The organism is Pseudomonas monsensis (genome assembly GCF_014268495.2).
GTDB lineage: Bacteria > Pseudomonadota > Gammaproteobacteria > Pseudomonadales > Pseudomonadaceae > Aquipseudomonas > Aquipseudomonas monsensis.
The window spans coordinates 412,672-874,044 of the sequence record NZ_CP077087.1 but is presented as its reverse complement, the minus strand read 5'-3'; the positions used below and the strand labels follow the sequence as shown (position 1 = coordinate 874,044).

The window sequence follows — 461,373 nt, the reverse complement described above, 5'->3', positions numbered from 1 at the left end:
CGGTTTCATCATCTGGTTGAGCGGACCTTCCTCGGTGTGTTCCGGGGCGATCTTCAGGTAGCCGCCGACGTGGTGGGTCACCAGTTCCTTGACGTACTCCGGCGACTCGACCGCGAGGTCGTAACGCAGGCCGGAAGCGATCAGGATCTTCTTCACGCCCGGCAAGGCACGGGCGCTGCGGTACAGCTGAATCAGCGACGAGTGGTCGGTGTTCAGGTTCGGGCAGATGCCCGGGAACACGCAGGACGGCTTGCGGCACGCGGATTCGATTTCCGGCGTTTTACAGGCGATGCGGTACATGTTCGCGGTCGGGCCGCCGAGGTCGGAAATGACCCCGGTGAAGCCTGGCACCTTGTCGCGGATCTCTTCGATTTCGCGAATGATCGACTCTTCGGAACGGTTCTGGATGATCCGGCCTTCGTGCTCGGTGATCGAGCAGAAGGTGCAGCCGCCGAAGCAGCCACGCATGATGTTCACCGAGAAACGGATCATGTCGTAGGCCGGGATCTTTTCCTTGCCGTACGCCGGGTGCGGAACCCGGGCGTAAGGCATGCCGAACACGTAGTCCATTTCTTCAGTGGTCATCGGAATCGGCGGCGGGTTGAACCAGACGTCGATCTCGCCATGCTTCTGCACCAGCGCACGGGCGTTGCCCGGGTTGGTTTCCAGGTGCAGCACGCGGTTGGCGTGGGCGTACAGCACCGGGTCGTTACGCACCTTTTCCATCGACGGCAGGCGGATCACGGTCTTGTCGCGGGTCATCTTCGGGCTGGCCAGGATCTGCACGACCTTGGCTTCCTCGGGATCATCCACCGGGCCTTTTTCTTGCTCGATGGCGCAGGCCTGGGTGTCCTGGGTGTTCACGTACGGGTTGATGATCTTGTCGATCTTGCCCGGACGGTCGATGCGCGTGGAGTCGACTTCGTACCAGCCTTGCGGCGTGTCACGACGGATGAACGCGGTGCCACGCACATCGGTGATGTCTTCGATCTTGTGACCGTAGGACAGACGCTGGGCCACTTCGACAATGGCGCGCTCGGCGTTGCCGTACAGCAGAATGTCGGCGCTGGCGTCGATCAGGATCGAGTTACGCACGCGGTCCTGCCAGTAGTCATAGTGCGCGATGCGGCGCAGCGAAGCTTCGATGCCGCCGAGCACGATCGGTACGTGCTTGTAGGCCTCTTTGCAGCGCTGGCTGTAAACCAGGCTCGCGCGATCCGGACGCTTGCCGGCCATGCCGCCCGGCGTATAGGCGTCGTCGGAACGGATTTTCTTGTCAGCGGTGTAGCGGTTGATCATCGAGTCCATGTTGCCGGCCGCCACCCCGAAGAACAGGTTGGGCTCGCCAAGCTTCATGAAGTCGTCTTTGGACTGCCAGTTCGGCTGCGCAATGATCCCGACGCGGAAGCCCTGGGACTCCAGCAGCCGGCCGATAATCGCCATGCCGAACGACGGGTGATCGACGTAGGCATCACCGGTAACAATGATGATGTCGCACGAATCCCAGCCAAGCTGATCCATCTCCTCCCTGCTCATTGGCAGGAATGGCGCTGGTCCGAAACATTCGGCCCAATATTTTGGATAGTCAAATAACGGCTTGGCTGCTTGCATGTCGACGACCGGTGTTGAGATGAAAAATCGCGGGCGCGGAATATAGCACAAATTTTGACCAATTCCGACGGCAATGGTCGGTTTCTCTTTGAGCCGATACCTTGCCGGTCTCGCCCCCCCTGAGGCGCCAAAACCGGCCACACAACCTGACTCCCCATCGGCCAGCCATTATCGGCAGCCGATGTGACAACCCTTCAAGGATGAAGAAATGTCACCGAAACCACCCATCAGGGGCACGGCAATTGTCGATGTCCATCCACGTCCCGGCGCTGTCGTCAGCGGGCAAGCGCCGCGCACGCGAGTATCCAGCGCCGGTGCGCGCGCCCCTGCCCGGTATACGCCGGACAGCCCTGATCTGGATGCCATTCACCGCGTGCCTGCGGTCACAATCACGGCGGCGTCCTCCACGCCAGTCAGCCACCGTCCTGAGATGCGATCGCTGGAAGATTACTGGCACAGCGCCGATATCCGCTTGCCGCCTGCCGATGACCAGGGATTACGGATGTTCAAGGGACGCTACTACGTCGACCTGCCAGACGACCGCGTGGCGCTGGTGAAGAAGGATCCGGACACGGGACTCTACCGGGCCCGCCTGCCCAGTGAGCTCAGCCCCTCCGGCCCCGTGTTGATACGCGATGCACAGAGCCGGCTGTGGCATCCGCTCGATGATGCCAGACCGGCCACTTTTCTCCTGTCTGACGCACGCCTCGAAGCCTTTCGTACGGCGCTCGATTTCAGCGGTATCGAGCCCGGGACGGATCGCCTGTACCGATTCAACGGCAAGCTGTATGCAGTCATCGCAGAACACGCGTATCAGGTGCTGCATGATCTGGACGCGTCCTCACCGAGGTCGACGGTCATGCGCATCGTTCATCCCGCAGATCCCGTGGCCCGGGACCACGGCAATATTTACATCGGGACACGCCCGGGGCGCTCGGAGCCGATCGTTTTCGATGCGCGGCATGGCTGGGTCGCCGCCCAGGTGGGCGGTACCAGCGGGATGCGCAGACGGGGGCAAACGTCCGCCGCCAGCCATTCAGCCGATCTGGCCTTGGAGCTGCGGTTGATGGATCTGGAATTAGAGCAGGCGATCACCATGACCGATCAGTTGGGATACCGATGGCTGGCAGCCAAAGACAAGCAGAACGAGCGAAACATCCTGGTGCAACTGGAAGACCAGCACCGGCGAGAACTGGGAATACTGGAAAAAACCGTCAGTCTGCACCTCGAACACAAGGAGGCCGTCGTCGCCATCAAGGGCCGTGAGGCCTACAAAAACAAACTGATCACGCTGCGCAAGGGACAGATCCTGTCCTGCAACCAGTTGATGATCGCCAACGATTCACGCAAGTTGCTCGACGGCCCGATCTTCGGCGGCCCCGACATCGAATACCGCGCAGTCGCCACACATCTGGCGGACAAGCTGGTAATCATGAAACAGCGTGAGCATTTTGCCGAGGAACTGTTGCACAAGTGGCGCCTGTCCGAGGAGGAGTTGAAGGCGGCGGCGTACGACCCGATAGAAATTCATGAAATCGTCGCCTTCTGGGTCTATGCCGAAAGTCGCACGCTGCCCGATGCCGCAACCTCCCTGGCCAGCCATGACTTCAATGCCAAGTACCTGGCGTATTCGTTCGGCCAGGTAACGTTCTCCTACCGGGCACTCAAGGGCATGCCGGAAGAAACCCGCGTTGCGGTGCTGAGCAGCCTGTTCGACCAATGCACGGCCATTCGCGCCGCGTTCGAACACATGCCGTTGCCGCCCGGCGCCGAGCCTGCCCGTTCACACGCAAAGATCGTCGAGGCGGTCCAGGCTTTCGAAACCACACTTGAAGAAAGCCTGAACCGTTATCACCGGCAATTACTGAAGACGTCGATGCTGCCGGCGCACGAACAGCCCATCGACTTCGACTTCATCCCGCCGCAGGACCGCAGCGCACCGCCCGCCAGCCTCCGACGGGTTTTCCGCGCCAGGCACCACGGGGTCGACAAGATCAAGGTCGGGCGCCCGCGCCGCTCCGAGACCGGCGTGGAAGTGATTGATGTCATGAGCCCCGTGGACGCCGTTCAGGTCATGCATACCTACGCACTGCAAGAAGGCCAGTGGCGCCCGATCGTGCCTCTGCAGGCCACGCCTCTGCCAGCGCTCAGGGCACAGGCCGGGCAGCAACTGCAACGCACGCAATCCTGGCTCGACCGGGCCTGGCAGGACGAACGGGAAAAACGCAATGCCACCAATATTGTCGAGTTTCTCGGCAGCAAGGCGGACGCTTGCGATCACCTCGCCAGACAGATCGATACCGCCCCCGATCGCACCGACGCCGACACCGTCACCTTCGTCCAGCGTCTGCAGCAGGACAGCCTCCGCCTGCGCAGCGAAGGCGAACACATCCGGATTCGCCTGTACAAAGACAAGGCGTTTCTCAGCGCCGACCGACTGGCCTACTTGATCGCCAAGGAACAGATCAGCGTGGTGCAGACCCAGCCACGCACGGTCTCCGGCAAGGGCTCGGACAAACACTTTCTCGACGTTTATTCGCTCAACGACAGAAGCACCGGCGCCCCCCTCTGGCACGCGCACTTTCACTACGACCGCATGAACAGCCCGAAGCAGGGCTTCACCGCACGCGGCGGCCACCTCAAGACCCTCGAGCAGAGCCGCCTGGGCATTAGCTCGCAACGCAGGGACGCCCGAAGCGGACACGAGCATGCCCCCATCTGGCGCGAAAGCATTGATGGCAAAACCGCACAGAAAATATTCGAACTGGCGACATGAGCCACTCACAGCACACTTTTCAAGGATGAAACCATGGTGATCAAACCACCCACCCGACTCAATGTAGCGGTCGACGTTCACCCTCCGGCCCGGCCTCCGAGTACGCCCACCCCTTCACACCACATCGACGCAGGCCGGGTCAATTCGACACGCCGCACAGTGCCATCGCGGTCCGAGACGGGCGACATCAATGCGGACGCGATAATGCCCACGCGGGCGCCTTCGGTGACGCTCAACGAGTCGCCCCTCAGTATCCAGCCGACAACACCGCAGTCGATCGAGGGTTACAGCATGCCAGCCATCCCCGCGCTGCCGGATGCCAACAGCGATGGTTTCAGGGTGCACAGGGGACGGCGCTACGTCGATCTGGCCAACAGCCGTGTCACGCTGGTTGCGAGAGATCCGGACACGGGACTGTTCAGAGCCCGACTGCCCAGCGAGCTGATCGCTTCCGGCCCGCTGCTTCTGCGCGATCCCGTCAGCCGGCTCTGGCACCCGCACACGCCACTCGACGCGGACAGCTTGCCGCTGACCGATACGCGTCTGGCTGCCTTTCGCACGGACCTGGACTTCAGGACTGCCGCCGCCGATGTCCACGGTCTGTTCAGTCACGCAGGCAAACGCTACGTGGTCATCCGTGGCCATGCTTATCAGGCATTGCAGGATCTCGATGCCTCCACGCCCGAACGGGCGGTCTGGCGCATCGTCAAACCGGCTGACCCCGTGGCCACCGACACCGCCAATACCTATAACGCCAGTCGCGCCGGGGCAACCCTGGCAGTCACCCGAAACGAGCGAAACGAATGGCTGGCAATCAACACCGGTCTCAAGGGCGGCATGCCACGCCATCCGGCGTTCAAACCGATACATGACGAACTGATGCAGCGCTACCAGCCCATTCATAACGCGCACAAGGCCATTGAAAGGTCATCGCAACAATACGATGCCCTGCATGAGCAGGTGCGGCTGCAACCCGAAGGCAGTACCGAAAGAACCGAGGCCCTGATCAAGCTTGAAGTGCACATGCTCAAACTCCTCAAAATGCAGGCGGACTTCGTGCAGTCGCTGATCGATAACAGGGAATGGCTCAAGCATTTGAAAGCCAGCGGGCAATATAAGCGGGAATTGCGAACGTTCCAGAAGGAACGGGTGGAGAACCTGAACCGGCTCATGGTGATCATGGACATGCGAGTCAAACCTCTCGCCTTGGCCGTGTCCGTAAGCACTTACCGGAGAGTCATTACCCATCTGAACAAGAAGCTCAAGCTGCTCGAAGACCGTCAGGCCTTGATGGAACACATCAAGAAATCCGACCCCAGCTCAGTGTCTGACCTGGATGAATTGAACAACAAGCTCCCCGGCGTCGATCAGATCAAATTCAACCAGTTGACGCTTTACCTGCGCCTGCTGACGGATGACTCTCCGAATCCGCCCAGTCCGGGCATGGAATCGTTACGGGCAATCGACCTGTTCACCGAAAGTCTGAAGAGCATTCCCGAGCACCAGCAACCCTTGGCGTTGTTATTGGCCGTCGATCAGCTAAAGAACGAGAAAGGCCGATTCGCAGCGTTAATGACGCTGGAAAGTCCGGAAAAGGTCGGCTACATCAAAGAAATCATTACGCTGATCGAGCAATACGAAAGCAAAATCGAAAGTCGCCTGACCACTATCTATGACAGGTTCGAGCGCAACACCGAGCTTCCGCATCTCGATCAGGAGATCGATTTCGACTTTGTTCCGCCGCAGTCGAATACCTCGCCAGCCGTTCCGGCGCCGCCCAGGAAAATGTTCCGTACCCGCCAACACGGCACTTACAAGGTACTGGTGGGAGAAACGGAAATCGCTGCCGATGGTAATGTCACGCTCAAGGTGCCCGACCCGTTCCGCCCCGACAGCCCGCCGCAGCGCTACGAAAAACACCAGGGCGAATGGTTGCCGGTGCGCCCGCACATTGTCGACACACCACGGCCCGAACGCCTCAGCGAAGCCCGTCGCCTGCTGGCCGGCGTCGCCGGACACTTGGCCGAAGCAAAATCCAGGGAAGCCAGAAAAACCAACCCGACGGATATTCTCGAGTATCTGGGCGCCGAGGCCGATCGCCTCAACGATCAGGCAAGATTGCTGGAAAACCATCAACAGGCCGTCGATGACAGCGAAACTGCCGGGCTGGTCGCACGCTTGCGCAGCGCTGGCGACTCACTGACCGAAGAAGGACAAAACGTTCTGGTGCGCATGTACAAAAACAGAGCCGTGCTGGATGTCATGCGCCTGAATTATCTGCTCGACCATGGCGAACTCGATGTGGTCCGTAAGGTGTCTCGCAAACCGATGGGCAAAGGCGCGAAAAAAACATTTCTCGACGTTTATTCGATCAATGATCGCTCTGACACCACGCCGTTATGGGAAGCCCATTTCCACTACGAGGCCCACGACAGCCATGCGCTGAATTTCACGGTCAAGGGCGGGCATCTGAAAACCCTTGAGCAGGCCGGACGCGGCACGTTGTCCCAGCGCAGGGATGAACAGGCCGGTTTACCGCACGTGGCCATCTGGCGTGAAACCTTCGATGGCAAAACCGCACAAAAAATATTCAACCTGGCGGCTTAAGACCGCCGGATAAACCTCAAGGCAATGACGCCAAATGCCTCACGGCTCTCGTTCGCGAGGGTCGAGGGGCAACCCTGCAAGGATGAAAATATGAAGATTCGCCCCCCCGTCAGAGGCACCACCACTGTCGACATCCATTCCCCTGCGACCTCCCCCGCACAGGCCCCCTCGTCGTCGCTCGACAGACCGGGCCGGATCGATGTCTGGGCGCCAACCACGATGCTGGCGCGGTACCACCCCGAGCCTGGCAGAGCACGACCCGACGTCAATCCCGATGCGATTGCGCCAGCCCCTCCATTGACCGTTCATGAGCTGCCGACGGCTGCAACCCTGCCTTCGCCCCGTGCGCAAACAGCCATCGAGTCCTACTGGATCGCCACTGGCGCACGCTTGCCGGAGGCTGACGCACAAGGTTTTCGTACACTCAAGGGACGCCCATATGTCGATGTGCCGGACGGCGGCATCGTGCAGATCGGCATCGATCCGTTGACCGGTCTGTACCGCGCCAGACTGCACAGCGAACTGACCCCTTCCGGCCCGGTGCTGGTGCGTGATGCCGACAGCGCGCTCTGGCATCCGCGCCCGGACCTTGAGTCGATCATCTTCACACTGTCCGAGACCCGCCTTGAAGCCTTCCGGACAACGCTGGACTTCGCCTACGTCGAAGTCGATGGCGACGGCCTGATCCGTCACGAGGGCAAACTCTACGTGGTGATCCACGAACGCACCTATCAGGTCTTGCATGATCAGGAGGCGTCGTCGCCCCACGCGGCGGTGATGCGCATCATCCGGACGCAGGATCCGGTGGCCCGTGACCCGGACAACGTGTATGTCGCCACTCGTCCCGGCCGATCGGAAGCCATCGTGTTCGACCCCCGGGATGGCTGGGTGGGCGTCAACGTCGCGGGAACGGGCGGAATGCGCCGTGGCGAACCGGAACGGCCGGTGCGCCAAAGTCTGGCCGAGCGCTTGGCCGCTTTCGTCAATCGCCCGAAAAGGCTGGAGCCTCGCGTGCGTAAACTGTTCCCCTCCTTTGACGATCAACAGGTTGCGACCTGGCTCCAGTGGTTTGGCGACACCGCCAGCGCCGCGCTGACTCGCAAGGAAGCTGAATACAAAACCCTGAAAAAGGATTTGCTTGCCTGGATCGAAAGCGGCGCGCAGACCTCCTCAGCTTCAGAGGTCAAGGCGAAGCTGATCGCCGATGAGATCAAACGCTGCTGGCGTCACGAGACTGCGGCGCGGCTGATATTGTCCGCCGAAGGCATATCCCTGCCGGTACTGAGCGCGGATTTCAGTCACGTGCGCGTGTTAACGCTTTCGGGCGTCAACGGGTCGGCTGCCGCCGAGACTTTTCTGTCCGGTTTTTCCGACCTGCGCAGCTTGTCCATCAAGCATTCCAGCCTTGAAAAACTACCGGCTCCGGTGGCGGACATGCGCAAGCTGACACGGCTGGACTTGAGCTCGAACCACATAGAACTGGATCAACAAGGCGCTGCAAGGCTGGCCGGCCTGAACCAGTTGATTGCGCTCGACCTTTCCCATAATCCTTTGAACAACACACCGGACTTCAGTGGCATGTCCGGATTGAATTCGCTGGATCTCAGTCACACCGGAATCACTCACTGGCCGACAGGCCTGGAGGAGATGAGCGCCTTGACAGACCTGAATCTGAGCCACAACTCGCTTCGGGAAGTGCCACAGGCCTTCATTAATCCGGCCGCAGAACGCCTGGCGTCAGTGGCGCGTATCAACTCGGTCACACACCTGGCGGGTAACGACTTCCCTCCGGGCTACTGGAGAGAATTCGACAGTTACTGGCGGCGACTGAACAAAGAACATCCCGAGCTGATCAAGACGACGCGCCCGACAGCCTTTGATACCGAAGATTCAGGGGTTCAGCGTTATCGGCGCTTGTATCCGGGCAAAAGCATCAAGGCCTGTCGGGACTTCATCTGGAGCCTTGAACAGGACGCCGCAGGCATCCGGCTCAATAACCTCGAACAGGAGTTCAGCATGCTGAAAGGCCAGCTCGATGCCTGGGTGTTTTCCGGCGGTGGCATCCGTCAGCGCTATATTCGGGCGAATCAATTGCAGATCAACGCGCAAAACCGTAACGACCGGACCGAGGCGAGCAATCGGATACTCGCTTGCTGGCGGCGTGAAACACCCCAGAAACTGGCCAACGACCAAACGCCGATCGGCCTCGAGCTGGACCTCAGCGGTCTGAACCTGCCCAGCCTGCCGGACATTGATGTGGACTTCAGTCATGTCGGTTCGCTGAAACTGAGCAACATGAGCCTGAGCACGTCGCCCGAAGGTTTTCTGACCCGTTTTCGCCATGTGCGCTGGCTGGACCTTTCGCGCAATCAACTGCGTGAACTACCACCCGCCGTTGGCGAAATGCACGGTCTGACCCGTCTGTTTTTGCAGGACAACCAGATTGCCCTGACCGCCGAGAGCGCTCAGGTTCTGGCCGGACGCAGCACACTGCGCGCCCTGTGGCTGAACGACAACCCTCATTTGGCTATCACCCCGGACTTCAGCCAGATCCTCGATATGCGCTCGCTCAATCTGGCGAGCACTGGCATCGACGCATTCCCCACGGGACTTGTCGACCAGCCCTTGCTCGACACCGTCAATCTGCGTCACAACCGGATCACGGAGATTCACGACGCGGTCATCGCGCCACCGGACGAGCGCCTGGCGCACACCGCACGGGTCAACAACGTCACCGACATTGGCAGAAATCCGTTATCCGCGGAAACCCTTACACGCCTCAACCGTTACAACGAACGCCTGATAGAAGCCGAGACACCGTTGACCGGCCGCAACAATCTGATCGACTCCGCCCGCGGACGGGGCCCGGCCGTCGTTCGGGCCATGGCTGATGACCCGATGGCACGCTGGACCGCCGGCCTGTCCGCCGACGAGGTGTCCGCCAGAAGAACTCAATGGCAGACCCTGCGTGATCAGCAAGGTTCGGACGGTTTGTTCGATACCCTTGAACGCTTGCTGCAAGATCCCGCCGGCCACCAGGCACTGCAGCAAAGGGTCTGGAAGGTGATTGATAGCATCACCGAAAACAGTCCGGAGTCCGAACGCTTGCGCAGGGAGCTTTTCTCTCGGGCGGGCGAAGCGACCTGCTGTGACCGGGCGGCCTTCACATTTGCCAATCTTGAAGTGCGGACAATGATGTACAACGCGCGGACCCAGGCCCGTGACCAGGCACAAGGCCCGGAGCTGTCAGCGCTTTCCAAATCGTTGTTCCGCCTGCACGAGGTGGACAAAATCGCATCGGCGGACATCGCACGGCGTGAAGCGGCCATCAGCGAAACGCGAGGAACCCAGGCAGGCGCGGCCCATGTACAGGAAGAGGTCGAAATCCGGCTCGCCTACCGCCACGGCCTGAAAGATCGCCTGCAACTGCCGGGACAACCCGAGCGGATGGGCTTTGCACAGTTGGCCGACGTGTCAAAGGCCCAATTGGATGCCGCCTACGAAAAGGTCATTGCGCTGGATAATTCTCCAGAAGAATTTCAGGCGTTGATCTCGCGGGAGTTCTGGCAGGAATTCGTCACACACAAGTACCGGTCGCAGTTCGAATCCCAGCGTCAGCCATTCCAGGATCGTCAGGCAACGCTCGACGCTGCACATAACGCGAAGACACTGGCGTTTGCCGACTATGACGAGCAGTCAAGAGCACTGCAGGCTTCACTGGCAATCGAGGAAGCGGCGCTGGTCGAGACGCTGACCCGGCAAGAGCTGAGTGAGCAGGCTGCCCGCACCACGGACGAACAGACAACCCGCGAAGCTGAATGACACTGAGAGAGATCGTTGGCCGAATGATGTCGGCCGACGGTCACTCGTCGTCGTCGAAGTTGTAACTGCCCGGCGCGAGGTTTTCGAAACGCGTGTACTTACCGATGAACGCCAGACGGATGAAGCCGATCGGGCCGTTACGCTGCTTGCCGATGATGATTTCGGCAATGCCCTTGTGTTCGGTTTCCGGGTGATACACCTCGTCCCGGTACACGAACATGATCACGTCGGCGTCCTGCTCGATCGCTCCGGATTCGCGCAAGTCGGAGTTCACCGGGCGTTTGTTCGGGCGTTGCTCCAGGGAACGGTTGAGCTGTGACAGGGCAACCACCGGGCAGTTGAACTCCTTGGCCAGGGCTTTGAGGGAACGCGAGATCTCGGAAATCTCGTTGGTCCGGTTGTCACCGCTGGAGCCTGGAATCTGCATCAGTTGCAGGTAGTCGATCATGATCAGGCCGATATCGCCGTGCTCACGCACCAGACGCCGGGTGCGCGCACGCATTTCCGACGGACTGATGCCCGCGGTGTCGTCGATGAACAGCTTGCGATCGTTGAGCAGATTGACTGCCGAGGTCAGACGTGGCCAGTCGTCGTCTTCCAGCTGGCCGGAACGAACCTTGGTCTGGTCGATACGACCCAGCGACGACAGCATACGCATGATCAGCGATTCACCTGGCATCTCGAGGGAGTACACCAGCACGGCCTTCTCGCTGCGCAACACCGCGTTTTCCACCAGGTTCATCGCAAAGGTGGTTTTACCCATCGACGGACGGCCCGCGACGATGATCAAGTCGGCCGGTTGCAGGCCACTGGTCTTCTCGTCGAGGTCGGTGTAACCGGTGGACAGGCCGGTGATGGCGTTGTCGGTGTTGAACAGGGTGTCGATGCGGTCGATGGCCTTGGTCAACAGTTCGTTGACGCCCACCGGGCCGCCGGTCTTCGGCCGCGCTTCGGCGATCTGGAAGATCTGCCGTTCGGCCTCGTCGAGGATCTCTTCGGCGGTGCGACCTTCGGGGTTGAAGGCGCTGTCGGCGATTTCGGTGCTGATGCCGATCAACTGGCGCAACGTCGCCCGCTGGCGAACGATCTGCGCATAGGCCTTGATGTTGGCGACGGACGGCGTATTTTTCGCCAGCTCGCCGAGGTAACCGAGGCCACCGACCTGCGAAGTCTGCCCTTCCTTGTCCAGTTGCTCGGACAGGGTCACGACGTCGATCGGCATGTTCTGATCGGCCAGTTTGGCGATCGCACGGAAGATCAGACGGTGGTCATGCCGATAGAAATCGCCGTCGGAGACTTGATCGAGCACGCGTTCCCAGGCGTTGTTGTCCAGCATCAGACCACCGAGCACAGCCTGTTCGGCCTCGATGGAATGCGGCGGCACCTTCAGGGCAGCGGTTTGCAGATCGTATTGCTCGGGAGCGGAGATATCGTTCATGGCCACTTGTGTTTGTTTGGAAAAACAGGGAATTCAGAAAGACAAAGGGCACGACCTGTAAACAGGATCGTGCCCGATGTTAACCGTCTGACGGACAAGCCGCCAGCCGATCAGGTGTTGCTTAAGCTGCTACCACGACAACGCGTACGGTGGCTTCAACTTCGGCGTGCAGGTGCACAGCCACGTCGAATTCACCCACGTTGCGGATGGTGCCGTTCGGCAGACGAACTTCGCTCTTCTGCACTTCAACGCCGGAGGCGGTCAGTGCGTCAGCGATGTCGTGAGTACCGATCGAACCGAACAGCTTGCCTTCGTCGCCAGCGGTGGCAGTGATGGTCACTTCCAGCTCGGCCAGTTGGGCAGCACGGCTTTCAGCCGATGCTTTACGGTCTGCGGCGGCTTTTTCCAGCTCAGCGCGACGCTCTTCGAACGCAGCCAGGTTGGCAGCGGTCGCAGCGGTAGCTTTGCCGAAAGGCAGCAGGTAGTTACGGCCGTAACCGGCCTTAACGTTTACTTTGTCGCCCAGGTTGCCCAGGTTGGCGATTTTTTCCAGAAGGATCAGTTGCATGTGGAAATCCTCTTAACTTTTAACCTTCACCGTTCGCGCTGTCGGTGTCTTTCGACACGTGACGACCGCGAAAATCAATCAGGCTGTCGACAATGGCCAGAACCACGAGCAACGGATAGATCAGCTGCATGAACAACAGCAGCGTGACGTACAACCCCACCAGCCAGAAACCGGCCAGTCGCTTCTGCCCGACCAGCCCGTGAATCAGGGCGAGTCCGGCGAACACCAGCGGTACACTGCACAACGGCGTCAACATGGCCATCTGTGCACCGAGATTCGGGCCCAGAAGCATCAACGCCAGCAGCAACATCGCCGGCCCCAGCGGGATCCGGATGGCGCGAAACTCGCGACCAAAACCACCCGGGTTGTACAACAACGCCTGCCAATGCCGCCCGACAATCAGGCTCAGCACGCTGACGATCTGCAACAGTGCCGCAATCAGTCCGGTCAGCACGGGTGCAATCAGGGACGCGAAATGCGCTTGCTCATCGACCGACAATTGCTTGTAGGTTTCACCGAGAAGCGCCGGCATGACCTTTATCAAGGCCTGCGCGAGCATCTCGATCTGGGCCGCAAACGCCGCCCCGAGCACCACTGAAAACACCACGCCAATCGCTACGCTGACCAGCAGCGTACGAACCCAGGACTCACTTGCGCGCAAAACCAACGCAAGTCCCGAAGACCCCAGCAGCACCAGAAGTGCCCGTGGGTCATCGGCATACAGCCACCAGATCAACGCCGGCAGCAGCCCCAGAGACAGAACACCCAGGGCGTCCGTCAGTCCGCGCCGCAGCAGCACAAGGCTCCCTGCGGCAGCACCCAACCAATACAACAACGGCAATGTTGCACATCCGGCCACCACGAGAGTGGCCTGCATACGGCCTCGCATGATGAACTCAGCTAAGGCACGCATGCATTCAATCCTTTGCTACTTGTCGACTGCCCGGTCTCAGCGGCCGTGGCTGTCGGTGTAGGCCAGCAGGGCCAGGAAGCGGGCGCGCTTGATAGCGGTGGCCAGCTGACGCTGATAACGAGCTTTGGTACCGGTGATGCGGCTTGGAACGATTTTGCCGGTCTCGGATACGTAGGCTTTCAGAGTGTTGAGATCTTTGTAATCGATCTCTTTCACGTCTTCAGCGGTGAAGCGGCAGAATTTACGACGACGGAAGAAACGTGCCATTTGATAGGCTCCTTAAAAGGTCCGTGGATTACTCGTCAGCGTTATCGCTGTTGTCGCTGTCATCACTATCAGCGCTATCAACGCCTTCGTGCTCAGGACGGTCGCGACGCTCACGGCGCTCACTGCGGTTTTCTTCAGCCTTGAGCATCTCGGACTGGCCAGTAACGGCTTCGTCGCGACGGATGACCAGGTTACGGATCACTGCATCGTTGTAGCGGAAGTTGTCTTCCAGCTCGGCCAGAGCCTTGCCAGTGCACTCAACGTTCAGCATCACGTAGTGAGCCTTGTGAACATTGTTGATTGCGTAGGCCAGTTGACGACGGCCCCAGTCTTCCAGACGGTGGATTTTGCCGCCGTCTTCTTCGATCAGCTTGGTGTAACGCTCAACCATGCCGCCGACTTGCTCGCTCTGGTCAGGGTGGACCAGAAAGATGATTTCGTAATGACGCATGAATGCTCCTTACGGGTTGTAGCCTGCCGCTCAAAAACGGTCAGACAAGGAGTGAATGACACTTATGGACTTGCTGGCGCGGGGCACATCGGTGCCTGCCGTCACAGCAAGGGGCGCAATTGTAGAGAAGGGACTGCAGAGGTGCAAGGCAATTGGTGAATATTTGAACAGCAGCTGTAAGCATCGAGCCTCAAGCTGCAAGCGGGTCCGCTTTTAGCTTGAGGCTTGCAGCTAAATGCTTAAGGCTTGCGCGAAGCGGCAGCCTTGGCCTTGGCGCCGCGTTGACGCTGCGCTTCGAACAGGCACACACCGGTCGCCACGGACACATTGAGGCTGCTGACGCTGCCGGCCATCGGCAGGTTCACCAGATAGTCGCAGTGCTCGCGCGTCAGGCGGCGCATGCCTTTGCCTTCGGCGCCCATGATCAGAATGGTCGGGCCGGTCAGGTCCTGGTCATAAATGCTGACCTCGGCCTCACCTGCCGTGCCAACCACCCACAGACCGCGCTGCTGAAGCTTTTCCAGGGTGCGGGCGAGGTTGGTCACTGCCACCAGCGGAATCACTTCCGCCGCGCCGCAGGCGACTTTGCGCACCACGGGCGTCAGGGTCGCCGACTTGTCTTTCGGCACGATCACCGCCAGCGCACCGGCGGCATCCGCCGAACGCAGGCAGGCGCCGAGGTTGTGCGGATCGGTCACGCCGTCGAGCACCAGCAACAGTGGCGCGCCTTCGGTGCGATCAAGCAGCTCATCGAGCATCGCCTCGCCCCAGACCTGGCTCGGACTGACGTCCGCCACCACGCCCTGGTGCACGCCCTCAACCCAGGCATCCATTTCGCGACGCTCGGCCTGACCGACCTGAACGCGGTTTTCATTGGCCAGCTCGATCAGGGTCTGCACCCGCGGATCGTTGCGGCTTTCGGCCAGCCAGATCTGCTTGACGCGTTTCGGATGGTGACGCAGCAACGCTTCTACCGCGTGAACGCCGTAGATTTTTTCCAACTGACTCATGACTTCGCCTTCGGTTTACGTGCCCCGCCACTTTTGGCTGGAGCAGAACCCGCTTTCGGCGGGCCTTTACGGTGTTTGCTCGGTTTGGCTGGCTTGCCGCCGGTCGCCTTGTCAGGCGCCGACCGTCCGGTCTTTCCCCCGGACGCCGCTTTACCACCGTTTTTGGCGTCGGAAAGCAGCGCTTTCTTCATTTCACGGCTTTTGCGCAACTCGGCGTTTTTCGCCACGGCGTCGCTCGGGCGATAGGCTTCTGCGGCTTTTTCCTTGGCAGGACGACGGCTGGCAGTTTTAGCCGGGGCCTTTTCTTCCGAAACCTTGGCCACTGGAGCTGCAGTTTCAGCACCACGTTTTTTGCGACCGATCGGCGCGCTGATGGTTTTTTCCGCCATCTCGAAGTCGATCTTGCGCTCGTCGAGGTCGACGCGCATGACACGCACTTCAACGGTATCGCCGAGACGGAAGCTACGACCGGTGCGCTCGCCCGCCAAGCGGTGATGCACAGGATCGAAGTGGTAGTAGTCACCCGGCAGCGCGGTGACGTGCACCAGGCCTTCGACGTAAATGTCGGTCAGTTCGACGAACAGGCCAAAACCGGTCACGGCGGTGATCACGCCCGGGAACGATTCGCCCACGCGATCCTTCATGAACTCGCACTTGAGCCAGTTCACTACGTCGCGGGTCGCTTCGTCGGCACGGCGCTCGCTCATCGAGCACTGCTCGCCGAGTTGCTCCAGCGCCGCCTCGTCGTAAGGATAGATCCGCGCTTTCGGGATGGTCATCGCGCCGGCACGACGAACGTGCGGGGTGTCCTGCTTGGAATGGATCACGCTGCGGATGGCGCGGTGCGTGAGCAAGTCCGGGTAACGACGAATCGGCGAGGTGAAGTGGGTATAGGCTTCGTAGTTCAGGCCGAAGTGACCTTCGTTCTGGGCGCTGTACACCGCCTGGCTCAGGGAGCGCAGCATCACGGTCTGGATCAGATGGAAGTCCGGACGGTCCTTGATGCTCGCCAACAGGGCCTGATAATCCTTCGGCGACGGGCCATCCTTGCCTTTGTGCAGGGACAGACCGAGCTCGCCGAGGAAGGCGCGCAGTTTTTCCAGACGCTCCGGTGGCGGGCCGTCGTGGACGCGATACAGCGCAGGAATTTCGTGCTTCTTGAGGAACTCGGCAGTGGCCACGTTGGCCGCCAGCATGCACTCTTCGATCAGCTTGTGCGCATCGTTGCGGGTGGTCGGACGGATTTCGGCAATCTTGCGCTCGGAACCGAAGATGATCCGGGTTTCCTGGGTTTCGAAATCGATCGCGCCACGCACGTGACGAGCCGCCAGCAGCACTTTGTACAGCGCATAAAGCTGCTTGAGGTGCGGCACGACGTCGGTGTATTCGCCACGAAGCTTGCGGGCTTCGGTGGCTTTCGGGGTTTCCAGCATCGCGCTGACCTTGTTGTAGGTCAGACGGGCGTGGGAGTGAATCACCGCTTCATAGAAGCAGTAGTCGGTCATTTCGCCGGACTTGGAGATGGTCATCTCGCAAACCATGGCCAGACGATCGACGTGCGGGTTCAGCGAGCACAGGCCGTTGGACAGCTGCTCAGGCAGCATCGGCACCACACGTTCAGGGAAGTACACCGAGTTGCCGCGCACCTGGGCTTCGTTGTCCAGCGCCGAACCGATCTTCACGTAGCTGGAAACGTCGGCAATCGCCACGTACAACTTCCAGCCACCGGAGAACAGGCGCAGCTTGCCCGGTTTGGCTTCGCAATAAACAGCATCGTCGAAGTCGCGGGCGTCTTCGCCGTCAATGGTGACGAACGGCAGATGGCGCAGGTCGACGCGCTTCTCTTTGTCTTTTTCTTCGACTTCCGGCTTGAGCTTGGCCGCCTCTTTGAGAACGGCTTCAGGCCAGACGTGCGGGATGTCGTAAGTGCGCAGAGCGACATCGATTTCCATGCCCGGCGCCATGTAGTTGCCGACCACTTCAACCACGTCGCCTTGCGGCTGGAAGCGCGGCGTCGGCCAGTGGGTGATTTTCACCTCGACGAACTGACCGATCTGCGCGTTGGCGTTGCGGCCCGGAGTGACCAGCACTTCCTGCTGGATCTTCGGGTTGTCCGCGACGACGAAGCCGATACCGCCTTCCTCAAAGTAGCGACCGACGATGGTTTCGTGCGCACGGGACACCACTTCGACGATCACGCCTTCGCGGCGACCACGACGGTCGAGACCGGAAACACGTGCCAGCGCACGGTCGCCATCGAACACCAGACGCATTTGCGCCGGGCTCATGAACAGGTCGTCGCTGCCGTCGTCCGGCACCAGGAAGCCGAAACCGTCACGGTGACCGCTGATGCGGCCGAGGATCAGGTCGAGCTTGTCGACCGGCGCGTAAGTGCCACGGCGGGTGTAGATCAGTTGAGCATCGCGCTCCATGGCGCGCAGACGGCGGCGCAGGGCTTCGATCTGGTCTTCTGTGGTCAGACCAAACTCTTCGACCAGTTGCTCACGGGCAGCAGGCGAACCCCGATCGGCGAGATGCGCCAGGATCAGTTCGCGGCTAGGAATAGGGTTTTCATATTTTTCCGCTTCACGAGCGGCCTCGGGATCGAGGGACTGCCAATCGGCCATTAGAGAGTTTTCACCTTGTCTATATGCGGGTTAGTTTGGCATAGGCGCCATGAAACGGGAAATTTCCGACTATATAAGGCCCTTATGAGGGTCTGTATCGTCGCTTGAAAGCCGTTTTGAACACCGCCGGTAAAAAAAATCATATTTTTTGCTGACAGGGGTTTACAGTTAAAAAGACGCTCCGTATAGTGCGCGCCATCGACGACGTACAAGCGTTAACGATACTGCCCAGATGGTGAAATTGGTAGACACGCCAGCTTCAGGTGCTGGTGACCTTACGGTCGTGGAAGTTCGAGTCTTCTTCTGGGCACCAATTTCGAGTTTGAGACTAGATCAGTTTCAAAGCTCACACAAAACCCGCGAAAGCGGGTTTTTTTGCATTCTAAGCCCGGGTTTTCTTAAAACTGATTTATTAAAATTAAATCAGGGGTTTACAGATCAAAACGCGCTCCGTATAGTGCGCCACATCAACAGCGGCAACGCTAGCGATGATTGCCCAGATGGTGAAATTGGTAGACACGCCAGCTTCAGGTGCTGGTGACCTTACGGTCGTGGAAGTTCGAGTCTTCTTCTGGGCACCAATTCAAATTCAAGGTTACGGCCTTGAGTTTCCCAAAACCCGCGAAAGCGGGTTTTTGCGTTTCTGGCTTCCCGAAACCCCATCACCATCGCACCTATCAAAACGCCAGCCCCACCGCAAGGCGCACTTGAGAAACAATATCGTTTATCATTGTTGCAAGTTTTTGCAATGCGACAGTGAGGAACCCTGCGAATGACGTTTCGAAATACCCTGCGCCGAGGCTTGACCTTCACCCTGCTCGGCCTGGCACTCGCCTCTCCCCTCACCCAGGCTGCCGATACGGTTTCCCTGACTCTTTACAACGGCCAGCACAAGGAAGTCGGCGACGCGATCGCCAAGGCCTTCGAAGCCAAGACCGGCATTCACGTCAACGTGCGCAAAGGCAGCAGCAACCAGCTCGCCAGCCAGATCATCGAGGAAGGCGACCGCTCCCCCGCCGACGTCATTTACACCGAAGAATCCCCACCGCTGAACAACCTTGGCGAACAGGGTCTGCTGGCCAAGGCCGATGACGCGACCCTGGCCGTACTGCCGGAAAAATACGTCGCGGCTAACGGCACCTGGATTGGCGTCACCGCACGCGTTCGCGTGGTCGCTTACAACCCGAAACTGGTCGACGAAAAAGACCTGCCAAAATCAGTCCTGGATTTCGCCAATCCACAGTGGCAAGGCAAAGTCGGCTTCGTGCCAACCAGCGGCGCGTTTCAGGAACAAGCCGTGGCCATCATCAAGATGCATGGTCGTGACGCCGCCGAAGAATGGCTGACCGGCCTGCGCGCTTTCGGCAAGACCTACAGCAACAACATGGTCGCGCTCAAAGCCGTGGAAAACGGCGAAGTCGCCACCGTGCTGGTGAACAACTACTACTGGTTCGCCCTGCAACGCGAGAAAGGCAAACTGGATTCGAAACTGCATTACTTCACCGGCGGCGACGTCGGCGGCTTGATCACCGTGTCCAGCGCTGCCGTGCTGAAATCCAGCAAACATCCAAAAGAAGCTCAACAATTTCTTGCCTACATGGCCAGCGAAGAAGGTCAGCGCGTGATCACCCAGACCACCGCCGAATACCCGCTGCACAAAGGCATGGAATCGGATCGCGGGCTCAAGCCGTTCAGCGAGCTGGAAGCGCCGAACGTGACCCCGGCCGATCTGGGCAATGCCGAAGAAGCGCTGGAACTGGAACGTGAAGTTGGCTTGAACTGATGGCCGCATCGTTATCCGCGCCCGCCATGCGCGGGGGTTACGTACCCCGGCGCAAGCGACCGTCGATCTGGCTGGTGCTGCCGGTATTGCTGCTGGTGGTGATGAGCGTATTGCCATTGGCCTACGTCGGACTCAAGGCCTGGCAAGCGGGCTGGGCCGAGGCGCTGCACCTGTTATGGCGCCCTTACGTGTTCGGCCTGCTGCGCAATACCTTGGCGCTGATGGTCGGTGTGACCATCACCTGCGCCGTGATCGGCCTGTCGCTGGCCTGGCTGCTGGAGCGCAGCAATTTGCCGGGGCGGCGTCTGTGGGGCGTGATTCTATGTCTGCCGTTTGCGGTGCCGGCGTTTGTCAGCAGCTTCACCTGGGTGTCGCTGAGCGCGCAGTTCGAAGGCCTCGGCGGTGCAATTCTGGTGATGAGCCTGTCCAAATACCCGCTGATCTTTCTGCCGGTCGCGGCGACCTTGCGCAATCTCGATCCCTCCCTTGAGGAATCCGCCCGCACCCTGGGACAGAACCGCTGGGGTGTGTTTTTCCGCGTCACCCTGCCGCTGCTGTGGCCGTCGTTGCTGGCGGGCTCGCTGCTGATTGCCCTGCACATGCTGGTTGAATTCGGCGCGCTGTCGATCATCGGCCTGCAAACATTCACCACGGCGATCTATCAGCAGTTCGAGCTGGAGTTCAGCAACGCCAATGCCGCGATGCTGTCGGCGGTGTTGCTGGCGCTGTGCCTGGTGCTGTTGTGGCTGGAACTGCGCGTGCGCGGCAAGGGTCGGCATGTGCGCACCGGCCAGGGTGCCGCGCGTCAGGCCGAGCAAGTGCGGTTGGGGCCGTGGGCGGTTGCCGGTCAGTTGTATTGCCTGTTGCTGGCGATTGTCGGCAGCGGGATTCCGCTGGGCATGCTCGCGTACTGGCTGGCGGTTGGCTCATCGGCAGCCTTCCCGGTCGGGGCGATCACCGAGGCCCTGCTGTCTTCGCTGGCCTTGTCGCTCGGTGGCGCCGCGCTGTGCCTGCTGCTGGCGGTGCCGGTCGGGTTGCTGGTGGTGCGTTACAAGGGCCGACTGGCGATCTGGGCCGAGCGCCTGCCGTATCTGCTCCACGCCTTGCCGGGCCTGGTGATCGCGCTGACGCTGGTGTATTTCGCCCTGCATTACGTGCCGGTGCTGTATCAGACGTCGGCGCTGTTGCTGATTGCCTATGCATTGCTGTTTTTGCCGCTGGCGCAGGCGCCGATTCGTACGGCACTGAATAAGGCTGCACCGCAGCTGGAAGAGGCCGCGCGTACCTTGGGGGCGTCGTCGTTCACAGCGTTTTGCCGGGTGACATTGCCGATCATTTTCCCGGCATTGGGCGCGGCGTTTGCGCTGGTGTTTCTCGATGCGATGAAGGAACTGACCGCGACGCTGTTGCTGAGCCCGACCGGGCTCAACACACTGGCGACGGAAGTCTGGGCGCATACCGCGAATGTCGAGTTTGCGGCGGCGGCGCCTTATGCGGCGCTGTTGATTTTGGTGTCGGGGCTGCCGGTTTATTTACTTACGACCCGGATGTATCTGAGCCGCTGAAATAGCTATCGCGAGCAGGCTCACTCCTACATCGGAATGCGTTTCCGCTGTAGGAGCGAGCCTGCTCGCGATGAGACCAAACCAGACAGCATCAAGCCCTGAACTGCCCCAGACTCGCCTTCAACTGCGCTGCCAACCCATCCAGCACCTTGCCACTGGCCGTGGTCTCCACTACCGCTTGCGCCGCCTTCTCGGCCTGCGCATGAATCGTCTCGACTCGCCCACGTACAGCCTGAGCACCCTGCGCCTGATGCGCGGCTGCTTGTGTCGCGAGGCCAATCGCCGCATGCACCTGCTCGACCGAGGCCTGCACCGACTGTTGCAGCCGCGCACTGTCGCGCAACACCAGCAAACCTTCGCTGGCCTGACGCCCGGCCTGACCGATAGCCTCTACCGCCTCACGTGCGCCCTGCTGCAAGGCGACGATGTGCGCCTGAATGTCGCCGGTAGAGCTTTGCGTCTTGCTCGCCAAGGCACGCACTTCGTCCGCCACCACGGCAAAACCACGACCGGTTTCACCGGCCCGCGCCGCCTCAATGGCCGCGTTGAGCGCCAACAGGTTGGTCTGCTCGGCGATGCCGTGAATCACCGTCAGCACCACTTCAATCTGTTCACTTTGTTGCGCCAGGCGCTCGATGACTTTCGCCCCGGTGTCGACCTGCCCGGCCAGCGCTTCGATCAAACTGCCGACCTTGGCCGAGGTGCGAGTGTTTTCATCGGTGGCCTGACGAATATCCACCACCTGCTTCAACGCCGCTTGCATCGCCTGACTTTCCGATTGCGCCTCATCGGCCATTTGCGACAGCGCGCGCAAGCTCTCGGCCACTTCGTCACGCTGCATCCCGGCCGCCGCATCGGCACCGGCATTGCGCAGGGTCATGGCACCGATCTCGACGCCGGTACGCTGGGCCACGTCGCCCGCCTCACGCACGATCGGTTGCAACTTATCCACAAAGCGATTGACCGCCGACGCCATGTCGCCGATTTCGTCCTTGCTGTTGATCTGCACGCGCTTGGTCAGGTCGCCCTCGCCCGCCGCCAGATCGTCCATCGCTGCGTTGAGCATCTTCAGGCGATTGACCACCCGATGCCCCAACACCACAGCCAGCAGCAGCAACACTGCGCAACCGACCAGCGCCAGGCCCAGGCCGATCCGCCAGCGCAGAGTCGCCGCAGCGTCCTGCACGGTACTGGTGGTATTGGCTTTCATCTCGGCGGCGGTGGACTGCGCCGATTGCAGGCGCCCGCGCATCGCGCTGGCGCTATCGGCAGCGGCCCCCTTGAGGCTATCGCCGACCAGTTGATCACTGCTGGCGATCAACGCCGAGAAACGTTTATCGAGCGCCGCCAGATCGGTTTCCACCGACGCGGTCGAGACACCCATCAGCACTTTGCCGATTTCCACGCCGTTGGGGTTGATCGAGGCTTCGAGGTAGTAGACCGACGGATCGTTTTTCGCCGCATCCAGCACTTTATCCAGCGCACGCTCGCCCTGCCCCTTTTCCAGCAGGGCCTTGTTGATCGGGTTTTCGCGATTGAGATAACGGGTCAGGTGCTGGCCGGTGGCGTCGTCGTAGACCACAAACAACACATTGGGATTGCGCTGGGCGCGGCGGGCGAACTCGGACAGGGTCGGCACGTCGCTGTCCCACATGGCGCGGGGTGCGACCGAGGCGAGCAATTGCGCCATGTCATTGGCCGAATCTTTCAGATCCTTTTCCAGCGTCGCACGTAGTTGCGCCTGCTCTTCTTTCAGGCGCGAAGACAGGCCGGCAGTCAGACGCTGACGGGTACTGGCGGACAAGGCATCGAGGCTCGACGTGACTTCGCGCCCGGCCTGCTCCAGCTCACCAGAGAGTTTCTGGCTGTCAGTCCCCAGGCGCACACCCAGATCGGCTTCCAGCGCCGTGACGGTGCTCCGCGTCAGGGCAACGGCCACCAATACTTGCACCAAAAGGGCGATACCAAGGGTAACGAACACGGGGCGCAACAAACGGCTTTGTAACAGTGAGAGAACGGCCGACACTGTGAATACCTCTACTTCTGACGCCATTAATTTGATGGCACTCTTGTAGACAGATTCACAGCAAAGGTCATGCCGTCCAACAGGCATAAACGACAAAGGCCCCGATGAAGGGGCCTTTGTGGTTTTACATCAACGACTTATCAAGCAAACGGATGACGCAGAACGATGGTTTCGTTGCGGTCCGGGCCCGTCGAAATAATGTCGATCGGCGCGCCGATCAACTGTTCAACGCGTTTGATGTAGGCACGAGCGTTAGCCGGCAGCTCTTCCAGGGTCTTGGCACCCACGGTCGATTCGGTCCAACCCGGCACTTCTTCGTACACAGGCTGCAGGCCCACGTAGCTGTCAGCGTCGGTCGGCGCAACGGCGTTGCCCTGTGCATCTTTGTAGCCGGTGCAGATGTTGATGGTTTCCAGACCATCGAGTACGTCCAGCTTGGTCAGGCAGATGCCCGAGATGCTGTTCACATCAATAGCGCGACGCAGGATAACGGCGTCGAACCAGCCGCAACGACGGGCACGGCCGGTGGTAGCGCCGAACTCGTGACCTTGTTTGGCCAGGTGTGCACCCACTTCGTCAAACAGCTCAGTCGGGAACGGGCCCGAACCTACGCGAGTGGTGTAAGCCTTGGTGATGCCCAGGATGTAATCGAGGAACATCGGGCCAACGCCCGAACCGGTCGCCACGCCACCGGCGGTGGTGTTGGAACTGGTCACGTACGGATAGGTACCGTGGTCGATGTCGAGCAACGAACCCTGAGCGCCTTCGAACATGATGTCTTTGCCGGCGCGACGCAGGTCGTGCAGCTCGGCCGTGACGTCCAGCATCAGCGGCTTGAGCAGTTCAGCGTATTCCTTGCACTCGGCCAGCGTCTTTTCAAACTCAATGGCCGGCTCCTTGTAGTAACCGACCAGCATGAAGTTGTGGTAATCCACCAGCTCACGCAGTTTGTCTTCGAAGCGCGGCATGTTCAGCAGGTCGCCAACTCGCAGGCCACGACGTGCAACCTTGTCTTCGTATGCCGGGCCGATGCCGCGACCGGTGGTACCGATCTTCAGCTCGCCACGGGCCTTTTCACGAGCCTGGTCCAGCGCTACGTGGAAGGACAGGATCAGCGGGCAGGACGGGCTGATACGCAGGCGCTCGCGCACCGGTACGCCTTTCTCTTCCAGCTTGGTGATTTCTCGCAGCAGAGCGTCAGGCGCAACCACCACGCCGTTGCCGATCAGGCACTGCACGCCTTCGCGCAGCACGCCCGACGGGATCAGGTGCAAGACGGTTTTTTCGCCGTCGATCACCAGGGTGTGGCCAGCGTTGTGGCCACCTTGGTAGCGCACTACGGCGGCAGCATGTTCGGTCAGCAGATCAACGATCTTGCCTTTGCCCTCATCACCCCATTGGGTGCCCAGGACTACGACATTCTTACCCATAACACTTGTCCTCATTCGCGCAAACTTGGTGCCGGCGTTGGCCGGCAGGAAAACTCAAGAAGCCAGTGGCGATACTTGCCAAAGCCCGTTCTGCTGAATCAATTGCCGGTCGCAGTCCGCATCACGGGCGGCGGCCAAAGGTTGTCCAGGCAAGGCCTGAACGACACGCTGACCCTCACTGCGCAACTGGCAAACCTGCTGCCAGAGTGCCGCATCCGTACTGTCAGGCATCCAGATACCGCCAGACGGTAGCTCGATCTCAGCACGCCCCAGGGTCACCAGGGTTTTCAAATCGGTAGAGAAGCCGGTTGCCGGGCGGGCACGACCGAAGTCGGCGCCAATGTCGTCGTAACGACCGCCCTGGGCGATGGACTGGCCAACGCCCGGCACGAACACCGCGAACACCACACCCGTGTGGTAGTGGTAGCCGCGCAGCTCGCCCAGGTCGAAGTACAGCGGCAACTGCGGGAAACGCGCCGACAGACGCTCGGCGATCGCCAGCAAGTCTTCCAGTGCGGCCAGCACCGGCGCCGGCGCATTGGCCAGGCGCTCGCGGGCAGCGCTGAGGACTTCACGACCGCCACACAGATCGACCAGCGCGCGCAGCATGCCGGACAGGTCTGCCGGCAAGCCTTCGGTCAAGGTAATGACCTCGTCGATGGCCTTGCGTTGCAGCGCATCGAACAACTGCTGCTCGACTTCACCGGACAGACCGGCGGCGCGCGCCAGACCACGGTAGATGCCGACATGACCGAGGTCCATGTGCACATCCGGCACATCGGCCAGTTGCAGCATGGCCAGCATCAGGCTGATCACTTCAACGTCACTGCTCGGGCTGGCATCGCCGTACAACTCGGCGCCCAGCTGGATCGGGCTGCGCGAGGACGACAGTGCACGCGGCTGGGCATGCAGTACGCTGCCGGCGTAGCACAGGCGGCTCGGGCCTTCGCGCCGCAGGGTGTGCGCATCAATGCGCGCCACTTGCGGCGTGATGTCGGCACGGAACCCCATCTGCCGGCCCGATTGCGGGTCGATGACCTTGAAGGTACGCAGATCCAGGTCCTGGCCCGCGCCGGTCAGCAGGGATTCCAGGTACTCGATATGGGGAGTCACGACAAACTCGTAACCCCAGCTCTGGAACAGATCCAACACCTGACGACGCGCGACTTCAATGCGCGCCGCTTCCGGTGGCAGTACTTCTTCGATGCCATCTGGTAGCAGCCAGCGGTCTACCGTTGCCATTACGCCATTCCCCTTTGATCCGGGCGGCCAGCCCGAGGGCGAGCCTTGAGTGAAGCAGAAAATGACCGGCGCGTTGAAAACGCACGCGCATGAACGACGCGGCGAAAGGCCTGTTACCGGCTTCGCCCATCACTTTCCTCGAAAAACGCTCGGGCCATTCAACCCGGCACCTGCAACAAAAAACAGCAATCAAACGTGCAGACGCAAAAAAGCCGGGAATTTCCCGGCTGCCGCATCATACACACGTTTTCCCAAAGGATCACCCCGCCCGAGGTTTTAGCCGCCGGGCGGAGTGATTCAGGTCAACGTCGTATCAAGGCTTGGCCTTTTCCAGGTAACGGAAAAAGTCGCTGCTTGGGTCGAGGACCAGTACGTCGGACTTGTTCGCGAAGCTTTCACGGTAGGCGCGCAGGCTACGGTAGAAACCATAGAATTCCTGATCCTGACCGTAGGCCTTGGAGTAGATCGCAGCGGCTTGGGCATCGCCGTCACCGCGAATCTCTTCGGATTCACGATAGGCTTCCGCCAGCAGCACGCGGCGTTGACGATCGGCGTCGGCACGGATGCCTTCGGCCAGCTCGTTACCCTTGGCGCGGTGCTCGCGAGCTTCACGCTCACGCTCGGTGCTCATACGCTCGAACACACTGCGGTTTACTTCTTTCGGCAGGTCGATGGCCTTGACCCGGACATCGACAACTTCGATCCCCAGCTCCTTTTCCGCCATCCTGTTCAGCGACGCAGTGATGTCAGCCATCAGCGCATCACGCTCACCCGACACCACTTCGTGCAAGGTGCGCTTGCCGAACTGGTCACGCAGACCGGATTCCAGACGACGGGACAGACGCTCGTCGGCGATCTGCTTCAGACCGGAAGTCGCGGTGTAGAAGCGCTCGGCATCTTTCACGCGCCACTTGGCATAGGCATCGACCATCACGGCTTTCTTTTCCAGGGTCAGGAAGCGCTGCGTCGGTGCATCCAGCGTCATCAGGCGTGCGTCGAATTTACGCACCTGGTTAACGTAAGGCACTTTCACATGCAGGCCCGGCTGAACATCAGCCTGAACCACACGGCCGAACTGCAGCAGCACCGCACGCTCGGTCTGAGCGACGATGTAGAAGCAATTCCAGCCCACCAGGACTACAACGACGCCAACAATAAGGGCGATCAGCGATTTATTGCTCATCAGCGGGTCTCCCTTGTGCGCGACTGCGGCAGGTCAGTGACATGCGGCGTGACGTCCGTGTTGCTGCTGGCGGCGGCCGAACCGGTGACCGGTGCATTGCTGCCCGAACTGTTCTGAATCATTTTGTCCAACGGCAGGTAAAGCAGGTTGCTCTGGCCGTTCTTGTTGCCGGTCACGAGTACCTTGCTGGTGTTGCTGAAGACTTCCTGCATGGTGTCCAGATACAGACGCTCACGGGTGACTTCAGGGGCCTTGCGATACTCGGCGACCAGTTTGGTGAAGCGATCAGCCTCACCCTTGGCGCGCGAGACCGTTTCGTCGCGGTAACCGTTGGCATTCTCGATGATACGCTGGGCCTGACCACGGGCTTCCGGCACCACGCCGTTGGCATAGGTTTCAGCCTGGTTACGCGAACGCTGCTCGTCTTCACGGGCACGGATCACGTCGTCGAAGGCTTCCTGCACTTCACGCGGTGCCGCTGCGCTCTGTACGTTGACCTGAGTAACGGTGATACCGGTGCGATAGGTATCGAGGAAGCGTTGCAGACGCTCCTTGATTTCGCTGGCCATCAATTCACGACCTTCGGTCAGCACCTGATCCATGGCGGTGGAACCCACCACGTGGCGCAGGGCACTGTCGGTCGCATGCTGGAGGCTGATTTCCGGCTGATCGACGTTCAGCACGAAATCCTGCAGGTTGCTGATCTTGTACTGCACGGTCAGCGGCACTTCGACGATGTTCTCGTCTTCGGTCAGCATCTGGCCCTGCTTGGTGTACGCACGCTCACGCGTGACGTTTTCCATATACTTCTTGTCGATCGGCGGGAAGTAAATGTTCAGGCCCGGGCCGACCGTCTCGTAGTACTTGCCGAAGCGCAGCACCACGGCTTGCTCCTGCTCGTCCACCACATAGACCGCGCTGTACAGCCAGACAGCCGCCAGCACCACGAGGCCGATGCCGAGCAGACCGCCGAAGCCGCCACCGCTCCTGCCCGAACCACCGCCGTCATCACCACCGCGTTTCTTACCACCACCGAACAACCCGTTCAGGCTTTCCTGCAGCTTTCGGAAGGCCTCGTCGAGATCCGGTGGCCCCTTGCGGTCGCCGTTATTGCGGCGCTTGCCACCCCAAGGATCCTGATTATTCGAGTTGCCACCCGGCTCATTCCAAGCCATAGCGCTCTCCATCTGATAAAGCAAAGACGCACCCACGGCGCGCCAACCAATGCTACAGAATGCCTGCCGTTGCGGCACAACCGCTTTGTCAGGCTTTTATTGCAAAGTGTGTTGCTCGATGAATTCCATCGGCTGCAATCCTTCGCGGCTTACCAGTCGATTCAGCTCGACCCGGGGCAAACGAACGGCCAGCAAACTGATGCCTTCTTCGTCGTGTTCTTCTTTCTGCACCGCACCGATCTCGAAAAACTGCGCACGCAGTCGAGCGAATCGTTGCGGCAAACGCAAGGTACCCACGAACAAATCACTGCCCAGCAACTCGGCGATGGCTTGCTCGAGCAGCTCCAGACCCGTGCCATCACGCGCCGACAGCCAGACCCGTTGCGGCTTGCCATCGGCATCGCGCTGGATTTGTGGCTCAACGCCTTCAAGCAAATCGAGTTTGTTGTATACCTCGAGGATCGGCAAGTCCTGGGCCCCAATCTCGCCCAGCACCACCATCACCTGCTCGATCTGCAACATGCGATCCGGTTCGGCGGCATCAATCACGTGCAACAGCAGGTCGGAGTTGCTCGACTCTTCGAGCGTAGACCGAAATGCCTCGACCAGCTTGTGCGGCAAGTGACGAATGAAACCTACGGTGTCGGCCAGAACGATCGGCCCAAGGTCGTCCAGTTCCAGACGGCGCAAGGTCGGGTCCAGCGTGGCGAACAACTGGTCAGCCGCGTACACCTCGGACTTGGTCACGTTATTGAACAGCGTGGACTTGCCGGCGTTGGTGTAGCCCACCAGGGACACAGTGGGAATATCCGCACGGGACCGGCCGCGTCGCGATTGCTCACGCTGGCTGCGGACTTTCTCCAGACGGCCCTTGATCTGGCGCAGGCGCACCCGCAGCAGACGGCGGTCGGTTTCCAGTTGGGTTTCACCCGGGCCGCGCATGCCGATACCGCCACCCTGACGCTCAAGGTGAGTCCAGCCGCGAACCAGTCGGGTGCTCATGTGGTCAAGCTGGGCCAGTTCGACCTGGAGCTTGCCTTCATGGGTCCGGGCGCGCTGGGCGAAAATATCGAGAATCAGACCGGTACGGTCAATCACGCGACACTCGAAAACACGTTCGAGGTTACGTTCCTGACTGGGCGTGAGGATGTGATTGAAAATCACCAGATCGGCCTTCTCGGCATGGACCAGGTCTCGCAACTCCTCGACCTTGCCACTGCCAATCAGGTATTTGGCGGTTGGCCGATGACGCGGTACGTTAAAAAACGCAACGGTCTCGGCGCCCGCCGAATTAGCCAGTTCCTGAAACTCCTGCGGATCTTCGCGCGCCTCAGGGTCCTGTCCATCCAAGTGAACGAGAATGACTCGCTCACCACCACCGTGGCGCTCAAAGAACAAAGGAGACTCCTATCAGGCGTTACCTGGCTCAGCGTCACCTGCTTCGGATTCGGTTGCGCTAGGCAGACGAATTGGACGAACCGGCACTACTGTCGAGATAGCGTGTTTGTAAACCATCTGGCTCACGGTGTTTTTCAGCAGGATCACGAACTGGTCGAACGACTCGATCGTGCCTTGCAGCTTGATACCGTTGACCAGGTAGATGGAAACCCCAACTTTCTCTTTACGTAAAGTATTCAAGTAAGGGTCTTGTAGCGAATGCCCTTTTGACATGTGCCGCACTCCTTTAAGGATTCAATAATAAAAATAGGTAATTCAGATGGCTTTGGCCGCCACACCCCCAAGGATAGACGGCAATTGCAAGGACTCAGCTCAATATGGAGATGGTCCCGAGGTATTTCAAGGCGCGTGGCAGATTGTCGCAATCAAGACTGTCCAGCCAGTGTAAATCTTCCCAGCTGCGCAGCCAGGTGAACTGGCGTTTGGCCAATTGGCGCGTGGCGATGATGCCGCGCTCCTGCATTTCGGCCAACGTCAGCTTGCCATCCAGGTAATCCCAGACTTGGCGGTAACCTACTGCACGTATAGACGGCAACCCTGAATGCAGGTCACTTCTTTTACGCAGGGCTACGACCTCGTCGATGAATCCCTGTTCCAACATATTTGTGAATCTTTGTTTAATGCGCTCGTGCAATACCTGACGGTTTGCCGGAGCAATCGCCAAGTTCGCGACAGTATAGGGCAATTGTTGCAGTCCCGAAGCGGCGGCTTCAGTACTTTGCGCAGATTGTTGCTGACGCAGGGCAGTCATGCTCTGACCGCTGACCCGATAAACTTCCAGTGCCCGACTCAAGCGCTGCGGATCGTTCGGATGAATCCGCGCTGCCGAGACCGGGTCGATGACCGCCAACTGATCGTGCAGGGCCTGCCAGCCAAGGCGTGCAGCCTCTTCCTCGATCTGCGCACGAACCCCGGGATCGGCCGCCGGCATGTCCGCCAGACCTTCGACCAAAGCCTTGTAATAGAGCATCGTGCCGCCCACCAGCAGCGGAATTTTCCCCCGTGCGGTGATCTCGGCCATCGCTTGCAGGGCATCGCGACGAAAATCGGCAGCGGAATAGGCTTCACTCGGATCGAGAATGTCGATCAAGCGATGGGGAAATTCGGCCAGCAGCTCTTTCGACGGCTTGGCGGTGCCGATGTCCATGCCACGATAGACCAGCGCCGAATCGACACTGATCAGCTCGCACGGCAGCACCTTGGTCAGTTCGATGGCCAGGTCGGTCTTGCCCGCAGCGGTCGGGCCCATCAGGAAAATCGCTGGAGGGAGCTGGCTCATCAACGACCGCGCAGGAACAGTTTGTCCAGATCGTCCAGGCCCAGTTGGGTCCAGGTCGGTCGGCCATGGTTGCATTGACCGCTGCGCTCGGTGTTTTCCATGTCGCGCAGCAGGCCGTTCATTTCAGGCAGGGCCAGACGCCGGTTGGCGCGGATCGCGCCGTGGCAGGCCATGGTGCCGAGCAGTTCGTTGAGGTGCGCCTGAATCCGGTCGCTGGTGCCGTACTCCATCAAATCCGACAGCACGTCGCCGACCAGGCGGTTGGCTTCAGCCTGTTTGAGCAACGCGGGGATCTGGCGGATGGCCAATGTTTCCGGGCCAAGACGCTGTAGCTCGAAACCGAGGCGCTGGAACCACGCGGCGTGCTCTTCAGCGCAATCGGCCTCACGCTGACTCACCGCCAGCGATTCCGGCACCAGCAACGGCTGGCCGCTGAGGCCTTCGCTGGCCATGGCAATTTTCAGGCGTTCGTACATGATCCGCTCGTGGGCGGCATGCATGTCCACCAGCACCAGACCCTGGGCGTTCTCGGACAGGATGTAGATGCCTTTGAGCTGCGCCAGCGCGTAACCCAGTGGCGGAGTGTCCTCCTGACCGGCCGGCAGCGCGTTGGCATTGGCCTCGGGCAGCGGCGCGAAAAACTCACGGTACGCGGCTTGAGCTTCGGCGGCTGGCGGCACCGCCGATTGCGGCCGCGGCGTGTACTGATACTGATAAGCGCCGCCAGCACTGGCGCCAGACGAGGTATTGAACGCCGGTTGCGCCTGTGGCTGCTCGAGCAGCGCATTGGCCGCCAGACGCATTTCACCCTGCGGACCGAACTCGCCAGCCTCGATACCGGTTGGCCGCACGACAGCGGTCGTCACGGAACCGGCCAACTGATCCTCGGGGCGCACATCGCCCAGTGCGCGGTGCAGCGTGCCGTAAAGGAAGTCATGCACCATGCGCCCGTCACGGAAGCGCACTTCGTGCTTGGTCGGGTGGACGTTGACGTCGACCGCGGCCGGATCAACCTCGAAAAACAGCGCGAAGGTCGGATGCCGGCCGTTGAACAGCACGTCGCGATAGGCCTGGCGCACCGCGTGGGCCACCAGTTTGTCGCGTACCGCGCGGCCATTCACAAAGAAATACTGCAAATCCGCCTGGCTGCGGTTGAACGTCGGCAAACCGACCCAGCCCCACAAGTGCAGGCCATTGCGTTCAATTTCGATCGGCAAGGCCTGCTCAAGGAAGCCCGAACCGCAGATCGCCGCCACGCGCCGGGCGCGGGCCGCATCATCGTGAGCCTCGTGCAGACTGAGGATGGTCTTGCCGTTGTGGCGCAGGTGGAAGGCCACGTCGAAACGCGCCAGCGCCAGACGCTTGATCACTTCTTGCAGGTGATCGAATTCGGTTTTTTCGGTCTTGAGGAATTTGCGCCGCGCCGGGGTGTTGAAGAACAGATCGCGCACCTCCACCGACGTACCGACCGGATGTGCCGCGGGCTGAACGCGAGGCGCCATGTCGCGACCCTCAGTCTCGACCTGCCACGCCTGGTCGGCATCGCGAGTGCGCGAGGTCAGGGTCAGGCGCGCCACAGAGCTGATCGACGCCAGGGCCTCACCGCGAAACCCCAGGCTCATCACCTGCTCGAGGTCTTCGAGGTTGCGGATCTTACTGGTGGCGTGACGGGCCAGCGCCAGCGGCAGGTCATCGGCAGAAATGCCGCTGCCGTCGTCGCGCACCCGCAGCAGCTTGACGCCACCCTGCTCGACGTCGACGTCGATGCGTTTGGCACCGGAATCGAGGCTGTTTTCCAGCAGTTCCTTGATCACCGAGGCCGGGCGCTCGACCACCTCACCGGCGGCGATCTGGTTCGCCAGCCGTGGGCTGAGCAGTTCGATGCGGGCAGTGTTCAGCACCTGGCTCATTCTTTGGACGCCAGTTCGGTGCCAGGAATGGTCAGGTGCTGACCGACTTTCAGCTCGTCGCTGCTGAGGTTGTTGGCGCTGCGCAGGGTCGCGGGCGACACCTGGTAACGCACCGCAATCATCGCCAGCGTCTCGCCCGGACTCACGCGGTGATCGCGCGGGCCTTGGGCGATCTTGCCGGAGTCACGCAGCCAGGCAATGTAAGTGCCCGGTGGCGGGTTTTGCTGGAAGAACTGGCGTACACCGCTGCTGATCGAACGGGCCAGCGCCTGCTGGTGGCTCGATGCCGAGAGTTTGTTCGCTTCGTTGGCGTTGGAGATGAAGCCGGTTTCGACCAGGATCGACGGGATGTCCGGCGACTTCAGCACCATGAACCCGGCCTGTTCCACACGCTGCTTGTGCAGCGGCGTCACCCGGCCGATGTTGGTCAGGACTTTCTGACCGACGTTGAGACTGGAAGTCAGCGACGCGGTCATCGACAAGTCGAGCAGCACACCGGCGAGCATGCGGTCCTTGTCGTCGAGGCTGACGTTGCCGGCGCCGCCGATCAGGTCGGAACGGTTTTCGCTGTCGGCCAGCCAGCGGGCGGTCTCCGACGTGGCACCGCGATCGGACAAGGCAAACACCGACGCACCGAAGGCGGCCGCCGACGGCGCGGCGTCAGCGTGGATCGAGACGAACAGGTCAGCACCCTTCTTGCGCGCGATTTCAGTACGGCCACGCAGCGGGATGAAGTAGTCGCCAGTACGGGTCAATTCGGCGCGGAAGCCTTTCATGCCGTTGACCTGACGCTGCAGTTCGCGAGCGATCTGCAGCACCACGTCTTTCTCACGCTGGCCGCGCGAGCCGGACGCCCCCGGGTCTTCGCCGCCGTGGCCGGCGTCGATCACCACGATGATGTCGCGTTTGCCGGCCGGCGCTGGCGGTAACTTGATGGCAGGTTCCGCAGGCGTGACCGGCACCGCAGGCACCGTCGCCACTTGCGGCGCTGGCGCAGGCGGCGGAGCGGCATCGGCCGGGTTGTCGAACAGGTCGACCACCAGACGGTTGCCGTATTGCGCATTCGGCGCCAGCGAGAAGCTTTTCGGGGTGACGGCTTTTTTCAGGTCGATGACCACCCGCAGGTCGGTCGGCGTGCGCTGGGCCGAGCGCATCGCAGTGATCGGTGTGTTCGCAGTGGAGACTTTCAACGGCGCGCCGAGGGTGGCGCCGTTAATGTCGATCACCAGCCGGTCCGGTGCGGTCAGGGTAAAGACGCTGTGCTGCACCGGGCCGCTGAGGTCGAAGACCAGCCGCGTGTTGTCCGGCGCCCGCCACAGGCGCACGCTGTTGACCTTTGTCTCGGCCACAGCGTTGACGGTTACTGCCATCAACATCAGTCCAGCGGCAGCCACCAACGCGCGAAAGCGCATACCTAACCCCATCATTTAATTGGATTCCAATGCCAAAGCGGCACACCAGGCCTCGCCACGCGAGCCTTGGGATAAAATTTTCAGCGAACGCCCGCTGTCTTGCGGGCTAATGGTAATGGTCAGGTCAGGCTTTGGCAAAAAGCCTGCACCTTTATCGGGCCACTCGATCAGGCACAGCGCATCGTCTTCGAAATAGTCGCGGATGCCGAGAAACTCCAGCTCCTCCGGATCGACCAGGCGATACAGGTCGAAGTGGAAGGCACGGACGTCGCCGATCTCGTAGGGTTCGACCAGGGTAAAGGTCGGACTTTTCACCGCCCCGACATGCCCCAGGCCACGAATGATGCCCCGCGACAGGGTGGTTTTGCCCATGCCCAGATTGCCTTCGAGAAAAATCAGGCCGTGGCCCTGGGTCACGCGGGCGATCCGTGCGCCAAAGTCGCTCATGGCCTGTTCATCGGCCAGGTACAGGGTTACTTCAGACACGGTGCATGCTCCTCCAACAACTGACGAATGGCTGGAATCAAATCACTGGCCGCCAGCCCACGGCCCAATTTTCCTTGCTGCATGCCGGCATTGGCGTGCAGCCAGACGGCCAGGCACGCCGCATCGAAACCGTCCATGCCTTGCGCCAGCAGCGCACCGGTCAACCCCGCGAGCACATCGCCGAGGCCGGCGCTGGCCATGGCCGGATGGCCCTGATGACACAGCGCCAGACGCCCGTCGGGATGGGCGATCAAACTGCCGGCGCCTTTGAGGACGACGACGGCTGAGTATTTCTTGCTCAGCGTCCGCGCCGCCGCCAGACGATCGGCCTGCACATCGGCGGTACTGATCCCCAACAAACGCGCGGCCTCACCCGGATGCGGGGTGATCACGCAATCCTTGGGCAGACGGACAAACCCGCCGGCGAGCAGATTCAATGCATCGGCGTCCCATACTTGCGGCAACGGCGCATTCGCTGCGGCCGACAACAACGCCCGCCCCCAACTCGCCTGCCCCAGCCCCGGCCCGACCACCAGCACCGAAACTTTCTCGAGCAAGCCCATCAACTGATTGGCCGATGAAGCGCCCAAAGCCATGGCCTCCGGCACACGGGTCAGCGCCGCCGGGACATGCTCCGGACGCGTCGCCAACGAGACCATGCCTGCGCCACTGCGCAAGGCGGTTTCGGTACTGAGCAGGATCGCCCCGCCAAAGCCATGATCGCCACCGATCAGCAACACATGACCGAAGCGACCCTTGTGGGAGGTTGGAGCGCGTGCCGGCAACCGCGGCAGATTAGTCGCGTTGAGCCGGCAAGCCGCGACCGGAATGTCACGGTAGGTTTCAGGTGTAGCCTGCAGACCGCTGAACACCAGCTCGCCGACACAATCTGCCGCGTCACCGGTGAACAATCCCGGCTTCAGACCAATGAACGTCACTGTAAGGTCAGCACGCACAGCAAGACCTAGCTCTCGCCCGTTATCGGCACACAACCCGGAAGGAATATCGACCGCCACCACTGGCAGGCCGCAGGCGTTGATCGCGGCAATCGCGGCGGCATAGGGCTCACGCACCTCGCCACTCAAACCGGTACCGAGCAGCGCATCGAGGACCACGCCGCGCAACTCGGCCGGGGCACTCCAGCCCTGCACCGCAACACCTTCGGCCAGTGCCTCGGCATGGGCCAGCGCTGCGTCGCCTTGCAACCGCTGCGGCTCACCGACCGCCAGCACCCGTACCGCCCAACCGGCCCGCTGCGCCAGCACGGCCAGTAAATAGCCGTCGCCAGCATTGTTGCCACGCCCGGCCAGCACGGTCAGTTCCGTGGCTGAGGGCCAGCGCCGCACCAGTGCACGCCAGCACGCATACGCAGCGCGCTGCATCAATTCGAAGCCCGGCGTGCCGGCAGCGATCAGCCGCGCGTCGAGCTCGCGCACCTGGGCGGCGGCGTACAGCGCGTCGGGTAATTCATCTTTCGTGTGCGGCATGCGTCTTCGGGCTCCGATGTCTGGCAGAATTATACGCACCTCAGCTCCGGTTTCTCTCGCCTCATGTCCGCCATCCCCACAGATCTGCCCGCCCTCGCCCAATCGATCAAGGATTGGGGCCGCGAGCTGGGCTTCCAGCAAGTCGGCATCAGCGGCCTGGACCTCGCCGAGCATGAGCAGCACCTGCAACGCTGGCTGGCAGCCGGCTACCACGGCGAAATGGATTACATGGGGGCACATGGCAGTAAACGCTCACACCCCGAGGAACTCGTCCCGGGCACTTTGCGCGTGGTTTCGCTGCGCATGGACTACCTGCCCGGCGACACGCAAATGGCGCAAATGCTGGCGCAACCGGAGAAAGCTTACGTGTCGCGCTATGCCTTGGGCCGCGATTACCACAAATTGATCCGTAAACGCGTGCAACAATTGGCCGACAAGATCCAGTCCGAGATCGGCCCGTTCGGTTTTCGTGCGTTCGTCGACAGCGCGCCGGTATTGGAAAAAGCCATCGCCGAGCAGGCCGGGCTAGGCTGGATCGGCAAAAACACGCTGGTATTGAACCGTAAGGCTGGCAGTTACTTTTTCTTGAGCGAACTGTTCGTCGATCTACCGCTGCCGGTGGACGAACCCCACAGCACCGAACATTGCGGTCGCTGCACGGCGTGCCTGGACATCTGCCCGACCAACGCTTTCGTCGGCCCCTATGTGCTGGACGCCCGGCGCTGCATCTCTTACCTGACCATCGAACTGAAAAACGCCATCCCCGAAGACCTGCGGCCGTTGATCGGCAACCGCGTGTTCGGCTGCGACGACTGCCAGATCGTCTGCCCGTGGAATCGTTTCGCCCGGCCGTCCGGGGAAAGCGACTTCAAGCCACGGCACAATCTGGACAACGCCGAACTGGCCGAGCTGTTTCTGTGGGACGAGGACAAATTCCTCAGCAGCACCGAAGGCTCGCCGCTGCGCCGCGCCGGTTACGAACGCTGGTTGCGTAATCTGGCCGTGGGCCTGGGCAATGCACCGTCGAGCATTCCGGTGCTGGAAGCCTTGAAGGCGCGCCGCGACTACCCATCCGATCTAGTCCGCGAACACGTCGAGTGGGCACTGAAACAGCACGGCCTCGCGTAATCACACAATGTTGGAGCGGCCGAAGGCTGCGATCTTGTGACTTTGATTTTTACCAGACAAGAGCAAAAGCTCGCAGCCTGCGGCAGTTCCTACAGGGAATCGCGTCAGGGCTGATCGTTATAAACGAACTTGGGCATTTCCCAGTGGAAACGGATCGCCAGCAGTCGTAGCAGGAAACCGCCGAACAAGGTAATCAGGATCGCCTGCTCGCCCGGCACATTCAGGTACAGACAGAGCATGTAGCACCACGCCGCCGCGAACGAGACGCTGGCGTACAGCTCGCGACGGAAGATCAGTGGGATGTCGTTGCAGAAGATGTCGCGCAGGATGCCGCCGAAGACCCCGGTGATCACGCCGCTGACCGAAGCCACCAGCATGCCGTGGCCCATTTCCAGAGCGGTCATGCAGCCGATCAGGGTGAACGCCACCAGGCCCACCGCATCGAGCACCAGAAACAACGAACGCAGATGACGCATCCAGCGGGCGGTGAACACGGTGAGCATCGCTGCCGCCGAGGTCAACACCAGGTATTCCGGGTGTTTGACCCAGGTCAGCGGGTAGTGCCCGAGCAGCACGTCGCGCACCGAGCCGCCACCCAGCGCCGTGACACAGGCGATCAGCACCACACCGAACCAGTCCATGCCGCGCCGTCCGGCAGACAGCGCGCCAGTCATGGCTTCAGCAGTAATGGCAATCAGATAGAGCATCAGCAACATGGCGGCGGTCCAGGCAGGAAGGCGCGCAGTCTAGCCATTTCGGTGCCGCACCAGAAGGGGGCGATGCCATTCCAGATTACTCGGTGAACGCGATACCTGTGGCGAGGGGATTTATCCCCGTTCGGCTGCGCAGCAGTCGCAAAACCTGCACACGCGGTCTCTCCGTTTTAATGCACGGGGATCGCTTCGCAATCCAACGGGGATAAATCCCCTCGCCACAAAAGCCATCACCCACCGAATCCGAAGTCAGAACTTGATGAAGTGCTTGCGGTAGTGCTGCAGCTCGGCGATCGACTCGCGGATGTCGTCCAGCGCCAAGTGGGTGCTGCCCTTCTTGAAACTGTCGCGGACATCCGGCGCCCAGCGTGCGGCCAGCTCTTTGAGCGTGGAGACATCGAGGTTGCGGTAGTGGAAGTAGCTTTCCAGCGCTTTCATGTGGGTATAAAGGAAGCGCCGGTCCTGGCAGATGCTGTTGCCGCAGATCGGCGACTTGCCCTTCGGCACCCACTTCTCCAGGAACGCGATGGTTTCGGCCTCGGCTTCGGCCATGCTGATGCGGCTGTCGCGCACCCGCTGGGTCAGGCCGGAGTTGCCGTGGGTGCGGGTGTTCCACTCGTCCATGCGGGCGAGCACTTCGTCGCTGTGGTGAATGGCGATCACCGGGCCTTCGGCCAGGGTATTGAGGTCACTGTCGGTGACGATGGTGGCCATTTCGATAATGACGTCGTTTTCCGGATCCAGACCGGTCATTTCCAGGTCGATCCAGATCAGGTTCTGCGGGTTTTGCATATTCGGGCTCCTAGGCAATGCTGCGCAGTTTAGCCTAGGCCAGTGCCCGGGCGTGCTAAACTCGCGGCCGTTTTACCTAATCGCTGCATTCTTCAGACGGAACACCCATGGCCAAACGCCAACTCAATCGTCGTCAAAACTGGCGCATCGAAAAGATTCAGGGCGAGCGCGCCGCCCGCGCCGCCAAACGCGAGTCCTCGGCGGTCGAAGCCCTTGAGGGCGGCGACCTTGGCCCGGAACAAACAGGCCTGGTAATCGCCCACTTCGGTGTGCAGGTCGAGGTCGAAGCTGTTGACGGTGATCAGGCCGGTCAGGTGTTCCGCTGCCACTTGCGCGCCAACCTGCCCGCGCTGGTAACCGGCGACACAGTCGTCTGGCGTGCCGGCAACCAGGGCATCGGGGTGATCGTCGCGCAACTGCCGCGCACCACCGAACTGTGCCGTCCGGACAGCCGTGGCCAGCTCAAGCCAGTAGCCGCGAACGTCGACATGATTGTCATCGTCTTCGCGCCGCTGCCCGAGCCGCATGCCAACCTGATCGACCGCTATCTGGTCGCAGCCGAACACGCCGGCATCCGCCCGTTGCTGCTGCTGAACAAATTCGACCTGATCGACGAGCAGAACGCCCCGGCACTCAATGCCCTGCTGGCGGTGTACCGCACGCTGGGTTATCCGGTGCTGGAAGTCTCGGCGCATCACGGCAACGGCATGGAACAGCTGCAACAGCAGCTCGACGGCCGCATCAGCGTGTTCGTCGGCCAGTCCGGTGTCGGCAAGTCGTCGCTGGTCAACAGCCTGCTGCCGGAAGTCGAAACCCGCGTCGGGCCGTTGTCCGAGCTGTCCGGCCAGGGCACGCATACGACAACCACCGCGCGCCTGTTCCACTTCCCCGGTGGCGGTGAGCTGATCGACTCCCCGGGCATCCGTGAATTCGGCCTGGGCCACGTCAGCCGCGCCGACGTCGAAGCCGGTTTCATCGAGTTCAACGACCTGCTCGGCACCTGCCGCTTCCGCGACTGCAAGCACGACCGTGAACCGGGTTGTGCACTGCTCAAGGCCCTGGAAGACGGCCGCGTGCAGCAGCAGCGGATGAACAGCTACCGCTCGATCATCGCCAGCCTGCCGGAAAACGGCTACTAAACACCTGCACCGGCAGCACCTCGCCCGAGGGCTGCCGGATGTCGGACCGCGCCTGACAAATCCCCGATTTCGTTAAACGTCAGACTTTTCTGACAGGCCCGCGCATGCCCGCCTGCAGGACATTTCTCTTTCACCGCCCAGCCCTTGTAGGCAAGCTCCAGATGCCTAGATTGGGGTCCTCCTTCGCACCTTTGCGACCTTCGAGGAACCCTATGCAGACCTATCACCTGTTCATCAGCCATTCGTGGAACTACGCCCACGCTCACGACAATCTGGTACGCCTGCTCGGCGCCAAGCCGGATTTCAGTTTCAAGAATTTTTCCGTGCCGCCACATAACCCGATCATGGGTGCGCAGACTGACAAGCAGCTCGAAGAAGCCATCGAAAACAAGATTCGCCCTTGCTCGGCGGTGCTGATCATGGCCGGGATGTATTCGACCTACAGCAAGTGGATCAACAAGGAAATCGAGATCGCCAAACGCATGGGCAAGGTGATCATCGCGATCAAGCCATTCGGCGCCGAGCGCATTTCCACCGTGGTGCGTGAAGCGGCGCACGCCGAATGCGCGTGGAACACCAACAGCATCGTCAGTGCGATTCGCCTGCACACGGCGGTGTAACCATGCGCAAGGGACTGTTTATCGGCATCAACCACTACGCCCATGTCGCTCCTTTGAGCGGTTGTAACAACGACGCAATGGCCATGGCTTCGGTACTGGAGCGCCACGCCAACGGGCGCCCGAACTTCAGCAGCAAAGTGCTGACCTCCTCTGAGGAGAACCTGACGCTCAAACACATGAAACAGCAGATCCAGAGCCTGTTCTCAGGCGACTGTGACGTGGCACTGCTGTACTTCGCCGGTCATGGGCAGTTCGACAACAGCATCGACGAAGGGCTACTGATTCCTCAGGACTACCAGCCTGGCGGAGACGGTATCCGCATCAGCGACATTCTGCTGTGGGCTGATCAGGCGTCGCAGATCAAAAACAAAATCATCATTCTCGATTGCTGCCAGGCCGGAGCAGCAGGTGCGATGCGCAATTTACGCGGCGGCAGCAGTGTGATCGGCGAAGGCATGACCATTCTCACCGCCTGCAAAAAAGAACAGTCCGCCCTCGAAAGTCGCGGCCACGGTGTGTTCACGGATCTGTTGCTGCAAGCGCTGCATGGTGGCGCCGCCAACGTGCTCGGCAAGGTCACCCCCGGTAGCGTCTATTCGTTTGTCGACAATGCGCTGGGAGCCTGGGAACAGCGTCCGGTATTCAAGACCAACGTGTCGCAGTTCGTGCCACTGCGCGAAGTGGCACCGCTGATTGCCGAGGAAACCCTACGCAAACTCAAGGACTGGTTCCCCGAGCCGAGTTTCGTCTTCAGGCTCGACCCCAGCTACGAGCCGACGGAAGCGCTGTTCGACCCCGAGCACGGCGACATCTTCAAGCAACTGCAAATGTGCAATCGCCACAGCCTGATAGAACCGGTGGGCGCCGAACACATGTATTACGCGGCCATCAACTCCACCGGCTGCCGCCTCACCGCCCTCGGCGCCTACTACCGCGAACTCGCCCTAAAAGGACACTTCTGATGCCCGTATTCATCAGCTACCGCCACATGGATCGTCCACAGGCCATGGCCATCAATAGCCAATTGATGCAGGCCAACATCAAGACCTACCTCGATGTGCTCGACCCGGAATCGCAGACCACCGACGACATCACCGAGGTCATCACGCGCAACATCACCGAATGCACGCACCTACTGGCAGTGGTGTCAGAGAAAACCGCATTGTCGTGGTGGGTGCCGTTCGAAATCGGCGAGGCGACGATCAGCAATCGGCGGATCTGCTCATTCAAGACCGGCCCCACGCAATTGCCGGCTTATCTGGATAAGTGGCCGAAGCTGAGCACACCGGCCGATGTGGATTTCTTCATCGACGCTTATCGCAGCGAAGGAACAATCAAGCGCTCGATGACGCTCGACTCGGTGACCGGCAATCAATCGACACGCAGCGCCAACAAGACCAATGCCGAGATGTTCCATGAGGGATTGAAGAACCGTATCCGGCGCGGCTTCTAACCCCACCAGACACAAAAAAGCCCCGAACATTCGGGGCTTTTGCTGTCCACCTGGCCTACTTCGGCTCAGGCTTGCGAAACGCATACAGATGCTGACGCACGATCCCGCCCGGCAGCTCCTTGCCAAATACGCCATAACGCACCGGCCACTCTTTCGGCGGCAGCTTGAACGTGCCGAACAGCATGTCCACCAACGGCGTGTGGATCGCGTAGTTCTTGTAGATGTAGTCCTTGTGCCGGGCATGGTGCCAGTGGTGATAACGCGGCAGGACGATCAGGTAGTTCAGCCAGCCACCATTGATTCGCACGTTGGCGTGGGCAAGTACCGCTTGAACACCGACCAGAATCACGTAGGCATTCAACGCCTGAGGCGCGAACCCCAGCAGCATCAGCGGCACCAGTACGCCGGTGCGGGTCAGCAGGATTTCGATGAAGTGCACGCGCGAACCGGCAAGCCAGTCCATGTGGGTGCTGGAGTGATGCACCGCGTGGATGCGCCACAGAAATGGCACCACATGGTAGAGACGATGCAGCCAATACTGGCCGAGGTCCGCCACCAGCACCGCGAGCAGGAACTGCACCACCAGTGGCAGGCTCTGGACGCTGGCCTGCAACCCCGGCGACACCGCCCAACCGGCGATGTAACCCGACGAGGCGGTGATGAAAATCAGGATGAACTGCACCAGCATGTGGCTGACGAAAAAATAGGTCAGATCGGTGCGCCAGTGCGGGCGCAGGATGTTTTGCTCGGGATCCTTGGAATAGAGCTTTTCCAAAGGAATGAAAACGATGGCCGACACCAGCAGCGCCAGGACGAACCAGTCCAGACCCAGCGAGTAAGGGGTCTGCCCGATTTCGCTGACTTGCACGTTGGTGCCGCCGAGGAACACCGCCAGCCCCGATGCGACCAGCCCGGTAATCCCCAGGCGCTTGCGCTTGTTGAGCAGGATGTTCAGGGTGCCGAGGCTGAACGACAGCACCAGCCCGAGCAACAGCGTGGTGCGTGCGAACTGCTCGTCATAGACCTTGCGCAGTTCGGCGGTGGTCAGCCATTCAGGAAACAGGAAACAGAGCACCGCCAGCAGGCTCAACAGCCCGAGGGTGGCTGAAATATAGCCACTGACCCGCCCCTCACCAAATTTGAAGGGTGCGTTGCCGTGCCGTTGAAAATAGGCTTTGAGTCTTTCCATAACTGATCTTCCGTGATTGCGATAACTGCGACTGCTCATTGCGACGCAGGCAGAAACCAAAAAGCCACGGTGGCCGTGGCTTTTTGTCGGTTACTGCTTCGGCGCGACAGCCGGTGCAGTGGCCGGTGGCGCAGCGGGTGCCGGCGGCACAGTTCCCGGCGCGGCCGGTTTCGGCGCGGCGTCGTCGAACAGGTTGAGCCGTTCGCGCAGTTCGTGCGCCGGCACCGGTTGCTGATCCGCCGGCAGCGCGTTCGGGTCGACCGGTGTCGCCGGAGCGTTACCGTTCTGGCTGTCATCCGCCGGCTTGGCCGGATCGGCACCTTGCGCCCCTTCGATGGCTGCCTGAGCCTTCTTGGTCAGGACCACAATGTCGATGCGACGGTTGACCGGGTTGAACGGGTTTTCCTTGTCGAACAATGCCGACGAGGCATAACCCACCACCCGCGCCACCTGCGACTCCGGATAACTACCGGCAACCAAGGCACGCCGGGCGGCGTTGGCGCGGTTGGCCGAGAGCTCCCAGTTACCGAAATCGCCGGTGCCGGTGTACGGCTTGGCGTCGGTGTGGCCGCTGATGCTGATCTTGTTCGGCACCGCTTTGATGGTGTCGGCCATGGCCAGCAGGATGTCTTCGAAGTACGGCTTCAGACGCGCCGAGCCCGAGTCGAACATCGGCCGGTTTTCGGCGTCCATGATCTGGATGCGCAAGCCGTTCGGAGTGATCTCGAACAGGATCTGATCCTTGAACTTCTGCAGTTGCGGGTTCTCGTCGACCTTGTTCTGCAGTTCTTGCAGCAACAGCTCCAGGCGTTCTTTCTCGACCTGCTCGGCCATGCCTTCGACCTGCTCGGTGTCGACCGTGACCTTGTCAGGTTGCGGCTGCGACTTCACCTCGGGGTTGAGGGTGTTTTCCGGCGCGAGGGTCGGCGTGCCGCCCAGATCAATGATGTATGGCGTGCCGCTTTCGGAGAAGCCGACCGGGTCCTTGAAGTAACCGGCGATGGCGATCTTCTGTTCCGGTGTGGCGGTGGACAGCAGCCACAACACCAGGAAGAACGCCATCATCGCCGTGGCGAAGTCGGCGAAGGCGATTTTCCACGCCCCGCCGTGATGCCCGCCGGCGATGCGCTTGACGCGCTTGATGATTATCGGCTGGTTATTTTCCATGACTTAACGACCGCGAACGGCTTGTTCCAGCTCGGCAAAGCTTGGACGGTGGGCCGGGTACAGCACCTTGCGACCAAACTCGACCGCCAGCGATGGCGGCATGCCGGAAGCGGAAGCCACCAGCGAGGCTTTGATCGCTTCATAGACGTTCAGCTCTTCCTTGGCATCGTGAGCCAGGGAGTGCGCCAACGGACCGAAGAAACCGTAGGCCGCGAGAATACCGAAGAAGGTACCGACCAGTGCCGCACCCACGTGCAGACCGATGGATTTCTGATCGCCTTCACCCAGCGAAGCCATGGTCACCACGATACCCAGTACCGCCGCGACGATACCGAAACCCGGCATGGCGTCGGCGATGCCGTTCACCGCATGGGACGGGTGCTCGAGGTCTTCCTTGAGGCTGTAGAGTTCCATGTCGAACAGGCCTTCCAGCTCATGCGGAGCCATGTTGCCGGAGGACATGATGCGCAGGTAATCGCAGATGAACGCGGTCATGCGCTCGTCTTTGAGCACGGCCGGGTACTTGGCGAAGATCGGGCTCGCGGCGGCGTCTTCGATGTCGCCTTCGATGGCCATCATGCCTTCGCGGCGGCTCTTGTTGAGGATCTCGTAGATCAGGCCCAGCACTTCCAGATAGAACGTGTGGCTGAAGCGCGAACTGAACATGCTCAGGGATTTCTTGAGCACGTGCATCGTCATGTAACCGGGGTTGGCCTGCAGGAATGCACCGAGGGCCGCACCACCGATGATCATCACCTCGAAGGGCTGGATCAGGGCGGCAATTTTGCCGTGGGAGAGCACGTATCCGCCGAGCACGCTCGCGAATACGACGATGATGCCGATAATTTTAGCCATAGGTAGAAAGTACTTATTTAAGTCGGGTTCAAGGTCATATTCGGAAGTTAAAAAATCTCTTCTTCTACTTATCGGCAAAACTGCGCCAGACTATAGCCAGTTCAGGCGAAAAGCCAATTTAGCCCATGCCGGGCGCGTCTACAGTCAGTGAAGATCTCGTCCAGACATGGCTAATGAAACGAACGTCCCACACGCAAAACCGACCACCCTCGAGGGCTGGGTAAAGTTGCTCGATGGCGTGCTCCTGCCCGTGCCGCAAGAGGCTCACGACAAAGTGTGCCGCGCGATCCGTGACAACCGCAGCTCGCTACGCGACATCGCCGAGCTGATGCAGGACAGCCCGGCGCTGGCCTTGAGCATCATCCGTGAGGCGAATCGTCACACCCATGGCACCATGTCCGCACCGGCGGAAAACCTCGAGGTGGCGATCAACCGTCTGGGTCTGGCGCGCACCGAAGAACTGCTGGCGCGCCTGCCGGCCCAACCGCAGATGCAGATCCCCAAGGCCCTGCGCCAACTGCAAATGATCAGCCAGCACGCCACGCAACAGGCCAATGGTTTTTTCGCCAGCCGCCTGGCCCGACTGTGGCAGGACATCCATTGGGGCAGCCTGTTGTTTCTCTCGCCATTATGGCCACTGGCGCTGAAGTTTCCCGAGTTGCTCGAAGAATGGGAATTGCGGGTGATCCACAAGGGCGAATCGGCTCCGGTGGTCGAGAAGCAACTGTTTGGCGTGCGCCTGCTGAAGATCGCCGAGGCGCTGGTGCAAGTCTGGCACCTGCCGATCTGGGTGCAGCAAGGCTATAAATTGCTGCTCAGCGAACAGCGCGAACTGGTCAAAGTGCTGCGCATCGCCCGCGACAGCGAACACCCGTTGCGCCAGCAGAATCGCCTGGATGACGATCCGACCCTGCGTCGCTGGCTCAATCAGCCGGCCAACACCGTGCTGCTGGCCAACGGTCTGGCGTTATCGGCGCAACAGGCCTGGGACAGTCCGCACAGTGAGCGCTGGCAGTACCTGACCAGCCTGTATCTGCAAATCTCGATGGATGAAGTGCAACAGCAGTTGCACCAACAAGCCGCCAACAGCGCACGCCACCATGCAATGCCGGACCTGTGGCACCCGGCGGTGTCGCTGTTGTGGCCGTGGGGCACGCACCGTTTGCCGGCGGGCATGCTGCCTGCCGCCGCGCCGTCCGCTGAAGACCTGAGCCAGTGGCGCCGGCAATGTGCCGAACTGCTCGCCGAACCGAGCCGCTTCACCAATGCCATGAGCCTGACAGTCGCTGCCCGCGATGCTCTGGTCGCCAGCGGCATGCGCCGGGTGATGATCCTGATGGCCGATCGCACGCAGTCCAATCTGCGCGTACACCAGACTTTCGGTTTGCCGAAAGACGCCGCCGCGCTGAATTTCGTCGTCAGCCAGAGCAAGGTATTGCAGCGCCTGCTGGCGCAGCAGGCACAGGTGCGGATCAACCCCGAGAACAATGCACAATTTTCCGCGTTGTTGCCGCCGGGCCTGCGCTCGCTGTTTCGCGGCGAACATTTGTTCCTGCGCTCACTGATCAACAATGGCCGGGTGATCATGATCGTCGTGGCCGACCAGGGCGGCGGGCCGTTCGCCGACATCACCGTGCAGGCGTTCGGCAAAACCGCGCAGTGCATCGAAAAAGCCCTGCACAGCTTTAGCAGCCGTGGCCGATGAGGCTGCGCTACAATCCCCCCCTTTGTGCTCTGGAGACCTCACATGTCTGACTTCTCTGGCTTGCCGCTCGTCATCGAGCCGAGCGACCTGCTCCCGCGTCTCGATTCCCCTGAACTGATTCTGGTGGATCTGACCAGCCCTGCCCGCTATGCCGAAGGTCACCTTCCCGGCGCACGTTTTGTCGACCCGAAACGCACCCAGCTCGGTCAGCCGCCAGCACCGGGATTGCTGCCGGCCAAGGCCGACCTGGAAGCGCTGTTCGGTGAACTGGGCCATCGCAAGGACGCGGTCTACGTGGTCTATGACGACGAGGGCGGCGGCTGGGCCGGGCGTTTCATCTGGCTGCTCGACGTGATTGGTCACGACAACTACCACTACGTCGACGGCGGCTTGCCGGCGTGGCTGGAAGCCGGCATGCCGATGTCGATCCAGATACCTCCCGCCGTCGGCGGCCCGGTGGCGCTGACCCTGCACGAAGAACCGACCGCCACTCGCGAATATCTGCAAAGCCGGCTCGGCGCCGCCGATCTGGCGATCTGGGATGCGCGCGGGCCGCTGGAGTATTCCGGTGAGAAGGTGCTGGCGGCCAAGGGTGGACACATTCCGGGCGCGGTCAACTTCGAATGGACCGCCGGCATGGACAAGGCACGCCAGTTGCGCATTCGCACGGACATGCCGCAGATCCTCGCAGACCTCGGAATCACCAAGGACAAAGAAATCATTACCCACTGCCAGACCCATCACCGGTCGGGCTTCACATATCTGGTGGCCAAGTCCCTCGGTTATCCGCGGGTCAAGGGCTACGCCGGTTCCTGGGGCGAATGGGGCAACCACCCTGACACGCCTGTCGAGATTCAAGGTTTTTAAGGACAACTAATGAAAGAGCGTCTGTTTATCCTCAGCCAGTACCTGCTGCCTCATCACCTGCTGTCGCGCCTGGCCGGCTGCGTTGCCGAGTGCCGCGTGCGCTGGTTCAAGAATGCCTTCACCCAGTGGTTCGCCAAGCGTTATCAGGTGGACATGTCGCAAGCACTGGTCGAAGACCTGACCGCTTACGAGCACTTCAACGCGTTCTTCACCCGTGCACTGAAAGACGGCGCACGTCCGCTGGACGAAACTCCGGGCGCGATCCTCAGCCCGGCCGACGGTGCGGTCAGCCAGCTCGGCCCGATCGAACACGGTCGGGTGTTCCAGGCCAAGGGCCACAGCTTCAGCGTGCTGGAACTGCTCGGCGGTGATACGGCCAATGCTGCTCCGTTCATGGGCGGCGATTTCGCCACCATCTACCTGTCGCCGAAGGACTACCACCGCGTGCACATGCCGCTGGCCGGTACCCTGCGCGAGATGGTCTACATCCCGGGCCGGATCTTCTCGGTCAACCAGACCACCGCGGAAAACGTTCCGGAGCTGTTCGCCCGCAACGAGCGTGTGGCGTGCATCTTCGACACCGAGCGCGGGCCGATGGCCGTGGTGCTGGTCGGCGCGATGATCGTCGCTTCGATCGAAACCGTGTGGGCCGGTCTGGTCACCCCGCCGAAGCGCGAGCTGAAAACCTTCCGCTACGACGAAGCCGCCCGCGCACCGATCCATCTGGAAAAAGGCGCCGAACTGGGCCGTTTCAAGCTGGGTTCGACCGCGATCGTGCTGTTCGGGCCGGATCAAGTGAAATGGGCTGAAGAACTGGTCGCCGGTTCGCCAGTACAAATGGGCCAGGCTCTGGCGCTGCCAACGGCCTGATATCTCCGCGCTCTCCCTGTAGGAGCTACCGAAGGCTCTTACAGGGTTTGCCGTCGCGACAGACCCCGATTTTTACTGCTATGGTTTTTGGCATGAGCCAGACCATCGCCCCGCCGCCACTTCGCGCCCCTGCCCCGACGCAATCGCACCTGTCGTTTTGCGAAGCCTCCCCGCGCGACTTCAAGCGCTGGATCGCCGGCCTGCCCAAGGCCAACATCGGCGAAACCGCCCGCCAGTTGTATCAAGGCCTGGGCGAACTCAATCAGTTGCTCACCCCCAGCGACAATCGCCTGCAACTGCTGGAGTTGCTGCGCCCCGAGGTGTATTTCGTCTGCCAGCATCTGGAGCGGCAGTTTCTGCATCAGGCGATCATGCTCGACGAGCGTTCGCGCAAGATCAGCAACCTGTGTCAGGCGCTGCAAAGTCATCTGGCGATTGGCTACAAACAGATCGTGCTGCGCATCACACCGAAATACAGCAAGGATCGCGCAACTCTGCTCAGCACTGCCCTGCAACGGGCGGCACATGCACTCAAGGGGCAACTGGTACGCGCCACGCAGCTGTACAGTCCGGCACCGGAGCAGTTGTGGTTCGAGTTGCACCAGCTCTATCGCAGCGCCTGTGAACTGCAGCTTCAGCACAAGCGCGTGCATGACGACCTCGCCAGCCTGACGCCCGAGCTGAGCCTTGAACAGAACTACATCGCCGCGTTGTTGCTGGGCAGTGCGCGTTGCAATCAGTTGCGGCAGAACCAGATCGCCCGCCTGGCCGAGGTGCTGGAGCCGTGGAGCGCGTTGCTCAAACTGAATCCCGGGCGTCCGGACGATGGCCTGTTTGCGATCAGCGCAGAACTCGATGTCGGGCCGCGTTATCGCAGCATGTTTCGCCGCGAACAACAGGCCGGACTGCTCGGCTTCGATCCGCAGCCGCTGGTGAATGCCGTCGAGGCGCACCTGCTGCGGCAGGACACATCGCCGCCGTTGCAAGTGCCCAACGGCATGAGTCAGGACACCCTGCAACACTTGCATGCCACGTGGGGACAGGCCGCCGAGCGCAGTTTTCAGCGCAGCGTTGGCCAGGGCAACCTGACCGTGTGCGTCGGCATGAGCGCCCTGCATTTCTACCTCGGTGGCGAACGCACATTCAGCGAATTGCTCAAACATCCCGGCGCTCGCGCAGCCAATTTCAGCAGTGCCGTGGCCAAGGGTGAAAAAGACAGCTGGAGTCAGGCGTTCGACGCCGCGCCGCTGGGCAACGAGCAGTTTCTGCCTTATGAAGAAATCCAGTACGACCATCTGCCCGAGGACGAAAGCACCACCGACAGCACACCGCATTACCCGACCTACACGTTGCCGGTGATCAACCATAGCCCCGGCGGCTACTGCCTGGCCTGGCCCGATGAGGTGCCTGCCGAGCTGCAGGCTGGAGAAATGCTCGGGATTCAGGACAGCACGAGCCAGGGCTGGAGCATTGCCGTGATTCGCTGGATTCGTCAGGTACGGGGTAGCGGGACGCAGATGGGCATTGAACTGGTGGCTCCGCATGCGCAGCCATGCGGTTTGCAACTGGTGCGCTCGCGGGACGATCACAGCCATTACTTGCGCGGGTTACTGCTGCCGGAGATCAGCGCAATCGACTTGCCGGCCACCTTGCTGGCACCGCGCCTGCCGTTTCAGGAAGGCAATAAAGTACTCATCAACACTCAGGGCGAAGAGCACCGCGCCGGACTGGATCGGCGGCTGGCGAGTACGCACAGCTTCAATCAGTTTGCCTATCGCTCGCTCGAGGCCGCGCAGAATGGCGGGAGCGAGGAGGATTTCGACTCTTTGTGGAAGTCGCTTTGAAGCCTTAAAGAAACCGTGGCGAGGGCGCGTGCGCCCTCGCCACAGAGACCTGCTTCAAGCTTAAAGCTGGCCGTCGCGGTCGCGGAAGCCGAGCAGATACAGCACACCATCCAGCCCCAGTGTCGAGATCGCCTGCTTGGCCGACTGCTTGACCAGCGGCTTGGCCCGGAACGCCACGCCCAGCCCGGCAATCGCCAGCATCGGCAGGTCATTCGCGCCATCGCCAACTGCGATGGTCTGCTCCAGACGCAAACCTTCCTTGTGCGCCAGTTCCTTCAGCAGATCGGCCTTGCGCTGGGCGTCGACAATCGGCTCGATCGCCACGCCGGTGCACTTGCCGTCGACCACTTCCAGTTCGTTGGCGAACACGTAGTCAATGCCGAGCTTGGCCTGCAACTGCTTGGCGAAGTAGGTGAAGCCGCCGGACAGGATCGCCGTCTTGTACCCCAGACGCTTGAGTTCGGCGAACAGGGTTTCGGCGCCTTCGGTCAGGCGCAACGAAGCGCCGATCGAATCCAGCACGCTGACATCCAGCCCTTTGAGCAGCGCCAGGCGCTCCTTGAAGCTGGCACGAAAATCCAGCTCGCCGGCCATCGCGCGCTCGGTGATGGCCGACACTTGCTCGCCGACACCGGCCGCCTTGGCCAGTTCGTCGATGACTTCGGCTTCGATCAGCGTGGAGTCCATGTCAAACACCGCCAGGCGCCGGTTGCGGCGGAACAACGAATCTTCCTGAAAGGCGATGTCGACGTTCAGCGCCTGCGCGACGCTGAGGAATTCGGCGCGCAGGGCCTGCGGATCCGCCGCCTCGCCACGCACGGAGAACTCGATGCAGCCCTTGCCCTTGTCCGCCGGCGTATCCAGCGGCATGCGACCCGACAGACGGTCGATATGGTCGATGTTCAGGCCATATTTGGCGGTGATCGAGCTGACCGCCTGCAATTGGCCGGCGGTGACTTTGCGGGTCAACAGGGTAACGATGTGGCGTTTCTTGCCCTGATTGCCCACCCACTGCTGGTAATCCTCTTCGGACACCGGGGTGAAGCGCACCTGCTGGTCGAGCTCGTAGCCCTTGAACAGGATGTCCTTGAGCACGGCCTTGCCTTGCTCGGAATCGGGAATTTCAACCAGGATGCCGAACGACAGGGTGTCGTGGATCACCGCCTGACCGATGTCGAGAATGTTCACACCACCTTGTGCCAGAACGCCGGTAATGGCCGCAGTCAGACCCGGACGGTCGACTCCCGTGATGTTAATCAGGACGATTTCGCGCAACGCGCACCCCCGCAACTGGAAAAAAACCGCATTCTACCCACTTTCAGTGACCATCGGGCACCGCGAGCGCTTTGCCGGTCTAGGGCCTGTCGCTATACTGCGCGTCAACTTCACGGACAAAAGAGCCGAGCTCAGTGAACCGGCCCACGCCAGTTAAAACCGATAACTTCTTCCTGCTGATCTTCCGTGCACTGCGCCACCGCCGTGTACCGATTGCATTGCGCATTGCCAGCCATAACGTGATCCTGGTCGCTCTGGCCCTGGTGATCTATGCCGGGGTGATGGGCTTGCAGTTCAAGCAGGCCATGCACGAGCAGGCCGATGCACTGGGCGAAAGCCTGACCACGCAGACCGCCACCTCCGCCACGGAGCTGTTGGTGTCCAACGACATCCTCAGCCTCAATGTGCTGCTCAACAACCTGACCAAGAACAAACTGGTGGCGCACGCGGCCATCTATAGCGTGGACAACCGCATCCTCGCCGAATCCGGTCAGCGCCCCAAGCACAGCCTGTTGGGCGAAGCCGAAGGCATGTACGAGAGCAAGATCACCTTCCAGGACGTGACCGCCGGGCAACTGCGCATCAGCCTGGACATGGATCAGTTCCAGCAGCCGATGACCATCAGCCTGCAGAGCATGGGCATTCTCAGTGCGATTTTGCTGGCGCTGTCGCTGGCCTTGAGCCTGCGCATGGGCCGCTACCTGTCCACGCCGCTGCTGCAATTGCGCGTATGGTTGCGCCATATCGACGAATTCACGCCGGGCACCGAGCGCCAGGACGAAATCGGTGATCTGGCCCGTCAACTGCACGCCAACTTTGCTCCGGAGCCGGCGCCGAAACCCGAGCCGGAACCCGAGTTCGAAGAAGAGGACGAACCCGAATTCGAAGTGCGCAACCTGCGCGATCCGAGCTTCGACGAAACCCGTCCGCTGGCCGCACAGAAGCCGGCGCCGCGCCACGTGGTCAGCACCGTTGAAGACGATGATGACGACGACGCCTTTGCCGATCTGCGCGACGAGTCGCTGGATGCCGCCCCGCAACCGGCTGCGCGCAAGGCCACACCCAACGTGCCACAGCACAGCGCCGTACTGGCCGTGCAACTCGGCTCGCAAGAACAACTGCGCCGCCTGCCACGCGCGCGCCTGGAAGAGCTGCTGGAGCGTTATCGCGACTGCCTCGACCAGGCCGCCTCGTTGTATCAGGGTGAAATCGAAACCCTCAACGACGGCAGCACGCTGATGCTGTTCCACAGCGAAGACAGCGGCGACGATTACCTGACCAACGCGATCTGCTGCGGCGAGCTGCTGCGGGCGCTGGGCCATCAGTTGCAGATCGAAGTCGCCGACAGCGGCATCACCCTGCAATTGCAGCTGGGTCTGACCCTGGGTGACGAGTTGTTCGGTCTGAGCCAGATCGACCTGCTGCTGACCGACTCGGCACAGGATGCCTTGGCCTTGTCGCAACACAGCCGCAATCTGCTGCTGGTCGAGCGCAAGATCAGTGACGATACACTGATCCGCCAGCGTGCGCGGATCCGCCCGATTGCCAGCCCTGAAGGCGCTTGCTGCGTGGAGCGCTTGATGGAGCCTTATCCGTCGATGCTCGAGCGACAACTGGCGCGGATGCATGAACGTCGGGCGTAAGCCTTAGGCCAGAGGTACGAAAGCCCGCAGACACGCGAATGTCTGCGGGCTTTTTTGTTGCCTGCACTTTGCCCCTCACCCTAGCCCTCTCCCGCTGGGAGAGGGAACCGATCCGGGAATATTGAAGACCTGCAGCGACTTGAACGCCCCGCTGTGAATTCATAATCGCCAGACTCTTTCAGGTCGATGCATAACCTCACCCCAGCCCTCTCCCTCGGGGAGATGGAACCGATTCGGGAATATTGAAGACCTGCAGCGACGTGAACGCCCAGCTGTGAATTCATAATCGCCAAGCGCTTTCAGGTCGATGCATAGCACCAGACACCTCGGTCAGTCCCCTCTCCCTCCGGGAGAGGGAACCGATCCGGGAATATTGAAGACCTGCAGCGACTTGAATTCCCCGCTGTGGATTTATAATCGCCAGGTTCTTTCAGGTCGATGCATAGCACCAGACACCTCAGTCGGCTCTCTCTCGCTCCGGGAGAGGGCACCGATTCGGGAATATTGAAGACCTGCAGCGACTTGAATGCCTGCTGTGAATCCATAATCGCCAGGCTCTTTCAGGTCGATGCATAGCACCAGACACCTCGGTCAGTCCCCTCTCCCTCCGGGAGAGGGAACCGATCCGGGAATATTGAAGACCTGCAGCGACGTGAACGCCCAGCTGTGAATCCATAATCGCCAAGCGCTTTCAGGTCGATGCATAGCACCAGACACCTCGGTCAGTCCCCTCTCCCTCCGGGAGAGGGTTAGGGTGAGGGGCTTGTGATCTCCCCCACCAAACCCCAGACACAACAAAGCCCGCACAAGGCGGGCTCTGTTCTGACTCGATCCGGCTTAGAAGCGGAACACTTCCATATCGGTGCGAATCGGCGAAGCCATCGGAATCTTTGGCTGCTTCTCGGCTTCCGCTGCCGGCGCGGCCGGTTTGGGTGCCGCTTTACGCGGTGCTTCAGCCACCGGCGGCTGATTGGCCAACGGTTTGAGCGCCACCGACAACTGCTCGGCCAGACGCTGCAGCAGAATGCCTTGCGCCTGAACCTGCGAAGCCGTGGTGCCGGCATGCAGCTCCTGCAGGTGGACGATGCGGTTATCGCGCACCTGACCACGACGGTCGATCAAGCGCCATTGCGCATCGAGGATCGCCGGTTGTTTCTCACCCGAGTCCAGACGCGTGATGGTCAGCAACACCTGCACATCCGGGGTAAAACCCAGGGTCGCCGGCGCCAGCACCACACGCTGGCTGTCGAGATGACCGGCCACCTGACGCATCAGCAATTGATCGATATCCGACGAAAGGCTGCCCGCCCAGCGACCGTCGGTCGCCGCTTGCAGACTACCGTCCGGTTGACGTTGCAGCAGGGTTTCACGTTGCAGGTAATCAGCAATGACTACCGGACCCAACAAAACCGCCATGCCTGCGCTTTGCGCAGGCTGAGCCGGACTTCCGCTGTCCAGCTGATACAGCGACACCGGCTGGTGAACGCTGCAACCCGCCAGGCCCAAAACGCCGGCGAGCAGGAAAATAAGGGGGCGCAGAGCAGTCATCATCCCGTCCAGGTGGCCGCCACAAGGCTGACCACAGTGAAAATACTCAATAAATATGAAGAACGCTCGGCCACGCCGGCGTTTGGAAAGGCCATATCATCCGTGAATATGCGTTCCGACTCCAGCGCCAAAGCGTCGATCTACGCGTTAAATCGTAGATCGACGCCTCTAGGTGGGCGTTTTCGCCTAATTGAGGTTTTCGACGAGCAGCGCATCCACCCTCTGGAAGCCCCTTGGCAGCTTGTTGCCACGACGGCCACGTTCACCCTTGTAGTGTTCGAGGTCGTCGGCCTTCAGCGACAGGGTCCGTTTTCCGGCCTGCAGCACCAACGTGGCGCCTTCCGGCAGTACGGCGATGTCCGTGACATATTCTTCGCGACTGGCCACACGCTCACCGGAAATACCGATGATCTTGTTGCCCTTGCCCTTCCCTAATTGTGGCAGATCGCTGATTTTGAAGATCAGCAGGCGACCTTCGGTCGTGACCGAGGCCAGCCAGTTCTGCTCACGATCGGCCACTGGCCGCGGCGCGATGACTTTGGCGTTGTTCGGCAGACTCAGCAGGGCCTTACCGGCCTTGTTCTTGGCTTGCAGGTCTTCGCCTTTGACCACGAAGCCGTAACCGGCATCGGACGCGATCACATACAGCGCATCGTCTTCCGGCATCAGCACGCACTCGAACGTGGCGCCGGGCGGCGGCGTCAGACGGCCGGTCAACGGCTCGCCCTGGCCCCGGGCCGACGGCAAGGTGTGCGCGGCGACCGAATAGCTGCGGCCGGTGGAGTCGATAAACACTGCAAACTGGTTGGAGCGCCCCGCCGCCGAGGTCTTGAAGCCGTCACCGGCCTTATACGACAGGCCAGTGGCGTCGATGTCGTGTCCTTTGGCCGAACGGATCCAGCCTTTTTCCGACAACACGACAGTCACTTTTTCGTTCGGCAACAGGTCGTGTTCGGTCAGCGCCTTGGCTTCTGCACGTTCGACGATGGGTGAACGACGGTCATCGCCATAGGTTTCAGCGTCTTTCAGCAGCTCGGTGCGCACCAGCTTCTTCAGCTTGGCTTCGCTGCCCAGCAGCGCTTGCAGCTTGGCTTGTTCCTTGAGCAGTTCGTCCTGCTCGTCGCGCAACTTCATCTCTTCCAGTCGCGCCAACTGACGCAGACGGGTGTCGAGGATGTAGTCGGCCTGAATCTCGCTGAGGGCGAAACGTTCGATCAGCTTGGCTTTCGGGTGCTCCTCGGTGCGGATGATGTGGATCACTTCATCCAGGTTGAGGTAAGCGATCAGCAAGCCGTCCAACAGGTGCAGGCGACGCTCGACCTTGTCGAGGCGAAATTGCAGGCGGCGACGCACGGTCAGCACGCGGAATTCCAGCCATTCGACCAGCAACGCACGGAGGTTTTTCAGCTGTGGCTTGCCGTCCAGACCGATGATGTTGACGTTGACCCGGTAGGTCGACTCCAGCTCGGTGCTGGCGAACAGGTGCTGCATCAGCGCTTCGTGATCGACGCGGCTGTTGACCGGAATGATCACGATGCGGCACGGGTTTTCGTGGTCGGATTCGTCACGCAGGTCAGCGATCTGCGGCGCTTTCGACGGTTTGGCCTGCATCAGCGCGGCGATCTGCTCCAGCACCTTGGCGCCAGACACCTGGTGCGGCAACGCGGTGACGATGATGTCGCCGTCCTCGACGTGGTACACGGCGCGCATGCGCACCGAGCCCTTGCCGGTTTCGTACATTTTCAGCAGGTCGGCGCGCGGGGTGATGATTTCCGCTTCGGTCGGGTAGTCCGGGCCCTGAATGTGTTCGCAGAGCTGTTCGACCGTGGCTTTCGGCTCATCGAGCAGGCGCACGCAGGCAGTGGCGACTTCGCGCAGGTTGTGCGGTGGCACATCGGTGGCCATGCCCACGGCGATACCGGTGGTGCCGTTGAGCAGGATGTTCGGCAAACGTGCCGGCAACACCAGCGGTTCCTGCAGGGTGCCGTCGAAGTTCGGGCCCCAGTCGGCGGTGCCCTGGCCCAGCTCGCTGAGCAGCACTTCGGAATAGCGCGACAGACGGGCTTCGGTGTAACGCATGGCGGCGAAGGACTTCGGATCGTCCGGCGCACCCCAGTTGCCCTGGCCGTCGACCAGTGTGTAGCGATAGCTGAACGGCTGAGCCATCAGCACCATCGCTTCGTAGCACGCCGAGTCGCCGTGCGGGTGGAACTTGCCGAGCACGTCACCGACGGTACGCGCCGATTTCTTGTGCTTGGAATCGGCATCCAGCCCCAGTTCGCTCATGGCGTAGACGATACGCCGCTGTACCGGTTTCAGGCCGTCGCCGATATGCGGCAAAGCACGGTCCATGATCACGTACATGGAGTAGTTGAGGTAGGCATTTTCGGTGAAGTCAGCCAGCGAGCGGCGTTCTACACCGTCCAGGCTGAGATCAAGGGAGTCGCTCATGCGGGCCTCATCGGTTCGTTGTCTGGCGCAGCAGCATGGTGCCACCGCGCTGGGTAAATTCAAGTTTGTTCAGGGCGCTCATGCCGAGCAGCACCTGATCGCCATGCAGCCCCGGCGCCACCAGTGCGCGGACGTCCCGCAGCACGATGTCGCCCAGTTGCAGGCGGTCGATTTTGGTCCGGTAGCCCTGGCTCAGGCCGTTGGCCGTGCTCAGGGTTACACCGAAACCCTCTTCCAGTTTCAACCGTTTGGCCAGATCCGCCGGGATCGCCACATCGGTGGCGCCGGTGTCGAGCATGAACTCCACCGGCTCACCGTTGATCTGGCCGCTGGCGACAAAATGCCCTTGGGCATTGCCGGCCAGCTTCACTTCGATCACGCCGTCATGCTGCTCGGACGTGATCACCACGTTCGGATTCTGCTGGCGCTGCTCCCACTGGCCAAAAAACCGCGTCGCCAGAAACAACGCCGCGCACCAGGCCAGAATCATCAATACCCGGCCGGCGCGCTTGCCCGGCGGTTGCTGGCTCACGGCTTGGCGCTCCAGCCACCTTCAGGCGCAGCGAAGCGCCAGACGATCGGGCGTTTCTCGCCATCGGCGCGGACACCGTCGTTATTGTCCAGGCCAATCCACGCGCCGTCGGCGTCCACCACCAAGGCTTCCGCCAGACCGTAGGCCTGGGAATAAAGCCGTTGTGGCTGCAAGGCCTCTTCAGCAAACGACCAGCAGCGTTCGACCTTGGCCGTCACCGCATCACGCCGACAGACCCTGAACGCATTGCGCTCAAGGGTGAACAGCTTGCCGTTGAACAGCGACAGGTCGGCGAAATCACGGCTGACGGCGCGAGCCTTGGGGAACTGCGGTGGCTGCATCTCCACCCCGGCTTCGCTGAGCAAAACGCAGCCGCCGTGGCAATCCCAGACCGTTTGCTGACGCTTGATCTTCAGCAGGCCACGCCGTTCACGCTCGGCCGCCAGCCACATTTCATCGCCCGCCGGGTTGATCGCCAGTCCTTCGAACAACGCATTGAAGTGCAGCAACATACCGCTGGCCCGGGCTTCCTTGACCAGCATCGGCGAGATTTTCAGCCACGACGCCGTCCCCTCGGGCGACACCTGCAGCACCGCCGCATGGGCTTCGCTGACGATGTAGCGGTTACCGGCGCTGTCGCAGGTGATCCCTTCGAAATCGAGGTCGCCGCCACGGATGAACGACGCCGCCCAGGTGCGCGAACTCAAGCCCCACGGCAAGCCGCTGTCGGGTACTTTCGGCACGTCGAGGTGCACGGTTTCGGCCTGCCAGACCTGATCGCCCGTGTTCAGGCGATAGATCTGCTCGTCGTCACGGTCGGACACCGTCCACAAATCCTTGCCGCACACCGCCAACCCCGAGAGGTTGCCGCCGCGCATGCCGTCGACCGGATGCTCGGCCAGCAGCTTCAACTCGGGCACCGGCTCGGCCGCCACCGTCATCGAGCCCAGCAGCAACGCACATGCCAGGGCGACGCCGAAGCGCATCAGGCCAGCACCTCGGCGAGGTTGCCCTTGGATTCGAGCCAGGTCTTGCGGTCACCGGCGCGTTTCTTCGCCAGCAGCATGTCCATCATTTCCGAGGTCTCGGCGAAATCATCGCCCAGCGTCAGTTGCACCAGTCGCCGGGTGTTCGGGTCCATGGTGGTTTCACGCAGCTGCGGCGGGTTCATTTCGCCCAGACCCTTGAATCGGGTGACCTGTGGCTTGCCGCGTTTCTTTTCGGCCACCAGACGGTCGAGAATCCCGTCGCGCTCGGCTTCGTCGAGGGCATAGTAGATCTCTTTGCCGAGGTCGATGCGGTACAGCGGCGGCATCGCCACGTAGACGTGACCGGCATCCACCAGCGGGCGGAAATGCTGGACGAACAAGGCGCACAGCAGCGTGGCGATGTGCAGACCGTCGGAGTCGGCGTCGGCGAGGATGCAGATCTTGCCGTAGCGCAGCTGGCTCATGTCTGCGGCGCCGGGATCGACACCGATGGCCACGGCGATGTTGTGCACTTCCTGACTGGCCAGCACTTCGCTGCCATCGACTTCCCAGGTGTTGAGGATCTTGCCGCGCAACGGCAGGATCGCCTGGAATTCCTTGTCCCGCGCTTGCTTGGCAGAACCGCCGGCGGAATCACCCTCGACCAGGAACAGCTCGGAACGCATTGGGTCCTGCCCGGCGCAATCGGCCAGTTTGCCCGGCAGCGCCGGCCCCTGGGTAACGCGCTTGCGCTCGACCTTCTTGCTGGCCTTGAGGCGGCGACCGGCGTTGTTGATCGCCAGTTCGGCCAGGGCCAGACCGGTTTCCGGGTTGGCGTTGAGCCACAGGCTGAAGGCGTCCTTGACCACACCGGAGACGAACGCCGCCGCTTCACGGGACGACAGTCGCTCTTTGGTCTGGCCGGAGAATTGCGGCTCCTGCATCTTCATCGACAGCACGAAAGCGATGCGTTCCCAGACGTCTTCCGGCGCCAGCTTCACGCCACGCGGCAGCAGGCTGCGGAATTCGCAGAACTCGCGCATCGCGTCGAGCAAGCCCTGACGCAGACCGTTGACGTGGGTACCGCCCTGCGCCGTCGGGATCAGGTTGACGTAGCTTTCCTGCACCGCGTCGCCACCTTCCGGCAACCACAGCAGCGCCCAATCGACCGCTTCTTTATTACCGGCCAGGCTGCCGCAGAACGGCTCGTCCGGCAGGCGTTCGAATTCGCTGACCGCGTCCACCAGGTAGGAGCGCAGGCCGTCTTCGTAATGCCATTCGACTTTCTCGCCGGTGCCTTTGTCTTCGAAGCTGACCAGCAGCCCCGGACACAGCACAGCCTTGGCCTTGAGCACGTGCTTGAGGCGGCTGATGGAGAATTTCGGTGAATCGAAGTATTTCGGGTCCGGCGCGAAGTACACGCTGGTGCCGGTATTGCGCTTGCCGACGGTGCCGACGATTTCCAGTTCGGTGGCTTTGAAGCCATCGGCGAAGGTCATCTGGTACTCGTTGCCGTCACGCTTGACGCGCACCCGGACTTCGGTCGACAAGGCGTTGACCACGGAAATACCCACCCCGTGCAGACCGCCGGAGAACTGGTAGTTCTTGTTGGAAAACTTGCCGCCCGCATGGAGTTTGGTGAGGATCAGCTCAACGCCCGACACGCCCTCTTCCGGGTGAATGTCGACCGGCATGCCACGGCCGTCGTCGCTGACTTCCAGCGAGTGATCGGCGTGCAGGATCACCTGCACCGATTTGGCGTGGCCGGCCAGGGCTTCGTCGACGCTGTTGTCGATGACTTCCTGGGCAAGGTGGTTCGGCCGACTGGTGTCGGTGTACATGCCGGGGCGTTTGCGCACCGGGTCGAGGCCCGAGAGGACTTCGATGGCGTCGGCGTTATAAGAGCTAGCGCTGGGAGTGGCCATAGGGTCTCGTCGTCAGTGATTCAATGAAAAAGGGGCAAGACTTCACAGTGCGGTGAAATCAATTGCCTGATACAAATCGGCGCCAATGCCGGCAAAACTCAGCAACGCCGGCAATTGCCCGGCAAACCCCTGGAAACTATGGTCGCCGCCGGCCTGAATCCGCAGGACACAGGCCCGGTAATACTGCTGGGCGAGGCGATAATCCAGTGTTTCATCACCGGTCTGCAACCACACCTGATAACGCTGCGCATCCTGTGGGGCCGGCACTTCCAGCTCGGCCAGGGCCGTCACATGGTCGTGGGTCAGTTCCCAGGTCTCATCGGTATACAGGTTTTTCTGCGTGCCCAGGTACCCGTCAAACATCCGGTGCGGACTGACGGCCGGGTTGACCAGCAGGGCTTTCAAGCCGTGGCGCTCGGCCAGGTGAGTCGCATAGTAGCCGCCGAGTGAGCTTCCCACCAGCAACGGCCGACCCAGTTCGGCAATCGCCTGCTCCAACTGACCGATGGCTTCACGCGGGTGGTGATGCAGGGCCGGGACACGCAACTTGTCGCTCAAACCCAGCTGCTCCATGACCGCGACCAGCTGACAGGCCTTTTTCGAGGCCGGGGCGCTGTTGAAACCGTGGATATAGAGGATCGAACCGGACATTTGAGCTCCCTGAGTGTCGGTTTGGGTTTGCGGAGTTTACAGGGAGAGAAGAGCGGATTGGGGGTGGTTTCGAGAAATTGGTTATTCAGCAGGGGCGGCCCTCACCCTAGCCCTCTCCCAAAGGGAGAGGGGACTGAATGGGGGATATTAAAGAGATACACCGACCTGAAAGTGATTGGGCGAATCCATAATCAACTCAGTATTTCAGGTCGACGCATGACGCAATACACCTCGGTCGGCCCCCTCTCCCTCCGGGAGTGTATGTACCGGACACATGGTGGACAGGTGTTCGGAGACATGGTGGACACTTTTTAATAGGCACATTGCTCATCACTAAGGAGATGACCTGTGTCTTGGGAAGAGGTGTCCACTGTGCAGCTTCGTTCAGAATTCGTGCTTTTGGCTCGGCAAGAAGGGGCCAATGTCCGGCAGCTTTGCCGTCGATTTAATATCAGCCCAAGCACCGCCTATAAATGGCTTAACAGGTTTGAAAACCTGGGTGCAGAAGGACTGAACGATCAGTCTCGACGACCGAAGACATCACCCAAGCGATGTGCTGATGAGGTTGAACAGCAGATTTTGACCGTGAGTCAGGAGTACGCGGCCTGGGGCGCTCGCAAGCTCAAACGTGTGTTGGAAGACAACGGCTTAGTGATGCCTTCGGTCAGTACCGTGCATGCGGTTTTACAGCGTCATTCACGCGTTGATCCAAAGGCCGCCGAGATCAAACCGTTTATCCGTTTTGAGCATGAAGCGCCCAACGATCTTTGGCAGATGGACTTCAAGGGGCATATCAGTCTGGGTCAGGGGCGTTGCCATCCGTTGACGATACTGGACGATCATTCGCGGTTTTCACTGTGCATCGCGGCGTGTATCAATGAGCAGCGCGACACCGTCCAGGAGCATCTGGTCCGGGCCTTTCGGCGCTATGGCCTGCCTTTGCGCATGACGATGGACAACGGCTCTCCATGGGGTGATCAGACAGGCGTTTATACCGCGCTGGAGGTCTGGCTGATGAGTCAAGGCATCAAGGTCGGCCACTCTCGACCTTATCATCCGCAAACCCAAGGAAAGCTGGAACGCTTCCACCGCAGTCTGAAAAATGAAGTCCTCCAGGGTCAGCACTTTAACGATCTCAACAGCGCGCAACGGGCGTTTGATATCTGGCGTGATATTTACAACCAGAAGCGCCCGCATCAAGCGCTGGACATGCAGGTTCCTGCTACTCGGTACAGCAGCAGCTCAAGGGAATATCAGGAGCAACCCGCAGCGCCGGAGTACGACGATGGTGATGTGGTCAGGAAGGTTCAGGTAAAGGGCGAGATCTACTGGAGGAACCGTGAATACACAGTCGGGAAAGCTTTTTACGGGAAGTCAGTAGCTATCCGGGAAACGACGGAGGACGGCATCCACGATGTCTACTGGAGTAGACATCGCATCGCCCGAATCGACTTGAACTTGCAGATCGTTATGGCAGGTAAGAAGATCTAAAACCGTCCACCATGTCTCCGAACATGTGTCCACCATGTCTCCGGTACATACAGGGAGAGGGCTGGGGTGAGGGGCTCTTGATCGAAAATCAGTAACCTTCGGAACCGTAATCAACGGTAAAAGCAAAACCGGTGACACGCTCCACGCCAGTCTCCAATCGCCCATCCGGCAACAACCGCAACCAGCGATACCCCGGCGCCTGCTCACCGACCTTGAAGTCATCACTCCCCGGCTCGAACTGAATGCACGTCGAAGGCGAGGCCAACAGGCGCACGCCGTTGCGTTCGCGGTCGATTTCCTGGTGCACATGCCCCCACAGCACCGCGCGAGCCTGTGGAAAACGATCCAGCACCTCGAAAAACGCCTCTGGATTGCGCAAACCGATCGGCGCCATCCACGCACAACCGATCGACACCGGATGATGGTGCAGGCACACCAAATGATGGCGCTCCGGCGCTTCGCTCAGCGAACGGGCCAGCAGTTGCAACTGGTCGTCCTGCAAATACCCCGGCACCGAACCCGGCACCGCCGAATCGAGCAGCGTCACCCGCCAGTTACCGATATCGACCACCGATTCCAGCAACGCGCTCTGCACGGCAGCCTCGGCCATGATCATCGGCTCGTCGTGATTGCCGGGGATCCACCGCGCCGGGGCAGCGATCTGCGCGCTCATCTGGCGAAACTGCTGGTATGACTCCAGTGTGCCGTCCTGGGAGATATCGCCGGTGGCCAGAATCAGGTCGATCTGCGGCTGCTGCCCCAGCACCAATTCGATGACCTTTTGCAGGCTTTGACGGGTGTTCATGCCCAACAGCGTGCTATCCGCTTCAGCGAATAAATGGCTGTCGGACAACTGCACCAGCAACGCCGCATCGGCGGTGGTCAACGTGGATACGCTCGGCAAGGCGCTCTCCCAGGGCAAAAGCACGGAATCGGTCAGGTGCCGCAATTATGCTGGGGGATGAGCGAAAGGGGAAACCGACGAACCGGACGCAGTTCACAACTAGCGAACGACTTCGTACTCGTGCCCCAGGGCCAGACAATGGCTCAGCCATTCCCCCAGGAACAGATTGAGCTGGGCCTTTTCATCCGGCTGATGCATCGCGGCGTTCGGGTAAGGATAGATGCCGCGAAAGCGTCGTGCATGTTCGGCGCTGATCACTTCGGCCATGCGCGCGTCGTGATAGACCTGAACCTCCAGTTGCGGCACCGGCAACCACGGCAGGCTGTGTTCCTGACGCACCTGCAACGTGGTGGTGTACGGACAGGTCTGCAGCACTTCGAGGGCCAGTACGCCGAGCATCTGCTCGCCCTGGGTCACGGCAATGCGCCGTGCCTCGGGGTCATTGCGCATGTCCGGCACCAGTCGCATCAGGCGCGCGTAGTTGGCCTCGCAGGCAGCTTGCAGCCCCGCCAGGTCAACCCGATAACGATCGCGCAGCTTGTTTACGACCATAGCCCCCTCACTTCGGCGCGGTTAAGCGCCAGCCACTGCAAGGCGATGATGCTCGCCGCATTGGCAATGCGTCCGTCACGGACAGCCTGCAAGGCATCTTCAAAGGCCCAGACCGTGACGCGGATATCTTCTGCCTCTTCCTCCAGCCCATGCAGGCCGCCTACGCCTTCGGTGCTGCAACGCCCCAGAAACAAGTACACGAATTCGTTGCTGCCACCCGGCGACGGGAAATATTGGGTCATCGGCCACAGGGCCTTGATGTCCAGTCCAGCTTCCTCCTGCGCCTCGCGGTGAGCAACCTCTTCCGGCACTTCTGCCTTGTCGATCAGACCGGCGACCAGTTCCACCAGCCACGGGTTGTCGGTCTTGCCCAGGGCGCCGACGCGAAACTGCTCGATCAGCACCACTTCGTCGCGCTGCGGATCGTAAGGCAGCAGGCACACCGCGTCGTGACGCACGAAGACCTCACGGTCGATCTCGCGACTCATGCCACCAGCGAACAATTCATGGCGCAGGTGCAAACGGTCGAGCTTGTAGAAACCCTGGTAGCAGCGCTCGCGCTTTACGACATCAACGGTGGCCGGCGTGGCGTTGGCAAAATCAGTCATGAACATCCTCTTTACTGCAAATCCGATACGAGGTTCCTTGTTGTCACTGGCAACCCCGACTTCGCGCCATCCTAACGCGCTCGTGATGATTGATGCAGCCCCTTTACCGTCAGCGGGATGGACGGTGGCGGCGAAACCCACTCTAATTAGCTTAGTGGCGAACTGACTGCTTCGGCGAGAGTCGAAGCGGATAACTTTTTGCCTTCCCCTGTTTCAGAAAGGACGCCCATGTCGCTTTTCAAAATTGCCTCTGTGGCCGCCATCGCCCTGACCCTGGGCGCCTGCGCCAACCTGTTCCAGCCCAACTACCGCACGCCGCTGGAAACCACCCGCGACGCATCGGAAACCCTGAAACCCGGTTGCTCCAACCCGGACTGCCCGCTGGTGAACATCGACACCCTGCACTTCCCGGCCGAGCCTGCCCTGGACGGCATTATCGAAAAACGCCTACTGCAAATGACCCGCACCGAGGCGAATGAACCGGTAGCGCCAACGCTGGCGGCCTATCGCGAGCAGTTCCTGCGCACCGCTGGCCCGCGCAACAGCAGCTATTTGCAGGCCAAGGTACGCGAGCAGCATGACGGCTTGGTGATCATCGAGCTGTCGAGTTACCTCGACACCGGCGGCGCCCATGGCACCCCGGGTCGCGGTTTCATCAACTATTCGCGCCAGCAGCATAAAGTGCTGAACCTGTCGGACATGTTGCTGCCGGGTCAGGAAGAGGCGTTCTGGAAGGCCGCGCAAGTGGCGCACAACAGCTGGCTGATCAGCACCAAGCTCGATCAGGAAGCCGAGTTCGTGAAGAACTGGCCGTTCGTGAAAACCCCGAATGTGGCGCTGACCTACGGTGGCGTGATCCTCAAGTACGACGTGAGCACCCTCGCGCCTTACGCGCTGGGCCACGTCGAACTGAAGATTCCTTACCCGCGTCTGAACGGCATCGTCAAACCCGAGCTGTTTCCGGGCCGTAACTGAAGGCTCGACCGAGCACCAGTTGCAACAGCCCTGCCAGCACCAGTGCCGGCAGGGTCGCGCCGACGTCCGGATACAAGTTCGCCAGCAAGTGGTAGGTGCTGATCCCGCCCAGCCACGCCAACAGCGCCGGCCAGCGCAATGCAGCTGACGCGACCTGAGCACTGCGCTTGCGCAGGATGAAGTGATCCACCAGCACCACGCCGAACAGCGGCGCGAACACCGAGCCGATCAGCAACAGAAAGTTCTGGTATTGCGCCAATGGCGCCAGCAGCGCGATCAGCGTGCAAAGCACGCCGATGGCCAAGGCCAGATGCTCGACCTTCAAGCGCAGCAGAATCCCGCTCGATACCGCCGCCGAGTGAATATCGGCAAACGCGTTTTCCGATTCGTCGAGCAGAATCAGCAACAGCGGAATCCCCAGGCCGGCACCGGCCAAAGCCAGCAGCAACGCATTGACTTCACCGCTCGGCGCGAACGCCAGGGTGTAGGCCACGCCGAGGCTCATCAGCCAGAAATTGCCGATGAAGAAACCGATGGCCGTGCCACCGAAGACGTTCTTCGCACGCTTGCCGAACCGCGAATAGTCAGCGATCAGCGGCAGCCACGACAGCGGCATCGCAATGGCAATGTCAAAGCCTACGGCGAACGGCATCGAACCGTCCCCGGCACGCGCCCAGAGTGCCGCCAGATCGGCCTTGGCGAACAGGTTCCAGGTCAGCCAGATGCACGCGGCGAGGATCAGCCAGATGCCCCACTTGCGCAGGATCTTGCGCACGAAGGTCAGCGGCCCGCTGACCGCGAGCAAGGTGGCCAGCGCACCGAAGCACAAGGTCCAGAGCATCGGACTGGCCCACAGCGAACCTTCGCTGAACGCCCGGGTGCCGAGCAGACTGGCGGCGTCGCGCATGACGATGATTTCGAACGAGCCCCAACCAATCAGCTGCAGCAGGTTAAGCAGCGCCGGCAGGCTCGCGCCTTTACTGCCGAGGCTGAGTTTCAGCGCGGCCATCGACGACAGGCCGGTGTCGCTGCCGATCACACCCACAGCAGCCAGCAGCAGAACGCCGACCAGAGTGCCGAGGAAAATTGCCAGCAGTGAACCCGACAAGCCCAGACCGGGCGCGAGCAAGGCACCGGTCTGCAACACCATCAGGCCGATGCCGAGGGAAAACCACAGGGAAAACAGATCGCGACCGCCGAACACACGCTTGTCAGCGGGCACGGCGAGGTCGGGGGAATAAGTGCTGGGTTGAATGCTCAAGGGGGTTGATCTCACAGGAGTGATAGCTACAAGTTGCAAGCCACAAGCGGCAAGAAAAAGCAGGTTTCGCATCTGCTTTTATCTTGCTGCCTGTAGCTTGCCGCTTACACTTTTTTATAAAGCTGACTGCCTTCCTTCTTGAACCGCTCGGCCTGTTCCGCCAGGCCTTGGGCGACGTCCACGTCGACCGCGTCGATCCGCTGGTTGGCCGCGTATTCGCGGACTTCCTGAGTGATCTTCATCGAGCAGAATTTCGGCCCGCACATCGAGCAGAAGTGCGCGACCTTGGCCGAATCCTTCGGCAGGGTTTCATCATGATACGAACGGGCGGTGTCCGGATCGAGGCCGAGGTTGAACTGGTCTTCCCAACGGAATTCGAACCGCGCCTTGCTCAGGGCATTGTCGCGAATCTGTGCGCCCGGGTGGCCCTTGGCAAGGTCGGCGGCATGTGCGGCGATCTTGTAGGTGATGATCCCGGTTTTCACGTCATCCTTGTTCGGCAAGCCGAGGTGCTCCTTCGGCGTCACGTAGCAGAGCATGGCGCAACCGAACCAGCCGATCATCGCCGCCCCGATACCCGAGGTGATGTGGTCGTAGCCCGGCGCAATGTCGGTGGTCAGCGGGCCGAGGGTGTAGAACGGCGCCTCGTCGCAGCACTCGAGCTGCTTGTCCATGTTCTCTTTGATCAACTGCATCGGCACGTGCCCCGGGCCTTCGATCATGCACTGCACGTCGTGCTTCCAGGCAATCTTGGTCAGCTCGCCGAGGGTTTCCAGTTCGCCGAATTGCGCTTCGTCGTTGGCGTCGGCAATCGAGCCCGGACGCAGGCCGTCGCCCAGCGAGAAGCTGACGTCGTAGGCCTTCATGATTTCGCAGATTTCGTCGAAGTGGGTGTAGAGGAAGTTCTCTTTGTGGTGCGCCAGGCACCACTTGGCCATGATCGAACCGCCACGGGAAACGATGCCGGTCACGCGCTTGGCGGTCAGCGGCACGTAGCGCAGCAACACGCCGGCGTGGATGGTGAAATAGTCGACGCCCTGCTCGGCCTGCTCGATCAGCGTGTCGCGGAACAGCTCCCAGGTCAGGTCTTCAGCAACGCCATTGACCTTCTCCAGCGCCTGGTAGATCGGCACGGTACCGATCGGCACTGGCGAGTTGCGGATGATCCACTCGCGGGTTTCGTGAATGTGTTTGCCGGTGGACAAGTCCATCACGGTGTCCGAGCCCCAGCGAATGCCCCAGGTCAGTTTCGCCACTTCTTCTTCGATGGACGAACCCAAAGCGCTGTTGCCGATGTTGCCGTTGATCTTCACCAGGAAGTTACGGCCGATGATCATCGGTTCCAGTTCGACGTGGTTGATGTTGGCCGGAATGATCGCGCGGCCACGGGCGATTTCTTCGCGAACGAATTCAGCGGTGATTTCTTTCGGGATGCTCGCACCGAAGCTGTGGCCGGCATGTTGTTGGTTCAACAGGCCAGCGGCGCGGGCCTCTTGCAGCTTCATGTTTTCGCGGATGGCGACGTATTCCATCTCGGCGGTGATGATGCCTTTGCGCGCGTAGTGCATCTGGCTGACGTTGGCCCCGGCCTTGGCGCGGCGCGGGTTGTTGACGTGGGCGAAACGCAGCTTGGTCAGTTCCGGGTCGGCGAGGCGTTCCTGGCCGAAGTTGGAACTCAGGCCTGGCAGACGCTCGGTGTCGCCACGGTCGTCGATCCACGCCGAACGCACGTCACCCAGGCCTTTGCGCACGTCGATCACCACGTTCGGATCGGTGTACGGGCCCGAGGTGTCATACACGGTGACCGGCGCGTTGATTTCGCCGCCGAAGTCGGTCGGCGTCACATCGAGGGTGATTTCGCGCATCGGCACGCGGATGTCCGGGCGCGAGCCCTGAACGTAGACTTTTTGCGAACGGGTGAACGGCTGAACCGACTGCTCATCGACCTTGGCCGAGTCACTCAGGTTGATCGCGTTTTTTGCTTTTGTAGTCATCACGGGCTCTCCAGACAGCATCCAGGCAATGGATTGTCGGAGCAGAACCTGAAAGGCACGGACGCACCAGGACCGGTGCTGTGCATCGTCGTCGAGCGTTCGATTGTCGAACAATATCCCGGACGAAGCACAAGAGGACTCGCCGGGTGACGAGAAATCTTGTTCCCTACGCAGGCGCTAACCTGATCAGGTTCAACGGGATCCGAAATTATTCGATCTCAGCCTCATAGCAAGGCACCCCGACAAGAACCCGGCCAGTCTAGACACAACCGACAAAGAACGCCAACACCGCAGCAAACACCATGATGAATGGCGCAATTACCGGGACTTGCAGGATTGTTGCCGCACGATTGCACAACTACACTCGCTTTGCCCTGTGCGCCTTGACGCTGCGGGAGCTGCGCCTTAGCCTTGGCGCGCACATTATTTTCGTAATATTTCTTGCTAGGGATCGCCTCATGCTGCGCAAACTTTCACTGGCTCTTGCCGTGTCTTGTGCGTCCAACGCAATGGCCTGGGCAGCAGAAGCGCCCTTGTCGACCAAGACCGATCTGGTCAGCGTCTATCAGGAAGCCGTCGACAACAACGCCGATCTGGCCGCTGCCCGCGCCCAGTACGGCGCGCAGAAAGAAGTGGTGCCACAGGCTCGCGCAGGGTTGCTGCCCAACCTGTCCGGCGGCGCCGAAGTCGCCGACGTGCGCACCTCGATCGACCAGCCTTCGGCCAATGCCACTCGCAGCGCGCATTCCTATCAGGCGACGCTGGCTCAGCCATTGTTCCGCGCCGACCGCTGGTTCCAGTACCAGGCGGCCAAGGACGTCAACGAGCAGGCCGCGCTGCAACTGTCGGCCACCGAGCAGAACCTGATCCTGCAATCGGCCGAAAGCTATTTCAACGTGCTGCGCAGTCAGGACAATCTGGCCTCGACCAAGGCTGAAGAAGCCGCGTTCAAGCGTCAGCTCGACCAGTCCAACGAACGCTTCGATGTGGGCCTGTCGGACAAGACTGACGTGCTGCAATCGCAAGCCAGTTACGACACCGCGCGCGCCAACCGCATCGTTGCCCAGCGTCAGGTCGACGATGCCTTCGAAGCACTGATCACCTTGACCAACCGTCAGTACAACTCGATTCAGGGCATCGTCCATACACTACCGATCCTGCCGCCGGCGCCGAACGACGCCAAGGCCTGGGTCGACACCGCCGCCAAACAGAACCTCAATCTGCTGGCGAGCAACTTTGCGGTCAGTTCCGCCGAACAGACCCTCAAGCAGCGCAAGGCCGGCCACTTGCCGACCCTCGACGCCGTGGCCAAATACGAGAAAGGTGACAACGACGCCCTCGGCTTCGCCAACCCGAACGCCTTCGGCACCCCCTACGGTGGCAACGTCGATCAGCGCACGCTGGCCTTGCAACTGAACATCCCGATCTACAGTGGCGGACTGACCAGCTCGCAAGTGCGCCAGTCCTATGCGCAACTGGATCAGAGCGAGCAGCAGCGTGAAGCCCTGCGCCGGCAGGTTGTCGAAAACACCCGCAACCTGCACCGCGCGGTCAATACCGATGTCGAGCAGGTGCAGGCGCGCCGCCAGTCGATCATCTCCAACCAGAGCGCCGTGGAAGCCACGGAAATCGGCTATCAGGTGGGTACACGCAACATCGTCGATGTGCTCGATGCCCAGCGTCAGCTGTACACCTCGGTGCGCAACTACAACAACACCCGCTACGACTACATCCTCGACAACCTGCGCCTCAAGCAGGCGGCGGGGACGTTGAACCCGGGTGACCTGCAGGACCTGACGCGCTATCTCAAAGCCGACTACAACCCGGACAAGGACTTCTTGCCGCCGGATCTGGCCAAGGCCGCCGAGGCACAGCTCAAGGCCCGGCCTTAATCCAGAAACCCGCAGAAATGCGGGTTTTCATTGCCTGATCATTGTCGCCAGACAAATCCGCCCTTGCGCCGCCCTTGCGGATAGATGGACCGCTGCGCCTTGTCCAGATGACCACCCTGGCGCACGAAACTGACCGCCTCATTGTTTCGCCGACTACGCATCCAGGTGATCCATCCCAGTAGCTCAGCGTGCCCCAACGCTTCGATCAATAACAAAAACTGTCGCCGCCAGCGTGTACTGGCCCCCATGCCCAGCCCGGAACTGCGCTTGAGATCCGGGATGCTTTGACCATTCATCACCCCTTTCACGAAGTCTAGCCAGAGGTCAGGCCGGATCATCCCTTCCAATGGCGTTCCAGACAGAATGGAAAAGCAGGTCACACAGGGATCACATTTGAACTTGGGACGAATCCCTGTGATTCGATAGGTTCGATCGCCTTTACACTTGGGGCATATCGCGTGCCGGGCATTGAGCATCGTTTCGATCCAGACCATGACCGCTTGCTGCTGCGCAGCAATATGCTCGGGGGCTTGCAGGTTTTCCCGGTAATGTCGCGTCGTCCACCACTGATACAACTCAGGGCACTCTTCGGCCATCACCTCGCGGGTTGCTTTGCCCCAACTGAAATAGACCTTATGGTTCATTCCCAGACGAGGCGCTATCTGGACACTGGACCAGCCGGCCAACAAGTAAAGCGCAAACGTGGACCACAGCTCCATACGGCGCAGATTGGCGAACGGCGTATCGCTCAGACTGTTGCAGCCTTTCTGACATGAGCCGCAGTAGTAGTACGGTAGCCGACGGGCCGGATGAGTCTGGCAGGTCAGATTGGTGTTGCTACACCATGGGCAAAACTTCACTCGCCGATACGGCAATTCGTGCAGATAGCGGATCAACCGATTGGCGTCGGGCCGCAGGTGCATCGGGAGACGGACCTCGTAGTCCGGCAAATCGCCTTGTCCGGGGATGGGCAGATCGGGCAGTCGAGACGTCATTGGCTCAGCACCGACTCATCAGCAAGGCTTGCTCGGCTAGCTCAGCTTCGCGCTGAGCGATGGCAGCTTCCAGCTCTGGGGAACGTTTGGCCCAGTCATCCGCAGGGAGTGGTTTTGACCATTCGATGATGTCGGGATGGGGCAATTCAGGTGGGTGGGAAAGCTTCCAGTCCTGCAGCTTTTCCGCCAGATAAGTGCCCAGAAGCGTTATGCAGAAAACTCCCCACAGGACGCTCAACACTTCCCCTTTGCGCAAGTCGACAAGGAGCGATCCGATTTGGGTTTCTTCGTAAGGCGCGATACCCACCCGACTGTCGGGGACAGCCTCAGGTCCGATTTCCATGTAACTGCGTATGCACTCCCACAATGCCATCGCGGTAGTGCCGCCGCCGCAGTTGAAGCCTAGGGAAAAGTGTCTGTTGTCTTCCGTGGCGTGCGGGTCTGGATTTTCGAAACCGATGACCAGCAGACCCATTGTGGCTTTACCAGCCTGACTGACGGATGACTGCTGAGTGGCGGCAGCTGTCACGGTTTCCCACGGGACGATCCAGTATTCACCGTTGCCGCGGGGCACGCAGACTTCGCGGCGTTGGCGGTTGAAGCGTATGGGTAAAGGAACTTCGCGGAAGAGGCCTTGGATCACGAATATTGAAGGGATACCGATGATTAACAACGTTGCTATCCAGATCAGTCCGGGGTCTGGGGTGATGTAACCCATAAATACAAACACTAACAGCGATGGCCACAGCACCATCACCGCCGAGCCGATGCTGTAGTTACCAATGTCGAGAAACACATCGTTTTTGCGCCAGATGGTGTTGAGCACATCACAAGGCTTTTCACCCGTAGGAATGGGCAACGGCGCCAAGTAATCATTGCGCGAAAACATTCCTTTTTTCGTAGTGCCTGCCGGTGGCGTACTCATGCCTGTGCCTCAACTCGTCCGGCCAACTCGGTTTCGCGTTTGGCAATGGCCTCTTCCAACTCGGCGGAACGTTTGGCCCAATCATCCGCAGGGAGTGGTTTTGACCATTCGATGATGTCGGGATAAGGCAGATCGGGTGGCGGGTACAGCTTCCTCCTTTGCAGATAAGTCGCGAGAGGTGCATTGAAGATAAACACACCAAATACGCCTTCCCACAGTAGAGTCAAAAACCAACCGCGTTCGCTGGCTTTATCTGTCATGTAGTCGATGTAGTAACGGAGGTTGGCGCCGGAATTAAGCGCTACCGCATCCGGGGCTGCGTCAGGCCCGATCTCCATATAACTGCGCATGCATTCCCACAGAGCCATCGCCGTGGTGCCACCGCCACAGTTGAAGCCCAGCGAAAAGTGCTTGTTGTCTTCCGTGGCTTGCGGGTCGGGGTTTTCGAAACCGATGACCAGCAGACCCATGGTTGCTTTACCAGCCTGACTAACTGATGACTGTTGGGTGGCGGCGGCTGTCACGGTTTCCCACGGGACGATCCAGTATTCACCGTTGTGGCGGGGCACGCAGACTTCGCGGCGTTGGCGGTTGAAGCGTATGGGTAAAGGGACTTCGCGGAAGAGGCCTTGGATCAACCAAAAAATGGGGAGTGCCATGATGCACGCCCCCAAGATCAAAGCATCCGGATCTTTGAAGATGTATGCCAACCCCAAAAACAACATCACTCCGGGCCACATCACCATCACCGCCGAGCCGATGCTGTAGTTACCAATGTCGAGAAACACCTCGTTCTTGCGCCAAATGATGTTGAGCACATCAGAAGGCTTCCTACCGGTGGGAATAGGTAATGGCGCGAGATAGTCATTGCGCGAAAACATCCTTTTTTCAGTTGTGCCTGCCAGTGGCGTACTCATCGCTTGTCCTTCGGCTGCAGGTAAATAGCTCCGGGGTAATCCTCACCGAGCGGGTATTTCGGGACACGGTCAAGTTCAGGGGTTGGGTCGGTTCGCAGCGCTATGACACCCGTTGAGTTGTTCAAGGTAAAAGCCAAACCTCGCTCCCCGCCGATAAAACTACGAGCACCGAGTATCCCGGTCAGAGGCGTGCGATAACGCAACCTTAGCGACAACGTGCCAGGTGGTGTGCGCAGTAAGTCTTTCACCTCTTTGAAAGGGCCGCTTATACGCAGCCCCTGGCCTTCCTCGATCGGTATCCACTGACAGAGGGTGCCCGGCAACCAGTAGGGCGTCATATCGCGCCACGGACGGGGAGGTTTGAAATTGCCGGTCCGACTATTTTTGATCAAATATCGGTTTTCGAGAGTATCCACCGGGTCACCGACCATGCTCAGTTCCAGGTAGACACTGCCTGGCTCGGCGCCAGGCAAGTCGATGGTCAGAGAATTAATGGCGCTGACGAAAGCCAGGCCGGAACGGCCATTATCAGGCGCTGGATCAGAACTGCTTTGCATGGTGACCCGAGGCGTATAGAGGATGAGGTACAAACGGTCGAGTTCGTCCTGTTGGGCTTTGGGCGCAATAGGCTCCAAATCGTTAGCTCGGGCCTTAGACCAACAGCAGTTGTTCAGGAAGTTTTGCAGCGGCGTTTTCTCGAAAATCCAGGCAGTCAGATACAGCACGCCAAGGCCCAGAATGATCCAGTTCACCGGCCCCATATAGAGCGTGTAGCGCAAGATAGCGACTTCCGCAGTTATTGAGCCTGCCAAGGCGCGGGCGGTGTAGCCAAACCCTAATATCGCTTGAGCGCCGAAGGCCGCTACTTGTCCTCCGATTACGATTTGACGCACGTCCAACCAGGGATCGACCTGAGTTTGGGCATCCTCTAATCGAAGTTTCAGGGATTTGAATTCTTGCATAGCGGCATAAGCCGACAACCCACCAATCACCCCACCAAACAACGTAAGCGCGGGCGCAGCAGAACCAAATAAGTAAAACCGATCCTTCCCCAACCCAATCCGCACCTGACTATCCACCACCGCCACCAAAGCCGCCGCCCCATACAAACTCGCCGATACGGTCTCATTCACCCGCCGGGCCTCCATCCCCTCCAGCACCCCGGCCTCGCTCAAATAGTTCTGCACATTCACCACGTTCAGCAACAACGCGGCCAGCGGCACCACTCCCCCGCTGTTGACCACCACCGGCGAATTCACAATCCGTTCCACTCGCCCGACGCCAATCGCTTTCCCCGTCTTGTTCACCCATTCATCCAACGCCTCGGCCCGTTGCCCCAACAATTTCCACGCCGGTCGCACGCCCTCGGTCACGAATTGCAAGCGGCTCTCAGCGCCCAACCTCGCGGCAACAAAAATGCTCATCCAGGACGCGCTGAAGCCCTTGTCACCCTTGAGCAGCAGCAACGCCGCGCCCAGCCGATTGACCAGCACGCTCCATTGGCTGCCGGCATCCCGAGCCATGCTTGCGATGTGATCAAGCACTGCCACGCTCAACGGCGCCAAGGCCTGATGGGTGGCGCTGATGTTGTCGGCGGACAATGCGGCCATCAACTCGCCGAGGCGCGAGGCGTTGTTGACCGCCGCCTCAAGCGACGGCGTCCAGGCGTGGAACAACTGCCGGAGTGCGCCACCGTCGGCGGTGCGCACGTAGTCGGCGTATTGCTCGGCGCCCTGAGCGCGGATGCATTGCGCGGTCAGGCAACCGGTGGCGAGTTCGGTCAGCCACTGGCGGGTTTCAAGGTCGTCGTAATCGACAAACCAGGTACCGCTGGCGGAGCGTTTCAGGTACACGCCACGGTCGGCGAACAACACAGTGTGGCGTTGTTCGAGTTGTTGGAAGTGGCCAGCGGCGGTGTCGGTGAACCATGTGTCCATGGCATCGAGGTCGATGTACTTGCCGACCTTGGCGCTGAACGCATGATTGTTGAGATTGGCTTGTTTCTCCGCGCGATATTGCCGGACCACTTCCTCCGCTTCGTAGTACAGATCAGCCGGAATAAACGCTCGTACCGGGCCGACGATGGCTGCGATACGGGCATCACGGGCGGCCGCTTCGGCCTGGGTCGGCCGACCGCCGTATTGCCGATCCCGGGTTTCAACCCTGAGTACCTCATTCAGCCGATCCTGGGTGTCGAGCATGATCTGGCCCTGCTCGGGCGTGAGGCTGATGTCGCGATCCTTGTAGCGATAACTGAGATTACCGGCCAGTTCGGCGCCATCCTCGCTGATCAAACTGCGCACAAACCCGCCGATGCTCAGGCGCAGATTGTTCTCGCCGAGCCATTTTTCGTGGCCGGTTTCCAGCCATTCCTGTTCGTGGTTGATGTCGCGCAACACACCCAGATCGTCGTCCAGGCAGGCGAAGACAGCGAACAGCCCCCCGGTGTGTGCCTGGGCGTTTTCCAGCCAATCCCGCGTGCCCTGCCCGTCCCATGGCTCGGCGCTCCATTCGCCCGGTGGCTCGTCACTGGCGTCGGGATATTGATCGAGAACTTTGTGACGCTCACGAATACGATGCCTGGCGTCTGTGTAGGCCTTGATGTTGGTCGGGGTCGGGTTCGCTAACAGCGTCGCGCCGAGTGCGTCGGTGTCCTCGGCGTTTTTTTGCTGATCGGCTTTCATCGACCGGGCGTAGCTGTCAGGGATGAGTTCGGCCATGACCTCGTCGGCCTTCTGCAGCGGTGGGCAGTGCGGGGCCTGTAATTCGTCGGCCACCGTGCGCAGGGCAATGTGGCGCATATGCTGGCTGCGTTTGGCGCTGCTGTCGCTCAGCGACTGGCAGTGCTCGGCGTTTAACGGGAACTCGCTGTAAAGCATCCAGGCGTCGTGGATTTTTTGCAGCGCCAGGCCCGTCAATGTCGCGTCGAGTACCGGAGTGGCCGGCGCGTCCAACGCCTGTTCCTGCAACAGCCCCTGTGGCGAAACAGCAAAACGCTTGAGCGGCCCCTGATGCTGCCAGAGGTACACAAACCCTGCCCGCAAACGACGTGCGGCCATCGGCCGACTCTCGGGCGCGATAGCGGGAACGCAACAAACGTGCTCAGATTTTTCGTGCGCCAGCGCGTAGCGAACCGGTACGACAAACAGTTCGGGCTGACTGGCAGGGCATGGATGCACCAGGCCGTTGATGTCCACGTGGGGCTGGGCTTTGGCCGCGCGTTCGGCCTGAGCGGCCTCATCGACCATGGCCAGTTTTTCGGCGCTCATCGCGTGAAGTCCTTGTCGTTCAGTAACTGATGCGTCAATGCACGGTTGAGGTTGTCCAAGCGCTGGCGCGGCAAGAGTCCGGGTTCGGCCAGTAACTGCCTGTATGCAGCGTGCTCCGGGCCATCGGGGAAGTCAGCGCCCAACACCACACAGAAACGCACCCAGAGAAAGACTTCATCGACGGCACTGAAGCCGCTACGTGCAGCACTGGCCTGACAGTCCATGGCCCACTGCTGCAAAGCAGTCGAAGCCAGTGAACCAAGGGATTTGGGGAAGTGACATTGACCGTATTCGATCAATTGCCGGGCGAAACACTTGCGTTTGGCAGTGTTCAGTTGATCGAGTTGTTCCGCTGTCAGCAGCAACCACGGCTTATCCGCATACGGGATCGCAGGTTGCTCGGTTTGCTGATGGATTTGTGACTCCGGCAGACGGATCAGCCGTACCGGTCCCATCAACCGATCCCGTTCCGGCGCGGGCAAGTCCATCAGCCACAACGCGGTGATACGGGGGTCGTAGAACCGAAAGAAAACCGTCGCTGCCCCCTCGACACGGGCATGGATCAAGCTGCGCAAATGCTCCTGCACCTGACTTTCGTCGGCCGCCGACTCCAGCCAGATGCCCGCCGTAGCGCTCCACTCCTGCGAAAAAACCTTTGCCAACGGGCTATCGGGCACGACGCCGATCAGCACGGGACCGACACTTTCCAAATGACTGTAGGCGGTGCGCTGATAAAGCGAGTGAGCCGTCGCGCCGCCCGTCATTTCAAACAGACGATCCGAAAGGTTTTCGATCTGGACTCGATCCAGCAACAGGTAAGCCCGATTCATGCGTTCACCTGCGCCAGTTTTTCGCACACGGCGCAGACTGAAGCGGCTTGCTCTGCGGCCTGAGCCAGCGCGGCTATTTGCGGGGTAATGGACAGCGCGATCAGCACCTGTGAATCGTCGGGCACTGCCGCCAACGCGGTCTGCGGCGCGACACCTGTCATCGGCGCGCCCCCCTCGACGATGGCCACACTGCTGAAGATCCCGCCCGCATTGATCACGAGGTGATGGCCGCCAGCAGTCAGCGTCAGGCTCGTGCCGGCATCAATCACCACCTGACTGGCCGTAACCCGCGCATGCGGGCCGGCCTGAATCACCAGCGTGCCTTGCGCCGTGGTGCTGCTGTTGCCTCTGATGCTGAGCAGGTCGTCGCGGCCGATCACCGTGTTGCGCGTACCGTCGGTGGTGTGGCGCTCGTCAGCCTTGATCAGGCTGGTGCTGTGGTTGTCCACCTGCTCGAAACGGTCGCGGCGGATTTGGTTGTGGCTGTCGTTGAGGATCAGTTGTTCGAAATCACGTTCGGCGCGCAGGTAGATTTTTTCCTGGCCGGCGCGGTCTTCGATCATCAGTTCGTTGTAACCGCCGGTGTGCGGTGAACTGTGGCTGCGCAGTACGGTTCGGGTCTTCTGCTCGGGCAAGGTGCAGGGCGCAGACTTGACCTTGTTGGGCACACAACCGGTGATCAGCGGTTTGTCCGGATTACCTTCGAGAAAGGTCACCACCACTTCCATGCCGATGCGTGGAATCGTCACCGAACCGAAGCCTTCCCCGGCCCAACTCGACGACACCCGAATCCAGCAACTGCTGCGCTCGCTGTTGAGTTCGGCGCGGTCCCAGTTGAATTCGCACCTCACTCGGCCATATTCGTCGCAATAGATTTCTTCACCGGGAGGCCCCGTGACCCGTGCGGTCTGGCAGACCAGCGGACGACGCGGTGTCGGCAGCGGCGCACGAAACACCACCTCGGCAGGAATCACGCTGAAGGTGTTGCGATACCCCTGAGTGAAACCGTCGGTGTCTTTCGTGTCGCTGGTAATCGCTTCCTCAAGCACCTGAGGCTGTCGCCCAGTGTGAGATACGCTGAGCAACAGCCACAGATCATTACAGCTTTTGCGCGGGTGTTCGGTCAGTTCGAACAGATGGCCGCAGCGCAGATTTGCCTGATCGCTTTGACCCTGGCCCAATTCATAGTCGCTGCGATGGCGCTCCAGCGCCTGCCGGGCCCATTGCTTGCCGGACTTTTCGTTCTCGATCAACAGCGGATAGCGGTAATCCTCCAGCGTCGGGGTGAACTCGGCGGTGAAGCGGCTTTCGATCAGCAGACTCGGCCGTTTGAGGTCATAGTCGCGGCGAGTAACGGTGCTGGTGCGTGTGCTTTTGCGCACGCTGAAACGGCTGACCACCGGATGCTCCGCAACCATCCCGCTATCTTGCTGATACGGCGTGGCGCCAAGGGTGGGCAGAAACACCTGATCGTCGGTGAACACCAGCAAATGGCCGTCCGCCGAGTGCTGGTGATGCCAGGCGATGCCGTCTTCGGCGCACAGGCGCTGGATGAATTCCAGATCGGATTCGCCGTACTGAGTGCAGTAATCACGCGGCGGGTTCGCCGTGACATGAAAGGTAAAGGCATCACCCTGAATGCCATGTCCCTTGAGTACCTGCGCGATGATCTGCGGCACCGTGCGCTGCTGGAAAATCCGCTGATCGTGGCTGAACTGCAAGTAATGCAGCGCCGGCACCAGCGTCAGGTGATAACGGGTCAGGCGCTTGCCGGCCTCACCGACCAGGACGTCTTCGATACGCCCATGAATACCTTCACCGTTGTGGCCAAACTGCAAAAACGCAGGCTGGCTGAGCAGGCGCTCCAGATCGAAATCCGGGTGCTCGCTAACCAGTTCGATGTGGAAGGTATAGAGGGTGCTGATCGCTTCGGTGCCATTGAACGCCAGCACCTGAAAGTCGTGACGGATAGCAGGAATCTGCAACGCAAAATGCGCGGCATTGGCCGACCGGAACATACGCTTATCCTTAAGCAAAGAGGAAAAGAGCGCGATGTCCAAACCGTCCTTGGTTCGTGCTCGCAAGAATTGGCGGGCACGCTAACAAGACGAAAAAAAGATAGATGTAGGGGGATTCCCCAAAGCCTGAAGGACACTTCCTCAAAGCCAACGATGGACCTGAGGCGAGGGAGCTTGCTCCCTCGCCTCAGGTTTGGTTTTTCCTCAGCGAATCAGTCTGCCCAGCCCGTCCAGCAAGCGCTGTAACGCCCCCTGATTGCGGCGCATCACCGCCAGCCCGGCCTCGGCCATGCGCTGGGCATCGCGCGGCAATTCGAACAGGCGCTGCACTTCCACCGCCAACCCTTCGGCATCATCCACTTCCGCCAGCGCGCCGGCTTCGCGCAACTGCGCGGCGATGTCGAGGAAATTGAACAGGTGCGGGCCGCTGAGCACCGGTTTGGCCAGGGCCGCCGGCTCCAGCAAGTTATGCCCGCCGTTCGGCACCAGACTGCCGCCGACGAAAGCGCTGTCGGCCAACGCATAGAGAAACAGCAACTCGCCCATGGTGTCACCGAGCAGCACCGAGGTGTGTGACTCGACGTTGGCACCGGTCGAACGGCGCACCGTGGCAAAGCCTTCACGCTGGCACAACTCGAACACCGAGTTGAAGCGCTCGGGATGGCGCGGCACCAGAATCAGCAGCGCATTCGGGTAGTTCGTCAGCAGACGACGATGGGCGTCGAGCACCACTGCGTCCTCACCCTCGTGGGTACTGGCGGCGATCCACACCGGGCGTTCCAGCGCCTGCCATTGGCCGCGCAGTGCGTTGGCGCGTTGCAGCAGTTGCGGGTCGATGGTCAGGTCGAACTTGATCGAACCGGTAACCTCGACTGTCTCCGGCCGTGCCCCCAGATCACGAAAGCGCTGGGCTTCGGCTTCGGTCTGTACCGCGAAAAAACTCATTTCCGCCAGCATCGGCGCGGTCAGTTTGCTGAAGCGGCCATAACCCCGGGCCGAACGTTCGGACAGTCGGCCGTTGGCCAGCGCCACCGGTATCCCGCGTTTGGCGCATTGATGAATGTGGTTGGGCCACAGTTCGGTTTCCATGATCACCGCCAGTTTCGGCTGTGCCCGATCAAGAAAGCGCGCCGCCGCACACGGCACGTCGTAAGGCAGGTAGCAATGCTGAATGCGCGGCTCGTCGCCGAACAAGGCATGAATCCGTTCCGAACCGGTCGGGGTCATGCAGGTCACGGTAATCGGCAGCTGTGGATAACGTTGCAGCAAGGCGCGAATCATTGGCGCGGCGGCAATGCTTTCGCCCACCGAAACGGCGTGCACCCAGATCCCGCCGGGCTGCAGTGACGGCATCCCGTAAGAGAAGCGCTCGCCAATCCGCTTGGCATACGCCGGGGCCTTGCGCGAGCGCAGCCACAGCCGAATCGCCACCAATGGCAGCCCCAGGTAAAACAGCGCGGTGTAGAGAGTTCTATTCATGGCGGCGGAGTTTATCGACTTTTATCGCCGATCGCCCGCAAGTGCACGGCAAAACGTTCAGCCAGCCAGCGCGCCGCCGGCCCCAGCGGTTCATCGCGGCGCCAGACCAGTTCCACCACCAGTGCTGGCGGTGTCCATTCGCTGTCCAGTTCGACCATCAGGCCCTGATAGGCGGAATACTGCACCACATGCCGTGGCAGCCAGGCCCAACCGAGATCGCGCACCAGCCATTCGGCCATCACGTAGAAACTGTCAGCGCGCCACACCTGCGGGCTGGCCGGCTCATTGCCGGGGTAGACACTGGTTTGCGTCGACATCAGCAATTGCCGGTGCTGCGCCAACTGCTGACAGGTCACGTAGGACTGCGCCGCCAGCGGATGGTTGATGCCGCACACGGTGACCATTTCCACACTGCCGAGCACCCGGCGCTCCAGCGCCTCGGGAATTTCATCGTGGTAAAACAACAGACCGAGATCGGCCCGGCGCTCCACCAGTTTGCGCGCGACTTCGCCCTGGGCGGCGCTGGTCAACTGCACCTCCAGACTCGGAAACTGCTCGGCCAGTGCGCCGAAACTTTCCACCAGCGCCTGATAGGGCATCGCTTCGTCCTGCGCCACGCGCAACTGTGCTTCCTGGCCACGCAGCATCGCCATTGCCCGGCCGTTGAGACGCTCGCACTGACGCAAGACTTCCCGCGCCTCTTCCAGCAGTGCCTCGCCGGCTTCGGTGAGCGAGGGCTGGCGACCGCTGCTACGCTCGAACAGGCTGACGCCCAGGTCATCCTCAAGCATCGCAATCGCGCTGCTGATTGCCGATTGCGCCTTGCGCTGCCGGCGCGCAACGGCAGAAAACGAACGCTGTTCGGCGACGTCGACAAACACTCGGAGCTGATCAAGATTCCACTGCATACCGCCTCACCAACCCATCTTCAAAACAGATAGGTAATGACTTTACCCCATCTGACGACTCTCTAGAATGCCGCCCTGAAAGCAACGTTTCATTTGAGGGTTTGAACCATGAACGCCTACGTCTATCTGACCATTGCCATTTGCGCCGAAGTGATCGCCACCGTGTCGATGAAAGCGGTCAAAGGCATCAGCACACCACTGCCGCTGATTCTGGTGATCGTCGGTTATGGCATCGCCTTCTGGATGCTGACCCTGGTGGTACGCTCCGTACCGGTGGGTGTGGCCTACGCCGTCTGGGCGGGCATGGGGATCGTGCTGGTCAGCATCGCGGCGCTGTTCATTTATGGGCAGAAGCTGGACGTGCCGGCGATGCTGGGGATGGCATTGATTGTCCTCGGTGTGGTGGTCATCCAGCTGTTCTCCAAGACCGCCGGGCATTGACCTGCACTGCACACCTCCCCTGTGGGGCGGGCCTGCTCGCTCCCACAGTGCTTTTGCGCCACGGCTGTTGATCATCGACAAATCCCCCTCTTTCCCGAGTCTGTATACTGCGCCCTCGTCTTGAACACTGAGGTCGTTGCATGCCATCCGTTATTTCCACCGACGTTCTGATTGTCGGCGCTGGTGTCGCCGGCCTCTGGCTGAACGCGCGTCTGCGCCGTCAGGGGTTTGCGACCGTGCTGGTGGAAAGCGCCAGCCTCGGCGGCGGGCAGACAGTGAAGTCGCAGGGCATCATCCACGGCGGCGCCAAGTACGCGTTGCACGGCGCCCTGACCGGCGCCTCCGAAGCCATCGCCGACATGCCGCGCCGCTGGCGTGAAGCCCTCGCCGGCCATGGCGAGCTGGACCTGTCCGGCGTGCGCCTGCTGTCCGAGGCTCATTACCTGTGGTCACCCGGCACCCTGGCCGGCAACCTCACCAGTTTCTTCGCCAGCAAGGCCGTGCGTGGCCGGGTCGATCAGGTCAAGGGCGAGCAATTGCCGCCGGCCCTGCAAGACAAGCGCTTCAAGGGCAAGGTCTACCGCCTCGCCGAACTGGTGGTGGATGTGCCGAGCCTGATTGCGCGCCTGGCCGATCTGGCCGGTGACGGCCTGCTCGCCGGGCAAACCATCGAGCCGCTGCTGGAGGCGGGAGTGCTGGTCGGTCTGCAGGTCGACGGTCGCGAGATCCGCGCCCAGCGCATCGTCCTCAGCGCTGGCGCCGGTACCGCGCAACTGCTTGAGGCCCTGGGCCTGAGCCAGCCGGCCATGCAGCGCCGGCCGCTGCACATGATCATCGCCAAAGGCCCGGGGCTGAAACCGCTCTACGCCCATTGCCTGGGCGGCGGCACCAAGCCGCGCATCACCGTGACCACCCACCCGGCCGCTGACGGTCAGTGGGTCTGGTACATGGGCGGTGACATCGCCGAAAGCGAAGGTGTCGCCCGCGAGCCCGCCGAGCAGATCGCCACCGCGCAAAAGGAAATCGCGCAATTGCTACCGTGGATCGACCTTGGCACCACGCAATGGGCGACGCTGCGGGTCGACCGTGCCGAGCCGCTGCAAACCGGCCTGACACGTCCGGATAACGCGTTCCTCGCTGACGAGGGCCGCTTGCTGGTGGGCTGGCCGACGAAACTGGCACTGGCACCGGACTTTGCCGACCGCGTGATCGCCTCCTTGCAGCGCGACGGCATCCAGCCACATGCCACCGAACCCCTGCCGGCACTGCCGAAACCACCGATGGGCATTGCTGCCTGGGAGCAACTGCTGCCATGAGTATCGCGACTCTGCATGATCTCCATCGCCCATTGGGCAGCACCGGCCTGACGGTTTCGCCGCTGGGCCTGGGCACAGTGAAACTGGGCCGCGACCAAGGCGTGAAATACCCCAACGGGTTCCAGATTCCCGATGACGAGGCTGCGCGCATGCTGCTCAGGCAGGCACGCGAGCTGGGCATCAACCTGATCGACACCGCGCCGGCTTACGGCCGCAGCGAAGAACGCCTCGGCCCGCTGCTGCGTGGCCAGCGCGAGGACTGGGTGATCGTCAGCAAGGTCGGCGAGGAATTTGCCGACGGCCTGTCGCGCCACGACTTCAGCGCGGCGCACACGCGCAGGTCAGTGGAACGCAGCCTGCAACGTCTGGAAACGGATTCTATCGACCTGGTCCTGGTGCACTCTGACGGCAATGACATGGCCATCCTCGAACACGAAGAGGTCTACGCCACGCTGGCGGCGCTCAAGGCCGAGGGCAAGATTCGCGGCTTCGGCTTCTCCGGCAAAACCGTCGAAGGCGGGCTCAAGGCGCTGGAGCAAGGGGACTGCGCGATGGTCACCTACAATCTGAACGAACAGAACGAGAAGGCAGTCATTGACTATGCTGCTGCCCACGGCAAAGCCATTCTGGTGAAGAAAGCCCTGGCCAGCGGCCACGTGTGCCTGAGCCCGGGAGTGGATCCGGTGCGTGCCAGCTTCGAGTTGCTGTTTGCGAAGCCTGGCGTGGCCAGTGCTATTGTCGGAACGATCAATCCGCTGCACCTCGCCCATAACGTTGCGACCGTTGCCCGGGTCCTTCGTGGTCACTGACGCCGCTTCGCGGCCTTAAGCAGGAGCCGATATGCCGCGCACGCTCATCAGAAAGAACCCGAGCAACTTCAAGACCCTGCCCCTGTTCGTCGAAGCCACGCCCGACGGCTTGGCCTATCAGAGCGTCGGCATGCCGCTGAACTTCGCCCAGACGTTGCAGCGACGCAAACCGGTGAGTGTCGCCGACACCGAACGCTTCTCGCTGGAGCTGGCCAATCTCGGGGTCTCGGTGCGTCTGACCCTGCACTGGCAGAATCGCGATTACTGGGTGCTGGTGCGCCAGCGGCGGCAGGATCGCGGCGACGTGGTACTGAAACTGATTTCCGGTTATGTGCCGGCTCACGAACTGAACATTCCGCTGCACACGGCCATTCAGGAAATCGCTGAAGAGTGCCTGCTGGAGACGCCGGAAGGCTGGCTCGGGGGGCGCTTCAACGACACCTGGCTGCCGGCGCCCTACGCCTCGGCCCTGCACTATCGCGAGGCGTTGCCGTTTCGCCTGACCCCGTTGTCCGGATCGGCGCGGCCGATACGTTGCGCCAATCTGCAATTGGTCGAACGGCCGCGGGCTTATGTACATCTGCCGACGGCATCGCTGCAATTGATCTACGACCTGCGCCTGGACGTGCCCAAGGAAGCCAAATCCCTGAGCCTGTTTCATGTCGATGAACGTCTGGAGGGCGATCAACTGGTCGCGCGGCTGGACCGCAAACGCCCGGATCTGTACCTGATGCCGCTCAAGGATGGCGCGCCGCTGGCCGAGCTCTACACCCTCAAGCGCGACAAACTTGTGCCGGCCGGCACGCGTGGCCTGTATCTGGCCGAAAGCTTCGCCACGCAGACCGGCTGGGTCGTGCGCGAAGAGCGAATTCGCTGGAAGGACTGGCTGGTGCAACAGGGCCTGCAACCGGCGAAAGCCCCGCGTCAGGGCCTCAAGCAGTTGAGCATCAAGGCGCTGCGGCTGGTCGGTCTGGGCAAAAAGCGCGCGAGCAAATAGCCGCTAGCGCCGGCGATCCATCCAGGTGCGCAGCGTGGCGAAGAAGTGGAAATAGCGGTTTTCGCGCTTGCCCATGCCGCGCTTGGGCGAGAACGATTCTTCGGCAAACGCCCCGGTAATCCGTACACGCGAGGCCTGGGTCGGCAACGTGCAGACCTTGGCACCCGCCTCTAGCAGCGCGTACTTGAGCAGACGCTCGGAATGCAGCTTGCGCCCCGTCGCCTTGCAGAAATCGAAAATACGCTCGATGCGCTTGCCATAGGCGACATAGGTATCGCGCCCGCAAATGGCAAAGCGATCGTTCAGCCCGCCCCACCACTGCCAGTCCGGAATGTACGCGTTGTGGCGTCGCGCCTGCGCATGGTTGAACACATAACCGGGCAACGCGTTGTGGAAGAAATTGTCCGGTCGCACGAACACGACGAAATCCGGGTTGAACGGTTCGATCATGCCGGTGACGGTGTGCAGCGAGTTGAGCTGATAGATCAGGTTGCGCAGCGACGCATAGTCATCGCCCCAGGTATCGCCCTGAGCCTTGACCTGTTCGAAATCCCAGCGCTCCAGTACGCCCTCGGTCGAGGTCAGCCCGCCGGACATCGACTCGAAGGGTTGGTAGTTGTCCGCCGCCAGTTCGCCTTTTTCGCCAGAACGGGTGTTCTGCACTTCATCGATTTTATACAGGTGATAAAAGCACTTTACGTCGCTGCCCGCAGGCAACTGCGCCAGCACGTTCTGTTCGATGGAGGGGAAACAGATCGACGAATTTCTCGGAATCCCGAAAAACGCCACGGCAATTTTCAACACTCAACAGCACCTTTTGAAAGTAGTTCGGGCCTGCCGGCAATGCGGCACCGCTTATCGCTGGCGAAACAGCTTTTGCCACCAGCGGCGGGGTTGCAGTGGCACCACGATGATGTCCGATTTCTGCAGCCAGTCGCGCTCGTAATCCCAGGCGTGACCGCCCCACAATTTTCCCGCCTCGTTGGAAAACCCCAGGGTCAGGAGCTGATAGGTGTAACCGGCGTGACCGCGCAACCAGTCGAACAGCACCAGCGTATTGAAGCCGGTGGAGGGCCCGACGTAGCGCTTGCCCCCTGGCCGGTCGACCGGGTAATTCCACAGCGGCGGCAACGGGATGCGGTCCCAATACATGGCCACCTGTGGCAACGGGCACATCGGTGCAGCGCAGCCGACGAGCATGGTGAAACAGCGTTCGCCCGCCCGCTCGATCAGCCGCTGCACGTCGGGGCCGTAAGGCAGACCAAAAAAGTAGGCGTCCGGCGCGTTGTAGCCATGCACGAAGACATTCACGCTTTGCGCGTTGAGCAGCGGTGCCTTGATGCAGGTATTGAAGCTGACGACGATGTCATCGGCGCCGATGTCCAGCGCCTGAAAATCCGCCGCGGTGATGGCCGGGTTGTTGGCGATCAGCACCACCCGCGCCGCACGGCTCAGGCACGTGCGCAGCGCTTCGGGCAAGGCTTGCAGAACCGATTGGTCACCACCCGGCAGCGCATCCAGCGCCATGTGCTCATCCATCATTCAGACCGGCACCTTCATGCCGTAGCGCAACTTCACCCAGAACCGGGTGAACGCCGAAGGCGGCTGCCATGGGCGCATTTCGCGCTGGATTTCGGTGGCGAGGGCCTGACCGACACGGGCGAAGGAATAGCGACTTTCGGCAAACGCCTGGCCATTGCGGGCAATACCTTCGGCCAGCTCGGGGTTGTCCTGCAGCAGTTTGATCTTCTCCACCGCCTCGTCTTCGCTGCGATAGAACACCGTGTTGTGCATGTCCTCGAAGCCCAGCAACTGATCCTCTTCGCCCTGACTCCACGCCAGCAACACGCACCCACAGGCCATGGCTTCGAAGTTCTTGATCATGAACTCGTTCATGCCGATGTCGGCGCTGACGAAGATCTTGATGCGGTTGAGCGTCTCCAGGTATTCCGCGCCCGACTGGGTGCGGGTGACCAGCATGCCGGTGCGCTTGGAGAGCGACTCCAGCAGTGCCTTGCGCTGGGCGTACTCGGTGCTTTTCAGGCTGCCGAGAAAGCCGAGCGGAATGTCGCGCACCGCACCGGTGTTGCGCAGCATCTGCTCGTCATAACCTTTGGAAACGAACACCGTGTCGATGCCTTCGGCCAGCATCTTGCGGGCAACGACGGCACCGGACACCAGCGCCCGGCAACTTGGCAAACGGCGATAAAGACGCGAATACACGCCGCGATACTTACTCGCCGGCATGTAGTTCTGATAGGCGTCGTGCTCGAGGAAGATCAGCCCGGGGATGCATTTGAGCACCTGCAGTTGCGTGGCCAGACGCTTGACCCGGGAGAAAATCACCACGCGGTCGAAGGTCTGGTAATCCACCGAAGCCAGAAACGAGCCCAGATTCAACTGCTGCTGCTTGCTCAAACGATAGATCAAACACTCATCACAGTTCTGCTGCACGATGTCGTAGAGCCGGTCGAGAATGACCCGCTGTTCGTCCATCACCAGGAGCATGACTTTCATAAATTAATTGACCACGCGGCGCAGGCAGGCAAGCGCATCGGATTCATGGCAGCCTGCATCAACGGAAACGATGAGATCCCCAAGGCAAAATCCGTTCACACGCCGTACACATCGGTAAGAATTCATCGGGATCAACGACTGCGAATCTTCTCGACAATCGCAGTTGTCGAGCTGTTTTCCACCAGTCCAAGCACTTTCACCGTGCCACCATACGCGGTCACGATATCAGCACCGACTACCTGATCAATCCCGTAGTCGCCCCCCTTGACCAGCACATCCGGCTTGACTTCACGCAGCAGGTTTTCCGGAGTGCCTTCGGGGAAACTGATCACCCAGTCCACTGCCCCGAGGCCTGCCAGTACGGCCATGCGCCGGTCGACACTGTTGATCGGGCGGCCCGGCCCTTTCAGGCGGCTGACCGAGGCGTCGTCGTTGACCGCGACAATCAGCCGATCGCCCTGGGCCCGCGCCTGTTCCAGATAGGTCACATGCCCGGCATGCAGGATGTCGAAACAGCCGTTGGTGAAGACAATCCGTTCGTTGTGTGCCCGGGCGTCGGCCACGGCCAGCACCAATTGCTCGAGGCCCAGAACACCACGCTCGGAGCCTTCTTCACGCTGAATGGCGCGACGCAGTTCCGGCGCACTGATGGCAGCCGTACCGAGTTTGCCCACCACAATGCCGGCGGCCAGATTGGCCAGCGCGACGGCGTGGGGCAACTCTTCACCGGCGGCGATTGCGGCGGCCAGGGTAGAAATGACCGTGTCACCGGCACCGGTGACATCGAACACTTCGCGGGCACGGGCCGGCAGGTGCAAGGCCGGGTGATCCGGACGCAGCAGGGTCATGCCGTGTTCGCCACGGGTCACCAGCAGCGCACCGAGCTCGAGGTCGTGCATCAGCGCCGCGCCCTTGCTCACCAGTTCGTGCTCATCGGCACAACCGCCGACGATGGTCTCGAACTCGCTGAGGTTTGGCGTGAGCAGGCTGGCCCCGCGGTAGATGGTGAAGTCCTTGCCCTTCGGGTCGGCCAGCACCGGTATGTTTTTCGCCCGGGCCGCCTGGATCAGGGCCTGATGGTTTTTCAGCGCACCTTTGCCGTAGTCGGAAAGGACCAGCACCTTGATGCCTTCGAGCAGGTCGTCGACCTGTGTGCCGAGCGCCAGGGCGTCGGTGGCGAACGGTTCTTCGAAGTCGATACGCAGCAATTGCTGGTGCCGGCTCATGACCCGCAGCTTGACGATGGTTGGCTGATGCGCAATGCGCTGAAACAGGGCGCGTACGCCCGCTCCCTTGAGACTGTTGCTCAGGCTGTCGGCGGCTTCGTCGTCACCGGTCACACCGACCAGGGACGCCGGCGCACCCAGCGCGGCAATGTTCAAGGCAACGTTCGCGGCACCGCCCGGACGATCTTCGATCTGCTCGACCTTGACCACCGGCACCGGCGCCTCAGGGGAAATCCGTGAGGTTCCGCCATGCCAGTAACGGTCGAGCATGACATCGCCGACTACCAAGACCGGGGCTTGATCGAAACGCGGCATGGACAACTTCATGGAGCAACCCACATACAAAATGAACAGGGGCGCGATATTAACACAGGGGAAAGCGCCGTCCGCCTCAATCTGAAAGGTCGCGCACCCAGAACAATTCGTGGCGCCGGACGGCCTTGCGGAAAAATTCGTTACTGCCCGTGACAGGCCAGCGCCGCCCCGCCAGTCCCTGCTGGATCCAGCGTCGCAACTGCCGCTTGAACACTTGCCCGCCCTGCAGGTCGTGCTCCATGGCCAGCGCCATGGCCTTGTCCAGTTGCACATCCGCAGGCACCAGCGGACTCCACAAGCGATCGGCCGGCAGCGGCTCGATCGCCGGCGGCAAGGCAATCCCCGCGCCGGCCGGGCCCATTGGCCAGCGGTCGTTGTCGTGCAGGTGGTTGGCGTACATCAGCAGGGTCGTCGGTTTCCACTGGCTCAGGCCAACCGCCTCAAGCAGCGCCTGGGTCGACGCCACGTGATCGCTGTGCGGATCCAGCTCGGGATGCGGCGTCACAAGCACTTCAGGGCGGTAATGCTCGAGCAGCGCCACCAGGTCAGCGACCAGATTGCGCCAGGTCGGCTGACCATCGACGTCGGCTGGCAGGCACAGTGGATTGTGTCGACGGACGCTGCGCACGTCGCTGTCCTGCGACTCCCGGGAACCGAACGCCTTCGTCGGCTCCTTGGCCATCTGCGGCAATTGCAGGCAGTAATAGCCCAACTGCACGCAACGCCCGGCAGGCACGCCGCCCCACAGCGGGATCGTCAGGCTGTCCCAACTGCGCAAGCGCCCCTTCAACCGCGCAGCCTGGGCCTGATCCAGCCCCAGACGCTGGAAGTTCTCAGCCTCGATTTCGCCCTGAGTCAGGGTGACGATGCTGACGTCTTCGCAGCGGCTGTAGAGGCCGAATGCGGCCAGCTCGGCATCATCGGCATGAGGGGCCACGACCATCACCCGCTGGCGGGCATAGTCAGGATTGGTCATCACCCACAGGGTGCCTGTGGCAGCCACCGCGCAATAGCGTCCGCGCAATGCCAGCGTGCCTTGGATCAGCGCAGTGGCCTGCCCGGACAGATTAAGGAATCGCCGCCCGTTGACGCCTCGTTCGAACGCCTGACAGTCATCGCCGATCTCAACCCAGGGATCGAGCCAGCGGCCCAGCCAATGAGCCTTTACGTGCAGCTCGAGAACAAGCGTCTCACCCGCTGCCAACGGCTCGCTCAGGCGTACCGTGCCGCCCTCCACGCTGACCGACTGACGGGCCGTATGCGCAGGAAAGTCATAGTGATAGTCGTCTGAGGGCCGGTAGAACAAGTGATCGGCGAACCAGGCCTCGTGGGCTACCCAGGCCAGCACGAGCAGCACCGGTACCAGCCACCAGCCGGCCAGGAAGCCGATCAGCAGCAACGCCAGCAGAAAGACCACGAGAAACAGACGCTTGCTGCGTCGATGGGCCTTGAGAAGCTGTTGCTTGCGAGCGCTCATGAATTCAGACCTTGTAGACCGGCACCGTATGGCACCAGCGATCCTTGTACTCACGGTCGGCACGACCGAATGAATAACGCAACGGTTTGCCCAGTGCCTGCGCATCCGCCCAGGCCTGCTGGGTATTGACGAAACTCAGTACGCTGCCGGGGCTGAACTCGCGGCTCTGCGGGTCGACGCCGCCGTTGATGTATTCCAGCGACACCCATTGCGGCGCTTCGACGCGGTAGAGCACCTGAATGGCTACCGGCGCCGAATCGAGCATCGCCACAGAACCGGTCATGAATTCACGCAGCAGGGTAAAGACTTCCGCCAGCCCGGCCTTGCCCGGCACTTCGAAGCCCCAGCGGCGCTGAAACAGATCGCCATACGCCGCAGCCTGTTCCTGCGGCGTGAAGTCGGACATCGGAACCAGCGACCCGCCCGCCTCTTCCAGCAGGCGCTGTTCGCGACGCTGGTTGTAACGGAATTTCTTCGAATACTCTTCCGGCAACCGGGCCAGGGCCAACCCTTCAGGCTGGACCTTCAGGGTGCTGATCTGCCCGGCATTCAGCTGGGAAACATAGGCCATGCGCTGGCGCACCGGCACGACAACGTCCGGCGCGATGGGCAGGATGATTTCCGCATTGCCCATATCCAGCAAACCACGCTTGCCCTCGCGCTTGAGCACTTCCTTGGACAGCGCGACATGGCGGCCCCAGCAGGGAATGGCAGCGACCACGTCGCCGTCGACAATCCAGCCCAGGTAACGCAGCTCAATGCCCACGAACGTCGATAACCGCTCGACGACCTCGGGATGCGTCGCAACGCTGCCGCCGAAACGCTGCCAGGCGCGGGCGTAGGCATCCCGATCGATTTGCGTCCAGCCACGTTCACGAAAGCTGCGAAACACCGTCAGCATACGTCGGTCGCGTGGGCCGGTTGTGGCTCGTCACCCTCTTCGAACTCTTTGGCGTGCAGGCGCGAGTAGTAACCGTTCTGCTCCAGCAGTTGCGCGTGAGTGCCGCGTTCGACGATCCGGCCTTCATCCATGACCAGAATCAGGTCGGCTTTCTCGATGGTGCTCAAACGGTGCGCGATCACCAGCGTCGTGCGGTTCTGCACCACATGATCCAGCGCGGCCTGAATATGCCGCTCCGACTCGGTGTCGAGGGCCGAGGTGGCCTCATCGAGAATCAGCAGCGGCGCATCCTTGAGCAGCGCCCGGGCAATGGCAATGCGCTGACGCTGGCCACCGGAAAGCAGCACGCCGTTTTCGCCGACCATGGTTTCGTAACCTTGCGGCATCTTGGCGATGAACTCGTCGGCGTATGCCTCGGAGGCCGCGCGTTTGACATCGTCGAACGGTGCTCCGGCCAGATCGCCGTAAGCGATGTTGTTGGTCACCGTATCGTTGAACAGCGTGACCGCCTGGGTCACCAGCGCGATCTGCCGACGCAGGCTGCGCAAGGTGAAGTCCTGCACTTCTACGCCATCGAGCAGGATCTGCCCGTGTTCATGCTGATAAAAACGCGGAATCAGCCCGGCCAGGGTCGATTTGCCGCTGCCTGATCGACCCACCAGTGCAACCATCTGCCCAGGCTCCACGACAAAACTGATGTCGTTGAGCACCTGCTTGTCGGTGTCCGGGTACTGGAAGCTGAGATTGCGCACTTCCAGGCGACCCTCAAGGCGATCGCGCTCGACCGTGCCTTGATCCACTTCTGCCGGCTCATCCAGCTGCTCGAAAATACTTTCGGCACCGGCCACGCCTTTCTGGATGGTCGAGCTGACCTCGGAGAGCTGACGAATAGGCTTTGGCAACAGACCGGCCATGGTGATGTAAGCCACCAGATCGCCCGGCGATGCATCGCCGCGAAGGTAAAGCACAAGGAACATGACCACGGCCATGGCGCTGTAGGTCACCAGCTGCAGCATTGGCGTATACACCGCGCCAGTCTTGGTCATTGTCAGTTGCTTGTCGGTATTGCTCTGGCTGGCATCGCGAAACCGGGTCTTTTCATAGACTTCGCCGCCGAAACTGCGCACGACGCGATAACCATGAATCGTCTCGGACGCAACGTGCGTCACGTTGCCCATCGAAACCTGGATCTTTTTGCTCTGCTTGCGAAATTTACGGCTGGTGCTGTTCACCATGATGCCGATCACCGGCAGGATAGCCACCATCACCAGGGTCAGTTTCCAGTTCATCCACAACAGGGTGCAGAACAGGAAAATGACGGTCATGCCTTCACGGATGACCACCTTGATCGCATCGGTCGCCGCCCCCGTCACCATGGTGACGTTGAAGGTGATGCGGGAAATCAGATGGCCGGAGTTGTTCTTGTCGAAGAACCGGTTGGGCAGTTCCAGCAACTTGTTGAACAGCACCACCCGCAGGTCATGGACCAGGCCCAGGGAGACCCGGGCCAGGAAGAAGTTGCCCAGGTACGAGCCCACGCCCTGCAACAGGGCAATGAACACGATCATCAATGGCACGGTTTCGAGCAACTGCAACTTGCCCAGGTAAGGGTTGCCCGGAAACAGGCTGGCTTCAGGATTGGCCAGGCCGTCGACAAAGTACTTGAGGATGTAAGCAAGCATCGGTTGGGTCGATGCGAAGATCAGAAACCCGACGATGCTGAGAAGGAAGAGACCGGCGTAAGGCCGCACGTAAGCCAAAAGGCGGAAATAGATCGCCAGCGTTGACTGGGCTTTCGGTTCAGGACTGCTCATGGTGATCCGCACAATTCAGTGAGGCGCCGATGATATCACAGGCCTTTTTCCCTCGATAAACATGACTGCGAGCCAGCCCTTGGGCAACTCGGTTAAGATACCCCGCTAATGATGGGGAGCCTGATATGCAATCGATTGATCACAGCACTTACGAGGCACTGCGCAAAGGTGCACACGTACTGGAAGCCGACGGTTCCGGCGACAAGGTGCTCAGATTGGCCGATGGACGCATGCTCAAGCTGTTCCGGCGCAAGCGACTGCTCAGTTCGGCGCTGTTCTATCCCTATGCCCAGCGTTTTGCCGACAATACCCGCGCACTTGAACAGCGCGGCATCCTCTGCCCCACCGTCATTGCGGTCTATCGCATCCCGAGCATCGAACGCGACGGCGTGTATTACAGCCCGCTGGCCGGCAACACCGTGCGCCAGTTACAAGGCACCCGCGAGGAGGCTGACGCACTGAGGTTCAAGCTGGGTGGCTATTTCGCGCAACTGCACGAGAGAGGGGTGTATTTTCGATCGTTGCACTTCGGCAACGTGGTGCTCACGCCCGATAACCAATTAGGCCTGATCGATATCGCCGACCTGCGCTGCCAGAAACGCGCACTGAGCGACAGCAAACGCCTACGCAACTTCGCCCACCTGCTGCGCTATAAGGAAGACCGCCAGTGGTTACTCGGCGAGGACGCCGGCGACACCTTTATCGAAGGCTACCGCCAGGCCTTGCCGAGCAACCGGCAGGCGCCACTGATCTCGCGCCTGCGTCCACTGCTCGCCTGAGCCTCTAAGGCCCGATCACCAACACCGTTGCACCCTTGCGATTGGCGAAATGTTCGATGACGCGCAATTTGTGGGCGACCAGCCATTCCTTCAGCCACGGCTCATCGCCCTTCGCGTCAATCAGAAAATACCGGTAGTCGCCGGCATGAACAGCCGACATCGCTTCCTCACGGGTCAGAACCGGCAGCGCATAGCCGCGACCGGCGTAATAACTGATCCGGCCGTCCTCGAAGTACGTCGGCGCGTCACGTTCGACATGGGCGGCCATCCAGCGACCCGCCTCGATGTAATGGGTCTTGCCGGCCCCGGTGGAAATGACGTTCGACAACATCACCAGCAACGCCACGGCGACCAGCCACTTGCTCCAACGGGGAAACTCGCGAACGAATGCCGCCAGCCCCATCGCCAGCACGGGTACAAACAGCAGGTTCAGAAAACTCATGTAGCGCGTATTCATGAACTGCAGCTTGAGGAAAAACAGCACCAGCACGACCAGATACAGCAAGGCCGTCCAGGCAAAAGGCTGATAGTCACGCCAGTAGTCACCGAGAACACCCCAATTGCGGCGCAGAATGAACGGCACGGCAAATGGCCCCATCAACTTCACGAACGTGATGGTCATGGTCGCCAGGATGCCGAAAAAAATGATCCGCCCGGCTTCATCCTGGGAGTATTTGGTGATCATCGAATTGGCGAACTGATCGCAGAGCATCTGAAACGAAGCCAACACGCTGTGGGGCGCGATCATGTCCAGATAGAGCATCACCCGTGCGGACATCAGCACGCCCGACACCAGCACCAGCACCATGCCGATAACCGGCAACACCGAGAACTGCACGAAGCGCATGCGCCGGGTCGAAGACCAGAGATTGGGTAACTGCCACAGCGCCAATGCGGGTATCAGCAACAGCGCCTCAAGCCTGAACAGGGCCGCCGCGACCACCGCCAGATGGATCAGTGCGGCACGCAACCAGCCACCCCGATCTTGCCAACGCAAAGCGAGCCAAAGGGCCAGTGTGCAGAAAAACCAGAAACCGCATTCGCGGATGATGTCGTTGCGAAAGCTGTTGACTGCCGGCATCGCCAGCACCACCAGGCAAGCCCAGCGAGTGGCATGCGCAGAACGCTGACGAACGCAATCCACCATCAAGGCGCTGGTGCCGGCAAAAAACAGACCGCACCAAAGGTAGGCGCTCAGCTCCAGAGGCAAATGCAGGACGAGATGGGTGCCAGCCAACAGAAAGGAAAACCAGGGCCAGTCAAACGTTGCCCAGGCCACCTTTGGGCCATGCTCACTGACTTGTTGCGCAATATCGAGGTACAGCGCCGCATCACGCGCGACTGTCGCCGTGCCCATGACCGCAATCAGCGATAACAGCACACTGCCACAAAATGCCAGCCATACCGGGTATTCGTCGATGATCCGTGAGACTTGAGCGCCCACCTTACTGCCCGTACCTTTCACCCAGCCACCTCACCGACACGCTTGAACAGGGTACGCGCACGTCATCGCGAACCGTTTACCGAAACAACAACCTCAACGCCTTGCGCGTGTATGACCAGCGCGAGAAGGTGCGCCAGTCCGCACGCAACGCCTGAAAGTAGAACGCCCTGGCGAGTTTGTATTCGCCATGGGAATAGCAGTCGCGAAACAACGAAAGACAACGCTGCGCCAGAAACGCCTGTCGCAGGTCGTGCATCTGCGCCGGCATACGCCGGGCCGAGAACACTTCACTGACAACCTGCTCCGTGCCTGCAGCAAGACTCTGGCGCAAATCATGGCGCATGCTGTCGGCGTGCTTGTAGATAAGTGCCAGAGGCTGATTCAGAACAGTGCAGGGATAACGCGCCAACACCTGGGCAAACACCGGCAGATCTTCAACGTTGCGCAGATGCTCAGGATAAGTGCCCGGCACGAACACACCGCGATGCATGGCACAGGCACCGTTGGAAATTGATATGGTCTTGTCCAGCAGATACCCCTGCAGGCATTGACGTGGTGTCAGCGGCAATGGCTTGGCGCCTTGCAGGCTACGCCTGCCGTCCGCGAATACCGACCAGTGCGCGCCGATGACCATCATGCTTTGGGGGTTGTGGGCAATATGCTGCGAAAGTGCCGCGAGCGCACCGGGCGCCATTTCGTCATCGGAGTCGAGGAAAACCAGATACCGCCCGGTCGTCTCTTCAAGCCCCCGATTACGCACGGAAGACAACCCGCCATTGCTTTTGCGCACCGCACGAAAACGCCCACTGTGTTCGCGCAGAAGCGCTTCCACCACTGCAGGCGTCTCGTCCGTCGAGCCATCGTCGATGACTAAAAGATCCGCCGCCGCTTCATCCAGTTGCGCCAACACCGACTCCACTGCCCGGGGCAGGGTTCGCGCATAGTTGTAAGCCGGAATAACGACGCTGATCAGTGTTTCAGTCAAGACCGTATCCTTTCGCACCCTCTTTTACGACCAGAATATCTTCCATGATCAGGTATTGCAGGTCGGAACCGAAAAACATGTTCAACGCGTCAGTCGGCGAACAGATCATCGGCTCGCCACGACGGTTGAGGGAGGTGTTCAGCGACACACCGTTACCCGTCAGGCTCTCCAGAGCCTTCATCATGTCGTAATAGCGCGGGTTGTATTCGCGCTTGAGTACCTGAGCACGGGAAGTGCCGTCTTCGTGGACGACTTCCGGCACGCGGGTCTTCCACTCTTCAGCCACTTCGAAGGTGAAGGTCATGAACGGCGCCGGGTGATCGATCTTGATCATCTGTGGCGCCACGGTGTCGAGCATCGACGGGCAGAAAGGCCTCCAGCGCTCGCGGAACTTGATCTGGTGGTTAATGCGGTCAGCCACACCGGCCACGCTCGGGCAACCGATGATCGAACGGCCACCCAGTGCACGCGGACCAAATTCCATGCGCCCCTGGAACCACGCCACCGGGTTGCCATCGACCATGATCCTGGCGATTTCTTCCGGCATGTTGTCGAGCTTGCGCCAGGTCGGCTTGTTCTCGTGACGGGCGCACGCGGCGATCACGTCTTCGTTGCTGTACGACGGGCCGAGGTAGACGTGCTCCATCTTCTCGACCGGTACGCCACGGGCGTGGGACACATAGGCCGCTGCGCCAACCGCGGTGCCGGCATCGCCGGACGCCGGCTGCACGAACAGCTCCTTGATGTCATCGCGGGCGATGATTTTCTGGTTCAGCTTGACGTTCAGCGCACAACCACCGGCGAAGGCCAGCTTGCCGGTTTCCTTGAGCACGTCGCCCAGGTAGTAGTCGATCATCTGCAACGCCAGTTTCTCGAACAGCGCTTGCATGCTCGCGGCGTAGTGGATGTAAGGCTCGTCGGCGATGTCGCCTTCGCGCTTCGGACCCAGCCACTCGATCAGCTTCGGCGAGAAGTAGAAGCCTTTGCCCTTCTCTTTGTAGCGACGCAGGCCGATCACGTTGGCGTAGTCGGTGTTGATCACCAGTTCGCCGTTCTCGAACGAGGCCAGACGCGAGAAGTCATATTTGCTGGCGTCGCCGTACGGCGCCATGCCCATGACCTTGAACTCGCCGTCGAGCATCTCGAAACCGAGGAACTCGGTGATCGCGCCATAGAGGCCGCCGAGGGAGTCCGGATCAAAGAATTCCTTGATCTTGTGGATCTTGCCGTTTTCGCCGTAACCGAAGAAGGTCGTGGCGTACTCGCCCTTGCCGTCGATGCCGAGGATCGCGGTTTTCTCTTTGAAACCCGAGCAGTGGTAGGCGCTGGAGGCGTGGGCCAGGTGATGCTCGACCGGCTCGATCTTGATCTTCTTCGGATCAAAACCCAGTTGCTCAAGGCACCAGACGATCTTGTTGCGATAGCGCTTGTAGCGACGGTTGCCCATCAGGATCGCATCGAGGGCGCGATCCGGGGCATACCAGTAACGCTTGGCATAGTGCCAGCGGGCCTTGCCGAACAGGCTGATCGGGGCGAACGGAATTGCAACCACATCGACATCGGACGGCTTGATGCCGGCCTGCTCAAGACAGAACTTCGCCGATTCGTAGGGCATGCGGTTTTTTGCATGCTTATCGCGTACGAAGCGCTCTTCTTCAGCCGCCGCCACCAGCTTGCCATCAATGTACAAGGCCGCTGATGGGTCATGGCTAAGGGCGCCGGACAGGCCAAGAATCGTCAATGCCACAGGGTCTAGCCTCTTAAGTCTGCGTTCGGGCGCCGGGCGCCCTGAAAAATTGATGTGCCCCCCGCACCGGGCGAGAGACAGCTAAAGGGCGGGATTATAGCGTAAACATGTCGGGAATTACCCTGTACGAATCGCGCCCGAATCGAATGAATCAGATAATTCCTGCTCAATGTCTTAATAACCACCCTTGCGCCAATAAATACCGAGGTTGCCATCGGTGACCTGACGATAAACCGTATAAGGCAGCGATATCGTATCGACCACGCCCGAAAGGGGCAGATCCAGCAAGACAAACGGCACAAGAAAACCGCTTGGGTCCGGCGGTGCATTCAGTACGCAAAAGTCAAAAGCCAGACCACTGTAAATGCGCGGTATGGATTGGCAGTAGGTTTTTTGCTTGCGCAGATCTCGAGCGGCATCGGCATCGTCCTGCAATACGGTCAGGGCACTCCCACAACCGGCTAGAGCCCATGAAAAAACACTCAACGACATTGTCTGTTTTATGGTCAAGGTTCGCCCTCCGAAATGGACAGGCAAACTACCATCGGCGTTGAACCGTACCCAGTTCATGGTTTCTGCAGATACTGTAGGACATGTCGCTAAATCTCGTCCTCAATCGCCGAAACCTCTGAGTGAGAGCTTCCCGGGCTTTCACCCGGAGCCAGATACATCCTTGGGCAGGCGCTGATCAATCACCTGATACAACGCACTGCTCTCGGGCCAGTTACGCATGAAGCGCGCCCGGTCGCGGGCATAAGCCGGCGCAAAACTGCTGACTGATCCATGCTGGCACATCGAATCCAGGTCGATCAGCGCCCAGCGATCGTCCTGCCAGAACAGGTTATGACCTTTGAAATCACCGTGACTGATGCGTTCGGCAATCAATTGTGCGAACAGCAGATCGAGCGCCAGCAGCTCCGGCTCGGGCGCCTCGCCACTGTCCACGTAAGGGGCAAAACGCGCGATGATGTCTGGCCCCGACAGGAACTCGGTCACCAGATAGGCTCGACTGCGCAGCCACAAAAAGCGTTTCTCCAGCACCGCCAGCGGGGTCGGCGTGGCGATACCGAGAAACGCCAGGCGATTGCCTTCGCGCCACGAATGCCAGGCACGGCTCGGGCGCCAGAAACGCTTGAGCCAATGGGCGAATCCCTTGATGTTGTAGCGCTTGATCACCAGCGTGCGCGCACCCACCTTAACCTCGCCAACGCTCGCCGCGCCGCCGGTTTTATAGAGGTGACCACGACTGAGCAACGCATCGGCCTGCTCCAGCACCGGGATCATCGCAGCTTCTTCTTCACGACGGATCGCCCGCAGACCAAAAGCCCCACGCCGGACACTGAACAGCGTGCACTCGCGACCAACCTTGATCAGGTAATCCTTCAGACGCCAGCGACGCACCTTGTCGATCTGCTTCTGCAAGGCTTCCAGCGGCAACGCGTGCTCGCTGTTGCTCAGCAGGTAATACACCAGCAGTTCTTCGGTAAACGGCTCAAGGCTCTTGGGCAACTGGGCGAAAAACACGCCGAGATTTTCCAGGACTTTCTGTCGCGACAACGGCTCGCCGGCGGTTTCTGCACGAATGCCGGCACCGTCGATCAAATACAACTGGCCGCCATGACGCAGCAGGTTGTCCAGATGCAAGTCTTCCTGCCAGAGGCCTTTGCCGTGCAGTTGGCCAATGGCAGCCAGTGCTTCGGCCAGGACTGCCGATTGTTCATCAGCCAGAACCGGTAGCGCCTCGACTTTCGCCCAGGCCTCGCCGAGACTTTCGGCGCCTTCAAGGTAGTCGAACAGCAGCCAGCCACCTTCGCCATCGCGCAGGCCATCGGCCAGCAGCAATGGGGTGGTCATACCCTGTGCGGCCAGCAGGCGCACCCCTTCGAGCTCGCGCTGAAAATGCCGCGATGCCTTGCTGCCAACCAACAATTTGGCCAGCACCGGACGCCCGCGCCACACACCGGCGCCGACATAGCGTTGTCCCGGCAACACTCGCAGCAGGCTCAGCAACTGCAGATCCGCCGTGCCGGCAGCATCGGCCAGCGTCACCGTCAGCGGCAGTTGCGGGGTCCGACCGACAGCGGCCAGCGCGGACAATTGCATCAGCGCGTCTCCTTGTGACTGCGACGAGCGGTCAGCCGCTCGAGCCAACGGTCGAGCAACGGGCTGTCGCTCGGCTGATCGAGATAAGCGGCCAGCAACTCACGCAACTGCGCCTCGTCCCACTCCGGCGCACGGCGTTGCAACGGTTCCAGATCCCGGATCCGGTCACGCATGCCGAACAGCAGCGGACGGGTCTTTTCCAGGTCGATGAGTTGGGCCTGATAGCCGTCCCCGGTGGCCTGCAGAAAGATGTGTTTGGGGTAGAAGCAGCCATGCACCTGACGCACGCCATGCAGATGGCGGGCAAGCAGGCCACAGGCCTTGAGGATCGCCGAGTGTTGCGCCTCACTGAGTTGCGACCAGCGTTGCAGCAGCGATTCCAGGTCGCTCCAGCCATCCAGTGCGCGGGTCATCAGGACCGCACGGACTTCGCCATCCACTTTGCGCTCACCGAAAAACACCGCTTGCAGCGCCGGGATGCCGAGCTTCTGGTAGCGTCGGATATTGCGAAACTCCCGAGTAAAACTGGGCTCGCCGAAAGGCGCATGCAACGTGCGGGTCAGGTAATTGCTCTGGCGCTTGAGGTAATAACCGCGCCCCTCCAGATCCAGACGAAAAACACTGCTCCAGCCACCCCGCCCGGTGTTCGGTTCGTCGACGGCCTCCAGTTGCTTGGCCCACAGCGCGTCAAAAGTGCCGAGGCCATGGCGTTCAAGCAACGCACGTTCCTCTTCGGCCAGAAAATCGGTCATTCGCGTCCCTCGAAAAATCTCACCACGTGCCGAATCCGTTTCTTGTCGGCGTCATTGAGCCGATCGCACTGGCGGTATTGCATATAGAAGCGCAGGCGTTGGGTATTGGACAGGTGGTATTTGGCGAGCTTGTCGAGACAAGCCAGATCCTTGGTGATCCGGTACTTGAGCCAGAAGCCGCGCCAGAACTCGCCATTGGGGCAATCAATCAGAAAAATCCGCGCCTGGTCATCGACCAACAGGTTGCGCCATTTCAGATCGTTATGGGTAAAACGGTGATCATGCATCGTCCGGGTGTAACCCGCCAGCTGCCGGCTGACGCCATCGACCCAGGCAGGATCCTTGAGTTTCGGATCCTTGCGCTCGGCCAGGGCCGAGAGGTCTTCGGTTTTCGGCAGTTCGCGGGTGATCAGCGCGCCACGGTCGTACGCCGCACCACGTCGCTCCAGCCCCCAGGCCACCACTTCAGCGGTAGGAATACCCCATTTGGCGAAGCGCTTGAGGTTCTGCCACTCCATCTTCACGCGTGGCTTGCCGAGGTATCGGCGCAAGCCTTTACCGGCGCCGACGTAACGCTTGACGTAATAATTGACGCCGCTGCGCTGTACGCGAATGACTTCCGACAGCGGATCGCGGGTCAGGCGTTCGCCTTGCAGGGCGAACACGGCCTCGAGGCTGCCGAAGTCGCTGGCCAGCTCGCCGTACTGCGGCTCAAGATTCCAGCCCGCCATCAGAGCGCATCCCCGTAACGCTGTTTGCGCGCGTAGAGCTTGTTGGCCTTGCCTTCCAGCCAGTTCAGCAACGGCGCTTCTTCCGCCAGGATCCGGCGTAGCGGTTGCTGGAAATAGCCCTTGAGAAAACGCAACTTGTCGCGGCGGGTCAGGCCGATGTCCAGTGCGGAGAAGTACAGCGCTGCCAGATCCTTGTTGCGCCAGCGTTGGGTGATCTTTGCACGGGTCTGGGCGCGGTGCAGGTCGATCACCGAGAGTTTGAAATCGTCCGGCGTCACCGGTTTGTCGGTGTGCAGCAGGAAATGGCAGATGTAGCAGTCGCGGTGATTGACCCCGGCGCGGTGCATCATGCCGGTCATGCGAGCAACTTCAGCGATCAGCGCGCGCTTGAGTTTCGGCTCGGGCGGCTGCTTGACCCAGTCGATGCTGTAGTCTTCGAGGCTGATGGTCGGCGCCAGTTCTTCGGTGACGATGAACGAGTGCTGATCGGCCGGGTTGCTGCCCTTCTCGCCGTACGCGACAGCGGTCATGGTCGGCACGCCGACTTCCTGCAAGCGCTGGATGGCTTGCCACTCCTGACCCGCGCCGAGCACCGGCAGCTTGGCGGTCAGCAAGTTCTTGAAGATTTCGCCCCAGCCAATACCCCGGTGAATCTTGACGAAAAATCCGTTGCCATCGACTTCCGTGCGTAGCGTGCGCCGAGCTTCCAGCTCGCGGTATACCTCGCCCTGCAAGCCCTCGACTTCGGCGAACGGATCGCGCCCGGCCCAGAGGGACTTGAAGGGTTCAGCCAGCATCAACTTCATTTAAGCGTGCTCCGCCAGAATCACATCGGCCGCGTGCTGCGGCATGCTGTAGAGGTCGGCCGTCTCGGCGAAGGCCAGACCATTGCGGCTCCAGGCCGCGCGTGCAGAGGCATCAGTCAACATTCGGCTCAGGTACTCGGTCAACTGCGCCTGATCGAACGGTTCGTCCAGCACCAGCCCGGCGTCCGCCTCGGCGATGTAATGCGCGTAACCGCAAACCGCGCTGACCAGCACCGGCAAACCGGCCACCAGCGCTTCGAGCAGCACCGTACCGGTGTTTTCGTTGTACGCCGGGTGGATCAACAGGTCGGCGCCCAGCAGGAAACGCGGGATATCGCTGCGACCCTTGAGGAACGTCACGTTGTCGCCCAGGCCCAAAGTTGCACTCTGCATCTGGAACAATTTGGGGTCATCCTGGCCGATTACAAACAGCCGTGTGCGTTTCTTCAGCTCGGCAGGCAGCGCCGCCAGCGCTTTCAGACTGCGATCGACGCCCTTGGTCTTGAACCCGGAACCGATCTGCACCAGCAGCAGCTCGTCATCCTTGAGGTTGAATTCGGCACGGAAACCGGCGCGAATCTCATCGGCATCCGACGGGCGCCGACGATCCTGGGCAATGCCCGGCGGCAGCAGGTGGAAGCGCTCGAGCGGGGTGTCGTAATGCTTGATGAACAGCGGCTGCTGCACTTCAGAAATCATCAGCACTTCGGTTTTCGCGTCCTTGGCGAACACTGCGCGCTCGTATTCGGCGAAGTGGCGATAGCGGCCCCAGCGGCGGTACAGCGAGTGGCGCAGATTCTGCGCCTTGTCTTCGAAGCAGCCGTCGGCGGCGTAATAGACGTCCAGCCCCGGCATCTTGTTGAAGCCGATCAACCGGTCCACCGGACGTTTGGCCAGGTCAACTTCCATCCACGCCGTGAGCTTCTCGTTGCGCCGATGATTGAACAACGCCTTGACCGGCGCCACCAGCACTTCGAAACCCGGCGGCACGTCGCCTTCCCAGATCAACGTGTAGACGCGGATCTGATGGCCGCGCTTCTGGCATTCGAGGGCGATGCGCATGAAGTCACGCTGCAAGCCACCGAACGGAAAATATTTGTACAGGACGAATGCCAATTGCATCAGCGCAGCTCCTCAGCCATCAACAACGTGCTCAGTCGGCTGGCGACACGCTCGGGGTTCAGACGCGTGAAGCACAAAGGCTGTTCACGCTTCAGGTCAAACTGACGGGCATCCTGCGCGGTCGGTTGGTAAGTACATTTCTTTTGCAGGCACGGTGCGCAAGGGAAGTCGCTGGCCAGGTGAATCTGCAACTTGCCGTAGGCACCGGTCAGGCCCGGGTTGGTCGGACCGAAGAGCGAGATGGTCGGCACGTCCAGCGCGGCGGCCAAATGGCCAAGGCCGGTGTCCACCGCGACACACGCCTGCGCACCGGCCAGCACTTTGCCAACGCCGGCCAGATTGAGTTTCGGCAGCACTTCAGCGTGCTTGAAGCCGGCGGCGATGCGTTCGGCGCGGGCCTTTTCCTGCGGGTTGCCCCACGGCAGTTTGACGCCAACGCCGAGATAGCCAACGCGCTCGGTCAGCTCGCGCCAATAGGCTTCCGGCCAGTGTTTGGTGTCCCACGTGGTGCCGTGGAGGAACACCACAAAGGCGTTTTTGCGCGGCAACTCGACCAGACGTTCGACGTTCAAACCGTAATCGCCCAAGCCTTTAGGCAGGTCGTAGCCCAGCGCGATGGCGAACAGTTGGCGCACGCGCTCGACGGCGTGCTGACCACGGGCCACGGCCAGTTTGCGGTCGTAGAAACGCGAAGCCATCGGCTCTCGCGCCGAACCTTTGTCGAGACCGGCCACCGGTGCTTTGACGTAACGGGTCAGCCAGGCACTTTTCAGCAGACCCTGAGCATCAATCACCAAGTCGTACTTCTGAGCACGCACGCTTTGCTTGAAGCGTTTCCACTCGCCACTGGCGAGGGTCTTCCAGAGGTTTTTACGCCAGCGGCGGATCGCCACCGGAATCACCTTGCCAACGGCCGGGTGCCAGGTCGGGATCTCGGCAAAGCCTTCTTCCACCACCCAGTCGAACTTGATCCCGGGGATCGCCCGGGCGGCATCGGTCAGCGCCGGCAACGCGTGGATCACGTCGCCCAGCGATGAAGTCTTGATCAGCAATACCCGCAACTTAATGAACCTCGACCACGGAGCCCTGCAACCTCTGCAAGGCATCGTTGACCGCGTCCGGCATCAGCTGGCGCAGGCAGTTGTAATGGCCGAACCGGCAGGTGCGGTCGAAACACGGACTGCACTCCAGGCCCAGACGGACGATTTCGACATGTTCGGCCAGCGGTGGCGTGAAGTCTGGCGAGGTCGAGCCGTAGACCGCCACCAGCGGACGGTTCAGCGCCGCCGCGACGTGCATCAGGCCGGAGTCGTTGGACACCACCGAGTCGGCGCAGGACAGCAGATCAATCGCCTCAGCCAGCGAAGTACCACCACTGAGGTTGACCGACTCTTCGCGCAGGCCGGGAATCAGCCGCGCGCGGATGTCTTCGCCCACCGCATGATCGTTTTTCGAACCGAACAGCCACACCTGCCAGCCTTCACGAATGCGCGCTTCGGCGACCTTGGCGTAGTGCTCGGACGGCCAGCGCTTGGATTCGCCGAACTCGGCGCCAGGGCACAGGGCCAGCACCGGGCGGTCGAGGGTCAGGCCGAATTTGGCCAGGGCCGCTTCGCGGGTCACCGGGTCGATTTGCAGGCTTGGGCGCGGATACGGTTTCGGCAGTTCGGCGTTCGGCTCATAGGCCAGGGCCATGAACCGCTCGATCATCAGCGGATAACGCGCCTTGTCGAGAGTGCGCACATCGTTGAGCAGGCCATAGCGAAACTCGCCGCGCCAGCCGGTACGTTGTTTGATCCCGGCGAAGAACGGCACCAGTGCCGACTTCAGCGAGTTGGGCAACAGAATCGCCTGATCGTACTGGCCGGCCAGGGATTTGCCGATGCGCCGGCGCGTCGCCAGCTCCAGCGCACCGTGGCCGAGCGGGAAGCTCAAGGCCTTGCGCACTTCGGGCATGCGCTCAAGGATAGGCCGGCTCCACTCGGGGGCCAGCACGTCGATTTGGCATTGCGGGTGGCGCTGCTTGAGACACTGAAACAGTGTCTGCGCCATCACCATGTCACCGACCCAACTGGGCCCAACGATCAGAATATTCATGTGGTTTCCATAAACGAACCGGGGAGGCATTTACGCCTCCCCGCCTCGATAATCACTGAGGGAGCGGCACTGCTTGCGATGGGTCATTACCTTCAACATGACTGTCGACTGTCACTCCACTATCGCGAGCAGGCTCGCTCCCACATGGTTTGTTCGTCCTGCTTCAGATCTACAGACACTGTAGATCCACTGTGGGAGCGAGCTCGCTCGCGAAGGGGCCATCACATCCGACATCGGTGTCGTCTGACACTCCGTCTTCGCGAGCAAGCTCGCCCCCACAGGGTATTGGGTGCTACACAAACCGGTTTCAGCTTAGCCCCAACTCTTTCCAGATCCGCAAAACCTGCCGGCGCTCGTCGGCAAACTGGTCTCCCGCAATCACTCCGGCGTCCTTCTGCAAGGCCTGCCGGTGGGCGGCGGAGCGGTAGGCCTTATAGGCCTCGCGCAACAGGCTGGCATCTTCGGCAGGCATCAGCCCTTCGTGTTCCAGCTCTTCCAGAATGCGGATGTTATCGGTCCAGCGCAGCAATGGCGGGTGGTTGTGCGACCACGCCAGGGCCGCGTATTGCACCATAAATTCAATATCGACGATACCTCCGGCGTCCTGCTTGAGGTCGAACGGCGCCGTGGCCTCGAAGGCATTGGCGGCAGTACCGGCCGCGGTGCCCTTGCTGCCGAGGTTGTCACGCATCTTCGCGCGCATCTCGCTGACTTCCTGTTGCAACTTCGCCAGATCCCGCGCCTTGCCCAAGACCTGCGCCCGGACTTTCTCGAACGCCTGGCCGACATCCTGACTGCCCACCAGCACCCGCGCGCGCACCAGGGCCTGATGCTCCCAGGTCCAGGCTTCATTTTCCTGATAGCGCTCGAACGCACCCAGCGAACTGACCAGCAACCCCGAGGCACCGGATGGCCGCAGGCGCATGTCCACCTCATAGAGCTGACCGGAGTTGGTCTGCGCCGTCAGCAGGTGAATGATCCGCTGGCCCAGCCGGGTGAAGAACTGCGCGCCATCAATCGGCTTCGGCCCGTCGGTTTCCGCCTGCGGATCGCCGTCATGGATAAACACCAGGTCAAGGTCCGAACCATGCCCCAGTTCCAGCCCGCCGACTTTCCCGTAACCGACAATGATGAAGCCGGGATCGCACAAAGTACCGTCGGTGCGCAGCGGCGTGCCGTACTTGGCCACGGTCTGGCGCCAGGCCAGCGCCAGCACTTGCTCGAGAATCGCTTCGGCCAGCCAGGTCAGGTAATCGCTGACTTTCATCAGCGGCAGACTGCCGGCGATTTCCGAGGCGGCGACGCGCAAGCGATGCGCGAGCTTGAAGTGACGCAGGGCTTCCATCTGCTGCTCGAGGTCGTCCTCGGGAATCCGCGTCAGGCGCTCGCGCAACTCGGCAGCCAGCTCTGGCGCCAACGGTGGCTTGAACAGCCGGCCTTCGTTGAGCAGCTCATCGAGCAGCAGCGGAAAACGGGTGATCTGCTCGGCAATCCACGGGCTGGCCGCGCACAGCGTCAGCAAGCGTCGCAGGGCTCCGGGGTTTTCCGTCAGCAACACTAAATAAGCCGAGCGCCGGGCGACCGCTTCAACCAGCGGCAGTACACGCTCGAGCACCAGATCCGAATTGTCGTGCTCCACCGCCTGCGCAAGCAGACGCGGAATAAAGGCATCGAGCCGCTCACGGCCCAGACGCTGCATCGCCCGCAACTGCGGGCTGCTGCGCAAACTGGCGAGGGCTTTGAGGGCCTTGGTCGCATCAGCGAAACCGCCCTCCTCCAACTGCCGGCACGCCGCCTCTTCGTCCTGCGCCTCTTCCCACAGTGGCAGCCACTCGCCGCCCACCACCACCTCACAGCTGGCGCCTTCTTCCTCATCGGGGTCGGCAATCACTTGCGCGAAATGCCAGGCCACGCGACCGCGCCAGAACATCAGCTTTTCGTGGAACGCCTCCCAGTCGGCAAACCCGAGCATGAACGCAATGCGTGCCTGATCCTGCGCACCGTCCGGCAGCATCTGGGTCTGGCGGTCGGCAATCGCCTGAATCGCATGTTCGGTGTAGCGCAGGAATTCGTAGCCTTCGCGCAATTCGCTGATCACCGCCGGCGGCAGATAACCCTGCCCTTCCAGTGTGCTCAATACTTTTAATAGCGGACGCTGTTGCAGGCTCAGATCACGCCCGCCGTGAATCAGCTGGAAGGCCTGGGCGATGAACTCGACCTCGCGGATACCGCCGGAGCCGAGCTTGATATTGTCGGCCATGCCCTTGCGCCGCACTTCCTGCTGGATCAACTGCTTCATGGTGCGCAGCGCTTCGATCGCCGAGAAGTCCAGATAACGCCGGTAAACGAACGGCCGCAGCATGTCGAGCAATTGCGCACCCGCCACCTGATCGCCGGCCACCACCCGCGCCTTGATCATCGCGTAGCGCTCCCAGTCGCGCCCCTGATCCTGGTAATACTGCTCCAATGCATTGAAGCTCAGCACCAGCGCGCCGGACGAACCGTAGGGGCGCAGGCGCATGTCGACGCGGAACACGAATCCGTCGACGGTCATCGGGTCCAACGCCTTGATCAGGCGCTGGCCGAGACGAATGAAGAACTCCTGATTATCCAGCGCGCGTTTCACCCCGACGGTTTCGCCGCCCTCGGGGTAGGCGAAGATCAGGTCGATGTCGGAAGACAGGTTGAGCTCGACCGCACCGAGCTTGCCCATGCCGAGGATGACCATTTGCTGCGGCAACCCGCTGCGCCGGCCGGTGGGCGTGCCGAACTGCTGGCAATGGCGGCTGTACAGCCATTGATAGGCCTGGTCGATGGTGGCGTCGGCCATGTCCGAAAGGTCGCGACAGGTCTGCACCAGATCGGCCTGACGATTGAGGTCACGCCAGATAATCCGCACTTGATGGCGCGCGCGCTGGCGACGCAGCACACGACCGAGTTCGTCTTCGCTCTGCGCTTCGCTCAAGGCGGCGGCAATCTGTGCACAGAGTTCACCCGGCGCGAAAGGCCGATCGAGTTCGCCGGACTGCACCAGCGACAACAACATCAAAGGGTCACGAACGCTCTGTTCAATGACAAAATCGCTGGCGGCACTGACGCGGGCGAATTGCGCCCAGCGCTCCGGCGTCCAATTGGCGAAGCCGTGATCGTCTTCCAGCGAGGCGACGGCCGTACGGAACGACTGCTCGGATCGAGTGACCAACGGCAGGAGAATGGCGGGCAGTTCGGCAAGCACGGGCAGGGTCATGGTCTATCCTTGATCGGCGTGTAAATGGCCGCTTGTAGTGTTTGATGAAAACCCGCTACGCGAAGGACTGTCGAACAAAAGTTAGAAATAGCTGAAATTTCTTCTTCTTTAGCATCCAGCATCAAAGTTTCACCTTTTACGGATGGTAATCGACCAACCTTAACGATTATTCTCACAACGCAGTCGGAGGCCACAAGCCTTTCATCTGTAGTTTTACTACTCGTCTATACATCCGAAAGGCTGAAATGCTCAAAGATTTGTAGTAAAACTACACGCCGCCGGAACAACCTGTCGGCAATCCAAGAATTTTAAATCGTCTGCCCACAAGGCCAGTCGCAAACTCAGGCAACCGATTCTGGAAGCCTTTCCGCCCTGGAGCAAGCCATGCAAGACCTCGATCCCGTCGAAACCCAGGAATGGCTGGACGCCCTGGAATCGGTTCTCGACAAAGAAGGCGAAGACCGTGCTCACTATCTGATGACCCGTATGGGTGAACTCGCGACCCGCAGCGGCTCGCAGCTCCCTTACGCCATCACCACGCCTTACCGCAACACGATCCCCGTGACCCACGAAGCACGCATGCCTGGCGACCTGTTCATGGAACGCCGCATTCGCTCGCTGGTACGCTGGAACGCGATGGCCATGGTAATGCGTACGAACCTGAAAGATTCTGACCTGGGTGGTCACATCTCCAGCTTCGCCTCCAGTGCGACTCTGTATGACATCGGCTTCAACTACTTCTTCCAGGCCCCGACCGACGAACACGGCGGCGACCTGATCTACTTCCAGGGCCACACCTCGCCAGGCGTTTACGCCCGCGCATTCATGGAAGGCCGCATCACCGAAGACCAGATGAACAACTTCCGCCAGGAAGTCGACGGTCAGGGCCTGTCGTCCTACCCGCACCCTTGGCTGATGCCTGACTTCTGGCAGTTCCCGACCGTATCCATGGGTCTGGGTCCGATCCAGGCGATCTACCAGGCACGCTTCATGAAGTACCTGGAACACCGTGGCTTCATCCAGCCGGGCAAACAGAAAGTCTGGTGCTTCCTGGGCGACGGCGAGTGCGACGAGCCGGAATCCCTGGGCGCGATCTCCCTGGCCGGCCGCGAGAAGCTGGACAACCTGATCTTCGTCATCAACTGCAACCTGCAGCGCCTCGACGGCCCGGTTCGCGGCAACGGCAAGATCATCCAGGAACTCGAAGGCGTGTTCCGCGGTGCTCAATGGAACGTGACCAAAGTCATCTGGGGCCGTTTCTGGGACCCACTGCTGGCCAAAGACGTCGACGGCATCCTGCAGCGTCGCATGGACGAAGTCATCGACGGCGAGTACCAGAACTACAAAGCCAAAGACGGCGCGTTCGTTCGCGAGCACTTCTTCAACACGCCTGAACTGAAGGCGATGGTTGCCGATCTGTCCGACGACGAGATCTGGAAGCTCAACCGTGGTGGTCACGACCCGTACAAGGTCTATGCGGCGTACCACGAAGCGGTCAACCACAAAGAACAACCGACCGTTATCCTGGCCAAGACCATCAAAGGTTATGGCACCGGTGCCGGCGAAGCGAAGAACACCGCGCACAACACCAAGAAAGTCGATGTCGACAGCCTGAAGTTGTTCCGCGATCGTTTCGACATCCCGGTCAAGGACGAAGAGCTGGAGAACCTGCCGTTCTTCAAGCCAGAGCCAAACAGCGCCGAAGCCCGCTACCTCAGCGAGCGTCGTGCTGCACTGGGCGGTTTCGTTCCGCAGCGCCGCGCACAGAGCTTCAGCGTGCCGACGCCGGACCTGGACACTCTGAAAGCCATCCTCGATGGTTCCGGCGACCGTGAAATTTCCACCACCATGGCCTTCGTGCGGATCCTCGCGCAACTGGTCAAGGACAAGGAAATCGGCCCGCGCATCGTTCCGATCATCCCGGACGAAGCCCGTACCTTCGGTATGGAAGGCATGTTCCGTCAACTGGGCATCTACTCCTCCGTCGGCCAGCTCTACGAGCCAGTCGATAAAGACCAGGTGATGTTCTACAAGGAAGACCAGAAAGGTCAGATCCTTGAAGAAGGCATCAACGAAGCAGGCGCCATGAGCTCGTTCATCGCCGCCGGTACTTCGTACTCCAGCCACAACCAGCCGATGCTGCCGTTCTACATCTTCTACTCGATGTTCGGCTTCCAGCGTATCGGTGACCTGGCCTGGGCCGCTGGCGACAGCCGCACCCGTGGCTTCCTGATCGGCGGCACCGCCGGCCGTACCACCCTGAACGGTGAAGGCCTGCAACACGAAGACGGTCACAGCCACCTGCTGGCCGCGACCATCCCGAACTGCCGCACCTACGATCCAACCTACGGCTACGAGCTGGCGGTGATCATTCAGGACGGCATGAAGAAGATGACCGAAGAACAACAGGACATCTTCTACTACATCACCGTGATGAACGAGTCGTACCAGCAGCCAGCCATGCCGGCCGGTGCCGAAGAAGGCATCAAGAAAGGCATGTACCTGCTCGAAGAAGACACCCGCGACGCGGCGCACCACGTTCAGCTGATGGGCTCCGGCACCATCCTGCGTGAAGTCCGTGAAGCGGCGAAGATCCTGCGTGAAGAGTTCAACGTCGGCGCCGACGTGTGGAGCGTCACCAGCTTCAACGAACTGCGTCGCGACGGCCTGGCCGTGGAGCGCAGCAACCGCCTGAAGCCTGGCCAGAAGCCTAAGCAGAGCTACGTCGAAGAATGCCTGAGCGGCCGTAAAGGTCCGGTCATCGCATCGACCGACTACATGAAGCTGTTCGCCGAGCAGATCCGTCAGTGGGTACCGTCCAAGGAATTCAAAGTCCTGGGCACCGACGGTTTCGGCCGCAGCGACAGCCGCAAGAAACTGCGTCATTTCTTCGAAGTCGACCGTCATTTCGTGGTGTTGGCAGCCCTGGAAGCACTGGCTGACCGTGGTGATATCGAACCTAAAGTCGTGGCCGAGGCCATCGTCAAGTTCGGCATCGACCCGGAAAAACGCAACCCACTGGACTGCTGAGGAGACATTTTGTGAGCGAACTCATTCGCGTACCTGACATCGGCAGCGGTGAAGGTGAAGTAATTGAACTGTTTGTGAAGGTCGGCGACCGCATCGAAGCCGACCAGAGCATCCTGACCCTGGAATCGGACAAGGCCAGCATGGAAGTGCCAGCCCCGAAAGCCGGCGTCATCAAAAGCCTGAAAGTGAAGCTGGGCGACCGTCTGAAAGAAGGCGACGAACTGCTGGAGCTGGAAGTCGAGGGCGCCGCGCAAGCGGCCCCTGCTCCTGCTGCGGCACCGGCTGCCAAAGCTGAAGCCAAACCAGCCGCCGCTCCTGCTGCCGCTGCACCAGCCGCTGCCCCTGCTGCCGCTTCGGTTCAGCAAGTGCACGTGCCGGACATCGGTTCGTCGGGCAAGGCGCAGATCATCGAGATTCAGGTCAAGGTCGGCGACACCGTCGAAGCTGATCAATCGTTGATCACCCTGGAATCCGACAAGGCGAGCATGGAAATCCCGTCGCCTGCCGCTGGCGTGGTCAAGGCCATCAGCGTCAAGCTCAACGACGAAGTCGGCACCGGCGACCTGATTCTGGATCTGGAAGTGGCGGGTGCTGCGGCCCCTGCTGCGGCCGCTCCGGCTCAAGCTGCTGCGCCAGCCACTGCCGCTGCGCCTGCTCCTGCAGCAGCCCCGGCTGCGCCAGTGGCCGACAGCGTTCAGGACATCCACGTTCCGGACATCGGTTCGGCCGGCAAGGCCAAGATCATCGAAGTGCTGGTCAAGGCTGGCGACAGCGTTGAAGCCGACCAGTCGCTGATCACCCTGGAATCCGACAAGGCGAGCATGGAAATCCCATCGCCTGCCGCTGGCGTGGTGGAAAGCGTTTCCATCAAGCTGGACGACGAAGTCGGTACCGGCGACCTGATCCTCAAGCTGAAAGTCAAAGGCGCGGCGCCTGCTGCTGCCCCGGCGCCTGCTGCCGCTGCTGCACCGAGCGCTCCAGCACCAGCCGCTGCTGCTCCGGCTGCCGCTGCACCTGCTGCTGCCGCTCCGGTTGCTGCTCCAGCCAAGCCAGGCGCGAAAGTTCACGCCGGCCCGGCCGTGCGTCAACTGGCCCGTGAGTTCGGCGTCGAGCTGAGCGCCGTTGGCGCCAGCGGTCCGCACGGTCGCATCCTCAAGGAAGACGTGCAAGTTTACGTCAAGGCGATGATGCAGAAGGCCAAGGAAGCGCCAGCTGCTGGCGGTGCCACCGGTGGCGCGGGCATCCCGCCGATTCCGGTCGTGGACTTCAGCCGCTTCGGCGAAATCGAAGAAGTGCCGATGACCCGCCTGATGCAGGTCGGCGCTGCCAACCTGCACCGCAGTTGGCTGAACGTGCCACACGTGACGCAATTCGACTCGGCGGACATCACCGAGCTGGAAGCCTTCCGCGTGGCGCAGAAAGCCGTTGCTGAGAAGGCCGGCGTCAAGCTGACCATCCTGCCGCTGCTGCTCAAGACCTGTGCGCACCTGCTCAAGGAACTGCCGGACTTCAACAGTTCGCTGGCCCCAAGCGGCAAGGCGATCATTCGCAAGAAGTACGTCAACATCGGCTTCGCGGTCGACACCCCGGATGGCCTGCTGGTACCGGTCATCAAGAACGTCGACCAGAAGAGCCTGCTGCAACTCGCTGCAGAAGCCGCTTCGCTGGCTGAAAAAGCCCGCACCAAGAAGCTGTCTTCGGACGAGATGCAGGGCGCCTGCTTCACCATTTCCAGCCTCGGCCACATTGGCGGCACCGGCTTCACGCCGATCGTCAACGCGCCGGAAGTGGCGATCCTCGGTGTTTCCAAGGCCACCATCCAGCCAGTCTGGGACGGCAAAGCCTTCCAGCCGAAACTGATGCTGCCACTGTCGCTGTCCTACGATCACCGCGTGATCAATGGCGCTGCCGCTGCACGCTTCACCCAGCGTCTGGGCAGCCTGCTGGGCGACATCCGCACCATCCTGCTGTAACCGAACAGGCCCTCCGACAACGGAGGGCCTGTTGCGTCACCCTTTCGAGCGCCACACGCTCGTACCTCAACCCCGTCAGTTTGACGGGGCTTTTTTTTGCCTGGCGAAAGCCACCCTCAAGATTTTTCCCACGAGTTGTACTGATATCAGCTACGACCCGAGTCCACTTCGTGCCGATATTTTTATGCGCTAGATAACTAATCTTGGCACTGCAAAGCCAACTAACGCGCTTTGCCTTATTTATTCTTATCAAGCATTTATTCGAATGGACTCATTCATGTTCAAACCCACTATCGGCCCGATCATCGGCCACGTCACAACTAACCATGCGCGCATCTTTATTCGCGGCGAGCATCAAAACAATGCAACCGTATTTGCGGCAGTTCGTTATCGCGCTGTCGATTCCCAACAATGGTCAAGCGTGACTTTCGCCAGACTAAGCGAATTACGTGACATGTCAGAAGTACTGACACTCAACAACTTGAATGCGGATACCGAGTACGAATACCAGGCCATGTGGTTCAGCCCGATGAATCCGGTACACACCGTCGACAGCGTGGCGGAGTTGCCCCTGCAATGGCCACGTGAGAGCTATCGCTTCCGCACGCGCTCCGCCCAGGCCTTGCAGCCCAGAGCCTACATCATCGGTTCCTGCCGCTACTTGCGCATGACCGCCGGCATCGCTTCGCTGCCGCAGTTGGGCGACCGGATCTTTGCGTCCATCAACCAGTTGATCGAAGGTGCGCAACCGCCGGTCAGTGCCACACTCATGACCGGAGACCAGATCTATGTCGATGATCTGAACCTGATCGCCCCCGACCGGGAATATAAAGACATCCTTCTCAAGTACCGCGCCGCATTCTCGCAACCGCATATACAACGGCTGATGTCTGGAACGTCGACTTACATGATGCTCGACGACCATGAAATCGAAGATAACTGGCCGGCGAACGCCGGAAAGTCCGACCATGAGTTATACCGCAACGCCATGGCTGCCTATGAGTTGTATCAAGCCAGTCACAGCCCGGCACATTCACTGACAACTAACGGTGAAGTTGACCGCTCGAAACTTGATCATTACTGGTATCAATTCAGTGACGGCGATATTGAATGGTTCGTGACCGACAGCCGCACTCGCCGCAACTTGTCGGCCGATAATCGCCGTATCCTGGATGAGGCGCAGGAACAGGCGTTGCTCACGTGGCTGGTCAACAGCCCGGCACGGGTCAAGTTCGTGGTCACCAGCGTGATGTTCTACCCGGATCGCAAACGGCATGGCGACGATGCCTGGAAGGCCTTCCCGGAACAGCGGCTGCGGCTGCTGGAAACCATCCGCACCCAGCGCATCAGAAATGTCGTGTTTGTTTCCGGCGATGTGCATGGATCGCTGACTGCACGCCTGAGCCACAGCGAAGACGCTGACTTCGAAGTGCACACCATCGTTTCCTCGCCACTGTGCAACAGCAAGCTGCTGCCCTATGCCAAAGCCTCCACCTTCATCCTCGATCAGCCGCTGGTGCGCACGGCAGCGGGCGATTATCGGCATGAGCTGACCAGTGCGGTGGTCAGCGAGGACAACTTCGCCCATGTCGTGGTCGAGACTGATCATATTTTGATCAATTACCATGATCGGGATGGCAAGAAGCTGCAATCCGTCAGGATCAAACTGCGTTGAAATCGAAAAAGATCGCCGCCTGCGGCAGCGCCTGTATGGGTAGGCGTCCCCTGTAGGCGCTGCTGCAAGCGGCGATCCTTTGCTCTTTTACAAGAGGCGCTGGAGAAATGCCTCGCGCGGCCGACACATTCTTATAGCACTTGGCCTTCATCTCTCTTGTCAGTCAGTGCCGCAATGATGCAACCTTGCCGCAGGCAACAGTTAAGAGGGCGAGAGCCCGGCGCGTTCAGCATATTTCCAAGCGAGTTCCCTTCATGAAGAGCCAACCCGATGCCGCCAGCCGTATGGCGGCCGAGGTAGTGACGCAGTTGCCTGTGCCCTCGCGGCTCGGCATGCTGCGTTTCGAGCGCTTGAATGAAGCCAGTTGGGCGATGCTGTTTCTCGACCCCAACTGCGAGCGCCAGTTCGGTCAACCGGCCGTTGAACTGTGTGCTCTGGTCGGCTCGCCGTACGCCAGCCTGATGGAACCCGAAGCGCGCTATCAGTTGCATGACACCATCCAGCAGCAGCTCGGCACCAGCCCGCACTATCTGGTGCGCTACACCCTGCACACCGCCGCCGGCACGCTGAGCGTCCTGGAATTGGGTGAAGCCTATAAACAACACAATCGGCACCTGCTGCGCGGCTATCTGCTGGCAGTCGACGATGTGTTCGACGAAGCGTCGTCACTGCCCTCGGTCGACCTCGAAACCCAGAACTCTCGCCTGCAGATCGCCCTGGAACTGAACCAGCGCGCCCAGCAGGAGCAACTGCAGCACCTCGAACGCGTGCGCGCCCAGCAAGACCTGATTCTGCTGCTCGCCCGCCAGCGCTACAGTTCGCACAATTCGTTGCAGGAAGCCGCCGAGCTGATCACCCGCTGCGCCTGCGACATCTACGAGATCGACTGCGCCAGCCTGTGGAACCTCGAAGGCCAGCAACTGGTGCCGATTTCGGCCTACCACCGCGCGACCCAGGAATACATTCTCCCGGATGTGATCGACGTCAGCAGCTTCCCCGACTACATGGAAGCGCTGCACAGCAGCCGCGCCATCGACGCCCATAACGCGATGCGTGATCCGCGCACCCGCGAGATGGCCGAAGCCCTGCGCCCGCGCGACGTCAACGCCATGCTCGACGCGAGCATCCGCGTCGATGGCCAGGTGGTTGGCGTGCTGTGCCTGGAACAGACCGGCGTCACCCGCGCCTGGCAGTCCGACGAAATTGCGTTTGCCGGTGAGCTGGCCGACCAGTTCGCCCAGGTCATCAACAACCACAACCGCCGCACCGCCACCAGCGCCCTGCACCTGTTCCAGCGTGCCGTGGAGCAAAGCGCCAACGCCTTTCTGCTGGTCAACTGCGACGGTGTGGTCGAGTACGTCAACCCCAGCTTCACCGCGATCACCCAGTACACCACCGAGGAAGTCCATGGCCAGCGCCTGTCGGAGCTGCCGGCTCTGGAAAACCTCAGCGAACTGCTGTTCGACGCGCCCTCGGCGCTGGCCAAGAGCAACAGCTGGCAGGGCGAATTCAAGAGCCGCCGGAAAAACCTCGAACCCTACTGGGGGCAGCTGTCGATCTCCAAGGTCTACGGCGACAACCGCGAACTGACCCATTACATCGGCATCTACGAAGACATCACCCAGACCAAACTGGCGCAGCAGCGCATCGAACGTCTGGCCTACACCGACAACCTGACCAACCTCGGTAACCGTCCGGCGTTTATCCGCAACCTCGACGAACGCTTCGCCCGGGACAGCGATACGCCGATCAGCCTGTTGCTGGTGGACATCGACAACTTCAAGCGGATCAACGACAGCCTCGGTCACCAGACCGGCGACAAACTGTTGATCAGCCTCGCCCGGCGCCTGCGCAACAGCCTGAGCCCGAGCGGCAGCCTCGCCCGTTTCGCCAGTAACGAATTCGCCGTACTGCTCGACAACACCGATCTTGAGGCCGGCCAACAAATCGCCAGCCAGTTGCTGATGACCCTCGACAAACCGATGTTCGTCGACAACCAGTTGATCAGCGTCACCGGCTCCGTCGGCCTGGCCTGCGCGCCGCTGCACGGACGCGACCCGCAAACCCTGATGCGCAACGCCGGGCTGGCCCTGCACAAGGCCAAGGCCAACGGCAAACATCAGGTACAGGTTTTCACCGAAGCACTGAACGCCGAGGCCAGTTACAAGCTGTTCGTCGAAAACAACCTGCGCCGCGCCCTGACCCAGAACGAGCTGGACGTGTTCTACCAGCCCAAGCTGTGCCTGCGCAGCGGTCGCCTGCTGGGGATGGAAGCGCTGCTGCGCTGGAATCACCCGGAGCGCGGCATGATCCGCCCGGACCAGTTCATCAGCGTCGCCGAAGAGACCGGTTTGATCATTCCGATCGGCAAGTGGATCGCCCGTCAGGCCTGCCGCATGAGCAAGGCGCTGACCGCCGCGGGCATGGGCAATCTGCAAGTGGCGATCAACCTGTCACCGAAACAGTTCTCCGATCCGGATCTGGTCGCCTCGATCGCCAACATCCTCAAGGAAGAAGCGCTGCCGGCCAACCTGCTGGAGCTGGAGCTGACCGAAGGCCTGCTGCTGGAAGCCACCGAAGACACGCACTTGCAGCTTGACCAGCTCAAGCGCCTGGGCCTGACCCTGGCCATGGACGACTTCGGTACCGGTTATTCGTCGCTCAGCTACCTGAAGAAATTCCCGATCGACATCATCAAGATTGATCGCAGTTTCATCCACGAAATCCCGGACAACCAGGACGACATGGAAATCACCTCGGCGGTGATCGCCATGGCCCATAACCTGAAGCTCAAGGTCGTGGCCGAAGGCATCGAGACTGCCGAGCAACTGGCGTTCCTGCGCCGTCATCGCTGCGACGTCGGCCAGGGCTACCTCTTCGACCGGCCGATCCCGGGCAACGAGCTGATCCACGCCCTCAAACGCTACCCGCGCGGCCCGCTCTGCCTTTAATCCTCTACATCTCCCTGTAAGCGCGAGCAGGCGAAGGCCTACAGTGGGGCGAGTACCCGCACATTTTGGGTAGTGATTAACCGGGCATCATTGGGCACACTGGCGGTCTGACTTTTTACATCCAACCTGACTGAGAGGAACGATCATGGTTCTGCGCTCGGAAATTCTGGTGAACAAGAACGTGCTACCGACCAAAGAACAAGCGTTGCCCGGCCGCGAAACCGCGATGACCCTGCCTGAAAAACACTTCGTCTTCGAAGAAACCCCGCTGCTTGGCCCGTTTTTCCAGGACGTCGACTTCGCGATTTTCGGCCTGGGTTGCTTCTGGGGCGCCGAGCGCCGCTTCTGGCAGCGTGAAGGCGTAGTCAGCACGGTCGTGGGTTATGCCGGCGGTTTCACGCCGAACCCGACCTACGAAGAAGTCTGCTCGGGCCTGACTGGCCACGCCGAAGTGGTGCTGGTGGTGTATGACAAGGCCAAAGTCAGCTACGAAGAGCTGCTGGCAATGTTCTGGGAGCTGCATAACCCGACGCAGGGCATGCGTCAGGGCAACGACATCGGCACCCAGTACCGCTCGGTGATCTACGCGACCTCGCCTGAGCATCTGGATGCGGCGCTGAAGAGCAAAGCGGTGTATCAGGCCGAACTGTCGAAGGCCGGTCTGGGCGAGATCAGCACTGAGATCGAACAGGCGCCAACCGTGTACTTCGCCGAGGCGTATCACCAGCAGTATCTGGCGAAAAACCCTGAGGGTTACTGCGGCATTGGCGGCACCGGCGTGTGCATGCCGAACTAAAGCTGCGAGCTACAAGCGTCAAGCTGCAAGCGCGTCGCTCGCTTCAGCTTGTAGCTTGTAGCTGGAAGCTTTACTCCGCTATTAGCCAATCCATCTGCCACCCACCCTGGGTCTGCCCCAGCTTCTTCGACAGCCACGGCAGCAACTCACGCAATTCTTCCTCCAGCCCCCACGGCGGATTGGCAATCGCCATGCCCGAACCGTTCAGGCTGTTCGGCGTATCCAGCGGATGCACCAGCAGTTCCACGCGCAGCAACTTCGGCGCACCGGTACCGGCCAGATCCTGATAGAACCGACGCAACGCACGCTGATCTTTCACCGGATACCAGATCGCCGCCACCGTCTGGCGCATGCGACCAATCGCCTCTTTCAACGACGCCGCGCAGCGCTGCATTTCATCGAGCTGCTCGAACGGCGGATCAATCAACATCACCGCGCGCTTTTCCTGCACCGGCAACATCGCCCGCGCCACATGCCAGCCCTCGCCGAGGTGAACCTTGACCCGGCGATCACCGGCCATGTTGTCCTTGAGCAGCACGCCGTCTTCCGGGTGCTTCTCGTTGAGCATCACCCGATCCTGCGGGCGGGTCAGGCGCCGCGCCAGCTCCGGCGAACCCGGGTAGTAGCGCAACTGGCCATCCGGGTTCATCTCGTGCAGCACCTTCATGTAGTCGGCGGTCAGCGCCGGCAGGTCCGGCTGATCCCACAACCGCGCAATGCCTTCCAGATATTCGCCGGTGCGATTGGCCTGATCGCCCTGCAAGTCATACAGACCGATGCCGGCGTGCGTGTCGAGATAGGCAAACGGCTGCTCCTTGCGCGACATCAGGGCAATGAGGCGGGTCAAGGTCAGGTGTTTGAACACATCGGCGTGATTGCCGGCATGGAAGGCGTGACGATAATTCATGGCTGCTCCTGCGAAGGGCGCAAAGTTTACCTTTTACCGGGCGGCAAGTCAGGGGTTCGCAGCCGAGTGGACAAAAGCCTTTCCCTCACCCTAACCCTCTCCCGGAGGGAGAGGGGACTGACCGTGGTGATCTTGCGAGTTACATCGACCTGAAAGATCAGCGTGATCTCAGGTTTGGCCAAGCGAAGATCAGCGCGGAAGTCGCTAGTCGGCGTACATCACCCAGACAACTCGGTCAGTCCCCCCGAAGCTTGGCCAAGCGAAGTTCACCGCAGAAGTCGCAGGTTGGCGTACATCACCCAGACGACTCGGTCAGTCCCCTCTCCCTCTGGGAGAGGGTTAGGGTGAGGGGCTTTGCTTTTATGGCGCGGCGCGCAGGCGCTTGCCGATGACATCGAGCACATCGCAGCCGTCGCGCAAGGGGATTACGCAGAGCTGGGCGAAGTCGCTGAGGATGACGGAGTCGCATTCGACCGAGCCGCGCATGCACATGTTTTCCAGCACCTGGATCACGGCGCGCAGACGATGGTTGGCGGCGTCCATAAGGATGTCGAGAGGCACATGGGTGTCGATGAACAGGGTGGGCATGTCGCTGCAATTGCCGGTGAGGGCCATAAAGCGGTTGTCGGGATGGGGGATGATTTTTTCGTAGGGTGGATCGGGCTTAAGCATAGTCATATCAGTTGTACCTCAATAGGTTTAGAGAGGCTGCCAAATGACCTTCCTACAGGTTTGGGTGGCAGCCATACGCGGGAGTAGGAAACTGAGGAACCCACCAAACTCAGCTACGCCGAAGCGTTCCCGCGCACAGCCGCCGCAAAGATATCTGGGGCACGAATTAAGTGCCGCAATCAAACGACAGCGCTGATGCGCGGTGAATTTCTCAGGGTTCCTACACCCGTCACCACTCTCGCAGTGACAACGAAAAGACTATCCCTGCAACCCACCGCCCACCAGTTCATGAAAACCGCCGCAACTCGAAGGAATCGTCCGAGACCTTCGCCCCGAAAACTCACTCCGACTCTGCCAGCAAAAACGCCAGCAACGCCGATTGCGACGATTCTTCCGACATTGAAACCTGAAAAAACCGCCTGATCTTGCAACGTAAAACCGCCTCTGGAAAGGCCTCGAAAAGTGTCGGATGTTCTTCACTCAACCACTGCAACGCATTGGCCGTTCGAACGTCATTGCCCTGCTGCGCCAGCACCGACTCCGGCACCTGCCACCACGGCAATGTCCGCCCCGCCACCTGCGCCCTGCCGCCGATTTCCAGCGCCTGCCCATTGATCAAACACCGCCCGATCAACGGGAACAGCTGCGCCGCATCAACTTCATTGGCCTGCAGAATCGGCAACAGAAACCGCCCGTCCCAGAAACGAAAAAACACCGTTTTGCCACTCGGCATCAGCACTTGGGTCAGGCTGCGAAAGTGCGCCACCACCTCCTCAAGACTCGCCGAAGAAACCGCCAACCATCCCCAATCCCGCGACTCGGTAGTGGCGACCCAATGCAGAAACTCACTGTCGGCGGCGACAATTCCCACGTAAGGCATCACCGCATCCCACTCGGCATAGATCGTCTCGGCCCAGATCGGACTCGCCGCTTCTGGCCAAGCCTTGAGCGGCTTCGCCTCGCTGGCACTGCTGAACACCGCGAACAATTGCTCGGATGCGCTCAACGGTTCACGCGCCAGCCAATCGGCAGGCAAGAGGAAATCAGGCTGCACAGAGACCGTCCTTGCAACGCTCACACTCTTCGCAGAATGGCGCATCACCTTTAAAACTCATGATTTGCGCGGCAGTGAGCATGGCTGCCGGCGCGGCGGCCAGTTTCTCCGGCAAACCCGGCGCCACAGGTGCGGCACTCATCGCCGCCATCGGTGCGCCGCCCACGACAATCGGCACGCTGCTGAAAATACCGCCGGGGCCGATATTGATCCATTGCCCGCCGGCCTGAATCGTCGCACTCGCACCACCGTCGATCACCACTTGCTGACCGGCGCTGACGTGGAACTGCTGGCTGGCACTGGTCGCCTGATTGGCCACCTTGATATGGCGGCTGCCGGTGACGCTCAAATGATCGTCCTGCTTCACTTCGGTCTGGCGCTGGCCGTGAGTGATGCGCTGCTCATCAGCCTTCAACTCATGGCGGGCGGTGCCGGTGACGACAATGCTGCGCTGGTTATCGACCTGCACCTGTTGATCATTCAACACATGCTGCGTCCAATTGCGCTGGGCGCGCAGGTAGATTTCCTCGGCGCCTTTTTTATCTTCAATACGCAGTTCGTTGTAGCCACCGCCACCGGGGGTGCTCTGGCTGCGGAAAACACTGCGGGTCTTGTCCGCCGGCAGATCCAGCGGCACCGGCGTCGCGGCGTTTGGCAGGCAGCCCACAACCAAGGGCTTGTCGGCATCGGCATCAATGAAGCCGACCAGCACTTCCATGCCCACGCGCGGAATCAGCACGCTGCCGTAACGATCATGGGCCCAACCGGTGGCGACGCGCAGCCAGCAACTGGAATGCTCGTTCAATTCACCGTCGCGATCCCAGGCCAGTTGCACCTTGACCCGACCGTACTCGTCGCAGTGGATTTCCGTGTCTTTCGGCCCCGTGACAACGGCGGGTTGATAACCGAGCATCCGGGGCTTTTCCGGGCCAAGCGCCGGGCGGAAGAACACATCCCACGGCGTAGCGAGAAAGGTATTACGGTAGCCCTGGAAGGATTCGCCATCGCTGGTTACCGATTCCTCCAGCACTTGCGGCTGTCGCCCACGGTGCTCGATCGCGGTCAGCAGCCAAAGGTCATTCCAGCTCTGACGTGGGTGCTCGCTGAGGTGCAGGAAATGTCCGCAAACCAGTGCGGATTCATCGCTGATGCCGTCGGCCTGACGGTAGTCGGCGACATGCCTTTCAAGCGCCCGCTGGGCCAGGTGTTTGCCGGTTTCACGATTATCGAATTGCCCGGGAAAGTGGTAGTCCTCGAGCACCGGGCGTTGCTCGCCGTCGATGCGACTCTCCAACTGCAGGCGCGGCTTTTCGAAGTTGTAGTCACGCCGGGTGACCACGCTGGTACGGGTTTCCACACGCACATTGAAGCGCTTGATCGCCGGCGCCCCGGCAGACATGCCGCTACCGGGCAGATAAAGCGTTGACTCGGCCAATCGCGGGAATACGGTTTGATCGTCGCCGAACACCAACAGATGTCCGTCGAGGCTGTGCTGAAAGTGGTAATGAATGCCGACCTCGGCACACAGCCGCTGAATGAACGCCAGATCGCTTTCGGCGTACTGCACGCAATATTCACGCACCGGGTAATCGCTGCCGAGTCGAAACTCGAAAGCATCGCGCAGGATCGCGTGATCCTTGAGGATTTGCGTCACGATCTGCGGCACGCTCTGGTGCTGGAAAATCCGCTGATTGATGCGATGCCCGAGGTACGTCAGACGCGGCACAAGGCTCAAGTGATAGCGCGTCAGACGTTTCCCGGAGTCGCCCTGCCCGACCTGATAAATCTGACCGTGGACACCGGCGCCCTGAGCATCAAAACTCAGAAATGCCTGACAGTGCAGCAGGCTTTCGAGGTCCAGATCCGGCCGCTCGCTGACCAGTTCCAGTTCGAAGCGATAGGGTTGGCTGATGGCTTCCTTGCCCGTGAACTCAAGGACTTTGAGGTCATGTTGGGCGCCTTCGAGGGTCAACGTGAAACGCGGTTGATTGGCAGGCGCGAACATCCGATGTCTCTCTGCAGAATGAAGGGCGGGCGATTCTGCATGAGGGGCAAGGGGTGATGAATGGGTGACGGGAAAATCAGATTTGCCCTACTTTCATTGATGAAAAGCCCTGCAAAAAGCGGCGCCTTTAACTACAGACAAACCCCCGAAACCCACCATAAAACCCTGTGGGAGCTGGCTTGCCAGCGATAGCGATGTGTCAGTTACCGAATGTTCTGAATGTGCCGCCCTCATCGCTGGCAAGCCAGCTCCCACAGGTTTCTTCAGCGTTGGCAAAAAATCACAGGCAATAAAAAACGGCCCGTCTCCTGTAGGAAACGGGCCGTTTTCCGGTGAGCCGAAGCTCAGCGCATCACTTGTTCAGGTGGAAATCTTTTTCCGCCGCTTCAAAGCGCTGCACCATGCCAGTGGTCGGCGAACCGAGCTTGCTGACGATGTAGATAGCCAGGCTGGCGAAGATGAAGCCCGGGATGATTTCGTACAGACCCAGCAGTTCGAAATGCTTCCAGACCACCACGGTGATCGCGCCGACCAGGATACCGGCCAATGCGCCGTCGCGGGTCATGCCTTTCCAGACCACCGAGATCAGTACAACCGGACCGAACGCAGCACCGAAACCGGCCCAGGCGTAGGACACCAGGCCCAGCACGCGGTTTTCCGGGTTGGCGGCCAGGGCGATCGCGATCAGTGCAACCAACAGCACCATGGCGCGGCCGACCCAGACCAGTTCAACCTGGGAGGCGGATTTACGCAGGAAGGTTTTGTAGAAGTCTTCGGTCAGGGCGCTGGAGCACACCAGCAACTGGCAGCTCAGCGTGCTCATCACCGCGGCGAGAATTGCCGACAGCAGGACACCGGCCACCCATGGATTGAAGAGAATTTTCGCCAGCTCGATGAACACGCGCTCATGGTTCTCGGTCACTGGACCGGCCACTTCCGGGTGTGCCGAGAAGTACGCGATACCAAAGAAGCCCACCGCCACGGTGCCGCCCAGGCACAGGATCATCCAGGTCATGGAGATGCGACGCGCCTTGGCGATCGATTTCACCGAATCCGCCGCCATGAAACGCGCGAGGATGTGCGGCTGACCGAAGTAGCCCAGCCCCCAGCCCATCAGCGAGATGATGCCGATGAAAGTGGTGCCTTTGAGCATGTCGAAGTTGCTTGGATCCTGAGCTTCAATGGCCAGGAACGTGGTGTCGACGCCGCCGGTGGCCAGCAGGACGATGATCGGCGTAAGGATCAGCGCGAAAATCATCAGGGTGGCTTGTACCGTGTCGGTCCAGCTCACCGCGAGGAAACCGCCGATAAAGGTGTAAGCAATCGTCGCCGCAGCACCGGCCCACAGTGCCGTCTCGTAGGACATGCCGAAGGTGCTTTCGAACAGACGGGCGCCAGCCACGATGCCGGAAGCGCAGTAGATGGTGAAGAACACCAGAATCACGATCGCCGAGATGATCCGCAGCAGGCCGCTTTTGTCTTCAAAACGGCTGGCGAAGTAGTCTGGAAGAGTCAGGGCATCGCCGTTGTGCTCGGTCTGCACGCGCAGACGGCCGGCAACGAACAGCCAGTTCAGGTAGGCACCGATGACCAGACCGATGGCGATCCAGCTTTCGGAAAGACCGGACATGTAAATGGCGCCCGGCAGGCCCATCAACAACCAGCCGCTCATGTCGGAAGCACCGGCAGACAGAGCCGTCACGACGCTGCCGAGGCTACGACCGCCAAGAATGTAGTCAGAAAGGTTGTTGGTGGAGCGATAGGCCATCAGGCCGATCAGCACCATTGCTGCGATGTAGATCACGAACGTGATCAGGGTTGGATTGCTTACGCTCATTGAGTTACGCCCTGGCTTTGTTTTTATGTAGCGGCGGTGGTGAACCGCTCGCAAACGACGACGTTTGGCAGACGATCCGGGATCCCGCGCATTTAGGACTGATGTTTCCCCAGGAAAGCCATCAGCCGGTACACCGGGTTATTCCCGGTTGCACCTAGGGCGCGAATGCTATGCAACAAATCAAATAAGGTGCAACCAGTTTCGAGCGAATAAGTTGCACCTAGTCGGATTTATCGACAATCACCGCGTTTTTGCTCCCTTTTGTGGCAGTCATCACCGTTGGCTAGAAGCAAAAGCACCAAGCAGGAGCAGCACTTTCGTACCAGAAAATAATTCCTGACGAGCTGCATATTATTCCGACAAAAAAAGGGTTGCACCCGGTTGCACCTCTCTCAGCGCGCGGCTAATCTTGCGGCCAGCTGATGCCACGCAACTGTGGCAACCATGAGGATAAAAATATGGCTACCACCACCCTTGGGGTCAAACTCGATGACCCGACCCGCGAACGCCTGAAGGCGGCCGCGACCTCGATTGATCGCACGCCGCACTGGCTGATCAAGCAGGCAATTTTCAATTACCTGGAAAAACTCGAGGGTGGTGCAACCCTGACCGAGCTGAACGGTTTGACCGCCAAGGACGCCGACGACGCCGGTGAAGTCCACACCGATCATGCCCACCAGTGCTTCCTCGAATTCGCCGAAAGCATCCTGCCGCAATCGGTACTCCGTGCTTCGATCACCGCTGCTTACCGTCGCCCTGAGCCGGAAGTGGTGCCGATGCTGATCGAGCAGGCGCGCCTGCCGGCACCGATGGCCGAAGCCACCAACAAACTTGCCGCAACCATCGCGGAAAAACTGCGTAACCAGAAAAGTGCCGGCGGTCGTGCAGGCATTGTTCAGGGCCTGCTGCAGGAGTTTTCCCTGTCGTCCCAGGAAGGCGTCGCCCTGATGTGCCTGGCTGAAGCGCTGCTGCGTATTCCGGACAAAGGCACTCGCGACGCACTGATCCGCGACAAGATCAGCACCGGTAACTGGCATCCGCATTTGGGCAACAGCCCGTCGCTGTTCGTCAACGCGGCAACCTGGGGTCTGCTGCTGACCGGCAAGCTTGTGTCTACGCACAACGAAGCTGGCCTGACGTCGTCCTTGAGCCGCATCATCGGCAAGAGCGGCGAGCCGATGATCCGCAAGGGCGTCGACATGGCCATGCGCCTGATGGGCGAGCAGTTCGTCACCGGCGAAACCATCGCCGAAGCGCTGGCCAACGCGAGCAAGTTCGAAGCCAAGGGTTTCCGTTATTCCTACGACATGCTCGGTGAAGCGGCCCTGACCGAACACGACGCACAGAAGTACCTGGCGTCGTACGAACAAGCCATTCACTCGATCGGCAAAGCCTCCCACGGTCGTGGGATTTATGAAGGTCCGGGCATTTCCATCAAGCTCTCGGCCCTGCACCCGCGCTACAGCCGTGCGCAGTACGAGCGCGTAATGGACGAGTTGTACCCGCGCCTGCTGTCGCTGACCCTGCTGGCCAAGCAATACGACATCGGCCTGAACATCGACGCCGAAGAAGCCGACCGTCTTGAACTGTCGCTGGATCTGCTCGAGCGCCTGTGCTTCGAGCCGCAACTGACCGGCTGGAACGGCATCGGTTTCGTCATCCAGGCGTACCAGAAACGTTGCCCGTACGTGATCGACTACGTGATCGACCTGGCCCGCCGCAGCCGTCATCGCCTGATGATCCGCCTGGTGAAAGGCGCGTACTGGGACAGCGAAATCAAACGCGCCCAGGTCGAAGGCCTGGAAGGCTATCCGGTCTACACCCGCAAGGTGTACACCGACGTTTCCTACATCGCTTGCGCACGCAAACTGCTGTCGGTGCCGGAAGTCATCTACCCGCAGTTCGCTACGCACAACGCCCACACCCTGTCGGCCATTTACCATATTGCCGGTCAGAACTATTACCCGGGCCAGTACGAATTCCAGTGCCTGCACGGCATGGGCGAACCGCTTTACGAGCAGGTTGTCGGCAAAGTTTCCGAAGGCAAGTTGAACCGTCCGTGCCGCGTGTACGCACCGGTCGGCACCCACGAAACCCTGCTGGCGTACCTCGTGCGTCGCCTGCTGGAAAACGGCGCGAACACCTCGTTCGTCAACCGCATTGCCGACCAGTCGATTTCGATTCAGGAACTGGTGGCCGATCCGGTGGCGCAGATCGAGCAGATGGCGACCGTGGAAGGTGGTTTCGGCCTGCCGCACCCGCGTATTCCGCTGCCGCGTGACCTGTACGGCGCCGAGCGCGCCAACTCCGCCGGCATCGACATGGCCAACGAACACCGTCTGGCCTCGCTGTCCTGCGCCCTGCTCGCCACCGCGCACAACAACTGGAAAGCCGCGCCGATGCTCGGTTGCGCTTCCAGCAACGAAGCGCCGGCACCGGTGCTGAACCCGGCCGATCACCGCGATGTGGTCGGACACGTGCAGGAAGCCACCGTCGAAGACGTCGACAACGCCATTCAATGTGCCCTGAATGCTGCACCGATCTGGCAGGCCACGCCGCCGGCCGAACGGGCGGCGATTCTGGAACGTGCCGCTGACTTGATGGAAGGCGAAATCCAGCCACTGATGGGCCTGCTGGCCCGTGAAGCCGGCAAGACTTTCGCCAACGCCATCGCCGAAGTCCGTGAAGCGGTCGACTTCCTGCGTTATTACGCAGTGCAGGCACGCAACGATTTCAGCAACGACGCCCACCGCCCGTTGGGTCCGGTGGTGTGCATCAGCCCGTGGAACTTCCCGCTGGCGATCTTCAGCGGTCAGGTCGCTGCCGCACTGGCTGCCGGTAACCCGGTACTGGCCAAACCGGCCGAACAGACCCCGCTGGTGGCTGCTCAGGCTGTGCGCCTGATGCTTGAGGCCGGCATCCCGGAAGGCGTACTGCAACTGTTGCCGGGTCGCGGTGAAACCGTCGGTGCCGGTCTGGTCGGTGACGAGCGCGTCAAAGGCGTGATGTTCACCGGTTCCACCGAAGTCGCGCGTCTGCTGCAACGCAACATTGCCGGTCGCCTCGACAACCAGGGCCGTCCGATTCCGCTGATCGCCGAAACCGGTGGCCAGAACGCGATGATCGTCGATTCTTCGGCACTGACCGAACAGGTTGTGATCGACGTGGTGTCTTCGGCCTTCGACAGTGCTGGCCAGCGTTGCTCGGCCCTGCGTGTACTGTGCCTGCAGGAAGATTCCGCGGACCGTGTCATCGAAATGCTCAAAGGCGCGATGGCTGAAAGCCGTCTCGGCAACCCGGAGCGGCTGTCCGTGGACATCGGCCCGGTGATCGACGCCGAAGCCAAGGCTGGCATCGACAAGCACATCCAGGGCATGCGCGATAAAGGTCGCAACGTGTACCAGGTGGCAATTGCCGACAGCGAAGAAGTCAAACGCGGCACTTTCGTCATGCCGACCCTGATCGAGCTGGAAAGCTTCGACGAACTGCAACGCGAGATCTTCGGTCCGGTGCTGCACGTGGTGCGCTACAAGCGTAAAGAGATCGATCAACTGATCGGCCAGATCAACGCTTCCGGTTATGGCCTGACGCTGGGCGTGCACACGCGCATCGACGAGACCATCGCCAAGGTGATCGACAACGTCAACGCCGGTAACGTCTACGTCAACCGCAACATCGTCGGTGCCGTGGTCGGCGTGCAGCCGTTCGGCGGCGAAGGCCTGTCGGGTACTGGCCCGAAAGCCGGTGGCCCGCTGTACCTGTACCGCCTGCTGTCGACGCGTCCTGCCGACGCGATCGAACAATCCTTCGCTCGCGGTGATGCCGTTATCGCTCCGGACGTTCGTTTGCGCGACGCCATGAGCAAACCGCTGAATGCCTTGAAAGCCTGGGCCGACAGCAACAAGTTCGCTGACTTGAGCACCCTGTGCGTGCAGTACGCTGCGCAATCGCAGAGCGGCATCACCCGCGTATTGGCCGGCCCGACTGGCGAGAAGAACAGCTACGCGATCCTGCCGCGCGAGCACGTGTTGTGCCTGACCGAAGTTGAAGGTGATCTGCTGACGCAACTGGCTGCGGTATTGGCCGTAGGCGGTTCGGCGGTATGGCCGGAGTCCGACATCAGCAAGGCCTTGTTCGCACGCCTGCCGAAGGATGTTCAGGCGCGGATCAAGCTGGTTTCCGACTGGAACAAGGACGAGGTGGTGTTTGATGCCGTTCTGCATCATGGCCATTCCGACCAGTTGCGCGGCGTTTGCCAGCAGATTGCCAAGCGTGCCGGCGCGATTGTTGGGGTTCAGGGCTTGTCCCAGGGCGAGACCAATATTGCCCTGGAGCGTCTGGTGATCGAGCGTGCGTTGAGTGTTAACACCGCTGCGGCGGGTGGTAACGCGAGCTTGATGACTATCGGTTAACACCCGATAAACCGGGCACCTGCATGGGTGTCCGGCATAGCAACAGTCCCTGTGGGAGCGAGCTTGCTCGCGAAAGCGGTTTGCCAGTCAACATGAACGTTGAATGTGCCGGCCTCTTCGCGAGCAAGCTCGCTCCCACAGTGTTTTGTGGTGTTTGTTAAGTCGGCGCGCGGCTCCAACATCACGCCCATCAATCATCCTGTTCAGCCTCTATCAGCACGCCTAGACTCGGCCCAAACCCAAATTTCAGGTAGGCCGCCATGTCCGAGACGCTGCTCAGTTCCCGCAATCTGGCTTTCGAGCTGTATGAAGTCCTTGATGCCGAGGGCCTGACCCGGCGTGAGCGGTTTGCCGAGCACAACCGCGAGACCTTCGACGCCGCCATCGGCACCGCGCGCAGCATCGCCGAGAAATTTTTCGCACCGCACAACCGCAAGGGCGACGAAAACGAGCCGCGCTACGAGAACGGCCAGGCGATTCTGATTCCGGAGGTCAAACCGGCGGTGGATGCCTTCCTCGAAGCCGGTTTCCTCAACGCCGCACGCAGCTTCGACGCCGGCGGCATGCAGTTACCTACGCTGCTTTCCCAAGCCTGCTTCGCGCATTTCCAGTCGGCCAACGCCGCGTCGACGTCGTATCCGTTCCTGACCATGGGCGCTGCCAATCTGATCGAAAGCTTCGGCACCGACGAGCAGAAACAGCGCTTTCTGCAACCGATGATCGACGGCCGCTTCTTCGGCACTATGGCGCTGACCGAACCCCACGCAGGCTCATCGCTGTCGGATATTCGTACCCGCGCCGAGCCGGCGTCCGACGGCACTTATCGCCTCAAGGGCAACAAGATCTTCATTTCCGGCGGCGATCACCCGCTGTCGGAGAACATCGTGCACATGGTGCTGGCGAAATTGCCGGACGCACCTGCGGGCGTTAAAGGCATTTCGCTGTTCATCGTGCCGAAGTTTCTGGTCAACGATGACGGCAGCCTCGGTCAGCGTAATGACGTGCTGCTGGCCGGGCTGTTTCACAAGATGGGTTGGCGCGGCACCACTTCGACCGCGCTGAACTTCGGCGATAACGGTGAGTGTGTCGGTTATCTGGTGGGCAAAGCGCATCACGGTTTGAGCTACATGTTCCAGATGATGAACGAAGCGCGGATTGGCGTCGGCATGGGCGCAGTGATGCTCGGTTACGCCGGTTACCTGTACTCGCTGGAGTACGCCCGCGAGCGCCCGCAAGGCCGGGTGCCGGACAGCAAGGACCCGACCACCGCGCCAGTGGCGATCATTCAGCATGCGGATGTCAGACGCATGCTGCTGACACAGAAATCCTACGTCGAAGGCGCCTTTGACCTCGGTCTGTACGCGGCGCGGCTGTTCGATGACACCACCACACTGGAAAGCGAAGCCGAGCGCCAACAGGCCCATGAGCTGCTGGACCTGCTGACGCCAATCGTCAAATCCTGGCCGTCGGAGTTCTGCCTCAAGGCCAACGAACTGGCGATCCAGATTCTCGGCGGCCACGGCTACACCCGTGAATACCCGGTGGAGCAGTATTACCGCGACAACCGCTTGAACCCGATTCACGAAGGCACTCACGGTATTCAGTCGCTGGACTTGCTCGGGCGCAAACTGGCGCAGAACGGTGGCGCGGGGCTCAAGCAATTGATCCGGTTGATCGCCGACACTTCCGAGCGCGCCACTGCGTACGAATCGTTAACCGCATTGCGTGAGCCGCTGGAGAAACTGGTCGCGCGCCTGCAAGGGGTGACCATCGGTTTGCTGACTGATCTGGCGCAAGGCAAGGTCAACAGCAGCCTGGCCAATTCGGCGCTGTACCTGAAGGTGTTCGGGCATACGGTGATCGGCTGGCGCTGGCTGGAGCAGGCGATTCGCGCCGAGGAAGGCCTGGCCAAGGGCAATGCAACGGATGCCGACTTCTATAAGGGCAAGTTGCAGGCGGCGCGGTATTTCCTGACGTGGGAAGTGCCGGGTTGCCACCATGAACTGACGTTGCTGGAGGCGCGGGATGAGACGTGTCTGGCGATGCAGGATGCGTGGTTCTGAAAGCCAACCCTCACCCCAGCCCTCTCCCGGAGGGAGAGGGGGCCGACCGAGGTGTCTGGCGCTATACGTCGACATGAAAAATCCAGTCGATTATGGATTCGGTGTAGCCCTTTCAGGTCGGCGTATTTCTCAAGTATCCGCATTCAGTCCCCTCTCCCGCAGGGAGATAGGGCCGACCGAGGTGTCTGGCGCTATACGTCGACCTGAAAAATCCAGTCGATTATGGATTCGGTGTAGCCCTTTCAGGTCGGCGTATTTCTCAAGTATCCCGCATTCAGTCCCCTCTCCCTCCGGGAGAGGGCTAGGGTGAGGGGCTTTTCAGGCTCAGCACTCAACTCAGCTTGAACCCACCCATCTGCCGCGCCAGATCATCCGCCAGTTTCTGCAGCATCTGACAATCCTCGCGACAGGCCCGAACCTCCCCCGCCGTGGCCCGCGCCAGATCAGAAATCCCCTGTACATTGCGGTTGATCTCCTCCGTCACCGCCGACTGCTCTTCCGTCGCCGTCGCCACTTGATGGTTCATGTCGCTGATGCGCTCGACCTGCCCGGTAATCGCCGTCAACGACGCGCCGGTACGCTGGCTCGACTCAACCCCGGTGCCGGTTGCAGCTTGCCCGGTGCGCATCGACGACACGGCATTTTCCGCGCCTTGTTTGAGGCTACCGATCATCTGCTGAATCTCGTCCGTGGACGCCTGCGTGCGTCGTGCCAGGGTGCGCACCTCATCCGCCACCACGGCAAACCCGCGCCCCATATCCCCGGCCCGCGCCGCTTCAATGGCGGCGTTGAGTGCCAGCAGGTTGGTCTGCTCGGACACCCCGCGAATCACCGCCAGCACCGAGTCGATCGACGCCACTTGCTGCGCCAGCTCCCCCACCGCACCGGCGGCCACGCCAATCTCATCGGACATGCTTTCGATATGGCGGATCGAGCCGCCGACTACTTCCCGCGCCTGCAGGGCTTCATCCCGTGCGGTTTGCGAGGCCAGCGCGGCGTTGCCGGCGTTCTGCGCGATCTCCTGCACGGTCAGGCCCATTTCATGAACGGCGGTGGCGACCATGTCGGTCATCTCCTGCTGACGACCAGAGCGCTCGGCGGTGTTATCCACAACCTTGGCCACTTGGCCGACAGCCGTGCGCAAACGCTCACTGGTAGCCAACACTTCGCCAATCATTGCGCGCTGGCTGTCGAGGAATCGGTTGAAGCCCCGAGCCAGATCGCCCAGCTCGTCGGCGCGACTGGAATCTAACCGGTGGGTCAAATCTCCACCACCGCTACCGATTGCTACCAGCGCGGCTGTTACTTGGCGAATCGGTCGCACCAAACCTTGCGCCAACCACACCACCAAAGCGAGGCACACCAGTGCCACCGCCAGACCGATGCCGCCGCTCATCCACATGGCTTTGCGCGCCTCGGCATAGATCTGCGATTGCGGCACTTCGGCCACCAGGGTCCAGCCCAGATCACGCAGAGGCAGGCTGAAGGCGAGGAAGTCTTCGCCGTCTCTTTGGAAGCCGCTGCTCACGGCAGCTTTTTGCCCCATGACGGCTTGTGCCGCCGAAGCACCGATCTGCTCCGAGAGGGTGCGCTTGCCACTGAACTGCGCTTCAGGATGCACCTGAATCAAACCGTCGGAACGCACCAGATAGACCTTGCCGCGCTCGCCAAAACTGAAGTTGTGGATCAACTCCGACAACTCTTTCATGCTCAAACCAAGCCCGGCCACGCCGACCACTTTGCCGGCCTGCTCGACCTTCAAGTCGATGAACAGCGCCAACTCCCCGGTGGCGCCATCGTTGTCGATATTCAGGGTGCGCGGCTGATGGCTGTCGAGGAAGGAATAGAACCAGGCATCGGCCGGTTTGGCGCGACTGAGGGTGCGGTCCAGGCCTTTTTCGGTGATGTAGTGATTGGATTCGGTGCCGATGATCAGCGCGGTGAAGGCCTTGTGTTCGGCGCGGATGCCTTCCAGATACTGCGCGAAGGCCGCCGTTTTGCCGCTGTCTTCCCCCGAGGCCAGCCAGTCGCGGACCATCGTGTTGCTGGCGATGTCTTTGGCGGCGGTCAGCGGCTGGACGAGGATGCGCTCAATATCGTTGCGCGTCGCTTCGATGCTCGACGGCAGCGCTTGTTCGACCAGATAGCTCTGGGCGAGGCGGTTGACCACCAGGGTATAAATGCCAACCACGATCAGGATACTGACCAGCAGGGCGGTGCCCATGCTGAGAATCAGCTGCCATTGAATACTGCGTCGCCACAACTGCATGGAGCACCCCCAAAGAATAAGAGGCAAAAACACTGCAACTGTCGCGCCAAATGTATACAAAAATCAGAACTATTGTTTCGCAATCTAAGCTCGGAGCTGAAAAAACCCACGAAAACAACCCCACGTCTACTGTCAAGGTTGTCAGGTGCAGGTGGCCTCTTGAAGCCCTACTCTTCGTTGGCAAAACCCAAAACCGAGGAGTCAAAAATGAGCAGAGAACGCAAAATTGAAAGCACTGCGTCCCTGAGTCGGGATGAAATGTTAAAAGCCGTTCGGGTTGGTCAAAAGATTCTAGACCCACTCAAAGGTACAGAAACCACAGTGCTGACCAAATCATTCGAAGAGTCGGCAGGCGGCTGGTTTATCGAGATAACAGTCGACGCAGACCCGACCAAGCCGTGGCGCAGTGCAACAGAAGTCAACCGTGAGGAATTGACTCTATGGGCTGAAAAGGGGGATTTACTCACAGATCCCGAATTCCCCGATGGTCCTTGGACGGTGAAGAGAAAGGAAGTTGTGAAACTGGAAAACGGCTATGTATTCAGGCTTGGCTGAACCATCTGATTATTCATGCCTCACCAGGGCGCTCCTCGGAATGGAGCGCCCTGTAGCGACGCCTCAACCCTGATTGATGGTCTTGGCGATGGTTTCGACCGTGGCGCTGACTTGCTCTTGGTAACGGTCGAGTTCTTCCTGGTGCTGCTTCTTCATTTCGATCTGCTGCGAGCACAGATTCATCGCCGCCAGCACCAGCAAGCGGTCACCGATCAGCGTCGGGTATTTGCGCTTGGTGTCGTCCAGCGCAGCCTTGAGCATCATGGCTGCGTCCAGCAGGGTCTGTTCTTCCCCGGCCGGTGCCTTGATCGAGTAGTCCTCCCCGAGAATGGAGATGACCTTTACCCCTGCTGTGCCGTAATTCATGCGCTGACAGGACCTGCGTTGACGCGATCAACCAGGGCCTGGATGCGCGCTGCGGTGGCGCCGTGTTTCTCTTCCTGCTCCATCAGGTTCAGTTGCAGGCTTTCGTTTTCATCCTTGGCCTGAGCCAGTTCCGCAGACAGGGTCTGGTTGGTTTCCAGCAAAGTCTGGTTCTGTTGCACCAGGTCGCTGACGAGCTGTTCCAATTGGCTGAGGGATGCTTCCAACATTTTGATCTTCCAGGCGTTTTTCAAAGGGCGCGTACGATAAAGAAAAGTCATCACGGATGCCAGGGTTAAACCGGCGCAAGGCCTTGATTTTCCTGGCGGCCGACCGTTCTCGCGAGTTTAAAAGACTGTGATCTGCCGATCTGGTTCCTGCACTTCGTCGCTCAACCCCCTATGCGACAAATACGCGCAGCGCCTCAAGACTTTAGTCGTATGACCGATAAGTCATCCATACAGCCGTCTCAGCCCGCATGGATGCGGCCCTCCTCTGGTATCCGCCCCATGTCCCTTCGCAATATGAATATCGCCCCCCGGGCGTTCACCGGCTTCGCCCTGATCGGCGGCCTGATGCTGATTCTGGGTGTGTTCGCCTTGAACCAGATGAGCAAAATACGCGCAGCGGGCCAAGAAATTGCCACTGCCAGCGTGCCGTCCATCAAGGCCCTCGACGAGTTCACTCAACTGACCCTGCGCCTGCGGGTGCTGTCCTACCGGTTGCTGATCAACCGCGAACCGGACGTGCAGCAAAAAACCATTGAGCTGTTCGAGCTGCGCAACAAGCAGATCGCCGACGCCCAGCGCGCCTACGAACCGTTGATCAATGGCCCGCAAGAGCGTGCAGCCTACGACCAGTACGTGCAGCTTCTGGCCCAGTACCGCCAACTCGAAGACCGGATGAAAAGCCTGTCGCGCAACAATCAGGTCGATGAACTGCGGCAGATGCTCAACGCGGATTTGCTGAGTAACTCGGAAGCGGTGAACACCGCACTGGCGCGGCTGCTGGAGATCAACACCCAGCAAATCGCCGAAACTGATCAAGGCGCAGCCGATCAGTACGCGATATCGTTCAACCTGGTCGTGACCCTGTTGCTGATCGCCACCGGCCTGACCTTCCTGTTCGCCTGGTTGCTGACCGTCAGCATCACCAAGCCGATTGCCAAGGCACTCGACGCAGCGGAAACCATCGCCGAAGGCAACCTGACCCAGCCGATCCACGTTGACGGCAACGACGAAGCCGGCCGCTTGCTGGCCGCGATGGCCAAGATGCAATCGAAGCTGCGCGACACCCTGCAGCGGATTTCCGGCTCGGCCACGCAACTGGCGTCCGCTGCCGAAGAGCTGAACAGCGTCACCGACGAAAGCGCCCGTGGCCTGACCCAGCAGAACAACGAAATCGAACAGGCCGCCACGGCGGTCAACGAAATGACCAGCGCCGTTGAAGAAGTCGCACGCAACGCGGTCAGCACGTCGGAAGCGTCGAAAAACGCCACCACGTCCGCCGGCGACGGTCGCGACCTGGTGCAGGAAACCGTCAGCGCCATCGAACGCATGAGCGCCGATGTGCAGAGCACGGCGACCCTGATCGGTGATCTGGCCAACGAATCCCGTGACATCGGCAAGGTCCTGGACGTTATTCGCGGTTTGGCCGACCAGACCAACCTGTTGGCACTGAACGCTGCCATTGAAGCAGCACGCGCCGGCGAAGCCGGCCGTGGTTTTGCGGTAGTCGCCGATGAGGTGCGTGCGCTGGCCCATCGCACCCAACAGTCGACCAGCGAAATCGAGCGGATGATCGGCAGCATTCAGAGCGGCACCGAACACGCGGTGGACTCGATGCGCAACAGTACCGAACGCGCCGAATCGACACTGAACATCGCCCGGGGCGCCGGGATGTCGCTGGACACCATCAACACCGCAATCGTCGAGATCAACGAGCGCAACCTGGTGATCGCCAGCGCCGCCGAAGAGCAGGCACAAGTGGCCCGCGAGGTGGATCGCAACCTGGTGAACATCCGCGACCTGTCGGTGCAATCGGCCACCGGCGCGAATCAGACCAGTGCGGCGAGCAACGAGCTGTCGCGTCTGGCGCTGGATTTGAACAACATGGTTGGGCGGTTCAGCCTCTGATTCACTCGATCAAAAGCAAAAGCACCCTCACCCCAGCCCTCTCCCAGAGGGAGAGGGAGCAGATCGGGGGCTTTTCAAAATCCGAGTTCGACTTCGGACTTTCAGGTCGGCGTACCTCGCCCAAACACTTCGATCAGCCCCCTCTCCCAGAGGGAGAGGGCTGGGGTGAGGCTTTTCAAAATCCGAGTTCGACTCCGGACTTTCAGGTTGGCGTACCTCGCACAAACACCTTGATCAGCCCCCTCTCCCAGAGGGAGAGGGAGCAGATCTGTGTGCCTTTCAAACCTGAGTTCGACTCAGAATTTTCAGGTCGATGGACCTCGCCCAGACACTTCGATCAGTCCCCTCTCCCCCCGGGAGAGGGCTAGGGTGAGGGCAGCCATCGCCAGCCGAACCCAAACCTCGAATCCCCCAGCGTAAAAAGCTTTTTGACAGCATCACATTTCAACAGGTTAGAATCGCTGGCACGCAGACTGCATGGTCAGTTTGTGCCCGTCTTTACGCTTCTGGAGTACTGCCTTTGAATGCGACGACCATCAACAGCCTGTTCTTGATCGGCGCGTTGCTGGTAGGTGCAAGCATTCTTGTCAGTTCCCTGTCTTCGCGTCTCGGCATTCCGATTCTGGTCATCATTCTTGCGGTCGGCATGGCCGCCGGGGTCGATGGCGGCGGGATCATTTTCGATAACTACCCGACCGCCTATCTGGTCGGCAACCTCGCCCTGGCAGTGATCCTGCTCGACGGTGGTTTGCGCACCCGGGTTTCAAGTTTCCGTGTGGCCTTGTGGCCGGCGCTGTCGCTGGCCACGGTCGGGGTATTGATCACCACCGGGCTGACCGGCATGGCGGCGGCGTGGCTGTTCGACCTCAATCTGATTCAAGGCCTGCTGATCGGCGCCATCGTCGGCTCCACGGACGCCGCAGCGGTGTTCTCGCTGCTCGGCGGCAAGGGACTCAACGAACGGGTGACCGCGAGCCTGGAAATCGAATCCGGCAGCAACGACCCGATGGCGGTGTTCCTCACCGTAACCCTGATCGACATGCTCGCCAGCGGCCAGACCGGCCTGCACTGGAGCCTGTTGACTCACCTGATCCGCGAGTTCGGCATCGGTGGCGTGATCGGCCTCGGTGGCGGCTGGTTGATGTTGCAACTGGTCAACCGGATCAACCTCGCCACCGGCCTGTACCCGATTCTGGTGATCGCTGGCGGTCTGGTGGTGTTCGCACTGACCAACGCCTTGCACGGCAGTGGTTTCCTCGCGGTGTACCTGTGTGGCCTGGTGATCGGCAACCGCCCGGTGCGCAGCCGTCACGGCATTCTGCACATGCTCGACGGCATGGCGTGGCTGGCGCAGATCGGCATGTTCCTCGTGCTGGGGCTGCTGGTCACGCCGCATGACTTACTGCCGATCGCCCTGCCGGCGCTGGGTCTGGCGCTGTGGATGATTCTGTTCGCCCGGCCGCTGTCGGTGGTCGTCGGCCTGCTGCCGTTCAAGGCGTTCCACGGCCGCGAGAAAGCCTTTATTTCCTGGGTCGGCCTGCGCGGCGCGGTGCCGATCATTCTCGCGGTGTTCCCGTTGATGGCCGGGCTGCCGAATGCGCAGCTGTACTTCAACCTCGCGTTTTTCATCGTGCTGGTGTCGCTGCTGGTGCAGGGCACGAGCCTGCCGTGGGTGGCCAAGCTGTTGAAGGTGACGGTACCGCCGGAGCCGGCGCCGATCTCGCGTTCCGCACTGGAGGTGCACATCACCAGCGAGTGGGAGCTGTTCGTTTACAAGCTCGGCGCCGAGAAATGGTGCATCGGTTCGCCCCTGCGTGAACTGAAAATGCCCGAAGGCACGCGCATCGCCGCCCTGTTTCGCGGCCAGCAACTGCTCCATCCGTCGGGTAGCACGGTGCTGGAAGTCGATGATTTGTTGTGTGTTATCGGCCATGAACACAACTTGCCGGCCCTCGGCAAACTGTTCAGCCAGGCACCGCAACGCGGTCTGGATCTGCGCTTCTTCGGCGACTTTGTACTCGAAGGAGACGCCCAGCTTAAAGCGGTTGCAGCGCTTTACGGGTTGCCGGCCGACGGCATCGATCCGGACATGACCCTCGGTGCGTTCATTGCCCACAAGGTCGGTGGTGCACCAATCGTCGGCGACCAGGTGGAGTGGAACAACACTCACTGGACGGTCGCGGTCATGGACGGGAACAAGATCGGCAAAGTGGGCGTCAGATTCCCCGAAGGAAGTCGCCCGGGTCCCGGTCTCTTCCTCTAAACTGCGTCCACTCTCACTTGCTTGACCGGTCTCTATGCCTACCCTGCGCTCTTTCTTTTTCGCGGCCCTGCTGGGCCTGAGTCTTTCCGTCGGGCCGCTGTATGCCGCCGAACCGCCGTCCAGCGAAGCCGTGCAGGCCAGCCTGGACAAACTCGCCGACAGCAAACTGCCGGACGCCGATAAAAAGACCCTGCAAACCGTCCTGCAGAACACGCTCAATCAGCTGAACAACCAGCGTGACTATGAACAGAAGCTGATCGACCTCAAACAGCAACTGGCAAGCGCGCCGAAGCAGACCGTCGAGAACACCCGCGAATTGACGCGCCTCAAGGCCTCCGCCGTGGTGCCGGTGGCGCAGCGTTTTCCCAAGGAATCGATCCAGCAGCTGGAACAGATCCTCACCGATCGTTCGACCCAGCAGAGCGATCTGCAAAAAGCCCTGGCCGACGCCAACAGCCTGATCATCACCGCGCAGACCCGCCCGGAGCGCGCCCAGGCGGAAATTTCCGCCAGCCAGACGCGCATCCAGCAGATCAACAACATCCTCAAGTCCGGCAAGGACGCGGGCAAAACCGTCAGCGCCGAGCAACGCGATCAGTTGAACGCCGAACTGGCCGCCCTCAACGCGTTGATCCCGCTGCGTCGTCAGGAGCTGGCCGGCAACAGCCAGTTGCAGGATCTGGGCAACAGCCAGCATGACCTGCTCTCGGAGAAATCCGACCGCCTCGACCGCGAGATCCAGGAACTGCAAACCCTGATCAACCAGAAGCGTCTGGCGCAGTCCCAGGAGACCGTTACCCAGCAGTCGATCGAAGCGCAGAAGGCCGGCGGCAGCAGCCTGCTCGCCAGCGAAAGCACGGCCAACCTCAAGCTCTCCGACTACCTGCTGAAAAGCACCGACCGTCTCAACGAAGTCACCCAGCAGAACCTGCAAACCAAACAGCAACTCGACAGCCTGACCCAGAGCGACTCGGCCCTGGATGAACAGATCAACGTGCTCAAGGGCAGTCTGCTGCTGTCGAAGATTCTCTATAAACAGAAGCAGGCCCTGCCGCGCCTCAAGGTCGATCGTGACCTGGCCGACCAGATCGCCGACATTCGCCTGTATCAGTTCGAAGTCAGCCAGCAGCGTGAACTGCTGAGCAACCCGGCGACCTACGTCGACAACCTGCTCTCCACCCAGCCGCCGGAGCAAGTCACCCCGCAACTGCGCAAGAGCCTGCTGGACCTGGCCAACACCCGCGCCGACCTGCTGGAACGACTGAACCGCGAACTGAGCGCGGTGCTCAACGAATCAATCACCCTGCAACTCAACCAGAAGCAACTGCTGAGCACCGCCCAAAGCCTGCGCGCAACCCTCGATGAGCAGATGTTCTGGATTCCCAGCAACAAGCCGCTGGACGTGGAATGGATGCGCGGCGTGCCGGAGCGGCTCAAACGCCAGATCGACACCCTGCCGCTGGCCTCGAGCCTGAGCGAGCTGACCGACGGCCTGACCCAGCGTCCGCTGCTGTTCCTGCCGCTGGCATTGCTGATCGGCGCGCTGCTGTGGCGGCGCAAGGCGCTGTATGCGCGGTTGAACAAGGTTCACCAGGACATCGGTCACTTCAAGCGTGACAGTCAGTGGCACACCCCGCAGGCGATCCTGATCAATATTCTGCTGGCGATGCCGGTCGCCCTTGGCCTGGCCCTGTGCGGACTGGCCCTGCAGATCGACGCCCGCGGACAAAACGCCAACATGGGCGCGGCGCTGCTGCAAATGGGTCAGGCATGGCTGGTGTTCTACACCGCCTACCGGATTCTCTCGCCAGGTGGCGTGGCAGAGTTGCACTTCCGCTGGGAAAAGCCCCAGGTCGAATTCCTCCAGGGCTGGATCCGTCGCCTCGGACTGGTGGTCATGGCGCTGGTGACCGTAGTCGCCGTGGCCGAACTGCAACCGGCCGCACTGGCTGACGACGTTCTCGGCATGCCGGTGGTGCTGACCTGCTACGCCCTGATGGCCTGGCTGCTCAGCCGTCTGCTGATCAGCAGCCCGGCCCACGAAAATACTTCGTTGTTCCGCAAGGCCGTGGGCGTGATGTTCACCTTGCTGCCGATCGCCCTGTTCGTCGCGGTGTGCTTCGGCTACTACTACACCGCGCTGAAACTCAGCGACCGCTTGATCAACACCCTGTACCTGCTGATGTTCTGGCTGGTGATCGAAGCCACCTTCGTCCGGGGTCTGGCGGTTGCCGCCCGACGTCTGGCTTACCAGCGCGCCCTGGCCAAACGTCAGGCGGCAAAAGAGGCCGGCGACGGCGAAGCCGTGATCGAAGAACCGACACTGGACATCGAGAAGGTCAACGAACAGTCCCTGCGCCTGATCCGTCTGGCCCTGCTCGGCGGCTTCATCGCGGCGCTGTACTGGGTCTGGTCGGACCTGATTTCGGTGTTCTCGTACCTCGACAACATCACCCTCTACGAATACACCAGCGGCACCGGCGCCAACATGAGCATGGTGCCGATCAGCATCGGCGACATGCTCGGCGCACTGATCATCATCGGCATCACCTTCGCCCTCGCGCGCAACCTGCCGGGCCTGCTGGAAGTGTTCGTGCTGTCGAAACTCAATCTGGCCCAGGGCAGTGCCTACGCGACCACCACGTTGCTGTCGTATGTGATCGCCGGCGTCGGTTTCGTCTCGACCCTGTCGACCCTCGGCGTGAGCTGGGACAAGTTGCAATGGCTGGTGGCGGCGCTGTCGGTCGGCCTCGGTTTCGGCATGCAGGAGATCTTCGCCAACTTTATCTCCGGCATCATGATCCTGTTCGAACGCCCGGTGCGGATCGGTGACACCATCACCATCGGCAACCTGTCGGGCACGGTCAGCAAGATCCGCATCCGCGCCACGACCATCACCGACTTCGACCGCAAGGACATCATTGTCCCGAACAAGACGTTCATCACCGGGCAACTGATCAACTGGTCGCTGACCGACACCATCACCCGCGTCACCCTGAAACTGGGCGTCGACTACGGCTCCGACCTGGATCTGGTCAAGGAACTGCTGCTCAAGGCTGCCCGGGAAAACCCGCGTGTGCTCAAGGAGCCCGAGCCGCACGTGTACTTCCTCAACTTCGGCGAAAGCACTCTCGATCACGAGTTGCGCATGCACGTGCGTGACTTGGGCGACCGCAACCCGGTGCTTGATGAGGTCAACCGCTTCATCAACCGCGAGTTCAAGAAGCAGCACATCAACATCTCGTTCCGCCAGATGGAGGTTTATCTGAAGAACCTTCACGGTCAGGAATACAAGATGGTGCCGATCGAGCCAGAAACGAAAACCATCGTGCCCATCGCCGACGATCAGAAACCGCTGCAAGAGCCGCCGCCGGCCAAACTCGACTAACCGGCCTATTCCCAGCAGAATGCTCGGACATTCTGCTGGAGCCGGCCCTTGAAAGCCCTCGACGAACTGACCTTCGACAATCGCTTCGCCCGCCTGGGCGACGCGTTCTCCGCCCACGTGCTGCCCGAGCCGATCGACAATCCGCGTCTGGTCGTCGCCAGCCCGGCGGCCCTCGCCTTGCTGGATCTCGACCCGGCGAGCGCCGAAACCGAGGAATTCGCCGAACTGTTTGGCGGCCACAAATTGTGGGCCGATGCCGAGCCGCGGGCGATGGTCTATTCCGGGCATCAGTTCGGCGGCTACACACCGCAACTGGGTGACGGTCGTGGCTTGTTGCTCGGCGAGGTCTACAACAGCGCTGGTGAGCACTGGGACCTGCACCTGAAGGGCGCCGGACAGACGCCGTTTTCACGCATGGGGGACGGTCGCGCCGTTCTGCGTTCATCAATCCGCGAGTTCCTCGCCTCCGAAGCGCTGCACGCGCTGAACATCCCGTCTTCGCGGGCCGCCTGCGTGATCGGTTCCGACACCCCGGTGTGGCGCGAGAAGCAGGAACGTGCGGCGATGGTCCTGCGTCTGGCACCGAGCCATGTGCGCTTCGGCCACTTCGAATATTTCTACTACACCAAGCGTCCCGAGCAGCAGAAGCAACTCGGCGAGCACGTGTTGGCGATGCACTTCCCCGAGTGCCTGGAACAACCGGAGCCGTATCTGGCGATGTTCCGCGAGATCGTCGAGCGCAATGCCGCACTGATCGCCAAGTGGCAGGCCTACGGCTTCTGCCACGGCGTGATGAACACCGACAACATGTCGATCCTCGGCATCACCTTCGACTTCGGCCCGTTCGCGTTCCTCGATGATTTCGACGCCCACTTCATCTGCAACCATTCCGATGATCAGGGCCGCTACTCGTTCAGCAATCAGGTGCCGGTCGGCCAATGGAACCTCAGCGCGCTGGCCCAGGCGTTGACGCCGTTCATCAGCGTCGAAGCCCTGCGCGAAACCCTCGGCCTGTACTTGCCCTTGTTCCAGGCGCATTACCTTGACCTGATGCGCCGCCGCCTCGGCTTTACCACGGCGGAAGAGGACGACCAACAGCTGCTAGAGAACCTGCTGCAACTGATGCAGAACAGCGGCGTCGATTACACGCTGTTCTTCCGCCGTCTCGGTGAAGAACCCGCCGAACAGGCCGTCGCCCGTTTGCGCGATGATTTCGTCGACATCAAGGGCTTTGACGCCTGGGGCGAACGCTACGTCGCCCGGGTCGCCCGCGACGGTGACACCGATCAGGCCCAGCGCCGCACGCGAATGCATGCGGTCAATCCGCTGTACATCCTGCGCAATTATCTGGCGCAAAAAGCTATTGATGCGGCGGAGCAAGGCGATTACTCAGAAGTGCGCCGGCTGCATGCGGTGCTGAGCAAACCGTTTGAACAGCAGCCGGGGATGGAGGGTTATGCCGAGCGGCCGCCGGAGTGGGGCAAGCATCTGGAGATCAGTTGTTCGTCTTGAGGCGGTCTAGATAAACACGTCTACAGGCACCTTGAAGTGGTCCGCCAACCAGCGGACCTGCCGCAGGTTCAACTTGCACTTGCCGTTCAGAATTTCTGAAACGACAGATTGAGTGCCAACACCCGGCAGGTCGCTCTGGGTCAGTCCATGTTCGCGCATCATGTAGCCGAGGACCTCTTCGCCACTTGCCTTGGCCATGGGGTGATGTGTGCGATCCCATTCCGCAATCCAGTCACTGATGATCTCCACCAGACTCGTGAGTGGATGCGACTCGTCATCGCCGGTTATTTCGAGGATCTCGTCGACTGCATATCGCAAATTGCGATAATGCAAGACAGACCAACGGCCACGCCGGTACGTCTTGGCCCAGGTCTTACGTTGAAAGCCGCATGATTGAAAATGTGAACAAACGCCTCCAACTAGGTGTTATCAGCTCACTTGCGGAATGCCCTCATGACCAACCCACTCCTCATCCCCTGCCCCTCCTGCAACGGCCTCAACCGCATCCCGGCCGAGCGCCTCGCGGACCAGCCAAAATGCGGGCGCTGCAAATCCGCCGTACTGCTGAGCAAGCCGTTCGAACTCAAGCAAGGCGACTACGCCAGCCAGATCAAGGGTGATCTGCCGCTGCTGGTAGACGTGTGGGCGGACTGGTGCGGGCCGTGCAAGTCGTTTGCACCGGTGTTCGAGCAGGCGGCGGCGCAGTTGGCGGGCAAGTGCCGGTTGGCCAAGCTGGACAGTGAGGCCAATCAGCAACTGTCGGCGCAGTTGGGGATTCGTTCGATTCCGAGCCTGATTCTGTTCAGGAACGGCCGGGAAGTAGCGCGGCAGAGCGGCGCGTTTCCATTGCCGCAGTTGATGGCGTGGCTGCATAGCCAAGGCATCTGACACACCGTAAATCAAATTGTAGGAGTGAGCCTGCTCGCGATGGGGTTCTGTCAGTCCACTCAAGTGTTGGCTGACAGGACCCCATCGCGAGCAGGCTCATTCCTGCAGGGGATCTGCGTAGCCCAAGAGATCAGTGGTCTTCGAGCAAGTTGTGCAGCTCAACGAACTGCTGCGTCAGTTTGTGTTTCGGGTCGAGGTGAATCAGCGGCATGCTGGCCTGGTGCGATTCGCGCATGCGTACCGAACTGCTCAGATACACCGGCAACACCGGTAAACCTTCGGCAATCAACTCATCGAGAATCTGCTGGGGCAGGCTCGCCCGGGCCTGGAATTGGTTGACGACGATGCCTTCGACCTCCAGGCCTTCATTGTGGTCGTCTTTCAGCTCTTCGATTTCCGCGATCAGCCCGTACAGCGCCTGACGCGAGAAGCTGTCGCAATCGAAGGGGATCAGCACGCGATCCGCAGCAATCAGCGCCGATACCGCGTAGAAGTTCAGCGCCGGTGGCGTATCGAGGTAGATCCGGTCGTAATCCTCGGACAATTCATCCAGCAACTTACGCAGCTTGTTGATCTTGTGCTTCGCCTCAAGCTTGGGCTGCAGGTCGGCCAGTTCAGCGGTGGCGGTGATGATATGCAGATTGTCGAACGGGGTTTCGTAGATATCGGCCTGATTCTTTTTCGAAAACGGCCCCGATGACAGCGTCTGCTTGAAGAAATCGGCAATGCCCATCGGGATGTCGTCGCCGGTGAGCCCTGTCAGATATTGAGTGGAGTTGGCCTGGGCATCGAGATCCACCAACAGCGTGCGATAACCCTCGCTGGCGCTGACCGCCGCCAGATTGCAGGCAATGCTGGATTTGCCCACGCCACCTTTCTGATTGAACACCACGCGCCGCATGACAAAACCTCCGTGTATCAAAGAATGACCGAGTGTAGTTGCCTGCGCCCTCGCTTCGCTACCTTCACCGACACGGACTACAGCGCCTGGTGACAATATCCGCGTGCAGACGGGGCAAAAGCGGCCTTTGATCGCCGAGATGCCTGACAGACAAAACCCTGACCAACTGGAAAATCGCCAAGTGACATTTTTCTCTACCAACCACTCGGTGCATTTCGTTGCGCAAAAGGTATCGCGTGAGGGGTTGCCGGGGTGATCTTGCTTACGCTGAACGACTGACATCACCCTGTTTGACCCTTGACGCCGCGTAGCGTGTCCTAGAGCAAGGCACTCATCCGCCACGGCTCCAACTGCATCTGGTCATGAACAATTTCGACACGCTTGCTCTGAGCTGGTTTGTCTCTGGTTGTTTAACCGGTGAGCTGAAAAAGCTGCGATATATCAGAACGCTACTTAACTCACACGCCTGCACTGTCTCACTTACTGAACAACCCCTTCAAACCGTCTTGCAAATAACCGCCACGTAATCACAGCGCAAAAAAAACATAAGAGAAATTGCGGCGATAGCCATACAGTCTAAACACCTGTCATTTCTGACAGGTGCCAAAACTATTGAAGCCGATTAAATTATTGTTGTGAAACGACTCTGACACTAACTTTCGCATTAACCTAATTCCAAAGGTAATAGACCATGGAAGACCAATTCCTTTTAGAAGCAATTGAAGAACTGATGGCCGCTGCCACGTACCACGACGATGCAACAGAAGACGCCTCGAGAGGCGAGGGAAAGATATTTTATAGAGACCGATATCACATTGATATAAAAATTAAACGCAATGAATCCCAGCAAACCACCCCCCTTAAATCCCTTGAAGACTTCATAGCGGAGATTGACAAACACTTAGACGAGGACGCAGAGCACACTAGCACCTGGACCGAACAAATTAATAACATATATGACTCTGAACCCATTCCTTACGCAGTATCACTGTACATCACAGATAGCGAGTATAGCGAGGATATCGAGGATATCGAGGAGCCATCTTAGACAATTAATGTAACCCACCGGCTATCCTCCCTCATATAAACGGTCACCGGTGGGTTTACAGTCGTCGCCGAAACTCAAAACCTTATTATCAAAAACCTGACTACCTCCCAGCAACAAAAATTATTATGCCGTAACTTTCGCCCCAATCTCACTCAAAAGGTAGCGACCATGTACACCCCCATAGAAAACCTTGAAAACAAAATCCGGGAAATGATGAAAACTGTCACGGACGACAAAAAGAAAACAGCGGGAGATAGGAAAACAGAGGAAAAAATTTACTATAAGGATCATGAATTCACTCTAAAAGTTGAAGCCAATGGCTCCACAGAAAACATATCCATTCAACACTTTGTATTTGAAATTGACGATGCCATAGAAAACGAACTTCTATTGCCCGGCACCTACAACGAACAGATTCAAGATACGATTCAATCTAAAACCATTTATTGCGCAGTATCAGTGGTTGTCATTGATAGTGACAAAGAGGAATTTTAGACAACGAAGGTATCCCACCGGTGCCCCTCCACAGCAATAACGGTTGCCGGCGGGTTTGACAGGCGTCACCGCAACTCAAGACCCAACTATCAAAATTCTGCCTGAACTGCGAACGACAGGATTCATCATGCCAAGCGACCAGCCGCCATTACCCAATTGAAGGCTCAACCTTGCGCGTGAGCAGGTCGACAAACGCCTTGGCCATCGGCGATTTCTGGTCCTTGCGCTGCACCAGCCACACCGCCGACACCGCCTCCGGATCAAGCAGCGGTCGATAGACCACGCCTTCAATGCGCATCCGCTGATAGGACGCCGGCAACACCGAAACCCCCAGCCCCGCTGCGACCAGACCGATGATGGTCATCGCCTCTCCGGCCTCCTGGGCGAAGTGCGGGCTGAATCCGGCATCACGCGCCAGACTCAGCAGTTGCGCATACAGCCCGCTGCCGTAGCTGCGCGGAAAGAACACGAACGGCTCCAGCGCCAGCGCCGAAAGGAAAAGCCCTTCCTCGCTGCCCTGCGCCAGCGGATGTTTGGAGCCAAGCACCGCCACCAGCGGCTCACGCATCAGCTCCACCACACTCAGCGAATCCGGCAGGCCCAGCGGACGCATGATGCCGACCTCGATCGACTCATCCACCAGCCCTTCGGCGACTTGCGTGCTGCTCATCTCACGAAGGTTAAGGTGCACCGCCGGAAAACGCTGGCGAAAGGCAAAGATCGCCTGGGGAATCGTCGAGTTGAACGGCGCCGATGAGGTAAAGCCGATCTTCAATTCGCCCAGCTCCCCCAATTGCGCACGTCTTGCGACATCCGCCGCTTTGTCGACCTGCGCCAGCACCAGCCGCGCTTCCTCCAGAAACAATCTGCCGGCTTCGCTCAGTTCGACCCGACGATTGGTCCGCTCGAACAATCGTGCACCGACCTCTTGCTCCAGCGCCTGAATCTGCTGGCTCAGCGGTGGCTGGGAAATACCCAGCACCTGTGCCGCGCGGCCGAAATGCAGCTCTTCGGCAACAGCGATGAAGTAGCGCAGGTGACGCAATTCCATGAACACCTCATTAGGTCGTTAAAGCTATCAAACAGGTCGAACAATATATTGGATAGAAACATTAGCCAGCTATATGATTTTTTCATTGCCTGCCTGGCCGTGCACCCCGAGGTTTGATGTGAAAACTGCTGTCGCGCCCCTTGCCCACGAAGTCCCGCCTGCTGCGGCGGACGATGTCGTCGCCGAACTGCAAGAGATCTACATCGAAAAAGGCACGCCGATGTTCATGCGCACGGTACTGGCGCTGTTCAGCGGCGGGTTCGCGACCTTTGCCCTGCTGTACTGCGTGCAGCCGATGATGCCGCTGCTGTCCCACGAGTACGGGATCAACGCGGCGCAGAGCAGCCTGATTCTTTCGGTGGCCACCGGCATGCTCGCCATCGGCCTGCTGATCACCGGACCGATCTCTGATCGGGTCGGGCGCAAACCGGTGATGGTGACTGCGCTGTTCGCAGCGGCGCTGTGCACCATCGCCAGCTCGATGATGCCGAGCTGGCACGGCGTGTTGATCATGCGCGCGCTGATCGGGCTGTCGTTGAGCGGCCTGGCAGCGGTGGCGATGACCTACCTCAGCGAAGAGATTCACCCGCAACACATCGGTCTGGCGATGGGCCTGTACATCGGCGGCAACGCCATTGGCGGGATGAGCGGGCGGTTGATCACCGGGGTGTTGATCGACTTCGTCAGCTGGCATACGGCGATGCTGGTGATTGGCGGTCTGGCGTTGATCGCGGCGGCGGTGTTCTGGAAGATCCTCCCCGAGTCGCGCAACTTCCGTTCGCGCTCATTGCACCCGCGCAGCCTGCTCGACGGCTTCACCATGCACTTTCGCGATGCCGGCCTGCCGCTGCTGTTTCTTGAAGCATTCGTGCTGATGGGCGCGTTCGTCACGCTGTTCAACTACATTGGCTATCGCTTGCTGGCCGCGCCGTACAACCTAGATCAGGTGTTCGTTGGATTGTTGTCGGTGGTGTATCTGTCAGGGATCTACAGCTCGGCGAAGATTGGTTCGCTGGCGGACAAACTGGGGCGACGCAAGGTGCTGTGGGCGACCATTGCGCTGATGTTTGCCGGCCTTGCCTTGACGATGTTTACGCCGCTGTTGCTGGTGATTGTCGGCATGTTGATTTTCACCTTTGGCTTCTTTGGCGCGCATTCGGTGGCGAGTAGCTGGATTGGTCGGCGAGCGACTAAGGCCAAGGGACAGGCGTCGTCGTTGTATCTGTTCAGTTATTACGCGGGGTCGAGTATTGCCGGGACGGCAGGCGGGGTGTTCTGGCATTTGGGTGGCTGGAACGGGATTGGTCTGTTTATAGGCTCACTGTTGCTGATCGCGCTACTGGTGGCGTTGAAGCTGGCGAAGTTGCCGCCGCTCGGCGGTGTAAAAGCCTGACACAAAACCCAATGTGGGAGCGAGCTTGCTCGCGAAGGCGTTGTGTCAGTTGATGCAAAAGTTGCTGATCCACCGCTTTCGCGAGCAAGCTCGCTCCCACATTTCATCTGTGTCCGACGTTGAATCGTGGAAACAAAAACGCCCGGCATAAGCCGGGCGTTTTTTATGGTGTGGCGATCACTCGTGATACTGCGCCGACAGCTCGTGCACCGCGCGCAGGAAGGCACCGGCGTGCTCCGGATCAACCTCAGGCGTGATGCCATGACCAAGGTTGAACACGTGGCCGCTGCCCTTGCCATAGCTGGCGAGAATGCGTCCGACTTCAGTGCGGATCGCTTCCGGTTTGGCGTACAGCACGGTCGGGTCCATGTTGCCTTGCAGCGCGACCTTGTCGCCGACGCGGGCGCGGGCGTTGCCGATGTCGCAGGTCCAGTCCAGGCCCAGGGCGTCGGCGCCGGCCTCGGCGATGCTTTCCAGCCACAGGCCGCCGTTCTTGGTGAAGAGGATCACCGGCACCTTGCGACCGTCGTGTTCGCGGATCAGGCCGCTGACGATTTTCTTCATGTAGGCCAGCGAGAACTCTTGATACGCCGCCGCCGACAGATTGCCGCCCCAGGTGTCAAAGATCTGCACCGCTTGCGCGCCGGCCATGATCTGGCCGTTGAGGTACGAGGTCACCGACTGCGCCAGCTTATCCAGCAGCAAGTGCATGGCTTGCGGATTGTCGTAGAGCATCGCCTTGGTCTTGCGGAAGTCTTTCGACGAGCCGCCTTCAACCATGTACGTCGCCAGGGTCCACGGGCTGCCGGAGAAACCGATCAGCGGCACGCGCCCGTTCAGCTCACGACGGATGGTGCTGACCGCGTCCATCACGTAGCCGAGGTCCTTGTGCGGATCAGGGATCGGTAGCGCTTCGATGTCCGCCAGGGTGCTGACGACTTTCTTGAAACGCGGCCCTTCACCAGTCTCGAAGTACAGGCCCTGGCCCATCGCATCGGGAATGGTGAGGATGTCGGAAAACAGGATCGCCGCGTCCAGTTGCGGATAGCGGTCGAGCGGTTGCAGGGTGACTTCGCAGGCGAATTCCGGATTCATGCACAGGCTCATGAAGTCACCGGCGTGGGCACGGCTGGCGCGGTATTCCGGCAAGTAGCGGCCGGCCTGGCGCATCATCCACACCGGGGTGACGTCAACGGGTTGCTTGAGCAGGGCGCGGAGGAAACGGTCGTTCTTCAGGGCAGTCATGTCGGCATCCGGAAAAAAAGTGCGGGCATTTTCTCAGAGCGCGACGCAAAAGGCACGGATGCAGGTCAGCCTTTTGTCTATCGGGTCAATTTATCGTTAAAAATACAGGTCTTCGCAACACTACAAAACACTGTGGGAGCTGGCTTGCCAGCTCCCACAGGTATTGCATTTGCAGTCAGCCGGACGGGGGTTAGACGCCCAGGTAATCGAGGATCCCTTCGGCGGCATTGCGCCCTTCGAAAATCGCCGTCACCACCAGGTCGGAACCGCGCACCATGTCGCCACCGGCAAAGATTTTCGGATTGCTGGTCTGGTGCTTGTACTGACCTTGCTCAGGCGCCACAACGCGGCCCTGGCTGTCGGTCTGGATCTCGAACTGCTCGAACCACGGCGCCGGGCTAGGGCGGAAGCCGAAAGCGATAACCACGGCGTCCGCCGGGATGATCTCTTCGGAACCCGGGATCGGCTCAGGGCTGCGGCGGCCACGGGCGTCCGGTTCGCCGAGACGGGTCTCGACCACCTTCACGCCTTCGACCTTGTCTTCGCCAACGATGGCGATCGGCTGACGGTTGTAGAGGAACTTCACGCCTTCTTCCTTGGCGTTCTTCACCTCTTTGCGCGAGCCGGGCATGTTCGCTTCGTCACGACGATAAGCACAGGTCACCGATTTGGCACCCTGACGGATCGACGTGCGGTTGCAGTCCATCGCCGTGTCACCACCGCCGAGAACCACGACCTTCTTGCCTTTCATGTCGACGAAATCTTCCGGCGACTTTTCAAAGCCCAGGTTGCGGTTGACGTTGGCGATCAGGAAGTCCAGTGCGTCATAGACGCCCGGCAGGTCCTCACCGGCAAAACCGCCCTTCATGTAGGTGTAGGTGCCCATGCCCATGAACACTGCATCGTATTCGGCGAGCAGTTGTTCCATGGTCACGTCTTTACCGACTTCGGTGTTCAGACGGAACTCGATGCCCATGCCAGTGAAGACTTCGCGACGATTGCTCAGCACGGTCTTCTCCAGCTTGAACTCGGGGATGCCGAAGGTCAGCAAACCGCCGATTTCCGGGTTCTTGTCGAACACCACCGGGGTCACGCCGCCACGCACCAGCACGTCGGCACAACCGAGGCCCGCCGGGCCGGCACCGATGATCGCGACACGCTTGCCGGTCGGCTTGACCTTGGACATGTCCGGGCGCCAGCCCATGGCGAACGCGGTGTCGGTGATGTACTTCTCGACCGAACCGATGGTCACCGCGCCGAAGCCGTCGTTGAGGGTGCAGGCACCCTCGCACAGACGATCCTGCGGGCACACCCGGCCGCAGACTTCCGGCAGGGTGTTGGTCTGGTGCGACAGCTCGGCGGCCTGCAGGATGTTGCCCTCGGCGACCAGCTTCAGCCAGTTGGGAATGAAGTTGTGCACCGGGCACTTCCATTCGCAATACGGGTTGCCGCAACCCAGGCAGCGGTGGGCCTGATCGGCCGACTGCTGAGGTTTGAACGGTTCGTAGATTTCGACGAACTCTTTCTTGCGTTGACGCAACAGTTTCTTCTTCGGATCTTTGCGCCCGACATCGATGAATTGAAAGTCGTTACTGAGACGTTCGGCCATCTTCAAAACCTCTTACACGACAGCCTCAAGCTACAAGCTTCAAGCTGCAAGAAAATCACATTAGTCCGATACAGCGCGCACTGGCTTCAACTTGCCGCTTGAAGCCAGTGGCTTGCAGCTGCGCCGTTATTGCGGACTCGCACGAGTACTGGAGAGCAGAGATTTCAAGCTCGCCGCCTTAGGTTTGACCAGCCAGAAACGGCGCAAGTAGTCATCGAGGTTTTCGGCGAGTTCACGACCCCACTCGCTGTCGGTTTCGGTGACGTACTCGTTCAGCACGTTTTGCAGGTGGCTGCGATAGGCTTCCATCGCCTCGCCGCTGATCCGCTGGATTTCCACCAGTTCGTGGTTGACCCGGTCAACGAAGGTGTTGTCCTGGTCGAGCACGTAGGCGAAACCACCGGTCATGCCAGAGCCGAAGTTGTAACCGGTCTTGCCCAGAACGCAGACAAAACCACCGGTCATGTACTCGCAGCAGTGATCGCCAGTGCCTTCCACAACCGTGTGGGCACCGGAGTTACGCACGGCGAAACGCTCGCCTGCGGTGCCGGCGGCGAACAGCTTGCCGCCCGTGGCGCCGTACAGGCAGGTGTTGCCGATGATGGCGCTTTCCTGAGTCTTATAAACGCTGCCCTTCGGCGGCACGATGGTCAGCTTGCCACCGGTCATGCCTTTGCCGACGTAGTCGTTGGCATCGCCTTCGAGGTACATGTTCAGACCGCCGGCGTTCCACACGCCGAAGCTCTGCCCGGCAGTGCCCTTGAAGCGGAAGGTGATTGGCGCTTTCGCCATGCCCTGGTTGCCGTGCTTGCGGGCGATTTCGCCGGAGATCCGTGCGCCGATCGAACGGTCGCAGTTGCAGATATCCAGGTCGAACTCGGCACCACTGAGGTCGTTGATTGCCGACGAGGCCATCTCGACCATTTTCTCGGCCAGCAGGCCCTGGTCGAACGGCGGGTTGCGTTCAACGCCGCAGAACTGCGGTTTGTCCGCCGGGATGTGATCGCTGCCCAGCAGCGGGGTCAGATCCAGGTGATGTTGCTTGGCGGTCTGGCCTTCGAGGATTTCCAGCAGATCGGTACGACCGATCAGTTCTTCGAGGGAGCGTACGCCGAGCTTGGCCAGCCACTCACGGGTTTCTTCGGCGACGTAGGTGAAGAAATTCACCACCATGTCGACGGTACCGATGTAGTGATCCTTGCGCAGCTTCTCGTTCTGCGTCGCGACGCCGGTGGCGCAGTTGTTCAGGTGGCAGATGCGCAGGTATTTGCAGCCCAGGGCGATCATCGGCGCAGTACCGAAGCCGAAGCTTTCGGCGCCGAGGATGGCAGCCTTGATCACGTCGAGGCCGGTTTTCAGGCCGCCGTCGGTCTGCACCCGGACTTTGCCGCGCAGGTCGTTGCCGCGCAGAGTCTGGTGGGTTTCAGCCAGACCGAGTTCCCACGGAGCACCAGCGTATTTGATCGAGGTCAGCGGCGAAGCGCCGGTGCCACCGTCGTAGCCGGAGATGGTGATCAGGTCCGCGTAGGCCTTGGCCACACCGGCGGCGATGGTGCCGACGCCTGCTTCAGCTACCAATTTCACCGAAACCAGTGCCTTCGGGTTGACCTGCTTCAGGTCAAAAATCAGCTGCGACAAGTCTTCGATCGAGTAGATGTCGTGGTGCGGCGGTGGCGAAATCAAGGTCACGCCCGGCACTGCATAACGCAGCTTGGCGATCAGCCCGTTCACTTTACCGCCCGGCAGTTGCCCGCCCTCGCCCGGCTTGGCGCCTTGGGCGACCTTGATCTGCAGCACTTCAGCGTTGACCAGGTATTCCGGGGTTACCCCGAAACGGCCAGTCGCGACCTGCTTGATTTTCGAGCTCTTGATGGTGCCGTAACGCGCCGGATCTTCACCACCTTCGCCGGAGTTGGAACGCGCACCGAGGCGGTTCATGGCTTCGGCCAGGGCTTCGTGAGCTTCCGGCGACAAGGCGCCCAGCGAGATACCGGCGGAGTCAAAGCGCTTGAGCACCGATTCCAGCGGTTCGATTTCACTGATGTCCAGCGGTGTGTCGAGGGTCTTGACCTTGAACAGGTCACGGATCATCGACACCGGACGGTTGTCCACCAGCGAGGTGTATTCCTTGAACTTGGCGTAGTCGCCCTGCTGCACAGCGGCTTGCAGGGTGTTGACCACGTCCGGGTTGTACGCGTGATATTCACCACCGTGAACGAACTTCAGCAGACCGCCCTGCTGGATCGGCTTGCGCGGACTCCAGGCTTCGGTGGCCAGTGCTTTCTGTTCGGCTTCGATGTCGACGAAACGCGCACCCTTGATGCGGCTCGGCACGCCACGGAAGCTCAGCTCGCAGACTTCTTCGGACAGGCCGATGGCCTCGAACAGCTGCGCACCACGGTACGAAGCGATGGTCGAGATGCCCATCTTCGACAGGATCTTCAGCAGGCCTTTGGTGATGCCTTTACGGTAGTTCTTGAACACCTCGTAGAGGTCGCCCAGCACTTCACCGGTACGGATCAGGTCACCCAGCACTTCGTAGGCGAGGAACGGATACACCGCCGAGGCGCCGAAACCGATCAGCACCGCGAAGTGATGCGGGTCACGGGCGGTGGCGGTTTCAACGAGGATGTTGGAATCGCAGCGCAGGCCTTTTTCGGTCAGGCGGTGGTGCACCGCGCCGGTGGCCAGCGAGGCGTGGATCGGCAGTTTGCCCGGCGCGATATGACGGTCGCTCAGAACGATCTGGGTACGACCGGCACGCACGGCTTCTTCGGCCTGATCGGCAACGTTGCGGATCGCCGCTTCGAGGCCGACGCTTTCCTCGTAGTTGAGGTCGATGATCTGCCGCTCGAAACCCGGACGGTCGAGGTTCATCAGCGAGCGCCACTTGGCCGGCGAGATCACTGGCGAGCTGAGGATCACGCGCGAGGCGTGTTCCGGCGATTCCTGGAAAATGTTGCGCTCGGCACCGAGGCAGATTTCCAGCGACATCACAATCGCTTCCCGCAGCGGGTCGATCGGCGGGTTGGTGACCTGCGCGAACTGCTGGCGGAAGTAGTCGTAAGGCGTGCGCACACGTTGCGACAGCACGGCCATCGGTGTGTCGTCGCCCATCGAGCCCACGGCTTCGTAGCCTTGTTCGCCGAGCGGACGCAGGACCTGATCGCGCTCCTCGAACGTGACCTGATACATCTTCATGTATTGCTTGAGCTGATCGACGTCGTAGAACGCCGAACCGTGGTCGTTGTCTTCCATGGTTGCCTGAATACGCAGTGCATTCTTGCGCAGCCATTGCTTGTACGGATGACGGGACTTCAGACGGTTGTCGATCGCATCGGTGTCGAGGATCTGCCCGGTTTCGGTGTCCACGGCGAAGATCTGGCCAGGGCCGACACGACCTTTGGCAATCACGTCTTCCGGTTTGTAGTCCCACACGCCGATTTCCGAGGCGAGGGTGATGAAACCGTTCTGGGTGGTGACCCAGCGCGCCGGACGCAGACCGTTACGGTCGAGCAGGCACACCGCGTAGCGACCGTCGGTCATGACCACGCCGGCCGGGCCGTCCCACGGTTCCATGTGCATCGAGTTGTACTCGTAGAACGCACGCAGGTCCGGGTCCATGGTTTCAACGTTCTGCCACGCCGGCGGAATGATCATCCGCACGCCACGGAACAGGTCGATGCCACCGGTGACCATCAGCTCGAGCATGTTGTCCATGCTCGAGGAGTCGGAACCGACACGGTTGACCAGCGGGCCGAGCTCTTCCAGATCCATCAGATCGTTGGTGAACTTGGTCCGACGGGCCTGGGCCCAGTTGCGGTTACCGGTAATGGTGTTGATCTCGCCGTTGTGGGCGAGGAAGCGGAATGGCTGAGCCAGCGGCCATTTCGGCAGGGTGTTGGTGGAGAAGCGCTGGTGGAACACGCAGATTGCGGTTTGCAGGCGCTCGTCACTCAGGTCTGGATAAAACGCGGCCAGGTCGGCCGGCATCATCAGGCCTTTATAGATGATGGTCTTGTGCGAAAAGCTGCAGATGTAGTGGTCGGTGTCGGCGGCGTTGGCCACCGACGAACGACGACGGGCACTGAACAGCTTGACCGCCATGTCCTGATCGCTCAGGCCTTCGCCGCCGATGTACACCTGCTCGATCTGTGGCAGACGCTCAAGGGCCAGGCGGCCGAGGACGCTGGTGTCGATTGGCACTTTGCGCCAGCCGATCAGTTGCAGGCCTTCAGCGAGGATCTCGCGATTCATGTTCTCGCGAGCGGCTTCGGCCTTGACCGGATCCTGGTTGAAGAAAACCATGCCCACCGCGTATTGCTTGGGCAACTCGACACTGAAGGCTTCCTGGGCAATGGCTCGCAGGAACGCATCAGGTTTTTGAATCAGCAGACCGCAACCGTCACCGGTCTTGCCGTCGGCATTAATCCCACCGCGGTGGGTCATGCAGGTCAGGGCCTCGATGGCCGTTTGCAAAAGGGTATGACTGGGTTCGCCCTGCATATGGGCTATCAGGCCGAAACCGCAGTTATCCTTGAATTCATCTGGTTGGTACAGACCTGCTTTCATAGACACTTTCTCACCAGGCTGCCTCTTTTCGAGGCAAATTTCTTTTTAATTCAACCACTTGCATCCTGCGCCGAACGTACGCCGGCTTAGCGGGGGCAAAAGGGTGGTCATTGTACACAGCGACACAGAGGCTCACAAATTTGACGACGAAATGTCGCAAATTCATGTCGCATTTGTGAAAGGTTTAAAGCGATCTGCTGTGCTAGTCAAAACTTTTTTAATTTTGACCGCAACGACTCAAAGACTACTGTGACGCAGACACCACAAGGCACGCGACCTGGAAGGAAGCGCGCACTCGTAGAAATTTTGAGGTGCTTGGAGAGGCGGCCTGGGTAAGGCCGCCGAATCTTCAGCGAGTTGTTGCCAGTTCCTGTTGGACGCTGGCGACAGTGCGAGGCCAAGGTTTACCAGCCTGAACCTTCGCTGGCAAGGCCTTGATGGCAGAAACGGCTGCATCACGATTGGCGAAGTTGCCGTAGGTGATCACGTAGAGAGGCTTGCCGTTGAGAACTTTCTTGAAATAACGGTACTCGCCGCCCTGCTCCTTGACGAAGTTTTGCGCGGCCGCTTCAGAGCTGGTGCCGAGGATCTGCACCACGTAGTTGCTGGTCGGCTGACCGGCGTACCAACTGCCACCGGCTGCTTTGGCCACGGTAACCGGCTTCTCGGCCGGTTTGGCGGCCGCTACAGGCTTGGCCGGCGCAGGAGCCGGTTTCGCCGCTGGCGCTGCCGGAGCAGGCTTCGCGGTGGCGACCTGAGTCGGCGCCGGAGCAGGCTTGGCCGCCGGGACAGGCACCGGCGTTGGCGCAGGACCTGCCGGAACGCCCGCAGGCGGTGCGGAAGTGGTGACGGTCGGCGGCGTCGCGCTGGAGCCTTCGACCGGCACGCCGTCGTCACCTTCAGTGATGCCACCCGCGGCTTCAGCCAACGGACCACGCATCACCGGTTGCGAGTTGCCGACCAGCGGCAACGGCATCGGCTGCGTATTGCCGGCGAACTCGACGTTCGGCGCGCCGCCATTGGCACCCTGCCCCAATGGCAACTGTGCCTGTTCATTGGCAGGAGCGCCGGTGGTTGGCGCCTTGTTGCGACCCGGCATCAGCCAGGCAGCGGCGACCGCGACCACAACGACGGCGGAAATCGCCAATACGTGTTTCTTCGGCATGTTGAACCCCATACTTGGACGCTTGACCGCAGAGCGGCTGGCAATCATGACTTCGATCAGAGCATCGCGAGCGACCTGGTTGATGTTGCCCGGCCAACCCTCGGCACTTTCGTGAATATCAGAGATCTGATCTGCGGTGAAAAGTTCGACACCCCGGCCGGCACCTTCCAGCCGTTGGTCGAGATACTCGCGGGTCTCTTCTTCGGTGTACGGCTGCAGCTCGATGACGTGGAAACGCTCTTCTTCGAGTTGCAAGGCCTCGAGTTGCGCGATCAGCGACGACTCGCCGAACAGGAACACGTGCGGGCGACCTTCCGGAGCCCCGGCACCCAGCGCCATCAGGGCTTCAAGGGCGGATTCGTCGAGCTGCTCGGCGTCATCCACCAGCAAGTAGACTTCCTGGCCGGTCAGTGCGAGCTGAACCACTTGCGCCAGAATCGCACCGACGTCGGCTTGTGCCACGTCCAGCGCCTGAGCCACCTGACGCAACAGGCCAGCGGCATCACCGGCGCCACGGGCGGAAACGACCACGCTTTGCACCGATTGCTTGTTGGTGCTGGCAACCAGCGCCTGGCGCAGCAATGTCTTGCCGCTGCCTTGCGGCCCCGTGACCACCAGCAGCAACTGGCTGTAACGGGCCAGATGATGCAGCTGCCCGAGCACCGGCTTGCGCTGGGCCGGGAAGAACTTGAAGCCCGGCACCCGTGGCGCGAACGGGTCGTGACTTAACTGGAAATGGCCGAGAAACGCCTCGTCGGCATGCAAACTAGTCATCGGAATCTTATTAACCTTTAAGCTGAGCCAGGGCGCGGTAGTCCGCTCCCAGCGTGGCCTGTAAAACCTCTTTCGGATAATCGGCGGTCACTACCGCTTCGCCCATCCGGCGCAGCAGCACCAGGCGCAGACGACCGTCGATCACTTTTTTGTCGATTGCCATGTGTTCGAGAAAATCGGCTTCGGTCATTTCTTCCGGCGGAATCACCGGCAGGCCGGCCCGCTGGAACAGACGAATGCCGCGATCACGCTCCTGTTCGCTGATCCAGCCCAGACGCGCCGACATCTCCAGCGCCATCACGGTGCCAGCCGCGACCGCTTCCCCATGCAACCAGACACCATAGCCCATGTGGGTCTCGATGGCGTGGCCGAAGGTATGACCGAGGTTGAGCGTGGCGCGCACGCCGGTTTCCTTCTCATCGGCGCCGACCACCGCAGCCTTGGCTGCGCACGAGCGCTCGATCGCATAAGTCAGGGCTTTCTGGTCCAGCGCGCGGAGGGCGTCGACGTTGTCTTCGAGCCAGGTCAGGAACGGCTCGTCGCAGATCAGGCCGTACTTGATGACTTCCGCCAGCCCGGCCGACAGCTCACGCGCCGGCAGGGTTTTCAGGGAGGCGGTATCGATCAGCACCACGTTCGGCTGATAGAACGCGCCGACCATGTTCTTGCCCAGCGGATGGTTGATCCCGGTCTTGCCGCCCACCGACGAATCGACCTGGGACAGCAAAGTGGTCGGGATCTGGATGAAATCGACACCGCGCTGGTAACAGGCCGCAGCGAAACCAGCCATGTCACCGATAACACCGCCGCCGAGGGCAATCACTGTGGTGCGGCGGTCATGACGAGCGGTCAGCAGACCGTCGAAGATCAGTTGCAGAGTTTCCCAGTTCTTGAAGGCTTCGCCGTCGGGCAACACCACCGAGATCACCGAGAACTGCGCCAGGCTGCGGGTCAGACGTTCGAGATAGAGCGGCGCAACGGTTTCGTTGGAGATGATTGCCACTTGCCGCCCGTGGATATGCGGAGCCAGCAGCTCGGGCTGATCCAACAAACCTTCGCCAATATGAATCGGGTAGCTGCGCTCGCCTAGATCGACCTTGAGTGTCTGCATGTGTCCCCACAGTGAAGATGGAAGCAGGCGTCCTGCCCTGAATTATTGGTTGTCTGCGGCCTGTAGCGGGTATGACGCCGCTCGCACGCCATCCGCCACAACCTCGGCGGGCTGTGACAGGACGCCGAGGATAGCGCATTTCGGGCGATGCTTTAACGGGGTGGAAGCTGCGCGAGGCGATCAAGAATGTCGAGCACCACCATGCGTGGTGGCCGTTCGTCGGTTTCCACCACCAGATCGGCGATTTCCCGATAAAGCGGATCACGGATCGCGAGGAGGTCACGCAGGGTTTTCGCCGGGTCGGCGGTGCGCAGCAACGGCCGATTGCGATCACGCGAGGTGCGGCCCACTTGCTGTTCGACGGAGGCATGCAGATACACCACTCGCCCACCCTCATGCAGGGCCTTGCGATTGGCATCACGCATCACCGCGCCGCCACCGGTGGCCAGCACCACGCCGTCGAACGCGCACAGCTCGGCGATCATCGCCTGCTCACGGTCACGAAAGCCGGGCTCGCCTTCCTTGTCGAAGATCCACGGGATATTGGCGCCCGTGCGCAGTTCAATTTCCTTGTCGGAATCTTTGAACGGCAGGCGCAGCTCTTTGGCCAGCAACCGGCCGATGGTGCTTTTGCCAGCGCCCATCGGTCCTACAAGAATCAAATTTCGCACAGAATCAACGACTCACAGCAATCGCCTGGTTATTCATGATACGCGGAGTGAGAAATACCAGCAGCTCGGATTTTTTCTCCGAAACCACATCACGCCGGAAAAGGCGGCCAAGATACGGCACATCGCCAAGAAATGGCACCTTATCTACAACCTTGCTTTGAGTATTTGAGAAAACGCCCCCAATCACGATGGTTTCGCCGTCATTCACCAGTACTTTGGCGTTGACCTCGTTTTTCTTGATCGGCGGTACATCCTGCACTTTGTTCAGGTAGTCCGGTTCGTCCTTGGTGACCTTCACTTCCATGATGATGCGGTTGTCGGGCGTGATCTGCGGCGTCACCTCCAGCGACAGCGAAGCTTCCTTGAACGACACCGACGTCGCCCCGCTGGAGCTGGCTTCCTGGTACGGAATCTCGGTGCCCTTGAGGATCTTCGCGGTTTCCTTGTCGGAGGTGACCACCTTCGGCTGGGAGACAATTTCGCCGTTGCCGGTTTTTTCCATCGCTGTCAGCTCAAGATCGAGCAATACATTATCGGTGATGAACGCAATGCCGATCCCGGACGTGTTGCCGACCGTGCCCATGTCGACGAACGGCGAGTTGGTGCTGGTGCTGCCCGGCGTGCCAATGGTGGTTGAGTTGCCGTTACTGACCCCGGACGTGTTCCAGTTGCCCTTGTTCTGGATCGAACCGCCCCAGCGCACGCCCAGGCTCTTGTCGTAATCGACGTTGGCCTCGACGATCCGCGCCTCGATCATCACCTGGCGTACCGGGATATCCAGCTGCGCCACGATCCGCCGCAGTTCGTCGAGGCGATCCTGGGTCTGGTAGGCAATGATGTTGTTGGTGCGCTCATCGACCGTGATCGAACCACGCTCATCGACTTTCGCTTCGGCGCTGGTCACCGACTGGAACAGTTTGGCGATGTCGGCCGCCTTGGCGTAATTCACTTGCAGCAGTTCGCGGCGCAACGGCGCCAGTTCGGCGATCTGCTTCTGCGACTCCAGTTCCTGGCGCTCACGGGCGGCGATTTCATCAGCGGGTGCCACCAGCAGCACATTGCCGATCTTGCGTTTATCGAGCCCCTTGGTTTTCAGCACCAGATCCAGCGCCTGATCCCACGGCACGTTCTGCAGGCGCAAGGTGATACCGCCCTGCACCGTGTCGCTGGCGACCAGATTGAGGTTGGTGAAGTCGGCGATCAATTGCAGTACCGAGCGCACGTCGATGTCCTGGAAGTTCAACGAGAGCTTTTCGCCGACGTAGCTGTTGCGGTCGGCATTACGCTTTTGCAGATCGTCGACCGTCATCGGGCGGACGCTGACGGTCAGTTTGTTGTCGGTCTGGAAAGTCGAATACTCGTAAGTGCCGCCGGGTTCGACGGTGACCACCGTGCGATCACCGCTCACCCCGGCATTGACGAACTGCACCGGCGTGGCGAAATCCTTGACGTCGAGCCGTACTCGCAGTTTCTCCTGCAACTGAGTACGGGCGAAGCTGAGGATGATCTTGCCGTCATGCTCCTGGATATCCGGGGCAATGGTCGGGTCGGACAGGTCGATGACCACATTGCCCTCGCCCGCCGTACCGCGCTGGAAATCGACACCGCGAATCGCTCGGCTTTTCGCCACGAAGGCCTTGGCCGGAGCAGCAGCGACGGTCGTCGCACGGGGTACGGCGGCTGCGGGACGGGGGGCCGCAACCGGCGCGCCCTGGCCGACCACCACGTACAGAGTATTGCCCTCCACTCGCGTGTTATAGGGCGCCAACTGCGTGAGGCTGACGATCAGCCGCGTCCGGTCCTTGGCCTCGACCACCGTGGCAGTGCGCGCATTGCCACTGCCCAGATCGAAATTTTTGCTCGCCAACTGACTGGCGACACCGGGCAAATCCACAGCGATGCGCGCCGGCGACTCGGTGGTGTAGCCCTTGGGCTGCGGTGGCGGGCCGTCGAACGACAACTTCAGTTCGACGCGGTCGCCCGGCAATGCCGCCACGTCGAGCGCCTTCAGGTTGGCAGCGAGTACCATCGGCGACATCAGCGCTATCCATAGCGAAAAACCGAGGGTGGAGAAAATCCTGTTCATTGTTCGACTTCCACTATGAGTGCTCTTTCAAAGGAATGGTGCGTGGTCGTTCCAGCCAGGCGCCCTGACCGTCGGGAACGATTTCGACCACATCGACCTGGGTCGCGCTGATGGCCACGATGCGGCCGTCGTTGCGCCCCAGGTAATCGCCGACCTTCAACCGATGCACACCGCCCGCCCCGCGCAACAGCGCAAAAGAGCCAGAGGCATTGGCAATGGTGCCGACCATCTCGAACTGCTCGATGTTGAAACCTTCGAGGTATTGCTTGACCCGATTGGGGTCGGGTTTGACGTTGCGCGAACCCTGCTTCTGTCCCGCCAGGTCGACCCGCACCTGACGGGAAAACGGACTGCGCAGATTGGCAGCGCTGTAGGTGAATGTGGGGTAAGACCGGAATGTCGGCGTTGGTTCAATCTTGCCCGGCGGGCGCAGGCGCACTTCATTCATGTAGGCGTCGAGGTCGCTGAAGTCACTGCTGCCCCCGCAGCCGCTCAAGGCCAGCAGCGCCACCGGCAAGACCAGATTACGAATCGGGGTCATTTCTGCAGCCCCTTGTCGTTATAGCGGTAGGTCTTGGCGAGGATGCTCATGCGCAGTTTCGGCCCGCCTTCGGGGCTGGCCGGCGCCAGTTCGAAATCATGCAAGGTGACAATCCGCGGCAGGCCGGCCACGCCGCTGACGAAGGTCGCCAGGTCGTGATAGGCGCCCGTCACGGTGATCTGGATCGGCAACTCGATGTAGAACGGTTGCGTCACCTCCGGCAGCAGTTTGATCTCTTCGAATTCCAGCCCGCTGCCCAGCCCGGTACGGGTGATGTCCTCCAGCAAACCGGGGACTTCAGTGTCACTGGGCAATTGCCGCAACAGCACGCCGAAGGAGTTCTCCATCTCCTTCATTTGCTGGGTGTACAACTCCAGGTTTGCCGACAGGTGCGCCTTGCTGGCGAACTGGTCTTTGAGCGTGGTCTCCTCCTCGCGCCTGGCTTCGAGTTGGCTCTCCATGTCGCTGATGAAAAAGTTATAACCAAGCGCCAGCACCAGCACCATCAACAGCACCCCGGTGATGGCTTTCACGGCCCCTGGCCAGGAACCGATGTTGCTCGTGTCCAAGTCGTTGAAGTCGATATTGCGCAGGTTGTCCAGCCATTCGGACGGCTTCATTGGTCGTCCTCCAGATTTTTCGGCTGGGTCTGACGAACAGTCAGTTCAAAGGTATTGGACTGTTCCACCTGATCGGCAGAGGTGGCTTTGACTTCATTCAGGCTCGGTGCGTCGAACCAGTCGGACGCATCCAGATTGCGCATCAGCTCGGACACCCGGTTGTTCGACTCTGCCGCGCCGCTGATGGAGAGGGTCTTGCCGAGCCTTTTCACCTTGGTGAAATACACGCCGTCGGGCAGTGTGCGCGCCAGCTGATCGAAGATCCGCCCGCTGACCTGCCGGTTGCCCTGCAGATCCTGGATGATGCGCATGCGCTCGACCAGTTGCTGGCGATGGGCCTTGAGTTCACTGATCTGTTTGATCCGTTCGTCGACGACGGCGATCTGTTTGCCGATGTAGTCGTTGCGCGTGATTTGCCGGTCGATTGCCGCACTGATGATCTGATCGGCGATAAACACGGCACCGATCGAGCCGACCACCACGCCGGTCAGTGCCAGCAGGAAGCGTTTGCGCCGCTCTTCGCGGCGCTCCTCGCGCCAGGGTAGAAGGTTGATCCGCGCCATCAGTCGAAACTCCGCAGCGCGAGCCCGCAGGCAATCATCAGAGCCGGCGCATCACTGGCCAGGGCCCCGGCGTTGACCTTGCTGCTCAGGGCCATGTCGAAAAACGGGTTGGCGACCTGGGTCGGGGTGTTCAGGCGCTGCTCGATCAAACGATCCAGGCCCGGCACCGACGCCGTGCCGCCGGCCAATAAAATGTGATCGACCGCGTTGTACTGGCCGGAAGCGAAAAAGAACTGCAACGAGCGCGACACCTGCTGTACCAGTGCCTCGCGAAACGGCTGCAAGACCTCGCTGACATAATCGTCGGGCAGTCCGCCCTGCTTTTTCGCCAACCCGGCCTGTTCGACCGTCAGCCCGTAACGCCGCTGGATTTCCTCGGTCAGTTGCCGGCCGCCGAACAATTGCTCGCGGGTGTAAATGATCTTGCCGTTGTGCAGGACGCTGAGGGTGGTCATGGTCGCGCCGATGTCGACCACCGCCACGGTCAGACGCTCCTGGGACACCGCCAGTTGCGTGGCAAGCAGGCCGAACGAGCGCTCCAGCGCGTAGGCCTCGACATCCACCACGCGCGCCGTCAGCCCGGCGAGGGCCAGTGCCGCCTCGCGAACTTCGACGTTTTCCTTGCGACAGGCGGCGAGCAGCACGCTGACGCGCTCGGGATTGCGCGGGGACACGCCCTGGACTTCGAAGTCGATGGCCACTTCGTCCAGCGGGTAGGGAATGTATTGATCGGCCTCGATCTTGAGCTGGTTTTCCAGTTCGTCGTCGGACAGTCCGGCATCCATTTCGATGATCTTGGTGATCACCGCTGAACCGGCCACGGCCACGGCCACGCTCTTGAGCCCGGTGCGCGCCTTGACCAGCACCCGGCTCAGGGCGTGCCCGACGCCTTCGAGTTCGGCGATGTTTTTCTCGACCACGGCATTCGCTGGCAACGGCTCCACCGCGTACGCTTCGACCCGGTAGCGATCACCCTGACGGCTCAGTTCCAGCAACTTCACCGAAGTGGAGCTGATGTCGATCCCCAGTAACGTATTGGCCTTTTTATTGAAGAGTCCCAGCACTACCAATTCCCTATGACTTTCCGTGAGTTACGGACTCTGTAATACGCTTTGCGTTCCTTCACCCCGTCTTGACAGAAGCGCAAATGACGCCCCCAGCAGAAAAGTGCTTATAATGCCCAGCGTTTTTTTCTGCTTTTTACTGCCAGCGCGGTCCGTTCCGTGTGTAGCCGGAACCCCGTCGCCAAATTCATTCTTTGCCCTGGATGTCCAAACGCCTTGATTCGTCTGCTGAAATTTTTCGGTTGGTCCATCGTCGCCGTTTTCTGCGGACTGCTTTTAGGTCTCAGCGGCGCGTTTCTTTACCTTAGTCCGGGTTTGCCGTCTGTGGAGGCGCTGAGAAGCATTCAGTTGCAGATTCCACTGCGGGTTTACAGCAGCGACAACAAGTTGATCGCAGAATTTGGCGAAATGCGCCGGACTCCGATCCGTTTCGCCGACATTCCCCCCAATTTCATTAATGCGTTACTAAGTGCTGAAGACGACAATTTCGCCAACCACTATGGCGTCGATCCGAGCAGCCTGATGCGCGCCGCGACCCAACTGGTCAAAAGCGGACACATTCAGTCCGGCGGCAGCACCATCACCATGCAGGTGGCAAAGAACTTCTTCCTGACCAGCGAACGCAGCTTCTCGCGCAAAACCACCGAAATCCTGCTGGCCCTGCAAATCGAACGACAGCTGACCAAGGACGAGATCCTTGAGCTGTACGTGAACAAAATCTATCTGGGCAACCGCGCCTACGGCATCGAGGCCGCAGCGCAGGTGTATTACGGCAAGTCGATCCGCGACGTCAGCCTGGCGCAGATGGCGATGATCGCCGGGCTGCCGAAAGCCCCGTCACGCTTCAACCCGCTGGCCAACCCGGCGCGCAGCAAGGAACGTCGCGACTGGATCCTCGGGCGCATGTACAAGCTCGGCAAGATTTCCGAGGCTGACTACACCGCCGCGATCAACGAACCGCTGAACGCCAGCTATCACGTGCCGACCCCGGAAGTGAACGCGCCGTACATCGCCGAAATGGCCCGCGCCGAAATGGTCGGCCGTTATGGCAGCGACGCTTACACCGAAGGTTTCCGCGTCACCACCACGGTGCCAAGCAATCTGCAGGAAATGGCCAACACCGCGCTGCACGAGGGTTTGATGACCTACGACCAGCGTCACGGCTACCGTGGCCCCGAATCGCGTCTGCCGGGCAAGACCCGCGAAGCCTGGGCCAGCGAGCTGACCAAGCAGCGCACCATCAGCAGCCTCGAACCGGCCATCGTCACCCAGGTCGAGAAAAATGGCCTGCAAGTGCTGACCCGTACCGGCGAAGAACACGTCGCCTGGGACACCATGAAGTGGGCGCGGCCGTTCCTCAATACCAACAGCATGGGCGCCGCACCGCGCCAGCCGTCGGATGTGGCGCAGGTCGGTGATCTGGTTCGCGTACAACGCCAGAAGGACAATTCGCTGAAGTTCAGTCAGATCCCGCAGGCGCAAGGCGCCCTGGTGTCGCTGGACCCGCAGAACGGCGCGATCCGCTCGCTGGTCGGCGGCTTTGCATTCGAACAGAGCAACTACAACCGCGCCCTGCAGGCCAAGCGTCAGCCGGGTTCGAGCTTCAAGCCGTTCGTCTACAGTGCCGCGCTGGACAGTGGCTACACCGCTGCCACGCTGGTCAACGACGCCCCGATCGTGTTCGTCGACGAGTACCTGGACAAGGTCTGGCGGCCAAAGAACGACACCAACACCTTCCTCGGCCCGATCCGCCTGCGCGAAGCGCTGTACAAGTCACGTAACCTGGTGTCGATCCGCCTGCTGCAGGCGATGGGCGTGGGCAAGACCATCGACTACATCACCCGCTTCGGCTTCAACAAGCAGGACCTGCCGCCGAACCTCTCGCTGGCGCTGGGTACGGCGACGCTGACGCCGATGGAAATCGCGACCGGCTGGAGCACTTTCGCCAACGGCGGCTTCAAGATCACCCCGTACATCATCGACAAGATTGAAAGCCGCAACGGCGACACGCTGTTCGCCGCCAATCCGCCGACCGTGCCGCAGGGTGTGTCGGCCACAGATGGCTTTGCCGCGCCGGCGTCTCAGCCGATCACCGTCAATGCGGCACCGGCGCCGGGTGAAGTCCCGGGCGCGGCCGCAGCACCACAAGCGCCGGCAGTGGCTGAGCGGATCGTCGATGGTCGCACCACGTACATTCTCAACAGCATGCTGCAGGACGTGATCAAGCTCGGCACCGGTCGCCGCGCGCTGGCCATGGGTCGCAGCGATATCGCCGGTAAAACCGGTACCACCAACGAATCGAAAGATGCCTGGTTCTCCGGTTACAACGCCGATTACGTGACCACGGTGTGGACCGGTTTCGACCAGCCGGAAAGCCTCGGTCGCCGCGAGTTCGGCGGCACCGTGGCGCTGCCGATCTGGATGAACTACATGTCGGCTGCGCTCAAGGACAAGCCGCCACACGTGCAGCCTGAGCCGGAAGGCATCCTCAGCCTGCGGGTGGATCCGGTCAGCGGTCGTGCGGCGACACCGAGCACGCCGGGCGCTTACTTCGAGCTGTTCAAGTCGGAAGACACGCCGCCCTCGGTGAATGAACTGGGCAACGGCACCGTACCGGGCAGCCCGCTGCCGGCGGATGAACAGGCGCCGATCGATTTGTTCTGATCCACCGTCACTGAAAAGCCCCGCCTTCGTGAGAAGCGCGGGGCTTTTTATTACCTGAAGATCAAGAGCCCCTCACCCTAGCCCTCTCCCGGAGGGAGAGGGGACTGACCGAGTTGTCTGGGGTCATACACCGACCTGAAAGTGTGGTGCCGATTATGGATTCAGCACAGCGCTTTCAGGTCGGCGCAACTCCCGAGCCCCCCCCCAATCAGTCCCCTCTCCCTCCCGGAGGAAGAGGGGACTGACCGAGTTGTCTGGGGTCATGCACCGACCTGAAAGTGTGGTGTCGACTATGGATTCGGCACAGCACTTTCAGGTCGGCGCAACTCTGGAGCATCCCCCAATCAGTCCCCTCTCCCTCCCGGAGGGAGAGGGGACTGACCGAGTTGCCTGGGGTCATACACTGACCTGAAAGTGTGGTGTCGACTATGGATTCAGCACAGCACTTTCAGGTCGGCGCAACTCTGGAGCATCCCCCCAATCAGTCCCCTCTCCCTCTGGGAGAGGGCTAGGGTGAGGGGCTCTTGATCTTCACGCATAAAAAAGCCCCGACTCTCACAAGCCGGGGCTTTTGTTTGAAGCGTTACAACGACTTAGCCGTTGAACACGTCATCCACGCTTTTCAGCGGGTAGTTCTTCGGATACGGCAGGGTGGCCACACCGGTCTCGATCGCGGCTTTGGCCACAGCGTCGGAGATCAGGGTGATCAGGCGCTTGTCCATTGGCTTCGGAATGATGTACTCACGACCGAATTCCAGCGGGGCACCACCGTAGGCATCGCACACGTCTTGCGGCACTGGCAGTTTGGCCAGTTCACGCAGGGCGTTGGCCGCGGCCACTTTCATTTCTTCGTTGATGCGCTTGGCGCGAACGTCCAGGGCACCACGGAATATGAACGGGAAGCCCAGTACGTTGTTGACCTGGTTCGGGTAGTCGGAACGACCGGTGGCCATGATCACATCGCTGCGGGTAGCGTGTGCCAGTTCCGGAGAGATTTCCGGATCCGGGTTCGAGCAGGCGAAGACGATCGGGTTGGCCGCCATCGACAGCAGGCCTTCAGCGCTCAGCAGGTTCGGGCCGGACAGACCGACGAACACGTCAGCGCCTTTCAGAGCATCAGCCAGGCTGCGCTTGTCGGTGGCGTGAGCGAATACCGCTTTGTACTGGTTCAGGTCGTCACGGCCGGAGTGGATCACGCCGGTACGGTCAACCATGAAGATGTTTTCGATTTTTGCGCCCATGCTCACCAGCAACTTCATGCAGGAGATGGCCGCAGCGCCAGCGCCGAGGCAGACGATCTTGGCTTCCGGCAGGGTTTTGCCGGCGATTTCCAGGGCGTTGATCATGCCCGCAGCGGTCACGATCGCGGTGCCGTGCTGGTCATCGTGGAATACCGGAATGTCGCACTGCTCGATCAGAGCACGTTCGATCTCGAAGCACTCAGGTGCCTTGATGTCTTCCAGGTTGATGCCACCGAAGGTGATGGAGATGCGTTTAACGGTGTCGATGAAGGCTTGCGGGCTTTCGGAGTCGACTTCGATATCGAACACGTCGATACCGGCGAAGCGCTTGAACAGTACGCCTTTACCTTCCATTACCGGCTTGGAAGCCAGCGGGCCGAGGTTACCCAGACCCAGAATCGCGGTGCCATCGGAAATGACTGCAACCAGGTTGCCCTTGCCGGTGTATTTGTAGGCCAGTTCAGGATCGCGAGCGATCTCACGCACTGGTTCAGCTACGCCGGGGCTGTAGGCCAGCGACAGGTCGCGGGCGGTAGCAGTGGCCTTGGTGAGCTCGACACTCAGCTTCCCTGGACGAGGATTGGCATGATATTCGAGAGCGGCAGTTTTCAGATCAGACATTTTGGCATTCCGCTTTTTACTGTTGGACAGACTGGTCAGCGAGGATACGCGCCTCGCAAAGTCCCCACAAGACTGAGCAGTCACCCCTGTCAAGCGCCCTGTCCTACGACTTTGGGCCAAGAGCCACGGCGCACAAGGGCTGGACTGTTCACAATCGACAGAAAAAATGTCTACAACTTTTCTTCAGCGAGAACTGCGCATCATGGCCGGATCGGTCAACGGAAGCAGCCAGCGCGGCTGGCCCGCCTGCAATCCACCGCGCCGCGAACGGTCGACCACCCAGCCCCGGGCCTCGATCTGCCTGCCCTGCAGCGCTTGCAAGCGCGCCATGTCGAATTGTCCGACGAGATTGGGTGCAACACGCAATACAACGGCGCCCTGCAACTCGATCCAGATTCCGCCCCGATTGCGCTGCACCTTGCTCACACGACCGCTGAGCACGGCGAAACCCGAGCGCTGGATCTGCTCCGCTTTCAGTACAGGTGACTGTCGCCAAAGGCCTCGGCCAGCCTGTCGCGCACTGCGTTCGGCAGCCTGCTGACAGGCAACAAGATCGACATTCGGTGCTACCGCGACCTGGAAGCCAAGACCGTCAGCCAGCATTTGTGCCTCAAGGTTGGCGCCGCTGACGTTATAGAGGTGGGCGAGCGTACGCCCGTAATGGTCTTTTGCTTGCTTGCCGGGGAGCACAACGACTTGTCCGCCACTGTCATCAATCAACGCTTGCAGACGCTGGCGTGCCGCCACGGCAAAAGGTTCATCGCTGCGACCCTGCTTGCCCAATTCCGGCGTGTTGAGGCCGATCATGCGCACACTGCGGCCATCGCTCAGGCGCACCGTGTCACCATCAACGACGCGCTGTACGGCGACGCTCGGCACCCCCACAGGCGCCGGGCAGAAGGCCTGAGCCCCGGAAAGCCAAATCGCGGACACAAAAAAGGCGCCCGCAAGGGACGCCTTTTTCATCAGACCGGAAAAGCCGCTGAGGTTTTCCAGAATGAAGGGCCTTAGGCCTTTTTCGCGCCGAAAGCACCGAAACGGTCGGCGAACTTCTGAACGCGACCACCGGTGTCCAGAGTCTTCTGCTTACCGGTGTAGAACGGGTGGCATTCGTTGCAAACGTCGATCGCCAGGGCTTTGCCGAAGGTCGAACGAGTTTCGAACTTGTTACCGCACGAGCAGGTAACAGCGATTTCTGGGTAATTCGGGTGGATATCAGCTTTCATGATGTCTTCCTCAGCTAGCGTGCCGCCACCCAACACGATTGTTGAATACCGCACGTAATTAGGCCGCGGATTCTACCAGACAATGTCAATCGCGCAAGCTGTCCCTGAGACCGACCGTCTGCTAGGCTCCCGGCCTTGAACGTACTCCACTGTGGGAGCGAGCTTGCTCGCGAATGCGGTGTGTCAGGCACTGAGTCATCAACTGGCACACCGCATTCGCGAGCAAGCTCGCTCCCACAATTGATCTGCGCTCACTACCTTATTTTGCGCTTATAGAGATCCCCCCGCGTGCCCGACGCCATTCTGCGCCTCGCCCTGCCTTCGCCCTTGCGCCGCCTGTTCGACTATCGGGCGCCGGCCGGCGTGCTGCGCGCCCAGTTGCAACCGGGCATGCGCCTGCGGGTGCCGTTCGGTCGGCGCGAGATGATAGGGATTCTGGTCGAGGTCACCGACACCAGCGAAGTGCCGGTGGAAAAACTCAAACCGGCGCTGGCCCTGCTTGATGCCGAGCCGCCGTTGCCGCCAGCACTGTTCAAGCTGTGCCTGTGGACGTCGCAGTATTACCAGCACAGCCTCGGCGACACCTTGAGCTGGGCCCTGCCGGTATTACTGCGCCAGGGCGAACTGGCCGAGGCCCGTCAGGAGCGCTTCTGGTCGGTCGTACCTGGCGCCAGCCTCGATGATTCGCGCATCGCCCGCGCCCCGCGCCAGCGTGAAGCACTGGCGACACTGGCGCAGCATCCGCACGGTGTGGCCCATCAGTTGCTGAGCAAACTGATGCTGAGCAAAGACAGCCTCGACCTGCTGCTGGCGAAGAACCTGGTACAAGTGGAGATCCGGCGCCACGCCCCCGGCGCTCGTCATGAGCACTGGCTGGCCCAGCCGGAGTTGCCACTCAACACCGAACAACGCGCCGCTTACGAAGCGATCCGGGCCGGGTTCGACAGCTATCACGCTTTTCTGCTGGCCGGGGTCACGGGCAGCGGCAAGACTGAAGTCTATTTACAGCTGATCCGCGAAACCCTCGAAGCCGGCAAACAGGCGCTGGTGCTGATCCCGGAGATCAACCTCGGCCCGCAAACCCTGGCGCGCTTCGAACAGCGTTTCAATGCGCGCATCGCCTTGCTGCATTCGGCCGTCAACGACCGCGAACGCCTTGACGCCTGGCTCGCGGCCCGTGATGGCGAGGCCGACATTATTATCGGCACCCGCTCGGCGCTGTTCACCCCGATGAAGAACCCGGGGCTGATCATCATCGACGAAGAGCACGATGGCTCTTATAAGCAGCAGGAAGGTTTGCGCTACCACGCCCGCGATCTGGCGCTGGTACGCGCACGGCAGGAAAACATCCCGATCGTCCTCGGCTCCGCCACGCCTTCGCTGGAAAGCCTGCACAACGCCTACACCGGACGGTATGGGCTCCTACGCCTGAATGAACGTGCCGGCGGTGCCAAGCAACCCCGTTTCTTGCGGCTGGATGTAAAAAGCCGTCCACTGGACAGCGGCATTTCCGGACCGATGCAGCAAGCCATCGGCCAGACCCTCGCCAATGGCCAGCAAGTGCTGGTGTTCCTCAACCGTCGCGGTTTCGCCCCGACGTTGCTGTGCCACGATTGCGGCTGGATGTCCGAGTGTTCGCGCTGTGACGCGCGGATGACCGTGCACCAACGCTACGGCGAACTGCGCTGCCATCACTGCGGTTATGTCGAACGCACGCCGCGCCAGTGCCCGAAATGCAACAAAGTCGATCTGCGTCCGGTGGGCGCCGGCACCGAGCGGGCCGAAGAGCGGCTGGCGATTCTGTTTCCCGATTACCCGGTGCTGCGGGTCGATCGCGACAGCACCTCGCGCAAGGACGCGATGAATCAGTTGTTCGCGACGATCCAGAAGGGTCAGCCGTGCATTCTGGTCGGCACGCAGATGCTGGCCAAGGGGCACCATTTTCCGCGCGTCACGCTGGTGTCGATCCTCGATGCCGATGGCGGCCTGTTCTCCGGCGACTTCCGCGCCAGTGAGCGTATGGCGCAGTTGATCGTGCAGGTGGCCGGGCGCGCCGGGCGGGCAGAAGAGCCGGGCAAGGTGATCATCCAGACACACCTGGCCGACCATCCTTTATTAGTGCAGTTGACCGAGCAGGGTTACTTCGCCTTTGCCGAGCAGGCCCTGAGTGAGCGCCGCGCTGCGGGGCTGCCGCCGTTTGCGCATCTGGCGCTGTTGCGTGCCGAAGCGCACAAGCCGGGGCAGGCTGAAGGCTTTCTCGATGAAGCGTGCAGCGAGGCCGAACGCTTGCTGGCCGAGCAGCATCTGAGCGGGATTGAGTTGCTCGGGCCGGTGCCGGCGCCGATGGAACGGCGGGCCGGGCGCTATCGCGCGCAGTTGTTGTTGCAGGCGACAGCACGAGCGCCTCTGCATCGGTTGCTCGCCAGTTGGTTGCTGGTGCTGGAGCAGATGCCGAGCGGGCGGGCGGTGCGCTGGTCGCTGGATGTTGATCCGGTCGATTTGTACTGAAGCTCAATAGATCGCAGCCTGCGGCAGCACCTGCAGAGGAATAGGCAATTACCTGCAGGCGCTGCCGCAGGCTGCGATCTTTTGCCTTTGATGTCACCACATATCCATAAGCGGCCTGCTAAGGTTGGCAAGCCCGTCTTCGCAACGGATAATGCCCAGTTTTTCCACCCGCGCATTGATGCGCCGCCGCGCTTGCGGTCGAAAGAGAAGACCATGAAAGACACCATTCGCCAGCTGATCCAACAAGCCCTCACCCAACTCGTCAACGAAGGTGTGTTGCCTGAAGGCCTGTCGCCGGCGATTCAGGTGGAGAACGCCCGCGACAAGACCCACGGTGACTTCGCCAGCAACATCGCCATGATGCTGGCCAAGCCTGCGGGCATGAAGCCGCGCGATCTGGCGGAAAAAATCATCGCCGCGCTGCCGGCCGACGAAAACGTCACCAAGGCCGAAATCGCCGGTCCGGGCTTCATCAATTTCTTCCAGAACACCCAGGCCCTGGCCAATCGTCTCGATGCCGCCCTGGCCGACGCTCACGTAGGCGTGCGCAAGGCCGGCCCGGCGCAGCGCACCGTGGTTGACCTGTCGGCGCCGAACCTGGCCAAAGAGATGCACGTCGGCCACTTGCGCTCGACCATCATCGGCGACGGCGTGGCCCGCGTGCTGGAATTCCTCGGCGACGAAGTGATCCGCCAGAACCACGTCGGCGACTGGGGCACCCAGTTCGGCATGTTGATGGCTTATCTGCAGGAAAACCCGATCACCAGCGACGAGCTGTCTGATCTGGAAAACTTCTACCGCGCCGCCAAGCAGCGTTTCGACGAGTCCGAAGAGTTCGCCGACCGCGCCCGTGGCCTGGTGGTCAAGCTGCAGGCCGGCGACACCGAGTGCCTGGCACTGTGGACCAAGTTCAAGGACATCTCGCTGTCGCACTGCCAGAAGATCTACGAACTGCTCAACGTCAAACTGACCATGGCCGACGTGATGGGCGAAAGCGCCTACAACGACGACTTGATCAATGTGGTCAACGACCTGAAAGCCGCCGGCATGCTGGTCGAGAGCAACGGCGCCCAGTGCGTGTTCCTCGACGAGTTCAAGAACGCCGACGGCGACCCGCTGCCGGTGATCATCGTCAAGGCCGACGGCGGCTACCTGTACGCCACCACTGACCTGGCGGCTGTGCGCTACCGCAGCGGCAAGCTCAAGGCCGACCGCGCGCTGTACTTCGTCGATCAGCGTCAGGCCCTGCACTTCCAGCAAGTGTTCGCTGTAGCGCGCAAGGCCGGTTTTGTCACCCATCCGATGGAGATGGAGCACATGGGCTTCGGCACAATGAACGGCGCCGATGGCCGTCCGTTCAAGACCCGTGACGGCGGCACCGTGAAGCTGATCGACCTGCTGACCGAAGCGCAGGAACGTGCCTACAACCTGGTGAAAGAAAAGAACCCGGAACTGGCCGAAGACGAACTGCGCAACATCGCCAAGGTGGTCGGCATCGGTGCGGTGAAATACGCCGACCTGTCGAAACACCGCACCAGCGACTACAGCTTCAACTTCGACCTGATGCTCAACTTCGAAGGCAATACCGCGCCGTACCTGTTGTACGCCTATACCCGTGTGGCCGGGGTGTTCCGCAAACTGGGCAAGGACTTCAGCGAAGTCGATGGCCAGATCGTGCTGGAAGCCGCACACGAGCAAGAGCTGGCGGCGAAACTGGCGCAGTTCGGCGAAGTGCTGAACAACGTGTCCGACAAAGGCACGCCGCACATTCTCTGCACCTATCTGTACGACGTTGCCGGTCTGTTCTCCAGCTTCTACGAGAACTGCCCGATCCTCGCCGCCGAAACGCCGGCCCAGATGCAGAGCCGTCTGCGTCTGGCCGCGCTGACCGGTCGTACTCTCAAGCAAGGCCTGGAACTGTTGGGCCTGGAAACTCTGGAGCGTATGTAAGTTGGCTGCCAAGAAAAAACCTGCACCCAAGCGTGGCGCCAGCCGTTACCAAGCTCCTGCGAAGCAACCGATTCCGGGTTGGCTGTGGATGGCCATCGGCCTGACGGTCGGCGCGTTCATCGTGTTCCTGATGAAACTGGAACCGGGCAAGGGCAGCGACACGGTCAAGCGCGAGAAGGTCGAACAGGCGCAGCAGCAGAAAGCGTCGAAGATCGCCGAGGCCAACAAGACCCCGCCGAGCCCGACGCAACCGGTGAAGCCGAAGTACGACTTCTACACCTTGCTGCCGGAATCGGAAGTGATCGTGCCGCCGGACGCCGTGCCGGAGAAAACCCTGCCGACGCCGCAAGTGCCGGCGATCCCGACGACGCCGGTCACCCCTGCGGAAGCGGCGAAGATCGACACCGCGCGCGCGCAGGCAGCACTGGCCGGGATCACCCCGCCGCCAGCGCCACCCGTGAGCAAAGCGGCGCCCGTGACCAAATTCTTCCTCCAGGCGGGTTCGTTCCGCAAAGAGGCGGATGCCGACAAGGTCCGTGCACAGATCATTCTGCTCGGCCAGGCCGTGGCGGTTGAGTCCGGCACCGTGAAGGATGAGACCTGGTACCGCGTATTGGTCGGCCCGTTCAGCAACCGCGAACAACTGACCACGGCCCAGAAACAACTGGCCGGCGCCGGCTTCAGCAACCTGTTGTTACAACAACGCCAGAGCCGCTGATTTCGTCAGAGTCACCGTGTCATCGTTCTTCGTCGGAACGCCGCCCGGAGCAGGCTCGCTCCCACAGGCTATGCGCTGTCCCTGTGGGAGCGAGCTTGCTCGCGAAGGCGTCATAACCAGCACCACAAAATTCTGATCTGCCCGGCGCCGTTCGTCCCTCCGCACCCTCCCCGGTTGAAATCCTCTCCAGCACCCCCATATGAATGGGCATAAGGCATTTTCGCCCCGCTGCGTGGAGACTCTTCCCTTGACCACCATCGTTTCAGTCCGCCGCCACGGCAAAGTCGTCATGGGCGGCGACGGCCAGGTTTCTCTCGGCAATACCGTGATGAAAGGCAACGCCAAAAAGGTGCGTCGCCTGTACCACGGCCAGGTCATCGCCGGTTTCGCCGGTGCCACCGCCGACGCCTTTACCCTGTTCGAACGTTTCGAAGGCCAACTCGAGAAACATCAGGGCCACCTGATCCGCGCCGCCGTCGAACTCGCCAAAGAATGGCGCACCGACCGCTCCCTGAGCCGCCTCGAAGCCATGCTCGCGGTCGCCAACAAGGACGCATCCCTGATCATCACCGGCAACGGCGACGTGGTCGAACCCGAGAATGGCCTGATCGCCATGGGTTCCGGTGGCGGTTACGCCCAGGCTGCAGCCAGCGCGCTGTTGAAAAAGACCGACCTGTCGGCCCGTGAAATCGTCGAAACCGCACTGGGCATCGCTGCCGACATCTGCGTATTCACCAACCACACTCAGACCATTGAGGAGCAGGATCTCGCTGAAGAAGCCTGATACGGCCCTGTGCCACGGCTTGTTTCTGCTTGAGGACCGTCAATTACTATGTCCATGACTCCCCGCGAAATCGTCCACGAACTCAACCGCCATATCATCGGCCAGGACGATGCCAAGCGCGCCGTCGCGATTGCCTTGCGCAACCGCTGGCGCCGCATGCAGCTGCCTGAAGAGCTGCGCGTTGAAGTGACCCCGAAGAACATCCTGATGATCGGCCCGACCGGTGTCGGTAAAACCGAGATCGCCCGTCGTTTGGCGAAACTGGCCAACGCGCCGTTCATCAAAGTCGAAGCGACCAAGTTCACCGAAGTCGGCTACGTCGGCCGTGACGTCGAATCGATCATCCGTGATCTGGCCGACGCCGCGATCAAGATGCTTCGCGAGCAGGAAATGACTCGCGTGCGTCATCGCGCCGAAGACGCTGCCGAGGACCGTATCCTCGACGCACTGCTGCCGCCGGCGCGCATGGGCTTTAGCAATGAAGAAGCGCCGAGCACCGACTCCAATACCCGTCAGCTGTTCCGCAAGCGCCTGCGCGAAGGTCAGCTGGATGACAAGGAAATCGAGATCGAAGTGGCCGAGGTGTCCGGCATCGAAATCGCCACGCCGCCTGGCATGGAGGAGATGACCAACCAGCTGCAATCACTGTTCGCCAATATGGGCAAGGGCAAGAAGAAGGCGCGCAAGCTCAAGGTCAAAGAAGCACTGAAGCTGGTGCGCGACGAAGAAGCCGGGCGCCTGGTCAACGAAGAAGAGCTGAAAGCCAAGGCGCTGGAAGCCGTTGAACAGCACGGCATCGTGTTCATCGACGAGATCGACAAGGTCGCCAAGCGTGGCAATGTCGGCGGTGCCGATGTGTCCCGTGAAGGCGTACAGCGCGACCTGCTGCCGCTGATCGAAGGCTGCACCGTCAACACCAAGCTGGGCATGGTCAAGACTGACCACATCCTGTTCATTGCGTCCGGCGCGTTCCACCTGAGCAAGCCGAGCGACCTGGTGCCTGAACTTCAGGGTCGTCTGCCGATCCGCGTCGAACTCAAGGCCCTGAGCCCGGAAGACTTCGAACGCATCCTCAGCGAACCGCATGCATCGCTCACCGAGCAATACTGCGCGCTGTTGAAAACCGAAGGCCTGAACATCCAGTTCCAGCCGGAAGGCATCAAGCGTCTGGCGGAGATCGCCTGGCAGGTCAACGAGAAGACCGAGAACATCGGTGCCCGTCGCCTGCACACCCTGCTTGAGCGTCTGCTCGAAGAGGTGTCGTTCAGTGCCGGCGACCTCGCCAGCACCCACGATGAGAAGCCGATTCTGATCGACGCGGAATACGTCAACAGCCACCTCGGCGAATTGGCGCAGAACGAAGACCTGTCCCGCTACATTCTGTAGAGCGGCAAGCCGCAAGCTGCGAGCGGCAAGCTGAGTTAAGCTTGCCGCTTGTAGCTCGCAGCTGAAGGCTTTTCCTATGATTCCTACTGACATCAAACTGCACAAAGCCTCGAAAACCCTGACGCTCACTTACGCGTCCGGCGAGGAGTACACCCTGCCCGCCGAATTCCTGCGCGTGCATTCCCCCTCCGCCGAGGTCCAGGGCCACGGCAAACCGATCCTGCAATTCGGCAAGATCAACGTCGGTCTGAGCAAGCTGGAACCGGCCGGTCACTACGCACTGAAACTGACCTTCGACGACGGCCACGACAGCGGCTTGTTCACTTGGGATTATCTCTACGAACTGGGGCGACGTTATGACGCACTCTGGGCCGACTATCTCGCTGAACTCAAAGCCGCCGGAAAAACCCGCGATCCGGACGAGTCGATCGTCAAGCTGATGCTCTAGTCCGAGACTCTTGCTCTTTAGAGGGCATTTTCTAAATTCATCTGTTTGAATGCTCCGCTGTGTGGCCGAGGATCGGCCCGCTTGCGAAAAAAATTAAACTCGGGTAACCAATGGAGCTGGCAAGTTCCCTGCAGTGCTCTACGACTGTAAAGCAGCTATGCAGAATTAACGGTCACCCGAGCAGTAGTACCTGGCATTGGCTGTGGAACTGCACAGTGCAAAACCGGGTACTCGTCTCAGGACAATGGAGCGTCGTAGATGAGTAACAAGAATAACGATGACCTGAAGTACCAAGCCTCGGAAAACACCCTGGGGCTTAATCCCGTCGTTGGGCTACGCGGAAAGGATCTGCTGGCCTCTGCTCGTATGGTGCTGAGACAGGCCATAAAACAACCGATCCATAGCGTCAGGCACGTCACCCATTTCGGCCTCGAACTGAAGAACGTGTTGTTTGGCAAATCCGAACTGCAACCGGCTGGCGATGACCGTCGCTTCGCCGATCCGGCGTGGAGCCAGAACCCGCTCTACAAACGTTATCTGCAAACTTACCTGGCGTGGCGCAAGGAACTCCACGCCTGGATTGATGACAGCAACCTCTCACCCAAAGACATCGCGCGCGGCCACTTCGTCATCAATCTGATGACCGAAGCGATGGCCCCGACCAACACCGCCGCCAACCCGGCCGCGGTAAAACGCTTCTTCGAGACAGGCGGCAAAAGCCTGCTCGACGGTCTCTCGCATCTGGCCAAGGATCTGGTGCACAACGGCGGAATGCCGAGCCAGGTCAACATGGGCGCGTTCGAAGTCGGCAAGAGCCTCGGCGTGACCGAAGGCGCCGTGGTGTTTCGCAACGACGTGCTGGAACTGATCCAGTACAAGCCGATCACCGAGCAGGTCCACGAGCGTCCACTGCTGGTGGTACCGCCACAGATCAACAAGTTCTACGTATTCGATTTGAGCCCGGACAAGAGCCTGGCGCGTTTCTGCCTGCGCAATAACGTGCAGACGTTCATCGTCAGCTGGCGCAACCCGACCAAGGCCCAGCGCGAGTGGGGCCTGTCGACCTACATTGATGCGCTCAAGGAAGCGGTCGACGTGGTCACGGCGATCACCGGCAGCAAAGACGTGAACATGCTCGGCGCCTGCTCCGGTGGCATCACCTGCACCGCCCTGCTCGGCCACTACGCCGCCCTCGGCGAGAACAAGGTCAACGCGCTGACCCTGCTGGTCAGCGTGCTCGACACCACCCTGGACAGCGACGTGGCCCTGTTCGTCGACGAGCAGACCCTGGAGACCGCCAAGCGTCACTCGTACCAGGCCGGTGTGCTCGAAGGCAAAGACATGGCCAAGGTTTTCGCGTGGATGCGCCCCAACGACCTGATCTGGAACTACTGGGTCAACAACTACCTGCTCGGCAACGAGCCCCCGGTGTTCGACATCCTGTTCTGGAACAACGACACCACAAGGTTGCCGGCAGCGTTCCACGGCGACCTGATCGAGATGTTCAAAAACAACCCACTGATCCGCCCCAATGCACTGGAAGTGTGCGGTACGCCGATCGACCTCAAGCAGGTCACGGCCGACATCTTCTCGCTGGCCGGTACCAACGACCACATCACCCCATGGAAGTCCTGCTACAAGTCGGCGCAGCTGTTTGGTGGCAAAGTCGAGTTCGTGTTGTCGAGCAGCGGGCATATCCAGAGCATTCTGAATCCGCCGGGCAACCCGAAATCGCGCTACATGACCAGCGAAGGCATGGCCGCCAGTGCCGATGAATGGCAAGAGAACTCGACCAAGCACACCGACTCCTGGTGGCTGTACTGGCAGGCGTGGCAGGCCGAGCGCTCGGGCAACCTGAAAAAGGCACCGACCAAACTGGGCAACAAAGCGTACGCGCCAGGTGAAGCATCGCCGGGCACTTACGTACATGAAAGATAGCGGCAAGCCACAAGCTACAAGCCGCAAGCTGAGCAGGTTCTGCTTGAAGCTTGCGGCTTGTAGCTGCTCCACTCTAACCCGAAGGGCCTGAAGCATGCCGCATCCGTTCATATTCCGTACCGTCGATCTGGATGGCCAGACCCTCCGCACTGCGGTACGCCCCGGCAAGCCTCATTTGACGCCCTTGCTGATTTTCAACGGCATCGGCGCCAACCTGGAGCTGGTGTTTCCGTTCGTCGCGGCGCTGGACCCGGATCTGGAAGTGATCGCCTTCGACGTGCCCGGTGTCGGCGGCTCCTCGACGCCGAACCGGCCGTATCGCTTTCCCGGGCTGGCCAAGCTGACGGCGCGGATGCTCGACTACCTCGACTACGGTCAGGTCAACGTGATCGGCGTGTCCTGGGGCGGTGCGCTGGCCCAGCAGTTTGCCCACGACTACCCCGAGCGCTGCAAGAAACTGGTGCTGGCGGCGACCGCCGCCGGTGCGTTCATGGTGCCGGGCAAACCCAAGGTGCTGTGGATGATGGCCAGTCCACGGCGCTACATCCAACCCTCGCACGTGATCCGGATCGCGCCGCTGATCTATGGCGGCTCGTTCCGTCGCGACCCGACCCTGGCTGCCAGCCATGCCGCCAAGGTGCGTTCGGCGGGCAAGCTCGGTTACTACTGGCAACTCTTCGCCGGGCTGGGCTGGACCAGCATTCACTGGCTGCACAAGATCCACCAGCCGACGCTGGTGCTGGCCGGCGATGACGATCCACTGATCCCGCTGATCAACATGCGCATGCTCGCCTGGCGCATTCCCAATGCCCAACTGCACATCATCGACGACGGTCATCTGTTCCTGATTACCCGTGCCGAAGCGGTGGCGCCGATCATCATGAAATTTCTCCAGGAGGAACGTCAGCGTGCAGTGATGCACCCGCACCCGACACCGCTGGGCGGCTAGCTGCTGCGGCAGGCTTTATGCAAGCGTCAGGAAGTGCGCGGCAGGACGCCGCGCAGGCAGCAACCCGCAACAGCGACTATGGTGTTCTGGTTCGGTGAGTTTGTTTTTGGCCTGAAGACGAAGGAGTGTTGAGTCATGCGCGACAAACCAGCGACGGGCGTAGTGCCCAGCCCCGCCGTGTTCATCAACGCACAAAGTGCGATCACCGGCCTGCGTGGCCGGGATTTGATTTCGACCTTGCGCAGCGTGGCAGCCCATGGCCTGCGCAACCCGATCCACAGTGCGAAGCATGCCTTGAAGCTCGGCGGCCAACTGGGCCGTGTGCTGCTCGGCGAAACCCTGTACCCGACCAATCCGCAGGACAGCCGTTTCGCCGATCCGGCGTGGAGCCTCAATCCTTTTTACCGGCGCAGCCTGCAGGCCTACCTGGCCTGGCAAAAACAGGTCAAAAGCTGGATAGATGAAAGCAACATGAGCGACGACGATCGTGCCCGCGCGCACTTCGCCTTCACCCTGCTCAACGACGCCGTGGCGCCCTCCAACACCTTGCTCAACCCGCTGGCGGTCAAGGAGCTGTTCAACTCCGGCGGACACAGTCTGGTCCGTGGCCTCAGTCATCTGTTCGATGACTTGCTGCACAACGATGGCCTGCCACGGCAGGTGACCAAGCAGGCTTTCGAGGTCGGCAAGACCGTCGCCACCACCACCGGTTCGGTGGTATTTCGCAACGAGATGCTGGAGCTGATCCAGTACAAACCGATGAGCGAAAAGCAGTACGCCAAGCCGCTGCTGGTGGTGCCGCCGCAAATCAACAAGTACTACATTTTTGACCTGAGCCCGCACAACAGCTTCGTCCAGTACGCCCTGAAGAACGGCTTGCAGACCTTCATGATCAGCTGGCGCAACCCCGATGTCCGCCATCGCGAATGGGGCCTGTCGACCTACGTCGAAGCGGTAGAAGAAGCGATGAACATCTGCCGGGCGATCACCGGCGCGCGCGAAGTCAACCTGATGGGCGCCTGCGCCGGCGGCCTGACCATCGCGGCGCTGCAAGGCCACTTGCAGGCCAAGCGGCAACTGCGGCGGGTTTCCAGCGCGACCTATCTGGTCAGCCTGCTGGACAGCCAGATCGAGACCCCGGCCACCCTGTTCGCCGACGAGCAGACCCTGGAAGCCGCCAAGCGCCGCTCCTATCAGAAGGGTGTGCTCGATGGTCGTGACATGGCCAAGGTCTTCGCCTGGATGCGCCCCAACGATTTGATCTGGAGCTACTTCGTCAACAATTACCTGCTGGGCAAGGAGCCACCGGCCTTCGACATCCTCTACTGGAACAACGACAACACACGCCTGCCGGCGGCATTTCACGGCGACCTGCTGGACTTCTTCAAGCACAACCCGTTGACCCATCCGGGCGGGCTCGAGGTGTGCGGCACGCCGATCGACCTGCAGAAAGTCACCGTCGACAGCTTCAGCGTCGCCGGCATGAACGACCACATCACCCCGTGGGATGCGGTGTATCGCTCGACCCTGCTGCTCGGTGGCGATCGACGCTTCGTGCTGTCCAACAGCGGCCATGTACAAAGCATCCTCAACCCGCCGAGCAATCCGAAGGCCGCCTACGTCGAGAACGGCAAGATGAGCAGCGACCCGCGCGCCTGGTACTACGACGGCAAACACGTCGAGGGCAGCTGGTGGCCGCAATGGCTGACATGGATTCAGGAACGCTCCGGGGCGCAGCACGAAACCCAGATGGCCCTCGGCAACCCGAACTATCCACCGATGGAGGCGGCACCCGGTACTTACGTGCGTGTGCGCTGACGCTTAACCGAATTTTTCTAAGAAGACTGGATGAAAACCCGCGACCGGATTCTCGAATGTGCTTTGCAGTTGTTCAATGAGAAAGGCGAGCCGAACGTCTCCACCATGGAGGTGGCCAACGAAATGGGGATCAGCCCCGGCAACCTCTATTACCACTTCCACGGCAAGGAGCCGTTGATTCTCGGCCTGTTCGAACGCTTCCAGAATGAGCTGGCGCCGCTGCTCGATCCGCCGGCCGATGTGGAGCTGGCGCCGGAAGACTACTGGCTGTTTCTGCACTTGATCGTCGAGCGCCTGGCACAGTACCGCTTCCTCTTCCAGGACCTGTCGAACCTCGCCGGGCGCTTGCCGAAGCTGGCCAAGGGCATTCGTCATCTGCTCAATGCGCTGAAGCGCACACTCGCTTCGTTGCTTGCACGATTGAAGGCTTCGGGGCAACTGGTCAGTGATACGCAGGCGTTGGGGCAACTGGTGGAGCAGATCACTATGACGCTGCTGTTTTCGCTGGATTATCAGCGGATTCTGGATCGCGAGGGCGAGGTTCGTCTGGTGGTTTACCAGATCATGATGCTGGTGGCGCCGCATCTGCTGCCGCCGGTTAAGGTCACCACGGAGCGGATGGCCCTGCAATACCTTGAAGATCACGACTGAATCAAAAGCCCCTCACCCTAGCCCTCCCGAAACGTCGGACCGCCCGGAGGGAGAGGGGGACTGATTGGGGGATGCTGTAGAAGTACGCCGACCTGACAGTGCGTTACCGAATCCATAATCGGTAAGGTCTTTCAGGTCGGTGTATAGCGTGAGACACCTCGTTCGGTCCCCTCTCCCTCTGGGAGAGGGCTAGGGTGAGGGGCTGTTGGAATTCAGATACAAAAACGCCCGACCTTCACAGGCCGGGCGTTTTAATTTGCCCTGAAGAATCAGGACTGACTGGTTGGCGTCGACGGGGTCGATACAGCAGTCGGGGTGGCCGCTGGAGTCGGCGCTGCGGCGGAGTTCGACGCACTCACCGGAGCTGCCGGGGTGGCCGGTTTGGCTGCAGCAGGTGCGGCCGGTTTCGGCGCAGCGGCTTTCGGCGCGGCCGGTTTTTTCACTGCCGGTTTCTTCGCCGCAGCAGGTTTCGCTGCAGGCTTGGCAGCCGGTTTGGCGGCAGCGGTTTTGGCGGCGGGTTTAGCTGCAGTTTTGGTCGCAGGTTTTGCTGCCGGTTTCGCGGCGGCTTTAGCGGCAACCGGCTTGGCTGCGGCTTTGGCGGCTGGCTTGGCGGCGGCGGTTTTCGCAGCGGCTTTGGCTGCAGGCTTGGCCGCTGCTTTGGCCAGAGGCTTGGCGGCAGTTTTCGCAGCCGGTTTGGCTGCAGCGGTTTTCGCCGCTACCGGTTGGGTTTTCAGACCGGTGAGTTTCTCGATCTGCTTGGTCAGGGTTTCAACCTTGCTGTGCAGCGCTTTCACTTCATTGCGGCTTGGCACACCCAGACGCGAAATCGCGCTGTTCAGGCGCTTGTCGAAAGCCCCTTCCAGCTCGTCCCACTTGCCCAGTGCGCGATCTTTCACGCCGCTGATGCGCGACTTGGCCGAAGAAGCGGAGTCCTTGGCGGCATCGACTTTTTTGCCGACTGCTGTCTTGGTGAGCTTCTCGGCTTTCTCGCCGTCTTTGACCAGTGACTCGAAGAGTTTGCTGCCGTCAGTGTCGATCTTCGAGTACACGCCTAAACCAGCCAGCCAGATTTTGCGGGAGTAGTCTTCGACTTTCCCAATCCACGAGCTGCCTTCTTTATCGGTGTTCTTTTTACCAGCCATCCCGTTCTCCTTAAGATTTACGCGCGACGCGTTCGAGCAATGCCGTCAGCTCATCGAGCTTAGCAGAGAGTGTCTCAACGTCATGTTTAGACGGAATGCCGATACGATTCAAGGCACTTGCAACACGGGAGTCGAACGCCTTCTCGACCTTGTCGAGCTGGACTTCGACACGACCCTTGAACGAGCTGACTTCGTCCTTGACGTCATCAATCTCGGCGTTGGCTGCTTCGAGTTTTTCGGTGACGGCTTTTTTGCCTTTCTTTTCAACCGTTTGACCAGCCTTGATCAACTCCTGAAAGTAGTCGCTGCCTTCTTGGCCGACCTTGGTGTAGGCACCCAGGCCTGCCAGCCAGATCTTGCGGGCATAGGATTTGACGTCGCTCAGAGCAGAAGTCGAAGCGTCGATTTTTTTCTTCAAAATGACTTTGGCCATGGTGCACCTCACGCGCAGAAGGTTTGAGGAACTGCCCGCAAAGGTGTCGGGCTCAGGCACAAAGTAGGGAGAAAAATTAGAAACGGCACCCTAACAACTGACATAAACAGCAGGAGCACCACAGAACAAATGCAGGAGTGAGCCTGCTCGCGATTGAGGTCTGTCAATCAACATTACGGTGACTGACAGACCCCAATCGCGAGCAGGCTCACGCCTACAGGGGACCGTATTTCAGACCAGGGCCTTGTCGAGGGCCTTCTCGATCTCGGCTTTGATCATGCCGCTCATGGCCGACATCATGATGCCCAGTTCCACATCGACCTTGATCGAATCGTCGGCCACATGCACCGCGCCTTTCACGCCCGAGCGCTTGAGGTTCAGGGTGTCGCCCGACCACTGCGGCTCCAGGCCATATTGATCGGAGAGTTTCTGCGCCAGCTTGTCGGCCTTCTCGCGGGCGGCTTCCTTGCCCAGGTTGTGGGCACGCTCAACACTGATTTTGGCCATTGAATGACTCCTGCTTGATGAATAGGTCTCGGTAAATCTTGACCGCGTCTGCGGCAAATCGTCCCGACGGTTGCCCATCTTACCTTTAGCCATTCCAAGACAAAGCATGGCTTGGGGATTAGAATGTCGCGCATTCTCTTTTGGTGACAGCGATATGACTGATCAGCGCAAAGGCAGCGATGCCGAACCCACCACACACTTCGGCTTCAAAAACGTGCCGGAAAGCCAGAAAGCGGAAAAAGTCGCTGAGGTCTTCCACTCGGTAGCGGCGAAATACGACCTGATGAACGACCTTCTGTCGGGCGGCATGCACCGTCTGTGGAAGCGTTTTGCGATCGAATTGTCGGGCGTGCGCAGCGGCAACCGCGTGCTGGACATCGCTGGCGGCACGGGCGACCTGACCAAAAAGTTCTCCCATCTCGTTGGCCCGACCGGCCAGGTGGTGCTGGCCGACATCAACGAATCCATGCTCAAGGTCGGCCGTGATCGTCTGCTGGATCTGGGGGTGTCGGGCAACGTCGAATTCGTTCAGGCGGATGCCGAAAAGCTGCCGTTCCCGGACAACCATTTCGACTGCGTGACCATCGCCTTCGGCCTGCGCAACGTGACGCATAAAGAAGACGCCCTGCGCTCGATGCTGCGCGTGCTCAAGCCCGGCGGTCGCCTGCTGGTGCTGGAGTTCTCCAAGCCGACCAACGCGCTGATGTCGAAAGCCTACGACGCCTACTCGTTCGCCTTCATGCCGCTGATGGGCAAGCTGATCACCAACGACTCGGAAAGCTATCGCTACCTGGCCGAATCGATCCGCATGCACCCGAATCAGGAAACCCTGAAGTCGATGATGGTCGACGCCGGTTTCGACCGCGTGACCTATCACAACATGACCGCAGGCATCGTCGCCCTGCACCGCGGCATCAAGCCCTGATGTTGCTCACCGGGCTGCTCGCCAGCGTTGAACTCGGTCTGAACCGGGTGCTGCGTCTCGACAGCACGGCGCTGCCGAGGCTGGCGCATCTGACCGGCAAGGTGATTGCCGTCGATTGCCGCAGCCCGGCGCTGCAACTGTTCATCCTGCCGAGCGATGAGGGCCTGATGCTGGCCGCGCACTGGGAAACCGCTGTCGACTGCACCTTGCGTGCGCCCGCGTCGAGCCTGGTGAAACTGGCCATGAGCAAGGACAAGACCGCGGTGCTGCACGCCCCGGAAGTCGAGATCGACGGTGACAGCGGCGTGCTGCTGGAGCTGGCCGGCGTGCTGCAGGATCTGGAGCTGGACTGGGAGTACGAACTCTCGCGCTGGCTGGGTCCGGTCGCCACGCAACTGGTGGGCGGTCATCTGCGCAGCCGCGCACGCTGGTATCAACAAGGATTTGCCAGCCTCAACCAGAACCTCGCCGAATACCTCGCCGAAGAATCGCGCACCCTCGTCGGGCAGCGCGAGGCCGAAGCGCGGTTCAGCGAACTGGACCGGATCAAACTTGATCTGGAACGTCTCGAGGCGCGTTTCGAGCGCCTTTCCCGATCCCTCGACCCAAGCGATAACGCATGAAGCTGCTTGCCGTCCGCCGTCTGTTGCGCATCCAGCGCGTCGTGATCCGCTACCGCCTCGATGACCTGCTGTTCGAGTTGCCGCTGCCCTGGTTTCTCCTGGCGCTGCGCTATGTGCTGCCGTGGCGCTGGTTCCCGCGCAAGCCGCTGGACCTGAGCCGTGGCGCGCGCCTGCGCCTGGCCCTGCAGGATCTGGGGCCGATCTTCATCAAGTTCGGGCAGATTCTCTCGACCCGCCGCGACCTGTTGCCGGAAGACATCGCCGATGAGCTGATGCTGCTGCAGGACCGCGTGCCGCCGTTCGATTCGCAGTTGTCGATCAAGCTGATCGAAGAACAACTGGGCAAGAAGATCAGCGAAGTGTTCAGCCGTTTCGACGTCGAACCGCTGGCCTCGGCCTCGGTGGCGCAGGTGCATGCCGCACAGCTGAAAACCGGCGAAGAAGTGGTGGTCAAGGTGATCCGTCCGGGCCTGAAACCGGTGATCGCCCAGGATCTGGCGTGGCTGTTCATCCTCGCCCGCGCCGCCGAAAAAGTCTCCGCCGACGCCCGCCTGCTGCACCCGGTGGACGTGGTGCAGGACTACGAGAAAACCATCTACGACGAACTCGACCTGCTGCGCGAGGCGGCCAACGCCAGCCAGTTGAAACGTAACTTCGAAGGCTCGCCGCTGCTCTACGTGCCACAGGTCTACTGGGACTGGTGCCGGCCGAAAGTGCTGGTGATGGAGCGCATCTACGGGATTCAGGTGACGGATCTGGCGACCCTCGCCGACCAGCGCACCGACATGAAGATGCTCGCCGAGCGCGGCGTGGAGATTTTCTTCACCCAGGTGTTCCGCGACAGTTTCTTCCACGCCGACATGCACCCGGGCAATATCTTCGTCAGCACCGTCAACCCGTGGAGCCCGCAGTACATTGCGATCGACTGCGGCATCGTCGGCAGCCTGACCCCGGAAGACCAGGACTATCTGGCGCGCAACCTGTTCGCCTTCTTCAAGCGCGACTATCGCCGCGTGGCGCAACTGCACATCGACTCGGGCTGGGTGCCGGCGGAAACCAAACTCAACGAATTCGAAGCGGCGATCCGTACCGTGTGCGAACCGATCTTCGAAAAACCGTTAAAAGATATTTCATTTGGCCAGGTGCTGATGCGCCTGTTCCAGACCGCACGACGCTTCAACATGGAAGTTCAGCCGCAGCTGGTGCTGCTGCAAAAGACTCTGCTGAACATCGAAGGCCTCGGCCGTCAGTTGTACCCGGACCTGGATCTGTGGAACACCGCGCAGCCGTTCCTCGAACGCTGGATGCGCGAGCGCATCAGCCCGAAAACCTTGATCGGCAACGTGCAGAGCCAGTTTGAACAGCTGCCGCACCTGGCCAACATGGCGCGCGACCTGCTCGAACGCATGTCCCAACCGCACGCCAAGGACCCGCCACCGCCATGGCACAAACGCAAGGATGACTGGTTCCTGCGCCTGCTCGGCAGCGCTCATCTGGCAGGCGGCACCATCCTTGCCGCCGGTGGCCCGTTGCACGAACTGGGGCATTGGCCGGCAGGCATCATGGTGGCAGTCGGCTTGTATCTGGTCGTTCGCCGATAGCACGAATCAGCTGCAAGTTATAAGCTGCGAGCTGCAAGCTTGACGACACAGATACACCGCAGCCTGCTTTTACTTGCAGCTTGAAGCTCGAGACTCGAAGCTGCTTTTTTCAGGAATTGAAGATGAAAAACTGGCTGGACGAGATCAAGTGGGACGCTGACGGCCTGGTGCCGGCCATTGCCCAGGATCACAAAACCGGACGTGTGCTGATGATGGCCTGGATGAACCGCGAAGCCCTGGAGCTGACGGCGGCAGAAAACCGTGCCATCTACTGGTCACGTTCCCGTGGCAAGCTGTGGCGCAAGGGCGAAGAGTCCGGCCATGTGCAGACCCTGCATGAAATGCGTCTGGACTGTGATGCCGACGTCATCATCCTGATGGTCGAACAGATCGGCGACATCGCTTGCCATACCGGCCGTCAAAGCTGCTTTTACCGCGTCTTCGAAAACGGCGACTGGAAGACAGTCGACCCGGTCCTGAAAGACCCGCACGCTATCTATTGCGCAGGACACAAACATGAGTGACACCCTGACCCGCCTGGCCGAAGTGCTCGAAGAGCGCAAAGGCGCAGCCGCCGACAGCTCGTATGTGGCTAGTCTGTATCACAAGGGTTTAAACAAGATTCTGGAGAAAGTCGGCGAAGAGTCGGTCGAAACCATTATTGCCGCCAAGGACGCCGCGATCAGCGGCGACTGCAGCGATGTGATCTACGAGACCGCCGACCTGTGGTTCCACAGCATGGTCATGCTCGCCCAACTGGGGCAGCATCCGCAGGCCGTGCTGGATGAACTGGATCGCCGCTTCGGCCTGTCCGGACACGTCGAGAAAGCCTCGCGCCCGTCCGCCTGAACAACTTCTAGAGAGGAACAGCAACATGGGCATTTTTGACTGGAAACACTGGATCGTCATTCTGGTTGTCGTGGTGCTGGTGTTCGGCACCAAGAAACTGAAAAACCTCGGCACCGACGTCGGTGAGTCGATCAAGGGCTTCCGCAAAGCCATGAACGACGACGAGAAACCCGCTGCCGATCCGACCGTAACGCCTGCACAACCGGTGCCACCGGTGCAGCCGCAAACGACCGCTCAGGCCAACCCGCCGCACACCATCGACGTGCAGGCGCAGAAAGTCGAAGAGCCGATTCGCAAAGACGTGTGAGCACTGACTAATGTTTGGTATCAGCTTCTCTGAACTGCTGCTCGTCGGCCTCGTCGCCCTGCTGGTGCTGGGTCCCGAGCGTCTGCCGGGCGCTGCGCGCACCGCCGGCCTGTGGGTCGGGCGGCTGAAGCGCAGCTTCAACGCGATCAAACAGGAAGTTGAACGTGAAATCGGTGCCGACGAGATCCGTCGGCAACTGCACAACGAGCACATTCTGTCGCTGGAGCAGGAGGCGCGGAAGATTTTCACGCCGGTTCAGCAGGAACCGACGCCGGTCGAGCACGTGGGTGAGCAGACGATTCACAGCCCTGCTGCTGCGACACCACCTGCAGCCGCCAGTGCACCTGTCATGACACCGACTGAACCAGCGCCCGCCGCTGCACAAACTTCGGTTGAACACGTTGCTCCAGCCGCCGCGCCTGTTGCGCCGGCCCCTCACGACCCCACATTGCCGCCGCGAGCCCCATGAGCGATCTCCCCGAAAACGACCAGCACATGCCGCTGGTTTCGCACCTCACCGAGTTGCGCACCCGCCTGCTGCGTTGCGTGGCGGCGATCTTCATCATCTTCGCCGGGCTGTTCGCCTTCACCCAGCAAATCTACACCTTCGTCTCGACGCCGCTGCGCCAGTACCTGCCGGTCGGCGCGACGATGATCGCCACCGACGTGTCATCGCCGTTCCTGACGCCGCTGAAGCTGACGATGATGGTCTCGCTGTTCCTCGCGATCCCGGTAATCCTGCATCAGATCTGGGGCTTTATCGCGCCGGGCCTGTACAAGCATGAGAAACGCATCGCGGTGCCGCTGCTGGTGTCGAGCATTCTGCTGTTCTACACCGGCATGGCGTTCGCCTATTACTTCGTGTTCCCGCTGATCTTCAAGTTCTTCGCTGCGGCCACCCCGGCCGGCGTGGAAATGATGACCGACATCGCCAGTTACCTCGATTTCGTCATGACGCTGTTCTTCGCCTTCGGCGTGGCGTTCGAGATCCCGGTGGCCGTGGTGTTGCTGGTGTGGATTGGCGTGGTCGACGTCAAATACCTGAAAAAGATCCGCCCGTACGTGATCATCGGCTGCTTCGTGGTCGGCATGATCCTGACGCCGCCGGACATCTTCTCGCAGACCCTGCTGGCCGTGCCGATGTGGATGCTGTTTGAAATCGGCATCCTGTTCGGTGGGCTGATCAGCAAGCGCGAACGCCCGGACGAAACCCCGGCCGACGATCACAACGACCAGCCGCCAGCGACCCAGGCATGAACCTGCTGTTGCTCGAAGAGGCCGACTTCATCGCGGCCGACCGCGTCGTGCTGCGTGACCGGCGCCTGACCCACATGCAGGAAGTGCATCGCTCCGAAGTCGGTGACAGCCTGCGGGTCGGGCGCATCAATGGCCTGATGGGTTCGGCCGAACTGCTGCGCCTCGAGGCCGGCGAAGCCGAACTGCGCGTCACCCTCGATCAGCCACCGCCGGCCAAGCTGCCGCTGACCCTGGTGTTGGCCCTGCCGCGTCCGAAGATGCTGCGGCGGGTGTTCCAGACCGTGGCGACCATGGGCGTATCGAAGGTAATTCTGGTCAACAGCTACCGGGTCGAGAAGAGCTTCTGGCAGACGCCGTTCCTGGAGCCGGAAGCAATTCGCGAGAATCTGATCCTCGGTCTCGAGCAGGCCCGCGATACCGTGCTGCCGGACATCATCATTGAGAAACGCTTCAAGCCATTCGTCGAAGACCGCCTGCCGGCGATCACCGAAGGCACCCTCGGCCTGGTCGGTCATCCCGGTAACTACCCGCCGTGCCCGCGTGCGCTGAGCGAACCGGTGACACTGGCGATCGGCCCGGAAGGCGGCTGGATCCCCTACGAAATCGACCTGTTGGGCAAGTCCGGCCTGCAACCGGTGCAACTGGGCGAGCGCATCCTGCGCGTCGAAACCGCCGTCACCGCCCTCCTCGCCCGCCTGTTTTAAATCCGACGCGCAACCTCTGTGGCGAGGGAGCTTCACCCCGGATAAATGGCGTTACAGATTGCCATCACTCGGCCGATACCCTCTCCATAAGTCCAATTAGTGGTCCGAGGGGAGTCGTCGCATGTACCGTTGGTTAGCCGAGAATCTTGGGAACGTCAGTGTCAAACGCAAGCTGGGCATCGGTTTCGGCCTGGTGCTGTTGCTGACGCTGTTGATTACCTTCACCGGCTGGACCGGCATGGGCGGCATCATCAGCCGCGGTGACAAGCTCGGCTTCATCTCCAGCCTCAATGAGCTGACCAAGGACCTGCGCCTGGCCCGTCTGGACTATGAAGCTCGTCGTGGCGAACAAGGCCCGGGCGCGGTCAATGAGCTGTTGGCCAAACTCGCCAGCGGCCTGCAAACCGCGCGCGGTCTGATCGAGCAGCCTTCTGATGCGGCGATGGTCGATCAGCAACTGGCCGCCGTCGCCGAGTACAAGCGCGCCTTCGCCGACATGACCCAGGCCACCGTGCAGCGCGAAGACGCGCGCAGCAAACTCGGCGCCAATGCCGACAATGCCGTGGCCAAGGTCGCGGACGTCGAGAAATCCCTGCTGCAGGGTGACAGCGTCGCGCAATTCAACAGCGTGATTGAGCTGAGCAAACTGTTGCAGCAGGCGCGTTATCAGGTGCGCGGCTACACCTACAGCGGCAAGGCCGATGCGGAGCAGCCCGCGCTGGACGCCATCGACAATGCCCTGAAAAACCTCGACAGCCTGCCGGCGAAATTGCCCGAGCAGCACATCGCCAACCTGCAACAGGCCACCGACTCGATCAAGGCCTATCGTGCGGCAGTCGCTCAGTTCCGCGACTCGCAGGTGAACAATGCCAGGGCCGGGGCCACCATGACGGCTCAGGGCGACATCCTCCTCGACGTCAGCAAGAAGCTCACCCAATCGCAAACCGTGGTGCGCGACACCGATGCCGCGCACGCCAAGAACATGTTGATCATCGCCACCCTGCTCGCCGTGGCCTTCGGCCTGCTGGCCGCCTGGGCAATCACCCGGCAGATCATCATCCCGCTGAACCAGACCCTGAAAGTCGCCGAACAAGTGGCCGCCGGTGATCTGACCCACAACCTCGTGTCGCAACGCCGCGACGAACTCGGGCAGTTACAGCGCTCGATGCAAAGCATGACCCAAGGCCTGCGCGAGCTGATCGGTGGCATCAGCGATGGCGTGACCCAAATTGCCAGCGCTGCCGAAGAGCTGTCGGCGGTCACCGAGCAGACCAGCGCCGGGGTCAACAATCAGAAGATCGAAACCGACCAGGTCGCCACCGCCATGAACGAAATGGCCGCCACCGTGCAGGAAGTCGCACGCAACGCCGAGGAAGCTTCCGAAGCCGCCGTGGCCGCCGACCAGCAGGCCCGCGAAGGCGACAAGGTGGTCGGTGAAGCGATCGCGCAGATCGAGCGTCTGGCGGTTGAAGTCGGTCATTCCACCGAAGCCATGGGCGAACTCAAGCGCGAAAGCGACAAGATCGGCAGCGTGCTCGACGTGATCAAGTCCGTAGCCCAGCAAACCAACCTGCTGGCGCTCAACGCCGCCATCGAAGCCGCCCGTGCCGGTGAGGCGGGTCGTGGTTTTGCCGTGGTCGCGGATGAAGTGCGCAGCCTCGCCCAGCGCACCCAGAAGTCCACCGAAGAGATCGAAGAGCTGATCGTCGGCCTGCAAAACGGCACCCAGCAAGTGGCGACGATCATGGACAACAGCCGCTCCCTGACCGACAGCAGCGTCGAACTGACCCGTCGCGCCGGTGGTTCGCTGGAAAGCATCACCCGCACCGTGTCGGCGATTCAGGCGATGAACCAGCAGATTGCGGCAGCGGCCGAGCAGCAGAGCGCTGTGGCTGAGGAGATCAACCGTAGCGTGCTGAATGTGCGGGATGTGTCGGATCAGACCTCGGCGGCCAGTGAAGAGACTGCGGCGTCCAGTGTTGAGCTGGCGCGGCTGGGGACGCATTTGCAGACGTTGGTGGGACGCTTCAAGGTTTGAGGTGATTCATCTGCCTCGGTTCACTGGGAACCGAGGTGATGCTATCGCTGGCAAGCCAGCTCCCACAGGATTTATGTCGATCACAACGGTTGTGTTCAACCCACTCACTGTGGGAGCTGGCTTGCCAGCGATGGCGTCCGAGGGGACGCCGCCGTTACAGGACCTGACGCAGGAAAGCCTGAGCGCGCGGATCCTTCGGTGCATCAAAGAACTCTGCCGGCGCCGCATCTTCCAGCAACTTGCCGTGATCGAAAAACAACACCCGATCCGCCACTTCCCGGGCAAAACCCATTTCGTGGGTGACGCAGACCATGGTCATGCCTTCCACGGCCAACCCCTTCATCACGTCCAGCACTTCACCGACCATTTCCGGGTCGAGGGCCGACGTCGGTTCGTCGAACAGCATCACTTTCGGGTCCATCGCCAGCGCCCGGGCAATCGCCACGCGCTGTTGTTGACCGCCGGACAGGCGTGAAGGGTATTCCCGCGCCTTCTGTGCGATACCGACCTTCTCCAGCAACGCCAGGGCCTTGGCCTCGCTTTCCTTCTGCCCGCGCTTGCGCACGACTTTCTGCGCGAGGCAGAGGTTTTCCAGCACGGTCATGTGCGGGAACAGGTTGAAGTGCTGGAACACCATGCCGACTTCGCGGCGGTAGGCGTTGACGTCGGTTTTCGGGTCGGCCAGTTGCAGGCCGTCGATGCTGACCGAACCCGAGTCGAACGCTTCCAGACCATTGAGGCAACGCAGGAAGGTCGATTTGCCGGAACCCGACGGACCGATCACCACCAGCACTTCGCCCTTGGCCACCGTGGTAGTGACGTTATCCACAGCGCGAACTACCTGACCACGGGTGTCGAAGACTTTTACCAGATCGCGGACTTCAATCACTTTGCGCGAGCCTCCGCTCAAGCCGGCTGGCGATTTTCGACAGCGGCAGGTTGATCAACAGGTACAGGCCGGCGACGCAGAACAGGATTTCGAACGGCGAGAACGAGGTGGTGATGACTTCGCGACCACTTTTCAGCAGCTCGGTAATCGCAATCACCGACACCAGCGAGGTGTCCTTGACCAGACTGATGAACTGCCCGGCCAGCGGCGGCAGCACGCGTTTCAGCGCTTGCGGCAGCACCACGTGACGCATCGACTGGCCAGCGCTCAAGCCGAGCGAACGCGCCGCTTCGTTCTGCCCACGGGCAATCGACTGCACGCCGGAACGGATGATCTCCGCCACGTAGGCGCCAGTGAACAGCGACAGCGCGGCGATCCCGGCGAATTCCCGGGACAGGTTCATCACCGTGCCGATGAAGAAGTAGAAAATGAAGATCTGCACCAGCAGCGGCGTACCGCGCACCAGTTCGACGTAGATGCTCGACAGGTCGCGCAGGGTCGGGTTGCTCGACAGGCGGCACAGCCCGGTGACCAGACCGATCAACAACCCGAGCACGCCAGACACCACCGACAGCCACAGCGTCGTCCACAGCCCCCACAACAACGGCCCTGCGGCCCAATGCCGGGTCACGCCCACGACGTCGCCTTCAGCCACATCGTCGCCCTGAGCGAATTGCAGGCTGTTCTCGTCGACCGTCAGGTGCTGCTCGTCACCGGCGTCGTTACGCAGGGTGACTTGGGCGCTGCCGCCCTTGCGCACCAGTTCGGTGACCGTGGAGATATCGGTAGCACGCTGGGATTCTTCGGCCTGATAGGCGAAATACTGTGGCACGCGGTTCCAGCGCCATTCGTAGGACATCAGCGACGTGGCGTAATACAACGCGCCCGCCAGGCCGACCAGCACCAGCACGGTGAGGACGTGCCAGGGCCATTGGGCTTTTTTCTGTTTCATTGCAGGTTCCGGATTTTGTGTTGCTCTGGAGGGCCTCTTCGCGAGCAAGCTCGCTCCCACAGTGGATTTGTGGTGTTCACACAATCACTGTGGGAGCGAGCTTGCTCGCGAATGGGGCAACTCGGTCTATCTGACCGGGCTTATTCCATGTCCTTGAGCCACTCGGTGCTCTTGAACCACTTGTCATGGATACGATCGTAGGTGCCGTCTTCGTGGATCTGGTGCAGGAAGTTGTTGATGAAGTTGAGGCTGTCGTAGTCGCCCTTCTTCAGACCGAAGGCCAGCGGCTCGTAGGTGAACGGCTTGTCGAGGAACACCAGTTTGCCGGCGCCGACCTTGTTCACCGCCACCACGTTGTACGGCGCGTCGTAGATGAAGGCGTCAGCCTTGCCATTGACCACGTCGAGCACCGCTTCCTGCTCGTTGTCGTAGCCGTGGTATTTGGCTTTGGCGATCAGTTTCTTGGCGACCATCTCGCCGGTGGTGCCGAGCTTGGAGGTGATGCGGTAGTCGGCGGTGTTCAGGTCTTTATAGGACTTGATGGTGCCTTCCAGCTCCTTGCGGATCAGCAGGGTCTGGCCGACAACGATGAACGGTTCGCTGAAGTTCAGGCGCAGGTTGCGCTCCTGGGTCAGGGTCATGCCGCTGCCGATCATGTCGAATTTGTCGGTCATCAGTGCCGGGATGATCCCGTCGTAACCGGTCGACACCAGCTCCAGCTTGACGCCCATGGCCTTGGACATGGCTTTGAGGATGTCGACTTCGAAGCCGATGATCTCGCCGCGCTTGTTGGTCATCTCGAACGGCATGTAGGTCGGGTCCATGCCGACTTTCAAGGTGCCGCGCTTGACCGCGTCGTCGATCGCGCCGGCGTGCGCCGCATTGACTGCAACCAGTGCCGTGACGCCGACCAGCAGCATCGACAGATACTTCTTCATCTTCAAGTCCCCAAAACCATTGCAATTGCGGCGCGAAAACCAACAGAGGCGGGCAAAAAAGCCCGGGTGCGCCAATTCGGGGACGGATGCTAACGCACTCGTTTTTTTGCACAAGGTTTAATGGACGATTTGTTTAACAATCAAGAGCTGACCCTCATCGGAACGCCGCCCAGCCCTCTCCCCGAGGGAGAGGGGGCCGACCGAGGTGTCTCAAGCTATACGCCGACCTGAAAGATCGAGTCGATTATGGATTCAACCCAGCAAGATCAGGTCGGTGTAACTCGAATGTTCAACGCGGTCGGTCCCCTCTCCCTCTGGGAGAGGGCTAGGGTGAGGGGCTTTTCAGCAGGCAAAAAAAACCCCGCAACATCGCGGGGTTTCTTTATCAGGCCGGTTGCGCCTGCAGGCTCACCGGTCGCAGCGGCAGCAATGGCGCATGCGGATCGGCTTTCACCGAAGCGCGCCAGGCATCCAGCCAGTCGGCGTGACCTTCGGCCCAGACCAGCTCGTGCAGACGCGCCAGGGCCACCGGATCGCTCAGCAGTTGCAGGCGATCATGGTTGCTCAGCGCCGCCGGGCCAGCTTTCAGGGCGTGACGCACCCGTTCCTGACGCAGCCATTCGATCGGCTCGGCCTGACCGTGTCGCGAGGTCGCCAGCGAGCACGCCAGGGCGTTCTGCTGCGGATCGACCACGGCGCGGACGAAGCCGTCCTTCAGCGCGTGCCAACGGTTCTCGTGGGTGTACTGGTCGGTCGCCAGCAGCGCCTGTGGCGGATTGTATTCCTCTGGGATGAGGAACAGGCTCTCGTCACGGGACTTGAGTCCCAGACCGACACGGCTGGAGATCACCGACACCGGGATCGACAACATCAACGAACCGACGATCGGCACCAGCCACCACAGGAAGCTCGGGTTCAGCCAGATCACCAGCAGCGCCCAGCAGAAACCCAGCAGGGTCTGCGGACCGTGGCGTTTGACCGCCTCGCTCCAGGGCGTGGAGTCGTCGTCACGCTGCGGCGAGTTCCAGGTCGCGGCCCAGCCGAGGAACGCGGCAAGGACGAAACGGGTGTGGAAAATCATCCGCACCGGCGCCAGCAGCATGGAGAACAGCATCTCCAGCAGCATCGACAGGGTCACCTTGAACTTGCCACCGAACTCTTTCGCGCCCTTGGCCCAGATCAGGATGATGCTCAACAGTTTCGGCAGGAACAGCAGCACGATGGTGGTCGAGAACAGCGCGATCGCCTTGTCCGGGTGCCATTGTGGCCACAACGGATAGAGCTGGCGCGGTTCGAGGAAGTACTGCGGCTCCATCAGCGTGTTCACCGCCAGCAGCGCAGTCGACAACACCAGGAAGAAGAACCACAACGGCGCCGACAGGTACGACATCACGCCGGTGAGGAACACCGCACGGTGCACCGGGTGCATACCTTTTACCAGGAACAGGCGGAAGTTCATCAGGTTGCCGTGGCACCAGCGACGGTCACGCTTGAGTTCATCGAGCAGGTTCGGCGGCAGTTCTTCGTAGCTGCCCGGCAGGTCGTAGGCAATCCACACGCCCCAACCGGCACGGCGCATCAGCGCGGCTTCAACGAAGTCGTGGGACAGGATCGCACCGGAGAACGCACCTTTGCCCGGCAACGGCGCCAGGGCGCAGTGGTCGATGAACGGCTTCATGCGGATGATCGCGTTGTGACCCCAGTAGTGGGACTCACCCAGCTGCCAGAAGTGCAGACCGGCGGTGAACAGCGGGCCATACACACGCGTGGCGAACTGCTGCATGCGCGCATACAGGGTGTCCATACCCGACGCACGCGGCGCGGTCTGGATAATCCCGGCATCCGGCGTGGCTTCCATCAGGCGCACCAGACTGGTCAGACATTCGCCGCTCATCACCGAGTCGGCGTCGAGCACGACCATATACTTGTAGTCACCGCCCCAGCGACGGCAGAAGTCGTCGAGGTTGCCGCTCTTGCGTTTCACACGACGGCGACGGCGGCGATAGAAGATCTTGCCGAAACCCTTGGCTTCGCGGCAGACATCCAGCCAGGCCTGTTGCTCGGCGACGCAGATATCGGTGTCGTTACTGTCGCTGAGGACGAAGAAGTCGAAGCGGTCCAGATCACCGGTGGCAGCGACCGATTCGAACGTCGCCCGCAAACCGGCGAACACGCGCGGCACGTCTTCGTTGCAGATCGGCATGACCAACGCGGTACGCGCGTCTTTGGCAATCGGCTCGTTACCGGCACTTTTACCGGAGATACGGTATTTATCGTGACCGGTGAGCAACTCGAGGAAGCCCATCAACGCGGTCCAGAAACCCGCCGACACCCAGCAGAACAGAATCCCGAACAGGATCAGGATGCTGGTTTGCAGCGCATACGGCAGCACTTGCGTGGCAGTTTGCAGCAGCGGTTGGTGCAGGACTTCTTCCAGATCGACGAACGACCAGCCCTGGTACGGCATGATGCCTTTCATGTACCAGCCGGCGACGATGGTCTGGCCGAGCATCAGCAGCAACAGAATGTAGCGACGGATCGAGCCAACGGTGCGCCAGCGCGCGGCCGGCAACACGTTGGCGTCTTTCGGCGGCTGCGGCGGGTTAGTGCGGCCGGTCAGACGGCGCCAGCCGCGCACCAGAATATTGGTGCGCCACGGCTCCGGTACGACTTTGGTCCGTCGGATCGGCGGCGTCGCCTTGAGGCTGACGCGGCCGCTGGCGTCGAGCACCAGCATCTCGGCGTCGGCCAGTTCTTCGGCGGTGCTCAGCGTCAGGCGCTTGCCCACCGAAGCCTGGGCAGCTTCGGCAGGGGCGTCGAACGTCGAAGACGACAGGCGTTCATGCAGCTCGCTGAACGACTGGCAGCCCGCGAGTTCCGCGCGCTGCTCGTCGGTCATCGGCAGATGCGCCAGGTACTCGGACAGAGTCTCTGGCTGTACTTGAGAGTTACTCATCGGCAGGCAACTGATAGCTCCAGGTCTCGGTCAGGACTTCTTCAGTCGGTGCCGATTCCGGTGTGGCTGGGGCCGCGTTCGCAGCCGCTGGCTGCTTGGCGTCTTTGTTGGCCTTGTCCTTGGCATCTGCAGCGGGCTTGGCATCGGCCTGTTTGGCTTCGGCGGCCTTGGCTTCCTTGTCGATCTTCTCTTGTTGCTTGGCGGCAACCTTGTCGGCCTTGGCGACGGACGAGTTGGACGCCGGCATCGATTTCGCCAGATCAGCGGTCACGACCGGCTGGACCAGCGCGGCACGCATCTCGGTGGACTTGCTCGCGTCCTTGATTTTCATCCGCAGGGTCAGGCGCCAGCCTTTGGTTTCCGGGTTGTAGCGCACGCTGTTTTCGACCAGCTCGGCGTTGTCGCCAACACTGACCTGACTGCGCACATCGGCATCCGGGGCCAGAGCGGCCAGCGACGGACCTTCGAAATCGACCAGGTACGCGACGCTGCCGTCCGGCTGACGGATCAGGTTCGACTGCTTGACGTCACCGGTCGAACGCAGGGTCTGCTTGACCCAGGCGCTGTCGGGGGCGTGAATCGCCGCTTCATCCATGGTCCAGTGCAGGCGGTAGGCGAAGTCCAGTGGCTGACCCGGCTCCGGCATTTTTTCCGGGCTCCAGAACGCAACGATGTTGTCGTTGGTTTCGTCGGCAGTCGGAATCTCTACCAGATCAACGGAGCCCTTGCCCCACTCGCCCTTCGGCTCGATCCAGGCGCTTGGGCGCTTGTCGTAGCGATCGTCGAGGTCTTCGTAGTGGCTGAAGTCGCGGCCACGTTGCAGCAGACCGAAACCACGCGGGTTCTCGACGCTGAAGTTGCTCACGGCCAGGTGTTTCGGGTTGTTCAGTGGACGCCAGATCCACTCGCCGTTGCCGGCATGGATCGACAGACCGCTGGAGTCGTGCAGTTCACGACGGTAGTTGAGGACTTTCGACGGCTGGTTGGCGCCGAACAGGAACATGCTGGTCAACGGTGCGATGCCAAGTTTGCCGACCTTGTCACGCAGGAACATCTGCGCCTTGACGTCGACAATGGTGTCGCTGCCCGGACGCAGGATCAGGCGGTAGGCACCGGTGGCACGTGGCGAATCCAGCAGGGCGAAGATCACCAGGTGCTTGTCGCCCGGCTTCGGCTGTTGAATCCAGAACTCACGGAAACGCGGGAACTCTTCGCCCGACGGCAGCGCGGTGTCGATTGCCAGGCCACGGGCCGACAGACCGTAGGTATGACCCTTGCCAACGACGCGGAAGTAGCTCGCGCCGAGCATGGTCATGATTTCGTCTTGCTTGTCGGCCTTGTTGATCGGGTACAGCACACGGAAACCGGCATAACCCAGTTGTTCAGTGGCTTTCGGATCGAATTTCAGGTCGCCGAAATCGAAGCGCGTCGGATCGTATTTGATCTCTTCGACGGTGTTCGCTGTGATTTCATTGATTTTCACCGGTGTATCGAAGTGCATACCCTGATGATAGAAGGACAGTTTGAACGGGGTCTTCTGATCAGCCCACTCAGCCTTTTCGGTGAGGAAGCGGATTTTCTGATAGTCCGCGAACTTCATGTCGCGGAATTCGTTCGGCAGGTTGCTGCGCGGGGCTTCGAACTTCTGCCCGGCCAGCTCTTTGGCCTTGGCCGATACATCGTCAAGATTGAACGCCCAAAGCTGACCGGCGCTGAGCAGGCACAGGAGCGCCGAACCCGCTACCAGGGCACTTCGCATGCGTTTGGCAGACATTTTTGCTGCATTACAGGGACTAACAATCACGAGCAACCCTCGCCGAAAACAGATCAAAAAACCAACGGCCAGCAAGCCGTCTGTGTGGCCATTTTTGTCAGCTTATTTCGGTTCCAGGAATCAGATACTTCGTTGCCGCTCCTCCCCATAGCAAGCTATGAGTCGTCCCAGCGCCTTGTCTCTGACTCCCTGGCCCTCGAAATAATGCTGGCAAAAATGGTCGTACAGACCGCTCATACCAGGTTGGCGAGCATTGTTCCGACTCCGATGGGGCAAAATGATTCCCCAATCGGATCCAGACAAGTCTCTACCTAAGTCAAAAATGAATCAGCGAACGCTGATCCCAGTGCGCGCGATTATCTAGTAGCCCGCATGACAACGCATCAGGGGTAACAAAGTATTTATCGCGAAAACACCCTAAAAACAGTCGAAATTTCCTAAAAAGGTGTTTCAAGCGCTTTCAGGTCTGTAACAAAAAGGTAACCGGGCCATCGTTGACCAAATGCACCTGCATATCGGCGCCGAATCTACCTGATGCCACAGTGCCATGCACCTGTTTCGCACTGCTCAATAGATAGTCGAACAATTCCTCGCCCAAGGCCGGTGGCGCGGCCGTCGAAAAGCTCGGGCGCAACCCGCTTTTGGTGTCGGCCGCCAGGGTAAACTGCGAGACCAGCAGCAACCCACCGCCGACATCGGCGAGAGACAAGTTCATCTTGCCCTCCGCATCACTGAATACCCGATAGTTAAGCAGTTTATGCAGAAGTTTGTCGGCGCTGGTACGCGTGTCGTCGGGTTCGACCGCCACCAGCACCAGCAAACCGTGATCGACCGCGCCTACCACTTCACCCGCGACTTCAACCCGCGCACCGCGCACGCGCTGCAACAGGCCCTTCATGCTTCTTCGGGCGGCAGGTCGAGCAGGCGCCGTGCCATGTTACTGGCCGCACGGACCAGCGCATCGGTGATACCCGGTTCGGACGCGGCGTGCCCGGCGTCGCGAATCACCTGCAGCTCGCTGTTCGGCCAGGCCTGATGCAATTCCCAGGCGTTGTCGAGCGGACAGATCACATCGTAACGACCGTGGATGATTACGCCCGGCAGGTGGGCGATCTTGCCCATGTCGCGAATCAGTTGATTCGGCTCGAGGAAGGCGTTGTTGGTGAAGTAATGGCATTCGATCCGCGCAATCGACAGCGCGCGCTGTGGCTCGGAGAAGCGATCGACCACCAGCGGATTCGGCCGCAGGGTCGCGGTGCGCCCTTCCCAGGTCGACCAGGCTTTGGCCGCGTGCATCTGGGCGATCTGGTCGTTGCCAGTCAGGCGCTTGTGGAAGGCGCTGAGCAGATCGTCGCGCTCGTCCAGCGGAATCGGCGCGATGTAGTCCTGCCAGTAGTCGGGGAACAGACGGCTGGCCCCGGCCTGATAGAACCACTCGATTTCCTGTGGCCGGCAAAGAAAGATCCCGCGCAGGATCAGACCGTGGACACGCTCCGGATGGGTTTGCGCATAGGCCAGCGCCAGGGTCGAGCCCCACGAACCGCCGAACAGCACCCATTTGTCGATGCCCAGGTGTTTGCGGATACGTTCGAGGTCGGCGACCAGATCCCAGGTGGTGTTGTTTTCCAGGCTGGCGTGTGGGGTGGAGCGTCCGCAGCCGCGCTGGTCGAAAGTGACGATACGGTACAGGTTCGGATCGAAATAACGACGGCTCTGGGCGTCACAACCGGCGCCGGGGCCGCCGTGGATGAACACCACCGGCAAACCCTCCGGCGAACCGCTTTCATCGACATACAGCGTATGGGTGTCATCGACAGCCAGATCGTGCCGGGCATGGGGTTTGATCTGCGGAAACAATGTCTGCATTGCGTGCTCCGTAAGGGGTCGAGGTCATCCCTGGGGGGACTTCTATTATTCTGCCGTCAGGCATCATAAACCCGATTTACGTCAATGAGCATGCCCGTACGCAGTCACATTTTGTCAGCCATGTACCTCAACAGGTTTTCGTAGAGCCGGTCGACCTCGGCGACCTGGCCAAGCGCGCGCAAACAACCGTGCACAAGCCCTTCGCCGTAATAGAGGGTAGCGTCTGGCAACCGTTCGGCGTAGCGCACGCCGTCGTCGCGCAGGGGATCGAATTGCGCGACGGCGATGAACGCCGGCGGTAATCCGCTGAAGTCCTCGGCGAGCAAGGGCATGGCGTAGGCGTTCGGCCGCGCGGTGCCGCGCAGGTAGAGCGCGTGATAGCAGTCGACGTCTGTGCTGCCGAGCAACGGCGCATCGGCACACTCGCTGCGGGACGGCAATCGTTCGTCGCCGCCAAGGCCGGGATAGAGCAGCACTTGCGCTGTAGGCAGCGGCTCCCCGGCATCGCGCAACGCCAGGCACAACGCGGCGGCGAGATTGCCACCTGCGCTGTCACCGGCCACCAGCATTTTTTCTCGATCAAACCGGAACGGCCCGCTGCGCAAGGCGCGCCAGACACTCAGGCAATCCGCGAACCCGGCGGGAAAGGGGTGCTCGGGCGCCAGCCGATAATCCACCGCCACCACCATCGCGCCCAATGCCACGGCGAGCTCGAAGCAGATGAAGTCGTGGGAATCGAGGCCGCCGACCACCCAGCCGCCGCCGTGCAGGTAGAGAATGCAGGGCCAGCCGGCGGCCGGGGGCTCTATGGGCGGGCGATACGAGCGCACCGCCACGCCGCTCAACCGGAAATCGACGACTCCAAGTCCCGCCGGGATTGGCGGAGTGAAGGCTCGACACATTTCATCGTAGTCGCGACGCAGGCCGTTGATGCTGCTGTCATCGCTGGTGAAACTGAGGGTTCTGGCGACGAAATCCGCCATGGCCGACGAAAGCTGGTAGTGAGCCATAAGCCCTCGATGCAGCAGCTATTTGCAGAGTGGCAGAACTGTGGCGAGGGAACTTGCTCCCGCTCAAGCGCGTAGTGCTCGAAACAGCCCTGGGCCCGTCTCGCAGTTCTGCGGAGCAAGCGCCCGCGCCACAAAAAAATCATTCACCTATCTTCAGGGCTTGAGGCTGGCCTGAACCGCAGCCACACCTTCTTTGCCATCAAAACTGCTGACCCCCGCCAGCCAGCGCTGCAGATCCTCGGGGTGTTCACGCAGCCAGTTCTTCGCCACTTCCTGCGGGGTCTTGCGCGCCATGATCGGCACCATCAACTGACTTTCCTGAGCGGCGCTGAAGGTGAGGTTTTCCAGCAGTCGATACACGTTCGGGCAGCGCTCGGCGTAATCCGGCGAGGTGACGGTGGACACGGTCGCGGCGCCTTCGTTGGGGCCGTAGACGTCTTCGCTGCCGGTCAGGTAAGTGATCTTCATGTTGATGTTCATCGGGTGCGGGGTCCAGCCGACGAACACCACGAATTCCTTTCGATTCACCGCGCGCTGCACGGCGGCCAGCATGCCCGCCTCGCCCGACTCGACGATCTTGAAATCCTTCAGACCGAAGTGGTTGGTCTCGATCATGGTGCTGATCGTGGTGTTGGCGCCGCTACCCGGTTCGATGCCGTAGATCTTGCCGCCGAGCTGATCCTTGAACCTGGCGATGTCGGCAAAGGTTTTCAGCCCGGCTGCCGCGACGTAATCCGGCACCGCCAGCGTCGCCTGCGCATCCGCCAGGCTCGGCTGGTCCATGACCTTGACTTGATGGGCGGCGAGGAACGGCGCGATGTTGTTGTCCATCGCCGGTTTCCAGTAACCGAGGAAGATGTCCAGACGCTTGTCGCGAATACCGGCAAAGATGATCTGCTGCACCGCGCTGGTCTGCTTGCTCTCGTAGCCGAGGCCGTTGAGCAGCACGTCGGCCATGCCGCTGGTGGCGATGACGTCAGTCCAGTTGACCACGCCCATGCGCACGGTTTTGCACGACGCGTCGTCATTGGCCATGGCGCCGGCGCTGAGCAGCGCGCAGCCGGTGAGGATTAACGCACAGCGAGTGAAGAGTTTTTTCATTCGGGAGGTCTCGTGCGGCAGCGGATTATTGTCAGGTCGGTGTCTGTTGCACCGTGGCCGAAACATTACGCAGGCGACGAGAGGGAAAGATGAACGGTGGCGACCGTGTTTTGCACAGCGGCGACCCGGACGGAACACCGTCCCCTTGTGGGAGCGAGCTTGCTCGCGAATGCGGTGGGTCAGTCACCTCATAATCGACTGCCACTATGCTTTCGCGAGCAAGCTCGCTCCCACAGGGAGTTGTGGGTCTGTGTTCAGGATTTGTAGTGGCTCTCGCCCCAGGCGAGGAAACCTTGCAACAACTCCTTCAGCACCACCTGCGTCGGCTCGGCCAGGTCGGCGCGATAGCGGAACGGTTCGAACTCTTCCATGTAGGTGCTCTGGCACAGTTCCAGTTGCACCGCGTGGATGTTCTCGGCCGGGTTGCCGTAATGACGGGTAATGTGGCCGCCCTTGAAGCGTCCGTTGAGCACGTGGCTGTAATTGCCGTAGCGCGCGCAGATGGCTTCAAGCTGACTGGCCAATTGCGGATCGCAACTGGCGCCGTTGAAGGTGCCGAGGTTGAAGTCCGGCAATTTACCGTCGAACAGGTGCGGGATGATCGAGCGGATCGAATGCGCGTCGAACAGCAGCGCGTAGCCGAACTCTGCCTTCAGTCGCGCCAGCTCTTGCTGCAGGGTGCGGTGGTACGGCGTCCAGATCTGTTCCAGATAGGTCGCGCGTTCTTCTTTCGAAGGCGCGTGCCCTTCGCGGAACAACGGGATGCCATCGAACAGCGTTGCCGGGTAGAGGCCGGTGGTGGCACCGGCGTACAGTGGCTTGTCGTCGGACGGACGATTCAGGTCGATTACAAAACGCGAGTACTCGGCGGCCAAGGTGCTGGCGCCCAACGCTTCGGCAAAATCGTAGAGCTGCGGAATATGCCAGTCGGTGTCCGGCAGGCTTTTCGCGTCCGCGATCAGCCCGGCTTCGACCGCAGGCGTCAGACGTAAACCGGCATGCGGCATGCTGATCAGCAGCGGCACGCGACCTTGTTTGAAACTCAGAACCTTATCCACAACCGCTCTCCTACAAACTTGATTCGACGCCGTGACGCACGACGCGTTTGTCCAGATCCCCACCGAGCCAATAAGCCAGATCCGCCGGGCGATCAATGTGCCAGGCAACGAAATCCGCGACCTTGCCGACTTCCAGCGAGCCATGCGTATCAGCCATGCCCAGCGCTTGTGCGGCATGAATAGTCGCACCGGCCAGGGCTTCTTCCGGTGTCATGCGGAAACAGGTACAGGCCATGTTCAGCATCAGGCGCAACGACAGCGCCGGCGAGGTGCCGGGGTTGAGGTCGCTGGCGATGGCGATTTTCACCTTGTGTTTGCGCAAGGCGTCCATCGGCGGCAATTGAGTTTCGCGCAGGAAGTAGAACGCTCCCGGCAGCAGCACCGCGACGGTGTCGGACTTGGCCATGGCGATGGCGTCGTCTTCGTCCATGAACTCCAAGTGATCGGCGGACAACGCGTGATACCGCGCCGCCAGACTGGCGCCATGCAGCGACGACAATTGTTCGGCGTGCAGCTTCACCGGCAACCCGAGTTGCTGTGCGGTGATGAATACCCGCTCGACCTGCTCCGGCGAGAACGCCAGGTATTCGCAGAACGCATCCACGGCATCAACCAGCCCTTCGGCGGCCAGCGCCGGGAGCATCTCGGCGCAGATGTGATTGATGTAAGCGTCAGCGCGATCCTTGTATTCCGGCGGCAACGCGTGGGCGGCCAGACAGGTGCTGCGCACGCTGATCGGCAGTTCTTTCTGCAGACGACGGATGACCCGCAGGATCTTGCGCTCGCTGGCCAGATCAAGACCGTAGCCGGACTTCATCTCGACCGTGGTCACGCCGTCGCGCATCAGGCTTTTCAAACGTTTGGCGGCGCTGGCGAACAGCTCGTCTTCGCTCGCCTCACGGGTGGCGCGCACGGTGCTGGCGATCCCGCCGCCCTGCGCCGCGATCTCGGCGTAGCTGACGCCTTGCAGGCGCTTCTCGAATTCGCCGCTGCGGTTGCCGCCGAACACCGTGTGGGTGTGGCAGTCGATCAGGCCGGGGGTGACCCACGCGCCTTGCAGGTCGTTGACCGCCGGGTATTCGCCGGAGGGCAATTGAGTGCGCGGGCCGATCCACTCGATGTGCGCACCGGACGTCACGATGGCCGCATCCTCGATGATCGAATAGACGCCCTGCGCCATGGTTGCGACGTGGCAGTGTTGCCAGAGGGTTTTCACTGTTGGCCTCCGTTGGAATTGATTTGGTGGTTGGCCTTCAAAAGCCCCTCACCCTAGCCCTCTCCCGGGGGGAGAGGGGACTGACCGCGTAGTTCTTTCGAGATACGCCGACCTGAAACTTCTGTGTCGAACCCAGGCCTTGAAAACCACGAAGATCGGCTCCCTTTCCCCTCTCACGCCCGGGAGAAGAAGGACTGACCGGGTTGTTCTGTCGAGGTACATCGACCTGAAATTCTTGAGCCGAACTCATGTCTTGAAGCTCACCGAGATCGGCTCCCTTCCCCCTCTCCCCCATGGGGGAGAGGGTTGGGGTGAGGGGGATCGATTTCAGCATCAACAACACTCCCCCTGAAAAACCACTTACAAACTAGGCAGCAACTTCACCGGAACCAGCTCGGTCAGGCACCGCGAAGCCAACAACTCAGTCGCCGCATTGATGTCCGGCGCAAAGAAGCGGTCCTTCTCATAGAACGGCACTTCCTTGCGCAGAATTGCCCGCGCCTGTTCCAGCTTGGTCGAGGTCTTCAGGCCGTTGCGCAGGTCCAGACCCTGCACCGCCGCCAGCCATTCCACCGCGAGAATCCCCCGGGTGTTCTCGGCCATTTCCCACAGACGCTTGCCCGCAGCCGGAGCCATCGAAACGTGGTCTTCCTGGTTGGCCGAGGTCGGCAGGCTGTCCACCGAATGCGGATGCGACAGTGCCTTGTTCTCGCTGGCCAGTGCTGCCGCAGTCACCTGGGCGATCATGAAGCCCGAGTTGACGCCGCCATTGGCCACCAGGAACGGCGGCAGTTGCGACATGTGCTTGTCCATCATCAAGGAAATGCGGCGCTCACTCAGCGAACCGATTTCGGCGATGGCCAGGGCCATGTTGTCGGCGGCCATGGCCACCGGTTCGGCGTGGAAGTTGCCACCGGAGATCACATCGCCTTCAGCGGCGAACACCAACGGGTTGTCGGAGACGGCGTTGGCCTCGACCACCAGCACGTCGGCAGCCTGACGGAACTGGGTCAGGCAGGCGCCCATGACTTGTGGCTGGCAGCGCAGGGAGTACGGGTCCTGGACCTTCTCGCAGTTCTGATGCGAGTCGGAGACTTCGCTGCGTTCGCCGAGCAGATCGCGATAAGCGCTGGCGGCGTCGATCTGGCCTTTCTGGCCACGGGCCGCGTGGATGCGCGCATCGAACGGCGAGCGCGAACCGAGCACCGCTTCCACCGTCAGACCGCCAACAGCCAGCGCACCGGCAAACAGGTCTTCGCCTTCGAACAGGCCGCGCAGGGCAAATGCGGTGGACACCTGCGTGCCGTTGAGCAGCGCCAGGCCTTCTTTCGCCGCCAGGGTCAGCGGGGTCAGACCGGCGACTTTCAGCGCTTCGGTGGCTTCCATCCACTCGCCCTTGTAGCGCGCCTTGCCTTCGCCCAGCAGCACCAGCGACATGTGCGCCAATGGCGCCAAGTCACCGGAAGCGCCGACCGAACCTTTCAGCGGAATGTGCGGATAAACCTCGGCGTTGATCAGCGTGATCAGCGCATCGATCACCACACGACGGATGCCGGAGAAACCCCGGCTGAGGCTGTTGACCTTGAGCACCATGATCAGGCGCACCAGCTCATCGCTGATCGGCTGGCCGACACCGGCAGCGTGGGACAGCACCAGCGAACGCTGGAGGTTTTCCAGATCTTCGCTGGCGATACGGGTCGAGGCCAGCAGGCCGAAACCGGTGTTGATGCCGTAGGCGGTGCGATTCTCGGCGAGGATCTGCTCGACGCAGGCGACGCTGGCCTCGATCTGCGCGGAAGCGCTGTTGTCGAGGGTCAGCTTGACCGGGTTCTGATAGACGTCACGCAGTTGGGCCAGGCTCAGTTGGCCGGGAATCAGGTTCAGCGCAGTCATTAAAATGCTCCTTTTGAGACATTGTTATTAACTACCAGTCGCTCCGGAGCATTCCGTTATCCGTCGCTTCTCGTCTTGTGGACGATGAGCGCCTTGGCACGCTGGTATGGGTATTGTCAGTGCAGATTCGGTAATACGTTGTGTAGCGAATTCGAGTCTTTCAACACGCTCGCGGCGGCGGCGATATCCGGCGCCAGCCAGCGATCCTGATCGTAGGCCAGGACGGTTTCGCGCAGCAGTCGCCACGCGCGGTCAGTGCCCGCGCCGAAGCGTTGCTCCTTGAGGAACTCAAACGCTTGCGCTGCCAGCAGGTACTCGATGGCGAGGATTTGCGTGCAGTTTTCCAGGGCGCGGTGCAGCTTCAGCGCGGCGCTGGTGCCCATGCTCAAGTGATCTTCCTGCAGGCCGGAGGTGACGTAGTTGTCGAGCACCGCCGGTTGCGCCAGTTGACGGTTTTCCGCGCACAGCGAAGCGGCGACGTATTGCACGATCATCATCCCGGAGTTCACCCCAGGGTTGGCCACCAGAAACGCCGGCAAGCCGCTGACGTGCGGGTTGACCAGTCGATCGAGGCGACGCTCGGCGATCGAACCGATTTCGGCCATGGCAATCGCCAGCAGATCCGCCGCCATCGCCACCGATTGCCCGTGCGGGTTGGCTTGCGACATCACCCGGAAGTTGTCCGGCGTACCGAGCAGCAACGGGTTGTCGGTGCAGCCGTTGAGTTCGGCTTCGACCTGCTTGATCGCGTGCGCCAGTTGATCGCGCGCCGCGCCATGCACCTGCGGGATCGAGCGAATGCTCAGCGCATCCTGCGTGCGAATGCCTTTGCTCGCCGCGATCACTTCACTGCCTTCGAGCAACGCCCGCAGATTGATACCGACCTGCTGCATGCCCGGGTGCGGCTTGAGCGCGATGATCTCGGCGTCGAACGCGGCGATCTGCCCGCGCTGGGCTTCAAAACTCATGGCGCCGATGACATCGGCCCATTGCACCAGTCGCGTCGCGTCGGCAATGGCCAGGCAGCTGAGGCCGGTCATGCACGGCGTGCCGTTGACCAGGCACAAACCGTCCTTCGCACCGAGTTGCACCGGTTGCAGACCTTCTTCCGCCAGCGCCTGTTGCGCCGAGGTGATTTGCCCGCGATAGATGACATTGCCCACGCCCAGCAGCGCGATGCCGATGTGCGCCATGTGGGTCAGGTAACCCACCGAACCTTGCGACGGCACCTGCGGGGTGATGCCGCGATTGAGCAGCGCCAGCAGGCCTTCGACCACGCGACGATGAATGCCGGATTTGCCGTGGCTGTAGTTGTGGATCGCCGCGCAGATGATCGCGCGGGTCTGCTCATCGGGCAGCACCGGGCCGACGCCGCAGGCATGGCTGAGCAGGGTGTTGCGCGAGAGCTGGCTGAGTTGCTGGTCTTTCAGCGAAACGTTGGACAAACCGCCCAGACCGGTGTTGACGCCATAGGCGCGCTCGCCGCTTTCGACGATGCGCTGGACGATGCCCTGGGCGTTTTCGATCCGCGCCCAGGTCTCGCTCGACAGCTCCAGTTGCGCGCCATGACGGGCGACGGCGACCACGTCCTGCCAACGCAGGGGGTTGCCGGTGATAACGATTTTTTCAGCCTGGGACATCTGGAGCCTCATACCAATACTGTTAATGCATCACGCTGTGGCGAGGGGATTTATCCCCGTTCGGCTGCGAAGCAGTCGTAAAACCTGCCTCCGCAGTCTGCCTGACAGACTGGACGCATGGTTTGGGCGGCTTCGCCACCCAACGGGGATAAATCCCCTCGCCACAAAGGCAATCCAATTTCAAACCACCGCCGCCCGCCGCTGCACGAACCGGTCGACGTACTCATCCGCCGGCGAATGCAGGATCTCGCGCGGGGTGCCGACCTGAATCAGCCGGCCGTCCTTGAGGATCGCGATGCGATTGCCGATGCGCACGGCCTCGTCGAGGTCGTGGGTGATGAACACGATGGTCTTGTGCAGGGTCTTTTGCAGTTCCAGCAACTGGTCCTGCATCTCGGCGCGGATCAGCGGGTCCAGCGCACTGAACGCTTCGTCCATCAGGATGATGTCGGTGTCCGCCGCCAAGGCGCGCGCCAGGCCGACACGCTGACGCATGCCGCCGGAGAGCTGGTGCGGGTATTTGTTTTCGTAGCCCTTGAGGCCCACGGTGTTGATCCAGTGCAGCGCGCGTTCCGAGCACATCTGCTTGCTCTCGCCGCGCACTTTCAGGCCGTAGGCGACATTGTCGAGCACGGTCTTGTGCGGCAGCAGACCGAAGCTCTGGAATACCATGCTGATCTTGTGCCGGCGAAATTCGCGCAGGGCGTCCATGTCGTATTGCAGGATGTCCACGCCGTCGACCAGGATCGCGCCGCTGGTCGGGTCGATCAGCCGATTGAAGTGACGCACCAGGGTCGATTTGCCCGAGCCGGACAGGCCCATGATCACAAAGATCTCACCGGTGCCGATGCTCAGCGACAGGTCGTTGACCCCGACCACGCAACCGGTTTCGTTCAGCACCTGATCCTTGGTCTTGCCCTGGCCAACCATCGCCAGTGCATCCTTGGCGCGGTTGCCGAAAATCTTGAAGACGTTTTTGACTTCGATCTTGCTCACGGTTGCGTTGTTCATTTGCTCACCTCATGCCGTGGCCGACCGTACGCCTGGGTAATGCGGTCGATGACCACTGCGAGAATCACGATCGCCAGACCGGCTTCGAGGCCGCGTCCGACGTTGAGGGTCTGAATCCCCACCAGCACATCTTCACCCAGACCTCGGGCGCCGATCATCGAAGCAATCACCACCATCGACAGGGCCATCATGGTGGTCTGGTTGATCCCGGCCATGATGCTCGGCAGGGCCAGCGGCAGTTGCACGCCGAACAGTTGCTGCCAGCGGTTGGCACCGAAGGCGTTGATCGCTTCCATCACTTCGCCGTCGACCTGGCGAATGCCCAGATCGGTCAGACGGATCAGCGGCGGCGCGGCGTAAATCACCGTGGCGAAAATCGCCGGGACCTTGCCCAGGCCGAACAGCATCAGCACCGGGATCAGGTACACGAAACTGGGCATGGTCTGCATGATGTCGAGCAGCGGCATCAGCACCGAACGCAGGCGATTGCTGCGCGCCGAGAGAATCCCCAGCGGAATGCCGATCAGCACCGAAATGATCGTCGCAACCATCATCAGCGCCAGTGTCTGCATCAGCTTGTCCCACAGGCCGACAGCGCCCACCAGGAACAACAGACCAACGATGACGGCCGTGGTCACGACTTTGCGCGTGGCGTGCCAGGCGACCACACCAACAATGGCGAGCATCAACCACCACGGCGCCGCACGCAGCAAACCTTCAAGATTGACGATGGCCCACAGCAGGGTGTCGGAGATGTGGCGGAACACATCACCGTAGTTGGTGACCAGCGAATCGACCCAACCGTTGACCCAGTCGGCGATGGAAAAGGTAAAGCTTTCGGGAAACATAAGCGGCTCTCAATCAGAAATCTCAATCAAGCGTTTACGGCATATCTCCCGGCCAGCCTCACGGTTAGCCGGGAGGTATCGACCTACAGCGCCGCGTCGATTTTCTTGGCAGCGTCGTCACTGACCCACGCATGCCAGACCTCAGGATGTTCCTTGAGGAAGATTTTCGCCAGTTTTGGCGACTCGATACGCTCCTTCGCCATGCGGCCCAGGTTCTGGTTCAGCAGGTCGATCGGCAGGTTGACCTTTTCCAGCACGGCCACCAGTTCCGGGGCTTGCTCGTGGAAGGTTTTCGACAGGCCGACCTTGATGCTCACGGTCTTGTCGACGCCCGGTTTCTCTTCCAGTTTCACCGCGTCGATCTGGCCCATCAGCGGGGTTGGCGACCAGTAGTAGAACAGGATCGGTTCGCCACGCTTGTAGCTCGACAGCACCGCCGCATCCAGCGCCGGGCCGGTGCCCGGACGGAAGTTGGTGTAGGTGCTTTCCAGGCCATAGCTCTTGAGCATTTCGCTGTTGTCCAGCTCACAGGTCCAGCCGGCCGGGCAGTTGTAGAAACGGCCTTTCGACGGTTCTTCAGCGTCTTTGAAGATGGCTGCGTATTTGCCCAGATCGGCAATCTTTTTCAGGTCTGGGGCCTTCGCCTCGATCTTGCGTTTGGCATCGCCTTCGATCACGTAACGCGGCACGTACCAGCCTTCGACAGCGCCGACGATCGGCGCACCGACACCGACGACCTTGCCGGCCTTCTCGGCCTTGTTCCAGACCTCGCTGCGGCCGACCCATTCTTCGGCGAACACTTGAATATCGTTACTGCTCAGAGCGTTCTCCATGGTGATGGAGTTACCCGGCAGGCTGTCGGTCTTGCAGTCGTAACCTTTTTCCAGCACCACTTGCAGCACGTCGGTCAGCAGCATGCCGCTTTCCCAGTTCAGGCCGGCGAACTTCACCGGTTTGCCCGATTCGCACCAGCCGGCGGCTTGTGTCGCACCGGCACTGGCCAACAGGCCCATGGACAGCAGTGTGGTCAGCAGGGTCTTGTTCGATTTCATTGTTGCGACGCTCCTAATCATGAATTGGCTTACGGCAGTCAAGAGGCATCCAGCCCTGTCCACGTCCAATCAGGCCTGCGCCGCAGCGCGCCCGGCCCCACTTTTTTCAGGTTGTACAACGCTGTTCTGCTCGACCGGCAGAATCAGTTGATCAGGCACGCTGCCGTGCCATCTTTTTGCGCACACGTAATAGACGACGGCGGGCAGTACCAGACCGATGATCCAGGAAATGTCCACATCACCGAGGGCGGCTACCAGCGGGCCGGTGTAGAACTTGGTGGAGATGAACGGCAACTGCACCAGCACGCCGAACACGTAGACGCTGATGCCAAGCAGGTTCCAGCGGCCGTAGCGACCGTTCGGATTGGCCAGAGCCGGAACGTCATAGCGCTCACGGGTGATGCAGTAGTAATCCACTAGGTTGATCGCGCTCCAAGGCGTGAAGAACGCGAGCAGGAACAGGATGAAAGACTTGAACGCACCGAGGAACGAGTGCTGGCCGAGCAAAGCGATCAGAGTTGCAGCACCGACAATGACCAGCACAAACACCAGACGCTGCATCCGGGTAACCGTCAGGTGCCCCTTGAAACCACTGATGATGGTCGCGATGCACATGAAGCTGCCGTAAGAGTTCAGCGTCGAGATCGTCACCTTGCCGAATGCGATGCTGAAGTACAGCAACGCAGCGGTTGCACCGGTGCCGCCCAGACCGACGATGTAGGCCACTTCATGCCCGGCGAATTGACCGTTGGCGGAAGCTGCGGCGAACACGCCAAGCACCATCGCCACCTGAGCACCGATGACCGAACCTGCGCCAGCGGCAAAGAAGGTTTTCACCGAGGAAATCTTGCTCGGCAGGTAGCGCGAGTAATCCGCCACATACGGGCCGAACGCGATCTGCCAGGAGGCCGCGAGCGACACGGCCAGCAGGAAGCTGCTCCAGCTGAAGTGGCGAATCTGCAGCAGTGCCCCTACATCCACCTGACTCAGCAGGCGACTGAACAGATACACGAAGGCAATCACCCCGATCACGCTGGCGACCCGGCCGATCCAGTGGATCACCCGATAGCCGAGCACCGTGACCACCACAATCACACTGGCGAACAGCAGGATGCCAACGGTGTCGCTGACGCCGAACAACTGACCCAGCGCCTGGCCGGAAAGCACCGTACCGGTGGCGGTGAAACCCAGGTACATCAGGCACACCAGGACGATCGGGATCGCCGCGCCGTACACACCGAACTGCACCCGGCTGGAAATCATCTGCGGCAGGCCCAGCTTCGGCCCTTGCGCCGCGTGCAGCGCCATCACGCCGCCGCCCAGCAGTTGCCCGATTAACAGACCGATCAACGACCAAAACACATCACCGCCCAGCACCACGGCCAAGGCCCCGGTGACAATCGCGGTGATTTGCAGATTCGCCCCCATCCACAGGGTGAACTGGCTCAACAGACGACCGTGTCTTTCCGCTTCCGGGATGTAGTCGATCGAACGCCTTTCGATCAACGGTTTGTTGCCTGCACGATCGGTGGTTACAGCCATGATTCAACCTCTGTGGATTGTTTTAATAGTTCACTGAGCTTCGGTAGGGCTGCTTTTCTGTGGGAGCGAGCTTGCTCGCGAATTGGCCAGCACATTCAACATCTGTGCTGGCTGACAGATTGCTTTCGCGAGCAAGCTCGCTCCCACATAAAGCCAAAACGTGTTACTTGCCGCCGGTAATCATCGGCAGGTTCAGCCCCTGCTCCTTGGCGCAGTCGATGGCGATCTGGTAACCGGCATCGGCGTGACGCATGACGCCGGTGGCCGGGTCGTTGTGCAGCACGCGCGCAATGCGCTCGGCCGCTTCATCGGTACCGTCGCAGACGATCACCATGCCCGAGTGCTGCGAGAAGCCCATGCCCACGCCGCCGCCGTGGTGCAGCGAGACCCAGGTCGCACCGCTCGCGGTGTTCAGCAACGCGTTGAGCAGAGGCCAGTCGGACACGGCGTCGGAGCCGTCCTGCATCGACTCGGTTTCGCGGTTCGGGCTGGCCACCGAGCCGGAGTCGAGGTGGTCGCGACCGATCACGATCGGCGCCGACAGCTCGCCGCTGCGCACCATTTCGTTGAACGCCAGACCGAGCTTGGCGCGCAGGCCCAGACCGACCCAGCAGATACGTGCCGGCAGACCCTGGAAGCTGATGCGCTCGCGGGCCATGTCCAGCCAGTTGTGCAGGTGGGCGTCGTCCGGGATCAGCTCTTTGACCTTGGCGTCGGTTTTGTAGATGTCTTGCGGATCACCCGACAGCGCCGCCCAGCGGAACGGGCCAATGCCACGGCAGAACAGCGGACGGATATAAGCCGGTACGAAGCCCGGGAAGTCGAATGCGTTTTCGACGCCTTCTTCCTGCGCCATCTGGCGGATGTTGTTGCCGTAGTCGAAGGTAGGGATGCCTTGTTTCTGGAATTCCAGCATCGCTTTGACGTGCACGGCCATCGACTGCTTGGCGGCTTTGATCACAGCGGCCGGCTCGGTCTTGGCGCGGGCGCGGTACTCGTCCCAGGTCCAGCCCGCCGGCAGGTAGCCGTTGAGCGGGTCGTGGGCGCTGGTCTGGTCGGTGACCATGTCCGGGCGCACGCCGCGCTTGACCAGTTCCGGAAGGATTTCTGCCGCGTTGCCCAGCAGGGCGATGGAGATCGCTTTGCCTTCTTTGGTGTACTTGGCGATACGTGCCAGCGCGTCGTCGAGGTTTGTGGCTTGCTCGTCGACGTAACGGCTTTTCAGGCGGAAATCGATGCTCACTTGTTGGCATTCGATGTTCAGCGAGCAGGCACCGGCCAAGGTGGCAGCCAGAGGTTGTGCGCCGCCCATGCCACCGAGACCGGCGGTCAGGACCCACTTGCCCTTGAGGTCATCGTTGTAGTGTTGGCGACCGGCTTCAACGAAGGTTTCGTAGGTGCCCTGGACGATGCCCTGGCTGCCGATGTAGATCCAGCTGCCGGCGGTCATCTGGCCGTACATGGCCAGGCCTTTGGCGTCGAGTTCGTTGAAGTGTTCCCAACTCGCCCAGTGCGGTACGAGGTTGGAGTTGGCGATCAGCACGCGCGGGGCGTTGCTGTGGGTCTTGAACACGCCGACCGGCTTGCCGGATTGCACCAGCAGGGTCTCGTCGTCATTCAGGTTGGTCAGGCTCTCGACGATCTTGTCGTAGCACTCCCAGTTACGCGCAGCGCGACCGATACCACCGTAGACCACCAGCTCTTTCGGGTTCTCGGCGACTTCCGGGTCGAGGTTGTTCATCAGCATGCGCAGCGGCGCTTCGGTCAGCCAGCTCTTGGCGGTCAGCTTGTTGCCGCGCGATGCACGGATTTCGACGTCGCGAAACTTAGTCATTTTGTTGTCAGTCACGAAAGAGACTCCTCAGCGATCAATTCAAACCAACCCTGGCAGTGGGCAAGCAGCCTGCGCGCCTCAATGCGCGACAAGCGAATCAGTGGACGCTGCGGAGAGTCTCGAACAACTCATACGCATACGTCTTTACTTGTACATACAAGCATATGCAATCAAGCGGCCAACTTGTTGGAGGGGTGTTCAAGAAAAATCGCGGACAGGGCTGGAGCGCGCCTGAGACAAGGCTTGTGGCGCGGATGAAAAATTTCGCGGGGGTGTTCGAGGGAAGTGAGCGACTGTTACAAAAGCGTGGTTTTGCGCCACGCTGGGGCGTTCGGTAACAAGTTGGTGCGCCGAGAGAAACAGGAAGTGTGAACGCAATTGTGGCGAGGGGATGTATCCCCACTGGATCGCGAAGCGGCCCCATTTTCGATTAGAAGGAGCGGGGCTGCTACGCAGCCCGACGGGGATAAATCCCCTCGCCACAGGGGTTCTGGTTAGTTTTGGAGGAGTTCGATTACGCAACAAGCGGCATTGGTGGAGACTTCGACCAACCCGGCGTTACCGTCCAGTTGCAGACAATCATGTCGCCCCAACGGTGAAACGCTGTCACCGACCTGCACGTGCAGCAACTCACTGACACTGAACACCAACACTGTCCCCGCCGAGCTGAAAAACCGCTGCTCACCGTCCAGCCACTGCAACCGCGCGCGGTAACGCTGCGGCGCGTAGATCAGGTTGAAATCGCGGATCGCCCCGCCAAGCAGCGTGCAGGACACCTGGCTTTCGCCGCTGAACGCAAACGGGTCGAGCGGTAACAGCGGGCGTGTGTCATCGCCATCGACGCACAGCGTCATGCCGTCGCCCTGCAACACCGTGATCACTCGCTGATAACCGGTAAAGGTCGAAAACCCGCCTGACTCGGCGATGTCGGCAATCGACAGGCGCCAGCCAAAACCCTCCAGGCCCGCGCCCGCGTCTCGGGTGATTTCTTCGGTGCTGCCGCCGCCGTTCTTCCACGGCATGCGCGGGTAGCCTTCGGCGCGTAAAACCTTCAAACCATTCATTTATGAAAGCGTCCTTCCAGACGATGACGGGAACCGGGGTGAATCAGGCGCGCCGCCGTCACCGGCTGACGGCCCGACCAGGTACGACGGCGGATCAACAGGCACGGCTCGCCTTTTTCGATCTGCAGCAATTTGCACTCGGACGGTTCAGCGAGGATCGCTTCGACCACGTGTTCGCCTTCAGTCAGCGGCGCCACCTGGTTGAGATAGGCATACGGGGTTTGCAGGGTGAAATCCTGCTTGAGGTATTCCGGCGCGACCAGCGCGTTGACGAAACGGTCTTCGATTTGCACCGGAATGTCGTTTTCGTAATGCACGATCAGCGAGTGAAAAACCTTCTGCCCTTCGCGCATGTCCAGCGCCAGTGCGCGTTCGGAGCCGGCGGCCTCTTCTTCCAGAGTAATGACCTGGCAGGTGTGGCGGTGGCCGCGTGAGGCGATTTCGTCGGCGATATTGTGCACTTCGAACAGCGCAGACTGGCTCTTCGGTTCGGCGACGAATGTACCGACGCCTTGCATGCGCACCAGCAAACCGTCAGCGGTCATTTCACGCAACGCACGGTTGATGGTCATACGGCTGAAACCGAGCTGATTGACCAGCTCGCTTTCCGACGGCACACGGTAGTGCGGCGGCCAGTTACCGCTGTCGATCTGCTGGGTGATCATCTGTTTGACGCGGGCGTACAAGGGCGCCGGACTGTCGCCCAGGTTCGCGGCCAACGGGGAGACTGGAGGCGGAGTCGGCACGGTTGATCCCTGTTCATTGAAGAAAGTGGCTAGCTTGCCGGAGTTTACCGGGCAGGCAAACGTCTGTATATGTATATACAAATAACACACGATGGGGTGCTGAACCATGTCCGCCTTCTTTGCCGAACGCGCGCTGCTGCCTAACGGATGGGCCAACCATGTACGTCTTGAGGTCAACGCCGATGGCGTGTTGACCCAAATCCAGGCCGATTCCACCGCAGATGGCGCCGAGCGGCTGAGCGGCCCGTTGCTGCCGGGGATGCCCAACCTGCACTCCCACGCCTTCCAGCGTGCGATGGCCGGACTGGCCGAAGTGGCCGGCAATCCCAACGACAGTTTCTGGACCTGGCGCGACCTGATGTATCGGCTGGTCGGAAAAATCAGTCCGGATCAGCTCGGGGTGATCGCCCGTCAGTTGTACATCGAGATGCTCAAGGCCGGTTATACCTCGGTCGCCGAATTCCATTACGTGCACCACGACCACAACGGCCAGCCTTACGCCGACCCGGCCGAGCTGGCGCTGCGCATCAGCCAGGCCGCAAGTGACAGCGGCATCGGCCTGACCCTGCTGCCGGTGCTCTACAGCCATTCGGGTTTTGGCGGGCAGACGCCGAACGACGGCCAGCGTCGCTTTATCAACAGCACCGAAAATTACCTGAACCTGCAATCGCGCTTGCAGCCATTACTGGCGCAGCAAAAGGCGCAATCGCTGGGCCTGTGCTTTCACTCGTTGCGCGCGGTGACCCCGCAGCAGATCAGCGAAGTGCTGGCCGCCAGCGACCAACAGTGCCCGGTGCACATTCACATCGCCGAACAGCAGAAGGAAGTCGATGACTGCCTGAGCTGGAGCGGACGGCGTCCGTTGCAATGGCTCTACGAAAACACCGAAGTCGATCAGCGCTGGTGCCTGGTTCACGCGACTCACGCCAACCCGGAAGAAGTCACGCTGATGGCCAAGAGTCGCGCCATCGCCGGCCTGTGTCTGACCACCGAAGCCAACCTCGGCGACGGGATTTTCCCGGCGGTGAATTTCCTCGCCCAGGGTGGGCGTATGGGTATCGGTTCCGACAGCCATGTGTCGCTCAGCGTGGTCGAGGAATTGCGTTGGCTGGAATACGGCCAGCGCTTGCGTGATCAGCGGCGTAACCGTTTGTATGGCGCGGATCAGCCGATGGTCGGGCGTACGTTGTATGACGCAGCGCTGGACGGTGGTGCGCAGGCGTTGGGGCAACCGATTGGTGCGCTGGCGGTTGGCAAGCGTGCGGACTGGATTGTGCTCGATGGCAACGATCCGTATCTGGCCACGGCCACGGGTGACGGGATCTTGAATCGGTGGTTGTTCGCCGGTGGCGATCGTCAGGTGCGCGATGTGCTGGTCAACGGCCAGTGGGTGGTGCGTGACGGCCGGCATGCCGGCGAAGAGGACAGCGCCCGCGCCTTCACCCAGGTCCTGCGCGACCTTTTAGGCTGACACAAAACAAAAATGTGGGAGCGAGCTTGCTCGCGAAAGCGGTGTATCAGTCAACATTTCAGTCGACTGATACGGCCTCTTCGCGAGCAAGCTCGCTCCCACATTTTGATTGGTGGCGATGCTTAATTCGAAGTCTTGGCCATCTGCCGATCCGACGTTCGCCAGATCAATCGCGTGGTGTCATACCCCTGCTGCCGCGCCTTGCTCAGCAGTTCTTCACGCACCACACCGTTGACGGTCGGCGTGCGCGACAACAGCCACATGTACTTGCGACTCGGATCGCCGACGATGGCAGTCTTGTAGTCATCGCTGACGTACAACACCCAGTATTCGCCTTTCGCCACACCCGGAATCAGCCGCGAGAACCAGGTATCGAACTCGACCCACAGCTTGTCGGTCTTGCCCGGCACCTGTGGATAAGCCTTGCCCTTGGCCTCTTCCCACTGCCACTGCGACGTCAGGCAGCGATTGAGCACCGCGACGTTACCGTCAGGCTGGAGGGTGTAATGGGCTTCGGATTGCGCGCAATTGCGCTGGAAGTACATTGGCAAGCGCGCCAGTTCGTACCAGGTGCCCTGATAACGCTTGAGATTGACACTGTTGGCCGTCTTCGGCGCCAACGGGTCGACGCCTGAAGTGGCGCAGCCGGCCAACACCAGGCCGGCAAAAAGGATCAACAATAACCGCTTCATTTTTTCTTCTCCGTGGGCGCGAAGCCCCGGTTTACTTCAGGCCTTGGCCGGAAAACATCAGCACTTTGTCACCGGCGTACTGCACGCTGATAAAGCTGTTCTTGTCGCCCCAGGTGCAACTGGACATGCCGAGCGCGCCCGAGCAGTCGGTGGGTTTGCCGAGCAAGGTCTCAACCTCGGCCTTGGCCATGCCGGCCGAGAGCTTCGAGTAGTTTTCCTGGTTGACCTTGCTGCATGCGGCCAACAGCACGCAAAACGACAACAGGGCGATAGATCGCAGCGACATGGTGTAACTCCTGGAACGAGGGGGGATGGCAGGGTGCCAACCAGAAGCTTAGAAGAGAAAACCTTCTTCTGGTTCCCTGTACGGACGGCTATTTATTAGCCCGCCCGTCTGGCTTTTGCCGATAAATCAGACACCTTGTGGGCCTGGTGCGCATTTCGTCGCATTTCACGAAAACCGCCTAATCTTTGGCGCGCCGCGGTCGAAATAAGAGCAGCGCAAAGCCCCCGAGTGTGGCAAATTGCCGCCCTTTCTTGACCAGTCCCTTCGCGGTAGTTCATTCGATGACCAGAAACATGAAATTCAGCCACAAGATCTTGTTGGCTGCCGCCCTCGTGGTGGCCATTGCGTTCGCCTGTTTCATTTTGTTCAACGATTACCGACAACGCGAAGCCCTGAGCAGCAGCACCGAAGCGTCGATGCAGGAACTGGGCAGCTTGACCACCAGCAACATCCAGACCTGGCTGGAAAGCCGGATTCAGTTGCTGCAATCGCTGTCGCAGCAAGTGGCGGTTGACGGTAATGCACCCGCCAGCCTGAAACGCATCATCGACCTGCCCGCCTACACCGGCAATTTCCAGCTCAGCTACTTCGGTGGTGTCGACGGCGTGATGTTCTCGGTGCCCGCCGGCAACCGCGCGCCGGACTACGACCCGCGCGCCCGTGGCTGGTACAAGGCGGCCAACAGCGCGCAGCAGACCATCGTCACCGAACCGTACATCGCCGCTTCGTCGGGCAAACTGGTGATCACCGTCGCCACCCCGGTGCAGCGCCAGGGCCAGATGCTCGGCGTGGCCGGTGCAGACATCGACCTGAGCAGCGTCAGCGCGATCATCAACTCGCTGAACTTCGGCGGCCACGGCCACGCCTTCATCGTCAGCAGCGAGGGCAAGATCCTCATCCACCCGGACAGCAAACTGGTGCTCAAGACCCTCGCCGAGGCGTATCCGAACGGCGCGCCGAAGGTCAGCCCGGGCCTGAAAGAAGTCGAGTTCGACGGCAAGACTCAACTGATCTCCTTCACCCACGTCAACGGCGTGCCATCGGCCGACTGGTACGTGGCGCTGGTGCTGGACAAAGACACTGCGTTCTCGATGCTCAGTGAATTCCGCACTTCGGCGCTGATCGCCATGGTCATTGCCGTGGTGATCATCATCGCCCTGCTCGGCATGCTGATCCGCGTGCTGATGCAACCGCTGCTGACCATGGGCCGCGCCATGCACGATATCGCTGAAGGCGAGGGCGACCTGACCAAGCGTCTGGTGATCCACGGCCACGACGAGTTCGGCGCACTGGGCACCTCGTTCAACCGCTTCGTCGAGCGCATTCACACCTCGATCCGCGAAGTGTCCTCGGCCACCGGCCAGGTCAACGAAGTCGCCCTGCGCGTGGTCGCCGCATCGAACTCGTCAATGTACAACTCTGACCAGCAGGCCAGCCGCACCAACAGCGTGGCCGCCGCGATCAACCAGCTCGGCGCCGCCGCCCAGGAAATCGCGCAAAACGCCGCCCTCGCCTCGCAGCACTCCAGCGATGCGCGCAGCCTGGCGGTCGACGGCCAGCAGGTGGTAGATAAAACCATCCACGCCATGCAGCAACTGTCGGCAAAAATCAGCGACTCCTGCGGCAACATCGAAACCCTCAACAGCAACACGGTAAACATCGGCCAGATTCTGGAAGTGATCACCAGCATCTCGCAGCAGACCAACCTGCTGGCGCTCAACGCCGCGATCGAAGCGGCCCGTGCCGGTGAAGCCGGGCGTGGTTTTGCCGTGGTCGCGGACGAAGTGCGCAACCTCGCGCACCGTACCCAGGATTCGGCGCAACAAGTGCAGAAGATGATCGAAGAGCTGCAGGTCGGCGCACGCCAGGCGGTGAACATCATGACCGAGAGCCAGCGCGAGAGCGAAAGCAGCGTCGGCATCGCCAACCAGGCCGGCGAGCGGTTGGGCAGCGTGACCCAGCGCATCGGCGAGATCGACGGCATGAACCAGTCGGTGGCCACCGCGACCGAAGAGCAGACCGCAGTGGTCGAGTCGATCAATGTCGATATCAACGAGATCAACACGCTGAACCAGGAAGGTGTGGAGAACCTGCAGGCAACGCTGCGGGCGTGCTCGGATCTGGAGCAGCAGGCGGCGCGGTTGAAGCAGTTGGTGGGCAGTTTCAGGATCTGAAGATCAAGGGCTTTACCCCCTCACCCCAACCCTCTCCCCCAGGGGGGCGAGGGGGAAAGGGAGCCGATCTTCACACTGTTCAAAACCTGAGTTCGACTCGATATCTCAGGTCGATGTATCAAGCCCAGACACCTCGATCAGTCCCCTCTCCCCCCGGGAGAGGGCTAGGGTGAGGGAAAGCTCTTAAAATCTAGAGCCAGGCCCAGAAAGAAACACCAACTCCTCAGCCGTAGATTCCCGCCCCAACACCGCATTGCGATGCGGAAACCGGCCAAACCGCGCAATCACTTTGCGGTGCCGCTCGGCGTAATCCAGATTATCGGCAAACACCGCCCGCTCGGCTTCCGGCTGTTCAGCCACCAGATCCATAAACCGTGAAACGGCTTCGTTCTGCACCGCGAGGTTTTCGCAGTGTTCGAACACCAGATAAATGAATACCCGCTGGATCGGCTTCAACTGCCGGTCAAAGTCCGCCGCAATGCCTTGGGCGACGAGTTTCTGCGCGCGCAGATCACCGGAAAACGCTTTGGGAGAGTCGCGAAAGATCATTCGCGGCAATTGATCGAGCAGCAGCACCACCGCCAGCCAACCTTCGGGACGTTGCGTCCACTCGGTCAATTCGCCGGCGAGGGCCTGATCGACAAAGACCCCGAAACGCGTCTGCGCTTCGAGGTCTTGGCTATCTTTCTTGCCGAACCACAACTTGCCTTTGTCAGCCGCAATCTCGTCAGGTGATTCGGCGTGTCCGAACCACCACTCGAGCAACGGCTGCCAAGGCGCGTGCATGGTTTATTCCTTGTGGTAGGCCGTGGCGCGGGCGACTTCTTCTTTCGAGCCAAGGAACACCGCTACGCGCTGGTGCAGGCCTTCGGGCTGAATGTCGAGGATGCGCTGGTGACCGTCGGTGGACGCGCCGCCGGCCTGTTCCACCAGGAACGACATCGGGTTGGCTTCGTACATCAGACGCAGTTTGCCCGGCTTGGATGGCTCACGGCTGTCGCGTGGGTACATGAACAGACCGCCACGGGTCAGGATGCGGTGCACGTCGGCAACCATCGCGGCCACCCAACGCATGTTGTAGTTCTTCTTCAGCGGACCTTCTTCGCCGGCCAGCAGTTCGCCAACGTAGCGCTGTACCGGGGCTTCCCAGTGGCGCTGGTTGGACATGTTGATGGCGAATTCCTGGGTCGATTCAGGAATGGTGATGTCTTCGTGGGTCAGGACGAAGCTGCCCATTTCGCGGTCCAGGGTGAAGCCCTTGACGCCGTCGCCCAGGGTCAGCACCAGCATGGTCTGCGGGCCGTAGATCGCGTAACCGGCGGCAACCTGTTGGGTGCCTGGCTGCAGGAACGCTTTCTCGTTCAACGGCTCGTTCTGGCTCAGGTATTCGTTCGGGCAACGCAGTACCGAGAAGATGGTGCCGACCGGGGCGTTGATGTCGATGTTCGACGAACCGTCCAGTGGGTCGAATACCAGCAGGTAGGCGCCTTTCGGGTATTTGCCCGGGATCTGGTAGGCATTGTCCATTTCTTCGGACGCCATGCCGGCCAGGTGACCGCCCCATTCGTTGGCTTCGAGCAAGATCTCGTTGGAGATCACGTCGAGCTTCTTCTGCACTTCGCCTTGGACGTTTTCAGTGCCCATGCTGCCCAGAACACCGCCCAGGGCGCCTTTGGACACGGCGTGGCTGATCTCCTTGCAGGCACGCGCCACCACTTCGATCAGGAAGCGCAGATCGGCAGGAGTGTTGTTGCTGCGGGTCTGCTCAATCAAATAGCGACTCAGGGTAACGCGGGACATGGACGGCTCCGGTGGAATGGGGGGCTAAAAACCCGCGCAGTTTACAGGGAGTCTGAAAACGTAGCGAGCGAAGACGCCCGGTAACGTGCGTTGGGGCGTAATTGCCTCTATGAGACGTGATTGTCAGTGGAGAGTTCAGGTAGCGGGTTTAGCGTAGACCGGTTCGGGACGGGTGGTGGTTGAGTGATAGCGGCAGTTTGAAGATTTTTGTTGATTGATCGGCAGTCATCGCTGGCAAGCCAGCTCCCACAAGGACTTCGGTCGTTCACCTGTTTTGTCTACACCCAATAACCTGTGGGAGCTGGCTTGCCAGCGAATGGCGCGTAGCGCCGGCCATTCTCAGGTGTTGGTCGGTGGCTTGCGCAACAAGCTGAACGCCATCGCGCCAAGAAAAACCACACTGAGCAACAACACCGCCCATAACCCGATTTTCTTCCAGTTGGTCTCGGCAGCGGCCGTCGTGGTTGCAGGCGAAGCCTGAGTGGTGAGCACTTCACCCGCCACCGTCGCCTTGCCCAGGGCTGCGAGTTTCTCCGGCTTGAAATCCGGAATCAGCGTGGCCAGCGGCAGGTTCGCCGGTTTCACACTCGGGTTACCCAATGCCAGGCTATACGGCCCCTCCCCACGTGCGAGGAAAATCACCTGCGTCGCCCGCACCGCATATTTCAGACTCGGTGCCTGCTCGCCCAAACCACCGCCGCGCTCGTCCACATTCAATTTCAACTGCTGCACGGTCTGCCCGTACAGCGGCAATTCGTTCTGCACCACGTCCTGACCGTTCTGCGTCAGGCGATACAGCAAACCGCTGCTCAATGTCTGCCACGGCAAACTGCTTTCACGACGGCCGGCCAGCGTCACGGGCGCCAGGCTGTTCGGCTGCTTCAGTTCAACCTGCACCCGCTCGACATTCAGCCCCATCGGCAACTGCCAACTGTATTCACCGGCCTTGGTGCTATTGCCGGCCAATGACTGCGACCAGACCAACGGCAGCGGAACGTTGCGCGGATCACTGTTTTTCAGTTGTGCCGCCGTGAGGATCGGCGCCGAACTCGGCGACTCCCACAACAGCCGCAGGTAACGCGCCGATTGCCCCGGCAGCGTCACCTCATGCTGTTCGATACGCTCATCGGCAAAGGTCAGCCGCGCGACCTGACCTTCGCCCCACGCTTGCCAGTGCTGCAAATCGTCGCTGGCCTCGATGCTGAAGCGCTGAAAGCCGTCGCGCTCACTGGTCCAGTCAAGGATCAATTGCTGCAACGGCGCTTTGATCGCGCTCGCATCCAACAGCCAGCCACGCAGCACTTCTTCGCCGGCCTCCAACTGGCTGGAGGGCTGTACTTCGACCAGCGTGCCGCTGGTGGTCGATTGCACCCGCACATTCGGTGCGCGTTCGCTGGCATCGGCGGCGTTGTACAGGGGGAACCACTTCACTTCGTGCAACTGGCCGTTGTCGCGGGTCTGCGCCGATTCACGGGCCAAGGCGTAAGCCTGGGGCTCACCGGCAGCGTTGAACACCCGCAGGTCACTCAGGTCGGTCTGGCGTGCCTGCAACTGCGCGCTCAGGGGCAATTCGAGGCGGTACCACGGGCCGTTGCCACTGACGGTCAGCGGCACCTGCGTGGCGAAGTCCGCCGGTTTTTCCTGGGCGCCGGCAGCCATCACCACGCCCAGCGCCAACCACCCCAGATTCAGCATGCGACTCAAGATGAAACTCCTTCGGTTTCCGGGGCCGGTTTGTCCGCCGCCGGTTCAGCCTCGACGCGTTTGGGCGGCAGCGGCGCAAAGTAGCCCACCACCAGCAACAACACGCCGACACCGATAAACGAGACGATCCGGGCGAGGCCGCCACGGTTGCTCAATTCGACAAAAACCAGTTTGGCCACCACCAGCGCAATCAGCGCGGCGCCGACCAGCCAGACCTCGCGGCGATGACGCAGATGTCCGCCGATCATCAGTCCCAGCGCCATCAGTGTCCAGACGATGGACAAGCCGGCCTGCACCAGCATCGAGGCAAGCAGTTGATCGAGTTCGAACGGGATCCCCGCCCAATGGTGAGCGGCGCGGGTGACCAGCGCGGTGCAAAAGGCGAACAAGGAAATACCGGCGACCAGTTGCGTGGCGTACTCGGCGTAATCCTTGCGAATCGACAGTTGTGTCACGGCGCTGCGCGACCAGACGTACACCCCGAACAGTGCGAACAGCAACCCCAACTCCAGCGGGTTGAGCAGCGGCACATACGGCAGCGGTTCGGCGTTACCGTCACTGACACCATTGGCCAGCCAGAACCAGCCCAACATCAGCACCGCCAGCGGCGCGGCCGCGTACAAGCGGTATTCGCGGGGGAACGCCGCCACCGGCCACGGCCAGTTGCGCGGCGCGGCCATCAACAGCAGATACAGGCTCGGCAGAATCGCCCAGCCCAGCCAGCGCCAGGCGTTGTATTGCTCGGACAACAGCAGCAGGCCGTAGCGCAACTCCAGCGCCAGCACGCCGATCAGCAACCAGCAGCCGAGCACATGCGCAGTGCTCAAGGCCCGCGCCGGCAGCATCGGCGCCAACCGCCGCAAACTGAAGACATGCACGGCGAACACCAGTGCCCACGCCAGCCAGCCGAAGTTTGCCGCCGGGTGATAACGCGAATGCCAGGCGGCCAGCAGCACCAGTCCTGCCGCCGGAATCAGCAAGGTGCAGAGCAGGCCCAGTGCCGACCATTTCAGGCGCAGCGACAACCATGCCCAAAACGCTACGCTGAGCGCCGCGATCAGCAGCAACAGCGTGGCTTGCAGATGCAGCGGCGCAAACCGCAGCACTTCACTGATCCACGCCAGCGCCCACCAACCGGCGCCCCACACCAGCAACACTTCAGACAAGCGCTGCAAACTCAGCCCATCGAAGGCCGAGGCGTGATTGCCCAGTTGCAGGCGCCACGCACCGATCATCGCGGCCAGCCCCAGCACCAGCGGCGTCCAGAAGCCGCCATGGGCCAGCGGCCGCAAGCCTTCGCTGGACAGCGGCCCGAGCAATTGCGGGCCGGCCAGCAAAAACGCCGCGCCACCGATCACCTGCAACAACAGCCCGAAGACAAAACTCACCCGCTGCTTGAGGTACAGGCTCAGCCAGATGATCAGCAAACCGCTGGCGGCCCACACCGCACTCGCGGTCTGCCACGGCAGCACGAACAGCACCGCCAGATTGATCAGCACCAGACCCGCCAGCAGCACCACCGACAAACCGCGCAGCAGACGCACGTCACCGCGCACCATGTCATCGCGAGCCGCCAACAGCATGCCGGCGATCAACGCCAGACCGATCAGCGATGCACTGAGCAAGCCGCTCCAGCCAGCGCTGAACACGGCCGCCGAATCCTCGCCCGCGCCTTGCAGGCGCAACAGGAACAACGCGCCACCGAGCAACTGCACGGCAAACGCGGTGAACAGGAACGTGCGCGACTGCAGGCGCAGACCGACAAACAACGTCACCAAACCGGCCAGCGCCCAACTGATCGCCGTGGCCTGAACGAAGAAAAACAGCGGCGCCAGCAGATAGAGGAAGGTCAGCCCCAGGCACGCCAATACCGGCAAGCCTTGGCGCTCCCAAGGCGATGCCTGTTCCGGTGAAGCCTTGCGCAGTTGGTAGAAACTGAACAGCAACGCAATACCGAGCATCAATGCGCCCAACGGTGCACCGTCAAGCAGACTGCTTTCGCCGAGACGCAATTGACTGAGGAACGCCAGTGCCGAACCCAGTTGCAACAGCAGCGCAAAGGCCCGGGCGAACGGTCGATGTTGACGCAGACCCAGCCAGAAAATCCCTGCACCTTCCACCGCCCACGCCGCCGAGGTCCAGCGCGCATCGAGTCCCAGCGGGATCGCCAGACTGGCAAAAATCACCCCGAGCGCCAGACAGGTTTCACCCAGCAACACCGCGCGACCGCCCATCAACACTCTGGCCAGCGCCATGTAGATCATGCCCAGCGCCAGCGCACTGAAAGCGGCCGCGAACTCCAGATGCTGGACCAGCGCGAACTGCAAACCGAAGCCAATGATCGGTGGGCCGAACAGCATCGTCCCGTCGACATAATCGCCTTTACGCGCTGACCAGTGCAGCAATGCCTCGCGGTCGCCATCCGCCGGCGCATCGGGCATGTCGCGCAACTTGCGACGGGCGAACAACAGGCCGATGGCTAGGTACATCAGGAAGAACAGAATCAGGAACGGCTCGGTACTCCACAACAACTCGGGCGCATACGAGCGCAGGCCCCAGGCGAAACCGATGCCGAAGGTGCCGACGAAACCGATCAGGTTGAGCAGCCGCCAGGCCTTGAACCAGGCAATGGCAAGGATGCCGGCGTTGAGCAGCGCGAAATAGCTGAACAGCGCGACATGGTTGCCGGCCCCGGTCGAGGTCAGGATCGGCGCGGCGAAACCGCCGAGCGCTGCGGCGGCGGCCAGGCCCAGTGCATCTTGAGTAATCGCCAGAATCGCCGAAAACACCGTCACCGCGACCAGCAAGCCCAACGCAGCCGACGGATCAAGCAGCGGGTGCAAACGCATCGCCGCAAACACCGTCAGATACAGCACCGCAATCCCGGTGCCCTGCAGCATCAACGCGTAATTGCTGTTGCGCCGGCGCAACCACCACCCCAGCGCGAGCAGTCCCAACGCCGCAGCCGCGACCCCGGCGTAGCGCAACTCGATCGGCACGACCATGCCTTCGGTGGCGTAACGCAACAGGAACGCCAGACCGAAAAACAGCAACACCACGCCGACTCGCAGCACCGTGTTGCCGCCAAACAGCCAGTTGCGCGCGGCACTGATGCCGCGCTCGATCAGGTTCGGGCCACGGGGTTCAGCAGGTTGTGCAGGGGCTGTTGGCTCGTCGGTGATGGCGTCCAGACGCCAGACATCGGCTGGTAGCGGCTGACTGGTTTCGCTGGCGACGGCGGAAAGCGGTTCAAGCTCGGGCGGCAACTCCCAGACCAGTTCCGGTGCGGCAGCGGGTGCCTGTTCGGCGACGAACACCGGTTCGACGGCTTCCGGAGCCGGCGCAACCCTCGGTGGTGCAGTGCTTACGCCGGCACCTTCGAGCAGAAACAGACGTTGCTCGACAGCCTGCAAGGCGACTTTTGCCTGTTCAAGTTGACGTTTGTGCTCGGCAGTCTGCGAGCCGAGTCGGGTAATACGGATCGTCTGACCGATGACCAGCCCCAGCAATGCACCCAACAGCGCATCACTGAACGACTCGTCGAGCAGCCAGCCGAGCAGCAGCCCGATCAACATGAACATCCATTGCATGGTCGATATCCCTAAGCGCAAAGGCCAATCCGGGAAGATTAGCGCAGCCTGATCCAAAAAGATCGCAGCCTTCGGCAGCGCCTGCAGGGTTATGTGAACACCTGTGCAGGAGCTGCCGAAGGCTGCGATCTTTTCCGGCGCGCCGATTATATCGAGCCGGGTGAAAAGTTACTCCAGCGCTTTCCAGATATCCGTGGCGTACTCGCGAATCGTCCGGTCGGAAGAGAACCAGCCCATCCGCGCGGTGTTGAGCACCGCCGAACGCCACCAGTTGTTGCTGTCATGCCAGTGCGCTTCAACGCGTTTCTGCGCTTCCCAGTAGGAATCGAAGTCGGCACAGACCAGGAAGCGGTCGTAGTCCACCAGCGAGTCGATCAGCCCGGTGTAGCGTGAGGTGTCATCCGGCGAGAACACGCCGCTGCGGATCGCCTGCAGCACGTCGCTCAAACGATGCGACGCGGCAATGTCCGGCGCCGCACTGAACTCGTGGTTCTGTTTGCGCGCTTCAACCTGCTGCGCACTGAGGCCGAAGATGAACATGTGCTCGGCACCGATGCGTTCGCACATTTCCACGTTGGCGCCGTCGAGGGTGCCAATGGTCAGCGCGCCGTTGAGGCCGAACTTCATGTTGCTGGTGCCCGACGCTTCGAAACCGGCCGTGGAAATCTGCTCGGACAAGTCCGCCGCCGGAATGATGCTCTCGGCCAGGCTGACGTTGTAGTTGGGCAAAAACACCACTTTCAGCAAGCCGCGCACCGTCGGGTCATTGTTGACGACACGGGCGATGTCGTTGGTCAGCTTGATGATCAATTTGGCCTGGTGATAACTCGCGGCCGCCTTGCCGGCGAAGATCTTCACCCGCGGCACCCAATCGACTTCGGGCTCGGCACGAATCGCTTGATACAGCGCCACGGTGTGCATCAGGTTGAGCAACTGGCGCTTGTATTCGTGGATCCGTTTGACCTGCACGTCGAACATCGCTGCCGGATTGACCGCGATGCCCAACCGCTCGTGAATCAGATAGGCCAAGGCTTTCTTGCTGTGCAGGCGTTGCTCGGCGAAGGCTTTGCGGAACGCGGTTTTCTCGGCGAACGGTTCGAGGTCGAGCAGGCGCTCTTCGGGATTATCGAGAACCTCCGGACCGAGTGCGTCGACCAACATCGAGGTCAGCTCGGAGTTGGCCTGGAACAACCAGCGGCGGAAGGTGATGCCGTTGGTTTTGTTGTTGATCCGCTCTGGATAAAGCTTGTGCAGTTCGGCGAATACGGTCTTGCGCATCAACTGCGTGTGCAACCCGGACACGCCGTTGACGCTGTGCGAACCAAGGAACGCGAGGTTGCCCATGCGCACCCGGCGACCGTTGTCCTCTTCGATCAGCGACACTGCGCGCAGCACGTCGAAATCGTGAATGCCCTTGGCTCGCAGCGAGTCGATGTGCTGGGCATTGATCAGGTAGATGATCTGCATGTGCCGCGGCAGCATCCGCTCCATAAGGCCGACCGGCCAGGTTTCCAGCGCTTCCGGCAGCAGCGTGTGGTTGGTGTACGACAGCGTGTCGACGGTGACTTGCCATGCCGCATCCCAGGCCACGTCGTAGACATCGACCAGTTGGCGCATCAGTTCGGCGACAGCAATCGAGGGGTGCGTGTCGTTGAGCTGAATCGCTGCGTGATCGCCCAGGGTCAGCACCGAGGTGTGCATGTTGCGATGACGACGCAGCAAGTCCTGCAGGGAGGCGGCGACAAAGAAGTACTCCTGACGCAGGCGCAGCTCCTGCCCCGCTTCGGTGCTGTCCGCCGGGTAGAGCACGCGGGAGATACTTTCAGCCCGGGCGACTTCAGCAACCGCCCCCAAGTGGTCACCGGCGTTGAAGCGCTCCAGGTGCAGGTCTTCCATGGCGCGTGCGCGCCACAGGCGCAGGGTATTGACGCTCGCCCCGCGCCAGCCGACCACCGGTGTGTCGTAGGCAATCGCGCGTACCGTTTCCGCTGGCGACCAGACCTGCCTGGTCTTGCCGCTGGCATCGGTGACGGTTTCGACGCTGCCGCCGAAGCCGATGCTGTACACCACTTCCGGACGCTCGAACTCCCACGGGTTGCCGAAATCCAGCCAGTGTTCGGTCTGCTCCTGCTGCCAGCCATCGACGATGGCCTGACGGAACAAGCCGTGTTCATAGCGAATCCCGTAGCCATGCCCGGCGATGCCGAGGGTCGACATGCTTTCCATGAAGCACGCCGCCAGCCGGCCGAGGCCGCCGTTGCCGAGTGCCGCATCCGGCTCAAGCAGGCGAATCCGCTCCAGATCGACACCGAGCTCAGTCAGCGCTTCACGGGCGACATCGAGCAGACCGAGGTTGCTCAGGCTGTCGTAGAGCAAACGGCCGATGAGAAATTCCAGCGAGAGGTAATACACCCGCTTCTGGCCTTTGCGGTAAATCTGCCGGGTGTGGTCCATCCAGTGTTCGACCATGTGGTCGCGGGCCGCCAGGGCAATGGCCTCGAACCAGTCATGGTCAAAGGCGTGATCCGGGTCTTTGCCCACTGCATAGGTGAGCTTGGTCAGGACGGCGTCGCGGAATGCGGCCACCTCTGCTTCGCGAACTAGTGGTTCTTGAGTCATCGATAGGACCTCGAGCGAGCGGGGAATTGTCTGAGCCTAGACGGTCTGACCGACGGTAGAGGCGCAGGTTCTGCAGTATTTCCGAAGACGGTGAGATAGCCCGACATAACCTTGGCGAGTGGGCTAATGAATGCAGGGGTTGTGCCGAATTGTCCGGCCGCCGGCCTGTCTGTAGAAAAAATCTGGCGAAAGGTTGTTCAAAAATCCACCAGTCCCGGTATGATCGCGCGCCCTGATGCATACACGCCTGGTAACTCCCGATGATGAAGCCCAACCTGATTGCCGCCGCCGAGATCGACCGTCTCGATACGTGGGCCAAATATTCGGCCCCGATGTGCGGCTCTTGTGTCTCCAGCTGCTGCACGCTGCCGGTCGAGGTCAAGATCAAGGACCTGGTGCGCATCGGCGTGGTCGACGAGTTCGAGCTGGGCGATCCACCGAAGAACATCGCCAAGCGTCTGCAAAAGGAAGGGCTGGTCGAGCGCTTCAACCAGAAGTCAGGGATCTTCACCCTGCAGCGCATGAGCAACAACGATTGCTACTACCTGGATCGTAAGAGCCGCCTGTGCACCATTTATGACAAGCGCCCGGACACCTGCCGCAACCACCCGAAAATCGGCCCGCGTCCGGGGTATTGCGCGTACAAGCCGAAAGAAGTCGAGCGGGTGCAGAATTCGCGGTCGATCGAGAAGTTCTAAAAGCCAACCCTCACCCCAGCCCTCTCCCGGAGGGAGAGGGGGCCAACCGAGGTGTCTGGCGCTATACGTGAAAAATCCAGTCGATTATGGATTCATCACAGCATTTTCAGGTCGGCGTACTTCTCAAGCATCCCAAATTCAATCCCCTCTCCCGGAGGGAGAGGGGGCCAACCGAGGTGTCTGGCGCAATACATCGACCTGAAACACCCAGTCGATTGTCGATTCGACAAAGCCCGACCACATCGTTTATGGATTCAGCAGAATTCTTCCAAGTCGATGCATCTCATGAATATCCCCCAGTTCGGTTCCCTCTCCCTCCGGGAGAGGGCTAGGGTGAGGGGCTTTTGATCTTCAAGGCCCCATCTGCACTTCCCCCAGACAAACAAAAACGCCCCCGGTCTCGCGACCGGGGGCGTTTTTTATTCCAGGGCTAAATTACGCCTTGGCTTTCTTGGCAGCGCGGGTACGCTCGCTTTCGTCCAGGATCTTCTTGCGAAGACGGATGGACTTAGGCGTGACTTCGCACAGCTCGTCTTCCTGGATGTATTCCAGAGCCTGTTCCAGGGTGAAACGAACAGGTGGTACCAGAGCGATGGTTTCGTCTTTACCCGAAGCACGCATGTTGTCGAGCTTCTTGCCTTTGGTTGGGTTTACACCCAGGTCGTTGTCGCGGCTGTTCTGACCAACGATCTGACCGTTGTAGATCTCCTGGCCGTGTTCTACGAACAGCTTGCCACGAGCCTGCAGGGTTTCCAGCGAGTAGGTCAGTGCCTTGCCGGTTTCAACCGAAACCAGAACGCCGTTCTGACGGCCGGACATGTGGCCCGACTTCACTGGAGCGTAACGGTCGAAGATCGAGGTCAGGATGCCAGCACCGTTGGTCAGGGTCAGGAACTGGTTACGGAAACCGATCAGACCGCGAGCAGGGATGTTGTATTCCAGACGAACACGGCCCTTGCCATCCGGCACCATGTTGCTCAGGTCACCCTTACGCAGACCCATCTCTTCCATGACCTTGCCCTGCGATTCTTCAGGGATGTCGATGGTTACGTTTTCGAACGGTTCCTGCTTCACGCCGTCAACTTCACGGATGATCACTTCAGGACGGCCCAGGGCCAGCTCGAAGCCTTCGCGACGCATGGTTTCGATCAGTACCGAGAGGTGCAGCTCACCACGGCCGGAAACCTTGAACTTGTCAGCCGAGTCGCCTTCTTCAACGCGCAGTGCAACGTTGTACAGCAGCTCTTTGTCCAGACGATCCTTGATGTTACGGGAGGTCACGAACTTGCCTTCTTTACCGCAGAATGGCGAGTCGTTTACCTGGAAGGTCATGGAAACGGTTGGCTCGTCAACGGTCAGTGGCTTCATCGCCTCGACGGTGTTGATATCGCACAGAGTGTCGGAGATGAACAGCTCGTCGAAGCCGCTGATGCAGACGATGTCGCCGGCCGCTGCTTCTTCAACGTCAATGCGGTGCAGACCGTGGTGACCCATCAGCTTCAGGATACGACCGTTGCGGCGCTTGCCGTCGGCGCTGATAGCGACAACCGGGGTGTTCGGCTTGACGCGACCACGAGCGATACGGCCAACACCGATAACACCCAGGAAGCTGTTGTAGTCCAGTGCGGAGATCTGCATCTGGAACGGACCGTCACGGTCAACGGCCGGAGGCGGAACGTGGTCGACGACCGCTTGGTACAGCGGAGTCATGTCTTCAGCCATGGCGGTGTGATCCAGACCGGCAATGCCGTTCAGGGCCGAGGCGTAAACCACCTGGAAGTCCAGTTGTTCTTCGGTCGCACCGAGGTTGTCGAACAGGTCGAAGATCTGGTCCAGAACCCAGTCCGGACGCGCGCCTGGACGGTCAACCTTGTTGATTACCACGATTGGACGCAGGCCGGCTTCGAACGCCTTCTTGGTCACGAAACGGGTTTGCGGCATAGGGCCGTCTTGAGCGTCAACCAGCAGCAGAACGGAGTCAACCATCGACATTACGCGTTCAACTTCGCCGCCGAAGTCGGCGTGGCCCGGGGTGTCCACGATGTTGATGTGGTAGCCGTTCCAGTTGATGGCGGTGTTTTTCGCCAGAATGGTAATACCGCGCTCTTTTTCCTGGTCGTTGGAGTCCATCACGCGCTCGTCGTTGAGCTCGTTGCGCTCCAGGGTGCCGGATTGACGCAGGAGTTTGTCTACCAGGGTGGTCTTACCATGGTCAACGTGGGCAATGATGGCGATGTTACGTAGATTTTCGATCACTTGTGTATCTCGATCAGAGGATTCGGTTTGCTGACAAGTCTTGGCAGCGATTAACAGTAGTGTCCGGCATGGCCGTTACAGCTTGACGGCGGTGTCGGGGGGCCGGTGACGCAGGCCACAGGCAAACAGCCCCGGGCACTTAGCTCGGTCGATAAACGCGCACATTGGCATGCCCCTCACTGAGCAAATGGTGAGCATGCAGGCGACTCATCACGCCTTTGTCGCAATACAGCAGGTACTGGCGAGTCGGATCCAGCTCCTTGAAACGAGCGTTCACTGCGTAGAACGGCATCGTCTGTACTTCTACGCCAGCGATTTCCAGCGGCTCATCCTCGGCGGCATCCGGGTGACGGATGTCGATGACGATCTGACCGGCCAGTGCTTCGCTGACTTCTTCAATCTGTACGTCCTGGCCCAATTCGTCGATTACCCGATCGATCGGCACCAGTTTGGCGTTTTCGAGCGCACGCTCGAGCACCGCCATGTCGAATTCTTTCTCTTCGTGCTCAACACGACCGCGTTTGGCGGCTGTCTTCGGATTGACCGAAATGACCCCGCAGTACTCCGGCATGTGCCGGGCGAAATCGGCGGTGCCGATCTCGTTGGCCGTGTCGATGATGTCCTGCTTGTGCGCCACGATCAGCGGACGCAGGACCAGCTTATCGGTCACGCAGTCGATCACCGACAGGTTCGGCAGCGTCTGGCTCGACACCTGGGAGATCGCTTCGCCGGTCACCAGGGCATCAATGTGCAGGCGGTCGGCAATGGCGGAGGACGCGCGCAACATCATACGCTTCAATACGACGCCCATATGACTGTTATCGACTTTGCCGAGAATTTCGCCCAACACTTCTTCGAACGGAACACTGACAAATAGCACGCGTTGCGAGCTGCCGTACTTCTTCCAGATGAAATGCGCGACTTCCATCACGCCCAATTCGTGGGCACGACCGCCCAGGTTAAAGAAGCAGAAGTGCGCCATCAGGCCACGGCGCATGATCTGGTAGGCGGCAACGGTCGAGTCAAAGCCGCCGGACATCAATACCAGCGTCTGCTCCAACGCGCCGAGCGGGTAACCGCCGATGCCGTTGTGCTGGCTGTGGATGACGAACAACCGTTTGTCGCGAACTTCGATGCGCACTTCGATTTGTGGCGCTTTCAGGTCGATACCGGCAGCACCGCACTCACGGCGCAGCTTGCTGCCGACGTATTTTTCGACGTCCATCGAGCTGAACGTGTGCTTGCCCGCGCGCTTGCAGCGCACCGAAAAAATCTTCCCGGCCAGTGCATCACCGTAGTGCTGTTTGCACTTTTCGGTGATGTCGTCGAAGTCGCCCAGCGGGTACTCGTCGATCTGCAACAGGTGGGCAATGCCCGGCATGCAGCTCAGACGCTCGACCATCTCTTTCTGGGCTTTGGCGTCGGCTACGCGGGTTTCCAGCTCGAGGTTGTCCCACACACCGTTCACCACCACAGCCGGGTCCAGATCGCGGAGCACGGCGCGGATGTTTTTGGCCAACTGGCGGATAAATTTCGTCCGGACAGGTCGACTCTTGATGGTGATCTCGGGGAAGACTTTTACGATTAGTTTCATGAAAACAGCGCGCGCAGGGCCAGCCGAAAAAGGGGGGCGCGGATTATAGCGGAAATTGCTCAAGGTTTAACCAGTTAATGTGCAGAAGGTTTTGCGCGCACCAAAACAGGTCATTTTCAGAATCGAGCGCTACATTAAGGGGCGAGATTTTCGCCTTTCTGGCGATTTGCTCCATTAGAAGCGTGAATTTGGGGCAAAAAACCCATGCTGGGGCACTGGCATGCAATTTGCTCCCTTGTGAGGCAGGTTGCCTTGGCAGAGTATCTGCGCCGGCATCACCCATATTAAGGGCATCCACTACCAAGCCCTAAGCCACCCGGAGGACACTATGTCGAAGTCGGTTCAACTCATCAAAGATCATGACGTCAAGTGGATTGATCTGCGCTTCACGGACACCAAAGGCACTCAGCACCACGTGACCATGCCGGCTCGCGATGCGCTGGAAGACGACTTCTTCGAAGTCGGCAAGATGTTCGACGGTTCCTCCATCGCTGGCTGGAAAGGCATCGAAGCCTCCGACATGATCCTGCTGCCGGACGACGACACTGCCGTGCTCGACCCGTTCACCGAAGACGCCACCCTGATCCTGGTGTGCGACATCATCGAACCGTCGACCATGCAAGGTTACGATCGTGACCCGCGCGCCATTGCTCACCGCGCCGAGGAATACCTGAAGACCACCGGTATCGGTGACACCGTCTTCGCCGGTCCAGAACCGGAATTCTTCATCTTCGACGAAGTGAAGTTCAAGTCGGACATCTCCGGCTCGATGTTCAAGATCTACTCCGAACAAGGTTCGTGGATGTCCGACCAGGACATCGAAGGCGGCAACAAAGGTCACCGTCCTGGCGTCAAAGGTGGCTACTTCCCGGTTCCGCCGTTCGACCACGACCACGAAATCCGTACTGCCATGTGCAACGCACTGGAAGAGATGGGCCAGACCGTTGAAGTTCACCACCACGAAGTGGCGACTGCCGGTCAGAACGAAATTGGTGTCAAGTTCAACACCCTGGTGAAGAAAGCTGACGAAGTTCAGACTCTGAAATACGTTGTACACAACGTTGCCGACGCTTACGGCCGCACCGCGACCTTCATGCCGAAGCCACTGTACGGCGACAACGGCTCGGGCATGCACGTCCACATGTCCATCGCCAAAGACGGCAAGAACACCTTCGCTGGCGAAGGCTATGCCGGCCTGTCCGAAACCGCCCTGTACTTCATCGGCGGTATCATCAAGCACGGTAAAGCGCTGAACGGCTTCACCAACCCGGCCACCAACTCCTACAAGCGTCTGGTGCCAGGTTTCGAAGCCCCGGTAATGCTGGCCTACTCGGCTCGCAACCGTTCCGCCTCGATCCGTATTCCTTACGTCAACAGCCCACGCGGCCGTCGTATCGAAGCACGCTTCCCGGATCCGGCTGCCAACCCGTACCTGGCATTCGCAGCTCTGCTGATGGCCGGCCTGGACGGTATCCAGAACAAGATCCACCCAGGCGATGCCGCTGACAAAAACCTGTACGACCTGCCGCCTGAAGAGGCGAAAGAGATCCCACAAGTTTGCGGCAGCCTGAAAGAAGCCCTGGAAGAGCTGGACAAGGGCCGTGCGTTCCTGACCAAGGGCGGCGTGTTCTCCGACGACTTCATCGACGCTTACATCGCGCTGAAATCCGAAGAAGAAATCAAGGTTCGTACCTTCGTACACCCACTGGAATATGAGCTGTACTACAGCTGCTGATCCGGTAGCGCCGCGCTAAGCGGCGTGACAAAAAGAGGCCTCCTTCGGGAGGCCTTTTTTATCGCCCGGATTTTATGGCCGCCCCATATTCCTGCAGGAGTGAGCCTGCTCGCGATAGCGGTGGGTCATTGCAAGTGAGAGTGACGGATACAACGTCATCGCGAGCAGGCTCACTCCTACGGGAGATTTTGGCGTCCGAATGATTTCCGGATCTGTCTCGGGTTGGGCCAACCGCCGCACCTCGCCTATGCTGCACCCCATCGCTTTCTTTCCCGGTCGATTTCATGGGTCGCACCTTTCTCTACATCCTGCTGCTGATCGCCCTGCCCGCCGCCGCGCAGATCTACAAGTACACCGACGCCAACGGCCACACGGTGTACAGCGATCACTCGCCGGACGGCGTACAGGCGCAGCCAGTGGAGCTGCCGCCGCTCAACAGCGTCGAACCACAGGTACCGCGCGCCCCGGCGCCCGCCAGCACGGACAATCGCCCAGCGGCCCGCAACGCTTATGCAGTGCTGGAGCTGACCGGCCTGCCTACCGAAGAAGCCCTGCGCGCCAACAACGGCACCTTCACCGTCAACGTGCTGATCAAGCCGCGCCTGCAGTCGCCGCACCAACTCAGGCTGGTATTGGACGACGCGCCTTACGGCCAGTCGAGCAACGTGCCGATCCTGCAACTGGTGAATATTGATCGCGGGGAGCATCGTCTCGCGGTGCAAGTGATCGACGGCGAAGCGATCATCCAGCAGAGCCCGGCGGTGACGTTCACCGTGCAGCGGGTGCACACGCCATGAGGATTTTCTGGCTGATCCTGTGCCTGTTCGCTCTGCCCGTTCACGCCGAGGTCTTCACCTATGTCGATGCCCAGGGCAATCGCGTCTACACCGACCAGCCGCGTGGCAACGCCAAGCGTGTGCCCATCGCGACCAGCAACCGCATGTCGGCTAATCCCACGGCGGATGCGCCGCTGCGCGCGACACAAAAATCCCCGGAACCACCGCTGTTCCACTACGACATGCTGCGCATCCTGATCCCCGAGCCGGACGCGACCATTCGCAGCAGCGCGGGCGAGGTGATCGTCAGCGTCACCAGCGAACCGGGCCTGCAGCAGGGCCATCGCTACCGCCTGCTGCTCGACGGCCAGGCCACTGGCGAGCCAGGCCTGAGCCCGGTGTTCCCGTTGAGTAACATCGACCGTGGCAGCCACCACTTGTCGGTGGAAATCCTTGATGAACAGGGCCGTATCGTCGAACGCACCGCCAACCAGTCGTTCCACATGCTGCGCATCTCGCTGGCGCAGAAACGTCAGGTCAAACCCTGCGTCAGCGAAGACTACGGCGTACGCCCGGAATGTCCGCTGAAAGACAAACCGCCCGAGCCGAAAAACCCCTTCCTGCGTTTCTTCTAACGCCGTTCAGCTTTGCGCACTATATTGGTGCAATAGACTGCACCGTACCCACATTCCAACCCATTTTGGTTCGAAACTTCCCGTTCCAGCCGCAATGGCGCCACGCAAACGAGCGTCAAACGCCCGTTTCAGGGGTTGAACGCTTCTTTTCGGAGCCTTGGTTTGGTTTTTGCATTTTCCGTTTAACGACGCCTGCTTCTTGCGCACGCTCCGCCCCCAAAAGAGGCTCCGATGACTATTAGCGACGCAATCCACCGTTTGCTGCTCGACAACCTGACCACCGCCACCATTCTGCTCGACGCCGAATTGCGCCTCGAATACATGAACCCGGCGGCGGAAATGCTGCTGGCCATCAGCGGCCAGCGCAGCCATGGGCAGTTCATCAGCGAGCTGTTCACCGAGTCCACCGAAGCGCTCAACTCGCTGCGCCAGGCGGTGGAGCAGGCGCACCCGTTCACCAAACGCGAAGCCATGCTCACCGCCCTCACCGGCCAGACCCTGACCGTGGACTACGCGGTGACGCCAATCCTCAGCAACGGTGCAACCATGCTTCTGCTGGAAGTGCACCCGCGTGACCGGCTGCTGCGGATCACCAAGGAAGAGGCGCAACTGTCCAAACAGGAAACCAGCAAGATGCTGGTGCGCGGCCTCGCCCATGAGATCAAGAATCCCCTCGGCGGCATTCGTGGCGCGGCGCAGTTGCTGGCCCGCGAACTGCCGGAAGACAGTCTGCGCGACTACACCAACGTGATCATTGAAGAGGCCGACCGCCTGCGCAATCTGGTTGATCGCATGCTCGGCTCGAACAAGCTGCCGTCGCTGGCCATGTGCAACGTCCACGAAGTGCTGGAGCGTGTCTGCCAATTGGTCGAGGCGGAAAGTCAGGGCTGCATCACGCTGGTGCGCGATTACGACCCGAGCATTCCCGACGTGTTGATCGACCGCGAGCAAATGATTCAGGCCGTGCTGAACATCGTGCGCAACGCCATGCAGGCGATCAGCAGCCAGAACGAGCTGCGCCTGGGCCGCATCAGCCTGCGCACGCGAACGATGCGCCAGTTCACCATCGGCCACGTCCGCCATCGTCTGGTGACCAAGATCGAGATCATCGACAACGGCCCGGGGATCCCGGCGGAACTTCAGGAAACCATTTTCTTTCCCATGGTCAGCGGTCGTCCGGACGGTACCGGACTGGGCCTGGCCATTACCCAGAACATCATCAGCCAGCACCAGGGCCTGATCGAGTGTGACAGCCATCCAGGCCACACCACGTTCTCGATCTTTCTGCCACTGGAACAAGGAGCCACATCGACATGAGCCGTAGTGAAACTGTGTGGATCGTCGATGACGACCGTTCTATCCGTTGGGTTCTGGAAAAGGCCTTGCAGCAGGAAGGCATGACCACCCAGAGCTTCGACAGCGCCGATGGCGTGATGAGTCGCCTGGCCCGCCAGCAACCTGACGTGATCATTTCCGACATCCGCATGCCCGGCGCCAGCGGCCTCGACCTGCTCGCACGGATTCGCGAACAACACCCACGGTTGCCGGTCATCATCATGACCGCTCACTCCGACCTGGACAGCGCCGTCGCCTCCTATCAGGGCGGCGCATTCGAATACCTGCCCAAGCCGTTCGACGTGGATGAAGCGGTATCGCTGGTCAAACGCGCCAACCAGCACGCGCAGGAACAACAAGGCCTGGAAGTCGTGCCCGCGCTGACCCGCACCCCGGAAATCATCGGCGAAGCGCCGGCGATGCAGGAAGTGTTTCGCGCCATCGGCCGCTTGAGCCACTCCAACATCACCGTGCTGATCAACGGCGAATCCGGCACCGGTAAAGAACTGGTGGCCCACGCCCTGCACCGCCACAGCCCGCGCGCGGCCTCGCCGTTCATCGCACTGAACATGGCGGCGATCCCCAAGGACCTGATGGAGTCCGAGCTGTTCGGCCACGAAAAAGGCGCGTTCACCGGCGCGGCCAACCTGCGTCGCGGCCGCTTCGAACAGGCTGACGGCGGGACGCTGTTCCTCGATGAAATCGGCGACATGCCCGCCGATACCCAGACGCGTCTGTTACGGGTTCTCGCGGACGGCGAGTTCTATCGCGTTGGCGGGCACGTGCCGGTCAAAGTCGATGTGCGGATCATCGCCGCGACGCACCAGAATCTGGAAACCCTGGTACACGCCGGGAAATTCCGCGAGGACTTGTTCCACCGCCTCAACGTGATCCGCATCCACATCCCGCGCCTGTCGGATCGTCGTGAAGACATTCCGACCCTGGCCAAGCATTTCCTCAGCCGCGCCGCGCAAGAATTGGCGGTCGAGCCGAAGCTGTTGAAAAGCGAGACCGAGGAATACCTGAAAAACCTGCCGTGGCCGGGCAACGTTCGGCAGCTGGAGAACACGTGCCGCTGGATCACCGTAATGGCCTCCGGGCGCGAAGTGCATATCAGCGATCTGCCGCCAGAGTTGCTGAGCCTGCCGCAGGATTCGGCGCCGGTGACCAACTGGGAGCAGGCGCTGCGCCAGTGGGCCGATCAGGCCTTGGCCCGTGGCCAGTCGAGTTTGCTCGACAGCGCGGTACCGGCGTTTGAGCGGATCATGATCGAGACTGCGCTCAAGCACACAGCCGGTCGGCGTCGTGATGCGGCGGTATTACTCGGTTGGGGTCGCAACACCCTGACGCGCAAGATCAAGGAATTGGGGATGAAGGTTGATGGTGGCGATGATGAGGAGGGGGATGAGGGTTAAGGCGCCGTTCGCTAAAACCTTCTTCGCATTCGCCATCCAGCCCCTCACCCCAGCCCTCTCCCAATGGGAGAGGGGGCCGACCGAGTCGGTCATGCACTGTCCATCGACCTGACGTGTTGAGTCGACTTTGGATTCGGCAAAGCAATTTCACCTCGGCGTATCTCTTCGACATCCCTCGGTCAGTCCCCTCTCCCTCTGGGAGAAGGGCCGACCGAGTCGGTCATGCACTGTCCATCGACCTGACGCATTGGGTCGACTTTGGATTCGGCAAAGCAATTTCACCTCGGCGTATCTCTTCGACATCCCTCGTTCAGTCCCCTCTCCCTCTGGGAGAGGGTTAGGGTGAGGGGCTTTCGTGCACCACCACAATGCACGTTGACCCGCGATTGCGCACAGCCCTCAGTAAAAAACCGCCCCTGGAATCACCGCAAAACTTGAATTTTAAAATCACGAAAGCCCCGGATTACGGGGCTTTCGGGTTTCTGAAAACTGCTTTAGTTTGAAAAAATGAAAACCTGGCACGCGCCCTGCAACAACCCTCACAGGTGATTCGATTCACCACCCGTTTCGGGGACCTTGGTACAGGCAGGCCGGGGAATCCCCTCTTTACACCGGGCGCACACCGCAACGCGATGCGCCCACCCTTTTGGGATCCTTGGTACAGGCAGGCCGGGGGTTCCCTCTTTACATCGGACCGACGCTTTCAGCGAAGTCCACCCGTTTTGGGAACCCTGGTACAGGCAGGCCGGGGATTCCCGCTTTTATTGCTCCCGGAGATGGATCTCCAGCCGCCAGCGGTCATCGACCTGGCTCCCGGCCCAGTCCCCCTGCAGCGGCCGTGCCGCCAGCACCGTCAGCAACAAACCACCATCACTCACACGCGTACGCCAATTGACGTCCTTGCCGTTGAGCTTGAGCTGGCCCTTCTGCGCCTTGCCCTCAGCCTGGAACAGCAACGCCACCGCGCCGTCGACGATCTCGCCGTGCAGTTTGGGTTCATTGTTGAACCACACCACCAGGCCGCCGTCAGTCACCTCGACCTGCTGCAACACGCTCGGATCCGGCGTGGTCAGGCGGCCGATCATCAGCCCGACCATCAGCCCGAAAATCGCCAGCGAACCGATCACCCGCGGGAATAGTTTCGAACGCGGGTCCGCTTGCGGCGTAGAATGCGCGTCATCTTTACCTTCGGAGCCGTGCATGTTTCACGTCATCCTTTTCCAACCAGAAATTCCGCCGAATACCGGCAACGTTATCAGGCTGTGCGCCAACAGCGGCTGCCACCTGCATTTGATCGAACCCTTGGGTTTCGAGATGGACGACAAGCGTCTGCGCCGCGCCGGTCTCGACTACCACGAATATGCCACCCTGCAGCGCCACGCCGATCTGGCCAGTTGCCTGGAAAGCCTGGGCAACCCGCGCTTGTTCGCGTTTACCACCAAGGGCTCGCGACCGTTTCATGATGCCGCGTTTGTCCCGGGCGATGCATTCATCTTCGGACCGGAAAGCCGTGGCCTGCCGCCTGAGGTACTGGACGCCCTGCCGGCAGAACAGCGCCTGCGCCTGCCGATGCGCGAAGGCTGCCGCAGCCTGAACCTGTCCAACACCGTGGCGGTGGCCGTGTACGAAGCGTGGCGGCAGAACGACTTCAAATAAACACCCAAAACAACTGTGGGAGCGAGCCTGCTCGCGATTACGGCCTGTCAGCGACATTGATGTCTCTGACAAACCGCTTTCGCGAGCAGGCTCGCTCCCACAGGGGTAGAGCTGAACCGCTTATTGTACGGTTGGCGTCTCGCCGCTTTCCTGCATGCGCTGCAGCTCTTGCGCGTAGAGGGCGTCGAAGTTCACCGGGGCCAGCATCAGGGCCGGGAACGAACCACGGGTCACCAGGCTGTCCAGGGTTTCGCGCGCGTACGGGAACAGGATGTTCGGGCAGAACGCACCCAGGGTGTGGCTCATCGAAGCCGCGTCCAGGTTTTTGATCAGGAAGATACCGGCCTGTTGCACTTCAGCGATGAACGCCACTTCGTCACCGTTTTTCACGGTCACGGACAGGGTCAGCACGACTTCGTAGAAATCACCTTCCAGTTCTTTCTGGCGAGTGTTCAGATCCAGACCGACGCTCGGGTCCCACTGCTGGCGGAAGATCGCCGGGCTTTTCGGGGCTTCGAACGACAGGTCGCGTACGTAGATGCGCTGCAAGGAGAATTGCGGTGCGGTTTCTTCTTCGCTGGCTGCAGTGTTCTGTTGGTCAGTCATCTCAGATCCTTTCTGATCTTGGGTCTTTTAGGGATTGCTGTACGTGGGTGCAGCCGTTCAAGCCTTGAGCAGCGCGTCGAGCTTGCCGGCGCGCTCCAGGGCATACAAATCATCACAACCGCCGATGTGCTTGTCGCCGATCCAGATCTGCGGCACGGATGTGCGTCCGGCCTTCTGGGTCATGGCAGCACGAATCTGCGGCTTGCCATCGACCTTGATCTCTTCGAAGGCCACACCTTTGTTCGCGAGCAATTGCTTGGCTCGCATGCAATAAGGGCAGTAATCGCTGGAATAGACGATGACTTCGCTCATATCACTTCACCAGCGGCAGGTTGTCGCCTTTCCAGCTGGAGATCCCGCCGGACAGCTTGGCGGCGGTGAAGCCGGATTTCATCAGTTCGCGGGCATGGGTGCCGGCGGTCTGGCCCAGGGCGTCAACCAGAATGATGGTCTTGGCCTTGTGTTTTTCCAGCTCGCCGATGCGCGCAGCCAGTTTGTCCTGAGGAATGTTCACCGCGCCAACGATGTGGCCGGCAGCAAAATCCTTGGCCGGACGGATGTCCACCACCACGCCTGCATCTTTATTGACCAGTGCGGTCAGCTCACCGGTGCTCAGGCTTTTACCGCCGCCCTGCATCGTGTGCGCCAGCAGCAGAGCCAGCAGTACGACGAAGATACCGACAAGAATGTAGTGGTTAGTGGCAAATTCAATCAGGTGAGCAACCATCGAAGGAGGTTCCAGGGCGTTAAAATGTCGGCCAGTATACACAGCCCCCAAGGTGGGCCAAACCCCGTCCGGCGGTGACGTGGTCGGAACTAAGCATTAAACTCGCCACTCCCTTTTCCATCGCCCTCTTCTTTATTAGCCACGAGTGGATTCCATGACTACCACGCCTAAACCTTTGGTCCTGATGATTCTCGACGGCTTCGGTCACAGTGACAGCCACGAATCCAATGCCGTGTACGCGGCGAAGAAGCCAGTCCTTGATCGCCTCTGGGCCAGCGTGCCGAACGGCTTGATCTCGGGCAGCGGCATGGACGTCGGCCTGCCGGACGGCCAGATGGGCAACTCCGAAGTCGGCCACATGAACCTCGGCGCCGGCCGCGTGGTGTATCAGGACTTCACCCGCGTGACCAAAGCGATCCGCGACGGCGAGTTCTTCGACAACCCGACTCTCTGCGCCGCTGTGGATAACGCCGTGGCCGCCGGCAAAGCCGTGCACTTCATGGGCCTGCTGTCCGATGGCGGCGTACACAGCCACCAGGATCACCTGATCGCCATGGCCGAACTGGCCTTCAAGCGCGGCGCCGAAAAAATCTACCTGCACGCCTTCCTCGATGGCCGCGACACACCGCCGAAAAGCGCCACGTCGTCGATCGAACTGCTCGACGCGACCTTCCAGGCGCTCGGCAAGGGCCGCATCGCCAGCATCGTCGGTCGCTACTACGCGATGGACCGTGACAACCGTTGGGACCGCGTATCTCAGGCCTACAACCTGATCGTCGACGGCAACGCCGAATTCAACGCCGCCACCGCCCAGGAAGGCCTCGACGCCGCCTACGCCCGTGGCGAGAGCGACGAATTCGTCAAAGCCACCACCATCGGCGAGCCGGTCAAGGTCGAAGACGGCGACGCCGTGGTGTTCATGAACTTCCGCGCCGACCGCGCCCGCGAGCTGACCCGCGTATTCGTCGAAGACGATTTCAAGGAGTTCGAGCGCGCGCGCCAGCCGAAACTGGCCGGTTTCGTCATGCTGACCCAATACGCCGCCAGCATCCCTGCGCCGTCGGCCTTCGCCCCCGGCAGCCTGGAAAACGTGCTCGGCGATTATCTGGCAAAGAACGGCAAGACCCAGCTGCGCATCGCTGAAACCGAGAAATATGCGCACGTGACCTTCTTCTTCTCCGGCGGTCGTGAAGAACCGTTCCCGGGCGAGGAGCGGATTCTGATCCCGTCGCCGAAAGTCGCCACCTACGACCTGCAGCCGGAAATGAGCGCGCCGGAAGTCACCGACCGCATCGTCGAGGCGATCGAGAACCAGCGTTACGACGTGATCGTGGTCAACTACGCCAACGGCGACATGGTCGGCCACAGCGGTGTGTTCGAAGCGGCGGTGAAGGCCGTTGAATGCCTCGACACCTGCGTCGGCCGTATCGTCGATGCTCTGGAAAAGGTGGGCGGCGAAGCGCTGATCACCGCCGACCACGGTAACGTCGAGCAAATGGCTGACGAATCCACCGGCCAGGCGCACACCGCCCACACCACTGAGCCAGTGCCATTCATTTATGTCGGCAAGCGTGACCTCAAGGTCCGCGAAGGCGGCGTCCTGGCGGACGTGGCACCGACCATGCTGATGCTGCTGGGCCTGGAAAAACCGGCGGAAATGACCGGCACCTCGATTCTGGTCTGACCCGAATCGCCAAAACACCGCAAAACCCTGTGGGAGCTGGCTTGCCAGCGATAGCAATCTGACAGCCAACATCTATGTTGAATGTGCAGACGCCATCGCTGGCAAGCCAGCTCCCACAGTGGTTTATGGGGTTTTCGAAATGGAATTACGCCTGTCTGGCGCTCCAGTTATCACACAGCCCCAATTGGGCGTTTTTTTTGCAGCGTCGGGCGGGCATACTAGGCCGTCCCTTACCCTGGTGCCGCCCGCCCCTATGCTTCGCGTCCTGATCGCCCTTGCTCTGACATGCCTGCTCCAACCGGCCTTCGCTGACGAGCGCGCGCAAACCCAACAGCAGTTGGACGCCACGCGTCAGGACATTGCCGAGTTGAAAAAACTGCTGGGCAAGCTGCAGGAAGAAAAATCCGGCGTGCAGAAAGAGCTCAAGGGCACCGAAACCGAGATGGGCAAGCTCGAGAAGCAGGTCGATGCCCTGCAAAAAGAGCTGAAGAAAAGCGAATCCGAGTTGCAGCGGCTCGATGCGGAGAAAAAAAAACTCCAGAGCGCGCGCACTGAACAACAGCGACTGATCGCCATCCAGGCCCGCGCGGCCTACCAGAACGGTCGTCAGGAATACCTCAAGCTGCTGCTCAACCAGCAGAATCCCGAGAAATTCGCCCGTACCCTCACCTATTACGATTACCTGAGCCAGGCCCGTCTGGAGCAGTTGAAAAGCTTCAACGAAACCCTGCGCCAGTTGGCCAATGTCGAAAAAGACATCGCTCTGCAGCAGGCGCAATTGCTGGTGCAGAAAAGCAGCCTCGACACCCAGCGCGACGAGCTGGAAAAGGTCCGCAAGGAACGCCAGCAAGTCCTCGCCAAGCTCAATGACGACGTGAAAGCCCGCGACCAGAAACTGGCCGCCCGCGAGCAGGATCAGGCAGACCTGTCTAAAGTCCTTAAAACCATTGAAGAAACCCTGGCCCGCCAGGCCCGTGAGGCAGAAGAAGCGCGGCAGAAAGCGCTGATCGCCCAGCAGGAAGCGGAAAAAAAGCGTTTGCGTGAGGCGCAGGCTGAAAACAGCGACGCCCCACGAAAACCCGCCAGATCCACCCCAGGCGCGCTGGTTTCCAGCAGCGGCGAGACCTTCGGTGGCCCTTTTGCTGCAACCCGGGGAAAACTTCCGTGGCCGGTTGATGGTCGACTGCTGGCACGCTTCGGCGAAAGCCGTGGCGACGATGCCCGTACCAAATGGGACGGCGTAATGATCAGCGCTTCCGCCGGCAGTCAGGTGCACGCCGTACACGGCGGTCGTGTGGTATTCGCCGACTGGTTACGCGGTGCCGGGCTGCTGGTGATCCTCGATCACGGCAACGGTTTTCTGAGTCTTTATGGTCACAACCAGACGCTGCTCAAGTCGGCAGGTGACGTGGTAAAAGCCGGTGAATCCATCTCCACTGTCGGTAACAGTGGTGGCCAGGACACGCCTGCGCTGTATTTCGCAATTCGTCAGCAGGGTCACCCGAGTGATCCGGCGCAATGGTGTCGTGCGCAAGGATAAGCGCACCGCCTAATTAAGGAGTTCGTTCGACATGCTGCATTTGTCCCGTCTTACCTCGCTGGCCCTGACGATCGCCCTGGTGATCGGCGCGCCTCTGGCGTTCGCTGCTCAGCCAGCCCCGGCCGTCGCTCCGGCAGGCACTGCCGCGACCGCCAAGGCACCGTTGCCGCTGGAAGAGTTGCGCACCTTTGCCGAGGTCATGGACCGGATCAAGGCCGCCTACGTCGAGCCGGTGGACGACAAGACCCTGCTGGAAAACGCGATCAAGGGCATGCTCAGCAACCTCGATCCGCACTCCGCCTACCTGGGCCCTGAAGACTTCACCGAGTTGCAGGAAAGCACCAGCGGCGAATTCGGCGGGCTGGGCATCGAAGTCGGCTCCGAAGACGGCTTCATCAAGGTCGTCTCGCCGATCGACGACACGCCTGCATCGAAGGCCGGCATTCAGGCCGGTGACTTCATCGTCAAGATCAACGGCCAGCCGACTCGCGGCCAGACCATGACCGAAGCCGTCGACAAGATGCGCGGCAAGATCGGCCAGAAGATCACCCTGACCCTGGTCCGCGACGGCGGCACGCCGTTCGACGTGACCCTGGCCCGCGCCGTGATTCAGGTCAAGAGCGTCAAGTCGCAGCTGCTGGAATCGGGCTACGGCTACATCCGCATCACTCAGTTCCAGGTCAAGACCGGCGAAGAGGTCTCCAAGGCCCTGGCGAAGATGCGCAAGGACAACGGCAAGAAGCTCAAAGGCATCATTCTCGACCTGCGTAACAACCCGGGCGGTGTACTGCAGGCGGCGGTGGAAGTGGTCGACCACTTCATCACCAAAGGCCTGATCGTCTACACCAAGGGCCGGATCGCCAACTCCGAACTGCGCTTCTCTGCCACCGGCAAGGACGAAAGCGAAGCCGTGCCGATGGTCGTGCTGATCAACGGTGGCAGCGCCTCGGCCTCGGAAATCGTCGCCGGCGCCCTGCAGGATCAGAAACGCGCCGTGGTCATGGGCACCACCAGTTTCGGCAAGGGCTCGGTGCAAACCGTGCTGCCGCTGAACAACGACCGCGCGCTGAAGATCACCACGGCGTTGTACTTCACGCCGAATGGCCGTTCGATCCAGGCTCAGGGCATCGTCCCGGACATCGAAGTGCGCAAGGCCAAGATCACCAACGAAGCGGACGGCGACTACTTCAAGGAAGCCGACCTGCAAGGTCACCTGGGCAACGGCAACGGCGGCGCGGACAAGCCGACCGGCTCCGGCGCCAAGCCTAAGGCAATGCCGCAGGATGACGATTACCAGTTGGCCCAGGCCCTGAGCCTGCTCAAAGGCCTGAGCATTACATCCGGCCGTTGAGGATGTCTTGGCGTTTCCTTTTCGTCCTGCTGTGCTGTCTGGCGGGTGCTGCTCATGCAGAGCCCGCCAGCCCCACGCCACACAAAGCCTACCTGACGCTGATCATTGACGACCTGGGGCAGAACCTGCCCCGGGATCGCCGCGTGCTGGCCCTGCCCGGCCCGGTGACCACGGCGATCATGCCTGACACGCCTCACGCCACCGAATTCGCCCGCGAGGCCCATCGCGCCGGCAAGATCGTCATCCTGCACATGCCGATGGATCCGGCCACCGGCCCGTACGCCTGGCACCCGGAATTGCCGATCGAAGAGCTTGAGAAGCGCCTCGACGCAGCGTTCAAAAAGGTGCCGTACACGGCGGGCATCAACAATCACATGGGTAGCCGCATGACTGCTCAGCCCGTGGCGATGGCCTGGCTGATGGGCGAGTTGCAGCGGCGGCACAAGTTCTTCGTCGACAGCCGCACCAGCGCGCAGACCGTGGCCGCGCAGCAAGCGCAGAAGATCAATCTGGCGAGCGTCTCGCGGGATGTGTTCCTGGATGACGAGCGCACCGAAGCGGCGATTTTCACCCAGTTGCAAACAGCGATCAGTCTCGCCCGCAAACAGGGCTCGGCGGTGATGATCGGCCACCCTTACCCGCAAACGCTGGCGGTGCTGGAGCGCGAGCTGCCCAAGCTGAAGGCCCAGGGCATCGACTGGATCGACATCAGGCAAATGATCAGCGTGCGCAGCAATCGCGCCATGAGCGGACATGGCAAAGACGGGATTTATCGGTAATACCGGGTAACGCTCTATACATAGTTACCGCCAGCAATCCTGCTGGCTTCCGGATAGTGAGACCTGCAACAGGTCGTGGCTCCCCCGAGCCGCTTTCAACTATCAGGATTGACTATGACTCTCGAAGAAAACGCTGCCTCGCCACACAGGCCAATGCAGCCCATCACGCACGACAACCTGCTGATCAACTTCACAACCGAGTTTCATCGGGTCTGGAGTATCAATGGTGCAAAGGCAAAACCTGGAACTTTCTGGCGCCCCACACCTGCTCCGGATGCATTGCCGGGTTACTTTCCACTGGGCGATCTGTTCATTCCCGGCAGTTTCAACATTAACGGCGACATGGTCTCGGCTGTCGTCTGCGAGAAGGACTTGAAAGGGGCGAAAAACAGTAAAGGCAACGCGCTGGCCAAGCCTGCCGATTTCGAACTGGTCTGGAATGAGTCCCCGTCACCCAGTGTTACGCGCACATCCATATGGCGCCCGATCCCCCCAGCAGGCTACGTCGCCCTGGGCCTGGTGTGCGCCAGTGACCACCGTAAGCCATCACCCAATACCGTCCGGTGCGTGAGGGCCGATCTGGTTGTAGAGGCAACTGTCGGGGATCTGCTGTGGAATGACAAAGGCACGGGCGCAAAACTCAGTTTCAGCGCCTGGACCATACAGCCACCCACTGCCGAGCCGGGCGAAATCTGTTTTGCTCCCGGCACCTTTGTGGGCGTAGAGACCTACAACAAACCCACAGCGCCCGGCGCTGCTTATGCGTTACGGATGCAGATCCCGATGCAAATCACCGCAGCACCCCAAGCTCCGATGCTCACCGGGTATGCGCACCCTCCGAGTAGCGAAGCCGTCAAAGTCACTCAGGTTGCCCGCCTGCCTTGGTTTGCGGTCAGAGACCACGCCGATCCCGCCGAGCAGTTTTTCAGCTCGCCCTATTACGAGCTGAAAAGAACAGACGAATATGTGTTGATTGGTCATGACCACAACACCTCGGACAACACCCGTGCGGCCAAATGGATCACCCACCGAACACAAAACCCGATAGGGCTACGCGTGTTCAGCGGCTTGACGTCGATTGAAATCGACAAGGCCTGGCCATCCGTGGCGTTGAGCGATAGACGGGTGACGAAACTTTCGGCCCGCCTGCCGGAAGAACACTTCACTCATACCGAAAACTCTGCGAGCGGCTGGATGGAATCACGTCCTCAGGCCGTCATCGCCATGGTTGCGAAGCAGACTGCCATCGCGGTCTACCAGATGGAAAGTCATTACAAACTCATACGTGAGGACGGCACTCAGGTGGCCGTCGAATTCCGCTATACCGACGACTCCAGCTTTCATCTGACGCAATTTCCGCCGGAACAAATCGAGATTGCCAACGCGTGCCCGCAACTGACCAGGAGCACACCGCCAGGCTCCGAGGACAGTGGTGGTGCGGTCGACATCATTGCACCGTCAGCGCTGGAACTACCGACTGCTACAGATAGCGCCCCATGATCTCGTCGACAACCCCATCCTTGCGCATTTGATCCAGTGCAGCCTGCAACTTGGCAACGACTGTATCTGACACATCCTTGTTCAGTGCCAGATACAGTTCTGCGCTGTTGAAGCGCAGCACAGTCTTGAGGCCGGTAACACCGTCCTGCCGCGCCAGATACCGTCCGGCAGGATCGCCTGTGGCCCACAAATCAATCTGCCCGCCGACCAGTTTTTTCGCATTGTCCTGATCACGCAGCACCACAATCGGCTTCAGCCCCTGCTTGGCCAGTGTCTCGGCAATGGCATCCCCTTTGTAGGCGCCGATCTTGTATTGGCGCGCATCCTCGAGGGTTTCGAGAGTGATCTTGCTGTCAGCCTTGGCCAACATAATCCAGTCGTCAGGGCCGATCGGGCCGACCCATTTGAAGAGTTTTTCCCGGTCCGGCAGACGCGCCATCACGAAGGCACCGTAACCGGGGTTTTCCAGGGCGAGTTTGTAGACGCGTTCCCAAGGAAAACGCAGAGTCAGGCTGTAAGTGATCCCGGCACGCTGGAACATTTCACGGACGATATCGGTGGCGATGCCATTGATGTTCTCGCCCTGGGCGAAATTTTTGCCGTTCTTCGCCATGTTATAGGGCGGGAAGTTTTCGGTGAGCAGCACCAGATCGGTGTCGGGACTGTTTTCGGCACGGGCATTGTTGATCAACAACAAAGAGGCACTGGCGAGAACAAGGAGCAGGCGTTTGATCATGTCGGGCTACCGGAATCCATGGCGTGCCCAAGAGTGCCTTGGGTGCGCCATGGTGTCCACTGGCCCGTACGGTTTAGCGCATTACGATGCCGCGTTTGGCCATATACGCTTTTGCTTCCTGCACGGTGTATTCGCCGAAGTGGAAAATACTCGCCGCCAGCACTGCGCTCGCGTGGCCTTCAATGATGCCGTCGGCCAGATGCTGCAGGTTGCCGACGCCGCCGGAAGCGATGACCGGAATGCCCAGCGCATCGCTGATGGCGCGGGTCACGCCAAGGTCGAAGCCGTTTTTCATGCCGTCCTGATCCATGCTGGTCAGCAGGATCTCGCCGGCGCCGAGGCCTTCCATTTTCTTCGCCCACTCGACCGCATCGAGGCCGGTCGGCTTGCGCCCGCCGTGGGTGAAGATTTCCCAGCGCGGGGTTTCGCCCGGGCCTGAGACTTTCTTCGCGTCGATGGCGACGACGATGCACTGCGAGCCGAAATGCTGTGCGGCTTCGCCGACAAACTCAGGGTTGAACACCGCTGCGGTGTTGATCGAGACCTTGTCCGCACCGGCATTGAGCAGGTTGCGAATGTCCTGCACGGTGCGCACGCCGCCGCCCACGGTCAGCGGGATGAACACCTGGCTGGCCATGCGCTCGACGGTATGCAGCGTAGTGTCGCGGCCATCGACGCTGGCGGTGATGTCGAGGAAGGTAATCTCGTCGGCACCCTGCTCGTCATAGCGCCGGGCGATTTCCACCGGGTCACCGGCGTCGCGGATGTTTTCGAACTTCACACCTTTGACGACCCGGCCGTTGTCCACGTCCAGGCAAGGGATGATGCGTTTGGCCAGCGCCATGGTCAGTCCTCAGCCTTTGTACGAATCGCAGAAAGCTTGCGCTTCGGCGACGTCGAGGGTGCCTTCGTAGATCGCCCGGCCAGTGATGGCGCCGATGATGCCTGGCGCCTTGGCGTCGAGCAGCGACTTGATGTCACCCAGATTGTGGATACCGCCGGAAGCGATCACCGGGATCTTCGTGGCAGCGGCCAGCGCAGCGGTAAACGGCACGTTGCAACCCTGCATCATGCCGTCTTTGGCGATGTCGGTATAAACGATCGAGGAGACGCCGTCGGCTTCAAACTGCTTGGCCAGATCAATGACCTGCACGGTGCTGATTTCAGCCCAGCCATCGGTGGCGACAAAACCGTCTTTGGCATCCAGACCGACGATGATCTTGCCCGGGAACGCGCGGCAGGCCTCAGCGACGAAGGCCGGGTCTTTAACGGCTTTGGTACCGATGATCACGTAGCTCACGCCAGCCTTGACGTAGTGCTCGATGGTTTCCAGCGAACGGATGCCGCCACCGATCTGGATCGGCAAAGTCGGATAGCGCTTGGCGATCGCAGTGACCACTTCGCCGTTGACTGGCTGGCCTTCGAACGCGCCATTCAGATCGACCAGATGCAGACGGCGGCAACCGCCCTCCACCCACTTGGCAGCCATGCTCACCGGGTCATCGGAGAACACTGTGGAATCTTCCATGCGGCCCTGGCGCAGACGTACGCAGGCACCGTCTTTAAGATCGATAGCAGGAATAATTAGCATGCTTTTCCTTCGTCAAAGAGCTGCAAGCTGCAAGCTTTAAGCTGCAAGCGCGCACGTGTGTCTGATTCTTGCAGCTGACAGCTTGAAGCTTGCCGCTGCTCCTAATTTTTTTCGAGCGCCCACAGGTCGCTTTCGATGCTTTCAAACCGCTCTTTGAGGTGGGTCTGCACATCGAAAATCGCCCTGTTGTAATAGTGCGGAGCAATTTCGCGGGTAAACAGCTCAAGAATTTCCGCCGCTTCGAACGAACCCAGGTCCAGTTCGAATCGGTCTTCCATGAACCGCTGGATCTTGCGATTGGCCTCGTTTTCCTGCTCGGGAGTGAGGGTCAGGATCGGCGGCTTGGACTTCTTGGCAGCCATTTACCAGCGACCGTCCCACGCGGCGAAGTTCTGCAGCAGTTGCAGGCCATGGGTATGGCTCTTCTCCGGGTGGAACTGCACGGCGAAACGCGAGCCATCGGCCAGTGCTGCGGCGAAATCGAGCCCGTAATGACCGCTGCCCACCACCTGCCGCGCGTTGGCGGCGGCGATGTAGTAGCTGTGCACGAAGTAGAAACGCGCCATGTCCGGAATATCGTGCCACAGCGGGTGACTGACCTTCTGCTTCACCTCGTTCCAGCCCATATGCGGGACTTTCAGGTGCTCGCCGTCTTCATGCAGGTCTTTGCCGAAGAACTTCACCGCCCCCGGGAACAGGCCGATGCAGTCAACGCCGTCGTTCTCTTCGCTGGTGTCGAGCAAGGCTTGCATGCCGACGCAGATGCCGAGGAACGGACGATCCTGGCTGACTTCACGCACCAGCGAGTCGAAACCGAGGCGACGAATTTCCGCCATGCAGTCGCGAATCGCGCCAACACCGGGGAAGACCACGCGGTCGGCTTCGCGGATCACGTCGGCATCGCTGGTGATCAGCACCTTGCCGGCACCGACGTGCTCGAGGGCCTTGGCCACCGAGTGCAGGTTGCCCATGCCGTAGTCGATAACTGCAACCGTCTGCATTACAGGACGCCTTTGGTCGATGGCATTTGCCCGGCCATGCGCTCGTCCAGCTCGACGGCCATGCGCAGGGCGCGGCCGAAAGCCTTGAACACGGTTTCGATCTGGTGGTGGGTGTTGGTGCCACGCAGGTTGTCGATGTGCAGGCTGACCAGTGCGTGGTTGACGAAGCCCTGGAAGAATTCCTGGAACAGGTCAACGTCGAAGCCGCCCACGGTGGCGCGGGTGTACGGCACGTGCATCTGCAGGCCCGGGCGGCCGGAGAAGTCGATCACCACACGCGACAGCGCTTCATCGAGCGGCACATAGGCGTGACCGTAGCGACGGATGCCTTTCTTGTCGCCGATGGCTTTGGCGAAGGCCTGGCCGAGGGTGATACCGACGTCTTCCACGGTATGGTGGTCGTCGATATGCAGATCGCCCTTGCATTCAATATCCAGGTCGATCAACCCGTGACGGGCGATCTGATCCAGCATGTGCTCAAGAAAAGGAACACCGATATCGAATCGGGCCTTTCCGGTGCCATCAAGGTTGATCGAGGCTTTGATCTGGGTTTCCAGAGTGTCGCGCTCGACAGACGCCTTACGTTCGGCCATCACCAGCTCCGCAAAATCATTGGGCGAAAAAGGCAGCCATTATAGGCACGCGGGGCCGAAACAGAAACACGAGACGCAATATCGCTGACGGACAGAAGTCCCGGCTGTCGCGGGTAGACATGTCCATACAAGCCATTACAGGCACCCCAAAAACAACTGTAGGAGTGAGCCTGCTCGCGATCAGTACCTGGCAATCAACATTTCTGTGACTGTCAGACCGCTATCGCGAGCAGGGCTCACTCCTACAGGGGTACTGCGTTTTTACTTAGTGAAACAGTACCGCCGTTTTCTGCAGGGTCACCCACACACCCCACGCCAACGGAATCCCCACCACCAGCCATGCTGCGACGGCCAACGGCTTGCTGCCCGGCGCGGCTTTCCACTCCAGAACCGTAGTCGCGTCAGCACCTTTGTCGTGGCCCAGCGCCTGTTCGGCAGCCAGTTCAGCGTCGGTCATGAAGTACTTGTCAGCCACCGGACGAACCAGCAGGTTGCACAGGAAGCCCAGCACCAGCAGGCCGGCGAGGATGTACAGGGTGATGTCGTAGGCAGCCGCGCGGTCAACGCCGATGCTCAACTGGTACTCACGCAGGTAGTTCACCAACACCGGACCGAGCACACCGGCTGCCGCCCAGGCGGTCAGCAGACGACCGTGGATCGCACCCACCATCTGCGTACCGAACAGGTCGGCCAGATACGCCGGCACCGTGGCGAAACCACCGCCGTACATCGACAGAATGATGCAGAACGCCGCCACGAACAGCGCGACGTTGCCCAGGTGACCGAGGTTCGGGATCAATGCGTACAGGGCAAAACCCAGGGCGAAGAACACGAAGTAGGTGTTTTTGCGACCCAGGTAGTCGGAGAACGACGCCCAGAAGAACCGGCCACCGATGTTGAACAGGCTCAGCAGACCGGTGAAACCGGCAGCAATTGCGGCAATCGAAGCCAGTTGCCCGGCATCCAGTTGGCCGAACGGCACGTCAACACCCAGCAGGCGGCCACCGAACACTTCCTGCAACAGCGGCGAGGCCATGCCCAGAATGCCGATCCCGGCGGACACGTTCAGGCACAGCACCAGCCACACCAGACGGAATTGCGGGGTTTTCCACGCCACATTCACGTGCACGTGACGGTGGGTGATCATCGCGTTCGACGCTTTCTTCGCCGGCGCGGTCCAGCCTTCAGGCTTCCAGCCGGTTGGCGGCACGCGGTAGGCCAGGGCGCCACCGATCATGAACACAAAGTAGATCGCAGCCATGGCCACGAAGCTCTGCCAGACGCCGACACCGGCCGGCGAAGCGAAGTGGCTCATCAGCGCAGTCGCCAGCGGTGCACCGACCATCGCGCCGCCACCGAAACCCATGATTGCCATGCCGGTGGCCATGCCGCGCTTGTCCGGGAACCACTTGATCAGGGTCGAGACCGGCGAGATGTAGCCCAGGCCCAGACCGATACCGCCGATCACGCCGGAGCCGATCCACATCAGCCAGATCTGGTGGGTATAGATACCCAGCGCCGAAATCAGCAGACCGCCGCACCAGCACAGTGCCGATACCACACCGGCCTTGCGTGGGCCGGCGTGTTCCAGCCAGCCGCCCCAGATGGCTGCCGAGCAGCCGAGGAAGATGAAGAACAGGGTGTAGATCCAGCCGAGCATCGAGATCGGCCAGTCACATTGCGACGAAAACACTTGTGCGATGAAGCTCATGTCCGGTGCGCAAGCCACTGGAGCGGTGACGCCCAGCGCCTTGGACAGCGGCAGCCAGAACACCGAGAAACCGTAGGCCATGCCGATGCACAGGTGGATGGCCAGAGCGGCCGGTGGTACCAGCCAGCGGTTGAAACCGGGCTTGGCGATGATGCGTTCCTTGGACAGGAACGCAGGCTGGTCGGCGCTAAGGCCGTCCGCCGTGATGCTCGTGCTCATTGTGTATCCCCCAATTATTAGTATGGTTCGCCAGCCACTGCTCACCCCCGGCCTTTATGCACGCAGGCATGACCGTTTTTTTGGGTGAAGCTCCTTGAAGGCGCGACGTTAAGTCGCAGAAGGACGGACGAACGGGCGAAGGTTACCATTTGCACGTGACAGAAAAACCAAACTGATATCACCTTTTTTCATGTCACCTGATCTCCTTACCTGCAGGCACTGCACAACGCTGCGATCGTTTGATCATTCTTGAAATCACCAACGGCAACAGATCGCGGCCTGCTGCGGCTCCTGCATAGCGCTTCACAAACGGAAAAATCATGCCTGTCATCGTTCAAACGCTTGAAGACGCCAGTTATCAGGATCAGCAGGATTTGCAGAAAATCTATCGCGATGCGCCGCAATGGCTGTTCGCACCGTTCACCGGCGCGGCCGATCTGATCGAAAACGCCCTCGCTGACGGCTGTTTGATTGCCGGACGTTTCAATGATCGCCTGCTCGGTGCCGGGCGCCTGACAAGGCACCACGGCGTTTGGCATCTGTCCCATTTATGTGTGCGAAAAATCACCCGGCGTCGCGGAGTTGCCGAGCGGCTGGTGAACCAAGCGCAAAAAATGGCGTCGCAAGCGGGGGCGGAACTGCGCCTGCTGGCACCCGCCGGACACCTTGAAGCGCAGGCGCTGGCGGCCAAATTGCACGTGCCACTGGAAGTAATAGCGACATGACGGCGCCCCGAACCGGGTGGATGCAGCGCTATACTCCCCGGCTAAATTACGAATTCGACTAACTACAAGGACTCGCCCATGAAAGCGTTCGGCAAAATCCTGGGTCTGGTACTTCTCGGGTTGTTGCTGATCATTGTGGCGGCAGGCTTTGCCCTGACCCACCTCTTCGATCCCAACGACTATAAAGACGAGATTCGCCAGATAGCCCGTGACAAGGCCCACATCGAGCTGACGCTCAATGGCGATATCGGCTGGAGCCTGTTCCCGTGGCTCGGCCTGGAACTGCACGAAGCCAGCGTCGCCACGCTGATCAATCCTGCCGAACCGTATGCCGATCTGCAGATGCTTGGCCTGTCCGTGCGCGTACTGCCCCTGTTGCGCCGTGAAGTGCAGATGAGCGATGTGCGGGTCGAAGGCCTGAACCTGCGCCTGAAACGCGACAAGAACGGCCACGGCAACTGGGAAGACATCGGCAAATTGCCGACTCCCGCCGCACCTGCCGGCAGCCCTGCTCCCGCCAGCGCACCGACTGCCGAGGCCCCCGCGCAGCCGGAAAAACCACCGCAGCCGATCCGCCTCGACATCGACAGCCTGACCGTCAACAACGCCCGCGTTGAATACAACGACGAGCAGACCGGCAAGCAATTCAGCGCCGAGAGCATCCAGCTGAGCACCGGCGCGGTACATGATTCGACCAACATTCCGCTCAAAGCCACAGCGTTCCTCAGCACCAATCAGCCTGTGCTGCGGGTGCGCACCGAGCTCAATGGCGAACTGCGCATCGAGCGCGCCCTGCAACGCTACAAGTTCGAGGACATGAAACTGTCCGGCGAACTGACCGGCGACCCGCTGCAAGGCAAGACCATGACCTTCTCTGCTCAAGGCCAGGTGCTGCTGGATAAAGCGGCGAACGTCGCCGAATGGACCGGGATCAAGATCTCCGCCAACCAGCTGCGCGCACTGGGCGAACTGAAGGCCAATGACCTCGACAAGACGCCGCAGATTACCGGCGGCCTGTCGATCGCCCAGTTCGATCTGGCGAAGTTCGTCGACAGCATCGGTCAGAAACTGCCGGCGATGGCCGAAGGCAGCCTGAGCAAGGTCGAACTGGTCAGCCGCGTGGCGGCCACTCCGACCAGCGTCGCCCTCGACAACATCAACCTCAAACTCGACGACAGCAGCTTCAGCGGTCGCATCGCCGTCGAGGACTTCGCCAGGCAGTCGCTACGCGCGACCCTCAAAGCCGACACCTTTAACGTCGACCGTTACCTGCCGCCGAAATCGGACCAGGCGAAAAACGCCACGCAAGTGCGTCAAGCCGAAGTTGCCAGCACCGAAGCCGATGCCATGGCCGGTGCCGGTTCCACGCCGCTGCCGGAAAAACCGAGCAAGAGCGCCTGGAGCACCGAGCGCCTGCTGCCGGTCGAGCGTCTGGCCAAACTGGATGTGGATGCCGATCTGACGTTCGGCCAACTGACCCTCGACAAACTGCCGATCCAGAACGCCGCACTCAAGGCCAGCGGCCAGGGCGGTCTGTTGACCCTGAGCAACCTCAGCGGTGAGTTGTATAACGGCGGTTTCGAAGCCAGCGGCACCCTCGATGTGCGCCCGAGTGCACCGGTGTTGAACCTGACGACCAAAATCAACCGTGTGCCCGTCGAGAAAATCCTCGAAAGCCAGGGCAAGAACCCGCCGGTCAAAGGTCTGGTGACCCTCACCAGCAATCTCACCGGCAGCGGCAACAGCCAGCAGGCGCTGATCGAAACCCTGAACGGCAACGCCAGTTTCGTGATCAACAACGGCGTGCTGCTCAACGCCAACCTTGAACAGCAACTGTGCAAAGGCATCGCCACCCTCAACCGCAAAACCCTCAGCGGCGAGCCACGGGGCAAGGACACCCCGTTCCAGGAGCTCAAGGGCAACCTGACGTTCCGCAACGGCATCGCCAGCAACCCGGACCTGAAGGTGCGCATCCCGGGCATGACGGTTAACGGTGACGGCGATATCGACCTGCGCGTACTCGGCATGGACTACCGCGTTGGCATCATCGTCGAAGGCGACACCAGTGCAATGCCGGACCCGGCCTGCCAGGTCGGCGAGAAATTCGTCGGCATCGAATGGCCGCTGCGCTGCCGTGGCCCGCTGGAACTGGGCGCCAAGGCCTGCCGCGTGGACAACGAACGCCTGGGCCAGGTCGCGACAAAAATCGCCGGCGACAAGCTCAGCGAGAAGCTCGACGAGAAACTGGGCGACAAAGTCAGCCCGGAACTGAAAAACGCATTGAAGGGGCTGTTCAAGCGATGAGAGCGGAGCAGTTTTCCTCGGCGGTGCTGGACTGGTTCGACCGCCACGGCCGCCACGATTTGCCTTGGCAGCAAGGCATCAACCCGTATCGGGTGTGGGTGTCGGAGATCATGTTGCAGCAGACTCAGGTCAGCACCGTGCTCAATTACTTCGACCGCTTCATGGCCGCGCTGCCGACGGTTCAAGCGCTGGCTGAAGCGCCCGAAGACGAAGTGCTGCACCTGTGGACCGGGCTGGGTTATTACACCCGCGCGCGCAATTTGCAGAAGACCGCGAAGATCGTTGTCAGCCAGTACGGGGGCGAGTTTCCCCGTGACGTCGAAAAGCTCACGGAGCTGCCGGGCATCGGCCTGTCCACCGCAGGCGCCATCGCCAGCATCAGCATGGGCCTGCGCGCGCCGATCCTCGACGGCAACGTCAAACGCGTTTTGGCGCGGTTTACCGCGCAAGAGGGTTACCCCGGCGAGCCGAAGGTCGCCAAACAGTTGTGGGCCACTGCCGAGCGCTTTACGCCGCACGACCGGGTCAACGCCTATACGCAGGCGATGATGGATCTGGGTGCGACGCTGTGCACCCGCAGCAAACCGAGCTGCCTGTTGTGTCCGCTGGAGCGCGGCTGCGAAGCGCACATGCTCGGCCTCGAAACCCGCTACCCGATCCCCAAGCCGCGCAAGGCCATCCCGCAGAAGCGCACGCTGATGCCGATGCTCGCCAACGGCGACGGCGCGATTCTGCTTTACCGGCGCCCGTCCAGCGGTCTGTGGGGCGGTTTGTGGAGCCTGCCGGAACTCGATGATCTCGACGACCTGCAACATCTCGCCGATCAGCACGCGCTGACCATGGGCGAGCAGCAGGCGCTGCCGAGCCTTGTCCACACATTCAGCCATTTCCAGCTGGCCATCGAACCCTGGCTGGTCCAGGTGCAGGAGGCCAGCCACCACGTGGCCGAGGCCGACTGGCTCTGGTATAACCTCGCCACCCCGCCGCGCCTGGGCCTTGCCGCCCCGGTCAAAACCTTGCTCGAGCGCGCGGCCGCCGTATTGAACGCAGGAGAGTCGTCATGACCCGCACCATCATGTGCCGCAAGTACAAAGAAGAATTGCCCGCCCTGGAGCGCGCTCCGTTCCCGGGCGCCAAAGGCCAGGACATTTTTGATCACGTCTCCGCCAAGGCCTGGGCCGACTGGCAAAAACACCAGACCCTGCTGATCAACGAAAAACGCCTGAACATGATGAACGCCGAAGATCGCAAATATCTTCAGGGCGAAATGGACAAGTACTTCTCCGGCGAGGAATACGCCAAGGCTGAAGGCTACGTTCCGCCTGCTGAGTAACCCCGCAAAATCGGGGGTCGGATCGTAAGCGACGGAATTAATTTAAGAAATTTTAAAAAAGTCGTTGACGTAAATCCGAAAAACCCTTTTAATGCGCCCCGTTGCCCAGATAGCTCAGTCGGTAGAGCAGGGGATTGAAAATCCCCGTGTCGGCGGTTCGATTCCGTCTCTGGGCACCAAATACCGAAAACCCTGAATCGCAAGATTCAGGGTTTTTTTATGCCTGCGATTCAGCCTCACCCCCCTCTTCGCCCCGTCAGCCCTCCGCTCTCGATACACCTCCCCTCCAGGCTGTACTGAAAAATACCCAAAATCTGTATCTCTCCCTGCATAGACCATTTCGCCACTATGGCGCCAAGCCTTGGCGAGCCAATGACTGGCTCTACTGTGCGCCCCGCAACACTCTGGGCTCGTGCGGCCCTCAGAGCGCAAAACCTGATTTTTTGAATAGATCGGCGTCCACCGAAAGGTCACTTCCTGTCCAGCTAAAAAATCTAAAAACACTCAACAGGCGAACGGCAATTACTGCTTTTCAAACATTCCAGGATGAATGCCGGGCCCCTGCGCGCCCGGCGAAAGAGCGAAACGGACGACGTATGATCAAGCAACTTATCAACGAAGAGAGTTACGTACAGATTGGCGATCTGTGCAGCGCAACGATCCAGCTGAAAATCGAAGGACTGAATCCTGCCGGCTCGATCAAGCTGAAAACCGCGCACGCACTGATTACCGACCTGGAAGTCAGGGGCCTGATTACCCATAAAACCCGTCTGGTCGAGTCGTCTTCAGGGAATCTGGGGGTCGCGCTGGCGATGGTCTGCGCGGCCAAGGGTTACAAGTTTGTCTGCGTGATCGACCCGAACATTTCCGCGCCGAACCGGAAACTGATCCATGCCCTCGGCGCCGAGATGATCATGGTCGATCAGCGCGACGAAAACGGCGGTTTCCTGAATTCGCGCATTCGCCTGATTGAGCAACTGGTCGCCGACAACGCCGACTACATCTGGCTCAATCAGTACAAGAACCCGACCAACCCCCTCGCCCACTATCAAGCGACGGCCCGGTCGATCGCGCGCAGGTTTCCACAAGTGGATTATCTGTTCGTCGGCGCCGGTACCACCGGCACGCTGATGGGCTGCAAAAACTACTTCGCCGAACACCACCCGCACACCAAGGTCATCGCCGTCGATACCGTCGGCTCGGTCACCTTCGGCCTGCCGGGTGGCCCGCGTCATATCCCGGGGCTCGGCACCAGCCGTCGCCCGGAGATTTTCGAACCGGCCGGCATCCACGACTTTCTGTCCATCCCTGAAGAACAGACGATCAAGGTCTGCCGCTGGCTGGCGCAGCGCTACGGCCTGCTCTTCGGCGGCTCCACCGGCACCGTCCTCGCCGGCGTGCAGCAGTGGGCGCCGCACATCCGCCCCGACGACGTCGTCGTGGCGATCTCACCCGACATGGGCGAGCGATACCTCGAAACCATCTACTCCGACGACTGGGTGACCCAGCGTCTCGGCGCTGCGGCGCTGCAACCTCTCTTCCCAGAACCCGCTCTGGCACTTTCGGCGTAAAACACAATGACGACTCAAACCTCGATTCAACCCTTCCATGTGGTGCCCGGCGCTGCGGTCAAGAACATCCTCAACGGCCTGCGCCAGGACGCTATCGAGCTGGTGGCGCAAACCTACCTGACCCATGAGCGTGGCGAGACGGTCAACCCCGACAGTTACTTCCTGCGCTTCCCCGAGCAGCCGGCGAACCGGATCATTGCCTTGCCGGCGGCGATCGTCGACAGCGAGGGCGATCAATCGGTCTCCGGGATCAAATGGATTGCCAGCTACCCCGACAACATCAAATCGGGGATTCCCCGCGCCTCTGCGGTGCTGATCCTCAACGATCCGGACACCGGCTATCCCTACGCCCTTCTTGAAGGCGCACTGATCAGCGCCGTGCGTACAGCAGCGTCGGCGGTGCTCGGCGCCTGGTGGCTCAATGGCCAGAACAAGCGTGCGCCAAGACTGTCGATCGTGGGTGGCGGGGTGATTGCGCGCAATATCCTCGAAACATTCATCAGCGACGACTGGTCGTTCGACCGTGTCGAAATTCACGACCTCAATACTGAATCGGCCGAAGCGCTGGCAGCGTTTGCTGAGCAGCTCGCGGTGCCGCAAGTGCAGATCGTGCCGCTGGCCGACGCCCTGAACGCCGACATCGTGGTGTTCGCGACCAGTGCCGGTGAGCCTTATGTCAAAGGCAACGGCACATTCCGTCCGGGGCAGATCGTGCTGAATATCTCGCTGCGGGATATCGGTGCGGAAATCATCGAAGAAAGTTACAACTACTTCGATGACGTGACCCACTGCCTGAAAGCCAATACCTCGCCGCATCTGGCCGAGCAGAAGTACGGCCATCGCGACTTCGTCACCGGCACCGTGGCGCAGCTGATTCGCGGCGACCTGCAGGTAAGCCGGGACAAACCGCTGATCTATTCGCCGTTCGGCATGGGCATTCTCGACCTGGCGATCGGCCGTATGGTCCACGACATCGCGGTCAAGGAAGGTCAGGCCGTTGCCATCCCGTCGTTTTTCGGGGAGGAGCGCAGATGGTGAAGGCGCCCCTGCACATCGGCCTGGTGGGTTGCGGCTCGCGCGGCCTGTCGATCTTCGAACGGCTGCTGAGCCTCAGCGAAACGCGCCCCGAGCAACCGGTGGTGCTCAATATCTTTGAGCCCAACGTGCACGGTTGCGGCGCGCACTGGCCCGATCAACCGGACTACCTGCTGCTCAACACCGTCGCCGGGCAACTGGGCGTGTTTCCCGATGCGACAGCCTTGGGCGATCTGCCGCAGGCGCAAGCACGCTCGGGGCCGGACTTCCTGCAATGGTGCCGCGAGCAGAACCTCAAGGTCGATGCCGACAGCGGACTGCTGGCGAGTGAAGGCCGCGAGGTCCAGGCCCAGGACTTTCTGCCACGGCATCTGCTCGGCGCTTATCTGGCCGATGCCTTTACGCGCATTCTGGCGACCGCGCCGCAATGGGTCAGCGTGCGCCTGCATCACCAGGCCGTGACCGCCGTCGACTCGGTCGATGGCAAGCGCTACCGCCTGAAAACGCCAGCGGGGGCCGAAATCACGGTGGACCGACTGATCCTGACGGTCGGCCACACCGGTCGGGTGCAGGCCGCCGATCGCCAGCGCATCGGCAATATCTATCCGTTGCCAGGCAGCCTCGACCGCATCGAACCGGGCGAAAGCATTCTGCTCGAGGGCCTCGGGCTGGGCGCCATGGACACGCTGGCCGCCCTGACCGCCGGACGCGGCGGGCAATACACTCGCCGCGCCGACGCCAGCCACGTCTACCACCCTTCAGGCCAGGAGCCGGTGATCTACGTGCAGTCACGCGACGGCCTGCCCTTCCGCACGCGACCCAATGGCCTGACCGACTGCCCACGCCATCAAGCCGTGCTCCTGACCCCGGCGCGCATCGACGCGCTGCGGGCCGACGCCAAGGACGGGCAACTGGACTTCGAGCAGGACATTCTGCCGCTCATGCTGGTGGAAATGCGTGCCGCCGCTGTCGCCGTGTTGCACGCTCAATCTGACGCCGAGCGGCATCGCGAAGTGCTGAGCCGCCTCAGGACGGTGAGCACGGCCGGGACCGCCGGTGTCGTCGCTTGCGAAGCGTTGCTGCGCGAATACGAAGCCGCCAGTGGCTCGATAGATCCACTGGCGCTGATCTGCCATGCGCTGCCCGCCAGTGTGACCGCGCACAACTATCACTCGTGGATCTATCACGCGCTCGAGGCCGACTTGCACGAGTCGCGAGTGGGACGCGGCGAATCGGCGATCAAGGCCGCCATCGAAGTCTGGCGCGATCTGCGTGACCGCTTGCGCCAGGCCGTCGATTTCGACGGCCTGACCGAAGCCTCGCATCGTCAGTTCTATGGCCGTTGGCACAAGGCGATCAACCGCCTCGTGGCCGGCCCGCAGAAGGAGCGTCACGCCGACCTGCTTGCCCTGTGCGATGCCGGTCTGCTGACCTTCCTCATGCCCGGCACCGCGCCAGCGACCGAGCATTACCGCCGCGTCGCCGGCTATGTGCAGGGCAGCGGCGTGATCAACAGCGACTGCGCACCGGTGCGCGATCTCGCGCGCCTGGGGCTGATCCGCCCACGCACCGAAGAGGCAGGCATCGACGGCATCGACGTCGACGCCGCTTGCCACCCCAAATCAATCCGCGGCGAAGCGGTTCGCAACCTCTGGGTACTCGGGCCACTCGCCGAGGGCTCCTGCTACTACAACCACTACGTCACTTCGGCGGGTGCGCCTTCGCGCCTGTTCATGGACGCCCATCGAGCGGCCGCGGCAATTCTTGAAGCAGGAACTCCAGCATGAAACTTTACTACCAGACGCATTCACCCTACGCCCGCAAAGTGCTGGTGCTTGCCCACGAACTGGGGATGGCTTCAAGCCTTGAGGTCATCCACCACGAGACCAGCCCGACCTCGCCGAACGCGACCATCTACAAGGCCAACCCCTTGGGCAAAGTGCCGGTGCTGATGCTGCCGGACGACACGGCGCTGTTTGACTCCATCGTCATTTGCGAATACCTCGACGACCTGAGCGACGGGCCGAAATTCATCCCGCCGAGCGGCCCCGAGCGCTACAAGGCGCTGCGTCTGCAGGCCCTGGCGCAAGGCATGTGCGATGTCGGCATCAAACTGCGCTGGGAAGTCGAGCGCCGTCCGCAGGCCTTGCGTTACCCGGCCTATGCCGACGGCCAGGCCTACAAGCTCAAGGAGGCCTATCGCTTCATCGAGGAGCACATCGACCTCAATGGCCCGATCACCCTCGGCCACATCGCCCTGGCGACCGCCCTCGACTGGATCGCCTTTCGCGAGCTGTCGGACTTTAGCGCGCACCCGCGCCTGAACGAGTGGTATCAGACTTTTTGTGAGCGGGCGTCGATGCGGGCGACCGAGTACAGCGGGCAGACTCACGATTAAGTTAAGGAAAACTGTGTATGACTTCGCTCTTGTTGCAAATGTCGCCCATCGGCCTGGTAATCGCGCTGATTCTGGTGATCCGCCGGCCACCGGTGCAGGCCGCGCTGGCAGGCGCTGCGCTGGTGTTCGTGTTGTGGGGGCTGGGCGCTGCCGGGCCGTTTTCCTCGGCCATCACCTCGGCGATCTTTCAGGACACCGCCATTCTGTTTCTCAGCACCGCGTGCGTGATCGTGCCGGGGCTGGCGTTCGTCATTCTGGTCGAGCGCGGCGGTGCACCCCAGGCCATCGGCGCCTGGGTCAAGGAACTGGGCTGGACACCACCGGCGCAGGTCATTTTCATCGTCCTCGGCCTGGCACCGCTGCTTGAAGCCATGACCGGTTTCGGCGTTTCGCTGATCGCCACCGTGCCGTTGCTGATGGGCCTGTTCAGCCGCCAGGCGGGGATGAAAATCGCCCTGGCCGGGATGGTCATCATGCCGTGGGGCACCCTTGGCCTGGCGACGGTAATCGGTGGACTGCTGGCGCACTTGCCCGCGGAAACGCTCGGCAGCCACTCGGCCCTGATCAGTGCGCCGGTGTTCCTCTGCCTGGCCGCCATCGCCCTGTGGCAGGCCGGCATCCGCAGCGTGGCACCGTGGCTCGGGTTGCTGCTGGTGACGGCGCTGTTCATCGCCGTGCTGTACTCGATCAACCTGTGGGTCGGCCCGGAAGTCTCCGGCGTGCTGGCAGGGCTGACGGTCGCGTGCGTCGGCCTCGGTATCTCGTTCTCGCAGCGCGGCAAACTGGTGCGCTGGCCAAGTGCGGCCTGGCCGTATCTGGCCCTGCTCGGCGTCATCGTCGCGTCCCGTGCGGTGTTCGTGCTGTCCGGCTGGGATGCGCTGTGGATCATCAAGGGCGAGCACGTGTCGTGGAAACCCTTGGCATCGCCAGGACTGGCGCTGCTGATCGTCACCTTGTTGATGGCCAGCAAACAAAGCGCTGCTAACGGTTTCCCGTGGCGTGCTCTGTTCAACCGGGCGAAATTTCCGGTGACGACGATTTTCCTGTTCCTGCTGCTTTCCCAGGTGATGGTCAACGCCGGGTTTCTGGTCGAGGCGCAGCGCACCTTGCAATCGCTGTCGGGGATTTCCCTGGCACCGACCATTGCCTTGCTCGCGGGGATTGCCGGCTACGTCACCGGCTCCAACGTCGGTGGCAACACCCTCGTAATGCCGTCCATCGCGGCATTGACCAGTGAACACGGCGCGTGGCTCGCGGCGATGGTCAACAGCGCCGCCGGCCATGGTGCGCTGGGCTCGCTTTCGATTCTGTCGCTGATCACCGGGCTGGCAGGCGCCAACCGCCAGGAGGAACACAGCCTGATCCGCTTCGCCTTCGGACTGGTTGTGCTGAACATCGTCATTGTTGCTGCAACGGGGGTCGTTTTACTTTACTTTCTGTGAAGTGTTTCCAGAAATGACCAAGAGAACTTATGGACAGGTTTGATTTACCGGACAAGCGCTGGCGAATAGTCAAGGACTGGATCATTCGCCAGATCGACAGTGGTGACTGGGCAGCCGAATCGAAACTGCCGTCAATCCGCACCCTGGCGCGGATGTTTGAAACCAGTATCACCACCGTTCAACGCGCGCTGGCCGATCTGGAGGCCGATGCCTATGTGACAACGGTTGCGCGTGTCGGCTATTTCGTCTCGGCGTCCGGGCAGGCCAAACCGGCTGCCGGTTTCGATTTCTCCAGCGTCACCGTCAACGTCAACCATGCAGTCGTCGCGATGCTGTCCCAAGCGGCCTCGCGCACCACCGCATCGTTGAGCTCTGCGGTCCTGCACAGCGACCTCACGCCTCATGTACTGCTGAACAAGTGCCTCTCCGTACTGGCCGCCAAGGCTGACAACTCGCTGACCGGGCTGGTTGCACCTCCCGGCCTGCCTGCATTACGTCGACGCATCGCCGGACTGATGCTGACCCGTGGCGTCGTCTGCGGGCCGGACGATGTGCTCGTGACTTCCGGCGACACCATTGCCCTGGAACTGGCACTCGAAGCCGTCGCATCACGAGGCGCGACGGTCGCCATCGAAACCCCGACCTATTACGGCATTCTGCAAACCATCGAGCGTCTGGGCATGCGCGCCTTGCCGATTCGCACCCACGGCCAGTCGGGCATCGATGTCGATCACCTCGAAGAAGCGCTGAAACAGAAAAAGGTGTCGGTGATCTTTCTCAACCCGACCCTGCAAAATCCACGCGGTTTCATCATGCCCGACGAGACCCGTGCCCGATTGTCACAAGTCGCTCGCGAAGCCGATGTGCCGATTATCGAAGACGATATCTTTTTCGATCTGGTGCCCGAAGCAGAGCGCCCGCGCGCGATCAAGAGCTACGACAGCAGCGGCCAGACGATTTACTGCTCGTCCTTTTCGAAGACCATCGCCCCGGGTTATCGCGTCGGCTGGTGTGTGGCGGGCAAGTATCGGGAGGCCATCCTCGCGCAAATGTTTTCGCGCAACCTGGCGGTGTCCAGCCTTGCGCAAAATGTCCTCAATGAATTTATCGGCCGCGGCTACATGGAAGAACATTGCGCGCGGCTGCGGTCGCAACTGTCCTCACTGGCCAACCATGTCGAAGGGCTGGTGCGCAGCGACTTTCCTGCGGGAACCGTCTACGTGCCGCCGCGTGGCGGGTTCATTCACTGGATCAAGCTGCCCGGGCACACCGACATGGCGGCACTGGAGCGGCTGGCCAGCGAGCGCGGTTGTCACGTTGCCGGCAGCGGGATCTTTTTCGCCGACGGGCATCCTTCCACAGGGCTGCGCATTTGCCTGGGCACCACGCTGTCGCCGGGGGTGATGCAGATTCTCGCGGTGATCGCCGAATGCGCGCATCTTGCCGGCGAGCAGCCGAGCGGGCGTCTGCCACTGGCTCAGGCACGCGAGGACACTGTGCTCTCCTGAGCCTGAGCGGCGGCACGTGTGATCTCGTCGATCTCAGTGCCTTTCGATCAAACGCGATCCGCGCTACCTTGGCCGCCCCTTACGGAAGAGGGTCATCTGCTGATGAACCAGAAACGACGCCGCGTAGTCCTGCCTCACCCGCCACCCTATCGCGAAAGCCACCTGTCGAAGTGCCTGACGATCCTGTTCAGCGTGTTTCTGACAGGTCTCGGTGGGCTGCTGGCTTATCTGGTTATCGAGGGGCTGGTGCAAGGCTCCATCACCCTGATCAACCGCGGCGGGCCGGCCATGACCTACACCCTCGCGACCCAACCGCGCCTGTATTGGTTTCACATGGTCTGGCAGGGACTCTTCGCCCTGCTGCTTCTGGCCGCAGGGCCGGGATGGTACTGGATCACACGGCTATCCCGGCCTGCAGCCCCGGCAAAGCGCAAGGTCAAAACGCACTAGCTGTTGTCGTTCCAGTGGAACACCAGATTGCGCGCAGCAGCGCCGCCGACATCGGTGACATCGCGCCGGGTCTCGCCCTTACGCGTGGCCACCACGGTGTATTTGCCGGGTGGCAATTGCACATACACCAGCGGGCCGGTCTGACTGAGGGTCAGTACGGTTTGCCCCGGCGCCTTTTGAATTGTGACATCGACGTCGGCGGTGTACTCGTCCTGCGCACCGACGGCAAAGGTCATGTGCAGGTTGTAGCCTTGGGTCTGCTGTATGGCCTTCGCCTCATCTTCACCGATGCCGCCGGCCAGATAATGGATACCACTCTGTTGTTGCTGCTGAACCTGCACACCCGCGCTGTCGATGGGCTCGAGACTGGCGGCCTGCAACATCACCGGAAACAAAAGTGCAGCCAGCGCGGCGATGGGCAGCATGAATGAAAGAACGCGTTTCATGATGACGACTCCCGGGTTCCTGTAGAACCCAACCGTTACGCCTTTTAGATTTTGTGTATTCGTGGCTGTTTTAGATTGATTGGCACTTGGCGCATGTACGAAAAGGACTACAGACCATTGCCATTCGACGAGGCTTTCAACTGCAACGTCCTGCAACAGCCGTCCCGTCTTCCTTCCGAGATCACCCGTGTTGCCCGACATACCTGCGCGGCGACGCTTGGCATCCTTTTGCGTCTGTTTTCAACAATGCGGAAGATCCGATGAGCCAGCTGAAACCTGCTGACACGCAAGACCCGAAAATCGATTCGTTGCTGGGGGAGTTGGGCGAACTGATTCGCCAGGCGCGGCAAAAAGTGCTGCGTGCCGTCGACACGATTCAAGTCCAGACCTGCTGGCAGATTGGCCGGCATATCGTCGAATTCGAACAGCAGGGCGCGCAGCGGGCAGGCTATGGCAAGCAGTTGCTGGCCCTGTTGGCGAAGGATCTGACGGCGCAGTTCGGGAAGGGCTTTGATGATCGAAATCTGCGCTATATGCGCGGCTTTTATCAGTTGTTTCCAATTTGGAACACAGTGCGTTCCGAATTGAGCTGGAGCCACTATCGGCGGCTGTTACGGGTTGCAAATGAAAAAGCGCGCCATTGGTACATGGAAGAATGCGCCAACCTCAACTGGTCCAGCCGCGCCCTCGATCGCCAGATTCTCACGCTCTACTACGAGCGGCTTCTCATGAGTCCGGACAAGGCCGATGTGATTGAAGAAGCCTGCACCCACATCGCAGCAATGAAATGCACACCACGGGAATTCATTCGTGATCCGGTCATGCTCGAGTTTCTCGGTCTACCCTCGGCGGGCAAGGTCAGGGAAAGTGGTCTTGAACAAGCCTTGATCGACCACCTGCAAGGCTTTCTTCTGGAGCTGGGCAAAGGCTTTTCCTTTGTCGCTCGCCAGCAACGCATCAGTACCGATGGCGTCGATCTGTATATCGACCTGGTGTTCTACAACTACCTGCTCAAATGCTTTGTGATCATCGACCTCAAACGCGGCAAGCTCAGCGCCCGCGATGTCGGACAGATGGACATGTATGTGCGCATGTACGACGAGCTCAAGCGCAGCGAGGGTGACAAACCGACCGTCGGGATTATTCTGTGTGCCGAAAGCAGCGACTCCGTGGCGCGCTATTCAATGCTCAAGGGCAATGAGCAACTGTTCGCCAGCAGTTACAAGACGATACTGCCGAGTGAGGAAGAGTTACGCGCCGAACTCAATCGCGAACAGGCTTTGATCGAAGAACGCATGCTCACTCAATCCACTGAATAGAATTGTTCCCGCACGCTGTGCGGACTATCGTTGGCAACTTACCCGCCAAGGTCGAGCGTCATGAGCTGTCAGGACACGCCCGCGATGCAACACAGTCAGTCAACGTCGCCGACTTCGACGGCAGTGCAAGGTGAGCCCTTCAAGGAAGCCGCCGCCGACGGCTTTGTACTTGGCGGTTTCACATGGCGTCAGGCGTTGCCTGATATCCAGCGCCCGGCGGTCATCATCAACGCGGCCACTTCGGTGCGCTGTCGCCACTACTCACGCTTCGCAGCCTATTTGTTCGGCAATGGGTTCGACGTGATCATCTACGACTACCGCGGCATCGGCGAATCACGGCCCGACTCGCTAAAAGGGCTGCAGGCGTCGTGGACCGATTGGGGCGCACTGGATTTCGAAGCGATGCTCATGCGTGCGCAACGGGAATTCCCCGGGCAGCCAATCGACGTGGTCGGCCACAGTTTTGGCGGTTGCGCGGCGGGGCTGGGCGAATCCGGGCAGGTCATTCGTCGGTTGGTGACGGTCGGTGCGCAGTTCGCTTACTGGCGTGACTATGCGCCCGAGCAGCGTTGGCGGATGTTCGGCAAATGGCATCTGTTGATGCCGCTGATGACGCGGATCTGTGGTTACTTTCCCGGCAAACGCCTCGGCTGGCTGGAAGACACGCCCGCCGGTGTCGTGCGCGACTGGAGCACGCCCACCGCACAATATGAGCGGCGTCCAAGCGGCCGGGCGCTCATGAAGAAAGCCGGCAGCCTGCCCTTCGCCAACGTTCGCGCCCAGACCCTGGCAATCAGCATCAGCGATGATCCTTACGGCACCATTGCAGCCATCGAACGCCTGCTCGCCTGCTTCAGCAACGCACCGAAAACCCACCTGCGCATCGAGCCGCAGGACATCGGCGAACAACAAGTCGGACATTTCGCCTTTTTTCGCAGCGCATACCAAGCCACACTATGGCCCATCGCTCTGACCTGGCTGCACACCGGCGCACTGGCCCCCGACACACCCGGGCGGACTGTGCCGCGCAGCTGAGCCCTTTCAACGCACGACGGAACACACCATGGCCTCCGCCAACAAACAGCAAAAACGCGCCGCCCGGGCCAAGACCAAGGCCAAGCAGAACCGCACCAAACGCGCCGAAGCGCCGGTGGAACTGGACCCGAACGACGATCGCATCGACTTCGAATCGGTGGACCTGACCGAGCTGTTCAAGAAAATGATCGACGCCGAGAAGATCAGCCAGCAAGCCCTGTGCACCGCGTTCCTCGAAGACCCGTTGCTGGAGCTGGTCTTTGAGCAGGAAGGCGAAGAAGGCGCGATGGACTTCATCCTCGCCGCGCTGATCGAGTACCGCCAGTGGTCGCAAGAAACCGATGAAGCCGGCGCGCTGGCCTGGATCGAATCCCCGGCCTTCCAGGCCGATTATGTGGCGGCGTCCGACGCGATCGCCGCACAAACCCAACAGAAGAACTGAGTTCCCATGGCATCCCTGAACAAGCAACAGAAACGCGCCAAACGCGCCAAGGCCAAAGCCAAGCACATCCGCATGGTCGGGCGTAAGCCACTGGAGCAGGACGACGATCTCGGCCACCTCGCCGAGCCGATCCCGGATTACACCCTGGCAATGTTCAGCAAAATGCGCGACGCCGAAGCCGTCAGCCGCAACGAGATGCTGCTGACGCTGCTGCGTGAACTGGCGTTCATCATCGTTGACCATCCAGAACTGCTGGACATGGAAAACGCTGAAAACGAAGGTATGGCCGCCACCCACCTGGCCGCCGACATGCTGATCGACTACCGCATGTGGGCCGACGGCATGGACATCGAAACCGCCCAGGCCTGGCTGAGCGAGCCGCAGTTCATCACCGATTTCGGGGTTGCGCTGGATACTTATGGCAAGTCGATGGACACGCAGGAAGACAAGAGCGAATAAACCCCGCTGCCAAACAAAAACGGCCGCTAGTCATCACTGACAGCGGCCGTTTTGCATTACGCGCTACGGATCAGTTGAGCACCACCGCACCACGTTTTTCCAGCTTGCGACGGCGGGCTACCAGCAGGCCGGCAGCCACCACCAACAGGCTCAGCAGGCCGGTCGCGAGGATTTCCACGCGGTGCGCTTCCTGGAACAGCATGATGGTCAGGGCCGCGACGATGAAGATGATCACCGCGTAGGTCAGGCCTGGGAACAGCCACATGCTGAAAACGATTTTCTCGCCACGGGCCATGCGCTGTTTGCGCATACGCAGTTGCGAGAACGCGATCACCAGGTACACCAGCAGCGCAATGGCGCCGGAACTGGCCAGCAGGAACTCGAACACCGCAGCCGGTGCCACATAGTTGGCGAAGGTGCAGAGGAACGCTGCGCCAGTGGACAGCATGACCGCCCAGTAAGGCGTACCGCTTTTATTGGTGCGGGTCGACATGGCCGGGGCGTCGCCACGCTTGCCGAGGGAGAACAGCATCCGCGACGAGGTGTACAGCGCCGAGTTCAGGCAACTGGTTACAGCAACCAGCACCACGATGTCGACGATCATCTTGGCGTTCGGGATGCCCATACGCTCAAGCACAGTCTGGTAGGAGCCCAGGTTAGCCAGCGTAGGATCGTTCCACGGCACCAGGGCCACGACGATGAAGATCGACACGAGGTAGAACAGACCGATCCGCCAGATCACCGAGTTGGTGGCCTTGGAGATCTGCTTGCCCGGGTTCTTCGACTCCGCGGCCGCGATGGTCACGATTTCGGTACCCATGAACGAGAACATGGTAGTCAGGATCGCGCCCAGTACCGCGCCCATCCCGTTAGGCAGGAAGCCGCCGGAGTCGAACAGATGCGAAACACCGCTGACCTGGCTGTTCGGCAAGTAGCCGAAGATCGCCGCCAGACCGAGGATGATGAAGCCGATGATCGCCAGCACTTTGATCAGGGCAAACCAGAATTCGAACTCGCCGTAATTCTTCACACTGAACAGGTTGGTGATGGTCAGCAGCAGGGTGATGACCAGCGCGAACGCCCAGATACCTACGCCCGGGAACCATGCATGGAGGATGGTCGCGGCGGCGTTGGCTTCCAGTGGAATCACCAACACCCAGAACCACCAGTACAGCCAGCCGATGGTGAAACCGGCCCAGTGCCCGATGGCACGGTCGGCGTACGTCGAGAAGGAGCCAGTGTCCGGCGAGGCAACGGCCATTTCACCGAGCATGCGCATCACCAGCACCACCAGGGTGCCGGCGGCAGCGTAGGCCAGCAGCACGGCAGGGCCGGCGGCAGCGATGGCGTGGCCGGAGCCAACGAACAGACCGGCGCCGATTACACCGGCGATCGACAACATGGTCACATGACGCGGTTTGAGCCCCTGTTCGAGGCCATTGGAGCTTGGGGTACTGCTCATCGAAACTACCTTTGCAAGGAAAGCGATTGCGTCCGGCCCGTCTGGCATTTTCTTTCTCGTAAAAAGAAACCAACGGGGCGTTCCTTATTCTGCACGCAAGTTTTGCGCCAAAATGTTTCAAACTCTTCTGTGCCGCGGCTTTGCGCGCGACCGGACAGTCATCGCAAGTCCTTGGATTTAATGGCAATCCGCCAGAGCGTTACCCTGCGACTCACTTTTCAAACGAAACAGCGCACCAGAAACACACTGAAAAAGTGTGGGATGCACAATAAAAGGGCAATTGAGGAACGTTCGGCCGGATAGCGCTTCCAACACCCCGCCAAAGCTGGCAACATCGCGCCTTTTTTTACGCGACGCCCAAAGGTTTGCACGATCAAACACCCGTTCGGTTGTTGATGGGGCGACAGTCTGCTGTGCCGATGCGACAACCTGCCACACGCCATCCGCTTACCGCTCGTAGCGCTGTTGGCTGCCATTGAAACGCTATGCTAGCTTGGCCGCCTCGCCAGGAAGGCCCGCCAACAGCAGGAGCGCAACATATATGAGGAACGCACATGGCTGAGGCCACGCCCGCGCTTGAAATCCGCAACTTGCACAAACGCTACGGACAGCTTGAGGTGCTCAAAGGCATCTCGCTGACCGCCCGCGACGGCGATGTGATCTCGATCCTCGGTTCCTCCGGTTCCGGCAAGTCCACGTTCCTGCGTTGCATCAACCTGTTGGAAAACCCGCACCAGGGCCAGATTCTGGTGGCGGGTGAAGAACTCAAGCTCAAGCCCGCCAAGAATGGCGAACTGGTTGCCGCTGATGGCAAGCAGATCAATCGCCTGCGTTCCGAGATTGGTTTTGTGTTTCAAAACTTTAATCTGTGGCCGCACATGAGCGTGCTCGACAACATCATCGAAGCCCCGCGCCGCGTACTCGGCCAGAGCAAGGCCGAAGCGATCGAAGTCGCCGAAGCACTGCTGGCCAAGGTCGGCATCGCCGACAAGCGCCACGCGTATCCGTCGCAGCTGTCCGGTGGTCAGCAGCAACGCGCGGCCATCGCCCGCACCCTGGCGATGCAGCCGAAGGTGATTCTGTTCGACGAGCCCACCTCCGCCCTTGACCCGGAAATGGTTCAGGAAGTACTTAGTGTCATCCGCGCACTGGCCGAAGAAGGCCGTACCATGCTGCTCGTGACCCACGAAATGGGTTTCGCCCGTCAGGTCTCCAGCGAAGTGGTGTTCCTTCATCAGGGCCTTATAGAAGAGCAAGGATCGCCTCAGCAGGTGTTCGAAAACCCGCTTTCGGCGCGCTGCAAACAATTCATGTCCAGCAACCGCTAACGGAGCAACATGCATGCAGAATTTTAAAAAGGTCTTCCTGGCCGCCGCCGTCACCCTCGCGTTCAGCGCCGGTGCCATGGCCGAGACCATGAAGATGGGCATCGAAGCGGCTTACCCGCCGTTCAACAACAAAGACGCCAGCGGCAACGTGGTCGGCTTCGACAAAGACATCGGCGACGCCCTGTGCGCGAAGATGAAAGTCGAGTGCACCGTGGTCACTTCCGACTGGGACGGCATCATCCCGGCCCTGAACGCGAAGAAGTTCGACTTCCTGATCTCCTCGCTGTCGATCACCGACGAGCGCAAGGGCGCGGTGGATTTCACCGACCCGTACTACTCGAACAAGCTGCAGTTCATTGCACCGAAAAACGTCGACTTCAAAACCGACAAGGACTCGCTGAAGGGCAAGTCCATCGGTACCCAGCGCGCCACGCTGGCCGGCACCTGGCTGGAAGACAACTACGGCAGCGATCTCAACGTCAAACTCTATGACACCCAGGAAAACGCCTACCTCGACCTGACCTCCGGTCGGGTCGACGCGATCCTCGCCGACAAGTACGCCAACTACGACTGGCTGAAAACCGATGCTGGCAAAGCCTACGAGTTCAAGGGCGACCCGGTCGTGGAAAGCGACAAGATCGGCATCGCTGTACGTAAAGGCGATCCGCTGCGTGAGAAGCTGAACGCCGCCCTGAAGGAAATCGTCGCCGACGGTACCTACAAGAAGATCAACGACAAGTACTTCCCGTTCAGCATCTACTGATCTGACCTGCGGGACCGGCGCCGTGATTCGACGGCGCCGGCTCCCGGCCTTGCCTGCCGCGATTTGAAAAGAAATCCATGATTATCGACCTCTACGGATTCGGCCCGGCCCTCGCCGCCGGTGCGCTGATGACCGTCAAACTGGCGCTGACAGCCCTGTGCCTGGGACTGGTACTCGGTCTGCTCGGCGCCTTGGCCAAGACGTCCCCGTACAAGCCGCTGCAGTGGCTTGGCGGCACGTATTCGACCCTGGTGCGTGGCGTCCCGGAACTGCTTTGGGTTCTGCTGATCTACTTCGGTACGGTCAACCTGATGCGCAGCCTCGGTGAATTTTTCGGCAACCCCGACCTGCAACTCAGCGCCTTCGCCGCTGGTGTTATTGCTTTGGGCCTGTGCTTCGGCGCTTATGCCACGGAAGTGTTTCGCGGCGCGATCCTCGCCATTCCCAAGGGCCACCGTGAGGCCGGCGTGGCCCTGGGCCTGTCGAAATGGCGGATCTTCACCAAACTGATCATGCCGCAGATGTGGCGTATCGCCCTGCCGGGCCTGGGCAACCTGTTCATGATCCTGATGAAGGACACCGCGCTGGTGTCGGTCATCGGCCTGGAAGAAATCATGCGCCACGCGCAGATCGGCGTGACCGTCTCGAAACAGCCGTTCACCTTCTATCTGGTGGCCGCGGTCATGTACCTGGGCCTCACCGTGCTGGCGATGACCGGCATGCACTTCCTGGAAAAACGCGCCGCTCGCGGCTTTGCGAGGAGCACTTCATGAACTGGGAAGTGATCATCAAGTGGCTGCCGAAACTGGCGCAGGGCGCGACCCTGACCCTGGAACTGGTAGCGATTGCGGTAATTGCCGGTCTGTTACTGGCCATTCCGCTGGGCATCGCCCGCTCCTCGAAGCTGTGGTACGTGCGCGCTTTACCCTACGCCTACATCTTCTTTTTCCGTGGCACGCCGTTGCTGGTGCAACTGTTCCTCGTCTATTACGGCCTGGCGCAGTTCGACGCGGTCCGTAGCAGCGCGCTGTGGCCCTACCTGCGCGATCCATTCTGGTGTACCACCGCGACCATGACCCTGCACACCGCGGCGTACATCGCCGAGATCCTGCGCGGTGCGATCCAGGCGATTCCCCCCGGAGAAATCGAAGCGGCGCGGGCGCTGGGCATGTCCAAACCCAAGGCGATGTTCTACATCATGCTGCCGCGTGCGGCGCGCATCGGCCTGCCGGCCTACAGCAACGAAGTGATCCTGATGCTCAAGGCCAGCGCGCTGGCGAGCACCGTGACCCTGCTGGAGCTGACCGGCATGGCCCGCACGATCATCGCCCGTACCTACCTGCCGGTGGAAATCTTCTTCGCCGCCGGTGTGTTCTATCTGCTGATGTCCTACGTGCTGGTGCGCGGCTTCAAGCTGCTGGAGCGCTGGCTGCGCGTCGATGCCTGCCAGGGGCGCTGAAACTTCCCACGTGCTGACGGGCGAGACGCTACTCGCCCGCTTCACGGCGCTGGATAGCTTTCTTACGGCGCATCAGGCGCTGTGGAAACCCCGACCGTTCACTCATCTGCAGCTTCCTTGGGAATCCTCCTACCCCGAACTGGCCGCATGGCTACGTGGGCGCTCACTGGAAGAGGCGGAAAACGCTCACAACTTCCCCGCTGATCTCCTCGGTGCGCCAGAGCCTTTCGCTTCACTGGCGGTGTTGTCAGCTCAATTAAGTGCCGTCGGCGAGTTACCGGGCCATGCGCTGGAAGCGGCAGGCCACCGCTTGAACGTCGATGTGCCGGGGCGCAAGTGGCAGCAGATCGAGGCGTTTGCCAGCCGATTGTCCTTCGCTTCAACCCCCACGCATTGGCTGGACTGGTGTTCGGGCAAGGGGCATCTGGGGCGGCGGCTGCTCAGCAAAGGACAAGACCTGACGTGTGTTGAGTACGATCCGTTGCTGGTCGCCAGCGGTCAGGCATTGAGTCAGCGCCATCATCTGAACGCCTTGCATGTCGAGCAGGATGTCATGACAGCGGACGCAGCAGCGCTATTGGATGCCACTCACACCCCCGTCGCCCTCCACGCATGTGGCGATCTGCACGTGCGATTGATGCAATTGGCCAGCACCACCGGTTGCCGACAACTGGCAATCGCGCCGTGTTGCTACAACCGCATCCGCCATCACGAATATCAGCCGTTGTCCGCAGCTGGGTCGGGATCGCTCCTACAGCTGTCGCTGGAAGATCTGGCACTGCCGCTGAGCGAAACCGTCACCGCCGGTGCACGCGTCCGACGTCAGCGCGACACATCTATGGCCCGACGGCTGGCTTTCGACCTGCTGCAACGGCAACTGCGCGGAGTCGACGAATACCTGCCCACGCCATCACTTCCAAGCGCCTGGCTGGACAAGCCGCTCGCTGACTACTGCCGCGATCTGGCGGCCCTCAAAGAGTTATCCCCAGTCGGCTCGCCAGATTGGTCGGCACTGGAAGCTGCCGCCTGGCAGCGTCTGGCCGAGGTGCGCAACCTGGAATTGCTGCGCGGACTGTTCCGGCGGCCGCTGGAGCTTTGGCTCAATCTCGATCGCGCACTGTTCCTCGTCCAACAGGGATATGCCGTGCGCCTTGGCACCTTTTGCAATAGCCCATTGACCCCGCGCAATTTGATGCTGCTCGCTGAGCGCCTTTAAACTTTACATCCTGTGGATAAGTCTGTTGATGGATTTGCTACGGATCCAATATTTACGGCTGTCGCAGGCCCTTAACCGGCTTGGTCATTTTTTGTTCACATAAATAAAAAACCTGTAAAACAGGGATTTGCGAACAAAATGAGAACGCGTCCACAAAATCCCCGCCACACCGCGCTACGCTGCTTCCCGTTGTGCATAAGCCTCAGATCGAAATGACATAACCGCCGAATCACGGACCGTTTCAGCGGGAAATTGCGCCTGCCCTTCGCCCTTGCTATACAGGCTCACACCGTGCAGGCAGCACACAGACGAACAAGAACAATCCGACCAGCAGGGAGTGACCGTGACTTTCATTTCATACGCACAGAACTTCGAGGATATTCGCCTGTGGCGTGCGTTCAAGTTCTTTGAAAACGGCTTCTATATCGATGTCGGCGCCAATGATCCGGTTCACGACTCAGTGACCAAGGCCTTCTATGACCGCGGCTGGAGCGGCGTCAACATCGAGCCGATGCAAAACTACCACGATGCCCTGTGCCAACAGCGCCCACGCGACACAACCCTGCAATGCATTGCCAGTGATACGCCCGGCGAAGTGACGTTCTACGCCATCCCTGACACCGGCCTGTCCACCGCTGACCCGCTGGTCGCTCAGGAGCGCAAGGATGCCGGCCTCGAAGTACAGAGCCTGACGGTAAAAGCCCGCACCCTGACATCAATCTGCGAAGAACACGCCGCCGACCGGGACATCCACTTCCTGAAGATCGACGTCGAAGGCCACGAAGAAACCGTGCTGCGCGGCATGGACTTCAGCCGCTTCCGCCCGTGGATCCTCATCATCGAAACCCCGTTCGAACGCGACCACACCTGGGAACACCTGGTCACTGATGCCGGCTATCAATCGTTCCTGTTCGATGGCCTCAACACGTGGTTCCTCGCCGAAGAACACCTGAACCTCAAGCCCGCCTTCGACCTCCCACCCTGCAACCTCGACAACTTCCAGCTGTGCTTCGGCCACCTCTTCGCCCACCCCGTCAGCCCCGGCGAAGCCGACGCCCGCAAACAAATCAACGCCGCCATACAACGCGCCGAACGCGCCGAAGCCCAGCTTCTCGCCATGCAGAACAGCCGCACTTGGCGCGCCCTGCACACGCTACGCAACGTCCTGCGCCGGGCCTGATCCGACCCGGCGCAAAAATAGTCTGAATTCAGGGGTTTACAGAACCAACCCAATCGCTATAATCGTCGCCCACACGCCGGTATAGCTCAGTTGGTAGAGCAACTGACTTGTAATCAGTAGGTCCCGGGTTCGACTCCTGGTGCCGGCACCATACAAAAAAAGGGCTTGCAGCGATGCAGGCCCTTGTTTTTTGTCCCAGACGTAACAACCAACGTAACAAGCAAGTCTGAAAAGGATTCGGCTATGGATTGGTTACGCGATTTTTCCGCTAATTACGCAGATGGTGTGACGGCAATCGTTGCAGTTCTCGCACTTGCGTTGACCGCATTAAGCCTCAATGCCTTTCGACGTGAATACCGAGCGAAGTACCGTCCCTACCTGGTTCCGGCGGTCAGGGCAGTTGAGATCGCATCCTCGCCAGAAGAGATGGGCTACCGGCTCACGATTCATCCAACAAACGTTGGCCCCCACCCGTGTTGGGTGAGGTTGAGCGATGTGAAGATGGTGCTTGGTGACGAACTCATCATTATCGACTCCATGGAAGAGTGGAGCCTGATCGGAACTCAGGGTGCCTCAGCAGCATTCCCAGCCGGGGAAATCTTCCCCCTCGGTGTCAAACGTATTCGGGATCACGAATATCAACTGAATCGGGTGGAGGTCCACTTCACGCTGCATTCCAAGTCGATTGATGATGAGCACTACACATCCAGTCGCTGGCTGTTCGAAGTCGACATCCGCGGAGAATCCCCATCCGTTCTGTATAGACCTGACCTGTTAAAAGACTGAGTTGGCGCCCTTACAGGGCACACCTCGTACCGGTGCACCTTGGGGCCTGAGTTTTCAAAGACTAGATGATCCGCATCGCGGTCTGAGGAAGGGCGAAATTTAACGCTTGTATGAGCTAGGCGATCACACATGACGCCCTATATGCGTGAGGGAAAAAATTAGGGTTTCCCCCTAAAAAGCCTGTCAGATATGACTGATTACTATTCTTACGACTCTCTGACCCTTCTAAATCAAGCCTCTCATCTGACGTATAGACTCCAGCAAGTCCTTCTGGAGTTGCTCCAGTTCATTGAGCATCGCTGCCTTTTTTCCTTCAACTGCTCAAGGTCGGCTGCGAGCGGCCTGTCGATCACACGTGTAGCGCCTCGCGCTTCAAACCTGACTGATCTCAAACACAAACGAAATCCTGCGCTGGCTCGCACTCCACACATAACGAAGATGCTTGCCCTGTTTCGGAATCGACACCGCCGGCGGCCGGAGCGCGGCGACACATTCGTGGCCCGGCAGACGGACGCTGTTGTAGAGCAGGCCCCAGGACTCAGACTCGCGCAGTTGACGGGCAAACGCCTGGGATGGGCCATAGGCGTCTGGATCAGGTTGATGCAAATGCGGGAAGTCGTGACGAACATCATGCAGCGGCTTAACCACCCGATTGACGTAAGTACGCATGGTCAACTCAAGATCCGCTTCTTGGGTGGCCGCGAGAAACCTTTCCTGGTGATAGCAGGTTTCGGCGATGGCGGCGGCCTGGCTGCTGGCGGCGTAGTAGACGCCGAAGGTGCCGTCGGTGAAACGGCTGCTTTTGCCGATGTGGGTAAACGCCGCCATCACCGGGGTTGAACCGGGACCGGAGAGTCGGTCTTCGGGGCGCACGCGGGCGAGGACGCCGGCCTGTTCGATCAGGCGATCGTTGGTCAGCGCTTCCAGTGCGTAGGCGATTTCCAGGTCTTCGGGGTCGAGCACGTCTTCGAACAGCGCAATCGGCGGGAAGCTGCTGTTGACGATCCGATAGGCCTTGGGCCATTGCGGCTCGGCCAGCAGCGGGGCCTTCAACCGCGTACCCCGTCGAGGTAGCGGCGCACGTCGGCGATGTCGACCACCCTGCCCGCCAGCATGTAATCCAGCGCCGTTCGGCCATTGAATGGCGCAGCCGTATTTGGGCTGCTGACCCACGTGTAGGCGCGCTCGCGGCTGTTGCTGAAGATGATGCTCAACGCCTTGTGAATGCCCATCAGATAGGAGATGCGCTCCAGCGTGTCATGTGGCAGGCGAATGTTCGGCGGCAGGTGTTTGTACTTGTAGAACGTGGTGTTGCCGACGCCGCCCAGCAACGTTCGCTGTTGCTCGGCGTTGCAGCCCCAGCGCTCCATGAGGTTGAAAAAGAACTTCAACGCAACACGCCCGGCTTCGGGGACGTCGAGTTGTTCACGCGGGGTGAGGGCTGGGGATGAGGTAGGCACGGCCGCCTCCATTGCTGAGTGACATGCCTTCAAGCCTAGTACAGATACGGATGTTTGTTTTCTTTTAATCCGTAAATGAATCAATTCGTTCCTTTGATCACATCCCGGGAAAAGCCAAGAATTGTTATTTCAAGTCAGTATTTTTTGACCTTCATCACCCCCATGTCACCAAAAATCCCGATCCTGTGTCAGCTTCCAGCCATCGGCAGGGACATCAATTCGCTACTAAATCCGCGACAACTATGCTCAGGTACAGGAATATAGCCGGCATATGGCGCCGGATCGGCAGTCTCGTAAACAACAATACCCAGCCCACTTCAGAGGGCATTACCCATGGATAGCAGAACCTTACGCAACCTCATGCGCATCGTGCAGACCGGCTCCTTGTCGGCCGCAGCCGAGCATTCGTGCCTGACTGTGCAGGCGTTGGCCGCGCAGTTGAACAAGGTCGAAGAGCAGTTCGGTTTCCGCTTGTTTCGACGTTCCAACAAAGGTCTGACGCTGACGCCGCAAGGCACCGAGCTCACGCCGTATATGGACAGAGTGCTGATCGCCACGCGACAGATGGAAGAAAAAGTCGAGGCACTCAAGGTGCCAGGCCAGCGCCCCTTGAAGGTCGCGTTGAACAACACGTTATCGGCTGACTTCAACCGGCGCATGATCGGACGCCTGATCGAAGTATTTCCCGATTACCAGATGGAATTCAGCTACGCCGAGTCGATGGAAAACCTCAGCAAGCTGAAGAATGAGGACTTCGATCTGGCGGTGTTGATCGGCCCGCAGCGCCCGGGGTTGCCGAGCATCGTCCTGCCGGATGTGCAGGTGCAGGTGGTCGGTGCGCATTGCGGCCAGGAAAACGATCCACTGACGTTACTGGGCAACAAGTTTCAGGTGCGTCCCGCGGAGGATTGTCCGTATTCCCACAGTTTTTTGCGTTTTCTCGACGCCGGTCTGGGCAATCACGAAAACGGCCAGCGCATGGTCTATTCGTGCAGCGAAACCCTGACGTTGTCGCTGATCACGCAAATGGATGCGGTCGGCATGGTCTCGCGCGAAGCCGCGCAAAAGAACGGCCTGACGATTTTCCCCGGGTTCGAGGATTTCCTCGAAGTGCGCCTGGCGGTGAACAATCCGGAGTTGTCGAGCCAGGCACTCAACGATGTCGTCGATCTGCCGCTACATGAACGAGCCGAGCGCAATGTACGCAGCCGTCCCAACCGCCACACTGAGAAAGAGGTTTTTGCTGAAATACGCACATAACAGCGTCGGAATCGCGGCATAAAATTCCGGGCGATCGAGTTGTATGTGCTGATCCTTGATCAACAGGGGTGTCAGGCTGATCGCAGCGACGATCGCCACCGGCAAGTATTCCAGCGCCCGCGCCACGAAGGGTGGCCAGTGCTCGGTGTTGACTTGCAGCGGCAAGGCGCGCGGCAGAAAGGTCACGGCCATCATCAGCGCGACCACCAGAATCAGGAACGTTTGGTCAGGCATACACCGACTCCGCAGCCCACAAACGTGGCGATAAACACATTGAACGGCGAGCTGCCGACCAGGCTCAGCGCGCCCATGCAGACGACGGCAGCCGCGGCGGCGATGAGTTTGTTGCGGGTGTTGCACAGCGACACCAGCACGTAGAGCATCATCGCGGTCAGTGCGTAGTCGAGCTGGTATTTGATCAGGTGCGACGCATATTGCGCACACACCGCCCCCAACAGCCCACCCAGCACCCACGAGGTGTGGCAGAACAGATTGAAGCCGATCAGGTAACGGATGTTGACCGGCGCGCCAGTGCCGAGTTTGACGCTGTGAAACGCAAAAGACTCGTCAGTGAGGCCACCGGCGTAAGCCCAGCGCTCCATGCGGCTCAAACCGAGGGCGCGCAGGGCCTTGGCCATGTAAACCGACATCAGCATGTGTCGCGCGTTGATCAGGAAGGTGGTCAGCACAATGGTGGTCAGCGAGGCGCCGCTGGAGATCAGTGCCAGCGCCGCGAATTGCGAAGCACCGGCGTAGACGAACAAGCACATCGCCACCGGCAGCCACATCGGCAGGCCGGCGTTGACGGCCATCAGTCCGAACACGAACGACACCGTGAAGTATCCGGCAACCACGGGGCTGGCTTCGGCAAACGTGCGCGACGGCTGAGGGGTGACCATCAGCGGCGCACTGCCGGACGTTTCATTCATAGATCCCTCTCAAATGTCCGCTCGCCGTGAGGTTCGCAAAAACCCTGGGCAGCCCAGAATCGCTTGCCCGCGAGGTTAGCATCATCGACGAACAGGAACATCCGCAGCACACCGACCCGCTTCATGTCGGAAGACGCCGCTTCAACCAGACGCTGACCGACACCCTGACTGCGGTAGCGCGGGCTGACGGCCAGATGGTTGATTGTGCCGCGACTGCCGAGCATGCCGCCCAGCACCGCCCCGACGATTTCGCCGGCGACGTCGAAGGCCAGATAGGCCGTGGTGGTTTTCTGGATCAACACGCCGCGCAAGCACTTGGCGTCCTGCCATTCGCAAAAGGACACTTCGTCGAACTGGCGGAAGAAGCGCTCCATGCGCTGCGCATCCTTGGCCGTGGCGCGTCGCAGCACCACCGGCGTCGAGCATTCGACGCCGTCGATTGGGGTGATCTGATTAGCGAACAATGTCGAAAGCGGTCCCGGGCCGCGAGAAGGAGATCGCCAGAATCTGCCGGTACGCCATGGCATGGGTGTGGGTGTTGCGGGCCGGCGTGACGTAGTGGCGCATGTCGCGATCGAGGAAGTAGGTGGTGTCGAGAATTTCCTTGTAGGTCGTCGACGCCAATTGATTCTCATGGATGTCGTACAAACGACTTTCCGCGCCCTCGACATTGTTGCGACCCCAGAAGTGCACACCGCTGAACGGATAACCGTCGCAGTGAATCCCTTCCGGCGTAATCTCAAGTTGCTTGCCGGGTTTGATTTCGATGCGGATCTGATGAATCTGGCATTGCCAGATTTCATCGTGCAGCTCTTCCGGCAGCACACTTTTGTACACTTCGAAATCGGTGTCGATCAGGCTGCGCATCACCGGCGAAGTGATTACTTCATCGGAGAAGTCCTGGAAGTGGCGAACCACGCCGCCAACGTAAGCGTTGTTTTCTTTGGACTGCACGTAGGCGCGATGCTCGAGTTGCTTCAGCTCGCGGGTTTTCGGGTTGTACTCAAAGTCGCTGTAACGACGGTAACGCATGCCGGCTTCGGCCTGACCGTAGTAACTGTCAGGCTCCATGTTTTCCCAACTTTTGGTCAGTCTGACGAAGTCGGCGAAATGACCGTAGAGATTGAAGTCACCACCCTGGACGTTGACATATTTGTCGCGCCGTAGCGATTCGCCCACTTCTCTGTTCAAAACGATCATTACCAAAATCTCCGCTGCATTGAGCGGCCTAATCTATTAGGTGGAGATTTTGCGTCCATGAGAAAGAATTTCAGGCATTTAAAGCGCTGATTGAAACGGCGTTTGAAGCGACTTAAAAACAACTTTTACATGACAAAAACACGGGTTTTTCCTGCTTTTCAGCGAAAAACCGCTCAAAAAAAACCCCGAGCCAGTCGGGGTTTTTCTCATGTGTGTTACACCGTAGCGAACATCAGAAGATGTTGATCGGGTAGTCCACGAACACACGCACCTCGTTGCCGCCAACGTTGTATTCGCTGGACTTCTGCGACACACGCAGGATCGAGCTGCGCAACTTCACACTCAGGTCTTTGGCCGGACCGCTTTGCACGACGTACTTGAACTGGTTGAAGATTTCGCGCTCGGTGCCGCCTTCGCTGGTGGAAGTGGTGATGTTGTCGCCACGCACGTAAGCGAAGTTGTAGCTCAGACCCGGTACGCCGAATGCGCCGAAGTCCAGGCCGTAGCCCAGTTGCCAGCTGCGTTCGTCTTCAGCGTTGAAGTCGGACCAGTAGGAGTTGGCCAGGTAGATGGTGTTGCCACCGTCACCAACACGATTTTGATCTTTCTGGTAGCCGCCGTAGGCGTAGCCCAGGTTGCTGTCGCCGGTGGAGCGCTGGTGGGCCACGGTGAACGAGTGCGGACCGGTGGCGAAAGTGGCTGCCAGGCTCCAGATCTTGTTGTCGTCCCCGGTAGCGCCACTTTCGCGGACGTAGGAATCGTCCAGCTTGGTGCGATAGCCGTTGAAGTCCAGGGTCAGCGACTGATCCTTGTCGATCGGGAACACGTAGTTGGCGTTCACGTATTGCTTCTTCAGCACGTCTTCGACGTCGGACGCGTACAGCGCCGCCTTGAACTGCTCGGTGAACTGGTAGCTACCGCCCAACACGTTGATCGACTTCAGGCCACCGCTGTCACGGCCTTCATCGCTCTTGCGCGATTCAGCGGTGAAACGACCGGCGTTCAGTTCCAGGCCTTTGATCTCTTTGGAAGTGATCAGGGTCCCGGTGTAGCTTTCCGGCAGCAGACGCGAATTGTCGTAGTTCAGCACCGGCAGGGCCGGCATCTGGTCACCGTAGGTCAGCACGGTATTGGAGAAACGGAACTTCACCGCAGCGCCGCCCTTGGCCAGATCGTCAGCCGGGTTGCCGCTGTTGTCTTGCTTGAAGAAGTCGATGCCACCGGCGCCGCTGCGGCCCTTGCCACCGTCCAGACGCAGTGCGTACAGACCGAACGCGTCAACACCCACACCAACGGTGCCTTGGGTGAAACCGGACGAGAACGTGCCGATGGCCGCTTGACCCCATTCGGCCTTGTCTTTGTTACCGTCTTTGTAATCACGATTGATGTAGGCATTGCGCAGCAGCACTTTCAGGCTGCTGTCTTCCACAAAACCCTTGGACTCGGCCTGGTCGTTAGCCATGGCCTGTGTAGCACTCAACATCCCCAGTGCGATCAGACTGATCCGCTTGTTCAACATTTTGTTTTCCTTATTACGGGTTGAAACGCGCTGTGTCGAACGGCTGAAACGGCGCTTTTGCACTCTTGTATTCACCCCGAAACAAAAAGACCCGCCCACAACCAAGTCATGGCGGGCCTGCTCCTTATTTTGAGTCATGGCGGTTGGCCACAGGCGTTGGGGCCGAATCGTAGCCGCGCCCTGAACAATGTGTCAATTTCAAGAATCGTCTTTAAATAGGCAGAAAACGTCTAAAAAACGTAAATTTTGCGCTGAGTCCTTGCACGGAAACGCAGCCAGCCAGTGAATCAATACTCGATCAGGCGCAACCGTCGAGGCCGCAGGACAACGAGGACTCGCCCGTGCCATCGACCGCGACCGCCTGCCCCAACCATTCGGCAAACGCCTGCGGCTTGCCCAACCAGGGACTAATGTCGAGCAACGTGAATTGGCCGTCCTGTTCCAGGGCAAACGTTGGAAAGCCCTGCCCGCCCACCTGAGCGAGCAACTGGCGCGTGGCTTTTATATGGGCTTCGGTGGCCACGGACTTTGATGCTGCGCGGAAGTCTTCGGCGTCGTAACCCAGCTCGACCGCCAACGCCGAAAGCACCGACGCATCGGCAATCCGCCGCCCCTCTACATAGTGTGCAGTCTGCAAGCGGCCAAGCATCTGCAGACCGCGTCCGTCGATGGCCTCGGCCGCCAGCACGGCAGCGATCGGCGGGGTCGAATCGAAGACGGCCGAGTGATCGCGCAGCAAGCCTTCGAAATATGCCTCGCCGAAAGGCTGCCCGGTGTATTCGGCGATGCGCCGGTCATGGGGCATCACGTAATTGCGCAACTGCGGCGAAACGTTCTGGCGGTTGGCGCCGCTCATCATGCCGCCCGCATGGGCCATCACTGGCAGCACCTGCTGCGCCGCTTGCACCAGAGGCTTGGCGCCGTAGCACCAGCCGCATAAGGGGTCGTAAATGTAGTGAAGGATCATCGGTAAGCTCCGCTAAATCAGAAAAAGTCGATGCCGGCAGATTAATTCCCGGGACGTTGCGGAAAAACGCCGGAACGGCTTTCAGTCTGTTGCACCAATCGGTCGAATCGGTCGAGCGTTCCGCGTGTATCGACGCAGACACAAATAGAAACAATCAGACAAGGGAACTTATAAAGAATAATTAACGAGAGCAAATGCAAAGCATTACCATTCGCGCACTCGAATTCTTCCACCCTTCCGGATGCGCTTTTCAATGCCTGCCCCGTTCCGTTTTACGCCCGTCACGCTTGGGCTTTCTGCCTTTCTGTCCAGCGGTTTCGCCTGTGCGGCAACCGAATTACCCGCCACCGCGATCAGCGCCGAAGCACTGGCCGATGACCCGCGCGTGAAGATCAGCAGCACCGCGACTCGCACCTCGACCCCGCTGCGCTACGTGCCGCAGGCCATTGATTCGATCAAGACGTCGAACGTCGCCAACTACGGCACCAATGACATCGGCGACGCCTTGAGCGGTATGCCCAACGTCAGCAGCAGCGCCGATACGCGCTTCGACAGCCTGCGCATTCGCGGTTTCGACGCCAGCAACGACTTCTACCTGGACGGCATCCGCGACGACAGCCAGTACAAACGCGATTTGCATAACATCGAGCGCGTCGAAGTGCTCAAGGGCCCGGCCGCGGTGCTGTATGGCCGCGGCAGTCAGGGCGGGATCGTCAACCGCGTCAGCAAGATGCCGGAATTCGGCCGCCGCTCGACCCTCGAGGCCCAGCTCGGCAGTGAAGACCTGCGCAGCCTGTACGCCGATCTCAGCGCCGACCCCAGCGAAAACCTCAGCCTGCGCCTGAACATGGGCAACATGGATGAAAACAGTTTCCGCGATGACGTCAGTGGCAACCGCCAACTGTTCGCGCCGTCGATGAGCTGGCAACTGACGCCCGACCTGAACTGGCTGGTGCAGTACGAATACAGCCGCTACAACCGCACCCCGGATCGCGGTATCCCCGGCATCAACGGCCGCCCGGCCGATGTCGGTCGCGACACGACTTACGGCAACGGCCACGACTTCATCGACGACAAGTCCCAATCGCTGCGCTCAAAACTCACCTACGCAATCAACGACGACTGGCAACTGCGCCAGACCCTCGGCGTGTTCAAGCTCGACAGCGATTTCGACAACACCTACCTCACCGGTTTCGACAAGAAAACCAACAAGGTCACGCGCCAGCACTGGCAGCAGGACCTGACCACCCGCAATGTCTATAACAACGTCGAACTGGAAGGTGGATTCGATACGTTCGGGCTCGAGCATCGCCTGCTGACCGGGATCGAGATCGGCAGCCAGCGTCGCGATCCGACGCTGTATAACGCCGCTACGTCCGGCCCCGGCAGTTCCGCAGTGCCGGCACTCGACCTGAACAACCCCGACCGCAATCTGCGCCACACCGGGCGCATGCAGGTGTCCAGCGACAGCCACACCGAGGTCGAAAGCCGCGCGGTGTACGTGCAGGATCAACTGCGTCTCAACGATCAATGGCAACTGCTCGCCGGCTTGCGCTACGACACTTTCGATATCGAGTCGACCAATAAGCTGCGCAACATTTCCGAAGACCGTGACAGCCACAGCACCAGCCCGCGCGTGGGCCTGGTCTGGACGCCGTTGCAGAATCACTCCTTCTACGCGTCCTGGTCCAAGACCTTCTCGCCGGTGGGCGGTGGTCTGATCGGCATCACCCCGGGCGCGGCCGGCAACAGCAATGACCTGAGCCCGGAGTTGACCAGACAGAAAGAGATCGGCGTGAAGAGTGACTGGCTCGATGATCGCCTCAGTACCACGCTGGCGATCTATGACCTGGAGCTCTACAACCGCCGTACGACGGATCCGAACGATCCGACCCTGACCATCATGACCGGCGTTCAGCGTTCACGGGGTATCGAGTTGACCGCCACCGGCAACATCGTCGGCCACTGGTACATGCGCGGCGGCGTCGGTATGCAGGACGCGAAGATCGAGAAGGACAACAACGGCCTTGAGGGCAAGCGCATCAACAACGTTGCCAAACACAACGCCAGCCTGTTCCTGACCTGGAAGCCGGAAATGGGCTGGTACGGTGAAACCGGTCTGACCCTGGTCGGCCAGCGCTACGCCGACAATGCCAACACCACGGTGCTGCCGGGTTACGGCCGCTGGGATGCCTTGGCCGGTTATCGCTTCAAGGATTGGGATGTACGTGCGGCGTTGAACAACATCACCGATCGCGAGTATTACGATTCGGCGACCAGCCAGTATCAGATCCAGCCTGGTGCACCGCGCAGCGTCGTGATGACCGGCACGTATTCCTTCTGATTCAACGCAACACCTGCAGGCTCACTCCGACAATATTTTTGTATCGTGCATAAAAAAGCGCTGCCATCCCGGCAGCGCTTTTACCAATCCCTGTTGTTTTTCTTATCCTTCCAGTACAGCCCACAACGCATCCAGCTCGGCCTCGCTGAACAGACCAGCAGGGTAACGCTCGATCATCATCCGGCGCGGATCAGGTTCCCTGATCTGACGCGTTCCATTGGATTTCAACCAGTGCGCGACAATCTGGAGCGATTCGCTGTTTACGGCCATGGGATGCAAAGTCCGCTCGCTGACTACGTTCACTTCGGCGTTCATTTCAGCGCTCTCTCCCCGTTCGTGAGCGGCTACGTTATCCAAGGTTTATGACAGAACTGTTGAAGTTCTCCCCCCTCCCTAGTGTCCTTTGTCGGATACAAGAGCTATGCCAAGGTTTCTGATTTGTCGACAAGCGGATACAAAAAAGCCCGCAGTCCAATCGGGCTGCGGGCTTGTGCACGTGCATAGCGAGCTAATCGTTTTCCGGCTGATTTGCTAATCAACTCAAGCTGTTACGACTCAACTCACTCTTTGTGCGGCGCGGGTTGCTGTTGGGTAAGGCAGTGGATATTGCCGCCCCCCAGTAACAGTTCGCGGCCCGGCACCATCACCACTTCGTGCTGCGGAAACAGGTTCTGCAGGATTTCCCGGGCCGGGGCGTCCATCGGGTCGTCGAAACTCGGCGCGATGATGCCGCCGTTGACGATCAGGAAGTTCACGTAGGAACCGGCCAGACGCACGGACGGGTTACGCTCCTGCGTACCGTCCACCGGATCGACCCCGGCGCATTCTTCTTCGGTCGCATACAGCGGGCCCGGAATCGGCATTTTGTGCACCGTGAACGAGCGCCCCTTGGCATCGGTGCTGTTTTGCAGCACGTTCATCGCCGCCTGGCAGCGCGGGTAGTTCGGATCCTGCGGATCGTCGGTCCACGCCAGCAATACTTCGCCCGGACGCACATAGCAGCAGAAGTTATCCACATGGCCGTCGGTTTCATCGTTGAACAGACCGTCCGGCAGCCAGATGATCTTATCCACAGCCAGGTTGGCGCTCAGCACCGCTTCGATTTCTTCGCGGCCCAGATGCGGATTGCGATTGCGGTTGAGCAGGCATTCTTCGGTGGTGATCAGCGTACCTTCGCCGTCGACGTGAATCGAACCGCCTTCGAGCACAAAACCTTCAGTGCGGTAACGCGGGCTGCGTTCGATCTCGAGGATCTTGCCACCGACCTGCGAATCACGGTTCCACGGCGAGTACAGGCCACCGTCGAAACCGCCCCAGGCATTGAAGTCCCAGTTCACACCGCGCACTTCACCGCTGTTGTTGATGACGAAGGTCGGGCCGCTGTCGCGCACCCAGGCGTCATCGCTGGACATCTCGACCACGCGGATGTTGGGCACGTCGAGGCGTGCGCGGGCGTTTTCATACTGGCCGGCGGACACGGCAACGGTCACCGGTTCGAAACGGGCAATGGCTTTGGCCACGGCTGCGTGTGCGGCTTGCGCCGGCTTGCCGCCCAGACGCCAGTTGTCCGGGCGCTCGGGCCAGATCATCCAGGTTTGCGTTTGCGGCGCCCACTCGGCCGGCATGTAGAAGCCATCGGCGCGCGGGGTACTTTTCAAGGTGGTCATCGGGATCAGGACTCCAGGGAACCGTCGAGGGTTTTCAACGCGCCGTACAGATTCGGCCGGCGGTCACGGAACGAACCCCACGCGCTGCGAATATGTTCGAGCTCGTCGAGGTTGAAAGTGTGCACAAGAATACCTTCTTCGGTTTTATTCAGCTCCTGCACTTTTTCGCCGAACTGGTTGGCGATGAACGAAGAGCCATAGAACGTGATGTCGTAGCCGTCCTGTTCTTCGTTGCCGATGCGGTTACTGGCGATCAACGGCATCAGGTTGGCACCGGCATGCCCCTGCTGCACACGCTGCCAGTGATCACGGGACGAAATGGTTTTGTCGTGCGGTTCACTGCCGATAGCCGTTGGATAGAAGAGGATTTCCGCACCTTGCAGCGCCATGCTGCGCGCAGCCTCGGGAAACCACTGATCCCAGCAGATGCCCACGCCGATCTTCGCGTAGCGGGTGTTCCACACCTTGAAACCGGTGTCACCCGGGTTGAAGTAATACTTCTCGTGGTAACCCGGGCCGTCCGGAATGTGGCTTTTGCGATAAATCCCGAGGTTGCTGCCGTCGGCATCGAGGATCGCGATGCTGTTGAAACGCGCACGGCCGGCACGCTCGTAGAAGCTGATCGGCAATACCACTTGCAGCTCTTTGGCGACCTTCTGGAAATGCTTGATCGCAACGTTCTCTTCTACGGTCGTGGCCAGTTGCAGATAGTCCGGATTCGGCTTCTGGCAGAAGTACGGCGCCTCGAACAGCTCCTGGATCAGGATGATCTGCGCGCCTTTGGCGGCGGCTTCGCGCACCAGTTTTTCGGCGGTTTCGAGGTTGGCTTCCAGATCCCACGAACAGGCCATCTGCGTGGCGGCGACGGTAACGATACGGCTCATGAATCCTCTCCGGGCAAGTGCTTTGACGGTCGAGAATTCGACCGAAAGAAAAAACGCGCGCACCGGAATGAGATCGCCATGCCGGAGCAATGGCGACTTTATAACCGATAAATATCGACTTTAGAAGCTAATAGAACGCCGCTCATCGACATTTACGCAATTAAAGTCGATATAAATCGAATTGAAGCCTGAAATAAATGTGGGAGCGGGCTTGCCCGTGAAAGCACTTGATCAGTCACCAAACAGGCCGACTGACACACCGCGTTCGCGAGCAATCCCGCTCCCACAGGGAGGATCTGCAGCGTTTACAAGCCTTCAGCGAGGACCCGATCAAGCATGTCGACGAAGAAATCCACGCTCTGACGTGAAGTCACCATCGGCGGTTTGATCTTGAGGACGTTGAGGTAGTCGCCGGTCGGTTGCATGAAAATCCCCAGTTCACGCAGGCGATCACACAGCCGCGCGGTTTCCTCGGTTGCCGGTTCCAGCGTCTCGCGGTGACGGACCAACTCCAGCCCCAGATAAAACCCGGAACCATGCACCGCGCCCACCAGCGGATGTTTATCGATCAACGCTTCGAGCCGTGCCTTGAAATGGCCACCGACCGTCCGGGCGTTTTCCCAGAGTTTTTCTTCTTCCATTACATCGAGCACTGCCATGCCGATCTGGCAACTCACCGGGCTGCCACCGGCCGAGGAGAAGAAATAACCTTCCGCTTCCAGCGCTTCAGCGATGTCCCGACGCGTGATCACCGCGCCCAGTGGCTGGCCGTTACCCATGCCCTTGGCCATGCAGATGATGTCCGGCACGACGCCCTGTTCTTCGAAGCCCCAGAAGAAATGGCCCATGCGCCCGTAACCGACCTGCACCTCATCGGCGATGCACACACCACCACGGGCTCGCACCAGTGCATAGACCTGTTTCAGATAACCCGGTGGCAGCGAGATACCGCCGGCATTGCCGTACACCGGCTCGCAGATGAACCCGGCCAATTGGCGTTGTTGCCCGGCAATTTTCTCAAGCTGATGTTCGACGCTGCGCACGTAGTCAGGGGCTGAATCGAGGCCGCGGAATTCACCGCGATAGACGTTCGGCGCGGTCACCGGATGAACCCAGTCCGGACGACTTTCCAGGGCCTTCGGGTTGTCGGCAATCGAGGTCGACACGGCATCGGCACCGACCGTCCAGCCGTGGTAACCCTCCAGCACGCTGAGTATGTCGCGCCCACCGCTGTAGGCCCACGCCAGACGAATCGCGAGATCATTGGCCTCGCTGCCGCTGTTGACCAGAAACACCCGATCCATGCCCTCCGGTGCCAGTTTCAGCAAGCGCTCGGAAAACTCGGCGACCGCCGCGTAGTTGAACCGGGAGTTAGTATTGAGCAGCGACCATTGCCGGCTCGCCACCGCCGCCATGCGCGGATGGCCATGCCCCAGCACCGCGACATTATTGAGCATGTCGAGGTAGGAGCGGCCCTGCATGTCGATCAGGTGATTGCGCCAGCCGCGCTCGATGCGCGGCGGGTCGACGTAATAGTGTTTTTGCGTGCGGGCGAAACTGGCGTCACGCCGCGCCAGCAGGGTTTTCGCATCCAGCTCCGGCTCGGCATCACAGGCCAGCCCGAGCAACGCGGCCGGCGACGGACACAATGCCTGCCACGCCGCCGCCCGGGCCGGCGTGCAGAACAGCGGGGCCGCCAGCTGCGCACCGCGACACAACTGCACGAGCAACGGGCCACTGACCGCGCCCAGCACCTGCCCCTTGACCAGCGCTGCGCCGCTTTGCAGCGAGGGCGTGACACCCCACAAGCGCACGCTGAGCTGCGGGCCGTCCAGCTGCAGTGCTCCCCCGGCCGTTTGATGCAGCACACCGGCAAACGGCGATTCCACCGCAGTGCCGTTCGGTACACGCAACTCGACATGCAACGGGAAAGTGTCCGGTTCGTCGGCACTGTCAGGGCGGGTGCGCGACAAACGGTATTGCCCGTAACGGCTTGCCGCCAGGCCATGTGCCGTCGCCGCTTCCGTCAGCAACCGCTGGTCAATACCGTCCTGTTCCCAGTTACCCGCTTCGAAATGCGGGCTCAGCACCCCCAGATCGATCAGCGCGAATTCCCGCCCGACCAGGCCCGGCAACAACGGCGCAAAACCTTCACTGTCGATGACCGGCAAGGCCTGGCCGACGGCGCTGAGGATTGCCGCCTCCATCAGCGCCAGCGGTACCGAAGTGGCGACGTGGAAGATTTCCCACTCATGGACAAGGTTGTCGCGGCTGTAATGGTTGCCGGGGTCGATGCTGACCTGCTGTTCGCCACTGAGCACCAGCACCGCCGCGCGGGCCACGATCAAGGGCCACAACGCCTGAAGTTCTTCGTGTTGCAGCGGATTGACCGCGTGATAGGCCTGAACCGCCGGCAAGATGACAAAAGGATCGCCACCGGCGTGATGCAATAGCGCGGCGCAGGTCACCGACAGATCGGTGATGCGCCAGGTGCGCACCAGATCGCCGAAGTCGATCACCCCCTGCAATTGCCAGTGCCGCTGCGCATCGCGCTGCCAGACGGCGTTGTCGTCGGTGATGTCCATGTGGATCGCCTGCACCGGCAGCTTGTCCTGCAACGGCTGCAGTCGGCGCTCGGCCTGTTCGGCGGCGTCGGCGATCAGGGCACGCTGCGATTCGTCCTTGATCACCGGCAACAAATGACTGATCAACGCACTGGCGTGGCGGGCGTCCCATTGCAGCGTACGCGCCAGCCCCGGATGGTCGAACCCGGCCAGCGCCAGATCCATCTCGCCGCAGAGCCGGCCAAACCCGGCCACCACGTCCTGCCCCAAATGATCGAGATGGGTCAGCGGCTGGCCTTCGATGTAGTCCAGCAGGCGCACATGGACCGCTTCGCCACCGGCTTCCAGCGTCAGCAGATCCTGACCGTCATTGGCTGCAATCACCCGTGGCACATTCACCGCAGAATGCGCCGCGAGGTAGTTGAGGCCGGCATGTTGCGCCTGCAACTCCACGAGGGCGTAATCGCCCCGGCAGATTTTCAGGACGAAGCGCCCGCGCGCGCTGTCCACACGAAAATTAAGATCCTGCTGGCTACCGAGGGGGTGCAGCGTACCGCTGAGCCCGTAATGGTCTGCCAGCCATTGTCGGGCCTGCTCCTGAGAAACCTGCGGGCTAGGCAGACTGGCGCGATGGATCAACGTGGCGAGCGGCATGAAACGACCCCTGAAATTTTATTAGACGCCTATATCGCCATTGCTTCGGCAGATGCGCAACCCCCGCCCTTGCGGCAAGACACAAGTACTTGCGCGGGAACACTCGCGCCCTCCGGCACTTTGCGCAAGAATGGCGCCCATTCACCCCTTTCACTGGAAAACTTCATGAATGTAATCACCACCGAACTGCCCGGTGTTCTGATCATCGAACCCAAGGTATTTGGTGACGAGCGCGGCTTTTTTTACGAGAGCTTCAATGCCAGGGCTTTCCAGGAACTGACCGGGCTGACCCCGCACTTCGTTCAGGACAACCATTCGCGCTCGGAGAAAGGCGTCCTGCGGGGCCTGCATTACCAACTGGAAAACACTCAGGGCAAACTGGTGCGGGTCACGGCCGGTGAGGTACTGGATGTTGCCGTGGACATCCGTCGCAGCTCACCGCACTTCGGTCAGTGGGTGGCGGTTCGTCTGTCTGCCGCCAACCACCGTCAGATGTGGGTCCCGGAAGGTTTTGCGCATGGCTTCGTGGTCCTGAGCGAGTTCGCCGAATTCCTCTACAAGACCACCGACTTCTACACGCCTGCAGCCGAACGAAGCATTCGCTGGGACGACCCGGACCTGGCCATCGACTGGCAACTCGACGAAGCGCCGAAACTGTCGGCCAAGGATCAGGCAGCGGTGTTCTTCAAGGACGCTGACGTCTTTTCCTGAGCGTGGGCATAATGCGCCTGTCATTACAGGCGCATCCGGCACATGAAACCATCTCTCCCCCGCAGACCCCGCTGGCGCAGCCTCGCCCTGCTGGCCCTGTGCCTGGCGCCGCTGCTGTGGCCGCTGGAGCATCTGGCCGAGCGTTATTACCGCAGCGAACTCGCCGGACAAAACCGCCAGACCCTCGACCTCTACGTCGCCAACCTGCTGGGCACCCTGCACCGCTATGAAGTGCTGCCGCAGATTCTCGGCGACCTGCCGGCCCTGCGCGCCGTACTCGGAGCGCCGGACGACGGCGTCACCCAGGGCAATGCCAATCGCCTGCTGAAAAACATCGCCGCCCAGACTGGCGCCGAAGTCATGTACCTGATGGACACCAGCGGCCAGACACTGGCGGCGTCGAACTGGGACAAGCACGACAGTTTCGTCGGGCGCAATTTCTCGTTTCGTCCGTATTTCAGCGAAGCCATGGCCGGGCGTCTGGGGCGTTTCTTCGGCCTCGGCACGACCTCGGCCAAACGTGGTTACTTCTTCGCCGCCGCCGTGCGCAACGGCGAAAAGATCATCGGCGTACTGGTGATCAAGGTCGACCTCGACCACACCGAAAGCCTCTGGGGCAAAACCCCGGAACAACTGCTGGTAACCGACCATAACGGGGTAGTCATCCTGACCTCGCGTCCTGAATGGCGCTTTCGCTCCACGCGCGTCCTGAGCGATACCGAGCGCTCGGCCATCACGGCCATTCAGCCGTACCCGACCCGCGAGCCGCGTCCGCTGAATCTCAGCCCTGACGCGTGGCTGACGCAAACCCATGACATCGCCGAAACCGGCTGGAGCGTGAGCATTCTCGCCCCGCGCACGCTGATCGACCGCCCGGTGCGCACGGTGGTCGCCATCGGGGGGGCGACGCTGTTGGTGGTGATGCTGTTGCTCGGTTTGATGATGCAACGCCGCCGGCATTATCTGGAACGCATCGCCTTCGAAGCCAAGGCCCGCCGCGAACTGGAAGGCCGGGTCGCCGAGCGCACCAGCGATCTGGAAGGCCTCAACCGCCGCCTGAAGCAGGAAGTGCTCGAGCGCGAACAGGCGCAACAGGAATTGGTGCGTGCGCAGGACGATCTGGTCCAGGCCGGCAAACTGTCGGCGTTGGGCACGATGTCGGCGAGTATCAGCCACGAACTCAATCAACCGCTGGCGGCGATCCGCAGCTACGCCGAGAACGCCGAAGTGCTGCTCGATCATCAGCGCACCGACGATGCTCGCGGCAATCTCAAACTGATCAGCGAACTGACCGGACGCATGGCCTCGATCATCGCCCACCTGCGCGCCTTCGCCCGCCGCGACCGGCATGCCCCGGAAAGCGTGGCGCTGCAACCGGCACTGGACGATGCGCTGGCGCTACTCGCCAAACGCCGCCGAAGCATGGAAGTCGAACTGATCCGCGACCTGCCCGCCGCCACCCTGTGGGTCGAAGCCGGGGAAACCCGCCTGCGCCAGGTGCTCGGCAACCTGCTGGCCAACGCCCTCGATGCGCTGACCGAAAAAGGCCCGCCGCGCAAACTGTGGCTGAGTGCCGAATCCACCGCCGACGGCGTCAATCTGTACATTCGCGACAACGGCCCGGGGTTCTGCATGGAAGCCCTCGGTCGCGCCAGCGAGCCCTTCTACACCACCAAGACCCGCACCCAGGGCCTTGGGCTGGGGCTGGCGATCTGTGAAACCCTGATGCGCGCCTTCGGTGGTGAACTGTCGTTCGCCAACCACAAGCAAGGTGGCGCCTTGATTACCCTGCGACTGCGCGCCGGCGCACCCGGGGTCAGCCTGCAACCGTCCGAGGATCGAAGTGCATGACCATCGACAATCGCATTCAGGTGGTGTTGATCGACGACGATCCGCACTTGCGTCAGGCCCTTGGCCAGACTCTGGATCTGGCCGGCCTGAAAATCCTGCCACTGGCCGAAGCCAAAGGCCTGGCCGGGCAGCTTGAACGCGACTGGCCTGGCGTGGTGGTCAGCGACATTCGCATGCCCGGCATGGACGGCCTGGAATTGCTGAGCGAGCTGCACGCTCAGGACCCTGAGTTACCCGTGCTGTTGATCACCGGCCACGGCGACGTGCCGTTGGCGGTGCAGGCGATGCGCGCCGGTGCCTATGATTTCCTGGAAAAACCGTTCGCCAGCGATGCGCTGCTCGACAGCGTGCGCCGCGCCCTGGCCCTGCGCCGCCTGGTGCTGGACAACCGCAGCCTGCGCCTGGCCCTCAGCGACCGCAATGAACTGAGCGCCCGACTGGTCGGCCACTCGGCCCCCATGTTGCGCCTGCGCGAACAGATCGGCGCACTGGCCGCAACCAAGGCCGACGTGCTGATTCTCGGCGAAACCGGCGCCGGCAAAGAAGTCGTCGCCCGTGCGTTGCACGACCTGTCGAGCCGGCGCAACGGCCCGTTCGTGGCGATCAATGCCGGGGCACTGGCCGAGTCGGTGGTCGAGAGCGAACTGTTCGGCCACGAACCCGGTGCGTTCACTGGCGCGCAGAAACGCCGGATCGGCAAATTCGAATTCGCCAATGGCGGCACGCTGTTCCTCGATGAAATCGAAAGCATGAGCATGGATGTGCAGGTGAAGTTACTGCGCATGCTGCAAGAGCGCGTGGTCGAACGCCTGGGCGGCAATCAGTTGATCCCGCTGGACATCCGCGTCATCGCCGCGACCAAGGAAGACCTGCGCCAGGCCGCTGATCAGGGGCGATTCCGTGCCGACTTGTATTACCGCCTCAATGTCGCCCCGCTGCGCATTCCGCCGTTGCGCGAACGCGGTGAAGACGCGCTGGTGCTGTTCCAGCATTACGCCGATGAAGCCAGCGCCCGCCACGGTCTGCCCCCCCACGAACTGCAGCCGGCACAACGTGCCTTGCTGCTGCGGCACACCTGGCCGGGCAACGTCCGTGAATTGCAGAACGCTGCCGAACGTTTCGCCCTCGGCCTGGAGCTGGCGCTGGACAACGGTGGCACCGATGGCGGTGGCAGCGCCGTGGAGGTCATCAGCGGCGGCCTGAGCGAGCAAGTGGAAAACTTCGAGAAATCGTTGATCGCCGCTGAGCTGGCGCGCGCTCACAGTTCGGTGCGCAGCCTCGCCGAAGCCCTGGGCATTCCGCGCAAGACCCTGCACGACAAACTGCGCAAGCACGGGTTGAATTTCGCCGACAGTAATGCCCACGGAGACGAAGCCGAATGAACCGCGACAGCCGCTATCTGGAATCGGTGCTGCATCACGACATTCCGCTGACCCGCGAGATGGGCCTCAAGGTACTCGACTGGCGCGAGCAACAGTTGAGTCTGCACTTGCCGCTGGAGCCGAACGTCAATCACAAGAGCACCATGTTCGGCGGCAGCCTCTACTGCGGCGCGGTGCTGGCGGGCTGGGGCTGGCTGCATTTGCGCCTGAAGGAGGAAGGCATCGAAGACGGGCACATCGTCATTCAGGAAGGCCAGATCAGTTATCCACTGCCGGTCACCGGTGATGCCACGGCGATTTGCCCGGCACCGGAAGCATTGGTCTGGAAGAAGTTTCTGACGATCTATCAGCGCTATGGGCGCGCACGGTTGACGCTCAATACGCGGATCGTCAACGCGGGAAGTGATGAGGATGCTGTGACATTTACCGGGCAGTACGTTTTGCACCGCTAAAGATCAAAATCCCCTCACCCTGGCCCTCTCCCGGAGGGAGAGGGGACTGACCGAGAGGTCTTGCGTCAGACATCGACCTGAAAGATCGGCAGCGATTATGGATTCAGTAAAGCTGGCTCAAGCCGGTGAATCTCTCCAGCATCCCCCAATCGGCCCCCTCTCCCTCCGGGAGAGGGCTGGGGTGAGGGGAATCGAGAGTCCGCCCACTTACCCCCGAGCCAGCTCCAGCAATCTGGAACGCCACGTCGCTTTCGCCGGCAGCGCCAGAAAGAATTCATTGAGCAGCGATTCCCGCGCGGGATAACAGAACGCTTCGCCCTGCAGATCCAGCACCTCGCCGCCGGCACCCTCAAGCACGCCCTGTGCCGCCGCGGTGTCCCATTGCGACGTCGGCGCCAGGCGCGGGTAGCAATCCGCCGCGCCTTCGGCCAGCAGGCAAAACTTCAACGAACTGCCGATATTCGCCAGTTGTAGCTCGCCCAGGCTCGCACTCAACCCGGCCAGCAACCGCTCTTGCTCAGGGCTCGAATGCCGACGACTGGCGACCACCGTAAAGGCCTCGCCCGGCCCTGGTACATCGCGCACCTGAATCGACACCGGCGTCCCGTCCTTGTCGCAACGCCAGGCACCCAGCCCGGCGCCGCCGACGTAGAAGCGACCATTGGTCGGCATCGAAACCACGCCAAACACCACGCGACCGTTTTCGATCAGCGCGATGTTGACGGTGAATTCTTCGCTGCCGCTGATGAACTCCTTGGTCCCATCCAGCGGATCGACCAGCCACCAGCGCTGCCATCCGGCGCGCACGGCTTGCGGAATATCGGCGTCCTCTTCGGACAACACCGGAATATCCGGATCGAGCGCCGTCAGCCCGGCGAGGATCAGATGATGCGCCGCCAGATCCGCAGCGGTCACCGGCGAATCATCGGACTTGGCACTGACTTCAACGCCGGCGCGCCAGAACGGCAAAATCGCCTCGCCGGCCTGCAAGGCGAGTTCGACCACCGGCGCCATCAATGGATGGGGAAAATTCATCGACACCTCACTCATGACGTAAAGTACCCGCGCTGCGTCAGCAGATCACGAGTCAGATAAAGCGCGGCCAGTGCGCGGCCTTCGGAGAATTGCGGGTTTTGCGCCAGCGCCGACAGTTCACGCAGGTTGATCTTGTCGACCCGCATCGGCTCGGGCTCATCACCCTCCAGACGCTCTTCGTACAGATCGGTGGCAAGCACCACCTGGATTTTCTGGCTCATGTAACCGGGCGACAATGACAGCTCGGTCAGGTGCTCCAGTTGGCGTGCGCCGAAACCGGCCTCTTCCTTGAGCTCACGCTCGGCCGCCGCCAGCACATCCTCACCCGGTTCGATCAAGCCTTTGGGCAGCGACAATTCGTATTCGTCAGTGCCGCCGCAATATTCTTCGACCAGCACCGCGTGTTCGGCATCGAGCATCGCCACAATCATCACCGCGCCGTAGCCCGCACCTTTGCCGACCAAACGCTCGTAGGTACGCTCCACACCATTGGAGAAACGCAGCTTCAGTTCTTCGACACAAAACAGGCGACTGGTGGCGACGATCTCGCGGGCAAGTACGGTGGGTTTCTGGCGCATGCAAAGCTCCTTGGCGTGAACGCGCTACTATAACGCGGCTTTCCCGATTGTTTATGTCGGATATCTTTCTACCGCTCGAGACGTTGCCATGCCTTCTTTACCGTGGTCTGACATTGATACCGTTCTGCTGGACATGGACGGTACGTTGCTGGATCTGCACTTCGACAATCATTTCTGGCTGGAACACCTGCCCCAGCGTTACGCCGACCTGCACGGGGTGAGCCGGACGATGGCCGAGATGGAATTGCAGCCGCTGTTCGAACGCCACGCCGGCCAGTTGCAATGGTATTGCCTGGATTTCTGGAGTGCCGAGCTGAAACTATCGGTGCGTGAACTGAAGTTGGAAACGGCGCATTTGATCGCGTTGCGCCCGGATGCCGACACCTTTCTGCAAGCGATCAAAAACGCTGGCAAGCGGGTGATCATGATCACCAACGCCCACCGTGATTCGCTGTCGCTGAAACTGGAACGGATCGAGCTGGCGCCGTATTTCGAACGGCTGATCAGCTCCCACGACTACGGTTTCCCCAAGGAAAATCCGCAGTTCTGGGATGCCTTGCAGGCAGATATCGACTTTGATCCGGCACGCAGCCTGTTTATCGACGATACGTTGCCGATTCTGCGCAGTGCGCGGCGTTTTGGCGTGGCGCATCTGCTGGCGGTCAAGGAGCCGGACAGCCGCAAAGGGCCGAAGGACACAGCCGAGTTTGCGGCGGTCGAGGATTACCGCGACCTGATCTCAGGCTTGTAAATCCATTGTGCCGAGGAAGCTTGCTCCCACTGGAGGCCGAAGCCCTCCCGTTCTCGACAGACGCGCAGACTCACGCATCTCGCACTTGCCGGTTTGGGGGCCGTTGCGCGGCCCAGCGGGAGCAAGCGTCCTCGCCACAAAGGTTTGGCTTTACTTCGGAATACGAAGCTTCTGTCCTGGATAAATCTTGTTCACATCCTTGAGCATCGGTTTGTTGGCTTCGAAGATTTTCTGGTATTGGTTGGCGTTGCCGTAAACCCGCAACGAGATCGCACTGAGCGTGTCCCCGGCCTTCACTTCGACAAACTCGGCGGCCACGACCACCGGCCCGGTCACGGTGATCTGGTCCTCCACACTGCCGATACCGGCAATGTTACCCACGGCCAGCAAAATCTTTTCCTTTTCCTCCTGGCTCGCCACTTCACCGGTGACCGTGACCTTGTCACCGTCGACGGTGGCCTGCACATTCGGATTGCCCAGCCCGACCTTGCTGATGTGTTCCTTCAACTGCTCGCTGGCATTGGCATTACCCGGGGTCAGCAGATCAATCAGCTTCTCGCCGGCTTCTTTCACAAAGCTCAACAGACTCATAGCGCACACTCCTTGATTGGGGATCCAGACGTTCAAGCCTAGACCACATCAGCCATACCCGGTTCCAGGCCGACCAATGACCCTGGCCCCGCGCAAGCGCTAGAATCGCCACCCCTGCCAGCACTCACCGGAGCGAAGATGGACATCAAGCAGCTGAAATTCCTCATCGCCCTCGACGAAACCCGCCACTTCGGCCAGGCCGCCGCCCGCTGCCACATCACGCAACCGACGTTGTCGATGCGTCTACGCAGCCTTGAAGAAGAGCTCGACCTGCCGCTGGTCAATCGCGGTCAGCGCTTTGAGGGTTTTACCGCGCCGGGCGAGCGAGTGCTGGCGTGGGCGCGTTCCGTGATGGCCGCTTACGACGGACTGCAGGCGGAAGCGGCGGCGTGTCGCGGCAACCTCATCGGCACGTTGCGGCTGGGTGTCGTGCCGCTGTCGAGTTTTGATCCGCTGCCACTGATGCAACGTTTGCATGTGGCGCACCCGAACCTGCGTTTCGAAATGTCGGCGCTGAGTTCCGAGCAGATCCTCGAACACCTGGCGAACAACCGCATCGACCTCGGTGTGTCCTACCTCGATCGCCTGGATCATGAACGTTTCGAATCACTGGCTTTCAGCGAGACCCGCATGGGGCTGCTGTATGACCAGCGCAGTTTTTCCTTCGGCGAGGCCGCGTTGAGCTGGGAAGCGCTGATCGAACTGCCGCTGGGCATGCTGACCAGCGGGATGCATTTTCGTCAGTCCATCGACCACAATTTCCACAGCCGTGGCCTGACCCCGCAGCCACTGTTACAAACCGATGCCGTCCATCAATTGTTACAGGCTGTGCACGGCGGCTTTTGCTGCGCGATCATGCCGCTGGACGGTGGCCTGGAAAAACTCACCGATCACCTGCGCCTGCAACCGATCGAAAACGCCCAGACCCTCGCCCCAATGGGCCTGATCATGCGCCGTGGCGCCCCGCGTTCAGCGCTGGCCGAGGCCTGTTTCGCGCTGTATCAGAAATCACCGGCAAGCACTTGATCGACCACATCTATCAATAGATCGACAGTAGCGATTAGACGCGACAAGTTGCCGCGCCTAGTCTTAACGTTGATCAATCCGTTGGTGATGCCATGAACGCCAAGCGCCCAGCCTGCGCGGCGCCTGCACTCGAAACGCCCGCGCCCGCCGCCAGCCAGACGTACAGTTACAGCGATCTACCCCTTGTGGAATCGGCCAGCACCGCGCTGGCCGAGGAAGTCGCGTTGGCGATCGCCTACAACGGCATCAGCCAGGCGGTGATGCTGGTGACACCGACGGATCTGGAAGACTTCATCGTCGGTTTCAGCCTCGGCAGCGGCATCATCGAGGACGCCAGCGATATCTATGACCTGCAACTGAGCGGCGCCGGCTCGGCGCAATACGCGCAAGTGACCATTGCCAACCGCGCCTTCTGGAACCTCAAGCAACAGCGTCGGCAACTGGCCGGTACCAGCGGTTGCGGGCTCTGCGGCGTTGAAGCGGTCGAGCAGGCCTTGCCCGACCTGAAGGTGCTGCCCGGTGCACCGCTGCCACCCATTGAATGGCTCGACGGCTTGCGTCAGCGCATCAGTGCGTTTCAACCGTTGGGCCAGCACTGCGGCGCCGTGCACGCGGCGGTGTTCATGAATGCCAGCGGCGAATTGCTGCTCGGCCGCGAAGACATCGGCCGGCACAACGCCCTCGACAAATTGATCGGCGGCTTGATCCGCCAGAAGTTATCCACAGACGGCGGCCTGGCGATCGTCACCAGCCGTTGCAGCCTCGAATTGATCCAGAAAGTTTTGCGCGCCGGCATCCAGACCCTGGTCAGCCTGTCCGCACCCACGGGCCTCGCCGTGCAATGGGCCCGTCGACATAACCTCAATCTCATCCACCTGCCGCAGAAAAGTGCGCCGCGGGTGTATAGCCCCGCGATGGAGAATCAAGCGTGAGCCAACATCATCAAGCCGACCAGAAACCTGTCCCGCGCTACAAACCTTATAAAGGTGCCGCCGGCGGCTGGGGTGCCCTGATCAGTGTGGCCCAGGCCTGGTTGACCAGCGACAACGCGCTGAAAAACCTGCGCATGATGCTCAAAACCAACCAGAACGGCGGTTTCGACTGCCCGGGCTGCGCCTGGGGCGATTCGCCGGAAAGCGGCATGGTCAAGTTCTGCGAGAACGGCGCCAAAGCGGTGAACTGGGAAGCGACCAAGCGTCGCGTGGATGCGAAGTTCTTCGCCAAACACAGCGTGACCTCGCTGCTGGAACAGAGTGACTACTGGCTGGAGTATCAGGGTCGCCTGACCGAACCGATGGTCTACGACGCCGAGACCGATCGCTACAAGCCGATCAGCTGGGACGACGCCTACGCGCTGATTGCCAAACACCTGCAAGGCTTGCCGAGCCCGGATCTGGCCGAGTTCTACACCTCCGGTCGCGCCAGCAACGAAGCGGCGTATCTGTACCAGCTGTTCGTGCGCGCCTACGGCACCAACAACTTCCCCGACTGTTCGAACATGTGCCACGAGGCCAGCGGTGTGGCACTGGCGCAAAGCGTTGGCGTCGGTAAAGGCACCGTGACCTTCGACGACTTCGAACACGCCGACGCGATTTTCGTCTGGGGCCAGAACCCCGGCACCAACCACCCGCGTATGCTCGAACCGCTGCGTGAAGCGGTGAAACGGGGCGCACAGGTGGTCTGCATCAATCCGCTGAAAGAGCGCGGTCTGGAGCGTTTCCAGCACCCGCAGCATCCGCTCGAAATGCTCACCAACGGCGACAAGCCGACCAACACCGCGTATTTCCGCCCGGCGCTGGGCGGTGACATGGCGGTCCTGCGCGGCATGGCCAAATTCCTCCTGCAGTGGGAACGCGACGCGCAGAAAACCGGCGCGCCGGCGGTGTTCGACCATGACTTCCTCAACGCCCACAGTGCCAACGTGCTGGAGTATCTCGGGGTCGTCGATGACACACCATGGGAACAGATCGTCACGCAATCCGGCCTGACCCTGGTCGAGATCGAGCAAGCCGCACGCATGTATGCCAAAGGCAAGAACGTGATCATGTGCTGGGCAATGGGTATCACCCAGCATCGCCATTCGGTGCCGACCATCCAGGAAATCGCCAACCTGATGCTGCTGCGCGGCAACATCGGCAAACCGGGCGCCGGCCTGTGCCCGGTGCGTGGCCACAGCAACGTGCAGGGCGATCGCACGATGGGTATCAATGAACGGCCGCCGGTGGCGTTCCTCGATTCACTGGAGCGGCGTTTCCAGTTCAAGGTGCCGCGCCACAACGGGCACAACGTGGTCGAGGCGATCCATGCGATGGCCGAAGGCCGCGCGAAAGTCTTCATCGGTCTGGGCGGCAACTTTGCCCAGGCGACGCCGGACAGCCCGCGCACGTTCCAGGCGCTGAGCAATTGCGACCTGACCGTGCAGATCAGCACCAAACTCAATCGCAGCCACCTGGCCCACGGCAAGGACGCGCTGATCCTGCCGTGCCTCGGTCGTACCGACATCGACATCCAGACCGAAGGGCCGCAAGCGGTCACCGTGGAAGACTCATTCAGCATGGTCCACGCCTCCAATGGCCAGTTGCAGCCGCTGTCGAACCAGATGCGTTCGGAGCCGGCGATCATTGCCGGCATTGCCGCCGCCACACTGGGCAGCAAACCGGTGGACTGGCACTGGCTGGCGGCCGACTACGGGCGTATCCGCGAGCTGATCGCCGACACCATCCCGAACTTCAAAGACTTCAATGAGAAGATCAAGAACCCGGGGGGGTTCTACCTTGGCAACAGCGCCGGCGCGCGCAAGTGGAACACACCGTCGGGCCGCGCCAACTTCCGCGCGAACCTGCTGCCGAAAGACCTTGTCCACGAACGCACTCGTGCCACCGGGCAACTGCCGGACCTGATCCTGCAGTCGATGCGCTCTCACGACCAGTACAACACCACGATTTATGGTCTCGACGACCGTTATCGCGGGGTCAAAGGGCAGCGTGATGTGCTGTTCGTCAACGAGGCCGACATCATTCGCCTGGGCTTCCGTCCGGGGCAGAAAGCCGACATCGTCTCGCTGTGGGACGACGGTCGCGAGCGCCGGGTGAAGGGCTTCACCTTACTGGCGTTTGATATTCCTGCGGGTCAGGCGGCGGCTTACTATCCGGAAGTGAATCCGCTGGTGCCGCTGGAAAGCACCGGGGATGGCAGCCATACACCGACGTCGAAATTCATTGCGATCCGGCTGGAAGCGGCGAGTGAGAGCGGGTTGATCATGGCCAAGTCCGCTTGATACGGGGTCAGCACCATTGCTATCGCGAGCAGGCTCACTCCTACAGTTGAACGTGTTCCATCTATAGGAACTCGGTCACCGCAGGAGTGAGCCTGCTCGCGATAGCGGTCGCCGATTCAATGCAATTCTTTGTACTGTGCACTTTTCAAACGCCCACAAAAAAGGCCGCTTTTTCACAAAAGCGGCCTGTCCGAAGTAGCTAAAGACCGGCAAAAATCGCTTAAGTTCCGCATACAAAACAGTAACTTGCATAATTGTATACAAGTCGTGTTATTCGTCGGATTTCGATTGTCAGCCTTGTTACACAGCCTCAGGATCGGCGCCGTCATCCCTTTGAGGCTCCTCTATGAAGTTCTCCTCGATTCTCTTGTTGTCCCTTGGCCTGGTCAGTGGCTTCGCTTCTGCCGGAGGCACCACCGAAGCAGGTGTGGGCGGCGCATTGGGCGGGGTTCTTGGCTCGGTCGTCGGTCAGTCTTTAGGCGGCAGCACAGGTTCAACCATTGGCGCAGCCCTGGGCGGCGCGGGTGGTAGCGCGGTGGGCGCCAACAAACACAGCCGTGGCGAAGCCGCCATTGGCGGTGCATTGGGCGCAGCCGGCGGTAACGTGGTCGGCCGCAGCATGGGCGGCACCACCGGCAGCCTGATCGGCGCCGCAGCAGGTGGCGGCGCCGGTGGCGCGCTGGGCAACTACATGGGCAACCAGAGCAATGACGAAGGTCGTCATTACGATCGCGGTCGTGACCGTCGCTACTACCGCGATGACCACCGTGGTCGCGGTCACGCCTATGGCCATCGCAAGCATCACCGCTACTATCGCGACTGACGCATTGCGTTACGCGGGAAAGCAAAAATCGCAGCCCTTGGGCTGCGATTTTTTTTGCCCCGGTTCAAACCAGCAGACGCTCCAGGGCTTCACGCAACCGGCCTGGAATCGGAACCGGCTGATTGCTCGTCCGCTCCACGAAGACATGGACAAAACGCCCCGCTGCGCACGCCTCGAACTCCCCCACCTTGAACACCGCCAGTTCGTATTGCACCGAACTGTTGCCCAGCTTGCCGACTCGCAGACCGACTTCGATCAGATCGGGAAACGCGATCGAGGCAAAGTAATCACACGACGAACTGACCACAAACCCCACCACCTCGCCATCATGAATATCCAGACCACCGACCTGAATCAGGTAGGTGTTCACGGCTGTGTCGAAGAAGCTGTAGTAGGTCACATTGTTGACGTGACCGTAAGCGTCGTTGTCGTGCCAGCGTGTGGTGATGGGCTGGAAGTGTGGGTAGTCGGTGCGTTGAGGGGTGGACATGGTTGGGCTGACTCTCCTGTTTTTTCAGTGAGGCCGCTTGCCCTCACCCTAGCCCTCTCCCTGTATGTACCGGACACATGGTGGACAGGTGTTCGGAGACATGGTGGACACTTTTTAATAGGCACATTGCTCATCACTAAGGAGATGACCTGTGTCTTGGGAAGAGGTGTCCACTGTGCAGCTTCGTTCAGAATTCGTGCTTTTGGCTCGGCAAGAAGGGGCCAATGTCCGGCAGCTTTGCCGTCGATTTAATATCAGCCCAAGCACCGCCTATAAATGGCTTAACAGGTTTGAAAACCTGGGTGCAGAAGGACTGAACGATCAGTCTCGACGACCGAAGACATCACCCAAGCGATGTGCTGATGAGGTTGAACAGCAGATTTTGACCGTGAGTCAGGAGTACGCGGCCTGGGGCGCTCGCAAGCTCAAACGTGTGTTGGAAGACAACGGCTTAGTGATGCCTTCGGTCAGTACCGTGCATGCGGTTTTACAGCGTCATTCACGCGTTGATCCAAAGGCCGCCGAGATCAAACCGTTTATCCGTTTTGAGCATGAAGCGCCCAACGATCTTTGGCAGATGGACTTCAAGGGGCATATCAGTCTGGGTCAGGGGCGTTGCCATCCGTTGACGATACTGGACGATCATTCGCGGTTTTCACTGTGCATCGCGGCGTGTATCAATGAGCAGCGCGACACCGTCCAGGAGCATCTGGTCCGGGCCTTTCGGCGCTATGGCCTGCCTTTGCGCATGACGATGGACAACGGCTCTCCATGGGGTGATCAGACAGGCGTTTATACCGCGCTGGAGGTCTGGCTGATGAGTCAAGGCATCAAGGTCGGCCACTCTCGACCTTATCATCCGCAAACCCAAGGAAAGCTGGAACGCTTCCACCGCAGTCTGAAAAATGAAGTCCTCCAGGGTCAGCACTTTAACGATCTCAACAGCGCGCAACGGGCGTTTGATATCTGGCGTGATATTTACAACCAGAAGCGCCCGCATCAAGCGCTGGACATGCAGGTTCCTGCTACTCGGTACAGCAGCAGCTCAAGGGAATATCAGGAGCAACCCGCAGCGCCGGAGTACGACGATGGTGATGTGGTCAGGAAGGTTCAGGTAAAGGGCGAGATCTACTGGAGGAACCGTGAATACACAGTCGGGAAAGCTTTTTACGGGAAGTCAGTAGCTATCCGGGAAACGACGGAGGACGGCATCCACGATGTCTACTGGAGTAGACATCGCATCGCCCGAATCGACTTGAACTTGCAGATCGTTATGGCAGGTAAGAAGATCTAAAACCGTCCACCATGTCTCCGAACATGTGTCCACCATGTCTCCGGTACATACACTCCCAGAGGGAGAGGGGACTGACCGAGGTGTTTTCTCGAAATACACCGACCTGAACTGTCGAGTCGAACTCGAATGCTGAAACCCACGCAGATCGGCTCCCTTCCCCCTCGCCCCCCTTGGGGGAGCGGGCTGGGGTGAGGGGGACCGATTTTCGCCGTAACACTAAGCTTGAGCAAACCCCTTGCCCTGCGCGGCCAACTCGCCAATCAACCGCGCCGGTTTCCACTGATCGCCCTGACGCGTCTCCAGCGCCAGCAAGCGCTGATGAATGTCCGCCAGCCCCTGCTGATCCGCCCAGGCCATCGGGCCGCCCTTGTCTGCCGGGAAGCCGTAGCCGTTCAGGTACACCAAATCAATGTCGTGTGCCGATTGGGCGATGCCTTCCTGCAAAATCTTTGCCCCCTCGTTGACCAATGCCAGAAGACTGCGCTCCAGGATCTCCTCCGGGCCGATCTCGCGGCGCTGGAAGCCCAACCCTTCGCTGACCTGCAACACCAACGCATCGACCTCAGGATCATGCTCGGCCTGACGACTGCCCGGCTCGTAATGGTAGTAACCGTTGCCGGACTTCTGTCCAAACCGGCCCAGCTCGCACAAGCGGTTATCCACCTGAACCTCTGGCGCATCCTGGCCTTCGCCGGCCAACTCGCGGGCACGCCACTCCAGATCGATGCCGACCACGTCGTACATGCGGAACGGCCCCATGGCAAAACCGAAACCCTGCAACGCCGCATCCACCTGCTGTGGATAAGCGCCTTCGAGGAGCATCTTGCGTGCCTCCAGCACATACGGATGCAGCATGCGATTGCCGATAAAGCCGTGGCAGTTGCCCGACACCACACTGACCTTGCCCATGCGCTTGCCCAGGGCCAGTGCGGCCTCCAGGACCGTCGGCGAAGTCTGTGCACCTCGCACGATCTCCAGCAATTTCATGATGTGTGCCGGACTGAAAAAGTGCAGGCCCAGCACCTGAGCCGGGCGTCGGGTTACCGCGGCAATCGCGTCGATATCCAGCGCCGAGGTATTGCTCGCCAACAATGCTTCGGGTTTCAACAAGCCATCGAGTTCGCGAAAGATCTTCTGCTTGAGCTCAAGGTTCTCGTACACCGCTTCAATCACCAGATCGACATTACGGATCGCCGCGTAATCCGCCGCTGCACTGACCCGGGCGAGGCGTACATCGGCTTCAGCCTGATCAATCCGCCCCTGCCGCACGTTGTGTGCGTAAGTGTCGGCTACTGCGGCCAGTGCCTGCTCAAGCATCTGTGGATTGTTATCCACCCATTGCACTGCAACGCCGGCATTAGCCAGGCACATGACAATGCCGCGCCCCATAGTGCCCGCGCCGATCACGGCAGCCTGCTGAATATCGAAGGATGTCTGGCTCATGTTGTTCTCTTGTTGGCGATCCGAAGACAGCCTTCACCATAGTCAGCCAATCACGCTTTTTGAAGTTTATTACCGTGATGATCGACATTCAGCGGATGGATAAACCCCACTCGCGCCAGCGCCTACAAAAAGATCAGAGGTGTTCCTCAACCCAGCGGCGCACGTCGGCGTAGGGATATTCCTCGAGCGCCGCATACCCGGAGATCGTCCGCGCCTTGAGCCTGGTAAACAACGGCACACTGATCCCGCACAGAAACCGTGTCAGCCGCTCCGCCGTCGGAACACTGCCTGCATGCTGTTCATGCTTGTGGATAAAATCACCGCACAGCGCCGGGAAACTTTTATCCACAAGCGATGGCAACTGCGGTGGCGCCGGCAGACGCGCGATGTGGCCATGACACACTGAGCAATGCCCGCACCGCTCGGGCGCCTGGTGATCACCGAAGTACTCGGCCAGGCGATACCCCAGGCAACGCTCGGTCGAGAACAGTTCAAGCATCGCGTGTATCCGCGCCACTTCGGCTTGTTCGTGGCGAGTGAAGTAAGCATGCAGCTCACCGCTCAAAACAGCGCTGTCGAAGTCACTCTGCAGCACGCTGTAGACCTCGGTCATCTGCTTGCTTTCAAGTTCGATCCAGCCCTTTTCCTGAAAGTAATCCAGGGCCTTCACCACCCGACTGCGCTCAGCGGAATACTGCGTGTACATTGCCTCGAAATTCACGGTCGCCCAGGTACGTGCACGGCTTGAGGTGTGGATGATCGCCGCGACAAAGTCCCTGCGCTCGCCCTCGAAGCGCTCGAGCAATGCCTCAGGCTCCAGCAGGTATTTGAAACGGTATTCGGCGTAATAGGCGTAGCGCGGAGCGATCAACCCGCGCAGCTCCAGCTGCACCAGCAAAGTCTTGAGCGGCAACGCGCGGATGTTGCTCTGATCCGCCAGCGGTCCGAGCAGAAATTCCCACTGCCCCTCAGGCACCGATGCGTGCAATTCATCGAGCACATACCGAATACCGTCACGCTCCGGCGTGTCGCCGTAAACGAAGTTTTCCAGCACGTTGAGGCTGTCGCGATTGGCCAGCACCAGACAATCCGAGGGCTGCCCGTCGCGCCCTGCCCGACCGATTTCCTGGCTGTAGTTTTCGATGGATTTGGGCAAGTCGAAATGCACCACCTGGCGGATGTCGCTCTTGTCGATGCCCATGCCGAACGCAATGGTCGCGACAATGCACTTGGACTGCCCGGCCATGAAGCGTTTCTGGATGGCTTCACGCTGATCATTGGGCAACCCGGCGTGATAGGCCTCGGCCTGTATGCCATTTCGTACAAGGTGTTCGGCGACGTGCTCGGCGGTTTTCTGCAGGGTGACGTAGACGATGCCCGGCTGCCCCTGCCGTTCGGCCATCCATTCCACCAGGCGCCGGCGCTTGTCCTGAGCGCGCACCGGTTCCACCAGCAGGTTGAGATTGGGCCGATAGAAACCGGTGGTCACCACGTCCTCGGCGGCAATGGCGAATCTGGCCTGCATGTCGGCGATGACTTTCGGCGTAGCGGTGGCCGTCAGCAGCAGGGCTTGGGGAATGTTGAACTGGCGCTGATAGTCCGGCAGCTTGAGGTAGTCGGGACGGAAATTGTGGCCCCATTCCGAGATGCAGTGCGCCTCGTCCACCACCAGCAACGAGATCGGCACCTGCTGCAGGAAGTTGCGAAATCGCTCGTTTTTCAGGCGCTCGACCGAGACCATCAGAATCTTCAGCTCACCGGAGCGAGCACGAGCCATGACGTCATTGGCGTCGTCGCGGCTCTGTGCCGAATCGATGCTGCCTGCCGGGATGCCGTGGCGTTGCAGGAACGCCAGTTGATCCTGCATCAGCGCCAGCAACGGTGAAACCACCAGCGTCAGATGCGGCAGCAGCACTGCCGACACTTGATAACACAGGGATTTGCCCGAGCCGGTGGGGAAAATCGCCGCCGCCGAGCGCCCGGCCAATACAGCGCTGATGGCCTGCTCCTGACCGGGTCGAAACTGTGGATAACCGAAAACCTGTTCCAGGGTGTTGTGCATTCGCTGTCACTCCTTTGACCGCTGCCATGCCAACAGCCTAGCGGGCGATCGCAGCGAGTCGAGAAAAGGTCGGGGGGCAAACCAATACGGAATGATACAGCCCCGGACGCCCGGTCACAGACTGAAACAAACGGCCCGATTTGTTTATCGCGGTGTTTTCCGGCACCGCGCTAACGTGCCCGCTTCACTCTCCACATAACGCCAGGACGGCGATATGTACGCAACCTCACAAAGGAATGACCATGTCGAACACACTGAAATTGCCCCTCGCCCTCTTCATCGCGTCGCTGTTGCTGAGCGGATGCATGCCGTTTCCCGGTGACACTCCGGAACTCGCCATTTTCGTGGCGAAGGATGGCGCGTCCCTGGGCTGATTGAGTCAGGGCCGCAACACCGCCACACGCAACTGCTCGTTCAGGATCTGCTCATGCACACGCTGGCTGTTGCTCACCCACAGTGTATGGGCAGGGCTGATATCGCCGGTGAACGCTGCCGCCAGTTGCCGCAAGTCCGCGACGCTGCGCACCCTGGGACAAAACACTTGCTCGTCGCAATCGAGGCTGGCAGTGCGATAGGTACTCAGCAAGCGATCCCACAAGTTGTCGCGCACCCGTCTGATCGATTTGAGCTGCACCTGCGCCACACCCAGCCGCTGCTTGAGCCCTGACTCGTCCAGAGCCTCGCTGGCCAGCAACGCCTTGCCGAACATCAGTACTTCGGCACGCGAGGCTGTGTCGACATTCGCCTGACTGGTGAGGGCATCCGGCCAACCGGTTCGATCCAGCTGACTCGACACTGGAGCATTGCCCAACTCAGCGGCAATCACCAAGTGAAAACCATTGACCCACAGCCATACGATCGAGGCCACTCGTAGCCACTGCATACCTAATTCCCTTTAAGCGCGTATCGGACGTTTGGAAATGTCCTACAGATTCTGGCGCGCACCTTACAGCGCTTTTTGGCGAAGTGCCTGAGAAAACCGTAGGAAAATTCTCGCCTAAGGGTTTTGCCTTGAGAACCCCATGAAAATGCGTAGGGCAAATGCCCAAACCTCGGAAAAACCCCTACGAAACCTGTCCATTTTGGCCGTCTTGTTTCGCTCTAGGGCGCCCTTCTATAGTGGTCACAGAGGCTGAAGCTACCGATCGGCCGACCTGAGCGAGCCTGTTCAAATATCAGGCGAAGCAACGGTGAAAAGCCTGTCAACGCTTCATCCGGTTCCTGCAAAACACAACGCTATGTCGCCTTTCGCACCAGGGTTGCTCATACCTATAGTCGTGACGGTCGCTGCCAAATCAGCGGCTCGGGCCTGGTCACTCGAATGGAACGTGCATAAGCGTCCGCTGTATGTCGCCGGTATCCAATTGCCTGCAGTTTTTATGGCGGCTTTGTTTGGGACACCTTCATTTGAGGATCAAGAACATTGAAAACATGGAATCAATTCACGACCGATCGCTACCGTCCGCTCGAATCCAACCTCACCGACACCAAGCCTCTGGTCATCGACACAGCCGCCAATCCACAAGACATCCTCGAATGCGCCGTGCAGCGCCTGCGTGCTTCAAGCGACCTGCTACGCACCCTCTACTGCCTCAACTTCAAACAGGCCGATGTCGAAGACATCCCGCACATCACCCACGCGCTATATCTGCTGACGCAGGATGGCTGTGACCTGCTGCAGGTTGCGCAACAGCAAATGCTCAACTGGAAGGCTCCGGCCTGATAACAGGCATTAGTCAGGTCCCCCCTGAAGCAGCAACTGATCTCGACGAGTTGTTCGAATCAAAGGGAAATTCGCCGCCAACGACCGACCCTGTACAGAAGAGGCAGAATCGAAGTAACACGAGGAACGGCTGCGGCCTCCGACTACAGCATCGTCCACGCGATCAAAGACCGATGCGTAGAAATGCTGCGAATAATCCAGGCCCGGCAGCAATGGCCGTGAAAGCCGGGGGTACTGAGAATGCCCCGCCACTCAAGTGGCTTTATTCTGGCTGTTCAGCTCGAATTCTGCGGGAATAATGGCAGTCCACCTGTGAGCACTTTCCACTCGCCCACAAAAAAGCCGCCCCAAGAGGCGGCTTTCTCATCGCTGCAAACCGATCTTACAACTTAGGACCGGCAGCCTTGATCGCGTCGCTCACTTCGAACTTCTTGAAGTTCTCGATGAACAGACCGGCCAGTGCTTTGGCAGCCTCGTCGTACGCAGCCTTGTCAGCCCAGGTGTTGCGTGGGTTGAGCAGGTTGGTTTCAACGCCCGGTACGGCCAATGGCACGTCGAGGTTGATGGTGTCCAGGTGCTCGGTGGCTGCACCGATCAGCGCGCCGCTCTGGATCGCGGCGATCACAGCGCGGGTGGTCGGGATATTGAAGCGTTTGCCGACGCCGTAGCCACCGCCGGTCCAGCCGGTGTTGACCAGGTAGACCTTGGAGCCGAAGCCGCGGATACGTTTGATCAGCAGCTCGGCGTATTCGCCAGCCGGACGCGGGAAGAACGGCGCGCCGAAGCAGGTGGAGAAGGTCGACTTGATGCCGCTGCCCGAACCCATTTCAGTCGAGCCCACCAGAGCGGTGTAGCCGGACAGGAAGTGGTAGGCCGCTTGTTCTTCGTTGAGGATCGACACTGGCGGCAGGACGCCGGTCAGGTCGCAGGTCAGGAAGATCACAGCGTTTGGCTCGCCGCCCAGGTTCTTCTCGGAACGCTTGGCAACGTGCTCCAGCGGGTAGGCCGCGCGGCTGTTCTGGGTCAGGCTGACATCGGCGTAGTCGGCGTGCTTGGCGTCGTCGATAACAACGTTTTCCAGCACAGCGCCGTGCTTGATGGCTTTCCAGATGACCGGCTCGTTCTTCTCGGACAGGTCGATGCACTTGGCATAGCAGCCGCCTTCGATGTTGAAGACAACGCCTTCGCCCCAACCGTGTTCGTCGTCACCGATCAGGTAACGGCTTTCGTCGGCCGACAGGGTGGTTTTACCGGTGCCCGACAGACCGAAGAACAGGGTCACGTCGCCTTCTTCGCCGATGTTGGCAGCGCAGTGCATTGGCAGCACGTCAGCGGCCGGCAGCAGGAAGTTCTGCACGGAGAACATGGCTTTCTTCATCTCACCGGCGTAACGCATGCCGGCGATCAGCACTTTCTTCTGTGCGAAGTTGAGGATCACGCAACCGTCGGAGTTGGTGCCGTCACGCTCAGGCACGCACTCGAAGTTGGCCACGTTGAGCACTTGCCACTCTTCACGACCGGCCGGGTTGTACTGCGCCGGGTTGATGAACAGGCAACGACCGAACAGGTTCTGCCAGGCAGTCTGAGTGGTCATTTTCACGGCCAGGTAGTGATCTTCGGCCGCGCCTACATGCACGTGGGAAACGAAATGCTCTTGCGCGTTGTTGAATGCTTCTACGCGAGCCCACAGCGCGTCGAACTTGTCGGCCGGGAACTTGCGGTTGATCGGGCCCCAGGCGATAGCGGCCTGGGTGGAAGGCTCTTCAACGATGAAACGGTCAACCGGCGAACGACCGGTGCGATGACCAGTGCGAACAACCAGAGCGCCGGTATCGGCAAGCTCGCCCTCACCGCGGTTCAGGGCTTCTTTAACCAGATCATCAACACTCAGATCGGTGTACACGGCGTTATTGGCTTGCGTCATGAGGTTCCCCGTCGGCCAGTGGCCGAGTGTGCTCCAAACGTTTTGTAGTAGAAAGTCGTGCACTACTACCGCGAAAAAAGTGGGCCGGATTATGCCAGAAAAGCCCAAAAAGAGTAGGGTCCTCCCGTCGTAACGGCGAAATTCCGTCGTTACGCAGTGAATTTACCTGCGCTGAACCGTTTTAGTGCCGGGTATCTGACGGCGTGTCGACGCCTGCGCCAGCGAACAATTGAGCGATATCGGCTGCGTCGAACAGGTACTGCTGATTGCAGAACTGGCAATCGATCTCGATATTGCCGCCGTTCTCTTGAACCAACTGCTGCGCATCCTCAAGACCCAGACTGACCAGCGCATTGCCCGAACGCTCGCGTGAGCAGGTGCAACGGAAGCGCAGTTTCTGCACATCGAACAGGCGCACCTGCTCTTCATGGTAGAGGCGATGCAACACGGTTTCGTTGTCCAGGCTCAACAATTCATCGGCGGTCAGCGTGCTCGCCAGTGCGGTGATGTGCTGCCAGCTGGCGGCGCGCTCTTCTTCGTCTTTCAGACGGTCGGCCGGCAGCTGTTGCAGCAGCATCCCGCGCGCACGACGGCCGTCGGCGAACAGCTTGAAGCGCGTGCCGACCTGTTGCGACATGACAAAATAATTGGTGAAGCACTCAGACAGGTTGTCGCCGTCAAGGTCGACGATGCCCTGGTAACGCTGGCCGATCGTCGGGTCGACGGTCAGGGTCAGGTCGCCGCCCGGCATCAGGTCGGCAAGGGTGGCGTCCGGCGCGATCTGCTCGGCGTTGTAACGCGCCAGGCCACGGATCTCGCGCTCGCTGGAGCATTCGATCATCAGCAGCGGAATCGGCCCTTCGGAACGCGCCTGCAGAATCAGCAAGCCGTCGAATTTCAGGGTGCCCACCAGCAACGAGGCGGCCGCCATCAATTCGCCCAGCAGTTGCGCCACTGGCTCCGGGTACGGGTGCTTGGCGAGGACTTCGGCGTAGCTGCGTTCCAGCGCAACCAGTTCGCCGCGCGTGTCGCTGTCATCGAAGATGAAGCGTTGGGTGTAATCGGTATCCGGTAGGTCGGTCATAGGTCTGGGTATCTGAATGTGATGACAAAATGGTTACAAAACGTGAAAATTTCGTTTCTTGGCACTTTTTTTGGTGCCGATGCTTAGCCATGGGAGGCATTTTATGAACAATCCGGGTTTGTTCCAATCAAGGTGGAACCTCGGCCGGCTGGTTCTGTGTAACGTGGTGCCATTGGCACTACTGGCTTTCTGGTTATGGCCTACGGGCCAGATGCTGTGTGTGATTTTCGACGAGTGGCTGTTCCGCTCGCTCAATGCACCGCTGGCCAGCAACCCGATATGGCTCCACATCTGGGCAATTGCAAGCCTGCGCCCGTTTGACATCGTCGTCGGGATCATTCTGCTGACGTTGTTGATCAAGGGTGACTGGGTATTCAAGGCGATAGACGTGCGTCGCGCGTTCTTCGGTTTTTTCTCGATCCTGCTGCTGATGGTGCTCATCCGCGCGCTGTTTTCCAAGTTTGCCGACCACATGGACTGGCAGCACAGCAGCCCGTCGATGGTGCTTGAAGGCGCAGTGCACATCAGCGACTACTTCCCGCATATGGAAAAAACCTGGGAGCTGAAGGACCGTTCGAGCCAGAGCTTTCCCGGTGACCATGCTTCGGTACTGTTGATCTGGGCCCTGTTCATGGGCGTGTTCAGTCGTACGGTTGGCCAGTTCCTGAGCATCTGGGGCCTGGCGCTGTTGTTCATGCTGCCACGCCTGGTAGCGGGCGCGCATTGGGGCCAGGACGATTACATCGGCGGTTTACTGCTGGCGGTGTGGGCATTGGGCTGGGGTTATTACACGCCGTTTGCCTGGCACGCGTCGAATTTCTGGCTGAAGGTGACAGCGCCGATCTTCGCGCTGCTGGGCAAGTTGCCGATGGTTTCGCGGATGAGCGTGGTATCCGCAGCAAACTGACAGTTTTGCGCACTGCCTGGGGCGAGGGAGGAAGCTTGCTCCCTCGCCACAATCATGCGTCGTTACTGTTCCCACGAAATTTAAACAGGTCCCGCCGCTGCTTCTTGCTCGGCTTGCCGTCGGTGCTCACGCCCAGAGAACCGGCCTTGCGCATCGCCGCCGCGGCTTCGCGCTTGGCACTACTCGCCTCGGTCTCTGCGTACAGCGTCTGCGCTTCCGGCGCGCCACGACGCACGATCGACAACGCTTCGACCCGAACCGTGCGCACTTCGAACCCGTTGCGGATCTCGAACTCATCGCCGATTCGCGGCTCCTTGCCCGGTTTGCACCGCTCGCCCCGACAATGCACCTTGCCACTCTCGATCGCCGCTTTGGCCAAGGCACGGGTTTTGTAAAACCGCGCGGCCCACAGCCATTTATCGAGACGGACCTTGTCGTCCTCTTCCTGTTTTTGCGCCATATGAATTCCTCGTTCAGCCAGTAGTCGGAACTGTACTACCGATTCTGTCGGGCGCAAGAACCCAGCCCTCCAGATAAACTGAGATCCTGGCCGGTTGACCGGCATGGAGTGATCAAGTGACCAGACTCCCGTCTTCGTTGACCTCGCCCAAAGCGGGTTGCCAGGGTTGCCGGCACAGCGAGCCGCTGGGCTTCGATTTTGCCTTCGCCTATCAGCCCATCGTGGACCTGCGCGAACAGGCGGTCTTCGCCCACGAGGCGCTGGTTCGAGGGACCGCCGGTGAAGGCGCGTTGACGGTGTTAGATCAAGTTACAGAAGACAACCGTTACCGTTTCGATCAGCTCTGCCGGACCCGCGCCATCGAAGGTGCGGCCAGTCTTAATATGCAGACACACTTGTCGATCAACTTCATGCCCAACGCCGTCTATCGTCCAGAGTCATGCATACGCAGCACGCTGGAAGCGGCAAAGAAACACAATTTCCCGATCGACCGGCTGATTTTCGAAACCCTGGAAAGCGAGCACGTAGATAACTATCGCCATTTGACCAATATTCTGCGTGAATACCGCGAATTCGGCTTCAAGACGGCCATCGACGATTTCGGTGCCGGTTTTTCGGGGCTGAATCTGCTGGCTGATTTTCAACCGGATCTGATCAAACTCGACATGGCGCTGATTCGCGATGTCGATCAAGACCGTGTCCGTCAGGCTATCGTTCGGGGGATTGTCACAATCTGTGCGGAGTTGGACGTTACAGTCATTGCCGAAGGCATAGAGCGCGCCGGCGAGCGGGACTTCCTGGCGGATTGCGGAATATTTCTGATGCAGGGGTTCTGGTTCGCCAAGCCTGCATTCAAAGCGTTGGCCCAGGTATCACCTGAGGCGTGGACGCGTTAATTGTTGGTTTTTTCCATTGAAGACATTTGACCATTTGACCGTTGTCGGTCTGCGCGAGTGGGTGGCGCTCCCGGATCTGGGAGTTGCGGGCCTGCGCGCAAAAATCGACACCGGTGCCAGCACCTCCAGCCTGCACGCCACCGACATCGAACCGTTCGAACGCGACGGCGAGAAGTGGGTGCGCTTCACCGCGCACCTCGGCACGGTGGTGCAGTTGCGTCACCGGCGTTGCGAAGCACCGCTGGTCACGCGCAAAACCATTAAAAGCTCCAACGGCCATGCCCAGGTGCGCTACGTGATCAGCACCACCCTGGCCTTGGGCGATCGGGTCTGGCCGGTCGAGTTCACCCTCGCCTGCCGCAAGTCCATGCGCTATCGCCTGTTGCTCGGTTCCAAAGCCCTGATCGATGGCCAGCTGGTGGTCAATCCGGGCATCAAATATGTACAAGACAAGCCGGTGTTCCCGGTATCTACCTCCTCCACAGGTGTTGCATGAAGATCGCTGTGCTGTCGCGGAACCCGCGTCTGTATTCCACCCGCCGTCTGGTCGAAGCCGGAACCGAGCGCGGGCATGAAATGGTCGTGATCGACACCTTGCGCGCCTATATGAACATCGCCAGCCACAAGCCGCAGATCCATTATCGCGGCAAACCGCTGGAAGGCTTCGATGCGGTGATTCCGCGGATCGGGGCGTCGGTGACGTTTTATGGTTGTGCGGTGTTGCGCCAGTTCGAAATGATGGGCGTGTTCCCGCTGAACGAGTCGGTGGCCATCGCCCGTTCGCGGGACAAACTGCGCTCGCTGCAACTGCTGTCACGGCGTGGCATCGGCTTGCCGGTGACCGGGTTTGCTCACTCGCCGGATGACATTCCCGACCTGATCGACATGGTCAACGGCGCGCCACTGGTGATCAAGGTGCTGGAAGGCACCCAGGGCATCGGCGTGGTGCTGTGCGAAACCGCAACGGCGGCGGAGTCGGTGATCGAAGCATTCATGGGCCTGAAGCAGAACATCATGGTCCAGGAATACATCAAGGAAGCCGGCGGTGCGGACATCCGCTGCTTCGTGGTCGGCGACAAGGTGATCGCGGCCATGAAGCGTCAGGCCAAGCCGGGGGAATTCCGCTCCAACCTGCATCGCGGCGGCAGCGCCAGCCTGATCAAGATCACCCCGGAAGAACGCATGACTGCCTTGCGTGCAGCCAAGGTCATGGGCCTGGCGGTGGCGGGTGTGGATATTCTGCGTTCCAATCACGGGCCGCTGGTGATGGAGGTGAACTCCTCGCCTGGGCTGGAAGGGATCGAGACCACCACGGGCAAGAACGTGGCGGGGATCATCATCGAGCACCTTGAGAAGAACGGCGGGCCGAACATGACCCGCACCAAAGGCAAGGGCTGAAAAGCAGCTTCGAGCGGCAAGTAAAAAACACTTTTGCTTGCCGCTTGCCGCTTGCCGCTTGCCGCTTGAAACTCGCCGCTGCTCCTATACCGCATCCCGAGGAAGCATCAATCCCAACGGCAAGCGTACTCGCGCCTCCAGCCCTCCCCCGGAGCGATTGCGCAGCTCGACATTGCCGCCATGCATCGAAGCAATCCGCTTCACAATCGCCAGGCCCAGCCCGGTGCCTTTGCCGCCACGGGCGCGGTCGCCACGGGTGAACGGGTTAAAGATGGCTTCAAGCTCCGCAGGGTCGATGCCCGCGCCACGATCCATCACGCTCAGGACCACGTACGGCGCGCTGGTGTCGCCGGACACATACGCCGCCACCTCAACACTGCCGCCCGCATGGTTCAAGGCGTTGCCGATCAGGTTGTTCAGCAGGCGCTTCATCGAAACCCGCCGCAGCGGGAATGGCTGGATCGGCTCCAGACGCAAACGCACCTTCTCTTCATTCTGGTTGTAAGGTGCTGCCACCTCACGCACCAGATCGCTGAGATCCACCTCCTCCACTGACTCATCGCGGCCATCACGAATGAACGCAAGGAACTGGTCGAGAATCGCGTCCATGTCTTCGATGTCGCGCACCATGTCGTCGGTCAGGTCGTTATGATCCCCCATCAACTCCAGCGACAGGCGCAGGCGCGTCAGCGGCGTGCGCAAGTCGTGAGAGACACCGGCCAGCATCAGTTCACGCTCACGTCCCGCCTGTTCGACGTCTTCGGCCATCTGGTTGAAGGCGCGATACACCTCAGTCATTTCACTCGGCGTGTCGCTGATCGGCAGACGCACGCTGCGACCCTGGCCCAGTTGCCGGGCGGCGTACACCAGGCGCTTCAACGGCTGGTTGAGCTGGCTGACGAAAATCCACGCCGAGGCGGTCGACAACAAACCGATGGCAAGGAACCAGCCGAGCACGTTCCAGATTTTCTGACCACGCAGCGGGTGTGGATACAACGGCACTTTCAGCCAGCCATCACCGAGGCTCGGCGCACGCACCCACAGCGCTGGCGGCGAGTGCATGCGTAAACGCACTTCGGTGTCGGCACCGAGCTCAGCCTGCATCTGGCGCTGGTAGATCTCGCTGTACGGCCAGTGCTGTTCGCCTTCCGGCACACCGGCACCGACCACCCGGATCAAGGTCGCGGCATCGGCGATTTTTGCGCGGTTTTCCTCGTCAGCCGCCCAATAGGCGCGCAGCGTCAGGGCGACGCCGTGGCTGTATTGGCGATCCACCAGCACGTCCTCGTTCATCAGCAGATAAACCAGAGTCAGCGCCTTGGAAAACAGCACGACGATGAGCACCAGCCAAAGGGTGCGGGAGAAGAAACTTTGGGGGAACCAGACAGGGGTTTTCATCAATAACCGCTACACACTTGCAGGAGCGAGCAATGCTCGCATATTGCGGATTGCGAGTCTGCGGGAATGGCCGTTCGACCCGCCCCCGGCAGACCCGCTCCTACAAATCACCGATCACTTGGTGGCGGCACCATCCGGCACAAACACGTAACCCACGCCCCAGACAGTCTGGATGTAGCGAGGCTTGGACGGATCGGGTTCGATCATCCGGCGCAGACGGGAGATCTGCACGTCGATGGAACGCTCCAGCGCATCCCACTCGCGGCCACGGGCCAGGTTCATCAGTTTGTCGCGGGTCAGGGGCTGACGTGCGTTCATCACCAGCGCCTTGAGTACCGCAAACTCACCGGTGGTGAGCATGTGCACTTCATCGCCGCGTTTCAGTTCGCGGGTAGCCAGCGACAACACGTAATCACCGAAGGTGACGTTTTCATCTTCGCTGCCCGGTGCGCCCGGGACCGGTGCGGCCTGGCGGCGCAACACCGCTTTGACGCGCGCCATCAGCTCGTCCGGGTTGAACGGCTTGGCCAGGTAATCGTCGGCGCCCAGTTCCAGGCCCTTGATACGGCTCATCTCATCGCCCTTGGCGGTGAGCATGATGATCGGAATCTGATTGTTCGCGGCCCGCAGACGGCGGCACGCGGTCAGGCCGTCTTCGCCCGGCAGCATCAGGTCGAGGACCACCAGATTGAAGACTTCACGCGACAGCAGACGATCCATCTGCTCGGTGTTCGGTACGGTACGGGCGCGGTAGCCCTTGCTGACGAAAAAACGTTCCAGCAGGCTGCTCAGACCCGGATCGTCGTCAACAATAAGAATTTTTTCGCCTTCAGCATTATTTACAGTGCTGCTCATTGGATGCTCCTTTTAGCTCGGCGCGCATTATGGCGTAGCTGCCGTTATACGCACCGTGTGCATTGTTAGCAGATTTTTCCTTCACTGCCAGAAAACCGGGGTTTATGCCTACAGACTGCTACACCCCCGAATGACAGAACGCTGGTTATAATGCGCGGCGTTTTGTGCCAGGCAACGTCTGAATCGTTACCGCAGGTGGCCGCGATTTTTTCCGGACCGGCGCAGTAATTGTTCGATTTCACGGGTCAATGGGGAGCCTTTTGACCCAGGCAGCGGCAATTTTCTAGCCGCTCAACCAGACTCCGGGCCTTTATTTCCGTGCCTGCGAGCCTGCTTTCACACTATGTCAGGTGGTTTTATGGACAGCATCAACAGCCGCATCGCCGAGGAACTCGGCGTACGCCCGCAACAGGTCGAAGCGGCCGTCGCGCTACTCGATGAAGGCTCTACCGTTCCCTTCATCGCCCGTTACCGGAAAGAAGTCACCGGCAGCCTCGATGACACCCAGCTGCGTCATCTGGAAGAGCGTCTGCGCTACCTGCGAGAACTCGACGAACGGCGCATCAGCATCCTCGCCAGCATCGAGGAGCAAGGCAAACTCACCCCGGCCCTCGAACGCGATATCAAACTCGCCGACACCAAGACCCGCCTCGAAGACTTGTACCTGCCGTACAAGCAAAAGCGCCGCACCAAGGGCCAGATCGCCCTGGAAGCCGGCCTCGGCGAGCTGGCCGACGGCCTGTTCAACGACCCGAATCTGTCCCCGGAAGCCGAAGCCGCACGTTTTGTCGATGCCGAAAAAGGCGTGGCCGATGTGAAGGCAGCGCTCGAAGGCGCCAAGTACATCCTGATGGAGCGCTTCGCCGAAGACGCCAGCCTGCTGGAAAAACTGCGCAACTACCTCAAGCAGGAAGCGACCATCAGCGCTCGCGTGATTGCCGGCAAGGAAGAAGAAGGCGCCAAGTTCCGCGACTACTTCGAGCACGACGAACCGCTGAAAAGCATGCCGTCGCACCGTGCACTGGCGATTTTCCGTGGCCGCAACGAAGGCATTCTCAGCTCCGCGCTGAAAGTCGGCGACGAACTGCCGGGCACCATGCACCCGTGCGAGGGCATGATCGGCCAGCAATTCGGTATCCAGAACCAGAACCGCCCGGCCGACAAATGGCTCGGTGAAGTGGTGCGCTGGACCTGGAAGGTCAAGCTCTACACCCACCTGGAAACCGACCTGCTCGGCGAACTGCGCGACGGCGCCGAAACCGAGGCGATCAACGTCTTCGCCCACAACCTGCACGACCTGCTGCTGGCCGCGCCGGCCGGCCCGCGTGCCACGCTGGGCCTCGACCCGGGCCTGCGTACCGGTTGCAAGGTGGCCGTGGTCGACTCCACCGGCAAGCTGCTTGACCACGCCACGGTTTACCCGCACGTGCCGCACAACAAATGGGATCAGACCATCGCCATTCTGGCCGCGCTGTGCGCCAAGCACTCGGTGGACCTGATCGCCATCGGCAACGGCACCGCCAGCCGCGAAACCGACAAGCTGGCCATCGAGCTGATCAAAAAATACCCAGCAATGAAAATGACCAAGGTCATGGTTTCCGAAGCGGGTGCATCGGTGTACTCGGCGTCGGAACTGGCGGCCAAGGAATTCCCGGATCTCGACGTGTCGATCCGTGGTGCAGTATCCATCGCCCGCCGTCTGCAGGATCCACTGGCAGAGCTGGTGAAGATCGACCCGAAATCCATCGGTGTCGGCCAATACCAGCACGACGTCTCGCAACTGAAACTGGCGCGCGGGCTGGATGCGGTGGTCGAGGACTGTGTGAACGCCGTTGGTGTCGACGTGAACACCGCCTCGGTGGCACTGTTGGCGCGGATCTCCGGCCTCAACGCGACCCTGGCGCAGAACATCGTTGCCCACCGTGACGAACACGGCGCATTCAAAACCCGCGCGGCACTGAAGAAAGTCGCACGTCTGGGCGAAAAAACCTTCGAACAGGCGGCCGGTTTCCTGCGCGTGATGAACGGTGACAACCCGCTGGATTCCTCGGCGGTTCACCCGGAAGCCTATCCGCTGGTGCAACGCATTGCCGCTGAAACCGACCGCGACATTCGCTCGCTGATTGGCGATGCCGCGTTCCTCAAGCGTCTGGATCCGAAGAAATTCACCGACGAAACCTTCGGTCTGCCAACCGTCACCGACATCCTGCAAGAACTGGAAAAACCGGGTCGCGACCCGCGTCCGGAATTCAAGACTGCCGAGTTCCAGGAAGGCGTCGAAGACCTGAAAGACCTGCAACTGGGGATGATCCTCGAGGGCGTCGTGACCAACGTGACCGCGTTCGGCGCATTCGTCGACATCGGCGTGCATCAGGACGGTCTGGTGCACATCTCGGCACTGTCGGAGAAATTCATCAAGGACCCACGCGAAGCGGTGAAGGCCGGTGACGTAGTGAAAGTGAAGGTCATGGAAGTCGACATCCCGCGCAAACGCGTCGGCCTGTCGATGCGCATGAGCGACACCCCGGGCGAGAAGATCGACGGTGCCCGTGGTTCGCGTCCGGGCTCGGCGCCGCGCCAGTCTTCGGGCAACGCGCCACGCAAGGAATCCGCTCCTGCCGCGCCGGTGAACAATGCGATGGCCTCGCTGTTCGCCAACGCCAAGCAGTTGAAGAAACGCTGATGGAGATTCCGGCCGGGCTCGTCGAGAGCGCGTTTTTCAAGCTGTTGGGCTGCCGCCTGCACAGCCTGGAAACCGGGGTGGCGCAAGTCGCCCTGGTGCTGGAACCGGAACTGCGCAACCGTGGCGGCAAGTTGCACGGTGGCGCGCTGTTCAGTCTGGTCGACATTGCCATGGGGCTGGCCTGTTCCAGCACCCACGGCTTCGATCAGCAGAGCGCGACCATCGAGTGCAAGATCAACTACATCCGCGCCGTATCCGACGGCGAGGTGCTGTGCACGGCCCGGGTGATCCACCCGGGCCGCCGCACATTGGTGGTCGAAGCCGACGTGATGCAGGGCGACAAACTGGTCGCAAAAGCGCAAGGCACGTTCGCTGTCCTGTAGCTACTGGTCATCAATTTGAGTTAATTTCGGCGCTGTGTCTGCGGCGTCGAACTTTTCCGCACGCGCAATAGCCAGATTCAAGGAGTGAAGTTGGCGATCGGCACGGGCCTTTACGGCTCAAAAACCAGGCGAAAACGCCAGTTTCAACTTCACCCTTGTAGACCGTCCTGCCCACCCCCATATTGGGGCGACTGACGCGTGAAGGAATCCAAATTGAGCGAACTTCTCAACCGCCGCCTGGCTCTGCTCGGCGAGCGCGCCAACCTCTCTCTGCTCGAACAGTGCCTTCACGGTATCGAACGTGAATGCCTGCGCGTGACCAGCGAAGGTCGACTGGCGCAAACGCCGCACCCGGAAGCCTTGGGTTCCGCGCTGACCAATGAACAGATCACCACCGACTACTCCGAGTCGCTGCTGGAATTCATCACGCCCGCCCTGCCCGACCCGGCAGACACCCTGGCGAGCCTGGACAAGATTCATCGCTTTGCCTACAGCAAGCTCGGCAACGAGTACCTGTGGAGTCCGTCGATGCCGTGCCCGTTGCCGGCCGAGGAAGACATCCCGATCGCCTATTACGGCACCTCCAACATCGGGCAGCTCAAGTACGTTTATCGCAAGGGCCTGGCCCTGCGCTACGGCAAGACCATGCAGTGCATTGCCGGGATCCACTACAACTTTTCCCTGCCGGAAAAGCTCTGGCCGCTGCTGCGCGAAGCCGAAGGTTTCGTCGGCACCGACCGCGATTTCCAGTCATCGTCCTACATCGCGCTGATCCGCAACTTCCGTCGCTACAGCTGGCTGCTGATGTACCTGTTCGGTGCCTCGCCGGCGCTGGATGCAGGTTTCCTGCGCGGTCGTTCGCACCAGTTGGAACAACTGGACCCGGACACCCTGTACCTGCCGTACGCCACCAGCCTGCGCATGAGCGACCTCGGTTACCAGAGCAACGCCCAGGCCGGCCTGACGCCGTGCTACAACGATCTGTCGAGCTACACCGACAGCCTGCGCAAGGCCGTGGCCACGCCGTACCCGCCGTACGTTGAAGTCGGCACGCACAAGGATGGCGAGTGGGTGCAGCTCAACACCAACATCCTGCAGATCGAAAACGAGTACTACTCCAACATCCGCCCGAAACGCGTGACCTACACCGGCGAACGGCCGATCCAGGCGCTGATGGCCCGTGGCATCCAGTACGTCGAAGTGCGTTGCCTGGACATCAACCCGTTCCTGCCGATGGGCATCGACGTCACCGAGTCGCGCTTCCTCGACGCGTTCCTGCTGTACTGCGCGCTGAACGACAGCCCGTTGCTGACCAACACCTCGTGCGGCAATGCCACTTCGAACTTCCTCAGCGTGGTCAAGGAAGGTCGCCGACCGGGCCTGCAATTGCAGCGCGACGGACAGCCGGTCGAGCTGAAGACCTGGGCCGCCGAGTTGCTGGAACAGATCGCGCCGCTGGCCGCCCTGCTCGATCAGAGCCACGGCGGCGATGCGCACAGCAAGGCACTGGATGCGCAACTGGCCAAGGTCAGCGACCCATCCCTGACCCCGTCGGCGCAGGTGCTGGCGGCGATGGCCGAGCACAAGGAAAGCTTCGCGCAGTTCTCCCTGCGTCAGAGCCAGGCCCATGCCGAGTTCTTCCGCAGCGAGCCGTTGGCGGCGGAAGATCAAGCGAAGTTTGAGGAGCTCGCGCGTTCGTCGCTGGCGGCGCAGGCTGAGCTGGAGCAGAACGAGGTTGGGGATTTCGACGTGTTCGTCGGTTCGTATCAGGCGAGCATTCTGGCGATCAGCAATTAAAAGCCCCTCACCCTAGCCCTCTCCCAGAGGGAGAGGGGACTGACCGCGTTGTTGATGCGAAGTGCGCCGACCTGAAATACCGCGTCGAACTCAGGCCTTGAAAAGCACAGAGATCGGCCCCCTTTCCCCTCGCCCCTCTGGGGGAGAGGGGACTGACCGGGTGGTTGATGCGAAGTGCACCGACCTGAAATACCGCGTCGAACTCAGGCCTTGAAAAGCACAGAGATCGGCTCCCTTTCCCCTCGCCCCTCTGGGGGAGAGGGGACTGACCGGGTGGTTGATGCGAAGTGCGCCGACCTGAAATACCGCGTCGAACTCAGGCCTTGAAAAGCACAGAGATCGGCTCCCTTTCCCCTCGCCCCTCTGGGGGGGATAGGGGACTGGCCGGGTGGTTGATGCGAAGTGCGCCGACCTGAAATACCGCGTCGAACTCAGGCCTTGAAAAGCACAGAGATCGGCTCCCTTTCCCCTCGCCCCTCTGGGGGGGATAGGGGACTGACCGGGTGGTTGATGCGAAATGCGCCGACCTGAAATACCGCGTCGAACTCAGGCCTTGAAAAGCACAGAGATTGGCTCCCTTTCCCCTCGCCCCCTTGGGGGAGAGGGCTGGGGTGAGGGGGCAAAGATCTAATGTCGAACGAATAACTCCGAAACGCCCACAAACTCCCCCGCTCTTAGATTTTTCCGCTCATAAGCTCATTCTAAAAAGTTATTTATTTTTAGATTCTTAGATCATTTAGTCTCCTTTCACGCCGAACCTCGGTAGCCTGATATGGAGCACTCCCCATGAAACTGAATTTCCCGCTGCGCCTGCTGGCCGTGGCCTCTCTGGCTGCCGCGAGCTTTCTGGCGCAGGCTGCCGACCTCACCGTCGCTTACCAGACCACCGTTGACCCGGCAAAAGTTGCCCAGGCCGACGGTGCTTACGAGAAGGCCACCAAGGCCGACATCAGCTGGCGCAAGTTCGACAACGGCGCCGACATCATCGCCGCCATCGCCTCCGGTGACGTGCAGATCGGTTACCTCGGTTCCAGCCCACTGACTGCAGCGATCACCCGCAAGGTCCCGGTGGAAACCTTCCTCATCGCCACCCAGATCGGCGCCGCCGAAGCGCTGGTCGCCCGCGACGGTTCCGGCATCAAGAGCCCGCAGGATCTGGTCGGCAAGAAAATCGCCGTGCCGTTCGTGTCCACCGGTCACTACAGCCTGCTCGCGGCGCTCAAGCACTGGAACATCGACCCGTCGAAAGTCACCGTACTCAACCTCGCGCCACCAGCGATCATTGCTGCGTGGAAACGCGGTGACATTGACGCCACTTACGTTTGGGACCCGGCACTCGGCGTCGCCAAGGAAAACGGCAAGGTGCTGATCACCTCCGGCGAACTGGCCAAGTTTGGCGCGCCGACCTTCGATGCGTGGATCGTGCGCAAAGACTTCGCCGAGAAGCACCCGGAAATCGTCAGCGCATTCGCCAAGGTCACCCTCGACGCCTACGCCGACTACCGCAAGGATCCGCAAGCCTGGCTCGCCAACCAGAGCAATGTCGACAAACTGGTGAAGCTCTCCGGCGCCAAGGCCAGCGACATTCCGCTGCTGCTGCAAGGCAACGTCTACCCGCTGGCGGCGGATCAGGTGATCACCCTCGGCGCGCCGACCACCAAGGCCATCACCGACACCGCCGCGTTCCTCAAGGAGCAAGGCAAGGTTGAAGCCGTGCTGCCGGACTACGCGCCGTACGTCAGCGCCAAATACATCACCAACTGATCGGGAGTTAACTGCGATGGCCTTGCTACAGCTGGAGCGCATCAGCGCACAGTATCCCGGCAGCCCGGACCCGGTGCTGGCGGACATTTCCCTGACCCTCGGGCCTCAGCAGTTGCTGGTCGCCCTCGGCCCGTCCGGCAGTGGCAAGACTTCGCTGTTGAACCTGATTGCCGGTTTCGTCGAGCCCAGCGCCGGGCGCATCACCCTCGACGGCGTGCCGGTCAAAGGCCCGAGCGCCGAACGCGGCGTGGTGTTCCAGGACGACGCCCTGCTGCCCTGGCAGGACGTGCTGGCCAACGTCGCTTTTGGTCTGGAACTGGCCGGCGTCGCCAGGGACAAACGCGAAAAGATTGCCCGTGAAATGCTGACGCTGGTCGATCTCACAGGGTTTGATAGCCGCCGTATCTGGCAACTCTCCGGCGGGCAGAAACAGCGCGTCGGCCTGGCCCGCGCCCTCGCCGCTGACCCGCGTGTATTGCTGATGGACGAACCCTTCGGTGCCCTCGACGCCTTCACCCGCGAACAGATGCAGGAGCTGTTGCTGCAAGTCTGGCAGCGCACCGCCAAACCGGTATTCCTGATTACCCACGACATCGAAGAAGCGGTGTTCCTCGCCACTGACCTGATTCTGCTCGCGCCGAATCCGGGGCAGATCGTCGAACGTCTGCACCTGGATTTCGGCCAGCGTTACGCCGCCGGTGAGTCCGCCCGAGCGATCAAATCCGACCCGCGTTTTATCGAAACCCGCGAGCACGTGCTGAGCAAAGTGTTCTCGCAACGCAGCGCCGTTCAGCGGCAGGAGCGCGCATGAGCAGTTACGACGTTTCCGCTGCGGCGGTGAAACCCCCTTCGGTGGCGATTCCCGTGCGGCGCAGCCTCAGCACGCGCTGGATCAGCCTGCTGACCTTGTTCGCCTTGCTGGTGCTCTGGTGGGCGGTGACCGCCAGCGGTTTGATCGAACCGCTGTTCCTGCCACCACCGTCCGCCGTGCTGCAAAAAGGCTGGCTGCTGGCGACCACCGGCTACATGGATTCAACCCTGTGGCAGCACTTGGGCGCGAGCCTGAGCCGCATTGGCCTGGGCCTCGGTTTTGCGATTCTGACCGCAGTGCCGGTGGGCATTGCCATCGGCGCCAACCGTATCGCCCGTGGCGTGCTCGATCCGCTGATCGAGTTCTACCGACCGATTCCGCCACTGGCTTATCTGCCGCTGATCGTGATCTGGTGCGGCATTGGCGAGTTGTCGAAAGTGCTGCTGATCTACCTGGCGATTTTCGCCCCGATTGCCATCGCGACTGCGACCGGCGTGCGCACTGTCGACCCGGCGAAACTGCGTGCTGCGCAGTCGCTCGGCGCCACTCGCGCACAACTGATTCGCCACGTGATTTTGCCCAGCGCCCTGCCGGACATTCTGACCGGTGTGCGCATCGGTCTGGGCGTCGGCTGGTCGACACTGGTCGCCGCCGAATTGATCGCCGCCACCAGTGGTTTGGGCTTCATGGTGCAGTCTGCTGCGCAATTCCTGGTCACCGATGTGGTGGTGCTGGGGATTCTGGTGATCGCCCTGATCGCCTTCGCCATGGAAATGAGCCTGCGCGCCCTGCAACGCAAACTGGTGCCGTGGCACGGCCAGGCGCACTGAAGTCGCCCTTTTAAATCCTTGCAGGAGTGAGCCTGCTCGCGATTGCGGAGTGTCAGGCTATGGCTGTTGTGTATGACAAACCGCTATCGCGAGCAGGCTGGCTCCTACAAAAAGCTCTATCCCCCGAATTCGAAGAGTAAGACCATGAGCAGCCTGACCATCACCCCCTTAAGCTCGGCCCTCGGCGCACAGATCAGCGGCGTCGATGTCAGCCAGCCGTTGAACCTGGAACAGCGCGACGCCATCGAGCAGGCGCTGCTCCAGTATCAAGTGCTGTTCTTCCGCAACCAGCCGATCGAGCCGCAGCAGCAGGCACGCTTCGCCGCGTACTTCGGTGATCTGCACATTCATCCGATCTACCCGAACGTGCCGGAGCAGCCGGAAGTGCTGATCCTCGACACCGCCGTCACCGACGTGCGCGACAACGCGATCTGGCACACCGACGTAACCTTCCTGCCGACCCCGGCGATGGGCGCGGTACTCAGCGCCAAGCTGTTGCCGGCGTTTGGCGGCGACACTTTGTGGGCCAGCGGAATTGCCGCGTACGAAGCACTCTCGGCGCCGATGAAAAGCCTGCTAGAAGGGCTGACCGCCACTCACGACTTCACCCGTTCGTTTCCGCTGGAGCGCTACGGCAACACGCCGCAAGCGCTGGCGCAGTGGGAAGAGGCGCGGCGCAAGAACCCGCCGCTGTCGCACCCGGTGATCCGCACCCACCCGGTGAGTGGACGCCGTTCGTTGTTCGTCAACGAAGGCTTCACCTCGAAGATCAACGAGCTGTCGGAAACCGAGAGCGAGGCGATTCTGAAGTTCCTGTTCGCGCACGCGACGCGGCCGGAATTCACCATTCGCTGGCGTTGGCAGAAGGACGACATTGCGTTCTGGGACAACCGCGTGACGCAGCATTACGCGGTAGACGATTACCGCCCGGCGCGGCGGGTGATGCAGCGGGCGACGGTGTTGGGGGATGTGCCGTTCTTTCGCTGAGCCGTTTTAACAGCCAAAAGCCCCTCACCCTGACCCTCTCCCGGAGGGAGAGGGTCAGGGTGAGGGGCTTTAGAGGTACGCCGACTTGATATTGCCTTGCTGAATCCATAGTCGAACCAGTTTTTCAGGTCGATGTATGGCTACAGACACCTCGGTCGGCGCCCTCTCCCTCTGCGAGAGCGCTGATGTGAGGGTGACTCACTCCGCCGTCGAAGGCTTCTCCCAAAGATTGATCCCGCCCTCCTGGGCAAACCGGTCAATCTCCGCCAGCTCTTCAGCACTGAAGCTCAGGTTCTTCAACGCCCCGACGTTCTCGATGATCTGCTCTGGCCGGCTCGCACCGATCAGCGCCGAGGTCACCCGTGGATCACGCAGGGTCCAGGCCAGCGCCAGTTGCGCCAGGCTCTGGCCGCGACGCTTGGCAATCTCGTTCAGTGCGCGCACGTGCGCGATGTTCGCCTCGGACAAGTGCGAGGCCTGCAGCGAACCACCGCCCGGACGATTGACCCGCGCATCCGCCGGCACGCCGTTGAGGTATTTGTCGGTGAGCAGACCTTGCGCCAACGGAGTGAAAGCGATGACCCCGGTGCCGAGTTCGTCGGTGGTGTCGAGCAGATCCTTTTCGACCCAGCGATTAAGCAGGTTGTACGCCGGCTGATGAATCAGCAGCGGTACTTTCCACTCTTTGAGCAGCGCGGCGATCTCGCGGGTTTTCACCCCCGAGTACGACGAGATGCCGATGTACAACGCCTTGCCCTGCTGCACGGCAGTGGCGAGGGCGCTGGCGGTTTCTTCCAGCGGGGTGTCCGGGTCGAAACGGTGCGAATAGAAGATATCCACATAATCCAGGCCCAGGCGCTGCAGGCTCTGATCGAGGCTGGCCAGCACGTATTTGCGCGAACCGCCGCCCTGACCATATGGCCCTGGCCACATGTCCCAACCGGCCTTGCTGGAGATGATCAGCTCGTCGCGGTACTGCTTGAAATCTTCACGCAGCAGGCGCCCGAAATTGATCTCGGCGCTGCCGTACGGCGGGCCGTAGTTGTTGGCGAGGTCGAAGTGGTTGATCCCCAGGTCGAATGCGGTGCGCAGCAAGGCGCGCTGGGTGTCGATCGGCGTGCTGTCGCCAAAGTTGTGCCACAGGCCCAGCGACAACGCCGGCAGCACCAGACCGCTGCGGCCGACGCGGCGGTAAGGGATGGAGTCATAGCGGTTTTCGGCAGCGGTGTAAGTCATCGAATCCTCTCTTGTCTGTCTTGAATGGGTGTCGACTTCTTCGCGAGCAAGCTCGCTCCCACAGGTAAATGCATGCCAGATGTGGGAGCGAGCTTGCTCGCGAAGGGTGCTACACAAATCTATTGCCGGGACGGGCAAGGCCCAGGTTCTGGCGCAATGTCCGTCCCTCATACTCGGTTCTGAACAGCCCACGCCGCTGCAGTTCCGGAACCACGCCATGGGCAAAGTCTTCCAGCCCGCCCGGCAGGTGCGGCACCAGCACATTGAAGCCATCCGCCGCGCCCTGCTCGAACCATTCCTGCAAGCGGTCGGCAATCTGCGCCGGCGTGCCCACCAGGCTGTAATGCCCGCGCCCGCCAGCAATTTTGCGACCGAGTTCGGCGAGGCTCAGGTTCTCCCGACCTGCCAGTTCAGTGAGCAATTTCTGCCGGCTCTGCTGACCGCTTTCCGTCAGTGGCAATTCCGGCAGCGGGCCGTCCAACGGGTACTTCGACAAATCGAAGTTGCCCAGCATACGCCCAAGCAAGGCGACGCCAACCTCCGGTTCGACCAATTGCTGAAACGTTTCACACTTTTCCTGCGCTTCGGCTTCCGTTTGCCCGACGACGACAAAGACCCCCGGCATGATTTTCAGCGAATCGGCACTGCGCCCGTACTTCGCCAAGCGGCCTTTGAGGTCGGCGTAAAACGCCTGCGCGCCGGCCAGCGAGGTCTGCGCGGTGAACACCACCTCAGCGGTCTGTGCCGCCAGTTCACGCCCGGTCTCGGAAGAGCCGGCCTGCACGATCACCGGTTGCCCCTGTGGCGAGCGCGCCACGTTCAGCGGGCCTTTGACCCGAAAGTGCTCGCCGACGTGCTCCAGCACATGCAGCTTCGCAGGGTCGTAATACTCACCGCTGGCCTTGTCGCGGTGAAAGGCGTCGTCCTCCCAACTGTCCCAAAGCCCGGTGACCACTTGATGAAATTCCCGCGCGCGGCTGTAGCGCTCGGCGTGGCCGATGTGTGCGTCACGCCCGAAGTTCAGCGCTTCGGCGGCGTTGTCCGAAGTCACCAGACTCCACCCCGCACGCCCGCCGGACAGGTGATCGAGCGAAGCGAATTTACGCGCCACGTGGTACGGCTCGTTGTAGCTGGTGGTCGCTGTGGCGATCAGGCCGATGTGTTCGGTCACCGCACTGAGGGCCGAGAGCAGTGTCAGCGGTTCAAAGTGATCGGAGCGGGCCATGCGACTGGCGATGTTTTGAGTCGGCGCGGCAACGCTGTCGGCAACGAACAACGTGTCGAATCTGGCCGCCTCGGCAATCTGCGCCAGACGCTTGTAGTGAGCGAAATCCAAACCGGCATTGGCCGGCACCTGCGGGTGACGCCACGCGGCGACGTGGTGCCCGGTGGCCTGCTCGCCGGGCAACGCGCCGGCCTCAAGATCCCCGAAGACTGCGCTGTACTCGGCTTCGGTGATTACCCGTTCGCCGAGATGCTGTTACCGAGCCTGAGCACGATCAAACCGCCGGCACTGGAAATCGGCGTGCTGGCGGCAACGCGGGTATTGGAAAGCCTTGGGGTGTTGCCGAGTGATGATGTGCAGCGCCTGAATTTATTGCAGTGCAAGGTGATCGAGCGCGAGAGCACCTGATGAAGTTGGCGGGGGCTGGATTGGCTATGCTCTAAAGGGCACCGAGGTGGCCCTGTCGCGAGCAGGCTCACTCCTACAAGGAATGCGGTTGGCCACAGGATTTGTGCGCAGCCGCGTTCACTGCAGGAGTGAGCCTGCTCGCGATAGAGGTCCATCAGGCGAAATCCATCTACCAGGCAGAACCCGCCATGCACACCGCCATCATCATTTTCTTCGGCCTGGTCCTGCTCGCCCTGATGCTCTACATCGGCGAGCGTGTTGGCTTCAGTCGGCAGACCATGGCCTACGGCTTCGCCGCGCTGTGGCTGGCGTTGACGGTGATCAATGGCGCAGTGGGGGTGGTGCATGCCGGGCAGTCGCCGGGGTCGGAAATAGCGATTGGCAGTGCGGTGTTCGGGGTGCCGATGGCGGCGATGGTGTTGTTCATGGTGCTGAGCGCCGGGTCGTAAAACGTCCCGGCGCTCGGCTCACGATCAACGCACCAGATGCAGGAACTGCATGTGGCGTTCGTACTGGTCGAGGATGTCGTTGATGATCTGCTCCTTGGTGTAACCCACCAGATCATAGTCCTGACTGCCCTCGCTCAGGTGCACTTCAGCGCGGTAGTAGCGGCGGTTGTTGAGTTGCTTGGACCCCATGCCACCGCGCGCAAACGACGGCGTGAAATAGCCGCGCATCTGCACTTGATAGATGAACGGATGCAACTCGCCATGGCCGATTTCCAGGCTGACGTTGTCATGCGCCGGATCTGGCTGAGTGACCACGTTCAGGCCTTTTTCGACAAACACCGCCGTCACCTCCTCAATCGCCGGGCGCACCGTGGTGTCCATGAAGCGGTACACCTCGTCGCGTGACGGGAAGTGCACAGCCTGGCTCAGGCGCTGACGCCAGCCACCCTTGCCACGCCGCGAACCGGATACCGGCGCCAGCGAATGCAGTTGCGCGATCTGTTTCTGCGACTCCAGATAGAACGCCTTGTGCAGGCCCCACATCATCAGCAGCAGGATCAACGAGAACGGCAACGAGGTCAGCACCACCGCCGACTTCAGCGCATCAATGCTGCCGGAGAACAGCAGCGCACTGGTGATCAGCGCCGTCATCGCGCCCCAGAACACCCGCAGCCATTTCGGCCCGTCTTCATCGGGGTTACCACCCTTGGCCGACAGGGTCGAGAGCACCACAGTGCCGGAGTCGGCCGAGGTGACGAAGAACACAAAGCTGATGAACACCGTCACGGCGATGACGGTCTTGCTCCACGGGTAGGTTTCCAGCAGCAGGTACAGGGTCATCGACGGGTTGTCGATGGCCGACATGCCCAGCGCACTCATGCCGTGATTAAGCACCTGATCCAGCGCGCTGTTGCCGAAGATCGACATCCACGCCAGGGTGAAACCGAGCGGAATCAGCAGCACGCCGAAGACGAATTCACGGATGGTCCGGCCACGGGAAATCCGCGCAATGAACAGGCCCACGAACGGCGACCACGCGATCCACCAGGCCCAGTAGAACACGGTCCAGCCGCCGAGCCAGTCGCTTGGCTTGTCGTAGGCGTAGAGGTCGAAACTCTTCATCGGCAAGGCGCCGAGGTAATCGCCGAGGTTCTGGATCAGGGTGTTGAGCAGGTGCTGGGTAGGGCCGGCGAACAACACGAACAGCAGCAGCGCACAGGCCAGCAGCATGTTGATGTCGGACATGACCCGCACGCCTTTATCGACACCGGAAACGGCAACGATGATCGCCGCGCCCATCATCAGTGTGATCAGGCCGACCTGAATCCACTGGGTATGGGCGATGCCGAACAGGTAGTCCAGTCCGGAGTTGAGGTGCAGCACACCAAAACCCATGTCGGCACCCAGGCCGAACACCGTGGCGATGATGCCGAAGCCATCCACCGCATAGCCGATCGGGCCGTTGATGCGTTTGCCGATCAGCGGGTACAACGCCGAGCGCAGCGCCAGCGGCAGGTTATGCCGGTAGGCAAAATACGCGAGGGCCATGCCGACGAAGGCAAACACGCCCCAGCCATGCAGGCCCCAGTGCAGAAACAGAATCTGCATCGCCTGCCGCGCCGCTTCGGCGGTGCCGGCCTCGCCCTGTGGCGGTTGCAGCATGTGGGTCAGCGGTTCCGAGACGCAAAAGAAAAACAGCGTGATGCTGATCCCGGCAGCGAACAGCATGCCGGCCCAGGACAGGTAACTGAATTCGGGCTCGTCGTGGTCGGCACCGAGTTTGATCTTGCCGTAGCCGGATAACGCGGTGACCACCACGAAGACCAGATACAGCGTCATCGCGAGCATGTAATACCAGCCGACCGTATTGGCCGCCCAGTTTTGTGCCGCCAGCAACCAGGCTCCAGCCTGCTCCGGCATGGCAATGACAACGAGACCAAACAGCAGAATGACCGTCGCGGCGAAGTAGAACACCGGCGGATTCATGCGTACCAGACCGCTGGCGGGGGTGGACGATGCACTCATGAACGGTGCACCTCGAGGGGTTGAAACGTGGCTGAAATGATCGGACTCAGCAAAGGCAAGCCTCCTGTTGTGAGCGGGCAGCGAACCACCGGTTTAACTTGAATGAACGTTCAAGTTAAACATGGATAGGGCGCTAAGGACTAATCGCACGGCCAAGCGGTAGTTTTCCTACGCTAGCTCAAGGAGAGGTATGACGCTGGTTTGAGGGGATTCGTTCACTGGAGAATTGGCTGAATGCCATTATCCCGATTCGGTCTGAAAACCATTCGCGAGCAAGCTCGCTCCCACATTCGAATTGCATTCCATGGTGGGAGCGAGCTTGCTCGCGAAGAGCTCAGCAACCGCGAAGCAAATTCCAGAAGCTTACTTCTGCGTCCCGTCATCATGCTGCAGATTGGCCTGGGTCAGATTGCACCCCGCCGGCACACTGCGGGTCAGCCAGACGTTGCCGCCGATGGTCGAGCCCTTGCCAATGGTGATCCGCCCGAGAATCGTCGCCCCGGCGTAAATCACCACGTCGTCCTCGACAATCGGATGGCGTGGATGGCCCTTCTGCAACTGCCCGTCTTCATCTGCCGGGAAGCGCTTGGCGCCCAGGGTCACCGCCTGATAGATCCGCACGCGTTCGCCAATGATCGCGGTCTCGCCGATCACCACACCCGTGCCGTGGTCGATGAAAAAACTGCGGCCAATCTGCGCGCCCGGGTGAATGTCGATACCCGTCGCTGAATGCGCGATTTCCGCGCTGATCCGCGCCAGCAGCGGCAGCCCGGCGCGATACAAATGGTGCGCCAGACGATGGTGGATCACCGCCAGAATTCCCGGATAGCACAGCAGCACTTCATCGACGCTGCGCGCCGCCGGGTCGCCGTGATAGGCCGCCAATACGTCGGTGTCGAGCAACGCGCGCAGGTCCGGCAAGGCCAGGGCGAAGTCCTGAATAATGCGGATCGCCTGCTGCTCCACGTCGCGGTCATCCTGCGCGCTGTGCCGGGCGACGTAGCGCAACTCCAGCCGGGCTTGCGCCAACAGCGCATTCAGCGCCGTGTCGAGGGTGTGACCGACGTAGAAGTCTTCACTCTCCTCACGCAAATCCACCGGCCCCAGGCGCATCGGGAACAATGCGCCACACAGCGCCTCGAGAATCTCCGCCATCGCCGCGCGGGACGGCAACTCGCGACCACCCTGCTCGCCGGAGGCCCGGCCATTTTGTGCACGCCACTGATCCCGCGCACTGCGCAGTTGGCTGACGATGGTCTGCAGTTGCCAATGGCTGGAACGCTCGCTCACGGTAAAGACTCCTCACGGGCGGCCGGACGGTCTGGCCGCGTTAACGGCGACTACTTTACGGCAAGGCCACGATGACGAATTAAGAACCGATAGTGCTGGCCTAAGCACGTTTGGCTATAAGCGATTGACGGTTGCCCCGGTAAAACCGCGTGCCTATAGTCCTTCCATCTTCCTCCGCCAGTACGGAACCATGTCCACACAACCGATCAAACACCAGCTGGAACGCTTCAACCGCCTCAACCTGCTCGGTCAACCGACCCCACTGGAAAAACTCGAACGCCTGTCCGCCTGGCTCGGGCGTGACGTGTACATCAAGCGCGATGATTTGACGCCGCTGGCCATGGGCGGCAACAAGCTGCGCAAACTCGAATACCTCGCCGCCGATGCCCTCGCCCAAGGCGCCGACACGCTGATCACCGCGGGCGCCCTGCAATCGAACCACGTGCGCCAGACTGCGGCGCTGGCGGCGAAACTCGGCCTCGGTTGCGTGGCCCTGCTGGAAAATCCGCTGGGCACCGACGACGGCAACTACACGGGTAACGGCAATCGCCTGCTGCTGGATCTGTTCGACACCAAGGTCGAGCTGGTCGACAACCTCGACAACGCCGACGAACAACTGGCCGCCCTCGCGGTGCGCCTGCGCAGCAACGGCAAGAAACCATATCTGGTGCCAATCGGCGGCTCCAATGCCCTCGGTGCGCTGGGCTACGTGCGTGCCGGCCTGGAACTGGCCGAACAGATCAAGGACACCGGCCTCGATTTCGCCGCCGTCGTGCTGGCCTCGGGCAGCGCCGGAACTCATAGCGGGCTGGCGCTGGCATTGAGCGAAGCCCTGCCGCAACTGCCGGTAATCGGCGTGACCGTTTCGCGCAGCGAAGAAGATCAACGCCCAAAAGTGCAGGGGCTGGCCGAGCGCACGGCGGACCTGTTAGGCGTGAAATTGCCAGAGAACTTCAAGGTCGAGTTGTGGGACGAATACTTCGGCCCGCGTTATGGCGAGCCAAACGCCGGGACCTTGTCGGCGGTGAAGCTGCTGGCAAGCCAGGAAGGCCTGCTGCTCGACCCGGTATACACCGGCAAAGCCATGGCCGGTTTACTGGACGGCATCGGCCGCCAGCGTTTCAACGATGGCCCGATCATATTCCTGCACACCGGCGGCGCCCCGGCATTGTTTGCCTATAAGGATTTTCTGTAACGGAAAGATAAAAAGATCGCAGCCCCCAGCAGCTCCGAAAGAAATAAGCCCCCCACAAGGACCGAACCACCCAATAGGCCGAGTGTCAGCTCGCCTGCTCTTGATCTTGATCTTCAGGCCCCTTCGGCAGGCTGAGTGGAGGGATTCATCCGGGGGGCAGGCGCGCAGCGCCGTGCGGCGAAGCCGCATACATCGAGAGGAGGTGCAGCGAAGCAAACCGGAGGCGATGCCCCCGGATGGATCCCGGAGCGAAGGAACCCCGAGCCTTAGCGAGCGGGCCGAACGCTGGGGCAAGCCTTTTTTTGCTTACTTTTTTGAGGCGTTTGTCAAAAAAGTGAGTCGCCGTAAGGGCGAAACCGCCAGCCGCCCCCCCAAAAAAACGGATATACACCCAAACCCCAAAAACATGGTCGGCCCAGAGGCCGCCAAGCCCCAAAACCCATATTCGATTAAGGAATAACAATTTATAGATTAAGTATTTTCAAGTCTAAACAAACCATCATATAGTCTCGCCGCAGGCGAATTTCGCCAGAGACGCATAAGCTGCTTTAGGGCACGATACCGCAGTCGCTCGAATCACGAATTCGCCAACTTTCCTTAAGCGTCTTCCATAAGAAAACACAGGGGCTTGTCATGAATTTTTCCGCACTACGTCGCAATCTGCTGGTAGGTTCGCTGGGCCTTGCACTGAGCGCCGGCCTGATCAGCCAGGCAACAGCCGGTGAACAGCTGCAGCAGATCAAGGATAAAGGCGTTATCAACGTCGGCCTGGAAGGCACTTACCCACCGTTCAGCTTCGTCGACGAGAACGGCAAGCTCTCCGGTTTCGAAGTCGAACTCTCCGAGGCACTGGCGCAGAAGCTGGGCGTCAAAGCCAAGATTCAACCGACCAAGTGGGACGGCATCCTTGCCGCACTGGAGTCCAAGCGCCTGGACGTAGTGGTCAACCAAGTGACCATCTCCGACGAGCGCAAGAAGAAGTATGACTTCTCCGAGCCGTACACCGTTTCCGGGATTCAGGCATTGGTCCTGAAGGACAAGGAAGCTGCGCTGAACATCAAGACAGCCGCCGACCTGAAAGGCAAAAAAGTCGGCGTCGGCCTGGGCACCAACTATGAACAGTGGGTCCGCGCCAACGTGCCGGGCGCTGATGTGCGCACCTATGACGATGATCCGACCAAGTTCGCCGACCTGAACAACGGTCGCACCGACGCCATCCTGATCGACCGTCTGGCCGCACTGGAATACGCCAAGAAAGCCCCGAAAACCGTCGCCGCAGGTGAAGCCTTCTCCCGTCAGGAGTCCGGCATTGCCCTGCGCAAAGGCGAGCCGGAACTGCTGGCAGCGGTGAACAAGGCCCTCGACGATCTGCGTGCCGACGGCACTCTGAAGAAACTGTCCGAGAAATACTTCAACGCTGACGTCACGAAATAATGGAAGAAGCTTTCCAACTCGCACTGGATTCCGCGCCCTTCCTGCTCAAGGGCGCGTATTACACAGTCATCCTCAGCCTGGGCGGCATGTTCTTCGGCTTGCTGCTGGGCTTTGGCCTGGCGTTGATGCGCCTGTCGCGCTTCAAACTGGTGAGCTGGATTGCCCGCATCTACGTGTCGTTCTTTCGTGGCACGCCGTTGCTGGTGCAATTGTTCGTGATCTATTACGGCTTGCCGCAAATGGGTCTGGAACTGGATCCGCTGCCGGCGGCCCTGATCGGCTTCTCGCTGAACATGGCCGCTTACGCCTGTGAAATCCTGCGCGCCGCGATCGGTTCGATCGAACGCGGCCAATGGGAAGCGGCTGCGAGCATCGGCATGACCCGCGCGCAGACCCTGCGCCGGGCCATCCTGCCGCAAGCGATGCGCACGGCCTTGCCGCCGCTGGGCAACAGCTTTATTTCACTGGTCAAGGACACGGCACTGGCCGCCACCATTCAGGTGCCGGAGCTGTTCCGTCAGGCGCAGCTGATTACCGCCCGGACGTTCGAAGTCTTCACCATGTATCTTGCCGCCGCGCTGATCTACTGGATTCTGGCCACGGTGCTGTCGCACCTGCAGAACAAGCTGGAAGAGCGGGCCAATCGGCACGACCAGGAGTCCTGACCCCATGATTGTCGTAGAGAAACTGACAAAGCAGTTCAAGGGTCAAGAGGTGCTCAAGGGCATCGATCTTGAGGTCAAGGAAGGCGAAGTCGTGGCCATCATCGGCCCCAGCGGTTCGGGGAAAACCACGTTTCTGCGCTGCCTGAACTTCCTTGAGGAACCCACCAGCGGCCGGATCAAGGTCGGCGCTATCGAAGTCGATACCAGCCGCCCGCTGAGCCAGCAGCAAAGCCTGGTGCGCACCCTGCGCCAGCACGTGGGCTTCGTGTTCCAGAACTTCAACCTGTTCCCCCATCGCACCGCTCTGGAAAACGTCATCGAAGGGCCGATCGTGGTCAAGAAGATGCCGCGCGAGCAAGCCATTGCCCTGGGCATGAAGCTGCTGGCCAAGGTCGGTCTCTCCGGTAAGGAAGACGCTTACCCGCGTCGTCTGTCCGGCGGCCAGCAACAGCGCGTGGCAATTGCCCGGGCACTGGCGATGGAGCCGGAAGTGATCCTGTTCGACGAGCCGACCTCGGCCCTCGATCCGGAACTGGTCGGTGAAGTACTGGCGACCATCCGCGGCCTTGCCGAGGAGAAACGCACCATGGTGATTGTCACCCATGAAATGGGCTTCGCCCGTGATGTGGCCAACCGTGTGGTGTTTTTCGACAAGGGTGTGATCGTCGAACAGGGTGAAGCCAAAGCGCTGTTTGCCAACCCGAAAGAACAACGCACCCAACAATTCCTCAGCAAGTTCCTCAATCACGCCTGATAACTTTCAACGCATGATTCTTAAACTTCCACGGATGGAAGTTAACTTTACCCCGCCCTCGACAACTTCAAAAAATCTTATAAATCCCGCCTGCCATACGCGGCCTGCTTATATGTTCTGCAAACATTATTGTTCGCGTTCACGCCATCCTTCGCCGAAGGACAACGTTCGAATAAACCCGCGGCAAAACCTGCAGAAACTCCTTGGTTCTGTGGCCCTATTCACTATCGAACCTAGGCATAGGGATTCGTCAGCGTAGGAAATTTCTGAATAATCGGTAATTCACGAATTAACTAACTCACTCTATTGACACCCCCTCCAGCACGTTCTTATCTAGTCACCAATCAGCCTCACTTAGTTAAATAACCCCGTATTCAAACTGAACAAAAGCGCACCGCTTTATTGCCAGTTGATTCACGCTTTTTTGTTCTTTCAGAAACGGACTTCGCTGCAGGATTTCAAGGAGAGAAAACGATGACCCGCACTTCGCATACCCCCGAACTGGCAGCCCCGATTCTGGCGCCAGCGCAAAAAACCGGCATCAATCTGGCCGCAGCGGCCCACCTGCTGGTCAATGTGTCGCCCTACCCCGACATGGATTGCGGCGATCTGATCGAGTTGTTCTGGAACAAATGCTATGTCGCCTCGAAGGTGCTGACCGGCGAAGACGTCGGTGCCGTGGTCAGCCTGCGGGTGCCGGAGAGTTTCATTGCCAATGGCATCGCACGCATTCACTACCGGGTAATGCAGGTCGGCCAGGGGCCGGCGTTGTCGGCGCCGACCCGGGTGCAGGTCAAGCTCGACTGCCCGGGCGGCGAGCCTTCGACGCTGTGCGGCGACGAAAACCAGCAACTGGCACCGGTGACGATCCCCGACACCATTCGCCGCCAGGGCGTGAACCCGAATCAGATCAAACGCGGTGTGCCGCTCACCATCGAGCCTTACCTGAACATGGCCGAGGACGATGCCATCACCTTGCGCTGGGGGGATGTGCGCATGGATCTGGCACCGATTACCACAGCGGATGTCGGGCTGCCGATTCAGGTCTGGGTGCCGCCGGCGGTGATCGTTGAAGCCGGGGAGGATCTGCGGCTGGATGTGACGTATTGCATCCTTGACCGGGTCGGCAACAACTCACGCTGGGCGCCGCCACGGACGTTAAAGATCGGCTGCGTGAATCCTTACCTCAAGGTGCCTCTCAACCCGGAACTCAAGGTCGCCGAATCGCGCACAGACTGAACACACAGCCCTTGTGGCGAGGGCGCTTGCTCCCGCTCGGCTGCGCAGCAGGCGCAAAACCGACACGACGGTTTAGCTGAAGGGAACAGCTGTGCAGGTTTCAGGGGCGCTTCGCAGCCCAGCGCGAGCAAGCTCCCCTGCCACAGAATCGCTCAGCCTCGAAAACCCGTTAACCAATCCGACCATCACCCCTTCTATGCATATTCCTAAAAGTTAGTTTATTTAATATTTATACACGCTTAGGGTATATGAACCGGACCACCGGACATTCTTTCGTTCGCCGCACTTTTGCGGCGTTTTTCATGAGATGTGAGGTAGGTAGTATGGTCCGGAACACAATCACCCCAGTGCAGATCGCCAGGGCATTGCGTGCAGCCAAGGAGCGGCACTGATGTCCAGTCTGGCAGACGCAAACGTCCAGTCGGATCTGGACATCGCCCCGTTGTTGTTGCCCGCGCAGGTCTTGCGCAACGACGCCCAAGCCATCAAGGCCGCCCATGAGCTGGCGCAAGTCGCCCGTGTGCAGGCCGCCAGGCGCGACCGCCAGCGCAAGCTGCCGTGGTCGGAAATCGAACAGTTCACCCGCAGCGGCCTGGGCAGCATCGCCATCCCGCGTGAGTACGGTGGCCCGCAAGTGTCGTTCGTTACCCTGGCCGAAGTGTTCGCGATCATTTCCGCCGCCGATCCGGCGCTGGGACAGATTCCACAGAACCAGTTCGGCATCCTCAACCTGGTGCTCGGCAGCGCCACTGAGGCGCAGAAAAAGCAGCTGTTCCAGAGTGTTCTGGAAGGCTGGCGCATCGGCAATGCTGGCCCTGAGCGCGGTACGAAAAACACCCTGGAATTGAAGGCGCGCATCACCGCCGATGGCGATGACTACGTGATCAACGGCCAGAAGTTCTATTCCACTGGCGCGCTGTTCGCGCACTGGGTCGCCGTCAAGGCACTCAACGATGACGGCAAGCAAGTGCTGGCCTTCGTCCGCCGTGGCACGCCGGGATTGCGCATCGTTGATGACTGGTCGGGCTTTGGTCAGCGCACCACCGCCAGCGGCACGATCCTGCTGAACAACGTGCGTGTCGAGTCGAGCCTGGTGGTCGACAACTGGAAGATCAACGAAACCCCGAATACTCAAGGCGCCGTCTCGCAACTCATTCAGGCGGCCATCGACGCCGGCATCGCCCGTGGTGCCATCGACGACGCCATCGAGTTTGTCAAAACCCGTGCCCGGCCGTGGATCGACGCCAAGGTCGAGCGCGCCAGCGATGACCTCTACGTGATCGCCGACATCGGCAAACTGAAAATCGAACTGCACGCCGCCGAAGCGCTGCTGCGCAAGGCCGGGCAGGTACTCGATCAGGTGCACGCTGCGCCACTGACCGCCGAGTCCGCCGCCCGCGCCTCGATTGCCGTGGCCGAAGCCAAAGTGCTGACCACCGAGATCTCGCTGCTGGCCAGCGAAAAACTTTTCGAACTGGCCGGCAGCCGCGCGACCCTCGCCGAATTCAACCTCGACCGCCACTGGCGCAACGCCCGGGTGCACACCCTGCATGACCCGGTGCGCTGGAAGTATCACGCGGTCGGCGCCTATCGCCTGAACGGTACTTTGCCGGCTCGTCACTCCTGGATTTAACGACCGCACACTTTTGACCAGATCTCTGGAGAAACACATGACTTATTCTCACTCCGTCGCGGTCATCACCAGCGATGAGCAAGCCCTGATCGTCGCCAGCGACCTGGCCGAAGATTTCAAACGCGACAGCGCCGTGCGCGACCGTGAACGGCGTCTGCCGCTGCCGGAACTCGACGTGTTTTCCCGCTCCGGCCTCTGGGGCATCAGCGTGCCCAAGGAATACGGCGGCGCCGGCGTATCCAACGTGACCCTGGCCAAAGTCATCGCCCTGATCGCTCAGGCTGACGGCTCGCTCGGGCAGATTCCGCAGAATCATTTCTACGCACTCGAAGTGCTGCGGGTGAACGGCAGTCACGCGCAGAAACAACGGCTGTACGCCGAAGTGCTCGCCGGCCAACGCTTCGGTAACGCACTGGCGGAACTGGGCACCAAAACCGCCCACGACCGCGTCACCAGCCTCAAGCGCGACGGTGACGGCTATCGCATCAATGGCCGCAAGTTCTACTCGACCGGGGCGATTTACGCCCAGCGTATTCCGACTTCCGTGGTCGATGAAAACGGTGTGCAGCAACTGGCATTCGTCCCGCGTGACAGCCAGGGCCTGACCGTGATCGACGACTGGAGCGGCTTCGGCCAGCGCACCACCGGCAGCGGTTCGGTGGTGTTCGAAGACGTCTACGTCGCCGCCGAAGACGTGATCCCGTTCCAGAGTGCCTTCGAGCGTCCGACCACGGTCGGCCCGCTGGCGCAGATCCTTCACGCCGCCATCGACACCGGCATCGCCCGTGCCGCGTATGAAGACGCGCTGCACTTCGTGCGCAGCAAAACTCGTCCGTGGATCGACTCCGGCAACGACAAGGCTACCGAAGACCCGCTGACCCTCAAGAGTTTCGGCCACTTGAGTATTCGCCTGCACGCCACCGAAGCCTTGCTCGAACGCTCCGGCGAATTCCTCGACATCGCGCAGGCCGAGACCACCGCCGAGACTGTCGCGGCGGCGTCGATCGCCGTTGCAGAAGCACGCGCCATCAGCACCGAGATCTCCCTGGCCGCCGGCAGCACCCTGTTCGAACTGGCCGGCAGTCAGGCCACCCTGATCGAGCACGGCCTCGACCGCCACTGGCGCAACGCTCGGGTGCACACCCTGCACGACCCGGTGCGCTGGAAGTATCACGCAGTGGGTAATTACTACCTCAACGATGAAAAGCCGCCGCTGCGGGGCACTATCTGATGAGCAAGAAAAAGATCCTGCTCAACGCGTTCAACATGAACTGCATCGGCCACATCAACCACGGTTTGTGGACGCATCCGCGCGACACCTCGACCCGGTTCAACAGCATTGAATACTGGACCGAACTGGCGCAGTTGCTGGAGCGCGGGCTGTTCGACGGGTTGTTCATCGCCGACATCGTCGGGGTGTACGACGTCTATCAGAACTCGGTGGACGTCACGCTCAAAGAGTCGATCCAGCTACCGGTCAACGATCCGCTGCTGCTGGTCTCGGCCATGGCTGCTGTCACCAAAAACCTCGGTTTCGGCCTGACCGCCAACCTCACCTACGAACCGCCGTACCTGTTCGCCCGGCGCATGTCGACGCTCGATCATTTGAGCCGTGGTCGCGTGGGTTGGAACATCGTCACCGGTTACCTCGACAGCGCCGCCAAGGCCATGGGCCTGCGCGAGCAGATCGAGCATGACCGGCGCTACGACCAGGCCGACGAGTACCTGGAGGTGCTCTACAAACTCTGGGAAGGCAGTTGGGAAAACGGCGCGGTGCTCAATGACCGTGCGCAGCGGATCTACGCCAACCCGGAAAAAGTGCACAAGGTCGAGCACGAGGGCGAGTTCTATCAGGTCGAGGGTTATCACCTCTGCGAGCCATCGCCGCAGCGCACACCGGTGCTGTTCCAGGCCGGCAGTTCCGATCGCGGCTTGCTGTTCGCCGGGCGTCACGCCGAGTGCGTGTTCATCAGCGGCCAGAACAAGCCGTCGACCAAGGTGCAAGTCGACAAGGTCCGCGCCAGCGCGGTCGAGGCCGGGCGCAATCCCGAGGACATCAAGGTGTTCATGGGCCTCAACGTGATCGTCGGCGCTACCGAAGAAGCCGCTTGGGCCAAGCACGCCGAGTACCTGAGTTATGCCAGTGCCGAGGCTGGCGTGGCGCACTTTTCAGCGTCCACCGGCATCGACTTTTCCCAGTACGAAATCGACGAACCGATCCAGTACGTGAAAAGCAACGCCATCCAGTCCGCGACCAAGAACCTGCAGAACAACGACTGGACCCGGCGCAAATTGCTCGACCAGCACGCCCTCGGTGGCCGCTACATCACCGTGGTCGGCTCGCCTGAGCAAGTGGCGGACGAGCTGGAATCGTGGATCGCCGAAACCGGTCTGGACGGCTTCAACCTGACCCGCATCGTCACCCCGGAAAGCTATGTCGATTTCATTGAACTGGTGATTCCGGAGTTGCAACGGCGCGGGTCGTACAAGACTGCGTATGACAGCGGCAGCTTGCGCGAGAAGCTGTTTCACGGCGAGGCGCAACTCCCCGAGCAACACACCGCTGCTGCGTACCGGCATTAAAAGCTTCGCGAGCAAGCTCGCTCCCACATTTGGAATGCATTTCCCTGTGGGAGCGAGCTTGCTCGCTAAGAGGCCCGACCCAACACCACATAATCAATGCACTGACTGGAAAACCATCATGACCAAGAAACGCCTGACCCACCCAGTCAAAGCACTGGCCCTGGCCTTCGGCCTGTTCAGTTCGGCGGTGTTCGCTGCCGACGCGCCACTGAAAATCGGCACCACCGCCGCCTTCGCCATCCCGCTGGAAGCCGCCGTCGAAGAGGCTTCCAGGCAAGGCCTGAAAGTCGAGCTGGTGGAGTTCACCGACTGGATCGCGCCGAACGTCAGCCTCGCCGCGGGCGACATCGACGTGAACTACTTCCAGCACATCCCGTTCCTCGAAAACGCCAAGGCCGCTTCCGGTTTTGACCTGGTGCCGTTCGCCCCGGGGATCATCAACAACGTTGGCCTCTACTCGAAGAAATACAAAAGCTTCGGCGAGTTGCCCGAGGGCGCCAGCGTCGCCATCGCCAACGACCCGATCAACAGCGGGCGCGGCCTGCAACTGCTGGCCAAGGCCGGTTTGATCAGCCTGAAACCGGGCGTCGGCTACAAGGCCACCGAAGACGACATCGTCGCCAACCCGAAGAAAATCAAAATCCTCCAGGTCGAAGCCGTGCAACTGGTGCGTGCCTATGACGACGCCGATCTGGTCCAGGGCTACCCTGCCTACATCCGTCTGGCGAAGACCTTCGATGCCGGTTCCGCGCTGCTGTTCGACGGCCTCGACCACAAGGAATACGTGATCCAGTTCGTGATCCAGCCGAAGAGCAAAGATGATCCGCGCCTGATTAAGTTCGTCGATATCTACCAGCATTCGCCGGCCGTGCGCGCCGCGCTGGATAAGGCTCACGGCAAGTTGTACCAGGCCGGTTGGGAAAGCTGAGCATGACGGCCGCGATCCAACGGCGACTGGAAACTCCAGAGCCCAAACATGCTGAAAGAACCGAACTGCACCCCGAGCTGAACCGCGCCCACGTACGCTTCATCGGCCTGGGTAAAACCTACGACGGCCGGCAAGGCCCGGTCGCTGCGCTGCAGGGCATTGATCTGGCGATTCAGCGCGGTGAAGTGTTTGGCATCATCGGCCGCAGCGGCGCCGGCAAGTCATCGTTGATCCGCACGATCAATCGTCTGGAGCAGCCGACGTCGGGGCGGGTACTGATCGACCAGGTCGATATCGGCGAGTTCGATGAGGATCGCCTGGTCAACCTGCGCCGACGCATCGGCATGATCTTCCAGCACTTCAACCTGATGTCGGCCAAGACCGTCTGGCAGAACGTCGAACTGCCGCTGAAAGTCGCTGGCGTGCCAAAAGCACAGCGCGAGCAGAAAGTCCGCGAATTGCTTGAACTGGTCGGCCTGCAAGCTAAGCACAAAAGCTACCCGGCGCAGCTGTCCGGCGGACAGAAACAGCGTGTCGGCATCGCCCGGGCGTTGGTGCATGACCCGGATATTCTGCTCTGCGACGAAGCCACTTCCGCGCTCGATCCGGAGACCACCCAGTCGATCCTCGGCCTGCTGCGCGAGATCAACCAGCGCCTGGGCCTGACCATCGTATTGATCACCCACGAAATGGCAGTGATCCGCGAAATCTGCGACCGCGTGGTGGTGCTGGAGCACGGGCGCGTCGTCGAACAAGGCCCGGTCTGGGAAGTGTTCGGCAATCCGCAGCACGAGGTCAGCCAGACCTTGCTCGCGCCGCTGCAACACGCCTTGCCGGAAGAACTGCAAAGCCGTCTGTATGCCTCGCCACCCTCTGGTGACGCGGCAGTGGTGCTGCGCCTGCAATTGACCGGCGCTGCCCGCGACGAGCCGGATCTGGCGGCGTTGTTCGCCGCGCTCGGTGGCCGGGTGAAGTTGTTGCAGGGCGGCGTGGAGCGGATTCAGGGCCATGCGCTGGGGCAATTGCTGCTGGCCGTCAGCAGTTCCGCGGCGAGCGCCGAGCAATTGCGCGAACGTGCCGGGCAATGGGCGCAACGGGTGGAGGTGCTGGGTTATGTGGTTTGATCGCTTGCTGCAGGGTTTTATCGACACCTTCCTGATGGTCGGCGTGTCGTCGCTGATCGCGCTGCTGGTGGGGATTCCCATGGCGGTGATTCTGGTCACCAGCGATAAGGGCGGGATTTACGAAGCACCGGTGTTGAATCGCGCACTCGGGGCGTTTGTGAACCTGTTTCGCTCGATTCCGTTTCTGATTCTGATGGTCGCACTGATTCCATTCACCCGGCTGATCGTCGGCACCACCTACGGTGTGTGGGCGGCCGTGGTGCCGCTGACCATTGCTGCGACGCCGTTCTTTGCGCGGATTGCCGAGGTGAGTCTGCGCGAGGTCGATCATGGTTTGATCGAAGCGGCGCAGGCGATGGGATGCCGGCGCTGGCATATCGTCTGGCATGTGCTGTTGCCCGAAGCGCTGCCGGGGATTGTCGGCGGTTTCACCATTACCCTGGTAACGATGATCAACTCGTCAGCCATGGCCGGGGCGATTGGTGCCGGCGGCTTGGGGGACATCGCCTATCGCTACGGCTATCAGCGCTTTGACAGCCAGATCATGTTGACGGTGATTGTCTTGCTGGTGGCATTGGTGGCGGTGATTCAGTTGGGTGGAGACCGCTTGGCGCGGGGGTTGAACAAGCGCTGAGTCTGGCCGGGCTCATGCAGCGACTTCACAAACGCTATCGCGAGCAGGCTCACGCCTACAGGGGAATGCATTTCAAATGCAGGAGTGAGCCTGCTCGCGATGGGCTGCGCAGCCGCCCCGCTTCATGGCGTATATTCGGCGAATCCCAACTGCCCGCGTATCCCGACCATGAAGCAGACCCCCAGCGATCTCGAACAGATCACCGCCACCACCCTCGGCCATTACAACTCGGTGGCCGAAGACTTCCGCGAAGGCACCCGCGATCACGACGTCAGCCAGAACATCAATGCATTGCTGCGGCATATTCAAGGCACGGCGCCGTTCACGGTTCTGGACTTTGGCTGTGGCCCGGGACGGGATTTGCAGACGTTCACCCGCATGGGTCACATCGCCGTCGGGCTGGATGGTTCGCAAGAGTTTGCGCGAATGGCCCGCGAGGACAGTGGCTGTGAAGTGTTGCAGCAGGACTTTCTGAAGCTCGATCTGCCGGCTGAACGCTTCGACGGGATCTTTGCCAATGCGGTGCTTTTTCATGTGCCGTTGCAGGAGTTGCCACGGGTATTGAAGCAATTGCACGGCGCGTTGAAACCGGGTGGCGTGTTGTTCAGCTCCAATCCGCGCGGGGACAACCAGGAGGGCTGGAACGGGCCGCGGTATGGCTCGTATCACGATCTTGAGGCGTGGCAAGGGTTGCTGACGGCGGCGGGGTTTGTCGAGCTTGAGCATTACTACCGCCCGGCGGGATTACCGCGTGAGCAGCAGCCTTGGTTAGCAAGCGTTTGGCGTAAGGCTTGAGTTGAGTCAGCCCCCCCCTCACCCTGACCCTCTCCCTTTGGGAGAGGGTCAGGGTGAGGGTCGCTGTTGACTCAATCCTTCTTCGGTTCGCGGATCTTGTACCAGGCCACATACAGCGCCGGCAGGAACAGCAGCGTCAGCAGCGTCGCCACCACAATCCCGCCGATCATCGCGTACGCCATCGGCCCCCAGAACACTTCCCGGGCAATCGGGATCATGCCCATGCTCGCCGCCGCTGCAGTCAGCAGGATCGGCCGGCGCCGGTGCTCGGTCGCTTCCACCACCGCATCCCACGGCGCAGAGCCGTTTCGCTCAAACTCGTCGATCTGCGTTACCAGGATCACCGAGTTACGGATGATGATGCCGATCAGCGCCAGAATCCCCAGGATCGCCACGAAGCCCATCGGCGTGCCCGTCGGCACCAGCGCCAGCACCACGCCGATCAGCCCCAGCGGCGCGACACTCGCCACCAGGAACATCTTCTGCACGCTGTGCAACTGAATCATCAGGAAGGTCGCCATCAGGAACAGCATCAATGGCAGCACCTTGGCAATCGGCCCCTGAGCCTTGCCGCTCTCCTCGACCGTACCGCCGGTGGCGACTTTGTAACCGACCGGCAGTTTTTCCGCGAAGGCATCAATCGACGGCTTGAGGAGTTTCACCAGGTCGGTCGGCTGGATCTCGTCGCGCACCGATGCCTTGATGGTGATGGTCGGCAAGCGGTCGCGGCGCCATACCAGCGGCTGTTCCAGCTCATAACGCACAGTGGCGAACGCGAGTAGCGGAATCGACGTGCCGTTCGGTGTGACGATCTGCAAATTCTGCAGGGTTTCCGGCGTGCCGCGTTCCGAGCTCACCGCACGGCCGACCACGTTGATCAAGTAAATATCATCGTTGACTTGAGTCAGCGGCGCGCCACTGACAATGCTGTTCATCAGGTTCGCCACGTCTTCGGACGACAGCCCGAGCTGGCGTGCCTTGTCCTGGGCGATGTCGATGCGCAGGACTTTGCCCGGCTCGTTCCAGTCGTAAATGATCTCGCCGATGTGCGGGTTCTTGTCCAGTTCGGTGGCCAGGTCGATGGCGTGCCTGCGCACCTGATCAATGTCCTTGCCGCTGATCCGGTACTGGATCGGCCGCCCCACCGGCGGGCCCATTTCCAGCGCCTGCACGTAACTGCCGATGCCGACGAAATCCTTGTGCAGGCGTTCGCGCAGGCGCTGACTCAGCGCTTCGCGGGCCTCGAAGTCTTTGCTGACGATGACCAGTTGCGCGTAGTACGGGTTCTGCAATTGCTGGTCGAGCGGCAGGTAGAAACGGATTGCACCCTGACCGATGTAGGTGCTCCAGCGCACGATGTCCGGGTCGCCCTTGAGCGTGGCTTCGAGTTTGTCGACGGCCTTGCGGGTTTCGTCGATGGAGGCGTTTTGTGGCAAGTTCAAGTCGACCAGAATTTCCGGGCGATCCGAGGACGGGAAAAACTGGTTCTGCACGAAGCGCATGCAGAACACGGCCAGCACAAACAGCAGCACGGTGATGCCGATCGCCCACCAGCGATTGCGCATGCACCAGAGCAAACCGCCATTGAAGGCCCGACCGACGCGACCCGGCTCGGCTTCATGGGGTTTCACATTGGTGCTGAGAATGTGCACACCGATCACCGGGGCAAAGAACACCGCCACCACCCACGACACGATCATCGCCACGGCAATCACGGCGAACAGGGTGAAGGTGTACTCACCCGCAGAACTGGCGTTGAGGCCGATGGGCACGAAACCGGCCACCGTCACCAGCGTACCGGTGAGCATCGGAAACGCCGTGGAGGTGTAGGCGAACGTGGCCGCCTGCTCCTTGCTTTCGCCCATTTCCAGGCGCGTGACCATCATTTCCACCGTGATCATCGCATCGTCCACCAACAGGCCGAGGGCAATGATCAACGCGCCGAGGGAAATCCGCTGCATGGTGATGCCGCTGTATTCCATGAACACAAACACCATTGCCAGCACCAGCGGGATCGAACAGGCCACCACCAAGCCGGCGCGCACGCCGAGGCTGATGAAGCTCACCACCAGTACGATGATCACCGCCTCGAACAGCGCGCTGGTGAAGCCACCGACGGCCTCTTCCACCACCACCGCCTGATCGGACACGGTGTGCACGCCGACGCCGACCGGCAGATCGGCCGTCAGCTCGTCGATGCGCTGGTGCAGGGCCTTGCCGAACGCCTGAACGTTGCCGCCCTTCTGCATGGCAATCGCCAGACCGATCGCCGGTTTGCCGTCAAAGCGAAATTCAGGCGTGGCCGGATCGACGTAACCCCGGCTGATGTCGGCGATGTCGGCCAGGCGATAGAAACGGTCGTTGAGCTTGAGATTGACCTCGGCCAGATCTTTCTCCGAAGCGAACTGCCCCGAGGTGCGCACGGATATGCGCTCCGGCCCGGCCTCGATGACACCGGCCGGGGTCACCGCGTTCTGCGATTGCAGGCTCTGCACCACCTGACGCTGATCGATGCCTAACGCTGCGAGTTTGCGGGTGGAGAAATTCAGGTAAATCACTTCGTCCTGCTGGCCGATCATTTCGATCTTGCCCAGCCCCGGCACATTGCGGATCTCGGCTCGCGCCTGTTCCACGTAGTCGCGTAACTGGCGCATGGTCAGGCCGTCGGCGGTGAAGGCATACACCGAACCGAACACATCACCGAATTCGTCGTTGAACCCCGGCCCTTGAATGCCCTTGGGAAACTGCCCGCGAATGTCATCAATTTTCTTGCGCACCTGGTACCAGATTTCCGGGATGTCCTTGGCGCTGGTGGTGTCGCGCAGGTACACGTACACCGTCGATTCGCCGGGGCGCGTGTAGCTTTTCACGTAGTCGAGGGAGTCGAGTTCTTCGAGTTTTTTCTCGATGCGGTCGGTGACCTGCTTGAGGGTTTCCTCCTGGGTCGCACCCGGCCATTTGGTCTGGATTACCATGGTCTTGATGGTGAACGACGGGTCTTCCTCGCGCCCCAGATTGAAGTACGAGAACACCCCCATCAACAACGCGACGAACATCAGATACCAGACGAAAGACTGATGCTTGAGGGCCCATTCGGAGAGGTTGAAAGAGCCTTTCATTGACTGTCCTCGTCAAGTTTCACGGATTGTCCGGGTTTGAGACTGTTGACGCCGGCACTGACCACGCGCTCACCGTTCTTCACGCCGCCCGCGAGCACCACGCTGCCGTCGGTGCGGCTGATCACGCTGACGTCGCGCGGGCTGACGGTTTTGCTTTGGGTGTCGATGACCCAGATACGGGATTTGCCATCGACTTCCTGCAACGCGGTGGCGGGCAATTCGATGCGCGGTTTGATCGCCGAACTGAGGGTCACGCTGATCGCCGTGCCGAGACGGAAACCGTCCGGGGTGTCGGCCAGGGTCAGCCGTGCGCGACGGGTGCGGGTGGCGCTTTGTGCCTGCGGCTCGATCTCGCGCAGGGTCGCCGTGGTGTTGATGCTCGGGTCGAGTTGCCCGGCCACCAGAAACACCACATCGGAAGGGATCTCATCGACCAGGGTGTCCGGCAGGTCGATCACCGCTTCCTTGATATCCGGTTGCGCCAGGGTCACCACTTGCTGCCCCGCCGTCACCACCTGCCCGGCCTCGGCGTTCCACGCGGTGACCACCGCTTTGTGGTCTGAACGCAGTTCGGTGTAGCCGAGCTGATCCTTGCTTTGATTGACCGCCGCGCGCGCCTGATCCAGTGAGGCCTGGGTGGTTTTCAGGTCGGTGGTGGCAATGTCCAGCTGCGCCTGCGCGCCCACGCCGCGATCAAACAGCGCCTGCTGCCGGCGGGCGTTGGCCTGGGCGTTGATCAGTTGTGCCTGGACCTTGGCCAGATCGCCCTGGGCCGAACGCAACTGGTTCTGCTGATCGGACGGGTCGAGAGTGGCGAGCAGCGTGCCCTTTTGCACCTCGGCACCGACATCGACGTTACGGCTGGCGATACGTCCGCCCACGCGAAAGCCAGTGTTGCTTTCGTAACGCGCCTGAATGCTGCCGGCGAAACGGCCGAGGGTTTCCTCGTTCAGCGCCTGCACCTTGATCGACAGCACCGGCCGCACCGGCTCCGGTGGCGGCTCGTGTTTCGAACAGGCCGCCAGCAATACGCCGATGGATAACAGCCCCAGTCGCTTCATGGCTGTGCTCCCGGCTGCAGACTTTTGTAGGTGTTTTCGGCAATCTCGACTTTCATCCCCGGATGCAACAACTGGCCACCGGCGACAATGACTTTTTCCCCACCCTTGAGGCCATCGCTGATGACAACCTTGCCGATCAGGTAGCGGCCAACCGTCACGCTGTGCAACTGCGCCTCACCTTTTTCGTCGACCATCCACACCGCCGGATCGCTGATGTTTTTGGTCAGCGCCGACCACGGCAATTCCACCGCCGACTTGCCGCTGCCCTTGGCGGTGGCGCTGACCACCGAGCCCAGTTGCATGCCCTGTGGCAGGCTGTCGAGGGTGACTTTGACTTGCACCGTGCCGGACTGCGCCGACACCGCCGGGGTGATTTCACGCACCGTGCCGGTGGTCTTGATCGCGGGGTTGTCGAGCAGGCTGACGACAATCGAACGGTCCGCCGGGCGCTCGGCCAGCAGCGATTCGTAGACATTGAATACCGCATCGCGGGCGCCGTCGCGGGCCAGCGAGAAAATCGGCGCGGTGGCCTGCACCACTTGCCCGACTTCAGCCTGACGTTCGGTGATCACTCCCGGTGCATCGGCGATCAGCGCGGTATAACTCAACTGATCCCTGGCGTTGGCCAATTGCGCCTGCGCCGCGCTCAATGCGCTCTGGCTGCTGCGCAACGCCGCCTGGGCGGAATCGTATTCGCTCTGGCTGGTGTAACCCTTGGGCAGAAGTTTTTGCTGGCGCACGAACGCCGCCGCGCTCTGCTTGACCCGCGCCTGCTCGGCGATGACCTGGGCTTGCGCGGAATCGACGTTGGTCTGCAGGTCCTTGGGATCGAGTTTGGCCAACACCTGTTTGGCGCTGACCCGGTCGCCCACATCCACCATGCGCTGGATGATCTTGCCGCCGACCCGGAACGACAGCTCGGTCTGCACCCGGGCCTGAACGTCGCCGGTGAGGGTCACGGCTGGCGCGTAGTCAGCGGGTTTCACTTCTTGCACAAAGACCCGCGGCAGGTACTGCGCCGGGGCTTCTTTTTTGCCGCAAGCGGTCAGCAACGTAAGCAGGCTCAGCACGACAACTGTTTTCAATCCGGGACTCGCCATGCAGACTCCTTCCTGTGTACGAACGTGCAAGTGACGATACGACTGTGAGCTTAGAACAGGGTTCAACGTTCGCTCGCGGGAACAACGCATTTTCAAAATGATTTTTGCGGCGAAGGGGCTGGCTCCCGCTCGACTGCGCAACAGTCACAAAACCGCTCGAATCGGGAGATGGGGCAGCTTCGCAGCCCGGCGGGCTCAAGCTCCCTCGCCACAGGGCTGCAGGCACGGCACACTAACGGTTCCGGCAAAGGAAACGCCCATGCTCAAAACCCTGGCGGTGGCCAATTACCGCTCGATCAATAAATTGGTGATTCCGCTGGGCCGGCTGAACCTGATCACCGGCCCCAACGGCAGTGGCAAGTCCAACCTGTACCGCGCGCTGCGCCTGCTGGCGGAGACCGCTCAGGGCGGCGTGGTCAATGCGCTGGCGCGTGAAGGCGGGCTGGAGTCGACGTTCTGGGCCGGACCGGAAACCCTCACCCGGCGCATGCACAACGGCGATGTGGCGATCGAGGGCAGCGTGCGCCAGTCGCCGATGCGCCTGCGCATGGGATTTGCCGGGGAGGAGTTCAGTTATTCGATCGCCTTGGGTCTGCCCGCCCCGACCCGCTCGTTCTTTTCCCTCGACCCAGAGATCAAGCGCGAATGCATCTGGGCCGGACCACTGTATCGCCCCGCCAGTCTGCTGGTGGACCGCAATGGTCCGATGATCCGCGCTCGCGAGGGTCGAGGCTGGGACGTGCTGGCGCAGCACACGCCGAACTTCGACAGCCTGTTTGATCAGGTCGGCAGCCTGCGTAGCTCGCCAGAAGTGTTCCAGATGCGCGAGTTCATCCGCCGCTGGCGCTTCTACGATCACTTTCGCAGCGATGCCGACGCCCCGGTGCGCCAACCGCAACTGGGCACCCGCACGCCAGTGCTGCATCACGATGGCCGTGACCTGGCGGCAGCCTTGCAGACCATCATCGAAATCGGCGATCCGGAAGCATTGCACGCAGCAATCAGCGATGCGTTCCCCGGCGCCCGCCTGAATGTTACCCCCGTCGGCGGTGGACGTTTTGCCATCGAGTTTTATCAGGAAGGCTTGCTGCGGCCACTGTCGGCGGCAGAGCTGTCGGACGGAACATTGCGTTATCTGCTGCTGATCGCCGCGTTGCTGACGCCACGACCACCGTCGTTGATGGTGCTGAACGAACCGGAAACCAGCCTGCATCCGGACCTGTTGCCGGCGCTGGCGCGATTGATCATCCGTGCATCGCAGCAGTGTCAGGTGTGGGTCGTGTCCCATGCGCGACGGTTGATTTCGGCGCTGCAGGAAGACCCGGAGTGCAATTGCATTGTGCTGGAGAAAACCCTGGGGCAGACCGGGATTGTCGGGCAGCGAGTGCTGGATGAACCGGCGTGGAACTGGCCGGATTAAAAGCCCCTCACCCTAACCCTCTCCCGGAGGGAGAGGGGACTGATTGGGGGATGCTGGTGAATTGCGCCGACCTGAAAATGCTTCTGTGAATCCATAATCGACCCGGTCGGCTCCCTCTCCCTCGGGAGAGGGCTGGGGTGAGGGGCGGGCCTCACCACCGATTCAACAGACAATCACCCCTGCCACTTGCCACCCTCGACAATCACGCTCTCAGGCTTGGTGTCATCGCTCAGTTCCTTACGCACATATTGGTCGTACAGTTTGAGCAGATACTTCTCCTCGCCCAGCTTGGTCAGCTCGCTATTCACCCAGTCACGCAGCTCGATATTGCCCTTCTTCACCGCCGGCGCAATCGGTGCTTCTGCACCGAGTTTTTCGTCCAGCACGCGGTAGCCCGGGTTCTGCTTGGCCCAGCTGAACAGCACCAGATTGTCCTGCGCATACGCATCGCCACGGCCATTGGCCAGGGCTTGCAGCGACTCGGTGTTTTTCTCGAACTTGAGCAGTTTCCAGTCCGGATGATTTTTGGTCAGCCAGATGTCCGCCGTGGTGCCGGTGGTCACGATGGTGGTGCGGGTGGCCAGGTCATCGAGGCTTTTCACCGAACTGCTTTGCGGCACCAGCGCCTGCACCGCGACCTTGAGGTTCGGGTTAGTGAATTCCACCGCGTCCTTGCGCTCCGGGGTCACGGTCATGTTGGCGAGGATCAGGTCGACCTTGTCGCTTTGCAGGAACGGAATGCGGCTCGCCGGCTCCACGGCAACGAACTCGACCTTGTTCTCGTCACCGAGCAGATCCTTGGCGAAACGCCGACCGATGTCGGTGTCGAAGCCGACGTAGCGTCCGGCCTCATCGACAAAACCGAACGGTGGCTTGTCGGTGAAGACGCCGACGATCAGTTTGTCGCGGGCCTTGATCTTGTCCAGATAACCGGCCGGCGCGGTGCTTTCGCTGGCGACTTTCGGCTTCGACGGTTCTTCGGTTTTGCTGCAACCGGCAAGTAAGGCGAGGCTCAGCAGGGGCAGTAAAAAAGCGGCAGTTTTCATAACGGTTCCAGTTCCTTTGTCGGATTCGTTTTTGGCAGTGTTGCAACGAAGGAGAACTTCTCCAGAAACTGCTGCGCGCGTGCGGTTTGCGGGTTCGTAAAGAAAATCTCGGGCGGGTTCTGTTCAAGGATGCGCCCGGCATCCATGAACACGATGCGGTCGGCCACCGCGCGGGCGAAGGCCATTTCGTGGGTGACGATCAGCAGGGTCATGCCCTCGCGGGCCAGGCCCTGAATCACTTGCAGCACTTCCTTGACCATTTCCGGGTCGAGGGCCGCGGTGACTTCATCGAAGAGCATGACCCGCGGGTTCATGCACAATGAACGGACGATGGCGATGCGTTGCTGCTGGCCGCCGGAGAGCTGGCGTGGAAACGCATCGCGCTTGTCCGCCAGGCCCACCCGTTCGAGCAGGGCTTCGGCCTGCTGCTGCGCTTCGCGGCGCTGACGTTTCTGCACCTTGAGCGGGCCGAGCAGCAAATTGTCGAGCACGCTCATGTGCGGGAACAGGTGATAACTCTGGAACACCATGCCGATCTGCTGACGGATTTCACGCCAGTCAGTGGCCTTGTCCAGCAGCTCGCGGCCGACAAATTTCAGGCTGCCGCTGTGGGCCTGTTCCAGACCATTGAGGCAACGCAGCAAGGTGCTTTTGCCGCAGCCGCTGGGGCCGAGAATGACGATCACTTCGCCGCTGCGCACTTGCAGGTCGATGCCGTTGAGCACCTGCTGCTCGCCGTAGAATTTGTTGAAGCCGTGAAACTCGATCAATGCGCTCATGCTTGCGTCCAGCGCCGCTCCAGCACGCGCGAGGCGGCCGACAGCGGGTAGCAGATGAAAAAGAAAAACAGGAACAGCGCGCCGTAGATCAACACCGATTCGTAGGTGCGCTCGATGATCTGCTGGCCGACCTTGATGACGTCGACCACGCCGATCAGCACCGCCAGCGAACTGGTCTTGATGATCCGCGTGTAGACGTTGATGGTCGGCGGCGTCATGCGTTTCAGCGCTTGCGGCAACAGCACGTAGCCGTAGAGCTGCGCAGCGTTCAGGCCGATCGACAGCCCTGCTTCACGCTGCCCGCGCGGTAACGAATGCAACGCACCGCGCGCCACTTCGCCAACCTCGCTGGCGCCCCACAGCGACAGCACCAGCACCGCACACCAGAAGCTCGGCAGGCTCAGGCCGAAGAAAATCGGCAGGCCGAAAAACAGCAGGTACAACCAGACCAGCACCGGGATCGCCCGGAACAGCTCCAGATACACTCGCAGGATTGCGTTCAGCCAAGTCACGTTGAGCGTGCGCAACACGCCGTAGAGCACACCGCCGACGGTGCTGATGGCAATGCTCAGGAACGAGATCGACAAGGTTTGCCCGGCGCCTTTTGCCAGTTGTGGCAACGACACCCAGAGCAGTTCAAGACCCGAACTGGCCATGCTGGAGCCTCCTTTCCAGACGGCTGAGCAGCAGCGACAGCGGCAAGAACAGCAGCACGCAAATCAGCGTCAACACGGCGAGCATTTCGTAGGTTTTGTAGTAGAGCGCGATGTAGCTCTTGGTGGTGTAGAGGATTTCCGGCACGGCCACCGCCGAGACCACGGTGGTTTCCTTGAGCAGGAAAATGAAATTGGCGAACAGCGACGGCAGGCTGAGGATCCCCGCTTGCGGCAGGATCACGTAGCGCAGCAACTGGCCGTGGGACAGGCCGATGGAGCGCCCCGATTCCAGCTGCGCCTGCGGTACGGCATCGACGCCGGCACGCAGCACTTCGGTGAGGTAGGCGCCACCGAGAAACGTCATGGTGATGATCGCGGCAGTGAAACCGGACACCTTGATGCCGATGGCCGGCAAGGCGAAGTAGACGAAGAACAGCTGAATCAGCAGCGGCGTGTTGCGCGCCAGTTCCACGTACAGGCCGACGGCGCGCTGCAGGTAAGGCGTGCGGAACACCAGAATCGTCGCATTGAGCAACGCCACCAGCAGCGAGGTGCCAATGGCGATGAAACCGACCTGCAGCGTCACGCCCACGGCTTTGAGAAACGCCGGCAGCGTGCTGAGGATGAATGCGTAATCGAGAGTCATGAAACGTCCTGGACGCCGCTTGATAAGCGACGGTAGTGCAGTCCATGGGCAGCGGGTGGCTGTCCGGCAGGAGGTGACTTTATAGGTATAAAAAAGAGAATTTAAATACCGTTAAAGCATATTGATATCACCCAAAAAACTATCTTGTGGGTTTGCCGGGAAGGAATAAGAAGGCTATTTTCCTTTGCGCTGTAGGAAGGATCTTTTTTGCACGAAAGCCCTCCAAGGACGAACAGCTTTTGGCCAGACTCCCCCGGCCAAACCCTTACAAGGAAGACAACATGGACGTAAAAGTGCCGCAGCGACTGGATCCGCAGGACATTGTGAAATTGCTCGTGGCGTTGAGGCGGGCGTTGAAGGCCCAAGTGGCCTGAGATCAAGAGCACCCTCACCCCAACCCTCTCCCAGAGGGAGAGGGGGCTGACCGAGTCGTCTCGCGTCAAACATCGACCTGAAAAATCGAGTCGATTATGGCTTCAGCTGAGATCTTTCACGTCGGCGTACCTCTAGGAGAGGGAGCCTACCGAGGTATCTTGCGTCAAACATCGACCTGAAAAATCGAGTCTATTATGGATTCGGCTGAGATCTTTCACGTCGGCGTACCTCTACTGCATCCCCCAATCAGTCCCCTCTCCCTCCGGGAGAGGGTTAGGGTGAGGGGCTTTTCAACGCACACACAAAAACGCCGATGACTATCGCTAGCCATCGGCGTTTTCACACCTTGAAGGGGTTCACTCAAGCGTCAGATCAGAACGCCGGCAATACCGCGCCGTTGTACTTCTTCTCGATGAACGCTTTGACTTCCGGGCTGGTCAGGGCAGCGGCCAGTTTCTTGATGGCGTCGCTGTTCTTGTTGTCCTCACGGGCCACCAGGAAGTTCACGTAAGGCGAATCGGCGCCTTCGATCACCAACGCATCCTTGGTCGGATTCAGCTTGGCTTCCAGCGCGTAGTTGGTGTTGATCATGTCCAGATCAACTTCCTTCAGCACACGTGGCAGCAGGGCCGATTCCAGTTCCTTGAACTTGAAGTTGTGCGGGTTCTTGGCGATGTCTTTCGGGGTCGCCAGGGCGTTTTTCGGATCTTTCAGCTCGATCAGGCCAGCCTTTTGCAGCAGGATCAGGGCGCGACCGCTGTTGCTGCCTTCGTTAGGGATCGCGATGGTCGCGCCGTCAGGCAGTTCAGCCAGGGTCTTGTACTTGCTCGAGTAGCCACCGAACGGTTCAACGTGCACGCCTTGCACGGTGACCAGGTACTTGGACTTGTCATCCTTGTATTTGCCAGCGTTGAAGCTGTCCAGGTACGGCTTGGTCTGGAAGTAGTTGGCGTCCAGGCGCTTTTCGCCCACTTGCACGTTCGGCTGCACGTAGTCGGTGAAGACTTTGATTTCCAGATCCACGCCTTCTTTGGCCAGGGTCGGCTTGATCAGCTCGAGGATTTCGGCGTGCGGCACCGGGGTCGCCGCGACCACCAGTTTCTCGCCAGCGTTGGCCAGGGAAGCAGTCAGAGCAGCCGCCAGTGCGGTAAACAACAGAACCTTTTTCATGCAGTGTCCTTATCGAAAATCACGGTCGCAGAGGGCGACGGCTATTTAATACGTGTGCCAGTGAAGTGCTATCTCTGGCGTGAAGCGGACAATACCGGGATTTTTTATTCCCGGACAATAACGTTTATTCACTTTGATATTCCATTTTGCTCATACAGGACAAAACGGTCACAAGCGCTGACTCAAACCAATCAGCAAATCTTTCAACGCTTTACGCTCGTCAACGCTGCCGCCGATGTTGATCTGCGTGACCAGTCGTTCGATCTGCAGGTGCGGGCCAGAAGCGTCGGGCAGGTTCAGGTGTTCCGGGAGAATTTCCTCCCCAGTGCTGACCAACAACGCAAAGTGAATGACGTTTTCCAGCTCGCGGGTGTTGCCCGGCCAGCTGTGGCGCTCCAGCAGATGTTGCGCCGCTTCGCTGATCAACGGCACCGGCAGGTCGAGACGCTGGCTGTAGATGCCGAGAAAATATTCGGCCAATGACAGGATGTCGCCGATTCGCTCGCGCAGCGCCGGCAGTTCCAGTTGCCCTTCGCTGAGGTAGTGATAGAGCCGTTCGTGGAATTTCCCCGCGTCCACCGCTTGCGCCAGGTCGATGCTGGTCGCCGCCACCAGGCGCACGTCCACCGGACTCGGCTGATGGGCGCCGACGCGGGTGACTTCGTGGTTTTCCAGAGCGGCGAGCAATTTGACCTGGATCGGCAGCGGCAGGTCGCCGATTTCATCCAGGTACAAGGTGCCGCCGTTGGCCGAACCGAACCAGCCGGCGCGACTGCTGGCCGAACCGGCGTAACTGCCGGCGGCATAGCCGAACAGCTCGGCATCGGCGTAGGTCGGGCTGATCGCGCCGCAATTGACCGAAACGAACAGACCGCTGCGATCACTGGCGCGGTGGATGTGGCGGGCGAGCAGTTCTTTACCCGTACCGGTCTCACCGCGAATCAGCACCGAGATCGAACGCGGGGCCAGTTGCTCCAGCTCTTCACGCAACTGACGCGAGCGCGGATCGACAAACACCAGCGCCTTGGCGCGGATGCTCAGGGGACTTTTTTCCGCGTCGGGAAAGGTCAGCAACGGCTGACCGAACGTTTCAAAACTCATGGCAGACTCCCGCCCACAACCGCCGGGAGACGGGGGCGATCAAAAAGAAAATATACGACTCAGGCGCGACGCCGCGCGTGATGTTCCAGGCGGTTTTGCAGGCGATAGAGGTAGGCGAAACCCTGCTCCCAGCGCTGATGCCCGGACTTGACGTTGATATGCCCGGCCCCGGAAAGAATCCCCGCTTCGGCGCCCCAGTTACGCGCCAGCTCCAGCGCACGCGGAGCGCTGACAGCGGCGTCGTTGTCGGAGGCGACCACCTGGCTCGGAAACGGCAATAAATCCGTCGGGATCGGCGCGAAATTACGCAGCGCGGGCGCACAGGTCGGGCGCTCGACATCCGCCGGCGCAACGAGCAAGGCACCGCGGACCTGACGCAGGTACTGCACAGGCGCAGTGGCCGCCCAATGCGCAACGGTGACGCAGCCCAGGCTATGAGCGATGAGGATCACCGGGGTGCTGTCGGCAGTAATGGCTTCGGCCAGTGCGGCAACCCAGTCTTCCCGGCGCGGCGTCAGCCAATCGGCCTGCTCGACCCGCGCGCTGTTCGGCAGGCTGTTCTGCCAGTGGGTTTGCCAATGATCTTCTGGCGATCCTTGCCAGCCCGGCACAATCAGGTAGCGGATTGATTCGTTGCGCATGGGGAGCTCTCCTGCGGCGTGTCTGTTCCTGATCGAGTATAGGGAGGGGATTTATATTCGTTAAGGAATAAGAAGCTATTTATTAAGACCTGAAATGAATATGCGATGTGTGCATGGCTTGAAATCTTTTCCCCCTCACCCCAACCCTCTGCCCAAGGAGGCGAGGGGGAAGGGAGCCGATCTTCATGCCGTTCAAATCTTGAGGTCGGCTCGAAATATCAGGTCGGCGTACCTCGAACAATCACCCCGGTCAGTCCCCTCTCCCTCTGGGAGAGGGCTAGGGTGAGGGTTCTGCTTTTAATGCCAGGAATAAAAAAAGGGCCGCACCCTGCCAAGGAGACGGCCCCGGAAAAACGTTGAATCTGTTACCGCGCGGTGATCACCGACAATTTGGTAATTCCCGCCCGCTCGATCGAAGCCATGGCGCGCGCCACTTCGCCGTAGTTCACCCCGTCGTCGGCCTGCAGTTGCACGCGCACTTGCGGGTCTTTCGCCTTGGCCGACTTGAGGTTGAATTCCAGCACGTCCGGCTGAATCTCATCCTTGTTGATAAACAGCTTGCCGGCGCCGTCGATGCTCACCACCAGCGGGTCTTTCTGCTCGACCGGCGCCACCGCCTCGGTCTTCGGCAGGTTGATCGGAATCGCGTTGGTCAGCAGTGGCGCGGTCACGATGAACACCACCAGCAGCACCAGCATTACGTCCACCAGCGGCGTCACGTTGATCTCGCTGAGCACCTCGTCACTGTCTTGCGTGGAGAAGGCCATATCAGGACGCCTCCTTCACTTTTGCCGCAGTGCCCGGGGCTGCAACCTTGTGCGCGGTCGGGTGAATCAGGACGCGGAACGCACTCTTCTGCGCCAGGCTGTAGAAGTCGTGGGCGAAGTCATCCAGATCCGCGGCGGTCAGTTTCAGACGCCGCAAAAAGTAGTTGTAAACCAGCACCGCCGGCACCGCGACGGCGATTCCCACCCCGGTGGCGACCAGTGCCGCGCCAATCGGGCCGGCCACGGTTTCCAGGCTGGCGGAACCGGCGGCGCTGATACCTTTCAACGCTTCCATGATTCCCCACACCGTGCCGAACAAACCAATGAACGGCGAGGTGCTGCCGATACTCGCGAGCACCGCCAGACCGGTTTCCAGCGAACGGCGCTCACGGACGATCTGCTGACGCAAGGCACGTTCGAGTCGATCCTGATGGTTGATCGCCTGGCTCAGGTCATTGGCCTGCGGCGCCTCGCCCACCTGAATCGCCGCGTAACCCGCCTGGGCTACCCGGGCGGCGGCGCCGGGTTGGGTCTCGCTCAACTCGGCGGCGGCATCCAGACTCGACGCCGCCCAGAAGCGCTTATGAAACTTGCGATCCTGCGCCTTCAGACGACCGAACTGCACAGCCTTGAGCAGCGCCAGCCCCCAGGTCGCGACGGAAAAAACCACCAGCAGCCAGATCACCGCGCTTTCGATGGATTCCAGTGGAGATGCCAGTAACGTCATGATGTGTTCCCTCGTGTAAACATTTCGCGCGAATTTGGTTTCGGTTTAGTGAATCTTGAAGTCGATGGGCACGCTGACCCAGCCGTCCTGGGCGACATCACCCTGCTTGGCCGGGACGAAACTCCAACGTTTCACCGCGTTCAACGCGGCGTCGTCGAGTGGTTGCCGGCCACTGCTTTTCTGAATCTGGATCTCACCCGGTTTGCCGCTGGCCAACACATGCACGCGCAGCAATACAGTGCCCTCCCAACCGCGACGCTGAGCCAGCGACGGATATTCCGGCGCCGGGTTCTTCAGGTACGCGGCGTTCGCTGATGCCGGCGTTACCGGGGACGGAGCGGGTGGAGCCGGTGGTGCAGGCGCCGCCACCGGTGCTGCCGGTTGTGGCGGCGCGGGCGGTTGCGCGACGGCTTTGGGCGCGGGCTTCGGCGCGGGTTTCACCACCGGCCTGGGTTTGGGAACCGGTTTCGGTGGCGGCGGTTTAACGGCCAGCTCGTCCTCCACCGGCGGCGGTGGCTCGACTACCGGCGCCGGTGGCGGCGGCTCGACCACTGGCGGCGCGGGAGGCGCCGGGCGCGAAAACTCGATGGTCATCGGTGGAATTTCCGGCGGCACAATCGGCAATGCCGGTGTCGGATGCTGATTGATCCAGTAGATCACCGCGCCATGCGCCAGCAGCGCCAGCACACCGAGCAGAAGCTTTTCGCGCCGGCTCAGGATGCCCTTGGGCGCACGCTGCAAACGCAACTGCCCCAATGGCACGCGATGGGGCCGGCCGAGATCGACCAGTTCACCACTCGGCGTCTGACGCCACAGCAATTCCTGTGCGCTCGCGGCGGTCTGGACATTGCCCATTGATTCACTCCCTGCGGTCTTTTTGCGTGCTCTACAAAAATGGCCGACCCACCGTTTATTGAACCCCCCACGGTGAATCGCTGGGTGAATCATTGGGCCTGGTGCTTATCTCCGAAAGTAATCTTTAATGTTATGGATAGGCTTTTATGAAATATAGAAACTGATCAATTTCGCCAAAGCCACGCGCCATAAGGGCTGCAGCGATGCAGCAAAAAACGCATGCCTTTCAGGCATTAAAAGTATTCCTGCAACGCATCAAATTCAGTTGACGCGGTTTCACGGGACAACTCATAAAAAATAGAGCGTTGATTATTAATATTCCCCAAAACAAAAAAGGCCGATGCACTTTCGTGCACCGGCCTTTTAATCAAATCAACCATTATTGCTTGATAAACTCTCCTGCCAGCCCCACAACGTCGCCATCAAAGTTGTTACGTGAACCCACCGCACGAACTTTAGAGTAGTTGTGATCCGGTGAGAACAGTGTCCACGACTGATAGCCTGTACCGTCATTCAGTGCGGTGAACGTGATGATCGTCGGCTGCCCGGTGCTGTTCTGGAAATGATAATGCCCGTAAGCGATGTCGTAATTCACGCCATTCTGGCTGAACTTGCCGCTGAAGGTACCGTTGGAGTCGTTGCCATCGGTAATCGTCAGTTTGGCGCCAGCGTTAGCGTTTACATAACTGCCATTAATGCTCGACATAACGAGATTTCCTTTATCGTTGGATAAGTGTCTTCCGATGAGAGCAAGTTTCCTCCTGGAAACTCACGACAGTCAGGATGGTTCGACATTCGTATATTGTCCAAGCCACTGACTAATCAAGTTGCAATAAGCACCCCTGATTAAGCTCATAACTTATCGCCATTCCGTCGAGCATTAATTCCATTTCTACTAACGGCGCGCGCTGGCTTGTTGCACGCCAATGGCCGGGGCAATCACTGCGGTCTCGGAACGTGGCGTTCCAAGTGGCACCCAGTCATAACTGACAGGCAGCGCCCGATACACCCAGTTGCTGATCGCATCGCTGCCCGGCGCCTTGCCCAGATACGGGCTGACGTATTCCCAGACGTTTTCACCGCTCGCCGTGACCTGGAAAAACCGCCCGTTCATGCCTTCGTCGATCAGCGTATTGCCGTTGGGCAGACGTCGCGCACTGCTGATGAACGAACTGTAGAACGCCCATCCCGGCTGCTTCGAATTGGCCGCACTGTACTGCCAGACGATTTCGTTTTTCTGCGGATCGATTTCCAGCACCCGCGAGCCGGAAATCAGCCCGAGGGGGACGTTCGGATATCCCGCCGAACCCTGATTGTCGAATACCAGCAGGTTGCCGGCACCAGGCAGCCCGGCCGGGATGATGTGCGCGTCATGCTGGCCGACAAACTGGTCCACCGGGCGCGGCAGTTTTTGCGCGGTTTTTGGGTTGATCAGCGGCAAGTTCGGGCCGAGGCGCCAGACCACTTTGCCGGTCTTTTTGTCGATGATTGCAATGAAGTTGGCGTTGCGCGAATCGAGCAGCAGATTGTCCGGATTGAAGCGCTTGTCACCGGCATCGAACCACTTGTTTGGCCCGACCAGACTGAGGTTGTTGATATGCAGGTAATCCGGGTTGTCGCTGGCGCGCACCTGTTTCAATTGCTCGGGGGTAAAGCCGAATTCGTTGAGGTGCTCCGAGGCCAGCCACTGCCATTTCACCTCACCGCCGGGGCTGACTTCATAGATCGCATCATCAATCACCTCGGGCGCCTTGAAGCCTTTGATCGTGTGCACCTTGTTCGCCAGCACCACCGTGTTGCCGTTGCTCAAACGGCGCTGATCATGGTGCTGTTGCGCCGCGCCACCGGGCGCCTTGTCGCCCCACTGCCAGACCACTTTGCCGTTCCAGTCGAGCTCGCCAACACTCTGGTTGCCCAGCCCGTTGCCGGCCGAACCGAGTTTGCCCGGCTCCTTCGCACTCAGTTGCAGCAGCACATGCCCGCGCTCACCGCCAACCAGTTTCGGGTCGATGATGGCCGACGGAAAACCTTCCTGGGGCCAGGTTTTCACCTCATTGCCATTCATGTCGATCAGGTGCGTCTGCTTGTCGGCGCCACTGAAGATCACGTACTGATTGAACGCCTTGTCCGGGTCGTACCGGGTCACTCCGGTCGGGTACACGCTGGGCGCGGCGAACGCGCCGGCACTGAAGACCGCGCCTGACAGCAATACCGGTAAAGCGGTTTTGATGCGCAACATTATGCAGCTCCTTGAATGACGGATCAGAAGTCGTAGCGACCGGTAACCCCAAGGGTGCGCGGTGTGCCGAGCAAGCCTTCATAGCCGCCGTTGCCGCCGGTCCACAGGGTTGTGTAATAGGTCTTGTCGAAGGCGTTTTTCAGCCACAGCGAAACGTCCCACTGGCCCTGGTTGAAGTCGCCGCGCAGACCGGTGGAAAAGTTGACCACCGCGTAGCTCGGGATCTGCCCGTAGTCGGAATCCTCGACCGTGCCCACCGCTTTGGAGCGGAACGCGTAGCTGGCAGTGACGTAGGGTTCGAAACCGTTAGCCAGGTTCCACTTATATTCGCCGTTGGCGTTGCCGATCCATTTCGACGCGCCGACCACTTGATGCCCGGTAAGGTCGCAGGAGGCCGGAGCGCCCGGTGCGAGACTGACTTCCGGCGGGCACGGCGCATCTTTGTAGGAGAGATAGCTGACGTCGTTGTACGAGCCGTTGATGTTCAGGGTCAGGCCGCGCAGCGGGATCACAGTGCTTTCGAATTCGACGCCGCGCGACCGGACCGAGCCGGCGTTGGTCAGGTATTGCACGCGGTTGTCGGCGTCATAGGCGTTGGTCTGGTAAGCGTTGACCTGGGTCCAGAATACGTTGGCGTTGAGCTGCAAACGGTGATCCCACAGTGTGCTCTTGAACCCGAGTTCGGCGTTGTTCGCGCGTTCGGTGCCAATCAGCAACGACTCGGCCCCGGCCGTTGGCGCCGAACCCACCGCCAGGTTGACCCCGCCGGATTTTTCGCCGTGGGAGAGCGTGGCATAGCCCAGCACGTCGTCGGTGATGCGGTAACTGAGGTTGAGCAGACCGGACGGGCTGGAGCTGTACTGGTTTAAATCGCCGGAATCGTAGGCCCCGGCTCGCCCGCGACGCGCCGTGGCCGCCGCGCCGGTCACAGCAGCCCCGCCGAGCGGTGCATCACGGGTGACCCAGGCGGATTTCTCTTCGTAAGTGCCGCGTACCCCGGCGGTGAAATCCAGGCGCTCGGTCAGATGCCAGGTGCCTTGGGCAAACAGCGCAAAACTGTCGGTCTTGATATGGCCGTTACCGATGCTGGTGACATTGGCCAGCGCCCCGCGCGGCGTGCCATTCCAGATGTCGGCCTGGGGGCCGTAATAAGCGAAGGATTTGTTGTCCAGGTCCGAGCCAAAGTAATAAGCACCGACCACGTAATCGAAGAACTCGCCCTTGGGCGAGGCCAGACGAAATTCCTGCGAATACTGTTTGTCTTCCACCGAAACCCCGGCGTTGTAACTCGCCGGCACGTTGAGGCCATCGTCGTTACGCGGGGTGAAATTCCAGAAGCGATAGGCGCTGATCGAGGTCAGCGTGAAGTCGCTCGGCAAGGTCCAGTTGGCTTCAACCGAGGTGCCGCCCTGATGCACGGTGACGTGCTGATCGTTGTCCAGATTCACCTTGCGGTGCGCACCGTTGACCAGCGTCGCGCCCGCCGCATTGGCCCGCGCCTGATAGAGATTGACGCCGTTGATGGTCGGCCCGGTGTTGTACAACACGCGGGTGCCGGCGCTGGAGTCTTCTTCGTTGTAGTCACCGATCCAGCGCAGGTTGAAATCGTCATTGGGCTTGAACAGCAACTGTGCACGGAAGCCGTCGCGCGAGCCGCCATTCAGATCATGGCCGTCGTATTCGTTCTTGATATCGCCGTCGCTGCGCGTGCGGTAGGCCGAAAAGCGTCCGGCCAGTTGATCGTTGAGCGGCCCGGAAATCGTGCCCTTGGTCTGGAAATAACCGTCCTCGCCCACCGAGGTTTCGATGCTGCGCTCCGGCGTGAACGTCGGGGCGCGGGTGCTGATATTGATCACCCCGGCGGTGGTGTTTTTGCCGAACAGCGTGCCCTGCGGTCCGCGCAGGACTTCCAGCTGTTCGATGTCCATCAAATCGAACACCGCCATCCCCGGACGCCCCAGATAAACGTTGTCGATGTACAGCCCGACGCTGCCTTCCAGGCCGTCACTGGCCGGGTTGTTGCCCAGGCCCCGAATCGACACGCTGGACTGGCGTGCGTGCATGTAGGCGACGTTGACGCTGGGCACCAGTTGCTGCAAATCCTGAATCCGGTAGACCCGCTGTGTCTCCAGATTCTGGCCGCTGACCACGCTCATCGGCGTCGGCACATCCTGCGAGCTTTCTTCGCGGCGGCGAGTGGTGACGGTCACGGTTTCCAGCTGCGAACTGTTGACGACCGGCTTGTCGGCCGGAGCCGGCGACGGGGTTTGCGTTTCGGCGGCGTAACCATGAGTCCAGCTCGCACTCCCTGCCAGCAGCAGGGCCAGAGGCAGGCGTTTGAGCCGTCGTGGTGTTAAGGGTGACGCAAGGTTCAACGGACTCATGGCGCGGCTCCTGGTCAAAAAACACACAGACATCTTCAACGCTGCATATTCTTTTAAGTTATTTATTTATGGATTTACAAATATTTACTGCATAAGAGATTGCCTTTATAAGGAGTCGACCTAATGCATATCCAATGCATTTCCCGGATATTTTTTATGTGAAAAATGCATATCGACTTGCGCCAGCTCCGCCACTTCATCGCCCTCGCCGAACAACGCAGCTTCGTCGCTGGCGCGCAGGCGGTGAACCTCTCGCAGTCGGCGTTCAGCCGCAGCATTCAGGCGCTGGAACACAGCGTTGGCTGCCAGTTGGTTGATCGCGGGCGCAAGGATCTGCCACCAACCAAACAGGGCCAGGTGCTGCTCGAACATGCGCGACGACTGGTCAGCGGCGCGCAGCAGATGGCCAACGAGATCAGTCAGTTCAATGGGCTGGAGGCGGGGGAATTGCGCTTCGGTTGCGGGCCGGCGCCGGCAGCCGGATTGATCCCGCGCGCGATCGGCGCATTCATCGGGCGCTACCCGAAGGCACGGGTGCAGTTTCAGGTCGATGACTGGCAGAGCCTGAGCAAACGCCTGCTCAGCGAGGAGTTCGAATTCTTCGTCGCCGACACCCGGCACTTCGAGGCCGACCCGGATTACCTCACCTACCGATTGCGTCCGCGCAAATGGCATTTCTGTTGTCGTGCGGGGCATCCGCTGGCCACTTTGGAACGGGTCACGGCCGAGCAACTGATGAGTTATCCACTGGCAGTGAGCATCCGCCCGCCAAACCTGCGCAAGGTCATCGTCGACCTCAGCGGTCGCCCGGATTTCACGCCGAATGTGGAGTGTGAAAACAGTGCGAGCCTGCTGAGTGTGGTGCTGCGTTCGGAGGCGATCGGGATTGTCGGCGCGTACTCTGATGCGCTGCATCAGACCAAGGGTGAACTGGTGTGTTTGCGCATTGAAGGCTTGGCCGATGATCTTGAAGAGTTGTACACCCGCTACGGGATTGTCAGCCGCGCGGGGTATCGGTTGTCGCCGCTGGCGGAGGCGATGATTGAGCAGATCAAGGCGGTTGATGCGGTGGATGAGGAGGTGTGTTCGCTGGATCGACTCGCTGTCTGATCCACCGCTATCGCTGGCAAGCCAGCTCCCACACGTTCCGGGTGTTCACATCATTTGTATCTGGCGCAAATCCTGTGGGAGCTGGCTTGCCAGCGATAGCGTCGCCACTCGCACCAATGCATTCCCTGCATAAAACCCATTCCCCAAATGCACTTGCCGAACACCCCCACCGAAAGCGACAACCCTTGCCTGTCTCTCTGACCGGTGAACCCCATGTCCAACCCGCCAAACCCCGTGCGCAACGTGCTGTACATCATGTGCGATCAACTGCGCCGCGATTACCTGTCCTGCTACGGCCACCCGCATCTGCACACGCCGAACATTGATCGACTGGCCGCCGCCGGCGTGCGTTTCGGCCGCGCCTACACCCAAGGCACGATCTGCGGGCCGTCGAGAATGTCGGCCTACACCGGGCGTTACGTCAGCAGTCATCAAGTGGCGTGGAACGCGGTGCCGCTGCCGCTGGAGGAACTGACCATCGGCGACTACCTGCGCCCCCACGGCATCCGTACCGCGCTGGTCGGCAAGACCCACGCCACGGCCAATGTCGATGCCTTGCAGCGTCTGGCGATCAACCCCGACAGTGCGCAGGCCGAGGCGCTCAACGAGGTCGGCTTCGAACCGTACTTTCGCCACGACGGGATCTTCCCCGACGACCCGCTGTTCGACGACAAACGCGAATCCGCGCCTTACACCCATTACCTGCGCGAGCAGGGTTTCGACGGGCGCAACCCCTGGCACGACTGGGCCAATGCCGCCGAAGGCGAGCACGGCGAAATCCTCAGCGGCTGGAAAATGCGTCATGCGAATTTGCCAGCACGAATTCCCGAGCAACACTCAGAGACTGTCTACACTACAAATCGAGCGATCGACTTCATCACCGAACAAGGTGAGAAATCGTGGTGTTTACACCTCTCCTACATCAAACCGCACTGGCCCTATATCGTACCAGCGCCATACCACGCCTTGTACAGTACGAAATCGGTTCTCGACGCGGTCCGCGCGACGCCCTCCGAAGCCAGCAAACACCCCGTATACACGGCGTTCCGTCAGCATGAGGAAAGCCTCAACTTCTCCCGTAATTCAGTACGATTGACTGTAATCCCCACTTACATGGGCCTGATCAAGCAAGTGGATGATCAGCTCGGGCGGCTGTTTGATTTCCTGCAGAGCAATGGACGTTGGGATGACACCTTGATCGTGTTCACCAGCGATCACGGCGACTTTCTCGGCGATCACTGGTTGGGCGAGAAGGAGTTTTTGCTGGAACAAGCGGTGGGCGTGCCACTGATCGTGCGCGACCCGCGCGCGGCGGCAGATGCCACGCGGGGAACGGTGGAGGAGCGACTGGCGGAAACCATCGACGCATTGCCGACGTTTTTGCAGGCACTGGGCTTGCCGGGGGCCGAGCATCGGCTCGAAGGACGCTCGCTGATCCCGTTGTTGCACGGTGAAAATCCTGAGTGGCGCCGCTATGCCATCAGCGAATACGACTACGCCTTCCAGGCGCCGGCGCGCGAGCGTCTCGGCCAGCCGATCGACCGCTGCCGCATGACCATGGTGCGCAGCGAGCGCTGGAAATACCTGGCGTACGACGGCTTCCGGCCACAGTTGTTTGATCTGCTGAACGATCCGCAGGAGCTGCGTGATTTGGGTGAAGATCCGGCATTCGCGGCGGTGCGCGAGGAGCATGCGGGGTATTTGTTTGAGTGGGTGCGGGGGTTGAAGCGGCGGACGACCATCAGTCATCAGGAGATTGATTGGCGCGGGCAGCGGTTTCGCTATGGCGAGCCGGAGACAGAGAAGGTTGTTCAGATTGGGGTTTGGTAGTTTTAAGAGCCCCTCACCCTAACCCTCTCCCAGAGGGAGAGGGGACTGACCGAGTTGTTTTTTAGCTCTACGCCAACCTAAAATATCAAGGTTGAACTCAGGCTCGAAAAGCCCCCAATCGGCGCCCTCTCCTTCTGGGAGAGGGCTGGGCGGGCGGCGTTCCGATGAGGGTTTTTTGATCTTCAATCACGACCCTTGATGGTCTGGCTACGCTGCCCAGAAGCCCCAACCGGCACCTCACCTTTCAACGTCACCCGCCGCACCACCCGATCCTGAGTCCCGTAATCATCAATCGCATAATGCTGCGTCGAGCGGTTATCCCAGATCGCCACATCGCCGGCCTTCCAGCGCCAGCGCACGGTGTTTTCCTGACGGATCACATGGCTCTGCAACAGGCCGAACAGATGCGCCGAATCCGCCTGCGAATAACCCTTGATGCGCTTGACGAAATGCCCCAGCAGCAAGCTCTTCTCGCCGCTGATCGGGTGCACACGCACCACCGGGTGCTCGGTCTCGTAGACCGTCGAGGTGAAAACCTTGCGATAGCGCTCGAGCTTCTCCGCCGAGACGTCAGGCTTGGCCCCGGCGTAGTCGTATTCGTTGCTGTGCACGGCGACCAGTTTGTCCGCCAGCTCACGCAGCTCGGTGGGCAGTTCGTTGTACGCGGTCGCGGTGTTGGCCCACAGGGTGTCGCCACCGAAGGCCGGGGCCACCACCGAACGCAGGATCGAGGCTTTCGGGTAGGCGTCGACGAAGGTCACGTCGGTGTGCCAGGAGTTGGCGCGCTGGCCCTCGGCACCGTCCAGTTCCAGCAGGTAACGCGTGCCCTCACGCACCGGCACGGTCGGGTGCGCCACGGGCTCGCCGAGCAGATGGGCGAAGGCTTCCTGGCGCTGATCGTCGAGTTGGGTCTGCTCGCGGAAGAACACGACCTTGTACTGGATCAGCGCCTGCTGAATGGCTTCGATCGTGGCAGCGTCCAGTTCACCGGACAGGTGCACGCCGCGAATTTCGGCGCCGATACGACCGGCCACCGGATGGATTTCCAGCGCGTGGACAGCGGGTTTTACAGCGAGTGCGGCATTGCTCATGGGTAGACCCTCATCGACTGCTTGCGGTTGGGCGGCAGCGAAACATCGCTCTATCTATATTCCATTTACATCTAATAGATATTCACATGCTTCGTTGACGGAATAAGAGCTTGCATTTAAAACCTCAAGCAACCCTCGTCGCAAATGCCTTCGAGCTATTTTTAGGATGCCGGAAAAGCATATGGATCTTCGCCAGTTGCGCTACTTCATCGCCCTCAACGAACACCGCAGTTTTGTCCGTGCGGCGGATGCGATGGGCATCACCCAACCAGCGTTCAGCCGCAGCATTCAAGGGCTGGAGCAGGAGTTCGGCTGCGTGCTGGTGGATCGCGGCAACAAGGATCTGCGCCCCACGCCCGAGGGTCAGGTGGTGCTGCAACACGCCCTGAGCCTGGTGCAAGGTGCAGCGCTGCTCAGCGCCGAAGTGACGCAGATGACCAAGCTTGATGCCGGTGAAGTGCACTTCGGTTGCGGCCCGGCGCCGGCGGTGAAACTGGTGCCGGATGCGGTGGCGCAATTCATCAACGCGCACCCGAAAGTGCGCACCTGTTTTCAGGTGGACAACTGGGAAAAACTCAGTCGTGCGCTGAGCCGCGAGGAGATCGAATTCTTTATCGCCGACATCCGTCATTTCGAAGCCGATCCGAACTTCCAGACCCAGGCCCTGACGCCCAAGCGCGGGGTGTTTTTCTGCCGGCCGGGGCACCCGTTGCTGGCCAAGGAAAGCCTGTCGACCAACGACATGTTCGACTACCCGCTGGCGACCACACTGATCCCGCCGGGGATCCGCAAACTGCTGGCGAACCTCAGCGGCCGGATCGATTTTTCCCCGACCATCGAGACCGAGCATTTTCCGGCACTGGTGAAAGTGGTGCTGCAATCGAATGCGATTGGCGTAGGCACGGAAGAGGCGTTCGTCGAGGACATCGCCAAGGGTTCGCTGGTGTTATTGCAGTGGCGCAATCTGCCGCAAAACCTGGAGAGCATGAATGCGCGCTGCGGGATTGTCAGTCGCACCGGGTTCCGGTTGTCGCCGGCAGCAAGAGCGATGATCGAGACGCTGGTGGCGGTGGATAAACAGCAGATCAGCGTCGCGGTTTGAGGGTCATTCCCACGCGCTGCGCGGGAATGACCGCATGACTCAGAGCTTCGCGGCCGCCAGCTCAGGCGCCACCCACTCGTTCACCTTGAACGGCTTGCGAATCAGCTTCTGCTGCGCCGCCAGATCCACCTTGCCCTGCAGGTTTTCGAGGAACAGCGGATCCAGTGTCGACGGGAACACTTCGCTCAGATTCTGATCCTTCAGATCCTGGGTCAGGATCACCGGCGGATAGCTCGCGAGCCCCGAAACCAGTTGCACGTAAGCGTCCTTGTTGCTGTCCTGAGTCAGCCACTCCACTGCCTGCTGCTGCGCCTTGAGCAGCTTCGCCACGGCTTCCGGATGTCCGTCGACAAACTTGCCGGTGCCCACCAGCACCGACTGCACACTGCCGGCGCCACCGAGGTCCTTGGTGTTCAATGGCAGCTCAGCCAGGCCTTTAGCCTGCAATGCGGTCAGTCCGGAGCTGCCCCACGACGCATCGATCTGCTTCGCCGCCAGCGCCGCAACCGCTGCGTTGAAATCGAGGTTGATCACCTTCACGTCCTTCTCGCTCAGGCCCACGCTGGCCAGCGCCGCATCGAACGACAACTGGGTCGCAGTGCCCCGGAAGATCGCCACGCGCTTGCCTTTGAGATCCTGCAGCGTCTTGATCCCCGAACCCGGCACCACGCCCAGGTATTGCTTCACACCCCGGGCGCTGGCGCTGAGCAGGCGCGTATCCAGTCCGTTGGATTTGCCGATGATGGCCGCCAGGTCTCCGAGATAGGCCAGGTCCACTTGGCCATTGGCGAACGCCTCGTTGATCACAGGTCCGGCGCCCTTGAAGAAGCTCCACTGAATCTTGATGCCCTGATCGGCGAAGGCCTTTTCGAAGATCTGCTGATCGCGCAGCACGTCCACGATGCCCCCGCCGCTGTGCTGGGTGCCGGCGCTCAGATCAGGCACGGCAATCCTGATTTCCTTGAGCTCGTCGGCCTGGGCAGCGAACGCCAGCAGACCCGCCAGTGCCGGCGCGGCAAACAGACTGATGACACGTTTGAAGGGAAGGTTCATGGGTGCGGCTCCTGATCACGACGGCATTGAGGAGCCGAAAGTAGGCGCAATCCGCATCAGCGCTTAAATACTTAAAAAGCACATTTTTATTACTTTTCACGCTAAGCCAGCAAAGTCGGGACATGCAGAGCGGTATGCATGGAGAGCATCGAAAATATTCTTCGAATGCATTGGATGCGTGCAGGGCTGGAGGCCTTAAATGGCGCTGATTATATCCAAAATGATTATTTTCTAACTCGCTTATAACTATTGGTTTTTAGCTAATTCCGCTGACTCGATCCAACCCGACAACGGAGGTCACCATGGCCCGTGAATCCCTGCTCAGCCTGCCACTGGCCGCACCGCCGTTGAAAAGCCGGCGTACCTGGCCAAGCCTGAGCCACCGCGTTTTACCCTGGATATTACCGCTCGGACTGTTCGCCCTGTGGTGGCTGGCGGCGCGCAATCAATGGATGAGCGAACAGATTCTGCCGGCGCCATCGCTGGTGTGGAACAGCGCGATTGAGTTGTCCCAGGGCGAGTTATGGAGCCATTTGTGGATCAGTCTGCAACGGTTGTTCTGGGGCCTGCTGGCGGGCGTTACCGCCGGCGCGGTACTCGGTGCGGCGCTAGGTTTCAGCCGTCGTCTCGAACGCCTGATCTTCCCGACATTCGCCGGCCTGGCACAGGTGCCGACACTGGCGTGGATTCCGCTGTTCATGGTGTTTTTCGGCATCGGCGAAATGCTGAAACTGGTGGTGCTGATCAAGGCCATCGTGGTCCCCGTGACCCTGCACACACTGGTGGGCGTGCGTGATGCGCAACCGAAACTGCGCGAAGCCGCCGCCGTCTTGCGCCTGCCGCCGTACCTGCTGATCCGGCGCCTGGTGCTGCCCGCTGCACTGCCGGCGTTCATGGCCGGTGTGCGCCTGGCCCTGGCCGCTGGCTGGACTTCCTTGCTGGCAGTGGAGTTGCTGGCCTCCAGCGAAGGCATCGGCTATCTGATGGTCTGGGCGCGTCAGTTGTTCATGCTCGACATCGTCTTTGTGTGCATCGTAGTGATCGGCCTGATCGGCGTGGCGATGGATCGCGGCATCGGTCTGCTGGACAGAAAACTGGTGCACTGGCCACATCCCGCCACGGCAGAAATTCGTCGCGGCCCACGCTATGAAGGCTGGCAGCGCGTGCAGCCGTGGCTGCTGCCACTGGCGCTGTTTGCGCTGTGGCAACTGGCGGTCGATCAGCAATGGATCGATGCCAACATTCTGGTCAGTCCGTGGGTGGTGCTTGAGGCAACCAAAAACGGATTGCTCGACGGCACGTTGATCTCGGGCATGGCCCTGAGCCTGGGCCGCACACTCGGCGGCTTGTTGATTGGCGGCGGCCTCGGCCTCGTGCTGGGCTTGCTGTTGGGCCTGTCGCGCACCAGCGAACGGCTGCTCGGCCCGACCCTCGCCGCCATTCGCCAGATCGCGATTTTCGCCTGGGTGCCGCTGCTCACCGCGTGGTTCGGCCTCGGTGAACTGGCGAAGTGGGTGTTCGTTGCCCTCGCCGCGTTTTTCCCACTGTTCATCGCCACCCACCGCAGCGTCGCCAACCTTTCGCCACAACTCAACGAAGCCGCGCAAGTGCTGCGCCTGAGCCTCGGCCAGCGCCTGCGCCGCCTGGTATTGCCGGGGGCAGCACCGGGGATATTCGCCGGGCTCAGGCTGAGCCTGATCTACGCCTGGCTCGGCACCATCGGCGCCGAATATTTCATGCCGTCGAACGGTGGCATCGGCAGCCAGATGATCGGCGCGCAACAGTTGCTGCGCATGGACCTGATCATGGCCGGGATGCTGCTGGTCGGCCTCACCGGCGCCCTGCTCAACCTCATCGGCCAACGCCTGGAAATTCGCGCCACTCGCTGGAGACACGCATGAACGCACCGATTGTCAGCTTCACCCACGTAGGCAAATCCTTCGACGTCGACGGTTTCGAACTGGAGGCGATTCGTGAATTCAACCTGGACATCGCCGAGGGCGAGTTTGTCGCCATCGTCGGTTCCAGCGGCTGCGGCAAATCCACCTTGCTGCGCTTGCTGGTCGGCCTCGACACGCAATTTCGCGGGCAGATTACGGTGGATGGCAAAGCCGTCAGCGGCATCGGCGGCGAACGCGGCATCGTCTTTCAGGAGCACCGTTTGTTTCCGTGGCTGACGGTGGCCGACAACATCGCACTCGGCCTGGTCAACGAACCCTTGAGCGCCGCCGAAAAGCAGCAGCGCATCAACGATTTCATCGAGCTGGTCGGCCTGCGCGACTTTACTCGCGCCTATCCGCACCAGCTCTCCGGCGGCATGGCCCAGCGCGTGGCGATTGCTCGCGGGTTGGTTGCCAGCCCACGGATTCTGCTGCTCGACGAGCCTTTCGGCGCCCTCGATGCACTGACTCGCCAACAGATGCAGGACGAGCTGCTGGCGATTCGTGACCGGGCGAAAATCACCACGATTCTGGTCACCCACGACGTCGAGGAAGCGATCTTTCTCGCCGACCGCGTGGTGGTGATGGAACCGCGCCCGGGACGGATCAAGCAAGTGGTCGACATTGCCCTGCCGCATCCGCGCCAGCGCAGCAGTTTCGACTTCCATCAGTTGCGTGAAGAGCTGCTGCACGAACTGACCAGTGACGACCATTACCAACCGAGCCTGCCGGTGCAGATCCGCGATCTGCCGCTGTCGTTCATTGCCTGCTGAGAGGAGCTTTTCGATGCCGCAACGCCCCAACTTTCTGGTGATCCTGGCCGACGATCTCGGCTTCTCCGACCTCGGCGCCTTCGGTGGCGAAATCGCCACGCCGAACCTCGATGCCCTGGCCAACAACGGCCTGCGTCTGACCGACTTCCACACCGCACCGACCTGCTCGCCAACCCGTTCGATGCTGTTGACCGGCACCGACCACCACATCGCCGGCATCGGCACCATGGCCGAGACCCTGACCCCGGAGCTGATCGGCAAACCGGGTTACGAGGGCTACTTGAATGACCGCGTCGTCGCACTGCCCGAGTTGCTGCGCGAGGCCGGTTACCAGACGTTGATGAGCGGTAAATGGCACCTGGGCCTGAAGGCTGAGCAAGCACCGCAGGCACGGGGTTTCGAGCGGTCGTTCTCGCTGTTGCCGGGAGCGGCCAACCACTATGGTTTCGAGCCGACTTACGACGAGCACACCCCGGGCCTGCTGAAGTCGACCCCGGCGCTGTACATCGAGGACGACACCTTCCTCGACGAATTGCCCAAGGATTTCTATTCGTCCGATGCCTTCGGCGACAAGCTGCTGCAGTACCTCAAGGAGCGCGATCAGAGCCGGCCGTTCTTCGCTTATCTACCGTTTTCCGCGCCGCACTGGCCGTTGCAGGCGCCGGCTGACATCGTCGAAAAATATCGTGGCCGTTACGACGCCGGTCCCGAGGTGCTGCGTCTGGAACGCCTGGAAAAACTCAAGGCACTGGGCCTGATCGAACCCGACGTTGAACCACACCCGCTGATCCAGCTGAGCACGCAGTGGGATGCACTGAGCGATGAGCAACGACAGATTTCCGCACGGGCAATGGAGGTCTATGCGGCAATGGTCGAGCGCATGGACTGGAACATCGGCCGGGTGGTCGATTACCTGCGCCAGCAGGGGCAACTCGACAATACCTTCATCCTGTTCATGTCCGACAACGGTGCCGAAGGGGCGCTGCTGGAGGCCTTCCCCAAGTTCGGCCCGGAGTTGATGACCTATCTGAACCAGCACTACGACAACAGCCTCGACAATATTGGCCGGGCCAATTCCTACGTCTGGTACGGGCCGAACTGGGCGCAGGTGGCGACGGCGCCGTCGCGACTGTTCAAGGCCTTTACCACCGAGGGCGGGATTCGTGTGCCGGCGCTGCTGCACTACCCGCAACTGCCGATCAAAGGGCAGATCAGCCATGGCTTTGGCACGGTGATGGACATCACCCCGACCATTCTCGATCTGGCTGGCGTACGTCATCCGGGCAAGCAATGGCACGGCAAACCGGTGGCGCCGTTGCGGGGTAAATCGTGGCTGGGCTTTTTGTCCGGCGAGACGGCGCAGGTGCATGACGAACATACCGTCACCGGTTGGGAATTGTTCGGGCGGCGGGCGATTCGCCAGGGGTCGTGGAAAGCAGTGTGGATCCCCGGTCCGGTGGGGCCGGCCACCTGGCAGTTGTATGATCTGGCCAGTGATCCGGGAGAGATTCATGATCTGGCGTTGAGTCAGCCGGACAAGCTCAGCGCGTTGATCGGGCATTGGCAGCAGTATGTGGAGGAGACCGGAGTAATCTTGAGTGCTTCGCCGTTTCAGCCAGATTGAGGGGAAGATCAAAAGCCCCTCATCGGAACGCCGCCCGCCCAGCCCTCTCCCAGAGGGAGAGGGCGCTGACCGAGGTGTCTTACGTTAAATATCGACCTGTGAAAATGAGTCGATTATGGATTCAACTAAGCACTTTCACGTCGGCGTAACTCTTCGATATCCCCCAATCGGTCCCCTCTCCCTCTGGGAGAGGGTGAGGGCAGTTTGTCAGGCCTCCACCGCCTCCCCAGACACCGCGATTTCATCCCGACGAACAAACCGGTTCGCCCGCCCGAACGTGCCGAAATCATTGAACCGCACCCCCATCTCGCGCATCACTTTGTGCGCCACCGGCACGGTCATCTGGCGAATGTAGAACGGCTCTTTCACCACAAAATGGTGGATCCCGTGACTGCTGCCGAAGTTGAAGCAGAACGCCTGCAACGGCCACAGCCACCACGGGTTCAACACCTGGCATTGCTGCAGCACATTGCCCGGCTCGACATCACCGTAGTAATGCATGTTCGAACTGATGAAGTGCAGGCAAAACGTGCGCAGCACGTTCGGGCCGATGATCACCACGGCCGCGATGTCGATCACCTGCATCACCGACAGCGTGGTCGCCGACCACTCGATCGGCGCCCCCATGAGGTAGGCGAGGCCATTCGCCGCGTGGAAGCCGAGAAACACGTACCACGCGCCCCAATGCACCAGCGCCAGCGGCGCGTAGACCTTCAACGAGCGTTTGATGATGCTGATTTTGTGCGCCCGGGTTTTCGCCCGCAGCATACGAATGAACGCCGACATTACGTTGTCGCCGACCATCAGCAGCCGCGCGAAACCCCACTGTTCGCCGTTGGTGATCGCGCGTTCTTCCATGTCGGCTTCGGTGCCGGACACCTTGTGATGGTTGAGGTGCAGATGACGGCGAATCCACGGGTTGATGGTGCTCGGCCGCGCCAGCCACACCAGGCCCATCATCAGGTTGTGCGGCACGCGCTGCTTGCGAAAGTACATGCTGTGGATCAGGTCGTGTTCCAGTTCATGGGTCAAGGACGCCAAAAACGCGTTGAGCAGCAGGCACACCCACCACGCCATGTGACCCGTGATGTACAGCGCCGCTGAGCCGATCATCCCCGCCAGAGCAAAGGCCAGAATGCCAGCGCCGAGGGCGTCCTGATGCCGGAGAATCGGGTAGCGCTCACGCAGTTCGACGCCTTTGGCCAGCACCACTTCGCGAATATGCGCTGATCGCTGGGCAGCATTGTGTCGCTGGGGACTTGCAGAAGTACGGTCCATGCTTCCATCCTCTGGTTATTGATGTTCGCATCCTGCCCTGCGCGGTTGCAGAACACGCTAGCCGAGAACGCCAACCTGTTGACCGGAAGCGCCAATCAGCATGAAGGAACCGACCTCCCTCGCCAGTTGGACCCGTGCCTTGCGCAAGCAACTCGATGCGCTGGGCCTGGACAGCATTGCCCTGTGCCAGCAAGCCGGCCTCGATCCGCAGCTGATGGACGACCCGAATGCGCGCTATCCGCTGTCCGGCACCACGCGCCTGTGGGAACTGGCGGTGCAGGCCAGCGGCGATCCAGCGATCGGTCTGCGGGTGTCGCGCTTCGTCAGCCCGACCACCTTTCATGCGCTCGGTTATGCGCTGGTGGCCAGCGGCAGCCTGCGCGAGGTGTTCGAGCGCATCGTGCGTTATCACCCGGTGGTCAGCGATGCGCTGGAGCTGGAACTGAGCCGCAGCGACGAGCGTTATCTGTTCCGTCTGAAGATTCCGTCAGGCAATCCGGCGCCGGCCTTCGAAGCCATTGATGCGTTTGCCGCGATTTACGTGCGCACCTGCCGCAATCGCCTGGGCCGCGACTACGCACCGCTTGCGGTGTATCTGCGCCGTCCGGAACCGGTCGACGCGCACCAGTGGCACAAGGTGTTCCGCGCCCCGGTGCACTTCTCCTGCGCCGAGGATCGCCTGGAGTTCGCCCTCGCCGACTTCGACAGCCACCTCGACGATGCCAACCCGGAACTGGCCGAACACAACGAAGCGGTACTCGAGCGCACCCTGGCCCAGCTCAAGCCGCTGACCTGGGAGCGCAAGGTGCGCGACGCCATCGAAGAACAACTGCCCGAAGGCGAACCCGGCGCCGAACGCATCGCCCAGGCCTTGCACCTGAGCCTGCGCAGCCTGCAACGGCATCTGGCGGATGAAGGCTGTCGCTTCGACACGCTGCTTAACGAGAGCCGCGAGAATCTCGCGCTGCTGCACCTGCGCGATCCACAGTGTTCGTTGAGTGAAGTGAGTTATCTGTTGGGGTTTGCCGACACCAGCAGTTTCAGCCGGGCGTTCAAGCGCTGGACGGGGATGACGCCGGGGCAGTTTCGTGATCAGTTGCGCTGATTGATCCGAAATGTGGGGTGAATCGACTGGCCTCTTCGCGAGCAAGCTCGCTCCCAGTGATCAAGGTGTGACACAGCTTTTTGTACACCCCAAACCCTGTGGGAGCGAGCTTGCTCGCGAAGAGGCCTGTCAGATCAACTCAAAGCCCAACTCAAACACTGTGCCACTCGCATCACTGCTCACCCGCACCCGCCCGCCATGCAACTGCATGATCGACTGCACGATCGCCAGCCCCAGCCCACCGGAATCCCCCGGCTCCGCCCGTGACGGATCGACGCGATAAAAGCGATCGAACAATTTGCCCAGATGCTGCGGCGCAATGGCCGGGCCGTGGTTATGCACCTGCAACCAGCACACGCCCGGCTCATCGCAGCGCCGCAGGCTGATCAGCGTGCCTGTATCGGCGTGGCGCACCGCGTTGGCCAGCAGATTACCGAGGGCGCGCTGCAGCAATTGCTGGTCGGCCAACAGTTCGCCGTGCAGCTGGTTTTCCAGGCGCAACTGACGATCATCGGCCAAGGCTTCAAAGTAATCGCACAGCTCGCCGCCGAGGCTATGCAGATCCAGCGTCTGCAAGTCGAGCGCCCGCTCCGCCTGCTCGGCGCGAGCGAGGAACATCAGATTTTCGGCCATGCGCTTGAGGCGTTCGAATTCTTCCATGTTCGACGCCAGCAACTCCTGATACTCCGCCGTGCTGCGCGGGTGATTCAGCGCTTGCCCGTTGCTCGCCAGCAAGGTGTGCAGTGGCGTGCGGATTTCGTGCGCGAGGTCGGCGGAAAACTGCGACAGCCGCTGCACGCTGTCGTCCAGGCGCGCGAGCATGCCGTTGAGCGCCTGCACCGGTTCGAGCAGCTCGGCCGGCGTACCGCTCGCCGACAACCGTTGATCGAGGCTGCGCAGGTCGATTCCGCGCACCGCTTCGCTCAATTGGCGCAACGGTTGCAGGCCACGGCGCAGCAACACCAGGCCCAACGCGAACGCCAGCAATGCGCCGAGCCCGACTGCCAGATACAGACGCATGCGATAACGGCCGAGCATCTGCTCGCGCTCACTGAGCACCTTGCCGGCGATCACTGTCAGCGGTTCGCCGTTCGGCCCTCGGGCTTCACCGGACAACAGCGCCAGTTCGGCACCGTCCGGTGCCTGCCAGGTCAGCACGTCGCGGCGCTGCGGCGTCTGCTCGCGGGGGATCGCCTTGAGCGGCGGCAATGCGCGCTGCCGAGGGTTGATGCCGATCACGCTCGATCCGTCGGCGCGCCGCACCAGCAACAGGCTGTCGAGGTTACCGAGCATGTTTTGATAGAGCCGCGGCCGCGCCTGCAAGGCGTCGAGGCTGTCGCTGTCCGCGAGCAACGCGCGCACCTGCTCGAGTCGACCGAGCAAGGCCAGGTCATCGCGGTAAGCGATCTCCGACGCCAGCGAGCGGTAGAGAAACACGCCAATCGCACTGAGCACCAACGCGCAGACCACCGCGAACGCCAGCGCCAGCCGCCAGGCGATCGACCTAGCGCGCATCGTCGGGCGCTTCCAGCTGATAGCCGACGCCGCGCACGGTGTGGATCAGTTTCGGCATGTACGGGTCATCGACCTTGGCCCGCAAGCGACGCACCGCGACTTCGACCATGTTGGTGTCGCTGTCGAAATTCAGGTTCCACACCTGCGAGGCGATCAGTGTGCGTGACAGCACCTCGCCCTGACGGCTGGCGAGCAGTTGCAGCAGGGCAAATTCCTTGTTGGTCAGGGCAATACGCTGGCCGCCGCGACTGACCCGGCGGCGCAGCACATCAATTTCGAGGTCGGCGATGCTGTAGGACTCGGCCTCGCGCATCGGCCCGCGTCGCAGCAACGTGCGCACCCGCGCGAGCAATTCGGCGAACGCGAAGGGCTTGAGCAAGTAATCGTCGGCGCCCAGTTCAAGGCCGCGCACGCGGTCTTCGATGGCATCCTTGGCGGTGAGGAACAACACCGGCGTGGCGCCGCGCTGGCGGATCAGTTGCAGCAGTTGCCAGCCATTGAGGCCCGGCAGCATCACATCGAGGATGATCAGGTCGTACTCCTGCTGCTCGATGAAGTAGCGCCCGTCGAGGCCATTGAGTGCCACGTCCACAGCAAAACCCGATTCACCCAGGCCTTTGGCCAGGAAATTCGCGGTTTTGGCTTCATCTTCTACGACCAGCAAACGCATGGCACACCTCGATTGATCAAGCACACAGGCTAGGCGCCTTCGGCGCGATTGCCCATTACAAACTTGTAATCCGACTGACGGGGTTCTGACGAAGACCGGCGGCTAAGGTGAGGTCCTTCGCTTTCGGAGCCTGCTCATGACCTTCAAATACCTTGCCGCGAGCCTCGCCATCGGCCTGAGCGCCAGCGCCTTCGCTGGCCCTGACCTGCCGCGTCACGCCGACCTTGATCTGAAAACCGCACGCCTGCTGGCCGATACGGCAATGAGTAACTGCACGGGCACGGTGTCGGTGCTCGACCGTGGCGGCAACCTGCTGGTGACCTTGCGCGGCGATGGCATCGGCTCGCACAACACCGCCGCCAGTCAGCGTAAGGCGTACACCGCGCTGTCGACGAAAACCCCGACCCGGCTGTTCGCCGAGCGCGCCCGCAGCAACCCGGACACCGCCAACCTCAACACCCTCGACGAGTTGCTGTTGCTCGGCGGCGGCATCCCGTTATTTGCCGGCAGTGAACTGGTCGGCGCCATGGGCGTGGCCGGCTCCGGTGGCGGCGAGCAAGACGAAAGCTGTGCCATCAAGGCCGCCGAACAGGCCGGCCTGACCCTCACCCGTTCCCAATAAGGAGTCTGACCATGACCACCCTGCGCATGACCTTCGCCGCACTCGGCCTGAGCGCCGTTTCCAGCCTGGCGCTGGCCGCCGGCAATCCACTGAGCGTGCACGTGCTCAATCTGGAAAACGGCCTGCCGTCCCCCGGCATCAACGTGACCCTGGAAAAACACGTCGGCCAGAACTGGCAACCGCTGGCTCAGGGCACCACCAACGAACAGGGGCGCATCGCCGAACTGTTCCCGGCCAAACAGCCTTTCGAGGCCGGCGAGTACCGGGTGGTGTTCAAGACTGGCGAGTATTTCGAAAAGGCCAAACGCGAGACGTTTTTCCCGGAGATTCCTGTGATTTTCCAGGTTAAGCAGACTGACCAGCACTACCACATCCCGTTGCTGCTCAGCCCGTATGGTTTCTCGACCTATCGCGGTTCGTAAGTCACGCACGTTGCCCCTTTAGAAGTGAGCCTGCTCGCGATAACGGTGAATCAGTTCATGATGTGTTGGCTGACACACCGCTATCGCGAGCAGGCTCACCCCTACAATGGATCGGTGCCAGATTTTAGAGTGTGGCCAGTGCCCGCAATCGCGCGGCATCGAGGATCTCGATCTCGCCGTAACCCAGTCCGATAATCCCCTGAGCCTGCAAATCCTTGAGGATCTGGTTGGTGGTCTGCCGTGACAGCGACAGCATCGACGCCAGTTGTTCCTGCGGCAGTTGCAGCATCCGCCGGGGCGGGTCGAGTTCGCCGTAGCCTTCGGCGATCATCAGCAGACGATGGGCCAGACGCGCCGGGGCCGGGAGCAAACTGAGCTGTTCGAGGTTGATGAAGGTCAGGCGCAATTTCTGGCTCATCAGCAGCGCCAGATGCCGCCAGTACAGCGGGTGCTCGTCGAGAATTTTCAGCAAGGTGGTCTGTGGAATGTTCACCAGGGTGCACGGCCCGACGGCGTAAGCATCATGGGTGCGCGGCTGACCGTCGAACAGGCAGATTTCGCCGAACCAGTGCGGCGCTTCCACCAGGCTCAGCAACGCCTCCTTGCCCTGCTCGCTGACCGCGCCGATGCGGATCGCGCCGTCGAGCACCGCGTACAACCCGCACGGCGCATCGCCGCGCTGGAACAGGCGCTGCCCCGCCGTCAGCCGCCGCTCCCGGGCTGCCGCCAGCAGACTATCCTGAAAGGATGCCGGCAGATGACTGAACCATTGCCCGGTCATCAACTGTGAACGCTTATCCATGATCACTCCCAATTGTCGCCTGCCTGACAGAGCGAACGCCGAACCCGGGGCATGCTGCGCTCACCCTACAGGAGGAACAACAATGAAAAGCCTCGTCGATCATCTGAGTCAATACGCCGCCTACCACCGTGACCCACGCAACATCGCCAGCCACTTTATCGGCATTCCGCTGATTGTGGTGGCGGTGGCGGTGCTGTTGTCGCGACCAGAGTGGTCACTGGGCGGCTTGTGGCTATCGCCGGCGGTGCTGCTGGCACTGGCTTCGGCGTGGTTCTACCTGCGCCTGGAACTGAAGCTTGGCGCTCTGATGACGCTGTTGATGGGCCTGTCGGTCTGGGCCGGACACGCGCTGGCACAGCAGAGCACCCTGGTCTGGCTCAGCAGCGGGCTGGCGATGTTTGTGATCGGCTGGGTGATCCAGTTTGTCGGCCATCACTATGAAGGGCGCAAACCGGCGTTTGTCGATGACGTCAGCGGGCTGATTGTCGGGCCGTTGTTTGTCGTCGCCGAACTGGCGTTCATGCTCGGCATGCGCCATGAACTGAAAGAGCAGATCGAAGCGCGGGCGGGGGTGGTGCGAGTCAATCCGAATCGTGCGGCTGTGTAGATCCCTTTCGCGAGCAAGCTCGCTCCCACAGTGGACGGGTGCTGAACACAAACTTCATGTCCGACCGAGTTCCCTGTGGGAGCGAGCTTGCTCGCGAAGCTTTTGATCTTAGAGGTTAGCGACTTTCTGCCAGACCTTCGGTTTGAAGAACAGGGTTTCACCCTTGGCTAGGCCGATCAGGCTGTCATGGTCTTTCACCACTTCGGCCTCGATCAGATCCGTCTGCCCTTCCACCTTCAACGTCACCCGCGTGGTCGCGCCCAACGGGCGGATATCGCGCACTTCAGCGGCATGGTGATCTTCCAGCTCATGTTTGGACAACGACACTTCGTGCGGGCGGAACAGCACGTGGTTGTCGTCGCTGAGCAGCAAGCGGTTCGAATCGCCGAGGAAGTGATAAACGAAGTCGCTGGCCGGGTTTTCGTAAACGTCACCCGGTGAGCCGATCTGCTCGATCACGCCCTTGTTCATCACCACGATACGGTCGGCGACTTCCATCGCTTCTTCCTGATCGTGGGTCACGAAAACGGAAGTGAGGTTGATGTCTTCGTGCAAACGCGCGAGCCAGCGGCGCAGCTCTTTGCGCACCTTGGCGTCGAGGGCGCCGAACGGTTCATCCAGCAACAACACTTTCGGCTCCACCGCCAAGGCACGAGCCAGGGCGATACGCTGACGCTGACCACCGGACAGTTGTTCCGGGTAGCGATCCGCCAACCAGTCGAGCTGCACCATGTTCAGCAGTTCGTGGACCTTGGTCGCGATCTGGCTTTCGCTCGGGCGCTGGTTTTTCGGTTTCATGCGCAGGCCGAACGCAACGTTGTCGAACACCGTCATGTGGCGGAACAGCGCGTAGTGCTGGAACACGAAACCGACGTTGCGATCACGCACGTCGTGGCCGGAGACGTCTTCACCGTGAAAGACGATGTTGCCCTGATCCGGGGTTTCCAGGCCGGCGATGATCCGCAGCAGCGTGGTCTTGCCGCAGCCCGACGGACCGAGCAGCGCGACCAGCTCACCGCTGTGAATGTCCAGGCTGATGTTGTCCAGCGCCTTGAACGCATTGAAATTCTTGCTGACGTTACGCACTTCGATCGACATGAATTATTCCTCCGCGGCGCTGGCGCGCAGGCGGTTGATACGGTTTTCGCTCCACTGCTTGAGCAGCAGGATGAAGAGCGCCAGGATCAGCAACAGGCTCGCCACGGCGAACGCGGCCACGTGGTTGTATTCGTTGTAGAGGATCTCGACGTGCAGCGGCAAGGTGTTGGTCACCCCGCGAATGTGCCCGGAGACCACCGACACCGCACCGAATTCACCCATGGCCCGTGCGGTACACAGGACCACGCCATAGATCAGGCCCCATTTGATGTTGGGCACGGTGACATGCCAGAACATTTGCCAGCCGTTGGCGCCGAGCAGCCGCGCAGCCTCCTCTTCCTGAGTGCCTTGTTCCTGCATCAGCGGGATCAGCTCACGGGCCACGAACGGCACGGTGACGAAGATCGTCGCCAGCACGATGCCCGGCAGGGCGAACACGATCTGGATGTCGTGATCCTGCAGCCACGGCCCGAACAGGCCCTGGGCGCCGAACATCAGCACATAGACCAGACCGGCGATCACCGGCGATACCGAGAACGGCAGGTCGATCAGCGTTACCAGCATGCTCTTGCCGCGGAACGAGTATTTGCTCACGCACCACGCAGCGCTGACGCCGAACACCAGGTTCAGCGGCACCGAAATCAGCACCGCGATCACCGTGAGTTTCAGCGCCGACAGCGCGTCCGGTTCAAAGATCGCAGTGAAGAACGCGCCAAGGCCGTTCTTCAAACCTTGCGACACCACGATGAACAGCGGCAACACCAGAAACAGGAAAAAGATCAGCCAGCCTAGACCGATCAGGATTCTGCGCGAAGTGGCACTGCCACGGCGCGCAGCGTTGGCCGAGGACGCGGCCGCAATAGACGATTGGGACATGGTTCGCGCCTCCTTATGGGGTTTCGATACGCCGCTGCAGCAAGTTGATCAGCAGCAACAGGACGAAGGAAACCACCAGCATCAGCACGCCGATGGAAGTGGCGCCGGTGTAATCGTATTGGTCGAGCTTGACCATGATCAGCAGTGGCAGGATCTCGGTTTTCATCGGCATGTTACCGGCAATGAAAATCACCGAACCGTACTCGCCGACACCACGAGCGAAGGCCAGGGCAAAACCGGTCAGCCAGGCGGGCAACAGCGCTGGCAGGAGGATATGACGGAACACTTGCAGCGGTTTCGCGCCGAGGCAGGCAGCAGCTTCTTCGACTTCACGGGGAATATCGGCGAGCACCGGCTGCACCGTGCGCACCACGAACGGCAGGGTCACGAAGGTCAGCGCGAGGGTGATGCCCAACGGCGTGTAGGCGATCTTGAAACCGAGGTCGGCGGCGAACTGCCCGACCAGTCCGGTCGGGGTGTACAACGCGGTCAGGGCGATACCGGCCACGGCCGTCGGCAGGGCGAACGGCAGGTCGATCATCGCGTCGATCACCTTGCGCCCCGGGAAGGTGTAGCGCACCAGCACCCAGGCCAGCAGCGTACCGATGATGCCGTTGATGATCGCCGCACACAGGGCGGTGCCGAAGCTCAGCTTCAGAGCGGCCAGCACGCGCGGGGCGGAGATGATCGTCCAGAACTGATCCCAGGTGAGTTGGGCGGCGTGGACGAACATCGCCGCCAGCGGGATGAGCACAATCAGGCTGAGGTACACCAAGGTGTAACCCAGCGTCAGCCCGAAGCCGGGTATGACGGGGGAGATACGACGCGACATAAAAGTCCTTGGTTAAAAACGCATCAATGTGGGAGCGGGCTCTGTGGCGAGGGGATTTATCCCCGATGGGCAGCGTAGCTGCCCCAAAACCATCGCATGCGGTGTGCCTGGTTTCCCGCATTTGCCGATTTCGGGGCTACTGCGTAGCCCGACGGGGATGAATCCCCTCGCCACAAAAGCCCGCTCCCACATGGTTTCGTGCCTGAGCATCAGGCTCATTGTGGGTCAGATTACTGCGCCTGATAGATCTGGTCGAACACGCCACCGTCATTGAAGAATTTCGGTTGCGCGGTTTTCCAGCCGCCGAAGTCCTTGTCGATGGTCACCAGTTCCAGTTTCGGGAACTGCTGGGCGTACTTCGCCGCCACGTCCTTGTCACGCGGACGGTAGAAGTTTTTCGCGGCGATCTCCTGACCGGCCGGGCTGTACAGGTGTTTCAAATAGGCTTCGGCGATCTGCTCGTTGCCTTTCTTCTCGGCGTTCTTGTCGACCACCGCCACCGGCGGTTCGGCGAGAATCGACAGCGACGGCACGACGATGTCGAACTTGTCCGCGCCGCCATCTTCTTTCAGCGCCAGGAACGCTTCGTTTTCCCAGGCCAGCAACACGTCACCCTGACCGTTGTTGACAAAAGTGATGGTCGAACCGCGAGCACCGGTATCGAGTACGGGCACGTGCTTGAACAGGGTCTGTACGTACTCTTTGGCTTTTTCTTCACTGCCGCCGTTGGCTTTCAGGCCGTAGGCCCACGCGGCGAGGAAGTTCCAGCGCGCACCGCCGGAGGTTTTCGGGTTCGGGGTGATCACCGAGACGTCGTTCTTGATCAGGTCGCCCCAGTCCTTGATGCCTTTCGGGTTGCCCTTGCGCACCAGGAACACGATGGTCGAGGTGTACGGGGTGCTGGCGTCCGGCAGACGCTTCTGCCAGTCGACCGGCAGGGTCTTGCCGAGCTTGGCGATTTCGTCGATGTCGCCGGCCAGGGCCAGGGTCACAACGTCGGCGCGCAGACCGTCGATCACCGCACGGCCCTGCTTGCCCGAACCGCCGTGGGATTGCTGGATTTTCACGGTGTCGCCGGCATGGTCCTTCTGCCAGAACTTGATGAATTCAGCGTTGTAGTCCTGATACAGCTCGCGCGTCGGGTCATACGACACGTTGAGCAGTTCGTAATCCTTGGCAACGGCGGAACCGGCAAACACAGCGCTGGCCAGGGCGGCCAAAGCGTAACGGCGAATCGACGACATGGTGAAAGCTCCTGGAATTCTAGGTGGTGGCTTTTTCTTATGTATTTCGGAAAGCGTGGTGCCGGTTCAAAAGATCGCAGCCTTCGGCAGCGTCTGCGCACAATCCCCTGCAGGCGCTGCCGCAGGCTGCGATCCTTGGCTCTTCAAATCAGCCCGGTTGTTTACCGGGTTGCTGCAAACGGAATTTCTCTTTGCGCTCGATCTGCACGACCTGGGCGTTGTGCACAGTGATCTCCACCGCGCCGAACCGCAGATCGCGCAGGGCGCTCTGGATTTCACGCAAGATGGTGGTTTCGTCCTGACCGTCAACGCTGCGAAGGGATGCGCTCATGGTGCTGCTCCTTTGAATGGGATATGCCTGGCAGTGGGCGGCACTGCGTTCGGCGTGGGAGCAATATAAGAGAGGCGCAGATATTCTTAAAAAGACTATTTAAGAATGTTTATATAACTGAAAAACATTATCTGACGGGACAAGGGTTTGCGCGCTTTCCCGGTACTCAAGAACACCGCAACCCCTGTGGCGAGGGAGCTTGCTCGCGCCGGGCTGCGCAGCAGACCCAAAAAACCGAGCGCATCGTACTCGAGCGGGAGCAAGCTCCCCCGCCACAAGATCGGATTCAACCGATAACAGGCGCGCGCGCCCAATCAAGCTCCGCCGCCGGCACCGGCCGCCCAAACCAGTAGCCCTGGCCCAGGTCGCACTCCTGCGCCAGCAGAAACGCCGCCTGCTCGACCTGCTCGATGCCCTCGGCATGCACTTGCATCCCCATGCTGCGAGCCAGCGCGATGATCACCCGGGCAATCGCCGCATCGTCCTCGTCCCACGGCAGACCGGCAACGAAACCCTGATCAATCTTCAACTTCTGCACCGGCAAACGTTTGAGCCGCAACAGCGACGAATAGCCAGTGCCAAAGTCATCAATGGCCAGGCGAATGCCCAGCTCACGCAAACGGTGCATCTGTTCCAGCGCGACTTCCGGGTCGTCCATCACCGCACTTTCGGTGACTTCCAGCTCCAGACAAGCCGGATTCAGCCCGGTATCGTGCAGCACTTGCGCCACCTGTTGATATAACTCGCGACGGGCAAACAGCCGCGACGACACGTTCACCGCGACAAACGACAACACCACGCCCGCCTGCTGCCACGCGCACATCTGCCGGCACGCCTGCTGCATCACCCAGTCGTCGATTTCGGCGATCAAGCCGGTGCGTTCGGCAATCGGAATGAACTCCGCCGGCGACACCAGGCCTCGCTGCGGATGCTGCCAGCGCACCAGCGCTTCGACGCCGATCAGGCGACCGGTTTTCAGGTCATGCACCGGCTGGTAGTAAACCCGCAACTCCTGCTGCTCCAGGGCGCGGCGCAACTCGAACGCGATTTCGACCCGTTGCTGGGCGTGGGCGGTGAGTTCTTCGGTGTACAGGGCATAACCGTTGCGGCCACTGCTCTTGGCCTTGAACAACGCGGCATCGGCGTTGCGCAACAATTGGTCGGCGCTCAACGCATCGCTGGGAAACAGGCTGATGCCGATGCTGACGTTGATGAACAACTCGTGGCTTTCAAGGCGAAACGGCTCCTTGAGCGCGTCGAGAATACGTTGGGCCAATGCCGCCGCCTGCCCCGGTTGTGGACAACTTTCCACCAGCACGGCGAATTCGTCGCCCCCCAGTCGCGCCAGGGTGATGCCGGGGCCGAACAGCGCCTGCAAGCGCGCCGACACCGCTTTGAGCAAGCGATCGCCGACGTTATGGCCGAGGCTGTCATTGATCATCTTGAAATGATCCAGATCGAGCATCAGCAACGCGCAACCGCGCTTGTGCGCCTGCGCCGACGCCAGCGCCTGCTCGGCACGATCGCTGAACAGCAGACGGTTGGGCAGATCCGTGAGCGGATCGTGGTGCGCGAGGTGTTTGAGTTCGTGCTCGGAATCCTTGATCGCACTGATGTCGGAAAACACCGCGACGTAATGGCTGAGCCGGCTCTGGTCATCATGAATGACGCGGATGGTTTGCCACTGTGGATAAATCTCGCCGCTTTTACGACGGTTCCAGATCTCGCCACTCCACTCGCCTTTGGCCTCCAGCGTGGCGAACATCGCCTGATAGAAGCCCGGCGGGTGATGACCGGACTTGAACAGACTGGGCTGCTGACCGATGACTTCTTCGCGCTGATATCCGGTGATCTCGATGAACGCCCGGTTGACGTGCACGATCAGGCCCTGGCGATCAGTGACCAACACGCCTTCGCGCGTGCAGTCGAATACGGCCGCCGCCTGCCGCAGGCGCTCGCGATCGGCATGGCGTTCACGCAAACGCGCACCGATACCGAGAAACTCGCACAAACGCGCCCTCGCCAGAAAAATCAGCCCGGCACTGACTGCCGCAAAGACGTAACCGTTGATCAGTTGCCAATGGGCAAGATCGACGGCGTTATCGAAGAAACTGTTTAATAAATGATCAGTGCCCAGCAGCCAGAGGACGGCAAGCACGAGATAGAGCAGCGCTGCACGCAAAGCATCGCGATAAATGGCAGGCATTCGGCTATCCATGTCCCTACAAAAAAGGTTGGAATTATAGGTCAAGAAACATCCAGCGACTCTTATCTAAAAGGGCGACTGGTTTTATCTGTGTGCTTGGTGATAATGCAACGGCTGTTTTTATCTTTATCGAGGGCCCTATAGCCTATGTGGTACGAAGGTTTTCTTGGCTTGTCGGCCTGGTCACTGGTCGCAGTTACCCTGCTGATGACCCACGTGACGATTGTTGCCGTCACGGTCTATCTGCACCGATATTCGGCCCATCGCTCGCTTGAGCTGCATGCCGGCCTGAAACACTTTTTCCGCTTCTGGCTGTGGCTGACCACGGCGCAGAACACCCGCGAGTGGACGGCCATCCACCGTAAACACCACGCCAAATGCGAAACCGAAGACGACCCGCACAGTCCGGTCGTCAAGGGGCTGTCCACCGTACTGCGCAAAGGCGCCGAACTGTATCGCGCCGAAGCCGAGAATCCGGAGACCCTGCGCATCTACGGCAAGAACTGCCCCGAAGACTGGATCGAACGCAACCTCTACAGCCGCTACCCGATGTTGGGCGTGGCGATCATGGGCGTCATCGACCTGCTGCTGTTCGGCACCATCGGCATCACCATCTGGGCGATCCAGATGATGTGGATCCCGGTATGGGCCGCCGGTGTGGTCAATGGCCTGGGCCATGCCATCGGCTACCGCAACTTCGAATGCCGTGACGCGGCGACCAATCTGGTGCCGTGGGGCATCCTGATCGGCGGCGAAGAGCTGCACAATAACCATCACACCTACCCTAACTCGGCCAAGCTGTCGGTGAAGAAGTGGGAGTTCGACCTCGGCTGGGCGTGGATCAAGGTCTTCTGCTTCCTGCGTCTGGCCAAGGTCCAGCGTGTGGCACCGATCGCCCACCGTGTCGAAGGCAAGGGCAATCTGGACATGGACACCGCCATGGCGATCCTCAACAACCGCTTCCAGATCATGGCCCAGTACCGCAAGTTGGTGATCGGTCCGCTGGTCAAGCAGGAGCTGGCCAAGGTCGATCATTCGGTACGCCACCAGTTCCACCGCGCCAAACGCTTGCTGTCGCGGGAAACCAGTCTGCTGGAAGAGCGTCATCACTTGCGCATCCAGAACATGCTCGAGCACAGCCAGGCGCTGAAGGTAATTTACGAAAAACGTCTGGCCCTGCAGCAGATCTGGGTCAAGACCAGCGCAAATGGCCACGACATGCTCGCCGCCATCAAGGACTGGATTCACGAGGCCGAGGCCAGCGGCATTCAGTCCCTGCGCGAATTTGCCGACCAGTTGAAAACCTACTCGTTGCGCCCTGCAGCGGTCTGATTTTGGTGAATGATCCCCTGTGGCGAGGGGATTCATCCCTGATCGGTAGCGAAACGAGCGAAAACCTGACGACGCGTTCTCATTGATGAAACGCGTCGCCACGACCGCCCGGCGGGAGCAACCTCCCTCGCCACAAATGCACGGAACTTAGCACCAAAAGCCCTATCTCAAAGACACTTCGCCACCCCGGCGGGCTGTACTGTGGCCGCTGTCGAAATGCGGCACGCCCTTTGAGATCTGTGCCGATGGTCAACAACAACCAAAAAGACTCATCCTTCCCGCAATGGCCCGAGGCCGCGCAAACCCTGATGGCGTTGATGCACGCCCAAGGCGAAGTCGCCCGGCTGAGCGAGCGCGAACAGCTGTTCAGCTCGCTGCTGGTAAGCGTCAACGCCGTACTCTGGGCCTTCAACTGGGAAACCCGTCAGGTGCTGTACGTCAGTCCCGCCTATGAACGGATTTTCGGCCGCTCGGCCGGTTTGCTGCTGGCCGACTACAACCAGTGGCGCGACAGCATCTATCCCGACGATCTGGAATACGCCGAACGCAGCCTCGCCGAAGTCCTGCACAAAGGCGCCGTGGAAGATCGCGAGTACCGGATCATCGCGGCCGACGGCTCGGTGCGCTGGCTCAGCGACAAATGCTTTATCAACCGTCAGGACGAACCCGGGCAACCGGTGATCATCGTCGGCATCGCCGAGGACATCACCGACAAGAAGCAGATGGAAACCGAGCTGCAACGCCTGGCCACCACCGACGTGCTGACCCAAAGCAGCAACCGCCGCCATTTCTTCGAATGCGCCAACCGCGAATTCAGCGCGGCACGCCTGCAAGGCTCGCAGATGGGGTTTCTGTTGCTGGATATAGATGACTTCAAAGTGATCAACGATACCTACGGCCACCCTGAAGGCGACAACGTATTGCAACGCATTGCCGAGTGCGGGCGAGGGTCGTTACGTCGGGGGGATCTGTTCGGACGGATTGGTGGAGAAGAGTTTGCGGCAGTATTTCCGGGCTGTGCGCCGGACATGGCCATGCAAGTGGCCCAGCGCCTGCAACAGGAAATTCAGCGTTTGAGCTTCAGCCATGACGGTCAGAGCTTCGGCATCACCGTCAGTCAGGGCCTGACCAGTCTCATGGAGAACGACGACAGCCTCGACAGCCTCTTCGCCCGGGCGGATGCGGCGATGTACGAAGCCAAGCGCCAGGGCAAGAACCGCATCATCTCTGCATAGCCGCTGTTTGAATTCACCAAAAAACCTGTGGAAGCGGGCTGGCCAGCGCATCCAGCAAAGATGTTGTCTGCGCCGACGCCATCGCCGGCCAGCCCGCGCTCACAGTGATTGGCAGTAAGCCAGGTTATTTACGCATCCGCATCAACTCCGGCAGCCCGATCTTCAGCAACCGCGCCGTACGACTCTTGGCCAGTTCCTCGACGCCCTCATGCTCGGTCAGGCGGGCCATCTGCGCGGCCATGTTCATCACCAGCGCCTCACGGGAGTAAACCCCGCCACCGAGCTGGTAGGCCGACGCAATCAACTCACGCAGCTCCAGCGGCAAGCGCCAGCGGGTGCGCAACGCCGAACCGTAAGCCGCGCCAAACGCCTCAAGCGCGTCGCCCACCTCCGTCCACTCATCCAGTTCGCCGCCGGCCTGCTTCCACTCCTGCAAACAACGCAACAACGCCAGATCGCCGAGGCGATGCAACATGCCTGCGCAATAGCAGCGCTCCTGATCCAGGTCGAGCAGGCGCGCCAGTGTGCGAGCGTATTCAGCCGTGTGCAGCGACAGCCCCCAATAACGCTCGGCGTAATCGGCCAGACACGGATCACTGAGTCTGGCGCTGCGCTTGAGCGCCAGGCCGAGAATCAGGTTCATGCTCTGCCCGGTACCCAGCCGATGCAGCGCTTGCGCCAGGGTCTGCACGGGCGCGCCATAGTGCTGCGCCGCGCTGTTGGCCGCCGCAATCAACACCGCGGTGATCTGCGGATCGGTTTTGATCTCTTCTTCCAGCAACTTCAGATCGAGGCCGTTCGGGTTCAGGCTGCGTTTGACTGCCACCTGCACATCCGTCATCAATGGCGCGCCATCGGCCTGCTCGCGGCGGCGCTCGAGGAACACCGACAAGGTCATGCCCGGCGCCAGGACGGGCACTTCACAGAACACTTCTTCCCCGGCATTGAGCAGCAAGCCCTGCAGACGCTCGGTCAGGCTTTCCATGTTCAGGGGTTTGGTCAGGTAGGCCGTGGGGGCCAGCGGTAACGCTTCGCGCACACTGGCGCTGTCGTTGCGGCTGCTCATCAGAATGAACGGCAACGGCGGATTGCGTTTGCGCTGGCGCACGCTGCGCAACACGTTCAAACCGTCGACACCGGGCAACTCCCAATCGACGATCGCCAGGTCGTACGGCACCTCGCTGAGCAATGAAATGGCTTGCTGGCCGTCGGCACACAGGTCCAGCCGTGCATCACAACGGACGTTGAGCAGCACTTGTTTAAGCAGGTCCCGGGACCACGGATCGGCCTCGGCAATCAGCACTCGGGGTACGGCGGGTAAATCAACGGCAGTCATGCGCGCTCTCCCTTGCAATGCCTGAACCTTAGCCAATGCTGGCCATTCGATACAGTGCAAAAGCGATAGATCTGTTTCAGGGGCGTAAAAAAACCCGCCGAAGCGGGTTTTTTGTCGAGCTGATCACACAGTGTCGGGGCTTACAGCTCCGAGAAGCACTCTTCGATGATCGCCAGACCTTTGTCCAGTTGCTCGTCCGGCGAAGTCAGCGGTACCAGGACGCGCAGAACGTTGCCGTAGGTGCCGCAGGACAGCAGGATCAGGCCCTTGTCACGCGCCTTGGCCACGACAGCCGCAACAGCCGTCGGGTTTGGCTTGTGGCTGTCGCCGTTTTCGAACAGCTCGACCGCGATCATCGCGCCCAGGGCACGCACTTCGCCGATCACCGGGTATTTGGCCTGGATGGCCTTCAGGCCGGTAACCAGACGTTCACCGACTGCCTTGCAGCGGTCCAGCAGGTGCTCTTCTTCGAACACTTCCATCACGGCCAGGGCCGCGGCGCAAGCAATCGGGCTACCGGCGTAGGTGCCGCCCAGGCCGCCTGGGGCGATGGCGTCCATGTATTCGGCCTTGCCGCAGACACCGGCCAGCGGGAAACCGCCGGCGATGGATTTGGCGAAAGTGGTCAGGTCGGCCGCAACGCCCATCTGTTCCATGGCGAAGAAAGTGCCGGTACGGCCAGCGCCCGTCTGTACTTCGTCAGCGATCAGCAGGATGCCGTGCTGGTCGCACAAAGCGCGCAGACGCTTCATGAATTCTTTCGGCGCGACGTAGAAACCACCTTCACCCTGCACAGGCTCGATGATGATCGCGGCGATGTCTTTCGGCTCGGCGTCGTTCTTGAAGATGCGTTCGATGGAAGCGATCGAGTCGTCGACGCTCACGCCGTGCAGTTCGTTCGGGTACAGCGCACGGAAGATGCCGCCTGGCATCAGGCCCATGCCGGCCGAGTAAGGCACGACTTTACCGGTCAGGCCCAGGGTCATCATGGTGCGACCGTGGTAGGCACCGGTGAAGGCGATCACGCCGGCACGGCCAGTGGCGGCGCGGGCGATTTTCACGGCGTTTTCCACCGCTTCGGAACCGGTGGTCACCAGCAGGGTTTTCTTGGCGAAATCACCTGGCACCTTGGCGTTGATCTTTTCGCACAGCTCAACGTACGGCTCGTAGGCCAGTACCTGGAAGCAGGTGTGAGTCAGCTTGTTCAGTTGTTCGGTCACCGCAGCGATGATTTTCGGGTGCACGTGGCCAGTGTTCAGTACAGCGATACCGCCGGCGAAGTCGATGAACTCACGACCTTCAACGTCAGTCACGGTCGCGTTCTTCGCCGACTCAGCGAAGATCGGGTGAATCTGGCCAACACCACGTGGAACAGCTGCGGTACGGCGGGCCATCAGTTCAGCGTTAGTCTTGCTCATTACAGTCCTCATTCACCGCTCATCGGGCGGCGTGGTTCAAGGATTAAGCGGGAGAAATCGACGGTGGCAGCATGCGATGATCGACTGCCACGGCGTTCCTGGCCGCAGAGAAAATTCCGGTTTGAAACGACGCAAAGGGACAGCGCTCTCGTGCCCTTTGCGTTTGCAGCGATCCCTTTCTCGGCTTAGATGCCCAGGCAGAGGTATTTGATTTCCAGGTAATCTTCGATGCCGTACTTGGAGCCTTCACGGCCCAGGCCCGAGGCCTTGATGCCGCCGAATGGCGCGACTTCGTTGGAGATCAGCCCGGTGTTGACGCCGACCATGCCGTATTCCAGCGCTTCGGCCACACGGAATACACGGCCCAGGTCGCGAGCGTAAAAGTAGGAAGCCAGACCGAACTCGGTGTCGTTGGACATCGCGATCACTTCGGCTTCGTCTTTGAAGCGGAACAGCGGCGCCAACGGGCCGAAGGTTTCTTCCTTGGCCACGGCAGCGTCTTTCGGCACGTTGGTCAGGATGGTCGGCTCGAAGAAGTTGCCTTCCATCGGCTTGCCACCGGCCAGCACGGTGGCGCCTTTGGCTACGGCGTCAGCAATGTGCTCTTGCACCTTGGCCACGGCTTTTTCGTCGATCAGCGGGCCAGTGGTGGTGCCTTCTTCCAGACCGTTGCCGATCTTCAGCTTGGCGACTGCGACTTTCAGCTTCTCGGCGAACGCGTCATACACCGAATCCTGAATGTACAGACGGTTGGCGCAGACGCAGGTCTGGCCGTTGTTGCGGTACTTGGAAATGATCGCGCCTTCGACGGCCTTATCCAGGTCCGCGTCGTCGAACACGATGAACGGCGCGTTACCGCCCAGTTCCAGCGAGACTTTCTTGATGTCCTTGGCGCATTCCGACATCAGCTGACGACCGATTTCAGTCGAGCCGGTAAAGGACAGTTTGCGCACGATCGGGTTGCTGGTCAGCTCGCTGCCGATATCGCCGGCGCTGCCGGAGACCACGCTGAACACGCCTTTTGGAATGCCGGCACGCTGGGCCAGTTCGGCCAGAGCGAACGCGGAGAACGGGGTTTGCGACGCCGGCTTGAGCACCATGGTGCAACCGGCGGCCAGTGCCGGGCCGGCCTTACGGGTGATCATCGCGGCCGGGAAGTTCCACGGGGTGATGGCGGCGGTGACGCCGATCGGTTGCTTGATCACGATCAGGCGCTTGTCCGGCTGGTGGCCCGGAATCACGTCACCATAGATGCGCTTGGCTTCTTCGGCGAACCACTCGATGAACGAAGCGGCGTAAACGATTTCGCCCTTGGCTTCGGCCAGCGGCTTGCCCTGCTCGAGGGTCATCAGGCGCGCGAGGTCGTCCTGGTTCTCGATCATCAGTTCGAACCAGCGACGCAGCTTGCCTGCGCGCTCCTTGGCGGTCAGTGCACGCCAGGCCGGCAGCGCTTTGTCGGCGGCTTCGATCGCGCGGCGGGTTTCAGCTGCGCCCATCTTCGGCACGGTGCCGAGGATTTCGCCGGTGGCCGGGTTGTTGACCTTGATCGTCTGACCGTTGTCCGCATCGACCCAAGCGCCATCAATGAAGGCTTGCTGGCGGAACAACAGGGTGTCTTTAAGCTGCATGTCGGCTTTCCTTAACAGCACCGCGGCCTGCGCGGAGCAAAATTATGATTGTAGAAAGGCGCCTCGCAAGGCTGCCGTCAGGGAAATCAGAGACCGGGCGTGGCGCATCAACAGTGCTCGATTCGAACCACCTGCGCTGCAACACCCTGTCCAAAGAGCGTTTGAAATCTCAAACGGATCGTAGGATCAAAGGGGTTAAAGGACAATAGGTCGTTCGAAAAAAAGAACAAAAACGCCGCTTTTGTTGGATTTTTCAGATCAACGCGCCAAAACCCCCGCCGCAGCAAAACCATAGAACAGTCCTGCCAAAGCGCCAAGCGAGCCTTTTGCAGGACGTTACAGCTTTAAGGAATGCAGCGATTTCAACGGACACGCGCCCTGACAAAACCCGCAAAATCCCGGCATGGACGCCCCGAGCCGACCTAGGTATGATGTCGCCCGCTGCACCAGTAGCTCAGCTGGATAGAGTACTGCCCTCCGAAGGCAGGGGTCGTGGGTTCGAATCCCGCCTGGTGCACCATCTTCTTTCCCTTGTATTACAAGGGGATAGCGCTCCAGACAGAAACCTGTCCTAGTCCTGAAAGTCGTTTTTGCCACAAATTTGCCACACTTAAATGTGGCGGGAATGGTCGAAATGGCAACAATCAGGAATCGCGGCGAGTATCAGTGGGAAGCGCAAATCCGTCGCAAGGGCTATCCAGCCCAACGAAAAACCTTCGAAACCAAAGCCGATGCGCAAGCCTGGGCGCGCATGATTGAAAGCGAAATCGACCGAGGCATTTTTGTCTCTCGCGTCGAGGCTGAACGCACCGCCTTTCATCAACTCATTGATCGCTACATCTCCGAGATCGCTCCGAAGCACAAAGGCGCCTATTCGGAAATCAAACGCCTGGAAGCGCTTAAGCGCCATCCACTGGCAACACGTATCGTCGCCACCCTCACCTCCTCCGACTTCGCCCGCTACCGTGACGAGCGCCTGAAGATCCGCAAGGGCAATACAGTCAAGCGTGAGCTGGCATTGTTTCAATGCGTGATTGAGGTTGCTCGCCGCGAATGGGGAATTCATCTTGCCGAGAATCCGGTGCGGATGGTCAGCCGCCCTAGCTATAACGACGAACGCTCACGACGCCTGGACCCGATTGAAGAACAATACATCCTCAGCGCCTTGGAGCTTCGGGAGCGCCGTGCCGATGGAACCTATGCGGACGCCTCGCACAACCCTTGGATACGGTCCATAGTGCAACTCGCAATTGAGACAGCCATGCGCCGTGGTGAGCTATTCGAGTTGCGCTGGAAGCATGTGAATTTGGATCGCAAAACCGCTCATCTTCCAGCGACCAAGAACGGGCTACCAAGAACCGTCCCACTCTCCCCGCGAGCTATTCAGCTGCTAAAGGATTTGCCACGCTCACGTTGCGGCAGAGTCTTTGTAGTGGTCAACTAATCCCGGACACGACGTTAAGTTTTTTCTCGGCCTGAGCCGGGGCCAGCCCATTGTTGAACTGATGCGGTCTAATCCAGTTGTACCTATGCATCAAGTAATGGCTGATGTCGCGATTCGCCTCTTGAGCTGTCATGTAGCCGACGGTCGGTATCCATTCAGTTTTCAAGCTGCGGAACACACGCTCCATCGGCGCATTGTCCCAACAGTTCCCACGACGGCTCATGCTCTGGCGCATGCGGTAACGCCAGAGCCGTTGGCGAAACTGGCGGCTGCCATATTGCGAGCCCTGATCCGAGTGAAACAAAAGCCCTTGAGGCTTGCCACGCTGCTCGTAAGCCATGTCCAACGCCTTGATGACCAGATCCGCATCCGGCTTGTTCGACAGCGCCCAGCCCACTACTCGGCGCGCGTAAAGATCCATCACCACAGCCAGGTAATGCCATTTCCCTTGAGCCCAGATGTAGGTGCTGTCGCCACACCAGACCTGGTTGGGTGCCGGAACATCAAACTCTCGATTCAAGATATTCGGAATGTCAGGCCGCTCGACCGTCGCTTGTTTGTAGGCATGTGATCCAGGTTGTTTGCTGACTAGCGCCAGTTCCCGCATCAGGCCTCGCACCTTGAACCGCCCGATCTGCTCGTCGTCTTCCTGCATCATCGACACGATACTGCGGCTACCGGCAGCGCTTCGACTTTGCGTAAACAGTTCGTTGACCCGACTGCGCAACCGAAGCCGCTCAACGTCGGGACTTCGGCGCCTGAGGCGGTGGGCGTAGTAACACGAACGAGTGACATCAAAGACTGCGCAAAGCCAATCGACCGGCTCTTGGGTACTTAACTGATCAATCAGCGTGTGCGCTCGTGCTCTTCCGACATCAAGAGCGCGGTAGCCTTCTTTAAAATGGATTTCTCCCGCTCAAGTCGAGCGATTCGAGCTTCCAATTCCTGGATTTTCTGTTGCTCTGGCGTCAGCGCTTTACTCTGCGGAGTAACGCCGGTGCGCTCCTGCTGAAGCTGATTAACCCAGCGGCGCAACGCGGACTCAACCACACCAAGCGAGCGGCTGGCTTCGATATGGCTATAGCCTTGATCGAGCACGAGGCCTGCGGCCTCGCGTTTGAATTCAGCGGAAAAGGAACGACGTTGTTTGGTCATCAGACACCTCTATCTGGCGAGCATTCTCGCCTAAATGGGTGTCCGGTTTCATTAGACCACTACACTCCGGAAATCATCGCATGCGTGGAGAAATGCAAATGCGCCAAACAAACCGATAGGTACTGAGCGACGACCACGTCACCCCTGCCTTCTGTAGCTGTCGATTTGGCATCGAGCGAGGCTAGAAAGTACGTAGCAACTCGGTAAACTTTACCGGATTAATCAATACGGCCGTGTTTAAGCGCACAGGTGCTGTCAGTCGAATGAGAAAGCAATGGATAGCAAAGAAAAGAAAGAGCTCAGCGAAGCGGACATCAAAGCCAAGTTCATTACCCCAGCCCTTTCCAAGGCCGGCTGGGATGAAATGACGCAGATCCGTCGAGAAGTCACCCTCACACCTGGCCCGGTGGTGGTGCGTGGCAACTTGTCCTCTCGCAACAAGAAGAAGAAGAAGTTTGCGGATTACGTCCTACAGAAGGAGAAGGGCGTACCGGTGGCGGTGGTGGAGGCCAAAGACAATACCTTCACTGTCAGCCATGGACTTCAGCAGGCGTTGGGTTATGCCGATATCCTAGAGGTGCCCTGCGCTTTCAGTTCCAATGGAGACGGCTTTGCCAGCCACAACAAGTCCGCGGCTCCAGGCGAAGACATAGAAATCGAATTTGCGCTGGAAGGCTTCCCCTCACCGGACGAGCTTTGGGCGCGCTACAAGCTCTTTCGCGGAATTGAAGACGAACAGGAAGCACTGGTCACCGAGCCCTATCACGACGATGGCTCCAACAAGGAGCCGCGTTACTACCAGGCCGAAGCCATCAACCGTGTTGTGGAAAAGGTAGCGCAGGGTAAAAAACGCCTCTTGCTCGTCATGGCCACCGGCACCGGCAAGACTTACACCACTTTCCAAATCATCTACCGGCTATGGAAGGCCAAGAAAGCACGGCACATCCTGTTTCTGGTGGACCGCAATATTCTCGCCGACCAGACCCTGGTCAACGACTTCAAGCCCTTTGGCCCGGTGATGACCAAGATCAAGAGCCGCAAGATAGACCCCTCCTACCAAGTATATCTGGGGCTGTATCAGGCGCTCACCGGCCCGTATGAGGAAGACAAGATCTTCAAAACCGTCTCGCGGGATTTCTTCGATCTCATCGTGATTGACGAGTGCCACCGCGGCAGCGCCAACGAGGATTCCGCGTGGAAGGAGATCCTTGAGTACTTTGACGGCGCGATCCAGCTCGGTCTGACCGCCACACCGAAGGAAACCAAATACGCTTCCAACATCACCTATTTTGGAGAGCCGATCTACACCTACTCGCTGAAGCAGGGTATCCAGGACGGTTTTCTCGCCCCCTACAAGGTGGTGCGCATCGACATCGACAAGGACATCCGCGGCTGGACACCACCGCCCGGTATGAAGGATGACCTCGGCAATGAGATCGAGCAGCGCGAATACAACCAGGTCGACATGGACCGCATACTGGTGCTGAACAAGCGCACCAAGCTAGTGGCCGAGCGGGTGATGAAGCTTATGCTCGCCACGGATCCTTACCAGAAAACCATTATCTTCTGTGAAGACATCGACCACGCCGAGCGCATGCGCAAGGCCATTGTCAATGCCGCTGGGCCGCTGGCCAAGAAAAACAGCAAGTACGTGATGCGCATCACCGGTGACAGCGTAGAGGGCAAGGCCGAGCTGGATAATTTCATAGATCCGGAAAGCAAATACCCGGTGATTGTCACTACCTCGGAACTGCTCACCACCGGGGTGGATGCCAAGACCTGCAAGCTCATCGTACTGGACAAAACCGTGAACTCCATGACCACTTTCAAGCAGATCGTCGGTCGTGGCACCCGCATCGAGGAGTCAAAGAACAAGTATTTCTTCACCATCATGGATTTTAAGCGCGCCACTGAACTGTTCAAAGACCCAGACTTTGATGGCGAGCCCGTGGTGATCTACGAACCGGATGATGGTGATGACCCGGTACCGCCGGATCCGATGCCGGATGAAGAGGACGAAGGCGATGACGGCGAGGAGGACGAGGGTGTCAGGAAATTCCATGTAAGCGGCGTAGAGGTCCGTATCCTCAACGAGCGGGTGGAATTCCTAGGCGAAGACGGCCAGATGGTCACCGAAAGCTACCGCGACTACAGCCGTAAGAATATTCGCAAGGAGTTCACCTCGCTGGATGATTTTCTGCAGAAGTGGAGCGGTGCCAAAAAGAAGGCGGCAATTATCGAGGCGCTGGCCGAATACGGCATTGAGCTGCCAAAGCTGGCGCAGGAAGTGGGCAATGATTACGGCGATTTCGACCTGATCTGCCACATTGCCTTCGACCAGCCGCCGCTAACCCGCCGTGAACGCGCCAGCAACGTGAAAAAGCGCAACTACTTCATCGAGTATGGTGAGCAAGCCCGCGCCGTACTGGAGGCTCTATTGGACAAATATGCCGACGAAGGCGTCGCCAGCATTGAAAACAATAATGTGCTCAAGCTCGACCCCTTCAAGCGGATCGGCACTCCGATGGAAATCATCAACGGTGTGTTCGGCGGCAAAGCTAATTACGAACAAGCAGTTCAGGCGCTGGAAAACGAGCTTTTCAAACAAGCCAACTGATCCAGACAGCCCCCTTAAAGACCTCAGGAAATTAAATGAGTAACGTCAGCGGTATTATCAAATCCACTCAGGACATCATGCGCAAGGACGTCGGCGTGGATGGCGACGCGCAGCGCATCAGCCAGCTGGTATGGATGTTCTTCCTGAAAATCTATGATGACCGCGAAGCCGAAATTGAACTGCTGGAAGATGACTACAAATCCCCCCTTCCCGAGCACTTGCGCTGGCGCAACTGGGCAGTTGATCCTGAGGGCATGACCGGCGACGAGCTCAGCGACTTCATCAACTTGCAACTCTTCCCCACCCTGAAAACCAAGCTAAACGTTAGCGGCGAAACCGGTGCACGGGCACTGGTGGTTCGCAATGTTTTTGAAGATGCCTACAACTACATGAAGTCGGGCACACTGATGCGACAGGTCATCAACAAGATCTGCGAGATCGACTTCAACAACACACAGGACCGCCACACCTTCGGCAGCATTTACGAGCAGATCCTCAAAGACCTGCAAAGCGCGGGCAATGCCGGCGAGTTCTACACTCCGCGTGCCGTCACTAAGTTCATTGTGGATCGGGTGGACCCGTTACTGGCTGAAAGCGTACTGGACCCGGCCTGCGGTACCGGCGGTTTTCTCGCCTGCACCATCGAACACAAGCGCGCAAAGTATGTAAAAAACAACGATGACGAAGCCGTGATGGTCGGCAGCATTCACGGTGTGGAGAAAAAGGCCCTGCCACACATGCTGTGCACCACCAACATGATTCTCCACGGAATTGATACACCCACCCAGATCGAGCACGACAACATGCTCAGTCGCCGTGCCTATAAGGATTACGGCGAGGCCGACCGGGTGAACGTAATTGTCACCAACCCCCCCTTTGGCGGCATGGAAGAAGACGGCGTGGAAAACCAGTTCCCTGCCACACTGCGCACCCGCGAAACCGCGGACCTGTTTATGGCCCTGGTGGTAAAGCTGCTGAAGAATAATGGCCGAGCTGCCGTGGTGCTTCCGGATGGTTTCCTGTTTGGGGAGGGAATGAAAACCCGCCTGAAACAGATACTGCTGGAACAGTGCCACCTTCACACTATCGTTCGCCTGCCTAATGGCGTGTTCAATCCCTACACAGGCATCAAAACCAATATCCTCTTCTTCACCAAGAAGCCGGAAAGCGAGTGGCCAGCCACCAAGGAAGTGTGGTTCTACGAGCACCCCTACCCGGAAGGCGTGAGCAGCTACAACAAGTCCCGTCCCATGCAGTTTGAAGAGTTCGAGACCGAGCGTGCATGGTGGGGCAGCGAGGCCGATAGCTTCAAGACCCGCATAGAAACCCAGCAGGCCTGGAAGGTGAGTATCGAGGACATTACCGCCCGCAGCTACAACCTCGATATCAAGAATCCGCATGTGGGCGAGCAGATTAGCCACGACCCAGAAGAGCTGTTGGCCCAATTTGAGGCCCAGCAGGCGGAAATCCAGAGCCTACGCGATCAACTCAGGGCAATTCTGGCAGCTGCTTTGGCTGGAGAGAAATGAACATGGTGGCTGTTGAGCAACTCGTTACCCAACATCTGGACCTATGGACCTCTACCATCAAGCGCAAATCTGCCGCTGGCCGGGGCTCCTCCAACAAGATCGAACTTTACGGCATCAAGAAACTTCGCGAACTGATTCTGGAGCTTGCCGTGCGCGGCCTGCTGGTGCCTCAAGATCCGAGCGACGAGCCTGCCAGTGAGTTATTAAGGAGGATCGCTGCAGAAAAAGCGAAGCTAGTAAAGGAAGGCAAAATAAAGAAGGAAAAGCCGCTTCCCCCAATTAGTGAAGAGCAAAAGCCGTTTGCGTTGCCGGCGGGGTGGGAGTGGGCGAGAATTTCGAACGTCTCTCAGCTCATAACATCTGGATCTCGTGATTGGGCCCAGTACCTTTCTGATGATGGCGCCATATTCGTAACTATGGGGAACCTATCAAAGGGCAGCTATGAGCTTCGACTAGATAACCTAAGATTCGTGAATCCTCCTCAAAACGGTGAAGGAAATCGAACACGGCTAGAAGCGCACGACCTGCTTATCTCGATAACCGGCGAAGTAGGAAATTTGGGCAGGATTCCCGAAGACTTTGGTGAAGCTTACATAAATCAACACACGTGCCTAGTTAGATTTCTTCCATTGTGCAGAGGTCGGTATTTCCCTGAAGTATTGCGTTCCCCACTTGCATCTTTTCAATTTAATGAACCACAGCGAGGAGTAAAGAATAGTTTTCGCTTGAGTGATGTCGATGCGATAACGATCCCGCTACCCCCGTTAGCCGAACAACACCGCATTGTCGCCAAAGTCGACGAACTAATGGCGCTGTGTGATCAGCTGGAGCAGCAGACTGAAAGCAGTCGTACTGCCCACCAAACGCTGGTAGAAGCCCTGCTTATTGGTCTCACTCAAGCGAATAACAACGCCCAAGTCACCAGCGCCTGGCAACGCATCGCCTCCCACTTCAACACCCTGTTCACCACCGAACAGAGCATCGACCGGCTCAAGCAGACCATTCTGCAACTGGCCGTGATGGGAAAACTCGTCCTGCAAGACCCCAACGAAGAACCCGCCAGTGAGCTTCTGAAGAAAATCGCCGCCGAAAAAGCGAAGCTGGTAAAGGAGCGCAAAATCAAGAAGGAAAAACCCCAGCCACCGATTAGCGAAGAGGAAAAGCCCTTTGCTTTGCCTAAGGGATGGGAGTGGGTAAGACTTGGTCAAGTTGGCATATGCTCAACCGGGAAGACACCTAGCACAAGTCAGCCAGAGTTTTTCGAGGGAAATATTCCATTTATTGGACCGGGCCAGATCTCACCTCAGGGCAAGCTGCTTCTTTCTGAGAAATCAGTCTCAGAAGAAGGCTTGTTTGAAAGCATGGAGGCCGTGCCAAATGACATTCTCATGGTTTGCATTGGAGGCTCCATTGGGAAGGCGGCGATTGTGGACAAAAGACTGGCATTCAATCAGCAAATAAACTCAATAAGGCCAATTTTTGTTTCATCAAAATATCTTTTCGCTGCTGTATCAACCGATATTTTTTATGATTCGATCATTCGGAAGTCAACGGGATCGGCAACACCGATCATAAACCGTTCGAAGTGGGAAGAGTTATTAGTTCCTTTGAGCCCTACGCTTGAGCAACAACGCATCACCAAAAAAGTCGATGAGCTGGTGACCCTGTGCGACCATCTCAAGGCCAGCCTCAGCCTTGCTAAGACAACCCAGCTAGACCTTACAGATGCGGTGTTTAAGATCGGGGTAGCACAATGAATCTTAGGGATTTACTTTTCCACTATGCCGAGCACGCAACCGAGAGCCAAGAATTTGAGTTAAATGATGACTTTAACAGACGTTTAGATGATGGAGACATCGAAGGATATGAACTTATCCTTCGAAAACCCGACGGCGAAGAACAACCAATTTCCCCAGTGAGCGCCGCACTATTTGTCTCGGACCTCCCAACGTACCGGCAGTTAGTTAAGGATGACATCGCTATCAAGCGCCACGAAGTATTAATGCTTGGCGACTTCCCAACTAACGATGGTGCGTATGACAAGCTCCTCAATTTGGTGAGGCATCGAGCAACTGTAGTTCCTTTTGTTGGCGCGGGATTTTCGGTATCCGCGGGCTGCCCTGCGTGGTCCGACTACATAATTAGTCAAGCGATCCGCTCTGGATTTGATGAAGCTGATGTAAAGGTGCGATTAAGAAACGGGCAACACGAACAGCTCATGGACGAAGTTATAACACGCTTAAGCATCAACGTTTTCCAAAGGGACTTCACGACTCAATTTGAGGGCGGCCGCATAAGCCCATCTCTAAGCCCCTCTCTAGAGCTAATGGGCCTATTTGATGGCTGCTACATAACCACAAACTTTGATCGTGTCTTAGAAAAGTGCCACGCTGAAAAACACCCATTTGAGGAGAAGGTCGTCGGCAGGGATAGCACTGGAAGATTCTTGAAAGCCATATACCGAAGCGATAAGTACCTCCTAAAGCTGCATGGGAATATCGATGAGCAGCGGGATCGCATACTGACGCGGGCCGAGTATAACCTCGGATACGGTAATGAAGTAATTGATTACACTCTCCCCATACCTAATGCTCTAAAGAGGATTTTCGGGAGCTTTACCGTTCTTTTCGTTGGATGCAGCCTTATCTCTGATCGATACCTTACTGTTTTGAAAGAAGCTCATGACTCCGCGCCGGAGTTCTTGCCAGAGCATTTTGCGATTATGGTGGCGCCCAACGATGCAGATGAACGAATTGAAAGAGACCGGTATATGGCAGATCACGGAATTACACCCATCTGGTTCCCATACGGTGAATGGGATAAGCCTGCCGAAATACTTAGGCTGCTGAAACTAGAAAGATGACGTCAGAAAATAGCAATCTGCGCTCCTGCCATCTCTATTGGGCTCTCTAACAAGCGGTTGGCTGACTTGCCAATCCACTGTGCAACGCTTAGCCAGATGGTGGACAGCGCATCATGAAAAATGGGGGTGAATCGCCCCCTGCTTCCTTAGATAACCTCGAGCTTCATACCTAGCAGAAGTTAATCAGTTCGCTTTTGGCCGCCTAATGCGCTTCACAACTGGCTACTTTGGATGAGTCCAGTCAATAGATGTCCGGAGAGGCTTAACCACTGACCGGAATGCCACAAATTTGCCACACTCGCCCAGCTAAACGAGGCGAAAACCCGCTAACCCAAAGCTAATACAACCCTTTGATTTCCCAGCTAATCCGCGCTAACGTATTGATTCTAAACGTCGGCTTTTAGGACTCCGAAGGCAGGGGTCGTGGGTTCGAATCCCGCCTGGTGCGCCATTGATTCAAACGAGAAAGCCCCGGACTGTGATGGTCCGGGGCTTTTTTGTGGACGCGATACTGACTTACGGCGACGGTCACTCCGTCGTCCAGTCAAACTCATCGTAATCGTCGTCATCCTCTTCTTCCCCAATCTCCTCAAAAACCTCGTCTTCTTCCACGACGTCTTCTTCCGACTGGTTCAGCAGAAACTCCTTGCGAGCTTCGGTAATCGCGCGCCGCATCTCCTCACCCTTCTGTGGGCAGTTGAGGAGTTGGGCGATGCGGTCGATTTTTGGTGCCACGGTGTTTCTCCAGCGCTTCAGCTATGGCCCGATAGTGCGCGTTTTTGCGGGTCGATGCCAAATGGCTGAGAGAACACGCGGTCAGTTCTTGCGGATTTGTTCGAGGCGGATGTCGAGATCCACGTCGGGATAACGTTTGTGCAGGTTGTTGTACAGCGCATCGGCGGCTTGGGATTGACCGGATTCGCGCAGGCGCAGGACTTCGCGCAGTTGTGTATCGAGGCCGTTGGCCGGGGCGGCGGCGCGTTTGCTGACTTTGGCTTCGTCGGTGCTGATCGCGTCGCTTTGCATCGGCGCCGCCATTTCCATCATCGGCGCCGGTGCCGGCATGCCGCCAGCAGGGGCTGCCAGCGACTGCGCTTCAGGGGCTTGTTTGCGCGCCAATGGTGCGGCGGGCTTGGCGGCTGGGGCGAAGTCGAACCGGGGCTGCGGCTCGGGCGCACGTTGCACCAGTGACAGCATCAGTGCCACACCGACCAGGCTGGCGAAGGCGACCTGCCAACGCGGCTTCTGGCAGGCTTGCAGCCAGCGTTGCCACAGGCTTGTTTTCGGTACCGGGGCGTTGTGGCGGGCAGCCGCGAGAATCGACGAATCGAGGTGCGCCGGTGGTTCGGCGTCGTGTTGCTCGCGATAGTGCTTGAGCAGTTGCTCTTCGGGTGTCTGGCGGGCGTCAGTCATGTCAGTACCTCCTCGGCCAGCAGCCGACGCAGTTTTTGCTGGGCGTAGCGCAAGCGGCTTTTAACGGTTTCCAGCGGTGTGTCGGTGAGGCTGGCGATTTGCGCCAGGTCGAGGTCGCCGTGGGCACGCAGCAGGAACACTTCGCGCTGGTCGGCGGGCAAGGCTTGCAGGGCGCTTTCCAGGCGCTGGCTGTCGCGGCTGAGGTTCAGCAATTGTTCGGGATCGTTGGTCTCGTCGCCAATCGCATGCAGCTGTTCGTCGTAGCTGTCGTGCAGCGGCTGGTGAGCGCCGTGTTTGCGCCAGTGATCGATCAAGCGATTGCGGGCAATCTGGAACAGCCACGTACGAAAGGTCGCCCGGCCTTGTGGCTGACTGGCGCTGCGGATCAGGCTCAGCCAGGTCTCCTGAAAGACTTCGTCAGCCAGTTCGGGTTTACCGCTCAAGCCGAGCAGAAACCGATACAAACCCTGGCGATGGCGGGCGTACAGGATTTCGAACGCCGCGCCGTCGCCCTCGCGGTAACGCGCCAGCAGCGCGTCATCGCTGCTGGCGCTTGAACGGTCTGGCCCAGCAAAGAGCTGACTGATGAAGCCTTTCAGACGACTCACTATTCAATCCGTCGCTCAGTGGCCAGCGTATTCGATGCGGTCGAGGTGCGCAGGCTTTGCGCCAGTTCGACCAGTTGCACAAACTCGCTACGCAGGCCGAAGCGGTCGTCACCACGTGCGCCACGGGCCAGGGCTTCGGTGTCTTTGAGGCTGAAATCGCCGGTGTAGCGGCCGTCCTTGAGTTGCTGGGAAAACGCCGCAACCGCAGCGGCAAACCGCAGGTCTTCACTGGCCGGTGCGACCTGATTGGCAATCGGCCGCTCGATCAGCAGACTTTTCCCACCTTCGGGCGGTTGATAACGCACACGCAGCATCGCCAATTCCCCATTCTTCTCGGAAACCGCTGGCGCCGATTTAGCGTAACGCAACGGCTCGAGCCAGCCCTTCTCACCCGCCGGGACAATTTCATACAGCGCCGTCACCGTGTGTCCTGCGCCGATCTCGCCGGCATCGACCTTGTCATTGCTGAAGTCCTCACGCTTCAACGCGCGGTTTTCGTAGCCGAGCAGGCGATATTCACTGACCTGCGCCGGGTTGAACTCCACCTGCAATTTGACGTTTTGCGCCACCACGGCGAGGGTCGAACTCAACTGATCCACCAACACCTTGCGCGCCTCGCGCAGGTTGTCGATGTAGGCGTAGTTACCGTCACCGGCGTCGGCCAGTTGCTCCATCAAGTGTTCATTGTAGTTATCCACACCAAAACCCAGGGTGGTCAGGGAAATCCCGGTCTTGCGTTTATCCACAGCCATTTGCTTGAGGCTGTCGAAGTCGCTGATGCCGACATTGAAGTCACCGTCGGTGGCCAACAGGATGCGATTGATGCCCTTGGGGATAAACGCCTGCTGCGCCATTTGATAGGCCAGTTCAATGCCCGACGCGCCAGCGGTGGAGCCGCCTGCGGTCAATTGCTCGATGGCTGTACGAATTTTCGCTTTCTCGCGTCCGGAAGTCGGCTCCAGCACCACTCTGGATTCGCCGGCATACACCACCAGCGACACCCGGTCCTGCTCGCGCAACTGATCGACCAACAACTTCAGCGTGCTTTTGACCAGCGGCAGGCCTTCGCGGCGATCCATCGAGCCGGACACGTCCACCAGAAACACCAGATTGGCCGGGGCCAGTTCCGCCACGGCATGGTCGGAGGCCTTGATGCCAATGCGCAGCAAACGCGTGTGCGGGTTCCACGGCGAGGCCGCCAGTTCGGTGGTCACACCGAAAGGCGAGCCATCGCTGGGCAACGCGTAGTCATAAGGGAAGTAATTGACCATTTCCTCCAGTCGCACCGCGCCTTCCGGTGGCAGTCGGCCTTGATTGAGCAAGCGGCGGACATTGGCGTACGCACCCGTGTCGACATCAGCGCTGAAGGTTGAAACCGGGGTTTCGGCGACACTGTGGATCGGGTTGTCGGCCAGCGCCTGATACTGCTCGCGCGACTCATCGCGATAGCCCTGTGGATAACTGTCTGCGCCGGGCATCGCGGCGAAACTGGCGATCGGCGCCGGCCGGGCCATACGCTTGGCCATCGCCCCACCCGCCATCGCGGCTTCCTGCTGAACCAGCACTTCAGGCTGTGCCGCCGGTGGCACTGCAGCGGAATCGGGTGTGGACGAAGCACCGCAACCGGCGAGCGCCAGCAGCACACCGACCGCAACAGGACGCAAAAGAGAATGAGACATGGGGGCTGACCTCGGGATGAAAGTGATCATTCATCCCCTGAGACGGGCAGCCCGTTCAGTTCGGGTTAAACGCCGCAAAAAAAATCTTCAGCGGTGATAACGCCGCACCGCACTGCTGTTGCGCAGCACATGGCCTTTGATTTTTTCCATCAGCTCGGCGCGGGTCAGACCGGCCGGCAGTGCATCCGGCGCCAGATCCAGGGCGTAGATCTGGATGATGTAGTGGTGCGCACTGTCGCCCACTGGCGGGCACGGCCCCATGTAATGGGTGTTGCCCTTGCTGTTGGTGCCGCCAACGCCTTCCAGCGCGGATTTGGCACCGACGCCTGCCGCAATCTGGTGCGTGGTGGACTTGATGCCGTAATGAATCCAGTGATCGACGCCCAGGCCTTTCTGGCCATCTGGATCGTGCATGACGATCGCATAGCTCTGGGTACCGGCAGGGCCGGCGTTCCAGCTCAGGGCCGGCGACTGGTTCTTGCCGCCGCAACCGGGCGCATCGCTGGCCGCCGCCGAGGTGAACAGCCGGTTATCGGAAACACCCGGGATGTTCAGGGTAAAGCGCTCCTGGGCCTGCGCCGGAAACTGCACGCAAAGGGTGACGGCGAGGGCCGCCAGCCATGGGTTGAGAGAGGTCAATCGGGTCATTCCGGGAGCACCTTGTGCAGTTGGGCCGTCGTCGGCCTGCAAACTATAGCTGTACCGTTCGTGCCGTGGCAGTAGCAAATGGCTGAACCTCGCACTGATGCGCAAACTCGTAAGAGAAATGCCTGCGAGGAAGCCGAACATGTCCCTGCACCGTGTCGCCCGTATCGCCGATGTCCCTGAAGACCGTGGCCTGCCCGTCGAAATCGGCGACTGCAAGATCGTCCTGCTGCGCGCCAGCGGCCAGCTCCGCGCCTTTCAGGGCGAATGCCCGCATGCCGGGGCGCCGCTGGCTGACGGTGCGTTGTGTCACGGACGCCTGATCTGCCCATGGCACAAGGCCGCTTTTCGCGCCGAGGACGGCGCGCTGTGCGAGCCGCCGGCGCTCGACAGCCTCAAACGTTATCCGCTGGAAGTGCGCGGCGACGAGGTGTGGGTCGATGACCAGCCGCTGGCAGATCCACACACGCCCCCGGCCGATGACCCGCGCCTGTTCGTGGTTGTCGGCGCAGGGGCCGCCGGTACAGCCTGTGCGGCGGCGCTGCGGGAGAAAGGCTTTGGTGGCCGGATCATCCTGATCGACCGCGAACCGGACGCCGGTTACGACCGTACGGTGCTGAGCAAGTTTGTCCTCGCCGGGGAAACGCCGGCAGCAGAAACCCCGGCGTTGCGCGATGAAGTTTTCTATAAAGAGCAGCGCATCGAACGCCTGCACAGCGAAATCACCGCACTGGATGCCCAGGCCAAAACCCTGCAGCTCAACGATGGCCAGACCCTGAACTATGACGCCGCCGTACTGGCCACGGGTGGCGAACCCAACCCGCTGAAGTTACCCGGCGCTGAACTGCCCCACGTGTTCGTCCTGCGCTCAAAAGCCCAGGCCGAACAGATCATGCGCACTGCCAGAGCGGATCAGCGCGTCGTCATCATCGGCGACAGTTTCATCGCTCTCGAATGCGCCTCGGCCTTGCGCCAGCACGGCCTCGACGTCACGGTACTCGCGCGCCACGCCATCCCTTTCGCGGCCCAGTTCGGCGAGGCCGTAGGCCTGGCCATCCGCGCACTGCACGAACAGAACGGGGTGAAATTCATCACCGAGCACACCGCCACCGAGATCATCGGCGATGGCAAGGTCGAAGCCGTATTGCTGGACAATGGCCTGCGTCTTTCGGCAGATCTGGTGCTGGCCGGGGTCGGCGTGCACCCGGCCACGGAGGCGTTCGGGTCATTGCCGAAAGAAAAAGATCAGTCATTGCGCGTTGACGGCGGCATGCGTGTCACCGAAGGGCTGTGGGCCATCGGCGACATCGCCACGTTTCCGCTGAACGGCCAGTTGCAACGCATCGAACACTGGCGCCTGGCCCAGCAACACGCACGCATCGCCGCTGCCAATATGCTCGGCGGTGAAGAGCATTACCTCGACGTGCCGTTTTTCTGGACCTGGCATTTCGGCAAGAATTACGACTACCTTGGCCACGCCGAACAGTGGGATGAGGTCGAGTTCATGGGCGAACCCGAACAGCCACCCTTTATCGGCCTGTTCGCAAAGAATGGCGTGGTGGTGGCGGCCGTGGCCTGCGAAAAAGAACGGGCGATGGCGCTACTGGCGGAGCGGATGAAGCAGCCGCTGCCCATTGCGGAGGCCTGGACCCTGATCCGCGATTAACTTCGTCAACGCTCCCTGCGTGGGACGATCACCCCCTTCGGCAGCGCCTGCAGGGGTATTTCCAGCTCAGGTCAGGCGGCTCACCGGTTCGCGATTATCGTCATCTTCAGCATGCAGGAAGATCACCCGCGGGTGCTCCAGCGGTGCCAGCGGCGGTGGCAAATCCTGCTGCTGAACCGGCCAGAAATGCGTCACCACATGGCTGATGTCCCCTTCCTGATCGTTATGGATGGTCATGACCCCAGGGGTACGCAGCTTCTGCAAGCGGTCATCGCACAGACGAAAACTCTTGGTCAGCCCTTCATCATCGACCACCGGCGCGGGCAAGCGGCGCTGGGCGAAGCTTCTGCTCTTGCGCTGCTGATAACGCGCCCAACCGATCAGAATCACCGCGTTGACCAGCGCCACCCACAGATAAATCTGCAAAGTGCCCAGCGCTTCGAACGCCGAATTGTCGATGCGTGGCCCGCCCGCATGAGTTTCGATCAGCGGCCATAGCCCGCGTATCAGCAAGAACAGCAGCCCCACCCATGCCACCACGGTAAGAATCACATCGACCACGACCAGAAAAGGCCGCTGGCGGGTCCGGATGATTTTCATTTGATGACCTCCTCTTCGTCGTCCCCGATCGGTTTGATGCCGCGGTCAGGGCTGACCCAACGCGCCCGTTTCTGATGCTGGCCGAATAACACTTTGGGGAAGCTGACCAGCGTGGTCAGCAGGCTGACCAGCCAGAATGCAATCGGATACCAGACCACCCAGAACATGGTCTTGCCCAACCCCGGCTCGTAGCGCCGGTCGATGATGATGCTGACCGCGAACTGCACCAGGCAGACGAACGCCAGCAACAGCCCGGTAAACGCCGGCGGCATCAGGTGATGCACGGCAATCGACTCTGGCATGACCACAAACTTGCCGACACCCCAGAAAATCACCGACAGCAGGAAGGTAAACGCCCAACCGGTCGACAGGCAGTATTCGAACAGCAGCGGCCACAGATAGCGGTGACGGTACTGCCAGATGCCGCGGATGTTCTTGAACAGCACTTCGGCACCGCCCTGGGCCCAGCGCAGGCGCTGCTTCCACAGACCGCCGAGGGTTTCCGGCATGAGAATCCAGCACAGCGCGCGCGGCTCGTAGAAGATGCTCCAGTGATCGAGTTGCAGCTTCCAGCTGATGTCGATGTCTTCGGTGATCATGTCCGGGCTCCAGTAGCCCACCCGATTCAGCGCCGTACGGCGGAATGCGACAATCACCCCCGACACGGTAAAGATCCGTCCGAACACTCGTTGCGTACGTTTGATCAAGCCGATGATCGACGAGAACTCGCCGACCTGAACCCGCCCGACCAGCGTCGAGCGCGTACGAATTCGCGGGTTGCCGGTCACCGCGCCAAGGCGTGCGTTATCCAGCATCGGCGCGACCAGATAGGCCGCCGTATTCGGCGCCAGCAACGCATCACCGTCGATGCACACCAGATATTCACTGCGCGCGGCAATCGCGCCCATGCGCAGGGCGACCGCCTTGCCCTGGTTTTCCGCCAGATGCAGCACGCGCAGGCGTGGGTCTTCCTTGGCCAGGCGGTCGAGGACTTCGGCGGTGTTGTCCTTGGAGCCGTCGTTGATCGCGATGACTTCGATGTTCGGGTAGTGCTGGGCCAGCGCCGCGTGGATCGTATCGGCGGCGTTGTCACCTTCGTTGTAGCAAGGGATCAGGATCGAGATCAGCGGCTCGCCCGCCAGGGGCGGTGGCAGGGTGTCGTCCTTCCACGGCCAGTGGCGTTCCCAGTGCAGCCAGAAATACAGGCCGCCGGCAATCCACAACCCGGACATGAACAACGGGTAGAAAAACACGAAGTCCATCAGGAACTGCCCGGTGACCAGGAAGATCAGTCCCAGCGGCACGCCGAGGACGAGCGCCAGAACAAGCAGGGCTAACAGTCTATCCAGCATGTCATGGGTTCCATTTGTTGGAGAGTGCAGGCCTTACGGTTTTCAGGTCCGGCAGGTTGTCGAGGAAGTTGTCCGGGTAGTAACCGAAACTGGTCGCGCCCTGACGCTTGAGGCGGCCCATCCAGTCGGCGAGGTGCGCGCCGTCGATGTCGGCCTGATCTTTTTTCGTCCAGTCGCGGGCCTGCAACTCGAACACCGTGCGGTTCAGGGCACCGGGGCGCTTGCTGACGGTTTGCACCAGGGTTTCCAGCCACGGGCCGGACTCGGCCTGGGTCTGTTTTTCCATCAATGGCATGGCCATCGGCGCGGTCCAGTCGTAGGTCTGCAAGAAGTCGTCGAGGTTCTGCGCGTACCAGGCTTCGCTGTCGGGATTGAGCATCGGCTCGGCGAAAATATTGCGCGCGGTCAGCACCTGCGGGCCCCGAATGGCGCGGACTTTGGCGGTCAGCTCGTTGGTGAAGTCGATCAGGTAGCGGCTCTTGAACCGCGTCCAGCGCTGCATTGCCGCCGGATCATCGCGCAGGGCGGCAATCGAACCTGGCAAACCGTGGGCGACGTAGGCTTTCAACGCCTCGGGGCCGGCATCCTCGAAGTCCGACAGAATCGCGTCGTCGTGATAGAGGATGCCGTTGACCGACGTCAGCCGTGCCACGTCTTCATAGATTTCGCCGATGATCCGTCGCACTTCCGGATCGAACGGCGACAAGCGTTGGTACTGATCCGGATCCACCGAGGTGATGCCGGTTTTCGGGTCCCACCGGGTCACGCGCGGCAGTTTCGAGTCGAGACCAAAACTCAGCACCGGCATCCACGCGAAGACCTTCACGTTAGCGCGGGTACGTAGTTGCCAGGCGACGCGGTTAAAAATATCCGCACGTACCGGCAAGTGACGGTTGGGGAAGTACAGCGAGTGCACCAGACCATCGCCCTTCGGGTCGGCAAAGGCTTGCAGGAACACCGTGTTGGCGCCCATGTCGGCCATGCGCTGCACCAGTTTGCCGAGGTTGATGTCCTGTTGTGCCGGGTCCGGGTCGTAGACGTTGTCCAGATCGACGTGCACCACACGCATGACGAAATCCGACTGCACGTCGACGATGCTATTGGAGAACACCTCGCCATCGGGATCGGAGGAAACCAGGAAGCGCGGGCTGCTCATCAGGTTGTCGAGGGCATCGAGACCGTCGTCGAGGGTCAGGGCCATTTCGTAGCCCTGGTCGCCAATCACCGCCAGCGAAGTACCGTCCGCCGCGCCGTAAGGCCAGACCCAGATGCGCGGCTTGTAGCCCGTGACCTTGCGAATCTTTTCCGAGATGGTCGCGACGTCGTTGCGGATCCGCGCACGGAAATCCTCTTCGGACTCGTAGCGTTTGGTCACCGGATCGTAGCGTCGGGTTGCCGCCGCCGGCTGCATGTTGCCCTGCGGGTTGGCGAGGATGCCTTTGTGACTGGCGTCGGTGTGGGCGGCGATTTCCACCAGACCGGATTGCGAGATTTCGCGGATCTGATCCCAGGTCAGGAAATCGGAACGCGCGCGCGGAGCGCCAGCGAAGTCCACCGGTTGATTGAGCGGCGTGTCGATCCAGACGCCGACCGGGGCCAGCAAGGCGTGCCAGTTGTAGGCGCGCAGCACTGGCAGCACGCGGGTATAAAAGCTCGAATAACCGTCGTCGAAACTGAGCAGGATCGCTTTCGCCGGCAGCTCCGGGCCGCCCTTGCGCGCGGCCATGATCTGGTCGACCGTCACCGGTTTGTAGCCGTTCTCGCGCAACCAGGCGAGCTGCTCGATCATGCGCTCGGTACGCACCGCCACCACCGCCTGATCAGGGTCGCGGTCTTCGACGTCGTGATAAGCAATGCCGAGCACGTGATTTTTCGGCCACGGTTTTTCACTGGCCGCCAGCGGGCGTTCGGACGGCGGTGCGAAGGCCGGGGCTTGCTGGGCGCAGGCGCTGACCAGCAGCACTCCCAGCAGAAGGATGAAACGCGAAATCAAAGGCATCTTCAAACTCTTCTAGAAGCGGAAAGTGAGGTCGACGAGCAGACGCAGATCAGTTTCCCGATCACCGTCGTAGGGCCGGTTGATCACACTGAACAAGCCGCCCACCTCGAACACGTCGTTCCAGGCATAACGCTGGCCGTAACCGAGCAGCGCCATGCCGCCGGTGCCGTGATCACGCTGGCTGTACGTGCCCGCACCGGCCTGGAACTGCTGGCTCCAGGAGGTTTCGTAGCGGTGGTAGAGCACGTGATTGACGTTGACCAGCGGCATCACGCTGAAGTCGGATTTCGGGTTGAAGTACGGCACATCCTCGGAATTGGAGTTGTGGCTGGTGCCGACTTCCAGACCGGCGTCGACCTGCACGTTCGGTGCGCTGTAGACGCCCTCGCGCCCGGTGAGCAAGGCCTCGACGCGGTTGTTGCCGTCGCTGAAGTGCGAAGGACTCACCGACAGGCGCCATTCGCGGCTTTCGTTGGCGCGCCAGCGAATGAAACCGCTGCCACCGTTGGCCTTGATATCGCTGTTGAGCGCGCGCAGCGGTGTCTCGGCCGACAGGTATTCGAGGCTGCCGCCGTATTGCCAGTGGTCATTGATGTCGCGGGCGATCGCCAGTCGTGCGCCCTGTTTGTCACCAAAACCGTAGGAATGGTTGGAGACTTCCGCTTCGAGGGTCATGTCGCGGGTACGCCGCTCCAGGCCCACACGCTGGAAACGGTGGTTGCCGGTGCCTTCGGCAAAATCGCCAGTGGCGTAGCCGGCGCCGGCGAACACCCGCCAGTCTTCGTCGATCGGCGGGCTATACAGGGTGCTCTGAATGCCAAAATCGCGGCTGCCACTGACGGCTCCTGCGTCGCCACTGCCGCCACCGTTGGCCTTGCCGCCGTAGGCTTCGACGCGCAGTTCGGACATGTCATGCACTTCGCGCTCACGCGCCGCCCGCTGGACCTGACGGTTATCAGGGAATCGCGCGACCACGTCATCGGTCAGCGCATCCATCTGCCGCCATTCCTGCAGCGTCATCGCCGTGCGCGCCTGCGCGACTTCCAGGCCCATGTTGCGCGGCACCATGCTCTCGGTTTCCTTGAGCTGGACTTCCGCACGGCGCGGCCATTGCCGCGCCAGATACAGGTCGGCCTGGGCCAGACGCAGGCCGACATTGCCGGGGGCCTGATCGACCAGCGTCTGCAAGCGTTCTTCGCTGTGGGGCAAGTCGGAACCATAGGTGCCGGCCTGTGCGGCCAACTGCTGGGCGTCCATCCATTCATGGTTGGGGTTGCCGATCGGCAAGCCCTTGAGTTCGATGCGCGGACGCTGGGTCTTGGCCAAGTCTTCGGCGACCTGGCGGGCCTCTTCGGCGCGGTCGCTTTCAAGCAACGAGTAATACAGCGCGGTGGAATCTTCGAGGCGATCACCGACATCCGCGTCGGGTGCCGACAGCACTTGGCGATAGAGGTCGGTGGCGATTTCCGGCTCACGCTGGTCCAGATACGACGCCGCCACCCAGCGCAGGGCGTAGGTCGGAATGTTCACGCCTTCGGCGTGCAGCTTTTGATATTCAGCAATGACGTCGGCGGTGCGCGCCCGGGCCTTGAGCGCGCCCATGCGGTCGATGCGCCAGCGGATCACGTCATCGTGTGCAGTCGCGTCGGGCGTCCAGGTAGCGAGGAGTTTGTCGTAGTCGGCCAACGCTCGGTCGGCGATGACGTAGTGCTCTTTCTCACTGCGGGTGGCGAGCTCGGCGAGGCGCACGCGTTCGGCGGCCAGATCGCCTTCGAGGCGACGCAGGATGACCGGATCGATCAGCCCGGGGCGTTGATTGGCCAGGCGCAACGCCGGCTCCGGCAGACGCGCCTTTTGCAGGGCGACCACGTATTCTCGGGCAACTTGCGGCTTGCTGCCGGCGCGGATGAAGGCCTGATCGTATTCGAACAAAGCGTCGTAGGGTTTGTTGTCACGGGTCAGGGCGTACCCCAGTGCCAGACGACGCGCAGGGTCATCGGGTCTGGCCGCCACCAGCGCTTTGGCGCGGGTCACCGCTTCGTCGGGTTTGCCGGCGTCGGCCTGAGTCAGGGCCAGACCGAGTTGCAGATCAGCGTTATCCGGCTCCAGCGCCAGGGCCTTGTTATAGACCTGAGTGGCTTGATCCCAGCGCTTGAGGTTGCGGTAGGCGCGCGCCGTGGCGGTCAGCGCCTGAACCGGCAGGACGCGGTCGCGGCCCTGGGTCTCATAAACCTGCACCACTTCGGCATCGAGACCGGCCCAGCTGGCGATTTGCAGGTGATCGCTGACCTGCCCGGTCGTCGACTGGCCGGGAGGCACCTGACGCAATACCGTCAGTGCAGGCGTGTACTGCCCGGCACGGGCGTCGCGCACCATTTGATCGTAGGGTGTGTCGGCAAACGCCAGTGCCGGCCAGAGCAATTGGCTGCACAGCGCGACACGAAACAATGGGCGTAAACCACGATGTAATACGGGAACATCAATACGCGGCATTCGTCAGCATCCTTACATGGCTAGCCGGGTCGCAATGCCCTCCTTGCCCATTCGTAACGGTGGCCGCGATCAACCACCCACGGCCAAGCTTAGTCAGGCAGTCTTGCACGCAAGCGTAGACCAGGATCCGCAACGCAATAATTGTTCAGAATCGTGCCGGCGATTCCATCGTGGCACCGAAACCCCGAACGCCAGACAGCAAAACGCCCGGCGTCTGCGCAATGCAGAGGCCGGGCGTTTTCATTTAGCGCGCAGTATTACTGCACTTGCGTGACGCCGGCGAATTTGCTCATCAGGAAACCGACGAACTGCTCAACGGTCATTTTCTGGCCGTTGAACTCCACTTGATTGGCGGCGTAATGCAGCTTGGTCACGACGTTGGTGCCATCCAGGGTCGCCAACTGCGAACCGACGGCCATGCCGGCAAACATGTCGGCCGCCTCTTTGGACTGATCGACAATCGCTTTGGCGTCGGTCTGGCCATCCAGTTGCGCCTGCACGCTGAGCAGGTCGATCAGCATCGGCTTGGACACCTGGATATTCAGGTCCAGCAGGGCAATCAGTTGCTTGCCCAGCTGATCCGGCGGCAGGTCCATCGACTGCGGCTTGGTCAGGTCGACCACCAGATTGGCGCGGCTCTCACCGTTGGCGGTTTTCAGCGACAGGTTTTCCAGCGCCACTTGCGGCCCGGCGGCCAGCAGTTTCTGCAGGTCGGCTTTGACTTGAGCATTTTCCGCTTCGGTCAGATTCAGCTCGGGAGCCGGCAAGCCGGCTTCGGCAGCTTCGGCGGCGGCTTTTTCATACGGCTGCAGTTTGGTCTGGTAGATCTGCATCAGCGACATGGTCGATGGGATATCGAGGTTTTTCAGGCTCATGGCCATAGCGGCCGAACCGATTTTCTTGTCGTTGAGGCTGATTTCGCCAATCTTGTAATCGGCGCGGCCCGAGGCATTGCTGCCGCTTTCTTCGGTGAGGTTCTTCATTTCGAAGTTCTTCACGCCGAGCACCGACTGTTGGGTGCCGAAGGTGGTCTTGCTGTTGGTCAGCTCCAGGGTGTTTTCGCCGGTGTAGTAGCCATAGCTGCTCTTGGCGAGGTTGCTGGCCAGGGTCAGACCGTTGAGTTCGATCTGCACGGGCGCCTGATCTTCGGCGACGGTGACCAGTTTCAGGTTGTCCATATAGCCGTCCGCCTTGACCTTCTGTGCCTGGGCACTGGCGGAGATGTTCAGGGTCAGGCCGGAGAACTTCAGGCTGGACTGTTCATCCAGCGCGGTTTCCAGCGGCAGCAGGTCGACGGTGCTGGTGGTGGATTCGTCGTAGCCGATGTTGGTCACGCCTTTGAGCGGGGCAGCGCCCTTGGCGGCGGCGAACCATTTTTCAGTGGCGGCGTTCTTTTCCAGCTCATAGTTGCTGGTGGCCATGACCGGCAGCCATTTCAGCGACACCAGGCGCGAGAACGGCAGCGGGCCGTGCTCGATGTGGTCGACAAACAACAGCTCGACCGGTTTGTCACCGAACATCTCGCCTTCGCCCTTGAGGCGGTAGTGCGCGGTGCTGGTGAAGGTGTGACGCTCCAGCGACACCAGCTCCAGCGACGCGGTGCCATTGGAGCCGGCCATCGCGGTCTGCAGCTCTTTGTTGGCGTTGGTGACGGCGTTGTTCAGCACGCCTTCGATCTTGGTCCCGGTATACCAGGCCCCGCCGGCGCTGATGGCACCGATCGCAACAACAATCCCGAGTAGCACGCCTGCTGATTTATTCATGAATGACCTGATCGATTTCCGTGGCTGTGAGTGTGGTTGTCTTCCCTGAACCCGTGATCGGGTCGCGGCTCGACTGCGCTGAATTCAGCGGTGGAGATTAGCACCGGGCACGGGAGGAGGCCCAATGTTTAAAGGTTAAAGAGTGTCTATGGGAATTGTGGACAGTCGACAGGCGGGAAGAGTTTCGGTGTTTTTCAGTCCGCCTTCGCGAGCAAGCTCGCTCCCACAAGGACAACGCTGTACCTGTGGGAGCGAGCTTGCTCGCGAAGGGGCCAGATGATTCAGCAGAGAATCAGGAATACTGAACCTCGATTTCATCGAGTTGATGATCAAAGCTCTTCAGCCGTGCGGTCCAGGTGTACACCAGCACTTCAAAATCCCGGTCAATCACCGCCCCGCCCGGCCCGTCGGCGCGGGGGTCGCAGAAGTCCAGTTGATAGCGCTCACGGGCCATGGCCGTGGCGACATCGGACAATTCCCGGGCGTTGTTCAACCAATGCCAGCCCTCGCCATCAATCTGCTTGTCGAGTTCCAGGCACTGCTTCTTCAGCGCTTCGAGGCTTTTTTCCAGCGGCGTGCCAGTGAGTTCGCCCATGACTTCGGCGAAGGTGCGACCCGGCTGCCAATAGCTGCCCCAGAAATACCGGTCGAACACGGTTTCGACCCGACGCAGGGCGACTTTGGTGTCCCAGATCAGCACCAGGGTCCTGCCCTGTTCAAGCTGTCGTTTCTTGACCCGCTGCACCTGGACCGACGCCCACGCCACCACGACGATCGCCATGACCGCGATCAGCGCGGTCGCGCTGTCGAGGAACACCATCGCCTTGTCGATCTGGTGGGCCAGCATGATGCCGTAGAAATAGGTGGCCGAGAGCAGCACCAGCGCTGCGATGGCGCACCAGAAGCCGAGAGCGTAAGGGTTTTTCATTATTGGTTTCCCCTAGACCAGCGCTAGCAATGTGCGCTGAAGGGGCGCCTTGCTCGGGGCGCCCTTCCAACACTTCAAAGCATAGCAACGGCCTCAGGGTTTGCTGGCGGTTGTCGCTTGCGTTCGTCCGCTTTCCCAACCGCCGCCCAGGGCGAGGAACAAATCGATCTGACTCATCGCGACCTGGGTGTTGGCCGCGGCCAGTTGCGCGGTGACGTCGGTGTAAGTACGGGTCGCTTGCAGGTCGGCGAGGAACGACTCGCGCCCGGCCTGGAAGAAGCGGTGGGTCTGGTCGGCGGCCAGTTTCGCCGACTGCTCGGCATCGGCCAGCGCATCGCGGCGTTGCAGCAACGCGCTGTACTGGGCCAGACCGGTCTGGGTCTCGCGGATGGCGTTGAGCACCACGCCGTCGAAATGCGCCAGCGCGCCTTGGGTCGAGGCTTCGGCTTCACGAATGCGCGCGCGGGCGCCGTTGGTCGGCACTTTCCAGCTCAACGACGGGCCGAAGCCCCAACGGTTGGTCGACGGATCGCCAAGGTCGGAAACAATGCCGACGGTGCCGATGGTCGCGCCGATGCTGATGTCCGGGTACAACTCGCCCGTGGCGATGCCGATCCCGGCGGTCGCGGCGGCGAGACGACGTTCGGCCTGACGTACATCGGGACGGCGCTTGAGCAGCGCCGCACCGTCGCCGACCGGCACCCGTTGGGCGATTTTTGGCAATTCGGCGCAGGTGGCGGTGCCGGCCGGCAATTGCTCGACCGGTTTGGCCAGCAGCATCGACAAGCGGAACAAACCGGCCTGACGCGCCGCTTCATAGCGCGGCATGTCGGCGCGCAAGGATTTGAATTGGGTTTGCGAACGGGTGACCTGGGTTTCATCGCCACGCCCGGCATCGCGCAGGCGCTGAATCAGCGTGGTGCTCTGCGATTGCAGGTCGAGGGAATGCTGGGCGATTTCCCGCTCTTCATTGGCGGCGCAGACTTGCGTGTAGGCGCGAACCACGTCCGCCACCAGGGTGATGCGCGCGGTGTCGGCCGCCGCTTGCGTGGCATCAGCGTTGGCTTGCGCCGCTTCGATGCCGCGTTGCAGCGTGCCCCACAGGTCGAACTGGTAAGAAGCACTGATGCCGATGTCAGCGACGTTGGCCACCGGCACTTTTTCTGGCAACAGGAACGCCTGACCGGATTCCTGCAAGCGCTGCGCGCCCATCTTCACGCCGCCGCTCCAGCCACCGGCCGCTTTGGCTTCATCGACCTGCGCACGGGCCCGCGACAGGTTGGCCGCAGCCACGCGCAAATCGGTATTGGAAGCCATGGCCTGCTGCACCAACTGGTCCAGACGCGGGTCTCGATACAAACGCCACCAGTCCGCCGGCACCGGTGCTGAAACCACCGGTTTGCCCTCCACGGCCAACTCGCCCTGAAAGTCCTTGCGCTGCACCGCCGCGTCAGCGGGCAGGTGATAATCCGGCCCGACCATCTGACAGGCCGAGAGCATCACGCCCAACCCGGCGATCATCAGGGCCCTGTTCATTGCGCAGGCTCCTGCTTTTGCTCGTCGATGATCGACACGGTCGCGGTGCGGCCGGCGATCATGCGGAAGTCCTCCGGCACATCATCAAAGGCGATACGCACCGGAATCCGTTGCGCCAGGCGCACCCAGCTGAACGCCGGGTTGACGTTGGGCAGCAGGTTGCTGCCGCTGGTGCGGTCACGGTCTTCGATACCGGCGACGATGCTTTCGACATGCCCGCGCAGCTTCGCTTTGTCGCCGATCACACGGATGTCGACAGACTGGCCGACATGGATGCCGTCGAGTTTGGTTTCTTCAAAATAGCCGTCGATGTGGAACGAGTTGCTGTCGACCACCGACAGCACCGGCCGCCCGGCCGTGACGAACTCTTGCGGACGCGGTGCACGGTCGTTGACGTAGCCGTCCACCGGACTGCGGATCACCGAACGGTCGAGGTTGAGCTGGGCGCTGTCCACCGCCACCAGCGCTTCAGCCAGCGCCGATTGCGCACGGGCGACCTTCGACAGGCTTTCTTCCAGCTGTTCGGCCGGCACCAGATTGCCCAGGCCACGGTTACGCTTGGCCTCACGCTGGGCCTGGGCGAGGGTTTCTTCGCGATCGGCAACCGTTGCTTTAGCTTGACGCAGGGCCAGTTTGAAGCGGTCCTGGTCGATGCTGAACAGCACCTGGCCGCGTTTGATCAACTGGTTGTCCTTGACCTCGACCTGCTGGATCAGCCCGGACACGTCCGGGGCGATCTGGATGATGTCGGCACGGATATGGCCGTCGCGGGTCCACGGCGCAAACATGTAATACATCACCATGCGCCAGACGAGGACGACGGCGAAAGTCACGATCAGCAGGGTCAGGACCACGCGACCGATAGTCAGAAACGGTTTTTTCATGTCATCAGGTATCGACTGAGTGAGTCCACGCCATACAACAGCACGGCGTAGAGAGCCACGTTGAACAATGCCCGGTGCCAGACCAGACGGTAAAAGTGCAGGCGTGTGAGCACGCCGTGCACCAGCAGAAACAACACATAGGTGATGCCCATCAGCACCAGCAGGGTCGGCAGGAAAATGCCGCTGATATCCAGATCACCGATCATAGGGGCGCTCCATCGGGCAGCGGTTCTTCGGCATCGCCAGTGCTGACAAATTCCACACCGGGCAACAGCGCCAGGCGCAAACCGCTCAAGGCATGCAACAGGTTTAACCGGGTTTCCTCGTCGCCGTGCCCTTTGAGCGCACGGCGCGCGCGGTCCATCGTCATCAATAAAGGACTCGGCGCCGGCAAGCGCTCGCCGGCCTTCAGACAGGCGCGGAAATACTCGCCAACCTCAGCCACCACTTGTTGCAGCAGGACCTGCGGCGCGCCGCTCACGCGTGGGGTGTAGGCCAGCAGATCGAGCAGGTTCAGGCCCACACGCACTTCCCGCATGGCAATGCCGGTGTCCTGACCGGTCATGGCCAGGCGTGGCAAGTGCTGCATCAAGCGGTCGAGCAGTTGCACGCCCAAGTGCCGGTGTTCAGCGAGGTTGGCCGGCTCGGTCATGTGCACGATGTCCTTCCAGCTGAAGCGGGTCAGGCGTTTGGCGGCCAGTTCGACGCCGAACGGGCGGGCGATCAGGGTCCAGATAAACGCGAAGAGCAAACCGATGGGGCCGGCCAGGTTGGCGTTCACAAAGGCGAAGAAGTCCGCGTCGTACGCGCCCTGAATGCTGATGAAGGACGAGGTGTTGACCAGCGTCAGAAGCATGCCGAGGTAGAACCGCGGCTGTACCGTCAGGGTGCCGACACAGATGAACGGAACCGCAAACGCCAGCACCAGCATCGGAAAGTCGTGCAGGTTCGGCAGAATCAGAAACAGATAGAGGCTGGCGAACAATACCGACATCCCGGTCCAGAAAAAGAACCGGTAGATCTGCGGCGCCGGGTCGTCCATCGAGGCAAAGAAACTGCACGCCACCGCCGCCAGAATCACCGCACTGCCGCCATCCGGCCAGCCGAGCAGGATCCACAGTACCGAGGCGACGATGATCGCCAGAATGGTCGAGGCCACCGAATACAGCATCATCCCGCGATCGAGAAACGGCGTCAGACGCCCGAGGCGCCAGTGCCGGTAAACCGCGCGCCAGCTGTCCTGCCGTTCGCAGAGAATCGCGTCCTGCAGGCTGCGGCAGTCCTGCCACAGATCGATGAATTCACCGAGGCGATAAATCGCGTTGGAAAACAGCAATTGCTGGCGGTCTTCCAGCGCCTCGCAGCTTGGCTGCAAGGCCTGAAGCTGATCCTTGAGCGCCTGCCAACGCGCCAGGTCGGCGTCGTTATGGCCGAGCCATTGCTGGGTCGCAGTCAGCAGCGGGGCAAACTTTTCCACCAGTTCCGGCGTGCGTCGTTCGAGGGCGTAGAGCGAGTCTTCGAGGGCGTCGATCACCGGCAACAGGTGGATCATCCGCCCGCGCAGCTCCTTGGTGTTGCGCACGGTTTGCGGCCTCGCGCCTTCGTGGGGCAACTGGCCGATCATCAATTCGAGGCTGTTGAAATTGGCGACCATGGCCATGCGCAAGGCCGTGATCTGCTCAGGCTGCACGTCGCGGCCGAGAAATTTCAGGCTGTACGTCGTGGCATCGGCGAACCACTTGCCGACGGCGTCGTTGAACACCGGCGCCAGGCGGCGCGGCCAGAACATCGCGCCGATCACCGCAGCCACGGCGATGCCGAGGAAAATCTCTTCGGTGCGCGCTTCTGCCACGTCCCACACCGCCAGCGGGTTATCCACCGTCGGCAAGGCAATCAGCGGCAAGGTGTAACCGGCGAGCATCAGCGCGTAGTTATTGGCGGTACGCAGGTGCAGCGACAGGAACAGCAAAATCCCCGTCCACAAGGCAATGACCACCACCAGCACATACGGGCTCTGCACGAACATCGGCACGAACAGCACTGCCGCTGCGGCCCCGAGAAAGGTGCCGATGGCGCGATACAGTGCCTTGGAGCTGGTTGGCCCGAGAAACGGACTGGAAACGATATACACCGTGGCCATCGCCCAATACGGACGTGGCATTTGCATGAGCAAGGCGATGTACAGCGCGATCATCGACGCTGCAAAGGTACGGACCCCGTAAAACCAGTCACGGGCCGGCGGAATGCCAGAGAAAAAACCGTTCAAGACTTGATCACCACAGGCGGATGGGCCACCTCAAAAGCGCGCAGTACCCGAAGCGCAGCCTCCAGATCACTCTGGTCGATGCCTTCGAGTACCTCGTGACGCAGGCGCACCAATTCGGCTTCCACCGCTTGCACCAGCTCGCGGCCGGTATCGGTCAGGCTCAGACATTTGGCCCGACGATCCTGGACATCTTCGGTGCGGCAGACGTAACCGGAATGGCACAACTGATCGAGCAGACGCACCAGCGACGGACTCTCCATCCCGGCCGCCTGCGCCACTTGCACCTGACGCACGCCCTCACCCAGCCGGCCGATCATCAAGAGCGGCACGGCGCAGGCTTCGGAGATGCCGTAGTTGACCAGCGTGGTCTGGCAGATTTTCCGCCAGTGCCTGGCGGCCACCACCATGGCACTGCTGATGTTCATCTGGAGAGCGTCGAGGGAATTCGGCACGGGACAATGCACACTGTTAGTTTGCTAACTATCAATATCGCATTGGCAGGGAATTTCAGTCAAGTTTTGAAACAAATGTTCCTTGAAGCGTTTCTGCACATCTCCTACGTATCGCGTCCCTTGCGCAACATCACATCCAGCTGATCTACCACTTCCGCCCAATCGGCATCATCGAGAATCTCGCCACGCAAAAAATCGGCCTGGCTCTTGCTCCAGAAGAACGCGTCCGCCAGGTGCAATTCCGGCTTGAGTGGTGAATGGGTGGCGATGAATTGCTCGATGCTGGTGGGGTCGCTGCGCAGTCCCAGTTGGTCGAACAGGCACGGCAGGCTGTGGATTGGCTGTTCCATGGAGGACTCCTTGAGAAAACAGGTGTGTGGAAGAGCAATCGCGGACAAGCCCGCTCCCACCGTGTTTTCGGGTGAACACACTATTGGTGAACAACCCGATACCTGTGGGAGCCTGGCTTGCCCGCGATAGCGCCAGCCCGAGCGCCGCCAACACTAATGGCTCAACTCTCGTACCTCGGCATGCGGCACCATCTTTAAAAACTCGGGCATGCTCATGTGCAGCAGATAGTTGTGGTTGCCGGCCTCCAGGTAGATGTCTTTCTGCCGGGTCAGCAGCGGGTCGATGACCATGTCCAGGCCATAGGAATCACCCAGCGGTGGCACCGCACCGCGCTCGCAGTCGTCGAAGATGTGCGCCAGATTACTTTCGCGGGTCAGTTGCCATTCACCGCTGGTGCGCACCTTGCTCAAGTCCAGATGCCGGCTGGCCGGCAGCACGGCCATCAAATAGTGCCCGTGATGGTCATCGAGGATGACCGACTTCGCCACTCGCTCGGCAGGCACCCCGCTAACCCGCGCGGTCTCCAGGCTGCTGGACGAATGCCGGTGGGCGACGATGTCGTATTCGCAATGCGCCCGGGTCAGGCTGCTTTGCACCTTTCTTGCCATACGCATGATGCACCTCGGTGTTGCGCTGAACGGTTATTGCCGTGTTTTGAGTCTAGTCCGGCGGGCCGCTGGCAGCGGGAAATCCGCTCACTGGACAGCTGCGCACGCTGATCAACATTCGTCCCGCCCCAGCCTCAACTAGACTGAAAGAACCAGCCCATGACGTTCGCGGAGGGTCACGTGAACAGCCGATGTTGTACGTTTGCCGTATTACTGCTGCTGAGCGGCTCAGCCCTCGCCGCCGATACGCCGTTGCCGGCCATGAGCCCGGTCGGCCTGTGGCTGATCACCCTCGGCATTGTCTTTCTGATCGCCGAAGCCGCGCTGCCCAACTACGGAGTGATCGGCCTGGGCGGGATCATCATGTTCGTGATCGGCGCGCTGATTCTGGGCAACGCCGAATTGCCAGTGCCGATGATCATCGGTCTCGGCCTGCTCAGTGCCCTGTTACTGAGCGCATTGATCGTCCGCGCCCTGAAAACCCGGCCACGTCATGCGGTCAGCGGCGATGCCGGGCTGGTCGGCAGCGTGACGGCGGTGACCGCCGTGCAAGCGGAAAACGCCCACAACGGCTGGGTGCAACTGCAGGGCGAACACTGGCAAGTGCGCAGCGCGACACCCCTGCACACCGGGCAATCGGTGCGCGTGGTCGGGCGTAGAGGCTTATTGCTGAAAGTTGCCGCGACTGACGCGGTGCGTCACGGAGAGTGATCATGGGTCTGCAAATCGGTTTTGTCGCGCTGCTGCTGTTGGTGATCGTCCTCGCCGGATCGACGTTCCGCATCCTGCGTGAATACGAACGCGGCGTGGTGTTCCAGCTCGGGCGCTTCTGGCAGGTCAAGGGGCCGGGGCTGATCCTGCTGATTCCGGTGGTGCAGCAAATGGTCCGGGTTGATCTGCGCACCGTTGTTCTCGATGTGCCGCCGCAGGACGTGATCACCCGCGATAACGTCTCGGTGAAGGTCAACGCGGTGTTGTATTTCCGCGTGCTCGACCCGCAGAAGGCGATCATTCAGGTCGAGGACTTTCTCTCCGCCACCAGCCAACTGGCCCAGACCACCCTGCGCGCAGTGCTCGGTAAACACGAACTCGATGAACTGCTGGCCGAGCGCGAACAGTTGAACATCGACATCCAGCAAGTGCTCGACGCGCAGACCGACGCGTGGGGCATCAAGGTCGCCAACGTCGAGATCAAGCATGTCGATCTCAACGAGTCGATGGTCCGCGCCATCGCCAAACAGGCCGAAGCCGAACGGGAACGGCGGGCCAAGGTGATCCACGCCGAAGGTGAGTTACAGGCGTCGGAAAAACTCATGCAGGCCGCCGAAATGCTCGGGCGCCAGCCTGGCGCCATGCAATTGCGCTACATGCAGACCTTGAGTTCGATTGCCGGCGACAAGAGCTCGACGATTGTCTTCCCGTTGCCGATCGAGTTGCTCAAGGGCATGGCGGATCTGTCGGGCAAATCATGAACAGCAACAGATCGCAGCTTTCGGCAGCGCCTGCAGAGCAGGCATTCCCCCACAGGCTGCGATCCTTTATACGCCGCGCATTTTCTCCAAAGCCGCATAGGGTGCACACGCGCAAGCCTGCAACCGCGCCCGCAACAGCGGCGACGCTTCACGCCGTTTGGCCTCGCCATCGGCCACAAAGGCCTGCGCGGGCTGCTTCGCGTGCTGCGCGGCGGCCAGCCATACCTGTTGGCGCTGTTCGGCCGTCAGCTTGAAAAACCGCGCCAAACGCCCCGCCATCGCATCAGGCAGTTCGCTGTAGTTGACCAGCGCGCCCGCCGAGTCACGGCAGTGCACCACACCGGCCTCGAGCAATCGTCCCAGGCGCCGGGCGATGAAGTCCTCGCGTCCCACGAACGGCAAACCGTCTTCGAGCACGCAATCCCCCAGCATGCCCGGCACCATGTGCATCCCGGGGCGACGCAGGTGCGAAACGGCAATTTCCACAGGATCGCGATACAGAAACAGCCACGGCGTGTCGGGAAAACAGGCCTGCAACAGCGGCCATTCGCCGATACTCCAGGCATCGAGCTTGATCACCAGCCGTTGCTCGATGCCACGACGCCGCTGTCCATAGGCCGAAAGCAATCCGCAGATGGCCGCGCGCCGTTCGCCGGCCGGCAGGTCACTGCGCAACAGCGCATCCAGCGGTGGCGGTTCGGACACCACAATGTGATCGTCGAGCCGCGCGAGCATCTGGCTGATCAGCGTCGAACCACAGCGAGAGGCATGCAGAATGAACGCGCTCGGTGCCAGGCCCGGGCTTTGCGCCTGCCAATCGCTGAGCGCCGCCAACGGCGTCTGCCGGCGAAAGGCCTGATTGAACGGTAGCCGCAACGCATCCTCCACCGCCTCGCGGAAAAACGGCTGATGCAACGGCGTATCCGCGAACCAGCACCAGTCCACCTGCCATTGCCCGGCGACCGGCCAGACGCGGATCGGCAACCAGCCGTCGAAGCTCAGCCGTGCCATTGTTCGTTCCACTGCCGGCGACCATTGCGCATTGCCGCGCGTAGTTCTTCACGGGTCAAGGCCAGCCCCTGGGCAGCAGCCAGTTGCAGGGTGCGCTCGATGAACGTTTCCGGGTCGCCGATGGCCTGCAATGTCGCCGCCAGCTGCGCATCACCGCCGAGCACACGCTGCAATGGTTGCAGCGGCGAATCCGCTGTCTGTGCTGCCGAGGTATCGCGCAAGCCTTCGGCAATCTTTGCCAGGACCCAGGCCGTCGGGCGGCAATCGAGCACCAGATGAATCCTCGCCGAGGCGTCGCGGTTGTCCACGCGATGGGCTCGGGCAAGATCGAGAAACCAGCATTCCCCCACCGTCATCGGTACACGTCGGTCTTCCAGCCAGAAGTCCACAGCGGGTGGGCTGAGCAGCGGAATGTGCAGCCGCAGATCCGCTTGCGGGCCGTCGAGATCGTAGTCGCGGTGTTCGTGAATGCGCCCGCCAGGGCCCAGCCGTAACAGGCGCGCACTGACAATTTCCAGCGACAGCGCATGCAGCCCGCGTTGCCAGCGCTCATCCCGCAACCAGGGCGCACGAGGCACCGGCGCAGCCTGCCCGGGAGACAATTCGGTCAGCGCATCGGCTGACGAAATCAGCGCCACGCCGCTCCAGTCGCCGGTGAAATAGTCGCTGTTGAAATGCCCGCGCCAGGCCTGCTCATCAATCGCCGCCAGCGCTTGCAACAACAACGGCAAATCCACCGTCACCGGCAGGCGCGAACATGCCGGCCGGCTCACGAGCCCACCCGGCGCTTACCGGGCCGGCGCCGCAGCATGCGCCACCGGCACCGAAATATCACCGGCCGCCCAGGCCGATTCTCGATTGGCCAGTGCGGTGGCGATCGACTGCACTTCGGTCGATTGCACCTGATCCGGCAGTGGATCGAGGCCGGCACTGGCGAAGATCTGTCCGTACGCATTGCGCAGATCGGCGTAGGACAGGTCGCGGCGCAGGTCTGCTTGCAGGTTGTTCAGCTCGCCCTGAATCAGTTCCAGTTCACCAATGCCCGCCGCCTGATGACGATTGCGCAACTGGCCGACGATTTGCCCGTCGATGTCCGACAGTTGCTGGCTGGTCTTGAACTGGCGCAAGGCCTCTTGATAGTTGGCGTTGGCCACGTAGAGCTGCGCCAGCACCGCAATCGACATGGCCTGACGCCGCGCGGTGGCCACTTCCTCGCCAGCCTTGGCGACATCAATGGCCGCCGGAGCGGAGATCACGTTGAACAGGTTCCAGGTGACTTTCACGCCATAGTCGGCCCAGCCCTGTTCGACCAGGAACGAGTTGCTGTCGTAATGCCCGCCGGCGGAAAACTCCAGGCCCGGCAACAGACGCAGCATGGCCTTGCGGGTTTCAGCGGCGCTGATGCGGGTCTGGTAATCCTGCTCACGCAGTTCCGGACGGCTGGTCAGCGCCTCCTGTTCCAGTTTCGCCAGATCGACCTTGAGTTCGGGAATCTGATAACCGTCATCGGTGGCCAAGGTCAGGTTGGTGCCCAGCGGCAGGTTGATCAGGGTCGCCAGTTCGGTTTTCGCCAAAGACAGGGCACGGCGCTGCTCTTCCAGTTGCCGGGTGGCTTCGATCAGCGAACGTTGGTAGCTGAGCGATTGCACCGGGTCGCCAATGCGCTGGTCGCTCATGCTCTGGCTGTTGCGCCGGGCGGTGTCGACACGGGCCATCAGGCTGTCGATCTGCTTGAGCAGACGTTCGGCGGCCATCGCTCGCCAATAGGCCGAGCGCACATCCTGAACGATGGTGTTGATCACCTTGCGGCGACGCTCCTGGACGATCAGGCGTTGGTCGCCCTGCTGTTTGGCGCTGATGTAACTGACGCCGAAGTCCAGAACGTTCCAGACCATGGTCAGGTCGGCGACTTCACGGTCGCGATCCTGCGAGGTCGACGGTTCCAGCGACTGAGTGCCGGTACGTACGCTCTGGCTGCTGGAGGCGTTGACGTTGTTGCGCCCGACGTAACCGGCGTCCAGCGCCATGCGCGGCAGCATGTCGAAACTGGCGAGGTCGAGCTGCCGCTTGGCCAGCGCCTCCTCCATGATCTTCAAGCGGCCTTCGAGGTTGTACTTCACCGCGCGAGCCATGGCCTGGTGCAGGGTCAGCGGGCCGCGCAGCGGTTCCTGATCCTTGTACATGCTCTGCAGGTCGCTCCTGGCCCGCTGTTCACTGACGTTGCGTTCAATCGGTTCACTGGTCACTGCACATCCGCTGATCGCCAGCGACAGCAGGCTGGCGCCGAACAACTTCTGACTTCTTTTCATCCCTGGATCGCCCCTAGGTCCCGCACAGTGTTGAGTAATGGTTGGTTCAGGCCGATATTTCGCTGATGCCGACCTGTTGCAGTGCCGCCGCCAGGTTGTCGACCCGGTGCTGTTCGTTGTCTTTGAGTTCTTGCAGTTGCTGCCCCAGCGTCGGCGCACCAAACACGCCGCGCAGGCCTTGAGAAACGTCGCCAGCCTTGAGTGACTGGTTGCCAAACGCATTCAACGAATCGCGGTCGGCGGCACTGTCTTGATTGAACAGGCTCGATAACGTGCTGGTACCGAATACGCCGCCATCACCGCCGCCAAAGCCGAGGAAGCCGTGACCGGATCCATCACCGCCGTTGTCACTGCTGCTGAACACTTGCGCAATGAAGCTCGGGCTGAGTGCACCTTGATTGATGAAAATATCGCCCAGCGGGCGGATGCCGTTGCCAATCACCCGTTGTTCGAACAGCGGCGCAAAGGTCAGCGGTGAGCCGATATCGCCGGTGGGGGCGGTGAAAATGATCGGTTGCAGCGGGATGTTCGGCGGCGGTGGCGGCACCACCGGATCGCTGCTGCGAATCAGTGGATCGGGAATCACCACGCTGGTTGGTGTCGAGGGTGGAACGACCGGCGGCACGGTATTGATCACGTAATTGTTCGAGCTGCTGACACCGCTGCCACTGTTGCCGGAGGCATCGCTGACACCCGCGCTGTTGACGCTGATCGCATTGCTGGCACTGTTGACGTTGGCATTCGGTGTCAGCGTCGCGGTCCAGGTCTTGCCGCCGTCGCTGCTGCTCAGGTTGGACAAGGTGCCGTTACCGACATTGATGTCTGCCAGATCGAAGCCGCTCACCGCCTCGTTGAAGGTGATGGTCACCGCCGATGTCTGGCCGATGCCCAGGTTCGGGTTGGCAATCACCACCGTCGCCGTTGGCCGTTCGCTGTCGAGACCATAGTTGTTCGACACCGCCACCGTGCTGCCGACGTTACCGGCCAGGTCAGTGACGTTGCTGGTGTCCAGCGCGATGAAGTTGCTCGGATCGGTGACATTCGCGGTCGGGGTGAACGTCGCGGTCCAGGTCTTGCCGCCATCGCTGCTGCTCAGGTTACTCAGATCACCGTTGGTTACGCTCAGGTCGGAGAGATCAAAATTGCTCACCGCCTCGCTGAAGGTGAAGGTCACCGTGGTGGTCTGGCCGATCCCCAGATGCGGGTTGGCGACCACGATGTCCACCGTTGGCCGGGTCGCGTCGAGCACGTAGTTGTTGGAAATGGCGATGCTCGCACCAAGGTTGCCAGCCAGATCCTGCACGCCGGCAGTGTCGACGATGATCAGGTTGGTCGCATCGTTGACGTTGGCGGTTGGTGTCAGCGTGGCGGTCCAGGTGATGCCGCCGTCGCTGCTGATCAGGTTCGACAAGGTGCCATTGGCGACGCTGATGTCCGACAGATCGAAACCGCTCACGGCTTCGCTGAAGGTGATGGTCACCGTGGTGGTTTCGCCAATGCCCAGGCGATTGTCGGCGACCACGATAGTGGCGGTCGGCAACGCGGTGTCGATGGCAAAGTTGTTGGAGTCGGTGGTGCCGACGCCACTGTTGCCAGAGGCGTTGGTGACCCCGCTGTTGTCGAGGGTGATCAGGTTGCTGGTGTCGGTGATGTTGGCGGTTGGCGTCAGCGTGGCGGTCCAGGTGATGCCGCCATCGCTGGAGCTGACGTTGCTCAGGGTGCCATTGGCGATGGTCAGGTCCGCATTGCTGAAACCGCTGACCGCCTCGCTGAAGGTGATCGTCACCACCGAGGTTTCCCCGGCCTTGAGCGAGCTGTCCGCAACGACGATGGTCGCGGTCGGCACTTCGGTTTGCACCGCGTAGTTGGCCGAGTTGGTGGTGCCGGTGCCAGCATTGCCGGCCAGATCGCTGATGCCGGCGTTGTTCAGAACAATCAGGTTGGTGGTATCGCTGATGCCGATGGTCGGAGTGAACGTCGCCGTCCAGGTGATGCCGCCGTCGCTGGACGAGACGTTGCTCAACGTGCCGTTGGCGACGCTCAGGTCGGCATTGTCGAACCCGGTGACCGCTTCGCTGAAGGTGATGGTCACGGTCGCTGTTTCACCAGGACGCAGATCGTTGTCGCTCATGACAATCGTGGCGGTCGGACGCTGACTGTCGACCGCGTAGTTGTTCGAATCGGTGGTACCGCTGCCAGTGTTGCCAGCCCCGTCGACCACTCCAGTGTTGTCCAGGGTGATCAGGTTGCTGGTGTCGGTGACGCCGGCCGATGGGGTAAACGTCGCGGTGTAGGTGATGTTGTCCGAGGTGCTCAGCGCGGAAAGTGTGCCGTTCTCGACGGTCAGGTCTGCCAGGGTGAAACCGGTCACCGCCTCGCTGAAGGTAATAGTGACCGTGGTGGTCTGACCAACGCCCAGCGCCGTGTCGGTCACCACAACGGTCGCGGTCGGGCGCTGGGTGTCGATGGCGTAATTGTTCGAATCAGTGGTGCCCACTCCCACGTTGCCGGACCCATTCTGCACCCCGGTATTGTCCAGGGTGATCAGGTTGGTCGCGTCGGTAATGTTGGCGGTCGGCGTGAAGGTTGCCGTCCAGGTGATGCCACCATCACTGCTGCTCACGGCGCTCAGCGTGCCGTTGGCGATGGTCAGGTCGGCGTTACTGAAACCGGTCACGGCTTCGGAGAAGGTGATGGTCACCGTGGTGGTTTCGCCGATGCTCAGGCTGTTGTCGGCAACCACGATAGTGGCGGTCGGAACCATGGTGTCGATCACGAAATTGCCGGAGTTGGTGACGCCGGTGCCGGCGTTACCGGCCAGGTCAGCGATGCCGGTGTTGTTCAGGCTGATAAGGTTGCTGGTGTCGTTGATCCCGAGAGTGGGCGTGTATGTCGCCGTCCAGGTGATGCCGCCGTCGCTGCTGCTCACGGCGGTCAACGTGCCGTTGGGTATGTTCAGATCGGCGTTGGTGAAGCCCGTCACCGCCTCGGAGAAGGTAAAGGTCACCAACGAGGTTTCACCGGCGCTGAGGCTCGTGTCGGCGACCACGATGGTCGCTGTCGGACGTTGGGTGTCGATGCTGTAATTGTTCGAATCCGTAGTGCCGCTGCCAGCGTTGCCGGCCAGGTCAGCGATGCCGGTGTTGTCCAGCGTCACCAGATTGGTGGTGTCGCTGATGCTGGCGCCTGGAGTGAACGTTGCGGTCCAGGTAATACCTCCGTCACTGCTGCTGACTGCGCTCAAGGTGCCATTGGCGATGGTCAGGTCGGCGTTGGTGAAACCGCTGACCGCTTCACTGAAGGTGATGGTCACCAGCGATGTGTCGCCGATTTTCAAGGCCGTGTCTGTGAACACGATGGTGGCCGTTGGGCGCTGGTTGTCGATGGCGTAGTTATTGGAGTCGGTGGTGCCGCTGCCCTGGTTGCCGTTGACGTCACTGACCCCACTGTTGTCGAGGGTGATCAGGTTGGTGGCATCGGTAATGTTGGCGGTCGGCGTGAAGGTTGCCGTCCAGGTGATGCCACCATCACTGCTGCTCACGGCGCTCAGCGTGCCGTTGGCGATGGTCAGGTCGGCATTAGTGAAGCCGGTCACGGCTTCGGAGAAGGTGATGGTCACCAACGACGTTTCGCCGATTCTCAAGGCGTTGTCGGCAACCACAATAGTCGCCGTCGGGCGCTGCGTGTCGATGGCGTAATTGTTCGAGTCGGTGGTGCCGCTGCCGGTATTGCCGGACAAATCGGAGAGGCCGGTATTGGCCAGGGTGATCAGGTTGGTGGTATCGCTGATGTTGTTGGTTGGCGTGAGGGTGGCCGTCCAGGTGATCCCGCCGTCACTGCTGCTCAAACCGCTCACGCTGCCATTGGCCACGGACAGGTCGGCGGTGGTGAAACCGGTCACGGCCTCGCTGAACGTGATGGTCACCAGCGAGGTTTCCCCTGCCTTGAGCGCGGTGTCCGCAACGACAAGGGTGGCCGTCGGGCGCACGGTGTCGATGGCGTAGTTGTTGGAATCGGTTGTACCGCTGCCGGCGTTACCGGCCAGGTCAGCGATCCCGGTGTTATCCAGCGTCACCACGTTAGTGGTGTCGGTGACACTGCCACTCGGCGTAAACGTCGCCGTCCAGGTAATGCCTCCATCGCTGCTGCTCACGGCGGACAACGTGCCGTTGGCGATGGTCAGGTCGGCGTTGGTGAAACCGCTGACCGCTTCATTGAAGGTGATGGTCACCAGCGACGTTTCACCGATTTTCAGAGCTGTGTCAGCGACAACGATAGTGGCCGTCGGGCGCTGGGTATCGATCACATAATTGCTGGAATTGGTGGTACCGACACCCACGGTACCGTCAGAGACCGCCGCCACACCGGTGTTGTCCAGAGTGATGACGTTGGTGGTGTCGGTAATCCCGTTGGTCGGCGTAAAAGTCGCGGTCCAGGTGATCCCGCCATCGCTGCTGCTCACGGCCGTCAACGTGCCGTTGGCGATGGTCAGGTCGGCATTGGTGAAGCCAGTGACCGCCGTGTTGAAGGTGATGGTCACCAGCGAGGTTTCGCCAATTTTCAGCGCACTGTCCGCCAGGACGATGGTCGCGGTCGGTGGTTCGACGTAATTGGTATTGAGCGTGCCGCCGGTACTGTAAACCGCAGCAGTGGCACTCGGCGAGCTACCCGTCGCACCGCCGTTTGACGGGCCTCCGGCACCACTGGCCGCAGCGTTGCCGGTGATCGCCGCGAAGTTGGCAGCGGTGATCAGTACCGTGCCGCCGTTGTTCCAGATGGCCCCGACACCACGGCCACCGTCACCGCCGTTGGCAATGTTGCCGCCGCTGCCACCACCGCCGCCGCCACCGCCCGCCGCGAGGTTATTGCTGATGACCGATGTGCCGATGACTTTCAAGGTGCCGGTCGAGGCGTTGTAGATACCGCCGGCCGCATTGCCACCGACGCCGCCAACCGAGTTCCAGCCCGAACCACCGCCGCCACCACCAATGGACAACGTGCCATTGGTCGCTGAGCCGCCGTTGCCGCCGTGGCTGTAACCGGCGGCGCCATTGCCGCCGAGGCCGCCAGTGCTGGTACCGCCGCGCCCGCCCATATCGTTCGAGGTGTAGCCGCCGCCATAACCACCGGTATTCGCTGTGCCGACCCCACCGGCATAGGTTGAGTTGCCCGGGCCTGTCGAACCACCATGGCCACCGTTACCGCCGCCGATCCCGCCACCACCGCCGCCGCCGCCGCCGGAATAACCTCCGGCCACCCCACCGCCGCCACCACCACCGGAAGCGGCGTTGGCAGTCACCGTGACGTTATTGAGCGTAAGAATGCCGGCGTTGAAAATCCCGCCGCCCATGGCGCCTGCTGCCGCCGCGCCACCGTTACCGCCATTGCCGGCCACCAATCCCTTGGTGATCACCAGACCGTCCAGCGTCACGGTGGCGCCTGAAGTGATTTCCACCACGCGGGTCTTGTATTGCCCGTCGAGGGTCACGTCGGCCACGCCGTCGTTGTTCAGATCGCCATCGACGGTAATGTTCTTGTTGATCAATAACTCGGAGTTGAGTTGCACGGTCATGCCGGCGTTGAACGTGACGATGTCGCCGTTTTGCGCAGACGCCAGAGTCGTACGCAACGAGCCGACGCCCGAGTCGAGGTTGTTAGTCGCGGTCCAGGTGGCAAGGCCCCATTGATATTCACTCATCGCCTTGGTCGACAAGACGTTGGCGCTCTCGATGCTGCCGGTGGCAATTTCCAGATCCCAGTCGCCGCCGACACCGGTGCGGTTGTTCGAAGCGGCTACATCACGGCCGGTCAACTGCGCCAGCGAGTCGACGAAACTCAAGCCGCGATCGCCCTCGGCGGTGTAGCAGCCGTAGATCAGGATGTCGCCGCCAGCGTTCATGTCCTTGCCGATTTCGCCGAGGATGGCGCTGCGTTGCGCGACGTTGTCCGCAGACAGATAACTGTTGCCCAACCACAGATCGCCAGCGTTGCCGTGGGCAATGATCTGCACTGAACTGACGCCATGATGTTGATCGAGGTAATCGGCGATCTGTTGCAAACCATCCTTGGTGGCGTCGAGTTTCACCACTTGGGTGCCAGGGGCAACGCCCTGAACCAGGCTGTCGGCATCTTTCACACGCGAATCGACGAACACCACGCTCTGGCCCGGCACCGCCACCGGGCTGGCGGCCGGTGTGGCATCGGCCTGACCATGGGTGTCCTTGCTGGCGACCGGGTGATCGGCGGTCGGCGCCTTGGCGGCATCCGCCGCAGGGTGGCTGTCAGCCTGGGCAGCCGCATCGGCCACGGTGGCAGCCACTGCGCCGTCGAACAGCATGCGCGGTTCCAGCGACATGATCATCGGCGATGCCAGCGAACGCTGACCCTCGGTTGTCCGTGACTTGACCTTCGCACTGCCAAAAAGAGACCACCACATGTTGCTCACCCGAACTCGAACGAATGTACGTGACGCATCAATAAAAAACGCCGCGATCAGTTGATCGCAGCGTCGGACTTCATACGAATGACATTGGCGGCGCTGGCTGAGCCATCGAGCCAAAAGGACAAATCGGCGTATTGCTTGAACAGGTCCGGCGGCAGGATCGTGCGCCGAGACTGCAAGGCGACCTTCGGCTTGACCTTGTGCAGGCCGGCCAGGCCCAGGCCCTGATCGAATTCTGGTGCGTCGTAGGCCAGGTGCTCGAAATCGTGCTCGAACCAGGGTTCGTCGATAAAGTCGTAAACCAGCCGCAGCACCCGCTCAGGCGCCTGAGTCAGCAAATCGTAATCAACGATCAGCAGCGAATCGGCGTGCTCGCCGTAATAGGCTTCCTTGAGCGCTGCCCAGGCAAAACCCACCAGCCGGTTACGCTGAGCCAGGGTTTCGCAGCGGCTGTAGACCGTGTTGCGCTCGACGGCGTCGCCGAACAGTTTGGTGTTTTCATAAGGATTGGCGCGGTACAGCCGCTCAAGGCTGTCCATCACCCACGCGACGTTGCGCACACAAGCGATGACTTTGGCTTTGGGAAACAGGTCATTGAGTGCCGGCAGCCGCGAGCTCCACTGCCGATTGGTGTCGAACACTACCGGTTTATCGACTTTGTCGGCGTAGTAGGAGTCGAACAGACCGCGCAGCAAACGGCGGCGCATGGGGGTGTCGATCACTGCGCCGAACTCGCTGCCGGCGCCGCATTGCTCAAGCACGCTGGAAAACAGGGCGCCAACCGGGCTGGTCATTCCGGCGTGAAAGCGCGGGTTCTGCAAAAGGATCGCAGAAAGCAGGGTCGAGCCCGAGCGCGGCAAGCCGGAAATAAAGTGGAACTGCTGCAATCCATTCACCGTAGTCGGAAGTCCTTTTGTCCGACAGAGCGTAGTCCAACAGTAACCTTGCGACTAGTAGTGTTTTGATATCAAGTCAGAGCAAAAAGGACTAACCAGTTAACTTTTTATCGCGATTTCAAAGGTGAAACGATTGAGTCGTGACCGCGCTTAATCACTTGGCGATTTGAACGTGATCAACCGTGCTTGCGCGCCGCCGGCATGGACCTCACCCGCGATGCGCCAAGTGGCAGGCAACGGCAAAAATTCCTGCGGATCATCCAGCGTGCCAATAAGCCATACCCGGCCGTTAACGGGCAGTTCGGCAAGGCTGTCCAGATAGACATCGGCGGCCACCAGCGTGCCGAACCCGTAGTCATTGGGCCGCGTCGAACGGCCATCCGCTGCCGGTGGCGTGTACAGGCGAACCCGTGCGCCGCTGCGATCGTAGTAGACGTAGCTCAAGTACCAGAGCATGTCGCTGGTGACGATCCGGTCGCCTGCCTGGAAATGCTGGTTGACGTAGTTCACCACGCGGTCGAACTGGTCATTGCGGTCCACCGTGGCGTTTGTGTTCACCCCGACCATTTCGACCCCGATCAGCGCCACCAGCACTGCCAGCGCCAACAGCCGCATGCGACTGTACACGCGGTCGATGGCCATCCCGGCCAGCATCGGCAAACCCATTGCGTAAGCGGTCAGGTAGCGCTCGATGAACACCGGGGTGATAAACGACACCGCGAACACCAGCAGCAGGGGCAGGCCGGTGTACAACGCCAGCAGGACACTGCCACGGGACACGCTGCGATCACGCATCACGGCCACCGCAACCAACAGCAGCAACGCCAGCGGCAAGGCGCTGAAGATCAACAGCGAGCGAGCATCGCCATCATCCTGGGTCAGCCACGCCCAGATCATCGAAGGCAGCGATGCCAGGGTGACCGGGTCTTCCCAGCCGACATCGCCGCCGGTCTTGAGCTGCTCCATATGTTGCAGCAGGTCGAACACGTTGGGCAGCCAGGGCAGGTACAACACAACGATGGCCAGATTGGCCAGCCACCAGTCGGCGCGCTGAATGTGGCGAAAACGGTAGCCGCGCTGCAGGCGGATCGCCCCAAGATAAATCCAGTGGCACAGCGCCGCGAGCACGGCGAAGTAGTGAGTGTAGAACGCCGCCGTCATCAACAACGCATACACCACCAGATAGCGATGCCGTTGCGGCCGCCTGATCCAGTAGATCAGCGCCAGCATGGCCGCGATCAGCAACAACCCGAGCAGTGAGTACATGCGCACTTCCTGGCTGTAGCGCACTGCCGTCGGCAACAGCGCCAGCAACACCCCGGCGAAGATCGCGGCGCGGCGCGTGGCCAGTTGATCCACCAGACGGATGCCCAGCCCCACTGCAGCAATGCCCGCCAGTGCGCTGAGACAGCGGATCGCGAAGATGCCGTCACCGAACAGCTCAATCCAGCCGTGCAGCAACATGAAGTACAGCGGCGGATGCACATCGCGCCCGGCGTGGTGCCAGATTTCGCCCAACGAGTAACGCGCCAGCAACAGGCTGGACCCTTCATCGCCCCAGATCGCCGCAGCGCTCAGATCGTAAAAACGCACGGCCGCCGCCAGCAGCAGGATGGGCAACAGCCAGTGTTCTCTGGCCCAGCGAAGCAGGCGCAAACGGCCAAACCATGAGCCCGGGGTTGCGTGTGGATCCTGCGTGTCACCCACCGGCGTTACTCTGTTGAGCGCCATTGCTGCCTCTCGCTGTACTGCGTCACCACGGATATGGGTGCCAAATCCTGCCCGTCACTTTAGGTCAGGCGCAGGAGAGCCGTCGATGCCGGCCGGCGTTTTCACGACATCCGGCAACCTTGCCAATCCCGGTCTACGCTCTGGCGTGGCGTGACCTGGCCACGAAGTGCCAAGGCAATTGCAGCAGCCTGAATTCACTTGCGGCCCGCCGACCACCAATCAGAAGGATGAGGACTTTATGGACGTTTACATGGGCACGGTTATGACGTTTGCCTTCAACTTTGCGCCCACCGGCTGGGCCTTGTGCAACGGTCAGATCATCGCAATCCAACAGAATCAGGCACTGTTCGCATTGCTGGGCACCACCTACGGAGGCAACGGCACCACCAACTTCGGCCTGCCCAACCTGCAGAGCCGCATGCCGGTCTGCCAAGGCTCCGGTGGGGGGCTGACAACACGGATCATGGGAGAAACCTCCGGCACCGAACAAGTCATCCCGACCCTCAGCAACCTGCCCGCTCATACCCACACCCTGGCCGGCCTCACCGCCACCACCACGGTGCAACTGGCCAACCCGGCCAGCAATCCGCTCGGCACCCCCAGCGCGACCAATGCCTATATCGGTGCATCGGGCACCGGGCCGGGTCTGGCGAATATCTTTTCCGATGCCCAGGGCGCCTCAGCCGTTCCTCTCAAAGGCGCCGCGACCACTATCACTGGCACCATCTCGCCGGCCGGTAACGGCTTGCCGCTGCCCATCATGAACCCGTATCTGGTGCTCAATTTCAGCATTGCGCTGAACGGCATCTTTCCTTCGCGTAACTGATCGACCGCCGGGGGATCACCTCCCCCGGTTTCCTACCTTGCCGGAGCACAACCATGCTGCAATCGGTTCAAAGCCAACATTTCCAGGCCTTGCTGGGGCGCATCGGCACCCTGCACCTGCCCGACGGCAGCACCCTGCAAGTCCATATCGGGCAACTTGAGGAAAACCCCTCGGCAAAAATGCGCTACAGCGAACGCATGCCTTTCAGCGTCGAGCTGAACAGCGTGGAGCCAACCGAATTCGTCGATGGCCTGTGCGCGCTGGAGCTGCCGGAACTGGGGCGGGTACAGGGCATATTTGTCTCGCGGGTTCCGCCGATGGGGCGGGATCCGCAGTTGGCGTATTTCCACATCACCTTCAACTGAAAATCCTGGATTTCCGCGTGCCGGTTGAATGTGTAACTGCAATTTGGGAAGCGTCTGACATCAATTCTTCGGCGGCCTTGTTAGCGTTGCACGCAACTGGCTCCGGAACGTTCGTTGCGCGCAAGACCAAGGAAGGTCTGCGCGCAATCGTTGCATCGACGTCCGAGAGCCTGTGCCCCGTCACAGGACAAGGAATAAAGGATGTCGACCGCCCATGCCCGCTTCAGCCTCTCGCTCAACGACGTTAAACACGACCTGCAAGTCCTCTCCTTCAGCGGTCACGAATCGATCAGCCAGCCCTACACCTTCGAGGTCGAGCTGGTCAGCGAACGAGCAAATCTGCGCCTTGAAAGCCTCATGCACCAGCAGGCGTTCCTGGCGTTCGACCTCGAAGGCCATGGCATCCACGGCGTGATCAATCGCGTCGCCCGTGGCGACAGCGGCAAACGCCTGACGCGCTACAGCCTGACACTGGTTCCGCGCCTGGCGTATCTGCAGCATCGTTGCAATCAGCGAATATTCCAGCAGATGACCGTGCCACAGATCATCACCCGGATTCTCGCGGACAACGGTATTCAACGTGACCTGCACCGGTTTCATCTCGGTGCCGACTATCCGCCGCGCGAATACTGCGTGCAGAAGGAGTCGGATCTGCACTTCATCCAGCGTCTGTGTCAGGAAGAAGGCATTCACTACCACTTCGAGCACAGCCGGGAGAAACACTTGCTGGTGCTGGGCGACGACCAGACGGTCTTCCCCCGTCTGGACCGCCCGACGCCCTACCGCCAGGACAACGGCATGGTTGCCGAAACGCCGGCAATCCAACAATGGCAGGTACGGGTGGAAACCCGCCCGACGGCGACCGTGCGCCGCGATCATGATTTTCGCAAGACGCGCTTTCTGCTGGAGGCGACCCATCGGCCCGACAGCAACACGCCGCGGCCGGCGCTTGAGGATTATCGCTATCCGGGGCGCTTCAGCGACGGCGCACGGGGCAAGCAACTGACCCACCGCGCCCTCGAAAGTCATCGCGCCGACTACTTGCAGGGCTGTGGCCACAGCGATCAGCCCAGCCTGGTGTCCGGCCATTTCCTGTCGATCACCGAGCATGCCTGCGAGGAAAACAATGGACTGTGGCTGCTGACCGCAGTCAACCACCGCGGAAAACAATCAGCGGTGCTGGAAGAAACGCTGGGCGAGGCCAGCGCCGGCGCTGCCGACGGCTTCGTTGAAGGCTACCGCAACGACTTTGTCGCCACGCCATGGGACGTGATCTACCGCCCGCCGCAATCATTCGTGAAGCCACGAATCTTCGGTAGCCAGACCGCTGTGGTCAGCGGCCCCGTCAACGAAGAGATTCATTGCGATGCGTATGGTCGGGTCAAGGTCCAGTTCTACTGGGATCGCGAAGGCAACCACGACGACCACAGCAGTTGCTGGCTGCGGCTGGCCTCTAACTGGGCCGGCAACGCCCATGGCAGCGTGATGCTGCCGCGGGTCGGCATGGAAGTGCTGGTCAGCTTTCTTGAGGGCGACCCGGACCACCCGGTCGTCAGCGGCTGCCTGATCAACAGCGCCAACCCCGCCCCCTATGAATTGCCGGAACACAAGACCCGCAGCGTGTTTCGCTCACGCAGTTCACCGGACAACGGCGGCTTCAATGAATTGCACGTGGAAGATCGTGCCGGCCGCGAACTGATTTACCTGCGCGCCCAGCGCGACCTCGAGCACAAGGTGGAAAACGACAGCCGTCTGGACGTCGGCAACGAGCGCCACGAGACCATCAAGGGCAACAGCATCAGCGTGTTGCAGGCCGAAGAGCAGCGCACCGTACACGGCGACCGCAAAACCCGGCTCCACGCCAGCGACCACTTGCACGTCAGCGGTGACAGCCACAGCCGGGTCGATCAGTTGCAGGCGATCGAGGCCGGTCGGCAAATCCACCTCAACGCCGGCGATCATCTGGTACTCAACGCCGGCAAAAGTATCAGCATCACCGTCGGCGGCGAGCACCTGGTGATCGGTCACGGCGGCATTTTCAGCAGCAGTGCCATCCAGGTCGGCGGCAGCCCCAAAGCGGTTGCGCCGGCGCGGGCCGCGATGCCCGATGGCGTCGACGACCTGGCGGCGCCAGCGCCATTGCCCGCCGTGCTGGCGTCCACGCAACGCGCGCTGATGAGCGCCAGCCATGCCATGGGCGCGACCTTCTGCCCGCTGTGTGAAGCCTGCCGCGAGGGCATCTGCCAGCCACGGGAGAACGCCGCATGAGCGAAGCCTTTGCGCGCCAGTGGATGACCCGCCAATTCGCTTCAGGGCATGGCCTGTATCTGCTGCTCGACTCACAACCACAGCAACGGGAAATCCGTCAGTGGTTACTGCAAACCAGCGACTTCGAGCACTACCGCATCCTCTACAAGGACACGCCCGTCGCCGAACTGGCGGATAACGGGCCGTTTGTTTTCGCCCTTGAACGGTATGACGACAAACGCATCGCGCCGCTGCTCGCCCGTCCGGAGGACAACTGGGGATGGCTGTTCAGCCTGCCTCAAGCCTGCCTGTGCGCTTGGGTCGAACACTGGCAGCAACGACTGATCATCGGCGCCCGCCCGCATCAGGCGCTGTACCGCTTTCACGACAACCGCGTGCTGAGCCGGACACTGGCGCATTTGCCCTCCGAAGCCATACCGGCCTACCTCGGCCCGACGCTCAGCGTGTGTTACTGGCAGGGCACGCAATGGGAGAGCAGCGACAACCCGACGCCCGGCCGCTACCCAGTGCCGGAGTCCCCGCCGTGGCTGCAAACACCCGCACCTGCGGAGCAAACCCGCGAGATTCGCCAGCTCAACGCTCACCGTTTCCTGCTGGCCGAACACGAACAGGCCTACGCCGACCTCGCGCGAACACAACCCCCGGAAACCTGGCTGCGTGAACGTCTCGAGCAGGCAGATGAGTGGGGTTGGCAGACACCGCAGCAGCTGGCGTTTCTGCTGATCCACAGCGTGCGAATGCCTGCTCGTGGGGTCGATGCGCAGTGGCAAGTGCGTCCGGGGGAAACGCCGCTGGAGCATTTCGAACGGGTGAGCCATTGGGTGAACACGATGGGTGGAGGTGCAGCGCAGTGAAACGATTTTTTCGACAAGCCGGGTGGGCGGGCTGCATGGGGATGTTGTTCGGTTGTGTGGCGAGTCCGCCCGACAGCTTCACCTTCACGGCGGATCTGCCGCCGGGATTTGTTTATCAAGCTATCGCCAAATACGAACCCGACATAGGTGAAACCTGCAGCGTCCCGGACGGCCGGAATACTGCGGTTGGCTACAACCTGAAGTGGCGCGAGCACTACGAGCCGGTTTCTGAAATAGCTATTCGCAGAACGGTGCGCGGCTGCCCGTTGGTGATCCGCAAAATTGATCTGGAAATCTACTTTGCCTACGGGAAAGACCGGGGTGACTTCGCGTCGGACTATGCCGCTGTCGCCATACGCGGTGAGCTGGAGGAAAAGTACAAAAGCACTTTCGACGAAGCCGGTGAAAGCAACTTTTACGGCCAGTGCCAATGGCTGTTTCGCACGATGGGACCTTACCGCCGCATCGTAAAACTC

379 protein-coding genes, 5 tRNA genes, 4 pseudogenes and 1 riboswitch (2 of these 389 cut by a window edge) are annotated in these 461,373 nt (G+C 60.6%); of the genes and pseudogenes, 168 read left to right on the top strand and 220 right to left on the bottom strand.

Annotation, left to right across the window (positions count from 1 at the left end; genetic code table 11):
• Window positions 1-1,611, bottom strand: the 5' portion of a protein-coding gene (locus HV782_RS03700; protein WP_186748303.1) for a YgiQ family radical SAM protein. It extends 702 nt beyond the left edge of the window; the window shows 1,611 of its 2,313 coding nt (coding positions 1-1,611); the start codon lies at window positions 1,609-1,611; the stop codon falls past the left edge of the window.
• A gap of 208 nt (window positions 1,612-1,819) precedes the next feature.
• Between HV782_RS03700 and HV782_RS03695 the strand changes: the two genes are divergently transcribed.
• The 3 genes from HV782_RS03695 to HV782_RS03685 all read left to right on the top strand — a co-directional run bounded on the left by HV782_RS03695 (window position 1,820) and on the right by HV782_RS03685 (window position 10,816).
• The gene (locus HV782_RS03695; RefSeq protein ID WP_186748304.1) at window positions 1,820-4,387 is read left to right on the top strand and encodes a hypothetical protein; all 2,568 of its coding nucleotides are present in this window, start codon (window positions 1,820-1,822) and stop codon (window positions 4,385-4,387) included.
• 204 nt (window positions 4,388-4,591) lie between these two features.
• Window positions 4,592-6,994 carry a hypothetical protein gene (locus HV782_RS03690; RefSeq protein WP_225931055.1) on the top strand — a complete coding sequence of 801 codons (2,403 nt, stop codon included), beginning with the start codon at window positions 4,592-4,594 and terminating at the stop codon, window positions 6,992-6,994.
• A 90-nt stretch (window positions 6,995-7,084) separates the two neighbouring features.
• Window positions 7,085-10,816, top strand: coding sequence for an NEL-type E3 ubiquitin ligase domain-containing protein (locus HV782_RS03685; protein ID WP_225931054.1), 3,732 nt, complete (start codon window positions 7,085-7,087; stop codon window positions 10,814-10,816).
• A gap of 40 nt (window positions 10,817-10,856) precedes the next feature.
• On the opposite strand, the gene dnaB is transcribed toward HV782_RS03685, so the two are convergent.
• From dnaB to rnr, 7 genes are all read right to left on the bottom strand, one after another.
• The gene (dnaB, locus tag HV782_RS03680; RefSeq protein WP_053277211.1) at window positions 10,857-12,254 is read right to left on the bottom strand and encodes a replicative DNA helicase; all 1,398 of its coding nucleotides are present in this window, start codon (window positions 12,252-12,254) and stop codon (window positions 10,857-10,859) included.
• Between the two features lie 121 nt (window positions 12,255-12,375).
• The gene (gene rplI / locus HV782_RS03675; protein WP_003221136.1) at window positions 12,376-12,822 is read right to left on the bottom strand and encodes a 50S ribosomal protein L9; all 447 of its coding nucleotides are present in this window, start codon (window positions 12,820-12,822) and stop codon (window positions 12,376-12,378) included.
• Window positions 12,823-12,841: 19 nt separating this feature from the next.
• A complete protein-coding gene (locus HV782_RS03670) occupies window positions 12,842-13,735 on the bottom strand; it encodes a hypothetical protein (protein WP_123470927.1) in 894 nt (297 codons plus the stop codon).
• Window positions 13,736-13,771: 36 nt separating this feature from the next.
• Window positions 13,772-14,002 carry a 30S ribosomal protein S18 gene (gene rpsR / locus HV782_RS03665; protein WP_002551829.1) on the bottom strand — a complete coding sequence of 77 codons (231 nt, stop codon included), beginning with the start codon at window positions 14,000-14,002 and terminating at the stop codon, window positions 13,772-13,774.
• A gap of 28 nt (window positions 14,003-14,030) precedes the next feature.
• Window positions 14,031-14,453, bottom strand: coding sequence for a 30S ribosomal protein S6 (rpsF, locus tag HV782_RS03660; RefSeq protein ID WP_123470926.1), 423 nt, complete (start codon window positions 14,451-14,453; stop codon window positions 14,031-14,033).
• 239 nt (window positions 14,454-14,692) lie between these two features.
• On the bottom strand, window positions 14,693-15,463 hold the full coding sequence (gene rlmB, locus HV782_RS03655; RefSeq protein WP_128614582.1) for a 23S rRNA (guanosine(2251)-2'-O)-methyltransferase RlmB: 771 nt from the start codon (window positions 15,461-15,463) through the stop codon (window positions 14,693-14,695).
• On the bottom strand, window positions 15,460-18,090 hold the full coding sequence (gene rnr / locus HV782_RS03650) for a ribonuclease R (protein ID WP_186748305.1): 2,631 nt from the start codon (window positions 18,088-18,090) through the stop codon (window positions 15,460-15,462). The genes rlmB and rnr overlap by 4 nt, the downstream gene beginning before the upstream one ends.
• Before the next feature lie 226 nt (window positions 18,091-18,316).
• Here rnr and HV782_RS03645 point away from each other — a divergent pair.
• The 4 genes from HV782_RS03645 to HV782_RS03630 all read left to right on the top strand — a co-directional run bounded on the left by HV782_RS03645 (window position 18,317) and on the right by HV782_RS03630 (window position 21,438).
• Window positions 18,317-18,403 (top strand) — tRNA-Leu (locus tag HV782_RS03645).
• Window positions 18,404-18,584: 181 nt separating this feature from the next.
• Window positions 18,585-18,671: transfer RNA gene (locus tag HV782_RS03640), tRNA-Leu, on the top strand.
• Between the two features lie 191 nt (window positions 18,672-18,862).
• Window positions 18,863-19,873, top strand: coding sequence for an extracellular solute-binding protein (locus HV782_RS03635; protein ID WP_186748567.1), 1,011 nt, complete (start codon window positions 18,863-18,865; stop codon window positions 19,871-19,873).
• Window positions 19,873-21,438, top strand: a complete 1,566-nt coding sequence (locus HV782_RS03630) for an ABC transporter permease (protein ID WP_186748568.1) — start codon at window positions 19,873-19,875, stop codon at window positions 21,436-21,438. Before HV782_RS03635 ends, HV782_RS03630 begins: the two co-directional genes overlap by 1 nt.
• 91 nt (window positions 21,439-21,529) lie before the next feature.
• On the opposite strand, the gene HV782_RS03625 is transcribed toward HV782_RS03630, so the two are convergent.
• The 12 genes from HV782_RS03625 to HV782_RS03570 form a co-directional block, all read right to left on the bottom strand.
• Window positions 21,530-23,464, bottom strand: coding sequence for a methyl-accepting chemotaxis protein (locus HV782_RS03625; protein ID WP_123471170.1), 1,935 nt, complete (start codon window positions 23,462-23,464; stop codon window positions 21,530-21,532).
• Window positions 23,465-23,604: 140 nt separating this feature from the next.
• Window positions 23,605-24,894: an adenylosuccinate synthase gene (locus tag HV782_RS03620; RefSeq protein WP_123470917.1), complete on the bottom strand. Its 1,290-nt coding sequence runs from the start codon at window positions 24,892-24,894 to the stop codon at window positions 23,605-23,607.
• A gap of 54 nt (window positions 24,895-24,948) precedes the next feature.
• A complete protein-coding gene (locus HV782_RS03615) occupies window positions 24,949-26,136 on the bottom strand; it encodes an ATP phosphoribosyltransferase regulatory subunit (protein WP_123470915.1) in 1,188 nt (395 codons plus the stop codon).
• 313 nt (window positions 26,137-26,449) lie between these two features.
• A complete protein-coding gene (gene hflC, locus HV782_RS03610; RefSeq protein WP_123470914.1) occupies window positions 26,450-27,319 on the bottom strand; it encodes a protease modulator HflC in 870 nt (289 codons plus the stop codon).
• Window positions 27,319-28,494: an FtsH protease activity modulator HflK gene (gene hflK, locus HV782_RS03605; RefSeq protein ID WP_123470912.1), complete on the bottom strand. Its 1,176-nt coding sequence runs from the start codon at window positions 28,492-28,494 to the stop codon at window positions 27,319-27,321. The genes hflC and hflK overlap by 1 nt, the downstream gene beginning before the upstream one ends.
• A 96-nt stretch (window positions 28,495-28,590) precedes the next feature.
• Window positions 28,591-29,892, bottom strand: a complete 1,302-nt coding sequence (gene hflX, locus HV782_RS03600) for a ribosome rescue GTPase HflX (RefSeq protein ID WP_123470910.1) — start codon at window positions 29,890-29,892, stop codon at window positions 28,591-28,593.
• Window positions 29,893-29,904: 12 nt separating this feature from the next.
• Entirely contained in the window at window positions 29,905-30,165 is a 261-nt protein-coding gene (hfq, locus tag HV782_RS03595) for an RNA chaperone Hfq (protein ID WP_007902656.1), read from the bottom strand.
• Window positions 30,166-30,259: 94 nt separating this feature from the next.
• On the bottom strand, window positions 30,260-31,231 hold the full coding sequence (gene miaA, locus HV782_RS03590) for a tRNA (adenosine(37)-N6)-dimethylallyltransferase MiaA (RefSeq protein WP_186748569.1): 972 nt from the start codon (window positions 31,229-31,231) through the stop codon (window positions 30,260-30,262).
• Window positions 31,231-33,141 carry a DNA mismatch repair endonuclease MutL gene (mutL, locus tag HV782_RS03585; protein WP_186748570.1) on the bottom strand — a complete coding sequence of 637 codons (1,911 nt, stop codon included), beginning with the start codon at window positions 33,139-33,141 and terminating at the stop codon, window positions 31,231-31,233. The genes miaA and mutL overlap by 1 nt, the downstream gene beginning before the upstream one ends.
• Entirely contained in the window at window positions 33,138-34,568 is a 1,431-nt protein-coding gene (locus HV782_RS03580; protein WP_123470904.1) for an N-acetylmuramoyl-L-alanine amidase, read from the bottom strand. Before HV782_RS03580 ends, mutL begins: the two co-directional genes overlap by 4 nt.
• The gene (gene tsaE, locus HV782_RS03575) at window positions 34,569-35,039 is read right to left on the bottom strand and encodes a tRNA (adenosine(37)-N6)-threonylcarbamoyltransferase complex ATPase subunit type 1 TsaE (protein ID WP_007967425.1); all 471 of its coding nucleotides are present in this window, start codon (window positions 35,037-35,039) and stop codon (window positions 34,569-34,571) included.
• Window positions 35,027-36,526: an NAD(P)H-hydrate dehydratase gene (locus HV782_RS03570; RefSeq protein ID WP_186748571.1), complete on the bottom strand. Its 1,500-nt coding sequence runs from the start codon at window positions 36,524-36,526 to the stop codon at window positions 35,027-35,029. The genes tsaE and HV782_RS03570 overlap by 13 nt, the downstream gene beginning before the upstream one ends.
• A gap of 63 nt (window positions 36,527-36,589) precedes the next feature.
• On the opposite strand from HV782_RS03570, the gene queG reads away from it, so the two are divergent.
• A complete protein-coding gene (queG, locus tag HV782_RS03565) occupies window positions 36,590-37,654 on the top strand; it encodes a tRNA epoxyqueuosine(34) reductase QueG (RefSeq protein WP_123470900.1) in 1,065 nt (354 codons plus the stop codon).
• 104 nt (window positions 37,655-37,758) lie between these two features.
• Here queG and HV782_RS03560 read toward each other — a convergent pair whose 3' ends face one another.
• On the bottom strand, window positions 37,759-38,370 hold the full coding sequence (locus HV782_RS03560) for a trimeric intracellular cation channel family protein (protein ID WP_123470899.1): 612 nt from the start codon (window positions 38,368-38,370) through the stop codon (window positions 37,759-37,761).
• A 246-nt stretch (window positions 38,371-38,616) separates the two neighbouring features.
• Window positions 38,617-39,159 (bottom strand): oligoribonuclease, encoded by a 543-nt coding sequence (orn, locus tag HV782_RS03555; RefSeq protein WP_003221098.1) that lies wholly within the window; start codon window positions 39,157-39,159, stop codon window positions 38,617-38,619.
• Window positions 39,160-39,266: 107 nt separating this feature from the next.
• Between orn and rsgA the strand changes: the two genes are divergently transcribed.
• The 4 genes from rsgA to HV782_RS03535 all read left to right on the top strand — a co-directional run bounded on the left by rsgA (window position 39,267) and on the right by HV782_RS03535 (window position 42,371).
• Window positions 39,267-40,298, top strand: a complete 1,032-nt coding sequence (rsgA, locus tag HV782_RS03550) for a small ribosomal subunit biogenesis GTPase RsgA (protein WP_016985702.1) — start codon at window positions 39,267-39,269, stop codon at window positions 40,296-40,298.
• Between the two features lie 212 nt (window positions 40,299-40,510).
• Window positions 40,511-40,918, top strand: coding sequence for a TIR domain-containing protein (locus HV782_RS03545; RefSeq protein WP_123470896.1), 408 nt, complete (start codon window positions 40,511-40,513; stop codon window positions 40,916-40,918).
• A gap of 2 nt (window positions 40,919-40,920) precedes the next feature.
• Window positions 40,921-41,880 carry a caspase family protein gene (locus HV782_RS03540; protein ID WP_186748572.1) on the top strand — a complete coding sequence of 320 codons (960 nt, stop codon included), beginning with the start codon at window positions 40,921-40,923 and terminating at the stop codon, window positions 41,878-41,880.
• On the top strand, window positions 41,880-42,371 hold the full coding sequence (locus HV782_RS03535; protein WP_123470893.1) for a toll/interleukin-1 receptor domain-containing protein: 492 nt from the start codon (window positions 41,880-41,882) through the stop codon (window positions 42,369-42,371). The genes HV782_RS03540 and HV782_RS03535 overlap by 1 nt, the downstream gene beginning before the upstream one ends.
• Window positions 42,372-42,426: 55 nt before the next feature.
• Here the strand turns inward: HV782_RS03535 and HV782_RS03530 are convergent, their stop codons facing one another.
• The 3 genes from HV782_RS03530 to motA form a co-directional block, all read right to left on the bottom strand.
• A complete protein-coding gene (locus tag HV782_RS03530) occupies window positions 42,427-43,560 on the bottom strand; it encodes a sterol desaturase family protein (protein WP_123470892.1) in 1,134 nt (377 codons plus the stop codon).
• Window positions 43,561-43,650: 90 nt separating this feature from the next.
• Window positions 43,651-44,727 carry a flagellar motor protein MotB gene (gene motB / locus HV782_RS03525; RefSeq protein ID WP_186748573.1) on the bottom strand — a complete coding sequence of 359 codons (1,077 nt, stop codon included), beginning with the start codon at window positions 44,725-44,727 and terminating at the stop codon, window positions 43,651-43,653.
• A 3-nt stretch (window positions 44,728-44,730) separates the two neighbouring features.
• Entirely contained in the window at window positions 44,731-45,582 is an 852-nt protein-coding gene (motA, locus tag HV782_RS03520) for a flagellar motor stator protein MotA (protein WP_007952169.1), read from the bottom strand.
• 166 nt (window positions 45,583-45,748) lie between these two features.
• Between motA and HV782_RS03515 the strand changes: the two genes are divergently transcribed.
• From HV782_RS03515 to HV782_RS03500, 4 genes are all read left to right on the top strand, one after another.
• Entirely contained in the window at window positions 45,749-47,287 is a 1,539-nt protein-coding gene (locus tag HV782_RS03515) for an HDOD domain-containing protein (RefSeq protein ID WP_186748574.1), read from the top strand.
• 42 nt (window positions 47,288-47,329) lie between these two features.
• Window positions 47,330-48,154: a thiosulfate sulfurtransferase gene (gene rhdA / locus HV782_RS03510; protein WP_186748575.1), complete on the top strand. Its 825-nt coding sequence runs from the start codon at window positions 47,330-47,332 to the stop codon at window positions 48,152-48,154.
• Between the two features lie 9 nt (window positions 48,155-48,163).
• Window positions 48,164-49,024 (top strand): archaetidylserine decarboxylase, encoded by an 861-nt coding sequence (gene asd / locus HV782_RS03505; protein WP_123470881.1) that lies wholly within the window; start codon window positions 48,164-48,166, stop codon window positions 49,022-49,024.
• 92 nt (window positions 49,025-49,116) lie between these two features.
• Window positions 49,117-50,868, top strand: a complete 1,752-nt coding sequence (locus tag HV782_RS03500) for a cyclic-di-GMP receptor FimW-related protein (RefSeq protein WP_186748576.1) — start codon at window positions 49,117-49,119, stop codon at window positions 50,866-50,868.
• 60 nt (window positions 50,869-50,928) lie between these two features.
• On the opposite strand, the gene serB is transcribed toward HV782_RS03500, so the two are convergent.
• Window positions 50,929-52,143 (bottom strand): phosphoserine phosphatase SerB, encoded by a 1,215-nt coding sequence (serB, locus tag HV782_RS03495; protein WP_123470877.1) that lies wholly within the window; start codon window positions 52,141-52,143, stop codon window positions 50,929-50,931.
• 134 nt (window positions 52,144-52,277) lie between these two features.
• Between serB and HV782_RS03490 the strand changes: the two genes are divergently transcribed.
• Window positions 52,278-53,786, top strand: coding sequence for an AhpA/YtjB family protein (locus HV782_RS03490; protein WP_186748577.1), 1,509 nt, complete (start codon window positions 52,278-52,280; stop codon window positions 53,784-53,786).
• An 837-nt stretch (window positions 53,787-54,623) separates the two neighbouring features.
• Here HV782_RS03490 and HV782_RS03485 read toward each other — a convergent pair.
• The 6 genes from HV782_RS03485 to HV782_RS03460 form a co-directional block, all read right to left on the bottom strand.
• Complete coding sequence (locus HV782_RS03485; protein WP_123470874.1) at window positions 54,624-55,334, bottom strand: PqiC family protein; 711 nt, start codon at window positions 55,332-55,334, stop codon at window positions 54,624-54,626.
• A gap of 186 nt (window positions 55,335-55,520) precedes the next feature.
• Window positions 55,521-57,785 (bottom strand): DNA topoisomerase IV subunit A, encoded by a 2,265-nt coding sequence (gene parC / locus HV782_RS03480; protein ID WP_003221074.1) that lies wholly within the window; start codon window positions 57,783-57,785, stop codon window positions 55,521-55,523.
• Window positions 57,786-57,792: 7 nt separating this feature from the next.
• Window positions 57,793-58,317, bottom strand: coding sequence for a retropepsin-like aspartic protease family protein (locus HV782_RS03475; RefSeq protein ID WP_123470873.1), 525 nt, complete (start codon window positions 58,315-58,317; stop codon window positions 57,793-57,795).
• Window positions 58,314-59,303 (bottom strand): esterase-like activity of phytase family protein, encoded by a 990-nt coding sequence (locus HV782_RS03470; protein ID WP_186748754.1) that lies wholly within the window; start codon window positions 59,301-59,303, stop codon window positions 58,314-58,316. Before HV782_RS03470 ends, HV782_RS03475 begins: the two co-directional genes overlap by 4 nt.
• Window positions 59,303-61,210 (bottom strand): DNA topoisomerase IV subunit B, encoded by a 1,908-nt coding sequence (gene parE, locus HV782_RS03465; RefSeq protein ID WP_003221068.1) that lies wholly within the window; start codon window positions 61,208-61,210, stop codon window positions 59,303-59,305. The genes HV782_RS03470 and parE overlap by 1 nt, the downstream gene beginning before the upstream one ends.
• Before the next feature lie 42 nt (window positions 61,211-61,252).
• Window positions 61,253-61,861 (bottom strand): YqiA/YcfP family alpha/beta fold hydrolase, encoded by a 609-nt coding sequence (locus HV782_RS03460; RefSeq protein ID WP_186748755.1) that lies wholly within the window; start codon window positions 61,859-61,861, stop codon window positions 61,253-61,255.
• 348 nt (window positions 61,862-62,209) lie between these two features.
• Here HV782_RS03460 and HV782_RS03455 point away from each other — a divergent pair, with 348 nt between their 5' ends.
• Window positions 62,210-63,352 (top strand): IS481 family transposase, encoded by a 1,143-nt coding sequence (locus tag HV782_RS03455; RefSeq protein WP_186748803.1) that lies wholly within the window; start codon window positions 62,210-62,212, stop codon window positions 63,350-63,352.
• Between the two features lie 88 nt (window positions 63,353-63,440).
• On the opposite strand, the gene cpdA is transcribed toward HV782_RS03455, so the two are convergent.
• The 3 genes from cpdA to HV782_RS03440 all read right to left on the bottom strand — a co-directional run bounded on the left by cpdA (window position 63,441) and on the right by HV782_RS03440 (window position 65,416).
• On the bottom strand, window positions 63,441-64,256 hold the full coding sequence (gene cpdA, locus HV782_RS03450) for a 3',5'-cyclic-AMP phosphodiesterase (protein ID WP_128613698.1): 816 nt from the start codon (window positions 64,254-64,256) through the stop codon (window positions 63,441-63,443).
• 99 nt (window positions 64,257-64,355) lie between these two features.
• Window positions 64,356-64,808 (bottom strand): DUF1249 domain-containing protein, encoded by a 453-nt coding sequence (locus HV782_RS03445; RefSeq protein WP_007967395.1) that lies wholly within the window; start codon window positions 64,806-64,808, stop codon window positions 64,356-64,358.
• The gene (locus HV782_RS03440) at window positions 64,799-65,416 is read right to left on the bottom strand and encodes an NUDIX domain-containing protein (protein WP_128613697.1); all 618 of its coding nucleotides are present in this window, start codon (window positions 65,414-65,416) and stop codon (window positions 64,799-64,801) included. Before HV782_RS03440 ends, HV782_RS03445 begins: the two co-directional genes overlap by 10 nt.
• 228 nt (window positions 65,417-65,644) lie before the next feature.
• On the opposite strand from HV782_RS03440, the gene HV782_RS03435 reads away from it, so the two are divergent.
• On the top strand, window positions 65,645-66,391 hold the full coding sequence (locus tag HV782_RS03435) for an RsiV family protein (RefSeq protein ID WP_123470864.1): 747 nt from the start codon (window positions 65,645-65,647) through the stop codon (window positions 66,389-66,391).
• Here the strand turns inward: HV782_RS03435 and cytX are convergent.
• Together cytX and thiC are read right to left on the bottom strand one after the other, a co-directional pair.
• Window positions 66,360-67,652 (bottom strand): putative hydroxymethylpyrimidine transporter CytX, encoded by a 1,293-nt coding sequence (gene cytX / locus HV782_RS03430; RefSeq protein ID WP_123470862.1) that lies wholly within the window; start codon window positions 67,650-67,652, stop codon window positions 66,360-66,362. The two genes, HV782_RS03435 and cytX, sit on opposite strands and share 32 nt — an antisense overlap.
• A 104-nt stretch (window positions 67,653-67,756) precedes the next feature.
• Window positions 67,757-69,646 (bottom strand): phosphomethylpyrimidine synthase ThiC, encoded by a 1,890-nt coding sequence (gene thiC, locus HV782_RS03425; protein ID WP_095138094.1) that lies wholly within the window; start codon window positions 69,644-69,646, stop codon window positions 67,757-67,759.
• Window positions 69,647-69,792: 146 nt separating this feature from the next.
• Window positions 69,793-69,898: riboswitch (TPP riboswitch) on the bottom strand.
• A 206-nt stretch (window positions 69,899-70,104) separates the two neighbouring features.
• On the opposite strand from thiC, the gene HV782_RS03420 reads away from it, so the two are divergent.
• Window positions 70,105-71,538: a TolC family outer membrane protein gene (locus HV782_RS03420; protein WP_123470860.1), complete on the top strand. Its 1,434-nt coding sequence runs from the start codon at window positions 70,105-70,107 to the stop codon at window positions 71,536-71,538.
• A gap of 38 nt (window positions 71,539-71,576) precedes the next feature.
• On the opposite strand, the gene HV782_RS03415 is transcribed toward HV782_RS03420, so the two are convergent.
• From HV782_RS03415 to HV782_RS03375, 8 genes are all read right to left on the bottom strand, one after another.
• Window positions 71,577-72,533 carry an IS1 family transposase gene (locus tag HV782_RS03415; protein WP_186746154.1) on the bottom strand — a complete coding sequence of 319 codons (957 nt, stop codon included), beginning with the start codon at window positions 72,531-72,533 and terminating at the stop codon, window positions 71,577-71,579.
• A 4-nt stretch (window positions 72,534-72,537) separates the two neighbouring features.
• The gene (locus tag HV782_RS03410) at window positions 72,538-73,458 is read right to left on the bottom strand and encodes a DUF6708 domain-containing protein (protein ID WP_186746156.1); all 921 of its coding nucleotides are present in this window, start codon (window positions 73,456-73,458) and stop codon (window positions 72,538-72,540) included.
• A complete protein-coding gene (locus tag HV782_RS03405; RefSeq protein WP_186746158.1) occupies window positions 73,455-74,375 on the bottom strand; it encodes a DUF6708 domain-containing protein in 921 nt (306 codons plus the stop codon). The genes HV782_RS03410 and HV782_RS03405 overlap by 4 nt, the downstream gene beginning before the upstream one ends.
• Window positions 74,372-77,644: a toxin VasX gene (locus HV782_RS03395; protein ID WP_225931053.1), complete on the bottom strand. Its 3,273-nt coding sequence runs from the start codon at window positions 77,642-77,644 to the stop codon at window positions 74,372-74,374. The genes HV782_RS03405 and HV782_RS03395 overlap by 4 nt, the downstream gene beginning before the upstream one ends.
• Window positions 77,641-78,474, bottom strand: a complete 834-nt coding sequence (locus HV782_RS03390; protein WP_186746160.1) for a DUF4123 domain-containing protein — start codon at window positions 78,472-78,474, stop codon at window positions 77,641-77,643. The genes HV782_RS03395 and HV782_RS03390 overlap by 4 nt, the downstream gene beginning before the upstream one ends.
• Window positions 78,471-80,492, bottom strand: a complete 2,022-nt coding sequence (locus tag HV782_RS03385) for a type VI secretion system Vgr family protein (protein WP_186746162.1) — start codon at window positions 80,490-80,492, stop codon at window positions 78,471-78,473. The genes HV782_RS03390 and HV782_RS03385 overlap by 4 nt, the downstream gene beginning before the upstream one ends.
• A 204-nt stretch (window positions 80,493-80,696) precedes the next feature.
• The gene (waaA, locus tag HV782_RS03380; protein WP_186746164.1) at window positions 80,697-81,971 is read right to left on the bottom strand and encodes a lipid IV(A) 3-deoxy-D-manno-octulosonic acid transferase; all 1,275 of its coding nucleotides are present in this window, start codon (window positions 81,969-81,971) and stop codon (window positions 80,697-80,699) included.
• An 11-nt stretch (window positions 81,972-81,982) separates the two neighbouring features.
• Complete coding sequence (locus HV782_RS03375; protein ID WP_123470846.1) at window positions 81,983-82,879, bottom strand: LysR family transcriptional regulator; 897 nt, start codon at window positions 82,877-82,879, stop codon at window positions 81,983-81,985.
• A gap of 108 nt (window positions 82,880-82,987) precedes the next feature.
• On the opposite strand from HV782_RS03375, the gene HV782_RS03370 reads away from it, so the two are divergent.
• The 4 genes from HV782_RS03370 to HV782_RS03355 all read left to right on the top strand — a co-directional run bounded on the left by HV782_RS03370 (window position 82,988) and on the right by HV782_RS03355 (window position 86,442).
• Window positions 82,988-83,320, top strand: coding sequence for a DMT family transporter (locus HV782_RS03370; RefSeq protein WP_123470844.1), 333 nt, complete (start codon window positions 82,988-82,990; stop codon window positions 83,318-83,320).
• A gap of 140 nt (window positions 83,321-83,460) precedes the next feature.
• Window positions 83,461-84,636, top strand: coding sequence for an NAD(P)/FAD-dependent oxidoreductase (locus tag HV782_RS03365; protein WP_186746166.1), 1,176 nt, complete (start codon window positions 83,461-83,463; stop codon window positions 84,634-84,636).
• Window positions 84,633-85,445 carry an aldo/keto reductase gene (locus HV782_RS03360; RefSeq protein WP_123470841.1) on the top strand — a complete coding sequence of 271 codons (813 nt, stop codon included), beginning with the start codon at window positions 84,633-84,635 and terminating at the stop codon, window positions 85,443-85,445. The genes HV782_RS03365 and HV782_RS03360 overlap by 4 nt, the downstream gene beginning before the upstream one ends.
• 31 nt (window positions 85,446-85,476) lie before the next feature.
• A complete protein-coding gene (locus tag HV782_RS03355; RefSeq protein ID WP_123470839.1) occupies window positions 85,477-86,442 on the top strand; it encodes a metal ABC transporter ATPase in 966 nt (321 codons plus the stop codon).
• Window positions 86,443-86,445: 3 nt separating this feature from the next.
• On the opposite strand, the gene HV782_RS03350 is transcribed toward HV782_RS03355, so the two are convergent.
• From HV782_RS03350 to msbA, 7 genes are all read right to left on the bottom strand, one after another.
• Window positions 86,446-87,246 (bottom strand): hypothetical protein, encoded by an 801-nt coding sequence (locus HV782_RS03350; RefSeq protein ID WP_123470837.1) that lies wholly within the window; start codon window positions 87,244-87,246, stop codon window positions 86,446-86,448.
• Between the two features lie 51 nt (window positions 87,247-87,297).
• The gene (locus HV782_RS03345; protein ID WP_123470835.1) at window positions 87,298-87,984 is read right to left on the bottom strand and encodes a hypothetical protein; all 687 of its coding nucleotides are present in this window, start codon (window positions 87,982-87,984) and stop codon (window positions 87,298-87,300) included.
• Window positions 87,985-88,959, bottom strand: coding sequence for a glycosyltransferase (locus HV782_RS03340; protein WP_123470833.1), 975 nt, complete (start codon window positions 88,957-88,959; stop codon window positions 87,985-87,987). It abuts the gene before it with no gap.
• 131 nt (window positions 88,960-89,090) lie between these two features.
• Entirely contained in the window at window positions 89,091-90,512 is a 1,422-nt protein-coding gene (hldE, locus tag HV782_RS03335; protein WP_123471167.1) for a bifunctional D-glycero-beta-D-manno-heptose-7-phosphate kinase/D-glycero-beta-D-manno-heptose 1-phosphate adenylyltransferase HldE, read from the bottom strand.
• Between the two features lie 64 nt (window positions 90,513-90,576).
• A complete protein-coding gene (locus tag HV782_RS03330) occupies window positions 90,577-91,977 on the bottom strand; it encodes a PIG-L deacetylase family protein (protein ID WP_186746169.1) in 1,401 nt (466 codons plus the stop codon).
• A gap of 4 nt (window positions 91,978-91,981) precedes the next feature.
• Entirely contained in the window at window positions 91,982-92,878 is an 897-nt protein-coding gene (locus HV782_RS03325) for a GNAT family N-acetyltransferase (RefSeq protein WP_123470830.1), read from the bottom strand.
• On the bottom strand, window positions 92,872-94,692 hold the full coding sequence (msbA, locus tag HV782_RS03320; RefSeq protein ID WP_123470828.1) for a lipid A export permease/ATP-binding protein MsbA: 1,821 nt from the start codon (window positions 94,690-94,692) through the stop codon (window positions 92,872-92,874). Before msbA ends, HV782_RS03325 begins: the two co-directional genes overlap by 7 nt.
• 125 nt (window positions 94,693-94,817) lie before the next feature.
• On the opposite strand from msbA, the gene HV782_RS03315 reads away from it, so the two are divergent.
• Entirely contained in the window at window positions 94,818-95,471 is a 654-nt protein-coding gene (locus HV782_RS03315) for a protein kinase family protein (protein WP_123470826.1), read from the top strand.
• A 4-nt stretch (window positions 95,472-95,475) separates the two neighbouring features.
• Here HV782_RS03315 and HV782_RS03310 read toward each other — a convergent pair whose 3' ends face one another.
• From HV782_RS03310 to HV782_RS28715, 13 genes are all read right to left on the bottom strand, one after another.
• Window positions 95,476-96,915, bottom strand: coding sequence for a glycosyltransferase family protein (locus HV782_RS03310; protein ID WP_225931052.1), 1,440 nt, complete (start codon window positions 96,913-96,915; stop codon window positions 95,476-95,478).
• Window positions 96,916-96,991: 76 nt separating this feature from the next.
• Window positions 96,992-97,900, bottom strand: coding sequence for a glycosyltransferase family 2 protein (locus HV782_RS03305; RefSeq protein WP_123470823.1), 909 nt, complete (start codon window positions 97,898-97,900; stop codon window positions 96,992-96,994).
• Window positions 97,893-99,647, bottom strand: coding sequence for a carbamoyltransferase family protein (locus HV782_RS03300; RefSeq protein ID WP_186746173.1), 1,755 nt, complete (start codon window positions 99,645-99,647; stop codon window positions 97,893-97,895). The genes HV782_RS03305 and HV782_RS03300 overlap by 8 nt, the downstream gene beginning before the upstream one ends.
• A gap of 174 nt (window positions 99,648-99,821) precedes the next feature.
• A complete protein-coding gene (locus HV782_RS03295; RefSeq protein ID WP_123470820.1) occupies window positions 99,822-100,157 on the bottom strand; it encodes a YceK/YidQ family lipoprotein in 336 nt (111 codons plus the stop codon).
• A 141-nt stretch (window positions 100,158-100,298) separates the two neighbouring features.
• Entirely contained in the window at window positions 100,299-101,750 is a 1,452-nt protein-coding gene (locus tag HV782_RS03290; RefSeq protein WP_186746175.1) for a lipopolysaccharide kinase InaA family protein, read from the bottom strand.
• A complete protein-coding gene (locus HV782_RS03285; protein WP_186746177.1) occupies window positions 101,750-102,502 on the bottom strand; it encodes a lipopolysaccharide kinase InaA family protein in 753 nt (250 codons plus the stop codon). The genes HV782_RS03290 and HV782_RS03285 overlap by 1 nt, the downstream gene beginning before the upstream one ends.
• Window positions 102,499-103,233 (bottom strand): lipopolysaccharide kinase InaA family protein, encoded by a 735-nt coding sequence (locus tag HV782_RS03280; RefSeq protein WP_123470815.1) that lies wholly within the window; start codon window positions 103,231-103,233, stop codon window positions 102,499-102,501. Before HV782_RS03280 ends, HV782_RS03285 begins: the two co-directional genes overlap by 4 nt.
• Window positions 103,233-104,039 carry a lipopolysaccharide core heptose(I) kinase RfaP gene (gene rfaP, locus HV782_RS03275; protein ID WP_186746179.1) on the bottom strand — a complete coding sequence of 269 codons (807 nt, stop codon included), beginning with the start codon at window positions 104,037-104,039 and terminating at the stop codon, window positions 103,233-103,235. The genes HV782_RS03280 and rfaP overlap by 1 nt, the downstream gene beginning before the upstream one ends.
• On the bottom strand, window positions 104,040-105,161 hold the full coding sequence (locus HV782_RS03270) for a glycosyltransferase family 4 protein (RefSeq protein ID WP_186746181.1): 1,122 nt from the start codon (window positions 105,159-105,161) through the stop codon (window positions 104,040-104,042). It abuts the gene before it with no gap.
• Window positions 105,161-106,222: a lipopolysaccharide heptosyltransferase I gene (waaC, locus tag HV782_RS03265; RefSeq protein WP_123470809.1), complete on the bottom strand. Its 1,062-nt coding sequence runs from the start codon at window positions 106,220-106,222 to the stop codon at window positions 105,161-105,163. Before waaC ends, HV782_RS03270 begins: the two co-directional genes overlap by 1 nt.
• A gap of 1 nt (window position 106,223) precedes the next feature.
• Window positions 106,224-107,258, bottom strand: a complete 1,035-nt coding sequence (gene waaF, locus HV782_RS03260) for a lipopolysaccharide heptosyltransferase II (RefSeq protein WP_186746183.1) — start codon at window positions 107,256-107,258, stop codon at window positions 106,224-106,226.
• Between the two features lie 307 nt (window positions 107,259-107,565).
• Window positions 107,566-110,505, bottom strand: coding sequence for a bifunctional [glutamate--ammonia ligase]-adenylyl-L-tyrosine phosphorylase/[glutamate--ammonia-ligase] adenylyltransferase (gene glnE / locus HV782_RS03255; protein ID WP_186746185.1), 2,940 nt, complete (start codon window positions 110,503-110,505; stop codon window positions 107,566-107,568).
• Entirely contained in the window at window positions 110,502-110,627 is a 126-nt protein-coding gene (locus HV782_RS28715) for a hypothetical protein (RefSeq protein WP_256198919.1), read from the bottom strand. The genes glnE and HV782_RS28715 overlap by 4 nt, the downstream gene beginning before the upstream one ends.
• Before the next feature lie 262 nt (window positions 110,628-110,889).
• On the opposite strand from HV782_RS28715, the gene aceE reads away from it, so the two are divergent.
• From aceE to msrA, 5 genes are all read left to right on the top strand, one after another.
• On the top strand, window positions 110,890-113,535 hold the full coding sequence (gene aceE / locus HV782_RS03250; RefSeq protein WP_123470804.1) for a pyruvate dehydrogenase (acetyl-transferring), homodimeric type: 2,646 nt from the start codon (window positions 110,890-110,892) through the stop codon (window positions 113,533-113,535).
• A gap of 11 nt (window positions 113,536-113,546) precedes the next feature.
• The gene (gene aceF / locus HV782_RS03245) at window positions 113,547-115,508 is read left to right on the top strand and encodes a dihydrolipoyllysine-residue acetyltransferase (RefSeq protein WP_186746187.1); all 1,962 of its coding nucleotides are present in this window, start codon (window positions 113,547-113,549) and stop codon (window positions 115,506-115,508) included.
• 277 nt (window positions 115,509-115,785) lie between these two features.
• Window positions 115,786-117,183: an alkaline phosphatase D family protein gene (locus HV782_RS03240; protein ID WP_186746189.1), complete on the top strand. Its 1,398-nt coding sequence runs from the start codon at window positions 115,786-115,788 to the stop codon at window positions 117,181-117,183.
• A gap of 254 nt (window positions 117,184-117,437) precedes the next feature.
• Window positions 117,438-120,134 (top strand): putative bifunctional diguanylate cyclase/phosphodiesterase, encoded by a 2,697-nt coding sequence (locus HV782_RS03235; RefSeq protein WP_128616446.1) that lies wholly within the window; start codon window positions 117,438-117,440, stop codon window positions 120,132-120,134.
• A gap of 145 nt (window positions 120,135-120,279) precedes the next feature.
• Window positions 120,280-120,930: a peptide-methionine (S)-S-oxide reductase MsrA gene (gene msrA / locus HV782_RS03230; RefSeq protein WP_128616445.1), complete on the top strand. Its 651-nt coding sequence runs from the start codon at window positions 120,280-120,282 to the stop codon at window positions 120,928-120,930.
• 70 nt (window positions 120,931-121,000) lie between these two features.
• Here msrA and HV782_RS03225 read toward each other — a convergent pair whose 3' ends face one another.
• The 5 genes from HV782_RS03225 to putP all read right to left on the bottom strand — a co-directional run bounded on the left by HV782_RS03225 (window position 121,001) and on the right by putP (window position 127,405).
• Complete coding sequence (locus HV782_RS03225; RefSeq protein ID WP_186746191.1) at window positions 121,001-121,837, bottom strand: 23S rRNA (adenine(2030)-N(6))-methyltransferase RlmJ; 837 nt, start codon at window positions 121,835-121,837, stop codon at window positions 121,001-121,003.
• Window positions 121,838-122,197: 360 nt separating this feature from the next.
• Complete coding sequence (locus HV782_RS03220; protein WP_186746193.1) at window positions 122,198-122,515, bottom strand: hypothetical protein; 318 nt, start codon at window positions 122,513-122,515, stop codon at window positions 122,198-122,200.
• A gap of 334 nt (window positions 122,516-122,849) precedes the next feature.
• Window positions 122,850-123,563 carry a DUF4123 domain-containing protein gene (locus tag HV782_RS03215; RefSeq protein WP_186746195.1) on the bottom strand — a complete coding sequence of 238 codons (714 nt, stop codon included), beginning with the start codon at window positions 123,561-123,563 and terminating at the stop codon, window positions 122,850-122,852.
• A complete protein-coding gene (locus tag HV782_RS03210) occupies window positions 123,553-125,568 on the bottom strand; it encodes a type VI secretion system Vgr family protein (protein ID WP_186746197.1) in 2,016 nt (671 codons plus the stop codon). Before HV782_RS03210 ends, HV782_RS03215 begins: the two co-directional genes overlap by 11 nt.
• 352 nt (window positions 125,569-125,920) lie before the next feature.
• Window positions 125,921-127,405, bottom strand: coding sequence for a sodium/proline symporter PutP (putP, locus tag HV782_RS03205; RefSeq protein WP_186746199.1), 1,485 nt, complete (start codon window positions 127,403-127,405; stop codon window positions 125,921-125,923).
• A 458-nt stretch (window positions 127,406-127,863) separates the two neighbouring features.
• Between putP and putA the strand changes: the two genes are divergently transcribed.
• Together putA and HV782_RS03195 are read left to right on the top strand one after the other, a co-directional pair.
• Window positions 127,864-131,817 carry a trifunctional transcriptional regulator/proline dehydrogenase/L-glutamate gamma-semialdehyde dehydrogenase gene (putA, locus tag HV782_RS03200; RefSeq protein ID WP_186746201.1) on the top strand — a complete coding sequence of 1,318 codons (3,954 nt, stop codon included), beginning with the start codon at window positions 127,864-127,866 and terminating at the stop codon, window positions 131,815-131,817.
• 260 nt (window positions 131,818-132,077) lie between these two features.
• Complete coding sequence (locus HV782_RS03195; protein ID WP_186746203.1) at window positions 132,078-133,880, top strand: acyl-CoA dehydrogenase; 1,803 nt, start codon at window positions 132,078-132,080, stop codon at window positions 133,878-133,880.
• Between the two features lie 331 nt (window positions 133,881-134,211).
• Here the strand turns inward: HV782_RS03195 and HV782_RS28900 are convergent, their stop codons facing one another.
• Together HV782_RS28900 and HV782_RS28895 are read right to left on the bottom strand one after the other, a co-directional pair.
• The gene (locus tag HV782_RS28900; RefSeq protein WP_371921220.1) at window positions 134,212-134,943 is read right to left on the bottom strand and encodes a methyl-accepting chemotaxis protein; all 732 of its coding nucleotides are present in this window, start codon (window positions 134,941-134,943) and stop codon (window positions 134,212-134,214) included.
• 135 nt (window positions 134,944-135,078) lie between these two features.
• Window positions 135,079-136,104: pseudogene (locus HV782_RS28895) on the bottom strand (cache domain-containing protein); the annotation flags it as partial.
• Between the two features lie 252 nt (window positions 136,105-136,356).
• Here HV782_RS28895 and HV782_RS03185 point away from each other — a divergent pair.
• The gene (locus HV782_RS03185) at window positions 136,357-136,704 is read left to right on the top strand and encodes a hypothetical protein (protein ID WP_186746205.1); all 348 of its coding nucleotides are present in this window, start codon (window positions 136,357-136,359) and stop codon (window positions 136,702-136,704) included.
• Between the two features lie 63 nt (window positions 136,705-136,767).
• On the opposite strand, the gene HV782_RS03180 is transcribed toward HV782_RS03185, so the two are convergent.
• On the bottom strand, window positions 136,768-137,070 hold the full coding sequence (locus HV782_RS03180) for a cell division protein ZapA (protein ID WP_123470784.1): 303 nt from the start codon (window positions 137,068-137,070) through the stop codon (window positions 136,768-136,770).
• Window positions 137,067-137,297, bottom strand: coding sequence for a hypothetical protein (locus HV782_RS03175; RefSeq protein ID WP_123471165.1), 231 nt, complete (start codon window positions 137,295-137,297; stop codon window positions 137,067-137,069). The genes HV782_RS03180 and HV782_RS03175 overlap by 4 nt, the downstream gene beginning before the upstream one ends.
• A gap of 171 nt (window positions 137,298-137,468) precedes the next feature.
• On the opposite strand from HV782_RS03175, the pseudogene HV782_RS28890 reads away from it, so the two are divergent.
• The 5 genes and pseudogenes from HV782_RS28890 to selO all read left to right on the top strand — a co-directional run.
• Window positions 137,469-138,299: pseudogene (locus HV782_RS28890) on the top strand (MCP four helix bundle domain-containing protein); the annotation flags it as partial.
• Between the two features lie 30 nt (window positions 138,300-138,329).
• Complete coding sequence (locus HV782_RS28885; protein WP_371917813.1) at window positions 138,330-139,202, top strand: methyl-accepting chemotaxis protein; 873 nt, start codon at window positions 138,330-138,332, stop codon at window positions 139,200-139,202.
• A gap of 520 nt (window positions 139,203-139,722) precedes the next feature.
• On the top strand, window positions 139,723-141,465 hold the full coding sequence (locus tag HV782_RS03165; protein WP_123470781.1) for a potassium/proton antiporter: 1,743 nt from the start codon (window positions 139,723-139,725) through the stop codon (window positions 141,463-141,465).
• A 34-nt stretch (window positions 141,466-141,499) separates the two neighbouring features.
• The gene (mscK, locus tag HV782_RS03160) at window positions 141,500-144,853 is read left to right on the top strand and encodes a mechanosensitive channel MscK (protein ID WP_186746207.1); all 3,354 of its coding nucleotides are present in this window, start codon (window positions 141,500-141,502) and stop codon (window positions 144,851-144,853) included.
• A gap of 48 nt (window positions 144,854-144,901) precedes the next feature.
• Entirely contained in the window at window positions 144,902-146,365 is a 1,464-nt protein-coding gene (gene selO, locus HV782_RS03155; protein WP_186746210.1) for a protein adenylyltransferase SelO, read from the top strand.
• Window positions 146,366-146,371: 6 nt separating this feature from the next.
• Here the strand turns inward: selO and HV782_RS03150 are convergent, their stop codons facing one another.
• Window positions 146,372-146,698 carry a helix-turn-helix domain-containing protein gene (locus HV782_RS03150; protein ID WP_225931051.1) on the bottom strand — a complete coding sequence of 109 codons (327 nt, stop codon included), beginning with the start codon at window positions 146,696-146,698 and terminating at the stop codon, window positions 146,372-146,374.
• 120 nt (window positions 146,699-146,818) lie between these two features.
• Between HV782_RS03150 and trxC the strand changes: the two genes are divergently transcribed.
• Complete coding sequence (gene trxC, locus HV782_RS03145) at window positions 146,819-147,253, top strand: thioredoxin TrxC (protein ID WP_123470775.1); 435 nt, start codon at window positions 146,819-146,821, stop codon at window positions 147,251-147,253.
• A gap of 130 nt (window positions 147,254-147,383) precedes the next feature.
• On the opposite strand, the gene HV782_RS03140 is transcribed toward trxC, so the two are convergent.
• Window positions 147,384-148,154 (bottom strand): ParA family protein, encoded by a 771-nt coding sequence (locus HV782_RS03140; RefSeq protein WP_123470774.1) that lies wholly within the window; start codon window positions 148,152-148,154, stop codon window positions 147,384-147,386.
• Between the two features lie 691 nt (window positions 148,155-148,845).
• Between HV782_RS03140 and HV782_RS03135 the strand changes: the two genes are divergently transcribed.
• Window positions 148,846-149,202: a hypothetical protein gene (locus HV782_RS03135; protein ID WP_186746212.1), complete on the top strand. Its 357-nt coding sequence runs from the start codon at window positions 148,846-148,848 to the stop codon at window positions 149,200-149,202.
• Window positions 149,203-149,370: 168 nt separating this feature from the next.
• The gene (locus tag HV782_RS03130; RefSeq protein WP_186746215.1) at window positions 149,371-149,697 is read left to right on the top strand and encodes a hypothetical protein; all 327 of its coding nucleotides are present in this window, start codon (window positions 149,371-149,373) and stop codon (window positions 149,695-149,697) included.
• 148 nt (window positions 149,698-149,845) lie between these two features.
• On the opposite strand, the gene HV782_RS03125 is transcribed toward HV782_RS03130, so the two are convergent.
• Window positions 149,846-150,748, bottom strand: coding sequence for a LysR family transcriptional regulator (locus HV782_RS03125; protein ID WP_123470769.1), 903 nt, complete (start codon window positions 150,746-150,748; stop codon window positions 149,846-149,848).
• Between the two features lie 118 nt (window positions 150,749-150,866).
• Between HV782_RS03125 and HV782_RS03120 the strand changes: the two genes are divergently transcribed.
• Entirely contained in the window at window positions 150,867-152,141 is a 1,275-nt protein-coding gene (locus HV782_RS03120; protein WP_186746217.1) for an MFS transporter, read from the top strand.
• Between the two features lie 177 nt (window positions 152,142-152,318).
• Here the strand turns inward: HV782_RS03120 and hemE are convergent, their stop codons facing one another.
• From hemE to HV782_RS03065, 11 genes are all read right to left on the bottom strand, one after another.
• Window positions 152,319-153,386 (bottom strand): uroporphyrinogen decarboxylase, encoded by a 1,068-nt coding sequence (hemE, locus tag HV782_RS03115; protein ID WP_083367241.1) that lies wholly within the window; start codon window positions 153,384-153,386, stop codon window positions 152,319-152,321.
• A 190-nt stretch (window positions 153,387-153,576) separates the two neighbouring features.
• A complete protein-coding gene (locus HV782_RS03110) occupies window positions 153,577-154,995 on the bottom strand; it encodes an FAD-dependent oxidoreductase (RefSeq protein ID WP_039757038.1) in 1,419 nt (472 codons plus the stop codon).
• Between the two features lie 126 nt (window positions 154,996-155,121).
• Window positions 155,122-159,567 (bottom strand): glutamate synthase large subunit, encoded by a 4,446-nt coding sequence (gltB, locus tag HV782_RS03105; RefSeq protein WP_123470765.1) that lies wholly within the window; start codon window positions 159,565-159,567, stop codon window positions 155,122-155,124.
• A 349-nt stretch (window positions 159,568-159,916) separates the two neighbouring features.
• On the bottom strand, window positions 159,917-161,506 hold the full coding sequence (locus HV782_RS03100; RefSeq protein WP_123470763.1) for an AAA family ATPase: 1,590 nt from the start codon (window positions 161,504-161,506) through the stop codon (window positions 159,917-159,919).
• Between the two features lie 10 nt (window positions 161,507-161,516).
• Window positions 161,517-162,617 carry a 3-dehydroquinate synthase gene (aroB, locus tag HV782_RS03095; protein WP_123470762.1) on the bottom strand — a complete coding sequence of 367 codons (1,101 nt, stop codon included), beginning with the start codon at window positions 162,615-162,617 and terminating at the stop codon, window positions 161,517-161,519.
• Between the two features lie 152 nt (window positions 162,618-162,769).
• Window positions 162,770-163,288, bottom strand: a complete 519-nt coding sequence (gene aroK / locus HV782_RS03090; RefSeq protein WP_045122260.1) for a shikimate kinase AroK — start codon at window positions 163,286-163,288, stop codon at window positions 162,770-162,772.
• A 4-nt stretch (window positions 163,289-163,292) separates the two neighbouring features.
• Window positions 163,293-165,374: a type IV pilus secretin PilQ gene (locus HV782_RS03085; protein ID WP_186746219.1), complete on the bottom strand. Its 2,082-nt coding sequence runs from the start codon at window positions 165,372-165,374 to the stop codon at window positions 163,293-163,295.
• A gap of 13 nt (window positions 165,375-165,387) precedes the next feature.
• Window positions 165,388-165,915 carry a pilus assembly protein PilP gene (locus HV782_RS03080; protein WP_123470758.1) on the bottom strand — a complete coding sequence of 176 codons (528 nt, stop codon included), beginning with the start codon at window positions 165,913-165,915 and terminating at the stop codon, window positions 165,388-165,390.
• Window positions 165,912-166,535, bottom strand: coding sequence for a type 4a pilus biogenesis protein PilO (pilO, locus tag HV782_RS03075; protein ID WP_186746221.1), 624 nt, complete (start codon window positions 166,533-166,535; stop codon window positions 165,912-165,914). The genes HV782_RS03080 and pilO overlap by 4 nt, the downstream gene beginning before the upstream one ends.
• Window positions 166,532-167,098: a PilN domain-containing protein gene (locus HV782_RS03070; RefSeq protein WP_128615714.1), complete on the bottom strand. Its 567-nt coding sequence runs from the start codon at window positions 167,096-167,098 to the stop codon at window positions 166,532-166,534. Before HV782_RS03070 ends, pilO begins: the two co-directional genes overlap by 4 nt.
• Window positions 167,098-168,162: a pilus assembly protein PilM gene (locus HV782_RS03065; RefSeq protein ID WP_123470753.1), complete on the bottom strand. Its 1,065-nt coding sequence runs from the start codon at window positions 168,160-168,162 to the stop codon at window positions 167,098-167,100. Before HV782_RS03065 ends, HV782_RS03070 begins: the two co-directional genes overlap by 1 nt.
• Before the next feature lie 219 nt (window positions 168,163-168,381).
• Between HV782_RS03065 and HV782_RS03060 the strand changes: the two genes are divergently transcribed.
• Complete coding sequence (locus tag HV782_RS03060; protein ID WP_437180217.1) at window positions 168,382-170,826, top strand: penicillin-binding protein 1A; 2,445 nt, start codon at window positions 168,382-168,384, stop codon at window positions 170,824-170,826.
• A 593-nt stretch (window positions 170,827-171,419) separates the two neighbouring features.
• Here HV782_RS03060 and HV782_RS03055 read toward each other — a convergent pair.
• The 3 genes from HV782_RS03055 to rpmE all read right to left on the bottom strand — a co-directional run bounded on the left by HV782_RS03055 (window position 171,420) and on the right by rpmE (window position 173,914).
• Entirely contained in the window at window positions 171,420-172,688 is a 1,269-nt protein-coding gene (locus HV782_RS03055) for a malic enzyme-like NAD(P)-binding protein (RefSeq protein WP_003220889.1), read from the bottom strand.
• Between the two features lie 183 nt (window positions 172,689-172,871).
• A complete protein-coding gene (locus tag HV782_RS03050; protein WP_186746226.1) occupies window positions 172,872-173,654 on the bottom strand; it encodes a thermonuclease family protein in 783 nt (260 codons plus the stop codon).
• 41 nt (window positions 173,655-173,695) lie between these two features.
• Complete coding sequence (gene rpmE / locus HV782_RS03045; protein WP_123470748.1) at window positions 173,696-173,914, bottom strand: 50S ribosomal protein L31; 219 nt, start codon at window positions 173,912-173,914, stop codon at window positions 173,696-173,698.
• A gap of 288 nt (window positions 173,915-174,202) precedes the next feature.
• On the opposite strand from rpmE, the gene HV782_RS03040 reads away from it, so the two are divergent.
• The 10 genes from HV782_RS03040 to HV782_RS02995 all read left to right on the top strand — a co-directional run bounded on the left by HV782_RS03040 (window position 174,203) and on the right by HV782_RS02995 (window position 187,064).
• Window positions 174,203-176,422, top strand: a complete 2,220-nt coding sequence (locus HV782_RS03040; protein ID WP_186746228.1) for a primosomal protein N' — start codon at window positions 174,203-174,205, stop codon at window positions 176,420-176,422.
• Window positions 176,423-176,635: 213 nt separating this feature from the next.
• The gene (gene argS / locus HV782_RS03035; protein ID WP_186746230.1) at window positions 176,636-178,372 is read left to right on the top strand and encodes an arginine--tRNA ligase; all 1,737 of its coding nucleotides are present in this window, start codon (window positions 176,636-176,638) and stop codon (window positions 178,370-178,372) included.
• A gap of 1 nt (window position 178,373) precedes the next feature.
• On the top strand, window positions 178,374-179,090 hold the full coding sequence (locus HV782_RS03030; RefSeq protein WP_123470742.1) for an SPOR domain-containing protein: 717 nt from the start codon (window positions 178,374-178,376) through the stop codon (window positions 179,088-179,090).
• Between the two features lie 247 nt (window positions 179,091-179,337).
• Window positions 179,338-179,874 (top strand): ATP-dependent protease subunit HslV, encoded by a 537-nt coding sequence (gene hslV, locus HV782_RS03025; RefSeq protein WP_003220875.1) that lies wholly within the window; start codon window positions 179,338-179,340, stop codon window positions 179,872-179,874.
• Between the two features lie 48 nt (window positions 179,875-179,922).
• Window positions 179,923-181,260, top strand: a complete 1,338-nt coding sequence (gene hslU / locus HV782_RS03020; RefSeq protein ID WP_123470740.1) for an ATP-dependent protease ATPase subunit HslU — start codon at window positions 179,923-179,925, stop codon at window positions 181,258-181,260.
• A 76-nt stretch (window positions 181,261-181,336) separates the two neighbouring features.
• Window positions 181,337-181,708: a gamma-butyrobetaine hydroxylase family protein gene (locus tag HV782_RS03015; protein ID WP_123470738.1), complete on the top strand. Its 372-nt coding sequence runs from the start codon at window positions 181,337-181,339 to the stop codon at window positions 181,706-181,708.
• 258 nt (window positions 181,709-181,966) lie between these two features.
• Window positions 181,967-183,646 (top strand): class II poly(R)-hydroxyalkanoic acid synthase, encoded by a 1,680-nt coding sequence (gene phaC / locus HV782_RS03010; protein WP_186746232.1) that lies wholly within the window; start codon window positions 181,967-181,969, stop codon window positions 183,644-183,646.
• Between the two features lie 94 nt (window positions 183,647-183,740).
• Window positions 183,741-184,595: a poly(3-hydroxyalkanoate) depolymerase gene (gene phaZ, locus HV782_RS03005; RefSeq protein ID WP_123470735.1), complete on the top strand. Its 855-nt coding sequence runs from the start codon at window positions 183,741-183,743 to the stop codon at window positions 184,593-184,595.
• Window positions 184,596-184,730: 135 nt separating this feature from the next.
• Window positions 184,731-186,413 (top strand): class II poly(R)-hydroxyalkanoic acid synthase, encoded by a 1,683-nt coding sequence (gene phaC, locus HV782_RS03000; protein WP_123470734.1) that lies wholly within the window; start codon window positions 184,731-184,733, stop codon window positions 186,411-186,413.
• A 30-nt stretch (window positions 186,414-186,443) separates the two neighbouring features.
• The gene (locus tag HV782_RS02995) at window positions 186,444-187,064 is read left to right on the top strand and encodes a TetR/AcrR family transcriptional regulator (RefSeq protein ID WP_186746234.1); all 621 of its coding nucleotides are present in this window, start codon (window positions 186,444-186,446) and stop codon (window positions 187,062-187,064) included.
• A 269-nt stretch (window positions 187,065-187,333) separates the two neighbouring features.
• On the opposite strand, the gene HV782_RS02990 is transcribed toward HV782_RS02995, so the two are convergent.
• The 3 genes from HV782_RS02990 to HV782_RS02980 form a co-directional block, all read right to left on the bottom strand.
• Entirely contained in the window at window positions 187,334-188,206 is an 873-nt protein-coding gene (locus HV782_RS02990) for a phasin family protein (RefSeq protein WP_186746236.1), read from the bottom strand.
• Window positions 188,207-188,216: 10 nt separating this feature from the next.
• Window positions 188,217-188,639, bottom strand: coding sequence for a phasin family protein (locus HV782_RS02985; protein ID WP_123470728.1), 423 nt, complete (start codon window positions 188,637-188,639; stop codon window positions 188,217-188,219).
• Between the two features lie 231 nt (window positions 188,640-188,870).
• The gene (locus HV782_RS02980; RefSeq protein ID WP_025110282.1) at window positions 188,871-189,146 is read right to left on the bottom strand and encodes a polyhydroxyalkanoic acid system family protein; all 276 of its coding nucleotides are present in this window, start codon (window positions 189,144-189,146) and stop codon (window positions 188,871-188,873) included.
• A gap of 154 nt (window positions 189,147-189,300) precedes the next feature.
• On the opposite strand from HV782_RS02980, the gene ubiE reads away from it, so the two are divergent.
• From ubiE to HV782_RS28875, 11 genes and pseudogenes are all read left to right on the top strand, one after another.
• Complete coding sequence (ubiE, locus tag HV782_RS02975; protein WP_003220857.1) at window positions 189,301-190,071, top strand: bifunctional demethylmenaquinone methyltransferase/2-methoxy-6-polyprenyl-1,4-benzoquinol methylase UbiE; 771 nt, start codon at window positions 189,301-189,303, stop codon at window positions 190,069-190,071.
• Window positions 190,071-190,694 carry a ubiquinone biosynthesis accessory factor UbiJ gene (locus HV782_RS02970; RefSeq protein WP_128615771.1) on the top strand — a complete coding sequence of 208 codons (624 nt, stop codon included), beginning with the start codon at window positions 190,071-190,073 and terminating at the stop codon, window positions 190,692-190,694. Before ubiE ends, HV782_RS02970 begins: the two co-directional genes overlap by 1 nt.
• Complete coding sequence (ubiB, locus tag HV782_RS02965) at window positions 190,691-192,295, top strand: ubiquinone biosynthesis regulatory protein kinase UbiB (RefSeq protein ID WP_123470724.1); 1,605 nt, start codon at window positions 190,691-190,693, stop codon at window positions 192,293-192,295. Before HV782_RS02970 ends, ubiB begins: the two co-directional genes overlap by 4 nt.
• Before the next feature lie 122 nt (window positions 192,296-192,417).
• A complete protein-coding gene (gene hisI / locus HV782_RS02960; RefSeq protein ID WP_123470722.1) occupies window positions 192,418-192,819 on the top strand; it encodes a phosphoribosyl-AMP cyclohydrolase in 402 nt (133 codons plus the stop codon).
• Window positions 192,812-193,144: a phosphoribosyl-ATP diphosphatase gene (locus tag HV782_RS02955; RefSeq protein ID WP_007909355.1), complete on the top strand. Its 333-nt coding sequence runs from the start codon at window positions 192,812-192,814 to the stop codon at window positions 193,142-193,144. The genes hisI and HV782_RS02955 overlap by 8 nt, the downstream gene beginning before the upstream one ends.
• A gap of 25 nt (window positions 193,145-193,169) precedes the next feature.
• Window positions 193,170-193,451 (top strand): twin-arginine translocase TatA/TatE family subunit, encoded by a 282-nt coding sequence (locus HV782_RS02950; RefSeq protein WP_123470720.1) that lies wholly within the window; start codon window positions 193,170-193,172, stop codon window positions 193,449-193,451.
• 10 nt (window positions 193,452-193,461) lie between these two features.
• Window positions 193,462-193,920: a Sec-independent protein translocase protein TatB gene (gene tatB / locus HV782_RS02945; RefSeq protein ID WP_123470718.1), complete on the top strand. Its 459-nt coding sequence runs from the start codon at window positions 193,462-193,464 to the stop codon at window positions 193,918-193,920.
• The gene (gene tatC, locus HV782_RS02940) at window positions 193,917-194,708 is read left to right on the top strand and encodes a twin-arginine translocase subunit TatC (RefSeq protein WP_083367258.1); all 792 of its coding nucleotides are present in this window, start codon (window positions 193,917-193,919) and stop codon (window positions 194,706-194,708) included. The genes tatB and tatC overlap by 4 nt, the downstream gene beginning before the upstream one ends.
• Window positions 194,705-195,412, top strand: a complete 708-nt coding sequence (locus tag HV782_RS02935; protein ID WP_123470716.1) for a 16S rRNA (uracil(1498)-N(3))-methyltransferase — start codon at window positions 194,705-194,707, stop codon at window positions 195,410-195,412. Before tatC ends, HV782_RS02935 begins: the two co-directional genes overlap by 4 nt.
• 121 nt (window positions 195,413-195,533) lie before the next feature.
• Window positions 195,534-196,595, top strand: a pseudogene (locus HV782_RS28880) (methyl-accepting chemotaxis protein); the annotation flags it as partial.
• Window positions 196,578-197,450 carry a methyl-accepting chemotaxis protein gene (locus HV782_RS28875; protein ID WP_371921338.1) on the top strand — a complete coding sequence of 291 codons (873 nt, stop codon included), beginning with the start codon at window positions 196,578-196,580 and terminating at the stop codon, window positions 197,448-197,450. The pseudogene HV782_RS28880 and the gene HV782_RS28875, both read left to right, overlap by 18 nt.
• A gap of 154 nt (window positions 197,451-197,604) precedes the next feature.
• Here HV782_RS28875 and HV782_RS02925 read toward each other — a convergent pair whose 3' ends face one another.
• From HV782_RS02925 to hutC, 20 genes are all read right to left on the bottom strand, one after another.
• Entirely contained in the window at window positions 197,605-198,339 is a 735-nt protein-coding gene (locus tag HV782_RS02925; protein WP_123470712.1) for an amino acid ABC transporter ATP-binding protein, read from the bottom strand.
• The gene (locus HV782_RS02920; protein ID WP_128615767.1) at window positions 198,332-199,291 is read right to left on the bottom strand and encodes an amino acid ABC transporter permease; all 960 of its coding nucleotides are present in this window, start codon (window positions 199,289-199,291) and stop codon (window positions 198,332-198,334) included. The genes HV782_RS02925 and HV782_RS02920 overlap by 8 nt, the downstream gene beginning before the upstream one ends.
• Window positions 199,292-199,431: 140 nt before the next feature.
• On the bottom strand, window positions 199,432-200,229 hold the full coding sequence (locus HV782_RS02915) for a transporter substrate-binding domain-containing protein (RefSeq protein ID WP_041071500.1): 798 nt from the start codon (window positions 200,227-200,229) through the stop codon (window positions 199,432-199,434).
• A 385-nt stretch (window positions 200,230-200,614) separates the two neighbouring features.
• The gene (gene mdoH, locus HV782_RS02910) at window positions 200,615-203,185 is read right to left on the bottom strand and encodes a glucans biosynthesis glucosyltransferase MdoH (RefSeq protein ID WP_186746239.1); all 2,571 of its coding nucleotides are present in this window, start codon (window positions 203,183-203,185) and stop codon (window positions 200,615-200,617) included.
• Window positions 203,178-204,959: a glucan biosynthesis protein G gene (locus HV782_RS02905; RefSeq protein ID WP_186746241.1), complete on the bottom strand. Its 1,782-nt coding sequence runs from the start codon at window positions 204,957-204,959 to the stop codon at window positions 203,178-203,180. Before HV782_RS02905 ends, mdoH begins: the two co-directional genes overlap by 8 nt.
• 460 nt (window positions 204,960-205,419) lie before the next feature.
• Window positions 205,420-205,857, bottom strand: coding sequence for a D-aminoacyl-tRNA deacylase (gene dtd / locus HV782_RS02900; protein WP_007909321.1), 438 nt, complete (start codon window positions 205,855-205,857; stop codon window positions 205,420-205,422).
• Window positions 205,854-206,825: a prolyl aminopeptidase gene (pip, locus tag HV782_RS02895; RefSeq protein WP_064117068.1), complete on the bottom strand. Its 972-nt coding sequence runs from the start codon at window positions 206,823-206,825 to the stop codon at window positions 205,854-205,856. Before pip ends, dtd begins: the two co-directional genes overlap by 4 nt.
• Window positions 206,826-206,929: 104 nt before the next feature.
• Window positions 206,930-207,835: an alpha/beta hydrolase gene (locus HV782_RS02890; protein WP_186746243.1), complete on the bottom strand. Its 906-nt coding sequence runs from the start codon at window positions 207,833-207,835 to the stop codon at window positions 206,930-206,932.
• Window positions 207,836-207,988: 153 nt separating this feature from the next.
• Complete coding sequence (locus tag HV782_RS02885) at window positions 207,989-208,936, bottom strand: choline ABC transporter substrate-binding protein (RefSeq protein ID WP_123470702.1); 948 nt, start codon at window positions 208,934-208,936, stop codon at window positions 207,989-207,991.
• Window positions 208,937-209,190: 254 nt separating this feature from the next.
• Window positions 209,191-209,994, bottom strand: coding sequence for an N-formylglutamate deformylase (gene hutG / locus HV782_RS02880; RefSeq protein ID WP_186746245.1), 804 nt, complete (start codon window positions 209,992-209,994; stop codon window positions 209,191-209,193).
• A gap of 10 nt (window positions 209,995-210,004) precedes the next feature.
• A complete protein-coding gene (gene hutI / locus HV782_RS02875; RefSeq protein WP_128614663.1) occupies window positions 210,005-211,210 on the bottom strand; it encodes an imidazolonepropionase in 1,206 nt (401 codons plus the stop codon).
• Window positions 211,211-211,570: 360 nt separating this feature from the next.
• Window positions 211,571-213,103 carry a histidine ammonia-lyase gene (gene hutH / locus HV782_RS02870; protein ID WP_186746248.1) on the bottom strand — a complete coding sequence of 511 codons (1,533 nt, stop codon included), beginning with the start codon at window positions 213,101-213,103 and terminating at the stop codon, window positions 211,571-211,573.
• Between the two features lie 116 nt (window positions 213,104-213,219).
• On the bottom strand, window positions 213,220-214,743 hold the full coding sequence (locus tag HV782_RS02865) for an HAL/PAL/TAL family ammonia-lyase (protein ID WP_186746250.1): 1,524 nt from the start codon (window positions 214,741-214,743) through the stop codon (window positions 213,220-213,222).
• Between the two features lie 180 nt (window positions 214,744-214,923).
• Window positions 214,924-215,754 carry a quaternary amine ABC transporter ATP-binding protein gene (locus tag HV782_RS02860; protein WP_123470690.1) on the bottom strand — a complete coding sequence of 277 codons (831 nt, stop codon included), beginning with the start codon at window positions 215,752-215,754 and terminating at the stop codon, window positions 214,924-214,926.
• The gene (locus HV782_RS02855) at window positions 215,751-216,602 is read right to left on the bottom strand and encodes an ABC transporter permease (RefSeq protein ID WP_007949591.1); all 852 of its coding nucleotides are present in this window, start codon (window positions 216,600-216,602) and stop codon (window positions 215,751-215,753) included. The genes HV782_RS02860 and HV782_RS02855 overlap by 4 nt, the downstream gene beginning before the upstream one ends.
• Before the next feature lie 83 nt (window positions 216,603-216,685).
• On the bottom strand, window positions 216,686-217,654 hold the full coding sequence (locus tag HV782_RS02850; protein WP_123470688.1) for an ABC transporter substrate-binding protein: 969 nt from the start codon (window positions 217,652-217,654) through the stop codon (window positions 216,686-216,688).
• A gap of 69 nt (window positions 217,655-217,723) precedes the next feature.
• A complete protein-coding gene (locus HV782_RS02845; RefSeq protein ID WP_186748496.1) occupies window positions 217,724-219,196 on the bottom strand; it encodes a purine-cytosine permease family protein in 1,473 nt (490 codons plus the stop codon).
• Between the two features lie 163 nt (window positions 219,197-219,359).
• Window positions 219,360-221,030 (bottom strand): urocanate hydratase, encoded by a 1,671-nt coding sequence (gene hutU / locus HV782_RS02840; protein ID WP_186748506.1) that lies wholly within the window; start codon window positions 221,028-221,030, stop codon window positions 219,360-219,362.
• A 494-nt stretch (window positions 221,031-221,524) separates the two neighbouring features.
• A complete protein-coding gene (locus HV782_RS02835; protein ID WP_186748497.1) occupies window positions 221,525-222,094 on the bottom strand; it encodes a HutD/Ves family protein in 570 nt (189 codons plus the stop codon).
• Entirely contained in the window at window positions 222,091-222,759 is a 669-nt protein-coding gene (hutC, locus tag HV782_RS02830) for a histidine utilization transcriptional repressor HutC (RefSeq protein WP_232519483.1), read from the bottom strand. The genes HV782_RS02835 and hutC overlap by 4 nt, the downstream gene beginning before the upstream one ends.
• 187 nt (window positions 222,760-222,946) lie before the next feature.
• Between hutC and HV782_RS02825 the strand changes: the two genes are divergently transcribed.
• The gene (locus HV782_RS02825) at window positions 222,947-224,311 is read left to right on the top strand and encodes a formimidoylglutamate deiminase (protein ID WP_186748498.1); all 1,365 of its coding nucleotides are present in this window, start codon (window positions 222,947-222,949) and stop codon (window positions 224,309-224,311) included.
• A gap of 122 nt (window positions 224,312-224,433) precedes the next feature.
• Here the strand turns inward: HV782_RS02825 and HV782_RS02820 are convergent, their stop codons facing one another.
• The gene (locus tag HV782_RS02820; RefSeq protein ID WP_123470680.1) at window positions 224,434-225,003 is read right to left on the bottom strand and encodes a lipocalin family protein; all 570 of its coding nucleotides are present in this window, start codon (window positions 225,001-225,003) and stop codon (window positions 224,434-224,436) included.
• A gap of 31 nt (window positions 225,004-225,034) precedes the next feature.
• Window positions 225,035-225,289, bottom strand: coding sequence for a hypothetical protein (locus HV782_RS02815; protein ID WP_007952486.1), 255 nt, complete (start codon window positions 225,287-225,289; stop codon window positions 225,035-225,037).
• A gap of 281 nt (window positions 225,290-225,570) precedes the next feature.
• Between HV782_RS02815 and HV782_RS02810 the strand changes: the two genes are divergently transcribed.
• Window positions 225,571-227,463 carry a methyl-accepting chemotaxis protein gene (locus HV782_RS02810; protein ID WP_202894581.1) on the top strand — a complete coding sequence of 631 codons (1,893 nt, stop codon included), beginning with the start codon at window positions 225,571-225,573 and terminating at the stop codon, window positions 227,461-227,463.
• A gap of 183 nt (window positions 227,464-227,646) precedes the next feature.
• Here HV782_RS02810 and HV782_RS02805 read toward each other — a convergent pair whose 3' ends face one another.
• From HV782_RS02805 to HV782_RS02785, 5 genes are all read right to left on the bottom strand, one after another.
• A complete protein-coding gene (locus HV782_RS02805) occupies window positions 227,647-228,249 on the bottom strand; it encodes a DUF924 family protein (RefSeq protein WP_186748500.1) in 603 nt (200 codons plus the stop codon).
• A 3-nt stretch (window positions 228,250-228,252) separates the two neighbouring features.
• Window positions 228,253-229,263, bottom strand: coding sequence for a class 1 fructose-bisphosphatase (locus HV782_RS02800; RefSeq protein ID WP_007909265.1), 1,011 nt, complete (start codon window positions 229,261-229,263; stop codon window positions 228,253-228,255).
• Window positions 229,264-229,602: 339 nt separating this feature from the next.
• Window positions 229,603-230,967 (bottom strand): DUF3999 domain-containing protein, encoded by a 1,365-nt coding sequence (locus tag HV782_RS02795; RefSeq protein WP_186748501.1) that lies wholly within the window; start codon window positions 230,965-230,967, stop codon window positions 229,603-229,605.
• Window positions 230,964-234,557, bottom strand: coding sequence for a DUF2339 domain-containing protein (locus HV782_RS02790; protein WP_186748502.1), 3,594 nt, complete (start codon window positions 234,555-234,557; stop codon window positions 230,964-230,966). The genes HV782_RS02795 and HV782_RS02790 overlap by 4 nt, the downstream gene beginning before the upstream one ends.
• 168 nt (window positions 234,558-234,725) lie before the next feature.
• Window positions 234,726-237,176: a glycogen/starch/alpha-glucan phosphorylase gene (locus HV782_RS02785; RefSeq protein WP_123470669.1), complete on the bottom strand. Its 2,451-nt coding sequence runs from the start codon at window positions 237,174-237,176 to the stop codon at window positions 234,726-234,728.
• A gap of 260 nt (window positions 237,177-237,436) precedes the next feature.
• On the opposite strand from HV782_RS02785, the gene HV782_RS02780 reads away from it, so the two are divergent.
• On the top strand, window positions 237,437-237,874 hold the full coding sequence (locus HV782_RS02780; RefSeq protein ID WP_007961740.1) for a YkgJ family cysteine cluster protein: 438 nt from the start codon (window positions 237,437-237,439) through the stop codon (window positions 237,872-237,874).
• 435 nt (window positions 237,875-238,309) lie between these two features.
• Here the strand turns inward: HV782_RS02780 and typA are convergent, their stop codons facing one another.
• The gene (gene typA, locus HV782_RS02775; RefSeq protein ID WP_003220792.1) at window positions 238,310-240,130 is read right to left on the bottom strand and encodes a translational GTPase TypA; all 1,821 of its coding nucleotides are present in this window, start codon (window positions 240,128-240,130) and stop codon (window positions 238,310-238,312) included.
• A 139-nt stretch (window positions 240,131-240,269) separates the two neighbouring features.
• Window positions 240,270-241,724 (bottom strand): tRNA uracil 4-sulfurtransferase ThiI, encoded by a 1,455-nt coding sequence (thiI, locus tag HV782_RS02770; RefSeq protein WP_128616286.1) that lies wholly within the window; start codon window positions 241,722-241,724, stop codon window positions 240,270-240,272.
• Window positions 241,725-242,052: 328 nt separating this feature from the next.
• On the opposite strand from thiI, the gene glnA reads away from it, so the two are divergent.
• From glnA to ntrC, 5 genes are all read left to right on the top strand, one after another.
• Window positions 242,053-243,459, top strand: coding sequence for a glutamate--ammonia ligase (gene glnA, locus HV782_RS02765; RefSeq protein ID WP_007961736.1), 1,407 nt, complete (start codon window positions 242,053-242,055; stop codon window positions 243,457-243,459).
• A 284-nt stretch (window positions 243,460-243,743) separates the two neighbouring features.
• Window positions 243,744-244,256, top strand: a complete 513-nt coding sequence (locus HV782_RS02760; protein ID WP_128616284.1) for a DUF4124 domain-containing protein — start codon at window positions 243,744-243,746, stop codon at window positions 244,254-244,256.
• The gene (locus HV782_RS02755; RefSeq protein ID WP_186748503.1) at window positions 244,253-244,870 is read left to right on the top strand and encodes a DUF4124 domain-containing protein; all 618 of its coding nucleotides are present in this window, start codon (window positions 244,253-244,255) and stop codon (window positions 244,868-244,870) included. The genes HV782_RS02760 and HV782_RS02755 overlap by 4 nt, the downstream gene beginning before the upstream one ends.
• A gap of 231 nt (window positions 244,871-245,101) precedes the next feature.
• Window positions 245,102-246,187, top strand: a complete 1,086-nt coding sequence (gene glnL / locus HV782_RS02750) for a nitrogen regulation protein NR(II) (protein ID WP_007909240.1) — start codon at window positions 245,102-245,104, stop codon at window positions 246,185-246,187.
• Entirely contained in the window at window positions 246,184-247,620 is a 1,437-nt protein-coding gene (gene ntrC / locus HV782_RS02745) for a nitrogen regulation protein NR(I) (protein ID WP_123470660.1), read from the top strand. Before glnL ends, ntrC begins: the two co-directional genes overlap by 4 nt.
• 761 nt (window positions 247,621-248,381) lie before the next feature.
• Here the strand turns inward: ntrC and HV782_RS02740 are convergent.
• Window positions 248,382-248,822 (bottom strand): hypothetical protein, encoded by a 441-nt coding sequence (locus tag HV782_RS02740; RefSeq protein WP_123470658.1) that lies wholly within the window; start codon window positions 248,820-248,822, stop codon window positions 248,382-248,384.
• Here HV782_RS02740 and HV782_RS02735 point away from each other — a divergent pair.
• Window positions 248,821-249,276: a tRNA (cytidine(34)-2'-O)-methyltransferase gene (locus tag HV782_RS02735; protein WP_003220777.1), complete on the top strand. Its 456-nt coding sequence runs from the start codon at window positions 248,821-248,823 to the stop codon at window positions 249,274-249,276. The two genes, HV782_RS02740 and HV782_RS02735, sit on opposite strands and share 2 nt — an antisense overlap.
• 120 nt (window positions 249,277-249,396) lie before the next feature.
• On the opposite strand, the gene secB is transcribed toward HV782_RS02735, so the two are convergent.
• The 3 genes from secB to HV782_RS02720 are packed head-to-tail and all read right to left on the bottom strand — an operon-like array spanning window position 249,397 to window position 250,609.
• Window positions 249,397-249,882 (bottom strand): protein-export chaperone SecB, encoded by a 486-nt coding sequence (gene secB, locus HV782_RS02730; protein WP_123470657.1) that lies wholly within the window; start codon window positions 249,880-249,882, stop codon window positions 249,397-249,399.
• A gap of 57 nt (window positions 249,883-249,939) precedes the next feature.
• Complete coding sequence (gene grxC / locus HV782_RS02725) at window positions 249,940-250,194, bottom strand: glutaredoxin 3 (protein WP_123470655.1); 255 nt, start codon at window positions 250,192-250,194, stop codon at window positions 249,940-249,942.
• A gap of 1 nt (window position 250,195) precedes the next feature.
• Window positions 250,196-250,609, bottom strand: coding sequence for a rhodanese-like domain-containing protein (locus HV782_RS02720; protein ID WP_083367280.1), 414 nt, complete (start codon window positions 250,607-250,609; stop codon window positions 250,196-250,198).
• Window positions 250,610-250,763: 154 nt separating this feature from the next.
• On the opposite strand from HV782_RS02720, the gene gpmI reads away from it, so the two are divergent.
• The 5 genes from gpmI (at window position 250,764) to HV782_RS02695 (ending at window position 257,463) form a co-directional block, all read left to right on the top strand.
• Window positions 250,764-252,293: a 2,3-bisphosphoglycerate-independent phosphoglycerate mutase gene (gpmI, locus tag HV782_RS02715; RefSeq protein WP_186748504.1), complete on the top strand. Its 1,530-nt coding sequence runs from the start codon at window positions 250,764-250,766 to the stop codon at window positions 252,291-252,293.
• Window positions 252,294-252,546: 253 nt separating this feature from the next.
• Entirely contained in the window at window positions 252,547-253,833 is a 1,287-nt protein-coding gene (locus HV782_RS02710; RefSeq protein ID WP_123470651.1) for a murein hydrolase activator EnvC family protein, read from the top strand.
• Window positions 253,834-253,864: 31 nt separating this feature from the next.
• Entirely contained in the window at window positions 253,865-255,184 is a 1,320-nt protein-coding gene (locus HV782_RS02705) for a S41 family peptidase (RefSeq protein WP_123470649.1), read from the top strand.
• A gap of 2 nt (window positions 255,185-255,186) precedes the next feature.
• Window positions 255,187-255,963 (top strand): divergent polysaccharide deacetylase family protein, encoded by a 777-nt coding sequence (locus HV782_RS02700; RefSeq protein ID WP_123470647.1) that lies wholly within the window; start codon window positions 255,187-255,189, stop codon window positions 255,961-255,963.
• 114 nt (window positions 255,964-256,077) lie between these two features.
• Entirely contained in the window at window positions 256,078-257,463 is a 1,386-nt protein-coding gene (locus HV782_RS02695; RefSeq protein WP_186748505.1) for a Vps62-related protein, read from the top strand.
• On the opposite strand, the gene HV782_RS02690 is transcribed toward HV782_RS02695, so the two are convergent.
• The 7 genes from HV782_RS02690 to HV782_RS02660 all read right to left on the bottom strand — a co-directional run bounded on the left by HV782_RS02690 (window position 257,444) and on the right by HV782_RS02660 (window position 263,314).
• Window positions 257,444-258,199, bottom strand: coding sequence for a substrate-binding periplasmic protein (locus HV782_RS02690; protein ID WP_128616279.1), 756 nt, complete (start codon window positions 258,197-258,199; stop codon window positions 257,444-257,446). The two genes, HV782_RS02695 and HV782_RS02690, sit on opposite strands and share 20 nt — an antisense overlap.
• A gap of 73 nt (window positions 258,200-258,272) precedes the next feature.
• Entirely contained in the window at window positions 258,273-259,043 is a 771-nt protein-coding gene (gene hisF / locus HV782_RS02685; RefSeq protein WP_090452593.1) for an imidazole glycerol phosphate synthase subunit HisF, read from the bottom strand.
• A 9-nt stretch (window positions 259,044-259,052) separates the two neighbouring features.
• Entirely contained in the window at window positions 259,053-259,790 is a 738-nt protein-coding gene (gene hisA / locus HV782_RS02680) for a 1-(5-phosphoribosyl)-5-[(5-phosphoribosylamino)methylideneamino]imidazole-4-carboxamide isomerase (protein WP_007909210.1), read from the bottom strand.
• A 101-nt stretch (window positions 259,791-259,891) separates the two neighbouring features.
• Window positions 259,892-260,152: a DUF2164 domain-containing protein gene (locus tag HV782_RS02675; RefSeq protein ID WP_003220751.1), complete on the bottom strand. Its 261-nt coding sequence runs from the start codon at window positions 260,150-260,152 to the stop codon at window positions 259,892-259,894.
• Complete coding sequence (gene hisH / locus HV782_RS02670; RefSeq protein ID WP_123470642.1) at window positions 260,153-260,791, bottom strand: imidazole glycerol phosphate synthase subunit HisH; 639 nt, start codon at window positions 260,789-260,791, stop codon at window positions 260,153-260,155.
• Complete coding sequence (hisB, locus tag HV782_RS02665) at window positions 260,791-261,384, bottom strand: imidazoleglycerol-phosphate dehydratase HisB (protein WP_007909204.1); 594 nt, start codon at window positions 261,382-261,384, stop codon at window positions 260,791-260,793. The genes hisH and hisB overlap by 1 nt, the downstream gene beginning before the upstream one ends.
• Before the next feature lie 265 nt (window positions 261,385-261,649).
• A complete protein-coding gene (locus HV782_RS02660; RefSeq protein ID WP_186748383.1) occupies window positions 261,650-263,314 on the bottom strand; it encodes an OFA family MFS transporter in 1,665 nt (554 codons plus the stop codon).
• A 320-nt stretch (window positions 263,315-263,634) separates the two neighbouring features.
• Between HV782_RS02660 and HV782_RS02655 the strand changes: the two genes are divergently transcribed.
• The 12 genes from HV782_RS02655 to HV782_RS02605 all read left to right on the top strand — a co-directional run bounded on the left by HV782_RS02655 (window position 263,635) and on the right by HV782_RS02605 (window position 276,080).
• A complete protein-coding gene (locus tag HV782_RS02655) occupies window positions 263,635-264,039 on the top strand; it encodes an acetyl-CoA sensor PanZ family protein (RefSeq protein ID WP_186748385.1) in 405 nt (134 codons plus the stop codon).
• 78 nt (window positions 264,040-264,117) lie between these two features.
• On the top strand, window positions 264,118-266,343 hold the full coding sequence (locus HV782_RS02650) for an AsmA family protein (RefSeq protein ID WP_186748386.1): 2,226 nt from the start codon (window positions 264,118-264,120) through the stop codon (window positions 266,341-266,343).
• On the top strand, window positions 266,340-267,407 hold the full coding sequence (mutY, locus tag HV782_RS02645; protein WP_186748387.1) for an A/G-specific adenine glycosylase: 1,068 nt from the start codon (window positions 266,340-266,342) through the stop codon (window positions 267,405-267,407). The genes HV782_RS02650 and mutY overlap by 4 nt, the downstream gene beginning before the upstream one ends.
• Window positions 267,404-267,676 carry an oxidative damage protection protein gene (locus tag HV782_RS02640; protein WP_008024947.1) on the top strand — a complete coding sequence of 91 codons (273 nt, stop codon included), beginning with the start codon at window positions 267,404-267,406 and terminating at the stop codon, window positions 267,674-267,676. Before mutY ends, HV782_RS02640 begins: the two co-directional genes overlap by 4 nt.
• Before the next feature lie 103 nt (window positions 267,677-267,779).
• Window positions 267,780-267,855, top strand: a tRNA-Phe gene (locus HV782_RS02635).
• A 417-nt stretch (window positions 267,856-268,272) separates the two neighbouring features.
• A complete protein-coding gene (gene sbnA / locus HV782_RS28870) occupies window positions 268,273-269,247 on the top strand; it encodes a 2,3-diaminopropionate biosynthesis protein SbnA (RefSeq protein WP_409202046.1) in 975 nt (324 codons plus the stop codon).
• Between the two features lie 6 nt (window positions 269,248-269,253).
• Complete coding sequence (gene sbnB, locus HV782_RS28865; protein ID WP_437180203.1) at window positions 269,254-270,285, top strand: 2,3-diaminopropionate biosynthesis protein SbnB; 1,032 nt, start codon at window positions 269,254-269,256, stop codon at window positions 270,283-270,285.
• Window positions 270,279-272,069 (top strand): FAD/NAD(P)-binding protein, encoded by a 1,791-nt coding sequence (locus tag HV782_RS02625; RefSeq protein WP_186748389.1) that lies wholly within the window; start codon window positions 270,279-270,281, stop codon window positions 272,067-272,069. Before sbnB ends, HV782_RS02625 begins: the two co-directional genes overlap by 7 nt.
• Window positions 272,066-272,680 (top strand): glutathione S-transferase family protein, encoded by a 615-nt coding sequence (locus HV782_RS02620; RefSeq protein WP_128614601.1) that lies wholly within the window; start codon window positions 272,066-272,068, stop codon window positions 272,678-272,680. The genes HV782_RS02625 and HV782_RS02620 overlap by 4 nt, the downstream gene beginning before the upstream one ends.
• Before the next feature lie 17 nt (window positions 272,681-272,697).
• Complete coding sequence (locus HV782_RS02615) at window positions 272,698-274,122, top strand: L-lactate permease (protein ID WP_123470631.1); 1,425 nt, start codon at window positions 272,698-272,700, stop codon at window positions 274,120-274,122.
• A 29-nt stretch (window positions 274,123-274,151) separates the two neighbouring features.
• Window positions 274,152-275,630 (top strand): aminotransferase-like domain-containing protein, encoded by a 1,479-nt coding sequence (locus tag HV782_RS02610; RefSeq protein WP_186748390.1) that lies wholly within the window; start codon window positions 274,152-274,154, stop codon window positions 275,628-275,630.
• A 102-nt stretch (window positions 275,631-275,732) separates the two neighbouring features.
• Entirely contained in the window at window positions 275,733-276,080 is a 348-nt protein-coding gene (locus HV782_RS02605; RefSeq protein ID WP_128614603.1) for a hypothetical protein, read from the top strand.
• Here the strand turns inward: HV782_RS02605 and HV782_RS02600 are convergent.
• A complete protein-coding gene (locus tag HV782_RS02600; protein WP_186748392.1) occupies window positions 276,077-276,526 on the bottom strand; it encodes a carboxypeptidase regulatory-like domain-containing protein in 450 nt (149 codons plus the stop codon). The two genes, HV782_RS02605 and HV782_RS02600, sit on opposite strands and share 4 nt — an antisense overlap.
• Window positions 276,527-276,786: 260 nt before the next feature.
• On the opposite strand from HV782_RS02600, the gene HV782_RS02595 reads away from it, so the two are divergent.
• From HV782_RS02595 to HV782_RS02580, 4 genes are read left to right on the top strand one after another with little or no spacing between them, the layout of a single operon-like run.
• The gene (locus HV782_RS02595; protein WP_186748394.1) at window positions 276,787-277,845 is read left to right on the top strand and encodes a PDDEXK nuclease domain-containing protein; all 1,059 of its coding nucleotides are present in this window, start codon (window positions 276,787-276,789) and stop codon (window positions 277,843-277,845) included.
• A 60-nt stretch (window positions 277,846-277,905) separates the two neighbouring features.
• Window positions 277,906-278,880, top strand: a complete 975-nt coding sequence (locus tag HV782_RS02590; RefSeq protein ID WP_186748396.1) for an alpha/beta hydrolase family protein — start codon at window positions 277,906-277,908, stop codon at window positions 278,878-278,880.
• Window positions 278,881-278,908: 28 nt separating this feature from the next.
• Window positions 278,909-279,322, top strand: a complete 414-nt coding sequence (locus HV782_RS02585; RefSeq protein WP_123470626.1) for a hypothetical protein — start codon at window positions 278,909-278,911, stop codon at window positions 279,320-279,322.
• Between the two features lie 6 nt (window positions 279,323-279,328).
• A complete protein-coding gene (locus HV782_RS02580) occupies window positions 279,329-279,781 on the top strand; it encodes a hypothetical protein (protein WP_186748398.1) in 453 nt (150 codons plus the stop codon).
• 70 nt (window positions 279,782-279,851) lie between these two features.
• On the opposite strand, the gene gabP is transcribed toward HV782_RS02580, so the two are convergent.
• A complete protein-coding gene (gene gabP / locus HV782_RS02575; RefSeq protein ID WP_128614607.1) occupies window positions 279,852-281,243 on the bottom strand; it encodes a GABA permease in 1,392 nt (463 codons plus the stop codon).
• A gap of 554 nt (window positions 281,244-281,797) precedes the next feature.
• On the opposite strand from gabP, the gene HV782_RS02570 reads away from it, so the two are divergent.
• From HV782_RS02570 to HV782_RS02535, 8 genes are all read left to right on the top strand, one after another.
• Window positions 281,798-282,571 carry an ABC transporter ATP-binding protein gene (locus HV782_RS02570; protein ID WP_128614608.1) on the top strand — a complete coding sequence of 258 codons (774 nt, stop codon included), beginning with the start codon at window positions 281,798-281,800 and terminating at the stop codon, window positions 282,569-282,571.
• Between the two features lie 13 nt (window positions 282,572-282,584).
• Window positions 282,585-283,334, top strand: coding sequence for an ABC transporter substrate-binding protein (locus HV782_RS02565; RefSeq protein WP_186748400.1), 750 nt, complete (start codon window positions 282,585-282,587; stop codon window positions 283,332-283,334).
• Between the two features lie 77 nt (window positions 283,335-283,411).
• Entirely contained in the window at window positions 283,412-284,107 is a 696-nt protein-coding gene (locus HV782_RS02560; RefSeq protein WP_186748402.1) for an ABC transporter permease, read from the top strand.
• Window positions 284,104-284,793 (top strand): ABC transporter permease, encoded by a 690-nt coding sequence (locus HV782_RS02555; protein WP_003220713.1) that lies wholly within the window; start codon window positions 284,104-284,106, stop codon window positions 284,791-284,793. Before HV782_RS02560 ends, HV782_RS02555 begins: the two co-directional genes overlap by 4 nt.
• Window positions 284,774-286,009: a methyltransferase gene (locus tag HV782_RS02550; RefSeq protein WP_186748403.1), complete on the top strand. Its 1,236-nt coding sequence runs from the start codon at window positions 284,774-284,776 to the stop codon at window positions 286,007-286,009. Before HV782_RS02555 ends, HV782_RS02550 begins: the two co-directional genes overlap by 20 nt.
• A 343-nt stretch (window positions 286,010-286,352) precedes the next feature.
• Window positions 286,353-287,189: an FkbM family methyltransferase gene (locus tag HV782_RS02545; protein ID WP_123470612.1), complete on the top strand. Its 837-nt coding sequence runs from the start codon at window positions 286,353-286,355 to the stop codon at window positions 287,187-287,189.
• Window positions 287,190-287,264: 75 nt separating this feature from the next.
• A tRNA-Thr gene (locus HV782_RS02540) sits at window positions 287,265-287,340 on the top strand.
• Between the two features lie 92 nt (window positions 287,341-287,432).
• Window positions 287,433-287,975, top strand: coding sequence for a hypothetical protein (locus tag HV782_RS02535; protein ID WP_186748405.1), 543 nt, complete (start codon window positions 287,433-287,435; stop codon window positions 287,973-287,975).
• Between the two features lie 372 nt (window positions 287,976-288,347).
• Here HV782_RS02535 and HV782_RS02530 read toward each other — a convergent pair whose 3' ends face one another.
• Window positions 288,348-289,028, bottom strand: coding sequence for an RES family NAD+ phosphorylase (locus HV782_RS02530; RefSeq protein ID WP_186748406.1), 681 nt, complete (start codon window positions 289,026-289,028; stop codon window positions 288,348-288,350).
• The gene (locus HV782_RS02525; RefSeq protein WP_007961687.1) at window positions 289,025-289,435 is read right to left on the bottom strand and encodes an MbcA/ParS/Xre antitoxin family protein; all 411 of its coding nucleotides are present in this window, start codon (window positions 289,433-289,435) and stop codon (window positions 289,025-289,027) included. Before HV782_RS02525 ends, HV782_RS02530 begins: the two co-directional genes overlap by 4 nt.
• A 333-nt stretch (window positions 289,436-289,768) precedes the next feature.
• Between HV782_RS02525 and HV782_RS02520 the strand changes: the two genes are divergently transcribed.
• Window positions 289,769-290,695, top strand: a complete 927-nt coding sequence (locus HV782_RS02520; protein WP_123470603.1) for a LysR family transcriptional regulator — start codon at window positions 289,769-289,771, stop codon at window positions 290,693-290,695.
• Here the strand turns inward: HV782_RS02520 and HV782_RS02515 are convergent.
• From HV782_RS02515 to HV782_RS02490, 6 genes are all read right to left on the bottom strand, one after another.
• On the bottom strand, window positions 290,612-290,929 hold the full coding sequence (locus HV782_RS02515; protein ID WP_007952614.1) for an AzlD domain-containing protein: 318 nt from the start codon (window positions 290,927-290,929) through the stop codon (window positions 290,612-290,614). The genes HV782_RS02520 and HV782_RS02515 overlap by 84 nt on opposite strands.
• Entirely contained in the window at window positions 290,908-291,624 is a 717-nt protein-coding gene (locus HV782_RS02510; RefSeq protein WP_123470601.1) for an AzlC family ABC transporter permease, read from the bottom strand. The genes HV782_RS02515 and HV782_RS02510 overlap by 22 nt, the downstream gene beginning before the upstream one ends.
• A complete protein-coding gene (locus HV782_RS02505; protein WP_016986309.1) occupies window positions 291,621-291,998 on the bottom strand; it encodes a GNAT family N-acetyltransferase in 378 nt (125 codons plus the stop codon). Before HV782_RS02505 ends, HV782_RS02510 begins: the two co-directional genes overlap by 4 nt.
• A gap of 79 nt (window positions 291,999-292,077) precedes the next feature.
• A complete protein-coding gene (locus tag HV782_RS02500) occupies window positions 292,078-292,824 on the bottom strand; it encodes a 2OG-Fe dioxygenase family protein (protein ID WP_123470600.1) in 747 nt (248 codons plus the stop codon).
• A gap of 232 nt (window positions 292,825-293,056) precedes the next feature.
• Window positions 293,057-294,343: an OprD family porin gene (locus HV782_RS02495; RefSeq protein ID WP_123470598.1), complete on the bottom strand. Its 1,287-nt coding sequence runs from the start codon at window positions 294,341-294,343 to the stop codon at window positions 293,057-293,059.
• Between the two features lie 298 nt (window positions 294,344-294,641).
• Window positions 294,642-295,310: a DsbA family protein gene (locus HV782_RS02490; RefSeq protein ID WP_128614099.1), complete on the bottom strand. Its 669-nt coding sequence runs from the start codon at window positions 295,308-295,310 to the stop codon at window positions 294,642-294,644.
• Between the two features lie 253 nt (window positions 295,311-295,563).
• On the opposite strand from HV782_RS02490, the gene HV782_RS02485 reads away from it, so the two are divergent.
• Entirely contained in the window at window positions 295,564-297,654 is a 2,091-nt protein-coding gene (locus HV782_RS02485; protein ID WP_186748408.1) for a TonB-dependent receptor, read from the top strand.
• Between the two features lie 102 nt (window positions 297,655-297,756).
• On the opposite strand, the gene HV782_RS02480 is transcribed toward HV782_RS02485, so the two are convergent.
• The 4 genes from HV782_RS02480 to HV782_RS02465 form a co-directional block, all read right to left on the bottom strand.
• Window positions 297,757-297,969 (bottom strand): hypothetical protein, encoded by a 213-nt coding sequence (locus HV782_RS02480; RefSeq protein WP_123470593.1) that lies wholly within the window; start codon window positions 297,967-297,969, stop codon window positions 297,757-297,759.
• 245 nt (window positions 297,970-298,214) lie between these two features.
• Window positions 298,215-299,321 carry an agmatine deiminase gene (gene aguA, locus HV782_RS02475; protein WP_123470591.1) on the bottom strand — a complete coding sequence of 369 codons (1,107 nt, stop codon included), beginning with the start codon at window positions 299,319-299,321 and terminating at the stop codon, window positions 298,215-298,217.
• A 5-nt stretch (window positions 299,322-299,326) separates the two neighbouring features.
• A complete protein-coding gene (gene aguB, locus HV782_RS02470; protein WP_128615437.1) occupies window positions 299,327-300,205 on the bottom strand; it encodes an N-carbamoylputrescine amidase in 879 nt (292 codons plus the stop codon).
• 305 nt (window positions 300,206-300,510) lie between these two features.
• Window positions 300,511-303,423 carry an aminotransferase gene (locus HV782_RS02465; protein WP_186748410.1) on the bottom strand — a complete coding sequence of 971 codons (2,913 nt, stop codon included), beginning with the start codon at window positions 303,421-303,423 and terminating at the stop codon, window positions 300,511-300,513.
• A gap of 165 nt (window positions 303,424-303,588) precedes the next feature.
• On the opposite strand from HV782_RS02465, the gene rfbC reads away from it, so the two are divergent.
• Genes rfbC through HV782_RS02445 form a run of 4 tightly spaced genes read left to right on the top strand, consistent with a single transcriptional unit; the run spans window position 303,589 to window position 307,819 of the window.
• Window positions 303,589-304,134 carry a dTDP-4-dehydrorhamnose 3,5-epimerase gene (gene rfbC / locus HV782_RS02460; RefSeq protein ID WP_123470586.1) on the top strand — a complete coding sequence of 182 codons (546 nt, stop codon included), beginning with the start codon at window positions 303,589-303,591 and terminating at the stop codon, window positions 304,132-304,134.
• Between the two features lie 42 nt (window positions 304,135-304,176).
• Window positions 304,177-305,985, top strand: coding sequence for a sensor histidine kinase (locus HV782_RS02455; protein WP_128614180.1), 1,809 nt, complete (start codon window positions 304,177-304,179; stop codon window positions 305,983-305,985).
• Window positions 305,982-307,367 carry a sigma-54-dependent transcriptional regulator gene (locus HV782_RS02450; RefSeq protein WP_123470582.1) on the top strand — a complete coding sequence of 462 codons (1,386 nt, stop codon included), beginning with the start codon at window positions 305,982-305,984 and terminating at the stop codon, window positions 307,365-307,367. Before HV782_RS02455 ends, HV782_RS02450 begins: the two co-directional genes overlap by 4 nt.
• A complete protein-coding gene (locus HV782_RS02445; RefSeq protein WP_186748411.1) occupies window positions 307,364-307,819 on the top strand; it encodes a thioesterase domain-containing protein in 456 nt (151 codons plus the stop codon). Before HV782_RS02450 ends, HV782_RS02445 begins: the two co-directional genes overlap by 4 nt.
• Before the next feature lie 207 nt (window positions 307,820-308,026).
• Here the strand turns inward: HV782_RS02445 and cysQ are convergent, their stop codons facing one another.
• Together cysQ and nudE are read right to left on the bottom strand one after the other, a co-directional pair.
• Complete coding sequence (gene cysQ, locus HV782_RS02440) at window positions 308,027-308,854, bottom strand: 3'(2'),5'-bisphosphate nucleotidase CysQ (protein ID WP_186748413.1); 828 nt, start codon at window positions 308,852-308,854, stop codon at window positions 308,027-308,029.
• An 11-nt stretch (window positions 308,855-308,865) separates the two neighbouring features.
• Window positions 308,866-309,432, bottom strand: a complete 567-nt coding sequence (nudE, locus tag HV782_RS02435; RefSeq protein WP_123470577.1) for an ADP compounds hydrolase NudE — start codon at window positions 309,430-309,432, stop codon at window positions 308,866-308,868.
• A gap of 88 nt (window positions 309,433-309,520) precedes the next feature.
• Between nudE and yrfG the strand changes: the two genes are divergently transcribed.
• Window positions 309,521-310,183, top strand: a complete 663-nt coding sequence (gene yrfG / locus HV782_RS02430; protein ID WP_186748414.1) for a GMP/IMP nucleotidase — start codon at window positions 309,521-309,523, stop codon at window positions 310,181-310,183.
• A gap of 150 nt (window positions 310,184-310,333) precedes the next feature.
• Here the strand turns inward: yrfG and lysM are convergent, their stop codons facing one another.
• Window positions 310,334-310,774, bottom strand: coding sequence for a peptidoglycan-binding protein LysM (lysM, locus tag HV782_RS02425; protein ID WP_186748416.1), 441 nt, complete (start codon window positions 310,772-310,774; stop codon window positions 310,334-310,336).
• Between the two features lie 138 nt (window positions 310,775-310,912).
• Here lysM and HV782_RS02420 point away from each other — a divergent pair, with 138 nt between their 5' ends.
• From HV782_RS02420 to HV782_RS02405, 4 genes are all read left to right on the top strand, one after another.
• Window positions 310,913-311,800, top strand: a complete 888-nt coding sequence (locus tag HV782_RS02420) for a LysR family transcriptional regulator (RefSeq protein ID WP_186748418.1) — start codon at window positions 310,913-310,915, stop codon at window positions 311,798-311,800.
• A gap of 92 nt (window positions 311,801-311,892) precedes the next feature.
• Entirely contained in the window at window positions 311,893-312,732 is an 840-nt protein-coding gene (fdhD, locus tag HV782_RS02415) for a formate dehydrogenase accessory sulfurtransferase FdhD (protein ID WP_186748420.1), read from the top strand.
• Entirely contained in the window at window positions 312,729-315,077 is a 2,349-nt protein-coding gene (locus HV782_RS02410) for an FdhF/YdeP family oxidoreductase (RefSeq protein ID WP_186748422.1), read from the top strand. The genes fdhD and HV782_RS02410 overlap by 4 nt, the downstream gene beginning before the upstream one ends.
• A gap of 346 nt (window positions 315,078-315,423) precedes the next feature.
• Complete coding sequence (locus HV782_RS02405; RefSeq protein ID WP_128614184.1) at window positions 315,424-315,900, top strand: glycine zipper domain-containing protein; 477 nt, start codon at window positions 315,424-315,426, stop codon at window positions 315,898-315,900.
• Window positions 315,901-315,964: 64 nt separating this feature from the next.
• Here HV782_RS02405 and HV782_RS02400 read toward each other — a convergent pair whose 3' ends face one another.
• Complete coding sequence (locus tag HV782_RS02400) at window positions 315,965-316,390, bottom strand: acyl-CoA thioesterase (protein WP_186748424.1); 426 nt, start codon at window positions 316,388-316,390, stop codon at window positions 315,965-315,967.
• A gap of 151 nt (window positions 316,391-316,541) precedes the next feature.
• Here HV782_RS02400 and HV782_RS02395 point away from each other — a divergent pair, with 151 nt between their 5' ends.
• Window positions 316,542-317,684: an IS481 family transposase gene (locus tag HV782_RS02395; RefSeq protein ID WP_186748803.1), complete on the top strand. Its 1,143-nt coding sequence runs from the start codon at window positions 316,542-316,544 to the stop codon at window positions 317,682-317,684.
• Window positions 317,685-317,900: 216 nt separating this feature from the next.
• Here HV782_RS02395 and HV782_RS02390 read toward each other — a convergent pair whose 3' ends face one another.
• Window positions 317,901-319,127 carry a 3-hydroxyacyl-CoA dehydrogenase gene (locus HV782_RS02390; RefSeq protein WP_186748673.1) on the bottom strand — a complete coding sequence of 409 codons (1,227 nt, stop codon included), beginning with the start codon at window positions 319,125-319,127 and terminating at the stop codon, window positions 317,901-317,903.
• A 133-nt stretch (window positions 319,128-319,260) separates the two neighbouring features.
• The gene (locus HV782_RS02385) at window positions 319,261-321,189 is read right to left on the bottom strand and encodes a RecQ family ATP-dependent DNA helicase (RefSeq protein WP_186748674.1); all 1,929 of its coding nucleotides are present in this window, start codon (window positions 321,187-321,189) and stop codon (window positions 319,261-319,263) included.
• Between the two features lie 242 nt (window positions 321,190-321,431).
• Here HV782_RS02385 and HV782_RS28710 point away from each other — a divergent pair, with 242 nt between their 5' ends.
• Window positions 321,432-321,563, top strand: coding sequence for a hypothetical protein (locus tag HV782_RS28710; RefSeq protein ID WP_256591295.1), 132 nt, complete (start codon window positions 321,432-321,434; stop codon window positions 321,561-321,563).
• A gap of 5 nt (window positions 321,564-321,568) precedes the next feature.
• Here the strand turns inward: HV782_RS28710 and HV782_RS02380 are convergent, their stop codons facing one another.
• On the bottom strand, window positions 321,569-322,072 hold the full coding sequence (locus HV782_RS02380) for a polysaccharide deacetylase (protein WP_186748675.1): 504 nt from the start codon (window positions 322,070-322,072) through the stop codon (window positions 321,569-321,571).
• 540 nt (window positions 322,073-322,612) lie between these two features.
• Between HV782_RS02380 and HV782_RS02375 the strand changes: the two genes are divergently transcribed.
• On the top strand, window positions 322,613-322,912 hold the full coding sequence (locus HV782_RS02375) for a hypothetical protein (protein ID WP_186748676.1): 300 nt from the start codon (window positions 322,613-322,615) through the stop codon (window positions 322,910-322,912).
• Between the two features lie 382 nt (window positions 322,913-323,294).
• On the opposite strand, the gene HV782_RS02370 is transcribed toward HV782_RS02375, so the two are convergent.
• Both HV782_RS02370 and hslO read right to left on the bottom strand, forming a co-directional pair.
• Window positions 323,295-324,836, bottom strand: coding sequence for a phosphoenolpyruvate carboxykinase (locus tag HV782_RS02370; protein WP_025110978.1), 1,542 nt, complete (start codon window positions 324,834-324,836; stop codon window positions 323,295-323,297).
• A gap of 181 nt (window positions 324,837-325,017) precedes the next feature.
• Window positions 325,018-325,920: an Hsp33 family molecular chaperone HslO gene (gene hslO / locus HV782_RS02365; protein ID WP_123470558.1), complete on the bottom strand. Its 903-nt coding sequence runs from the start codon at window positions 325,918-325,920 to the stop codon at window positions 325,018-325,020.
• Window positions 325,921-326,023: 103 nt separating this feature from the next.
• On the opposite strand from hslO, the gene HV782_RS02360 reads away from it, so the two are divergent.
• Window positions 326,024-326,827 (top strand): phosphatase PAP2 family protein, encoded by an 804-nt coding sequence (locus tag HV782_RS02360; protein WP_186748677.1) that lies wholly within the window; start codon window positions 326,024-326,026, stop codon window positions 326,825-326,827.
• A gap of 52 nt (window positions 326,828-326,879) precedes the next feature.
• On the opposite strand, the gene HV782_RS02355 is transcribed toward HV782_RS02360, so the two are convergent.
• Window positions 326,880-327,287 (bottom strand): RNA-binding S4 domain-containing protein, encoded by a 408-nt coding sequence (locus tag HV782_RS02355; RefSeq protein WP_186748678.1) that lies wholly within the window; start codon window positions 327,285-327,287, stop codon window positions 326,880-326,882.
• A gap of 116 nt (window positions 327,288-327,403) precedes the next feature.
• On the opposite strand from HV782_RS02355, the gene rimA reads away from it, so the two are divergent.
• The 3 genes from rimA to rimK are packed head-to-tail and all read left to right on the top strand — an operon-like array spanning window position 327,404 to window position 329,581.
• Window positions 327,404-328,183 (top strand): S6 modification regulatory phosphodiesterase RimA, encoded by a 780-nt coding sequence (gene rimA, locus HV782_RS02350; RefSeq protein WP_128614928.1) that lies wholly within the window; start codon window positions 327,404-327,406, stop codon window positions 328,181-328,183.
• Window positions 328,184-328,199: 16 nt separating this feature from the next.
• Window positions 328,200-328,679 (top strand): retropepsin-like aspartic endopeptidase RimB, encoded by a 480-nt coding sequence (gene rimB, locus HV782_RS02345; protein WP_007917936.1) that lies wholly within the window; start codon window positions 328,200-328,202, stop codon window positions 328,677-328,679.
• Complete coding sequence (gene rimK, locus HV782_RS02340; protein ID WP_007949201.1) at window positions 328,676-329,581, top strand: 30S ribosomal protein S6--L-glutamate ligase; 906 nt, start codon at window positions 328,676-328,678, stop codon at window positions 329,579-329,581. Before rimB ends, rimK begins: the two co-directional genes overlap by 4 nt.
• A gap of 84 nt (window positions 329,582-329,665) precedes the next feature.
• Here the strand turns inward: rimK and HV782_RS02335 are convergent, their stop codons facing one another.
• The gene (locus HV782_RS02335) at window positions 329,666-330,979 is read right to left on the bottom strand and encodes an ATP-binding protein (protein WP_123470551.1); all 1,314 of its coding nucleotides are present in this window, start codon (window positions 330,977-330,979) and stop codon (window positions 329,666-329,668) included.
• Window positions 330,980-331,093: 114 nt separating this feature from the next.
• On the bottom strand, window positions 331,094-331,834 hold the full coding sequence (gene ompR, locus HV782_RS02330; protein WP_123470549.1) for an osmolarity response regulator transcription factor OmpR: 741 nt from the start codon (window positions 331,832-331,834) through the stop codon (window positions 331,094-331,096).
• Between the two features lie 358 nt (window positions 331,835-332,192).
• Here ompR and HV782_RS02325 point away from each other — a divergent pair, with 358 nt between their 5' ends.
• From HV782_RS02325 to tauD, 7 genes are all read left to right on the top strand, one after another.
• Window positions 332,193-334,517 (top strand): Tex family protein, encoded by a 2,325-nt coding sequence (locus HV782_RS02325; RefSeq protein WP_123470548.1) that lies wholly within the window; start codon window positions 332,193-332,195, stop codon window positions 334,515-334,517.
• A complete protein-coding gene (locus tag HV782_RS02320) occupies window positions 334,517-334,900 on the top strand; it encodes a PaaI family thioesterase (protein WP_007917925.1) in 384 nt (127 codons plus the stop codon). Before HV782_RS02325 ends, HV782_RS02320 begins: the two co-directional genes overlap by 1 nt.
• 213 nt (window positions 334,901-335,113) lie before the next feature.
• Entirely contained in the window at window positions 335,114-336,697 is a 1,584-nt protein-coding gene (gene gshA, locus HV782_RS02315; protein WP_186748679.1) for a glutamate--cysteine ligase, read from the top strand.
• Window positions 336,698-337,483: 786 nt separating this feature from the next.
• Window positions 337,484-338,461: a taurine ABC transporter substrate-binding protein gene (gene tauA, locus HV782_RS02310; protein ID WP_123470544.1), complete on the top strand. Its 978-nt coding sequence runs from the start codon at window positions 337,484-337,486 to the stop codon at window positions 338,459-338,461.
• A 16-nt stretch (window positions 338,462-338,477) separates the two neighbouring features.
• Window positions 338,478-339,272, top strand: a complete 795-nt coding sequence (tauB, locus tag HV782_RS02305) for a taurine ABC transporter ATP-binding subunit (RefSeq protein WP_123470543.1) — start codon at window positions 338,478-338,480, stop codon at window positions 339,270-339,272.
• On the top strand, window positions 339,269-340,102 hold the full coding sequence (gene tauC, locus HV782_RS02300; protein ID WP_123470541.1) for a taurine ABC transporter permease TauC: 834 nt from the start codon (window positions 339,269-339,271) through the stop codon (window positions 340,100-340,102). Before tauB ends, tauC begins: the two co-directional genes overlap by 4 nt.
• Window positions 340,103-340,246: 144 nt before the next feature.
• Complete coding sequence (tauD, locus tag HV782_RS02295; RefSeq protein WP_128614681.1) at window positions 340,247-341,089, top strand: taurine dioxygenase; 843 nt, start codon at window positions 340,247-340,249, stop codon at window positions 341,087-341,089.
• 198 nt (window positions 341,090-341,287) lie between these two features.
• Here tauD and mgrA read toward each other — a convergent pair whose 3' ends face one another.
• Together mgrA and HV782_RS02285 are read right to left on the bottom strand one after the other, a co-directional pair.
• Complete coding sequence (gene mgrA, locus HV782_RS02290; protein ID WP_007917913.1) at window positions 341,288-342,325, bottom strand: L-glyceraldehyde 3-phosphate reductase; 1,038 nt, start codon at window positions 342,323-342,325, stop codon at window positions 341,288-341,290.
• A 109-nt stretch (window positions 342,326-342,434) separates the two neighbouring features.
• On the bottom strand, window positions 342,435-343,733 hold the full coding sequence (locus HV782_RS02285) for an LLM class flavin-dependent oxidoreductase (RefSeq protein ID WP_186748046.1): 1,299 nt from the start codon (window positions 343,731-343,733) through the stop codon (window positions 342,435-342,437).
• Here HV782_RS02285 and HV782_RS02280 point away from each other — a divergent pair.
• Window positions 343,701-343,958 (top strand): annotated as a pseudogene (locus HV782_RS02280) (substrate-binding domain-containing protein); the annotation flags it as partial. The gene HV782_RS02285 and the pseudogene HV782_RS02280 overlap by 33 nt on opposite strands.
• Before the next feature lie 188 nt (window positions 343,959-344,146).
• Window positions 344,147-344,407, top strand: coding sequence for a hypothetical protein (locus HV782_RS02275; RefSeq protein ID WP_123470533.1), 261 nt, complete (start codon window positions 344,147-344,149; stop codon window positions 344,405-344,407).
• Between the two features lie 24 nt (window positions 344,408-344,431).
• On the opposite strand, the gene betT is transcribed toward HV782_RS02275, so the two are convergent.
• The gene (betT, locus tag HV782_RS02270; protein WP_177490504.1) at window positions 344,432-346,393 is read right to left on the bottom strand and encodes a choline transporter BetT; all 1,962 of its coding nucleotides are present in this window, start codon (window positions 346,391-346,393) and stop codon (window positions 344,432-344,434) included.
• A gap of 402 nt (window positions 346,394-346,795) precedes the next feature.
• On the bottom strand, window positions 346,796-347,722 hold the full coding sequence (epsC, locus tag HV782_RS02265; protein ID WP_123470529.1) for a serine O-acetyltransferase EpsC: 927 nt from the start codon (window positions 347,720-347,722) through the stop codon (window positions 346,796-346,798).
• 190 nt (window positions 347,723-347,912) lie between these two features.
• On the opposite strand from epsC, the gene HV782_RS02260 reads away from it, so the two are divergent.
• From HV782_RS02260 to HV782_RS02205, 12 genes are all read left to right on the top strand, one after another.
• Window positions 347,913-348,917 carry a D-cysteine desulfhydrase gene (locus tag HV782_RS02260; RefSeq protein ID WP_186748047.1) on the top strand — a complete coding sequence of 335 codons (1,005 nt, stop codon included), beginning with the start codon at window positions 347,913-347,915 and terminating at the stop codon, window positions 348,915-348,917.
• Window positions 348,918-349,550: 633 nt separating this feature from the next.
• Window positions 349,551-350,351, top strand: coding sequence for a cystine ABC transporter substrate-binding protein (gene tcyJ, locus HV782_RS02255; RefSeq protein ID WP_186748048.1), 801 nt, complete (start codon window positions 349,551-349,553; stop codon window positions 350,349-350,351).
• Window positions 350,351-351,016, top strand: a complete 666-nt coding sequence (gene tcyL, locus HV782_RS02250) for a cystine ABC transporter permease (protein ID WP_186748049.1) — start codon at window positions 350,351-350,353, stop codon at window positions 351,014-351,016. The genes tcyJ and tcyL overlap by 1 nt, the downstream gene beginning before the upstream one ends.
• A gap of 4 nt (window positions 351,017-351,020) precedes the next feature.
• The gene (gene tcyN, locus HV782_RS02245; RefSeq protein WP_123470521.1) at window positions 351,021-351,770 is read left to right on the top strand and encodes an L-cystine ABC transporter ATP-binding protein TcyN; all 750 of its coding nucleotides are present in this window, start codon (window positions 351,021-351,023) and stop codon (window positions 351,768-351,770) included.
• Between the two features lie 474 nt (window positions 351,771-352,244).
• Window positions 352,245-353,009 (top strand): hypothetical protein, encoded by a 765-nt coding sequence (locus tag HV782_RS02240; RefSeq protein ID WP_128615941.1) that lies wholly within the window; start codon window positions 352,245-352,247, stop codon window positions 353,007-353,009.
• A gap of 391 nt (window positions 353,010-353,400) precedes the next feature.
• Entirely contained in the window at window positions 353,401-354,642 is a 1,242-nt protein-coding gene (locus HV782_RS02235; RefSeq protein WP_123470517.1) for an SfnB family sulfur acquisition oxidoreductase, read from the top strand.
• 37 nt (window positions 354,643-354,679) lie between these two features.
• Entirely contained in the window at window positions 354,680-355,873 is a 1,194-nt protein-coding gene (locus HV782_RS02230) for an SfnB family sulfur acquisition oxidoreductase (RefSeq protein WP_123470515.1), read from the top strand.
• A complete protein-coding gene (locus HV782_RS02225) occupies window positions 355,873-357,225 on the top strand; it encodes an LLM class flavin-dependent oxidoreductase (RefSeq protein ID WP_186748050.1) in 1,353 nt (450 codons plus the stop codon). Before HV782_RS02230 ends, HV782_RS02225 begins: the two co-directional genes overlap by 1 nt.
• Before the next feature lie 118 nt (window positions 357,226-357,343).
• Window positions 357,344-358,153, top strand: a complete 810-nt coding sequence (locus tag HV782_RS02220; protein ID WP_186748051.1) for a MetQ/NlpA family ABC transporter substrate-binding protein — start codon at window positions 357,344-357,346, stop codon at window positions 358,151-358,153.
• A gap of 2 nt (window positions 358,154-358,155) precedes the next feature.
• Entirely contained in the window at window positions 358,156-359,277 is a 1,122-nt protein-coding gene (locus HV782_RS02215) for a methionine ABC transporter ATP-binding protein (protein ID WP_186748052.1), read from the top strand.
• A complete protein-coding gene (locus tag HV782_RS02210) occupies window positions 359,267-359,911 on the top strand; it encodes a methionine ABC transporter permease (protein WP_034151854.1) in 645 nt (214 codons plus the stop codon). Before HV782_RS02215 ends, HV782_RS02210 begins: the two co-directional genes overlap by 11 nt.
• 168 nt (window positions 359,912-360,079) lie before the next feature.
• Entirely contained in the window at window positions 360,080-360,706 is a 627-nt protein-coding gene (locus HV782_RS02205) for a class I SAM-dependent methyltransferase (protein ID WP_128616560.1), read from the top strand.
• Window positions 360,707-360,777: 71 nt separating this feature from the next.
• On the opposite strand, the gene HV782_RS02200 is transcribed toward HV782_RS02205, so the two are convergent.
• Genes HV782_RS02200 through HV782_RS02190 form a run of 3 tightly spaced genes read right to left on the bottom strand, consistent with a single transcriptional unit; the run spans window position 360,778 to window position 365,986 of the window.
• On the bottom strand, window positions 360,778-363,825 hold the full coding sequence (locus tag HV782_RS02200) for an efflux RND transporter permease subunit (RefSeq protein ID WP_186748053.1): 3,048 nt from the start codon (window positions 363,823-363,825) through the stop codon (window positions 360,778-360,780).
• Window positions 363,822-364,886, bottom strand: a complete 1,065-nt coding sequence (locus HV782_RS02195) for an efflux RND transporter periplasmic adaptor subunit (RefSeq protein ID WP_128616562.1) — start codon at window positions 364,884-364,886, stop codon at window positions 363,822-363,824. Before HV782_RS02195 ends, HV782_RS02200 begins: the two co-directional genes overlap by 4 nt.
• Window positions 364,883-365,986 carry an efflux RND transporter periplasmic adaptor subunit gene (locus HV782_RS02190; RefSeq protein ID WP_186748054.1) on the bottom strand — a complete coding sequence of 368 codons (1,104 nt, stop codon included), beginning with the start codon at window positions 365,984-365,986 and terminating at the stop codon, window positions 364,883-364,885. The genes HV782_RS02195 and HV782_RS02190 overlap by 4 nt, the downstream gene beginning before the upstream one ends.
• Window positions 365,987-366,245: 259 nt before the next feature.
• Here HV782_RS02190 and HV782_RS02185 point away from each other — a divergent pair, with 259 nt between their 5' ends.
• Window positions 366,246-367,406, top strand: a complete 1,161-nt coding sequence (locus tag HV782_RS02185) for an AAA family ATPase (RefSeq protein ID WP_186748055.1) — start codon at window positions 366,246-366,248, stop codon at window positions 367,404-367,406.
• Window positions 367,407-367,579: 173 nt separating this feature from the next.
• On the opposite strand, the gene HV782_RS02180 is transcribed toward HV782_RS02185, so the two are convergent.
• The 13 genes from HV782_RS02180 to HV782_RS02120 form a co-directional block, all read right to left on the bottom strand.
• The gene (locus tag HV782_RS02180; protein ID WP_186748056.1) at window positions 367,580-368,452 is read right to left on the bottom strand and encodes a transporter substrate-binding domain-containing protein; all 873 of its coding nucleotides are present in this window, start codon (window positions 368,450-368,452) and stop codon (window positions 367,580-367,582) included.
• Window positions 368,449-369,231 carry an amino acid ABC transporter ATP-binding protein gene (locus HV782_RS02175; protein WP_123470498.1) on the bottom strand — a complete coding sequence of 261 codons (783 nt, stop codon included), beginning with the start codon at window positions 369,229-369,231 and terminating at the stop codon, window positions 368,449-368,451. The genes HV782_RS02180 and HV782_RS02175 overlap by 4 nt, the downstream gene beginning before the upstream one ends.
• Entirely contained in the window at window positions 369,228-369,887 is a 660-nt protein-coding gene (locus tag HV782_RS02170; protein ID WP_047290785.1) for an amino acid ABC transporter permease, read from the bottom strand. Before HV782_RS02170 ends, HV782_RS02175 begins: the two co-directional genes overlap by 4 nt.
• On the bottom strand, window positions 369,868-370,533 hold the full coding sequence (locus HV782_RS02165; RefSeq protein ID WP_123470496.1) for an amino acid ABC transporter permease: 666 nt from the start codon (window positions 370,531-370,533) through the stop codon (window positions 369,868-369,870). The genes HV782_RS02170 and HV782_RS02165 overlap by 20 nt, the downstream gene beginning before the upstream one ends.
• Window positions 370,534-371,280: 747 nt before the next feature.
• A complete protein-coding gene (locus tag HV782_RS02160; protein ID WP_123470494.1) occupies window positions 371,281-372,078 on the bottom strand; it encodes a MetQ/NlpA family ABC transporter substrate-binding protein in 798 nt (265 codons plus the stop codon).
• 168 nt (window positions 372,079-372,246) lie between these two features.
• A complete protein-coding gene (locus tag HV782_RS02155; protein WP_186748057.1) occupies window positions 372,247-373,179 on the bottom strand; it encodes a sigma 54-interacting transcriptional regulator in 933 nt (310 codons plus the stop codon).
• A gap of 59 nt (window positions 373,180-373,238) precedes the next feature.
• Window positions 373,239-373,820: an alpha/beta hydrolase gene (locus tag HV782_RS02150; RefSeq protein WP_186748058.1), complete on the bottom strand. Its 582-nt coding sequence runs from the start codon at window positions 373,818-373,820 to the stop codon at window positions 373,239-373,241.
• Window positions 373,821-374,185: 365 nt separating this feature from the next.
• Window positions 374,186-374,587, bottom strand: coding sequence for an ExbD/TolR family protein (locus HV782_RS02145; protein ID WP_123470489.1), 402 nt, complete (start codon window positions 374,585-374,587; stop codon window positions 374,186-374,188).
• Between the two features lies 1 nt (window position 374,588).
• The gene (locus tag HV782_RS02140) at window positions 374,589-375,314 is read right to left on the bottom strand and encodes a MotA/TolQ/ExbB proton channel family protein (protein ID WP_128614635.1); all 726 of its coding nucleotides are present in this window, start codon (window positions 375,312-375,314) and stop codon (window positions 374,589-374,591) included.
• 45 nt (window positions 375,315-375,359) lie between these two features.
• Window positions 375,360-376,169: an energy transducer TonB gene (locus HV782_RS02135; RefSeq protein WP_186748059.1), complete on the bottom strand. Its 810-nt coding sequence runs from the start codon at window positions 376,167-376,169 to the stop codon at window positions 375,360-375,362.
• 379 nt (window positions 376,170-376,548) lie between these two features.
• Window positions 376,549-376,875 carry a hypothetical protein gene (locus HV782_RS02130; protein ID WP_123470484.1) on the bottom strand — a complete coding sequence of 109 codons (327 nt, stop codon included), beginning with the start codon at window positions 376,873-376,875 and terminating at the stop codon, window positions 376,549-376,551.
• Between the two features lie 189 nt (window positions 376,876-377,064).
• On the bottom strand, window positions 377,065-378,408 hold the full coding sequence (locus HV782_RS02125; protein ID WP_186748060.1) for an aryl-sulfate sulfotransferase: 1,344 nt from the start codon (window positions 378,406-378,408) through the stop codon (window positions 377,065-377,067).
• A 23-nt stretch (window positions 378,409-378,431) separates the two neighbouring features.
• Window positions 378,432-380,792, bottom strand: coding sequence for a TonB-dependent receptor (locus tag HV782_RS02120; RefSeq protein WP_123470481.1), 2,361 nt, complete (start codon window positions 380,790-380,792; stop codon window positions 378,432-378,434).
• Between the two features lie 165 nt (window positions 380,793-380,957).
• Here HV782_RS02120 and HV782_RS02115 point away from each other — a divergent pair, with 165 nt between their 5' ends.
• Window positions 380,958-381,902, top strand: a complete 945-nt coding sequence (locus tag HV782_RS02115; protein WP_186748061.1) for a LysR family transcriptional regulator — start codon at window positions 380,958-380,960, stop codon at window positions 381,900-381,902.
• Window positions 381,903-382,115: 213 nt separating this feature from the next.
• Window positions 382,116-383,732 carry an alkaline phosphatase family protein gene (locus HV782_RS02110; RefSeq protein WP_186748062.1) on the top strand — a complete coding sequence of 539 codons (1,617 nt, stop codon included), beginning with the start codon at window positions 382,116-382,118 and terminating at the stop codon, window positions 383,730-383,732.
• Window positions 383,733-383,914: 182 nt separating this feature from the next.
• Here the strand turns inward: HV782_RS02110 and HV782_RS02105 are convergent, their stop codons facing one another.
• Complete coding sequence (locus HV782_RS02105; protein WP_186748063.1) at window positions 383,915-384,823, bottom strand: TauD/TfdA dioxygenase family protein; 909 nt, start codon at window positions 384,821-384,823, stop codon at window positions 383,915-383,917.
• A 181-nt stretch (window positions 384,824-385,004) separates the two neighbouring features.
• On the opposite strand from HV782_RS02105, the gene HV782_RS02100 reads away from it, so the two are divergent.
• Window positions 385,005-385,925 (top strand): LysR family transcriptional regulator, encoded by a 921-nt coding sequence (locus HV782_RS02100; RefSeq protein ID WP_123470473.1) that lies wholly within the window; start codon window positions 385,005-385,007, stop codon window positions 385,923-385,925.
• Between the two features lie 39 nt (window positions 385,926-385,964).
• Here the strand turns inward: HV782_RS02100 and HV782_RS02095 are convergent, their stop codons facing one another.
• Window positions 385,965-386,978 carry an ABC transporter substrate-binding protein gene (locus tag HV782_RS02095; protein WP_186748064.1) on the bottom strand — a complete coding sequence of 338 codons (1,014 nt, stop codon included), beginning with the start codon at window positions 386,976-386,978 and terminating at the stop codon, window positions 385,965-385,967.
• Window positions 386,979-387,280: 302 nt separating this feature from the next.
• Here HV782_RS02095 and HV782_RS02090 point away from each other — a divergent pair, with 302 nt between their 5' ends.
• From HV782_RS02090 to HV782_RS02080, 3 genes are read left to right on the top strand one after another with little or no spacing between them, the layout of a single operon-like run.
• Window positions 387,281-388,879, top strand: a complete 1,599-nt coding sequence (locus HV782_RS02090) for an ABC transporter permease (protein WP_186748065.1) — start codon at window positions 387,281-387,283, stop codon at window positions 388,877-388,879.
• Window positions 388,876-389,691 (top strand): ABC transporter ATP-binding protein, encoded by an 816-nt coding sequence (locus HV782_RS02085; protein WP_123470466.1) that lies wholly within the window; start codon window positions 388,876-388,878, stop codon window positions 389,689-389,691. The genes HV782_RS02090 and HV782_RS02085 overlap by 4 nt, the downstream gene beginning before the upstream one ends.
• Window positions 389,692-389,704: 13 nt before the next feature.
• Window positions 389,705-391,315 (top strand): arylsulfatase, encoded by a 1,611-nt coding sequence (locus HV782_RS02080; RefSeq protein ID WP_186748066.1) that lies wholly within the window; start codon window positions 389,705-389,707, stop codon window positions 391,313-391,315.
• 207 nt (window positions 391,316-391,522) lie between these two features.
• Here the strand turns inward: HV782_RS02080 and HV782_RS02075 are convergent, their stop codons facing one another.
• Window positions 391,523-392,593 (bottom strand): fatty acid desaturase, encoded by a 1,071-nt coding sequence (locus HV782_RS02075; RefSeq protein WP_186748067.1) that lies wholly within the window; start codon window positions 392,591-392,593, stop codon window positions 391,523-391,525.
• 100 nt (window positions 392,594-392,693) lie between these two features.
• Between HV782_RS02075 and HV782_RS02070 the strand changes: the two genes are divergently transcribed.
• A complete protein-coding gene (locus tag HV782_RS02070) occupies window positions 392,694-393,698 on the top strand; it encodes an AraC family transcriptional regulator (RefSeq protein ID WP_128614627.1) in 1,005 nt (334 codons plus the stop codon).
• Between the two features lie 129 nt (window positions 393,699-393,827).
• Here the strand turns inward: HV782_RS02070 and HV782_RS02065 are convergent, their stop codons facing one another.
• Together HV782_RS02065 and HV782_RS02060 are read right to left on the bottom strand one after the other, a co-directional pair.
• Window positions 393,828-395,213 (bottom strand): heavy metal sensor histidine kinase, encoded by a 1,386-nt coding sequence (locus HV782_RS02065; RefSeq protein WP_186748068.1) that lies wholly within the window; start codon window positions 395,211-395,213, stop codon window positions 393,828-393,830.
• The gene (locus HV782_RS02060) at window positions 395,203-395,883 is read right to left on the bottom strand and encodes a heavy metal response regulator transcription factor (RefSeq protein ID WP_123470456.1); all 681 of its coding nucleotides are present in this window, start codon (window positions 395,881-395,883) and stop codon (window positions 395,203-395,205) included. The genes HV782_RS02065 and HV782_RS02060 overlap by 11 nt, the downstream gene beginning before the upstream one ends.
• Window positions 395,884-396,019: 136 nt before the next feature.
• Between HV782_RS02060 and HV782_RS02055 the strand changes: the two genes are divergently transcribed.
• Together HV782_RS02055 and uraH are read left to right on the top strand one after the other, a co-directional pair.
• Window positions 396,020-396,505 (top strand): GlcG/HbpS family heme-binding protein, encoded by a 486-nt coding sequence (locus HV782_RS02055; protein ID WP_186748069.1) that lies wholly within the window; start codon window positions 396,020-396,022, stop codon window positions 396,503-396,505.
• An 11-nt stretch (window positions 396,506-396,516) separates the two neighbouring features.
• Window positions 396,517-396,927 carry a hydroxyisourate hydrolase gene (uraH, locus tag HV782_RS02050; RefSeq protein WP_123470452.1) on the top strand — a complete coding sequence of 137 codons (411 nt, stop codon included), beginning with the start codon at window positions 396,517-396,519 and terminating at the stop codon, window positions 396,925-396,927.
• 124 nt (window positions 396,928-397,051) lie between these two features.
• Here the strand turns inward: uraH and HV782_RS02045 are convergent, their stop codons facing one another.
• Entirely contained in the window at window positions 397,052-397,729 is a 678-nt protein-coding gene (locus HV782_RS02045; RefSeq protein WP_128614027.1) for a Crp/Fnr family transcriptional regulator, read from the bottom strand.
• Window positions 397,730-397,811: 82 nt separating this feature from the next.
• Here HV782_RS02045 and HV782_RS02040 point away from each other — a divergent pair, with 82 nt between their 5' ends.
• On the top strand, window positions 397,812-398,336 hold the full coding sequence (locus tag HV782_RS02040) for an Mpo1 family 2-hydroxy fatty acid dioxygenase (protein ID WP_186748070.1): 525 nt from the start codon (window positions 397,812-397,814) through the stop codon (window positions 398,334-398,336).
• A gap of 108 nt (window positions 398,337-398,444) precedes the next feature.
• Here the strand turns inward: HV782_RS02040 and HV782_RS02035 are convergent, their stop codons facing one another.
• The 6 genes from HV782_RS02035 to dibA all read right to left on the bottom strand — a co-directional run bounded on the left by HV782_RS02035 (window position 398,445) and on the right by dibA (window position 404,923).
• The gene (locus HV782_RS02035; protein WP_123470446.1) at window positions 398,445-399,434 is read right to left on the bottom strand and encodes a sulfate/molybdate ABC transporter ATP-binding protein; all 990 of its coding nucleotides are present in this window, start codon (window positions 399,432-399,434) and stop codon (window positions 398,445-398,447) included.
• A gap of 3 nt (window positions 399,435-399,437) precedes the next feature.
• Window positions 399,438-400,310, bottom strand: a complete 873-nt coding sequence (cysW, locus tag HV782_RS02030; RefSeq protein WP_007952817.1) for a sulfate ABC transporter permease subunit CysW — start codon at window positions 400,308-400,310, stop codon at window positions 399,438-399,440.
• 13 nt (window positions 400,311-400,323) lie between these two features.
• Window positions 400,324-401,142 (bottom strand): sulfate ABC transporter permease subunit CysT, encoded by an 819-nt coding sequence (cysT, locus tag HV782_RS02025; protein WP_007952818.1) that lies wholly within the window; start codon window positions 401,140-401,142, stop codon window positions 400,324-400,326.
• Window positions 401,143-401,372: 230 nt separating this feature from the next.
• Window positions 401,373-402,386 (bottom strand): sulfate ABC transporter substrate-binding protein, encoded by a 1,014-nt coding sequence (locus tag HV782_RS02020; RefSeq protein WP_186748071.1) that lies wholly within the window; start codon window positions 402,384-402,386, stop codon window positions 401,373-401,375.
• Between the two features lie 148 nt (window positions 402,387-402,534).
• Window positions 402,535-402,717 (bottom strand): sulfur starvation response protein OscA, encoded by a 183-nt coding sequence (gene oscA / locus HV782_RS02015; RefSeq protein WP_034151822.1) that lies wholly within the window; start codon window positions 402,715-402,717, stop codon window positions 402,535-402,537.
• Window positions 402,718-403,003: 286 nt separating this feature from the next.
• On the bottom strand, window positions 403,004-404,923 hold the full coding sequence (gene dibA / locus HV782_RS02010) for a phosphodiesterase DibA (protein ID WP_186748072.1): 1,920 nt from the start codon (window positions 404,921-404,923) through the stop codon (window positions 403,004-403,006).
• A gap of 147 nt (window positions 404,924-405,070) precedes the next feature.
• On the opposite strand from dibA, the gene desA reads away from it, so the two are divergent.
• Together desA and HV782_RS02000 are read left to right on the top strand one after the other, a co-directional pair.
• Window positions 405,071-406,255, top strand: a complete 1,185-nt coding sequence (gene desA, locus HV782_RS02005) for a delta-9 fatty acid desaturase DesA (protein ID WP_186748073.1) — start codon at window positions 405,071-405,073, stop codon at window positions 406,253-406,255.
• A 245-nt stretch (window positions 406,256-406,500) separates the two neighbouring features.
• Window positions 406,501-407,490, top strand: coding sequence for a GGDEF domain-containing protein (locus HV782_RS02000; RefSeq protein ID WP_128613552.1), 990 nt, complete (start codon window positions 406,501-406,503; stop codon window positions 407,488-407,490).
• Between the two features lie 124 nt (window positions 407,491-407,614).
• On the opposite strand, the gene HV782_RS01995 is transcribed toward HV782_RS02000, so the two are convergent.
• The 3 genes from HV782_RS01995 to gabD all read right to left on the bottom strand — a co-directional run bounded on the left by HV782_RS01995 (window position 407,615) and on the right by gabD (window position 411,872).
• A complete protein-coding gene (locus tag HV782_RS01995; RefSeq protein ID WP_123470434.1) occupies window positions 407,615-408,826 on the bottom strand; it encodes a response regulator in 1,212 nt (403 codons plus the stop codon).
• 140 nt (window positions 408,827-408,966) lie between these two features.
• On the bottom strand, window positions 408,967-410,244 hold the full coding sequence (gabT, locus tag HV782_RS01990) for a 4-aminobutyrate--2-oxoglutarate transaminase (protein WP_186748074.1): 1,278 nt from the start codon (window positions 410,242-410,244) through the stop codon (window positions 408,967-408,969).
• A gap of 185 nt (window positions 410,245-410,429) precedes the next feature.
• Window positions 410,430-411,872 (bottom strand): NADP-dependent succinate-semialdehyde dehydrogenase, encoded by a 1,443-nt coding sequence (gene gabD, locus HV782_RS01985; protein WP_025113404.1) that lies wholly within the window; start codon window positions 411,870-411,872, stop codon window positions 410,430-410,432.
• Window positions 411,873-412,315: 443 nt separating this feature from the next.
• Here gabD and HV782_RS01980 point away from each other — a divergent pair.
• Both HV782_RS01980 and HV782_RS01975 read left to right on the top strand, forming a co-directional pair.
• A tRNA-Arg gene (locus HV782_RS01980) sits at window positions 412,316-412,392 on the top strand.
• 105 nt (window positions 412,393-412,497) lie between these two features.
• Entirely contained in the window at window positions 412,498-413,316 is an 819-nt protein-coding gene (locus HV782_RS01975; protein ID WP_225931050.1) for an integrase, read from the top strand.
• On the opposite strand, the gene HV782_RS01970 is transcribed toward HV782_RS01975, so the two are convergent.
• Window positions 413,309-414,471, bottom strand: a protein-coding gene (locus HV782_RS01970) for an IS3 family transposase (protein ID WP_217890336.1) whose coding sequence is annotated in 2 segments (ribosomal slippage) — window positions 413,309-414,210 and window positions 414,210-414,471 — 1,164 coding nt in all. Because the reading frame shifts where the segments join, the coding sequence is not laid out codon by codon here. The two genes, HV782_RS01975 and HV782_RS01970, sit on opposite strands and share 8 nt — an antisense overlap.
• 274 nt (window positions 414,472-414,745) lie before the next feature.
• Here HV782_RS01970 and hsdR point away from each other — a divergent pair.
• Genes hsdR through HV782_RS01950 form a run of 4 tightly spaced genes read left to right on the top strand, consistent with a single transcriptional unit; the run spans window position 414,746 to window position 421,480 of the window.
• Window positions 414,746-417,088 (top strand): EcoAI/FtnUII family type I restriction enzme subunit R, encoded by a 2,343-nt coding sequence (hsdR, locus tag HV782_RS01965; protein ID WP_186748104.1) that lies wholly within the window; start codon window positions 414,746-414,748, stop codon window positions 417,086-417,088.
• Between the two features lie 35 nt (window positions 417,089-417,123).
• Window positions 417,124-418,617 (top strand): type I restriction-modification system subunit M, encoded by a 1,494-nt coding sequence (locus tag HV782_RS01960; RefSeq protein WP_186748103.1) that lies wholly within the window; start codon window positions 417,124-417,126, stop codon window positions 418,615-418,617.
• The gene (locus HV782_RS01955) at window positions 418,614-420,374 is read left to right on the top strand and encodes a restriction endonuclease subunit S (protein ID WP_186748102.1); all 1,761 of its coding nucleotides are present in this window, start codon (window positions 418,614-418,616) and stop codon (window positions 420,372-420,374) included. The genes HV782_RS01960 and HV782_RS01955 overlap by 4 nt, the downstream gene beginning before the upstream one ends.
• Window positions 420,371-421,480: an SIR2 family protein gene (locus HV782_RS01950; protein WP_186748101.1), complete on the top strand. Its 1,110-nt coding sequence runs from the start codon at window positions 420,371-420,373 to the stop codon at window positions 421,478-421,480. The genes HV782_RS01955 and HV782_RS01950 overlap by 4 nt, the downstream gene beginning before the upstream one ends.
• 528 nt (window positions 421,481-422,008) lie before the next feature.
• Here the strand turns inward: HV782_RS01950 and HV782_RS01945 are convergent.
• From HV782_RS01945 to HV782_RS01925, 5 genes are all read right to left on the bottom strand, one after another.
• A complete protein-coding gene (locus HV782_RS01945; protein ID WP_123470426.1) occupies window positions 422,009-422,215 on the bottom strand; it encodes a hypothetical protein in 207 nt (68 codons plus the stop codon).
• An 81-nt stretch (window positions 422,216-422,296) separates the two neighbouring features.
• Complete coding sequence (locus HV782_RS01940) at window positions 422,297-422,893, bottom strand: hypothetical protein (protein WP_186748100.1); 597 nt, start codon at window positions 422,891-422,893, stop codon at window positions 422,297-422,299.
• Window positions 422,890-423,480: an RNA polymerase sigma factor gene (locus tag HV782_RS01935; protein ID WP_225931081.1), complete on the bottom strand. Its 591-nt coding sequence runs from the start codon at window positions 423,478-423,480 to the stop codon at window positions 422,890-422,892. Before HV782_RS01935 ends, HV782_RS01940 begins: the two co-directional genes overlap by 4 nt.
• Window positions 423,481-423,500: 20 nt before the next feature.
• Window positions 423,501-425,180 (bottom strand): vWA domain-containing protein, encoded by a 1,680-nt coding sequence (locus HV782_RS01930; RefSeq protein WP_186748098.1) that lies wholly within the window; start codon window positions 425,178-425,180, stop codon window positions 423,501-423,503.
• 87 nt (window positions 425,181-425,267) lie between these two features.
• Complete coding sequence (locus HV782_RS01925; RefSeq protein ID WP_123470418.1) at window positions 425,268-425,828, bottom strand: YbhB/YbcL family Raf kinase inhibitor-like protein; 561 nt, start codon at window positions 425,826-425,828, stop codon at window positions 425,268-425,270.
• A gap of 139 nt (window positions 425,829-425,967) precedes the next feature.
• On the opposite strand from HV782_RS01925, the gene HV782_RS01920 reads away from it, so the two are divergent.
• A complete protein-coding gene (locus HV782_RS01920) occupies window positions 425,968-427,491 on the top strand; it encodes an FAD-dependent oxidoreductase (protein ID WP_186748097.1) in 1,524 nt (507 codons plus the stop codon).
• Between the two features lie 66 nt (window positions 427,492-427,557).
• Here HV782_RS01920 and pgaD read toward each other — a convergent pair whose 3' ends face one another.
• From pgaD to HV782_RS01855, 13 genes are all read right to left on the bottom strand, one after another.
• Complete coding sequence (gene pgaD, locus HV782_RS01915; protein ID WP_123470414.1) at window positions 427,558-428,091, bottom strand: poly-beta-1,6-N-acetyl-D-glucosamine biosynthesis protein PgaD; 534 nt, start codon at window positions 428,089-428,091, stop codon at window positions 427,558-427,560.
• Window positions 428,088-429,443, bottom strand: coding sequence for a poly-beta-1,6-N-acetyl-D-glucosamine synthase (gene pgaC / locus HV782_RS01910; protein ID WP_123470412.1), 1,356 nt, complete (start codon window positions 429,441-429,443; stop codon window positions 428,088-428,090). Before pgaC ends, pgaD begins: the two co-directional genes overlap by 4 nt.
• 1 nt (window position 429,444) lies before the next feature.
• Window positions 429,445-431,442 carry a poly-beta-1,6-N-acetyl-D-glucosamine N-deacetylase PgaB gene (gene pgaB, locus HV782_RS01905; protein WP_186748096.1) on the bottom strand — a complete coding sequence of 666 codons (1,998 nt, stop codon included), beginning with the start codon at window positions 431,440-431,442 and terminating at the stop codon, window positions 429,445-429,447.
• Window positions 431,443-431,454: 12 nt separating this feature from the next.
• Entirely contained in the window at window positions 431,455-433,935 is a 2,481-nt protein-coding gene (gene pgaA, locus HV782_RS01900; protein ID WP_186748095.1) for a poly-beta-1,6 N-acetyl-D-glucosamine export porin PgaA, read from the bottom strand.
• 257 nt (window positions 433,936-434,192) lie between these two features.
• On the bottom strand, window positions 434,193-435,698 hold the full coding sequence (locus HV782_RS01895; RefSeq protein ID WP_186748094.1) for a YdgA family protein: 1,506 nt from the start codon (window positions 435,696-435,698) through the stop codon (window positions 434,193-434,195).
• A gap of 292 nt (window positions 435,699-435,990) precedes the next feature.
• Window positions 435,991-436,626, bottom strand: a complete 636-nt coding sequence (locus HV782_RS01890) for an NADH:ubiquinone oxidoreductase subunit N (RefSeq protein ID WP_123470404.1) — start codon at window positions 436,624-436,626, stop codon at window positions 435,991-435,993.
• Window positions 436,627-436,719: 93 nt separating this feature from the next.
• Window positions 436,720-438,162: an efflux transporter outer membrane subunit gene (locus HV782_RS01885; RefSeq protein ID WP_123470401.1), complete on the bottom strand. Its 1,443-nt coding sequence runs from the start codon at window positions 438,160-438,162 to the stop codon at window positions 436,720-436,722.
• Complete coding sequence (locus HV782_RS01880; protein WP_123470399.1) at window positions 438,159-439,046, bottom strand: efflux RND transporter periplasmic adaptor subunit; 888 nt, start codon at window positions 439,044-439,046, stop codon at window positions 438,159-438,161. The genes HV782_RS01885 and HV782_RS01880 overlap by 4 nt, the downstream gene beginning before the upstream one ends.
• Window positions 439,043-439,252, bottom strand: coding sequence for a DUF1656 domain-containing protein (locus HV782_RS01875; protein ID WP_027611129.1), 210 nt, complete (start codon window positions 439,250-439,252; stop codon window positions 439,043-439,045). Before HV782_RS01875 ends, HV782_RS01880 begins: the two co-directional genes overlap by 4 nt.
• On the bottom strand, window positions 439,249-441,312 hold the full coding sequence (locus HV782_RS01870; protein ID WP_123470397.1) for an FUSC family protein: 2,064 nt from the start codon (window positions 441,310-441,312) through the stop codon (window positions 439,249-439,251). Before HV782_RS01870 ends, HV782_RS01875 begins: the two co-directional genes overlap by 4 nt.
• Window positions 441,309-441,737, bottom strand: coding sequence for a MarR family winged helix-turn-helix transcriptional regulator (locus tag HV782_RS01865; protein WP_177490613.1), 429 nt, complete (start codon window positions 441,735-441,737; stop codon window positions 441,309-441,311). The genes HV782_RS01870 and HV782_RS01865 overlap by 4 nt, the downstream gene beginning before the upstream one ends.
• 131 nt (window positions 441,738-441,868) lie before the next feature.
• The gene (locus HV782_RS01860) at window positions 441,869-442,114 is read right to left on the bottom strand and encodes a DUF2789 domain-containing protein (RefSeq protein WP_123470395.1); all 246 of its coding nucleotides are present in this window, start codon (window positions 442,112-442,114) and stop codon (window positions 441,869-441,871) included.
• 153 nt (window positions 442,115-442,267) lie between these two features.
• A complete protein-coding gene (locus HV782_RS01855) occupies window positions 442,268-442,729 on the bottom strand; it encodes an aminoacyl-tRNA deacylase (protein ID WP_123470393.1) in 462 nt (153 codons plus the stop codon).
• A 153-nt stretch (window positions 442,730-442,882) separates the two neighbouring features.
• Here HV782_RS01855 and HV782_RS01850 point away from each other — a divergent pair, with 153 nt between their 5' ends.
• Complete coding sequence (locus HV782_RS01850; RefSeq protein WP_186748093.1) at window positions 442,883-443,434, top strand: NfeD family protein; 552 nt, start codon at window positions 442,883-442,885, stop codon at window positions 443,432-443,434.
• A gap of 2 nt (window positions 443,435-443,436) precedes the next feature.
• The gene (locus HV782_RS01845) at window positions 443,437-444,195 is read left to right on the top strand and encodes a slipin family protein (RefSeq protein ID WP_150603973.1); all 759 of its coding nucleotides are present in this window, start codon (window positions 443,437-443,439) and stop codon (window positions 444,193-444,195) included.
• 66 nt (window positions 444,196-444,261) lie between these two features.
• Here the strand turns inward: HV782_RS01845 and HV782_RS01840 are convergent, their stop codons facing one another.
• The 6 genes from HV782_RS01840 to HV782_RS01815 form a co-directional block, all read right to left on the bottom strand.
• On the bottom strand, window positions 444,262-445,206 hold the full coding sequence (locus HV782_RS01840; RefSeq protein WP_128615441.1) for a sulfotransferase family protein: 945 nt from the start codon (window positions 445,204-445,206) through the stop codon (window positions 444,262-444,264).
• Window positions 445,194-445,979, bottom strand: a complete 786-nt coding sequence (locus HV782_RS01835) for an aspartyl/asparaginyl beta-hydroxylase domain-containing protein (protein ID WP_186748092.1) — start codon at window positions 445,977-445,979, stop codon at window positions 445,194-445,196. Before HV782_RS01835 ends, HV782_RS01840 begins: the two co-directional genes overlap by 13 nt.
• A 15-nt stretch (window positions 445,980-445,994) precedes the next feature.
• Window positions 445,995-447,515 (bottom strand): TolC family protein, encoded by a 1,521-nt coding sequence (locus HV782_RS01830; protein WP_186748091.1) that lies wholly within the window; start codon window positions 447,513-447,515, stop codon window positions 445,995-445,997.
• A gap of 46 nt (window positions 447,516-447,561) precedes the next feature.
• Complete coding sequence (locus HV782_RS01825; RefSeq protein WP_186748090.1) at window positions 447,562-453,951, bottom strand: Ig-like domain-containing protein; 6,390 nt, start codon at window positions 453,949-453,951, stop codon at window positions 447,562-447,564.
• Between the two features lie 56 nt (window positions 453,952-454,007).
• Window positions 454,008-454,853: a sulfotransferase family protein gene (locus HV782_RS01820; RefSeq protein WP_128614043.1), complete on the bottom strand. Its 846-nt coding sequence runs from the start codon at window positions 454,851-454,853 to the stop codon at window positions 454,008-454,010.
• Between the two features lie 150 nt (window positions 454,854-455,003).
• The gene (locus tag HV782_RS01815; RefSeq protein ID WP_186748089.1) at window positions 455,004-456,584 is read right to left on the bottom strand and encodes a glycosyltransferase family 39 protein; all 1,581 of its coding nucleotides are present in this window, start codon (window positions 456,582-456,584) and stop codon (window positions 455,004-455,006) included.
• A 238-nt stretch (window positions 456,585-456,822) separates the two neighbouring features.
• Here HV782_RS01815 and HV782_RS01810 point away from each other — a divergent pair, with 238 nt between their 5' ends.
• The 5 genes from HV782_RS01810 to HV782_RS01790 form a co-directional block, all read left to right on the top strand.
• On the top strand, window positions 456,823-457,410 hold the full coding sequence (locus HV782_RS01810; protein WP_186748088.1) for a phage tail protein: 588 nt from the start codon (window positions 456,823-456,825) through the stop codon (window positions 457,408-457,410).
• Window positions 457,411-457,463: 53 nt separating this feature from the next.
• A complete protein-coding gene (locus tag HV782_RS01805) occupies window positions 457,464-457,775 on the top strand; it encodes a DUF6916 family protein (protein ID WP_123470375.1) in 312 nt (103 codons plus the stop codon).
• A 201-nt stretch (window positions 457,776-457,976) separates the two neighbouring features.
• Window positions 457,977-460,043, top strand: coding sequence for a type VI secretion system Vgr family protein (locus HV782_RS01800; RefSeq protein WP_186748087.1), 2,067 nt, complete (start codon window positions 457,977-457,979; stop codon window positions 460,041-460,043).
• Window positions 460,040-460,897 (top strand): DUF4123 domain-containing protein, encoded by an 858-nt coding sequence (locus HV782_RS01795; protein ID WP_186748086.1) that lies wholly within the window; start codon window positions 460,040-460,042, stop codon window positions 460,895-460,897. Before HV782_RS01800 ends, HV782_RS01795 begins: the two co-directional genes overlap by 4 nt.
• Window positions 460,894-461,373 carry the 5' portion of a hypothetical protein gene (locus HV782_RS01790; protein ID WP_225931049.1) on the top strand. Its footprint extends 294 nt past the window's final position, so only the first 480 of its 774 coding nucleotides appear in the window; its start codon is at window positions 460,894-460,896; its stop codon lies off the right edge, out of view. Before HV782_RS01795 ends, HV782_RS01790 begins: the two co-directional genes overlap by 4 nt.

Excerpts from the sequence above, each read along its gene's own strand:
- HV782_RS03695 (WP_186748304.1), top strand. The coding sequence starts at position 1,820 with ATGTCACCGAAACCACCCATCAGGGGCACGGCAATTGTCGATGTCCAT.
- HV782_RS03690 (WP_225931055.1), top strand. The coding sequence starts at position 4,592 with ATGCCCACGCGGGCGCCTTCGGTGACGCTCAACGAGTCGCCCCTCAGT.
- HV782_RS03685 (WP_225931054.1), top strand. The coding sequence starts at position 7,085 with ATGAAGATTCGCCCCCCCGTCAGAGGCACCACCACTGTCGACATCCAT.
- dnaB (WP_053277211.1), bottom strand. The coding sequence starts at position 12,254 with ATGAACGATATCTCCGCTCCCGAGCAATACGATCTGCAAACCGCTGCC.
- rplI (WP_003221136.1), bottom strand. The coding sequence starts at position 12,822 with ATGCAACTGATCCTTCTGGAAAAAATCGCCAACCTGGGCAACCTGGGC.
- HV782_RS03670 (WP_123470927.1), bottom strand. The coding sequence starts at position 13,735 with ATGCGTGCCTTAGCTGAGTTCATCATGCGAGGCCGTATGCAGGCCACT.
- rpsR (WP_002551829.1), bottom strand. The coding sequence starts at position 14,002 with ATGGCACGTTTCTTCCGTCGTCGTAAATTCTGCCGCTTCACCGCTGAA.
- rpsF (WP_123470926.1), bottom strand. The coding sequence starts at position 14,453 with ATGCGTCATTACGAAATCATCTTTCTGGTCCACCCTGACCAGAGCGAG.
- rlmB (WP_128614582.1), bottom strand. The coding sequence starts at position 15,463 with ATGAGTCAGTTGGAAAAAATCTACGGCGTTCACGCGGTAGAAGCGTTG.
- rnr (WP_186748305.1), bottom strand. The coding sequence starts at position 18,090 with ATGGCCGATTGGCAGTCCCTCGATCCCGAGGCCGCTCGTGAAGCGGAA.
- HV782_RS03635 (WP_186748567.1), top strand. The coding sequence starts at position 18,863 with ATGACGTTTCGAAATACCCTGCGCCGAGGCTTGACCTTCACCCTGCTC.
- HV782_RS03630 (WP_186748568.1), top strand. The coding sequence starts at position 19,873 with ATGGCCGCATCGTTATCCGCGCCCGCCATGCGCGGGGGTTACGTACCC.
- HV782_RS03620 (WP_123470917.1), bottom strand. The coding sequence starts at position 24,894 with ATGGGTAAGAATGTCGTAGTCCTGGGCACCCAATGGGGTGATGAGGGC.
- HV782_RS03615 (WP_123470915.1), bottom strand. The coding sequence starts at position 26,136 with ATGGCAACGGTAGACCGCTGGCTGCTACCAGATGGCATCGAAGAAGTA.
- hflC (WP_123470914.1), bottom strand. The coding sequence starts at position 27,319 with ATGAGCAATAAATCGCTGATCGCCCTTATTGTTGGCGTCGTTGTAGTC.
- hflK (WP_123470912.1), bottom strand. The coding sequence starts at position 28,494 with ATGGCTTGGAATGAGCCGGGTGGCAACTCGAATAATCAGGATCCTTGG.
- hfq (WP_007902656.1), bottom strand. The coding sequence starts at position 30,165 with ATGTCAAAAGGGCATTCGCTACAAGACCCTTACTTGAATACTTTACGT.
- miaA (WP_186748569.1), bottom strand. The coding sequence starts at position 31,231 with ATGAGCCAGCTCCCTCCAGCGATTTTCCTGATGGGCCCGACCGCTGCG.
- mutL (WP_186748570.1), bottom strand. The coding sequence starts at position 33,141 with ATGAGCCAGGTGCTGAACACTGCCCGCATCGAACTGCTCAGCCCACGG.
- HV782_RS03580 (WP_123470904.1), bottom strand. The coding sequence starts at position 34,568 with ATGATGGGGTTAGGTATGCGCTTTCGCGCGTTGGTGGCTGCCGCTGGA.
- HV782_RS03570 (WP_186748571.1), bottom strand. The coding sequence starts at position 36,526 with ATGCCGCACACGAAAGATGAATTACCCGACGCGCTGTACGCCGCCGCC.
- queG (WP_123470900.1), top strand. The coding sequence starts at position 36,590 with ATGTCCGCCATCCCCACAGATCTGCCCGCCCTCGCCCAATCGATCAAG.
- HV782_RS03560 (WP_123470899.1), bottom strand. The coding sequence starts at position 38,370 with ATGTTGCTGATGCTCTATCTGATTGCCATTACTGCTGAAGCCATGACT.
- orn (WP_003221098.1), bottom strand. The coding sequence starts at position 39,159 with ATGCAAAACCCGCAGAACCTGATCTGGATCGACCTGGAAATGACCGGT.
- rsgA (WP_016985702.1), top strand. The coding sequence starts at position 39,267 with ATGGCCAAACGCCAACTCAATCGTCGTCAAAACTGGCGCATCGAAAAG.
- HV782_RS03545 (WP_123470896.1), top strand. The coding sequence starts at position 40,511 with ATGCAGACCTATCACCTGTTCATCAGCCATTCGTGGAACTACGCCCAC.
- HV782_RS03540 (WP_186748572.1), top strand. The coding sequence starts at position 40,921 with ATGCGCAAGGGACTGTTTATCGGCATCAACCACTACGCCCATGTCGCT.
- HV782_RS03535 (WP_123470893.1), top strand. The coding sequence starts at position 41,880 with ATGCCCGTATTCATCAGCTACCGCCACATGGATCGTCCACAGGCCATG.
- HV782_RS03530 (WP_123470892.1), bottom strand. The coding sequence starts at position 43,560 with ATGGAAAGACTCAAAGCCTATTTTCAACGGCACGGCAACGCACCCTTC.
- motB (WP_186748573.1), bottom strand. The coding sequence starts at position 44,727 with ATGGAAAATAACCAGCCGATAATCATCAAGCGCGTCAAGCGCATCGCC.
- motA (WP_007952169.1), bottom strand. The coding sequence starts at position 45,582 with ATGGCTAAAATTATCGGCATCATCGTCGTATTCGCGAGCGTGCTCGGC.
- HV782_RS03515 (WP_186748574.1), top strand. The coding sequence starts at position 45,749 with ATGGCTAATGAAACGAACGTCCCACACGCAAAACCGACCACCCTCGAG.
- rhdA (WP_186748575.1), top strand. The coding sequence starts at position 47,330 with ATGTCTGACTTCTCTGGCTTGCCGCTCGTCATCGAGCCGAGCGACCTG.
- asd (WP_123470881.1), top strand. The coding sequence starts at position 48,164 with ATGAAAGAGCGTCTGTTTATCCTCAGCCAGTACCTGCTGCCTCATCAC.
- HV782_RS03500 (WP_186748576.1), top strand. The coding sequence starts at position 49,117 with ATGAGCCAGACCATCGCCCCGCCGCCACTTCGCGCCCCTGCCCCGACG.
- HV782_RS03485 (WP_123470874.1), bottom strand. The coding sequence starts at position 55,334 with ATGACTGCTCTGCGCCCCCTTATTTTCCTGCTCGCCGGCGTTTTGGGC.
- parC (WP_003221074.1), bottom strand. The coding sequence starts at position 57,785 with ATGAGCGACTCCCTTGATCTCAGCCTGGACGGTGTAGAACGCCGCTCG.
- HV782_RS03470 (WP_186748754.1), bottom strand. The coding sequence starts at position 59,303 with ATGCGCTTCGGCGTCGCCCTGGCATGTGCGTTGCTGCTGGGCTCGATG.
- parE (WP_003221068.1), bottom strand. The coding sequence starts at position 61,210 with ATGGCCACTCCCAGCGCTAGCTCTTATAACGCCGACGCCATCGAAGTC.
- HV782_RS03460 (WP_186748755.1), bottom strand. The coding sequence starts at position 61,861 with ATGTCCGGTTCGATCCTCTATATCCACGGTTTCAACAGCGCCCCGGCC.
- HV782_RS03445 (WP_007967395.1), bottom strand. The coding sequence starts at position 64,808 with ATGGTCGTAAACAAGCTGCGCGATCGTTATCGGGTTGACCTGGCGGGG.
- HV782_RS03440 (WP_128613697.1), bottom strand. The coding sequence starts at position 65,416 with ATGACTGATTTTGCCAACGCCACGCCGGCCACCGTTGATGTCGTAAAG.
- HV782_RS03435 (WP_123470864.1), top strand. The coding sequence starts at position 65,645 with ATGTCGCTTTTCAAAATTGCCTCTGTGGCCGCCATCGCCCTGACCCTG.
- thiC (WP_095138094.1), bottom strand. The coding sequence starts at position 69,646 with ATGACTACAAAAGCAAAAAACGCGATCAACCTGAGTGACTCGGCCAAG.
- HV782_RS03420 (WP_123470860.1), top strand. The coding sequence starts at position 70,105 with ATGCTGCGCAAACTTTCACTGGCTCTTGCCGTGTCTTGTGCGTCCAAC.
- HV782_RS03415 (WP_186746154.1), bottom strand. The coding sequence starts at position 72,533 with ATGACGTCTCGACTGCCCGATCTGCCCATCCCCGGACAAGGCGATTTG.
- HV782_RS03410 (WP_186746156.1), bottom strand. The coding sequence starts at position 73,458 with ATGAGTACGCCACCGGCAGGCACTACGAAAAAAGGAATGTTTTCGCGC.
- HV782_RS03405 (WP_186746158.1), bottom strand. The coding sequence starts at position 74,375 with ATGAGTACGCCACTGGCAGGCACAACTGAAAAAAGGATGTTTTCGCGC.
- HV782_RS03395 (WP_225931053.1), bottom strand. The coding sequence starts at position 77,644 with ATGAGCGCCGAAAAACTGGCCATGGTCGATGAGGCCGCTCAGGCCGAA.
- HV782_RS03390 (WP_186746160.1), bottom strand. The coding sequence starts at position 78,474 with ATGAATCGGGCTTACCTGTTGCTGGATCGAGTCCAGATCGAAAACCTT.
- HV782_RS03385 (WP_186746162.1), bottom strand. The coding sequence starts at position 80,492 with ATGTTCCGGTCGGCCAATGCCGCGCATTTTGCGTTGCAGATTCCTGCT.
- waaA (WP_186746164.1), bottom strand. The coding sequence starts at position 81,971 with ATGAATAGAACTCTCTACACCGCGCTGTTTTACCTGGGGCTGCCATTG.
- HV782_RS03375 (WP_123470846.1), bottom strand. The coding sequence starts at position 82,879 with ATGCAGTGGAATCTTGATCAGCTCCGAGTGTTTGTCGACGTCGCCGAA.
- HV782_RS03370 (WP_123470844.1), top strand. The coding sequence starts at position 82,988 with ATGAACGCCTACGTCTATCTGACCATTGCCATTTGCGCCGAAGTGATC.
- HV782_RS03365 (WP_186746166.1), top strand. The coding sequence starts at position 83,461 with ATGCCATCCGTTATTTCCACCGACGTTCTGATTGTCGGCGCTGGTGTC.
- HV782_RS03360 (WP_123470841.1), top strand. The coding sequence starts at position 84,633 with ATGAGTATCGCGACTCTGCATGATCTCCATCGCCCATTGGGCAGCACC.
- HV782_RS03355 (WP_123470839.1), top strand. The coding sequence starts at position 85,477 with ATGCCGCGCACGCTCATCAGAAAGAACCCGAGCAACTTCAAGACCCTG.
- HV782_RS03345 (WP_123470835.1), bottom strand. The coding sequence starts at position 87,984 with ATGATGGATGAGCACATGGCGCTGGATGCGCTGCCGGGTGGTGACCAA.
- HV782_RS03340 (WP_123470833.1), bottom strand. The coding sequence starts at position 88,959 with ATGAAAGTCATGCTCCTGGTGATGGACGAACAGCGGGTCATTCTCGAC.
- hldE (WP_123471167.1), bottom strand. The coding sequence starts at position 90,512 with ATGAAGTTGTCCATGCCGCGTTTCGATCAAGCCCCGGTCTTGGTAGTC.
- HV782_RS03330 (WP_186746169.1), bottom strand. The coding sequence starts at position 91,977 with ATGAGCGCTCGCAAGCAACAGCTTCTCAAGGCCCATCGACGCAGCAAG.
- HV782_RS03325 (WP_123470830.1), bottom strand. The coding sequence starts at position 92,878 with ATGCTGACGGTGTTTCGCAGCTTTCGTGAACGTGGCTGGACGCAAATC.
- msbA (WP_123470828.1), bottom strand. The coding sequence starts at position 94,692 with ATGAGCAGTCCTGAACCGAAAGCCCAGTCAACGCTGGCGATCTATTTC.
- HV782_RS03315 (WP_123470826.1), top strand. The coding sequence starts at position 94,818 with ATGCAATCGATTGATCACAGCACTTACGAGGCACTGCGCAAAGGTGCA.
- HV782_RS03290 (WP_186746175.1), bottom strand. The coding sequence starts at position 101,750 with ATGCAATTGTCCGCGCTGGCCGCTGTCGGTCGGACCCCGCAACTGCCG.
- HV782_RS03285 (WP_186746177.1), bottom strand. The coding sequence starts at position 102,502 with ATGACCGATTTTCTGGCCGAAGAGGAACGTGCGTTGCTTGAACGCCAT.
- HV782_RS03280 (WP_123470815.1), bottom strand. The coding sequence starts at position 103,233 with ATGGCGGGCTGGAATCTTGAGCCGCAGTACGGCGAGCTGGCCAGCGAC.
- rfaP (WP_186746179.1), bottom strand. The coding sequence starts at position 104,039 with ATGAAGTTGATGCTGGCTGAACCCTTCAAGTCCCTCTGGGCCGGGCGC.
- HV782_RS03270 (WP_186746181.1), bottom strand. The coding sequence starts at position 105,161 with ATGCAATTGGCATTCGTCCTGTACAAATATTTTCCGTTCGGTGGCTTG.
- waaF (WP_186746183.1), bottom strand. The coding sequence starts at position 107,258 with ATGAATATTCTGATCGTTGGGCCCAGTTGGGTCGGTGACATGGTGATG.
- glnE (WP_186746185.1), bottom strand. The coding sequence starts at position 110,505 with ATGACCCTGCCCGTGCTTGCCGAACTGCCCGCCATTCTCCTGCCGTTG.
- HV782_RS28715 (WP_256198919.1), bottom strand. The coding sequence starts at position 110,627 with ATGCTGGATGCTAAAGAAGAAGAAATTTCAGCTATTTCTAACTTTTGT.
- aceE (WP_123470804.1), top strand. The coding sequence starts at position 110,890 with ATGCAAGACCTCGATCCCGTCGAAACCCAGGAATGGCTGGACGCCCTG.
- HV782_RS03240 (WP_186746189.1), top strand. The coding sequence starts at position 115,786 with ATGTTCAAACCCACTATCGGCCCGATCATCGGCCACGTCACAACTAAC.
- HV782_RS03235 (WP_128616446.1), top strand. The coding sequence starts at position 117,438 with ATGAAGAGCCAACCCGATGCCGCCAGCCGTATGGCGGCCGAGGTAGTG.
- msrA (WP_128616445.1), top strand. The coding sequence starts at position 120,280 with ATGGTTCTGCGCTCGGAAATTCTGGTGAACAAGAACGTGCTACCGACC.
- HV782_RS03225 (WP_186746191.1), bottom strand. The coding sequence starts at position 121,837 with ATGAATTATCGTCACGCCTTCCATGCCGGCAATCACGCCGATGTGTTC.
- HV782_RS03220 (WP_186746193.1), bottom strand. The coding sequence starts at position 122,515 with ATGACTATGCTTAAGCCCGATCCACCCTACGAAAAAATCATCCCCCAT.
- HV782_RS03210 (WP_186746197.1), bottom strand. The coding sequence starts at position 125,568 with ATGTTCGCGCCTGCCAATCAACCGCGTTTCACGTTGACCCTCGAAGGC.
- putP (WP_186746199.1), bottom strand. The coding sequence starts at position 127,405 with ATGAGCGTAAGCAATCCAACCCTGATCACGTTCGTGATCTACATCGCA.
- putA (WP_186746201.1), top strand. The coding sequence starts at position 127,864 with ATGGCTACCACCACCCTTGGGGTCAAACTCGATGACCCGACCCGCGAA.
- HV782_RS03195 (WP_186746203.1), top strand. The coding sequence starts at position 132,078 with ATGTCCGAGACGCTGCTCAGTTCCCGCAATCTGGCTTTCGAGCTGTAT.
- HV782_RS28900 (WP_371921220.1), bottom strand. The coding sequence starts at position 134,943 with ATGGTCGCCACCGCCGTTCATGAAATGGGCCTGACCGTGCAGGAGATC.
- HV782_RS03185 (WP_186746205.1), top strand. The coding sequence starts at position 136,357 with ATGAGCAGAGAACGCAAAATTGAAAGCACTGCGTCCCTGAGTCGGGAT.
- HV782_RS03180 (WP_123470784.1), bottom strand. The coding sequence starts at position 137,070 with ATGAATTACGGCACAGCAGGGGTAAAGGTCATCTCCATTCTCGGGGAG.
- HV782_RS03175 (WP_123471165.1), bottom strand. The coding sequence starts at position 137,297 with ATGTTGGAAGCATCCCTCAGCCAATTGGAACAGCTCGTCAGCGACCTG.
- HV782_RS28885 (WP_371917813.1), top strand. The coding sequence starts at position 138,330 with ATGGCCAAGATGCAATCGAAGCTGCGCGACACCCTGCAGCGGATTTCC.
- mscK (WP_186746207.1), top strand. The coding sequence starts at position 141,500 with ATGCCTACCCTGCGCTCTTTCTTTTTCGCGGCCCTGCTGGGCCTGAGT.
- trxC (WP_123470775.1), top strand. The coding sequence starts at position 146,819 with ATGACCAACCCACTCCTCATCCCCTGCCCCTCCTGCAACGGCCTCAAC.
- HV782_RS03140 (WP_123470774.1), bottom strand. The coding sequence starts at position 148,154 with ATGCGGCGCGTGGTGTTCAATCAGAAAGGTGGCGTGGGCAAATCCAGC.
- HV782_RS03135 (WP_186746212.1), top strand. The coding sequence starts at position 148,846 with ATGGAAGACCAATTCCTTTTAGAAGCAATTGAAGAACTGATGGCCGCT.
- HV782_RS03130 (WP_186746215.1), top strand. The coding sequence starts at position 149,371 with ATGTACACCCCCATAGAAAACCTTGAAAACAAAATCCGGGAAATGATG.
- HV782_RS03125 (WP_123470769.1), bottom strand. The coding sequence starts at position 150,748 with ATGGAATTGCGTCACCTGCGCTACTTCATCGCTGTTGCCGAAGAGCTG.
- hemE (WP_083367241.1), bottom strand. The coding sequence starts at position 153,386 with ATGACTGCCCTGAAGAACGACCGTTTCCTCCGCGCCCTGCTCAAGCAA.
- HV782_RS03110 (WP_039757038.1), bottom strand. The coding sequence starts at position 154,995 with ATGGCCGAACGTCTCAGTAACGACTTTCAATTCATCGATGTCGGGCGC.
- gltB (WP_123470765.1), bottom strand. The coding sequence starts at position 159,567 with ATGAAAGCAGGTCTGTACCAACCAGATGAATTCAAGGATAACTGCGGT.
- HV782_RS03100 (WP_123470763.1), bottom strand. The coding sequence starts at position 161,506 with ATGACTAGTTTGCATGCCGACGAGGCGTTTCTCGGCCATTTCCAGTTA.
- aroB (WP_123470762.1), bottom strand. The coding sequence starts at position 162,617 with ATGCAGACACTCAAGGTCGATCTAGGCGAGCGCAGCTACCCGATTCAT.
- HV782_RS03085 (WP_186746219.1), bottom strand. The coding sequence starts at position 165,374 with ATGAACAGGATTTTCTCCACCCTCGGTTTTTCGCTATGGATAGCGCTG.
- HV782_RS03080 (WP_123470758.1), bottom strand. The coding sequence starts at position 165,915 with ATGACCCCGATTCGTAATCTGGTCTTGCCGGTGGCGCTGCTGGCCTTG.
- pilO (WP_186746221.1), bottom strand. The coding sequence starts at position 166,535 with ATGAAGCCGTCCGAATGGCTGGACAACCTGCGCAATATCGACTTCAAC.
- HV782_RS03070 (WP_128615714.1), bottom strand. The coding sequence starts at position 167,098 with ATGGCGCGGATCAACCTTCTACCCTGGCGCGAGGAGCGCCGCGAAGAG.
- HV782_RS03055 (WP_003220889.1), bottom strand. The coding sequence starts at position 172,688 with ATGTCTGATCTGAAAACTGCCGCTCTCGAATATCATGCCAATCCTCGT.
- HV782_RS03050 (WP_186746226.1), bottom strand. The coding sequence starts at position 173,654 with ATGAAAAAGGCGTCCCTTGCGGGCGCCTTTTTTGTGTCCGCGATTTGG.
- rpmE (WP_123470748.1), bottom strand. The coding sequence starts at position 173,914 with ATGAAAGCTGATATCCACCCGAATTACCCAGAAATCGCTGTTACCTGC.
- argS (WP_186746230.1), top strand. The coding sequence starts at position 176,636 with ATGAAAGACACCATTCGCCAGCTGATCCAACAAGCCCTCACCCAACTC.
- hslU (WP_123470740.1), top strand. The coding sequence starts at position 179,923 with ATGTCCATGACTCCCCGCGAAATCGTCCACGAACTCAACCGCCATATC.
- HV782_RS03015 (WP_123470738.1), top strand. The coding sequence starts at position 181,337 with ATGATTCCTACTGACATCAAACTGCACAAAGCCTCGAAAACCCTGACG.
- phaC (WP_186746232.1), top strand. The coding sequence starts at position 181,967 with ATGAGTAACAAGAATAACGATGACCTGAAGTACCAAGCCTCGGAAAAC.
- phaZ (WP_123470735.1), top strand. The coding sequence starts at position 183,741 with ATGCCGCATCCGTTCATATTCCGTACCGTCGATCTGGATGGCCAGACC.
- phaC (WP_123470734.1), top strand. The coding sequence starts at position 184,731 with ATGCGCGACAAACCAGCGACGGGCGTAGTGCCCAGCCCCGCCGTGTTC.
- HV782_RS02995 (WP_186746234.1), top strand. The coding sequence starts at position 186,444 with ATGAAAACCCGCGACCGGATTCTCGAATGTGCTTTGCAGTTGTTCAAT.
- HV782_RS02990 (WP_186746236.1), bottom strand. The coding sequence starts at position 188,206 with ATGGCTGGTAAAAAGAACACCGATAAAGAAGGCAGCTCGTGGATTGGG.
- HV782_RS02985 (WP_123470728.1), bottom strand. The coding sequence starts at position 188,639 with ATGGCCAAAGTCATTTTGAAGAAAAAAATCGACGCTTCGACTTCTGCT.
- HV782_RS02980 (WP_025110282.1), bottom strand. The coding sequence starts at position 189,146 with ATGGCCAAAATCAGTGTTGAGCGTGCCCACAACCTGGGCAAGGAAGCC.
- ubiE (WP_003220857.1), top strand. The coding sequence starts at position 189,301 with ATGACTGATCAGCGCAAAGGCAGCGATGCCGAACCCACCACACACTTC.
- HV782_RS02970 (WP_128615771.1), top strand. The coding sequence starts at position 190,071 with ATGTTGCTCACCGGGCTGCTCGCCAGCGTTGAACTCGGTCTGAACCGG.
- ubiB (WP_123470724.1), top strand. The coding sequence starts at position 190,691 with ATGAAGCTGCTTGCCGTCCGCCGTCTGTTGCGCATCCAGCGCGTCGTG.
- hisI (WP_123470722.1), top strand. The coding sequence starts at position 192,418 with ATGAAAAACTGGCTGGACGAGATCAAGTGGGACGCTGACGGCCTGGTG.
- HV782_RS02955 (WP_007909355.1), top strand. The coding sequence starts at position 192,812 with ATGAGTGACACCCTGACCCGCCTGGCCGAAGTGCTCGAAGAGCGCAAA.
- HV782_RS02950 (WP_123470720.1), top strand. The coding sequence starts at position 193,170 with ATGGGCATTTTTGACTGGAAACACTGGATCGTCATTCTGGTTGTCGTG.
- tatB (WP_123470718.1), top strand. The coding sequence starts at position 193,462 with ATGTTTGGTATCAGCTTCTCTGAACTGCTGCTCGTCGGCCTCGTCGCC.
- tatC (WP_083367258.1), top strand. The coding sequence starts at position 193,917 with ATGAGCGATCTCCCCGAAAACGACCAGCACATGCCGCTGGTTTCGCAC.
- HV782_RS02935 (WP_123470716.1), top strand. The coding sequence starts at position 194,705 with ATGAACCTGCTGTTGCTCGAAGAGGCCGACTTCATCGCGGCCGACCGC.
- HV782_RS28875 (WP_371921338.1), top strand. The coding sequence starts at position 196,578 with ATGCAAAGCATGACCCAAGGCCTGCGCGAGCTGATCGGTGGCATCAGC.
- HV782_RS02920 (WP_128615767.1), bottom strand. The coding sequence starts at position 199,291 with ATGAAACAGAAAAAAGCCCAATGGCCCTGGCACGTCCTCACCGTGCTG.
- HV782_RS02915 (WP_041071500.1), bottom strand. The coding sequence starts at position 200,229 with ATGAAGAAGTATCTGTCGATGCTGCTGGTCGGCGTCACGGCACTGGTT.
- mdoH (WP_186746239.1), bottom strand. The coding sequence starts at position 203,185 with ATGAGTAACTCTCAAGTACAGCCAGAGACTCTGTCCGAGTACCTGGCG.
- HV782_RS02905 (WP_186746241.1), bottom strand. The coding sequence starts at position 204,959 with ATGTCTGCCAAACGCATGCGAAGTGCCCTGGTAGCGGGTTCGGCGCTC.
- dtd (WP_007909321.1), bottom strand. The coding sequence starts at position 205,857 with ATGAAGGGCCTGTTGCAGCGCGTGCGCGGTGCGCGGGTTGAAGTCGCG.
- pip (WP_064117068.1), bottom strand. The coding sequence starts at position 206,825 with ATGCAGACATTGTTTCCGCAGATCAAACCCCATGCCCGGCACGATCTG.
- HV782_RS02890 (WP_186746243.1), bottom strand. The coding sequence starts at position 207,835 with ATGGCTCACTACCAGCTTTCGTCGGCCATGGCGGATTTCGTCGCCAGA.
- HV782_RS02885 (WP_123470702.1), bottom strand. The coding sequence starts at position 208,936 with ATGAAAAAACTCTTCACTCGCTGTGCGTTAATCCTCACCGGCTGCGCG.
- hutH (WP_186746248.1), bottom strand. The coding sequence starts at position 213,103 with ATGACTGCGCTGAACCTGATTCCCGGCCAACTGAGCCTGGCCCAACTG.
- HV782_RS02865 (WP_186746250.1), bottom strand. The coding sequence starts at position 214,743 with ATGTCCCAGGCTGAAAAAATCGTTATCACCGGCAACCCCCTGCGTTGG.
- HV782_RS02860 (WP_123470690.1), bottom strand. The coding sequence starts at position 215,754 with ATGAACAACGCAACCGTGAGCAAGATCGAAGTCAAAAACGTCTTCAAG.
- HV782_RS02855 (WP_007949591.1), bottom strand. The coding sequence starts at position 216,602 with ATGTTTCCCGAAAGCTTTACCTTTTCCATCGCCGACTGGGTCAACGGT.
- HV782_RS02850 (WP_123470688.1), bottom strand. The coding sequence starts at position 217,654 with ATGAAATCGAACAAGACCCTGCTGACCACACTGCTGTCCATGGGCCTG.
- HV782_RS02845 (WP_186748496.1), bottom strand. The coding sequence starts at position 219,196 with ATGGCTGTAACCACCGATCGTGCAGGCAACAAACCGTTGATCGAAAGG.
- hutU (WP_186748506.1), bottom strand. The coding sequence starts at position 221,030 with ATGACTAAGTTTCGCGACGTCGAAATCCGTGCATCGCGCGGCAACAAG.
- HV782_RS02835 (WP_186748497.1), bottom strand. The coding sequence starts at position 222,094 with ATGAATGGTTTGAAGGTTTTACGCGCCGAAGGCTACCCGCGCATGCCG.
- hutC (WP_232519483.1), bottom strand. The coding sequence starts at position 222,759 with ATGATCACCCAGCAGATCGACAGCGGTAACTGGCCGCCGCACTACCGT.
- HV782_RS02825 (WP_186748498.1), top strand. The coding sequence starts at position 222,947 with ATGTCCGCCTTCTTTGCCGAACGCGCGCTGCTGCCTAACGGATGGGCC.
- HV782_RS02820 (WP_123470680.1), bottom strand. The coding sequence starts at position 225,003 with ATGAAGCGGTTATTGTTGATCCTTTTTGCCGGCCTGGTGTTGGCCGGC.
- HV782_RS02815 (WP_007952486.1), bottom strand. The coding sequence starts at position 225,289 with ATGTCGCTGCGATCTATCGCCCTGTTGTCGTTTTGCGTGCTGTTGGCC.
- HV782_RS02810 (WP_202894581.1), top strand. The coding sequence starts at position 225,571 with ATGACCAGAAACATGAAATTCAGCCACAAGATCTTGTTGGCTGCCGCC.
- HV782_RS02805 (WP_186748500.1), bottom strand. The coding sequence starts at position 228,249 with ATGCACGCGCCTTGGCAGCCGTTGCTCGAGTGGTGGTTCGGACACGCC.
- HV782_RS02800 (WP_007909265.1), bottom strand. The coding sequence starts at position 229,263 with ATGTCCCGCGTTACCCTGAGTCGCTATTTGATTGAGCAGACCCGCAGC.
- HV782_RS02790 (WP_186748502.1), bottom strand. The coding sequence starts at position 234,557 with ATGCAATGGATGTTCATGTTGATCGGGCTGCTGCTCGGCTGGCTGCTC.
- HV782_RS02785 (WP_123470669.1), bottom strand. The coding sequence starts at position 237,176 with ATGACTCAAGAACCACTAGTTCGCGAAGCAGAGGTGGCCGCATTCCGC.
- HV782_RS02780 (WP_007961740.1), top strand. The coding sequence starts at position 237,437 with ATGATGAAGCCCAACCTGATTGCCGCCGCCGAGATCGACCGTCTCGAT.
- thiI (WP_128616286.1), bottom strand. The coding sequence starts at position 241,724 with ATGAAACTAATCGTAAAAGTCTTCCCCGAGATCACCATCAAGAGTCGA.
- glnA (WP_007961736.1), top strand. The coding sequence starts at position 242,053 with ATGTCGAAGTCGGTTCAACTCATCAAAGATCATGACGTCAAGTGGATT.
- HV782_RS02760 (WP_128616284.1), top strand. The coding sequence starts at position 243,744 with ATGGGTCGCACCTTTCTCTACATCCTGCTGCTGATCGCCCTGCCCGCC.
- HV782_RS02755 (WP_186748503.1), top strand. The coding sequence starts at position 244,253 with ATGAGGATTTTCTGGCTGATCCTGTGCCTGTTCGCTCTGCCCGTTCAC.
- glnL (WP_007909240.1), top strand. The coding sequence starts at position 245,102 with ATGACTATTAGCGACGCAATCCACCGTTTGCTGCTCGACAACCTGACC.
- ntrC (WP_123470660.1), top strand. The coding sequence starts at position 246,184 with ATGAGCCGTAGTGAAACTGTGTGGATCGTCGATGACGACCGTTCTATC.
- HV782_RS02735 (WP_003220777.1), top strand. The coding sequence starts at position 248,821 with ATGTTTCACGTCATCCTTTTCCAACCAGAAATTCCGCCGAATACCGGC.
- HV782_RS02740 (WP_123470658.1), bottom strand. The coding sequence starts at position 248,822 with ATGCACGGCTCCGAAGGTAAAGATGACGCGCATTCTACGCCGCAAGCG.
- secB (WP_123470657.1), bottom strand. The coding sequence starts at position 249,882 with ATGACTGACCAACAGAACACTGCAGCCAGCGAAGAAGAAACCGCACCG.
- grxC (WP_123470655.1), bottom strand. The coding sequence starts at position 250,194 with ATGAGCGAAGTCATCGTCTATTCCAGCGATTACTGCCCTTATTGCATG.
- HV782_RS02720 (WP_083367280.1), bottom strand. The coding sequence starts at position 250,609 with ATGGTTGCTCACCTGATTGAATTTGCCACTAACCACTACATTCTTGTC.
- gpmI (WP_186748504.1), top strand. The coding sequence starts at position 250,764 with ATGACTACCACGCCTAAACCTTTGGTCCTGATGATTCTCGACGGCTTC.
- HV782_RS02710 (WP_123470651.1), top strand. The coding sequence starts at position 252,547 with ATGCTTCGCGTCCTGATCGCCCTTGCTCTGACATGCCTGCTCCAACCG.
- HV782_RS02705 (WP_123470649.1), top strand. The coding sequence starts at position 253,865 with ATGCTGCATTTGTCCCGTCTTACCTCGCTGGCCCTGACGATCGCCCTG.
- HV782_RS02700 (WP_123470647.1), top strand. The coding sequence starts at position 255,187 with ATGTCTTGGCGTTTCCTTTTCGTCCTGCTGTGCTGTCTGGCGGGTGCT.
- HV782_RS02695 (WP_186748505.1), top strand. The coding sequence starts at position 256,078 with ATGACTCTCGAAGAAAACGCTGCCTCGCCACACAGGCCAATGCAGCCC.
- HV782_RS02690 (WP_128616279.1), bottom strand. The coding sequence starts at position 258,199 with ATGATCAAACGCCTGCTCCTTGTTCTCGCCAGTGCCTCTTTGTTGTTG.
- hisF (WP_090452593.1), bottom strand. The coding sequence starts at position 259,043 with ATGGCGCTGGCCAAACGCATCATCCCTTGCCTGGACGTGGACAACGGC.
- hisA (WP_007909210.1), bottom strand. The coding sequence starts at position 259,790 with ATGCTAATTATTCCTGCTATCGATCTTAAAGACGGTGCCTGCGTACGT.
- HV782_RS02675 (WP_003220751.1), bottom strand. The coding sequence starts at position 260,152 with ATGGCTGCCAAGAAGTCCAAGCCGCCGATCCTGACCCTCACTCCCGAG.
- hisH (WP_123470642.1), bottom strand. The coding sequence starts at position 260,791 with ATGCAGACGGTTGCAGTTATCGACTACGGCATGGGCAACCTGCACTCG.
- hisB (WP_007909204.1), bottom strand. The coding sequence starts at position 261,384 with ATGGCCGAACGTAAGGCGTCTGTCGAGCGCGACACTCTGGAAACCCAG.
- HV782_RS02660 (WP_186748383.1), bottom strand. The coding sequence starts at position 263,314 with ATGAGCACGAGCATCACGGCGGACGGCCTTAGCGCCGACCAGCCTGCG.
- HV782_RS02655 (WP_186748385.1), top strand. The coding sequence starts at position 263,635 with ATGCCTGTCATCGTTCAAACGCTTGAAGACGCCAGTTATCAGGATCAG.
- HV782_RS02650 (WP_186748386.1), top strand. The coding sequence starts at position 264,118 with ATGAAAGCGTTCGGCAAAATCCTGGGTCTGGTACTTCTCGGGTTGTTG.
- mutY (WP_186748387.1), top strand. The coding sequence starts at position 266,340 with ATGAGAGCGGAGCAGTTTTCCTCGGCGGTGCTGGACTGGTTCGACCGC.
- HV782_RS02640 (WP_008024947.1), top strand. The coding sequence starts at position 267,404 with ATGACCCGCACCATCATGTGCCGCAAGTACAAAGAAGAATTGCCCGCC.
- sbnA (WP_409202046.1), top strand. The coding sequence starts at position 268,273 with ATGATCAAGCAACTTATCAACGAAGAGAGTTACGTACAGATTGGCGAT.
- sbnB (WP_437180203.1), top strand. The coding sequence starts at position 269,254 with ATGACGACTCAAACCTCGATTCAACCCTTCCATGTGGTGCCCGGCGCT.
- HV782_RS02625 (WP_186748389.1), top strand. The coding sequence starts at position 270,279 with ATGGTGAAGGCGCCCCTGCACATCGGCCTGGTGGGTTGCGGCTCGCGC.
- HV782_RS02620 (WP_128614601.1), top strand. The coding sequence starts at position 272,066 with ATGAAACTTTACTACCAGACGCATTCACCCTACGCCCGCAAAGTGCTG.
- HV782_RS02615 (WP_123470631.1), top strand. The coding sequence starts at position 272,698 with ATGACTTCGCTCTTGTTGCAAATGTCGCCCATCGGCCTGGTAATCGCG.
- HV782_RS02610 (WP_186748390.1), top strand. The coding sequence starts at position 274,152 with ATGGACAGGTTTGATTTACCGGACAAGCGCTGGCGAATAGTCAAGGAC.
- HV782_RS02605 (WP_128614603.1), top strand. The coding sequence starts at position 275,733 with ATGAACCAGAAACGACGCCGCGTAGTCCTGCCTCACCCGCCACCCTAT.
- HV782_RS02600 (WP_186748392.1), bottom strand. The coding sequence starts at position 276,526 with ATGAAACGCGTTCTTTCATTCATGCTGCCCATCGCCGCGCTGGCTGCA.
- HV782_RS02595 (WP_186748394.1), top strand. The coding sequence starts at position 276,787 with ATGAGCCAGCTGAAACCTGCTGACACGCAAGACCCGAAAATCGATTCG.
- HV782_RS02590 (WP_186748396.1), top strand. The coding sequence starts at position 277,906 with ATGAGCTGTCAGGACACGCCCGCGATGCAACACAGTCAGTCAACGTCG.
- HV782_RS02585 (WP_123470626.1), top strand. The coding sequence starts at position 278,909 with ATGGCCTCCGCCAACAAACAGCAAAAACGCGCCGCCCGGGCCAAGACC.
- HV782_RS02580 (WP_186748398.1), top strand. The coding sequence starts at position 279,329 with ATGGCATCCCTGAACAAGCAACAGAAACGCGCCAAACGCGCCAAGGCC.
- gabP (WP_128614607.1), bottom strand. The coding sequence starts at position 281,243 with ATGAGCAGTACCCCAAGCTCCAATGGCCTCGAACAGGGGCTCAAACCG.
- HV782_RS02570 (WP_128614608.1), top strand. The coding sequence starts at position 281,798 with ATGGCTGAGGCCACGCCCGCGCTTGAAATCCGCAACTTGCACAAACGC.
- HV782_RS02565 (WP_186748400.1), top strand. The coding sequence starts at position 282,585 with ATGCAGAATTTTAAAAAGGTCTTCCTGGCCGCCGCCGTCACCCTCGCG.
- HV782_RS02560 (WP_186748402.1), top strand. The coding sequence starts at position 283,412 with ATGATTATCGACCTCTACGGATTCGGCCCGGCCCTCGCCGCCGGTGCG.
- HV782_RS02555 (WP_003220713.1), top strand. The coding sequence starts at position 284,104 with ATGAACTGGGAAGTGATCATCAAGTGGCTGCCGAAACTGGCGCAGGGC.
- HV782_RS02550 (WP_186748403.1), top strand. The coding sequence starts at position 284,774 with ATGCCTGCCAGGGGCGCTGAAACTTCCCACGTGCTGACGGGCGAGACG.
- HV782_RS02535 (WP_186748405.1), top strand. The coding sequence starts at position 287,433 with ATGGATTGGTTACGCGATTTTTCCGCTAATTACGCAGATGGTGTGACG.
- HV782_RS02520 (WP_123470603.1), top strand. The coding sequence starts at position 289,769 with ATGGATAGCAGAACCTTACGCAACCTCATGCGCATCGTGCAGACCGGC.
- HV782_RS02515 (WP_007952614.1), bottom strand. The coding sequence starts at position 290,929 with ATGCCTGACCAAACGTTCCTGATTCTGGTGGTCGCGCTGATGATGGCC.
- HV782_RS02510 (WP_123470601.1), bottom strand. The coding sequence starts at position 291,624 with ATGAATGAAACGTCCGGCAGTGCGCCGCTGATGGTCACCCCTCAGCCG.
- HV782_RS02505 (WP_016986309.1), bottom strand. The coding sequence starts at position 291,998 with ATGGAGCGCTTCTTCCGCCAGTTCGACGAAGTGTCCTTTTGCGAATGG.
- HV782_RS02500 (WP_123470600.1), bottom strand. The coding sequence starts at position 292,824 with ATGATCGTTTTGAACAGAGAAGTGGGCGAATCGCTACGGCGCGACAAA.
- HV782_RS02495 (WP_123470598.1), bottom strand. The coding sequence starts at position 294,343 with ATGTTGAACAAGCGGATCAGTCTGATCGCACTGGGGATGTTGAGTGCT.
- HV782_RS02490 (WP_128614099.1), bottom strand. The coding sequence starts at position 295,310 with ATGATCCTTCACTACATTTACGACCCCTTATGCGGCTGGTGCTACGGC.
- HV782_RS02485 (WP_186748408.1), top strand. The coding sequence starts at position 295,564 with ATGCCTGCCCCGTTCCGTTTTACGCCCGTCACGCTTGGGCTTTCTGCC.
- HV782_RS02480 (WP_123470593.1), bottom strand. The coding sequence starts at position 297,969 with ATGAACGCCGAAGTGAACGTAGTCAGCGAGCGGACTTTGCATCCCATG.
- aguA (WP_123470591.1), bottom strand. The coding sequence starts at position 299,321 with ATGACCACCTTGAAAAGTACCCCGCGCGCCGATGGCTTCTACATGCCG.
- aguB (WP_128615437.1), bottom strand. The coding sequence starts at position 300,205 with ATGAGCCGTATCGTTACCGTCGCCGCCACGCAGATGGCCTGTTCGTGG.
- HV782_RS02465 (WP_186748410.1), bottom strand. The coding sequence starts at position 303,423 with ATGCCGCTCGCCACGTTGATCCATCGCGCCAGTCTGCCTAGCCCGCAG.
- rfbC (WP_123470586.1), top strand. The coding sequence starts at position 303,589 with ATGAATGTAATCACCACCGAACTGCCCGGTGTTCTGATCATCGAACCC.
- HV782_RS02455 (WP_128614180.1), top strand. The coding sequence starts at position 304,177 with ATGAAACCATCTCTCCCCCGCAGACCCCGCTGGCGCAGCCTCGCCCTG.
- HV782_RS02450 (WP_123470582.1), top strand. The coding sequence starts at position 305,982 with ATGACCATCGACAATCGCATTCAGGTGGTGTTGATCGACGACGATCCG.
- HV782_RS02445 (WP_186748411.1), top strand. The coding sequence starts at position 307,364 with ATGAACCGCGACAGCCGCTATCTGGAATCGGTGCTGCATCACGACATT.
- cysQ (WP_186748413.1), bottom strand. The coding sequence starts at position 308,854 with ATGAATTTTCCCCATCCATTGATGGCGCCGGTGGTCGAACTCGCCTTG.
- nudE (WP_123470577.1), bottom strand. The coding sequence starts at position 309,432 with ATGCGCCAGAAACCCACCGTACTTGCCCGCGAGATCGTCGCCACCAGT.
- yrfG (WP_186748414.1), top strand. The coding sequence starts at position 309,521 with ATGCCTTCTTTACCGTGGTCTGACATTGATACCGTTCTGCTGGACATG.
- lysM (WP_186748416.1), bottom strand. The coding sequence starts at position 310,774 with ATGAGTCTGTTGAGCTTTGTGAAAGAAGCCGGCGAGAAGCTGATTGAT.
- HV782_RS02420 (WP_186748418.1), top strand. The coding sequence starts at position 310,913 with ATGGACATCAAGCAGCTGAAATTCCTCATCGCCCTCGACGAAACCCGC.
- fdhD (WP_186748420.1), top strand. The coding sequence starts at position 311,893 with ATGAACGCCAAGCGCCCAGCCTGCGCGGCGCCTGCACTCGAAACGCCC.
- HV782_RS02405 (WP_128614184.1), top strand. The coding sequence starts at position 315,424 with ATGAAGTTCTCCTCGATTCTCTTGTTGTCCCTTGGCCTGGTCAGTGGC.
- HV782_RS02400 (WP_186748424.1), bottom strand. The coding sequence starts at position 316,390 with ATGTCCACCCCTCAACGCACCGACTACCCACACTTCCAGCCCATCACC.
- HV782_RS02390 (WP_186748673.1), bottom strand. The coding sequence starts at position 319,127 with ATGAGCCAGACATCCTTCGATATTCAGCAGGCTGCCGTGATCGGCGCG.
- HV782_RS02385 (WP_186748674.1), bottom strand. The coding sequence starts at position 321,189 with ATGCACAACACCCTGGAACAGGTTTTCGGTTATCCACAGTTTCGACCC.
- HV782_RS28710 (WP_256591295.1), top strand. The coding sequence starts at position 321,432 with ATGTCGAACACACTGAAATTGCCCCTCGCCCTCTTCATCGCGTCGCTG.
- HV782_RS02380 (WP_186748675.1), bottom strand. The coding sequence starts at position 322,072 with ATGCAGTGGCTACGAGTGGCCTCGATCGTATGGCTGTGGGTCAATGGT.
- HV782_RS02370 (WP_025110978.1), bottom strand. The coding sequence starts at position 324,836 with ATGACGCAAGCCAATAACGCCGTGTACACCGATCTGAGTGTTGATGAT.
- hslO (WP_123470558.1), bottom strand. The coding sequence starts at position 325,920 with ATGACCGACCTACCGGATACCGATTACACCCAACGCTTCATCTTCGAT.
- HV782_RS02360 (WP_186748677.1), top strand. The coding sequence starts at position 326,024 with ATGAACAATCCGGGTTTGTTCCAATCAAGGTGGAACCTCGGCCGGCTG.
- HV782_RS02355 (WP_186748678.1), bottom strand. The coding sequence starts at position 327,287 with ATGGCGCAAAAACAGGAAGAGGACGACAAGGTCCGTCTCGATAAATGG.
- rimK (WP_007949201.1), top strand. The coding sequence starts at position 328,676 with ATGAAGATCGCTGTGCTGTCGCGGAACCCGCGTCTGTATTCCACCCGC.
- HV782_RS02335 (WP_123470551.1), bottom strand. The coding sequence starts at position 330,979 with ATGAAAACCCCTGTCTGGTTCCCCCAAAGTTTCTTCTCCCGCACCCTT.
- ompR (WP_123470549.1), bottom strand. The coding sequence starts at position 331,834 with ATGAGCAGCACTGTAAATAATGCTGAAGGCGAAAAAATTCTTATTGTT.
- HV782_RS02325 (WP_123470548.1), top strand. The coding sequence starts at position 332,193 with ATGGACAGCATCAACAGCCGCATCGCCGAGGAACTCGGCGTACGCCCG.
- HV782_RS02320 (WP_007917925.1), top strand. The coding sequence starts at position 334,517 with ATGGAGATTCCGGCCGGGCTCGTCGAGAGCGCGTTTTTCAAGCTGTTG.
- tauA (WP_123470544.1), top strand. The coding sequence starts at position 337,484 with ATGAAACTGAATTTCCCGCTGCGCCTGCTGGCCGTGGCCTCTCTGGCT.
- tauB (WP_123470543.1), top strand. The coding sequence starts at position 338,478 with ATGGCCTTGCTACAGCTGGAGCGCATCAGCGCACAGTATCCCGGCAGC.
- tauC (WP_123470541.1), top strand. The coding sequence starts at position 339,269 with ATGAGCAGTTACGACGTTTCCGCTGCGGCGGTGAAACCCCCTTCGGTG.
- tauD (WP_128614681.1), top strand. The coding sequence starts at position 340,247 with ATGAGCAGCCTGACCATCACCCCCTTAAGCTCGGCCCTCGGCGCACAG.
- mgrA (WP_007917913.1), bottom strand. The coding sequence starts at position 342,325 with ATGACTTACACCGCTGCCGAAAACCGCTATGACTCCATCCCTTACCGC.
- HV782_RS02275 (WP_123470533.1), top strand. The coding sequence starts at position 344,147 with ATGCACACCGCCATCATCATTTTCTTCGGCCTGGTCCTGCTCGCCCTG.
- betT (WP_177490504.1), bottom strand. The coding sequence starts at position 346,393 with ATGAATCCGCCGGTGTTCTACTTCGCCGCGACGGTCATTCTGCTGTTT.
- HV782_RS02260 (WP_186748047.1), top strand. The coding sequence starts at position 347,913 with ATGTCCACACAACCGATCAAACACCAGCTGGAACGCTTCAACCGCCTC.
- tcyJ (WP_186748048.1), top strand. The coding sequence starts at position 349,551 with ATGAATTTTTCCGCACTACGTCGCAATCTGCTGGTAGGTTCGCTGGGC.
- tcyL (WP_186748049.1), top strand. The coding sequence starts at position 350,351 with ATGGAAGAAGCTTTCCAACTCGCACTGGATTCCGCGCCCTTCCTGCTC.
- tcyN (WP_123470521.1), top strand. The coding sequence starts at position 351,021 with ATGATTGTCGTAGAGAAACTGACAAAGCAGTTCAAGGGTCAAGAGGTG.
- HV782_RS02240 (WP_128615941.1), top strand. The coding sequence starts at position 352,245 with ATGACCCGCACTTCGCATACCCCCGAACTGGCAGCCCCGATTCTGGCG.
- HV782_RS02235 (WP_123470517.1), top strand. The coding sequence starts at position 353,401 with ATGTCCAGTCTGGCAGACGCAAACGTCCAGTCGGATCTGGACATCGCC.
- HV782_RS02230 (WP_123470515.1), top strand. The coding sequence starts at position 354,680 with ATGACTTATTCTCACTCCGTCGCGGTCATCACCAGCGATGAGCAAGCC.
- HV782_RS02225 (WP_186748050.1), top strand. The coding sequence starts at position 355,873 with ATGAGCAAGAAAAAGATCCTGCTCAACGCGTTCAACATGAACTGCATC.
- HV782_RS02220 (WP_186748051.1), top strand. The coding sequence starts at position 357,344 with ATGACCAAGAAACGCCTGACCCACCCAGTCAAAGCACTGGCCCTGGCC.
- HV782_RS02215 (WP_186748052.1), top strand. The coding sequence starts at position 358,156 with ATGACGGCCGCGATCCAACGGCGACTGGAAACTCCAGAGCCCAAACAT.
- HV782_RS02210 (WP_034151854.1), top strand. The coding sequence starts at position 359,267 with ATGTGGTTTGATCGCTTGCTGCAGGGTTTTATCGACACCTTCCTGATG.
- HV782_RS02205 (WP_128616560.1), top strand. The coding sequence starts at position 360,080 with ATGAAGCAGACCCCCAGCGATCTCGAACAGATCACCGCCACCACCCTC.
- HV782_RS02200 (WP_186748053.1), bottom strand. The coding sequence starts at position 363,825 with ATGAAAGGCTCTTTCAACCTCTCCGAATGGGCCCTCAAGCATCAGTCT.
- HV782_RS02195 (WP_128616562.1), bottom strand. The coding sequence starts at position 364,886 with ATGAAGCGACTGGGGCTGTTATCCATCGGCGTATTGCTGGCGGCCTGT.
- HV782_RS02190 (WP_186748054.1), bottom strand. The coding sequence starts at position 365,986 with ATGGCGAGTCCCGGATTGAAAACAGTTGTCGTGCTGAGCCTGCTTACG.
- HV782_RS02185 (WP_186748055.1), top strand. The coding sequence starts at position 366,246 with ATGCTCAAAACCCTGGCGGTGGCCAATTACCGCTCGATCAATAAATTG.
- HV782_RS02180 (WP_186748056.1), bottom strand. The coding sequence starts at position 368,452 with ATGAAAACTGCCGCTTTTTTACTGCCCCTGCTGAGCCTCGCCTTACTT.
- HV782_RS02175 (WP_123470498.1), bottom strand. The coding sequence starts at position 369,231 with ATGAGCGCATTGATCGAGTTTCACGGCTTCAACAAATTCTACGGCGAG.
- HV782_RS02170 (WP_047290785.1), bottom strand. The coding sequence starts at position 369,887 with ATGGCCAGTTCGGGTCTTGAACTGCTCTGGGTGTCGTTGCCACAACTG.
- HV782_RS02165 (WP_123470496.1), bottom strand. The coding sequence starts at position 370,533 with ATGACTCTCGATTACGCATTCATCCTCAGCACGCTGCCGGCGTTTCTC.
- HV782_RS02160 (WP_123470494.1), bottom strand. The coding sequence starts at position 372,078 with ATGAAAAAGGTTCTGTTGTTTACCGCACTGGCGGCTGCTCTGACTGCT.
- HV782_RS02155 (WP_186748057.1), bottom strand. The coding sequence starts at position 373,179 with ATGAGTTTTGAAACGTTCGGTCAGCCGTTGCTGACCTTTCCCGACGCG.
- HV782_RS02150 (WP_186748058.1), bottom strand. The coding sequence starts at position 373,820 with ATGCGCAACGAATCAATCCGCTACCTGATTGTGCCGGGCTGGCAAGGA.
- HV782_RS02145 (WP_123470489.1), bottom strand. The coding sequence starts at position 374,587 with ATGGCCTTCTCCACGCAAGACAGTGACGAGGTGCTCAGCGAGATCAAC.
- HV782_RS02140 (WP_128614635.1), bottom strand. The coding sequence starts at position 375,314 with ATGACGTTACTGGCATCTCCACTGGAATCCATCGAAAGCGCGGTGATC.
- HV782_RS02135 (WP_186748059.1), bottom strand. The coding sequence starts at position 376,169 with ATGGGCAATGTCCAGACCGCCGCGAGCGCACAGGAATTGCTGTGGCGT.
- HV782_RS02130 (WP_123470484.1), bottom strand. The coding sequence starts at position 376,875 with ATGTCGAGCATTAATGGCAGTTATGTAAACGCTAACGCTGGCGCCAAA.
- HV782_RS02125 (WP_186748060.1), bottom strand. The coding sequence starts at position 378,408 with ATGTTGCGCATCAAAACCGCTTTACCGGTATTGCTGTCAGGCGCGGTC.
- HV782_RS02120 (WP_123470481.1), bottom strand. The coding sequence starts at position 380,792 with ATGAGTCCGTTGAACCTTGCGTCACCCTTAACACCACGACGGCTCAAA.
- HV782_RS02115 (WP_186748061.1), top strand. The coding sequence starts at position 380,958 with ATGCATATCGACTTGCGCCAGCTCCGCCACTTCATCGCCCTCGCCGAA.
- HV782_RS02110 (WP_186748062.1), top strand. The coding sequence starts at position 382,116 with ATGTCCAACCCGCCAAACCCCGTGCGCAACGTGCTGTACATCATGTGC.
- HV782_RS02105 (WP_186748063.1), bottom strand. The coding sequence starts at position 384,823 with ATGAGCAATGCCGCACTCGCTGTAAAACCCGCTGTCCACGCGCTGGAA.
- HV782_RS02100 (WP_123470473.1), top strand. The coding sequence starts at position 385,005 with ATGGATCTTCGCCAGTTGCGCTACTTCATCGCCCTCAACGAACACCGC.
- HV782_RS02095 (WP_186748064.1), bottom strand. The coding sequence starts at position 386,978 with ATGAACCTTCCCTTCAAACGTGTCATCAGTCTGTTTGCCGCGCCGGCA.
- HV782_RS02090 (WP_186748065.1), top strand. The coding sequence starts at position 387,281 with ATGGCCCGTGAATCCCTGCTCAGCCTGCCACTGGCCGCACCGCCGTTG.
- HV782_RS02085 (WP_123470466.1), top strand. The coding sequence starts at position 388,876 with ATGAACGCACCGATTGTCAGCTTCACCCACGTAGGCAAATCCTTCGAC.
- HV782_RS02080 (WP_186748066.1), top strand. The coding sequence starts at position 389,705 with ATGCCGCAACGCCCCAACTTTCTGGTGATCCTGGCCGACGATCTCGGC.
- HV782_RS02075 (WP_186748067.1), bottom strand. The coding sequence starts at position 392,593 with ATGGACCGTACTTCTGCAAGTCCCCAGCGACACAATGCTGCCCAGCGA.
- HV782_RS02070 (WP_128614627.1), top strand. The coding sequence starts at position 392,694 with ATGAAGGAACCGACCTCCCTCGCCAGTTGGACCCGTGCCTTGCGCAAG.
- HV782_RS02065 (WP_186748068.1), bottom strand. The coding sequence starts at position 395,213 with ATGCGCGCTAGGTCGATCGCCTGGCGGCTGGCGCTGGCGTTCGCGGTG.
- HV782_RS02060 (WP_123470456.1), bottom strand. The coding sequence starts at position 395,883 with ATGCGTTTGCTGGTCGTAGAAGATGAAGCCAAAACCGCGAATTTCCTG.
- HV782_RS02055 (WP_186748069.1), top strand. The coding sequence starts at position 396,020 with ATGACCTTCAAATACCTTGCCGCGAGCCTCGCCATCGGCCTGAGCGCC.
- uraH (WP_123470452.1), top strand. The coding sequence starts at position 396,517 with ATGACCACCCTGCGCATGACCTTCGCCGCACTCGGCCTGAGCGCCGTT.
- HV782_RS02045 (WP_128614027.1), bottom strand. The coding sequence starts at position 397,729 with ATGGATAAGCGTTCACAGTTGATGACCGGGCAATGGTTCAGTCATCTG.
- HV782_RS02040 (WP_186748070.1), top strand. The coding sequence starts at position 397,812 with ATGAAAAGCCTCGTCGATCATCTGAGTCAATACGCCGCCTACCACCGT.
- HV782_RS02035 (WP_123470446.1), bottom strand. The coding sequence starts at position 399,434 with ATGTCGATCGAAGTGCGTAACGTCAGCAAGAATTTCAATGCGTTCAAG.
- cysW (WP_007952817.1), bottom strand. The coding sequence starts at position 400,310 with ATGTCCCAATCGTCTATTGCGGCCGCGTCCTCGGCCAACGCTGCGCGC.
- cysT (WP_007952818.1), bottom strand. The coding sequence starts at position 401,142 with ATGTCGCGTCGTATCTCCCCCGTCATACCCGGCTTCGGGCTGACGCTG.
- HV782_RS02020 (WP_186748071.1), bottom strand. The coding sequence starts at position 402,386 with ATGTCGTCGATTCGCCGTTACGCTTTGGCCGCCCTGGCCAGCGCTGTG.
- oscA (WP_034151822.1), bottom strand. The coding sequence starts at position 402,717 with ATGAGCGCATCCCTTCGCAGCGTTGACGGTCAGGACGAAACCACCATC.
- dibA (WP_186748072.1), bottom strand. The coding sequence starts at position 404,923 with ATGCCTGCCATTTATCGCGATGCTTTGCGTGCAGCGCTGCTCTATCTC.
- desA (WP_186748073.1), top strand. The coding sequence starts at position 405,071 with ATGTGGTACGAAGGTTTTCTTGGCTTGTCGGCCTGGTCACTGGTCGCA.
- HV782_RS02000 (WP_128613552.1), top strand. The coding sequence starts at position 406,501 with ATGGTCAACAACAACCAAAAAGACTCATCCTTCCCGCAATGGCCCGAG.
- HV782_RS01995 (WP_123470434.1), bottom strand. The coding sequence starts at position 408,826 with ATGACTGCCGTTGATTTACCCGCCGTACCCCGAGTGCTGATTGCCGAG.
- gabT (WP_186748074.1), bottom strand. The coding sequence starts at position 410,244 with ATGAGCAAGACTAACGCTGAACTGATGGCCCGCCGTACCGCAGCTGTT.
- gabD (WP_025113404.1), bottom strand. The coding sequence starts at position 411,872 with ATGCAGCTTAAAGACACCCTGTTGTTCCGCCAGCAAGCCTTCATTGAT.
- HV782_RS01975 (WP_225931050.1), top strand. The coding sequence starts at position 412,498 with ATGGTCGAAATGGCAACAATCAGGAATCGCGGCGAGTATCAGTGGGAA.
- hsdR (WP_186748104.1), top strand. The coding sequence starts at position 414,746 with ATGGATAGCAAAGAAAAGAAAGAGCTCAGCGAAGCGGACATCAAAGCC.
- HV782_RS01960 (WP_186748103.1), top strand. The coding sequence starts at position 417,124 with ATGAGTAACGTCAGCGGTATTATCAAATCCACTCAGGACATCATGCGC.
- HV782_RS01955 (WP_186748102.1), top strand. The coding sequence starts at position 418,614 with ATGAACATGGTGGCTGTTGAGCAACTCGTTACCCAACATCTGGACCTA.
- HV782_RS01950 (WP_186748101.1), top strand. The coding sequence starts at position 420,371 with ATGAATCTTAGGGATTTACTTTTCCACTATGCCGAGCACGCAACCGAG.
- HV782_RS01940 (WP_186748100.1), bottom strand. The coding sequence starts at position 422,893 with ATGACTGACGCCCGCCAGACACCCGAAGAGCAACTGCTCAAGCACTAT.
- HV782_RS01930 (WP_186748098.1), bottom strand. The coding sequence starts at position 425,180 with ATGTCTCATTCTCTTTTGCGTCCTGTTGCGGTCGGTGTGCTGCTGGCG.
- HV782_RS01925 (WP_123470418.1), bottom strand. The coding sequence starts at position 425,828 with ATGACCCGATTGACCTCTCTCAACCCATGGCTGGCGGCCCTCGCCGTC.
- HV782_RS01920 (WP_186748097.1), top strand. The coding sequence starts at position 425,968 with ATGTCCCTGCACCGTGTCGCCCGTATCGCCGATGTCCCTGAAGACCGT.
- pgaD (WP_123470414.1), bottom strand. The coding sequence starts at position 428,091 with ATGAAAATCATCCGGACCCGCCAGCGGCCTTTTCTGGTCGTGGTCGAT.
- pgaC (WP_123470412.1), bottom strand. The coding sequence starts at position 429,443 with ATGCTGGATAGACTGTTAGCCCTGCTTGTTCTGGCGCTCGTCCTCGGC.
- pgaB (WP_186748096.1), bottom strand. The coding sequence starts at position 431,442 with ATGCCTTTGATTTCGCGTTTCATCCTTCTGCTGGGAGTGCTGCTGGTC.
- pgaA (WP_186748095.1), bottom strand. The coding sequence starts at position 433,935 with ATGCCGCGTATTGATGTTCCCGTATTACATCGTGGTTTACGCCCATTG.
- HV782_RS01895 (WP_186748094.1), bottom strand. The coding sequence starts at position 435,698 with ATGAATAAATCAGCAGGCGTGCTACTCGGGATTGTTGTTGCGATCGGT.
- HV782_RS01890 (WP_123470404.1), bottom strand. The coding sequence starts at position 436,626 with ATGAAAAACCCTTACGCTCTCGGCTTCTGGTGCGCCATCGCAGCGCTG.
- HV782_RS01885 (WP_123470401.1), bottom strand. The coding sequence starts at position 438,162 with ATGAACAGGGCCCTGATGATCGCCGGGTTGGGCGTGATGCTCTCGGCC.
- HV782_RS01880 (WP_123470399.1), bottom strand. The coding sequence starts at position 439,046 with ATGAAAAAACCGTTTCTGACTATCGGTCGCGTGGTCCTGACCCTGCTG.
- HV782_RS01875 (WP_027611129.1), bottom strand. The coding sequence starts at position 439,252 with ATGATCGGTGATCTGGATATCAGCGGCATTTTCCTGCCGACCCTGCTG.
- HV782_RS01865 (WP_177490613.1), bottom strand. The coding sequence starts at position 441,737 with ATGAACATCAGCAGTGCCATGGTGGTGGCCGCCAGGCACTGGCGGAAA.
- HV782_RS01860 (WP_123470395.1), bottom strand. The coding sequence starts at position 442,114 with ATGGAACAGCCAATCCACAGCCTGCCGTGCCTGTTCGACCAACTGGGA.
- HV782_RS01855 (WP_123470393.1), bottom strand. The coding sequence starts at position 442,729 with ATGCGTATGGCAAGAAAGGTGCAAAGCAGCCTGACCCGGGCGCATTGC.
- HV782_RS01850 (WP_186748093.1), top strand. The coding sequence starts at position 442,883 with ATGACGTTCGCGGAGGGTCACGTGAACAGCCGATGTTGTACGTTTGCC.
- HV782_RS01845 (WP_150603973.1), top strand. The coding sequence starts at position 443,437 with ATGGGTCTGCAAATCGGTTTTGTCGCGCTGCTGCTGTTGGTGATCGTC.
- HV782_RS01840 (WP_128615441.1), bottom strand. The coding sequence starts at position 445,206 with ATGGCACGGCTGAGCTTCGACGGCTGGTTGCCGATCCGCGTCTGGCCG.
- HV782_RS01830 (WP_186748091.1), bottom strand. The coding sequence starts at position 447,515 with ATGAAAAGAAGTCAGAAGTTGTTCGGCGCCAGCCTGCTGTCGCTGGCG.
- HV782_RS01825 (WP_186748090.1), bottom strand. The coding sequence starts at position 453,951 with ATGTGGTGGTCTCTTTTTGGCAGTGCGAAGGTCAAGTCACGGACAACC.
- HV782_RS01815 (WP_186748089.1), bottom strand. The coding sequence starts at position 456,584 with ATGGCGCTCAACAGAGTAACGCCGGTGGGTGACACGCAGGATCCACAC.
- HV782_RS01810 (WP_186748088.1), top strand. The coding sequence starts at position 456,823 with ATGGACGTTTACATGGGCACGGTTATGACGTTTGCCTTCAACTTTGCG.
- HV782_RS01805 (WP_123470375.1), top strand. The coding sequence starts at position 457,464 with ATGCTGCAATCGGTTCAAAGCCAACATTTCCAGGCCTTGCTGGGGCGC.
- HV782_RS01800 (WP_186748087.1), top strand. The coding sequence starts at position 457,977 with ATGTCGACCGCCCATGCCCGCTTCAGCCTCTCGCTCAACGACGTTAAA.
- HV782_RS01795 (WP_186748086.1), top strand. The coding sequence starts at position 460,040 with ATGAGCGAAGCCTTTGCGCGCCAGTGGATGACCCGCCAATTCGCTTCA.